Annotated in this window: 346 protein-coding genes, 3 rRNA genes, 9 pseudogenes and 2 riboswitches (2 of these 360 running past the window's edge); of the genes and pseudogenes, 137 read left to right on the top strand and 221 right to left on the bottom strand. The window is 71.0% G+C overall.

The window, feature by feature from the left end; genetic code table 11:
- Together K7C20_RS29265 and K7C20_RS29260 are read right to left on the bottom strand one after the other, a co-directional pair.
- Positions 1-590: the start of an AMP-binding protein gene (locus K7C20_RS29265; protein ID WP_030085522.1), read on the bottom strand. It extends 1,051 nt beyond the left edge of the window; the window shows 590 of its 1,641 coding nt (coding positions 1-590); it begins with the start codon at positions 588-590; its stop codon lies off the left edge, out of view.
- A complete protein-coding gene (locus K7C20_RS29260) occupies positions 587-2,296 on the bottom strand; it encodes an AMP-binding protein (protein ID WP_030085520.1) in 1,710 nt (569 codons plus the stop codon). The genes K7C20_RS29265 and K7C20_RS29260 overlap by 4 nt, the downstream gene beginning before the upstream one ends.
- 93 nt (positions 2,297-2,389) lie before the next feature.
- Between K7C20_RS29260 and K7C20_RS29255 the strand changes: the two genes are divergently transcribed.
- The gene (locus K7C20_RS29255) at positions 2,390-3,235 is read left to right on the top strand and encodes a helix-turn-helix transcriptional regulator (RefSeq protein WP_053210006.1); all 846 of its coding nucleotides are present in this window, start codon (positions 2,390-2,392) and stop codon (positions 3,233-3,235) included.
- A 265-nt stretch (positions 3,236-3,500) separates the two neighbouring features.
- Positions 3,501-4,064 (top strand): GNAT family N-acetyltransferase, encoded by a 564-nt coding sequence (locus K7C20_RS29250; protein WP_030085514.1) that lies wholly within the window; start codon positions 3,501-3,503, stop codon positions 4,062-4,064.
- A gap of 40 nt (positions 4,065-4,104) precedes the next feature.
- On the opposite strand, the gene K7C20_RS29245 is transcribed toward K7C20_RS29250, so the two are convergent.
- The 6 genes from K7C20_RS29245 to K7C20_RS29220 all read right to left on the bottom strand — a co-directional run bounded on the left by K7C20_RS29245 (position 4,105) and on the right by K7C20_RS29220 (position 12,424).
- Positions 4,105-5,388 (bottom strand): GNAT family N-acetyltransferase, encoded by a 1,284-nt coding sequence (locus K7C20_RS29245; protein WP_053210005.1) that lies wholly within the window; start codon positions 5,386-5,388, stop codon positions 4,105-4,107.
- Positions 5,389-5,564: 176 nt separating this feature from the next.
- Positions 5,565-6,806, bottom strand: coding sequence for an XdhC family protein (locus tag K7C20_RS29240; protein WP_053210004.1), 1,242 nt, complete (start codon positions 6,804-6,806; stop codon positions 5,565-5,567).
- A gap of 36 nt (positions 6,807-6,842) precedes the next feature.
- Complete coding sequence (locus tag K7C20_RS29235; protein ID WP_030085510.1) at positions 6,843-8,300, bottom strand: NCS2 family permease; 1,458 nt, start codon at positions 8,298-8,300, stop codon at positions 6,843-6,845.
- Between the two features lie 250 nt (positions 8,301-8,550).
- On the bottom strand, positions 8,551-10,932 hold the full coding sequence (locus K7C20_RS29230) for a xanthine dehydrogenase family protein molybdopterin-binding subunit (protein WP_030085509.1): 2,382 nt from the start codon (positions 10,930-10,932) through the stop codon (positions 8,551-8,553).
- Between the two features lie 2 nt (positions 10,933-10,934).
- Positions 10,935-11,534 carry a (2Fe-2S)-binding protein gene (locus K7C20_RS29225; RefSeq protein ID WP_030085507.1) on the bottom strand — a complete coding sequence of 200 codons (600 nt, stop codon included), beginning with the start codon at positions 11,532-11,534 and terminating at the stop codon, positions 10,935-10,937.
- Complete coding sequence (locus K7C20_RS29220) at positions 11,525-12,424, bottom strand: FAD binding domain-containing protein (RefSeq protein WP_030085505.1); 900 nt, start codon at positions 12,422-12,424, stop codon at positions 11,525-11,527. The genes K7C20_RS29225 and K7C20_RS29220 overlap by 10 nt, the downstream gene beginning before the upstream one ends.
- A 271-nt stretch (positions 12,425-12,695) precedes the next feature.
- On the opposite strand from K7C20_RS29220, the gene K7C20_RS29215 reads away from it, so the two are divergent.
- From K7C20_RS29215 to K7C20_RS29205, 3 genes are all read left to right on the top strand, one after another.
- Entirely contained in the window at positions 12,696-14,375 is a 1,680-nt protein-coding gene (locus K7C20_RS29215; RefSeq protein WP_053210003.1) for a PucR family transcriptional regulator, read from the top strand.
- Positions 14,376-14,719: 344 nt separating this feature from the next.
- Entirely contained in the window at positions 14,720-15,574 is an 855-nt protein-coding gene (locus tag K7C20_RS29210; protein ID WP_245171630.1) for a hypothetical protein, read from the top strand.
- A gap of 398 nt (positions 15,575-15,972) precedes the next feature.
- Positions 15,973-16,848, top strand: coding sequence for a hypothetical protein (locus K7C20_RS29205; RefSeq protein ID WP_245171628.1), 876 nt, complete (start codon positions 15,973-15,975; stop codon positions 16,846-16,848).
- 59 nt (positions 16,849-16,907) lie between these two features.
- Here the strand turns inward: K7C20_RS29205 and K7C20_RS29200 are convergent, their stop codons facing one another.
- Complete coding sequence (locus K7C20_RS29200) at positions 16,908-17,606, bottom strand: GntR family transcriptional regulator (RefSeq protein ID WP_030085488.1); 699 nt, start codon at positions 17,604-17,606, stop codon at positions 16,908-16,910.
- Positions 17,607-17,780: 174 nt separating this feature from the next.
- Between K7C20_RS29200 and K7C20_RS29195 the strand changes: the two genes are divergently transcribed.
- Entirely contained in the window at positions 17,781-18,620 is an 840-nt protein-coding gene (locus K7C20_RS29195) for a (2Fe-2S)-binding protein (protein ID WP_053210010.1), read from the top strand.
- Between the two features lie 151 nt (positions 18,621-18,771).
- Here K7C20_RS29195 and K7C20_RS29190 read toward each other — a convergent pair whose 3' ends face one another.
- Positions 18,772-19,230 carry a MarR family winged helix-turn-helix transcriptional regulator gene (locus K7C20_RS29190; protein WP_048829935.1) on the bottom strand — a complete coding sequence of 153 codons (459 nt, stop codon included), beginning with the start codon at positions 19,228-19,230 and terminating at the stop codon, positions 18,772-18,774.
- 93 nt (positions 19,231-19,323) lie between these two features.
- Between K7C20_RS29190 and K7C20_RS29185 the strand changes: the two genes are divergently transcribed.
- Positions 19,324-19,662: a hypothetical protein gene (locus K7C20_RS29185; protein WP_078953467.1), complete on the top strand. Its 339-nt coding sequence runs from the start codon at positions 19,324-19,326 to the stop codon at positions 19,660-19,662.
- Between the two features lie 169 nt (positions 19,663-19,831).
- Positions 19,832-20,365, top strand: coding sequence for a putative immunity protein (locus tag K7C20_RS29180; protein WP_078953468.1), 534 nt, complete (start codon positions 19,832-19,834; stop codon positions 20,363-20,365).
- A 6-nt stretch (positions 20,366-20,371) separates the two neighbouring features.
- On the opposite strand, the gene K7C20_RS29175 is transcribed toward K7C20_RS29180, so the two are convergent.
- Positions 20,372-20,566, bottom strand: coding sequence for a hypothetical protein (locus K7C20_RS29175; protein ID WP_030085480.1), 195 nt, complete (start codon positions 20,564-20,566; stop codon positions 20,372-20,374).
- Positions 20,567-21,004: 438 nt separating this feature from the next.
- Between K7C20_RS29175 and K7C20_RS29170 the strand changes: the two genes are divergently transcribed.
- Complete coding sequence (locus K7C20_RS29170) at positions 21,005-22,099, top strand: DUF2637 domain-containing protein (protein WP_053210001.1); 1,095 nt, start codon at positions 21,005-21,007, stop codon at positions 22,097-22,099.
- A gap of 40 nt (positions 22,100-22,139) precedes the next feature.
- Here K7C20_RS29170 and K7C20_RS29165 read toward each other — a convergent pair whose 3' ends face one another.
- Positions 22,140-22,505, bottom strand: coding sequence for an ATP-binding protein (locus K7C20_RS29165; RefSeq protein ID WP_209443996.1), 366 nt, complete (start codon positions 22,503-22,505; stop codon positions 22,140-22,142).
- Between the two features lie 391 nt (positions 22,506-22,896).
- On the opposite strand from K7C20_RS29165, the gene K7C20_RS29160 reads away from it, so the two are divergent.
- Positions 22,897-26,028 carry an alpha-mannosidase gene (locus K7C20_RS29160; RefSeq protein WP_030085470.1) on the top strand — a complete coding sequence of 1,044 codons (3,132 nt, stop codon included), beginning with the start codon at positions 22,897-22,899 and terminating at the stop codon, positions 26,026-26,028.
- A gap of 105 nt (positions 26,029-26,133) precedes the next feature.
- Here K7C20_RS29160 and K7C20_RS29155 read toward each other — a convergent pair whose 3' ends face one another.
- Positions 26,134-27,876 (bottom strand): pyruvate dehydrogenase, encoded by a 1,743-nt coding sequence (locus tag K7C20_RS29155; protein ID WP_030085468.1) that lies wholly within the window; start codon positions 27,874-27,876, stop codon positions 26,134-26,136.
- A gap of 141 nt (positions 27,877-28,017) precedes the next feature.
- On the bottom strand, positions 28,018-29,427 hold the full coding sequence (locus tag K7C20_RS29150) for a protein phosphatase 2C domain-containing protein (RefSeq protein ID WP_053210000.1): 1,410 nt from the start codon (positions 29,425-29,427) through the stop codon (positions 28,018-28,020).
- Positions 29,428-29,852: 425 nt separating this feature from the next.
- Between K7C20_RS29150 and K7C20_RS29145 the strand changes: the two genes are divergently transcribed.
- Positions 29,853-30,335 carry a DUF456 domain-containing protein gene (locus K7C20_RS29145; RefSeq protein ID WP_053209999.1) on the top strand — a complete coding sequence of 161 codons (483 nt, stop codon included), beginning with the start codon at positions 29,853-29,855 and terminating at the stop codon, positions 30,333-30,335.
- 22 nt (positions 30,336-30,357) lie between these two features.
- On the opposite strand, the gene K7C20_RS29140 is transcribed toward K7C20_RS29145, so the two are convergent.
- The 4 genes from K7C20_RS29140 to K7C20_RS29125 form a co-directional block, all read right to left on the bottom strand.
- The gene (locus tag K7C20_RS29140; protein ID WP_280922026.1) at positions 30,358-32,196 is read right to left on the bottom strand and encodes an AlkA N-terminal domain-containing protein; all 1,839 of its coding nucleotides are present in this window, start codon (positions 32,194-32,196) and stop codon (positions 30,358-30,360) included.
- 267 nt (positions 32,197-32,463) lie between these two features.
- On the bottom strand, positions 32,464-33,591 hold the full coding sequence (gene rsgA / locus K7C20_RS29135) for a ribosome small subunit-dependent GTPase A (protein WP_030085459.1): 1,128 nt from the start codon (positions 33,589-33,591) through the stop codon (positions 32,464-32,466).
- A gap of 302 nt (positions 33,592-33,893) precedes the next feature.
- Positions 33,894-34,976, bottom strand: coding sequence for a tRNA (adenosine(37)-N6)-threonylcarbamoyltransferase complex transferase subunit TsaD (gene tsaD, locus K7C20_RS29130; protein ID WP_030085458.1), 1,083 nt, complete (start codon positions 34,974-34,976; stop codon positions 33,894-33,896).
- A 101-nt stretch (positions 34,977-35,077) separates the two neighbouring features.
- Positions 35,078-35,602 carry a DinB family protein gene (locus K7C20_RS29125; protein ID WP_030085457.1) on the bottom strand — a complete coding sequence of 175 codons (525 nt, stop codon included), beginning with the start codon at positions 35,600-35,602 and terminating at the stop codon, positions 35,078-35,080.
- 336 nt (positions 35,603-35,938) lie between these two features.
- On the opposite strand from K7C20_RS29125, the gene K7C20_RS29120 reads away from it, so the two are divergent.
- Both K7C20_RS29120 and K7C20_RS29115 read left to right on the top strand, forming a co-directional pair.
- On the top strand, positions 35,939-38,800 hold the full coding sequence (locus K7C20_RS29120) for a SpoIIE family protein phosphatase/ATP-binding protein (RefSeq protein WP_078953465.1): 2,862 nt from the start codon (positions 35,939-35,941) through the stop codon (positions 38,798-38,800).
- A 151-nt stretch (positions 38,801-38,951) separates the two neighbouring features.
- A complete protein-coding gene (locus K7C20_RS29115; protein WP_030085455.1) occupies positions 38,952-39,440 on the top strand; it encodes a hypothetical protein in 489 nt (162 codons plus the stop codon).
- Positions 39,441-39,583: 143 nt separating this feature from the next.
- On the opposite strand, the gene K7C20_RS29110 is transcribed toward K7C20_RS29115, so the two are convergent.
- Complete coding sequence (locus K7C20_RS29110; RefSeq protein ID WP_245171626.1) at positions 39,584-40,057, bottom strand: DUF4118 domain-containing protein; 474 nt, start codon at positions 40,055-40,057, stop codon at positions 39,584-39,586.
- Positions 40,058-40,342: 285 nt separating this feature from the next.
- Here K7C20_RS29110 and K7C20_RS29105 point away from each other — a divergent pair, with 285 nt between their 5' ends.
- Positions 40,343-42,310 carry an APC family permease gene (locus tag K7C20_RS29105; protein WP_053209998.1) on the top strand — a complete coding sequence of 656 codons (1,968 nt, stop codon included), beginning with the start codon at positions 40,343-40,345 and terminating at the stop codon, positions 42,308-42,310.
- Positions 42,311-42,400: 90 nt separating this feature from the next.
- Positions 42,401-43,210, top strand: coding sequence for a maleylpyruvate isomerase family mycothiol-dependent enzyme (locus K7C20_RS29100; RefSeq protein ID WP_053209997.1), 810 nt, complete (start codon positions 42,401-42,403; stop codon positions 43,208-43,210).
- Between the two features lie 82 nt (positions 43,211-43,292).
- On the opposite strand, the gene K7C20_RS29095 is transcribed toward K7C20_RS29100, so the two are convergent.
- Positions 43,293-43,514, bottom strand: a complete 222-nt coding sequence (locus K7C20_RS29095; protein WP_030085443.1) for a hypothetical protein — start codon at positions 43,512-43,514, stop codon at positions 43,293-43,295.
- A 297-nt stretch (positions 43,515-43,811) separates the two neighbouring features.
- On the opposite strand from K7C20_RS29095, the gene K7C20_RS29090 reads away from it, so the two are divergent.
- Positions 43,812-44,426, top strand: coding sequence for a TetR/AcrR family transcriptional regulator (locus tag K7C20_RS29090; protein WP_053209996.1), 615 nt, complete (start codon positions 43,812-43,814; stop codon positions 44,424-44,426).
- 28 nt (positions 44,427-44,454) lie between these two features.
- Here K7C20_RS29090 and K7C20_RS29085 read toward each other — a convergent pair whose 3' ends face one another.
- Both K7C20_RS29085 and K7C20_RS29080 read right to left on the bottom strand, forming a co-directional pair.
- The gene (locus K7C20_RS29085; protein ID WP_048829926.1) at positions 44,455-45,642 is read right to left on the bottom strand and encodes an acyltransferase family protein; all 1,188 of its coding nucleotides are present in this window, start codon (positions 45,640-45,642) and stop codon (positions 44,455-44,457) included.
- Positions 45,639-48,080, bottom strand: a complete 2,442-nt coding sequence (locus tag K7C20_RS29080) for a glycosyltransferase (protein ID WP_222892677.1) — start codon at positions 48,078-48,080, stop codon at positions 45,639-45,641. Before K7C20_RS29080 ends, K7C20_RS29085 begins: the two co-directional genes overlap by 4 nt.
- Before the next feature lie 648 nt (positions 48,081-48,728).
- On the opposite strand from K7C20_RS29080, the gene K7C20_RS29075 reads away from it, so the two are divergent.
- Positions 48,729-49,454 (top strand): transcriptional regulator, encoded by a 726-nt coding sequence (locus K7C20_RS29075; RefSeq protein WP_030085436.1) that lies wholly within the window; start codon positions 48,729-48,731, stop codon positions 49,452-49,454.
- Positions 49,455-49,535: 81 nt separating this feature from the next.
- On the opposite strand, the gene K7C20_RS29070 is transcribed toward K7C20_RS29075, so the two are convergent.
- Positions 49,536-51,125, bottom strand: coding sequence for a nucleobase:cation symporter-2 family protein (locus K7C20_RS29070; RefSeq protein ID WP_048829924.1), 1,590 nt, complete (start codon positions 51,123-51,125; stop codon positions 49,536-49,538).
- A gap of 389 nt (positions 51,126-51,514) precedes the next feature.
- Between K7C20_RS29070 and K7C20_RS29065 the strand changes: the two genes are divergently transcribed.
- Genes K7C20_RS29065 through K7C20_RS29055 form a run of 3 tightly spaced genes read left to right on the top strand, consistent with a single transcriptional unit; the run spans position 51,515 to position 55,843 of the window.
- On the top strand, positions 51,515-53,875 hold the full coding sequence (locus tag K7C20_RS29065; protein WP_030085433.1) for an ABC transporter ATP-binding protein/permease: 2,361 nt from the start codon (positions 51,515-51,517) through the stop codon (positions 53,873-53,875).
- A gap of 16 nt (positions 53,876-53,891) precedes the next feature.
- Positions 53,892-54,800 carry a hypothetical protein gene (locus tag K7C20_RS39295; RefSeq protein WP_343236132.1) on the top strand — a complete coding sequence of 303 codons (909 nt, stop codon included), beginning with the start codon at positions 53,892-53,894 and terminating at the stop codon, positions 54,798-54,800.
- Positions 54,797-55,843: a serine/threonine-protein kinase gene (locus K7C20_RS29055; RefSeq protein ID WP_030088597.1), complete on the top strand. Its 1,047-nt coding sequence runs from the start codon at positions 54,797-54,799 to the stop codon at positions 55,841-55,843. Before K7C20_RS39295 ends, K7C20_RS29055 begins: the two co-directional genes overlap by 4 nt.
- A gap of 87 nt (positions 55,844-55,930) precedes the next feature.
- On the opposite strand, the gene K7C20_RS29050 is transcribed toward K7C20_RS29055, so the two are convergent.
- Complete coding sequence (locus K7C20_RS29050; protein ID WP_409351328.1) at positions 55,931-57,253, bottom strand: streptophobe family protein; 1,323 nt, start codon at positions 57,251-57,253, stop codon at positions 55,931-55,933.
- 277 nt (positions 57,254-57,530) lie between these two features.
- Between K7C20_RS29050 and K7C20_RS29045 the strand changes: the two genes are divergently transcribed.
- Positions 57,531-58,844, top strand: a complete 1,314-nt coding sequence (locus K7C20_RS29045; RefSeq protein WP_063754073.1) for a DUF6777 domain-containing protein — start codon at positions 57,531-57,533, stop codon at positions 58,842-58,844.
- 222 nt (positions 58,845-59,066) lie between these two features.
- Complete coding sequence (locus K7C20_RS29040) at positions 59,067-60,248, top strand: L,D-transpeptidase family protein (RefSeq protein ID WP_245170938.1); 1,182 nt, start codon at positions 59,067-59,069, stop codon at positions 60,246-60,248.
- Between the two features lie 15 nt (positions 60,249-60,263).
- On the opposite strand, the gene K7C20_RS29035 is transcribed toward K7C20_RS29040, so the two are convergent.
- Both K7C20_RS29035 and K7C20_RS29030 read right to left on the bottom strand, forming a co-directional pair.
- Positions 60,264-60,713 (bottom strand): hypothetical protein, encoded by a 450-nt coding sequence (locus K7C20_RS29035; RefSeq protein WP_053208489.1) that lies wholly within the window; start codon positions 60,711-60,713, stop codon positions 60,264-60,266.
- Positions 60,714-60,894: 181 nt separating this feature from the next.
- Positions 60,895-61,953, bottom strand: coding sequence for an aldo/keto reductase (locus K7C20_RS29030; RefSeq protein ID WP_030088610.1), 1,059 nt, complete (start codon positions 61,951-61,953; stop codon positions 60,895-60,897).
- 163 nt (positions 61,954-62,116) lie between these two features.
- A riboswitch (cobalamin riboswitch) is annotated at positions 62,117-62,304 on the top strand.
- 169 nt (positions 62,305-62,473) lie between these two features.
- Here K7C20_RS29030 and metE point away from each other — a divergent pair.
- Positions 62,474-64,798 carry a 5-methyltetrahydropteroyltriglutamate--homocysteine S-methyltransferase gene (gene metE / locus K7C20_RS29025; RefSeq protein WP_030088612.1) on the top strand — a complete coding sequence of 775 codons (2,325 nt, stop codon included), beginning with the start codon at positions 62,474-62,476 and terminating at the stop codon, positions 64,796-64,798.
- A gap of 315 nt (positions 64,799-65,113) precedes the next feature.
- On the opposite strand, the gene lysA is transcribed toward metE, so the two are convergent.
- A complete protein-coding gene (gene lysA, locus K7C20_RS29020) occupies positions 65,114-66,445 on the bottom strand; it encodes a diaminopimelate decarboxylase (RefSeq protein WP_053208490.1) in 1,332 nt (443 codons plus the stop codon).
- A gap of 137 nt (positions 66,446-66,582) precedes the next feature.
- On the opposite strand from lysA, the gene K7C20_RS29015 reads away from it, so the two are divergent.
- Positions 66,583-67,794 (top strand): PucR family transcriptional regulator, encoded by a 1,212-nt coding sequence (locus K7C20_RS29015; protein WP_053208491.1) that lies wholly within the window; start codon positions 66,583-66,585, stop codon positions 67,792-67,794.
- A 187-nt stretch (positions 67,795-67,981) separates the two neighbouring features.
- Here K7C20_RS29015 and K7C20_RS29010 read toward each other — a convergent pair whose 3' ends face one another.
- Entirely contained in the window at positions 67,982-70,039 is a 2,058-nt protein-coding gene (locus tag K7C20_RS29010; RefSeq protein ID WP_030088623.1) for a phosphocholine-specific phospholipase C, read from the bottom strand.
- 526 nt (positions 70,040-70,565) lie between these two features.
- Here K7C20_RS29010 and K7C20_RS29005 point away from each other — a divergent pair.
- Positions 70,566-71,150: an AAA family ATPase gene (locus K7C20_RS29005; RefSeq protein WP_030088625.1), complete on the top strand. Its 585-nt coding sequence runs from the start codon at positions 70,566-70,568 to the stop codon at positions 71,148-71,150.
- A 91-nt stretch (positions 71,151-71,241) separates the two neighbouring features.
- On the opposite strand, the gene K7C20_RS29000 is transcribed toward K7C20_RS29005, so the two are convergent.
- From K7C20_RS29000 to K7C20_RS28975, 6 genes are all read right to left on the bottom strand, one after another.
- Positions 71,242-71,796 carry an ATP-binding protein gene (locus K7C20_RS29000; RefSeq protein WP_053208915.1) on the bottom strand — a complete coding sequence of 185 codons (555 nt, stop codon included), beginning with the start codon at positions 71,794-71,796 and terminating at the stop codon, positions 71,242-71,244.
- Between the two features lie 133 nt (positions 71,797-71,929).
- Complete coding sequence (locus tag K7C20_RS28995; protein ID WP_030088626.1) at positions 71,930-74,089, bottom strand: xanthine dehydrogenase family protein molybdopterin-binding subunit; 2,160 nt, start codon at positions 74,087-74,089, stop codon at positions 71,930-71,932.
- 67 nt (positions 74,090-74,156) lie between these two features.
- On the bottom strand, positions 74,157-75,152 hold the full coding sequence (locus K7C20_RS28990) for an FAD binding domain-containing protein (protein ID WP_053208916.1): 996 nt from the start codon (positions 75,150-75,152) through the stop codon (positions 74,157-74,159).
- The gene (locus K7C20_RS28985; protein ID WP_048830326.1) at positions 75,149-75,772 is read right to left on the bottom strand and encodes a (2Fe-2S)-binding protein; all 624 of its coding nucleotides are present in this window, start codon (positions 75,770-75,772) and stop codon (positions 75,149-75,151) included. The genes K7C20_RS28990 and K7C20_RS28985 overlap by 4 nt, the downstream gene beginning before the upstream one ends.
- Before the next feature lie 101 nt (positions 75,773-75,873).
- On the bottom strand, positions 75,874-76,260 hold the full coding sequence (locus K7C20_RS28980; RefSeq protein ID WP_048830327.1) for a hypothetical protein: 387 nt from the start codon (positions 76,258-76,260) through the stop codon (positions 75,874-75,876).
- A gap of 13 nt (positions 76,261-76,273) precedes the next feature.
- Entirely contained in the window at positions 76,274-76,780 is a 507-nt protein-coding gene (locus K7C20_RS28975; protein ID WP_078953037.1) for a VOC family protein, read from the bottom strand.
- Positions 76,781-77,101: 321 nt separating this feature from the next.
- Between K7C20_RS28975 and K7C20_RS28970 the strand changes: the two genes are divergently transcribed.
- The gene (locus K7C20_RS28970) at positions 77,102-78,295 is read left to right on the top strand and encodes a serine hydrolase domain-containing protein (RefSeq protein WP_030088636.1); all 1,194 of its coding nucleotides are present in this window, start codon (positions 77,102-77,104) and stop codon (positions 78,293-78,295) included.
- A gap of 25 nt (positions 78,296-78,320) precedes the next feature.
- Here the strand turns inward: K7C20_RS28970 and K7C20_RS28965 are convergent, their stop codons facing one another.
- Positions 78,321-78,863 (bottom strand): MarR family winged helix-turn-helix transcriptional regulator, encoded by a 543-nt coding sequence (locus tag K7C20_RS28965; protein ID WP_030088637.1) that lies wholly within the window; start codon positions 78,861-78,863, stop codon positions 78,321-78,323.
- 164 nt (positions 78,864-79,027) lie between these two features.
- Between K7C20_RS28965 and K7C20_RS28960 the strand changes: the two genes are divergently transcribed.
- The gene (locus K7C20_RS28960; RefSeq protein ID WP_030088638.1) at positions 79,028-79,285 is read left to right on the top strand and encodes a hypothetical protein; all 258 of its coding nucleotides are present in this window, start codon (positions 79,028-79,030) and stop codon (positions 79,283-79,285) included.
- Between the two features lie 25 nt (positions 79,286-79,310).
- Here K7C20_RS28960 and K7C20_RS28955 read toward each other — a convergent pair whose 3' ends face one another.
- Positions 79,311-80,714, bottom strand: a complete 1,404-nt coding sequence (locus K7C20_RS28955) for a hypothetical protein (protein WP_053208794.1) — start codon at positions 80,712-80,714, stop codon at positions 79,311-79,313.
- Between the two features lie 232 nt (positions 80,715-80,946).
- On the opposite strand from K7C20_RS28955, the gene K7C20_RS28950 reads away from it, so the two are divergent.
- Positions 80,947-81,252 carry a 4a-hydroxytetrahydrobiopterin dehydratase gene (locus K7C20_RS28950; protein WP_030088641.1) on the top strand — a complete coding sequence of 102 codons (306 nt, stop codon included), beginning with the start codon at positions 80,947-80,949 and terminating at the stop codon, positions 81,250-81,252.
- Here K7C20_RS28950 and K7C20_RS28945 read toward each other — a convergent pair.
- From K7C20_RS28945 to K7C20_RS28930, 4 genes are all read right to left on the bottom strand, one after another.
- Positions 81,242-81,985: a methyltransferase domain-containing protein gene (locus K7C20_RS28945; RefSeq protein ID WP_048830328.1), complete on the bottom strand. Its 744-nt coding sequence runs from the start codon at positions 81,983-81,985 to the stop codon at positions 81,242-81,244. The genes K7C20_RS28950 and K7C20_RS28945 overlap by 11 nt on opposite strands.
- Positions 81,982-82,677 carry a TIGR04282 family arsenosugar biosynthesis glycosyltransferase gene (locus K7C20_RS28940; RefSeq protein ID WP_053208795.1) on the bottom strand — a complete coding sequence of 232 codons (696 nt, stop codon included), beginning with the start codon at positions 82,675-82,677 and terminating at the stop codon, positions 81,982-81,984. The genes K7C20_RS28945 and K7C20_RS28940 overlap by 4 nt, the downstream gene beginning before the upstream one ends.
- The gene (locus tag K7C20_RS28935) at positions 82,674-83,393 is read right to left on the bottom strand and encodes a glycosyltransferase family 2 protein (protein ID WP_048830329.1); all 720 of its coding nucleotides are present in this window, start codon (positions 83,391-83,393) and stop codon (positions 82,674-82,676) included. The genes K7C20_RS28940 and K7C20_RS28935 overlap by 4 nt, the downstream gene beginning before the upstream one ends.
- Before the next feature lie 89 nt (positions 83,394-83,482).
- Positions 83,483-84,544, bottom strand: coding sequence for an NAD-dependent epimerase/dehydratase family protein (locus K7C20_RS28930; protein ID WP_030088651.1), 1,062 nt, complete (start codon positions 84,542-84,544; stop codon positions 83,483-83,485).
- A 349-nt stretch (positions 84,545-84,893) separates the two neighbouring features.
- Here K7C20_RS28930 and K7C20_RS28925 point away from each other — a divergent pair, with 349 nt between their 5' ends.
- The gene (locus tag K7C20_RS28925) at positions 84,894-85,898 is read left to right on the top strand and encodes a PP2C family protein-serine/threonine phosphatase (protein ID WP_048830333.1); all 1,005 of its coding nucleotides are present in this window, start codon (positions 84,894-84,896) and stop codon (positions 85,896-85,898) included.
- A gap of 7 nt (positions 85,899-85,905) precedes the next feature.
- Here K7C20_RS28925 and K7C20_RS28920 read toward each other — a convergent pair whose 3' ends face one another.
- The 8 genes and pseudogenes from K7C20_RS28920 to K7C20_RS28885 form a co-directional block, all read right to left on the bottom strand.
- Positions 85,906-87,093: a 4-hydroxybenzoate 3-monooxygenase gene (locus tag K7C20_RS28920; protein WP_030088655.1), complete on the bottom strand. Its 1,188-nt coding sequence runs from the start codon at positions 87,091-87,093 to the stop codon at positions 85,906-85,908.
- On the bottom strand, positions 87,090-88,343 hold the full coding sequence (gene pcaDC / locus K7C20_RS28915) for a bifunctional 3-oxoadipate enol-lactonase/4-carboxymuconolactone decarboxylase PcaDC (RefSeq protein WP_053208796.1): 1,254 nt from the start codon (positions 88,341-88,343) through the stop codon (positions 87,090-87,092). The genes K7C20_RS28920 and pcaDC overlap by 4 nt, the downstream gene beginning before the upstream one ends.
- On the bottom strand, positions 88,340-89,911 hold the full coding sequence (pcaB, locus tag K7C20_RS28910; protein WP_222892725.1) for a 3-carboxy-cis,cis-muconate cycloisomerase: 1,572 nt from the start codon (positions 89,909-89,911) through the stop codon (positions 88,340-88,342). The genes pcaDC and pcaB overlap by 4 nt, the downstream gene beginning before the upstream one ends.
- A gap of 55 nt (positions 89,912-89,966) precedes the next feature.
- The gene (gene pcaG / locus K7C20_RS28905; RefSeq protein WP_078953083.1) at positions 89,967-90,722 is read right to left on the bottom strand and encodes a protocatechuate 3,4-dioxygenase subunit alpha; all 756 of its coding nucleotides are present in this window, start codon (positions 90,720-90,722) and stop codon (positions 89,967-89,969) included.
- Positions 90,722-91,675: a protocatechuate 3,4-dioxygenase subunit beta gene (gene pcaH / locus K7C20_RS28900; protein ID WP_246655317.1), complete on the bottom strand. Its 954-nt coding sequence runs from the start codon at positions 91,673-91,675 to the stop codon at positions 90,722-90,724. Before pcaH ends, pcaG begins: the two co-directional genes overlap by 1 nt.
- Before the next feature lie 253 nt (positions 91,676-91,928).
- Complete coding sequence (locus tag K7C20_RS28895) at positions 91,929-93,176, bottom strand: thiolase family protein (protein WP_053210334.1); 1,248 nt, start codon at positions 93,174-93,176, stop codon at positions 91,929-91,931.
- Positions 93,176-93,898: a 3-oxoadipate--succinyl-CoA transferase gene (locus K7C20_RS28890; protein WP_048828729.1), complete on the bottom strand. Its 723-nt coding sequence runs from the start codon at positions 93,896-93,898 to the stop codon at positions 93,176-93,178. Before K7C20_RS28890 ends, K7C20_RS28895 begins: the two co-directional genes overlap by 1 nt.
- A gap of 387 nt (positions 93,899-94,285) precedes the next feature.
- A pseudogene (locus K7C20_RS28885) lies at positions 94,286-95,083 on the bottom strand (CoA transferase subunit A); the annotation flags it as partial.
- 176 nt (positions 95,084-95,259) lie between these two features.
- Between K7C20_RS28885 and K7C20_RS28880 the strand changes: the two are divergent.
- Both K7C20_RS28880 and K7C20_RS39290 read left to right on the top strand, forming a co-directional pair.
- Positions 95,260-96,990 carry an IclR family transcriptional regulator domain-containing protein gene (locus tag K7C20_RS28880; protein WP_053210335.1) on the top strand — a complete coding sequence of 577 codons (1,731 nt, stop codon included), beginning with the start codon at positions 95,260-95,262 and terminating at the stop codon, positions 96,988-96,990.
- Between the two features lie 300 nt (positions 96,991-97,290).
- The gene (locus K7C20_RS39290) at positions 97,291-97,833 is read left to right on the top strand and encodes a phospholipase (RefSeq protein WP_063753835.1); all 543 of its coding nucleotides are present in this window, start codon (positions 97,291-97,293) and stop codon (positions 97,831-97,833) included.
- Positions 97,834-98,067: 234 nt separating this feature from the next.
- Here K7C20_RS39290 and K7C20_RS28870 read toward each other — a convergent pair whose 3' ends face one another.
- Together K7C20_RS28870 and K7C20_RS28865 are read right to left on the bottom strand one after the other, a co-directional pair.
- Entirely contained in the window at positions 98,068-99,462 is a 1,395-nt protein-coding gene (locus K7C20_RS28870; RefSeq protein WP_245171827.1) for an MFS transporter, read from the bottom strand.
- Positions 99,463-99,690: 228 nt separating this feature from the next.
- Positions 99,691-100,824 carry a YihY/virulence factor BrkB family protein gene (locus K7C20_RS28865; RefSeq protein WP_048828724.1) on the bottom strand — a complete coding sequence of 378 codons (1,134 nt, stop codon included), beginning with the start codon at positions 100,822-100,824 and terminating at the stop codon, positions 99,691-99,693.
- A gap of 18 nt (positions 100,825-100,842) precedes the next feature.
- On the opposite strand from K7C20_RS28865, the gene K7C20_RS28860 reads away from it, so the two are divergent.
- From K7C20_RS28860 to K7C20_RS28790, 16 genes are all read left to right on the top strand, one after another.
- The gene (locus tag K7C20_RS28860; RefSeq protein WP_053210336.1) at positions 100,843-102,486 is read left to right on the top strand and encodes an acyl-CoA dehydrogenase family protein; all 1,644 of its coding nucleotides are present in this window, start codon (positions 100,843-100,845) and stop codon (positions 102,484-102,486) included.
- Between the two features lie 588 nt (positions 102,487-103,074).
- A complete protein-coding gene (locus K7C20_RS28855; protein WP_053210337.1) occupies positions 103,075-104,364 on the top strand; it encodes a GAF domain-containing protein in 1,290 nt (429 codons plus the stop codon).
- Positions 104,365-104,669: 305 nt separating this feature from the next.
- A complete protein-coding gene (locus K7C20_RS28850; protein ID WP_030075996.1) occupies positions 104,670-105,530 on the top strand; it encodes an LLM class flavin-dependent oxidoreductase in 861 nt (286 codons plus the stop codon).
- Between the two features lie 255 nt (positions 105,531-105,785).
- Positions 105,786-106,454, top strand: coding sequence for a class F sortase (locus K7C20_RS28845; protein ID WP_048828723.1), 669 nt, complete (start codon positions 105,786-105,788; stop codon positions 106,452-106,454).
- 126 nt (positions 106,455-106,580) lie between these two features.
- Positions 106,581-107,180, top strand: coding sequence for a GNAT family N-acetyltransferase (locus tag K7C20_RS28840; RefSeq protein WP_030075992.1), 600 nt, complete (start codon positions 106,581-106,583; stop codon positions 107,178-107,180).
- Between the two features lie 92 nt (positions 107,181-107,272).
- Positions 107,273-107,356: a putative leader peptide gene (locus K7C20_RS39510; RefSeq protein ID WP_350257049.1), complete on the top strand. Its 84-nt coding sequence runs from the start codon at positions 107,273-107,275 to the stop codon at positions 107,354-107,356.
- Between the two features lie 214 nt (positions 107,357-107,570).
- A complete protein-coding gene (locus tag K7C20_RS28835; RefSeq protein ID WP_030075990.1) occupies positions 107,571-109,268 on the top strand; it encodes a nitrite/sulfite reductase in 1,698 nt (565 codons plus the stop codon).
- Between the two features lie 115 nt (positions 109,269-109,383).
- A complete protein-coding gene (locus K7C20_RS28830; protein WP_030075988.1) occupies positions 109,384-109,572 on the top strand; it encodes a hypothetical protein in 189 nt (62 codons plus the stop codon).
- Entirely contained in the window at positions 109,569-110,270 is a 702-nt protein-coding gene (locus tag K7C20_RS28825; protein WP_030075986.1) for a phosphoadenylyl-sulfate reductase, read from the top strand. Before K7C20_RS28830 ends, K7C20_RS28825 begins: the two co-directional genes overlap by 4 nt.
- Before the next feature lie 20 nt (positions 110,271-110,290).
- Positions 110,291-110,824 carry an adenylyl-sulfate kinase gene (cysC, locus tag K7C20_RS28820; RefSeq protein WP_037840139.1) on the top strand — a complete coding sequence of 178 codons (534 nt, stop codon included), beginning with the start codon at positions 110,291-110,293 and terminating at the stop codon, positions 110,822-110,824.
- Positions 110,821-111,756: a sulfate adenylyltransferase subunit CysD gene (gene cysD, locus K7C20_RS28815; RefSeq protein ID WP_030075982.1), complete on the top strand. Its 936-nt coding sequence runs from the start codon at positions 110,821-110,823 to the stop codon at positions 111,754-111,756. The genes cysC and cysD overlap by 4 nt, the downstream gene beginning before the upstream one ends.
- A gap of 2 nt (positions 111,757-111,758) precedes the next feature.
- Positions 111,759-113,114 (top strand): sulfate adenylyltransferase subunit 1, encoded by a 1,356-nt coding sequence (locus tag K7C20_RS28810; protein WP_053210338.1) that lies wholly within the window; start codon positions 111,759-111,761, stop codon positions 113,112-113,114.
- A gap of 213 nt (positions 113,115-113,327) precedes the next feature.
- Entirely contained in the window at positions 113,328-114,437 is a 1,110-nt protein-coding gene (locus K7C20_RS28805; protein WP_053210339.1) for an aliphatic sulfonate ABC transporter substrate-binding protein, read from the top strand.
- A gap of 39 nt (positions 114,438-114,476) precedes the next feature.
- Positions 114,477-115,283, top strand: coding sequence for an ABC transporter ATP-binding protein (locus K7C20_RS28800; protein ID WP_209444030.1), 807 nt, complete (start codon positions 114,477-114,479; stop codon positions 115,281-115,283).
- The gene (locus K7C20_RS28795; RefSeq protein WP_030075976.1) at positions 115,270-116,208 is read left to right on the top strand and encodes an ABC transporter permease; all 939 of its coding nucleotides are present in this window, start codon (positions 115,270-115,272) and stop codon (positions 116,206-116,208) included. The genes K7C20_RS28800 and K7C20_RS28795 overlap by 14 nt, the downstream gene beginning before the upstream one ends.
- Before the next feature lie 3 nt (positions 116,209-116,211).
- A complete protein-coding gene (locus K7C20_RS28790) occupies positions 116,212-116,982 on the top strand; it encodes a sirohydrochlorin chelatase (protein ID WP_030075974.1) in 771 nt (256 codons plus the stop codon).
- Positions 116,983-117,004: 22 nt separating this feature from the next.
- Here the strand turns inward: K7C20_RS28790 and K7C20_RS28785 are convergent, their stop codons facing one another.
- From K7C20_RS28785 to K7C20_RS28770, 4 genes are all read right to left on the bottom strand, one after another.
- Positions 117,005-118,675: a glycoside hydrolase family 13 protein gene (locus tag K7C20_RS28785; protein WP_053210341.1), complete on the bottom strand. Its 1,671-nt coding sequence runs from the start codon at positions 118,673-118,675 to the stop codon at positions 117,005-117,007.
- A gap of 132 nt (positions 118,676-118,807) precedes the next feature.
- Positions 118,808-119,656: a carbohydrate ABC transporter permease gene (locus K7C20_RS28780; RefSeq protein WP_030075970.1), complete on the bottom strand. Its 849-nt coding sequence runs from the start codon at positions 119,654-119,656 to the stop codon at positions 118,808-118,810.
- Positions 119,653-120,639 (bottom strand): carbohydrate ABC transporter permease, encoded by a 987-nt coding sequence (locus K7C20_RS28775; protein ID WP_245171828.1) that lies wholly within the window; start codon positions 120,637-120,639, stop codon positions 119,653-119,655. Before K7C20_RS28775 ends, K7C20_RS28780 begins: the two co-directional genes overlap by 4 nt.
- Positions 120,640-120,644: 5 nt before the next feature.
- Positions 120,645-121,970, bottom strand: a complete 1,326-nt coding sequence (locus tag K7C20_RS28770) for an ABC transporter substrate-binding protein (RefSeq protein ID WP_030075968.1) — start codon at positions 121,968-121,970, stop codon at positions 120,645-120,647.
- A 149-nt stretch (positions 121,971-122,119) separates the two neighbouring features.
- On the opposite strand from K7C20_RS28770, the gene K7C20_RS28765 reads away from it, so the two are divergent.
- A complete protein-coding gene (locus tag K7C20_RS28765) occupies positions 122,120-123,187 on the top strand; it encodes a LacI family DNA-binding transcriptional regulator (protein WP_245171832.1) in 1,068 nt (355 codons plus the stop codon).
- 101 nt (positions 123,188-123,288) lie between these two features.
- The gene (locus tag K7C20_RS28760) at positions 123,289-124,548 is read left to right on the top strand and encodes a DegT/DnrJ/EryC1/StrS family aminotransferase (protein ID WP_053210342.1); all 1,260 of its coding nucleotides are present in this window, start codon (positions 123,289-123,291) and stop codon (positions 124,546-124,548) included.
- A gap of 573 nt (positions 124,549-125,121) precedes the next feature.
- On the opposite strand, the gene K7C20_RS38490 is transcribed toward K7C20_RS28760, so the two are convergent.
- Together K7C20_RS38490 and K7C20_RS28755 are read right to left on the bottom strand one after the other, a co-directional pair.
- Positions 125,122-125,481 carry a hypothetical protein gene (locus K7C20_RS38490; protein WP_245170989.1) on the bottom strand — a complete coding sequence of 120 codons (360 nt, stop codon included), beginning with the start codon at positions 125,479-125,481 and terminating at the stop codon, positions 125,122-125,124.
- Positions 125,454-126,209 carry a glycosyltransferase family 2 protein gene (locus K7C20_RS28755; protein ID WP_245170988.1) on the bottom strand — a complete coding sequence of 252 codons (756 nt, stop codon included), beginning with the start codon at positions 126,207-126,209 and terminating at the stop codon, positions 125,454-125,456. Before K7C20_RS28755 ends, K7C20_RS38490 begins: the two co-directional genes overlap by 28 nt.
- Positions 126,210-126,571: 362 nt before the next feature.
- Between K7C20_RS28755 and K7C20_RS28750 the strand changes: the two genes are divergently transcribed.
- On the top strand, positions 126,572-127,252 hold the full coding sequence (locus K7C20_RS28750; RefSeq protein WP_048830273.1) for a DUF4328 domain-containing protein: 681 nt from the start codon (positions 126,572-126,574) through the stop codon (positions 127,250-127,252).
- A gap of 154 nt (positions 127,253-127,406) precedes the next feature.
- On the opposite strand, the gene K7C20_RS28745 is transcribed toward K7C20_RS28750, so the two are convergent.
- The 4 genes from K7C20_RS28745 to K7C20_RS28730 form a co-directional block, all read right to left on the bottom strand.
- A complete protein-coding gene (locus tag K7C20_RS28745; RefSeq protein WP_030088208.1) occupies positions 127,407-128,612 on the bottom strand; it encodes a S8 family peptidase in 1,206 nt (401 codons plus the stop codon).
- 467 nt (positions 128,613-129,079) lie between these two features.
- A complete protein-coding gene (locus K7C20_RS28740) occupies positions 129,080-130,408 on the bottom strand; it encodes an ABC transporter substrate-binding protein (protein ID WP_245170987.1) in 1,329 nt (442 codons plus the stop codon).
- Positions 130,408-131,358 carry a carbohydrate ABC transporter permease gene (locus tag K7C20_RS28735; protein WP_048830277.1) on the bottom strand — a complete coding sequence of 317 codons (951 nt, stop codon included), beginning with the start codon at positions 131,356-131,358 and terminating at the stop codon, positions 130,408-130,410. Before K7C20_RS28735 ends, K7C20_RS28740 begins: the two co-directional genes overlap by 1 nt.
- A gap of 29 nt (positions 131,359-131,387) precedes the next feature.
- Complete coding sequence (locus K7C20_RS28730; RefSeq protein WP_053208736.1) at positions 131,388-132,329, bottom strand: carbohydrate ABC transporter permease; 942 nt, start codon at positions 132,327-132,329, stop codon at positions 131,388-131,390.
- Positions 132,330-132,837: 508 nt separating this feature from the next.
- On the opposite strand from K7C20_RS28730, the gene K7C20_RS28725 reads away from it, so the two are divergent.
- A complete protein-coding gene (locus K7C20_RS28725) occupies positions 132,838-133,728 on the top strand; it encodes an aminoglycoside phosphotransferase family protein (RefSeq protein WP_053208735.1) in 891 nt (296 codons plus the stop codon).
- A gap of 64 nt (positions 133,729-133,792) precedes the next feature.
- Here K7C20_RS28725 and K7C20_RS28720 read toward each other — a convergent pair whose 3' ends face one another.
- Positions 133,793-134,512, bottom strand: coding sequence for an exonuclease domain-containing protein (locus tag K7C20_RS28720; RefSeq protein WP_030088221.1), 720 nt, complete (start codon positions 134,510-134,512; stop codon positions 133,793-133,795).
- A gap of 200 nt (positions 134,513-134,712) precedes the next feature.
- On the opposite strand from K7C20_RS28720, the gene K7C20_RS28715 reads away from it, so the two are divergent.
- A complete protein-coding gene (locus tag K7C20_RS28715) occupies positions 134,713-135,516 on the top strand; it encodes an SDR family NAD(P)-dependent oxidoreductase (RefSeq protein ID WP_030088223.1) in 804 nt (267 codons plus the stop codon).
- A gap of 11 nt (positions 135,517-135,527) precedes the next feature.
- Here K7C20_RS28715 and K7C20_RS39060 read toward each other — a convergent pair whose 3' ends face one another.
- The 4 genes from K7C20_RS39060 to K7C20_RS28700 form a co-directional block, all read right to left on the bottom strand.
- Positions 135,528-135,653, bottom strand: a complete 126-nt coding sequence (locus tag K7C20_RS39060) for a hypothetical protein (protein ID WP_280921979.1) — start codon at positions 135,651-135,653, stop codon at positions 135,528-135,530.
- Between the two features lie 35 nt (positions 135,654-135,688).
- Positions 135,689-136,933, bottom strand: coding sequence for an SAV2148 family HEPN domain-containing protein (locus K7C20_RS28710; protein ID WP_030088225.1), 1,245 nt, complete (start codon positions 136,931-136,933; stop codon positions 135,689-135,691).
- A gap of 101 nt (positions 136,934-137,034) precedes the next feature.
- Complete coding sequence (locus K7C20_RS28705) at positions 137,035-138,366, bottom strand: copper amine oxidase (protein WP_030088226.1); 1,332 nt, start codon at positions 138,364-138,366, stop codon at positions 137,035-137,037.
- A 50-nt stretch (positions 138,367-138,416) separates the two neighbouring features.
- Entirely contained in the window at positions 138,417-139,232 is an 816-nt protein-coding gene (locus K7C20_RS28700; RefSeq protein WP_222892675.1) for a Tat pathway signal sequence domain protein, read from the bottom strand.
- A 241-nt stretch (positions 139,233-139,473) separates the two neighbouring features.
- Here K7C20_RS28700 and glgX point away from each other — a divergent pair, with 241 nt between their 5' ends.
- The gene (glgX, locus tag K7C20_RS28695; RefSeq protein ID WP_053210487.1) at positions 139,474-141,672 is read left to right on the top strand and encodes a glycogen debranching protein GlgX; all 2,199 of its coding nucleotides are present in this window, start codon (positions 139,474-139,476) and stop codon (positions 141,670-141,672) included.
- On the opposite strand, the gene K7C20_RS28690 is transcribed toward glgX, so the two are convergent.
- Positions 141,632-142,291, bottom strand: coding sequence for a hypothetical protein (locus tag K7C20_RS28690; RefSeq protein ID WP_053210486.1), 660 nt, complete (start codon positions 142,289-142,291; stop codon positions 141,632-141,634). The genes glgX and K7C20_RS28690 overlap by 41 nt on opposite strands.
- A gap of 394 nt (positions 142,292-142,685) precedes the next feature.
- Between K7C20_RS28690 and treY the strand changes: the two genes are divergently transcribed.
- Complete coding sequence (gene treY, locus K7C20_RS28685; protein WP_053210485.1) at positions 142,686-145,145, top strand: malto-oligosyltrehalose synthase; 2,460 nt, start codon at positions 142,686-142,688, stop codon at positions 145,143-145,145.
- 84 nt (positions 145,146-145,229) lie between these two features.
- On the opposite strand, the gene K7C20_RS28680 is transcribed toward treY, so the two are convergent.
- Entirely contained in the window at positions 145,230-146,111 is an 882-nt protein-coding gene (locus K7C20_RS28680) for a LysR family transcriptional regulator (RefSeq protein ID WP_030088236.1), read from the bottom strand.
- A gap of 159 nt (positions 146,112-146,270) precedes the next feature.
- Between K7C20_RS28680 and lpdA the strand changes: the two genes are divergently transcribed.
- The gene (gene lpdA, locus K7C20_RS28675) at positions 146,271-147,707 is read left to right on the top strand and encodes a dihydrolipoyl dehydrogenase (RefSeq protein ID WP_053210484.1); all 1,437 of its coding nucleotides are present in this window, start codon (positions 146,271-146,273) and stop codon (positions 147,705-147,707) included.
- A 209-nt stretch (positions 147,708-147,916) separates the two neighbouring features.
- Positions 147,917-149,911, top strand: coding sequence for a tetracycline resistance ribosomal protection protein Otr(A) (gene otr(A), locus K7C20_RS28670; RefSeq protein ID WP_053210483.1), 1,995 nt, complete (start codon positions 147,917-147,919; stop codon positions 149,909-149,911).
- Positions 149,912-149,923: 12 nt separating this feature from the next.
- On the opposite strand, the gene K7C20_RS28665 is transcribed toward otr(A), so the two are convergent.
- Positions 149,924-150,469, bottom strand: coding sequence for a DUF1707 and FHA domain-containing protein (locus tag K7C20_RS28665; RefSeq protein WP_053210482.1), 546 nt, complete (start codon positions 150,467-150,469; stop codon positions 149,924-149,926).
- Positions 150,470-150,665: 196 nt separating this feature from the next.
- On the opposite strand from K7C20_RS28665, the gene treZ reads away from it, so the two are divergent.
- Positions 150,666-152,468 (top strand): malto-oligosyltrehalose trehalohydrolase, encoded by a 1,803-nt coding sequence (gene treZ, locus K7C20_RS28660; protein ID WP_053210481.1) that lies wholly within the window; start codon positions 150,666-150,668, stop codon positions 152,466-152,468.
- Positions 152,469-152,488: 20 nt separating this feature from the next.
- Here treZ and K7C20_RS28655 read toward each other — a convergent pair whose 3' ends face one another.
- On the bottom strand, positions 152,489-153,022 hold the full coding sequence (locus tag K7C20_RS28655) for a type 1 glutamine amidotransferase domain-containing protein (protein ID WP_053210480.1): 534 nt from the start codon (positions 153,020-153,022) through the stop codon (positions 152,489-152,491).
- Between the two features lie 239 nt (positions 153,023-153,261).
- On the opposite strand from K7C20_RS28655, the gene K7C20_RS39055 reads away from it, so the two are divergent.
- The 4 genes from K7C20_RS39055 to K7C20_RS28635 all read left to right on the top strand — a co-directional run bounded on the left by K7C20_RS39055 (position 153,262) and on the right by K7C20_RS28635 (position 157,988).
- On the top strand, positions 153,262-154,890 hold the full coding sequence (locus K7C20_RS39055) for a PucR family transcriptional regulator (RefSeq protein ID WP_053210490.1): 1,629 nt from the start codon (positions 153,262-153,264) through the stop codon (positions 154,888-154,890).
- A gap of 62 nt (positions 154,891-154,952) precedes the next feature.
- Positions 154,953-155,918 (top strand): metallophosphoesterase family protein, encoded by a 966-nt coding sequence (locus K7C20_RS28645; protein WP_245171892.1) that lies wholly within the window; start codon positions 154,953-154,955, stop codon positions 155,916-155,918.
- Complete coding sequence (locus tag K7C20_RS28640) at positions 155,915-156,574, top strand: 4'-phosphopantetheinyl transferase family protein (RefSeq protein WP_053210479.1); 660 nt, start codon at positions 155,915-155,917, stop codon at positions 156,572-156,574. The genes K7C20_RS28645 and K7C20_RS28640 overlap by 4 nt, the downstream gene beginning before the upstream one ends.
- A gap of 130 nt (positions 156,575-156,704) precedes the next feature.
- The gene (locus tag K7C20_RS28635; RefSeq protein ID WP_030088258.1) at positions 156,705-157,988 is read left to right on the top strand and encodes an NPCBM/NEW2 domain-containing protein; all 1,284 of its coding nucleotides are present in this window, start codon (positions 156,705-156,707) and stop codon (positions 157,986-157,988) included.
- 140 nt (positions 157,989-158,128) lie between these two features.
- Here K7C20_RS28635 and msrB read toward each other — a convergent pair whose 3' ends face one another.
- The 4 genes from msrB to K7C20_RS28615 form a co-directional block, all read right to left on the bottom strand.
- A complete protein-coding gene (gene msrB, locus K7C20_RS28630) occupies positions 158,129-158,536 on the bottom strand; it encodes a peptide-methionine (R)-S-oxide reductase MsrB (RefSeq protein WP_030088259.1) in 408 nt (135 codons plus the stop codon).
- Between the two features lie 17 nt (positions 158,537-158,553).
- Positions 158,554-159,951 (bottom strand): UDP-N-acetylmuramate--L-alanine ligase, encoded by a 1,398-nt coding sequence (gene murC, locus K7C20_RS28625; RefSeq protein ID WP_030088261.1) that lies wholly within the window; start codon positions 159,949-159,951, stop codon positions 158,554-158,556.
- Between the two features lie 163 nt (positions 159,952-160,114).
- Entirely contained in the window at positions 160,115-160,756 is a 642-nt protein-coding gene (locus tag K7C20_RS28620; RefSeq protein WP_053210488.1) for a response regulator, read from the bottom strand.
- Positions 160,753-162,027, bottom strand: coding sequence for a sensor histidine kinase (locus tag K7C20_RS28615; RefSeq protein WP_053210478.1), 1,275 nt, complete (start codon positions 162,025-162,027; stop codon positions 160,753-160,755). Before K7C20_RS28615 ends, K7C20_RS28620 begins: the two co-directional genes overlap by 4 nt.
- A 185-nt stretch (positions 162,028-162,212) precedes the next feature.
- Here K7C20_RS28615 and K7C20_RS28610 point away from each other — a divergent pair, with 185 nt between their 5' ends.
- Both K7C20_RS28610 and K7C20_RS28605 read left to right on the top strand, forming a co-directional pair.
- A complete protein-coding gene (locus K7C20_RS28610) occupies positions 162,213-163,331 on the top strand; it encodes an FtsX-like permease family protein (protein ID WP_030089372.1) in 1,119 nt (372 codons plus the stop codon).
- Entirely contained in the window at positions 163,328-164,014 is a 687-nt protein-coding gene (locus tag K7C20_RS28605) for an ABC transporter ATP-binding protein (protein WP_053210477.1), read from the top strand. Before K7C20_RS28610 ends, K7C20_RS28605 begins: the two co-directional genes overlap by 4 nt.
- A 32-nt stretch (positions 164,015-164,046) precedes the next feature.
- On the opposite strand, the gene K7C20_RS28600 is transcribed toward K7C20_RS28605, so the two are convergent.
- Together K7C20_RS28600 and K7C20_RS28595 are read right to left on the bottom strand one after the other, a co-directional pair.
- Positions 164,047-164,544 (bottom strand): hypothetical protein, encoded by a 498-nt coding sequence (locus K7C20_RS28600; protein ID WP_030089368.1) that lies wholly within the window; start codon positions 164,542-164,544, stop codon positions 164,047-164,049.
- A gap of 140 nt (positions 164,545-164,684) precedes the next feature.
- The gene (locus K7C20_RS28595) at positions 164,685-165,509 is read right to left on the bottom strand and encodes a dihydrofolate reductase family protein (protein ID WP_053210476.1); all 825 of its coding nucleotides are present in this window, start codon (positions 165,507-165,509) and stop codon (positions 164,685-164,687) included.
- A 67-nt stretch (positions 165,510-165,576) separates the two neighbouring features.
- On the opposite strand from K7C20_RS28595, the gene zapE reads away from it, so the two are divergent.
- Positions 165,577-166,698, top strand: coding sequence for a cell division protein ZapE (gene zapE / locus K7C20_RS28590; protein WP_030089362.1), 1,122 nt, complete (start codon positions 165,577-165,579; stop codon positions 166,696-166,698).
- Positions 166,699-166,806: 108 nt separating this feature from the next.
- Positions 166,807-168,192, top strand: coding sequence for an alkaline phosphatase PhoX (locus K7C20_RS28585; protein WP_030089360.1), 1,386 nt, complete (start codon positions 166,807-166,809; stop codon positions 168,190-168,192).
- 274 nt (positions 168,193-168,466) lie between these two features.
- On the opposite strand, the gene K7C20_RS28580 is transcribed toward K7C20_RS28585, so the two are convergent.
- Positions 168,467-169,135 carry a hypothetical protein gene (locus K7C20_RS28580; RefSeq protein ID WP_053208956.1) on the bottom strand — a complete coding sequence of 223 codons (669 nt, stop codon included), beginning with the start codon at positions 169,133-169,135 and terminating at the stop codon, positions 168,467-168,469.
- The gene (locus K7C20_RS28575; protein WP_078953065.1) at positions 169,132-170,058 is read right to left on the bottom strand and encodes an ABC transporter ATP-binding protein; all 927 of its coding nucleotides are present in this window, start codon (positions 170,056-170,058) and stop codon (positions 169,132-169,134) included. Before K7C20_RS28575 ends, K7C20_RS28580 begins: the two co-directional genes overlap by 4 nt.
- Positions 170,059-170,354: 296 nt before the next feature.
- Here K7C20_RS28575 and K7C20_RS28570 point away from each other — a divergent pair, with 296 nt between their 5' ends.
- The gene (locus tag K7C20_RS28570; protein WP_053208958.1) at positions 170,355-171,098 is read left to right on the top strand and encodes an aminoacyl-tRNA hydrolase; all 744 of its coding nucleotides are present in this window, start codon (positions 170,355-170,357) and stop codon (positions 171,096-171,098) included.
- Between the two features lie 102 nt (positions 171,099-171,200).
- On the opposite strand, the gene K7C20_RS28565 is transcribed toward K7C20_RS28570, so the two are convergent.
- Complete coding sequence (locus K7C20_RS28565) at positions 171,201-171,566, bottom strand: darcynin family protein (protein ID WP_030081683.1); 366 nt, start codon at positions 171,564-171,566, stop codon at positions 171,201-171,203.
- A gap of 74 nt (positions 171,567-171,640) precedes the next feature.
- Positions 171,641-172,534: an NAD(P)H-binding protein gene (locus K7C20_RS28560; RefSeq protein WP_030081681.1), complete on the bottom strand. Its 894-nt coding sequence runs from the start codon at positions 172,532-172,534 to the stop codon at positions 171,641-171,643.
- Between the two features lie 113 nt (positions 172,535-172,647).
- Here K7C20_RS28560 and K7C20_RS28555 point away from each other — a divergent pair, with 113 nt between their 5' ends.
- The 5 genes and pseudogenes from K7C20_RS28555 to K7C20_RS28535 all read left to right on the top strand — a co-directional run bounded on the left by K7C20_RS28555 (position 172,648) and on the right by K7C20_RS28535 (position 178,816).
- Positions 172,648-173,604, top strand: a complete 957-nt coding sequence (locus K7C20_RS28555; protein WP_409351327.1) for a LysR family transcriptional regulator — start codon at positions 172,648-172,650, stop codon at positions 173,602-173,604.
- Positions 173,605-173,824: 220 nt separating this feature from the next.
- Positions 173,825-175,202 (top strand): annotated as a pseudogene (locus K7C20_RS28550) (DUF692 domain-containing protein).
- 5 nt (positions 175,203-175,207) lie between these two features.
- Positions 175,208-176,179: a TIGR04222 domain-containing membrane protein gene (locus K7C20_RS28545; protein WP_053210196.1), complete on the top strand. Its 972-nt coding sequence runs from the start codon at positions 175,208-175,210 to the stop codon at positions 176,177-176,179.
- 75 nt (positions 176,180-176,254) lie between these two features.
- The gene (locus K7C20_RS28540; protein ID WP_030081674.1) at positions 176,255-177,043 is read left to right on the top strand and encodes a TIGR04222 domain-containing membrane protein; all 789 of its coding nucleotides are present in this window, start codon (positions 176,255-176,257) and stop codon (positions 177,041-177,043) included.
- Between the two features lie 84 nt (positions 177,044-177,127).
- A complete protein-coding gene (locus K7C20_RS28535) occupies positions 177,128-178,816 on the top strand; it encodes an alpha/beta hydrolase (RefSeq protein WP_245171731.1) in 1,689 nt (562 codons plus the stop codon).
- Positions 178,817-178,910: 94 nt separating this feature from the next.
- On the opposite strand, the gene hemQ is transcribed toward K7C20_RS28535, so the two are convergent.
- Both hemQ and hemG read right to left on the bottom strand, forming a co-directional pair.
- On the bottom strand, positions 178,911-179,663 hold the full coding sequence (gene hemQ, locus K7C20_RS28530) for a hydrogen peroxide-dependent heme synthase (protein ID WP_030081670.1): 753 nt from the start codon (positions 179,661-179,663) through the stop codon (positions 178,911-178,913).
- 11 nt (positions 179,664-179,674) lie between these two features.
- Positions 179,675-181,138 carry a protoporphyrinogen oxidase gene (gene hemG, locus K7C20_RS28525; protein WP_030081668.1) on the bottom strand — a complete coding sequence of 488 codons (1,464 nt, stop codon included), beginning with the start codon at positions 181,136-181,138 and terminating at the stop codon, positions 179,675-179,677.
- A gap of 193 nt (positions 181,139-181,331) precedes the next feature.
- Here hemG and K7C20_RS28520 point away from each other — a divergent pair, with 193 nt between their 5' ends.
- A complete protein-coding gene (locus K7C20_RS28520; RefSeq protein ID WP_053210195.1) occupies positions 181,332-182,528 on the top strand; it encodes a thiolase family protein in 1,197 nt (398 codons plus the stop codon).
- Positions 182,529-182,610: 82 nt separating this feature from the next.
- The gene (locus K7C20_RS28515; protein ID WP_053210194.1) at positions 182,611-183,993 is read left to right on the top strand and encodes an FAD-dependent oxidoreductase; all 1,383 of its coding nucleotides are present in this window, start codon (positions 182,611-182,613) and stop codon (positions 183,991-183,993) included.
- 64 nt (positions 183,994-184,057) lie between these two features.
- On the opposite strand, the gene hemE is transcribed toward K7C20_RS28515, so the two are convergent.
- On the bottom strand, positions 184,058-185,125 hold the full coding sequence (hemE, locus tag K7C20_RS28510; protein ID WP_053210193.1) for a uroporphyrinogen decarboxylase: 1,068 nt from the start codon (positions 185,123-185,125) through the stop codon (positions 184,058-184,060).
- 147 nt (positions 185,126-185,272) lie between these two features.
- Between hemE and K7C20_RS28505 the strand changes: the two genes are divergently transcribed.
- The 3 genes from K7C20_RS28505 to K7C20_RS28495 all read left to right on the top strand — a co-directional run bounded on the left by K7C20_RS28505 (position 185,273) and on the right by K7C20_RS28495 (position 188,284).
- On the top strand, positions 185,273-185,929 hold the full coding sequence (locus tag K7C20_RS28505) for a DUF3000 domain-containing protein (RefSeq protein ID WP_030081658.1): 657 nt from the start codon (positions 185,273-185,275) through the stop codon (positions 185,927-185,929).
- A gap of 340 nt (positions 185,930-186,269) precedes the next feature.
- Complete coding sequence (locus tag K7C20_RS28500) at positions 186,270-186,932, top strand: response regulator transcription factor (protein WP_018536954.1); 663 nt, start codon at positions 186,270-186,272, stop codon at positions 186,930-186,932.
- 77 nt (positions 186,933-187,009) lie between these two features.
- Positions 187,010-188,284 (top strand): HRDC domain-containing protein, encoded by a 1,275-nt coding sequence (locus K7C20_RS28495; protein WP_078953527.1) that lies wholly within the window; start codon positions 187,010-187,012, stop codon positions 188,282-188,284.
- Positions 188,285-188,445: 161 nt separating this feature from the next.
- Here K7C20_RS28495 and K7C20_RS28490 read toward each other — a convergent pair whose 3' ends face one another.
- Entirely contained in the window at positions 188,446-189,138 is a 693-nt protein-coding gene (locus tag K7C20_RS28490; RefSeq protein WP_245171729.1) for a PepSY domain-containing protein, read from the bottom strand.
- 248 nt (positions 189,139-189,386) lie between these two features.
- Here K7C20_RS28490 and K7C20_RS28485 point away from each other — a divergent pair, with 248 nt between their 5' ends.
- The 3 genes from K7C20_RS28485 (at position 189,387) to K7C20_RS28475 (ending at position 193,280) form a co-directional block, all read left to right on the top strand.
- Positions 189,387-190,613 (top strand): thiolase family protein, encoded by a 1,227-nt coding sequence (locus K7C20_RS28485; RefSeq protein ID WP_053210191.1) that lies wholly within the window; start codon positions 189,387-189,389, stop codon positions 190,611-190,613.
- Positions 190,610-192,742, top strand: a complete 2,133-nt coding sequence (locus K7C20_RS28480) for a 3-hydroxyacyl-CoA dehydrogenase NAD-binding domain-containing protein (RefSeq protein ID WP_030076945.1) — start codon at positions 190,610-190,612, stop codon at positions 192,740-192,742. Before K7C20_RS28485 ends, K7C20_RS28480 begins: the two co-directional genes overlap by 4 nt.
- Positions 192,743-192,887: 145 nt before the next feature.
- A complete protein-coding gene (locus K7C20_RS28475; protein ID WP_030076947.1) occupies positions 192,888-193,280 on the top strand; it encodes a PIN domain-containing protein in 393 nt (130 codons plus the stop codon).
- A gap of 183 nt (positions 193,281-193,463) precedes the next feature.
- On the opposite strand, the gene K7C20_RS28470 is transcribed toward K7C20_RS28475, so the two are convergent.
- The 9 genes from K7C20_RS28470 to ngcE all read right to left on the bottom strand — a co-directional run bounded on the left by K7C20_RS28470 (position 193,464) and on the right by ngcE (position 205,919).
- A complete protein-coding gene (locus K7C20_RS28470; protein ID WP_048828859.1) occupies positions 193,464-194,990 on the bottom strand; it encodes an amino acid permease in 1,527 nt (508 codons plus the stop codon).
- A gap of 196 nt (positions 194,991-195,186) precedes the next feature.
- Positions 195,187-197,136 carry a 1-deoxy-D-xylulose-5-phosphate synthase gene (gene dxs, locus K7C20_RS28465; protein WP_030076951.1) on the bottom strand — a complete coding sequence of 650 codons (1,950 nt, stop codon included), beginning with the start codon at positions 197,134-197,136 and terminating at the stop codon, positions 195,187-195,189.
- A 216-nt stretch (positions 197,137-197,352) separates the two neighbouring features.
- On the bottom strand, positions 197,353-198,666 hold the full coding sequence (locus K7C20_RS28460; protein ID WP_053210190.1) for a sugar ABC transporter permease: 1,314 nt from the start codon (positions 198,664-198,666) through the stop codon (positions 197,353-197,355).
- Positions 198,663-199,463, bottom strand: coding sequence for an ATP-binding cassette domain-containing protein (locus tag K7C20_RS28455; RefSeq protein ID WP_078953526.1), 801 nt, complete (start codon positions 199,461-199,463; stop codon positions 198,663-198,665). Before K7C20_RS28455 ends, K7C20_RS28460 begins: the two co-directional genes overlap by 4 nt.
- Positions 199,464-199,746: 283 nt before the next feature.
- Positions 199,747-200,841, bottom strand: coding sequence for a substrate-binding domain-containing protein (locus tag K7C20_RS28450; protein WP_030076959.1), 1,095 nt, complete (start codon positions 200,839-200,841; stop codon positions 199,747-199,749).
- Positions 200,842-200,981: 140 nt separating this feature from the next.
- Complete coding sequence (locus K7C20_RS28445; protein ID WP_030076961.1) at positions 200,982-202,181, bottom strand: ROK family transcriptional regulator; 1,200 nt, start codon at positions 202,179-202,181, stop codon at positions 200,982-200,984.
- Positions 202,182-202,504: 323 nt separating this feature from the next.
- Positions 202,505-203,470, bottom strand: a complete 966-nt coding sequence (locus K7C20_RS28440; RefSeq protein ID WP_030076963.1) for a carbohydrate ABC transporter permease — start codon at positions 203,468-203,470, stop codon at positions 202,505-202,507.
- Positions 203,470-204,393 (bottom strand): carbohydrate ABC transporter permease, encoded by a 924-nt coding sequence (locus K7C20_RS28435; RefSeq protein WP_030076965.1) that lies wholly within the window; start codon positions 204,391-204,393, stop codon positions 203,470-203,472. Before K7C20_RS28435 ends, K7C20_RS28440 begins: the two co-directional genes overlap by 1 nt.
- 86 nt (positions 204,394-204,479) lie before the next feature.
- Positions 204,480-205,919 carry an N-acetylglucosamine/diacetylchitobiose ABC transporter substrate-binding protein gene (ngcE, locus tag K7C20_RS28430; RefSeq protein ID WP_030076967.1) on the bottom strand — a complete coding sequence of 480 codons (1,440 nt, stop codon included), beginning with the start codon at positions 205,917-205,919 and terminating at the stop codon, positions 204,480-204,482.
- Positions 205,920-206,351: 432 nt separating this feature from the next.
- Between ngcE and K7C20_RS28425 the strand changes: the two genes are divergently transcribed.
- Positions 206,352-209,810 carry a GH92 family glycosyl hydrolase gene (locus tag K7C20_RS28425; protein WP_053210189.1) on the top strand — a complete coding sequence of 1,153 codons (3,459 nt, stop codon included), beginning with the start codon at positions 206,352-206,354 and terminating at the stop codon, positions 209,808-209,810.
- Positions 209,811-209,914: 104 nt separating this feature from the next.
- Positions 209,915-210,865, top strand: a complete 951-nt coding sequence (locus K7C20_RS28420) for an FG-GAP repeat domain-containing protein (RefSeq protein ID WP_030076969.1) — start codon at positions 209,915-209,917, stop codon at positions 210,863-210,865.
- Between the two features lie 91 nt (positions 210,866-210,956).
- On the opposite strand, the gene acnA is transcribed toward K7C20_RS28420, so the two are convergent.
- The gene (gene acnA, locus K7C20_RS28415) at positions 210,957-213,671 is read right to left on the bottom strand and encodes an aconitate hydratase AcnA (protein WP_030076971.1); all 2,715 of its coding nucleotides are present in this window, start codon (positions 213,669-213,671) and stop codon (positions 210,957-210,959) included.
- Positions 213,672-214,096: 425 nt separating this feature from the next.
- Here acnA and K7C20_RS28410 point away from each other — a divergent pair, with 425 nt between their 5' ends.
- A complete protein-coding gene (locus K7C20_RS28410; RefSeq protein ID WP_030076973.1) occupies positions 214,097-214,726 on the top strand; it encodes a dihydrofolate reductase family protein in 630 nt (209 codons plus the stop codon).
- A gap of 386 nt (positions 214,727-215,112) precedes the next feature.
- Positions 215,113-215,997, top strand: a complete 885-nt coding sequence (locus K7C20_RS28405; RefSeq protein WP_030076975.1) for a sigma-70 family RNA polymerase sigma factor — start codon at positions 215,113-215,115, stop codon at positions 215,995-215,997.
- A 119-nt stretch (positions 215,998-216,116) separates the two neighbouring features.
- On the opposite strand, the gene K7C20_RS28400 is transcribed toward K7C20_RS28405, so the two are convergent.
- Together K7C20_RS28400 and K7C20_RS28395 are read right to left on the bottom strand one after the other, a co-directional pair.
- Complete coding sequence (locus K7C20_RS28400) at positions 216,117-216,476, bottom strand: GntR family transcriptional regulator (protein ID WP_030076977.1); 360 nt, start codon at positions 216,474-216,476, stop codon at positions 216,117-216,119.
- A 1-nt stretch (position 216,477) separates the two neighbouring features.
- Positions 216,478-216,747, bottom strand: a complete 270-nt coding sequence (locus K7C20_RS28395; RefSeq protein ID WP_030076979.1) for a hypothetical protein — start codon at positions 216,745-216,747, stop codon at positions 216,478-216,480.
- A gap of 88 nt (positions 216,748-216,835) precedes the next feature.
- Here K7C20_RS28395 and K7C20_RS28390 point away from each other — a divergent pair, with 88 nt between their 5' ends.
- Positions 216,836-218,365 carry a helix-turn-helix domain-containing protein gene (locus K7C20_RS28390; protein WP_030076981.1) on the top strand — a complete coding sequence of 510 codons (1,530 nt, stop codon included), beginning with the start codon at positions 216,836-216,838 and terminating at the stop codon, positions 218,363-218,365.
- A 98-nt stretch (positions 218,366-218,463) separates the two neighbouring features.
- Here the strand turns inward: K7C20_RS28390 and K7C20_RS28385 are convergent, their stop codons facing one another.
- From K7C20_RS28385 to K7C20_RS28355, 7 genes are all read right to left on the bottom strand, one after another.
- A complete protein-coding gene (locus tag K7C20_RS28385; protein ID WP_222892673.1) occupies positions 218,464-219,546 on the bottom strand; it encodes an NADase-type glycan-binding domain-containing protein in 1,083 nt (360 codons plus the stop codon).
- A 441-nt stretch (positions 219,547-219,987) separates the two neighbouring features.
- Entirely contained in the window at positions 219,988-220,593 is a 606-nt protein-coding gene (locus K7C20_RS28380; RefSeq protein ID WP_053208910.1) for a phage tail protein, read from the bottom strand.
- Positions 220,590-222,605, bottom strand: coding sequence for a putative baseplate assembly protein (locus K7C20_RS28375; protein WP_053208909.1), 2,016 nt, complete (start codon positions 222,603-222,605; stop codon positions 220,590-220,592). The genes K7C20_RS28380 and K7C20_RS28375 overlap by 4 nt, the downstream gene beginning before the upstream one ends.
- A complete protein-coding gene (locus K7C20_RS28370; protein WP_030076992.1) occupies positions 222,605-223,027 on the bottom strand; it encodes a GPW/gp25 family protein in 423 nt (140 codons plus the stop codon). Before K7C20_RS28370 ends, K7C20_RS28375 begins: the two co-directional genes overlap by 1 nt.
- 47 nt (positions 223,028-223,074) lie before the next feature.
- Positions 223,075-224,994, bottom strand: coding sequence for a VgrG-related protein (locus tag K7C20_RS28365; protein ID WP_030076994.1), 1,920 nt, complete (start codon positions 224,992-224,994; stop codon positions 223,075-223,077).
- Positions 224,991-225,785, bottom strand: coding sequence for a CIS tube protein (locus K7C20_RS28360; RefSeq protein ID WP_245171025.1), 795 nt, complete (start codon positions 225,783-225,785; stop codon positions 224,991-224,993). Before K7C20_RS28360 ends, K7C20_RS28365 begins: the two co-directional genes overlap by 4 nt.
- A 1-nt stretch (position 225,786) precedes the next feature.
- On the bottom strand, positions 225,787-226,224 hold the full coding sequence (locus tag K7C20_RS28355; RefSeq protein ID WP_030076998.1) for a phage tail protein: 438 nt from the start codon (positions 226,222-226,224) through the stop codon (positions 225,787-225,789).
- A 400-nt stretch (positions 226,225-226,624) separates the two neighbouring features.
- Between K7C20_RS28355 and K7C20_RS28350 the strand changes: the two genes are divergently transcribed.
- Complete coding sequence (locus K7C20_RS28350; RefSeq protein WP_160328711.1) at positions 226,625-226,966, top strand: hypothetical protein; 342 nt, start codon at positions 226,625-226,627, stop codon at positions 226,964-226,966.
- A gap of 2,942 nt (positions 226,967-229,908) precedes the next feature.
- On the opposite strand, the gene K7C20_RS28345 is transcribed toward K7C20_RS28350, so the two are convergent.
- The 5 genes from K7C20_RS28345 to K7C20_RS28325 form a co-directional block, all read right to left on the bottom strand.
- The gene (locus tag K7C20_RS28345) at positions 229,909-230,067 is read right to left on the bottom strand and encodes a DUF6760 family protein (RefSeq protein WP_167352549.1); all 159 of its coding nucleotides are present in this window, start codon (positions 230,065-230,067) and stop codon (positions 229,909-229,911) included.
- Positions 230,064-230,504: a hypothetical protein gene (locus tag K7C20_RS28340; RefSeq protein WP_078953567.1), complete on the bottom strand. Its 441-nt coding sequence runs from the start codon at positions 230,502-230,504 to the stop codon at positions 230,064-230,066. The genes K7C20_RS28345 and K7C20_RS28340 overlap by 4 nt, the downstream gene beginning before the upstream one ends.
- Before the next feature lie 44 nt (positions 230,505-230,548).
- Positions 230,549-230,992, bottom strand: a complete 444-nt coding sequence (locus K7C20_RS28335) for a phage tail protein (RefSeq protein WP_018087540.1) — start codon at positions 230,990-230,992, stop codon at positions 230,549-230,551.
- A gap of 149 nt (positions 230,993-231,141) precedes the next feature.
- On the bottom strand, positions 231,142-232,719 hold the full coding sequence (locus K7C20_RS28330) for a phage tail sheath family protein (RefSeq protein ID WP_053210272.1): 1,578 nt from the start codon (positions 232,717-232,719) through the stop codon (positions 231,142-231,144).
- Between the two features lie 86 nt (positions 232,720-232,805).
- Positions 232,806-234,911, bottom strand: coding sequence for an eCIS core domain-containing protein (locus tag K7C20_RS28325; RefSeq protein ID WP_053210273.1), 2,106 nt, complete (start codon positions 234,909-234,911; stop codon positions 232,806-232,808).
- A 604-nt stretch (positions 234,912-235,515) separates the two neighbouring features.
- Here K7C20_RS28325 and K7C20_RS28320 point away from each other — a divergent pair.
- On the top strand, positions 235,516-236,874 hold the full coding sequence (locus tag K7C20_RS28320; protein WP_053210274.1) for an RICIN domain-containing protein: 1,359 nt from the start codon (positions 235,516-235,518) through the stop codon (positions 236,872-236,874).
- A gap of 172 nt (positions 236,875-237,046) precedes the next feature.
- Here the strand turns inward: K7C20_RS28320 and K7C20_RS28315 are convergent, their stop codons facing one another.
- The 6 genes and pseudogenes from K7C20_RS28315 to K7C20_RS28295 all read right to left on the bottom strand — a co-directional run bounded on the left by K7C20_RS28315 (position 237,047) and on the right by K7C20_RS28295 (position 243,658).
- Positions 237,047-239,125 carry an ATP-binding protein gene (locus tag K7C20_RS28315; RefSeq protein WP_409351353.1) on the bottom strand — a complete coding sequence of 693 codons (2,079 nt, stop codon included), beginning with the start codon at positions 239,123-239,125 and terminating at the stop codon, positions 237,047-237,049.
- A gap of 59 nt (positions 239,126-239,184) precedes the next feature.
- Positions 239,185-239,847 (bottom strand): DUF4255 domain-containing protein, encoded by a 663-nt coding sequence (locus tag K7C20_RS28310; protein WP_030076796.1) that lies wholly within the window; start codon positions 239,845-239,847, stop codon positions 239,185-239,187.
- 781 nt (positions 239,848-240,628) lie between these two features.
- A pseudogene (locus K7C20_RS39695) lies at positions 240,629-241,573 on the bottom strand (DnaJ C-terminal domain-containing protein); the annotation flags it as partial.
- Positions 241,574-241,576: 3 nt separating this feature from the next.
- A pseudogene (locus tag K7C20_RS39690) lies at positions 241,577-242,275 on the bottom strand (caspase family protein); the annotation flags it as partial.
- 4 nt (positions 242,276-242,279) lie between these two features.
- Positions 242,280-242,687, bottom strand: a complete 408-nt coding sequence (locus K7C20_RS28300) for a hypothetical protein (protein WP_030076799.1) — start codon at positions 242,685-242,687, stop codon at positions 242,280-242,282.
- Positions 242,688-242,857: 170 nt separating this feature from the next.
- On the bottom strand, positions 242,858-243,658 hold the full coding sequence (locus K7C20_RS28295) for a VOC family protein (RefSeq protein ID WP_030076801.1): 801 nt from the start codon (positions 243,656-243,658) through the stop codon (positions 242,858-242,860).
- A 223-nt stretch (positions 243,659-243,881) separates the two neighbouring features.
- Between K7C20_RS28295 and K7C20_RS28290 the strand changes: the two genes are divergently transcribed.
- Entirely contained in the window at positions 243,882-244,379 is a 498-nt protein-coding gene (locus tag K7C20_RS28290; protein WP_063781313.1) for a hypothetical protein, read from the top strand.
- Between the two features lie 31 nt (positions 244,380-244,410).
- On the opposite strand, the gene K7C20_RS28285 is transcribed toward K7C20_RS28290, so the two are convergent.
- Positions 244,411-245,544 (bottom strand): acyl-CoA dehydrogenase family protein, encoded by a 1,134-nt coding sequence (locus K7C20_RS28285; RefSeq protein WP_053210276.1) that lies wholly within the window; start codon positions 245,542-245,544, stop codon positions 244,411-244,413.
- A 258-nt stretch (positions 245,545-245,802) separates the two neighbouring features.
- Between K7C20_RS28285 and K7C20_RS28280 the strand changes: the two genes are divergently transcribed.
- Together K7C20_RS28280 and K7C20_RS28275 are read left to right on the top strand one after the other, a co-directional pair.
- Positions 245,803-247,410: an AMP-binding protein gene (locus K7C20_RS28280; protein WP_053210277.1), complete on the top strand. Its 1,608-nt coding sequence runs from the start codon at positions 245,803-245,805 to the stop codon at positions 247,408-247,410.
- 4 nt (positions 247,411-247,414) lie between these two features.
- Positions 247,415-248,266, top strand: a complete 852-nt coding sequence (locus K7C20_RS28275) for a PaaX family transcriptional regulator (protein WP_030076809.1) — start codon at positions 247,415-247,417, stop codon at positions 248,264-248,266.
- 13 nt (positions 248,267-248,279) lie between these two features.
- Here K7C20_RS28275 and K7C20_RS28270 read toward each other — a convergent pair whose 3' ends face one another.
- Positions 248,280-249,044 (bottom strand): HAD family hydrolase, encoded by a 765-nt coding sequence (locus tag K7C20_RS28270; protein WP_030076811.1) that lies wholly within the window; start codon positions 249,042-249,044, stop codon positions 248,280-248,282.
- Positions 249,045-249,496: 452 nt separating this feature from the next.
- Here K7C20_RS28270 and K7C20_RS28265 point away from each other — a divergent pair, with 452 nt between their 5' ends.
- A complete protein-coding gene (locus K7C20_RS28265; protein ID WP_030076814.1) occupies positions 249,497-250,132 on the top strand; it encodes a TetR/AcrR family transcriptional regulator in 636 nt (211 codons plus the stop codon).
- Between the two features lie 53 nt (positions 250,133-250,185).
- On the opposite strand, the gene K7C20_RS28260 is transcribed toward K7C20_RS28265, so the two are convergent.
- Positions 250,186-251,220, bottom strand: coding sequence for an MDR family NADP-dependent oxidoreductase (locus K7C20_RS28260; RefSeq protein WP_053210278.1), 1,035 nt, complete (start codon positions 251,218-251,220; stop codon positions 250,186-250,188).
- A gap of 226 nt (positions 251,221-251,446) precedes the next feature.
- Here K7C20_RS28260 and K7C20_RS28255 point away from each other — a divergent pair, with 226 nt between their 5' ends.
- Positions 251,447-252,043 (top strand): ScbR family autoregulator-binding transcription factor, encoded by a 597-nt coding sequence (locus tag K7C20_RS28255; RefSeq protein WP_245171792.1) that lies wholly within the window; start codon positions 251,447-251,449, stop codon positions 252,041-252,043.
- A gap of 148 nt (positions 252,044-252,191) precedes the next feature.
- Positions 252,192-253,163 carry a ScbA/BarX family gamma-butyrolactone biosynthesis protein gene (locus K7C20_RS28250; RefSeq protein ID WP_030076820.1) on the top strand — a complete coding sequence of 324 codons (972 nt, stop codon included), beginning with the start codon at positions 252,192-252,194 and terminating at the stop codon, positions 253,161-253,163.
- 177 nt (positions 253,164-253,340) lie between these two features.
- Here K7C20_RS28250 and K7C20_RS28245 read toward each other — a convergent pair whose 3' ends face one another.
- Both K7C20_RS28245 and K7C20_RS28240 read right to left on the bottom strand, forming a co-directional pair.
- Entirely contained in the window at positions 253,341-255,668 is a 2,328-nt protein-coding gene (locus tag K7C20_RS28245; protein WP_030076822.1) for a bifunctional salicylyl-CoA 5-hydroxylase/oxidoreductase, read from the bottom strand.
- A gap of 2 nt (positions 255,669-255,670) precedes the next feature.
- Positions 255,671-256,498, bottom strand: a complete 828-nt coding sequence (locus K7C20_RS28240) for an enoyl-CoA hydratase family protein (protein WP_030076824.1) — start codon at positions 256,496-256,498, stop codon at positions 255,671-255,673.
- Between the two features lie 1,102 nt (positions 256,499-257,600).
- Here K7C20_RS28240 and K7C20_RS28235 point away from each other — a divergent pair.
- Positions 257,601-257,717, top strand: a pseudogene (locus K7C20_RS28235) (ATP-binding protein); the annotation flags it as partial.
- On the opposite strand, the gene K7C20_RS28230 reads toward K7C20_RS28235, so the two are convergent.
- The 10 genes from K7C20_RS28230 to K7C20_RS28185 form a co-directional block, all read right to left on the bottom strand.
- Positions 257,680-259,218, bottom strand: a complete 1,539-nt coding sequence (locus K7C20_RS28230; RefSeq protein WP_245171794.1) for an amino acid permease — start codon at positions 259,216-259,218, stop codon at positions 257,680-257,682. The pseudogene K7C20_RS28235 and the gene K7C20_RS28230 sit on opposite strands and share 38 nt — an antisense overlap.
- Positions 259,219-259,446: 228 nt before the next feature.
- Complete coding sequence (argF, locus tag K7C20_RS28225) at positions 259,447-260,451, bottom strand: ornithine carbamoyltransferase (RefSeq protein WP_030076830.1); 1,005 nt, start codon at positions 260,449-260,451, stop codon at positions 259,447-259,449.
- Between the two features lie 167 nt (positions 260,452-260,618).
- On the bottom strand, positions 260,619-261,854 hold the full coding sequence (locus K7C20_RS28220) for an arginine deiminase (RefSeq protein ID WP_030076831.1): 1,236 nt from the start codon (positions 261,852-261,854) through the stop codon (positions 260,619-260,621).
- 103 nt (positions 261,855-261,957) lie between these two features.
- Positions 261,958-264,840: a polynucleotide kinase-phosphatase gene (locus K7C20_RS28215; protein ID WP_245171796.1), complete on the bottom strand. Its 2,883-nt coding sequence runs from the start codon at positions 264,838-264,840 to the stop codon at positions 261,958-261,960.
- The gene (locus tag K7C20_RS28210) at positions 264,837-266,495 is read right to left on the bottom strand and encodes a 3' terminal RNA ribose 2'-O-methyltransferase Hen1 (RefSeq protein WP_053210280.1); all 1,659 of its coding nucleotides are present in this window, start codon (positions 266,493-266,495) and stop codon (positions 264,837-264,839) included. The genes K7C20_RS28215 and K7C20_RS28210 overlap by 4 nt, the downstream gene beginning before the upstream one ends.
- 99 nt (positions 266,496-266,594) lie before the next feature.
- Positions 266,595-267,518 (bottom strand): LLM class F420-dependent oxidoreductase, encoded by a 924-nt coding sequence (locus K7C20_RS28205; RefSeq protein WP_030076836.1) that lies wholly within the window; start codon positions 267,516-267,518, stop codon positions 266,595-266,597.
- Between the two features lie 622 nt (positions 267,519-268,140).
- The gene (locus K7C20_RS28200; protein WP_030076837.1) at positions 268,141-268,596 is read right to left on the bottom strand and encodes a DUF6099 family protein; all 456 of its coding nucleotides are present in this window, start codon (positions 268,594-268,596) and stop codon (positions 268,141-268,143) included.
- 453 nt (positions 268,597-269,049) lie between these two features.
- Positions 269,050-269,409, bottom strand: coding sequence for a nucleotide pyrophosphohydrolase (locus K7C20_RS28195; RefSeq protein ID WP_030076838.1), 360 nt, complete (start codon positions 269,407-269,409; stop codon positions 269,050-269,052).
- Entirely contained in the window at positions 269,406-270,902 is a 1,497-nt protein-coding gene (locus tag K7C20_RS28190) for a hypothetical protein (protein WP_030076839.1), read from the bottom strand. The genes K7C20_RS28195 and K7C20_RS28190 overlap by 4 nt, the downstream gene beginning before the upstream one ends.
- 55 nt (positions 270,903-270,957) lie before the next feature.
- Positions 270,958-271,347: a cell division protein SepF gene (locus K7C20_RS28185; RefSeq protein ID WP_030076841.1), complete on the bottom strand. Its 390-nt coding sequence runs from the start codon at positions 271,345-271,347 to the stop codon at positions 270,958-270,960.
- A 220-nt stretch (positions 271,348-271,567) separates the two neighbouring features.
- On the opposite strand from K7C20_RS28185, the gene K7C20_RS28180 reads away from it, so the two are divergent.
- Entirely contained in the window at positions 271,568-272,725 is a 1,158-nt protein-coding gene (locus tag K7C20_RS28180) for a magnesium and cobalt transport protein CorA (RefSeq protein WP_030076843.1), read from the top strand.
- Between the two features lie 709 nt (positions 272,726-273,434).
- A complete protein-coding gene (locus tag K7C20_RS28175) occupies positions 273,435-273,695 on the top strand; it encodes a hypothetical protein (protein WP_030076845.1) in 261 nt (86 codons plus the stop codon).
- Positions 273,696-274,226: 531 nt separating this feature from the next.
- On the opposite strand, the gene K7C20_RS28170 is transcribed toward K7C20_RS28175, so the two are convergent.
- The 9 genes and pseudogenes from K7C20_RS28170 to K7C20_RS28135 form a co-directional block, all read right to left on the bottom strand.
- Positions 274,227-274,847 (bottom strand): O-methyltransferase, encoded by a 621-nt coding sequence (locus tag K7C20_RS28170; protein ID WP_048828831.1) that lies wholly within the window; start codon positions 274,845-274,847, stop codon positions 274,227-274,229.
- Between the two features lie 32 nt (positions 274,848-274,879).
- Positions 274,880-275,650 (bottom strand): sulfite exporter TauE/SafE family protein, encoded by a 771-nt coding sequence (locus K7C20_RS28165; protein ID WP_209443852.1) that lies wholly within the window; start codon positions 275,648-275,650, stop codon positions 274,880-274,882.
- Positions 275,647-276,174: a cupin domain-containing protein gene (locus K7C20_RS28160; protein ID WP_030076851.1), complete on the bottom strand. Its 528-nt coding sequence runs from the start codon at positions 276,172-276,174 to the stop codon at positions 275,647-275,649. The genes K7C20_RS28165 and K7C20_RS28160 overlap by 4 nt, the downstream gene beginning before the upstream one ends.
- Positions 276,175-276,177: 3 nt before the next feature.
- A complete protein-coding gene (locus K7C20_RS28155; RefSeq protein WP_030076852.1) occupies positions 276,178-277,959 on the bottom strand; it encodes an FAD/NAD(P)-binding protein in 1,782 nt (593 codons plus the stop codon).
- Positions 277,960-277,972: 13 nt separating this feature from the next.
- Positions 277,973-279,253, bottom strand: coding sequence for a pyridoxal phosphate-dependent aminotransferase (locus tag K7C20_RS28150; protein WP_030076853.1), 1,281 nt, complete (start codon positions 279,251-279,253; stop codon positions 277,973-277,975).
- Between the two features lie 24 nt (positions 279,254-279,277).
- Positions 279,278-280,045 (bottom strand): iron-containing redox enzyme family protein, encoded by a 768-nt coding sequence (locus tag K7C20_RS28145; RefSeq protein WP_030076854.1) that lies wholly within the window; start codon positions 280,043-280,045, stop codon positions 279,278-279,280.
- A 705-nt stretch (positions 280,046-280,750) separates the two neighbouring features.
- A pseudogene (locus K7C20_RS38470) lies at positions 280,751-280,834 on the bottom strand (GNAT family N-acetyltransferase); the annotation flags it as partial.
- Between the two features lie 315 nt (positions 280,835-281,149).
- Positions 281,150-281,527 (bottom strand): hypothetical protein, encoded by a 378-nt coding sequence (locus tag K7C20_RS28140; protein ID WP_030076857.1) that lies wholly within the window; start codon positions 281,525-281,527, stop codon positions 281,150-281,152.
- Between the two features lie 333 nt (positions 281,528-281,860).
- Positions 281,861-283,291, bottom strand: a complete 1,431-nt coding sequence (locus K7C20_RS28135; protein WP_048828833.1) for a DUF2079 domain-containing protein — start codon at positions 283,289-283,291, stop codon at positions 281,861-281,863.
- Between the two features lie 590 nt (positions 283,292-283,881).
- Here K7C20_RS28135 and K7C20_RS28130 point away from each other — a divergent pair.
- Positions 283,882-284,118 (top strand): annotated as a pseudogene (locus K7C20_RS28130) (IS5/IS1182 family transposase); the annotation flags it as partial.
- 4 nt (positions 284,119-284,122) lie between these two features.
- On the opposite strand, the gene K7C20_RS28125 reads toward K7C20_RS28130, so the two are convergent.
- The 4 genes from K7C20_RS28125 to K7C20_RS28110 form a co-directional block, all read right to left on the bottom strand.
- Positions 284,123-284,986 (bottom strand): ABC transporter permease, encoded by an 864-nt coding sequence (locus K7C20_RS28125; protein WP_030076861.1) that lies wholly within the window; start codon positions 284,984-284,986, stop codon positions 284,123-284,125.
- A complete protein-coding gene (locus K7C20_RS28120; RefSeq protein ID WP_048828834.1) occupies positions 284,946-285,887 on the bottom strand; it encodes an ABC transporter ATP-binding protein in 942 nt (313 codons plus the stop codon). The genes K7C20_RS28125 and K7C20_RS28120 overlap by 41 nt, the downstream gene beginning before the upstream one ends.
- Before the next feature lie 851 nt (positions 285,888-286,738).
- Positions 286,739-288,301 carry a PTS ascorbate transporter subunit IIC gene (locus tag K7C20_RS28115; RefSeq protein ID WP_053210448.1) on the bottom strand — a complete coding sequence of 521 codons (1,563 nt, stop codon included), beginning with the start codon at positions 288,299-288,301 and terminating at the stop codon, positions 286,739-286,741.
- Between the two features lie 425 nt (positions 288,302-288,726).
- Entirely contained in the window at positions 288,727-289,575 is an 849-nt protein-coding gene (locus K7C20_RS28110) for a PTS sugar transporter subunit IIA (protein ID WP_030076867.1), read from the bottom strand.
- 395 nt (positions 289,576-289,970) lie between these two features.
- Here K7C20_RS28110 and K7C20_RS28105 point away from each other — a divergent pair, with 395 nt between their 5' ends.
- Together K7C20_RS28105 and K7C20_RS28100 are read left to right on the top strand one after the other, a co-directional pair.
- Positions 289,971-290,870: a hypothetical protein gene (locus tag K7C20_RS28105; RefSeq protein WP_245171870.1), complete on the top strand. Its 900-nt coding sequence runs from the start codon at positions 289,971-289,973 to the stop codon at positions 290,868-290,870.
- 70 nt (positions 290,871-290,940) lie between these two features.
- Positions 290,941-291,474, top strand: a complete 534-nt coding sequence (locus K7C20_RS28100; RefSeq protein WP_030076871.1) for a hypothetical protein — start codon at positions 290,941-290,943, stop codon at positions 291,472-291,474.
- 168 nt (positions 291,475-291,642) lie between these two features.
- Here K7C20_RS28100 and K7C20_RS28095 read toward each other — a convergent pair whose 3' ends face one another.
- Positions 291,643-292,845 (bottom strand): PP2C family protein-serine/threonine phosphatase, encoded by a 1,203-nt coding sequence (locus tag K7C20_RS28095; RefSeq protein ID WP_053210447.1) that lies wholly within the window; start codon positions 292,843-292,845, stop codon positions 291,643-291,645.
- Positions 292,846-292,984: 139 nt separating this feature from the next.
- The gene (locus tag K7C20_RS28090) at positions 292,985-293,911 is read right to left on the bottom strand and encodes a LysR family transcriptional regulator (RefSeq protein WP_245171874.1); all 927 of its coding nucleotides are present in this window, start codon (positions 293,909-293,911) and stop codon (positions 292,985-292,987) included.
- Between the two features lie 83 nt (positions 293,912-293,994).
- On the opposite strand from K7C20_RS28090, the gene K7C20_RS28085 reads away from it, so the two are divergent.
- Positions 293,995-294,972, top strand: coding sequence for a DMT family transporter (locus K7C20_RS28085; RefSeq protein ID WP_053210446.1), 978 nt, complete (start codon positions 293,995-293,997; stop codon positions 294,970-294,972).
- A gap of 37 nt (positions 294,973-295,009) precedes the next feature.
- On the opposite strand, the gene gntA is transcribed toward K7C20_RS28085, so the two are convergent.
- Positions 295,010-295,795, bottom strand: a complete 786-nt coding sequence (gntA, locus tag K7C20_RS28080; protein ID WP_209444039.1) for a guanitoxin biosynthesis heme-dependent pre-guanitoxin N-hydroxylase GntA — start codon at positions 295,793-295,795, stop codon at positions 295,010-295,012.
- A gap of 310 nt (positions 295,796-296,105) precedes the next feature.
- On the opposite strand from gntA, the gene K7C20_RS28075 reads away from it, so the two are divergent.
- A complete protein-coding gene (locus K7C20_RS28075; protein ID WP_030076879.1) occupies positions 296,106-296,777 on the top strand; it encodes a DNA alkylation repair protein in 672 nt (223 codons plus the stop codon).
- A gap of 185 nt (positions 296,778-296,962) precedes the next feature.
- A complete protein-coding gene (locus K7C20_RS38460) occupies positions 296,963-297,265 on the top strand; it encodes a DUF6191 domain-containing protein (RefSeq protein ID WP_150127348.1) in 303 nt (100 codons plus the stop codon).
- 190 nt (positions 297,266-297,455) lie between these two features.
- On the opposite strand, the gene K7C20_RS28065 is transcribed toward K7C20_RS38460, so the two are convergent.
- The 5 genes from K7C20_RS28065 to K7C20_RS28045 form a co-directional block, all read right to left on the bottom strand.
- Positions 297,456-297,821, bottom strand: coding sequence for a peptidase inhibitor family I36 protein (locus K7C20_RS28065; RefSeq protein WP_030076883.1), 366 nt, complete (start codon positions 297,819-297,821; stop codon positions 297,456-297,458).
- Between the two features lie 430 nt (positions 297,822-298,251).
- Positions 298,252-298,950: a class I SAM-dependent methyltransferase gene (locus K7C20_RS28060; protein ID WP_030076889.1), complete on the bottom strand. Its 699-nt coding sequence runs from the start codon at positions 298,948-298,950 to the stop codon at positions 298,252-298,254.
- Between the two features lie 1,200 nt (positions 298,951-300,150).
- The gene (locus tag K7C20_RS28055) at positions 300,151-300,378 is read right to left on the bottom strand and encodes a DUF5133 domain-containing protein (RefSeq protein WP_030076890.1); all 228 of its coding nucleotides are present in this window, start codon (positions 300,376-300,378) and stop codon (positions 300,151-300,153) included.
- Positions 300,379-300,407: 29 nt separating this feature from the next.
- A complete protein-coding gene (locus K7C20_RS28050) occupies positions 300,408-300,554 on the bottom strand; it encodes a hypothetical protein (RefSeq protein ID WP_160328780.1) in 147 nt (48 codons plus the stop codon).
- A 43-nt stretch (positions 300,555-300,597) separates the two neighbouring features.
- Complete coding sequence (locus tag K7C20_RS28045) at positions 300,598-301,458, bottom strand: RNA polymerase sigma factor SigF (RefSeq protein WP_030076891.1); 861 nt, start codon at positions 301,456-301,458, stop codon at positions 300,598-300,600.
- A gap of 297 nt (positions 301,459-301,755) precedes the next feature.
- On the opposite strand from K7C20_RS28045, the gene K7C20_RS28040 reads away from it, so the two are divergent.
- Entirely contained in the window at positions 301,756-301,926 is a 171-nt protein-coding gene (locus K7C20_RS28040) for a hypothetical protein (protein ID WP_030076893.1), read from the top strand.
- Positions 301,927-302,183: 257 nt separating this feature from the next.
- Positions 302,184-302,357, top strand: a complete 174-nt coding sequence (locus tag K7C20_RS28035; RefSeq protein WP_078953623.1) for a CsbD family protein — start codon at positions 302,184-302,186, stop codon at positions 302,355-302,357.
- A gap of 140 nt (positions 302,358-302,497) precedes the next feature.
- Here the strand turns inward: K7C20_RS28035 and K7C20_RS28030 are convergent, their stop codons facing one another.
- Positions 302,498-303,397, bottom strand: a complete 900-nt coding sequence (locus tag K7C20_RS28030) for a SigB/SigF/SigG family RNA polymerase sigma factor (protein ID WP_030076895.1) — start codon at positions 303,395-303,397, stop codon at positions 302,498-302,500.
- A gap of 336 nt (positions 303,398-303,733) precedes the next feature.
- Here K7C20_RS28030 and K7C20_RS28025 point away from each other — a divergent pair, with 336 nt between their 5' ends.
- Complete coding sequence (locus K7C20_RS28025; RefSeq protein ID WP_245171868.1) at positions 303,734-304,060, top strand: STAS domain-containing protein; 327 nt, start codon at positions 303,734-303,736, stop codon at positions 304,058-304,060.
- Positions 304,061-304,270: 210 nt separating this feature from the next.
- Here K7C20_RS28025 and K7C20_RS28020 read toward each other — a convergent pair whose 3' ends face one another.
- The 6 genes from K7C20_RS28020 to K7C20_RS27995 all read right to left on the bottom strand — a co-directional run bounded on the left by K7C20_RS28020 (position 304,271) and on the right by K7C20_RS27995 (position 308,870).
- Positions 304,271-304,819 carry a ferritin-like domain-containing protein gene (locus K7C20_RS28020; protein ID WP_030076907.1) on the bottom strand — a complete coding sequence of 183 codons (549 nt, stop codon included), beginning with the start codon at positions 304,817-304,819 and terminating at the stop codon, positions 304,271-304,273.
- A 176-nt stretch (positions 304,820-304,995) separates the two neighbouring features.
- On the bottom strand, positions 304,996-306,918 hold the full coding sequence (locus K7C20_RS28015; RefSeq protein ID WP_030076909.1) for a glycoside hydrolase family 15 protein: 1,923 nt from the start codon (positions 306,916-306,918) through the stop codon (positions 304,996-304,998).
- Positions 306,915-307,142, bottom strand: coding sequence for a DUF6458 family protein (locus K7C20_RS28010; protein ID WP_030076910.1), 228 nt, complete (start codon positions 307,140-307,142; stop codon positions 306,915-306,917). The genes K7C20_RS28015 and K7C20_RS28010 overlap by 4 nt, the downstream gene beginning before the upstream one ends.
- A 135-nt stretch (positions 307,143-307,277) precedes the next feature.
- Entirely contained in the window at positions 307,278-307,661 is a 384-nt protein-coding gene (locus K7C20_RS28005) for an ATP-binding protein (protein WP_048828853.1), read from the bottom strand.
- A 243-nt stretch (positions 307,662-307,904) separates the two neighbouring features.
- Positions 307,905-308,294: an ATP-binding protein gene (locus K7C20_RS28000; protein ID WP_048828836.1), complete on the bottom strand. Its 390-nt coding sequence runs from the start codon at positions 308,292-308,294 to the stop codon at positions 307,905-307,907.
- 222 nt (positions 308,295-308,516) lie between these two features.
- Positions 308,517-308,870 (bottom strand): hypothetical protein, encoded by a 354-nt coding sequence (locus K7C20_RS27995; RefSeq protein WP_030076915.1) that lies wholly within the window; start codon positions 308,868-308,870, stop codon positions 308,517-308,519.
- A gap of 14 nt (positions 308,871-308,884) precedes the next feature.
- Here K7C20_RS27995 and K7C20_RS27990 point away from each other — a divergent pair, with 14 nt between their 5' ends.
- The 3 genes and pseudogenes from K7C20_RS27990 to K7C20_RS27980 form a co-directional block, all read left to right on the top strand.
- Complete coding sequence (locus K7C20_RS27990; RefSeq protein ID WP_245171867.1) at positions 308,885-309,388, top strand: flavin reductase family protein; 504 nt, start codon at positions 308,885-308,887, stop codon at positions 309,386-309,388.
- A gap of 93 nt (positions 309,389-309,481) precedes the next feature.
- Positions 309,482-310,018: a hypothetical protein gene (locus K7C20_RS27985; RefSeq protein ID WP_030076916.1), complete on the top strand. Its 537-nt coding sequence runs from the start codon at positions 309,482-309,484 to the stop codon at positions 310,016-310,018.
- Between the two features lie 134 nt (positions 310,019-310,152).
- A pseudogene (locus tag K7C20_RS27980) lies at positions 310,153-310,536 on the top strand (AarF/UbiB family protein); the annotation flags it as partial.
- A 352-nt stretch (positions 310,537-310,888) separates the two neighbouring features.
- Here the strand turns inward: K7C20_RS27980 and panD are convergent.
- Positions 310,889-311,305: an aspartate 1-decarboxylase gene (gene panD / locus K7C20_RS27975; RefSeq protein WP_030076920.1), complete on the bottom strand. Its 417-nt coding sequence runs from the start codon at positions 311,303-311,305 to the stop codon at positions 310,889-310,891.
- 81 nt (positions 311,306-311,386) lie between these two features.
- Positions 311,387-312,160 carry a thioesterase II family protein gene (locus tag K7C20_RS27970; protein ID WP_030076922.1) on the bottom strand — a complete coding sequence of 258 codons (774 nt, stop codon included), beginning with the start codon at positions 312,158-312,160 and terminating at the stop codon, positions 311,387-311,389.
- A 261-nt stretch (positions 312,161-312,421) separates the two neighbouring features.
- On the opposite strand from K7C20_RS27970, the gene K7C20_RS27965 reads away from it, so the two are divergent.
- The 6 genes from K7C20_RS27965 to K7C20_RS27940 all read left to right on the top strand — a co-directional run bounded on the left by K7C20_RS27965 (position 312,422) and on the right by K7C20_RS27940 (position 354,560).
- A complete protein-coding gene (locus K7C20_RS27965) occupies positions 312,422-330,988 on the top strand; it encodes a non-ribosomal peptide synthetase (RefSeq protein ID WP_246655316.1) in 18,567 nt (6,188 codons plus the stop codon).
- Between the two features lie 2 nt (positions 330,989-330,990).
- The gene (locus K7C20_RS27960; RefSeq protein WP_053208669.1) at positions 330,991-338,826 is read left to right on the top strand and encodes a non-ribosomal peptide synthetase; all 7,836 of its coding nucleotides are present in this window, start codon (positions 330,991-330,993) and stop codon (positions 338,824-338,826) included.
- Positions 338,823-349,154 (top strand): non-ribosomal peptide synthetase, encoded by a 10,332-nt coding sequence (locus K7C20_RS27955; protein WP_222892670.1) that lies wholly within the window; start codon positions 338,823-338,825, stop codon positions 349,152-349,154. The genes K7C20_RS27960 and K7C20_RS27955 overlap by 4 nt, the downstream gene beginning before the upstream one ends.
- A gap of 179 nt (positions 349,155-349,333) precedes the next feature.
- The gene (locus K7C20_RS27950) at positions 349,334-351,001 is read left to right on the top strand and encodes an amidase family protein (protein ID WP_053210287.1); all 1,668 of its coding nucleotides are present in this window, start codon (positions 349,334-349,336) and stop codon (positions 350,999-351,001) included.
- Positions 351,002-351,138: 137 nt separating this feature from the next.
- A complete protein-coding gene (locus K7C20_RS27945) occupies positions 351,139-352,029 on the top strand; it encodes an ABC transporter ATP-binding protein (RefSeq protein ID WP_078953574.1) in 891 nt (296 codons plus the stop codon).
- On the top strand, positions 352,026-354,560 hold the full coding sequence (locus K7C20_RS27940; protein WP_053210286.1) for an ABC transporter permease: 2,535 nt from the start codon (positions 352,026-352,028) through the stop codon (positions 354,558-354,560). Before K7C20_RS27945 ends, K7C20_RS27940 begins: the two co-directional genes overlap by 4 nt.
- A 231-nt stretch (positions 354,561-354,791) precedes the next feature.
- Here K7C20_RS27940 and K7C20_RS27935 read toward each other — a convergent pair whose 3' ends face one another.
- From K7C20_RS27935 to K7C20_RS27920, 4 genes are all read right to left on the bottom strand, one after another.
- On the bottom strand, positions 354,792-356,078 hold the full coding sequence (locus K7C20_RS27935) for an acyltransferase family protein (RefSeq protein ID WP_078953573.1): 1,287 nt from the start codon (positions 356,076-356,078) through the stop codon (positions 354,792-354,794).
- The gene (locus tag K7C20_RS27930) at positions 356,071-357,060 is read right to left on the bottom strand and encodes an alpha/beta hydrolase (RefSeq protein ID WP_053210289.1); all 990 of its coding nucleotides are present in this window, start codon (positions 357,058-357,060) and stop codon (positions 356,071-356,073) included. Before K7C20_RS27930 ends, K7C20_RS27935 begins: the two co-directional genes overlap by 8 nt.
- A 146-nt stretch (positions 357,061-357,206) precedes the next feature.
- Positions 357,207-358,205: a methyltransferase gene (locus K7C20_RS27925; protein ID WP_030084059.1), complete on the bottom strand. Its 999-nt coding sequence runs from the start codon at positions 358,203-358,205 to the stop codon at positions 357,207-357,209.
- On the bottom strand, positions 358,192-358,863 hold the full coding sequence (locus tag K7C20_RS27920) for a DUF6875 domain-containing protein (RefSeq protein WP_048829734.1): 672 nt from the start codon (positions 358,861-358,863) through the stop codon (positions 358,192-358,194). Before K7C20_RS27920 ends, K7C20_RS27925 begins: the two co-directional genes overlap by 14 nt.
- A 392-nt stretch (positions 358,864-359,255) precedes the next feature.
- On the opposite strand from K7C20_RS27920, the gene K7C20_RS27915 reads away from it, so the two are divergent.
- From K7C20_RS27915 to K7C20_RS27900, 4 genes are all read left to right on the top strand, one after another.
- Complete coding sequence (locus K7C20_RS27915; protein ID WP_053210285.1) at positions 359,256-360,581, top strand: sensor histidine kinase; 1,326 nt, start codon at positions 359,256-359,258, stop codon at positions 360,579-360,581.
- Entirely contained in the window at positions 360,578-361,234 is a 657-nt protein-coding gene (locus K7C20_RS27910; protein ID WP_030084054.1) for a response regulator, read from the top strand. Before K7C20_RS27915 ends, K7C20_RS27910 begins: the two co-directional genes overlap by 4 nt.
- A 184-nt stretch (positions 361,235-361,418) precedes the next feature.
- Positions 361,419-362,378, top strand: a complete 960-nt coding sequence (locus K7C20_RS27905; protein ID WP_048829733.1) for an ATP-binding cassette domain-containing protein — start codon at positions 361,419-361,421, stop codon at positions 362,376-362,378.
- Complete coding sequence (locus K7C20_RS27900; RefSeq protein WP_030084052.1) at positions 362,375-363,205, top strand: ABC transporter permease; 831 nt, start codon at positions 362,375-362,377, stop codon at positions 363,203-363,205. Before K7C20_RS27905 ends, K7C20_RS27900 begins: the two co-directional genes overlap by 4 nt.
- Before the next feature lie 47 nt (positions 363,206-363,252).
- Here K7C20_RS27900 and K7C20_RS27895 read toward each other — a convergent pair whose 3' ends face one another.
- From K7C20_RS27895 to K7C20_RS27845, 11 genes are all read right to left on the bottom strand, one after another.
- Positions 363,253-364,458 (bottom strand): DUF6545 domain-containing protein, encoded by a 1,206-nt coding sequence (locus K7C20_RS27895; protein WP_209444025.1) that lies wholly within the window; start codon positions 364,456-364,458, stop codon positions 363,253-363,255.
- Positions 364,442-364,918, bottom strand: a complete 477-nt coding sequence (locus tag K7C20_RS27890) for a hypothetical protein (RefSeq protein WP_030084050.1) — start codon at positions 364,916-364,918, stop codon at positions 364,442-364,444. Before K7C20_RS27890 ends, K7C20_RS27895 begins: the two co-directional genes overlap by 17 nt.
- A 96-nt stretch (positions 364,919-365,014) precedes the next feature.
- Positions 365,015-365,416, bottom strand: coding sequence for a hypothetical protein (locus K7C20_RS27885; protein ID WP_030084049.1), 402 nt, complete (start codon positions 365,414-365,416; stop codon positions 365,015-365,017).
- Between the two features lie 326 nt (positions 365,417-365,742).
- Entirely contained in the window at positions 365,743-367,842 is a 2,100-nt protein-coding gene (locus tag K7C20_RS27880) for an AfsR/SARP family transcriptional regulator (protein WP_053210284.1), read from the bottom strand.
- A gap of 1,026 nt (positions 367,843-368,868) precedes the next feature.
- Positions 368,869-369,849 carry a clavaminate synthase family protein gene (locus tag K7C20_RS27875; RefSeq protein WP_030084044.1) on the bottom strand — a complete coding sequence of 327 codons (981 nt, stop codon included), beginning with the start codon at positions 369,847-369,849 and terminating at the stop codon, positions 368,869-368,871.
- Complete coding sequence (locus K7C20_RS27870) at positions 369,846-370,061, bottom strand: MbtH family protein (protein ID WP_030084042.1); 216 nt, start codon at positions 370,059-370,061, stop codon at positions 369,846-369,848. The genes K7C20_RS27875 and K7C20_RS27870 overlap by 4 nt, the downstream gene beginning before the upstream one ends.
- Before the next feature lie 63 nt (positions 370,062-370,124).
- Entirely contained in the window at positions 370,125-371,114 is a 990-nt protein-coding gene (sbnA, locus tag K7C20_RS27865; RefSeq protein ID WP_030084040.1) for a 2,3-diaminopropionate biosynthesis protein SbnA, read from the bottom strand.
- A 41-nt stretch (positions 371,115-371,155) separates the two neighbouring features.
- Positions 371,156-372,193 carry a 2,3-diaminopropionate biosynthesis protein SbnB gene (gene sbnB, locus K7C20_RS27860; protein WP_030084038.1) on the bottom strand — a complete coding sequence of 346 codons (1,038 nt, stop codon included), beginning with the start codon at positions 372,191-372,193 and terminating at the stop codon, positions 371,156-371,158.
- A 22-nt stretch (positions 372,194-372,215) separates the two neighbouring features.
- A complete protein-coding gene (locus tag K7C20_RS27855; RefSeq protein WP_030084036.1) occupies positions 372,216-373,238 on the bottom strand; it encodes a TauD/TfdA family dioxygenase in 1,023 nt (340 codons plus the stop codon).
- Positions 373,239-373,294: 56 nt separating this feature from the next.
- Positions 373,295-375,505, bottom strand: a complete 2,211-nt coding sequence (locus K7C20_RS27850; protein WP_078953570.1) for a non-ribosomal peptide synthetase — start codon at positions 375,503-375,505, stop codon at positions 373,295-373,297.
- A 135-nt stretch (positions 375,506-375,640) separates the two neighbouring features.
- Positions 375,641-377,059 (bottom strand): class II 3-deoxy-7-phosphoheptulonate synthase, encoded by a 1,419-nt coding sequence (locus tag K7C20_RS27845; protein ID WP_078953569.1) that lies wholly within the window; start codon positions 377,057-377,059, stop codon positions 375,641-375,643.
- A gap of 253 nt (positions 377,060-377,312) precedes the next feature.
- Between K7C20_RS27845 and K7C20_RS27840 the strand changes: the two genes are divergently transcribed.
- Both K7C20_RS27840 and K7C20_RS27835 read left to right on the top strand, forming a co-directional pair.
- Complete coding sequence (locus K7C20_RS27840; protein WP_030084026.1) at positions 377,313-378,860, top strand: anthranilate synthase component I family protein; 1,548 nt, start codon at positions 377,313-377,315, stop codon at positions 378,858-378,860.
- Entirely contained in the window at positions 378,857-379,429 is a 573-nt protein-coding gene (locus tag K7C20_RS27835) for an anthranilate synthase component II (RefSeq protein ID WP_030084024.1), read from the top strand. The genes K7C20_RS27840 and K7C20_RS27835 overlap by 4 nt, the downstream gene beginning before the upstream one ends.
- Positions 379,430-379,557: 128 nt before the next feature.
- Here K7C20_RS27835 and pdxR read toward each other — a convergent pair whose 3' ends face one another.
- On the bottom strand, positions 379,558-380,976 hold the full coding sequence (gene pdxR, locus K7C20_RS27830; RefSeq protein ID WP_053210283.1) for a MocR-like pyridoxine biosynthesis transcription factor PdxR: 1,419 nt from the start codon (positions 380,974-380,976) through the stop codon (positions 379,558-379,560).
- 136 nt (positions 380,977-381,112) lie between these two features.
- Between pdxR and trpD the strand changes: the two genes are divergently transcribed.
- A complete protein-coding gene (gene trpD / locus K7C20_RS27825; RefSeq protein ID WP_030084018.1) occupies positions 381,113-382,171 on the top strand; it encodes an anthranilate phosphoribosyltransferase in 1,059 nt (352 codons plus the stop codon).
- A gap of 76 nt (positions 382,172-382,247) precedes the next feature.
- Here the strand turns inward: trpD and trpC are convergent, their stop codons facing one another.
- Positions 382,248-383,039, bottom strand: coding sequence for an indole-3-glycerol phosphate synthase TrpC (gene trpC / locus K7C20_RS27820; protein WP_030084016.1), 792 nt, complete (start codon positions 383,037-383,039; stop codon positions 382,248-382,250).
- A 510-nt stretch (positions 383,040-383,549) separates the two neighbouring features.
- Positions 383,550-384,089: a YbaK/EbsC family protein gene (locus K7C20_RS27815; protein ID WP_078953066.1), complete on the bottom strand. Its 540-nt coding sequence runs from the start codon at positions 384,087-384,089 to the stop codon at positions 383,550-383,552.
- A gap of 777 nt (positions 384,090-384,866) precedes the next feature.
- On the opposite strand from K7C20_RS27815, the gene K7C20_RS27810 reads away from it, so the two are divergent.
- On the top strand, positions 384,867-386,312 hold the full coding sequence (locus K7C20_RS27810; RefSeq protein WP_030089459.1) for a glyceraldehyde-3-phosphate dehydrogenase: 1,446 nt from the start codon (positions 384,867-384,869) through the stop codon (positions 386,310-386,312).
- 674 nt (positions 386,313-386,986) lie between these two features.
- Entirely contained in the window at positions 386,987-388,177 is a 1,191-nt protein-coding gene (locus tag K7C20_RS27805; RefSeq protein WP_150127184.1) for a PIN domain-containing protein, read from the top strand.
- Positions 388,178-388,372: 195 nt separating this feature from the next.
- Here the strand turns inward: K7C20_RS27805 and K7C20_RS39050 are convergent, their stop codons facing one another.
- The 9 genes and pseudogenes from K7C20_RS39050 to K7C20_RS27765 all read right to left on the bottom strand — a co-directional run bounded on the left by K7C20_RS39050 (position 388,373) and on the right by K7C20_RS27765 (position 402,441).
- Complete coding sequence (locus K7C20_RS39050) at positions 388,373-388,507, bottom strand: hypothetical protein (RefSeq protein ID WP_281429749.1); 135 nt, start codon at positions 388,505-388,507, stop codon at positions 388,373-388,375.
- Between the two features lie 35 nt (positions 388,508-388,542).
- A pseudogene (locus K7C20_RS38455) lies at positions 388,543-388,755 on the bottom strand (CHAT domain-containing protein); the annotation flags it as partial.
- Positions 388,756-389,313: 558 nt separating this feature from the next.
- Positions 389,314-389,676: a hypothetical protein gene (locus K7C20_RS27795; protein ID WP_030089489.1), complete on the bottom strand. Its 363-nt coding sequence runs from the start codon at positions 389,674-389,676 to the stop codon at positions 389,314-389,316.
- Between the two features lie 633 nt (positions 389,677-390,309).
- Positions 390,310-390,426 (bottom strand): 5S ribosomal RNA (gene rrf, locus K7C20_RS27790).
- Between the two features lie 74 nt (positions 390,427-390,500).
- Positions 390,501-393,622 (bottom strand): 23S ribosomal RNA (locus tag K7C20_RS27785).
- Between the two features lie 303 nt (positions 393,623-393,925).
- Positions 393,926-395,454: ribosomal RNA gene (locus K7C20_RS27780) — 16S ribosomal RNA — on the bottom strand.
- The 16S, 23S and 5S rRNA genes sit together here, the layout of an rRNA operon.
- Before the next feature lie 1,012 nt (positions 395,455-396,466).
- Complete coding sequence (locus K7C20_RS27775) at positions 396,467-397,795, bottom strand: class I SAM-dependent RNA methyltransferase (protein WP_030088876.1); 1,329 nt, start codon at positions 397,793-397,795, stop codon at positions 396,467-396,469.
- Between the two features lie 284 nt (positions 397,796-398,079).
- On the bottom strand, positions 398,080-400,131 hold the full coding sequence (locus K7C20_RS27770) for an APC family permease (protein ID WP_030088874.1): 2,052 nt from the start codon (positions 400,129-400,131) through the stop codon (positions 398,080-398,082).
- 351 nt (positions 400,132-400,482) lie between these two features.
- Positions 400,483-402,441, bottom strand: coding sequence for an NAD-binding protein (locus K7C20_RS27765; protein ID WP_053208748.1), 1,959 nt, complete (start codon positions 402,439-402,441; stop codon positions 400,483-400,485).
- A 329-nt stretch (positions 402,442-402,770) separates the two neighbouring features.
- Between K7C20_RS27765 and K7C20_RS27760 the strand changes: the two genes are divergently transcribed.
- Together K7C20_RS27760 and K7C20_RS27755 are read left to right on the top strand one after the other, a co-directional pair.
- Positions 402,771-403,439: a potassium channel family protein gene (locus tag K7C20_RS27760; RefSeq protein ID WP_018093582.1), complete on the top strand. Its 669-nt coding sequence runs from the start codon at positions 402,771-402,773 to the stop codon at positions 403,437-403,439.
- A complete protein-coding gene (locus tag K7C20_RS27755) occupies positions 403,436-404,107 on the top strand; it encodes a potassium channel family protein (RefSeq protein ID WP_030088864.1) in 672 nt (223 codons plus the stop codon). Before K7C20_RS27760 ends, K7C20_RS27755 begins: the two co-directional genes overlap by 4 nt.
- Positions 404,108-404,257: 150 nt before the next feature.
- Here K7C20_RS27755 and K7C20_RS27750 read toward each other — a convergent pair whose 3' ends face one another.
- The 4 genes from K7C20_RS27750 to K7C20_RS27735 all read right to left on the bottom strand — a co-directional run bounded on the left by K7C20_RS27750 (position 404,258) and on the right by K7C20_RS27735 (position 408,977).
- Positions 404,258-405,142, bottom strand: coding sequence for a DUF3159 domain-containing protein (locus K7C20_RS27750; protein WP_053208747.1), 885 nt, complete (start codon positions 405,140-405,142; stop codon positions 404,258-404,260).
- A 3-nt stretch (positions 405,143-405,145) separates the two neighbouring features.
- The gene (locus K7C20_RS27745; protein ID WP_030088861.1) at positions 405,146-405,544 is read right to left on the bottom strand and encodes an OB-fold nucleic acid binding domain-containing protein; all 399 of its coding nucleotides are present in this window, start codon (positions 405,542-405,544) and stop codon (positions 405,146-405,148) included.
- A gap of 117 nt (positions 405,545-405,661) precedes the next feature.
- Positions 405,662-406,345: a response regulator gene (locus tag K7C20_RS27740; RefSeq protein WP_030088859.1), complete on the bottom strand. Its 684-nt coding sequence runs from the start codon at positions 406,343-406,345 to the stop codon at positions 405,662-405,664.
- Between the two features lie 79 nt (positions 406,346-406,424).
- A complete protein-coding gene (locus K7C20_RS27735) occupies positions 406,425-408,977 on the bottom strand; it encodes a sensor histidine kinase (RefSeq protein ID WP_030088857.1) in 2,553 nt (850 codons plus the stop codon).
- A gap of 637 nt (positions 408,978-409,614) precedes the next feature.
- Here K7C20_RS27735 and K7C20_RS27730 point away from each other — a divergent pair.
- Positions 409,615-410,187: a GNAT family N-acetyltransferase gene (locus tag K7C20_RS27730; protein ID WP_063754087.1), complete on the top strand. Its 573-nt coding sequence runs from the start codon at positions 409,615-409,617 to the stop codon at positions 410,185-410,187.
- 310 nt (positions 410,188-410,497) lie between these two features.
- Here the strand turns inward: K7C20_RS27730 and K7C20_RS27725 are convergent, their stop codons facing one another.
- The 8 genes from K7C20_RS27725 to K7C20_RS27690 form a co-directional block, all read right to left on the bottom strand.
- Complete coding sequence (locus K7C20_RS27725) at positions 410,498-411,706, bottom strand: alginate lyase family protein (protein ID WP_030089261.1); 1,209 nt, start codon at positions 411,704-411,706, stop codon at positions 410,498-410,500.
- Positions 411,707-412,134: 428 nt separating this feature from the next.
- On the bottom strand, positions 412,135-412,803 hold the full coding sequence (gene kdpC, locus K7C20_RS27720) for a potassium-transporting ATPase subunit KdpC (protein ID WP_030089259.1): 669 nt from the start codon (positions 412,801-412,803) through the stop codon (positions 412,135-412,137).
- A gap of 5 nt (positions 412,804-412,808) precedes the next feature.
- Entirely contained in the window at positions 412,809-414,944 is a 2,136-nt protein-coding gene (kdpB, locus tag K7C20_RS27715; RefSeq protein ID WP_053208798.1) for a potassium-transporting ATPase subunit KdpB, read from the bottom strand.
- Positions 414,941-416,656 carry a potassium-transporting ATPase subunit KdpA gene (gene kdpA, locus K7C20_RS27710; RefSeq protein ID WP_053208797.1) on the bottom strand — a complete coding sequence of 572 codons (1,716 nt, stop codon included), beginning with the start codon at positions 416,654-416,656 and terminating at the stop codon, positions 414,941-414,943. The genes kdpB and kdpA overlap by 4 nt, the downstream gene beginning before the upstream one ends.
- 31 nt (positions 416,657-416,687) lie before the next feature.
- A complete protein-coding gene (kdpF, locus tag K7C20_RS27705; RefSeq protein WP_033264828.1) occupies positions 416,688-416,777 on the bottom strand; it encodes a K(+)-transporting ATPase subunit F in 90 nt (29 codons plus the stop codon).
- 327 nt (positions 416,778-417,104) lie between these two features.
- Positions 417,105-417,869: a DUF3710 domain-containing protein gene (locus K7C20_RS27700; protein WP_030089251.1), complete on the bottom strand. Its 765-nt coding sequence runs from the start codon at positions 417,867-417,869 to the stop codon at positions 417,105-417,107.
- Position 417,870: 1 nt separating this feature from the next.
- A complete protein-coding gene (gene dut, locus K7C20_RS27695; protein ID WP_037840401.1) occupies positions 417,871-418,392 on the bottom strand; it encodes a dUTP diphosphatase in 522 nt (173 codons plus the stop codon).
- On the bottom strand, positions 418,389-418,982 hold the full coding sequence (locus K7C20_RS27690) for a PaaI family thioesterase (RefSeq protein WP_030089247.1): 594 nt from the start codon (positions 418,980-418,982) through the stop codon (positions 418,389-418,391). The genes dut and K7C20_RS27690 overlap by 4 nt, the downstream gene beginning before the upstream one ends.
- A 58-nt stretch (positions 418,983-419,040) precedes the next feature.
- Here K7C20_RS27690 and K7C20_RS27685 point away from each other — a divergent pair, with 58 nt between their 5' ends.
- Positions 419,041-419,484, top strand: a complete 444-nt coding sequence (locus K7C20_RS27685; protein ID WP_030089245.1) for a DUF3093 domain-containing protein — start codon at positions 419,041-419,043, stop codon at positions 419,482-419,484.
- A 24-nt stretch (positions 419,485-419,508) separates the two neighbouring features.
- Here the strand turns inward: K7C20_RS27685 and K7C20_RS27680 are convergent, their stop codons facing one another.
- The 4 genes from K7C20_RS27680 to K7C20_RS27665 form a co-directional block, all read right to left on the bottom strand.
- Positions 419,509-420,405 (bottom strand): hypothetical protein, encoded by an 897-nt coding sequence (locus K7C20_RS27680; RefSeq protein ID WP_409351326.1) that lies wholly within the window; start codon positions 420,403-420,405, stop codon positions 419,509-419,511.
- Between the two features lie 14 nt (positions 420,406-420,419).
- Positions 420,420-420,722, bottom strand: a complete 303-nt coding sequence (locus K7C20_RS27675) for a DUF4193 domain-containing protein (RefSeq protein ID WP_003982531.1) — start codon at positions 420,720-420,722, stop codon at positions 420,420-420,422.
- Between the two features lie 526 nt (positions 420,723-421,248).
- Positions 421,249-422,511 carry a sensor histidine kinase gene (locus K7C20_RS27670; protein WP_222892668.1) on the bottom strand — a complete coding sequence of 421 codons (1,263 nt, stop codon included), beginning with the start codon at positions 422,509-422,511 and terminating at the stop codon, positions 421,249-421,251.
- A 6-nt stretch (positions 422,512-422,517) separates the two neighbouring features.
- Positions 422,518-423,171 (bottom strand): response regulator transcription factor, encoded by a 654-nt coding sequence (locus tag K7C20_RS27665; protein WP_006602630.1) that lies wholly within the window; start codon positions 423,169-423,171, stop codon positions 422,518-422,520.
- Between the two features lie 323 nt (positions 423,172-423,494).
- On the opposite strand from K7C20_RS27665, the gene K7C20_RS27660 reads away from it, so the two are divergent.
- On the top strand, positions 423,495-423,671 hold the full coding sequence (locus K7C20_RS27660; protein ID WP_167352535.1) for a hypothetical protein: 177 nt from the start codon (positions 423,495-423,497) through the stop codon (positions 423,669-423,671).
- Between the two features lie 81 nt (positions 423,672-423,752).
- Here the strand turns inward: K7C20_RS27660 and K7C20_RS27655 are convergent, their stop codons facing one another.
- On the bottom strand, positions 423,753-424,598 hold the full coding sequence (locus K7C20_RS27655) for an inositol monophosphatase family protein (RefSeq protein WP_053210052.1): 846 nt from the start codon (positions 424,596-424,598) through the stop codon (positions 423,753-423,755).
- A gap of 62 nt (positions 424,599-424,660) precedes the next feature.
- Positions 424,661-425,815, bottom strand: a complete 1,155-nt coding sequence (locus tag K7C20_RS27650; RefSeq protein WP_053210051.1) for a ferrochelatase — start codon at positions 425,813-425,815, stop codon at positions 424,661-424,663.
- A 182-nt stretch (positions 425,816-425,997) separates the two neighbouring features.
- Between K7C20_RS27650 and K7C20_RS27645 the strand changes: the two genes are divergently transcribed.
- A complete protein-coding gene (locus K7C20_RS27645) occupies positions 425,998-427,272 on the top strand; it encodes an MFS transporter (protein ID WP_053210050.1) in 1,275 nt (424 codons plus the stop codon).
- Positions 427,273-427,517: 245 nt separating this feature from the next.
- Complete coding sequence (locus K7C20_RS27640; RefSeq protein ID WP_030078424.1) at positions 427,518-428,861, top strand: D-arabinono-1,4-lactone oxidase; 1,344 nt, start codon at positions 427,518-427,520, stop codon at positions 428,859-428,861.
- Between the two features lie 104 nt (positions 428,862-428,965).
- On the opposite strand, the gene K7C20_RS27635 is transcribed toward K7C20_RS27640, so the two are convergent.
- On the bottom strand, positions 428,966-430,177 hold the full coding sequence (locus K7C20_RS27635) for a hypothetical protein (RefSeq protein ID WP_053210049.1): 1,212 nt from the start codon (positions 430,175-430,177) through the stop codon (positions 428,966-428,968).
- A 498-nt stretch (positions 430,178-430,675) separates the two neighbouring features.
- On the opposite strand from K7C20_RS27635, the gene sepH reads away from it, so the two are divergent.
- Entirely contained in the window at positions 430,676-431,746 is a 1,071-nt protein-coding gene (sepH, locus tag K7C20_RS27630) for a septation protein SepH (protein WP_078953479.1), read from the top strand.
- Positions 431,747-431,857: 111 nt separating this feature from the next.
- On the opposite strand, the gene K7C20_RS27625 is transcribed toward sepH, so the two are convergent.
- Positions 431,858-432,697, bottom strand: coding sequence for a sulfurtransferase (locus tag K7C20_RS27625; RefSeq protein WP_030078420.1), 840 nt, complete (start codon positions 432,695-432,697; stop codon positions 431,858-431,860).
- A gap of 249 nt (positions 432,698-432,946) precedes the next feature.
- On the opposite strand from K7C20_RS27625, the gene K7C20_RS27620 reads away from it, so the two are divergent.
- Complete coding sequence (locus K7C20_RS27620; RefSeq protein ID WP_030078418.1) at positions 432,947-433,723, top strand: VOC family protein; 777 nt, start codon at positions 432,947-432,949, stop codon at positions 433,721-433,723.
- A gap of 106 nt (positions 433,724-433,829) precedes the next feature.
- On the opposite strand, the gene K7C20_RS27615 is transcribed toward K7C20_RS27620, so the two are convergent.
- The 4 genes from K7C20_RS27615 to K7C20_RS27600 form a co-directional block, all read right to left on the bottom strand.
- Positions 433,830-434,495, bottom strand: a complete 666-nt coding sequence (locus tag K7C20_RS27615; RefSeq protein ID WP_030078416.1) for a thymidine kinase — start codon at positions 434,493-434,495, stop codon at positions 433,830-433,832.
- A 70-nt stretch (positions 434,496-434,565) separates the two neighbouring features.
- A complete protein-coding gene (locus tag K7C20_RS27610; RefSeq protein WP_030078414.1) occupies positions 434,566-435,756 on the bottom strand; it encodes an alkaline phosphatase family protein in 1,191 nt (396 codons plus the stop codon).
- Positions 435,756-436,349 carry a DUF5998 family protein gene (locus K7C20_RS27605; protein WP_030078412.1) on the bottom strand — a complete coding sequence of 198 codons (594 nt, stop codon included), beginning with the start codon at positions 436,347-436,349 and terminating at the stop codon, positions 435,756-435,758. The genes K7C20_RS27610 and K7C20_RS27605 overlap by 1 nt, the downstream gene beginning before the upstream one ends.
- 38 nt (positions 436,350-436,387) lie before the next feature.
- Positions 436,388-439,441 (bottom strand): bifunctional acetate--CoA ligase family protein/GNAT family N-acetyltransferase, encoded by a 3,054-nt coding sequence (locus tag K7C20_RS27600; protein WP_030078410.1) that lies wholly within the window; start codon positions 439,439-439,441, stop codon positions 436,388-436,390.
- A gap of 221 nt (positions 439,442-439,662) precedes the next feature.
- On the opposite strand from K7C20_RS27600, the gene K7C20_RS27595 reads away from it, so the two are divergent.
- Positions 439,663-439,944: an HPr family phosphocarrier protein gene (locus K7C20_RS27595; RefSeq protein WP_030990508.1), complete on the top strand. Its 282-nt coding sequence runs from the start codon at positions 439,663-439,665 to the stop codon at positions 439,942-439,944.
- Positions 439,945-440,292: 348 nt separating this feature from the next.
- Here K7C20_RS27595 and K7C20_RS27590 read toward each other — a convergent pair whose 3' ends face one another.
- The 4 genes from K7C20_RS27590 to K7C20_RS27575 form a co-directional block, all read right to left on the bottom strand.
- Positions 440,293-440,982, bottom strand: coding sequence for a GntR family transcriptional regulator (locus K7C20_RS27590; RefSeq protein ID WP_030990507.1), 690 nt, complete (start codon positions 440,980-440,982; stop codon positions 440,293-440,295).
- 263 nt (positions 440,983-441,245) lie between these two features.
- Positions 441,246-442,025 (bottom strand): M23 family metallopeptidase, encoded by a 780-nt coding sequence (locus K7C20_RS27585; RefSeq protein ID WP_030078404.1) that lies wholly within the window; start codon positions 442,023-442,025, stop codon positions 441,246-441,248.
- Between the two features lie 13 nt (positions 442,026-442,038).
- A riboswitch (cyclic di-AMP (ydaO/yuaA leader) is annotated at positions 442,039-442,194 on the bottom strand.
- A 209-nt stretch (positions 442,195-442,403) separates the two neighbouring features.
- Positions 442,404-443,786, bottom strand: a complete 1,383-nt coding sequence (locus K7C20_RS27580) for a M16 family metallopeptidase (RefSeq protein ID WP_053210053.1) — start codon at positions 443,784-443,786, stop codon at positions 442,404-442,406.
- A 38-nt stretch (positions 443,787-443,824) separates the two neighbouring features.
- Positions 443,825-445,165, bottom strand: a complete 1,341-nt coding sequence (locus K7C20_RS27575) for a M16 family metallopeptidase (RefSeq protein WP_053210047.1) — start codon at positions 445,163-445,165, stop codon at positions 443,825-443,827.
- A gap of 298 nt (positions 445,166-445,463) precedes the next feature.
- On the opposite strand from K7C20_RS27575, the gene K7C20_RS27570 reads away from it, so the two are divergent.
- Entirely contained in the window at positions 445,464-447,911 is a 2,448-nt protein-coding gene (locus K7C20_RS27570; RefSeq protein ID WP_053210046.1) for a DNA gyrase/topoisomerase IV subunit A, read from the top strand.
- 61 nt (positions 447,912-447,972) lie between these two features.
- On the opposite strand, the gene K7C20_RS27565 is transcribed toward K7C20_RS27570, so the two are convergent.
- Together K7C20_RS27565 and K7C20_RS27560 are read right to left on the bottom strand one after the other, a co-directional pair.
- The gene (locus K7C20_RS27565; protein ID WP_030078392.1) at positions 447,973-449,097 is read right to left on the bottom strand and encodes a CobW family GTP-binding protein; all 1,125 of its coding nucleotides are present in this window, start codon (positions 449,095-449,097) and stop codon (positions 447,973-447,975) included.
- Between the two features lie 123 nt (positions 449,098-449,220).
- The gene (locus K7C20_RS27560) at positions 449,221-450,390 is read right to left on the bottom strand and encodes a citrate synthase/methylcitrate synthase (RefSeq protein ID WP_053210045.1); all 1,170 of its coding nucleotides are present in this window, start codon (positions 450,388-450,390) and stop codon (positions 449,221-449,223) included.
- A gap of 113 nt (positions 450,391-450,503) precedes the next feature.
- Between K7C20_RS27560 and K7C20_RS27555 the strand changes: the two genes are divergently transcribed.
- From K7C20_RS27555 to K7C20_RS27540, 4 genes are all read left to right on the top strand, one after another.
- Complete coding sequence (locus K7C20_RS27555; RefSeq protein ID WP_053210044.1) at positions 450,504-451,751, top strand: citrate synthase; 1,248 nt, start codon at positions 450,504-450,506, stop codon at positions 451,749-451,751.
- Between the two features lie 200 nt (positions 451,752-451,951).
- Positions 451,952-452,950 (top strand): sucrase ferredoxin, encoded by a 999-nt coding sequence (locus K7C20_RS27550; protein ID WP_030078384.1) that lies wholly within the window; start codon positions 451,952-451,954, stop codon positions 452,948-452,950.
- 1,064 nt (positions 452,951-454,014) lie between these two features.
- Complete coding sequence (locus tag K7C20_RS27545) at positions 454,015-455,670, top strand: ATP-binding protein (protein WP_048829043.1); 1,656 nt, start codon at positions 454,015-454,017, stop codon at positions 455,668-455,670.
- Positions 455,667-456,341 carry a DUF7342 family protein gene (locus K7C20_RS27540; protein WP_030078380.1) on the top strand — a complete coding sequence of 225 codons (675 nt, stop codon included), beginning with the start codon at positions 455,667-455,669 and terminating at the stop codon, positions 456,339-456,341. The genes K7C20_RS27545 and K7C20_RS27540 overlap by 4 nt, the downstream gene beginning before the upstream one ends.
- 165 nt (positions 456,342-456,506) lie before the next feature.
- Here the strand turns inward: K7C20_RS27540 and K7C20_RS27535 are convergent, their stop codons facing one another.
- From K7C20_RS27535 to K7C20_RS27510, 6 genes are all read right to left on the bottom strand, one after another.
- Positions 456,507-458,111, bottom strand: coding sequence for a solute symporter family protein (locus tag K7C20_RS27535; protein ID WP_030078378.1), 1,605 nt, complete (start codon positions 458,109-458,111; stop codon positions 456,507-456,509).
- Positions 458,108-458,617, bottom strand: coding sequence for a DUF485 domain-containing protein (locus K7C20_RS27530; protein ID WP_053210043.1), 510 nt, complete (start codon positions 458,615-458,617; stop codon positions 458,108-458,110). The genes K7C20_RS27535 and K7C20_RS27530 overlap by 4 nt, the downstream gene beginning before the upstream one ends.
- A gap of 95 nt (positions 458,618-458,712) precedes the next feature.
- Complete coding sequence (locus K7C20_RS27525) at positions 458,713-459,399, bottom strand: response regulator transcription factor (protein WP_030078372.1); 687 nt, start codon at positions 459,397-459,399, stop codon at positions 458,713-458,715.
- Positions 459,396-460,562, bottom strand: coding sequence for a sensor histidine kinase (locus K7C20_RS27520; protein ID WP_030078369.1), 1,167 nt, complete (start codon positions 460,560-460,562; stop codon positions 459,396-459,398). Before K7C20_RS27520 ends, K7C20_RS27525 begins: the two co-directional genes overlap by 4 nt.
- A gap of 31 nt (positions 460,563-460,593) precedes the next feature.
- Positions 460,594-461,082 (bottom strand): hypothetical protein, encoded by a 489-nt coding sequence (locus K7C20_RS27515; protein WP_030078367.1) that lies wholly within the window; start codon positions 461,080-461,082, stop codon positions 460,594-460,596.
- A 156-nt stretch (positions 461,083-461,238) separates the two neighbouring features.
- Positions 461,239-461,373, bottom strand: the end of a protein-coding gene (locus K7C20_RS27510; RefSeq protein ID WP_030078365.1) for a DNA gyrase/topoisomerase IV subunit B. Its footprint extends 1,986 nt past the window's final position; 135 of the gene's 2,121 nt are visible here — the last part of the coding sequence; its start codon lies off the right edge, out of view — the gene reads right to left on this strand; its stop codon occupies positions 461,239-461,241.

Genomic DNA, 461,373 nt, shown 5'->3' with positions numbered 1-461,373 from the left:
GTGCCCGAGGTGTACTGGATGTTGACCGGGTCGTCGGCCGTCAGCGTCTTCGCGCACTCGTCGAGCCGGGTGTGCGGGACGGTGGCGCCGGCGGCCAGCAGCCCGCCCCAGGTGCGGTCGCCGATGTAGACCACATCGCGCAGCGCCGGGCTCTCGGCGCGCACCTGCTCGATCATCCGGCGGTAGTCGGTGGTCTTGTGGTGGACCGCGGAGACCAGGAGGGTGATGCCGGCCTGTTGCAGGACGTACGCCAACTCGTGCACGCCGTAGGCCGGGTTGACGTTGACGAGGATGGCTCCGATCTTGGCGGTGGCGTACTGGACCAGGACCCATTCGGCACAGTTGGGCGCCCAGATGCCGACCCGGTCGCCCTTGCGGACGCCCTTGGCGAGCAGGCCGAGGGCCACCTCGTCGACCGCACGGCCCAGTTCGGTGTAGGTCCAGCGGCGGCCGCTCGCCACCTCGACCAGCGCCTCACGGTCACCGAAACGGGCGATGGTGCGGGCCAGATCGGCGCCGATGGTGTGCCCGAGCAGCGGCCGCCCGGCGACCCCGCAGGCGTACGACAGCTCCTGGTGCGGCTGGCTCATCGGTAGTTCTCCTCGCGGTACTCGGCGCCGCCGTCGCCCTGCGCGGTGCGCTCACGCAGTTCGATACGGCGGATCTTTCCGGAGACGGTCTTCGGCAGTTCGGCGAACTCCAGCCGCCGGATGCGTTTGTAGGGGGCCAGGACGTCACGGGAGTGCGCGAAGATCAGCTTCGCGGTCTCCGGGCCGGGCGACCACCCGGCCGCCAGCACGACATACGCCTTGGGCACGGCCAGCCGCACGGGGTCGGGGGACGGCACCACGGCGGCCTCGGCGACCGCCTCGTGCTCCAGCAGGGCGCTCTCCAGCTCGAACGGGGAGATCTTGTAGTCGGACGCCTTGAAGACGTCGTCGCCGCGCCCGATGTAGGTGATCCGGCCTTCGCTGTCGCGGGAGCCGATGTCGCCGGTGCGGTAGTAGCCGCCGGCCATCGCCTCCGCGGTGCGTACCGGGTCTCCCTGGTAGCCGGTCATCAGACCGACCGGCCGGGTGGACAGGTCGAGGGCGATCTCTCCCTCGTCGGCCGGTGCGCCGCTGACCGGGTCGAGCAGGACGACGTCGAAGCCGGGGGTGGGCCGTCCCATGGAGCCCGGTTTGACGGTCTGGCCCGGGGTGTTCGCCACCTGGACGGCGGTCTCGGTCTGTCCGAAGCCGTCCCGGATCGTCACGCCCCAGGACTGCCGTACCTGCTCGATGATCTCCGGGTTGAGCGGTTCCCCGGCGGCGACGATCTCCCGCGGCGGGTTGCGGAGCGCCGAGAGGTCGGCCTGGATGAGCATCCGCCAGACAGTGGGCGGGGCGCAGAAGCTGGTGACGCGGGCCCGGTCCATCTCGGCCATCAGCCGGGCCGCGTCGAAGCGGGTGTAGTTGTGGATGAAGACGGTGGCCTCGGCGTTCCACGGCGCGAAGAGATTGGACCAGGCGTGCTTGGCCCATCCGGGCGAGGAGATGTTGAGGTGCACATCGCCGGGCCGCAGGCCGATCCAGTACATCGTCGCGAGGTGGCCGATGGGGTAGGAGGCATGCGTGTGCTCGACGAGCTTGGGGCGGGCGGTGGTGCCGGAGGTGAAGTAGAGCATCAGAGGGTCGTCGGCCCGGGTGGGCCCGCCCGGCTCATAGCTGTCGGGGCTCTCGTAGGCCTCCTCGTACGCCAGCCAGCCGTCCGCCGCGGCCGCGCCGCCGACCGCGATCCGGGTGTAGTCGCCCGGTACGGCGGCGAACTTGTCGGTGTCCGCGGCACGCACGATGACGTGCCGGGCCCGGCCGCGGTCGATCCGGTCGGCGAGATCGGCGGCGCCGAGCAGCGGGGTCGCCGGGATGACGACGGCGCGCAGCTTCATCGCGGCCAGCGCGGACTCCCACAGCTCCACCTGGTTGCCGAGCATCATGACGATACGGTCGCCGGCCCGTACCCCGTTGGCGGACAGCCAGTTGGCGGCCTGGTCGGAGCGGCGCCGCAGCTCCTCGAAGCTCAGCCGGGTCTCGGTGCCGTCCTCCTCGACGAGGTGCAGCGCGGTGCGGTCGTTGCCGCGGGCGATGGCGTCGAACCAGTCCAGTGCCCAGTTGAAGTGGTCGGGGCGGGGCCAGCGGAACGCCGCGCGGGCCGCGTCGTAGTCCTCCCGGTGCCGCAGCAGGAGATCCCGCGCCGCCCGGAACGCCTCGGTGGCGGCCGGTGCGCGGCCCGTCGCACCGTTTTCCCTGTCCGTCATGTGTCCTCCTCATTGCCGCACCGCTACCTGCCATCGTGTAATCAGTGGCGCAGGTCTCACCACCCCCGAACGGGGGGAAGCGGAGGATTCGGCGTGCGGCTCGAGCCGGGAGCGAACGATGCGGTGGACGTACGGGCGGCGCTGTCGCGGCTGCGGCGGGCGAGCGGTCTGCCGGTGGCGTTCGGCGGGCTGCTGGCCGGTACGGGGCGCTACCGCATCAATGAGCTGGCCGGTACGGAGACCACGGTGCTGCGCGGCCTGGACATCCTCCAGGGCAACGGGCTGGGCGGGAAGGCCGTGGCGCTGTCGCGGCCGCTCGCGGTGACCGACTACAGCGTCTCACCGGTGATCAGCCATGAATACGACACGGCGGTGGCGGCGGAGGGGCTGCGGTCGGTGCTCGCGGTGCCGGTGATCGTCCGGCGCCGGGTGCGGGGGGTGCTGTACGGGGCGCTGCGCCGACCTGTGCGGCTCGGCGACCGGCCGCTGTCGGCGGCGGTGGAGGCGGCCCGGGAGCTGGAACAGGCGCTCCTGCTCCAGGACGAGGCGGCCCGGCTGCTGTCCCTGGCCCGTCAGCCCACCGCCGCCGATCCGGCGATGTGGGAGGAGGTGCGGGAGGCGCACGGCGAGCTGCGCGTGCTGGCGCAGCGGGTCACCGATCCGCTGCTGCGGCAGGAGATGCTGGCGGCGTGCGGCCGGCTCGCGGCGGCCTCGTCGCGGCGGCCCGGCACCGGCGAGGCGGGCCCTGCCCTGTCGCCGCGCGAGCGGGACGTACTGGCCTGTGTGGCGTCGGGCGCGACGAATGCGGTGGTGGCGGAGCGGCTGGGGCTGGGCCCGGAGACGGTGAAGAGCTATCTGCGGTCCTGCATGCGGAAGTTGGGGGCGCACACCCGCTTGCAGGCGGTGAGCGCGGCGCGCCGGGCGGGGGCGTTGCCGTAGGCGGCGTGGGCCGGCTCGCCCGTGGAAGCCGGCTCGCCCGCCCGCTGCCTGTCGGCGGTCGGGGTGCCCGCCACGCCCCAGCTGTCGGTGGGGACTTCCTGGATCCGGACCTGCACGGTCCCGGCCGGAACAGGACCGCTCGCCGCCACTCCTGCGCGACGCCGCCCGGCCCGCCCCTCCCGAGCCGGGCGCCCCACTCCGTCCGGCACTCCCCCGCCCGTCAATTCCCTTGCCGCCCCGCCCGGGGCCCGGACATCATCCCTCCATGATCGACGCCACCGCACTCGCCGAGAAGCCGGTGCTCACCGGCGCACGGATCCGTCTCGCACCGCTGTCGATACGGCATGCGGGCGCCTTTCACGCCGCCTGCCTGGACCCGGAGACCCGGCGGCTGACCGGTTCCCACCACGACTTCACGCGGGCGGAGATACAGGCCTGGTGCGCCGGCAGCGCCGACCGCGCGGACCGGCTGGATCTCGCGGTCGAGGACCGGGAAACCGGGGCCTTCCTGGGCGAACTCGCCCTGAGCCAGATCGATCCGCCGAACGCCAACGGGAGCTTCCGGATCGCCCTCGTCCCGGACGCCACCGGCCGCGGTATCGGCAGCGAGGCGACCCGGATGCTCCTCGACTACGCCTTCGACCGGGTGGGCCTGCACCGCGTCCAGCTGGAGGTCTTCGACTACAACCCGCGCGCCCGGCGGGCGTACGAGAAGTGCGGCTTCGAGGTGGAGGGCCGGATGCGGGAGGCCCTCTTCTGGGGCGGCGCGTGGCACGACGTGTTCGTGATGGCGGCGCTGCGGTCGCGGCGGCCCGGGGGCGCGGGCTGAGGCTACGGGGCGGACACCCCGGCCGGCCCGCGCCCGACGCTCAGTGATTCTCCCCGGTGAAGGGCAGCCACGCGGTCTCCAGGGCGGCGTCCAGGCGGCGGACCGCGCCCGGGGTGTGCTCGGTGGCCAGTCCGGCGTGGACGAAGTGCCGCAGGGGGGTGCCGCCGAGGTAGCAGGAGGCCAACTCCCGTACGTCCAGGGAGATGTCGGGCGCCTCGTCGGCGGGTTCCCAGGTGGCGCCGACGGGGGCGGTGGGGTCGGCGGGGCCGGCAGGGTCGGCGGTCAGCCGGAAGCGGCCCGCGTTGGCCGGCAGGGCGGTGTCGCGCAGGTCGAGGACGAGGTCGACGGGCGCCGCCCAGGAGCGGGCGGTCAGCGCGGTGCGGACGTCCACCAGCCGGAGCCACAGGTTGGGTTCCTGGCCGGTGACGCGTACCTGGTCACGGTCGGCGGCCAGGTACAGCAGAGGATCGTCGGCGGGGCGGGACTGGGCCCGTACGGTCGAGGTGAGGTCGATCGAGGCGAGGTAGGACCACAGGGCGGCGGCGGCCGGTGCGGACTCCGATTCCAGCTCGTCGACGCGGACCACGCCGGGGCCCTCGCCCGGCCCTCGGGTGCGGTAGAACGCATAGCCGCCGGGCTGCTCACCGGGGGCGCCGAGCACCACGACGCGCACCGGCCCGAACCCCTCCTGACCGGCGTTCATGCGGACGCCGTCGAGGTCCAGCGCCCCGGCGCGCCACCAGCTCTCGTCGCGGGTGAACCGTCCGGCGCGGTGCGGCAGCGTCGCGTCATAGCGCGGTGCGAGCATCGCCGGCGCTTCGGCCGGGTCGATCAGCCGCAGCGGGCGGCCGTCGGAGGCCGTCCGCAGGGCGAGCGGACGGGACGCGTCGATCTCGATGCCGTACGTCTCGGTGGCGGCGCCGAAGCCGTAGCGGCCGTAGATGGCGCTCTCGGACGGCCACAGGCAGGCCAGCGGCCGCCCGTCGGCGGCGCAGCGGCGCCAGAGCTCGTCCATCATCGAGTTGAGGATGCCGCGGCGCCGGTGCGTGGGCAGCACGGAGACGAAGTCCACTGCGGCGCACGGGAGTTGACTGCCCGGAACGGTCATGGTGCGGCGGTGCACCCCGGCCAGTCCGGTCAGCTGTTCGCCGTCGTACGCACCGACCCGGAGGCCGTCCCGCAGCAGATCCCGGTGGAAGCTCCGGGTCCGGTCACCGGGCTTCAGGTGGAAGACCGTGTAGCTCAGATCCAGGGCCCGGTCGAGATCGGCCTCGGCGAGGTCCCGGATGTCCGTGGTGGCGTGGGCGGCGTCGTCAGTGGTCACCGGGGGACGCTAACGCGGCGCGACGGGAGCGTCATCCAGTTTTCGGGCGCGGTGCCGGCCCGCTTCGCCGGTCATCCAGTTTTCGGGCGCGGTGCCGGCCCCCTTCGCCGGTCATCCAGTTTTCGGGCGCGGTGCCGGCCCCCTTCGCCGGTCATCCGGCTGTCGGGCTCGCGCCCTCAGGCCACCGACCCGATCCGTCCCACCGGCCGGGCCGCGTCGTGGTGGATGGGGGTGTGCGCGCCGGTCAGCGGTGTGCCGGTGCCGCCGCGGCGGTTGGCGACGATCTCGGCGGCGATGGACAGCGCGGTCTCCTCCGGGGTGCGCGCGCCGAGGTCGAGGCCGATGGGCGAGCGCAGCCGGTTCAGTTCGAGCTCGGTCAGGCCGGTGTCGCGCAGCCGCCGCTGGCGGTCCAGGTGGGTGCGGCGCGAGCCCATCGCGCCGACGTAGGCGACCGGGAGCCGGAGCGCCCGCTCCAGCAGCGGTACGTCGAACTTGGCGTCGTGGGTCAGGACGCACAGCACCGTGCGGGGGTCGAGGTCCTGGGAGTCCAGGTAGCGGTGCGGCCAGTCGACGACGATCTCGTCGGCGTCCGGGAAGCGGCTCCTGGTGGCGAAGACAGGGCGGGCGTCACAGACCGTGACGTGGTAGTTGAGGAACTTGCCGACCCTGACCAGCGCGGCGGCGAAGTCGATGGCGCCGAAGACGATCATGCGGGGCGGGGGGACGGACGATTCGACGAGGAGGACGACGGACTGGCCGCACTGCGATCCGATCGCCTGCCCCGCGCCCTCGCCCGCGGCGTCGTCGTCGGGCGCCGGGCCGGAACCTATCCCGATCGTCGTGGTGCGCCCGGCGTCCAGCAGGGCGCGGGTCTGGGCGATCGCGGTGCGGTCGAGGGCGGGGTGGCCGCCGAGGGTGCCGGTGTGGCTGCCGTCGGGGCGGACCAGTACGGCGCGGCCGAGGAGTTCGGCGGGGCCGTCGATGATCCGGGCGACCGCCGCCGCCTCCCCCGTGGCCGCGGCGGCCAGCGCGGCGGTGAGGGTGCCGGCGGTGCTGTCCACCGGCTCCCCCGCCGCCGCGCCGTCGCCTGCGGGGCGCGGGGCGCCCGTCCGTACCGGCTGGACGAGGATGTCGATGACGCCGCCGCAGGTCAGGCCCACGGCGAAGGCGTCCTCGTCGCTGTAGCCGAAGCGCTCCAGGACCGGCTGACCGGTCTGCAGCGCCTCCTGGCACAGTTCGTACACCGCCCCCTCCACACATCCGCCGGAGACCGACCCGATCGCCGTGCCGTCGCTGTCGACGGCCAGGGCGGCTCCGGGCTGGCGGGGCGCGCTGCCGTTGGTGGCCACCACCGTGGCCACCGCGAACTCGCGGCCCTGCCCGACCCACCGGTGCAGCTCTTCGGCGATGTCCAGCATGTCGGTCTCCTTACGGACGGGGGAGAGGGCGGGCGGTTACTTGACGCCCAGCCACTGCTCGATCGGATGGAGCGAGAAGTAGACGACGAAGATCGCGGTCAGCACCCACATGAAGCCGCCGACCTCGCGCCATTTGCCCTGTGCCGTCTTAATGGCAACGTAGGCGATGACGCCCGCGCCGACACCCGCAGTGATGCTGTAGGTGAACGGCATCAGGACCACGGTCAGAAAGACCGGGATGGACACCGAGCGGTCGCGCCAGTCCACGTGGCCCGCGGCGCTCATCATCATCGAGCCGATGACGACGAGAGCGGCCGAGGCCACCTGGGCCGGCACCAGCTGGGTGAGCGGCGTGAAGAACAGGCAGGCCGCGAAGAACAGACCGGTGACGACGGACGACAGGCCGGTACGCGCCCCCTCGCCGACGCCGCTCGCCGACTCGATGAACACGGTCTGACCGGACGAACCGGTGAGGCCGCCGATCGCACCGCCCGCGCCGTCCACGAAGAGCGCCTTGGACAGGCCCGGCATCCGGCCCTTGTCGTCGGCCAGCTTGGCTTCCGTGCCGACACCGATGATGGTGGCCATGGCGTCGAAGAAGCCGGCCAGCACCAGGGTGAAGACGATCATGCCGACGCTGAGCGCGCCGATGGAACCCCAGCCGCCGAACTCGACGTGGCCGAAGAGGCCGAAGTCGGGCATCGCGACCGCGCTGCCGGTCAGCTCCGGCGGCGTACCGCCCCAGTCCTTGACCGTCAGCCCGCCGATCCTGGTCACGGCGATGGACAGGACGCTGCCGGCCACGATGCCGATGAGGATGGCGCCGGGAACCTTGCGGGCCTGGAGCATGAAGATCAGCAGCAGGGTGACGCAGAAGAACAGGACCGGCCAGCCGGACAGCTGCCCGTTGAGGCCGAGGGTGACGGGGCCGCCCTCGCCCTTGCCCACGAAGCCCGCCTTCACCAGCCCCAGCAGGGCGACGAACATGCCGATGCCCATGGTGATCGCGTGCTTGAGCGCCAGCGGGATGGCGTTCATGATCATCTCGCGGAGGCCGGTGACCACCAGCAGACAGATGACGACGCCGTAGATCACACACATGCCCATGGCCTGCGGCCAGGTCATGTTCGGGACGACCTGGGCGGTCAGGGCGGCGGAGACGTTGAGCCCGGCCGCCAGGGCCAGCGGTACTTTGCCGATGAAGCCCATCAGCAGCGTGGAGACCGCCGCGGCCAGCGCGGTCGCGGTGACCACACCCGCATGCGCGAGGGTGTTCTTCTCCACGTCCGGAGTCGACAGGATCAACGGGTTGAGCAGGAGGATGTAGCACATCGCCATGAAGGTGGTGATGCCACCGCGCACCTCGCGCGCGAGCGTCGATCCTCTGTCGGATATGTGGAAGTACCGGTCGAGCCAGGACCGGCCGGCGGGCTGGCGCGAGCCGGCGCCCGCGTCTTCCGCCGTGGTCCTCGGCTCAGTGGACTGCTGGGTCATGGTGCCTTACTCCCAAGGTTCACAGGGGCACTCGCAGCGAGTGCGAGATTTGGGATGAAACTTCGGCTGCACGACCCGGGGGACGGCCCGAGACGAACGGTGGGGTACTGACTCCGACGGGGCGGAGCAGCGACTGCGTGGCGCGAGGGGGGGAGGGCTCCGGGCGGTGGGCGGAGGAGGACGGACAGGGACACCCCTGACACCCACCGCCCGGAGGCCGGTGTCCGGGGGATCGCCCCCGGACGGCTCTCTATGTGCCGGTGAGGTGCTCGGGGCGTACCGGCGTCTTGTTGAGCTCCAGCCCGGTCGCGTTCCGGATCGCCGCGAGGACGGCCGGGGTCGACGACAGGGTGGGGGCCTCGCCGATGCCCCGCAGCCCGTACGGGGCGTGCTCGTCGGCGAGTTCGAGCACATCGACCGGGATGGTCGGCGTGTCGAGAATCGTGGGGATGAGGTAGTCCGTGAAGGAGGGGTTGCGCACCTTCGCGGTCTTGGGGTCGACGATGATCTCCTCCATGACCGCCACGCCCAGGCCCTGGGTGGTACCACCCTGGATCTGGCCGACGACGGACAGCGGGTTGAGCGCCTTGCCGACGTCCTGGGCGACGGCCAGCTCGATGACCTTGACCAGGCCGAGTTCGGTGTCCACCTCGACGACCGCGCGGTGGGCCGCGAAGGAGTACTGGACGTGGCCGTTGCCCTGGCCGGTGACCAGGTCGAAGGCCTCGGTCGGCCGGTGCCGCCACTCGGCCTCGATCTCGACGGCCTCGCCCTCCAGGACGTCCACCAGGTCGGCGAGCACCTCGCCGCCGTCGGTGACGACCTTGCCGCCCTCCAGGAGGAGTTCGGCGGTGGCCCACGCCGGGTGGTACGTGCCCATCTTGCGGCGGCCGATCTCCAGGACCTTCTCGCGGACGAGCTCGCAGGAGTGCTTGACGGCGCCGCCGGTGACGTACGTCTGACGGGAGGCCGACGTCGAACCGGCGCTGCCCACCTGGGTGTCGGCGGGGTGGATCGTCACCTGGGTGACGCCGAGCTCGGTGCGGGCGATCTGCGCGTGGACGGTGACACCGCCCTGGCCGACCTCCGCCATCGCCGTGTGCACCGTGGCGACCGGCTCGGCGTTGATGACCTCCATGCGCACCTTGGCAGTGGAGTAGTCGTCGAAGCCCTCGGAGAAGCCGACGTTCTTGATGCCGACGGCGTAGCCGACACCGCGCACGACGCCCTCGCCGTGGGTGGTGTTCGACAGGCCGCCGGGCAGCTGACGGACGTCGGAGCCCTCGCTGGACTCCCACTGGCGCTCCGGCGGCAGCGGGCGGGACTTGACGCGGCGCAGGATCTCGGCGACCGGGGCCGGCGAGTCGACCGGCTGCCCGGTCGGCATGAGCGTGCCCTGCTCCATGGCGTTCAGCCGGCGCAGCTCGACCGGGTCCATGTCCAGCTTCGCCGCCAGCTTGTCCATCTGTGCCTCGTACGCGAAGCACGCCTGGACCGCGCCGAAGCCGCGCATGGCGCCGCAGGGAGGGTTGTTGGTGTAGAGCGCGACGGCCTCGATGTCGACGTCGTCGACCACGTACGGACCCACCGCCAGCGAGGCGGCGTTGCCGACCACGGCCGGGGACGCGGAGGCATAGGCGCCGCCGTCCAGCACGATCCGGCACTTCATGTGCGTGATCTTGCCGTCCTTGGTGGCGCCGTGCTCGTACCAGAGCTTCGCCGGGTGCCGGTGGACATGGCCGAAGAAGGACTCGAAGCGGTTGTAGACGATCTTGACGGGCTTGTTGGTGCGCAGCGCCAGCAGGCAGGCGTGGATCTGCATCGACAGGTCCTCGCGGCCGCCGAAGGCGCCGCCGACGCCGGAGAGCGTCATCCGCACCTTCTCCTCGGGCAGACCGAGGACCGGGGCGATCTGGCGGAGGTCGGAGTGCAGCCACTGGGTGGCGATGTAGAGGTCCACCCCGCCGTCCTCGGCGGGCACCGCGAGGCCGGACTCCGGGCCGAGGAAGGCCTGGTCCTGCATGCCGAAGACATACTCGCCGGAGACGATGACATCGGCCCTCTCGGCCGCCCCGTCCGCATCGCCGCGGACGATCGGCTGACGGTGGACGATGTTGGGGTGCGCGACGTGCCCGGCGTGGTGGTCGTCGCGGCCCTCGTGGAGCAGCGGCGCGTCGTCGGCGGTCGCGGAGGCCTCGTCGGTGACGACGGGCAGCTCCCTGTACTCGATCTTGATCTTGGCAGCCGCGCGCCGCGCCGTCTCCGGGTGGTCGGCGGCGACCAGGGCCACCGGCTCGCCGTGATGGCGGACCTTGCCGTGCGCGAGAACCGGGGTGTCCTGGATCTCCAGGCCGTAGTTCTTGATCGAGGTGGGCAGGTCGTCGTAGGTCAGCACGGCGTAGACGCCGGACTGGGCGAGCGCCTCGGAGGTGTCGATGGAGACGATCTCGGCGTGCGCGACGGTGGAGCGGAGCGTGAAGCCCCACAGCATGTCCTCGTGCCACATGTCCGAGGAGTACGCGAACTCGCCGGTGACCTTCAGCGTGCCGTCGGGGCGCAGGGTGGACTCGCCGATGCCGCCCTTGGTCTGCGAACCCTGGGTGATCTTGGTGGGGGTGCCGGTGGTTCCCATGGTCAGACCACCTCTTCCTGGCCCTGACGGGCGGCCGCGAGCCGTACCGCGTCCAGGATCTTCTCGTATCCGGTGCAGCGGCAGAGGTTGCCGGAGAGCGCCTCGCGGATGTCCGCGTCGGTCGGCTGCGGGTTGTGCTCCAGCATCTCGTCGGCGGCGACCAGCAGGCCGGGCGTGCAGAAGCCGCACTGGACGGCGCCCGCGTCGATGAACGCCTGCTGGATCGGGGAGAGTCCACCGCCCTCGCCGGTCTGCGAGTCGGTGCCCTTGGCCTGCCACTGCTGGGCGGCCTGGAGGGAGGTGCCACAGGCGCCGGAGGCGCAGCCGCCACCGGGGTGGGCGTCCTCGCGGTGCTTGGCGTAATCGGCAAGGCCCTCGACCGTGACGACCTCGCGGCCCTCGACCTGCCCCGCGGCGACCAGACAGGAACAGACCGGCACACCGTCAAGCCGGACCGTACAGGAGCCGCATTCGCCCTGCTCGCAGGCGTTCTTCGAGCCCGGCAGGCCCATCCGCTCGCGGAGGACGTACAGCAGGCTCTCGCCTTCCCAGACGTCGTCGGCCTCCTGCTGGCGGCCGTTGACGGTGAATGTCACGCGCACTGTGCGCCTCCCTTTGTGCCGTGGTCGTTGCCGCGGTAGGACTCCCAGGTCCAGCCGAGGGTGCGGCGCGCCATGATGCCGACCGCGTGCCGGCGGTACTTGGCGCTGCCGCGCACATCGTCGATCGGGTTGCAGGCGCCGGAGGCGAGCTGCGCGAACTGCTTGGCGACGGACGGCGGAATGGGCGCCGCCGACTCCCAGAAGCCGCCCTCGTCCAGCGCCGCGGCGAGGAACTCCTCGGCCTCGCGGGCCCGTACGGGGGTGGGTGCGGCGGAGCCGATGCCGGTGCGCACCGTGCGGGTCTCGGGGTGCAGCGCGATACCGAACGCGCAGACCGCGATCACCATGGCGTTGCGGGTGCCGACCTTGGAGAACTGCTGCGGGCCGTCCGCCTTGGGCAGGTGCACCGAACGGATCAGCTCGTCGGGCTCCATCGCATTGCGCTTGACGCCGGTGTAGAAGTCGTCGATCGGGATCATCCGGCGGCCGCGTACGGATTCCACCTCGACCTCGCAGCCGGCCGCGAGCAGCGCGGGGTGCGCGTCACCGGCCGGAGAGGCGGTGCCGAGGTTGCCGCCGACGCCGCCGCGGTTGCGGATCTGCGGGGAGGCCACCGTGTGCGAGGCCAGGGCCAGCCCCGGGAGTTCGGCCCGCAGATTCTCCATGATCTTGCTGTACGGGACGGAGGCGCCCAGGCGTACGGTCTTCTCTCCGACCTCCCACTCGCTCAGGTCACCGATGCGGTTCAGGTCGAGCAGGTACGCGGGGCGGCGGTGGTCGAAGTTGATCTCGACCATCACGTCCGTGCCCCCCGCGATGGGCACAGCGGTAGGGTGCTCGGCCTTGGCGGCGAGCGCCTCCTCCCAGCTGGCGGGGCGAAGGAAGTCCATCGTTGGCCTCTTCTACGAATTCTACGAAATCGGGTCGTTCGCTACTCATGGTGAGGACGCTGCACTGGCATCGCCACGGAGCTGTTCATGTCTTGTTCATCGGATGCGTTCAGTGAACGCGCCCCGGGCCCACCCGGTGCAGTCACCGAAACCATGAAGCGGTTGGCTGGCCAAGCCACCTGTCTTGTAGATTCGAACGAAAGACGAGGCTCTGAAACCTCGCGGCATTCCACCGGCAACAACCAGACAGCAAAGAACGGCGGGCGAGGTCATGCGGCTCCGCGCACTCCTGGACACCCCCACCCTGGGCCTTCGGCTGCTCGGGGGCGAGGACGAGCTGGACCGCACGGTACGCGGCGTGATGACCACCGACCTGCGCGACCCCAGCCGCTATCTCTCCGGCGGCGAGCTGGTGCTGACGGGTCTGGCCTGGCGCCGCGAACCGGACGACTCCGAGCGGTTCGTGCGCATCCTGGCCACCGCCGGGGTCGCCGGTCTCGCGGCCGGCGAGGCGGAGCTGGGCTCGGTCCCCGACGACCTCGTACAGGCCTGCCTCCGGCACCGGCTGCCGCTGTTCTCGGTCGTCGAGGACGTCTCGTTCGCCTCCATCACCGAGCATGTCGTCCGCCAGGTCTCCAGCGAGCGGGCCGGTGACCTGGCGGCCGTCGTGGACCGCCACCGGCGGCTGATGACGTCGGGTCCCACGGGCGGCGGCCCGGAGGTGGTCCTGGACCTGCTCGGCTCCGACCTGGATCTGCGGGCCTGGGTGCTCTCCCCCACCGGCCGCCAGATCGCCGGCTCGACACTCGCGGACGCCGGACCCCCGCTGTCCGGCGAACTGGCCGCCCGGCTCGCGGGCGAGCATCTGGCGGCCGCCCGTACGGGCCGCCGCGGCCCGCACCGCGTCACGATCGAGGGGGTCGACGGACCAGGAGGCGCCACCTTCTCGCTGTTCCCGGTCCGCCATGAGGGCCGTGATCTGCGCCAGACGCTGCTGAGCGACTGGCTGCTGGCCGTCGAGGCGGACGCCGGCGACTGGTCCGCGGAGCGCCTCGACCTGCTGCACGGGGTCACCCAGCTGATCGCCGTGGAACGCGACCGGCGCGATGCGGCCCGTACGGTCCGCCGCCGGCTCGCCCAGGAGGTGCTGGAGCTCGTCCAGACCGGCGCACCGCCTGCCGAGATCGCGGCCCGACTGCGGGTGGCGGCCCCGGTGCTGCTGCCCGGGCTGGGCGCCGCACCGCACTGGCAGATCGTGGTGGCCAGGGTCGAGTGGCAGGACGGCGACGTCCCCGGCGGCCCGGTGGCGCAGACCCTGCTGGAGGAAATGCTGGTCGACCCCGGCACGTTCGGCCCGGAGCCCTCCGACCGCATCGCCGTGGCGCACACCGGCGACGAGGCGGTGGCGCTGGTGCCGCTGCCCGTCCCGGACGAGCCCGGGGACCCCTCGGCGACCGGTCTGCACGCCGGTGAGCTGCTCTCCGTCGTCCAGGAGCCGCTCGGCCGCGGTCTGGCGGACGACGGCCGGCTGACGGTCGGGGTGAGCGCCGCGGTCCACTCGGCCGAGGGCCTGCGCGGCGCCCTGGAGGAGGCCCGGCACGCCCGCCGGGTCGCCGCTGCCCGCCCGGGCCGGGTCTGCGCCGCCGGCCACGAGGAGCTGGCCTCGCACGTCCTGCTGCTGCCGTTCGTGCCGGACGACGTCCGCCGGGCCTTCACCGCCCGCCTCCTGGACCCGCTGCGCGACTACGACCGCAAGCACCGCGCCGAACTGATCCCCACCCTGGAGGCGTTCTTGGACTGCGACGGCTCCTGGACCCGTTGCGCGGCCCGCCTCCACCTGCACGTGAACACCCTCCGCTACCGCGTCGGCCGCATCGAGCAGCTCACCGGCCGCGATCTGTCCCGCCTGGAGGACAAGCTCGACTTCTTCCTGGCACTGCGGATGAGCTGACGGGGCAGCGTCCCACGGATTCCGTCGCCCGGCGGCGGGATCCGGGCCCGCGCCCTGCGCTCCCCCGGGCCCGGCCGGTTCGATCCGGTGGGCCCGACTACTCCATTCGGGGTAACTCGATCGGGCGGCATCGTGCCCGACGGTGGCCGGCCGGCGGCCGACCGCCGGTGCGGCGCAGCGGCCGATCAAGGCCCTGCGTCGCCTTCTGACCGCCCGTCGAGCGATTGTGAATTCATTCACCCACCCCCTTGGCCCCACGACGGCATTCGTGCTGAGATTCGCCCACAGCTCCAATTTCCAGGCTCAATGGCGCGCTCGGGGAGGGCAATGTGGCGGACACCGCCATGTCAGAATCCGCGGATTCCGCGGATCCGGTCAGTTCTGCGGATCCGGTATCGCTCGCGGTACCAGCACCCGCATCAGCACCGGAGACAGGCGCAGTCGGCACGGTCGAGGGGGACGGTCCCCTCGACCGTGCCGTTTGGCGGCTGCGTTCGCGCGGCTGCTGGGACGATGCGGCCGCGCTGCTGGAACCGCACTCCGTCCATCACGCACCGTCCGCGCTGCGTCGCGCCGCGCTGCTGGTCGAGCGGTGCATGTTCACGGCCACCGGGTGGGCCGGGGCCGAGGATGCGCTGCGCAGCGCCGAGGCGCTGGCGGGCGACGACGACGAGCGGGGCGGCGCGGCGTGCGAGCGCGGCCATCTCGCGTACGCCGCCACGGTCCTGGGCGTCCGGGACCGGGCGGACGAGGCACGCTCGGCGCTCGGCCGGGCCGCCGCGCTGCTGGCGCCCACCGCGGCCGGCCGGCCGCTGCTGGACTTCCGCCGCGGGCTGATGGCCGAGCATGTGGCCGACAGTCCGGACGCGGCACGGGCCGCCTACCGCCGCGCACACGCCGGCGCCACGGCGCACGGTGACACCCTGCTGTTGTCCTTCACCTGGCGTCATCTGGCCGGGCTCGCGCTGCGCGACGGGGAGGTGGCGGAGGCCCGGCACGGATTCGCCGAGTCGCTGCGGATCCGCGAGGAGCTGGGCTTCCTGGTCGGCACGGCGCCCGCCCTCGTGGCGCTTGCCGACGCCGCACCGGACGGCGACGCGGACCGGCTGCGCGCCGAGGCGGCCCGGCTCTTCCGCCTCATGGGCGGCGTTCCCACGTGGCTCGCCGACCATCTGTCCACCGGTGTGCCGGCGACCTAGGGGGCTCCGCACCGCGCGACGCGAACGGGCGACGGGCAACCCTCCGCACTCCGCAGGGGGTTGCCCGTCGCCCGTTCGCTGTCGTCTTTGCTCATTGCCCCGCTCGCCGTCAACCCCCCGTCGTCGGCCATGCAGGTTCCCCCGACGAATGGCTGAATCCGAACGGTCCCCGCGGCGGATCGGCCGGGGTGTGACGGTTGCCTCATCGGTCGTCCGTCGACGCGCCAGGCGAACCCTGTGGTGGGACTATGGGCCGAAGGCCGGGGGCAGCGGCGTCTCACGACGCCCCATGGGCCCCGAGAATGGCCGCAAGTCGCACTGTGAGGCGGCGGCGGGGTATGGATGCTGGTCCGGGACCAGCCGGCCCCACCCATTGGCACAGCCTTTCAGGAGGCCACATGACAGCAGGAGTGACCAACACAACCCCTGCAACCGACTGGGGCAAGGCGGATTTCGAGGCGATTTACAACTGCCCGGATCCCCGCCGGTACTTCACCACGCTGCACCCCCTGGACTACCAGATTCCGCACCACGGCCAAGCGGTGTTCCGGGCCGTGGCCGAGACCCTGCAACGGCACCGGAGCGACCGCCCGCCACTGAACGTCGTCGACCTCTGCTGCTCGTACGGGGTCAATGCCGCGCTGCTCAACCACCGGCTGTCCCTCACCGATCTCTACAGCCGCTACACGGCGAACGGCCAGGCCATGCCGTCCACCGGTCAACTCACCGAGGAGGACCGCACGTTCTTCGCCACCCAGCGGCGTGCCGAACCCTTCCGGATCACCGGCATCGACGCGGCGGACCGTGCCGTCGGCTACGCCCGCACGGTCGGTCTGCTCGATCACGGCTTCGCGGAGAATCTGGAGCTCGACGAGCCCAGCCCGGAGCTGCGGAAGGTGCTGGCCGACACCGATCTGATCACCGTCACCGGCGGCGTCGGCTACATCTCCGCGCGCACCTTCGGCCGCCTCTTCGACTGCGTGTCCTCGCCGCCCTGGGTCGCCGCGTTCGTGCTGCGAGAGGTGTCCTACCGGCCGGTCTCCGCCCTGCTGGCCCGGGCCGGCCTGGTGACGGAGAAGCTCACCACCCGCACGTTCCGGCAGCGGCGGTTCGCCGACGGCAACGAGCGGCAGGCTGCGTTCGAGGCGCTGGCCGCCCGCGGCCTGTCCACCGCGGGCAAGGAATCCGACGGCTTCTACCACGCCGATCTCTATCTCTCCCGGCCCGCCGCCGATGTCGCGGCGCTGCCACTGGAAGAGCTGCTGCCCGGCTAGGGGTGTCTCCCTGGCCCCCACGGGAGGGCGGGCCCGTTCGGTGCAGGTGGCGGGCCCGCTCAGTGCGGGTGGCGGGCCACCGACACATGCTCGCGGGCGATCCGCTCGGCCACCGCGTACTCCTGGGCGACCAGGGCGTCGAGCAGCGCCGTGTGCTCGGAGGCGTCGGCCAGCAACTCGGCCGTACGCCGCCGGGGACCGTCGGCCGGCGGCCACTGGGCACGGCGCAGCAGATCGCCGGTGACCTCGGTGAGCCGGCGGTTGCCGGTGAGCGACATCAGGGCGTCGTGGAAGGCGTGGTCCGCCTCGGCGTAGCCGACCCGGTCGCCGTGCGCGGCGGCCGCGACGCCCGCCTCGGCGAGCGGGCGCAGCGCCTCCCAGCGCTCGGGGGGCAGCGCCCGGGCCAGCCGGGCGATCGCGGGCACCTCCAGCATCGCCCGGACCTCGGCCAGCTCGGCGAGGTCACGGGAGCTGCGCTCGGCGACCCGGAAGCCGCGGTTGGGCACGACCTCGACGGCGCCCTCACCCGCGAGCTGCTGCATGGCCTCGCGGACCGGGGTCGCGGAGACGCCGTAGCGCTCGGCGAGCGCGGGCGCGGAGTAGACCTCGCCCGGGGTGAGCTCCCCGCCGACCAGCGCATGGCGCAGTGCGGCCAGCACCTGGCCGCGGACGGAGTGCCGCCGGGGTACGGCGGGACCGGCCTGCGCGGGCACCCATGCCCGGGCGTGCGACTCCTGTTCCGCTGTGCCCTGCTCCATGACGGTTCCTCCTGACGTTTCCAGCACCATAGGCGGCGCGGGCCACAGTTCAAATCCGGGAGGCCGTACGGAAGCCGTAGGGGCCGCACCAGGACTGGCGCCCAGCGGGCGCGGGTAAGTCTTCGGATAAGGTAAGCCTTGCCTGTTAACGATCGCGATTCGGTGGTCTCCCGCATGACTCGTGCCCCCGCCGCCCCGCCCGCCGCACACCCCGTCGCCGAGGCCTACGCCCGGCTCTCCGCGGCATTCCCCGACCTGCAGGTCACCCTGTGGGACACGGCACCGCCCAGCGGCGACGGCTGGGTGTGCGCTGCCGGGCTCGCGGCCGGCGGCGAGAGCCTGGACGCCTTTCTCGCCTGGGACGACGCCCAGATCGTGCGGGACTACGGCCAGCGTGCCCGGCCGGACGTCGTCGCGAGCTTCGCACTGCACCGCTACGCCTGGCCCGCCTGTCTGCTGATCACCATCCCCTGGTTCCTGCACCGCCGGGTCCCGCGACTACCCGTACAGGACGTCTCCTTCCAGCGCGAGCCGGGACGGATGGCGGTGCGGATCGGCGCGTTCAGCTGCCTGCCGGACGATCCCGCCGCGGCGCTGCCCGGCGCCCGGGTCGTACCGGACGAGGAGGCGCTGCGGGCGGAGGTACGGGCGGCGGTGGCCCAGCACCTCCAGCCCGTACTGGAGGGCTTCCGCACCCGGATGCGGCGCGGGCCGCGGGCGCTGTGGGGCATGGCGTCCGACGAGATCGCCGAGGGCCTCTGGTACCTGGGGCATCTGCTGGGCGAGGAACCGCGCGCGGTGGCCGCCCTGGAGCGGCTACTGCCGGGCGCCACCGCTCCGTACGTGGGGAGTGCGGGCTTCCGCGAACTGACCGGGCCGCACGGCGAGGCGCTGGCGACCCGGGACCGCGCCAGCTGCTGCATGTTCTACACCCTGCGCCCCGACGACACCTGCGTCACCTGCCCGCGCACCAGCGACGCGGACCGCATCAAGCGCCTCACCGCAACCACCTGACCCCTACGTCATCCGTCAGGTCACGTGGCGCACCCTCGCCCAACCCACTCTCACCGTAGGGGAGTTCGCGGGGGGGGGCCGCCCGCGCGAACCGGTGCCGGGCGGGACGGCCGGCAAACGCAAGGGGCAGGGTGCCCGCCTCGCGTGACGATCACCCCGGCGGCGCACCGCCCGCACGCAGCGTTTCGACGAAGCGCCCGAGAACCGCCGCGAAGACGGCCCTCTCCTCGTCGGACCATTCCGCCAGCGCCTCTTCCACCTGGCCCACGAGTCGCACCCGGGCGATATCGATGATGCTCCGCCCCTGTTCCGTGAGCCGGAGCAGCGTGGACCGGGCGTCCGCCGGATCGGCCTCACGCACCACCAGGCCCGCGGCCGCCAGCCGGTCGGCGTAACGGGTGGTCGCGGTGCGGTCGATGCCGATCTCCGCCGCGAGCCTGCTGCTGCTCACCGGTTCCAGCCGGGCGATCCCGCTCAGCACCGGATAGGTGGTCTCGTTCACGCCGTCCAACTGGTCGACCAGAGCGGAGTACAGGTTCGCTCGCGTACTGCGCCGAAGCAGCAGACCCAAGGAGGCCTCCACGCTTGCCGCTACTGAGGAATCGTTCATGGGCAGATTGTACGTGCCAGCGGCACGCATCTCTGCTACCTTGAGGGAAGCGTGCTGCTGGCACGCAAATCTTCCCAGTGAAAGAAGGCCCCCATGCCCACCCTGCCTACCTCCGACGCCCAGCCGCAAGAGAACCCGGACCGCACGACGTCCGTGCCCGCCACCCCGCCCGCCCCCGCCGCCCTCACCCCCCAGGACGTCCTCGCCGACGGCCAGGAGCACGCGGAATTCAACGGAGTGCTCGTCCGCAAGGGATCCATCGCGGCCTTCATCGGAAATGCCAAGGCCCTGGAGAACCTGGAGCCGGGCACCTCCGAACACGAGGCGGTCGCACAGCAGATCCGGGATCTGAAGCCCGCCCTCGACGCATTGGAGCTCTTCGACGTCGTCGAGATAAAGAACCCGGACGTGGCCGCGCTGTTGGCATCCTGACCCAGGGCACACCTGGCAAGCGCTCCCACCACCGCAGCAGGTACCGGGCGGGCTCCGGGACACCCTTCCGGAGCATGCCCGCCACCTCATCGCGAAGCGGCCGTGACCGGAGCAGAGCGCACGAGATCAAATCGCCGCGCCGATGGGCGACTTGCGGCAAGATGGGGCGGTGCCAACCGAGTCGGAAAAGATTGAGCTGAGCCCACACGAACTCCGCGAGATCACGGGCTACGCGGCAGAGTGTGCACGCCGGGCATTGTCGATCTTCGAGCAGAGCGCTCCTGCCGACCCGCGCCCCCGCGACGCCATCGATGCCGCACAGGCTTTCGCCGCGGGCGGTCGGCGCACGGCGGCTCTGCGGCAGAGCGCATGGGCGGCATACAGTGCGGCACGAGAAGCCGCTTCGCCCGCCGCGGCCGACGCGGCACGAGCGGCAAGCCATGCGGCCGCCGCTGCCTACCTTCACCCCTTGGCAAACGCTCATCAGGTGAAACACATTCTCGGTGCGGCAGCGCATGCGGCCCGAGCAGAAGAGTTGACATCCGGAGAAGACCGACGTGTCACCGCGGGGACCCTTGATTGGGCGCGTCACCACGCCCCCACAGCGGTCACCGCGGTGCTCGGCCGTATGCCCGCCGCACCTCCGGGAGGCGGCCGCGTGGGCGAGTTCATCCGCGTCCTGGACGCCGCCCTCCGCGCCTGACGGCGATCAGACACCGGAGGCCGGCAGCGGGATCAACGAGATCCGGGCGGCAAGGCGAGAACGCAACACCAGGTCGTCCATGGTGTCCAGCAACCAGAGTTCGGACAGCGGCAGACGCACCGCGATGCGGCTCTGGTGGGTGGCCACGATGTCGCGAAGCTGTCGGTACGACTCGCCGGTGACGTCGTCGGTGAGCTGCACATAGCCGGCCAGGAGTGGACGGTGGTCCGCACCGGTGCGCGTGCGCAGCTGGGCGAGCGCGGTCGCGGATGTTGCCGCTCGCGATAGCGCTGATCCAGTATCAGCGTCCCGTTGGCCGCCCAGTCGTATGCGGCGGCTTGCCGGGACAGATCCGTGAGGGGATCCAGCAGCGGCGTGGTTTCGTCGCACATCAGCGGCCTCCGTGATCCGTGGTCAACCCGGCCGGAGTATCGGGCACCCCGGCCCCGCCCCGGCCCCCACGTCACCCTCCCGGGTGCTTTTCATCGAACTCAACTTCTCCTGAATGTACGACAGTTCGACGTCATAGCGGCTCCATCGCCCCCTTGGCGTTCTCTTGTTCCGAATACCTCGGTTACGGCGGGGGCTTCGGCCAAGATGTCGCGCACATCCGCGTTGGCGAGGCAAAGGGATCCCAGAATGAGAATGACCGACATATCGCTGGATTGGCTGGTTCCCGGAGCCCTGCTGCTCATCGGCGTGCCGGTGGCCGCGGCGCTGGTGGTGCGCGGCAGGCGCGCGGCCGCTGCCCGGTCCACCGGCGACGACTCCTGGGAACGCAGCGAGGAGCGGCGCCGCCGCAAGGAGACGGTCTTCGCCTCGGCCTCGTACCTGCTGCTGTTCTGCTGTGCGGCGGTCGCCGCCGCACTGTCCTTCCACGGCTTGGTCGGCTTCGGCGTACAGAACCTCAACCTCTCCGGGGGCTGGGAGTACCTGGTGCCGTTCGGGCTCGACGGCGCGGCGATGTTCTGCTCCGTGCTCGCCGTGCGGGAGGCCAGCCACGGTGATGCGGCGCTCGGCTCCCGGTTGCTGGTGTGGACGTTCGCGGGCGCGGCGGCGTGGTTCAACTGGGTGCATGCGCCGCGCGGCCTGGACCACGCGGGCGCTCCGCAGTTCTTCGCCGGGATGTCGCTGTCGGCAGCGGTCCTCTTCGACCGGGCGCTCAAGCAGACCCGCCGGGCGGCGCTGCGCGAGCAGGGCCTGGTGCCCCGTCCGCTGCCGCAGATCCGGATCGTGCGCTGGCTGCGCGCGCCCCGGGAGACCTTCGCGGCCTGGTCGCTGATGCTGCTGGAGGGCGTACGGACCCTGGACGAGGCGGTCGAGGAGGTCCGCGAGGACCGGCGCGAGAAAGAGCAGAACCGTCTCCGCAGGCGCGAGCAGGGCAAGCTCGACCGGGCTCGCATCAAGGCCATCAACCGGCAGCACCGCGGCTGGGGCCTCGGCCGTGGCGGCGGCCGGCAGCTGGCGGTGTCGCAGACGGTGACGGCCCCCGCTGAGGTGGCCGGCCCCGACCCCGCCATAGCCGGCGACGTCGAGCCGCCGCTCACCGGGGAGCTGCCGGTGCACGCCCGTCCGGCACTCAAGGCCGTGTCCGGAGCCGAGACCGAGGGCGTCGATGCCGCGGCCGGGCCCCGTAGGACCGTGGATCTCACCGCCGAGGACGACACCCAGACGATTCCCCGTCTGGACTCCCTCGAGGAGAAACTCGCCGAGATCGAACGGCAATTCGGCTGACCGTCGGCGGACCGCGCCCTCCGGCACCCACGCCCATGGGTCAGGCCGGTCCGCCGCCCAGCTCGAACCACACACTCTTGCCGAGGTTTTCGGTACGGATGCCCCACGCGTCGGCCAGGGAGCGCACCAGCATCAGCCCCCTGCCGGAGGTTCCGTCGGTGGTCGGTGCGCGGGGCTCGGGGCGGCCGGGCACGAAGTCCCTGACCTCCACCCGCAGCCGGTCGCCGACCCTGGCCGTGACGACGGCGCCGCCCTCGGCATGCACCAGGGCGTTGGTGACCAGCTCGCTGGTGAGCAGTGTCGCGACCTCCGCCAGCTCGCCGCCCCCCGGCGTCGCCCAGCGGTTCAGCAGCTGACGCAGCTCCCTGCGCACCTCACCGACCGCTTTCAGATCCGCATGCCGCACCTTTCGTTCCCATACGCCCGGCGCACGCGCGGTGATTCCCCCGTTCCGGCTCCCCTCGGCCGTTCCCTGCCTTCTGTCCCGTCCTTCGCGCCGCACAGGCTGACGCATTTTCTCCCCCGCCCCCAACAAACATCGGCGCTCTGCCTCGAACAGCCTCACGGTCAGCATGCCCATCGGATCTGCCGCCATGCTTCCGCCCGCCGGGTCGCCGGGTCATCGGTGCGCGGGCCCGCGCGCCGGGTGGCCGGGCCGGGCCCCAGTGGGTATGCCTGATCCGAGCCTGTCGTGGAGCCCCGGCCGGGACCCGGAGAGCGAGGCATACCCGGCAACCGCCGGGGCACCCCCGCCCGCGTCCTGGAGACGTCGGGACGTCCGAGCGTGAGGAGCCGCTGTGCACGACGACCGACTGCTGGTGGAGGGGCGCCTGGAGCGGGCGCTGGGACAGTTCATCAGGCCCGCGCAGTACGCGGCGCGGGTGCCGCTGCGGCTCGCCGTCTGGCATGCGCCGGGGGAACCGGTGCCGGTGGGCGAGGCGCTGGTGGCCCCGTACGAGCCGTTCGCTGCCGGTGAGCCCTGGGGCCCGCCGTGGTCCACGAGCTGGTTCCGGCTGGCGGGCGAGGTGCCGCAGGAGTGGGCGGGGCGGCGGGTGGAGGCCGTCATCGACCCCGGCTTCAGCGGCGACGGGCCCGGGTTCCAGGCCGAGGGGCTCGTCTACGACGCCGAGGGTGTGCCCCTCAAGGGCATCCATCCACGCAACCGGCATGTGCCCGTCGGGGCGCAGGTGGACGGCGGTGAGGAGGTGCGGCTGCTGCTGGAGGCCGCCGCGAATCCGGCGGTGCTGCGGGACTTCCGCCCCACCGGCCTCGGCGATGTACGGACCGCTCCCGGCCGGCCGCTGTACCGCTTCGCCTCGGCGGACCTCGCGGTGCTCGACGAGACCGTCTGGCAGCTGATCCTCGATATCGAGGTGCTCTCCGAGCTGATGCACGAGCTGCCCGCCGACGGCTCGCGCCGGCACGAGATCCTGCGGGCCCTGGAGGACATGCTGGACACGCTCGATCTGCACGATGTCGGCGGCACGGCGGCCGAGGGCCGGGCCGCGCTGGCGGACGTACTGAGCCGCCCGGCCACCGCGAGCGCCCATCGTGTCTTTGCCACCGGCCATGCGCATATCGATTCCGCCTGGCTGTGGCCGCTGCGCGAGACCGTGCGCAAGGCGTCCCGCACCTTCGCCAATGTCGCCCAACTGACCGATGAATACCCCGAGTTGGTTTTCTCCTGCTCCCAGGCGCAGCAGTACGCCTGGGTCAAGGAGCATCAGCCGCACATCTGGGAGCGCATCAAGGAGGCCGTACGGCGGGGCAATTGGGCGCCGGTGGGCTCGATGTGGGTGGAGTCCGACGCCAACATGCCCGGCGGGGAGGCGCTGGCCAGGCAGCTGGTGCACGGCAAACGCTTCTTCCTGGAGGAGCTGGGGGTGGAGACCGAGGAGATCTGGCTGCCGGACTCGTTCGGCTACACCGCAGCGTTCCCGCAGCTGGCGCGGCTGGCCGGCGCGAAGTGGTTCCTGACGCAGAAGCTGTCGTGGAACCAGACGGACAAGATGCCGCACCACACCTTCTGGTGGGAGGGCATCGACGGCACCCGTGTCTTCACCCACTTCCCGCCGGTCGACACCTACAACTCCCGCCTGCACGCCGCCGAACTCGCCCACGCCGAACGCAACTTCGCCGACAAGGGGCGCGCCACCCGCTCCCTGGTGCCCTTCGGCTGGGGCGACGGCGGGGGTGGCCCGACCCGCGAGATGCTGGAGCGGGCCCGCAGGATCCGCTCCCTGGAGGGCTCACCGCGCGTCGGGATCGAGCCGCCGGCCCGGTTCTTCGAGGCCGCCCACGAGGAGTACGGAACCGCGGCGCCGGTCTGGTCGGGCGAGCTGTACCTCCAGTTCCACCGCGGTACGTACACCTCGCAGGCGAAGACCAAGCAGGGCAACCGGCGCAGTGAACATCTGCTGCGCGAGGCGGAGTTGTGGGCCGCGACGGCGGCGGTACGGGCGGACGGCGGCGGGTACGCCTACCCGTACGACGCCCTCGACCGCCTCTGGAAGACCGTGCTGCTGCACCAGTTCCACGACATCCTGCCGGGGTCGTCCATCGCCTGGGTCCACCGCGAGGCCCGTGACACCTATGCGGCGGTCGCGGCGGAACTCACCGGGATCATCGAGACGGCGATCGGGGCACTGGCGGGGAGTGCGGCGGCGCCTGACGGGGTGCCGACGGTGTTCAACGCCTCGCCCTACGACCGGGAGGAGATCGTTGCGCTCCCGGGGACGGGGCCGGGGCCGGACGAGCCGACCCAGGTCGCGGTGCATGTCCCCGCGCTGGGCTCGGCGGCCGTCCGTCCGCCCGGCCCGGACTCCGCCACTCCGCCGCCCGCCCCCGTCCGGGCGGACACCGGCGCCGAGGGCACCCTCACGCTCGACAACGGGCTGCTGCGGGTGACCGTCGACGCCGACGGCCTGCTGGCCTCCGTACGCGATCTGCACGCCGGCCGGGAGGTGCTGGCACCGGGCGCCCGTGGCAATCTGCTGCAACTGCACCCCGACCACCCCAACAAGTACGACGCCTGGGACCTCGACCGGCACTACCGCCACCGGCACACCGATCTGACCGACGCCGAGTCCGTCGAGCTGGCCGCGGCCGGGCCGCTGTCCGCGACGGTACGGGTGACCAGGGCGTTCGGCGCGTCGCGAATCACCCAGGAGCTGACCCTGCGGGCGGGCTCGCACCGCCTCGACATCATCACCGACATCGACTGGCACGAGTCGGAGAAGGTCCTCAAGGCCGCCTTCCCGCTGGATGTCCACGCCGAACGGTCCGCCTCCGAGGTGCAGTTCGGTCACGTACACCGGCCCACCCACACCAACACCAGCTGGGACGCGGCCCGTTTCGAGATCTGTGCGCACCGCTGGCTGCGGGTCGCCGAGCCCGGCTACGGCATCGCCCTGCTCAACGACTCGACATACGGGCATGACGTCACCCGCGGCCCGCACCCCGAGGGCCTGGGCACGACGGTCCGGCTGACGCTGCTGCGCGCCCCGCACAGCCCCGACCCCGAGACCGACCAGGGCACCCACCGCTTCACCTATGCGCTGCTGCCGGGTGCCGGGACCGGCGACGCGGTGGCCGAGGGGCTGGCCCTCAACCTGCCCCTGCGGACCGCCACCGCGCCGCCCGTCCTCCCGCTGGTCCGCGTCGACCACCCGGCCCTCACCGTCGAGTCGGTCAAGCTCGCCGAGGACCGCAGCGGCGATGTGGTGGTGCGGCTGTACGAGTCCCGGGGCGGCCGCGCCACCGGCACGCTCTCCCCCGGCTTCCCGCTCGAACGGGCCACCGTGACCGACCTGTTGGAACGACCGCTGCACGAGGAGGAGGAAGGCCCGACCTCGGATGTGACGGTGGAGCTGCGTCCGTTCCAGATCCTGACGCTGCGGCTCCGGCCTCAGCATCCGGCCGCCGACTGACCTGCCTCCGGGCCGGGCTGCAAGGGGCGGCCTGCCTCCGGGCTTGCTTCCGGTTGGTTGCGCAGGGCGACCCGTACCCGGGCCGGCTGCGCAGGGACGGCCCGGCTACACCCGGGGGACGTTCCGCAGGTTGGAGCGGGCCATCTGGAGCATCCGGCCGACCCCGCCGTCCAGCACGATCTTGCCGGCCGACAGCGCGAAGCCGGAGACCATCTCGGCGCTGATCTTCGGCGGGATGGACAGGGCGTTGGGGTCGGTGACCACATCGACCAGCGCCGGGCCCTTGTGCTTGAAGGCCTCGCGCAGTGCGCCGCGCAGCTGCTTGGGCTTCTCCACCCGGATGCCGTGCGCCCCGGCCGCGCGGGCGATGGCCGCGAAGTCCGGGTTCCGGTTGGTGGTGCCGTACGACGGCAGACCGGAGACCAGCATCTCCAGCTCCACCATGCCCAGCGAGGAGTTGTTGAACAGCACCACCTTCACCGGCAGGTCGTACTGGACCAGGGTGAGGAAGTCGCCCATCAGCATGGAGAATCCGCCGTCGCCGGACATGGAGACGACCTGGCGTCCGCGGTCGAGGAACTGGGCGCCGATCGCCTGCGGCAGCGCGTTGGCCATCGAGCCGTGGCTGAACGAGCCGATCACCCGGCGGCGGCCGTTGGGGGTGAGATAGCGCGCCGCCCAGACATTGCACATGCCGGTGTCGACCGTGAAGATCGCGTCGTCGGCGGCCTCCTCGTCCAGGAGGGAGGCGACGAACTCGGGGTGGATCGGGACATGCTTCTCGACATTGCGGGTGTAGGCCTTGACCACGCCTTCCAGCGCCTCAGCGTGCTTCTTCAGCATCCGGTCCAGGAACTTGCGGTTCTGCTTCGGCCGGACCTTGGGGATCAGACCGCGCAACGTCTCCCGGACATCGCCCCAGACGGCCAGGTCGAGCTTGGTGCGGCGGCCCAGGTGTTCGGGCCGGACATCGACCTGGACGATCTTGTTGTTGTCGGGCAGGAACGCGTTGTACGGGAAGTCCGTGCCGAGCAGGATCAGCAGATCGCACTCGTGGGTGGCCTCGTAGGCCGCGCCGTAGCCGAGCAGTCCGCTCATGCCCACGTCGTAGGGGTTGTCGTACTGGATCCACTCCTTGCCGCGCAGTGCATGGCCGACCGGGGACTTCACCCGCTCGGCGAACTCCATCACCTCGGCGTGGGCGCCCGCCGTGCCGCTGCCGCAGAACAGCGTGACCTTGTCGGCCTCGTCGATCATCCGGGCCAGCTTGTCGATCTCGGCGTCTCCGGGGCGTACGGAAGGACGCGAGGTGACCAGGGCATGTTCGATCGCGCGCTCGGGGGCCTGCTCGGCGGCGATATCGCCGGGGAGGGACACGACCGCGACCCCGCTCTGGCCGATGGCGTGCTGGATCGCGGTCTGCAGCACCCGCGGCATCTGCTTGGTGCTGGAGATCAGTTCGCTGTAGTGGCTGCACTCGGCGAACAGCCGGTCGGGGTGTGTCTCCTGGAAGAAGTTGGTGCCGATCTCGCTGGAGGGGATCTGGGACGCCAGGGCGAGAACCGGGGCCATCGAGCGGTGGGCGTCGTACAGGCCGTTGATGAGGTGCAGATTGCCGGGGCCGCAGGAGCCGGCGCAGGCCGCGAGCGAGCCGGTGAGCTGCGCTTCCGCCCCGGCGGCGAACGCGGCGACCTCCTCGTGCCGGACCTGGATCCAGTCGATCGCGGAATTGCGGCGGATGGCGTCCACCACCGGGTTGAGGCTGTCGCCGACGACGCCGTAGAGCCGCTTCACCCCCGCCCGCACGAGGATGTCCACGAACTGCTCGGCCACGGTCTGCTTCGCCATGTCGCTGTCGCTCCTTCGACGGGTGAGTGGCAGCCCGCTGCCGAGGTCGGGGCTGCTCTCCCATGAACCCATGCGGTGCCCCGGCGCGCCTCCGCTGTGCGGCCTCTGCCGTCCGCGCTCCGGGTCCCCCCGTTCCCGGCGCTACGACTCCCACACCCCGACGGCCGTACGGTCCTCCGGATGGCCCTCGACCCGCAGTTGCGCGGCGGCGAGGACGTCCACCAGGCCCGGCGGTTCGGTGGCGGACCAGCGGTCGGCCAGCCGGGCGGCGAACGCGGGCTCCCCCCGCAGCGGCGCGGCGAGACCGGAGCTGCACAGCAGCAGGGTGTCCCCCGGACGGGCGAAAGCCGTCCGGAAGAGGAACGGCTCGGGCCGCGCCGGGCTCTCGGCCGGGTACGCGCCGTGCGGAGTGCCTGAGGTGGGACGGGGCAGGCCACCGGTGTCGTCGTCCGCTGCCTCCCCGGAGACAGGGTCCGTGGCGGGCTCCAGGTCCTGCCAGGCGCCGTCGCGCAGCAGGAAGAGACCGCCCGCACCGACGCCGAAGAACACCCGCGTACGGCAGTCCGGATCGGCGGGCAGCAGCAGACAGCGCAGCGCGGCGGGGTACTGCTGCGGTGCGGCGCCGCGCTCCGGAGCCCGGCCGCGCAGCTTGCCGTGGCTGCGGTCGGTGAGCCGCTGGAGCCCGGATTTGAGGGCGCCGCGACGGTCCGTCCGGATGTCCTCCGCCAGTCGGGTGTAACTGCGGCCGACCGCACCGCCGATCCAGGTGCAGGCGTCCCGGGCGGCGCGGTGGGCCCCCTCGGCGGCCGGCCGGCCCGTTGCGACGGCGACCAGGAGCAGGGCGTGCCGGCCGGCCCCGAAGCGGGCGGTGAGCAGCGCGTCACGGCGTGCGTCACCGCGGCGGCGGGCGGCGTCGCCGCGGTGCGAGACGGCACGCAGGGTCAGCGCGCCGTACCGGCCGCCGTCCAGCGTGGTGTCGGGCACCAGGTCGTCCAGCGCGGCCGCGTCGGCGGCGGGAAGTTCGCCCGGCTCGGCACCGTAGGAGGGCGGCCGGGCACCGGGGAGGCCGGTGGTGGCGGGTGGTGCGGTGTCCCCGGGCGCACGTGGGGCCGGGGCGGCTTGCCGGCCGGTGGCCCGCCGGTCGGTGGAGAGGCGGTCGGTGGAGGGGTAGCCGGTGGAGGCGCGGTCGGCGGGGGCGCGGTCGGTGGACGTCGCGCGGGTGCCGGGCCCGGTGGACCGGAGCGGGATCGGTGCGGAGGGCTCGGGCGGGGGCGGTGCGTGGCGGGCCGGCGGTGACCACGGTTCCTGGGCGGCCGGGCCGGGACCCGGGGGCTCCTCCGGTGCCGGATCGGCCCAACGCGGCGCTCCCAGCGCACGCAGCGCCGACTCGACCCGGTCATCGAGGGTGTCCGGGGCGTCGGACGGCCCGGCATCGCACACCGCGCCGCGCGCCGGGGCGTCCTCGCCCGTGCGCTCGCCCTCGCTGCCGTCGCCGTACAACTGCCGCCACCAGTCGTCCTCGTGGCCGCGCGCGGCTCCCTGCTGATTCATGCGCCGTATTGTCCCTGGACGGCAGCGGCCGAAACAGGGCGCGTAAGAGCGTCCGCCGGGCGGCCGGCAGCCCACGGGTGACCGCACGGCCGCGTCCAGAGGTCCGTGCAGGTGATGAGCGTGGGCCACGGGCACGGCGGGCCGAATTGCCGTGGGTGCCGGTCAGTTCGGCCTGCGGCGTGGCCGTTCGCCGGGTGACACGGGAGGGGCGGGGCTGACGGCCGGGCGCCCCGGCCCGGCCGGCCGGCAAGCGCTTCCGGGTCCCGTCCGGCACGCTGGGCCCATGAGAGTGTGCAGCGGACGAGCCGTCACGGGGCGTGCGGGCGCCGGGAGCGAGACCGGTGCGTGAGCGAGTGCGGCGAGCGGGCCATGCGAAGGTGCATGGTCCGCGAAGGCGAGCCGGCCGAGCGAAGTGAGGCCTACGCATGGGTGTGTGGCAGCTGGTCGCGGTCGGCCTGGTCATGCTGCTCGGGCTGCTCGGGGTGCTGGTGCCCGGCATCCCCGGGCCGCTGATCGTCTGGGCGGGCGTGGCGTGGTGGGCGCTGTCCGAGAAGTCCTCCCTCGCCTGGGTGGTGCTCATGGGTGCCACCGCCGTGCTGCTCCTCAACCAGACGCTGAAATGGCTGCTGCCGGTCCGCAACCTGCGGGCCGCGGGCGCGCCGTACCGGACGCTGTTCCTGGCGGGGGTGGCCGGCATCGTGGGGTTCTTCCTGGTCCCGGTCGTCGGGGGTCCGCTGGGTGCCGTCGGCGGCCTCTACCTGCTGGAGCGGGCCCGGCTCGGCAGCCGCGGCGATGCCTGGGCCTCGACCCGTACGGTCATGCGCGCCATCGGACTGAGCGTGCTGATCGAGCTGTTCGCCTGCCTGCTGGTCGTCGGTGCCTGGGCCGGAGCGGTGGTGGCGGGCTGAGGCCGTCGCCAGGGCCGGCCGGCTACGGCGTCACCAGGAGCTGCCGGCTGGCGGCGTGGACGGGCGGGTCCGACACCACGGGCACCTCCCGGACGCCGTGCGGCTCCGGCTCCCGCTCCGGCTCTGGCCCTGGCTCCGGCTCCGGCTCCGGCCGCCGCCCCGGCTCCGGCTCCGGCTCCGGCTCCGGCTCCGGCAGCATCTCCCCCGTAAGCATCTCCTCCGGCGGCAGCAGCCCGGCGTTCCACAGATGGTGCACGGCGTACGCGCCCCAGGGGCGCCATGCGGCGGCCGGGCTCACCGCCCCGTGCCCGTCCCGCTCCTGGCCGCTCCCGTGCGCCGCCGCCCCCACATCCGGGTCGCCCAGCGCCCGCATCCTGATGTACGCGGCCGCCCTCGGGCCGACACCGGGCAGCGCGGCCAGCGCCCGCTCGGCGGCGCCACGGTCAGCGCCCGCGTCCAGCAGGACCGCGCCGTCCGCGAGCGCGGTGCACAGGGTGCGCACCGGCTCCGCGACCTGTGCACCGGTCAGTTCTGCGGGCGCCGGGAACAGGTGGGTGAGCCCGCCGTCCGGCGCGTCCAGTGGTTTGCCGTACCTGCGCACCAGCGCGGCGGCGCGCTCCGGCGGGCCGCCGAGCACCGTCCGTACCGCCAGTTCCTCGGGGTCCGCGGCGCCGGGTGAGCGCAGCCCCGGCCGCTCGGCCACCAGCGGACGGAGCAGCGGGTCGGCGCCGAGCCGCTCGGCGACCGCATACGGGTCGGCATCGAGGTCGAACAGCCGGCGGATCCGCTGCACGGCCGTCGACAGATCCCGCAGGTCTGTCAGCCGCAGCCGGCACTCCAGCCAGCCGCCGTCCGCCCCGCGCGCCGCCGGGCACACCAGGCCCGCCGGTGGCCGGCGCCGCCCGCGCGGCCCGGTGGGCTCGTCGACCTCGGCGATCCCGCTGCCGTGGGTGAGCCGCAGCGTACGGCGATAGGTGCGCCCGCCGCGCGGCCCGCACACTTCCTCGACGCCGTCCACCGCCCGCACCTGGAGGAAGTCGAAGATCTCGGCCGCCGCGTACGGTCCGCGGTAGGCCAGCCGCAGCGGAACCCCGGCGAGCACCGAGCCGCCGTCGGCACCGGATCCCGGCCCGGTGCCCGACCCTGCTCCGGCCCCGGCCCCGGCGGTACGACGGTCGGCGCCGGTACGACGGTCGGCGGCGCCCCCACGCCCCGCGGCGGACCCGCGCCCCGCGCCGGACCCGCACCTCGCATTTTCGGCGCCACGCCGTGCGGCCCCCGCACGCCCGACCGCCGCACGCCCGCCCACGGCCGCCGCCCGCAACTCGCTGGGCGTCCCCGCGTAGATCTCCCGCATCGTGTCGTTGAACTGCCGGATACTGGCGAACCCGGCCGCGAAGGCCAGCTCGGTGACGGGCAGTGCGGTGGTCTGAAGCAGCACCCGCGCGGTGTGCGCCCGTCGGGCCCGCGCCAGCGCCACCGGCCCCGCGCCGAGCTCCGCGGTCAGCTGCCGCTGCACCTGACGTGCGCTGTACCCCAGCCGCCGGGCAAGCCCGCCGACCCCCTCCCGGTCCACGACTCCGTCCCCGATGAACCGCATGGCCCGGCCGACCAGGTCGGCGCGCACATTCCACTCGGCGGAGCCCGGCACGGCGTCCGGCCGGCACCGGCGGCAGGCCCGGAACCCGGCCGCCTGCGCGGCGGCGGCCGAGGGGAAGAACCGCACATTCACCCGCTTGGGAGTGACCGCGGGACAGCTCGGCCGGCAGTAGATGCCGGTCGTCACCACCGCGAAGAAGAACTCCCCGTCGAACCGCGCATCCCGGCTGGACACCGCTTCGTACCTGGTCTCGTCGTCCATCACCTCTTCAGTCTGCGTCGCGCCCGGCGCCCCGGCTGGCGGAAATCGGACATGGCGTTCTTCCGGGTCGGATGGCCCTTCCCGGGGCGGATGGCAGTCCCTGGGGCGGACGGCATTCCCGAGGCGGACGGCGCTTCCCCGGGGCGGACGGCAGTCCCGGAACGGACGGCATTCCCGAGGTGGATGGCGTCCCCCGGGACGTGGGCGAGCAGGTGAGGGACGGTGACACCGCCCCTCACCCGCCCCTCACCCGCCCCGCCCCTCACCTCACCTCTGCGACCCCCGTTTCCGCTCCATCATGTGGCGCCCCAGGGCCTGCTTCTGCTTCCAGTCCCGGCGGATTTCGGCCCGCAGCCGGGCATCCGTCTTCGCCACGATGCGCTGGTTCTCCCGGAGCAGCTTGCGGTAGCTCTCCAGCCGGCGCACGGGCAACTCCCCGCTCTCGGCCGCCTCTTGCACCGCACAGCCGGGCTCCGCCTCGTGCGCACAGTCATGGAAGCGGCACTCCTCGGCCAGCGACTCGACATCCGAGAACGTCCGGGCCAGCCCGGTCCCCGCGTCCCACATGCCGACGCCGCGCAGCCCCGGTGTATCGATCAGCACTCCGCCGCCGGGCAGCGCCCGCAGATCCCGCGTGGTCGTGGTGTGCCGGCCCTTGCCGTCCCGGTCGCGGATCGCCTGCACCAGCTGCACCTCCTCACCGAGCAGAGCATTGGCCAGCGTGGACTTGCCCGCACCGGACTGCCCCAGCAGTACGGACGTGCCCCCCGCGAGCACCGCGGAGAGCACATCGAGCCCCTCCCCGGTCGCCGAGCTGACCGCCAGCACCTGCACTCCGGGAGCCGCGGACTCGGCATCCGCGACGAGATACGCCGGCCCGTCCGGCTCCCCCGCCAGATCCGCCTTGGTCAGCACCACCAGCGGCTGCGCGCCGCTCTCCCAGGCCAGCGAGACGAACCGTTCGATACGCCCGAGATCCAGCGCATCGGCCAGCGACACCGCGATCACCGCATGGTCGACGTTCGCCGCGAGGATCTGCCCCTCCGAGCGCTTGGAGGAAGCGGACCGCAAGAACGCCGTACGCCGTGGCAGCAACGCCCGTACGACACCGTCGAGATGGTCGCCGGTCAGCCCGTTCTCCGGGTCGATCACGGCCCAGTCACCGGTACACGGCACCCGCATCGGGTCACTGGTCGCCACCAGCGCGGTATCCGCCAGCATCGTGCGGATGCCCTCGCCGTCGGGCACGACGACATCCACCCGCCCGCGATCCACACGGACGATTCGGCCGGGCACGAACCCCTGCCCGGCATAGGGGGTGAAACTCTCCGCGAACCCGTCGTCCCAGCCATAGCCGGTGAACGGGTGCGCAGCAGAGAGATCGAGGTCGAACAACGGGATGACCCTTCAGGAAAGAGCGGTCCCGGCTGCGTGCGCAGCGCGCACGAAGAAGAGAGGTCGAGTCAGCCGGAGACCACGGGAACGGGAGTGATGATCTTCTGGATGCGGGCAGCGCCCATCGCAGCGACAGTCATCAGTACTCACCTCCCGCATTCCTCAACGGCGAACTACGGCGGCCTCGGGCCTCCGTCTCGAACAGGCCAACCGTATGCCGACCCGGCACGGCAGCGCCAACCCTTTTTCCGGACTTCCGGCGCCCTCTTCCTCAGCGCGCCCTCTTCCTCGGCGCACCGTCATCATCCGTGCCAGGAAGGCACCTTCACGGCGGCGGCACGGGCGACCGGATGCAGCGCGGCATGGTCCAGGGGCGCCGACGGGTCGATCGAGACGTCCAGAGGGGCCGGTTCGGCTCCTGCCCGGACCAGCAGGTCTCCGATGGCGGCGATCATCGCGCCGTTGTCCGTGCACAGCCGCAGCGGTGGCACCCGCAGCGTGATGCCGGCGGCGGCGCACCGTTCCTCCGCCAGGCTCCGGACGCGGGAGTTGGCGGCGACCCCGCCGACCACGACGAGAGTGCCGACCCCGTTCGCGGTGCAGGCGGCCACCGCCTTACGGGTCAGCACATCGGCGACCGCCTCCTGGAGCGACGCCGCGCCGTCCGCCACCGGCAGGACCTGACCACGATGCCGCTCCGCCCACCGTGCGGCGGCGGTCTTGAGGCCCGAGAACGAGAAGCCGTACGGATCATCGCGCGGCCCGGTCAGCGGCCGGGGAAATGCCACGGCGCGGGCGTCGCCCGTACGCGCTGTCCGGTCGATGGCCGGGCCGCCGGGGTAGGGCAGGCCGAAGACCCGGGCGACCTTGTCGAAGCACTCGCCGGCGGCGTCGTCCAGGGTGTCGCCGAGGTGCACGATGCGGTCGCGGGCCAGGTCACGTACGAGCAGCAGTGACGTGTGACCGCCGGAGACGATCAGCACCACGCAGGGGTCGGGCAGCGGGCCGTGGGCGAGGGTGTCGGCGGCGACATGACCGGCCAGGTGGTGCACGCCGTACAGCGGCACGTCCAGCGCGTACGCCAGGCTCTTCGCACCGGCCAGACCGACCTGGAGCGCGCCGGAGAGCCCCGGGCCGGTCGTCACCGCGACCGCCCCGATGTCGGACATCCGCAGCCCGGCCTCATCGAGTGCCCGGTGCACCACGGGGCGGAAGGAGTGGACGTGGGCGCGGGCCGCGATCTCCGGCACCACTCCGCCGAACCGGGCGTGCTCGTCCATGCTCGACGCCACGGCATGCCCCAGCAGCCGGCCGTCCTGTACCAGGCCGGCGCCCGTCTCGTCACAGGACGACTCGATGCCCAGCACCACGGGTGTCCCACCCATGTCGTTCTCCTCTCGCGCACTGACCAGCCGGCCAGCACTAAATGCCGCTCGTCCGTAACTGCGAAGGATATGCAATACGTCGCCCGGCGGAGCGTCAGGGCTCAGGGGCCCGTGGTGCCGTCGATGCTCTCCCTGATCAGATCCGCATGGCCGTTGTGGCGTGCGTACTCCTCGATCATGTGGACCAGGATCCAGCGCAGCGAAACCTGGCCGCCGAGGTACTCGGCCTCTCGCCCCGAGAGCTCGCCGGTGTCGTCCAGCGAAGCGGCGGCGGTCGCCTCGCGGCTCCGGGCGATTTCCGCGCGCCAAAGGGCCAGCGCCTCGTCGATCCCCCGGTCAGGGGCGAGCGTGAACCCGTCCGCGTCCCCCGCCTCGCTCAGCGACGGCATGTCCTCACCGGCGAACACCCGCTGGAACCAGTTGCGTTCGACCACGGCCATGTGCTGGACCAGGCCCAGCAGCGACATGGATGAGGGTGTCACCGAGGCCAGGCGGAGCTGACGGTCGTCCAGCCCTGCGCACTTGAGGGCGAGCGTGTCACGGTGGAAGTCCAACCAGGCTTCCAGCATGGCGCGTTCATCGGCTTGCGGGGGCGGAATGCGCCGCCCGTCCGGTGTGGTCTCCATGCACCTCACCTTTGCACAGGCCGTCGGGGGGCGGCACGGCAATACGTCGCTCCGGCAATACGTCGCTCCGGCAATACGGCACCCCGGCGCTCCGGCACCCCGGCGCCGGAGCGTTGCGCCAGGGCGGGAAGGACAGGGATCCGGGCGGGGATAGGGGCGGGGATAATGGCAGGGATGAGGGAGGCAAGGGCTCGCACGCCCGGTCGGGGCCGTGGCGGGAAGGGAGCGGCCGGGCATGGCTCCGTGGCGTGCGGGGCGGGCGCGCCGGAGGGGCATGGTGCCGACGTAGGCGACGGCCGGCCACCCTGCGGTGGAGCACAATGCTAAATATGGGTCATGACGGAAAATTTCGGGCGAGAAGGTGACGATTCTCAGGCGTCATCACGCTCCCCGGGACAGCGCCTCCGCTCGCTGCTGAATGTGCACAGCGTCGCGAGCCAGGTGTTCGTGTTGCAGCTCGCCCTCGCGGTGCTGCTGGTCATCGTGGCCGTCGTGGCGCTCGCCCTCCAGTCCCAGGGCGCGAGCATGCAGGAGGCCCGGCAGCGCTCCTTCGTCGGGGCCACCACCTTCGCCCATGCGCCCGGAACACTCGCCGCCATGAAGTCCCGCGACCCCACCGCGCTGCTGCAACCCCGGGCGGAGGCGGCACGCGAGGCCTCCGGTGTCGACTACATCGTCGCGTTCAGCCCCACGGGCATCCGCTGGACCCACCCCGATACGCGTCTGATCGGCAAACACGTCGTCGGCAACGCCTATCAGCCCTCGCACACCGCGAGGCCCTACACCTCCACCTTCACCTCGGCCCTCGGTCCCGCGGTGAACACGACGGTCCCGGTCGTCGACCGCAGCGGCTCGACCGCCGGGTTCGTGTCCGTCGGGATCCGCGTCCAGCGGGCGTCCGAGCAGGTGGTCCACCAGCTGCCGCTGCTGCTCGGCTCCGCTGCCGGGGGGCTGTTGCTGGTCGTCGGCGGGACGGCATGGGTGAGCCGTCGGCTGCGGCGGCAGACGCACGGGCTGCATCCGGCCGAGTTGCGGCGGATGTACGAACACCATGACGCGGTGCTGCACGCCGTCCGGGAGGGCGTACTGATCATCAGCAGCGACGGGCGGCTGCTGCTGGCCAACGACGAGGCCCGGCGGCTGCTCGAACTGCCCGCGGACGCGGAGCGGCGCCCGGTCGCGGCTCTCGGCCTGGAACCACGCCTGAGCGCACTGCTGGCCTCGGGGCGGGAGGCGACCGATGAAGTACTGCTGGCGGGCGACCGGCTGCTCGCGGTGAACGTCCGGCCGACCGCCCCCTACGGCGGGCCCGCCGGGACCGTGGTGACGCTGCGGGACAGCACCGAACTGCGGGCGCTGGCCGGACGGGCGGGCGTGGCCCAGGAGCGGCTGCGGCTGATCTATGACGCGGGGCTGCGGATCGGCACCACGCTGGAGGTGGGGCGCACCGCCGAGGAACTGGCCGATGTGGCCGTCCCGCGGTTCGCCGAGGTGGCCACCGTCGAACTGCTGGAGCCGGTGCTGCGGGGCGATGAACCGGTCGCCGGGGTGGGCGCCGCTCTGCGGCGGATGGCGGTCAGCGGTGTCACCGAGGAGTCGGCGATCTACCGGGTGGGCGAGGCGCTCAGGTTTGTGCCCGGCACCCCGATGGCGACGGCTCTGGAGAGCGGCCGTCCGGTCCTGGTGGTCGATCTGCGCAGGTCGGACGAGTGGCGGCGGCAGGACCCGGGGGGCACCGAGCGGGTGCTGGAGGCCGGCATCCGGTCGCTGATCGCCGTACCGCTCCAGGCGCGGGGCGTGGTCCTGGGGCTGGCCAACTTCTGGCGGGACGAGACCTCCGGCGGCTTCGAGGAGGAGGATCTGGCCTTCGCCGAGGAGCTGGCGGCGCGAGCCGCGGTCTCCATCGACAACGCCCGCCGCTACACCCGCGAGCACACCACGGCCGTCACCCTTCAGCGCAGTCTGCTGCCGCAGACCCTGCCCGAGCAGTCCGCCCTGGAGGTGGCGCACCGCTATCTGCCCGCGCACGCCGGGGTCGGCGGCGACTGGTTCGATGTCATCCCGCTGCCCGGTGCCCGGGTCGCGCTGGTGGTCGGCGATGTCGTCGGACACGGGCTGCACGCCGCCGCCACCATGGGCCGGCTGCGGACTGCCGTCCACAACTTCTCCGCCCTCGACCTGCCGCCCGACGAGCTCCTCAACCACCTGGACGAACTCGTCGCCCATATCGATACGGACGAGGCGCAGACGGCAGCCTCCGGCAGCGGCGGGCAGAGCGACGACGAGGGCACCTGGCCGGGCGGCAGGGACAGCGACACGGCGGGGGCGCGGGCGAACATGCGACGCACCGGTATCACCGGCGCGACCTGCCTGTACGCCATCTACGACCCGGTCGGCGGCCGGGCCACCCTGGCCAGGGCGGGCCATCCGGGCCCGGCCGTGATCGCCGCCGACGGCACCGTCTCGTTCCCCGACGTGCCCGTCTCCCCGCCCCTGGGCCTGGGCGGCCGGGAGCCCGTGGAGACCACGGAACTCACCCTGACCGAGGGCTCCCGGCTGGTGCTGTACACGGACGGGCTGATCGAGAGCCGTGACCGCGATATCGGCGCCGGGCTGGAACTGCTCCGTACGGCCCTGACCACCGCGGCGGACCGCACGCCGGAGCAGATCTGCACGGCGGTCCTCGACACGATGCTGCCCGAACACCCCGGCGACGACATCGCCCTGCTGGTGGCTCGTACCCGGTTGCTGGACCACCGCCGGGTCGCGGAATGGGAGGTGTCCTCCGACCCGGCGGCCGTCGCTCCCGTCCGGTCGGCCTGCCTGCGCACGCTGGAGTCCTGGGGCCTGGAGGCGCTCGCGTTCACCACCGAGCTGATCCTCAGCGAGCTGATCACCAACGCCATCCGCTACGGGGCCCAGCCGATCCGGGTCCGTCTGCTGCACGACCGCGCTCTGATCTGCGAGGTCTCCGACGGCACCAGCGCCTCGCCGCATCTGCGCCGGGCCGCCATCACGGACGAGGGCGGCCGCGGCCTCTTCCTCGTCGCCCAGTTCGCCCAGCACTGGGGCACCCGTTACACACCGGACGGCAAGGTCATCTGGACCGAGCAGTCCCTCGACGGCGGCCGGCCGGACACCGGTCCGGACTCGGCCGACGACATCCTCGACCAGTGGGACGACGTCCCTGCGCTGTGACGGGGCGGGCCTGGCACGCCGTCCAGGTCCGGTGGCCGCGGAGCCGCCCGCCGTCGCCCGGTGCCCCGCCAGCCCGCGGCTGTCGGATGCACCCCCGTTGCCCCCTGGCTAAGCTCGGTGAAGGGGCCGAAGACCTGACCTTGGAGGCTCCATGGTGCGGCTGCCCGAAGCGCGTGATCTGGCCCCGCGACTGGCCACCGGCGCGTTCATCCTGAACTCCGGGCTGTCGAAGCTGCGGGCCGACCAGGGCACCGCGCAGGCCGTGCACGGCATGGCCTGTGTGGCGTATCCGTTCCTGGAGAAGATTCCCGCCGAGCGGTTCACCCGGCTGCTGGCGGTCTCGGAACTCACGGTCGGCGGCGCGCTGCTGGCACCGTTCGTACCGACCCGGCTGGCCGGACTGGTGCTGACCGGGTTCTCCGGCGGGCTGGTCGGTCTGTATCTGCGCATCCCGGGGATGCGGCAGCAGGGGAGTCTGCGGCCCACCCAGGACGGCATTCCGATGGCCAAGGACAGCTGGATGCTGGGCATCGGGCTCGGGTTTCTGGCCGCGCCGGGCCGGCGGCGGAGGGCCTCGGCGGCCCGGTACCGGCACGCGGCCTTCTGCCGTCGGCGGCACCGGGGCCGTTGCTGGTGCTGAGTGCCGCGGTCCGACCGGTGGCGGCCTGAACCGGCGGGCCCCGGTCATGAGCGCCGCGAGCCGCCCCGTGGCAGCCTGAGCCGGCGGGCCCCGGTCATGAGCGCCGCGAGCCGCCCCGTGGCAGCCTGAGCCGGCGGGCCCGGTCAGCGGGCCGGGTGCCGTCGGACGGCCCGTACGGCGGCGGCGCAGCCCGCGCCCGCCACACCGGCCGGCAGCACGACGAGCAGGCCCGTCCGGTCCTGCGGGTGGAACGCAAGGCCGGAAGGCTGGTTGACCACGAAGCCGTCGTAGAACATCCAGGACACCAGGACCACGGCGGGCATCAGCACCGGGCGGGCGAGCAGGGACACGGCCACCGTCAGCAGGGCGAACACCGCCGGCGCGACCGGGGCATGGGCGGTCCCACCGGTCAGCATCAGGGCGGTCACCAGCAGCGTCGCCCCCACGGCGCCGAGCGGCAGGGCGAGGTCCCGGGCGAGGGTGCGGTCGGCGGCACCCGCGGGGCCGGGTGGGTGCGGTGCGGCGTCACCCGCGGGAACGGCGGGGTACGGGGGATGTGGGGGGGTGCAGGGGAGGTACGGGCGGTGCGGAGGCGCCGGACGGTGAAGGGTGACCACGGGGAACACCTCCTGCTGCGGCCCCTGCGGCGGACCGGTCGGTCCCGTGGACCCGCGGTGGACCCATGCCGCCAGACTCCGCGCCGGAGGCGGTGCGGGAGCTCTGCCGCGCTGTCCTTCAACGCCGTACGCACGGGCGGCGGACGATTTCTGACGCGGCCTTTACGGCGGGCAATGTTGCCGATGTCGCCCCGCGCGGGGTGCGACGAGGCGCCGCTGACCGGGTGATGCATACTCGCTCCTCGTTGCCCGAACGACGACCGATGATCGGCAGGACGCCCCCGCATGACCACTGTCCAGGCGGACCCCACGCCCCCCACCCCCGCCTCCCGACGGTGGCGCGCCTGGCTCCTGGACGGACTGAGCAGCCAGGCCGCCCGCCACCCGGGGCCGCACGGCACCCCGCCGGCCGAGCACAAGGGCCACTCCTGGTGGCGCGTCATGTGCCTCACGGGCGTCGACTACTTCTCCACGCTGGGCTACCAACCGGGCATCGCCGTCCTGGCGGCGGGGCTGCTCTCGCCGTTCGCCACGCTCGTACTCATCGCGCTGACCCTGCTCGGTGCGCTGCCCGTGTACCGCAGGGTCGCCAAGGAGAGCCCGAACGGCGAGGGTTCGATCGCCATGCTGGAGCGGCTGCTGCCGTGGTGGGCGGGGAAGCTGCTGGTCCTGGTGCTGCTGGGGTTCGCCGCGACGGACTTCATCATCACCATGACGCTGTCGGCCGCCGACGCCTCGGCGCATGTCGTGGAGAACCCGTTCGCCCCTCCCCTGCTGCACGGCGCGAACCTGTGGATCACCCTGGTGCTGCTGGCCGCCCTGGGTGCGGTGTTCCTCAAGGGCTTCCGTGAGGCGATCGGCATCGCCGTCGGACTCGTCGGGACCTATCTGGCGCTGAACGTCGTGGTCCTGGCCACCGCGGCCTGGAACGTGCTCGCGCATCCCGTGGTGGTCGGCAACTGGTGGAGCGCGATGACCGCCGAGCACTCCTCGCCGGTGGCGATCGTCGGTGTGGCGCTGCTGGTCTTCCCCAAGCTGGCGCTGGGCATGTCCGGCTTCGAGACGGGCGTGGCGGTCATGCCGCAGGTACGGGGCGCCGCCACCGACACCGAGGCGCGCCCGGCCGGCCGGATCCGGGGCACCCGCCGGCTGCTGACCACCGCGGCCCTGGTCATGAGCGGCTTCCTGCTGCTGTCGAGCCTGGCCACCACGCTGCTCATCCCGCAGAAGGAGTTCGAGACCGGCGGTTCGGCCAACGGGCGTGCGCTGGCCTATCTCGCGCACCAGTACCTGGGCGAGGCCTTCGGCACCGTCTACGACCTCTCCACCATCGCCATCCTCTGGTTCGCCGGCGCCTCGGCGATGGCGGGACTGCTCAATCTCGTACCGCGTTATCTGCCGCGCTACGGCATGGCTCCGGAGTGGGCCCGTGCGGTGCGTCCGCTGGTGCTGATCTTCCTGGCCACCGCCTTCGGCATCACCTTCTTCTTCAACGCCAGCGTCGACGAGCAGAGCGGTGCGTATGCGACCGGTGTGCTGGTGCTGATGCTCTCGGCGTCCTTCGCCTCCACCGTCGCCGCCCGCCACCGGCGGCTGCGGGCGGCCACCGTCGGCTTCGGCGCCATCACACTCGTCTTCGGCTACACCCTGGTCACCAATGTCATCGAGCGGCCGGACGGCCTGAAGATCGCGCTGCTGTTCATCCTCGGCATCCTGCTGACCTCGTTCGCCTCACGTGTCCACCGGTCCTTCGAACTGCGCGCCGTACAGGTCGGCTTCGACGAGACGGCCGAGCGGCTGATCGGCGCCGCGATGGCGGCCGGGCCACTGCGGGTGATCGCCAACGAGCCCGACGAGCGGGACGCGGAGGAGTACCGGGAGAAGGAGTACAGCCAGCGCGAGGAGACCCATATACCCGACGGCCGGCCGGTGCTGTTCCTCGAGGTGACCGTCAGGGACTCCTCGGACTTCACCACGGATCTGCACGTCCGGGGCGAGGAGCGGTACGGGGCGCAGATCCTGCGGGTGGAGGGGGCCGGCGTGGCGAACACCATTGCCGCCGTCCTGATGCAGCTGCGCGAGCACACCGGCGAGGTGCCGCACGCCTACTTCAACTGGACCGAGGGTCATCCGTTCAGCCATCTGCTGCGCTTCCTGGTCTTCGGCGACGGCGAGGTCGCTCCGGTCGCCCGGGAGGTCCTCCGCCGCGCGGAGCCCGACCCGGCCCGGCGCCCGCGGGTCCACGTGGGCTGACGCGCCGCGCGGGAAGGCGCTGTGACAGGCTGCGCGCACAGGCCCGGCCGGTGAGGTCGCCGGGCCCGGACGATCGGGAAGCACCGCACCATGAACACCTCGGATGACTCGGGCCGGACCGTCGGCCCCGCAGTGCACCTCGACGCGGTCGCGAGCGAGACCGCCCGGTTCGTGGCGGCCCTGGAGGGCGCGGACCTGTCGGCCCCGGTGCCCGGCTGCCCCGGCTGGACGCTCCTCGACCTGGTCCGGCACACCGGGAGCGTGCAGCGCTGGTTCTCCGTGCTGCTGCGGCAGCGCGTCCAGGAACCGCCGCGCAGCCGTGAGGTGGAGCTGCGGCTGCCGGCGGACGAGGGCGGCTACGGCAGCTGGCTGACCGAGAGCGCGGCCGAGGCGGCCGCAGCGTGTGCGGTCACCGACCCGGATGCCCCGATGTGGGCGTGGGGCGCGGATCACCATGCCAGGTTCTGGGTACGGCGGATGCTGTTCGAGACGCTGGTGCATCGCACCGACGCGGAATCCGCCGTCGGCATCCGGCCGGTGATCGACCGTGATCTGGCGGCAGACGGCGTGGCCGAGTTCCTGGTCAATCTGCCGTTCGCCACGCCCTTCGCCCCCAAGGTGGCGCACCTGCGCGGCGACGGCGAGACCCTGCGCTTCCGGTGCACCGACACCCCGGCGGCGCACGGCGACTGGCTGGTCCGGCTGCGGCCGGACGGCTTCCGGGCCGAGCGGCGGCCCGTGGACACGGCGGACACCGCCACCGCGGACGCCACCGTCAGCGGAGCGGCGGCGGATCTGCTGCTGCTCCTGTACGGACGCCTCGACCGCGGCTCGGAGGCATTCGAGAGCCACGGGGACGAGGAGCTGCTGAGCCGCTGGTTCGCCAACTCCGCCTTCTGAGGCGGTAGTTGCCCGCCGTCATCGGCGGGCCGGCAGCTGCTTGAGGCCCGGCCGCCTGCTCCTCCTGGACACGGCGGACGGGTCAGCCCCGCCGGCCGAGCGCCTTCGCCCGGGTGTGGGACCAGCCCGTCAGCAGGACGCCCACGGCGACCAGCGCTCCGTGCGCGGCCAGCGTGAGCGCGAAGCCACCGCCCAGCCAACCCAGGAGGCCGGTGCTGTCGTGGTCGATGAGTAACCGGATCGCCCCCTGCGCGAAACCCACCATCAGGGCGGCGCCGATGATCTGCAGGATGTCGTACTTCATGAGTCCCCCAGTCGTCTCAAAAATTCCATGCGCCCTCTCGGGACGTTACGAACGTAACATCGAGGAAGCGGCAATTCCCTGCTGCATTGCTGGCCGAATTCGACTTTCGTCACACAATTTCAGGGGTGAGGAATGGGAAATTAGCGTGACGAAAAGGGAGAGGCGCGGAGGTCGGTGTGCCGGATGTGCCCGTCGGACGTCCCGGCCACGGGGCGGGGCAGGCCCGCGCTCTACTGCTCACGGAGTTGCCAGGCAAAGGCGTACCGGCGACGCAAGCAGCCCCCCGCCCCGGCGGCCGTGCAGCCGACGGCAGGCGCCCCGTCGCACCGTCGCCGGCAGATCGCCGAGGCCCTCTGGCGGATCGCCGCCGAGCGGGGGCTGCACGCGGCGAGCCTGCGGGAGGTGGCGGCCGAGGCCGGTGTCTCGCTGCGCGCGGTCCAGTACCACTTCACGAGCAAGCACCGGCTGCTGGTCGAAGCGCTGCGCATGCTGCACGCGGAGAACGAGCGCATCGCCCGCTCCCGTATCCGGTTCGACGCCACCGATCCCCGTGCCCTGCTGCGGGCGGTGCTGGACGAGTTCCTGCCGGTGGATGCCCAACGCACCACCGCGCTACGGGTGTTCGCCGCGTACTACGCCCGCAGCCTGACCGACCCGGCGCTCGCCAAGGTCTTTCTGCCCGACGAACAGCCCCTGGAGCGCCTGGTGGCGCAGCTGATCACCGCGGCGCAGACCGACGGGCGGACCGCCCCCGGTCTCGACCCGTGGCGCGAGGCCGACCTGCTGGTGTCCGGCGCGGTGGGGCTGGGCAACGATGTGCTCCACGGCCGCCGCACGCTGGAAGACGTGCGCCGCACGCTCGACTACCACCTCGACAAGATCTTCGCCGGAGACCCGCGCACACGGCGCTGATCTCCGGCGAAGGTGGTGGCGGAGGCGGTCAGCGGGTGGCCGGCTCCGGATAGAACTCCCGCGCACGGCCGCGGTGGTCCTTGAGGCGGCCCAGCAGACTCGCCGGGTATTCGATGAGCCAGTAACTCGCCGTGGCCACCGGCACCGCCGCCACGAACACGATCAGCAGCGCCAACGGGAAGCCCGACCGGCCGGTGGGCAACAACCCGGCGTGGTGGAGCTGGAGCATCACCGGCTCGTGCCAGATGAAGAGGCTGTAGCTGATCAATCCGGCCGCGGCGAGCCAACGGGACGTCAAAAAGCCCTGCCAGAACGTCTGTTGACGCACATGGACGGTGCCAAAGATCAGCACCACCCACAGGGCCGAGGCGATCGGGTGGTAGAAGGTGAACGTGAAGTTCTCCGGACCGGAGTCCAGGGAGAGCGCGAACAGGCCGGCCAGCGCGAACGCCACCAGCGGCAGCGCGGTGCGCGGGCCGAGCCGGCCCCGGTCACCGAGGGCGGCCGTCAGCACGGCCAGCCCCATCCCCGCCGCGAAGCCGCCGAAGCGGGCCTGCGGGCCGAAGTACACCACCCAGTCGGTGTGCGGCACCCCGAACCCGTAGTGGGCGACGGCGATCCAGGCGAGCGGCGCCGCGAACAGGACCAGACACCCCGCCGCGCACACCGCCACCCTGGTACGGCGCCGCCGCAGCGGACGGCAGGCGCGTACCGCCAGCGGCCCGAGCGCCACCAGCACGAGGTAGAAGAGCACCTCCAGCGACAGCGACCAGGTGGGGCCCAGGGTGTAGAAGATCCGCTGCTGGTCGAAGACATGAGTGAACGTGAGGTGCTCGACCAGGTCCCGCCAGTTGCCCGGCAAGGTCGGATTGCGGCTCGCCCAGACGACCAGTACCGCCAGGACGTACAGCGGGAGGATCCGGATCGCCCGCCGGAAGAGGAAGTGCCGGGCCGTCCGGGTCGAGCGCCCGTCGATGGCGGCCCGTGCGTACGACAGCGTCAGCAGATACGCGGACAGCACGAAGAACAGGTCGATGACTTCGAGGGAGAGGACGGCGCCGATGACCGGGTTGTCGACCGGCGGATGGCTGCCCCCGGCGTCGTAGCGGAAGTACTGCTGCCAGACGTGGAAGGCGACGGTGCTGATCGCGGCGAGCCCGCGGAATCCGGCGACGGCATGGTTCCGGCTGCCGGCCGCGGCGTCCGTGCTGCTCATCGGCGGGCCACCGCCTTCGCCACGGCGGCCCGCGGGGTGACCCGCCACTGCCGGTCCCCCAACGCCTCCTTCAGATGGGCCTGCCGGGCCACCATGTTCTTGAAGTGGCTGTAGAAGAAGGTCGAGACGAACAGATACGACCAGAACCACGGGCCGCGGCCGCGGAGTTCGGGAACCGCCAGCCGCCAGGCGAAGAGCGCCTGCACCGGGCCGGCCGCCATGGTGAACAGCATCGCCAGGACACACACCGGCACCGCCCAGTCGAGCCGCTGAAGCCCGCCGGCCTTCCATGCCGAGTACAGCAGGATGGGAAGGATCTGCAGCGTCAGCCACGGCTGCACCTCCCGCCAGCCCAACAGGACGAACAGGCCCAGCTTCTGACGTGCCGTGAAGACCGGTGAGCGCAGGCCCCGCCACAGATGTTTGAGCGAGACCTGGAGCCAGCCCTGCGCCCAACGGGAACGCTGGTTCCACAGCGCCTTCAGCGTGGTGGGCGCCAGCTCACGGGAGATGAGGGTGCGGTCGACGGCGAACCGGGCGCCTTCGCCCAGCGCGCGCAGCGTCGAGTCGATGTCCTCGGTCAGCATCGAACCGTGCATACGGGTACGGGCCAGCAGATCGGTGCGCCAGAACCCGTTCGAACCGCCGAACACGCCGAAGCCGTAGAGCCGGGTACGGCCCGGGTGGCTGACCGCGTAGATCGCCTCGAACTCCACCGCCACCAGCTTGGCGACCCGGGAACTGTCGCCGTTGCGGATCACACAGTGGCCCTGGACGACGTCATGTCCGTTGGACAGCCAGTGCCAGGCGTCCCGGAAGGAGGACGGGGCCGGATGGTGGTCGGCGTCGAAGATCCCGACGAACTCACCGCGGACACGGGTGACCGCGGCGTTGACGTTCTGCGCCTTGGAGGTGGAGCCGGCGACCGGCAGCAGCACCAGCCGCGGGTCGCGGTCCGCGATCCGGCGGAGGGTGTCCTCGACGGGCAGCGGATGCGGCGTGTTGTACGCCAGCACGATCTCCAGCTCGGCGGGGTAGTCGAGGCGGAGGAACGACTCGACCGTTTCGACGATCGTCGCGGCCTCATTGGGCAGATACGCGGCGATGACGGCGCTGGCCGGCGGGTACGGCGCTCCGGGCGTCTCGGGCCGGGCGACCGCGTCGAGCGAGAAGAGGCACTCCAGGACGATCAACAGCGCGGACAGCACCAGCCCGGCCACCACCACCCAGTACATGCCGGAGCCGAGGTCGAAGCCCAGCTCGTACGCCTGCTGGTAGAGCACGAACGGCACCGCGACACCGAGCAGCAGCACCAGAAGCGGGGAGAGCGCCGAGAGGGCGGGCCGGATCAGGGCCCGGAACGGCGGGCGCCGGTGGCGGTGCGGCGTGCCGCGCATCCACGGTGCGTACCGGACCGGGCGCAGGTCCCGGTGGCGGAGCGCTTCCTGCACGGCGTCCCGGGCCTGGCCGGTGGCCCGGTTGCCGTCCGCGCATCCGGTCAGCGGAACCCAGCCGATCGCCGGGGTGAGGCGGACGTTCTCGTCGGCGACGATGAACTTGGTGCCGGCCACGGTGGCGGCGAACTTCTCCAGGCCGCGGCGGGCCGTCTCCTCGTCGACGCCGGGCAGCAGCATCAGCAGACGGCCGTCCTCGTCCCAGCCGAGCCGGTCGCAGAAGCTGCCGAGCCGCTCCGCCACGCCGGCCAGCCGTTCGGCGACCTCGCGGCGTACCCGCTGCCCGAGCCGGGCCTCCAGGGCGGCCATCTCGGCGACACCGACCACGGCGAGCACGCCGCCGTGCCGGGCGGCCCCGGGACGCTGTAATTCGCGGTCGAGTTCGTCGAGGAAGTGCGGGTGGGAGTACAGACCGGTGCGCGGGTCGCGCAGCAGGTTCTCGACCGGTACGGGGACCCGGCGGAGCTTGGCCGCGATACGGGCGGACAGCTCGACGGGGTCGGAGGCCTCGGGTATGCAGTCGTCGGCGCCGTGGTGCAGCATGTCCGCCACCCCGGCGGGCTCCGGCCTGGCGGTCACCATCAGGAGCGGCAGCGCCCGGCCGGCTGGGCCGGTACGGACCTCGCGTATCACGTCGAGGCCGCGCGCGTCCCGGGCCTCGTGGACGCCCTGTTCGTCGAGGGCGACGATGGCGTCCGGCTGCGCCTGCCCCATCCGCCGCTCGACCTCGCCGGGCGGGGCCTGGCTCACCTCGTGGCCGGTGGAGCGCAGGGTCCGGGTGAGGCGCTCCAGGCGCGGCCCTGGAGCGCCGACCACCAGGACGTGCCCGCCGCTCCGGGAATCGGCGGGGTCGTCGTGGGCGGTGGGGTCGTCGTGGGCGGCGGGGTCGTCGTGGTCGGTGGGGTCGGGGGGCGCGGGGCGGGTCACATCGTCGAGCAGGGCCGTGGGTGAGCCCTTTGCGTTGTTGTGGTGCGAAGTGAGCACCTGGGAATGTCCTTTCGTGCAAGGAGACATGCGAGAGCCGGGCCGGCCGCCGTATGGGCGGCAGCAGTCCGGATCTTCAGCCGGCTGTCAGATGGATGACACGTGAAACGCCGCGCTTGCTCTTCGGGTCCGTCTCTCCGCGGAGCGGACAAGGGCGCGCGGGCGCACGGCTGCTGAGGCAGGCTCCAAGCCTCGGAACGCACAGGCGCGTTCCAACACTGATCGCATATGAAGGGTCCCATCCTGATCGGATTGTGGGGGAGGACCGGATGTCGGGTGTTACGGACCGGCGCCGCATGGCGGCGCCGGTCGATAACGCCAGCCTTGACGCTGACTGTGACACCACACCTTCTTCCACGTAACGCTCTTATTACGTCGCGCCGTCCAGGTGGTCTCAAGAAACACTACCGCCCGGTAAGCACCGAGGAATCGGCTATACCCAGTAAGCGAGTTGATGCGTGAAATCGGACAGATAGTGCACATCTCCCGCACATCCGCCCTCGCGGCTCCTGCACCCCTTCGACCCGAAGGGGAACTGGAGATTCGTACCTATCGACCATCTGTTAATCTGCCCGCTCCTGGAGGTTCCTCCATCTCCGCTCCCCCCAAGCACCCCCCGTTCACCGGGTGCAGCGAGGTGTCCCGTACGTGTACAGCACTCCCTTTTCCCCCGCAGAGGCCAGATCGGCGCGGGCCCGGGTGGGCCTGAGCACGGCTCAGGTCGCCCAGGCCATGACGGCGTGTGGTGCGCCGGTCCGTCCCGAACTGATCGAGGCCTGGGAGTACGGCACCCAGGCGCCGTCCGAGTCGCAGCTGTTCGTCCTGGCGGACGTGCTGTGGTGTCCGCCGACGGCGCTGATGGGCGTCGAGCCCCGGACCCTGGCCGAACACCGGATGGCCCGCCAGCTGAGCGTGGAGCGGCTGGCGCAGCTGATCGGCATGGACCCGGCCATGTACTGGGCGGCCGAGTCGGCACAGCAGTGGAACGGCGACTACCGGCAGACCAAGGCGCTGGTGGAGGCGCTGGGGCTGTCGCTGCGGAAGCTGATCGGAGTGATGGGCCACAACGACGAGCTGGCCAAGCATCTGCGGTCGGCCGTCGACGGACGCTGGAAGGCGCACGTGGGGGCGATCGCGAAGATCACCACGCTGAACAAGACCCGGGTGAGCGACGCCCTGCGCACGATGCATGCGGAATTCGCGGAGTTCTCCGAGCGCTACATGGGGCATGTGGTGGCGCGGAACGACGACTCCCGGCTCAAGGAGGTCGCGGCCGAGCGCTCGGCGTATCTGCGCCGGCTGGTCGACCACTTCTGGGACCTGATCGGGGAGGCGGGCGAGGCACCGCCGTTCAACAGCGTGCCCACCCACTGACGGGAGCGGCGGGGGCACCGACGGAAGCGGGCGGGGAGGGGCCGGGATACGGCTTCCTCCCCGCCCGCGGCCGTTCACGGCTCAGTGGGTGGGGGTCCCCCAGGGCGGGCCCTGCGGTCCGGCCGGACCCGGCGGGTGGTACGGGCCCTGCGGGTGCTGCGGACCCGGCGGGTAGAGGCCCTGCGGAGCGTGCGGGCTCTGCGGCTCGTACGGGCCCGCCGGCCCGGGGGCGCCGGCCGGCTCGTGCGCGCCCATCGGACCGGGCGCCTCGGCCGGCTCGTCCTCCTCGATCTCGTCCCAGTCGATCTCCATCGTGCTGCGGCGGGTGAAGACGTTGAAGAAGAGGTTCAGCAGGACGGCGGTCAGACTGCCCAGCGTGATCCCGCTGTTGAGGACCGCCCGGACGTCCTCCGGCATCCGCTCGAAGAACGGCTCGACCGCGTTGGGCAGCAGCGCGGCGGCGAGACTGACGGCCAGGATCAGGGCGTTGCGCTCCTCGCGCAGATCCACCTTGCCCAGGATCTGGATACCGACCGCGGCGACCATGCCGAACATCGCGATCGCGGCGCCGCCGAGCACCGGATGCGGAATCGCGGCCACCACACTGCCCGCCTTCGGCAGCAGCCCCAGGATGATCATGAAGCCGCCGGCCGCGACCACCACGAAGCGGCTCATGACCTTCGACATCCGTACCAGGCCGATGTTTTCGGCAAATGCCACGTAGGGGAAGGAGTTGAACACACCGCCGAGAACGGTGGCGACACCGTCGGCGCGCAGGGCGTTGGCGACGGTGGTGTTGTCGACCTTCTTGCGGGTGATCTCCCCGATGGCGTAGACGTCTCCGGTGGTCTCCACCATGGTGATCAGCATGACGACGACCATGGCGATGATCGGGAAGACCTCGAACTTCGGCATTCCGTAGTGGAAGGGCGTGCTGACACCGAACCAGTCGGCACTCTGCACCGCGCTGAAGTCCACATCACCGAAGAGCCAGGCGACCGCGGTACCGGCGACCAGGCCGAGCAGTACGGCGAGGCTGCTCAGATACGACTTCCCGAGCCGGACCACGAGCAGGACGAAGAGCAGGGTGCCCAGCGCATAGGCGAGGTTCTTGGGATCGCCGTATCCGGGGTGCCCGATCAACTGCGCACCGCCGGCCGCGTCCTGAAGGCCCTGCGGGATCAGGGTGAGGCCGATGATGGTGAGGATCGTGCCGATGACGACCGGCGGGAAGTACTTCACCAACTTGCTGAAGAACGGCGCGAACAGGAAGGTCGCTATGCCCGCGGTGATCACCGCGCCGTAGACGACGAGCAGTCCGGCGGTGCCGCCGCCCGCGCCCAGGCCGATGGCGATCATCGGCGAGACCGCGGTGAAGGTGACCCCCTGGACCAGCGGCAGCCGGGCGCCGATCTTCCAGATCCCGAGGGCCTGGATGATCGAGGCGACACCGCAGGTCAGCAGGTCCGCGTTGATCAGATAGACGAGCTCCTCGTGGGAGAGGCCCAGGGCGTTCCCGAGGACGATCGGGACGATCACCGCTCCCGCGTAGAAAGCGAGGACGTGCTGGAAGCCGTAGAGGGTGAGTTTGCCGACGGGGAGCACCTCGTCGACGGGGTGGGCCTGCTGGCGGGAGAACTGCTGGGGTTCTTGTCGGGAGACTCGTGCCATCTCTGCCTTGCCTTCGCGAGGTAGGTGAATAAGAAGGAACCGGCACCGTCGCATCCCCGGGGACGGACGGGCCGGCTGGGTCTTACAAAGCCGACGTTGAGCGGTGTTGCCGACACCACGTAGCCGTGCGCTGCACTGTGCGTCCTGGTTCGGCAGGACTTCCGTCGATCAGCGCGGCAAATTCCGGCATTTCCATGGAATTTACAGGTGGGACTAATCGGAGCGGTTCACCTTAGTTGACCTGCACCGTTTCTCGCGAGTAACCGGTCGTGTTCGCTCGCATAAAAGGGGATCGTGCAGTGAAATCCCGTTTTGAGACGGGGCTTTGTATGCCGCGGCAGCGTGTGCGCCAACAGGCGGCGCCCGGTCCGCCGCCGTAGCATTTTGGTATGGCTGAGCGGCAGGATGCGCCCACCGCACCGGAACTCGTCGTCGAGTCCGACGGCAGCACCCAGGTGATGAATCCCAGCCGCGTCTATCACGTAGGGCGGGACCCCGAGAGCGAACTCGTCATGAGCGACGCCCGGGTCTCCTGGCATCACGCCGTGCTGCGCACCAGGTCCGGCCACTGGACGGTGGAGGACGAGGGCAGTACGAACGGCACCTTCGCCGACGGACGACGGGTGCAGGAGACCGACATCGGACCGGGCAGTGTGATCCGGTTCGGCAACCCCGCCGACGGCCCGTGTGCGGTGCTCTCCGGGGTGTCACCGCCCCGGGGGGCACCGCCGCCGACCCGGGTCGAGCGGCCCTCCGCCGTCTCGTACCCCGCCGGCACCCGCACCTTCCGCAGCCCCAGCGCGGTACGGCCGCTGCCGGCCGCCCGGATCACCCGTATCGGCCGCGCGCCCGACAGCGACCTGGTCGTCGACGACCTCACGGTCTCCCGCCGGCACGCGGAGCTCCGGGCGGGCCCGGAGGGCTTCGAGATCGTCGACCTGGGCAGCCACAACGGCACCTACCTCAACGGCCGGGCGGTGGACCGGGCGCCGATGATCCCCGGCGATATCGTCGGCATCGGCCACTCCGCGTTCGCGCTGGTCGGCGACGAACTCCAGGAGTTCATCGACACCGGCGAGGTCTCACTGGACGTGCAGGACCTGGCCGTAAAGGTCGACAAGGGCAGAAAGACGCTGCTGGACAAGGTGTCCTTCCCGGTGGGCGAGAAGTCGCTGCTGGCCGTGGTCGGACCCAGTGGCGCGGGCAAGTCGACGCTGCTCAACGCGCTGACCGGGCTGCGCCCCGCGGACCACGGCACGGTGCTCTATGACGGCCGTGACCTCTACCGCGACTACGCCGAGCTGCGCCAGCGCATCGGACTCGTCCCGCAGGACGACATCCTGCATCTTCAGCTGACCGTCCGCCGGGCGCTCGGCTACGCCGCGCAACTGCGCTTCCCCGAGGACACCGCGAAGGCCGAGCGGCAGGCGCGGGTCGACGAGGTGATCCGTGAACTGGGCCTCGAACAGCGGGTGAACCAGCCGATCCACAGCCTCTCGGGCGGCCAGCGCAAGCGTGTGAGCGTGGCCCTGGAGCTGCTGACAAAACCGTCGCTGCTCTTCCTCGACGAGCCGACCTCCGGTCTCGACCCCGGCATGGACCGCTCCGTCATGCATATGCTGCGCGGCCTGGCGGACGACGGCCGCACGGTCATCGTCGTCACCCACAGCGTGCTGAGCCTGGATGTCTGCGACCGGCTGCTGGTCCTGGCGCCGGGCGGCACGATCGCCTACTACGGGCCGCCGGACGAGGCGCTGGCCTACTTCGGGTACGAGCAGTGGCCGGAGGCGTTCGAGGCCTTCGAGAACGACAAGGTCCGTGACTGGCAAGGTGAGTTCCGCGCCTCGCCGCTGCACCGGCGCTATGTCACCGGGGACTCCCATCAGCCGCTGCGTCCCCCCGAGGCGCCGCGCGGACCGGTGGCCGCGCCCAAGGCGCAGAGCTGGGGCAAGCAGCTCAACACGCTGGTCCGGCGCTATGCGGCGGCGCTGACCGCCGACCGGACCTTCCTGATCATCATGGTCGCGCTGCCCTTCGTGATGGGGGCGATGGCGCACGCCCTGGCCGGCTCCTCGCTCGCCAAGGGCTCGGCCGCGATCAACGCGCTGCTGATCCTGTGCGTGGGAGCGGTGCTGACCGGGGCCGCCAACGCGGTGCGTGAGCTGGTCAAGGAGCGGACGATCTATCAGCGGGAGAGAGCCGTCGGCCTGTCCCGCTCGGCGTATCTGATGTCCAAGGTGCTGGTCCTGGGTGCCATCACGATCGTCCAGGCCGTGGTGCTGACCTTGGTGGCGCTGTTCGGCGTCCAACTGCACGCACCCGGCGGCAAGGGTGTGTTGCTGCCGCCACTGATCGAAATCACCCTCGCGGTGGCCCTGTTGGCCTTCACCGCCATGATGCTCGGCCTGTTCGTGTCCGCGCTGGTGCGGAAGGAGGAGGTCACCATGCCGCTGCTGGTCCTCCTCGCGATCATCCAGGTCGTGTTCTGCGGTGCGCTGCTCAAGCTGAACGGCGTGCCCGGGCTGGAGCAGCTGGCATGGCTGGTGCCGTCCCGGTGGGCGCTCGGGGCCATGGCGGGCACCATCGATCTGCACCACCTCGTCCCGCAGGGGACCTCGGACCCGCTGTTCCAGCACAGCCCGGGAACCTGGCTGCTGAACATGGGCATGATGGTCGTGCTCTCGCTGCTCCTGGGATTCGTGGTCACCAAGCTGCTGCGGCGGCGCGAGCCCGAAATCATGCGCAAGTAGCGCCGAGGAGCCGCCTGTGACCGCGCCCGAATTCCTCCCCAGCCATGTCGTCCCCCCGGAAGGGATGGCGACCTGGACGGCGCCGGACACCACCCGGCCGACCGCGCCGCTCGATCCGCTGCTGCCGGTCCAGGTCGTCGAGCGCCGCGGCGACTGGGCGCGCGCACTGTGCTCCAACGGCTGGTCGGCCTGGGTGGACGGCCGGCTGCTGCTGTCCGTGCCGCACGAACCACCGGCCGCCGCTCAGCCCGCCGCCCGGACCGCCGACCCCCGCCCGCTGCTGGGCGCGGTGGAGAGCGACCTGAGCCGGTACCGGCAGCTGATCGAGGAACTGGCCGCCGGTCAGCTGGACGGCGAGTCGTTCACCCGGCGCACCCGCGGCACCCGGCTGGGGGTGGTCGTGGACGGCGATGCGGTGTGGCTCTACGACGCACGGCACGAGCGGTGGTGCTTCTGCGACGGGGTGTCGTTGCAGACGTACGCGGTGACGGCGGGGCCGTCGTCGCGGTCGGGGGAGCGGGTGTCGTCCGAGGCGGGCCCGGGGGAACAGGGCGAGCCGGGCGGGGTGGCGGAGCCGGGCGGGGTGGCGGAGCCGGGCGGGGTGGCGGAGCCGGGCGGGGTGGCGGAGCCGGGCGGGGTGGCGGACCCGGCCGACCCGGCCGACCCGCCGCCCGACAAGCGAGCCGACGCCGGGAACGGGACGGAGCGCGGGTCCGGGGCCGGGGCCGGTGGCGGGTCGGGGGCCGAGCCCACGACCGGGGCCGGAACCGAGACCGGAACCGGGACCGGCCCGGAAGCCGATGCGCCGGGTCCGTCGGACGGGCAGCCGGCCCCGCCGCCCGCGCCGGACCCCGGCCGGACCCGGGCCGCGCGCCCCGGCGAGCACCCGCCGCAGCCACCGAACCCCGTGGGTGACCTCCGGTGAACGGCGAGCGGGCGGCGCCCCAACCGCCCGAGGAGCGGTCCACCACTCCCGACGCCTCGGGGCTGCGCGGGCGGCGGATCGCCGAGTACCTGCTCCAGGACGAGATCGGCCGGGGCGGGATGGCGGTGGTCTACCGCGCGGAGGATCTGCGGCTCGGCCGTACCGTGGCGGTGAAGCTGCTGGCGCCCGAGCTCGCCCGGAACGACACCTTCCGCCAACGCTTCGCCCATGAATCGCGGGTGGCCGCGGCGATCGACCACCCGCACATCGTGCCGGTCTTCGAGGCCGGGGAGACCGAAGGCGTGCTCTACATCGCGATGCGTTACGTCCGGGGGCGGGATCTGCGGGCGCTGCTCGACCGCGACGGACCGCTGCCCTTGGAGACCGCCTGCCGGATCGCCCTCCAGGTCGCCTCCGCGCTGGACGCCGCCCATGCGCACGACCTCGTGCACCGGGACGTCAAACCGGGCAACATCCTGATCGCCGAGGGCACCGACAGCGACCGTCCCGAGCACGCCTATCTCACCGACTTCGGGCTGACGAAGAAGTCCCTGTCGCTGACCGGGTTCACCAGCGTCGGCCAGTTCGTCGGCACGCTCGACTATGTGGCGCCCGAGCAGATCTCGGGCCGCCCGGTGGACGGCCGCTGCGACGTCTACAGCCTGGCCTGCGTCCTGTTCGAGATGCTGACGGGGGCGCCGCCGTTCCGGCGCGATGACGACATGGCGCTGCTGTGGGCGCACCAGTACGATCCGCCGCCGGCGCTGACCGAGCTGCGCCCGGACCTTCCGGAGGCCGTCGACGCGGTCTTCGCCGAAGCCCTGGCCAAGGTGCCCGAGGACCGCTACGAGACCTGCCGGGGGTTTGTGGCGGCGCTGCGCGCGGCCGGGCGGACCGCTGCCCCCGGGGCGGCCGCGGGCGCCCCGCCCGCGCACGCCATGACGCAGGTGGACGCCCAGGCGGACCAGGGCGGCCGGCGCAGCGCCGCTCCCCCGCCACCGCCGCGGTGGGCGACCCCGATGTTCCCGGGCCGCGCGGGGTAGGCACGGGCCTCTGCGGCTCCGCGCCACACGGTGTCCCGGCTCTGCGGCTCCCGCGCTTCACGGGTCCGCCGGAGATCAGGGAGACCCCTACGGCTCCCGCGCCTCCTGCGGCTCCCGTACCTCGCCCGGATGGCGTACCCGCCGGGCCAACACGCTGCCGACGAAGCCGGTGACCAGCCCCCAGGCGAGGCCGACACCCACCAGCCGGAGAAGTTGCGGGTCGAGGGTGACCTCGCCGCCCAGGTCGCCGCCGAGGTCGCCGAGGCCGATCAGGGAGAGCCCGTAGTGGGCGGAGATCCGGGTGAGCAGTCCGACGGCCAGCAGGGTGAGCGCCAGTGCCACGGCCATCTCGACGGCGTGCCGCCAGGCCGGCCGCCCGGCCGGGGAGCGGACCGCCGCGGTGAAGGCGGCGACGAGCAGCACCACGGCCGCCACCGCCACCAGGAGCCAGACCCGGCCGTCGTAGTGGGAGAGCGAACCGAGGTCGAGGGTCCGCTGCCCGTCGGCGCGGAGCGCCTGGGCGAGGGCGGGCGGCAGGGGCAGCCCGATGGCCTTGTCGACATGCCCCACCCAGGCGCCGCCGGTGCCGATGCCCAGCGCCATCCAGGCGACGTTCGGCAGTCCGAGGAAGATGACGGCGACGGTCTGGGACGGGCGCCCGTTGGTGAAGAGCTCGACGATGCCGACGACCAGACCGATCAGGGCGTAGCCGAGCAGGGTCACCAGCATCGCGAAGGCGGGCGGCCGTACGGAATCCTGGAAGTGCAGCAGCCGGGAGGAGAGCGGGGCCCGGCGCGAGACGAAGAAGGTCAGCACGAGCAGGGCCAGCACCCACAGCAGCCCGAACCCGAGCGTCGCGGGCACATCGGCGCGGAAGCCGAGGGTGGGGGTGGCGCCCAGCTCGGCGCCGAGCTGTTCGGCGAGGTCGTTGCCGACGGAGATCCGGAAGCTGTGCCGGGCGGCGAGCGTGAGCAGCAGCAGAAGCACCAGCCAGCACACCGCCGTTCGGGCGATCCGGGCGAGCAGCTCCCGGGTGCCGGCCACCGCCCGGTGGCGCAGCGGCAGCAGGAAGACGACGGCGGTCACCAGCGCACCGGCGAGCGTGACCGACAGCGGTACGACGTCCAGTGCGGCATCGGCCTGCGCGAGGTCGCCGACGTCGCCGTAGAGGCCGACCGAACCGCCGGCCGCGACCAGCACCGTGGCCGCGACCACGGAGGGGAACGCGCCGCCGGGAAGGTCCGCCGCGCCCGCCGCCCACAGGCCGAGGGCGGCGCACACGAGCATGGTGACGATGCCCGCCACGGCCGCGCCGAGTGCTTGTGCCCAGGCCACTACGGCGGGCGGAGCGCCACGGCGGCGGACCGGGCCCGGCGAACCGTCCGGCCCAGGGCCTCGCATCTGGCTCACGCTCTCTCCTGCCGGTCACGGGACCGCGTACCAACGATCCGCCTGGAAGGACACCTCGGCCGGCATGCAACGTAATTCTGGCCATCCGTCACAGCCGGGCAAAGGCCCTGACTCTGCACATGTCCAGCATTCACGGCATGCACGCACCACCGTAAGCAGCGGCGCGCCACCCCGCTTGCGGACGCCGTCACACCCGGGCACACAATGGTCTGGACATTGACAAAAACGGGCAAAATTCGCACCGCCGGATGGCCCGCCAGCGTCGGAAGAGGGACCCGTGACATCTCCACCGCCGCCTGACAGCCACCCGACCGGCCCCCCGTCGGGCCCGCTGTCCGGCCCGTCCTCCGAACCCTCGCACGAGCCCACGCAGGTGGGCCCGGCACCGGGGCGGACACCGCCGGAGGAGCCCACCGAGCCGGGATCCCGCATCCCCCCGGGCGGCCCCGGTGAGGGCGACGGTGGCGGGGGCGGAGGCGGCGGTTCCGGGCGCGGCGGGGGCGGCGGTGCAGGCGGGGCTGCCGGGGGCGGCAAGCCCTGGTGGCGGTCCGCGCCGCGGGTCGCCATCATCGCGGCCGCCGTGGTCGCTGCGGTGATCGTGACGATGCTGCTCACCCGGCCGGGCGGCTCCGGCACCAGCGAGGTGTTCGCCGAACCGGCCGCCTCGACCGGCCAGGACCCGGTCACCAAGTCGACGGCGAACGACTCCTCCCCGACCTCGTCCGGCAAGCCCAGAAAGCCCTCCGGCGGCGGGAACAGCACCTTCGAGGGCGCGACGCCCGGCCTCTACGGCGGTACCCAGAACAGCGCGAGCTGCGATGTCGAGAAGCAGATCACGTACCTGACCGGCAGCCCCGAGCGGAACCAGGCGTTCGCCGGAGTCCTGGGCGAGAAACCGGGTCAGGTCCCGTCCTATCTGCGGTCGCTGACGCCCCTGCAGCTGGGCTACGACACCCGGGTCACCAACCACGGTTTCAAGGACGGCAAGGCCACCAGCTTCCAGTCGGTCCTCCAGGCCGGCACCGCGGTCATGGTCGACTCGTACGGAGTGCCGCGGGTGCGCTGCAAGTGCGGGAACCCGCTCACGGAGCCGACTCCCCTCCAGGGCAATGTGAAGACGGTCGGTACCAAGTGGCCCGGATACGAGCCCTCGAACGCGGTGGTCGTCAAGCCCGCAAAGACCAAGGTCAAGGAATTCGTCCTGCGCGACCCGAAGACGGGCAAGTGGTTCAAGCGCCCCGAGGGCAGCACCGGCACCACGGACACCCCGACGGCCCCGCCGGACAAAACCCCCAGCGGGCCCACGACCTCCGAACCGCCGAACGGCTCGCCGTCGGCCGGTGAGACCTCGACGGGGACGTCCGGCCCCCCGACCTCGGACACCGGCACGGCCTCCCCCGAGTCACCGGCGGACACCGGAGGGTCCGACACCACCGGCGGACCGAGCGAGCAGCCCCCGACCACCTCCGAGGGCACGACCGGCGGCGACACGACCGGCGGCACGCCCGACGGGGGGACGCCGGGCAGCAGCGGTTCACACGGCGGCGGAGTCACCCAGTCGGGAGGCGGCGGAACACCGCCGTCCAGCTGAGGCAGGCCGCATACGGGAACGCGGCGGGCAGCCGGCAGGCCGCCCGCCGCTTCTTCATGCCCCCGAAATCGAACTGTGTCCTAATGATCCGGCGCACCGGACAACCACCGAAGCAGACAAACCCTCTGTACATGCGGCGGGTGCACAGGCAGCCCTGGACGGACATCCCCGCACGGGGCCGGGCCCCGCCACTGTCAGTTGTTCTGCTTTGGAGGGATCCCCGTGTACGCCGGATCACGTCGCCACCCCGCCCGGTTGATACCCGCTCTGATAGCGGCGGGCACGCTGTTGACCGCGTGCGGGTCGGGAGCCGACGCGTCGAAGTCGGACCAGCCCGCGGCGAAGGTGACCGTCACCCCGACTCCCGGAAACACCTCGGCAAAGCTCGGCTCCGAGATATCCGTGCGGGCCGACGGCGGAAAGCTCACCTCGGTCGAGGTCAAGGACGACAAGGGCGGCACGGTCGCCGGGCGGCTCGCCGGTGACGGCGCGTCATGGAAGTCGGACGGCAAGGTCAAGCCGCAGACCACCTACACGGTGCGGACCAGGACCAAGTCGACGCAGGGCAAGGAATCCTCCGCCACGTCGAAGTTCACCACGGAGCGGGCCGACAAGGTCAACAAGCTCACCAACACCCCCGGCGGCGGGCAGACCGTGGGCACCGGAATGCCGGTGTCGATCCTCTTCGACCACCCGGTGGCGAAGGACCGGCGCGCCGACATCGAGAAGGCGCTGAAGGTCACCACCCAGCCGAAGGTGCAGGGCGCCTGGGGCTGGGTCAAGGACTACTCCGGCAAGGACCGGATCGACTGGCGTCCCAAGGACTACTGGCCGGCCGGCACCAAGGTCTCCGTCAAGGGCGCACTGTCCGGGATCAACTCCGGTGACGACGGCGGCTGGTTCGCCCGCGACTACAACTTCGGCTTCGGCATCGGCGCCGACCACAAGGCCGTCATCGATGTGCCCTCGCACACCCTGACGATGTACGAGAACGGCAAGAGCGTCGGCACCATCCGCGGCTCCGCGGGCTCCCCGCAGGACCCGACCCGCGGCGGGGTGCACACCGTACGCAGCAAGAACGCGGCCGAGACGATGGACTCCGCCACCATCGGCCACGGCGACGAGTGGAGCCTGCCCTCCAAGTGGGTCACCCACCTCACCGCGTCGGGGACCTTTCTGCACTCCGCCCCGTGGAACAAGTCGATCGGTGTGGAGAACAACAGCCACGGCTGCTTCGGCATGACGACCTCGGACGCCAAGAAGATCTACGACTTCCTGCCGATCGGCTCCACGGTCGAGGTGAAGGGCACCGCCAACACCAACAAGACCGACGTCGGCAACGGCCTGGAGGTCTGGCAGGAGAGCTGGGAGCAGTGGCAGCAGCGCAGCGCGCTGACGCACTGACCCTGCGGCGCAGGCTCATCTGCGGTGCCTCCCGAGGACGCGGGGGCGGGTGAGCAGCAGGAAGACGGTGGCCAGGACGGCGACGGCCTGGGCCAGGGCGGCGAGCTTCTTGGCGCCGCTCCAGCCCGGTTCGTACATGTCCGGCAACGGCCCCGGCGCGCCGAGGTCCACATAGGTGTAGAGGAGCAGCAGCGCGAGTCCGCCCGTCGCGACGAGCCAGGCGAAGGTGTCGGCCGCCGGGCGGCGCCAGGTCAGCACGAGCAGGGCGGCGAGCGCGGCCAGGGCGGCGTCGACGCGGAACAGCAGGCCCTGGCCGAGGGTCGCCGTGACCTCGTCGTACCGGCCGGCGAGCCGGGCGTGGAGGTAGGCGTCCACGGCCAGCCCGGCCGCCGCCAGCAGTCGCGCGATACCGCGGGCGACCCGGTCGGGCCGCCCGTGCTCCGGTACGGAGTTGTCTGGTGCCACGGCTTCTCCAAGCCTCACGGTGAGCGGCGGTAGCCGGGTCGGCGGACGGTGAGCGGGCCACACGCACCTCAATAGACCGCAGGCGCCGCCGCCCGGCCATCCGGGCGGCGGCGTTCGGCGTATCGGGCAGCAGGCCGCCTGGGCGGCGACGCCGCACCGTACGCGGTGGGGGCCGTGCGGGTCAGCGGATCTCGCTCGTCGTACGGCGGTACGTGGAGCGCCGGTCCTCGATCTCGGACCAGCGGTCGCCGTAGACGTTCTCGGTGATGCCCGGCTCCCGCAGGAAGTCGTGCGGGAAGCCCAGCGGCACCGCGCTGCACCGGTCGAGCCGCGCCAGCGCGTCGGCGTCCAGCGCGACATCGACGGCGGCCAGGTTGTCGAGGAGCTGGCTCTCCTTGGTGGCGGCGATGATCGGGATGATGTTGCCGGGCCGGCTGCGCAGCCACGCCAGCGCCACCTGCGCCGGGCTCCAGCCGCCCTGCTCGGCGATCTCCAGCACCGCGGTGACGGTCTCCTCGGCGTGGTGGTCGCGCCGGTCGTCCTCGCCGACGACATCCAGCCGGCCCGTCTCACCGCGGCGGTACTTGCCGGTGAGCCGGCCGGCCGCGAGCGGCGCCCAGGCCAGCACGGCCAGGTCGAAGGCGCGGGCCTGGGGCAGCAGTTCGCGCTCCGGGGTCCGCTCCAGCAGGTTGTAGCGCAGCTGCGAGCCCGCGAACGCGGTCCAGCCGCGCAGCTCGGCCAGGGTGTTCGCCTGCGCGATCTCCCAGGCCGGCCAGTCCGAGACGCCGACGTAGAGCACCTTCCCCGACCGGACCACGTCGTCGAGCGCCCGCATCACCTCCTCCACGGGCGTGAAGTTGTCCCGGGCGTGCACCCACAGCACATCGAGGTGGTCGGTGCGCAGCCGGTCCAGGCTCGCCTCCACCGAACGGACGAGGTTCTTGCGGTGGCTGCCCGCCGCGTTCACATCGCCCTTGCGGGTCGCGCAGGTGTACTTGGTCGCCAGGACGAAGCTGTCCCGGCGGCCTTCGAGCAGCTCCCCCAGGATCCGTTCCGAGGCCCCGTCCGTGTAGTTGTTGGCGGTGTCGATGAAGTTGCCGCCCGCGTCCGCATACGCGTCCAGGATCCGGCCGCTGGTGTCCTTGTCCGCGCCCCAGCCCCAGTCCTCGCCGATGGTCATGGTGCCCAGGCTCAGCTCGCTGACCCGCAGACCGGTCCTGCCGAACAGTGTGTAGCGCACGTGGTTCCCTTCGATCGGCGCAGCTCTCCGGTGGTGCGCTCACGCTAGGAGCTGGAGCGCGCTCCAGCGCAAGACGCGGCCCGGCGGCGGCGTCCGGTTCCGGCCGAGGCCGGGGCACGGTCCGGGCGGGACGTCGACGGCATGCCCTAGGGTGGCCGGAGCAACTGGTTCGCCCTGCCCGCCAGGCAGGCGCGTCGCAAGAGGGAACCCGGTGGAAATCCGGGACTGCCCCGCAGCGGTGAGTGGGAACGACCGCCGTCATACGCACTGGGCCCGGCCGGGTCTGGGAAGCGACGGCCAGTAGATGTCCGCCTTCGGCGGACGTGCCCGCGAGTCCGAAGACCTGCCAGTGCCCCCGCGCGACCGGTGCGCGGGGAGATCTCGGTGACCTCGAGGGCGGGTCGGCGGACATCAGACGGGCATGACGGCGGCAATGCGCCGGGGCCCGTCCGGTTTGCCGTCCCTTCGCGTCCTCGACCCTCCCGCGGTCCATGGAGACATACTCGCGAAGGAGAGTTCCGTGACCAGCACGTCCGCAGCCGCGGCAGCACGCGCCACCGTGCACGGCTATCCCCGTCAGGGGCAGCACCGTGAACTGAAGAAGGCCATCGAGGGCTACTGGAAGGGCCGCGTCGGCGCCGACGCCCTCCGCAGCACCGCCGCCGAGCTGCGCCGCGGCAATTGGCAACAGCTCGCCGAGACCGGTGTCCACGAGGTGCCGACCGGCGACTTCTCGTACTACGACCACCTCCTGGACACCAGCGTGATGGTCGGCGCGATCCCGGCCCGGCACCGCGCCGCGGTGGCCGCCGACCCCCTGGACGGCTACTTCGCGATGGCCCGCGGCACCCAGGACGTGGCGCCGCTGGAGATGACCAAGTGGTTCGACACCAACTACCACTACCTGGTGCCGGAGTTGGGTCCCGACACGGTCTTCGCCGCGGACTCCACCAAGCAGGTCGCCGAGCTGACGGAAGCACTCGGTCTCGGCCTCACCGCACGCCCGGTCCTCGTCGGGCCGGTGACCTATCTTCTGCTGGCCAAGCCCGCGCCCGGTGTCGCGGCCGGTTTCGACCCGCTGACGCTGCTCGACCGGCTGCTGCCCGTCTACGCCGAGGTGCTCGCCGAGCTGCGGGCGGCCGGCGCCGACTGGGCGCAGCTGGACGAACCGGCGCTGGTGCAGGACCGCTCCCCCGCCGTGCTGAACGCCGCGGCCCGCGCCTACCGCGATCTCGGCACGCTCGGCGACCGCCCGCGGCTGCTGGTCGCCTCGTACTTCGACCGGCTGGGCGAGGCGCTGCCCGTGCTGGCCAAGGCGCCCGTCGACGGACTGGCGCTGGACTTCACCGGTGCCGCGGCAGGCAACCTCGGTGATCTGGCGGCGGTCGGCGGGCTGCCCGGCAAGCGGCTGGTGGCCGGTGTCGTCAACGGCCGCAATGTGTGGATCAACGACTTCGAGAAGTCGCTGGCCACACTGGGGACGCTCCTCGGCCTGGCCGACCGGGTCGACGTCTCGTCCTCGTGCTCGCTGCTGCACGTCCCGCTGGACGCCGCCGCCGAGCGGGACATCGACCCGCAGATCGCCCGCTGGCTGGCCTTCGCCCGGCAGAAGACCACGGAGGTCGTGACGCTGGCACGCGGTCTGACCCAGGGCACCGGCTCCATCGCGGCCGAACTCGCCGCCAACCGCGCGGACTTGTCCTCCCGGGCGGGTTCGGCGCTCACCCATGACCCGGTGGTGCGCGCCCGTGCCGCGGCCGTCACCGACGCCGACGGCCGCCGTTCGCAGCCGTACGCCGAGCGGGCCGCCGCCCAGCGCGCGCACCTCGGGCTGCCACTGCTGCCGACCACCACCATCGGCTCGTTCCCGCAGACCGCCGAACTGCGCACCGCCCGCGCCGACCTGCGGGCCGGGCGGATCGACACCGCGGGGTACGAGGAGCGCATCTCGGCCGAGATCCGCGAGGTGCTGGCCTTCCAGGAGAACGCCGGTATCGATGTGCTGGTGCACGGCGAGCCCGAGCGCAACGACATGGTGCAGTACTTCGCCGAGCAGCTGACCGGCTACCTCGCCACCCGGCACGGCTGGGTGCAGTCCTACGGCACCCGCTACGTCCGCCCGCCGATCCTGGCCGGGGACATCTCCCGCCCCGAACCGATGACGGTCCGCTGGACGACGTACGCCCAGTCGCTCACCGACCGGCCGGTCAAGGGCATGCTCACCGGTCCGGTCACCATGCTCGCCTGGTCCTTCGTCCGCGACGACCAGCCGCTCGGTGACACCGCCCGGCAGGTGGCGCTCGCCCTGCGTGACGAGGTGAACGACCTGGAAGCGGCCGGGAGTTCGGTGATCCAGGTCGATGAGCCCGCGCTGCGCGAGACGCTGCCGCTGCGCACCGCCGGCCACGCGGAGTACCTGGCCTGGGCCACCGAGGCGTTCCGCCTCACCACCAGCGGGGTCCGCCCGGACACCCAGATCCACACCCATATGTGCTACGCGGAGTTCGGCGACATCCTTCAGGCCATCGACGACCTCGACGCCGATGTCATCAGCCTGGAGGCGGCCCGCTCCCATATGCAGGTCGCCGGGGAGCTCGCCACGGCCGGCTATCCGCGCGAGGTGGGCCCCGGTGTCTATGACATCCACTCACCGCGCGTACCGGGCGTGGACGAGGCAACGGCACTGTTGCGCAAGGGGCTCGGTGCCATCCCTGCCGAACGGCTGTGGGTCAACCCCGACTGCGGTCTGAAGACCCGCGGCTGGCCCGAGGTGCGCGCCGCCCTGGAGAACCTGGTCGCCGCGGCCCGCGAGATCCGCGGCGGTCTGCCCGGCGCGGCTTCCTGACGGGAGCGGGCCGGGGCCGGCGCCCGTGCGGGGGTGCCCGCTCCGGCCCGTGGCTCACCGGAGCCGCGAACGGTGCCGATGGCCACCCCGATACCGATCATGGTCAGCTGGAAGGCGCCCACGGTGCGGCGCAGTCCCGCCGCCGGCCGGTGACTCGGCCTCGGTGAGAAAGGCCGCCGGCGGTTTGCGGCGCAGGAGTTGGTGGCGCAGGCCCGGTCGGGCGAGGGGTGGTTGACCGGGCAGGACGTCGGTGGGTCGCACAGGGGCCTCGATCCGGGGAGGGGCAGGGGGTCAGGGGGTCCGTCAGGGAGTCCGTCAGGGCAGGTCGCGGCGCATCAGGTCCGCGTAGGTCTCGCGTCGTACGACGGGGCGGGCGCGGCCGTCGCGACAGAAGACGACCGGTGGACGGCGGGCCGCGTTGTAGTTGTTGGCGAGGGAGTAGGTGTACGCGCCGGTGGCCGGGACGGCGATCAGGTCCCCGGGCCGCGGGTCCTGGAGGAGCACGCCCGTGCTCAGCACATCGCCGGACTCGCAGTGCCGGCCGACGACACGGCACCGCTCGCCGGGGGACCCGTCGGCGGGGGCCCGCACCCGGGTGGCCACGGTCGCCTCGAAGCGCTGCCCGTACAGCGAGACTTCGAGGTTGTCCCCCATCCCGCCGTCCACGGCGACGAAGGTCTCGCCGCCGGACCGCTTGACCGTCACCACGCGGTAGAGCGAGACACCGCTCTCCGCGACCAGCGAACGGCCCGGCTCGATGATGACCCGGGCGCCGGCCGGCAGCAGCTCGTCGGCCGCGCCGGTCAGCGCGTCGAGATAGGCCTCGACGGTCGGTGGCCGGTCGTCGTACGTGTAGCGGGCGCCCAGCCCGCCGCCGAGGTCGTACACGGGAAACCGGCCGAGCTCCGCCACCGCCGCCACGGCCCGGACGAACGGCTCGGTGTCGAGGATCTGCGAGCCGATGTGCACATGCAGCCCGTCCAGGCGCAGCCGGGCGCTGCCGCGCAGCCGGGCGATCGCCTCGCGCGCCTGGGGCAGCAGCAGTCCGAACTTCGAGCCGCGCTGGCCGGTGGAGACCGCCTCATGGGTGTCGGGGCGGACATCGGGGGTGACCCGGACCAGGACGGGCTGCGCGCGGCGGCCGGGGCCGGGGGCCTCCGCCATGAGGTGTTCCAGCCGGTCGATGTCGTCGAAGTTGTCGATGACGACAAGGCCCGCACCGGCCTCCACGGCCGCCCGGAGGTAGCTCTCCGACTTGGCATTGCCGTGCACGATCACCTTGGCCGGGTCGGTGCCCGCGGCGAGGGCGAGCGCCAGTTCGCCACCACTGGCGACATCGACGCCGAGCCCCTCCTCGGCGAGCAGCCGGTAGACGGCGGTGCACGGGAAGGCCTTGGAGGCGAAGGCCACCATCGAGTCCGGTCGGCGCGCGGCCAGCCCGTCGGCGTACCGGCCGGCCCGGTCCCGCAGAGCGCCCTCGTCGATGAGCAGCGCCGGGGTGCCGTGGCGCGCGGCCAGTTCGGCCACATGGCATCCGCCGATGCGCAGCCCGCCGTCCGGTGCCGTCGTGGTGCCGGGCGGGAAGAGCCCGAGCAGGGCGTCGGAGGACGGCGGGGCAGGCGCGGCGGGGGTGGTCGGGACGGCCATGGGAATGCTCCTTGCTGGGCTCGCGCCGGGGCCGGGACGCGCGGTGCGCCCGTCGGGCCCCGGCCCCGGATCTGCTCCGCACCATGCTGGGCCCCATTTCCTTCCCCGTCGTTGGCGCCATCGCCTAGGGTCCGAGCGTGGAACTGACGGATACGCCAAACCCGGCCGGCCTCGGCGGTACCAGCGAGGAGCTGTTCGCGCTGGCCAATGCGGTTGCCGCGGTGATCGGCGGGTCGGTGGCGATCGAGGACCTCGACCACCGGGTGCTGGCGTATTCGTCCCTGCCGGGCCAGCGCATCGATGAGCTGCGCCGCCGCGGCATCCTGGACCGGCGGGTGCCCGACGAGCCCGCCCAGCAGCGCCAGTACCGCGAGGTGCTCGGCGCGCCCGGTGTCGTGCGGCTGCCGGTCCTCGCTCCCGAGGAACTGCCGCGCGCCGCGGCCGCCGTGCGCGCGGGCGATCTGCCGCTGGGCACCATCTGGGCGATCGAGGGGGACTCCCGGCTCGATGCGGCAGGTGACCGGGCGCTGCTGGACGGTGCGCGGCTCGCCGCGCTGCACATGCTGCGCCGCCGCAGTTCGGCCGAACTGGATCTGCGGGCCCGCGAGGACACCCTGCGTGCGGCGCTGCGCGGCGACGGTACGGCGCAGGAGATCCGCTTTCAGCTCGGTCTGCCGCAGGGGTCGCCGCTGACGCTCCTCGGCTGTGCGCCGGCCGCGGGCGGGCCCGACCGTACGGGGCCGGAGGCGGTCCGGCTGGGTGCCGCGGCCGCCCGGCACTGGGCCACCGTACACGCCGAGGCGGCGGTCGCCACCGTCGGCCGCACGGTGTACGCCCTGCTGCCCCGGGCCGGCCAGGCCGAGGCCCGCCGGCTGTCCGAACAGGCCGTGGCCTCGCTCGGCCGCACCCTGGAGACCCCGTTGCGCTGCGCGGTCAGCCGCCCCGCCGACGACCCTGCCGAACTGCCCGCGCTGCGCGCGGAGGTGGACGACATCCTCCGGGTGACGACCGCGGACCCAAAAGCCCCCGGCGTCGCGGCGCTCGGCGACGTACACGCCCGGGTCCTGCTGCTGCACTGCGCCGACGCACTGGAGCGCCGGCCCCGTCTGCGCCATCCCGGCATCGAGGCCATGCGGGAGCACGACCGGACCCGGCACACCGCTTACGCGGCGTCGGTCCTGGCCTGGCTGGACGCGGCCGGCAACGCCGGGGAGGCCGCCCGGCGGCTGACCGTGCACCCCAACACTCTCAAGTACCGCCTCCGCCGCGCCCGCGAGCTGTTCGGGATCGACCTCGACCACCCGGATGTGCGGCTCTCGTGCTGGCTGCAACTACGGCTGACCGACTGACGGTTCGGCCATTCGACCGTTTGGCCGTTTGGCCGTTTGGCCGTTTGGTGCAGCGGTGGTGCAGCGCGCACCGCCCTGCCGGCCATGGGGAGTCGGCCCGGCTGCCCCCACGCCACGGGGCACCCGCCGATACGACGACGGGTGCCCCGTGCTGTGCCGATGAGCCGGACGGACGTCGTCCGCCCGCTCAGCCCGTGATGATCGCCGGGTCGCTCACACCCGGCTCGCCGTTCTCCACATGGCCGGCGAACCGGCGCAGGAAGGTGCTGTCGCCGTCGGAGGTGACCGACAGGTCGTACCAGCGCTTGCTGGCGCGCAGGTCGACCTCCTTCTTGACGGTGGCACCGGCGCGGACCGTGAAGGTCTCGTCTGCGCCGCCGTAGGCGTGGGTGACGGTGAGGTGGCAGTCGGTGCGGCCGTGGTTGGTCAGGGTGAGTTCGAGGCGGCCGGCGGTCGCGTCGTGGCGGGCGGTCACCTCGGGACCGTCCTTCTTGCCGTCGCCCTTGAAGGAGCGCAGAAAGCCGTTCGGGCCGAAGACCGACAGGTCGTAGGCGCCCTTGGAGTAGGAGGTGTTCCAGGTGTCGGAGATCTTCTTGCCGGCCTCCGTGGTGTACGTCCAGGGGCCGTCGGTGCGGTTGCCCGCGGTGACGGTGAAGCAGGCGCCGGCCTTGTCGCCGCCGCTGAAGGTGAGGGTGTAGCGCCCGGTGGAGGGGGTCGCGGACCCGTCGGCCAACGGCGCGTACGGCAGCGGGCGGGACGGCCGGGATCCGGGCTCCTGCTTGGGCAGCACGGGGTTGGCGGGCGGCTTCGGCACATAGCTGTCGTGCCGCTGGTTGTCCGGCGGCTCGTAGCCGTCGGTGGCGGGGAGCGAGGCCGGCTCGGTGTTCTCCAGGCCGAAGTCGAAGGCGGAAGTCAGGTCGCCGCAGATGGCGCGCCGCCAGGGCGAGATGTTCGGCTCGTGGACGCCGAAGCGGCGCTCCAGGAACCGGATGATGGAGGTGTGGTCGAAGACCTCGGAGCAGACGTAACCGCCGGTGCTCCAGGGAGAGACGACGATCATCGGGACGCGCTGGCCGAGGCCGTAGGGACCGGCCGCGTACTTGGCGTTGCCGCCGAAGCTGTCGAGCGAGGTGTCCACGGTGGACAGGCCCTGGTCGGCGGAGGCCGGCGGGAAGGGCGGGAGGACGTGGTCGAAGTAGCCGTCGTTCTCGTCGTAGGTGACGAGCAGGGCCGTCTTGCTCCACACCTCGGGGTTGGAGGTGAGCGCGTCCAGCACCTGGGAGACATACCAGGCGCCGTAGTTCGCGGGCCAGTTGGGGTGCTCGGAGAAGGCCTCGGGGGCGGCGACCCAGGAGACCTGGGGCAGCTTGCCGGCCTTCACGTCGGCCTTGAGCCGGTCGAAGTAGCCGTCGCCCTGCTTGACGTTGGTGCCGGTGCGGGCCTTGTCGTAGAGGGGGTCGCCGGGCTTGGCGTTGCGGTACTGGTTGAAGAAGAGCAGGGAGTTGTCGCCGTAGTTGCCGCGGTAGGCGTCCTCGATCCAGCCCCACTTGCCGTTCGCGTCCAGGCCGTCCCCGATGTCCTGGTAGAACTTCCAGGAGATCCCGGCCTTCTCCAGCCGCTCCGGGTACGTCGTCCAGCTGTAGCCGAGCTCCTCGTTGCCGAGGACCGGGCCGCCGCCCGAGCCGTCGTTGCCGACGTGGCCCGTGTACATGTAGTAGCGGTTGGGGTCGGTGGCACCGATGAACGAGCAGTGGTACGAGTCGCAGACGGTGAACGCGTCGGCGAGCGCGTAGTGGAACGGGATGTCCTCGCGGGTCAGGTGGGCCATCGTCCCGGCCGTCTTCGCAGGTATCCAGCTGTCGTACTTGCCGTTGTTCCAGGCCTTGTGGCCGCCCGCCCAGTCGTGGTCGAGGCCCTCGATGAACTGCATGCCGAGGTCTTCGGCGTCCGGGTGGTAGGGCAGCACCTCCTTGTCGCCGTCCGGCTGGTGCCAGACGGACTTACCGCTTTCGAGGACGAGCGGGCGCGGGTCACCGAAGCCGCGCACGCCCTTCATCGAGCCGAAGTAGTGGTCGAAGGAACGATTCTCCTGCATCAGGACGACGACGTGCTCGATGTCGTCGATGGATCCGGAGCGTCGCTTGGCGGGGATGGCCGCGGCACGGGCGATGCTGCTCGACAGGGCCGAGACTCCCGCGGAGGCACCGGCGATCTGGAGGAAACGCCGCCGATTCAGTTCAGGCATGACTTTGGGGACCTCATGTCGTGTGGGGGAGTTCGCGAAAGGGTGAGGGACGGCTGTGCGGTGATGCATGTGAGGGTGAGGAAACTGGGGTCAGCAGAGTGTTCCAAGAGGAACGAGCCGCGGGGAAGAGGGAATGTCACAGACATGACTCGCCGGGGTACGTGCGACGAACTCCCTTGCCGGGCGGGCCGCGCGAAAGCCCGGGGAACCATTCCGGGCAAGCGGGACGCAACGGGCCGAGCGGCGGCCGGGGCACGGACGCGAGCAGCGGGACCCGGCAGGCGCGCGCGGGGGCCCGCGACGGCCGCTCCCCCAGGACTGCTCAGCCCCCTGCGGTGAACCGGCACTTACACCGGCATCACGTGTCCAAAACCGTTCGTCTTCCGCGCCCCGGTGGCACATGCTCGGCGAGGGCGTGCACGGACCTGCCGGTGGTTCTGGCGCGCACCCGAGGGGGCGCGGCCGGCTCTCCCTCCCCCCAGGCCCCGGCCCCCGGCCCCCCGGCAGAAAGGGCACGATCCGCACCATGACCGCGCACACTCCCGGACGACCGACACCGCAGGGGCCGTGGAACGACGGCGGCGTCGTGGTGATCACCGGCATCCAGGCGGCCGGCAAGTCCACCGTGGCCCAGGCGCTCGCCGAGCGCCTGCCCCGCTCCGTCCACCTGCGCGGTGACACCTTCCGCCGCAGCATCGTCCGGGGCCAGGCCCCCATGACGCCCGACGCGGGGCAGCACGCCGTCGACCAGCTCCGGTTGCGCTACCGGCTGACGGCGCACTGCGCCGACGCGTACGCGCAGGCCGGCTTCACCGTCATCGCGCAGGACATCCTCATCGGCGACCACCTCGCCGAGATGACCGGGTACCTCACGACCAGGCCGCTCGCGGTCGTCGTCCTGCTCCCCGACCCGGCGGCGGTCGAGGCGCGCGAGGCAGCCCGCCCCAAGACCGCGTACGGGCCCGACTGGACCGTGCGGGACCTGGACCGGCTGTTGCGGGCCGGCACTCCGCGGGACATCGGACTGTGGCTGGACACGTCGCGGCAGACGGTGGACGAGACCGTCGACGAGATCCTCGGCCGGGCCTGGACCGAGGGCGCCGTCGGCTGACCGGGTGACCCTGCGGCGCCCGGGCCGGTTACCGCACCCACGCGGCCCACGGGCCGCCGGGACGCCACGCGGGCGCCCCCCGGCGCTGTGTTCAGACGAGCGACACCGCGGACGACGCCGCCGGAGCGGCCTCGGCGGCGGCCACGGCGGCCTCGGGCGCGGGCTCGACGAGCGGCTCGACCGGTACGGGCGGCGGCACCGCGGGCTGGCCCTTCGCGTCGGGCACGCTGCGCAGCGGTGTACGACTCGTCAGCGGGGTCTTGTGGGTCGCCTCGACCCGGCGGGTGAACCAGATGACCTTGCCGTCCGGGGTGCCACAGGTGCCCCAGCTGTCGCTGACCGCCGCCACTCTGGAGAGCCCGCCGCCGGCGGCGCTGAGCAGCTTCGGCAGCCGTGGTCCGTCGTCCGCGACGGAGGCCGTGAGGTGACGGCCGGTCCAGCGGAGTTCGACGACGCACCGGGCGTCCGGGCCGATATGGCGATGGACATTGGTCAGGAGTTCCGCCACTCCCCGGCATACGGGCGGGATATGCAGCTCAAGATCCCAGTACCGCAGGTGCGCGGCCAGAATTCGCCGGATCTGCGGCACACGCTCCGCCGAAGCATGCAGTTCGACCGTGTAGTGCCGGTCGCTGGGAAGTGTCATGTCGTGGCTCCTCACCGCGAGGCTCACGCCCTTCACCTCGTTGGACCAACGAACCCCGAAACACGAAGAGTGAGCATTTATCACGTATGGGTCGTTTGTCATGGTGACTCCGCGGTGCGGGTTCCGCAACAGATCACGGGCCGCCGAAGTCCCCCGGCCCGGCCCCGTCCGGACCGGTCCGCAGCCGTGAGAGGACCTTGTCCGGAGTGAGCGGGAGGTCGCGCAGCCGGACGCCGGTGGCGTGCCGTACGGCGTTGGTGAGGGCCGCGGCGGTGCCGACGATGCCGATCTCCCCGATGCCCTTGCTGCCCATGGGGTTGAGGTGGGGGTCCTCCTCGTCGAGCCAGTACGCCTCGATCTGCGGGACGTCGGCGCAGGCCGGTACGTGATACGAGGCCAGATCGCGTTCGGCGAAGTCGCCGAACACGGGGTCCAGTCCGCTCCCCTCCATGAGGGCCATCCCCAGGCCCATGGTCATGCCCCCGATGAACTGGGAGCGCGCCGTACGGGAGTTGAGGATGCGTCCGGCCGCGTAGACGCCCAGCAGCCGGCGTACCCGGACCTCTCCGGTGACGGTGTCGACCTGGACCTCGGCGAAGGTGGCGCCGAACGAATGCCGGGCGTACGGGGACCCCGCGGCGAGCTCCTGCCGGGTGTCCGCGGCGGCCGTCAGCCCGTCGGCCGGGAGCGGTCCGACGTGGTCCCGCAGCCGCGCCCTCAGCTCCGTACCGGCCCGGTGGACCGCCCAGCCCCAGGAGGCGGTGCCCGCGGAACCGCCGGCCAGCATCGCGGGCGGCAGGTCGCTGCTGCCGATCTCGATCCGGATCAGTTCCTCCGGCACGGCCAGCGCGGCGGCGGCGACCTGGGCGAGGACGGTCCGGGCGCCGGTGCCGATGTCGGTGGCGTTGATCCGGATGCGGTAGCTGCCGTCGGCGGCGGCGTGCGCCTCGGCGGAGGAGGGGGCGATCAGGACGGGGTAGGTGGCGGCGGCGACGCCGGTGCCCAGCAGCAGATCGCCCTGGCGGCGCACGGCCGGGCGGGGGTCCCGCGACTGCCAGCCGAAGCGCTCCGCCCCCTCCCGCAGACAGCCGACGAGGTGACGGCTGCTGAAGGCGCGGTCGCTGTCCGGCTCGGTGTCCGGTTCATTGCGGATCCGCAGGTCGACGGGGTCGATGTCCAGGGCGACGGCGAGTTCGTCCATGGCCGACTCCAGGGCGTACATCCCGGGGGCCTCGCCCGGTGCGCGCATCCACGAGGGGGTCGGTACGTCGAGCGGGACGACCCGGTGCACGGTGCGGCTGTTCGGCGAGGTGTACATGACGCGTGCCGGGACCGCGGCCTGCTCGACGAACTCCTTGACGGTGGAGGTGTGCGTGGCGGCCTCGTGCGCAACGGCGGTGAGGACACCGTCGGCGCCCGCGCCGAGGCGCACCCGCTGGACGGTGGGTGCGCGATGGCCGACGGCCGCGGGCATCTCGCGGCGCGGCAGGGAGAGTTTGACCGGGCGCCCCGTGTGGTGGGCGGCCATCGCGGCCAGGACGACCTGGGGGCGGGGCGTCCCCTTGGAGCCGAAGCCGCCGCCGACGTGCTCGGAGACGACGGTCACCTCGCTGGTGTCGAGCCGGAACAGTGCGGCGAGGTCCGCACAGACCTTGGTGGCCCCCTGGCTGGAGTCGTGGACGGTCAGATGGCCGTCGGTCCACCGGGCGGTGGAGGCATGCGGCTCCATCGGGTGATTGTGCAGCGGCGGCACGGTGTACGTGGCGTCGACGGTGAACGGCGCGGCGGCGAACGCCTTCTCGAAGTCGCCGCGTTCCCGGGTCCCCGGATAGCCGCCGTTGGCCGTCTCGGGCTCGTACATCCGCGGATGACCGGTGGTCAGCAGGACGTCGTGCGGCTCGGGCGCATAGCTGACGCGGACGGCGTCGGCGGCGGCGCGGGCGGCTTCGAGGCTCTCGGCCACGGCCAGGGCGACATACCAGCCGCGGTGCGGCACCCGGTCGTCCTGGAGCAGGGACAGCGTCGGGTCGTCGGCGTCCCCGAGGCGGAGCGCGTTCTCATGGGTCAGCACCGCGCACACTCCCGGCAGGCCCAGCGCCGCCGTGGTGTCCACGGCGGTGACCCGTCCCCGGGCGACGGTCGCGGGCACCGGCCAGGCGTAGGCGCAGCCCGGCGGGGTGTGTTCGGCCGCGTAACGGGCGGTGCCGGTGACCTTCTCACGGCCTTCCCGGCGGACGAGCGGGGCGCCCAGGGGGTAGGGGGGCGGGCCGAGCGGGAACGGGGCGGGGCTCATGGCGCGCGTCCTTCGGTCGGGGGCGGGGACAGGGGCTGCGCGGGGCTTCCTCCTGTGGGTGGGTTCGTCAGCCGTCGGTGGCCGGGTCCGCCAGGCCGGCCAGCACACCGACGGCCAGGCTGCGGGCGAGCGGGACCTTGAAGCCGTTGTCGCGCAGCGGGCGGGCCGCGGCGAGTTCGGCGTCGGCGGCGCGGGCGAAGGTGTCCTCGGTGGCGGGCGCGCCGTGCAGCACTTCTTCGGCCGCGCGGGCGCGCCACGGCCGGTGCGCGAGCCCGCCGAACGCCAGCGCCGCCCGCTGTACGACACCGTCCCGTACCTCCAGCACGGCGGCGACGGAGACCAGGGCGAAGGCGTACGAGGCACGGTCGCGGGCCTTGCGGTAGCGCGAGCGTGCGCCGGGTGCCGCGGGGGGCAGGGTGAGGGCGGTGAGCAGTTCGCCGGGCCGGATCACGGTGTCCTGGTCGGGGCGGTCGCCGGGCAGCCGGTGGAAGTCGGTCACCGGGACGCTGCGTTCGCCGTCGGGTCCGCGCAGATGAACGGTGGCGTCGACGGCGGCCAGCGCCACCGCCAGGTCCGACGGCTGGGTGGCGACGCAGTGCTCGGAGTGGCCCAGTACGGCGAGGTCGCGGTGGGCGCCCTCGCGGGCCGGGCAGCCGGTGCCCGGGGCGCGCTTGTTGCAGGGTTTGGCGGTGTCCTGGAAGTACAGGCAGCGGGTGCGCTGGAGCAGATTGCCGCCGGTGGTCGCGGTGTTCCGCAGCTGCCCCGAGGCGCCGGCCAGCAGCGCCTGCGACACGACGGGGTAGCGGTCGCGTACGGGGACGGCCGCGGCGAGATCGCTGTTGCGGACCATCGCCCCGATCCGCAGTCCCCCGTCCGGCAGCTCCTCGACGCGGTCCAGCGGCAGCCGGGTGACGTCGACGAGCAGCTCCGGGCTCTCCACGCCCAGCTTCATCAGGTCGACGAGGTTGGTACCGCCGCCGAGAAAGCGGGCGCCGGGCTGCCCGGCCACGGCCCGAAGGGCCTCCTCGACGCTCGCCACCTGGACATACCCGAACGGCTTCACGACGCCACCCCCTGCCCCGGCGGACGGCCGTCCGGCCACATGTCCGTACCGGCTGCGGCACCGGCCTCCCGGACGGCTTCGACGATCCGCGGATAGGCGCCGCAGCGGCACAGATTTCCGCTCATCCGCTCGCGGATCTCGTCGTCGGTGAGCGTGACGGGCGTCCCGGAGGCGGCGGTGGGCGGGGTGACATGCGACGGGAAGCCGTCCGCGGCCTCGGCCAGCATCCCGACGACCGAACACAGCTGGCCCGGGGTGCAGTAGCCGCACTGGAAGGCGTCCCGCTCCAGGAAGGCCTCCTGGAGCGGGTGCAGCCGCTCCCCGTCGGCCAGGCCCTCGACCGTGGTGATCCGCCGCCCGCCCTGGGCCACGGCCAGCAGCAGACAGCTGTTGGCACGCCGTCCGTCGACGAGCACGGTGCACGCGCCGCACTGGCCGTGGTCGCAGCCCTTCTTGGCGCCGGTGAGACCGAGGTGTTCGCGGAGCGCGTCCAGGAGCGTGGTGCGGTGGTCCAGGGTCAGCCGGTGCGCTTGCGCGTTGATGTGCAGGACCAGCTCGGAACGCTGACCGGCCGCCGGCGACGCGCCGTCGGTGCCCGCCGGATGATGGGTGGACTCCACTCGCTCATGCCTTTCGTTCCGGGCCGCGGGTGCGGCTGCCGCTCGGCGGGGCTTCGTCATGCGCCACGCCCGTGCCTTCCCCGCCCCTCGGGGCCGACCCGCTAACGGGTCTCCAGCCGCAGCTCGACCTCCTTCTCCTGGTCGCCGGCCGCCGTGCCGAGGATGTGCACCGCGAACGCGGACTCCAGGCCCTTGCACAGCTCGTCGACCGCCCAGTAGCCGCCCTGGAGGCTGACCAGGACCGGCGCGGTCAGCCGGCGGGGCTCGGCCGTGGCCTTGCGCTCGCTCACGTCGAAGGTGGAGGTCCAAACGGTCGAGCCCGGCCCGGCCACCTCTTCGGGTACGTCGTCCGCGGCCCGGTCGGAGCTGAAGGAGGTGCGCAGCGCGCTGAAGACCGCATGGGCGTCCTGTGTCGCGCAGCTCTCCAGCTCCACCACCACCTCGGCCGATACATGTTCCGTCGCCGGCACCTGTTTCGCACTGTTCACTGTGGGACCTTCCTTAGCCGCCGTCCTCCGGGAGCCGAACGCTTCCAGGCTCGCCCCGCGGACCGGGGTGTGCGACCGGAGGCCCGCCCGGATGAGGTGAACGGCGCCCGGAACCGGCGCTCGGGCGGCCGCGCCGTCGGACCGGCTGGGTGAGGTTCACCGCGTTGCCGTCCGGGTCCTGGACATGGGCGGCCCGCCGGCCCCAGGGCGTGTCGTGGGCCGGGCCGAGCACCTTGCCGCCGAGCGGTGCGACCCGGTTCAGGAGGGCGTCGACGTCCTCGACCACGATGCTCAGGAGGATCCGGGTCGGGGTACCGGTCGGGACGCTCTCGTCGGCCACGATGCCCAGCTCCGAGCCGTCGATCCGCGGTCCGACGAAGGAGACCGGGCCCTCCTCGGGCACCCGGGTGAACTCCTCGGCGCCGACCGGTCCGCCGTAGAAGGCCTTCAGGCGGCCGAGGTCGGGGGTGACGATCACCGGCTGGACGGTGGCGGGGGCGGCGGGGGCGGCTGCAGACATGGTGTCCTCCAGTGGTGTGGTCGGTGGGGCCGGTGGGACAGACCGCGTCCGGGGCGCCGATTCATCGGCCGGCGGAGGAAATGGGGTGGGAATCGGGGCGGGAGGCGGTGTGGGAGCCGGGGCGGGGGCCGGGGTGGGCGGCGGTGGAGGTGCCCCGGGCGGCGGGGGCGGAATCCGGACACGCGGCACTGAGCCGTCCGGACTCACATGGTTGCCACGGGCATCGACCGGGACGGATCATCCCGTACGGACACCGTACGCACGTATGGAAGTACGGAAGTACGCCCATGACCGCACACGGACGACGCGAGGAGAGCCACCGTGGGACCAGCCACCGTCGACGGCCACTGCGCACCGGGTTTCGCCGGCGTGCGGAAAGCGTTCGAGCGGAACTTCAGCGAGCACGGCGATATCGGCGCGGCGGTCACGGTGACCGTGGACGGCGAGGCGGTGGTCGACCTGTGGGGCGGCCACGCGGACGCCGCCGGGACCCGCGCCTGGCAGCGCGACACCCTCGTGAATGTCTACTCGACGTCCAAGGGGATGACCGCGCTGTGTGCCCACCTGCTCGTGGACCGGGGCGAGTTGGACCTCGATGCGCCGGTCGCCCGGTACTGGCCCGAGTTCGCGCAGGCCGGCAAGCAGGACATACCCGTGCGCTGGCTGCTCAGCCACCGCGCCGGTCTGATCGCGCCCCGTGAGCCGCTCCCCGCGGGGCACGCCTACGACTGGGACCGGGTGTGCGCCACCCTGGCGGCGACCCCGCCCTGGTGGGAGCCGGGCACCGCGCAGGGCTATCACGCGGTGACCTTCGGATATCTGGTGGGCGAGGTCGTACGGCGGATCACCGGGCAGTCCCTCGGCACGTTCCTGCGCAACGAGATCACCGGGCCGCTGGACGCCGCGGTGTACATCGGCACCCCCGCCGAGGAGCACGCCCGCTGCGCCGACATGGTCGGGCAGCTGAACGAGGCGCGGATCGCCGAGCAGTTCCCCGGCGCACCCGCGCCACCGTTCCGGTCGCTCTCCGACCATCCGCTCGCCGTGGTGATGCTGGCGCTGACCTCCATCCCCACCGGCGACGTCAACAGCGCCGCCTACCGGTCGGCGGAGATCCCGGCGGGGAACGCCCACGCCAGCGCCCACGGACTGGCGACCGTGTACGGCGCGCTGGCGGGCGGCAGGCTCGTCGGGCCCGGCACCCTGGAGGCGATGCGCCGCTCGCAGAGCCTGCCGGGCGAGCGCGATCTGACGATCGACGCGCTCGCCCCTGCGGGCCACGAACACCGCTGGGGCCTCGGCTACATGCTCAACCACCAGGGCCAGGCAGGACCCAACCCGGGGGCGTTCGGCCACGGTGGCGCGGGCGGCTCCCATGCCTTCGCGGATCCGGAGAACCGGCTTTCCTACGCGTACACCATGAACAAGTACGGCGGTGGCACGACGGGCGACGACCCGCGCAACCGCGGGCTGATCACGGCGGTGTACCGGGCGTTGGAGGAAACCCGGGGCTGAGGTCGGGGCTGAGGTCCCGGCCTCCTCAGGGAGCGGCCGATTCGGGCGGCGGTGCCGGTCGCGGGGCCACGGGAGGCTCACCGGCCGCGTCGGTGAGGGCGCGCAGCGAGTCGATGAGCCCGGCACGCCGGGCGTCCGGCAGCCGGGCCACGATCTCGGCGATCTCCGTGTGCCGGTCGGCCAGCACCCGCCCGACGAGGCGGCGGCCCTCGTCCGTCAGGCTCAGTACGACCTCGCGACGGTTGTCGGGGCGGGCCTGCCGGGTGACGCTGCCGGCCGCCTCCAGCCGGTCGACCATCCGCATCGCGGTGGACGGGTTGACGTTCAGCGCGCCGGCCAGTGCGGCGAGCTTGACCGGGCCCTGGCCGTCCAGCACCACCAGGGCCCGCAGCTGGGGAAGGGTGAGGGAGGGCGCCAGGCGTCCCAGCGCCCGGGCGGAGATCCCGACCAGCAGCCGGGAGGCGGTCAGCAAGGCGGCGATGACCTCCTCGACGTCGTGATCGAGGTCCTCGCCGGGCGCGGCCGCCCCGGCCGGCCGCGGTGCGCCGTGCGCGTCGTGCTGCCCCATGGCGCCTTTATACCCGGTGAGGGCATCGTGCCTGGTGGCGGGCCCCGCGAAAGGTCCTCGGCGGCGCGGAAATCTGCCCCCGCGAACCGCGTTGCCGAGCGCAATAATGGGGAGTGCGGCATGCATCCGGCCCGGCGCGACCGCGGCGGGCCCGAGAGGGCGTGATGACCATGGAACGGGACACCGAGACGGTCCACGAGGCCTATGCATTCGTCTGTCTGCACTGCGGACACGGCTGGGAAGAGGAGTACGAGATCCGGCACACCACGGATCTGGCCGGCCACCGACGCGCCGACTACTTCGCCCGCGGCGCCCGTGTCCCCTCTCCGCTGACCCTCTCCGACTGCCCGTCCTGCAATCTCGGACCGATCCGGATCCTGCGCCCCGGCCGGGTGAACTCGACCCGCCCCTACCTCGCCTGACCCCTTTCCGTCTCCTGACACCCCATCACCACCCGGTGTACAAAAGGTGGTTGACCAGCAGCGCCAACACCGCCTGGGCCGTGAGCCAGGGGCGCCGCCGGGCCGGGGGCAGCAAGGCGCAGGCCGCCGGCAGCCAGACGGCGAACGGCAGCCAGATGCGTTCGGTCTCCGCCTTGCTCATCCCGGAGAGGTCGGCCACCAGCAGGGCGAGCAGCACGGCCAGGACGAGGGCGGCCAGCCGGTCGGAGGGGGCGCGCAGCCGCCCGGCGGAGGGGCGGAGCCCTCGCAGGGCGGTGGGGGCCGCCACGAGAACGCGGCGCAGACCTGCCACCGCCGCCAGGCCGGTGATCAGGACGGTGCAGGCGAGATTGCCCCACACCCAGTAGGCGTACGGGCGGACCGCCGCGGCGCCCTGGTAGTAGCGCTCGACCAGCAGGTGGTAGCCCTCCCACCAGGAGAATCCGGCGAGGGTGAAGCCGGCCGCGACCACCGCCGCCCCGGCCGCCACGAGGGGCAGCGGGCGCATGGTGCGGGTGAGCAGCAGTATCGCGGTGGCGATCAGCGCGATCAGGGTGAGGCCGTAGGAGAGATAGCAGGTCAGACCGAAGAGGAGGCCGCCGGCCAGAGCGGCGGCGGCCGGATGGAGGGTGCGGCGGGTGGCGGCGAGGGCGAGGAGCGCCAGGGACCAGGCGGCGACGGCCGCGAAGTAGCCGTCCGCCGAGGTGCCGACCCAGACGGCGGCCGGGGCCAGTACGAGGAACGGGGCGGCCCGGCGGGCGGTCGGCTCGTCGGTGAGGGCGCGCAGCGTGATGAGGACCGCGGCCACGGCGGAGGTGCCGACGGTGATGCACCAGATGCCGGCCCAGCCGCCACCGCCCAGACCGATGCGGTCCAGGCCGACGAAGGTCAGCACGGCGGCCGGGGGATGCCCGGCGACATGGGCGGGCCAGTGATCCGGCGCGTTGTCGAGGATGTGCTGGGTGAAGCCGCGCAGCGCCGGCCCGACGTCGTCGAAGCGGCGGATGACGGTCAGGTACTCGTACGCGGTGGTGAGCCGGCCGGCGATACCGGTCCGCCAGCCGTCTATCAGCGCCAGCGCGCCCGTCCAGGCCATGGCGGCGGCCCAGCCCGCCAGGACGAGACGGCGCCAGGGCAACCGGGCCGCGAGGGACGGCCCGTGAACGATCACCACGACGGCGACCACGAGCGCGGCCGGGGTGCCGGGCCCCAGGTGCGGGAACCACGAGGCGTACAGCGGCGGCCAGTTGACATGCAGGCTGCCGTCGGCGCGCTCGATGACGGTACCGACGACCGCGGCAACGATGACGAGGAGGGCACCGGCCGCGGCGGCCGCCAGATCGAGTCGGCGCACGGCACGCCCTCGGGAGCCCGCGCGGGAGGACGGCCGGGGAGTCGTTCGGGAGGTCACGGCGACACGCTAGGCGCCGGCGGACGGCAACGGGGGTTCGGCGGCGGGGGCGTCATCGTTCCGTCAGAACTCGCTGGTGCCGTGCCTCCACCGTCTGTTCAACGATGACTACTCACGCAGGTACCCGGGAACGGTTCTGCGTGCCGCAATGCAGCCCCGGGTCACCACCGGAACCGGCCAAGAACTCCATCAAGCCATCGCCGCCCGAAGATCTCACCGAAGGAGAACCACTGTGGCCTTGGAGCCGCTGACAGACCAGCGCATCGCCTCTGCTCTGACCGAACTGCCCGGCTGGACGGTGAAGGGGGGTGCGCTGACGGCCTCGTACAAGGGAAAGCGAGACCGGTTGCCGTCGTTCTACGCCGCCGTGGCCCCGGCCGAAGACGCAGCGAACCACCACGCCCACATCACGATCTTGTACAACACCATGACGTTCGCCCTCACCACTCACGATGCCGACGACCGGATCACCGAACGAGACGTCTCGATGGCCCGGACGATCAGCGGCCTCGCCCAAGAGCACGGCCTCAGCACGTAGGGCGCGCTCGGCCGCGCAGTGAGACGAAGCAGCGTTCGGCGCCCGGTATCCGGTCGGTCTGGTCCGTGACGGTCCATTGCTCGACGGGTGTCCAGCCGGCGGTGGCCGCGTGGCGCAGCAGGGCGGGGGCGCCGACCCGGGCCCAGGGGAACGGGGCACCCGGTGCGCGCTGGGTGCCGGTGCGGGGGTGGTATCCGCGCTCGACCCGGACCTGGACGCGTTCATCGACATCCTCAGGGGTGGTCTCCACGATCAACAGGCCCTGGCGGCTGACCAGTTCAGCGCTGCGGGCGAGCAGCGCGCACGGGTCGCCGCCGATGCCGATGTTGCCGTCGAGGAGCAGTGCGGTGTCCCAACCCCCCTCGTGCGGGAGGGAGTCGAAGACCGAGCGGTGCAGGGCGGAGCCACCGGTTGCGGCGGTGCGGGCCACCGCGGCGGCGCTGACGTCGATGCCGAGGGCCCGCCGGCCCTGCGCGGCGAGCGCGGCGACCAGCCGGCCGGGGCCGCAGCCGATGTCGAGGACGGCGCCCTCGCAGCGGCGCAGCGCCGACAGATCGGCGGTGTCCGCGCCGGCGCACCAGCGCTCGACCTCCAGCGGCAGCAGCCAGCCGTCGCTGCGGCGCAGGAAGAGGGGGCCGCGGCCGCTGCGGAGCGCGTCGGCGTAGGGGTCGGCGCCCCAGGTGACGGCGTCGTGGCGGTCGGGTGGTGCCGTGGGCGGCAGGGCGGTGCTCATCGTCCGGTGACCGGGGTCAGCCGGGCGAGGGTGGCGGCGAACCGTCCGGCGGGTGCCGCGGCCGCGACCCGCTCCGCGTCGTCCGCGGTGTCGACATCGCGCAGCGGCGGCAGGTCCCGCACCCGCAGCCCGGCGGCGGTCAGCCGGGCGCGCTGGGCGGCGCCGGTGCGGGCGGTGGACATCGGGACGCCGCGCAGCAGCCGGGGGTCGGGGGCGGCGAGGCCGAGCGCCCAGAATCCGCCGTCCTCGGCCGGGCCGAACCAGGCGTCACAGTCGTCCCAGGCACCGAAGTCCAGTGCGGGGGCGAGGAGTTGAGGGGTGACCTGAGGGGTGTCCATACCGATGAGCAGGGTCGGGCCCGCGTTGCCGGCGAAGGCCGCGGCGAGCCGCTCGTCGAGGCCGCCGTCGCACTGCTGCCGGACGTCGAAGCCGGCCGGCAGCCAGTTCCCCGGGCGGCCGTCGAGGACGACCACCCGCCGCCGGGCGGGCATGGCGCGTACGGCCTGGAGGGTGTCGTGCAGCGCGGCCTCGGCCAACTGGGCGGCCTCGTGGGGGGTGTAGGGCGGGGTGAGGCGGGTCTTGACCCGGCCGGGCACCGGTTCCTTGGCGATGACCAGGACCGTCGTCGGCCCGGGACGGTCGAGACGGTCGGGATGCGCGGGACGCTCGGACCGGTCTGCGGGCTCGGTCATCGGGCCGTCTCCTGCGGGCGGGTGGCGAGCGGCGGCTGGTGGAGGACGGTGCGCATATCGCGTACCGCGTGCCAGGTGCCGCGCCAGGTGCCGGTGACCTTGGAACGGCCGGTGCGCGGCCGGTAGGGCACCTCGCGTTCCTCGACGCGCCAGCCCGCGTCGGCGGCCCGGACGACCATTTGCAGGGGGTAGCCGCTGCGGCGGTCGGTGAGGCCGAGGCCGAGCAGTTCGGTACGCCGGGCGGCGCGCAGCGGGCCGAGGTCGTGCAGCCGCAGCCCGGTGCGCCGGCGCAGCATCCGGGCCAGCGCGAGGTTGCCCAGCCGGGCGTGCGGCGGCCAGGCACCGCGTCCTTGGGGGCGGCGGCGGCCCAGCACCAGATCGCTGTGGCCGTCGCGGACGGCGCGGACGAACGGGATGAGCAGCGCGGGGTCCAGGGAGGCGTCGCAGTCGCAGAAGCAGACGATGTCGGCGTCGGCGGCCAGCAGTCCGGTGTGGCAGGCGGCGCCGAAGCCGCGGCGGGGTTCGTGCACCACGGTGGCGCCCAGGCCGCGGGCGATCTCGGCCGAGCCGTCGGTGGAGCCGTTGTCCACGACGATCGCCCGCCAGCCGGCCGGGATGCGGGCCAGCACCCAGGGCAGCGCGGCGGCCTCGTCGAGGCAGGGCAGTACGACATCCACGGGGGCGGTTCGGGGGGTGGGGGGCGAGGAGTGGGTCACGTCGTCACCTATGCATCAGAAGCGGACGAGGGGAGGTGTGTTCAGGTTCCAGTGGCACGCGGGTGCCGGAGGGCAGGCGGCGTCGTGGGTCACCCCGCCGGCGCCGCCCTCATCCCCTCCCGGGCGAACTCCCGCATCCCCTCCGCGAACCCGGTCGCCGCCTGCCAGCCGAGTTCCGCGGCGATCCGCCGCGACGACGCGGTGATGTGCCGTACGTCGCCGAGCCGGTACTCCCCCGTCACCACGGGTGCCGGCCCGCCGCACGCCGCGGCCAGGGTCCGCGCCATCTCGCCGACCGTGTGCGGCGCTCCGCTGCCCGTGTTGTACGCGGTCAGGGTGCCCGCCGCCCGGTCCGGGAGGGCTTCCAGGGCCACCGTGTTGGCCGTGGCGACATCGCGTACATGGACGAAGTCCCGCCGCTGGCCGCCGTCCTCGTAGACCGTCGGCGACTGACCGCGGGCCAGCGCCGAGCGGAAGAACGAGGCCACCCCCGCGTACGGGGTGTCGCGCGGCATCCCGGGCCCGTAGACGTTGTGGTAGCGCAGCGCGACGGCCCGGCCGCCGGTGGCGCGCGCCCAGGAGGCGGCCAGATGCTCCTGGGTGAGCTTGGTGGCGGCATAGACGTTGCGCGGATCGGTGGGCGCGTCCTCGCCGACCAGCCCCGGCCGCAACTCCGCACCGCAGTCCGGGCAGCGCGGCTCGAACCGTCCGGCGTCGAGGTCGGCCACCGCCCGCGGGCCGGGCCGCACCACCCCGTGACGGGGGCACGTGTAGCGCCCCTCCCCGTAGACCACCATCGACCCGGCGAGCACCAGCTCGCGCACCCCGGCCGCGGCCATCGCGGCCAGCAGCACCGCCGTGCCCAGATCGTTGCAGCCCACATAGTCGGGCGCGTCGGCGAAGTCCTTGCCGAGGCCCACCATCGCCGCCTGGTGGCAGACCGCGTGCACGCCCCGCAGGGCCGCGTCGACGGCCGCCCGGTCCCGTACGTCGGCGATGATGCGCCGCTCCCCCGGGCGCGGGGGCGGGGGCTCGGGGTGCGCCGAGGGCAGCAGCGCATCGAGCACGACGGGCTCGTGCCCGCGCGCCAGGAGCGCCTCGACGACCTGCGATCCGATGAACCCGGCGCCGCCGGTGACCAGTACACGCATGCCCGTCACGCTAAGCGGGGCCGGGCGTTCCGGCCCGCGCCCGAGCCGCCGTGTCATGGGTCCGTAAGATCCGCGGCCCGTCACGACGGGCGCCTTCGGTCCGTTCGGGCCACTGCGATTCGGTAACAGCGCGCATTCGAGGTATTTCGATACGGCATAAGTTGCATATGCTCAGGTCGGGGGCCCGGGGGCTGCTTTCGGACACTCCGACGGCCGACGGCCCCCTTGTCCGGCCCTACCCGGCCTTACCCGATCACTTCACCTGACACCGTCGGAGAACACCTTGTCCGTGGAGAACGGGGAGCAGCGCACCGGCTCCCGTGTGCTGCCCGCGCTCCCGTACGCGGTCATGGCCGTGGTCACCACGGTCGACCTCACCGCGGGCCCGGAGGTCGGGTTCCTGCCCCTGGTGTCGCTGGGGCCGGCCTTCGCCGGGCTGGTCGGCGGCTGGCGGCGGACCGCCGTGGTCGGCATGACGGCGTTCGTGCTCTGCCTCGGTCTGGGCGTCTACAACGGTCTGTTCGAAAGCCGGCGCGGGCTGACCGCGCTGTTGTCGGTGGCGGGGGTGACCGCGGCCGGGGTGGTCGCCGCGGTGATGCGGCAGCGGCGCGAGGCGGAGCTGGCCAGCGTCCGCTCCATCGCGGAGGTCGCCCAGCGGGTCCTGCTGCGCCCGGTGCCGCGCAGCGCGGGCCCGCTGCGGATCGCGGTCTCGTACACCTCGGCGGTGGCAAAGGCCCGGATAGGCGGCGATCTGTACGAGGTGGTGACCTCGCCGGCCGGGGTGCGGATCATCGTCGGCGATGTGCAGGGCAAGGGCCTGGAGGCCGTGGAGAGCGCGGCGGTGGTGCTGGGTGCCTTCCGGGAGGCGGCGCACGACGAACCGGATCTGCCGGCCGTCGGGGAGCGGGTGGAGCGGGCGCTGAACCGCCATCTGTCCGGCGAACGGTTCGTCACGGCGGTGCTCGCCGAGATCGGTGACGGTCCGGACGCCACCCTGCTGAACTTCGGCCATCCGGCGCCGCTGGTAGTCCGCCCCACCGGCTCGGTGGCCTTCGCCGAACCGCCCGAGCGCGCCCTCCCGCTCGGCCTCAGCCTCCATGAAGCGGGCGCGCCGGTCCCCTACGAGGTGCCGTTCACGCCCGGCGACCAGCTGCTCTTCTACACCGACGGGGTCACCGAGGCCCGTGACGCCATGGGCCGCTTCTACCCCCTCGACGAGCGCGCCGCGCTGCTCAAGGACCCGGACCCGGAGACCGCACTGCGCTCGGTGCGCGAGGACCTGGTCGAGCATGTCGAGGGGCCGCTGCACGACGATGCGGCGATGCTGCTGGTCCGGTACCGGCACGGCCGGTGAACGGGCCTCACTCCAGTGGCAGCCCCGTGTAGTTCTCCGCCAGCTCCGCGGCGGCATGCGGGGAGGTGGCGATCCGGTCGAGCTGGGAGAGCTGCAACCGGGTCTCGAACGGGCACTGGTCCGGGCCGGTGTGCAGGGTCGTCGTCATGAAGGACGAGAAGTGTTCGGCGCGCCAGACCCGGCGCAGACAGGTGTCGGAGTAGGCGTCGAGCAGCTCCGTCGAACCGGTGTGGTGCCGCTGGGCGAGGGCACGGGCCAGGACGGTGACATCGGCGACGGCGAGGTTGAGGCCCTTGGCTCCGGTGGGCGGCACGATGTGCGCCGCATCGCCCGCCAGCAGCACCCGCCCGTACCGCATCGGTTCGGTGACCGAACTCCGCATGGGCAGCACGGCCTTGGCGGTGAGCGGCCCGCGCTCCAGTTTCCAGGGGGCGTCGATCGCGGCCCGCGCCTCCAGTTCGTCCCAGATGCGGTCGTCGGGCCAGTGCGCCGGGTCGGTGCCGTTGGGGACCTGGAGGTAGAGCCGGCTGACGGTCGGCGTCCGCATGCTGAACAGCGCGAAGCCCCGCTCGGAGTGAGCGTAGATCAGCTCGTCGGAGGAGGGCGGGGCGGCGGCGAGCACACCGAGCCAGGAGTACGGGTAGCTGCGCTCGTAAGTGCGGCGTGCGCGCTCCGGTATCGCCTGCCGGGTCACGCCGTGGAAGCCGTCGCAGCCGACGACGTAGTCACAGGTCAGGGTCTGCTCGCGGCCCTCGTGGAGGTAGCGGATACCGGGACGGTCGGTGTCCGCCCCCGTCACCTCCCGCGCCTGTGCGCCGAACAGCAGCGGCGCCCCGTCGTCGAGCTGGAGGGCGATCAGGTCCTTGACCACTTCCGTCTGGGCGTAGACCGTCACCCGCCGTCCGCCGGTCAGCGCCGGGAAGTCGATACGGTGGGCGCGCCGGTCGTAGCGCAGCTCGATCCCGTCGTGGACCAGCCCCTCACGGTCCATCCGCTCCCCCGCCCCGCAGGCGCGCAGGACGTCGACGGTGCCCTGTTCCAGCATTCCCGCGCGCTGCCGCTGCTCGGCATAGCTGCGGTCCCGGCTCTCCAGGACGACACAGTCGACCCCGGACCGGTGCAGCAGCCGGGCGAGCAGCAGCCCCGCCGGGCCGCCGCCGATGATGCCGACCGTGGTGTGGCGGGTGTGGGTCACTTCTCGGTTCCTTCCGCGCGGTGCGGTGCCGGGTCGGCGAGGTGGGCGGCGAGGATGCGGTCGGCGAGGGCGAAGGCGGCGTTGGCGGCCGGGACGCCGCAGTAGACGGCCGACTGGAGGAGGACCTCCTGGATCTCCTGCGGGGTGAGGCCGTTGCGGAGGGCGGCTTGCAGATGCATCGCCAGTTCGTCGTGGTGGCCGCCGGCCACCAGCGCGGTGAGGGTGATGCAGCTGCGCGTCCGGCGGGACAGCCCGGGGCGGGTCCAGATCTCGCCCCAGGCGTAGCGGGTGAGGAAGTCCTGGAAGACCTCGGTGAGGGCGCTGGTACGGGCCAGGGAGCTGTCCACGTGCGCGTCGCCGAGGACGGCCCGGCGTACCGCCGTACCCGCCGCGTGCCGGGAACGGTCGTCCGAGGCGGGGACGCCGGGGGCCCGGGCCACCGGGCCGTCGTCGGGGTGCGCCGCGAGATGGCCGAGGAGGGCGGCCAGTACCGGGGCCGGGCGTTCGACGCCGGCGAGATGAGCGGCGGCGGAGAGTTCGACCAGGGTCGCGTCCGGGATGCCGTCGGTGAGTTCACGGGCGCTGGCGGGCGGGGTGGCCGGGTCGGCCCGGCCCGCGACCACGAGCGTGGGGGCGGTGATCCGGGCCAGGTCGCCGCGCAGGTCGTAGGCGGCGAGGGCGTCGCAGCAGGCCGCGTAGCCCGCGGGTGCGACGCTGTCGCGCAGCGTGTCGATCATCGCCGTGGCTTCCGGGGAGTGGGCGAAGGCCGGGGTGAACCAGCGGCTCGCGGTCGTCTCGGCAACCGGCCCGAGCCCCGCTTCCCGTACGAGCGCGGCCCGCTCCCGCCAGCCCGCCGGCTCCCCGAACCGTGCGGCGGAGCAGACCAGGGCGAGCGAGGCGATCCGCTCGGGGTGATGGGCGGCGAGCCAGGCCCCGACGGCACCGCCGAGCGAGATCCCGGCATAGGCGAAACGGCCGATGCCGAGGGAGTCGGCGAGATCGAGGACCAGCCGGGCCAGCTCGGGGACGGTGGTCGTCGGGGTCGGTGCGGGGACCAGGACGTCGGTGGGGGTGCCGCCGTGGCCGGGGAGATCCCAGCGCACGACGCGGTACTGCCGTGCCAGAGCGGGGAGTTGAGGATCCCAGACGGCCAGCGAGGCGCCGAGCGAGGGGCCCAGGAGGAGCGGCGGGGCGTCTTCGGGCCCGTCCACGGTGTGGTGCATGAGCGGGGCGGCGGGCGGGTGGGTCATACGGGCTCCTGCGGGTCGTTCTCGGTGCGTGCCAGCGCGCGGTCCACGAAGGCACCGGCGGACCCCAAGTAGTCGGTGGGGTCCAGCAGTTGATGCAGACGGGCGGCGGGGAAGGGTGAAACGCGGGGTGAGGGGGCCGGGGTGTCCGGCGAGGGGGCCGGAGTGTCGGATGAGGGGGCCGGGGTGTCCGGCGAGGGGGCCGGAGTGTCGGATGAGGGGGCCGGGGTGACCGGTGAGGGGGCCGGGGTGTCGGACGGAGCGGGGCCCTCCGACGCCGCGGTGGGCGCCCCGCCTTTGTCCCGGCGGGCGGCCTTCAGCGCGTCGTGCAGCGCCGCTGCCAGTTCGATGCCCTCCTGCGTGGTGCGCCGGGCTGCCGTGTCCATGATGCGGCGGGCCTCGTCGCGGCCGGTCAGGGCGGTGAGGGCCGCGACGAGGCGTTCGGTGACGACCAGACCGCCGGTCGCGTCGAGATTCTGCCGCATGCGGTGCGGGTGGACCCGCAGTTCCGCGGTGAGTTCGGCGGCGTCCCTGGCCGCGCCGCCGACCAGCCGCAGGGCCTCCCGCAGCGGCTGCCATTCGGCGTGCCAGGCACCGGCCGGGCGTTCGTCCTCGGCGGCGAGGGACCCGTACAGCACCGCGGCCAGGCCCGGGACCTGCCGGGCGGCGGCCGCGATCAGCGTGGCACGCACCGGGTTGGCCTTGTGCGGCATCGCGGACGATCCCCCGCCGCTGCCCTCGGAGAGCTCACCGAGCTCCGTGCGGGAGAGGGTGAGGACATCGGCGGCGAGCTTGCCGAGGGCGCCCGCGGTGAAGGCGAGCGCACCGGCGAGATCGGCGACGGGGGTGCGCAAGGTGTGCCAGGGCAGGGCCGGTTCGGCGAGTCCGGTCTCGGCGGCGTAGCGGGCGAGGAGCCGGCCGCCCAGGCCGGCAGCGGGCACGGGCCCGCCCTCCGCTTCCGCGTAGGCGTGGAACGCGGCCATGGTTCCGGCCGCACCGCCCAGTTGCACGGGCAGCCCGGCCCGCACGGACGCGAGCCGCTCCCGGGCGTCGAGCACGAGACTGCGCCAGCCCGCGGCCTTGAGGCCGAAGGTGGTCGGCACCGCGTGCTGGGTGAGGGTGCGGCCCGCCATCGGTGTGTCGCGGTGTGCGACGGCCGTGCGGCGCAGCGCGTCGGCGGTACGGGTGAGGTCCGCCAGGACGGTGTCCAGGGCTCGGGCGCAGACCAGCATCGTGGCGGTGTCCAGGATGTCCTGGCTGGTGGCGCCCCGGTGGACATACGCGGCGGCCTCGGCGTCGCGGTCGGCGACGGCGGCCGTCAGGTCGGCGACGAGCGGGACCACCGGGTTGCCCGCGGCACGGGCGCGCCGCGCGAGGGTACGGGGGTCGTGGCGGTGGGGCTCGGCGGCCGCGGCGGTGACGGCGGCGGCCGCCCGCTCCGGTGCGAGGCCGAGGGCGGCTTGGGCCCGGGTCAGCGCGACCTCGGCGTCGAGCAGGGCGCGCAGATAGCCGGCGTCACCGGTGACGGCTGCCACCTCGGAGCCGGCCCAGGACGGCGCCAGCAGCCCCATTTCCGCTGCGTCATCAGGGAATTCGGCGGCCGGGGGCACCGCGCCCCCGGGCATGTCATCGGAAGGCAAGAAACACCGTCTCCTCGTACGCGCCGTCCTCCGCCTGCTGGAGATGGACGTCGAAACGGTACCGGCCGGGGCCGTCGGGGCGGGCGAGCAGGGTCTTCGCCCGCTCCGCCGGCAGCCGCGCGAGCAGCGGGTCGGCGGCGTGGGCCGTCGTGTGCTCGGGGAAGTAGACCCGGGTGAACAGGTGGTGGAGCAGCCCGCGGGCGAAGAGACACACGGCGAGGTACGGCGCGGCGTCCGGGCACCCGGCGGGAGCGGTGACCGGCAGCGTGCGGACGACGTAGTGCCCGTCGGCGTCGGTCGGTACGCGGCCGAACCCGGTGAAGTCCACCCCGTTGCGGCCGATGACCGCGCCGGTGGCCGGGTCGCGGCGCAGCGAACCGGGCGCGCCCGTGAGGCTGCCGTCCGGGCCCGCCTGCCAGAACTCCAGCAGCGCGTCCGGCACCGGGGCGCCGGCACCGTCCCGTACGCAGCCGTGCACGGTGACCGTGCCGGGGTGGCCGGCCGGTGCGATCTGCTCGCCGCCGGGGAACGGGAGGGCGTAGCCGTAGAAGGGCCCGACGGTCTGGGCGGGGGTCGGGGCGAGCGGTACGGGCGGTACGGACGGTACGGATGGAACGGATGGAACGGATGGTGCGTCGGACGCCCCGTCGGACGCCCCGTCGGACGGGGCGTGGGGCAGGCCCTGAGGCGGGTCGTGAGGCAGGTCGTGACGGGTGGCGGGGCCGGTGGCGGGGCGGGGCATCAGCGGCCTTCCTCGATCCAGGTGGCGGACGGGCCGTCCAGGACGATGTCCCAGCGGTAGCCCAAGGACCATTCCGGGAGGGACAGTTCGTGGTCGTAGGCGGCCACCAGACGGGCGCGGGCGGCGGGGTCGGTGACCGAGCCGAGGATCGGGTCGTAAGGGAAGAGCGGGTCGCCGGGGAAGTACATCTGGGTGATCAGCCGCTGGGTGAACGCCGAGCCGAAGAGCGAGAAGTGGATATGTGCCGGGCGCCAGGCGTTCTGGTGGTTGCGCCACGGGTAGGCGCCGGGCTTGACGGTGGTGAACGCGTAGCGCCCCTCGTCGTCGGTCAGACAGCGGCCGACGCCGGTGAAGTGGGGGTCGAGCGGGGCCGGGTGCTGGTCGCGCTGGTGGGCGTACCGGCCGGAGGCGTTGGCCTGCCAGATCTCGACGAGCTGACCCCGCACGGGGCGGCCGGTGCGGTCCACGATGCGGCCGCTGACGGTGATGCGTTCGCCGAGCGGCTCGCCGGCATGCTGCCGGGTGAGATCGGCGTCCAGGTCGGTGAGGTCCATGACGCCGAACGCCGGGCCGCGGAGCTCCACGGCCTCCGGGTCGGCACGGTGGTCGATCTCGACCAGCGGCCGGTGGGGGTGGCGCAAGGCGCTGCTGCGGTAGGGGGCGAAGCCCCGGGCGGGGTGCTCCGGTGCCGGGGCACCCGCCGCCCGGTCCCGTTCGCCGGCCGCGTGCAGTGCGGCGATCTCGCGGCTGATGTCGGCCTGGGCGGGGAGGCGCGGGGCGGCGGCGGGTGCGGGCCCCGGCCCGCCGGACGCGGGGCGGGGCGCGGCTACGGGGGCAGGGGTAGGGGTAGGGGCGGGTGCTGGTTCTGGGGCAGGGGCAGGGCCGGCGGCAGGGGCAGGGTCGGCGGCGAGGTCGGGGGAGCCACCGAGTGGGGTGGGTGGGGGCAGAGCCATGGGGGCCGTCTCCAGGCGGTGGGGTGGGTGCGGTGGGGTGGGGTGGGGTGATGGGGCGGGGACGGGCGGACGGGCGGACGGGCGGACGGGCGGACGGGCGGACGGGCGGACGGGCGGACGGGCGGACGGGCGGACGGGACGAGGCCCGCACGCTCCGGGGGGAGACGGACACAGGCGTCCGCATCCGCGTCCGTGGGCGGGGACGAGCACGAGGGCGAGGGCGAGGGCGAGGGCGAGGACGAGGGCGAGGGCGTTACCTCTCCAGCACCACGGCGAGCCCCTGCCCCACGCCGATGCAGAGCGTCGCCAGTCCCGTACCGGAGCCGGCGGCCGCCAGTCGGTGGGCGACCGCACCCGTGATCCGGGCGCCGGAGGCGCCGAGCGGATGCCCGAGGGCGATGGCGCCGCCGTGCGGGTTGACGAGGGCGGGGTCGAGCTCGGGCAAGCCGGCCAGGCAGCCGAGCGCCTGGGCGGCGAACGCCTCGTTCACCTCGACGGTGTGCAGCGCCTCGAAGCCGCGTCCGGCCTTCTCCAGCGCCCGCCCGGCCGCCTCGACCGGACCGAGCCCGAAGTACTGCGGTGCGATGCCCGTAACGGCACTGCTGCGGATCCGGGCGAGCGGTTCGCACCCAGAGGCGCGCAGCCCCTGTTCGTCCATCAGGAGCAGCGCCGCCGCCCCGTCGTTCAGCGGGGAGGAGTTGCCGGCGGTGACGGTGCCTCCCCCGGCCTCCGGTTCGGGCGAATCGCACCTCGCTCCGCCCGCCTTGCGGAAGGCGGGCCGCAGTTTTCCGAGCGCCTGGAGCGAGGTGTCCTCGCGGACGCACTCGTCGCGGACCGCGGCCGCGCCCTCGGCACCGTCCCCGTACGGCACGACCTCCGCGTCGAACGCGCCGTCCTTCCAGGCCCGGACTGCCTTCTCATGGCCGGCCAGCGCGTAGGTGTCCTGCTGTTCCCGGGTGATGCCGTAGCGGTCCGCGATCAGTTCCGCGCCCTCGCCGAGGGCGACGGTCCACTCGTCGGGCATCCGCGGGTTGGTCAGCCGCCGGCCCAGGGTGGTGGAGTGCAGCGTCTGCGGCCCCGCGGGGAAGGCCCGTTCGGGCTTGGGCAGTACCCACGGCGCGCGGCTCATCGACTCCACCCCGCCCGCGACGGCCACGGAGGCATCGCCGAGCGCCACGGCCCTGGCGGCCTGGATCACCGCCTCCATTCCCGAGCCGCAGAGGCGGTTGACCGTGACGCCGGGCACGGTCACCGGCAGCCCGGCGAGCAGCACCGCCATCCGCGCCACATCACGGTTCTCCTCCCCCGCGCCATTGGCGTTGCCGAGGTATACGTCGTCGATCCCGGCCGGGTCCAGTCCCGGCGCGCGGTCCACGAGGGCCTTGACGACATGCGCGGCGAGGTCGTCGGGGCGGGCCGCGGACAGCATGCCGCCGTATTTGCCGATGGGGGTGCGGACGGCGTCGACGACATAGACGTCCCGCGGGCGGTCGATGAGCATCAGGCGTCCTTCAGGGCTCGTAGGGCGGCGAGTTCGGCGGCGGTGGGCGGAGCGGTGACGCCGATCCGGTCGGCTTCCTTGACGTCCCAGCCGGTGGCCTCCCGTACCTGCTGGACCGTCACTCCCGGGTGCAGCTCGGTGAGGACGAGTTCCGCGGTGAGCGGGTCGGGGCGCAGCACACCGAGGTCGGTGATGACCGCGGTCGGCCCGGCGCCGGGAAGTCCGAGCGCCGCCCGGTCCCGGGGGCCGCTGCCGTGGCCGAGGGTGGTCACGAAGTCCAGCGCGCCGACGAAGTTGCGGCGGCTGTGCCGGAGGACCATCAGCACTTGCCCGCAGTTGGCGGCGATTTCGGGGGCGCCGCCCGCACCGGGCAGCCGCCCTTCGGGCTTGCCGGGGCCGCGCCGGACGACGGTGGTGTTGATGTTGGCGAACCGGTCGACCTGCGCGGCGCCGAGAAAGCCGACATCGATCCGGCCGCCCTGTAGCCAGTAGTTGAACATCTCGGGCACGGAGACCACCGAGTCCGCGGTGTCGGCCAGCTCACCGTCCCCGATGGACAGCGGCAGCCGGGTCGGCTTGGAGCCGATGGTGCCGGACTCGTAGACCAGCACCAGCTCCGGATTGACCGTACGGCGGGCGAGGTTGGCGGCCGTACTGGGCAGCCCGATGCCGACGAAGCAGGTCCGCGCACCGGCCAGGGCACGGGCGGCGTTGACCTCCATCAGCTCGTCGGGGGTGCACTCGGGGGCGGACTCCGGGGCCGTCCCGGGTGCGGATTCCGGGCCGTCTTCAGGGACAGCCTCAGGGACGGCCCCAGGGGTGACCTCAGGCGTGGATTCAGGAGCGGCCTCAGGGGTGTGCGCCGGCGACGGGGCCGCGGCGACCACGACAGCAGTGGCTCCGGAGACCGCCGCCGCCGTCGGCACCCGGGCCGGGTCCGCCACCACTCCCTCCGCCTCTCCGGCCTCCCACTCCCCCAACTCCCCGAGCTTCTCCGCCTCTCCGGCCTCCCACGCCCCCAACTCCCCGAGCTTCTCCGCCTCCCCGGGGCTCCCGGACACCCCGGGCTCCCCTGACACCCCGGGCCTCCCTGACTGTCCAGGCTCCAGGCGCACACACTCCCCGAGCCAGCGCCCGAACGCCGCCCGGTCCCGCGAAATGCCGTCCCATTCCCGGTAGAAGGCGTTGTCCCGGACCGAATAGCCGGCCGCGTAGGACGGATGGGCGCCGCCGGGGACGAGCGCGACCGCGTCGACGACCCATGTGGGCAGGACGACGCCGCCGGGACGGGGCTCCAGGGTGTCGACGACTTCCTCGACGGTGACCAGCACCCGCCGGGCGGCCAGCGCCGCCTCCTTCTGTATCCCCGTCAGGCCCCACAGCTGGATGTTGCCCGCCTTGTCGGCCTGCTGCGCATGGATGACCGTGACGTCCGGATTGAGGGCGGCGACGGCGGCCAGTTCCTCGCCGGTGAACGGGCAGACGACGGTGGAGACCGTGGGCGTACGGGCCGGGATGTCGCTGCCGCGGTAGCCGCGGAGCACGGCGAACGGGAGCCGTGCCGCGCCCGCGGCATAGCGGTTGGCCATCCCGGCGTGGCTGTGCTCGTCGGTCTCCAGCGGGGCGGGCCAGCCGTTCTCGACCGCGTCCCGGAAGCGGTGCAGCGACCCGACGCCCGGATTGCCGCCCCAGGAGAAGACCAGCTTGGCGGCCACGCCCGCACCGATCAGCTGGTCGTAGACCACGTCCGGGGTCATCCGGGCGAGCGTGAGGCCCTTGATGCCCTGACGGATGATCTCGTGCGCCGCGGCGAACGGGATGAGGTGGGTGAACCCCTCCAGCGCCACGGTGTCTCCGTCATGGATCAGCTCCGCGACGGCATCGTGCAGGGAACGGATGTCGGCCATGTCCTCGCCCTCGGGTCGTGCCGGGGCATGGCCTCAAAGGCCGCCCCACCTCAACTTGTTCGTACAGTGAACTTAAGTTCACAATCGAGCCGCCTTGAGTTTGGACCCCGCCCCCGGCCCTGTCAACGGTCCCCCCGGGTACGGTTCCGACCAGATCGCCGCACCATGGAGAGGCCATGACCCAGCCCGCCGCCACCGCCCCGTCCGCACCGCCACCGCCCCCGCCGGAAGCGGTGGGGCCGCTGATGCGCGGCCTGTCCGTGCTGCGGGAGCTGGCGGGCGGCGGCGGCCGGCAGCCGGTCGGCGACCTGGTGCGCCGCACCGAGCTCGCCCGCTCCACCGTCGACCGGGTGCTGAGCACGCTCGCGCGCCTGGGCTACGTGCGGATCGAGGGCCGGGACGCGGTGCTCGCGCCGCGGCTGCTGGAGCTCGGCAACGCCTACCTCGCCGCCTCCGAGCTCCCCGACCGGCTCGGTCCGCTCGCCGACCGGCTGGCCGACGAGCTGGACGAGCCGGTCTCCCTCGCGGTGCCGGACGCCGACGGGGTGCGCTTCGTCCACCAGGCGACCCGCCGCCGCGCCATGTCGCTCGCCTTCCGCATCGGCGATCTGCTGCCCGCCGAGCGGGGCGCGCCGGGCGCGCTGTTCGCGGACCACTGGGACGCGGCGGACTGGCAGCGCTGGCGCTCACGCCGCGCGGCCGACCCGACGGACGCGGGCTTCCCGGCGGTGCCGCCGCGGCGCGCCGAGGACGGGGCGGGAAACGACGCCGGGCCGGGCGCGGATGCAGGCTCGCCCGCCGGTTTCGAGGCCCGGGTGGCCGCCGCGCGCGACGCCGGCTGGTCCCTGGACGACCAGCTCATCGAACCGGGCCTGGTCGCGGTGGCCATGCCGGTCCGCGACACCGCCGGCCGCCCGGTCTGCGCACTCAGCGTCGTCAGTCACACCAGCCGGCTGAGCGCTGCCGAACTGCCCGACGCGGTGCTCCCCCGCCTCCGCGAGGCGGTCTCCGCAATGGAGTACGCCCTGACCCTCCCCCGGGAGGCGGCGTCCGTCCCCGACACGGCGCCCGGCCCGTCGCACCCCGCCCATGCCACCTGGATGCGCGCGTCCAAGCAGGAACTGGGCCCCGAGTTCGTCGAATCGATGGCCCGCGGGCTGATCACCCTCACCGCGTTCGGTGCCGGCCGCGCCGAACTCTCCCTCACCGCCGTCGCGGAGGCCACCGGCCTTGCCCGCGCGACCGCCCGCCGCGCCCTGATCACGCTGGAACACCTGGGCTACCTCGCCACCGACGGCAAGCTCTTCCGCCCGACCCCGAAGGTGCTGGAGCTGGGCTTCGCCCATCTCTCGGGCCTCACCCTGCCCGCCATCGCCCAGCCGCACCTTGTCGCGCTGGTCGAGCGGGTGCACGACTCCGCCTCGATGGCGGTCCTCTCCGGCGACGACATCCAGTACGTCGCGCGGGTCCCCACCGTGCGCATCATGAGCGTCAACATCACCCTGGGCACCCGCTTTCCCGCGTACCCGACCTCCATGGGACGCGTCCTCCTGGCCGGCCTCACCCCGGCCGAACTCTCCGCGCGACTGGCCCTCACCGACCTCGCACCCCTCACCCGCCACACCGTGACCGATCCCGGGCGGCTCCTCGCCCTCCTGGAAGAGGTCCGCTCCCACGGCTACGCCCTGGTCGACGAGGAACTGGAAGAGGGCCTGCGCTCCCTTGCCGTCCCCGTGCGCGACCGCACCGGCCGCGTCGTCTCCGCCGTCAACGTCTCCACCCACGCGGGCCGTTGTACCGCGGACGAGGCCCGCGAGAGGCTCCTACCGGCCCTGCGCACCACTGCCGCCGCCATCGAGGCGGACCTGTGGGTGGCGGGGAGGTATGCGCGCATTCCGGTGCTGTGACGGGTGCCCGGCCGCGTGCCCGCACCCGTTGCACAACGGCCGTGCAACGGGTGCGCGGTTGAGGAGTTATGCATTCCGCATTCCGCGGCCCACCAGGTGGATACTTTTTTATTGCGACTGCTCCTCGTACCAAAAGATGCCGTGTTAGCCTGCGGGCGCGGTCAGTTCGGGGGACGACCGCACGGGGGGTGCTTTCGCTTTCGCGTTGGCGTCGGCTGTGCGCATGCATTTTCTCCCGGGCCCCGGCCGCGTCCCCTTACTGGGACATATCCCGGTTACCGGAAGGCATAGACAGCACGCATGAACAAGCTCGGTATTTCCTTGGCCGGCGCCGCACTCAGCGGCGTCGTCGCCCTCTCGTCGGCCACCCCGGCGCTCGCCGGCCCCGCAGGCGCGGACCGCACGGCTCCCAAGGCGTCGACCGTCTCGGCGAACCCGCAGGCGACGGCGGCCGTCAGCAGGGCGCAGAAGCTCAAGCGGCTCAACCAGCTGACCGAAAAGCACGGCATGCCGCTTTGGCAGAACACTCGCATCAAGTGGCAGGACGGGCACGACAAGTACCGCTTCGACTGGTCGACCGACGGCTGCTCGGGCGTCACCGACAACCCCGGCGGATTCCATTTCTGGTCGTCCTGCGCCCGGCACGATTTCGGTTACCGCAATTACAAGAAGATGCATGCATTCAGCCGCGCGCACAAGAAGCGGGTGGACGATTCCTTTCACTACGACATGCAGAATGTCTGCAAGCGCCAGTGGGGCCCGTACAGCCAGGCCCAGCGCAAGGGGTGCCTGAAGGTCGCGAAGAAGTACTACGACGCGGTCCGGGCCCTCGGCCACCTGTGAGGTGACGACCGCCTTGCGGGCGGCGGGCCCGGCTTGCCCACCGACCGCGCCGGCGCACGCAGCACGGCCGGGCCCCGCTGAGCTCCTGGCGGGGTGAGCTGCACTCTCCCGATACCGGCCCCTCCGCCCCGATGCCGAACCCGGCCCGCACTCCATGGGCTGGGCGTCCCGGCATCGGGGCAACTGGGCATCGGGGCGACTGGGCGACGGTGTGCGGACGAGGGCCCCCGCGCACTAGTCGGCGCCGAGCGGCGCCGATGAGGGGGATGCCGGGGACGCCGCCGGCCGGCCGATGCGCCGGGCGAGCGGCACCAGGCCGATGGCGAGCGAGCCCAGCAGGCCGGCCAACGCAAAGGCCCTGAAGCCGAGTTGGTCGTTGCCGGTGGCGGCGAGGGTGCCGCCCAGCCAGGGGCCGGCCACCGCGCCGGTACGGCCGATGCCGGTGACCCAGCCGATGCCGGTGGCCCGTTCGGCGGCCGGATAGACGCGGTGGGCCGCCGCGTAGACCATCACCTGCGCACTGAAGAGCCAGACACCGGTGACGGCCACGACCACGTAGGTGAGGCCGAGCGGCAGATGCGCTCCGAGGAGCAGTGCTCCGGCGGCGGTCAGCAGGAACCAGAGGGCGGAGACCTTGACCGGGCCGTAGCGGTCGGCGGTGCGGCCCGCGATCAGCATGCCGACGATCCCGCCCGCGTTGATGAGGAGCAGGAAGCTGACCGAGGACGTGAGTCCGTATCCGGCGGCCCGCATCATCTGCGGCAGCCAGGTGCTCACGCCGTAGACCAGGAGCAGACCGCAGAACGAGGCGAGCCACAGCAGCGGCGTCGCCCAGCGTGCGCCGGGGCGGAAGAGGGCGAGGATCGCGGCCAGCCGGCCCCTGGCCCCCTGGGCGGGGGCATCGGCGGGGACGGGGCGGGCCATGCCGTAGCGGTCGGCGACCGCATCGGCCTCGGCGGTACGCCCCTTGGCGAGCAGCACACCGGGCGATTCCGGCAGCAGGCGCAGCAGCAGTGGGGCCGCGACGACCGCGGGCAGCACCCCGGCCCAGAACACCCAGCGCCAGCCGAGCGCGGGCGCCAGCGTCAGCCCCAGGCCCGTCGCGAACATGCCGCCCGCGTGGTACGAGGTCATCAGCAGGCCGGTGGCGAGGGCGGCCCGGCGGGGCGGTGCGAACTCCATCACCAGGGAGAGGCAGAGGGGCATCAGCCCGCCGAGGCCCAGGCCCGCCAGGAAGCGGCCGGCGCCGAACGGGGCGGGCGCGCCGGACAGCGCGCAGACCGCCGACCCGGCGGAGAACATCAGCACGCTGGCGACCAGGACCGGGCGACGGCCCAGCCAGTCGGTGAGGGTGCCGGTGCCGAGTGCGCCGATCAGCATGCCGAAGGTGGTCCAGCTGCCGATCGTGCCGGCCCCACCGGGGGTGAGGCCGAGGCCGGGGTCGTCGAGCATGTGCGGCATGACGGCGCCGTAGACGTTGACGTCCATACCGTCGAAGAACACGGCGAGCCAGCACAGCGCCAGGACGGGCGCGACGGAGCGGAAGGTGTGGCGGCCGGGTCCGGCGGGCGGGCCGGGGGGTGTTCCGGCGGACGGGTCGGTGGCGGGCGGCGGGCCGGTGGGAGACATGGGGACCTCGGATTCACGAGGCACGAGGCGCGACGCATGCGGCACGAAGGGCGAAGCGCGAAGTGACGCTCGGAGGGCGGAAGTTCGCGTGGTGAACTTTCGTTCGCGAAGTGATCGGCATGGATCATCTGCCTCAGTCCCAGGGGTGTCAATGACTTGCGCACGTCTTCATGGCCACAGGCGCATGCGGCACAGCGGGCCGCGGTCGGGCCGGACGGGGTACTCCGCTCAGTCGTCGCACGTGCCGCCGTCGCCGCGGCCCTCCCCGTGGCGGCCACCGCCACGGTCCCCGTCGCCGTCATCACCGCGCTCACCGCCGCCGTCCGCACCGGCCCCCTCCGCCCCGTCGGCGCCCGCCCCCTCGGCACCCGTCTCCTCGGCACCCGCTTCGCCGGCACCCGCCTTCGCCGCCGTCCGCCGTGCGGCCTCCTCACGGGCCGCGGCCGTGGCGACCGACGGCCACACCCGGTCGAGTGAGGCGTTCGTCGCCGCCCCGACCAGCACTGCGAAGGCGGACACGCCGATCCACAGGAGTACGGCGACCGGCGCGGCCAACGAGCCGTAGATCGTGGGCCCCTCGACCGTCGAGGTGAGGTAGAGCCGCAGCAGGAAGCTGCCGAGCACCCACATGCCGAGCGCGACCACCGCACCGGGAATGTCCTCCGGCCAGGGCGAACGGACCGGAACGGACGCGTGGTAGAGCGTGGTCAGAAAGGCGACCGACAGGAGCAGGACGACCGGCCAGTACAGCGCCCGGATGACGTGCTCGCTGGCCGGCAGCCAGCTCACGACGGTGTCGGGGCCGGCCACCATCAGCGGCAGGGCGACGGCGCCGACGACGAGCGCGGCGAGGTACAGCGCGAACGCCAGCAGCCGGGTCTTGATGATGCCGCGCCGGCCGTCGAGCCCGTACATGATGGTGATGGTGTCGACGAAGACGTTCATCGCCCGGGACCCGGACCACAGGGCGATGGCGAAGCCGAGCGAGATGACGTCGGGGCGGCGGCCGGTGAAGACATCGCTGAGCAGCGGCCGGGCGATCTCGTTCACGCCCTTGGCGGACAGTACGGTGCCGGCGGCACCGAGGATGTGCCGGCGGACGCTGTCGATGGTGTCGTGCCCGATCCAGGCGTTCGTGTAGCCGAGCACGCCCAGGAGCCCGAGGATCAGCGGCGGCAGCGACAGCAGGCTCCAGAAGGCGGCCTCGGCGGCCAGGCCGGTGACGCGGTACCTCATGCAGGAGTTGACGGTGTCCTTGAGCAGGAGCCAGGCCAGCCGACGCTTGGAAACGTTGCGGTAGAGGGCGCGGGCCTTGGTCAGACGGCCCGCGGGCCGCTCGGTTGGTTCGTTTGCCGGCTGCACCTCCTTACCGTATCTGGCATGGCAGCCACCACTCACACGGTCACGAACCAGCCTCCGCCGCTGGTCGGATACGACGTCTTCGCCGGCGACGCGGCCCTGGCGGAGGGCGTCGGCCGGCATGTCGCCGACGTCCGGCTCGACGAGGTACGCGAAGAGCTGAGCACGCTGGGAAAGGCGGCCGGCTCCGCGCACGCCCGGCGCTGGGGCGAGCAGGCCAACGCGAACCCACCGGTCCTGCGCACCCATGACCGCTACGGCCACCGCATCGACGAGGTGGAGTTCCACCCGGCCTGGCACCGGCTGCTCGGCCATGCGGTCACGGCCGGGCTGACCGGCGCCTGGGGCCGGCCGGACGGCCATGTCCGCCGCACCGCCGGCTTCATCGTGTGGACGCAGGCCGAGGCGGGGCACGGCTGCCCGCTGTCGATGACCCATGCGGCGGTGCCCACGCTGCGCGCCGAGCCCGAGCTGGCGGCCGAGTGGGAGCCGTTGCTGACCTCGCAGGTGTACGAGCACGAGCTGCGCCCGGTCGCCGAGAAGGGCGGCGCGCTGGCCGGGATGGCCCTGACGGAGAAGCAGGGCGGCAGCGACCTGCGGGCCCTCACGACCCGCGCCGAACCGCTGGCCGCCCCCGGCGAATACGTACTGACCGGTCACAAGTGGTTCTGTTCGGCGCCGATGTCGGACGCCTTCCTGGTGCTGGCCCGGGCGCCGGGAGGGCTCACGTGCTTTCTGCTGCCGCGGGTGCTGCCGGACGGGAGCCGCAACTCCTTCCGTATCCAGCGGCTCAAGGACAAGCTCGGCAACCGCTCGAACGCCTCCGCGGAGGTCGAGTTCGACGGCGAGAGCTGGGCGCGCCGGGTCGGCGAGGAGGGGCGCGGGGTGGCGACGATCATCGAGATGGTCGCGGCGACCCGGCTGGACTGTGTCAGCGCGTCCGCGGCGGTGATGCGGCAGGCGGTGGCGCAGGCGCTGCACCACACCGCGCACCGCGAGGCCTTCGGCGACCGGCTGATCGACAAGCCGCTGATGCGCAATGTGCTGGCCGATCTGGCACTGGAGTCGGAGGCGGCGACCACCCTCGCGCTGCGCCTGGCGGCGGCGTACGACGCCGACACCGAGCAGGAGCGGCACTTCCTGCGGCTGGCGGTGCCGGCGGCGAAGTACTGGGTGACCAAGCGCTGCACGCCGATGGTGACCGAGGCGCTGGAGTGTCTGGGCGGCAACGGGTACGTGGAGGAGTCGGGGCTGCCGCGGCTGCTGCGCGAGGCCCCGCTCAACTCGATCTGGGAGGGTTCCGGCAATGTCCAGGCGCTGGACGTGCTGCGGGCCCTGCGGCGCGAGCCCGAGGCGCTGAACGCGTTCCTGACCGAGATCGGGGCGGCGCGGGGCGCGGATCACCGGCTGGACCGGGCGATCACCCGGATGCTCACCGAGCTCGCCGATCTGGAGGGCCTCGAGGCGCGGGCCCGGCGGCTGGTGGAGCGGATGGCGCTGGTGCTCCAGGGTTCGCTGCTGGTGCGCCACGCCCCGTCCGAGGTCGCGGACGCGTTCTGCGCCGGCCGCCTCGGCGGCGACGCGGGCGCGGCCTTCGGGACGCTGCCGCACACGCTGGATCTTGCGTCCGTGGTGGCGCGGGCGCGGCCGGTGGCCGAGGGCTGAGCGCGGTACGGCCCGACGCGGCGGCGGTTCCCCGTCGCCTCCGGGCCCTCGCCTCGCAGGACGACGGGGACAGGGGGTCACCGCCGCCGCGTCGGTCAGGGAGCGGTGCCGCGCCGACACGGCACCGCTCCCGGTTCAGGGCGTCCCGGGCGCTGCCGCACAGCCGTCGGCCGGCAGCGGCTGACATGCGATCAGGACGTCGGCCGCGGGCCGCCGGGAAGCCTCGTGGTGGACGCCCGGACGGACGGCAGGTACGCGTCGCACCCTCTCGTCCCCCGCGTTCACCACGACGCGCAGGGCAGCGGCCACCATGGTGAGCCCCCTCCCGGCCGTGCCGACATCGCGCCTGGCGGCCGATGGAATCCCCGGCGACAACCGGTGGTTGGTTCCCCGACGGGTGACCGGCGAACCCCCGGTGGCGAGACGCCATCGGCCGCTCCGGCCAGCCTTCCGGGAACGCCTCATGAGCGACAACGGTTGCAGAGCGTTGCAGTGCCCGGAGACCAACCGGGACAATGGCGCTTCGAGAATGGACCGGTGAGCGCACGAAGGGCACGACCCGAGGAACAGGGCACTACGGAGAGCAGCGTGAGCGACAGAGCGATCGACAGTGCCATCTGGTCGGCCCAGGACAACCGCGCCACCGCACGCCGCCTCGCCACGGTCCACGAGGCGGTGCTCGCGGGCGAGGCCCCGCCCGGCGATTCCTCCGGCGCGCCCCGCGCGGTGATCGGTGAATCCTGGCGCCGGGTGCTGGTATCGGGCGTCGACCCGGACCGGGACCGGCCCCAAATCCTGTTGCCCGTGGCGGAGTTGGAACGCCGTCGGCAGATGTCGCAGCTGGCGGCGGTGCTGCCGGTGCTCAACGAGGGGCTGCTGCCCTCCGCCGACGCCGCGCAGCAGATCATGGTCGTCACCGACGCCGAGGGCCGGGTGCTGTGGCGGGAGGGCAGCGCGCCGGTGCGGCGGATGGCCGACCGGCTCGGCTTCGACAAGGGGGCCGACTGGACGGAGGACGTCGTCGGCACCAACGCCATCGGCACCGCGCTGGTGGCCCGCCGGCCGGTGCTGGTGCACTCCGCGGAGCATTTCGTCCGCAGCCACCAGCAGTGGACGTGCGCCGCGGCGCCGCTCCACGACCCGCGCGACGGGCGCCTGTTGGGCACGGTGGACATCAGTGGTCCGGCGCCCTCCTTCCACCCCACGACGCTCTCGCTGGTGTCCGCGGTCGCCCGGCTCGCCGAGGGTGAGCTGCGCAGCCGCCATCACCTGTCCCTGGAACAGCTGCGGTCGAGCGCGGCGCCGGTGCTGGCGCGGATCGGCGGGCAGGCACTGGCCGTGGACCCGAGCGGCTGGGTCGCGGGGGTGACCGGCCTGACGCCGCAGGACCGGGTGGCGCTGCCCAAGTCGCCCGAGGCCGGGCCGCTGTGGCTGCCGCGGTACGGCATGTGCACCCTGGAGCCGCTGCCCGGCGGCTGGCTGGTCCGGGTCGGGCGGCAGGAGCAGGGCGCCGGGCCGAGCCGGGTGGTGCTGGACGTCAGCGGCCGGGACGGCTCGACGGTCACCGTCAGCGGGCCGGCCGGCAGCTGGTCGCACGAGCTGACCCCGCGCCATGCCGAGCTGCTGTTCGTCCTCGCCGCGCATCCGCAGGGGCGCAGCGCCGCCGAACTCGCCCGGGACCTCTTCGGCGACGAGAGCCGTACGGTCACGGTGCGGGCCGAACTGTCCCGGCTGCGCCGCCATCTCGCGAGTGTCCTGGCGCACCGGCCGTACCGCTTCGCGGACGGGGTGGAGGTGGAGCTCCGGCTGCCGCCGCGGCCGGCACAGCTGCTGCCGCAGTCGTCGGCCCCCGCGGTGGGGGCGGCGCGGCGGGGGTGACGGTTCCGGGAGGGGCGAGGGATGCAGGGTCCGGGGGACCGGAGGTCCGGAAGTCCGGGGGCCCGGCGGTCCGGTCCGGGGTCCGGCGGTCCGGCGGACCGGCGGCCCGGCGGTCCGGCGGTCCGAAAATCGGATGCGGACGCGCGTACCCCCCTCGTAGGGTGACCGCACTCTGACATCAGCTCTCCAGAAGGACGTCGCAGAACGGGAGCAGCCCGCGCGCAGCGAACGCGCGGTGCCGAACGAGTGGGCGACACGACAATCCGCGATCACCCATGCCTGCTCGTCCTTCTGGAGGACCCTCCATGTCCGTAGGCCTCGGCCTTCCCATCGGCGATCCCGCCCAGCTGCTGAGCTGGGCCCGGCGCGCCGAAGCCACCCCCTTCACCACCGTCGCCCTGCTCGACCGTCTGGTGTTCGGCAACCCCGAACCGCTGATCACGCTGGCCACCCTGGCCGGCGCCACCTCCCGGATCCGGTTGCAGACCGAGGTGCTGCTCGCCCCGCTGCACCGTACGACGCTGCTCGCCAAGCAGGCCGCCACGCTCGATCTGCTGTCCGGCTCGCGCTTCACCCTCGGCATCGGCATCGGCGGACGCGACGACGACTATCTGGCCGCCGGTGTCGACCTGCGCACCCGCGGCCGGCGGCTCGACCGGCAGCTGGCGGCCATGCGGCGCATCTGGTCCGGGGAGCCGTTCTCCGAAGACATCGGACCGATCGGCCCCGCCCCCGCGCGGCCCGGTGGGCCCGAGGTGCTGTTCGGCGGGTTCGTGCCCGCCGTGATGGAGCGCGTGGCCCGCTGGGGAGACGGCTTTCTCGGCGCCGCCCTCCCGGCCCCCGCCATGGACGGCCTCTTCCGTGAGGTGGAGGCGGCCTGGTCGCGGGCCGGCCGTACGGGCCGGCCGCGGCTGCTGGCCCAGGTCAATGTCGCGCTCGGCCCGGAGCCGACCCTCGACCGTGCCCGCCAGGAACTGCACGCGTACTACCAGCCGAGCAGCTACACCGACCACGTCGTGAAGGGGCTGCTCACCACCGGGGCGCAGATCCGCGAGGCGGTGGCCGCGTTCCGGGCGATCGGCGCGGACGAGGTGATGCTCTACTGCTGGTCCCCGGACCCGGACCAGGTCGAGCGGCTGGCCGATGTGGTGTTCCCGGCGCCGTAGCCGGCACGGCGAAGGGACCGGCAGGGGACCGGCACGGCGCCGTGCCGGCACGGCGACGTCCTCGGGGCACCCCGCCCGTGCGTCGGGCGGGGCGAGCAGGGCGCGCCCCCGTGGCGGGTGACGCAGCGCTGCGGCGCCCGCCACCCGTTCGGCCGCCTGCTGTCGCCCCCGTCCCGGGGCGCGCCTAGCGTGCCGACAGCGGACCGTGCACCCCGGGGACGGGCACCCGGGGCGCGCGGCCACGGGAGGTGAGCGATGAGCCCGACAGGCCCGCCGGAAGCGACGCCCGGGGAGCCCGCGGCCGTGCGCCGGCCCAGGTGGGGCGTGCTGGCGCTGGCCGGCCTCATCGGGATCGGCATGGTGCGCCAGGGACTGTCCGGTGAGGCGGACGGACCGCCGCAGCCGGGGGCGGACACCGCGCTCTTCCCCGGCGACCTCCCGCCCGACGGCCCCGCGCCGCCGCCGCTGCCCCGTTCCGCCCCCTCCCGGGTGGCGATTCCGTCGATCGCGGTATCGGCCCCGCTGATGCCGCTGGGCCTGGACAAGGACGGTCTGATCAAGGCCCCGCCGGCCGGCGCCCCCCGGCTGGCGGGCTGGTACGAGGACGCGCCGACCCCGGGCGAGAACGGCACCGCCGTCATCGTCGGCCACGTCGACAGCCGCAGCGGGCCCGCTGTCTTCTACGGGCTGGGCGCCCTGGAGAAGGGCAGGACGATCCGGGTGACCCGCGAGGACGGGCGGACCGCGGTCTTCGAGGTCTACGGCACCCAGGTCTTCGACAAGCGGAAGTTCCCCGCCCGGAAGGTCTACGGCACCACCGGACGCCCCGAGCTGCGCGTCCTGACCTGCGGCGGCGACTACTCGGCGGACTCCGGCTACGCGGGCAACGTGGTGGTCTTCGCCCGGATGACGGGCATCGGCTAGGGCGGTCCCCACCGCACACTGTGGGCCGGCGTCTCACGATTCGGGACGACGGTCCGCCGCACCGCCCGCTCCCCCGCCCCCAGGGCCGGGCCCGGGCCCCGGATCCCGGTGTGATGTGCTGGCCCCATGAGCCTCTCGGTCACCACGTGGTACCTCGAACAGACCTCGCGCACCGATCTGTCCCCCGCCGCGGGACCGGCGGCCGAGCAGGACGTCCGTATCATCCGGTCCGAGGTGCCGTCGCCCGAATTCAGCCGCTTCCTCTACACGGCGGTCGGCGGGGATGTCACCTGGACCGACCGGCTGACGTGGTCGTACGCCCAGTGGGTGGCACACCTCGGGCGCCCCGGCGTGGAGACCTGGGTGGCGTACGAGCGCGGCACCCCCGCCGGGTTCATCGAGCTGGCGGCGGACGCGGACGGCTCGGTGGAGATCACCTACTTCGGGCTCATCCCGGACTTCCGGGGGCGCCGGATCGGCGGGCATCTGCTCGCGTACGGGATCGAGCGGGCCTGGGACCTGGCCGAGCGGTGGCCGGGACTGGCACGGACCGCGCGGGTGTGGGTGCACACGTGCAGCAAGGACGGCCCGTATGCGATGGCCAACTACCAGCGGCGCGGCTTCCGGCTGTACGACACCACGGTGACCGAGGAGCCCGACGTACCGGCTCCCGGACCCTGGCCCGGCGCGGGGCCCACCACCGCCGTCACGCCCGCCGGAGAGTGACCGCCACCACACCGTCTCGCGATGCGGGACAGAGGTGTCCAAACTCTGGATAACGGTGGACTGGCCGGAGAGCGGCGTGACACGCTTCCGTCATGTCTCGAGCTGGAATTGCCTTGGTGAGTCGGCGGCACGTCGACCTCGGCCGCATGTCCAGCGCCATTTGTCGGGCGGGCTGAGGCTGTATTCCCCAGGGGCCTTCGGCCCCGGGCAGCACCCAGCACCACCGAACCTCACGCCGTCCCCACCGTTGCGGACGCGCTGACCCCCTCGATCCGCAGACCTTGCCGACGCGTGTGCCACGCGCCGCCTTTCGGTATGTCTGCGCAGGTCACCGCGGGTGTCCAGCGCCCCGTCCGCTTTTTTTGAGCCCGCCCAGAAGGACGTACACCCATGGCCGCCTCCTCCGAACTCCCCGCAGCTGCCACGACCCGCCGCAAGGCCGGACGCCACCGCGGCGAGGGCCAGTGGGCCGTTGGCCACCACACACCGCTCAACGGCAACGAGCAGTTCAAGAAGGACGACGACGGTCTCAATGTGCGGACACGCATTGAGACGATCTACTCCAAGGCCGGTTTCGACTCCATCGACCCCAACGACCTGCGCGGGCGGATGCGTTGGTGGGGCCTGTACACCCAGCGCAAGCCCGGCATCGACGGTGGCAAGACCGCGATCCTGGAGCCGGAGGAGCTGGACGACAAGTACTTCATGCTGCGGGTCCGCGTCGACGGCGGGCGGCTGTCCGTGGCCCAGCTGCGTGCGATCGGCGAGGTCTCGGAGCAGTACGCCCGCGGCACCGCGGACATCACCGACCGGCAGAACATCCAGCTGCACTGGATCCGCATCGAGGACGTCCCCGCCATCTGGGAGAAGCTGGAGGCCGTCGGGCTCTCCACGACCGAGGCCTGCGGTGACTGCCCGCGCGTGATCATCGGCTCCCCGGTGGCCGGCATCGCGGCGGACGAGATCGTGGACGGCACCCCCGCCGTCGACGAGATCCACGACCGCTACATCGGCAGCAAGGAATTCTCCAACCTGCCGCGCAAGTTCAAGACCGCGATCTCCGGCTCCCCCGTCCAGGACGTGGTCCACGAGATCAACGATGTGGCCTTCGTCGGCGTCGTCCACCCCGAGCACGGCCCCGGCTTCGACCTCTGGGTCGGCGGCGGCCTGTCCACCAACCCCAAGCTCGCCCAGCGCCTGGGCACCTGGGTGCCGCTGGACGAGGTCGCGGACGTCTGGGCCGGTGTCGTCGGCATCTTCCGCGACTACGGCTACCGCCGGCTGCGCACCCGCGCCCGGCTGAAGTTCCTGATGGCCGACTGGGGCCCGGAGAAGTTCCGCCAGGTGCTGGAGGACGAGTACCTCCAGCGCAAGCTGGCCGACGGCCCCGCGCCCGAGGAGCCGGTCTCCAAGTGGCGCGACCACATCGGTGTGCACCAGCAGCAGGACGGCCGCTTCTACGTCGGCTTCGCCCCGCGCGTCGGCCGGGTCGACGGCACCACCCTCACCAAGATCGCCGAACTGGCCGCCGACCACGGCTCCGACCGGCTGCGCACCACCGTCGAGCAGAAGATGATCATCCTCGATGTGACGCAGGACCAGGTCGACTCGCTCGTCGCCGGGCTGGAGGCGCTGGACTTCCAGGTCAACCCCTCGCCGTTCCGGCGCGGCACGATGGCCTGCACCGGTATCGAGTTCTGCAAGCTCGCCATCGTCGAGACCAAGGGCCGGGGTGCCTCGCTCATCGACGAGCTGGAGCGCCGGATGCCGGACTTCCAGGAGCCGGTCACCATCAACCTCAACGGCTGCCCGAACGCCTGCGCCCGCATCCAGGTCGCGGACATCGGCCTCAAGGGCCAGCTGGTCCTGGACGACGACGGCAACCAGGTCGAGGGCTACCAGGTGCACCTGGGCGGCGCGCTGGGCCTGGAGGCCGGCTTCGGCCGCAAGGTCCGCGGCCTGAAGGTCACCGCCGACGAACTCCCCGACTACGTCGAGCGGGTGCTGCGCAACTTCGAGTCGCAGCGCACGGACGACGAGCGGTTCGCCCAGTGGGCGGCCCGTGCGGAAGAGGGTGCGCTGAAGTGAGCGAGCCTCGGCGCGCGGCGCCGGCCGGCCTGAGGAGCCGCGCAGTGACGAAGGAACGAGCAGTGACGAGGGAAGCCGGCGCATCCGAGCGCGCCGAGGCTGAGCGGGGGACGCCGTGAGCGAACGTGCCGCGCCGTTCTACTGCCCGTACTGCGGGGACGAGGACCTACAGCCTTCCGAGGAAGGCCATGGCGCCTGGGAATGCCGGTCCTGCAGCCGGGCGTTCCGGCTGAAGTTCCTGGGCCTGCTGGCCCAGGGGCTGACCGGCAAGACCCCTGCCGCACCCGACGGAGGCGAGTCGTGACCACCACTACCACCGCAGCCGACCTTCAGCAGCTCGCCGAGCAGGCGGGCCGCGACCTGGAGGACGCACCCGCCCTGGAGATCCTCAAGTGGGCCGCCGAGACCTTCGGCCCGCGCTTCTGCGTCACCTCCTCGATGGAGGACGCGGTCGTCGCGCATCTGGCGTCGCGGGCCTTCCCCGGCGTGGACGTGGTCTTCCTGGACACCGGCTACCACTTCCCGGAGACCCTCGGGACGCGGGACGCCGTGGCCGAGGTGATGGACGTCAACGTCATCACCCTGACGCCGCGTCAGACGGTGGCCGAGCAGGACGCCGAGCACGGCCCGAAGCTGCACGACCGCAACCCGGACCTGTGCTGCGCACTGCGCAAGGTCAAGCCGCTCGAAGAGGGCCTGACCGCCTACGACGCCTGGGCGACGGGGCTGCGCCGGGACGAGTCGCCCACCCGGGCGAACACCCCGGTCGTCGGCTGGGACCCCAAGCGCCAGAAGGTGAAGGTCTCGCCGATCGCCCGCTGGACGCAGGCCGACGTGGATGCGTACGTGGCCGAGCACGGGGTGCTCACCAACCCGCTGCTGACGGACGGCTATGCCTCCGTCGGCTGCGCGCCCTGCACCCGCCGGGTGCTGGAGGGCGAGGACGTCAGGGCCGGCCGCTGGGCCGGCAGCAACAAGACCGAGTGCGGGCTGCACGGATGACCGAGCATCAGGAGATATCCATGACGGGCGCCACGATCTGGCTGACCGGTCTGCCGAGCGCGGGCAAGACGACCCTTGCGCACGAGCTGGCCGGCCGGCTGCGCGGCGACGGCCATCGCGTCGAGGTGCTCGACGGCGACGAGATCCGCGAGTTCCTCTCCGCGGGCCTCGGTTTCACCCGCGAGGACCGGCACACCAACGTCCAGCGCATCGGCTTCGTGGCCGAGCTGCTGGCGAGCAACGGCGTCAAGGCGCTGGTGCCGGTGATCGCGCCGTATGCGGACAGCCGGGAGGCCGTCCGCAAGCGCCACCAGACCGAGGGCACCCCCTACCTGGAGGTGCATGTGGCCACGCCCGTCGAGGTGTGCTCCGAGCGGGATGTGAAGGGGCTGTACGCCAAGCAGGCGGCCGGTGAGATCTCCGGTCTGACCGGCGTGGACGATCCGTACGAGGCGCCCGAGTCGCCCGATCTGCGCATCGAGTCGCACACCCAGACCGTGCAGGAGTCCGCGGCGGCGCTGCACACGCTGCTCACCGAAAGGGGACTGGCATGACCACCATCGCTGCCGTGACCGACGACATCGACAACCCGTACGCCCTCTCGCACCTGGACGCCCTGGAGTCCGAGGCGGTGCACATCTTCCGTGAGGTGGCGGGTGAGTTCGAGCGGCCGGTGATCCTGTTCTCCGGTGGCAAGGACTCCATCGTCATGCTGCACCTCGCGCTGAAGGCGTTCGCGCCGGCCGCGGTGCCGTTCTCGCTGCTGCACGTCGACACCGGGCACAACTTCCCCGAGGTCCTCGACTACCGCGACCGCGCCGTGGAGCGGCACGGCCTGCGGCTGCACGTCGCCTCCGTACAGGACTTCATCGACCGCGGTGAGCTGCGCGAGCGCCCCGACGGCACCCGTAACCCGCTCCAGACCGTCCCGCTGCTGGACGCCATCGAGAAGGGCCGCTTCGACGCGGTCTTCGGCGGCGGCCGCCGGGACGAGGAGAAGGCGCGCGCCAAGGAGCGGGTCTTCTCGCTGCGCGACGAGTTCGGCGGCTGGGACCCGCGCCGGCAGCGTCCCGAGCTGTGGCAGCTCTACAACGGCAAGCACTCGCCCGGTGAGCATGTCCGGGTCTTCCCGCTGTCCAACTGGACCGAGCTGGACGTGTGGCAGTACATCGCCCGCGAGAAGATCGAACTGCCCGCCATCTACTACGCCCACGAGCGCGAGGTCTTCGCCCGCAACGGCATGTGGCTGGCGCCCGGCGAGTGGGGCGGCCCCAAGGACGGCGAGAGCCTGGAGAGGCGGCAGGTGCGCTACCGCACCGTCGGCGACATGTCCTGCACCGGCGCCGTCGACTCCGACGCCGACACGATCGAGGCCGTCATCACGGAGATCGCCGCATCCCGGCTCACCGAGCGGGGCGCGACGAGGGCCGACGACAAGATGTCCGAGGCCGCCATGGAGGACCGCAAGCGCGAGGGGTACTTCTAACCATGAGCACCAGCAATGCTGTTGAGGACATCGTCGACGCGGGTGCCACCTCGCTGCTGCGGTTCGCCACTGCCGGGTCCGTCGACGACGGCAAGTCGACGCTGGTGGGGCGGCTGCTGCACGACTCCAAGTCGGTGCTCACCGACCAGCTCGAGGCCGTCGAGCGGGCCTCGCTGGGCCGCGGTCAGGAAGCGCCGGACCTGGCGCTGCTGACCGACGGGCTGCGCGCCGAGCGCGAGCAGGGCATCACCATCGATGTCGCCTACCGCTACTTCGCCACCCCGCGGCGCCGCTTCATCCTGGCGGACACCCCCGGGCATGTGCAGTACACCCGCAACATGGTCACCGGCGCCTCCACCGCCGAGCTGGCCGTGGTGCTGGTCGACGCCCGCAACGGGGTGGTCGAGCAGACCCGCCGGCACGCCGCGGTCGCCGCCCTGCTGCGCGTCCCGCATGTCGTGCTGGCCGTCAACAAGATGGACCTGGTCGACTACGCCGAGCCCGTCTTCGCCGCCATCGCCGAGGAGTTCACGACGTACGCGGCCTCGCTGGGCGTCCCGGAGATCACCGCGATCCCGATCTCGGCGCTGGCCGGCGACAACGTCGTGGCGCCGTCGGCGAACATGGACTGGTACGGCGGCCCGACCGTGCTGGAGCACCTGGAGACCGTGCCCGTCGTCGCCGACCCCTCGGACGACCCCGGCCGTTTCCCGGTCCAGTACGTGATCCGTCCGCAGACCGCCGAACACCCCGACTACCGCGGCTACGCGGGCCAGATCGCCTCCGGTGTGCTGCGCGTCGGCGACCCCGTCACCGTCCTGCCCTCGGGCCGGACGAGCACGATCGAGGCGATCGACGCGCTCGGCCAGGCCGTGGATGTCGCCTGGGCACCGCAGTCGGTGACCGTCCGGCTCACCGACGACCTGGACATCTCGCGCGGTGACCTGATCGCCCCGACGGCCACCGCGCCGGGCGTCTCGCAGGACATCGAGGCGACCATCTGCCATGTGGCGGACCGTCCGCTGACCGTCGGGCAGCGGGTGCTGCTCAAGCACACCACCCGTACGGTCAAGGCGATCGTCAAGGACATCCCGTCCCGGCTGACGCTGGACGACCTCTCCCAGCACCCGGCGCCCGGTGAGCTGGCCGCCAACGACATCGGACGGATCGTCGTCCGCACGGCGGAGCCGCTGGCCCTGGACGCCTACGCCGACTCCCGCCGCACCGGCTCGTTCCTGCTGATCGACCCGGCGGACGGCACGACGCTGACCGCGGGCATGGCGGGTACCGCCTTTGCGGAAGCGGCCGCGGAGGCCGCTCCGGCCGCGAGCGCGGACGACGAGGGATGGGACTTCTGAGCATGCTCAAGGACGTTTTCTCGACCTTCGCGAAGGAGGGCGGCCGCATCGGCAGCGGCGCCCTGGGCAGCGGGCAGGGCGGAGTCGGCCGATGTGTGCGCTGACGATGCACCACTCCGTATCCCCCACACCTCCCTTCCGAAGATCCATCGATCTGCCGGGCGCGCCATAGAAGGCGCGTACTGACCCGGCCCTCCGAGAGGACCACCTCCCGTGTCTGCCGTTCGTCACCGCCTGCTCGCGGCCGCCGTCACCGTCCCGCTCCTGACCGGGGCGCTGGGCGCCTGCGGCTACGGCTCCGAGGCCAAGAAGGACACAGCGGCCGGTGTCGCCCCCAAGGGCGCGAAGACCGACGGGCTCGATCACGTCACGATCGGGTTCTTCGGCAACACCACCCACGCCACCCCCCTGGTCGGCCTCCAGAACGGTGCGTTCCAGAAGGAACTGGGCGGCACCGAAGTGAAGTCCGCCCCCTTCAACGCGGGCCCCGCCGAGATCGAGGCGCTCAACTCGGGCGCCATCGACATCGGCTGGATCGGCCCGTCCCCCGCGATCAACGGTTACGCCAAGTCGCACGGCAAGAGCCTGAAGATCATCGGCGGTTCGGCCTCCGGCGGTGTCTCGCTGGTGGTCAACCCCAAGAAGATCAAGAGCCTGAACGATCTCAAGGGCAAGACGATCGCGACCCCGCAGCTGGGCAACACCCAGGACGTCGCGCTGCTGAACTACCTGTCCGAGAAGGGCCTCAAGGTCGACGCCACCACCGGCAAGGGTGATGTCACCGTCCAGCGCACCGACAACAAGGTGACGCCGACGGCCTTCCAGCAGGGCGACATCGACGGCGCCTGGGTGCCCGAGCCCACCGCTTCCAAGCTCGTCGCCGAGGGCGGCAAGACGCTCCTGGACGAGAAGAAGCTGTGGAAGGACGGGAAGTTCGTCATCACGAACATGATCGTCTCGCAGAAGTTCCTCAAGGAGCACCCGAAGGCCGTCGAGGCGGTGCTGCGTGCGTCGGTGAAGACCAACGCCTGGATCCGGTCGCACCCGGCCGAGGCGAAGAAGGCCCTCAACGACAAGCTCTCCTCCCCGGACATCGCCGGCAAGGCACTGCCGGACAACGTCATCGACCCGGCCGTCAAGAACGTCGACGTCACCGATGACCCGCTGGCCGCCACCCTCCAGCAGGAGGCCGACCACGCCGTCAAGGCGGGCCTGCTCAAGAAGCCCGACCTCAAGGGCATCTACGACCTCACCCTGCTGAACAAGGTGCTCAAGTCCCAGGGCAAGCCGCCGGTCGACGACGCCGGACTCGGCAGCAAGTAACCCGCCCGCAGCACCGCACTCCCCCAGGAGGTGACACCGATGACGACCACCACGCTCACCAAGCAGCAGCCCGCCACGGCGGACACGGGCACCACCGTGCCGTACGCGGCTCGCATCGACCATGTCTCGAAGTCGTTCGGCCGCACCGGCGCACAGCAGCATGTCCTGGACGACATCAGCATCGACGTGGCGCCCGGCGAATTCGTCTGCCTCCTGGGGGCCTCGGGCTGCGGAAAGTCCACTCTCCTCAACCTCGTGGCCGGTCTCGACGCGCCGTCCGCCGGCGCCATCGAGACGCCGGGCGGCCGGCCGGCCCTGATGTTCCAGGAACATGCGCTGTTCCCATGGCTGACCGCGGGCCGCAACATCGAACTGGCGCTGCGGCTGCGCGGGGTGCCGCGTGCCGAGCGCCGCGACGAGGCCGAGCGGCTGCTGGAGCTCGTCCGGCTCCAGGGCGCCTACGGCAAGCGGGTGCACGAGCTGTCGGGCGGTATGCGCCAGCGCGTGGCGATGGCCCGTGCGCTCGCCCAGGACAGTCAACTGCTGCTGATGGACGAGCCGTTCGCCGCGCTCGACGCGATCACCCGCGATGTGCTGCACGACGAGCTGACCCGCATCTGGCGCGAGACCAACCTGTCGGTCCTCTTCGTCACCCACAACGTCCGTGAGGCCGTGCGGCTCGCCGAGCGGGTGGTGCTGCTGTCCTCCCGCCCCGGCAAGATCGCCCGCGAGTGGCGGGTGGACATCCCGCAGCCGCGCCGCATCGAGGACTCCGCGGTCGCCGACCTTTCCATCGAGATCACCGAACAGCTCCGTGGGGAGATCCGCCGCCATGGCCAGCACTGAGACCAAGGACCCGTCCGCCGCCGCAGCGAAGGGCAAGGACACCACGGCGGGCACCGACGCCCCCGGAGCCGGTGACATCGCCGGCCTGGAGGCCGGGCTCGACGCCCTCGAATCCCGGGTCGTCGACCGGCAGCCGTGGCTGCGTACCGTCGTCTCGAAGGCGTTCCCTCCCCTCGTCGCCATCGTCATCGTGCTCGGGCTGTGGCAGCTGGCCTACCACTTCGAGCTGAAGCCGCACTACCTGCTGCCGAGCCCCGTCGACGTCGGCCGCTCGCTTCAGGAGAAGTGGCTCGAAGGCACCCTGCTGAGCTTCGTGTGGACCAGCGTCTCCCGCGGCGCCCTCGGTTTCGTGGCGTCGGTGGCCATCGGTACGGTCCTCGGACTGATCGTCGCCCAGGTCAAGGCCGTACGGGCCGCGATCGGGCCGATCCTGAGCGGTCTCCAGTCCCTGCCCTCGGTGGCCTGGGTCCCGGCCGCGATCATCTGGTTCGGGCTGAGCGACGCCACGATCTACGCGGTGGTGCTGCTCGGCGCGGTCCCGTCCATCGCCAACGGGCTGGTGGCCGGTGTCGACCAGATCTCCCCGCTCTACCTGCGGGCGGGCCGCACCATCGGCGCCACGGGGCTCGCGGGTGTCCGGCATGTGCTGCTCCCGGCCGCGCTGCCGGGCTATATCGCCGGGCTCAAGCAGGGCTGGGCGTTCTCCTGGCGTTCCCTGATGGCCGCCGAGCTCATCGTCAACGCGCCCGATCTGGGCACCGGTCTGGGCCAGCTGCTGGAGCAGGGCCGTGAGCTCCAGGACATGTCCTGGGTACTCGCCGCGATTCTTCTCATCCTCATCGTCGGTATCGGCATCGAGCTGCTGATCTTCGCCCCGGTCGAACGCCGGGTGCTGCGCAGCCGTGGCCTCCTCGTGAAGAGCTGAACCATGGACGCACGCCCCACGCTTCTCGTCATCGCCCACGGCAGCCGCGATCCGCGGCACGCGGCGACCGTCTCCGCGCTCTGCGCGCGGGTCCGGTCGCTGCGGCCCGGGCTGCGCGTCGAGGTCGGCTATCTCGACTTCAACGCGCCCCGGGTGCCGCGGGTGCTGGAGCGCCTGTCGGCAGAAGGAGTCCGGGAGGTGGTGGCGCTGCCGCTGCTGCTGACGCGTGCCTTCCATGCGAAGTCCGACATCCCGGCGGCCTTGCGGGAGGCGACGGCGCGGCTGCCCCTGCTGACCGTCCGCCAGGCCGATGTGCTGGGCCCTTCGTCACTGCTGACCGACGCGCTGGAGCGCCGGCTGGCCCAGGCCGGGCTGCGGCCCGGCGACCGTCGCTCGACCGGGGTCGTCCTGGCCTCGGCGGGCTCCTCGGACCCGGAGGCGATCGCAGTGATCGCTGAAATCGCGCGGGAGTGGCGGCACACCGCTGGCTGGTGTGCCGTGCGACCTGCGTTCGCCTCCGCATCTCTGCCCCGTACGGCCGACGCGGTGCGGGAACTGCATGCCGAGGGCGTCGGCCGGGTGGCCGTCGCCCCGTACGTCATCGCCCCCGGTTTCCTCCCGGACCGGATCGCCGCCGGGGCCCGCGAGGCCCGCGCCGATGTCCTCGCCCCCGTACTGGGCGCCGCGCCCGAGCTGGCCCGCCTGCTGCTGCGGCGCTACGACCGGGCGGTCCCGGGCCGTGCCCGTGGGGACCTGGCGGCGCTGATCGCCTGAGGGGTCCCCACGGTGCGCGGGATCAGGGCGTCGTGGTGTGCAGCCAGGCCGTCGTCCACGGCGGCAGCTCGTCGCCGGTGACCGGTGCGGAGGACAGCAGCACGTCGCCGGCCGGCAGCGGCCGGGGCTCGTCCGACAGGTTCGCCACACACTCCCAGCCGCCCGAGCGGCGGAAGTGCAGTACGTCCGGGCCGGCGGTCGGTGTCTCGTCGGCCCATTCCAGCGCCTCGTCGGCCAGCAGCCGGCGGCGGGTGGCCAGCGCCGTGCGGTACAGCTCCAGGGGTGACGACGCCACACCCTGCTGCGCCTCGACGGACAACTCGCCCCAGCCCGCCGGCTGCGGCAGCCAGGAACCCCCGCTGCCGAAGCCGTACGAGCTGCCCTCGCGCCGCCACGGCAGCGGCACCCGGCAGCCGTCCCGGCCCTTCAGCCGGCCTCCGCTCCGGGTCCACACCGGGTCCTGGAGGCTGTCCCGGGAGAGGCCGGCGACCTCGGGAAGCCCCAGTTCCTCGCCCTGGTAGACATAGCCGGAGCCCGGCAGCGCCAGCATCAGCAGGGTCGCGGCCAGCGCCCGGCGCAGCCCGAACTCCCGGTCCAGGACGGGCTCCTGGCCGTCGGAGAGCAGCCAGGCCTCCTCGTCGCGGCCGTCCGGCAGGCCGTACCGGGAGGCGTGCCGGATCACATCGTGGTTGGAGAGGACCCAGGTCGCGGTCGCCCCGGCCGCCCGCGCGTCGGCGAGTGCGGTGTCGATCGAGGCGCGCAGTTCCCCGGCGCGCAGCGGGGCCTTGAGGAAGTCGAAGTTGAAGGCCTGGCCGAGCTCCTGCGGGGTGGCGTACGCGGTACGGCGGGAGCTGCGCACCCAGGCCTCGGCGACGGCGACCCGCGGCGGGTCGTACTCGTTGAAGACCTTGCGCCAGTCGCGGAAGATGTCGTGCACCTCGTCGCGGTCCCAGAAGGGGTGGCTGCCGTCCTCGGGCAGGTCGCCCGGTGTGTAGCCCTCGACGGTGCCGATGTCACGGAGTGGCGCGGCCAGGTCCTTGGCCAGGCCGTGGGCCACATCGACCCGGAAGCCGTCCACGCCGCGGTCGGACCAGAAGCGCAGGGTGTGCCGGAAGTCCGCGCGGACCTCGGGGTTGTCCCAGTTGAAGTCGGGCTGCTCGGGGGCGAAGAGGTGGAGGTACCACCAGCCGTCGGGCAGCCGGGTCCAGGCGGGTCCGCCGAAGCAGGAGACCCAGTCGGTGGGCGGCAGCTCGCCCAGCTCGCCCTTGCCCTCACGGAAGACATAGCGCTCCCGCGCGGCGGATCCGGGCTCGGCGCGCAACGCCTCCTGGAACCAGAGGTGCTGGTCGGAGGAGTGGTTGGGCACGATGTCCACCATCACCTTGAGGCCCAGGCGGTGTGCCTCGGCCACCATGGCGTCGAAGTCGTCGAGGGTGCCGAGACGCGGGTCGACATTGCGGTAGTCGTCGACGTCATAGCCGCCGTCGGCCAGCTGTGAGGGGTAGAAGGGGCTCAGCCAGACGGCGTCCACGCCCAGGTCGGCGAGGTAGGGCAGCCGGGAGGTCACACCGGGGAGGTCACCGATGCCGTCGCCGTCGGCGTCGGCGAAGCTGCGCGGATACACCTGGTAGACGACGGCCTGCCGCCACCAGTCGGTGGTGTTGCGGTCGGAGCCGAGGTGCTGTGCGGTCACGTGGAGGCCTTTCGATGCGAGAGCGGTCGCGTGGGGGCACCTCCCAGCGGTAGCCGGGGGAGGAATACGGCGCGGTGCGGCGCCGGGTGCGGTCGGGTGCGGCGGGGTGAGGAGGCCCCGGGGGCGCCGGTCTCATCCCTTCACCGCCCCTGAGGTCATGCCCGAGACGATCGAGCGGCGGAAAATCATGACCAGGACGCCGATGGGTACGGTGGCCGCCACGGCCCCCGCGAACAGCGTCCCGTAGGGGACCGTGTACTGGCTGGTGAACAGGGCGATGCCGACCGGAACGGTGCGGTGGCCGTCCTCGCTGTTGAAGGTCAGCGCCAGCAGGAACTCCGACCAGGTCGCGGTGAAGGTGAAGATCCCCGCGGTGAACAGTCCCGGCCGGGCCAGGGGGGCGATGACGGTCAGGACCGTACGCAGCGGTCCCGCGCCGTCGACGGTCGCCGCCTCCTCCAGCTCACGGGGGACACCGACCAGGTAGTTGCGCATGATCCAGATGGCGAACGGCAGGTTCAGCGCGACATAGGGCACGATCAGGCCCGCGTAGCTGTTGAGCAGCCCCAGTTGCCGCTCCAGCAGGAAGAGCGGAACGACCAGCGCGATCGGCGGGAAGACGGACAGCATCAGCAGCGCGGTCATGATGGCGCCGCGGCCCCGCAGCGGGGTGCGGGCGAGTGCGTAGCCCGCGAAGAAGGACAGTCCCAGCACGGCGACCGTGGAAACCGACGCCACCAGCACGCTGTTGAGCAGATAGCGGCCGATGCCGTTGCGGACGAAGGCCTCCGCGTAGTTGCCGAGCGTCGCCGCCTTCGGCACCAGGGTCGGCGGTGCGGCACTGATCTCGCCAGGGCCCTTGAAGGACGACACGATCATCCAGTACAGCGGCAGTGCCGACAGCACGACGATCGCCAGACCGCCGAGGTTGACGGCGTTGACGTACCGGCGGATGCCGGACGCCGGTGCACGGCGGTTCATGCCCGCCCTCCTTCGTCGGCCTGCGTCTTGAAGACCCGCAGGAAGAGCAGACAGCAACTGATCACGATGACGGCGGTGGTGGTGGCCACCGCCGCGCCGCGGCCGATGGCGAGGTTCTGGAAGAGCGTTTTGTATCCGAGGATCGCCAGGGACTCGGTGGCGGTGCCCGGACCGCCCTGGGTCAGGACGAAGGGCAGGTCGAAGATGCCGAAGGCCTGAAGGATGCGGAACAGGACGGCGATGGCCATGATCGGGCGCAGTTGCGGCAGCGTGACCTTCCAGAACGTCGTCCAGGTGCCGGCGCCGTCGATCTCTGCCGCCTCGTAGACGTCGCCGGGAATCAGCATCAGCCCGGCGAGGACGACAATCGCGACAAAGGGTGTGGTCTTCCAGACATCGACCACCACCATGGCACCCATGGCGGAGGCGGGTTGCCCGAGGATGTCCGGCTGGTGGCCGAGGATCTGCTGGAAGAGCCAGGTCAGCCCGCCGTAGGTGCCGTTGTAGAGATAGCCCCACAGCTGGGCGGCGACGACATTGATCAGGGCCCAGGGCAGCAGCAGGACCGCCAGGACCCAGCCGCGGGCGGCCCCCAGCCGTTCCAGCACGAGGGCGGCCGCGGTGCCCAGAACCAGCTCCAGCAGCACGGTGACGGCGGTGAACCCGAAGGTGAAGAAGAGCGCCTGGCGCCATTCCGGGCTACTCAGCACGGCGGCGTAATGGTCGCCCGTCAGGGACAGGATGCGGAATCCGCCGTACTCCAGGCGGACATCGGCGAAGCTGAGCAGCAGCGAGAAGAGCACCGGGAAGACCGTCACGGCGGTGATGGTCAGCAGTGCCGGGGAGGCGAAGAACCAGCCGGTACGCGCCCGGCGGCGTCTGCTGACCCGGGCCGGGCCGCCGCCGCGCGGTGCCGGCGCCGTCCGCGGGCCGGCCTGCTCCGGGGCCGGGCGCCGCGACACGGGTGTTGCGGAGGATGTCATGGCATTCACAGCGCCTTGCCTTCCAGGGCGGTCCGGATATCGGCGCGGGCGGCACGCAGAGCCTGGACGGGTGTGGCCCGGCCGCCGATCACCGCGTTGGCCCGGGTGTAGAGCGCCTTGCTGACCTGGGGGTAGTAGGGGGTCTGCACCGGCCGGGCGACCAGGTGCAGTTCGCGTACCCCGGTGAGCGTCGGATCGCCGACCGCGCGGGCCTCCGGCCGGGTCAGTACGTCTTCGAGCGCCGGAATCACCCCGGCGTTCTTCAGCAGGATCATCTGCGCCTCCTCACCGGCACAGAACCGAGCAAAAGCGACAGCTGCCCCGAGGTGGGAGGAGTTGGGGTTGACGAAATTGCTCCAGCCGCCGGCGCAGCTCACCCCGCGCGGGCCGCCGCCGTCGAAGCCGGGGCGGGGCGCGACGCCGACCCGGCCCGCCACCTTGGAGACCGCGCGGTCGGCCGCATTGCCCCAGGCGTAGGACCAGTTGCGCAGAAAGACACCGCGGCCGCCGGTGAAGGCGTCCTGCGAGTCCGCCTCCACATAGGTGGCGACCGTGGAGGGCGTGACACCGGTCTCGGTGAACTCCCGCATCATCGCGAAGGCCCGTTCCGCACCCGGCCCGTTCAGCGCCACCCGGCCCTCGCCGTCCAGTACAGGGGCTTCCGCGTCGGCCAGGAACTCGGCGACATTGCAGGTCAGCGACTCCGAAACGGAGCCCTGCCAGAGGAATCCGTACGGGGCGTCGCCGGCCCGCTGGATGGTGCGGGCGGTACGCAGCAGCTCCTCCCAGGTGCGGGGCACCGGCCGCCCGTGCTTGGCCAGCAGGTCCTTGCGGTAGTAGAGGAAGGCGCTGTCGGTGAAGAAGGGCAGCGCGTACACGGCACCGCGGTACTCACTCACCCGCCGCAGGGCCGCCGGGTAGCCCGTCCAGAAGTCCTCGGGCAGCAGCTTCTGCAACGGCAGTGCAAGGGAGTTGGCCCCGAACTGGGCCGGCCAGGTGGTGTCCCCGAGATAGACGTCAGGGGTGGGTGAGGCGCCCGCGAGCTGAGTGGTGACCGCGGCGCGATTGCTGTCGGTGGTACTGAGGGCGTTCGATTTTCGGACATGGATGTGCGGATGGCGGCGCTCGAAGGCGCGGATGATCAGATCCGCCACCACGGGGCCGTTCCGGGAGGGGATTTCGGACACCCACCAGGTGAGCGTGGCCGGGGTACGCGGGACCTGGGCGGCTTGGGTCAACAGGGTGTCCAAGGGCTTGCCCGCGCAACCGCTGGTGAGCCCGGCTCCGGCGGCGAGGCCGCTCGCGAGCAGGGTTCTGCGGCTCAAGGCCATGAGTGCTCCTCACGTCTTGGCTGCCATCGATGACAGCGCTTGCAGGCTAGAAGTGGCCTTGTCACCAGGTCAACGCCTCGTGAACAACAGATTTCCGGAGGGGATCTCCTGGCAACGCTGTCATCGCCCGTTTGTGCTAGCGTCCCCGCATGTCCTCAGCGCAGAGCGAGGCCACGATGGCCGATGTGGCCCATCGGGCGGGGGTTTCGGTGTCCACGGTCTCGCGCACCCTGCGCGGGCTGTCGACGGTCTCGGACACGACCCGTGCCCGGGTGGAAGCGGCAGCCCGCGAGCTCTCGTTCGCGATCACCCGCAGCGCCTCCAGCCTGGCCACCGGCCGCACCGGAAGAGTCGCCGTCCTGATGCCGGACCTGGCGTCGTGGTTTCTGAGCTCGGCACTGTCCGGAATGGCACCCGCGCTGCGCGAGGCGGGCCTCGATCTGCTGGTCTACAGCGTGACCGATGTGCACGAACGCGCCGATTTCTTCGACCGGTTGCCCGCCCGCCGTAACGCCGACGCCCTCCTCGTGGTGAGCTTCTCGCTCTCCCCCGCCGAACGCGCCCGCCTGGACGACCTGAGCATGCCCCTCGTCTTCGTCAGCCAGCACGCGCCCGGACGCCCCAGCGTCTACGTGGACGACGAGGACGCCGCCCTGCGCGGCACCCGCCATCTGATCAACCTCGGGCACCGGCGGATAGCCTTTCTCCAGACGTCCGACACCACCGGCTTCGCCTGGAGCAGCAAGAACCGGCTCACCGGGCATCTGCGGGCCCTCACCGAAGCGGGGCTGGAACACGACGACTCGCTCGTGATGAGCGTGCCCGGCTGGAAGGGCACCGGTATGGCCGCCGCGGTGGGGCGGCTGCTGAGCCTCCAGGAACCACCGACCGCGCTGTTCACCGAGACCGACGACATGGCGTTCCGGCTGCTGGCGGCCCTGCGGGAGGCCAACGTTCCGGTACCGGGGCGGGTTTCGGTCATGGGCTTCGACGACCACGTCATGGCCGGCGTCATGGGCCTGACGACACTGGCCCAGCCCGCCGTGGAGATCGGGCGTGCCGCCGTCCGCCTCGCCCGGTCGGTGATCGATGACTCCGACGGCGCGCAGGAGCGGCACATCGTGCTGCCGACCGAGCTCGTGCCGCGCGGCAGCACGGCGCCGCCGCCCGCGGGAGCCGGAGGCCGGACCCGGTGCCGGACCAAGAAGCTGACCTAACTGACCTTGCTGACCACCGCTGACTCTTCAACAGCATCCCTCCCTCGACTGTCATAGGACCAGCACCCACCGGTGCGGCCGAAGACCACCTGGGGGAACTGATGCTGGACAAGAGTTACGTCGTGCCCTGGGGAAAGCGGGGCAGCATCTCGGCCGACGCCGAGGCCGCCGTACTGACCGAGCTCGTCCACGAGAGCACTCCGCAGCCCGCCGGACTGCGGCGCGAACGGTTCGAGCGCTCCTTCGCCGAGACGGTCGGCAGCAGGCATGCGATCTCGGTGACCAGCGGAACGGTCGCCCTCCAACTGGCGGTCCGCCTGCTCGACCTGGCGCCCGGCGACGAGGTGATCGCCACCCCGCAGACCCACCGGGCGACCGTCCAGCCGCTGTCCGACTACGACGTACAGGTCCGGTTCTGTGACATCGACCCGGCGACCCTCAATATCGACCCGGCCGCACTGGAAGCGCTGATCACCCCGCGCACCAAGGCACTGCTGCTGGTGCACTACGGCGGCTGCCCCGCCGAGATGGACACGATCATGGCGCTGGCCCGGCGCCACGGCTTCATCGTGCTGGAGGACTGCGCCCATGCGCTGGGGGCCCGTTACCGCGGTCGGAGCCCCGGTGCGCTGGCCGACATCGCCACCTTCAGCCTCCGCAACACCAGGAACAGCAGCATGCTCGGCGAGGGCGGCCTGATCACCTGCGACCGGGACGACTGGGCCGAGCGGCTGCACCGGCTGCGCGCCGCCGACCACGGCACCCGGAGCGCACGCACCGCGCCGGGCGGTGCGGCGGAGGCAATCACGCTGCCCCGCCCCGCCCACGCCACACCCCTTCACCGCGGCTATGTGCGCCGGCCCGGCAGCGACACGACGATGCCGGAAGTGGTCGCGGCTCTCGGACAGGCCCAGCTCACCGGCCTCAGGGCCGCCGTCGGCCGCCGTCGCGCGCTCGCCGGGCGGCTCAACGAAGTGCTCGCCCGCTACCCGTTCATCACGCCCCAGACAGCGGCCGCACACAGCGACCACGCCTACCACCTCTACACCTGCTTCGCCGGCCACCAGGAACTGCGCGACCGCCTCGTCCTGGCCCTGGACCGCAGGGGGGTGGAGATCCAGTTGCGCTACTTCCCCCAGCATCTGCTGCCCCAATGGCGCCACCGGGGACATCTGCGCGGCGAGTGCCCGGTCGCCGAACGCAGCTGGTTCGACCAGCACCTCAACCTCCCCTGCCATCCCCTGCTGACATCCGCTCAGCAGGACTACCTGGTCGAGGCACTGGACGCCTCCCTGACCGAGCTGAACGGCGGGGCAGGGGGCCCGGTGGCGATGCCTGCGACGGTTTGCGGGCGGGGGTAGCGAGAGGAGGTGAAGACGCCGAGGCTGGTCAAGTAGAGGCATTTGCGGCCCAGGTTGTCGCCGAGGGATCCCATCCCGAGCAGCAGGCCGGCCAGGGCGAGGGTGTAGACATCGATGATCCATTGCAGGGAGCTGAAACGTGCATGGAGGTCGTCGGCCACGCTGGGGAGCGCCACCGTCACACAGGCGACGAACTCCCCGCCGCATGGGCGACATTGCTCAGCGCCCGCCCACCGCCCGGGGCGGCGCCCGCCGCAGCCCCAGCCCCAGCCCCAGCCCCAGCCCCAGCCCCAGCCCCAGCAACTGTCTCTGCCCGCGCCGACCGCTCTCACCTCCGTCCCCCCAGCAGCCCGCGCTGCCGCGCGTCGGACGACTCCGCGCGCACGGGCCTCGTCTCCGGCACTGCCTGCCCCCGACACTCGTGCTCCTGCGGCCGGAACTCCACGGGCCGGGACCGGCGCCGGGATGGCCTACGGACCATGTGGGCCGCGGCGCCCCCCGGCCGGGAGGGCCGACGGACCATGCCGGCCGCGACCACCCCCGGCCGGCATCTCCGGCAGAGTTCCTTCCGGTTCAGGCCGTAGCAGTGACGGCCAGCCCCGGGCGCGTATCGGCCCGTCCCTTCTCGTAGACCGTGAGGCCCCGCGCCAGATGGAGGGGCACCAGTAGCAGTTCGACGATGAGGGCCTTCCAGGCGTAAACGAGGTTGACCGCCTTGGTTGCGTAGACGCAAGGGATGTTCAACAGCACGCCCGTCAGCGGGAGTTTGCGGCGGCGGGCGGCGTAGAGGAGTGGTGGTGTGGTCAGCAGGAGTTCGGCTCCGGCCCACCAGAGGAAGGCGAGCGCGGGTGGTTGATCGGTTGTCGCGGTGATGACGAACGGCGTCGCCCACCACAGCGGTGCGGTCAGGATCTCCAGGAGGGCGAGGAGCACCCAGACCGCCAGCAGGCGTTGTGCACGACCAGCCGTCCGAGATGCAGCCGGACGTTCTGGCAGAAGCCGGCCATCCAGCGCCAGACCTGTTTGCGGAGATAGGTGAGGTCTTCCGGGTCGGCGGCGAGGGCCACGGCATCGGAGACGTAGACGGCGCGTCGGCCGGCGATCTGCTGCGACCAGGTGTAATCCATGTCTTCGACGATGGTCCGCTCGGGGAATCCGCCGAAGGCCATCAGGTCGTCGCGCCGGAAGACGGAGCAGCAACCCGAACAGACCATGGGGCTGTTGGCGCGGGCCTGGATGGGGCGGTGCCAGTGGAAGCCGAAGAGATACTCGGTGGAGCGTCCGCGTTCCCAGACGGTGTGGGTGCGGCGGGTGCGGACCGTGCCTGCCGCGACCGAGACATCGGGGTCGTCGAAGACGGGCACGACGGTCTCGATGTAGTCCGGTGCGAGGACGGTGTCCGCGTCGACGGCCAGTACGAGGTCGGTGGTGCACTGCGGAAGGGCGTAGTTCTGCGCCTTGGCCTTGCTGCCGAGATTGTGCGGCGGGCGCAGCACGGTGACGCCGTGTGACGCGGCCACCTCGCCCGTGCGGTCCGTGGAAGCGTCGTCCACGACCAGGATCCGGTCAGGCCGGACCGTTTGACACGCGAGGGACTCCAGCGTGGCGGGCAGCCCCTCCTCCTCGTTGTGAGCAGGCACGATGACGGTGATGGTGTGCAACTCGGTCTCCCCCTGTCTTGCGGATCGCGCTGACTACGACCGTGAACAGTCCGATCACGCCGTAGAAGATGGTGCTGATGCCGATGAACGGCAGTCCTCCGTGCATGTCACCGACAGTAGGCGAATGACGTCGTCCGCGTTTCCGGAGGAGCCCTCCTGTGGATAACCCGGCGATATCGCTCTCACGTTGCCGGATCGGCCGGCTCGGACAGCTTGGGCGCGCACTCGGTCTCACCGTCCCTGTGCGACCCGCATGCGGGAGAGCCTTCGGGAAGTTCGGTGCACCGTGCCCAGAAGATGACATAGAGTCACCCGGTGCCCGCCCAAGTGCGGACTCTTTCATTTTTATGGGGGTTTCAGTCATGTCATCTGGCTCTGCCGGCTTACCTGCCGACATATCTGCCGGAGGCTCCGCGGTCCGGTCGCCCAAGGGGCTCGCGAACGCCGTCACCGTGCTGCTCGCACTGGTCATCGCCGTCGACGTCTTCGCCGTATACGCCGGGCTCAATATCCGTGCACTGCTGGACAATCTGCAGTCCACGCCCCGTCACGAGCTGGCGCAGGGCGATGACCTCTACGGGTTGGCCGGCACCTTGCAGTTGGTGTGCACGCTCGCCACGGCACCGGTCTTCATCGTCTGGTTCTACCGCGTGCGCGTGAACGCCGAGGGTTTCGCCCGGGACGTGTGCACCATGAACCGGGCGTGGGCCGTCGGCGCCTGGTTCGTACCGATCGGCAATCTCTGGCTGCCGTACCGTTTCGCCAAGGAAGTCTGGGACGCCAGCGCTCAGGCCACGGCGGACGGTGCCTGGCGTGAGGTCTCGCGCCGACGAGTGTCGGCCTGGTGGACGACGTGGATCGCGGCCTTGGTGGTCAGCAGGGCCGGCGCCGCTCTCTACAGGAACCCGGAGACACCGCACGCGCTCCAGCAGGCCACGAGCGTCGTGATGCTTTCCGATCTGCTCGATATCGCGGCGGCTGTACTCGGGATTCTCTTCGTGCGGAAGCTGTCCCGTATGCAGCAGGTGAGCCCCGGCAGCTGAGGACACGCGTGCCACTGCGGACGGCGGCACGCCCTGCACATCATGCCCGAGCCCGCTCGACGCACGCCGTCGCGGAACGCACAACGACGCCGGCCGCCGCGCCCCGTGGGGGCGAGCGCGACGGCCGGCGTGTGGAGCTGAGGACGTGAGCTGGTTACTCGACGACCTTCAGCAGCTTGTTGGGCGTGCCCTCGCTCGGGTTGGAGATCTTGTCGGCCGTGGCGCCGGCCGTCAGGGCCTTCTCCACGTCCGCCGGCTTGGCGTCCTTGTGACCGGCCAGGTAGACGGCGGCGGCACCCACGACGTGCGGGGTCGCCATCGACGTACCGGAGATGGTCTTGGTGGCGTCGTCGCCGCTGTTCCAGTCCGAGGTGATGTCGGAGCCGGGCGCGTAGAGGTCGACCGCAGTGCCGAAGTTGGAGAAGTCGGACTGCTCGTCGTCCTTGGTGCTGGAGGCCACGGTGATGGCTTCCTTCACGCGCGCCGGGGAGCTCTGGCCCGCGTCGGACGACTCGTTGCCCGCCGCGACACCGAAGGTGACGCCGGAGTCGATGGCCTTCTTCACGGCCGTGTCCAGGGCCTCGTCCACGCCGCCGCCGAGCGACATGTTGGCGACCGAGGGGCCCTTGTGGTTCTTGGTGACCCAGTCGATGCCCGCGACGACCTGCTCGGTGGTGCCGGAGCCCTCGCCGTCGAGGACCTTGACGGCGACGACCTTGGCCTTCTTGGCAACACCGTGCTTGGTACCGCCGATGGTGCCCGCGACATGCGTGCCGTGGCCGTTGTCGTCCTCGGCCTTGTCGCTCTTGTCGATGGCGTTGAAGCCGTACGCCGCGCGACCGCCGAAGTCCTTGTGGCTGATGTGGATGCCGGTGTCGATGACGTAGGCGGTGACGCCCTCACCCGCGGCGTCGGGGTAGTTGTACTTCTTGTCTCCCTTGGTGTCCGCCTGGTCGATACGGTCCAGGCCCCACGACGGCGGGTTGTCCTGAGCCTCGTTGATGTGGAACTTCTTGTTCTGTACGACCTTGTCGACGGACGGGTCGGCGGCGAGCTGCCTGGCCTCTTCCGCACTCAGGCCGGTCGCCGAGAAGCCGTCGATGGCGGAGGTGAAACTCCGCTTGAGCTTGCCGCCGTACTTGGAGGCCAGGTCGCCGCTCTCGGCGGTACGCACCGACTTCTTCAGCATGACGATGTAGCTGCCGTTCACGGCACCCTTGGCCTCGGCTCCGTAAATCTTGCCTTCGGCGGCAGGCGACGCACCCGCGGTGACCGCGGTGACCGCGGCGATACCGGTGGCGGCGACCGCGGCGGATATCGCCGTGACGAGCCGCTTCTTGCTGGAACGCTTGTGAGCCATTGCGGAGGGTTCTCCTCGTTCGTGGTGTGGGGGGAAAGCGTTGCGCAATAGCCCGAAGAGACCGGAAGATCTACGTCGGGCTGGCTCGAAACCCTGTCTGATTGATGAGTTCAATTCAAGGCCAGCCGGAGCGTGTGAGATAGACAACAAGCCCGCCGAAATGGGAAAGGTTTCAGAAGCGGTCAAAAGGAACCGGGAGTTGAACCGGAGGGGCTCAACTCCGTTTACACAGCGGCAATGGAGAGTGTTGCCGGGGTGAATGACGCCTCAGGCCGAGGGGGACGCCGCGGCGGCGCGTACGCGTCACGTCGGTGCTGCGTTCCCGCCCATGTCGGGCTGAATCAGGGTGAGTTGGCGATCGCGGACTTGTTGTGGGCGGGGCCGCCCGCGGCCCGTCGGCTGCCGCGGGCGGCTTCATCGGCCGGCTGTTGCCCCGGAGCCGTGTCGTTATGCGAGCGCGTCCCCCGTCAGCGCTGGTACCGGGCGAGGACCAGATTGCCGTCCTCGACGAGCCGCTTCCGCAAGGTGTCCAGGCCGATCGCGCCGCTGTAGTACTCCTGAAGTCCAGGGGTGGCGATCTTGTCCTTCCACTCCGGATAACCGCGGACGGACTGCGCCGGGGCGGAGCGGAGGGAACTCGCCAGGGCGGTGCCCGTCGCCCAGTCGTACCGGGCGACCCGTAGCGCCGGATCCTTCAGCGCCTCCCGGCCCGTCGGCAACAGCCAGTCCCCCAGGGCCAGCCGGACCATGTTCGGCGGGCGGAGGAGGAAATCGATGAAGGCCATCGCCGCTTCCTTGTGCGGGCAGTCCTCGGCGATCGACAGGGTCTGCGGGCTCACCCCCTGGTCGAGCGCGGTGCCCTTGGGGGCCGGCAGCACCGTCCAGTCGAAGCCCTCGGGCGCCTGCTGGGCGATCTGCTGACGGTAGGAGAAGCCGAGCGGCACCATCGCATAGCGTCCGGCGAAAAAGCCCGGGAGGGTGTCGGAGCCGCCCATGCCCAGGGTCGTACGGGAGGCACTGCGGTCGACGTTCACCTGGTCGTGGATGGTGCGCGGTACCAGCTGGTCGACGGCGTCGAACCGGACCTCCACCCTGCCGTCGGGGCGGCGGTGGAACATCCGGCCGCCGGTGGACAGGGCGAGGTTGAGGGTGGCCGAGACCGGTTCCTTCAGCGGCCAGGCGACGCCGTACTCGGCGCCGCGGGTCAGCCGCTGCGCCACCTCCTCGAACTCCTCCCAGGTCCAGGGGTGTTCGGCGGTCGGGATGCGGACTTGGGACCGTTGCAGCTTCGCGCGGTTCGCGATCAGCACCCGCGGTTCCTGGAGGAACGGGACGCCGTAGATCTTGCCGTCGAACGTGGCGGTCTCCCAGCTCTGCCGGGGGATGTCGCGGGTGAGGCGCGGCGGCAGGAGGGTGGTGAGGTCGGCGAGGTCCCCGCCGTAGGCGAAGTCCGCGAGGTCGTCGGAGGCGTCGTGGATGACGTCCGGCGCCTCACCGCCCTCGAAGGAGGTCAGCAGCTGGTCGTGGACGGTGGGCCAGGCGCCCTGGACGTACTGCACCTGGACGTCGGGGTGTTGCCTGTTCCACTCGGCGACCAGTCGTTTGTTGGCCTTGAGAGAATCCTGCTGCCAGGCCAGGGACTGGAAGCGCAGGGTGATCCGGCCGCCGTCCGGGCGCCCACGGCGGTCGCCGGAGCAGCCCGGCAGCAGGGCCGCGGCGGGCAGCGCGGCGGCGGTCGCGAGCAGACCCCGCCGGGTGAAACGGGCCGGAGGCGTGGGTGCGTTGGCGTGCCGCATCAGCTCTTCACCGCCCCGGCGAGCATGCCGCCCGTGATCCGTCGCTGGATGACGGCGAAGAGGAGCAGGCTCGGAAGGGTGGCGAGCAGTGCGGCGGCGGCGAGCGGGCCGAGGTCGGCGACTCCCTCCGACCCGAGGAAGTGGGTCAGCACGACCGGCAGGGTCTGTTTCTCCGGAGACTTCAGCAGGACCAGGGCGAAGAAGAACTCGTTCCAGGCGGTGATGAAGGAGAAGAGCGCGGTGGCGACGATGCCCGGCGCGAGCAGCGGTGCGGTGACCGAGACGAGCGTACGCAGCCGGCCGGCACCGTCCACGGCCGCCGCCTCCTCCAACTCGGGTGGTACGGAACGGACATAGCCGGTCAGCATCCACAGGGCGAACGGCAGTGACCAGACCACATAGACCATGATCAAGCCGGTCCGGGAGTCCACCAGATGGAGTCCCTTCAGGATCAGGAACAGCGGGATGATCACCAAGACGAGCGGGAAGGCCTGGCTGATCACGACCCAGCCGGTGGCCGCCCGCGAGAGACGGTTGCGGTAGCGGCCCAGGACGTACGCCATCGGGGTCGCCAGCACGATCGCGATCAGCGCGGAGACCGCCGCGGCCAGCAGGCTGTTGCCCGCGGCAGCCGGCAGCGGCTGCTGTGCGAAGGCCTGGTGGAAGTTCTCCAGGGTGGGCGCCTCGGGTATCCACGTGGGATGCATGCTCCCGAGTTCCCGCGGCGGCTTGAAGGCGGTGGAGATCAGCCAGAGGAAGGGAAAGGCGAGGAAGACGAGATAGCCGAGGAGTGCGGCGTACTGGCCGGTGCGGGTGGCGGTGCGGCGCGCGGTGCCGGCGCGCCCCGCACCACGCGGGGCGCTGCCGCGTCCCGGGGCACCGAGGTCCTTCGTGCCGCCGCCCTCCTTCGTCCCGTCGCCGCCTGTCCCGCTGCCTTTGGCTCCGCCGATGTCCGTGCTGCCGCTGTCTTGGGTGCCGCTCACCGCTCGTCGTCCCCCTTCAGCCGGCCGGCCAGGTAGACGGCCAGCAGGACCGAGATCACCGCGACCATCGCCAGGCCCATGGTGGCGGCATAACCGAACTGCCCGTAACGGAAGGCCTCTTCGTAGGCGAAGAGCATCGGCAGCCGGGTCCGGCCGCCGGGCCCGCCGTCGGTCAGCACGAAGACCAGGGCGAAGGAATTGAAATTCCAGATGAAGTTGAGCGCGGTGACGGCGAGCGCGATGGGCCTGAGGGCGGGCCAGGTGACGGTACGGAAGCGGCGCCAGGCGCCGGCGCCGTCCATGGCGGCGGCCTCGTGCAATTCGCGTGGCACGTTCTGGAGGCCGGCCAGGAGGGTGACGGTGGTCTGCGGCATCCCGGCCCACACGCCGACGACGATGACCGCGGGCAGTGCTGTGGCCAGGCCGCTCAGCCAGTCCCGGCCGTCGCCGGCTCCCGACAGGCCGAGGCCGCGCAGCGTCTCGTTCAGGATGCCGGCATCCGGGTGGTAGACCAGCCGCCACATGATGCCGACGACGACCTCCGGCATCGCCCACGGAATGATCGCCAGGGCGCGGGCCAGCCAGCGCAGCCGCAGATTGAGGTTGAGCAGCAGGGCAAGACCAAGGGCGAGGACGAACTGCGGGACGGTGACCCCGAAGGCCCACACCAGTCCGATCCGGAAGGAGTCCCAGAACAAGGAGTCCTGGAACAGGTCGGAGAAGTTCAACAGCCCCACGAAACGGGTGGCCTGGGTCCGGCCCGACTGGGCGTCGGTGAAGGCCAGCCCGATGCCGTAGAGCAGCGGCCCCGCGCTCAGTACCAGGATCGGGATCAGTGCGGGCAGCACCAGGAACCAGACGCCGTGGTCACGCCGACGCCGGGCAGTGCCGTCCGCGGCCGATGCGGTGGACCGCTGTGGCGCGGTCGCCAGGGTCACAGCAGGGGCTCCTCAGGACACGGCGCGGTCGGTCCGCCGGGGTGTGACCCAGGGCCTGTCGTGGGGACCGGGCCGGGCGCGCGGGGTCTGGCACGCGCCTCTGCGGCGTTATCGTCACTCGCCGGTGCTCCGCGTCGACTCGTTGGCACGTCTGCCATCGCTCCCCCTCTGCCCCGTCGGCCGCTTCCGGCCGCCGTCATCGTCGTGACGGCGGCCACCTCAGTCAAGGTCCCGGCCGGATTCCTTGAAGGATCTCCTCACCTGGGCGGTCTCCTGGGGCCTGTCTTCAAAGTCCCGTCGTTCGCCCGTAGGGCGGGCCTCGCGGCGTCTGGCGCGTGCGACGCAAGGCGGAGGGTCGTCCTGATACGGAGAGCGTGCGCGCCTGGGGGAAGCTCCCAGCGGCAGATGGGGAGCGCCGCGAGGCAGACGGGACTTTGACGACAGGCCCTGGAGCTGCCCGGCGGACCTGCGACACTGGTCGCGTTCACGCACCGCAGGAGGCATCCCGATGACCGGACCGAGCCCCGCCGCCTTCACGGAGGCGCGCGCCCGGGACGTACTGGCCGCGGCCGGACGCCCCGATGCGGCAGCCGATGCCGCGCTGCTCTCGCTCGGCGAGAACGCCGTGTTCGCCCTCCGCGACCACGGGCCGGTCGTACGGGTGGGCCGCAGCGCCGAACTCCTGGAGCGGGCCGAGCGGGAGCTCGGCGTCGCGCAGTGGCTGGCGGCCGAGGGCGTGCCGGCCGTACGGGCCGCGGAGCCCGTGGCCACCTTGGTCGACGGGCATCCCGTGACGTACTGGAAGCGGCTTCCGGAGGCCGTCCGCCCCGCCGGGCCGGACGATCTCGCCGCCCTGCTGAAGCTGGTCCACGCCCTGCCGGAGCCGCCGTTCACGCTGCCCCGGCGCGAACTGCTCGGTGGCGTCGAGCGCTGGCTGCGGCTGGCCGGCGACGCCGTGGCGGCGCCGGACGCGGAGTATCTGCGCGGGCGGCGGGATGCGTTCGCGGCGGCCGCCACCGCTCTGGAGCCGCATCTGCCCCGCGGCCCCATCCACGGCGATGCGCTGACCCGCAACGTTCATGTCGGCCCCGACGGACCGGTGCTGGTCGACCTGGAAACCTTCTCCTCCGATCTGCGGGAACACGACCTGGTCGTGATGGCGCTGAGCCGGGACCGCTACGGCCTGTCCCCGGACGCGTACGACACCTTTGTGTCCGTCTACGGCTGGGACGTACGGGACTGGGAGGGCTGCGCCGTGCTGCGCGGGTCCCGGGAGACGGCGAGCTGCGCCTGGGTCTCCCAGCACGCGCCCGGAAACCCGGCGGCACTCACGGAGTTCCGGCGCAGGATCGCCTCACTGCGCGACAAGGACGCGACTGTGCGGTGGTACCCCTTCTGAGCCGGTAGCGGTCGTCACAGCGCCGTAGCGCCCCGTTCCCTCCCGTTCCCGCTCCCGTTCTCGCTCAGCCCCTGGCCTGGTACGGGATCAGGGGCCAGGCCGGCTCGATTATCGCCTGGGGGTCGCCGGAGCGCCGCAAATACGCCTGGAACGCGACGGCTTGTTCGGCGGCCGCCTGCTCCTGGAGGGCGTGCAGCGCACGGGGCGAGGGGATGGCGACGGCCGGGAACTTCTCCCCGATGCGCCGGGCGACCCCGGCCGCGGCCGCCGCGTCGGCACCCGCTTCGTGAGCGCCGTCCAGCCGGACGCCGTAGTGACCGCAGAGCGCCTGGAGGGCGCGCTTCCCCTTGCGGTAGCGGTCCACATGCTTGTCCAGGACGAGGGGGTCGATGACCGGTGCGGGTTCGTGTCCGAGGCGTTCGGTCAGCGTCCGCAGGCCGTGGCGCCGGCACTCGCGGTCCAGGAGGGAGAGGTCATAGCGGGCGTTCATCACCACCAGCGGGATGTCCGCGCGCAGGGCCTCGGCCAGCGCTTCGGTGATTTCCTCTATGGCGGTCACCGGCGAGCGGCCGTGTTCTTGGACATATGCGGTCGAAATGCCGTGGATGGCCGCAGCTTCATCGGGGATCGGCACGCCGGGGTCGAGCAGCCAGGTCTGCTTCTCGACCGCGCGGCCGTCCCCCTCCATCCGGATCAGCGCGGCCGTGACGATGCGGTCCTGCTCGACGTCCGTGCCCGTGGTCTCCAGATCGAAGCTGACCAACAGCTCCTGATGCCAGCTCATGCCGATACCTCGCTTAGCTCGGCCTCGCACTCGCTCGGCGCGCACCTTCCATCGAATCGCTCGCTACCCTCGCTCATGCGGCCTCCTTCGGTGGTACTTCCCCCGTTGCTCGCCCACTCTCCCACGCACCACTGACAATCGACCGGCCACCTGTCGCGGTACAGGAGCCGTGGTCCCCGGCCGCCCCTAGGCTGACCGCCATGGACCTACGGCTGGCAGGACATGGCGCCCTGGTGACGGGCAGCAGTTCGGGGATCGGCGCGACGATCGCCGAGACGCTGGCGGACGAGGGCTGCGAGATCCTCGTCCACGGGCGCAACGCGGGGGCCGCGGCGGCCGTCGCCGAACAGGTCGCGGCGCGCGGTGTACGGGCCGAAGTGGTGCTCGGCGATCTGACGGAGCCGGGCGTCGCCGAACAGGTCGCTCTCACCGCACGCGACTTCGGGGCCCGCATCCTCGTCAACAACGCCGGTCCGTTCGCCGAACAGGACTGGGAGAGCTCCGGGCCGGCCGACTGGCGCGCCGCCTTCGAGGGCAATGTGCTGCCGACGGTCCGGGTCAGTCAGACGCTGCTGCCGTCGCTGCGCGCGCACGGCTGGGGCCGGGTGATCACCATCGGCAGCCGGGCCGTGCGGACGCCGCTCCCCCATATGGCGGCGTACTCCGCGGCCAAGGCCGCCGTGGTGAACATGACCACCAGCCTGGCCCGGCACCTCGCCGGGACCGGGGTCACCGCGAACTGCGTGAGTCCGGGGGTGATCGTCACCCCGTCCATGTACCGGATGTTCGAGGAACGGGCGGCGGCGGGCGAGGACACCGGAGCCGGCCCGGAGGGCGGCCCCGACGAGGCGGACATCGGCGCGGAGTACGCGCCGAACCCGAGCGGACGGCTGGGGCGCCCGGAGGACATCGCCGCCGCGGTCGCCTACCTTGCGAGCCCGCGCGCCGATTACGTCAACGGGATCGAGCTGCGGGTCGACGGCGGGATCACGGGGACGTCGTAGGAGATCCCTTCTCAGGCCCGCCGTCCGCCGTCCGCCTCACCCGCCCCCGGCCGGGGCACCCGGACGACGGAGCCCGTGACGACCTGCTCGAAGCGCAGTCCGTCCCGGATGCGCTCCCACTCCGCTTCCGTCGCCACCCGCGCATCCTCGCATCTCAGCTGTCGGCGCCCCGTCAGGAAACCGGCCGCGAATCCGCCCACATGCTCTCGAATTCCTCGCGGTAGGTCTCGAAGAGGCCGTGGTCACCCGTATCCCGGCCGTCCTGGCGGACGACCTCGCGGCCGCCGCCGCGGAGGACGAGGACGGGGGACTCCATGCCGCGGCTCTTGCGGAGGTAGGGCTGGACGACGGCCACGCCGTCGGAGCCGTCGCCGTCGACGAGGTAGGCGGTGAAGCGCGGGGTCTCGTCGAAGACCTGGATCTCGAAGGCGCCGGGGTCGCGCAGCCGGGCGCGCACCCGTCGCATGTGGAGGATGTTCATTTCGATGGAGCGGCTCATCTCGCCCTTCTTCAGGCCGATTTCGCGCTCCCGGCGGCGGACCGCGCTGCTGGCCGGGTTGAGGAAGAGCAGGCGGACGCGGCAGCCCGATTCGGCGAGCCGGACCAGGCGGCGGCCCGAGTAGTTCTGGACCAGGAGGTTCAGCCCTATGCCGACGGCGTCGAGCCGGCGGGCGTTGCCGAAGAGGTCCTCGGCGGGGAGCTGACGCTGAAGCCGCACCCGGTCGGAGTGCACACCGACGACATCGGCGTAGCGGTCGCCGACGAGGTCCTCGACCGCGTCGATGGGCAGCCGTCCGGAAATACGCGTGCCGACGCCGGAGCCGAGGATGTCCAGGAGGCGGGCGGAGGCACGCTCGGCCTGGGCGAGCACCGTCTCGGACAGGGCGCGGTTGCGGGAGACGATGTTGCGGGCGACCTCGAGTTCGTCGAGGGCCAGCTCGACCTCGCGGCGGTCGTCGAAGTACGGCTCGAAGCAGGGCCAGTGCTGGACCATCAGTTCGCGGAGTTGCGGCAACGTCAGGAAGCTGACGATGTTGTCGTCGGCGGGGTCGAGGAGGTAGCCCTTGCGGCGGCTGACCTCGCGGACGGCCACCGCGCGCTGGACCCACTCCTGTCCGGCGGGACCGGCCGCGGCGATGACCCATTCGTCGCCGTGCACCGGCTCGTAGATGGGCCGCAGGACGGCCGCGACGACGGCCCGCAGCCGCTGCTCGACGAGATTCAGCCAGATGTAGGCGCGGCCGGCCCGTCGGGCCCGTGTACGCACCTCGCTCCAGGCGTCGGCGCCCCAGTCCAGCTCCGCCCCGATCTCCAGGGGGCGTGCCAGGGACACCGCGCCGGGCGGTGCGTCGACGGAGCCGCCCTCATGGCCCTCATGACTCTCGTCACCAGGGGGCAACTCCAGCCCGCCGCTCACCTGCCACCGCCTTCCCGAACCCCCGTGCCAACGATCAAGGCAGACTACTGCGGTGCGGGAGACGGTGCAGCAGGATGGATCGAGTCGGTTGCCAACTCCCCTTAGCTATAGTGCCCGTTGTGCCCGGACAGCGCGGGTGGAGTGAGCGGATTCATAGCGGTGACATCGCGTGGGACCAGCTGGAAGCCCTGCCAGTGCACGGGCATCGGCTCCTGGTCCTCGTCCCTGGCGATGTGATGGAACCCGATGTTGACCCACGCGATGGGGTGTTTCAGCGGCTGGCCGTTGACCCAGGTGTCGACGCTCTTGCCGGCATGGGCGCCACAGTTGGCCAGGTTGTTGCTGGCGAACTGCTCGCATTTGTTGTACTCGGTGAAGTAGATGTCGTGTGTGGTGTAACGGCGCCCGGTGTACTTGCTGGTGGGGCCCGGGACGATCTCGTACGAGCGCGGGTGGCCGTCCTTGTTCTTGCCGGTGGCGCTCACCACCCGCCACCAGCGCAGCGCGCCGGAGTCCCCGGCCAGTTCCTTGGTGACGGGCGTACGGGTGGTGCGGATGGTGGGGGTGCTGCCGCCGGGCCGGACGGTGGTGGCGGAGTCGAACTGCTCGACCTTGTTGGCGGCGCTGCCGTCCAGGCCGAAGTTGAGCCGCCAGAAGACGTTGTGGCTGTGGCTGGTGGCGTAGTCCTTGGCGCCCTTGCCGAGCGGCGCGCCGCGGCCGTCACCGGCGTCGTAGTCGCTGGGTGAAACGGTGCCGGTGGCGCCGACCTGGAGGGTCATGGTGCCGTCGCCGGAGAACCGCCACTCACTGATGTACTCGTACCAGCCGACCTTGTTGACGGTGTAGAGCAGCAGGTCCTTGCCCTGGAGCTGGTAGGTCTTGGCGTGCTCGCCCGGATAGGGGCCCATCCGGTAGGCGTGGCCGCGGGCGCGGGTGGTGGCGCACAGGCCGCTGACGTCGGGGTGTGCGGCGTCATAGGCGCCGGGCACCCTGACGGTCTTGATGGTGCCGCCGGGGCATTCGGCGGGGTCGAGCTTCATCAGGCCCTGGGCGAAGCCCTGGCCGGTGAGGTCGTCGTATTCGTTCCCTCCGTCGTCGTAGGGAACGTGGATCTGGGCGAGTTTGGCGGTGGTGAGCACCTTGATCGGGGTGCGTTCGCCCTGGGGCTGGTAGGAGACGTCGTCCAGGACGAGGCCGGCGTTGCCTTCGTAGTGCCAGCACATGCGCCAGACCGTGCCGCCGTCGAGCGTCTGGGTGATGCGGTAGGGCGCGCTGCAACGGGGGGCGGGGCCGGGTGCGGCGGGGGCTTCGGGGGCGGCCTGGGCGGACGGGCCGGTCAGCAGGGCGGTGGCGGCGAGCAGCAGGGGGGCCGCGGTGAGGACAGCGGTGCGGCGGCGCGGACGGCGAGTGCCGGCGGGGCGTCTTTCGGGCATGGCGAGGGCTCCCGGGGAAGGAGTGGTGGGGGTCGGCGGTGCGGGGCGCGTCAGCCGAGGCGCGCGACGGTGCGGGCGCTGAGGTCGATCACGAAGCGGCGGGTGTCGATCCACCGGCCGTTCTTCACCTTGGTGAAGAGGCGGATACAGCGGTGCTCCCCGCAGTCGGCCAGCGCGCCCGGCGCCTCGCCCTCCGCGCGGCCGCGGTAGACGAAGCCGGTCACGGAGAGCGGGTCCGGGACGGTGAGGTCGCGCCCGGTGGCGTCGCGGTAGTCCTGGCGCAGCCCGGATCCCAGCGGGGCGGCGATCAGCAGCCTGGCCGCCTCGACGGCCTCGGCGTGGCTGGGCGGCGGCTGGACGCCGTGCTGGGTGTCCGTCGACTCCACCTTCGAGGTCGTGAGGTTGACGGTCCTGGAGAGGTAGCTGTCGCTCTTGTAGTCGTAGAAGGAGACCAGCGCGCGGCGCGGCGGGTCGGCGAGCCCGGCCTCCGAGGGGGCGAGTTCGCCCAGGTCGGTGGTGAGGGGTTCGGGCCCGGGGCGTCCGGTGACGTCCACCGCGGCGCCGCGCGGCGTCCGCGGCAGCGCCAGGTCCTGGGCGCGCCGCACCTCGTCGTCGCTGAGCGGGTCCCTGCCCTGGCCGCGCTCCCCCTGGGGGCGGGCCCCTTCGACGCGGCCGGGCGGTGGTGGTCCCTGGTCGCGTCCCGGTACCGGCGCGCCGACCGCGCGGGGGCGGTTTTGGCCGGCCGTTCCGTCGGCGGCGCCGGCCTCGGCCGGCAAGGTGATCGCGGCCATGGCTGCGGTGCCCGTCAGCGCGATGGCGGCCCCCGCGACGACCTTGCCGAGGTGGCGGTGCATCAGATGGTGCACGGTTCCCCCCTGCTGTCACGTCCCGTGACATGCATGTCGGTCCCCCGTCCGTCCTCCAGTAGGACGACCAGTAGGACGATCCGACATCGCGACAGGTTGCTCCACCATTGAGCGGAGATCTCGCGAAAAGCCCTCTGTGTACGAGAAGTTGCGAAAAGTTGGGGAAGGATTTCGATTCGTTCCGCGGATGTGTGTCGTGGAGTCGCCGCAGCGCCCGAGAAGAAAGTGGAAGAGTCTACCCATGCAGGTCTGGCCGGGACAGATGTATCCGCTGGGTGCCACCTATGACGGGGCGGGCACCAACTTCGCGGTGTTCTCCGAAGCCGCGAAGCGCATCGAACTGTGTCTGCTGCACGACGACGGTTCGGAGACCGCCGTCGAGCTGCGCGAGAGCGACGCCAATGTGCGGCACGCGTATCTTCCGGGGGTGATGCCGGGGCAGCGTTACGGCTTCCGGGCGCACGGTCCGTACGAACCGGAGCGGGGGCAGCGCTGCAACTCGGCAAAGCTGCTGCTCGATCCGTACGCACGGGCCATGAGCGGCCGGATCGACTGGGACGAGGCGGTCTACGGCTACCACTTCGGACGCCCCGAGGTGCGCAACGACCTGGACTCGGCGCCGCACACCATGGCGTCGGTCGTGGTCAATCCGTACTTCGACTGGGGTGACGACCGCCCGCCGCGCACCGCGTATCACGAGACGGTGCTCTACGAGGCCCATGTGAAGGGCCTGACGATGCGCCATCCGGAGCTTCCCGAGGAGCTGCGCGGCACCTATGCCGCGCTGGCGCATCCGGCGATCATCGACCACCTGACCAAGCTCGGGGTGACCGCACTGGAGCTGATGCCGGTGCATCAGTTCGTCCAGGACCACCGGCTGGTGGACGCGGGGCTGACGAACTACTGGGGCTACAACACCATCGGGTTCTTCGCCCCGCACAACGCCTATGCGTCCTGGGGCGACCGCGGGCAGCAGGTGCTGGAGTTCAAGACGGCGGTGCGGGCACTGCACCAGGCCGGTATCGAGGTGATCCTCGATGTCGTCTACAACCACACCGCCGAGGGCAGCCATCTGGGCCCGACACTGTCGTTCCGGGGGCTGGACAACGCCTCGTACTACCGGCTGTCGGACGACAAGCAGTACTACATGGACACCACGGGCACCGGTAATTCGCTGCTGATGCGCAGCCCGCATGTGCTCCAGCTGGTGATGGACTCGCTGCGCTACTGGGTGCAGGAGATGCGGGTGGACGGCTTCCGCTTCGATCTGGCGGCGACGCTGGCCCGGCAGTTCCATGAGGTGGACCGGCTGTCGTCGTTCTTCGACCTGGTGCACCAGGACCCGGTCGTCAGCCAGGTGAAGCTGATCGCCGAGCCGTGGGACGTCGGTGAGGGCGGCTACCAGGTGGGGAACTTCCCGCCGCTGTGGACCGAGTGGAACGGGAAGTACCGGGACACCGTACGGGACCTGTGGCGGGGTGAGCCGCGCACCCTGGCGGAGTTCGGGTCCCGGCTGACGGGTTCGTCGGACCTCTACCAGGAGGACGGCCGGCGGCCGCTGGCCTCGGTGAACTTCGTGACCTGCCATGACGGCTTCACGCTGCACGATCTGGTCGCGTACAACGAGAAGCACAACGAGGCCAACGGCGAGGACAACCGGGACGGTGAGCGCTTCAACCGGTCCTGGAACTGCGGCGCCGAGGGGCCGACCGACGATCCCGGGGTGCGGCGGCTGCGGGCGCGGCAGATGCGCAACTTCCTCGCCACGCTGATGCTGTCGCAGGGCGTGCCGATGCTCAGCCACGGGGACGAGTTCGGGCGCAGTCAGGGCGGCAACAACAACGCGTACTGCCAGGACAACGAGCTGTCGTGGGTGCGCTGGCCGGAGCAGGCTCCGGGCGGGGGCGCCGACGACCCCTACGAGTCCGAGGACGCGGAGGGGGCGCAGGAGGCGGACGAGGAGGCGGAGGGGGACGAGGAGCAGCTGGCGCTGCTGGCGTTCGTCCGCCAGATGGTGTGGCTGCGGCGCGACCATCCGGTGTTCCGGCGCCGGCGGTTCTTCCAGGGGCACCCGCTCGAGGGCGCCCACGACGAGCTGTCCGACATCGTGTGGTTCACGGCGGGCGGCGAGGAGATGGGGCCGCGTGACTGGCAGTCGGTGCACGCCAAGTCGCTGGCGGTGTTCCTCAACGGCAGCTCGATCTCCGAGCCGGGTCCACGGGGCGAGCCGGTCACCGACGACTCGTTCCTGCTGATGTTCAACGCCCACGACCAGGAGAAGGAGTTCAGGGTTCCGGAACACCTCGGCCGGCAGTGGCAGATCGTGGTGGACACCGACCGTCCGCAGGCGGTGGCGGACGGCGGCGGCGCCAAGGTCAAGGCCGGTGACCGGCTGACGCTCATCGGCCGGAGCCTGCTGGTGTTGCAGCGGCCGGCGTAGGGGTGGCGGCCCGCCGCCGGGCCGGATCGCCTGGGGCGAGACAGAGGATCAGGACGGCCGCTCCGACGGCGACGGCGAAGGCGGCGGAGGGGCCGTGCGCCTCGGCGAGCCGGCCGGCGGCGGCCAGGGCCAGCGCCTGGCCGCCGACCACCGCACTGGTGAGGAACGCCATCGATTCGGCCGGCCGGCCGGCGGGGACCAGCCGTTCGGTGAGGCCGAAGAGCGCGATCAGATGCGGTGCGAAGGCGACCCCGAGCACCACGACGACCGGATAGAGCGCCCCCAGGGACCGTACGAACAGCAGTGGTACGGACAGCACGACCAGCGCGACGGCGGCCGCCCGCCAACGCGTCGGCAGCGTGATCCGGGCGGGCACCAGCGCCAGCGAGAGTCCGGCGACGGCGCGCATCACCCCCATCGCGGCGTAGACCAGCCCGGCCTGGGCGGGCTGGTGGAGGCGTTCGGTCAGCGCCGTGATGCCGGACTGGCAGGCGCCGAAGATGACGCCCTGGAGCGCCATCGAGGCACGCATGCCGTGCACCGCGCGGGGCATCCGGGCGAGGGCGGCGACCACCAGCGCGGCCACGGCGAACGCATCGAACCAGCAGGCGGCCAGCAACCACCGTCCGCTGCCCGTGCCGGTCGGCGAGCCGGCCGAGCAGCGGCCCGCCCACCGTCTGGCCCGCCGCCAGCGCACCACCGACCAGGCCCGCGGTGGCCGGCGAGCCGCTCGTCTGCGCCACCAGCAGCAGGCTGCCGAGCTGGCACATGGCCGTAGGGAGCCTGCCGAGGAAGGAGATGACGGGCAGCACCGGCCCGCTCAAGGCCACCACCCGGCGATAGGTGGCCGTTGCAGCGATCATCGCCAGACGCTATCGGGCACCGGCCCGCGCACCCATGCACCGGACGCACGAAGGTCTACGTCCGGCCGCGCCGCCCCCTTGGAGGAAGTGACGACACCAATGCCGGGCGGGGATGACACAACGGGCCGTCAGCGGGGTACGGGTGTTCCCATGACGCAGCCACCGAGTCCGTCGCCGACCGCCACCTACCGGCTGCAGCTCCAGCCGGACTTCCCGTTCGCGGCCGCCGAGCGGGCCGTCCCGCATCTGGCCGCGCTCGGCATCTCCCATCTGCATCTTTCGCCGGTGCTGGAGGCGGTGCCGGGGTCCACCCACGGCTATGACGTGGTCGATCACGCGGCGGTACGGGCTGAGCTGGGCGGCGAGCGGGGGCTGCGGGCGCTGGCGGCGACGGCCCGGTCGCACGGCCTCGGGCTGGTCGTCGACATCGTGCCGAACCATATGGCGGTGCCCGAGCCGGTGTCGCTGAACGGGCCGCTGTGGCAGGTGCTGCGCGACGGCCCGGCGTCCCCGTACGCGCGGTGGTTCGACATCGACTGGGACGCCGGGCACGGCGGCCGGCTGCTGCTCCCGGTGCTCGGCGGCCGGCTCGGCGAGGAGGCGCGGCACTTCCGCGTCGAGGGCGGGGCGCTGCGCTATCAGGAGCACGCCTTTCCGCTGCGCCCCGGTACGGAGGGACTGCCGCTGACCCGCCTCCTGGAGGCCCAGTGGTACCGCCTCGCCTGGTGGCGGCTGGCCCGCAGCGAACTCAACTACCGCCGCTTCTTCACGATTTCGGAGCTGATCGCGGTCCGTGCCGAGGACCCCGAGGTCTTCGCGGCGACCCATGGCACGGTGCTGCGGCTGGTCCGCGAGGGCGTCATCGACGGGCTGCGCATCGACCATCCGGACGGTCTGGTGGACCCCGGCGGCTATCTGGCCCGGCTGCACGAGGAGACCGGCGGCCGCTGGACGGTGGTCGAGAAGATCCTCACCGGCGACGAACAGCTGCCGGAGAGCTGGGCATGCGCGGGCACCACGGGCTATGACGCCCTCCGGCACATCGACGGCCTCTTCGTCTGCCCGCAGGGCGCCGGCCGGCTGTTCTCCCACTACCGGGACTTCGTCACCCCGCTGGCCGACGAGGGCGGCGACTGGGAGGAGACGGTGCGCCGGGCCGCGTACGAGGTCATCACGCACGATCTGGCCGCGGAGGTCGAGCGCCTGGTGCGGACCGCGGCCCGGATCAGCGCCCGCGTCCCCGAGCCGGGCGACCATGCGCCGTGGACGCTGCGCCACGCCGTCCGGGAGCTCATGGTGCGGCTGCCGGTCTACCGCCCGTACGCCGCGGACCCCGCGCGGGCCGGGCAGGACGCGGCGATGCTGGGCGCGGCGGCGGCAGGGGCCCGTACCGCCTTCCGGGTGCCCGAGGAGGCGCGGGCGGTGGATCTGGTCCACGATCTGGCGCTCGGCCGGCTGACGGACGACCCGGGCCACGGCGGCACGGACTGCGCCGACTTCGCCGCGCGGTTCGCCCAGACCGCGTCCGCACTGCACGCCAAATCCGTGGAGGACACCGCCTTCTACCGCTATCCGGTGCTGCTGTCGGCCTGCGAGGTCGGCGGAGCCCCCGGCGAACCGGCGCTCCCTCCGGAGGCGTTCCATGCGTACTGCGCCCGCGTGCAGCGGGACCGGCCGGCGTCCGGGACGGTGCTCTCCACGCACGACACCAAGCGCAGCGCCGACGTACGGGCGCGGATCGCGGTGCTGTCGGAGTGCCCGGACCGGTGGCGGGACGCGCTGGGCGCGATGGCCGACGGGGCGGTGTGCGACGTCGGAACCGGCGGTGCGGACGGAGCCGGCCCGGCGGATCCGATGGTGTCGTGGCTGGCCTGGCAGACCGCGTTCGGCCTGGGTGCGCCCGGCGACGGTTCCGCGGCGGAGCGCGTGGCCCCCGCGGTCCTCAAGGCCGTACGGGAGTCCGGGTTGCGCACCTCGTGGACGGAGCCGAACGCGGCTTACGAAGAGGCGGTCGAGGAGTTCGTACGCAACGGGCCGTGCGGTCCCACGGCCGCCCCGCTCGCCGCGCTGGACGCGGAAGTCGCCCCGTTCGTCCGCGCCAATGTGCTGGGCGCGACGCTGCTGCATCTGACCATGCCGGGCGTCCCCGACCTCTATCAGGGCACCGAACTCGCCTACGCCGCGCTGGTCGACCCAGACAACAGACGGCCGGCGAGCTTCCGGCCGGAGGAACTCGCCGAGCTGGACGCCGGCACCGCGCCACGCGATCTGTCCGCCGAAAAGCTCCGGATCACCGCCACGGCGCTGCGGTTGCGGCGCGAGAGCCCCCACTGGTTCGGCGCCACGGCGACGTATGAGCCGGTGTATGCGGAGGGCCCGGCGGCCGAGCACTGTGTGGCGTTCTGCCGCAGCGGGCGGGCCCTGACGGTGGTGACCCGCCTGTCGCTGCGGCTGGTGGAGACCGGCGGGTGGTGGGACACGCTGCTGCGGCTGCCGCCCGGCGGCCCCTGGCACGAGCTGCTGACCGGCCGCGAACTGCCGGGCGGCGCGGTGGTGGGGCTGAGCGAACTGCTGGCGGTGTCGCCGGTGGCGCTGTTCGTGAGTGAGTGAGCGAGTGAGTGAGTGATGAGTGATGAGTGATGGAGCGGCCCCGTGAGCATGAGGGGGTATCAATTGCTGTTGTGTCGCATGGTGTTACCGCCTCCTCTCGTTCCCTCCCGCGCGCAGCAGTTCGGTGAACTCCGCGGCCGCGCCGGTCAGCTCGACCCGTGAGAAGACGGTGATGTCGCGCTGCCAGGGCGGGTCGGTGGGCACCGACGCACAGTCCAGGCCGAGGAGTTCATGGGCCGCGGTCAGCAGTATGCCGACGCCCGCCGAGGCCATCCGGACGGCGGTCGAGCTGTGCTGGGTGCGGACGGCGGTACGCGGGGTGAAGCCGGCCCGTTCGCACTCCAGGTCCAGCCAGCGCCGTCCGTCGACCACCGGCTCCAGGCTGCACCGGACCCACGGGCGGTCCGCCAGGTCCGCCAGGCGTACCGACTCCCGGGCGGCGAGCGGATCGCCGTGCGGTACGACCAGCACCATCCGCTCCTGTCCCACGACGGTGACCGGCCCCGGCCAGTCCTCGGGGCGCGGGCCGAGCGCCATATCGGCGACGCCGCGGGCCATCTGCTCGGACAACTCCCCGGTGGTGGCGTACTCATGGAGCACCAGGCGCACGCCAGGATGCTCGCGGGCCCAGCGTGCGCAGACCTCCGGGAGCACCCCGATCGCCTGTGCGTGCACCGTCGCGATATGCAGTTCGCCGCTCTCCGCGCCGCCCGCCGCGAGCGCGGCTCGGCGGGCCTGCCGGGCGCTGCGGACGGCGAGTTCGGCGTGCGGGAAGTAGGCCCGGCCCATCGCGGTCAGCCGCACCCCGCGCGTCATCCGCTCCAGCAGCGGGCCGCCGACCTCCCGTTCCAGCGCCTTGATCTGGTGCGAGAGCGCGGACTGCGTGACGTGCAGTGCGTCGGCGGCGCGGGTGAACGACTCCTGCTCGACGACCGCCACCAAGTACTCCATCTGCCGCAAGCTCATACCCGCCCCTCCCCGGCGCCCTCGGCCCGCCTCATGAAGCGCGCCCCATGCAGCGCGCCCCTGAAGTGCGGCCCTGAAGTGCGCCCATGAAGACTCTGCATCCACTCCAGTGAAACATTGCCTTGGACTCATCACCGCAGGTGGGCGGAGTCTGCTCCCATGAGTCAGACAGCGGCGAACACGACGGATGTCCTGGTCATCGGCGGCGGCACCGGCGGCTACAGCACCGCGCTGCGGGCCGCGTCCCTGGGCCTGCGGGTGGTGCTGGCCGAACGCGACCTGGTCGGCGGCACCTGCCTGCACCGCGGCTGCATCCCCAGCAAGGCCATGCTGCACGCCGCCGAGCTGGTGGACGGCATCGCGGAGGCCCGTGAGCGGTGGGGCGTCAAGGCCACCGTCGACTCCCTGGACTGGCCGGCCCTGGTGGCGACCCGCGACACCATCGTCGCCCGCAACCACCAAGGCGTGGGCGGGCACTTGCGGGCGGCGCAGGTGCAGGTCGTCCACGGCTCGGCGCGGCTGACCGGTCCCCGTACGGTCCACATCGAGGGCGCAGGGGAGTTCACCGCGCGGCGTGGCATCGTCCTCGCCACCGGCTCCCGTCCGCGGCTGCTGCCGGGGCTGGTGGCCGACGGCCGCCGTGTCGTGACCAGCGACGATGCACTGTTCGCCACCGAACTCCCGGCCTCCGTACTGGTCCTGGGCGGGGGCGCTATCGGCGTGGAGTACGCCTCCTTCCACCGCTCCATGGGGGCCGAGGTCACGCTCGTCGAGGCGGCCGGGCGGCTGCTTCCGCTGGAGGACGAGGACGTCGGCCGCCATCTGGCGCGCGGCCTGAAGAAGCGCGGAATCACGGTCCGTACGGGCTCGACGCTGACCGCCACCGAGCTGCTGGCGGACGGCGTACGGGCGACCGTGCGCACGCCGCAGGGCGACGAGTTGGTGATCGCGGCCGAGCGGCTGCTGATCGCGGTGGGGCGGGTCCCGGTGACGGACGGACTGGACCTTGCGGCAGCCGGGCTGTCGGCCGACGAGCGGGGATTCGTCGCGCCGGCGGACCCGTCGCGGCTGGAGACCGCCGTGCCCGGCATCCATGTGGTGGGCGATCTGCTGCCGCCGCCGTCCCTGGGGCTGGCCCATGCCTCTTTCGCGGAGGGCCTGTTGGTGGCCGAGACGCTGGCGGGCCTTCCTGGGCGTGCGGTGGACTACGCGACCGTGCCGCGCGTGACGTACTCCTCGCCGCAGACCGCTTCGGTCGGTCTGACCGAGGCCGAGGCACGCGCCCGCGGCCTGGAGATCAAGGTCAACACCATGCCGCTGGCCGCCACCGCCAAGGGCATGGTGCACGGTCAGGGCGGCATGGTGAAGGTGATCGCGGCGGCGGACGGGGCGGGCGGCAACGCCACGGGACCGGTGCTCGGTGTCCATCTCGTCGGGCCGCATGTCTCGGAGATGATCGCGGAAAGCCAGCTGATCGTGGCCTGGGACGCCGAGCCGTCCGATGTCGCCGCGCACATCCATGCGCACCCCACGCTGTCGGAAGCGGTCGGCGAGACGTTCCTGACCCTGGCGGGGCGGGGGCTGCATCAGCACTGAGGGCCCGTGCCTCAGCACTGAGCGGGCCCGTGCCCCGGCACTGAGCGGGCCCGTGCCCCGGCCCGTTAATTCGGTTGCACGCCCGCCTCCGGCTGGCACCATGGCCCCGTACGCCCGGTTTTTCCTCTCTCAGGAGCACAGCATGCGCGGATTCCTCGGAACTACTCATCGCCCCAGCCGGACGACAGTTCTTGAGGAATCCACCTTCCATGCTTCTTTCGCGCACCCTGAACATCGGGATTCTCGCCCACGTCGACGCGGGTAAGACCAGCCTCACCGAGCGGCTGCTGTTCGACACCGGTGCCATCGGCCGGCTCGGCGGCGTCGACACCGGTGACACCTGTACGGACACCGGGGAGCTGGAGCGGCAGCGCGGCATCACGATCCGCTCCGCCGTCGCCTCCTTCACCGTCGGCGGCACCCAGGTCAATCTTCTCGACACCCCCGGTCACTCCGACTTCACCGCCGAGGTCGAGCGGGCGCTGGGGGTGCTCGACGGCGCCGTGCTGCTGCTGTCGGCGGTGGAGGGCGTCCAGGCCAGGACCCGGGTGCTGATGAAGACCCTGCGGCGGCTGCGGCTGCCCACGCTGCTGTTCATCAACAAGATCGACCGGACCGGCGCCCGGGACGAGGCACTGCTCGCGGACATCCGCCGGCTGCTGGCGCCGGTCGCCGTCCCGATGACCGCCGTGACGGGCCTCGGCACCGCGCAGGCCGAGGCGGTGCCGTACGCCCTGGAGGACCCCCGGGCCCGCGAGCGGATCGCCGAAGTGGTGGCGGAGGCCGACGAGTCGATCCTCGCCCAGCTGGTGGGTCCCGGCCCGGGAGGGCAGGAACAGGGCGGAACGGAAGCGGGCGGGCCGGAGCTGACCGCGGACCGGCTCCGCTCGGCGCTCGCCGACCGGACCGCCGACGGTTCGCTGCACCCGGTGTACTTCGGCTCGGCGCTCGGCGGTCAGGGCATCAGTGCACTCATCGAGGGCATGGTCCGGCTGATCCCGCCGGCGCCGATCGGCGCCGGCACCGAGCCGCGGGGCACGGTCTTCGCCGTGCACCAGCCGCCGAACGGCGAACGGACGGCCCATGTCCGGCTGTACGCGGGCGAGTTGCGACCACGGCAGCAGATCGCGCTGCACCGGGCCACGGCGGACGGCACGAGCGCGTCCCTGACCGGGCGGATCACCTCACTCGAGGTCGTCGGCCGGGCGCCCGGCGACGGCGGGTCGCTCACCCCGGGCCAGATCGGGGTGATCCGCGGGCTGCCCGGCATCCGGACCGGCGACCGTCTGGGGACGGTCACCGGCGCCCCCGCCGAGAACCCCCTGTTCCCCTCCCCCACCCTCGAAACCCTGGTCCGGGCCCGCCAACCGGCACGCGCCGCCGCGCTGCGCGCCGCGCTGCTGGCGCTCGCCGACCAGGACCCGCTGCTACAGGCGCGCCCCGCGCCGGACGGCGCGACCTCGGTGCTGCTGCACGGCGAGGTGCAGAAGGAGATCATCGCGGCCACCCTGCGCCAGGAGCACGGCATCGAGGCGGAGTTCGCGCCCAGCCGGGTGGTGTGCGTCGAGCGGCCGGCCGGGGTCGGCGAGGCCTGCGAGGAGATCGCCAGGCGCGGCCACACCGGGCCCTGGGCCACGGTCGGGCTCCGGGTCGAGCCGGGCGCCCGCGGCTCCGGACCGGTCTTCGCCTACGAGACCGAACTGGGCGCCCTGCCGCACGGCTTCCACCAGGCCGTCGAGGAGACCGCGCTGGCAACCCTGCACCGCGGACCGCACGGCCTGGCGGTGACGGACTGCCGGGTGGTGCTCACCCGTTCCGGGTTCGTCGGCCCGCTCAGCACCGCCGGGGATTTCCGTGCGGTCACCCCCGTCGTACTGCGGCGGGCGCTCGACCGAGCCGGCACCCGGGTCTACGAGCCGTACCACGCCTTCGAGGCCGAGCTCCCGCTCACCGCCCTCGCACCGGTGACCGCCCGCCTCGCGGCACTGGGCGCGGAGCTCGCCGAGACCTCCGGCGGGCGGCACTCCTGGCTGGTCAGCGGATCGCTCCCGGCCCGTCGTGTGCAGGAATTCCAGGGGCTGCTGCCCGGTCTGACGCACGGCGAAGGGGTGTGGACCTCTTATCCGTCGGGAGACCGGCCGGTGCGCGGGCCGGTGCGGGAGGTGGCTGCCGCGTCGCCGTGGGCCCGCGAAGAGTCCGGGTGAGGGCCGCCCCGCTCAGCGCTCCGTCAGGACGTAGTCCACCCGGCCGAAAGTGATGTGGTCGCCGGGGCCGACCGGCACCTCGCCCACCACCCGGCGGCCGTTGACGCAGGTGCCGTTGGTGGAGCCGAGGTCGCGCAGCAGCCATCCCTTGCCCACGCTGCGGAGTTCGGCGTGGGCGCGGGAGACCGTCTCATGGTTGAGGCGCAGACCCACGCCGGGCGCCCGCCCTATGAGCAGCGGGAGCGGGCCCGGCTCCGGCAGCAGCAGCTTCGGCAGCCGCTCCATGCGCCAGGCGCGGCGCACCCGGAGGTGGAACGCCGACACCCGGCCCACCATCCGCAGCATGACGCCCTGGACCTTGCCACGGCTCGCCAAGTCGGCAGTGACCAGGTCGAGTTCCGCCTGCTGTTGGGCGGTGAGAACGAGTTCCAGACGCCGCAGGAAGGTGTCCTGGGACAGCCGTCCCTGCGCCGCACCGTCGCGCAGCAGGTCGAGGGCGCGTTCCCGGTCGGCGTCCGACGGGCGCGCCGGGCGCGCAGGGAACTCGAGCGAAGTCATACCGCGATTCTCCGGCCACCGCGAGCCGCTGTCCAGGCGATGTAGTTGCACGGGACGGAGCAGGTGGGCGCATGGGCTCGCCGGAACGGCCCAGTGGGATGGCGCGATGTCGGCCCGTATCGCCACGTCGGGCTGTCGGGCGGCGCGGCAACATGCTTTCTTCGTCAGGGACCGGACCGAACGAAGGAGGACGGCCGTGCTGTTCGAGGTATGGGCTCCGAAGGCCGGGCGGGTCGCTCTGCGGTGGGAGGGGGACCGGGCCGGTGAAGCGGACGTCCCGATGGAGCGCGCAGCCGGCCGCGCGGGCTGGTGGCGTACCGAGGCGCCGGCCCAGGACGGGGACCGCTACGGCTTCCGGCTCGACGGCGGGCCGCCGCTGCCCGATCCGCGCGCCGCGCGGCTGCCGGAGGGCCCCGGCGGGCCCGGCGCGGTCGTCGAGCACGAGCGGTTCGGGTGGCGGCATCCCTGGCCCGGCCGCCCGCTGCCCGGCGCGGTCCTCTACGAACTGCACATCGGGACGTACACCCCCGAGGGAACCTTCGACGCCGCGTCGGCACGGCTGCGGCACCTCGCCGACCTGGGCATCACCCATATCTCCCTGATGCCGGTCTGCCCGTTCCCCGGCAGCCACGGGTGGGGGTACGACGGGGTCGCGCCATGGGCGGTGCACGAACCGTACGGCGGGCCGGACGGGCTCAAGCGGTTCGTGGACGCCGCGCACGGCCACGGTCTGGGGGTCGTGCTCGACGTGGTGCACAACCACCTCGGCCCGTCCGGCAACCCTCTCCCGGCGTTCGGACCGTACTTCACCGACACCCATCACACGCCGTGGGGCGCCGCGGTCAATCTCGACGCCCCCGGCAGCGACGAGGTGCGCGGCTACTTCCTCGGCTGCGCGCTCTCGTGGCTGCGGGACTACCGGCTCGACGGGCTGCGGCTGGACGCCGTCCATGCGCTGCACGACGACGGCAGCCCGCATTTCCTGGCCGAACTGTCCGCCGCTGTCGACGCGCTGGCGGAGCAGCTGCGGCGCCCGCTGTTCCTGGTCGCCGAGTCCGATCTCAACGATCCGCGCACCACCGCACCGCGGACCGACGGCGGACACGGTCTGCACGCCCAGTGGAACGACGACTTCCATCACGCCCTGCACACCGCGCTCACCGGTGAATCCCAGGGCTATTACGCCGACTTCGCACAAGCCCCGCTCGCCGCCCTCGCCAAGACGCTGACCGGCGGCTTCTTCCATGACGGTGCGTATTCCGGCTTCCGCGGCCGGGCGCACGGCGCGCCGCTCGACCTTCGGCGGACACCCGCCTACCGCCTGCTGGCCTACGCCCAGACGCACGATCAGATCGGCAACCGTGCGCTCGGCGACCGGCTCGCCGCCGGGCTCTCCCCCGGGCTGCTCGCCTGCGCCGCCACGCTCGTACTGTGCTCGCCCTTCACGCCGATGCTGTTCATGGGCGAGGAGTGGGGCGCGACCACGCCGTGGCAGTACTTCACCGATCACACGGATCCGGAGCTGGCGGAGGCGGTACGGGCCGGGCGGCGCCGCGAGTTCGCCGCGCACGAATGGGCAGGCCACGCCGACGACTGGCCCGATCCGCAGGACCCGGCGACCCGCGACCGCTGCGTCCTGGACTGGAGCGAACCCGCCGTGGAACCGCATACCGCGCTGCTGGCCTGGCACCGTACGCTGCTGACGCTGCGCCAGGAGCTGCCGCCGCTGACCGACCCCGATCCGCGCCACACGGCCGTCCGCTACGACGAGGAGGCGCGTTGGCTCCTGCTGCGGCGCGGCCCGCTACGGGTGGCGGTCAATCTCGCGCGGGACACCACGGCCGCCATCCCGGCGGGCGGCGACGGCCCGGGAGGGGACGGCGGCACGGGTGGCGGGGCGGCGCTGCGGGCACTGGCGGGGTGGCCGGAGGCCCGGGTGCCCGGTGCGGACGGCATGCTGCTGCTGCCACCGGAGGCAGCGGTGGTGCTCGGGCCGTAGCGCGGCCGCCCGCGCGGGCCTCAGTGCGAGAACTCCGAGATGAACGCCGCGCAGAAGGCCTCCAGATCGGCCGGCTTCCGGCTGGTGATCAGCGTGTTCGGTCCGCTGGTGCAGATCTGGACCTGTTCGTCGACCCAGGTGGCGCCCGCGTTGCGGAGGTCGGTCCGCAGACTGGGCCAGGAGGTCAGGGTGCGGCCGCGCACCACATCGGCCTCGATGAGCGTCCACGGGGCGTGGCAGATGGCGGCCACCGGCTTCCCGGCGTCGAAGAACGACTTGACGAACGCCACGGCCCGCTCGTCCAGGCGCAGTGCGTCCGGATTGGCCACCCCGCCGGGCAGCACCAGCCCGTCGAAGTCCGCCGCGGTCGCCTCGTCCACCGTCAGGTCGACGGGGAAGGTGTCCGCCTTGTCCAGGTGGTCGAACGCCTGCACTTTCCCCGTGCGGGTGGAGACCAGTGTCGGGCCGCCGCTCGCGTCGGTCACCGCCTTCCACGGCCGGGTCAGCTCGACCTGCTCGATGCCCTCTGGAGCCACCAGAAACGCCGCCTGCATAGTGCGCTCACGTCCCTTCCTCGGGTCGGGGAGCGAGGAAGGAACCCCACTCCCCCACCTCTCGACCATAACGGGCCGCACCGTCTTCACTCATCCCCAGAGCCAGACCCCGCGGACCGGCCCCGCGGCGCCCCCACGGCCGTCGGGGGCCGGGCCACGGCTGCCGCCGGGTCCACGACCTCCCCCAGCCCCGCTCGCCTGATCGTCCACTCCGCGGAGAGGTGATGGACACTGTGTCCATGCCCCTGCATATCTCCGATCTCCTGGCCCGGCCCGATCTCCGCCTGTCGGTCACCTACGACGTGCCGCCAAAGCTGCTGGCCCGGACGATCGAAGCGGCCACGGTCTCGGATCTGCCGACGCCGGGGAAGTGGCTTCAGGGCGGTGAACTCCTCATGACGATCGGGCTGTTGCTGCCGATGGAGCCCGCCGCCTGCCGGGCGTACGTCCGGGACGCGGCCGAGGGCGGAGCGGCGTGTCTGGCGCTCGGGCTGGGGCAGGGCCTGCCGTACCAGGAGGCGCCGGAGCCGCTGGTGGCGGCGGCCGAGGAGGCCGGGCTGCCGCTGCTGACGGTGCCGGACGAGGTGCCGTTCATCGCCGTCACGAAGGCGGTCTTCGACGCACGGGCCGACGAACAGCGCGCGCTGCTGCACCGGGCGTTCGCGACCCAGCGGCGGCTGACGGCCGCGGCGGCCGGCGACGGGCTGCGGCCGATGCTGACGGAGTGGACGGCGGCCACCGGTGTGGGCGCGGCGGTGCTCGACCCGCTCGGGCGGCTGCTCGCCACGAGCGAGCACGAACAGCGGGACCTGCCGGCGCAGGCGCACGATCTGCTCGAACGGGTTGCCGCGCGCGGACTGCGCGGCAGTGCCTCCAGCACGGCCGCGGGGCAGCAACTGGAGGTGCAGCCCCTGGGCGCGCGGCGGCTGCGCGGTCTGCTGCTGCTCACCGGACGCCCGGACGACGCCGCCCGTTCGGTCGTACCCGGCCTGGTCTCCCTGCTCTCGCTGGAACTGGAGCGCCGCCACCTTCGCGACGAGCCGGAGCGCCGCCGCAGGTCAGCGCTGCTTTCGGAGCTGCTGGCGGAGGAGGATCCCCCCGCCGACCGGGCCCGGGACATGCTGCGTTCGGCGGGGCTGACGGCCGAGCGGGTGCGGGGGGTCGTGGTGGAGGCGGGGGGTGCCCCGGGCCGTACGGCCACCGCCCCCGCGGAATCCGGGGCGGCGGACGGGGCCACGGACGGGGCCGGGGACGGCGCCGCTCAGGAGATGGCCGCCGATCTGGCGCTGGCGGTTCCCGGCGGCCTGGTCAGGGTCGTGGGCGGGGCGCCGGGCGCGGTCATCGAGGCGGTGGTCGGCGAGGAGCTGGACATCCGCGAGGTGCTCGCCCGCTTCGCCCCGCACTGCCCGGCCGGTATCGGCCCGGCCACCGCCCCCGAAGCGGTACGGGTGTCCCTGCGCCAGGCGGCCGGGCTGCTCGCCGTCAGCCGGTCGGGCGGAGCGCCCGCGCAGGCCCGGCAGAGCCAGGCCAGCCGGCTTCTGCTCGACCTGGGCGACCGCCGTACGCTGCACGGCTACGCCGACAGCGTGCTCGGCCCGCTCGATCTCGCGGACCACGGCGAGGAGCTGATCGCCACCCTGGCGGCGTGGCTGGAGACCGGCGGTGCCTGGGACGCCACCAGCCGGCGGCTCGGCGTCCACCGGCACACCGTGCGCAACCGCCTCGACAAGGCCATGGACCTCACCGGCCGCCGTCTCGACGACCCCGACGACCGCTTCGACCTCTGGCTGGCCACCCGCATCCGCCGCGGTGGCGCCCCCGGCACCGGCCCCGGTGGCCGGCCGGCTCCCCCACCGCCAGGCCGGTGACGCGGAGCCCCGCCACCCCGGTCGCCCTTCACTCTCTCCTCCGCACCGTCTTTACTTCGATGGTGACCTACGAGATCCGCACCCTCACGTCCGGCGCCACCGGGCCTACCCCCACGCCCGAGCCCACCGCCACGCCCGCTCCGGGTCCCGTGCGGGGCGGCGGGCGCGGCACGTTGGTGGCCGTCAGCGATCTGCACGTCCGCTACCAGGAGAACCGCGACATCGTCGAGGCGTTACGACCGGAGTCCGACGACGACTGGCTGCTGGTCGCCGGCGACGTCGGTGAGCGCGTCTCCGACATCCGCTGGGCGCTCACCCTGCTCAGCAGCCGGTTCGCCAAGGTGGTCTGGGTGCCCGGCAATCACGAGCTGTGGACGCCGGAGCACGACCCGGTACAGCTGCGCGGCGTGGCGCGCTATGAGCATCTGGTGGAGATCTGCCGGGAGTTGGGCGTGCTCACCCCCGAGGACCCGTATCCGGTCTGGGAGGGCACCGGCGGCCCGGCCGTCATCGCACCGCTCTTCCTGCTCTACGACTACACCTTCCGGCAGCCGGGGGCGACGTCCAAGGAAGAGGCGCTCGCCCTGGCCGAGAAGGCCGGGGTCGTGTGCACCGACGAGCACTTCCTGCACCCGGACCCGTATCCGACGCGGGAGGCGTGGTGCCAGGCGCGGGTGGCCGCCACCGAGGCCCGACTCGCCGCCCTGCCCGCGGAGTTGCCCACCGTGCTCGTCAACCACTGGCCGGTGGTGCGCGAGCCCACCCGGCCCCTGTGGTACCCCGATTTCGCGCTGTGGTGCGGTACGGAGGCGACCGCCGACTGGCCGCGCCGGTTCCGCGCCGCCACCGTGGTCTACGGCCATCTGCACATCCCGCGGCTGCTGGTCTGCGACGGCGTGCCGCATCAGGAGGTGTCCCTCGGCTATCCGCGGGAGTGGCAGCGCCGCCCCGGCACACCGGGGCGGCCGGTGCAGATCCTGCCCGCGCCGGCCACCGTCGCCGCCGGAACCACCGGGACCCTCGCATGATCGACAAGCTGCTGCCGGCCCCGGTCGTGACCGCCGAGGCCTTCCACGACGCCCCGGTGTCCGAGATGTATCCCGAGGAGTGGGCGCTGGTGTCCGGCGCCGTGCCCCAGCGACAGCAGGAGTTCGGCACCGTACGGGGCTGCGCCCGCAGCGCCCTGGCCGAACTGGGCATCGCCCCCGCGCCCCTGCTGCCCGGCCCCAACCGGGAGCCGCAGTGGCCGCCGGGCATCGTCGGCGCCATGACGCACTGCGTCGGCTACCGCGCCGCCGCGGTGGCCCGCTCGGCGGACGTACGGACGATCGGCCTGGACGCCGAGCCCCACTTGCCCGTGGAGGACCCCGGCGTGGTCGACCTCGTCACCCTCCCCGAGGAACGCGTCCAGTTGCGCCGGCTGTCCGCCGCGCAGCCCGAAGTCTGCTGGGACCGCCTGGTGTTCAGCGCCAAGGAGTCCGTCTACAAGGCGTGGTACCCCCTCACCCGCCGCTGGCTCGACTTCGAGGAGGCCCACGTCACCCTCGACCCGTCGAACTCCACCTTCACCGCCCGCCTCCTCGTCCCCGGTCCCGTGGTCGACGGCAGGGAACTCACCGAATTCAGCGGCCGTTGGCTCGTGGGGGCAGGGTTGGTGGTGACGGGGATCGTGGTGATGGCGTGACGGGCGGGCGGATGCGGGGCGAGTCCCCTCGGCCCATCCGGTGCCGAACGCCGCACCGGCCGCCGGATATCCGCCCTGCCTGCGGTATTTTTCATGGCCCGTCAGGACGTTGAAGGGTCATTGCCCACTCATGCAAGAGCACTGCGACACCACCGGTGGGACAGCACCCTCCGACACCGAGCTCGTCCGGCGTATCCGTGCGGCAGCCCGGCCCGGCGGCGGAGCGGCGGACGCTCCGTTCGGCACACCTGCTCCGGACGGCACGGCTCGGGCGGGCCAGGAAGCCCTCAACGAGTTCCATCAACGGCACTACGCGGCCGTGCTCGCCTCCGCTCGTGACTGCTGCCGCTCGTCCCAGGCCTCGGCGGATCTGGCCAAGGAGGCCATCGACCACGTCCTGCACTCCCCCGGCCCGGAAGAGGGGGCCGATCCGGCCTGGCGGGCCGCGCTGCTCGCGGCGGTACGCCGTACCGCCGCCGCCTGGCACCGCACTGCCCGCAACACCGAGCTGCGTGACGACTTCGCGTCCTGGCTGGCCGCCCAGCCGGAGGAAGGTCCCGGCCCCGCTGACAGCGCCCGGCCATCCGGCGCCGGCGGCGCGCCCACGGCCGGCCTGAGCTTCTCGGGGACGGTCCCGTCCGCCGCGCCGGACAAGCTCCGGCGGGCGCGGTTCTCACCGGCCCGGATCACCGTGCTCGCGGTCGCCGTGGCCGTCCTGGCCGGCGTCACCATATCCGTCGGCCCGCTGTTCGGCCCGGATCGCGACGATGCCACGGCCGGGCGCCGCGACCGGTCGGGCCACTCTTCGGCCCCCGCCACGGACCAGCCGCCGGCCGCGTCCGCCAGGAGCTCCGCCACGGCTTCCCGTTCTCCCTCGGGCTCCCCGTCCCCCACGCACAGCAAGAAGCCGAAGCGCCCGAGCTCCCGGCCCTCGTCGCCGGCGAAGCCGTCGCACTCGCCCCGCCCCGGCCCCGCGGACAAACCGCCGGCCGGCCACACCATGCCGTTGGGCGCCCGGTCGTGGAGCTCCCAGAAATACAGCTTCGCCCCGTTCAGGCCGAACAGCAGCATCGACGGACATCCCCTCACCATCCAGGGGACCGGCTACCCCGAAGGCCTGGGGGCCCACGCCAACAGCGAGATCACTTACCAGCTCGGCGGCACCTGCTCCGCCCTCAGCGTGGACGTGGGCCTCGACGACGAGGTGGGCGCGAACGGCTCCGCGGTCTTCCAGATCTACCGGGACGGCACGAAGGCCGCCGACAGCGGGCTGATGACGGTGAACCAGCCCGCGAAGCGCCTCACTGCGGACCTCACCGGCGGCACCGAGCTACGGCTCGTGGTCACCGACGGCGGCAACGGGAACGACTCCGACCACGCCGACTGGGGCAGCCCCCGCATCACCTGCGGCTGAGCCGTGCGCCCACGCGGAGGGATGGAGCCGTGGCCGCAGGTTCGCGTCCTGCGGCCACGGCATGCCCCCACCTGACGTGGAAGCGGAACCCTACGACTTCGCGAGTCCCGGAGCGGCGGGGCGGCCACCGTCCCGTTCGCTCACCCCTCGTCCGGAGCCAAGCGCAGGGAGATCGAGTTGATGCAGTAGCGCTGGTCCGTGGGCGTCGGGTAGCCCTCGCCCCGGAAGACGTGGCCCAGGTGGGAGCCGCAGCGGGCGCAGCGGACCTCGGTGCGGACCATGCCGTGGCTGCGGTCCTCGATGAGCTCGACGGCGTCGGAGTCCTTGGGGTCGTAGAAGGACGGCCAACCGCAGTGGCTCTCGAATTTGGTGTCGGAGCGGAAGAGCTCGGCGCCACAGGCGCGGCAGGAGTAGACGCCCTCGGTCTTGGTGTCGGTGTACTCGCCGACGAAGGCGGGTTCGGTGCCGGCCTGGCGCAGTACCTGGTACTCCGCGGGGCTCAGCTCGGCGCGCCACTCCTCGTCGGGCTTGTCGATCTCGTACGGCATCTGGGGTCCTCCTCAGCTCAGCTGCCCAGGCGGGACAGGATGGCGGGGCCGAGGTCGGTCACATCGCCCGCGCCCATGGTGAGAACAAGGTCGCCGGGCTTCGCCATTCCGGCGATGACGTCCGCGACGGCTGCCTGGTCGCTCTCGGGGGTGACCTCGGCGCCGGCGGTGCGCGCGGCGTCGATGATCAGGGCGCTGGTGACGCCCGGGATCGGGTCCTCGCGGGCCGGGTAGATGTCCAGGACCACGGAGGCGTCGGCGAGGGCGAGGGCCTGGCCCATTTCCGTGCCCAGCTCCTGGGTGCGGGAGAAGAGATGCGGCTGGAAGACGACCAGTACGCGGGAGCCCTCGGCGGCGCCGCGGATGGCTTCCAGGTCGGCGGTCATCTCCGTGGGGTGGTGGGCGTAGGAGTCGATGACCTGCACACCGGCCGCCTCGCCCTTGAGCTGGAGGCGGCGCTTGACGCCGGTGTACTTGCCGAGCGCGGAGGCGAGGTTGTGCGGCGCGAGGCCCAGGGCGACGCCGGCGGCCAGGGCGGCGACGGCGTTGTGGGCGTAGTGCCGGCCGGGGACGGAGACCGTGAACGTGAGGATCTTGCCGCTGGTGAGGGTGACCGTGACGTCGCTGGTCAGGCCGCGGGGGTTGACCTTGAGGATGCGGACGTCGGCGTCCGCGGACTCGCCGTAGGTGACGACCTCGATGTCGTAGCGGCCGGAGATCCGCTCGGTGAGCTCGCGGGCGCCGGGCTGGTCGGCGGCGATGACCAGGGTGCCGCCGGGGCGGATACGGCCGACGAAGGTCTCGAACGACTCGTAGATCTCGTCCATCGAGGCGTAGTTGGCGTGGTGGTCGAGCTCCACGTTGAGGATGATCGCGACCTCGGGGGCGTACTTGTGGAAGCTGCGGTCGCTTTCGTCGGCCTCGGCGACGAAGATCTCGCCGGAGCCGTGCTCGGCGTTGGAGCCCGGGGCGTCGAGGTCGCCGCCGATGGCGTAGGACGGCTTGAGTCCGAGGGCGCCGAAGGAGACGGCGAGCATGGAGGTCGTCGTCGTCTTGCCGTGGGTGCCGGCGACGGCGATGGGGCGCAGGCCGTCCATGAGGGAGGCGAGCGCGTCGGAGCGGTGCACGACGGGGATGCCGCGCTCATGGGCGGCGGCCAGCTCGGGGTTGTCCGGGCGGATCGCGGAGGAGACGACGACGCTGGTGGCGTCCTCGGCGAGATGTCCGGCGGCGTGGCCGATGTGGACCGTGGCGCCGAGGGCACGCAGGGCCTGGGCGGTCGCGGAGTCCTTCGCGTCGCTGCCGGCCACCTGGGCGCCGCGCTGCGCGAGGATCTTGGCGATGCCCGACATACCGGCTCCGCCGATGCCGATGAAGTGCGGCCGGTCCATCGAGGCTGGGATGGCGGGTGCCATGGGTGGGTCTCCCTGATCGTCGATCATCGCGAGCGGTGGTGCGGTCGTTCTGTCGTGCTGTCGACGATTCTCGCACCCGGCACCGACAGCGCCGGTCCTCGGACCCGGCCGGCCGCGGGAACCGGCCCGGCGGACGGCTGCGGAACGGCCCGGCGGACGGCGCTCAGCGGCGGATCAGGCCCTGTGCCGTGGCGGCGGCGACCGCGGAGGTACGGGAGTCCACGCCCAGCTTGGCGTAGATGTGGACGAGGTGGGACTTGACGGTCGCCTGGCTGAGGAAGAGCTGCTTGCTGACCGCCGCGTTGGAGAGTCCGTCGGCGACGAGCCGGAGGACCTCGGTCTCCCGGCGGGAGAGCGCGGTGGCGGGCGTGCGCATCCGGTCCATGAGCCGCAGCGCGACGGTGGGGGCGAGCGCCGACTTCCCGGCGGCGGCGGTGCGTACCGCGGCGGCCAGCTCCTCCGGCGGCGCGTCCTTGAGGAGGTAGCCGGTGGCGCCGGCCTCGATGGCGGCGAGGATGTCGGCGTCGGTGTCGTACGTGGTCAGGACGAGGACCCGCGGGGCGCCGGGGCGGGCGGTGATCGCCGCGGTCGCCTGGGAGCCGAGCATCCGGCCGCCGAACTGGAGGTCCATGAGGACCACGTCGGCGTCGAGCCGCGCGGCGAGGCCGACGGCCTGTTCGGCGGTGGGGACATCCGCGACGATCTCGAAGTCCGGTTCGGTCTCCAGGACGGCGCGCAGCCCGGCGCGTACGACGGGGTGGTCGTCGGCGAGCAGCAGCCGGATGGGGGTGCCCGGGGCGGTCACGAGGCGGCCTCCGGGGTGGCGCCGGGCGCGGGGGCCGGGGCGGGCGGGGCAGGGGCGGACGCGGTGGCGGGGCACGGGAGGGTGACGGCGACCGCGGTGCCCTCCCCGGGGGCGGACTCGACGACGAGGGTGCCCTGGAGGGCGCGGGCCCGGGCGCGCATCGCGGCGAGGCCGAAGCCGGTGCCGCGGGCCGCCGCGGAGCCGGGGGCGGGCAGCCCGGCGGGGACGAAGCCCACGCCGTCGTCGACGACGTCCAACGCGACCTCGGTGTCCATGTAGCTGAGGGTCAGCTCGGCCCGTCCGGCACCGGCGTGCCGGACGGTGTTGGCGAGCGCGGACTGGGCGATGCGCAGCAGGGCGACCTCGTGCGCGGTGGGGAGCGCGGTGGGCGCGCCGGAGACCTGGCAGTGCACGGCGAGAGGGGAGGTACGGGCCGTGGTGGCGCACAGCCGCTCCAGGGCGGCGGGCAGCGACCCGGCCTCCAGGTCGGGCGGGCTCAGCGCACGCACGAAGCGGCGCGCCTCGGCGAGGTTGCCGACGGCGGCGGTGCGGGCCTGCCGGACATGGCCGAGGGCGGTGCCGGGCCGCTGCGGCAGGGCGCGCTCGGCGGCCCGCAGCAGCAGCTGGATGCTGGACAGGCCCTGGGCGAGGGTGTCGTGGATCTCGCGGGCCAGCCGCTCGCGTTCGGCGAGCACGCCGGCGGCGTGTTCCGCGGCGGCCAGTTCACTGCGGGCCGCGGTGAGCTCCTCGATGAGACGGCGGCGCTGTTCGCTCTCCCGGTAGAGGGCCTCGTAGCCGAGGACGACCGCCACGGCGACCGCGGCGCCCAGGGCAGGGCCGAGCACCGTGCCGACGCTCAGCGTGTGGGTGTGCCACCCGAATCCGGCGACGGCGACCACGGTGGTGGCCGCGACGGCGGGCAGCGCCCCGCGCAGCGGCAGCAGATGCAGCTGGACGAAGAACAGCGGGAAGGCCAGCCAGACGCCGTCCTGGGTGAGGGCGAGCAGCACCGTCCAGAGCAGGGCCACGGCGGCGAGCCAGAGGGCGGCGGCACCGGTGGAGCTGCGCAGACGGGGCAGCCGGGGGCCGGTGGCGTACACGGCGAACAGCGCCACGGCGGTGGCGAGCACGGCCGGGGCGACCGGGGCGTGCTCGGCCAGGGCGCGTACGACGGCGAGCGCGAGCAGCGCGGCCACCAGCAGATGCAGGCAGCTGCGCAGGACCCGCAGGACGGGGGTGAGGGAGTGAGCGGTCACGGCTTCTTCGGTCACGGCTCCCTCAGGCTAAGTGCCGTCCCCACCTGCGGCATCAACCAAAGGGTTGACTCCGGGGCGCACCGTTCGATGCCGGCGGACCGCTCCTCGGCGCGATGTCCCGGGCCCGCCCGGGAGGAGACGGTGGGGGCCGCCGCCGGGCAGCCGGGCCCGGCACACCCGCTCCGAGGAGGGCTCCATCTGTGTTCGTCGCCTGGAGGGACCTGAGATTCGCCAAGGGGCGGTTCGCCCTGATGGGCACCGTCATCGTGCTGATCACAGCGCTGGTGGGTCTGCTGTCGGGCCTGACTGCGGGCCTGGGCCGGGAGAACACCTCGGCCATCACCGCGCTGCCCGCCGACCACCTGGTGTTCTCGGCGCCCGCGGACGGCAGGGGCGTCGCCTTCACCGATTCACGGCTTTCGGAGCGGACGGTACGGGCCTGGGCGCGGGTGCCGGGCGTGCGGCATGCCGATCCGCTGGGGATCGTGACGACGAAGGCCGAGGCGGGCGGCCGGACCGCCGCGGTGTCGGCGTTCGGGGCGCGGCCGGGGTCGGCGGCGGCGCCGGGGCGCGTCGGTGACGGTGCGGTGGTGCTGTCCGAGAAGGCCGCGGCCTCGCTCGGGGTGCGGGCCGGGGGCGCGCTGACGCTGGGCGGGCGGACGCTGCGGGTCGCGGCGGTGTCGGGCGCGGCGATGTACAGCCATACGCCGGTGGTCTGGACGTCGCTGGAGGACTGGCGGGCGTTGGCGGGCGGCTCCGGGCCGGCCGGCGGGAGCGCCGCCTCAGGGAAGGACGGCGTGTCCGGCAACTCCATGGGCGCGACCGTGCTCGCCCTCTCCACCTCCGGGACGGCCGGTCTGGCGGCCGCCGACAAGGCGCTCGGCACGAGGACCGTCGGCACCGACGACGCGTTGCAGGCCATCGGCTCGTTCGCCGCCGAGAACGGTTCACTCCAGCTGATGCGCGGCTTTCTGTTCGTCATCTCCGCGCTGGTCATCGGGGCGTTCTTCACGGTGTGGACGATCCAGCGCGGCGGCGATGTCGCCGTCCTCAAGGCACTGGGTGCCTCGACCGGCTCTCTGCTGCGCGACGCGCTCGGCCAGGCCGTCGTCCTGCTGGTGATCGGGACCGGCCTGGGCACCGCCGCGGCGGCCGCGGTGGGAGCCGGGATCGGCGGCACGGTGCCCTTCGTGCTCGCCCCGTCCACCGTGCTGGCCCCCGCCCTGATCATGATCGCGCTGGGTGCCGCCGGTGCCGCGCTCGCCATTCGCCGCATCACGTCCGTCGACCCGCTGACCGCCCTGGGAAGTGCCCGATGAGCCTCGAACTGACCGATGTCACCCTCACCTACCCCGACGGCGACGCCCGGCTGACCGCACTCGACGAGGTCTCGCTGAGCGTGCCGGCCGGCTGTCTGACCGCGGTGATCGGCCCGTCGGGTTCCGGCAAGTCCAGCCTGCTCGCGGTCGCCGCCACGCTGATCGGGCCGGACCGCGGCCGGGTGGTGATCGACGGCACCGACACCACGGGACTCGGCCGGGCCGAGCTGACGACGCTGCGCCGCGCCACCATCGGCACGGTCTTCCAGCAGCCGAATCTGCTGCCGTCGCTGACCGCCGCCGAACAGCTCCAGGTGATGGCCCATCTGGACGGCCGCTCGCCGCGCACGGCGCGGGTCCGGTCACGGGAACTGCTGGCCGCGGTCGGCCTGGAGGGTCAGGCCGGCCGGCGGCCTCATCAGCTGTCGGGCGGCCAGCGGCAGCGGGTCAATATCGCGCGGGCGCTGATGAACGAGCCCGCGGTGCTGCTGGTGGACGAGCCGACCAGCGCACTGGACCACGAGCGGGGCGCCGCGGTGCTCGCCCTGCTGCGCACCCTCACCCGCGAGCGCGCCACCGCGACGGTGCTGGTCACCCACGACCCCGCGCATCTGGAGGCGGCGGACACGGTCGCCGAGGTGCGGGACGGCCGGCTCCGCCCCGGGCCCGGCACCCGCCCGTAACCGGGACGGACGGCCCGGCGACGGGGGTCCGGTCAGCCCCCGCCGGTCCCCTGGGGCTGGTCGTCCGCCGCGTGCGAGAAGAGCTTGAGGACCGGGACGCCGACCTTGTGGCGGGCGCGGGAGGCCCAGTCGCGGTGGAAGAACTCCTCCACGAAGTGCGGGGTGGTCAGCACGATCACCTCGTCCGCGCCGGTCTGGTCGACCACGGACCGCAGCAGGTCCAGCGGATGGTCCTCGACGACCTGCCCGACGGCCTCCGCACCGGTGTCGCGCAGCGCCTGGAGGGTGTGGGCCAGGGCGAGCTCGGCGGGGGCCTCGGCACGGGCGCCGCCCGGTTCCTCGCCCTCCCGTACGGCGTCGTCGAACTCACCGAGGGCGACATCGTCGATGGCCCGTAGCAGAACATCCTGCTTACCGCGAGGCTGCATGAGCACGACGAACGAGATCCGGTCATCGCCATGCAGCGTGGTCACAAACTCCACATCGGCCGGCGCCAGTGGCTTCTCGATCATCAATACGCTCGTGAACACGACGGACGCCCTTCTTCTCTTCCGGGGCGCCGCATGGCACGGAGCCCGACAGACACCATCCTGCCCCGTCGCCGTGCGGGACCTGTTGGCTTTTAGTGTGCCCAACGGAAGCTAAGCGGAACAGATAATTCCGCCGATTGTCAGGACCGACGGTAGCGGGTGAACAGGAACCCGGCCTCCTCCAATACGGATGCCAGGGCGAACCGCTCCGGTACCGGCAACGCGGGACCGTTCATGATCCTCGCCGCGTCGCCCACCGCGACCACCGGCGCCAGCGACAGACACAGCTCGTCCAGCGCACCGGCCGCCGCGATCTGCCCCAGCAGCATCGGCCCGCCCTCCGTCAGCAGCCGGGTGTGTCCCCGTCCGGCCAGCACCCCGGCCACCCGGGCCGGATCGACGCCCTGCCCCTCTCCGGCGAACAGCACCTCCACGCCCGCGGCACGGGCCTTCGCCACCCGGCCGGCCGGCGCGCCCGCGCCGGTCAGCACCAGGGTGGGGACCAGCGGCTCGGTGAACAGCGGCAGGGTGAAGTCCAGCCCGAGGCCGGCGGTCACCACGGCGATGGCAGGGGCCGGGCCCTGTCCTGCGGCGGCCCGGCGGGCGGCGAACGCCTCCCGCGCCCGGGCCGGCCGGTAGCCCTCCTGCCGTACGGTCTCCGCGCCGACCACCACCGCGTCCGCGAGCCCGCGCAGCACCCCGAAGATCCGCATGTCGGCATCGCTGGAGAGCGGCTGCGAGCGGCCCTCGTGGTGGGCCGCGCCGTCCACGGAGGACACCATGTTCGCGCGCAGCCAGCCGGTGCGCCCCGAGCGCACCGGATCGTCCGCCGCCGGGTACGCATAGGCGTCGGCCAGCTCGTCCAGCGTCCACTCGCGGTCCGTGGGGTCGATCGCCCCCACCACGGTGTTCTCGACGTCAGGGGCCGGTACGGAGGGGGCGGGGAGAGGGAACAGGCGTCGCATGGCGGCAGTGTGACATGCCTCGCTCACGGGACCGGCGGCCACCGCGCACGAGATAGGCTGGACGGCTGTGTCGCCTTCCCAGTCCTCTTCCCCGCAGCCCGACCCGATAGCCGGACCGCCGGCCGACGGGGACGATGCGGCGCCCGCCGCGCTCACCGCCCGCGCCCCGCACGTCCCGGCCGACCGCCTGGTGGCCGAGATGGTGCCGCCGCCGCGCTTCCAGGGCGCCCGCTTCGACACCTACATCCCGGACCCGAAGCAGCCCAGCCAGTCCGAGGCCGTCCAGGTCCTGAGCGACTTCGCGGAGAGCATCGACGCCGGGCGGGCCGGCTCGGGGAAGCGGCGCTGGTTCGCCAAGAAGCCGGCCGCCCCGAAGGGCCCGCGCGGCGTCTATCTGGACGGCGGCTACGGCGTCGGCAAGACCCATCTGCTCGCCTCCCTGTGGCACGCCACCCCCGCCCCGGCCGAGCAGAAGGCCTTCGGCACCTTCGTCGAGCTGACGAACCTCGTCGGCGCGCTCGGCTTCCAGCAGACCGTACGCACCCTCGGCGAGCACAAGCTGCTGTGCATCGACGAGTTCGAATTGGACGACCCCGGTGACACCGTCCTGGTCTCCACCCTGCTCGGCAAGCTGGTGGATGCCGGTGTGGCGCTGGCCGCCACCTCCAACACGCTGCCCGGCAAGCTCGGCGAGGGCCGCTTCGCCGCCGCCGACTTCCTGCGGGAGATCCAGGGCCTGAGCGCCCAGTTCCGCCCGCTGCGGATCGACGGTGAGGACTACCGCCACCGCGGTCTGCCCGAGGCGCCCGCCCCGTACGACGACGAGACCGTCACCCGCACGGCGTACCGCACGCCCGGCGCCTCGCTCGACGACTTCCCCTCCCTGCTGGAGCATCTGTCCAAGGTGCACCCCAGCCGCTACGGCGCGATGTGCGACGGCATCGAGGCGGTCTGCCTCACCGACGTCCAGGCGGTGCCCGACCAGTCCACGGCGCTGCGCCTGGTCGTCCTCGCGGACCGGCTCTACGACCGTGAGGTGCCGGTGCTGACCTCCGGCAAGGCCTTCGACGAGCTGTTCAGCGAGGAGATGCTGCGCGGCGGCTACCGCAAGAAGTACTTCCGGGCGATCTCCCGGCTGACGGCGCTGGCACGCGACGCGGGCCCCCTGGTGGCCGGCAACTCCCGGTAGACGGGGCGCCTGGCGGAAACACCGGGGGCGCAGCCTGGTTCCCGGCGGCCCGGCCGCATGGTACACACGAGCGGGTCACTTCACCTGTCCGCCAACAGGGAGTTGCCCATGTCCGCGACACGACGTCAGATCCTGGCAAGAACCGGTGCGCTCGGGGCGGGAATCGCCTTCTCCGGAAGCCTCACGGAGCTCTTCACGGGGACCGCGACCGCCCAGAGCATGGGGCAGCGCGGCTACGGCCCGCTGGTCCCCGACCCCGACGGCCTGCTCGACCTCCCCCGGGGCTTCCGCTACCGGGTCCTCTCCCGGGAAGGCGACCCGCTGCGCTCGGGGGAGGGCAAGGTGCCCAGCAACTGCGACGGCATGGCTGCTTTTCCGGGTTCTCCCGGTTCCTCCGGCCACCACGGCGGCACCCGCCTCGTCCGCAACCACGAGAACCGTACGGGCTCCCGCCAAGCCGTCCCCAGGGTCCGCGACCTGACGTACGACCCCGGTGGTGAGGGCGGCTGCACGGCCCTGGAGCTCGGCCCGGACAACACGGTGCGCTCCGAGCGGGTCGCCATCGCCGGCACCTCCACCAACTGCGCGGGCGGCCCCACCCCCTGGAACACCTGGCTGACCTGCGAGGAGACCGAGCACCGGGCCGGTGAGGAGAACTACACCAAGGACCACGGGTTCATCTTCGAGGTCGACCCCTACGACCCGCGGCGCACCGGCGCGGTCCCGCTGACCGCGATGGGCCGCTTCCAGCACGAGGCGATCGCCGTGGACCCCGGCACCGGCACCGTCTACGAGACCGAGGACGCCTTCGACAAGCCCTTCGGCCTGTTCTACCGCTTCCTGCCCAACAAGCCGAGGGGCGGCCGCGGTTCGCTCCGGGCCGGCGGCCGGCTCCAGGCGCTGCGCGTCCCCGGTGTGCCCGACCTGTCCACCATCCAACGGCCCGGCACCACCTTCGACCACGTCACCTGGGTGGATGTGCCCGATCCGCTCGCCCGTGAGACCCCGATCCGCTTCCAGGACTTCGGCCCCGGCGGCATCACCCACGCCCAGAAGCTGGAGGGCTGCTACTGGGGCGGCTCCTGCGTCTACTTCGTCTCCAGCTTTGCGCACCGCGAAGACGGCTCGGCGGCCGACCACTACGGACAGGTGTGGAAGTACGACCCGAAGAAGCGGCAACTGACCCAGGTCGTCGTCTTCGGCCCGGACGCCGACCTCCAACTGCCCGGCGAATCCCCCGACAACATCAGCCTCGCGCCCAGCGGAGGCCTGATGGTGTGCGAGGACGGTGAGGGCGCCCAGCACGTCTTCGGCCTCACCCGGCGCGGTGCGGTCTATGCGATGGCGCGCGGCCGGCAGAACATCGGCACCCCGGAGAAGCCGGAGTGGGGCGAGTTCGCGGGCGTGACGTTCTCGCCCGACCACCGGACGATGTACGTCAACTGCTACACACCGGGAACGACGTTCGCGGTGACCGGCCCCTGGCACCACTGACGCAGCAGCGGCGGGCCGCCGGTCGGCCGGGGCAGGCGGACCGGCGTACGCCCGCTCTTCCCCCCCCCACCCCCGAACCCACCCCCGCCCCCTCCCCCAAAGGGGGAGAGGGGGAGGGGGCGGGGGAGAAATCCGGAGGGGGTCTCGGCCTCGCCTGTCAGCTCCGGCGACCGGCCCAGGCCGCTCACCCGACGCCTCGGCGCCGTCCGCTCACCCGAACCCTGGGCGCCGCCCGCTCACCCGGCACCTCAGCCCCATCCGCCCTCCCAACCCCTCAGCTCCGTCGGGAACTCAGGGCGCAGGCGGCGGCGGTGGCGGCGGCCGCGATCAGGGCGGTGGCGGCGAGTGGCAGCCAGGGGGTGCTGACCGTCCCGTGGACGGAGCCGGTGACCAGTCCCCATACCGCGGCGTTGGCGGGCGAGGCGCCCAGCACCGACAGCAGCAGGGCGGCGATCAGGCCCGTCAGGATGCTCCAGCCGGTGCTGCGCAGTACCGGCCGGTTGCTCAGCGCGCCGATGGCGGTGCCCATCAGCAGACACACCACCGCGGCGAGCAGCCCGGCGAAGGCCGCGGGCAGGACCGGAACGGCCACGTCGTGGTTGTTGGAGTGCGGGTCCGCCAGCGACAGGACCACTGCCGTACCGATGAGTGCGAGCAGCAGCCCGGTGCCGACCGCAGTCAGCACGCAGGCGAGGTGCACCCGGCCGGGCCCGGCGGCGGCCGCTGCGCAATTGCGGGCGCCCGGCGGCTCGTTGGTGACACAGGTCCGGGTCAGCCATACGGCGGTCGGCAGCAGTCCGCCGGCGGCGTAGCCGAACGTGCCGAGCATCGGGTCGCCGCTCCGGATGCCGATGGTCAGCCAGACGGCGTAGAGGATGACCGGCGGCAGCCAGCGGTACGAGCCGATGAGCAGTGCCGTCTGATAGCGGAGGAGAGCAATCACGGGAGTGGGGCCTCGTGGGGTGCGGGGGCATCGTCGGTGACAGGGGCGGTGCCGGGGGCGTCGTACGGCCGTGGGGCGGCGGTGACCGCGCGGATGTGCCAGGGCGGACGGGCGGTGAGCAGGGCGCGCAGCAGGGCGTCGGAGTGCGGGGCCGGAACCGTCAGCCGGGTCGTCCCGTCCGGTCCGGGCGCGATCTCCGGTCCGCCGGGCAGCTGCGGCGCTCCGGCGGCCGGCAGGCTTCCCGGTGCGCCCTCGGCCTCGATGAGCACGCGGGGCCCGGCCGCGGTCTGCGCATCCGCCGCCCTCCCGCACTCCTCATAAGCCGCCACCCGCCCGTCCGTGACCCGGTAGCGGGCGTCGGCCGCGCCCGCCAGCCGCTGCGGGTCGTGGTCGACGAACACGACGGTGCCGCCGTCCGCGACCCGCTCGGCGACCACGCGGTCGAGCACGTCACGTGCGCTGCGGTCCAGACCGGTCCAGGCCTCGTCCAGGACCAGGAGTCCGGGCTCGGCGAGCAACGCCTGGGCGACCGCGACCTTCTGGCTCGTCCCCTTGGACAGCTCGGCCATCCGGGTGCGCGCGTGGCCGGCCGCCCCGAAGCGTTCGAGCCACTCGGTGGCGCGACGGGCCGCTTCGGGGCCGCGCAGGCCGTGGATGCGGCCGAGGTGGGTGAGGTAGCCGACGGCGGTGAAGGGCAGCGCGGCCGGGAACCGTTCGGGCACATAGGCGCTGCGCGGGCGGCCGGTGATACGTCCGGTACTGGGCCGGTCGATCCCTGCCAACAGCCTCAGCAACGTGGACTTCCCACTGCCGTTGGTCCCTTCGACCCGCAGCAGCACGCCTTCGGGCACGTCGAGCTGCACCTCCCGCAGCACCCAGGGGCCACGCACTCCGTAGCGGCGCCCCACCCCGTCCAGCCTCATGCGTTCCGGCACCTCCGCTGCCTCCCGGCGGCGCGGTCCGCTCCGCCGGCACCGACGGTAGCCGGACCGGCGGCCCGGCGCCCCCCCAGGTGGCGCGATCCGCCCCGTCTTTACGTGGGGCAACCCCGGGCCGGGCAGGCGGCGTTGGCCCGCCTTTCCCCCCAGGAGCCACCGGGAGGCGGGTCGGCGGGAGGCGAGTCGGCGGGAGGCGAGTCGGCGGGAGGCGAGTCGGCGGGAGGCGGGAGGGCAGGAGCCGTGCCGGGGCCGCTGTCGGTGGGGGCTGGCAGACTGGGCGGGTGACCAGTACCGAGACCGCCGGACAGCCCGGCAACCACTCCGGCAGCCCCTTGCGCCACGAGGAAACCGACCGGGACGCGGCGCCGCAGTTCGTGCTGCCGCTCGTCGCGCGGATCGAGCGCGCCGAGCCCCCGGCGCGTACGGACGCGCTGGAGACGGCGGCGCGGGCGGTGCTGGTGCTGCTGTCGGACGAGCGGTCGGCCGGGGGCGGCGAGTGGGCCGCGGCGGTGCGGGACTGGCAGGACGCGCGGATCCGGAAGGTGGTGCGGCGGGCGCGCGGCGCGGAGTGGCGGCGGGCCGAGGCGCTGCCGGGGATCACGGTCACCGGCCGCCGCGCCGAGGTGCGGGTCTTCCCGCCGGTGCCGCTGGACGGCTGGCCGAAGGACCTGGCGCGGCTACAGGTCTCGGGCACGGAGCTGGACGATCCCGAGCCCCCCGGTGCGCCCGCCGCGGACGCACCGGTCCTGTGGCTCAATCCCGGGCTGGAGATGTCGGCCGGCAAGGAGATGGCGCAGGTCGGGCACGGTGCGCAGCTGGCGTGGTGGGAGATGTCCGAGGAGGAGCGGGCGGCCTGGCGCACGGCCGGGTTCCCGCTGTCCGTACGGGCTGCCGGGCGCGCGCAGTGGGAGGAGCTGACCCGCAGCGGTCTGCCCGTGGTGCGCGATGCCGGGTTCACGGAGATCGCGCCCGGGATGACTGTGGTGGCCGAAGGGGCGGACCGCGTCAGGTCTCTCGCGCGCTGACGACGCCCCTGGGCGCCCTGCTCCTGCGCCGAGCGCGCCCTGCGCCGACGTCCTCCGGCCCCAAGGGGCGGAGGACATCGGCATCGCGGGGCGGGCGGGGTATCAGGTGGTTAGGGTGGCGACGGGGTCGAGGCCGTAGGTGCGGGCGTAGCCGTTCTCGGTGCCGACGAGGAGATCGACGACCTCGAAGTAGCGGTCCCAGAACGGGGTTTCGCGCAGCGCGTCGATGAGGAGCTGGTAGGCGTCGTGGTCGTCGGCTTCCCAGACCCAGACGTCGGTGACGCGGGTGGAGTAGAACTCCGTGTCGTAGAAGCGTGACCGGACGCCGGTGGTCTTGGCCTTGATCGCGGGGATCACCTGGGTGACGAAGGCGTTCACCCGTTCCTGGGGGGTCATGGCGAGCCACTCGGGCTTGGTCTTGATGAGCATGAACGCGGTGACCGGCGGGGCGGTTTCCTCAGCGGGCATGACGGGTGCCTCCGAAGTGGTGGATCGTTCTGGTGCGGTGGGCATCTTGTGTGCGATGACCGGGTGGTGCGTCGTCAGGAGAGGACGGCCGGCTTGAGGGTCCGGGCGCACCACTGCGCGAACGTGGTGCGGGAGGCGGTGTCCGGGGTGCGGGCGACGCCCGCGTCGAGGCCCTCGTCCTTGGCCCGCTTCATGTCGGCGATGCCCCGGGCGAACGCCTCGTTGAGGCCGTAGCCGACGAGGGTGGTGTACAGCTCGTCGAGCGGCCGGCGTTCGTATCGGACGGGGCGCCCGAGCTGCTCGGTCATGATGCGGGCCAGGTCGTTGGGGGACAGGTCCTGCGGCCCGAGGACCGGGACGCTGTCCCTGCCGGTCCACGACCGCTCCAGCAGGAGGCCGACGGCGACGGCCGCGATGTCGGCGACGGCGACGAGGGGAGCCCTGCGGTCGGCGTCGACGACGTCGGTGAAGACGCCCTTCTCGCGGATCGAGTCGGCTTCCTCCAGGAGGTTCTCGAAGAAGGACGGGTTGGCCAGGGCCCGGTAGGCGACTCCGGTGTCGGCGATGAGGTCGTCCATGGCGAGGGAAGTGGTGACGAGTCCCGCGCGGTCGGCGAGCGGGGTGCCGCGGCCGAGCGCGGAGACGCCGACGACGTGACCGACGCCGTGCGCGGCGAGGGCCTTCGCGGCGGGGCGGGTGAAGCCGCAGTAGGCGTCCTCCGGGGCCAGGGAGGCGTCCGGGGGGACGAGCCAGAACACGGCGTCCGCCCCCTCGAAGGCCCGGTCGACGACCCCGGCGTCGCCGTGCGAGCCGGTGATCACCTCGACGCGTTCGCGCACCGCGTCGGGAAGCCGGGCGGGGTCGCGCACGACCACGCGCACTTCCTCGTCATGGGCGGGGGCGGACTCCAGGAGCAGGGGCAGCAGATGGCGGCCGATGTTCCCGGTGGGAGCAGTGATGACGATCATGAAAACCTCAGGGGTCGTGCCGGATCGGTACGTCCCTCATCCTGTGGAGGACCGCCGTGTTGCCACAATGGGAACTTCAGCACGGGATAATTGCCTGAAATGGAATGACGCACTTGAGCAGCAGTCCTGACCCTGTCATCGACGCCAATCTCGCCGTCGCGTTGGACGCCCTGCTGGCCGAGCAGAGCGTCACCCGCGCCGCCGCCCGCCTGCACACGTCCCCCGCCGCCATGAGCCGCACCCTCGCCCGCCTCCGGCGCATCCTCCAGGACCCCCTCCTGGTCCGGGCCGGCCAGACCATGGTTCCCACTCCCCGCGCCCAGGCCCTGCGCGAGGAGACAGCCGCGGTGGTGCGCCGCCTCGGAGCACTGCTCGCTCCCGGCAGCGGCGTCGACCCCGCTGCCCTGCGCAGCACCTTCACCCTCCAGACGGCCGACCTGGTCGGCGCGGCACTCGCCCCCGGGCTGCTGCGGCTGGCCCGGCAGGAGGCGCCAGGGGTTTCGTTGCGGTTCCGGGCCGAGGAGCTGGAAGCCGGACCGGCCCTGCGCGAGGGCCGGATCGACCTGGAGGTCGGGTCCATCGACCACGTCGACCCCGAGACCCAGGTCGAAGAGCTGGTCACCCTCCGGATGGCGGCGGCCGTCCGGCCCGGCCACCCCCTAGCCGAAGGGACCCTGACCCCGGACCGGCTCGCTGCCGCCGAACACGTCGTGGTGAGCCGCCGCGGCCGGTTCACCGGCCCCCTGGACACCGCCCTGGCCGAGCGGAACCTCCACCGGCGGGTCGCGGCCGTCCTCCCCAGCCACCTGGCCGCGATGACCCTCGCCGCGCGCAGTGATGTCGTCTGCCTCATCCCCACCGCACTCCCCGGCGCCGCCCCCTCCCCCCTCACCGACCCCGCCACCACCCTCGGCCTGCGCCTCCTCGACATCCCCCTGTCCCTGCCGCCGCTGACGGTCGGCATGGCATGGCACCCCCGCCACGCAGCCGACGGAGGCCACCACTGGCTCCGCGACGCCGTGCGCCGGACTCTTCAGGCGCCAGGGGGCTCGGCCATGGAGGGCCGCTGAGGTGCCCGCCGGGCGCCGGGCCCCGGCCGGATCGGGCCACCGCGGCGAGGTGCTTCCCGAGGGGGTTCCGCGCGCCCGCGCCCCCGTCGTGCCGAGCCGCCGAGCGGACCCGCGACGTCGTGGAGGAAGCTCAAATCAACCTCTGAACTCGTCCGCTCCAGGGTTCGGTGTGTCGTACCGGGGCCATGAGTACCCACACCACGGAGCGAGAGGGGGAGCCATGGAGCGCCTTGGTACGGGGATCGGCTGGCGGCCGGAAATCGCCGCGGAAATCGCGGAGCTGCCCGGGGTGGACTGGGTCGAGGTGGTGGCGGAGAACCTCTGCGCCGACCATCTGCCGCATGCCCTGGAGGAGCTGCGCGAGCGCGGCACGACCGTCATCCCGCACGGAGTCTCACTCGGCCTCGGCGGCGCCGACCGCCCGGACTCCGGCCGGCTGGCCGCCCTCGCCGAGCGCGCCGAGATGCTGGGCGCACCGCTGGTCACCGAGCACATCGCCTTCGTCCGGGCCGGCGGTCCGCTCACCGCCTCCCCGCGCATGGAGGCCGGGCATCTGCTGCCCGTACCGCGCACCCGTGACGCGCTGGACGTGCTGTGCGCGAACGTACGCATCGCCCAGGACGCGCTGCCGGTGCCGCTGGCGCTGGAGAACATCGCCGCCCTCATCAACTGGCCGGGCGAGGAGCTGACCGAGGGGCAGTTCCTGACCGGACTCGTCGAGCGGACCGGGGTGCGGCTGCTCATCGATGTCGCCAACCTCCACACCAACCACATCAACCGGGGCGAGGACCCTGCGGTCGCCCTGGACGAGCTGCCGATCGAGGCCCTTGCGTACGTCCATATCGCGGGCGGTGTGGAGCGGGACGGGGTGTGGCACGACAGCCATGCCCACCCGGTGACCCGGCCGGTGCTGGACGTCCTCGCCGAGCTGTGTGCCCGGACCACCCCGCCCGGTGTGCTGCTGGAGCGGGACGAGGACTTCCCCGAGGGCGGGGAGCTGGCCGGTGAACTCGATGCGATACGCACCGTGCTGAAGGAGGCCCGCCATGCCCAAGCGGTCTGAAGCGGCGCCGGAGACCGCGCCGGGCGTCCGCACCCGGCGGGACACGGCGCCCGTCCCTGACCCGGCGCCCGACACGGTGACGGGCAGCGGCGCGGGCGGCGACCCGGCCGAGGGCACCGAGGCCGCCCGGCAGCGGCTGGCGCTGGCGCAGACCGCGCTGCTGTCCGCGCTGGTCGCCGGGACGCCGGCCCCCGAGGGCTTCGACCGCACGCGGCTGCGGGTGCAGAGCCGGGCGCTGACCGCCAAGCGGGCCGCGGTCGTCGCCAAGGTCGCGCCCGAGCTGCCCGAGATCCTCGGCGCCGGCTACCGGGCCGCGTTCCTCGGTTATGCGCGGCACCGGCCCATGAGCGGCGGCTACCGCCAGGACGCCCTGGACTTCGCGGCGCATCTGCTGGCCCAGGGGCGCCCCGAAGACCCGGCCGCGCGGCAGCAGTTGACGCGCTGGTGGCGGGATCGGGCCGGCCCCAGGCCGCCGTCAGCACGGCCCGTGGCCCGTATGGCTCGTGCCATCCGGCTCGCCCTGCACCGGAGGTGAGCGCGATGTCCTTCGTCCCGTGGGTGTATCTGGGGGTCGGCGCCTCCTCGTCGGTGCTCCTCTTCGGCGCGGCTCGGGTCCGTTTGCGGACGCCGTCCGTCCGGCGGAAGGACGCCCTGGTACACGAGGTGTGGGAGACGGCGTTCCTCGCCGGCGGGCCCGGCCGGGTGGTGGACGCCGCGATCGCCGGAATGCACGAGGACGGCCGGCTGGCGGTGGGCGGCCCGGGAGTGGTGACCGTACGGCAGGCCTTCGCCCACGACGCGGTCGAGGCGGCCGTACTGGACGCCATCGCCCGGACACCGGGCGGCGGTCTGGCCGTGCTGCGCGCCACGGCGATGCGCAGCCCGGCGGTCCAGGGGGTCGGTGACCGGCTGGCGGCCCGCGGTCTGATGCGGCGTCCGGAGCTCGGCCGGGGGTGGCGCCGGTTGGCGGGCGTCCAGCGGACGGCCTGCGTGGTGCTCTTCTTCGTCGCGCTGCTGCTGTCCTTCGTCGGTGACGTTCCGTCCGGGCCGCCGCCGGTCCTCCGGACGCTCCCCGCGGTGATCGGTGGTCTCTTCGTGGGGGGACTCTGCGGGAAGGTGTTCACCCGCCGGATCACGAAGGCGGGTTCGTTCGCCCTGCGCTCCGCGAAGGCGGCCCGCTCCGCCGGCGGCGGCGTGGGCGGGGCCTGGCAGCCGGCCGCGCTGGTGGTGGCGCTCGGCGGTACGGCGCTGATCGCGGACGAGTTGCTGCGGCAGCAGTTCGACGAGGCGCAGCGGGCCACGGCCGCCGCATCGGGCGGCGGTTCCTCGTCCGGTGACGGTGGGGGCGGCTCGGGGAGCGACGGCGGTTCCTGGTGCGGCTCCTCCGACGGCGGTTCCGGGTCCGGCTGCGGCAGCAGCGGTGCGTCCTGCGGCAGCGGCTCGTCGTGCGGGGGTGGTTCGAGCTGCGGCGGCGGTTCGAGCTGCGGGGGCGGCGGCTGCGGCGGGGGCTGAGGGCCGGCACCCGTGGCGCCCGCATGGTGAGAAATTTTGTGGCCGTTTTTGTACTGATCCCGTAGAACCACGGCCATGTGGCTCCTTTTCTTCCTCATCGCCTCGGCTGCGGCGGTGCTTTCCTGTGCGCTCCTCTGCCGTGCCGCGGTCGCCGCCGCGCGCACCACCCGCCCGGCCCCGGAGGCGTCGCCCGGGGCCGTCCCGGATCCGGCCGACGGGGGCCACCGCCCCGGGCTGACCCTCTACGAGATGGCCTACCTCTCCGGCGGCCCGCACCGGCTCGCGGATCTGGTCCTGGTGCTGATGGCCCAGCAACGGCGGCTGCTGCTCGCCGACACCGGCTGGGCCACCGTCGTCGACCCGGTCGGCAAGGACGCCGTCGAGCGCGCCACGCTGAGCGCCATAGGGCCCGAAGGGCAGCGCCGCATACCGGCGATACGGGACGCCCTGGCCGGCGAGGACGCGGTGCGGGAGGTGGCCGACCGGCTGGTGACCGACGGGCTGGCGCTGCCCGCCGCGGCCCGCCCGGGCATCGCCACCGCCGTCCGCCTGGTACAGGGCGCCGCCCTCCTGGTTCCGCTGTCCGCCGCCGCCTCCTACGGGACGGCGGCGTCCGGTGCGGACCACGGGCCGCTCCTGGCCTGGTTCACGCTCCCGCTGATCCTCACCCTCGGCACCTGGGCCGTGGCCCGCTTCGAGCTCCACCCGTACAGCAACTGGGCCACCCAAGCGGGCGAACGGCAACTGCCCAGCACTTCCGACTCCCCCGCCGCTCCTGCCTCACTCACCTCTTTCGCTCTCCGTGGCCCCGTAGCCCTCACCGACCCCACGTTGCGCGCCGCGCTCCACTCTTCCGGGGCATAGCCTCCGACACCGGTGCCAGGTGCTTTACATCGACAATCGCCGCCCCAACTATCCCTTTTGTATGCACACACGAAGGGACGGCCAGTGAGAGCACTTGCGTTGTACGGCACCATCGGGTCGCTGTTGGTGACCGCCCTCGCCACTGCCCCGGCAGGCGGCGCCACGGGGGCCACCGCAGCGCCACCCGCACCCGTTGCGCACCGCCTCGGCTTCGGCCGCTGCGCACCGGTGGAGCATCTGCCGTCGACCGTCGAGTGCGGCAGGCTCACCGTTCCCCTCGACTATGCGCGCCCCGACGGCAAGAAGATCCACCTGACCGTCAGCCGGGCCCGGGCCACCGCGCGCGGCGAGCGGCAGGGTTCCCTGGTCTTCAACCCCGGCGGCCCCGGCGCGTCCAGCATGGAGTTCCCGCTCTACGGCGGGCTCCCCAAGTGGAACAAACTGGCCCGCGCCTACGACTTCGTGGGCTATGCGCCACGCGGCGTGGGCCGCTCGGCGCCGCTGTCGTGCCAGGACCCCAAGGAGTTCGCCAAGGCGCCCACCGACAGCCGGACCCACCCCGATGCGGCCTTCAAGCGCCGGAAGGCGGCCGAGGCCAGGGAGTATGCCCGCGGCTGCGTCCGCCGGGCAGGCGCGGACCTGCCCTACTACAACTCCGTCAACAACGCCCGCGATCTGGACATGCTGCGGGCCGCGCTCGGCGAGAAGAAGCTGAATTTCATGGGCGCCTCGTACGGGACGTACTTCGCCGCGGTCTATGCGACGCTCTTCCCCGGCCACGTCCGGCGGATGCTCTTCGACAGTGTCGTCAATCCCGCGCCCCGGCAGATCTGGTACCGCAACAACCTCGACCAGGACGTCTCCTTCCAGCGCCGCTGGAGCGACTTCCTGCGCTGGACCGCCCGGCACAACAGCCACTACCACCTCGGCACGACCGTGCGGGCGGTGCAGCACGCCTACGACTCGGCCGCGAACAAGCTGCGCCACCATCCGCTCAACGGGAAGATCGGCGCCGGCCAGCTCCAGTCCGCGTTCCTCAAGACCGGCTACAACGACGCCTTCTGGCCGATGCGCGCCGAGGCGCTCTCGGGGTATCTGCACGGCGACCCCAAGCCGCTGAGCGCCCAGGCCATGCCGCGCTCCGGCGGTGCCAAGGCCGAGGAGAACAGCAACGCCGTCTACACCGCCGTGGAGTGCAATGACGCGCGCTGGCCGCACGACTGGCGGACCTGGGACCGGGACAACACGGAGATCGCCCGGATCGCGCCGTTCGAGACCTGGGACAACGCGTGGATGAACCTGCCGTGCGCCTTCTGGCCCGACCGGACGCAGACCGCCGCGGCCGAGCTCGACGCCGCGGTGCACCGGGCGGACGGCCACGCCGGCGGAGCGGACCTGGCCGAGGTCGCCGGCCGTGCGGCCTCGACCGAGTTCGACGAGGCGCTCCACGGGCCGCGCGGTCCGCTCGACATCCACACCGAGCCCGGCGCGCTGCCGCCGGTGCTGCTGCTGGCGGCCGAGCGGGACGCGGCAACGCCGTACCGGGGAGCACTGGAGCTCCAGCGGCGGCTGCCCGGCTCCTCGCTGGTGACCGAGAACAGGTCGGGCACCCACGGCATCGCGTTCGGTGACAACGCCTGCGTGAACAAGTACGCCGAGGCGTATCTGCTGCGCGGCAAGATCCCGGCGCACCGGGTGTACTGCGGGCCGCGGGCGGAGCCGGTGCCGGGCCAGCAGGCGACCCGGGCGCAGCACGCGCTGCCGGGGAAGTAACCGGGACCGCACATGCCACGGGCCGCCCCCTCGGGGGCGGCCCGTGGTGCTGTGTGCGGCTGTGCGCGCCCGGCCGGACGCACCGCCCGTCCGGTTACGCCAGACCCGCGACCAGCTCGGAGAGCGGCTTGCGGCGCCCGGTGTAGAACGGGATCTCCTCGCGGACGTGCATCCGCGCCTCGGAGCCGCGCAGATGACGCATCAGGTCGACGATGCGGTAGAGCTCATCGGCCTCGAACGCCAGCACCCACTCGTAGTCGCCGAGCGAGAACGACGGCACGGTGTTGGCGCGCACGTCCGGGAAGCCGCGGGCCATCTTGCCGTGGTCGGCCAGCATGCGGCGCCGGTCCTCGTCGGGGAGGAGGTACCACTCGTAGGAGCGCACGAAGGGGTAGACGCTCACATAGGCGCGCGGCTGCTCGTCGGCCAGGAAGGCCGGGATGTGCGACTTGTTGAACTCGGCGGGGCGGTGCAGCGCCATGTTCGACCACACCGGCTCCAGCGCGCGGCCCAGACGGGTACGGCGGAAGAGGTTGTACGCCTCCTGGAGAGCGTCCGAGCTCTCCGAGTGCCACCAGATCATCACGTCGGCGTCGGCGCGCAGGCCGGACACGTCATAGGTGCCGCGGACCACCACGTCCTTGGCCGCGAGCTGCGCGAACAGCTCCTCGACCTCCTCGGCGTAGCCGCCGCGGTCCTCCGGGAGGACGTCGCGCAGCTTGAACACCGACCAGAGGGTGTAGCGGATGATCTCGTTGAGGTCCTTGGCCTTCTTGCCGGCGTGCGGAACCTTCTCGGGCGCCGCGGGTGCCTGCGGTGCGGAAGCGGGAGTGGAAGCGTCTGTCATGTCGTCCATTCTCACTCGGCGGGGACGGAGTCCGGGCGCAGGGTGGCGAGGATGTCGTCGGCGGCCGTGCGGGCCGAGGCGATACAGGCCGGGATGCCGACGCCCGTATAGAGCGCACCGCACACCCGCAGGCCCGGAAGCTGCGCCACGGCGTCCTGGATCCGGCCCACCCGCTCCAGGTGGCCGACCGGGTACTGGGGCAGTCCGCCGTCCCAGCGGGTGACCCGGGAGGCGACCGGCGCGGTGGTCAGCCCGACCGCCTCCCGCAGGTCCGCCCGCGAGAAACCGACCAGTTCGGAGTCCTCGCGCGCCAGGTCCGCCTCGTCGCCGTAGCGGCCGATGGAGGTGCGCAGCACGAAGAGGTCCGGGTCGAAGCCGCCGGTCCAGCCCCACTTGTTGCTCGAGAAGGTGGACGCCTTGATCTTGCGGCCGTCCACGGGCGGTACGAGGAAGCCGCTGCCGGTCAGCCGCTCCTCGACGTCGGCGCGGCGGAAGGCCATGGTCACCAGCGCCATGGAGGCGTACTCGACGGAGTCCAGCTCGGCCGCGGCCGGCCCGCAGACGGGGGCGAGGAGGCGGGCCGTGGCGTGCGCGGGGGTGGCGAGGACGACGGCGTCCGCGGTGAGCGCGGCACCGTCGAGGTCGAGCTGCCAGCCCTGGGAGGACCGCCGCACCGCGGTGACCGGGGTGCCCGTACGGATCTCGCCGCCCTTGGCCCGTACGGCATCGGCCACCGCGCCCGGCAGCGTCCCGATGCCGCCCTCGATGCCCATGAAGACGGGGCCGGTCGCGGCGGCTCCGGTCTGGGGGACGGCAGCGGCGGACCGCGCCTGAATGCCCCGGACGCCGTCGAGCAGCGAACGGTTCGTCCGCGCGGCCTCGAACAGCGGGGGGACGGCGGCGCGCATCGAGATCTGGTAGGCGTCGCCCGCGTACACCCCGCCGAGGAGGGGCTCCACGAGCCGGTCGACGACCTCGCGGCCCAGGCGTTCGGCGACGTAGGCGCCGACGGCGACGTCCTCGCCGACCTCGGTGCGCGGCAGCCGGGTGTCCTCGTCGATACGGGCGAGGCCCTCCGGGGAGATGACACCGGAGGCGGCGAGCGGACCGAGGTCCCCGGGGACGCCCATGACGTGGCCCTTGGGCATCGGGCGCAGCGCGCCGCGCGTCCAAAGGGACGCCGTCGCCGTGGTGGGCGGCCGGAGCCGGTCGCCGATCCCGACGGCGCGCGCGAGTTCCACCGCCTCCGGCCGCCGGGCCAGCATCGATTCGGCACCCAGATCGACCGGTACGCCCTCGATCTCGCCCGCGTACAGCTTGCCGCCCAGCCGGTCCGCCGCCTCCAGGACGGTCACCCGGGCGCCGCCTTCGAGCAGTCGGTGCGCCGCCGCCAGCCCGGAGATGCCTCCACCGATGACGACCACGTGACCGGTGCTGCCGGGCCCGTGGCCCGTACGGGTGTGCGCTGCGCTCATGCCCCCACTCTCTCAGAGCACACCGGCCGGACCGGGACCGGATCACGCTCCGCGCAACGTCCGCGGCGGCCGGGCAAGGTGACCGGGAGCCCCGTTGACAGCGGGCAGCGGCGGGCAAAGACTCTTGGTCGGCGGGTGGCGATCTTCGTACCGCCCGCCGACCGTCGAACCGGGACAGCGAGGACAGGGCCTGATGACCGACCCACGCGTACGGGATGTGTACATCGTCGACGCCGTACGGACCCCCGTCGGCAAGTACGGCGGCGCGCTGGCCGCGATCCGGCCGGACGATCTCGCGGCCCATGTGGTCAAGGCCCTGGTGAACCGCACCCCGGACCTCGATCCGGCGCGGATCGACGACGTCTGTTTCGGCGACGCGAACGGCGCGGGCGAGGACAACCGCAATGTGGCGCGGATGGCGGTACTCCTCGCCGGGCTGCCGGTGACCGTCCCCGGCGTGACCGTGAACCGGCTGTGCGGGTCCGGTCTGGAGGCGGTCATCCAGGCGGCCCGCGCCATTGCGCACGGCGATGCGCATATCGCGGTGGCGGGCGGTGTGGAGTCGATGAGCCGTGCGCCCTATGTGCTGCGCAAGGCCGAACGCGCCTTCCCCGCGGGCCATCAGGAGATGTTCTCCTCGACGCTGGGCTGGCGCATGGTCAATCCACGGATGGCCCCGGAGTGGACCGTCGCGCTGGGCGAGGGCGCCGAGCTGATCGCCGACCAGCACGGCATCACCCGCGAGCAGCAGGACGTCTTCGCGCTGGCCAGCCACCAGAAGGCGGTCCGCGCCTGGCAGGAGGGCGCCTACTACGCGGAGGTCGTGCCACTGCCGGACGTGGAGCTCGTGCGGGACGAGACGATCCGGGAGGCGTCCTCCCTGGAGTCGCTGTCCAAGCTGAAGCCGGTGTTCCGTACGGCGGGCGGCACGGTCACCGCCGGGAACTCCTCACCGCTCAACGATGGTGCGGCCGCGCTGCTGCTGGTCGACGAGGAGGGGCTGCGGGCCACGGGGCGCGAACCGCTGGCCCGTATCGGCGCGAGTGCCGTGACCGGCGTCGAGCCGCAGCTGTTCGGCCTGGGGCCGGTGGAGGCGGTGCGGCGCGCGCTGGAGCGGTCCGGGCGGGGCTTCGACGAGGTGGCGACGTTCGAGCTCAACGAGGCGTTCGCGGCCCAGGCGTTGGGCTGCATCGGACAGTGGCCCGAGCTGGACCCGGCCGTGGTGAATCCGCGCGGCGGCGCCATCGCCATCGGCCACCCGCTGGGAGCCTCCGGAGCCCGTCTCGCGGGGGCGGTGGCCCACCAGCTCGCCGCCCTGGGCTCGGGTACGGGGCTCGCCGCGCTGTGCATCGGCGTGGGGCAGGGGCTGGCGCTGGTCCTGGAGCGCTGAGGCCCCCAGAGGGTGGCCCGGCTGACGGGCGAACCGTGCGAAGCGGCACGGCGGAGCATGCATACGACGAAGGAGCCACGGCATGGCGGCGGAGCAGTTGGTGATCGTCGGGGGCGATGCGGCGGGGATGGCGGCCGCCTCGCAGGCACGCCGGCTGAGGAAGCCCGGCGAGCTGGCGATCACCGCGTTCGAGCGCAGCCATTTCGCCTCGTACTCCGCCTGCGGCATCCCCTACTGGGTGGGCGGCGAGGTCGACGGCCCGGACGCACTGATCGCCCGGACGCCGGAGGAGCACCGCGCCCGGGACATCGATCTGCGGATGCGCCACGAGGTCACCGAACTCGACCTGGAACGCGGCCGGGTGCGCACCCGGGAGCTGGACAACGGCGGCCGGGAGTCATGGACCGGCTTCGACAAGCTGGTGCTGGCGACCGGCGCCCGCCCGCGCCGCCCCGACCTCCCGGGGATCGACGCACCCGGTGTGCACGGCGTGCAGACCCTCGACGACGGCCGGGCGCTGCTGGACTCCCTGGACGCCTCGCCGGGCAGGCGGGCGGTCGTCGTGGGTGCCGGCTACATCGGTGTGGAGATGGCCGAGGCACTGATCCGCCGCGACTACGAGGTCACCGTCCTGGAGCAGAGCGCACAGCCCATGTCCACCCTCGACCCGGACATGGGCGCGCTCGTCCATGAGGTGATGTGCGCGATGGGCATCGAGACGGTGCGCGGGGCGACCGTCACCGGCGTGCTGACCGACGGGGACGGCAGGGCCCGCGCGGTCACCACGGAGGATGCCGAGTACCCGGCGGACGTGGTCGTGCTGGGCCTGGGCGTACGCCCCGAGACCACGCTCGCCGCCGCGGCCGGGCTGCCGCTGGGCGAGTCCGGCGGGCTGCTCACCGACCTCGGGATGCGGGTCCGCGGCCAGGAGCACATCTGGGCGGGCGGCGACTGTGTCGAGGTCCTCGACCTGGTCTCCGGGCAGCTGCGCCATATCGCGCTGGGCACCCATGCCAACAAGCACGGGCAGGTCATCGGCGCCAATGTGGGCGGCGGCTATGCGACCTTCCCCGGTGTCGTCGGCACGGCCGTCAGCAAGGTCTGTGATCTGGAGATCGCCCGGACGGGACTGCTGGAACGCCAGGCGCACGCCGCCGGTCTGCGCTTCGTGACGGTGACCGTCGAGGCCACCAACCGCGCCGGCTACTACCCCGGCGCCCGCCCGATGCACGTCAAGATGCTCGCCGAGCGCCGTACGGGCCGGCTGCTGGGAGTGCAGATCGTCGGCCGTGAGGGTGCGGGCAAGCGGGTGGACGTCGCGGCCGTCGCGCTGACGGCCGGAATGACCGTGGAGCGGATGACCGCCCTCGACCTCGGCTACGCCCCGCCGTTCTCGCCGGTCTGGGACCCCGTCCTGGTAGCGGCCCGCAAGGCCACGGCTGCCGTACGGGACGCCGGGGCCTGACGGTCCGGCACCGCAGGCCCTTCCTGTCTCCCGTCCCGGTCCGGCCGTGGCCCTCCGGTTCCGCTCAGCGGGCCGTCTGCGTGTGGACGTATTCGACGAGGCGGGTCAGCGCGTCCGGGTCGGTGGAGGGCAGTACGCCGTGGCCGAGGTTGAAGATGTGGCCTTCCAGGCCGGCGGCCGCGTCGAGGACCTCACGGGCCTTGGTCTCGACGGCCTCGCGGGGCGCGAAGAGCACGGCCGGGTCGATGTTGCCCTGCAACGCCTTGCCGGCACCGACGCGGCGGGCCGCCTCGTCCAGCGGCACCCGCCAGTCGACGCCGACGACATCCGCGCCCGCCTCGCCCAGCAGGCCGAGGAGTTCGCCGGTGCCGACGCCGAAGTGGATCCGCGGGACGCCATAGCCCTCGACCGCCTGGAAGACCTTGGTGGAGGCGGGCATCACGGAGCGGCGGTAGTCGGCCGGCGAGAGTGCGCCGACCCAGGAGTCGAAGAGCTGGACGGCGCTCGCCCCGGCCTCGATCTGGACCTTGAGGAAGGCGGCGGTGATGTCGGCGAGGCGGTCCAGCAGGTCGGCCCACAGCTGCGGGTCGCCGTACATGAGGGCCTTGGTGCGCTCGTGGTTGCGCGACGGGCCGCCCTCGACGAGGTAGCTGGCGAGCGTGAAGGGCGCGCCGGCGAAGCCGATCAGCGGCGTGCCGCCCAGCTCGCGGACCAGCATCCCGATGGCCTCGGTGACGTACGAGACGTCACCGGGCTCGAGGGTGCGCAGCTGCTCCAGGTCCGCGCGGGTGCGGATCGGGTTCTCGACGACCGGGCCGACACCGGGCTTGATGTCGAGGTCGATACCGATGGCCTTGAGGGGGACGACGATGTCGCTGAAGTAGATGGCGGCGTCGACGTTGTGGCGGCGCACGGGCTGGAGCGTGATCTCGGTGACCAGTTCGGGCCGCATGCAGGAGTCGAGCATCGCGATGCCCTCGCGGACCTTGCGGTACTCGGGGAGTGAGCGCCCCGCCTGACGCATGAACCACACCGGCGTGTGCGGCACCGGCTCACGCCGGCATGCCTTGAGGAAGGCCGAGTCGTGCGTACCGGTCTGCTGCTGGCCCGTGGGGCATTCGTTGGCGCTCACGCCCCAAATCTTCGCACGACGGCATCCCCGCCGAATTGGCCAGGTGGCCGATATCTCCGCATGCGCCCGGGGGCGCCTCCGAATGGGCGACGCGCGCACCGGGTGTCCTCCCCGTATGCGGGCCCGGTTCCGCCTAATCTTCCGGGCATGGCTGCGGCTCACGAACACCTCGCGGACAGCGCGGACGAGGCCCCGATCCCCTTCCGTCAGGCGGTCGAGGCGCTCCGCGCGGCACGACTGCGGCCGGAGATCGAGATCGACCCGACGCCCGCTCCGAAACGGCTCGCGCCGTATGCGTATGCGCTGGAGGCAGCGGTCGTCGAGCGCGGATCCGGTCCGGACGGCGAGGACAAGGATCTGGCGGACGGCCGGCTGGTGGTGCTGCACAACCCGGCCGGCGACGACACCTGGCAGGGCACCTTCCGGGTGGTGACGCTGGCACGGGCGGAGCTGGAGCCGGAGATGGGCGCCGATCCGCTGTTGCCGGAGGTGTCGTGGTCCTGGCTCACGGGTGCGCTGGATGCGCGCGGGGTGCGCTACGGCGCACCGAGCGGGACCGTGACCCGCGCCGGCTCGCACTACTTCGGCGGGCTCGCGGCGCGCGAGCCCGCGACGCAGATCGAGATCCGGGCGTCATGGACACCGGCCGAAGGGCCCGGCGGAGTGCCGGAGCTGGCGGTGCATCTGTCGGCGTGGTGCGATCTGCTGTGCCAGGTCGCGGGCCTGCCGCCGGCCACGCTCGACATGACGCCGCGCGGCGGGATCGTCCCGCTGCCGCAGCGTCGCGGCGCACAGCCCCGCTGAGCTGCGCTTTTCCTTGCGGCCCGAGCCGCGGTGATCATGTTTGTGCAGAGCCGGTCCCGGTGATAGTTCACGCCCGGCCCACGCCATGATCACCGCGCCGCCACCCGCCGCATGCGATCCGCGTGACGGCGCGTACGACTTTGATCATCTCGGTGCGCACCGAGTGCTCACCTCTGATCGATCACGCATCCGATTTGCCCGAATTGCCCCTAACTAAATCGTGATCAAAGTCTAAAGTCCCGCCGGATTGCTGCCGAAGAGGTCAGTGACCCTTCAAACACGGATCATTCCGGCTCCCCCAAGTCGGCTTCCGTCCCCGCCACTCCCCCCAGGAGGCCCGGTGTCTGTTCTCCTCGAGCAACCTTCGAGCCTGGTCGCCTACCGCCCGAACAAGCCGACGGCCATGGTCGTCGTGGCCGACCCTCGCGTCCGCTCCACCGTCACCCGCCATCTGTGGGCTCTCGGAGTGCGTGACGTGATCGAGGCGTCGTCCATCGCGGAGGCCCGTCCCCGCGTCGGCAACCCGCGCGACATCTGCGTTGCCGACGTCCACCTTCCAGACGGCTCCGGCCTCACGCTTCTGTCCGAGACCCGGGCGGCGGGATGGCCCAACGGCCTCGCGCTGTCCGCGGCCGACGACATCGGCGCCGTACGCAACGCCCTGGCCGGCGGCGTCAAGGGCTATGTCGTCACCGGTACCCGCACCAACCTGGGCCTTCCCGGCCGCCCCGGCACCTCGCCGATCGGCGCCAACGCGGCCCGTATGCAGCGCCGCCCTCCGGGCGCCCCCGGCCACCCCGGCGGCTACCGGGAGCTGTCGGGCCGCGAGGTCGAGGTGTTGCGGCTGGTGGCGGAGGGCCAGTCCAACAAGGCCATCGGCGTCTCGATGGGGCTGTCGGCACTGACCGTGAAGAGCCACTTGGCCCGCATCGCACGCAAGCTCGGCACCGGTGACCGGGCCGGAATGGTGGCGGTGGCACTGCGCACCGGCATCATTCACTGACCCTTCATTCGACCGGCTCGCCCGTCGAGGGAACGTTCCCTCGACGGGCGACGTGCATACACAGATACCCTTGACTGGTGACCGACGCCCAAAAGACCGCAGCAGACACGACACTGCGAGCGACCGGAGACTCGCCTCCGGATTCCCGACCGGCGCCGGTCCCTCTCCTGGAGCCCCGCGAGGGCATCCCCCCGGTGACCGCCACGGACGAGGCACTCGCCGAGATCGTGGCCGCCTTCGCGGCCGGTACGGGCCCGGTGGCCGTCGACGCCGAGCGGGCCTCGGGCTACCGCTACGGCCAGCGCGCCTACCTCGTACAGCTGCGCCGCGAAGGTGCCGGCAGCGTGCTGATCGACCCGGTCGGCTGCCCCGACCTGTCGGCGCTGGGCGAGGCGATCGGCGACGCCGAGTGGGTACTGCACGCCGCCACCCAGGACCTTCCGTGCCTGCGTGACATAGGGATGGTGCCCACCCGGCTGTTCGACACCGAGCTGGCCGGCCGGCTGGCCGGCTTCGCCCGGGTCGGCCTGGGTGCCATGGTCGAGAACGTTCTCGGCTTCGCTCTGGAGAAGGGCCACTCCGCCGTCGACTGGTCCACCCGTCCGCTGCCCGAGCCGTGGCTGCGCTATGCCGCGCTCGATGTCGAGCTGCTGGTGGATCTGCGCGACGCACTGGAGGAGGAGCTGACGCAGCAAGGGAAGCTGGAGTGGGCCCGGCAGGAGTTCGCGGCGATCGCCGCCGCTCCCCCGCCGCCGCCCCGCAAGGACCCCTGGCGCCGCACCTCCGGCATGCACAAGGTCCGCCGGCGCCGCCAGATGGCGGTCGTACGGGAGCTGTGGACGGCCCGTGACCAGGTGGCCCAGCGGCGCGATGTCTCACCCGGCAAGGTGCTCGGTGACGCCGCGATCGTCGAGGCGGCGCTGAACCTGCCGGCGAACAGCCATGCGCTGGCCGCACTGCCCGGTTTCGGCCACCGCATGGGCCGCCGGCAGCTGGAGCAGTGGCAGGCCGCCGTCGACCGCGCGCGCACGCTGTCCGAGAGCGAGCTGCCGCAGCCCGGCCAGCCGCTCAACGGGCCGCCGCCGCCGCGCGCCTGGGCCGACAAGGACCCGGCCGCCGCGGCCCGGCTGTCGGCCGCCCGCGCCGCGGTCACCTCGCTCGCCGAGAGCCTGAATCTCCCGCAGGAGAATCTGATCACTCCGGACACGGTGCGCCGGCTGTGCTGGGAACCGCCGGCCGAGCCGACCCGGGAGTCGGTCGCCGAGGTGCTGACGGGCCACGGCGCCCGCCCCTGGCAGATCGAGCAGGTCGCGCCGCTCCTCACCGAGGCGCTGCTGACGGACACCGACTGACGCCGGTAGCGGCCCGGCTCCCGTATGCCGCGCCGCATGCCCCGTCGCGGTAGCCGGCCGCCGTGACGGCGGGATGTTCTTCCCGTCGTCGCGGCACGGCACGGGACCGGCGCCCTCTCCCGGACGGGAGGAGGGCGCCGGGGCAGTCCGTGCGGCGGGGCTCAGTCCTCGCTGACGTGCATCGACAGGACCTTGCCGGTGGCCGCGTCGATCTCGTACATCGTCTGGTTCCAGTCGTCGGAGGTCACGACGCCCACGGTCCAGGCCGCCTTGTCGCCCCCGTTGTCGGCGTCGCCGAGTCCGATGGTGGTGACGGTGCCCTTCGTCTTCTCGGTGGCCGTCTTCGCGGCCTGCTGGGCCGTGACCTTGGCCGTGGACAGCCGGGCGGCCAGTTGCTTCTTGTCGTCGGGGTCGTCGGACTGGGTGTGCGGCTGGTCCGCCTTTCCGGAGACGGCATCGACGCGGACGGCGGACACCGTCCCGTCGTCGGTCGCGACCACGGTGCTCCAATAGGGGGCGTCGGGCGACCCCTTGAGCTCCGCGGCGATCGCCTCCGAGGCGGGGACGGCCGCGACCCCCGCCTTCAGCGCCTGCTCGTAGTCCACCTTGGCCTTGGGGATCAGGGCCTTTCGCCGGGCGCGGTCCTCGCTGAGCGAGCCGCTCGGCGATGCGGGGGCGGAGGCGGGTACCGCCCGCGAGGGGACCGCGCCGGGGCTTCCCGTGTCGGCCTTGTCGCTCTTCCCGCAGCCCGACAGCAGCGCACCCGCGGCGGCGACGGCGCAGACCAGACCGATCGCGCGCGGCCCCGCCGGACGCCCGCGCCGGATCACGACACCACTCCTGTTCGTATCCATATGGGCACTTTAAGTGCGTAATGGGATGAATTGCACCAAGACTCGGCGGCAATCGGTCGTTTTCGATCGGCGGTTCACCGCCGGGAACCGGTCGGGAGAGGGGTGAGCGGCACATCCATCCGGTGTGACCTTCACCGCTCCGGGCGGTGGGGGTGTGCAGCTTGGTTACCCGTAAGTAGCATGTCGGTGTGAAGCGTCCCCCGGGGCGCCCCGCAGCAGTGCCATCCCGCACCTGGAGGAGAGCCAACGTGCCTCGTACCGCTAGGGACGTCGTCTTCGTAGACGGCGTCCGCACCCCGTTCGGCAAGGCGGGCCCGAAGGGCATCTACCACGAGACCCGCGCCGACGATCTCGTCGTGAAGGCCATCCGGGAGCTGCTGCGCCGCAACCCGGCCCTGGACCCCGCGAAGATCGACGAGGTCGCCATCGCCGCCACCACCCAGATCGGTGACCAGGGCCTGACCCTCGGCCGTACGGCCGGCATCCTCGCCGGCCTGCCGCAGTCCGTGCCCGGTTACTCCATCGACCGCATGTGTGCCGGTGCGCTGACCGCCGTCACCGCCACCGCCGGCTCCATCGCCTTCGGTGCGTACGACGCCGTCATCGCCGGCGGTGTCGAGCACATGGGCCGCCACCCCATGGGCGAGGCCGTCGACCCGAACCCGCGGTTCGTCAGCGAGAAGCTCGTCGACGAGTCCGCCCTGTTCATGGGCATGACCGCGGAGAACCTCCACGACCGCTACCCGCACATCACCAAGCAGCGCGCCGACGAGTACGCCGTGCGCTCGCAGGAGAAGGCGGCGAAGGCGTACGCGAACGGCAAGATCCAGCAGGATCTGGTACCGATCTCGGTGCGCAACACCAACGCGGAGGTCGGCGAGACCGGCTGGGGCCTGGTGACCGCCGACGAGCCGATGCGTCCGGGGACGACCCTGGAGAACCTCACCGGCCTGAAGACGCCGTTCCGCGCGCACGGCCGCGTCACGGCCGGCAACGCCGCGGGTCTCAACGACGGCGCCACCGCCTCGATCCTCGCCTCCGAGGACTTCGCGCGGGAGAACGACCTCCCGGTCAAGATGCGCCTGGTCTCCTACGCCTTCGCGGGCGTCGAGCCCGAGGTCATGGGCTACGGCCCGATCCCGGCCACCGAGAAGGCCCTCGCCAAGGCGGGCCTCGGCATCGGTGACATCGACCTGTTCGAGGTCAACGAGGCGTTCGCCGTGCAGGTGCTCGCCTTCCTCGACCACTACGGCATCGCCGACGACGACGCGCGCGTCAACCAGTACGGCGGCGCCATCGCCTTCGGTCACCCGCTGGCCTCCTCCGGTGTCCGGCTGATGACGCAGCTGGCCCGGCAGTTCGAGGAGCAGCCGGAGGTCCGCTACGGCCTGACCACCATGTGCGTCGGCTTCGGCATGGGCGCGACGGTCATCTGGGAGAACCCGAACCACAAGGACGCCGGAGGCAGCAAGTGAGCACCCCCACCACCGAGCTTCTGAAGGGTGCGGCCGAGCTGTTCCCGGACGAGGTCGTCACCCAGGCGCACGTCCGCCACCTCGATCTGCCGTACGGCGCGGGCAAGTTCGCGCTGATCACGCTGGACAACGGCTTCGACCACACCAAGCCGACCACCTTCGGTCCCGGCTCGCTCGCGAACCTCAACGCCGCGATCGATCAGGTCGAGAAGGAGGCCGCGGACGGCGGCATCGTCGGCGTCGGCATCACCGGCAAGCCGTTCATCTTCGCCGTCGGCGCCGACCTCAAGGGCGTCGAGCTGCTGGGGCGGCACGAGGACGCGCTGGCCATCGGCAAGGGCGGCCACGAGGTCTTCAAGCGGCTCTCCGGGCTCCCCGTACCGACCTTCGCCTACTACAACGGTGCCGCGATGGGCGGCGGCGTCGAGGTCGGTCTGCACTGCTCCTACCGCACCGTCTCCAAGGCGCTGCCGGCCTTCTCGCTGCCCGAGGTCTTCCTCGGTCTCGTCCCGGGCTGGGGCGGCTGTGCGCTGCTGCCGAACCTCATCGGTGCGGAGAAGGCCGTCTCGGTCATCATCGAGAACTCGCTCAACCAGAACAAGCAGCTCAAGGGCAAGCAGGTCTTCGACCTCGGCATCGCGGACGCGATCTTCGAGGGCGCGGACTTCCTGGAGCAGTCGCTGATCTGGACCGCGAACGTCCTCAAGGGCGACGTGGCCGTCGAGCGCGCCGAGATCGACCGTGGCGAGGCCTGGGACCAGGCCGTTGCCAAGGGCCGGTTCATCGCCGACGGCAAGGTGCACGGCGCCGCCCCGGCCGCCTACCGGGCGCTGGACATCATCGCCGCCGCCAAGAGCGGGGACCTCCAGGCCGGTTTCGACGCCGAGGACCAGGCGCTCGCCGACCTGATCATGGGTGGCGAACTCCGCGCCGGTATCTACTCGTTCAACCTGGTGCAGAAGCGTGCCAAGCGGCCCGCCGGTGCGCCGGACAAGAGCCTGGCGCGCCCGGTCAGCAAGGTCGGTGTCGTCGGCGCCGGCCTGATGGCCTCGCAGCTGGCACTGCTGTTCCTGCGCCGCCTGGAGGTGCCGGTCGTGCTGACCGACATCGACCAGGAGCGCGTCGACAAGGGTGTGGGCTACGTCCACGCCGAGATCGACAAGCTGCTCGGCAAGGGCCGGATCAACCAGGACAAGGCCAACCGCCTCAAGGCCCTGGTCTCCGGCGTCCTCGACAAGGCCGAGGGCTTCTCCGACGCCGACTTCATCATCGAGGCCGTCTTCGAGGAGATCGGCGTCAAGCAGCAGGTGTTCGCGGAGGTGGAGGCCGTCGCCCCGGCGCACGCGATCCTCGCCACCAACACCTCCTCGCTGTCGGTCTCCGAGATGGCCTCGAAGCTCAAGCACCCCGAGCGGGTCGTCGGCTTCCACTTCTTCAACCCGGTCGCGATCCTGCCGCTGCTGGAGATCGTCCGCGGTGAGAAGACCGACGACGCCTCGCTGGCCACGGCCTTCGGTGTCGCCAAGAAGCTGAAGAAGACCGCGGTGCTGGTGAAGGACGCCCCGGCGTTCGTCGTCAACCGCATCCTGACCCGCTTCATGGGCGAGATTCAGAACGTCATCGACGAGGGCACCCCGGTCGAGACCGCCGAGAAGGCCATCGAGCCGCTCGGTCTGCCGATGTCGCCGCTGGTGCTGCTGGAGCTGGTCGGCCCGGCGATCGGTCTGCACGTGTCGGAGACCCTGAACCGCTCCTTCCCGGACCGCTTCACGGTCTCCCCCAACCTGAAGGCCGTCGTCGAGGCCGGCAAGCGCGGCTTCTACGTCTACGACTCCGGCAAGCCGGAGCTGGACCCCGAGGTCGCCGCGCTCCTCAAGCAGGGCGACTCGGTGCTGACGGAGGAGCAGGTCCGCGACCGCGTCCTGGACGCGGTGGCGCAGGAGATCGGCCTGATGCTGGACGAGGGTGTGGTCGCCGAGGCGCAGGACATCGACCTGTGCCTGATCACCGGCGCCGGCTGGCCCTTCCACCTGGGCGGCATCACGCCGTACCTGGACCGCGCGGGTGTCTCCGAGCGGGTGCGGGGCAAGAAGTTCCTGGCCCCGGGCGTGGCGAGCGTGCCCGCGTAAGGGCGCAGCACTGAGGACGGAAAGCGCGGGCCGGCTCGGCGGAGCCGGCCCGCGCCTTCGTGTGTCAGGAGCGGCCCGGCCCACCCGTCCCGGCCGGTCCTGACCACGCGAACGGCGCCGCCCCCCGGCGTGGGACAGTGGCGGCATGGATTCCATGGTCATTGTCGATGCCGCGAACGTCGTCGGCTCGGTGCCCGACGGCTGGTGGCGGGACCGGCACGGCGCGGCGGAGCGGCTGCGCGACGCGCTGCCCCAGTACGCCGACAAGGGGCTGCCGGGGCTGGTGCCGCCGCCCGTCGAGGTGGTCCTGGTGGTGGAGGGCGCGGCGCGCGGGGTCGAATCCGTCGAGGGCGTACGGGTGGTGCCCGCGAGCGGCAGCGGCGACGACCGGATCGTGCAGCTGGTGGCCGCGGAGTGCGGCGACCGGGACTGTGTGGTGGTCACCGCGGACCGCGAGCTGCGGGAGCGGGTCCAGGCGCTGGGAGCCCGGGTGACGGGACCGCGGGCGGTGTGGGGCCGGGGGCACGGCGAGGCGTAGGACCCTCCGCCGGCGTGCGGGGGGGCGGCGGGTGCTGGGCGGCCGTCTCTGCGGGCCGGCTACTGGACGGGCGGCGGAATGCCGAGGCAGCCGAGGGACGGCCGCCGGCTGCCCCGTACACCGCCTCGTCGCGGCATACGGGGCAGTCGGCCGGAAGTCCCGGCGGGCGTACGGCCGGGCGTGTCAGTCCTTGCCGGTCTGCCGGTTGCGGATGCCCAGGCGGCTGTGCGAGCGCCCGTACAGGAAGTAGACGCCGAACCCGATGACCATCCAGATCGCGAACCGGACCCAGGTCTCCGCGGGCAGATTGAGCATCAGCCACACCGAGGCGAGCACGGACAGCGCCGGCACCACCGGCACCCACGGGGTACGGAAGGAACGATGCAGATCGGGCCGGGAGCGGCGGAGCAGGACCACGCCGACGGCGACCACGACGAACGCGAACAGAGTGCCGATGTTGACCAGCTCGGCGAGTTCGTCGATCGAGGTGAAGCCGGCGACGACGGCGACGACGACACCCAGCACGATGGTCGACCGGTAAGGGGTCCCGAAGCGGGGGTGGGCGCGTGAAAAGATCCGCGGCAGCAGCCCGTCGCGGCTCATCGCGAAGAACACCCGGCTCTGGCCGAGCAGCAGGATCATGCAGACCGAGGTCAGGCCGACGGCGGCGCCGAAGCTGATCACGCCCGCGAAGAAGGGCTGCCCGAGATCCTTGAAGGCATCGGCGAGCGGGGCGTCGGTGGAGAGTTTGCTGTACTTCTGCATGCCGGTGACGACCACCGACACGGCCACATAGAGAACGGTGCAGATGGCCAGCGAGCCGAGGATGCCGCGTGGCACATCACGCTGCGGGTGCCGGGTCTCCTCGGCGGCGGTGGCCACGATGTCGAAGCCGATGAAGGCGAAGAAGACCACGGCCGCCGCGGCGAAGATGCCCATGGTCCCGAAGTGGGACGGGCTGAAGCCGAAAATCAGCTGCGACAGCGGCGCGGCCAGTCCGCCGCCGGTCTCACTGGGCCGGCTGGGCGGGATGAACGGCTCGTAGTTGGCGCCGTTGATGAGAAAGGCACCGGCGATGATGACCAGCAGGACGACGGTGACCTTGATCCCGACGACCACTGCCGTCACCCGTGAGGACAGTTTCATCCCGAGCACCAGGATGCCGGTCAGCACCAGCACGAGGATGGTGGCGAGCAGATCGAAGCCGAAGTGCCCCTCGTGGGTGCCGGAGAGCCCGGCGGGCAGGTGCAGCCCGGCGGAGTCCAGCAGGGAGCGGATGTAGCCGGACCAGCCGACGGCGACCACCGCGCAGCCCAGGGCAAGTTCCAGGACCAGGTCCCAGCCGATGATCCAGGCCGGCAGCTCGCCGAGCGAGGCGTACGAGAAGGTGTAGGCCGATCCGGCGACCGGCACGGTGGAGGCGAACTCCGCGTAACACAGGGCCGCCAGCGCACAGACCACGCCCGCGACGACGAAGGACAGTGCGACCGAAGGCCCGGCCTGCTCCTTGGCGATTTTGCCGGTGAGGACGAAAATGCCGGTGCCGATCACGACACCGACACCGAAAACGGTGAGATCGAGCACCGAAAGAGATTTTCTGAGCGTGTGCTCCGGCTCCTCGGTGTCCAGGATCGACTGCTCTACAGTCTTCGTCCGGAACATGCCGCGACTGCGGCGCGAATCGTGTGGTGTGCCGTGCTGTGTGCTCATGGGCGAACCTCCGCCTGGACGACCCTCGCAACTCTCCTGAACTGACCGAGTCTCCGCAATGTCGGGAAACAGTCAGCTTCGGCGGGCCTCCAGGGGGCGGGGATTCACCCGATGGGGTGTGACGGCGCCTATGCCGATGGGCCGGGCGGAACATCCGTACGGATGACCGGCCGGCCCATCGGTGCCGTCTGGGGAATCAGTCGCGGGCGACCTCGGCCGGCTCGGCCGCGCCCTTGGCGCCGACCGGCTCGGCGTCGTCGTACCGGCCGTCGATCTTGGAGACCAGACCGGTCACCTGACGGGCGATGTCCGGCGCGGTGAGCCCGATCTCCGCCATGACCTCCTTGCGGGAGGCGTGGTCGAGGAACCGCTCGGGGATGCCGAAGTCGCGCAGCGGCAGGTCCACACCGGCGTCCCGCAGGGCCTGCGCGACCGCCGAACCGACGCCGCCGGAACGGATGTTGTCCTCGACGGTGACCACGACCCGGTGCTTCGCGGCGAGGCCCGGCAGCGCCTCGTCGACCGGCTTGACCCAGCGCGGGTCGACGACGGTGGTGGAGATGCCCTGCTTGTCGAGGAGGTCGGCGATCTCCAGGCACATCGGGGCGAGCGCGCCCACGGAGACCAGGAGGACATCCGGCCGCTTGACGGACTCGGCGGGCTCGCGCAGCACGTCCATGCCGCCCACCCGGCCGACGGCCTCGACGGCCGGGCCGACCGCGCCCTTGGAGTAACGCACCACGGTGGGCGCGTCATCGACCTCGACGGCCTCGCGCAGCTGGGCGCGCACCTGGTCGGCGTCGCGCGGCGCGGCGATCCGCAGACCGGGCACGACCTGAAGGATCGACATGTCCCACATGCCGTTGTGCGAGGCACCGTCGGTGCCCGTGACACCGGCCCGGTCCAGCACGAAGGTGACGCCGCACTTGTGCAGCGCCACGTCCATCAGCACCTGGTCGAAGGCGCGGTTGAGGAAGGTGGCGTAGACGGCGAAGACCGGGTGCAGGCCGCCGGTGGCCATGCCCGCCGCGGAGACCGCCGCGTGCTGCTCGGCGATGCCGACGTCGTAGACGCGGTCGGGGAAGGCCTTGGCGAACTTCTCCAGTCCGACGGGCTGGAGCATGGCCGCCGTGATGGCGACGATGTCCTTGCGCTCCTTGCCGAGCTCGACCATCTCGTCACCGAAGACGGACGTCCAGTCCTTGCCGCCCGAGGAGATGGGCAGGCCGGTGTCGGGGTGGATCTTGCCGACGGCGTGGAAGCGGTCCGCCTCGTCCTGGAGGGCGGGCTGGTAGCCGCGGCCCTTCTCGGTGAGGCAGTGGACGATGACCGGGCCGCCGAAGCGCTTGGCGCGCGTCAGGGCGGATTCCAGCGCCTCGATGTCATGGCCGTCGATCGGGCCGACGTACTTGAGGCCCAGGTCCTCGAACATGCCCTGCGGGGCGATGAAGTCCTTCAGGCCCTTCTTGGCGCCGTGCAGGGTCTCGTAGAGCGGCCTGCCGACGACCGGCGTCCGCTCCAGCAGGTCCTTGCCACGGGCCAGGAAACGCTCGTAGCCGTCCGTGGTGCGAAGGGTCGCCAGGTGGTTGGCGAGGCCGCCGATGGTCGGCGCGTAGGAGCGCTCGTTGTCGTTGACGACGATGACGAGCGGGCGGTCCTTGGCGGCGGCGATGTTGTTGAGCGCCTCCCAGGCCATGCCGCCGGTCAGCGCGCCGTCACCGATGACGGCGGCGACCCGGTTGTCCGAACCGCGCACCTCGTTGGCCTTCGCGATGCCCTCGGCCCAGCCGAGCACCGTGGAGGCGTGGCTGTTCTCGATGACGTCGTGCTCGGACTCGGCGCGGGAGGGGTAGCCGGACAGGCCGCCCTTCGCCTTGAGCTTGGAGAAGTCCTGACGACCGGTGAGCAGCTTGTGGACGTAGGACTGGTGCCCGGTGTCGAAGAGCACCTTGTCCTTCGGGGAGTCGAAGACACGGTGCAGGGCGATGGTCAGCTCGACCACGCCGAGGTTCGGCCCGAGGTGTCCGCCGGTCTTGGACACCGCGTCGACAAGGAAGGTACGGATCTCCCCCGCCAGCTGCTCGAGCTGCTCCGGGCCCAGTCGGTCCAGATCGCGCGGTCCCCTGATACGGGAAAGCAACGCCACCCCTGCCTCCTTGCTGCTGCTTGCTGCCGTGGATCGAGCTTGCCGATCAGATGAGTCTAATGTCGCGTCCGCCGCGCCGACGCCCGGGCCTTGCGATGTATGTCACTCGGGTGAGACGGGCTGTGGCGCGCCGCGCCGGGGACGGCGCCGCACGCGGACCGGCCCCCACCGGATCATGCCCGGTGGGGGCCGGTGCCGTCGTACGACGACAATCGGTCAGGTGCGTCCGGCTGTCTTCTGCGTCCGGCGGGAGACCGAGTCGATCACCACGGCGGCGAGCAGCACCGCACCGGTGATCATGTACTGGATCTCGCTGGCCATGCCGAGCAGGTTCAGGCCCTGCTGGATCGACTGGATGACCAGCATGCCCAGCAGCGCGGACCAGATCTTGCCGCGGCCGCCGAAGAGGCTGGTGCCGCCGATGACGGCCGCCGCGATGACGTTCATCAGCGTGTTGCCGGAGCCCAGGTTCTTGGTGGCACCACCGGAGAGGCTGGCGATGAACAGTCCGCCGAAGGCGGCGAGCATGCCCGAGATGGCGAAGACGCTGATCCGGATCTTGTTCACATTGATACCGGCCCGGCGCGCCGCCTCGGCGTTGCCGCCGACCGCGAAGATCTGCCGTCCGTACGTGGTGCGGCGCACCACGAAGTCGGCGATGACCAGCACCGCGAGGAACAGCACCAGGGCCAGCGGCAGACCGCGGGCGCCGGCCGGCTCGTTCAGGACATAGGCGACGACGAAGGCCATCACCGCGACCACGCCGGTGCGCAGCAGGATCTCGCTGAGCGGCCGGGACGGCAGCGCGGCGGCCTTGCGGCGCTTGCTGTCCAGCAGCAGCGATCCGGCGTACGCGAGGACCGCGATCAGCGCGAGACCGTAGGCCGCGGCCTTGTCCTCGAAGTAGTAGCCGGTGAGGTTCTCCACCACACTGCCGCTCGGCGTGTTGATGGAGCCTTCCTTGCCCATCATCCAGATCTGGAGACCGCTCCAGCCGAGGAAACCGGCCAGCGTGACGACGAAGGCGGGCACACCGATCTTGGCGAAAAAGAACCCGTGCAGGGCACCGATGACCACACCGGCAACGATGGCGATCAGGACCGCGAGCCAGTCGTTGACGCCATGGGTGACGCTGAGCACGGCCCACACGGCCGCGCCGACGCCCGCCACCGAGCCGACGGACAGATCGATCTCGCCGAGCAGCAGCACGAAGACGATGCCGACGGCCATGATGCCGAGGCCGGAGGTGTAGACACCGATGTTCGCGAGGCTGTCCGCGGACAGGAAGCTGCTGTTCTTGAGCTGGAAGACGATCGCGATGACGATCAGGCCGATGACGACCGGCAGCGATCCGAGCTCACCACCGCGCACCCGGCGCTTGAAGTCGTTGAGGTAGCCGGCGAAGCCCTGTTCGCGGACGAGCAGGCGGGGGTCGATGGCGGCCGGCTGGGCGACGTCCGCGGCCGGGGCGGCGGGGGCGGCCGGGGCGGCCTCGTCCTGGGCGGGGGGCTGCTTGGTGAGATCACTCATGCCCCGACCTCTTTCTTCACCTGGTCCGTACGCGCCTTGCGGCGGGTCACGGCGTTGTCCGAGGCGCCGGTGATGGCGGCGATGATCTCTTCGTGGGAGGTGCCCTCGACGTCGAAGACACCGTTGTTGCGGCCCAGCCGCAGCACCGCGACCCGGTCCGCGACGGCCTGCACATCGGCCATGTTGTGGCTGATGAGGATGACGCCGAGCTCACGCTCGCGCAGCCGCTCGACGAGGTCGAGGACCTGGGCGGTCTGCTCGACGCCGAGGGCGGCGGTGGGCTCGTCGAGGATGACGACCTTGGGGTCGCCGATCAGCGCGCGGGCGATCGCGACGACCTGCCGCTGACCGCCGGAGAGCGCGGCGACGGGGATACGGACACTGGGGATGCGGATGGACAGGGTGTCCAGCAGCTCCTTGGCGCGCTTCTCCATCGCGATCTCGTCGAGGACACCCGCGGTGCGGATCTCGTTGCCGAGGTAGAGGTTGGCGACGACATCGAGGTTGTCGCAGAGCGCGAGGTCCTGGTAGACGGTGGCGACGCCGAGTTCCTGGGCGTCGTGCGGCTTGCTGATGCGTACCGCCGTGCCCTCCCATTCGATGGCGCCGTCGTCGACCGGATGGACGCCCGAGATGGTCTTGACCAGGGTGGACTTGCCGGCGCCGTTGTCGCCGACAAGGGCGACCACCTCACCGGGGTGGATCTCCAGGGTGACGTCCGTGAGTGCTTGGACGGCGCCGAACCTCTTGGAGACTCCGCGCAACGCCAGCACAGGCGTAGCGGACACGTGAATCATCTCCTTCGCCGCCGTCACAACGGCGGGGATGGTGGTGCGTGGAGCAAGGGGGGCTTGCGAGGAACGGCCCGGCGTCCGCGCCCGGGACGGGGTGAGGCCGGGCGGGGTAGGGACCGGGCCGGGGGCCGCGGGCGGGGCCGTGCGGCCGCGCCTGGCCGGGAGCCCGGGCCCCGGAGGCCCGGAGGAGGACCTGGGGCCCGAAGGCCGGAAGAAGAGAGCTGTGGCCGGAGCTGTGGCCGGAGAGCTGTGGCCGACAGGCCGGGGACTTACTTGATGCCGGGCCTTACTTGATGCCGGCCGCCTTACAGGCCTTCTTGACGTCGCCGGTGCAGATCTGGCTCGCCTTGTAGACCTTGTCCTTGATGATCGTGGACGCGATGTTGTTCTCGGTCACGATCTGCGCGTCGTAGAGCTTGGCCGGGATGCCCTTGACCTCGCCGCTGAGGCTGTCGACCTTGGTGGGCGTCAGGGAGTCGATCTTCTCGCCCTTGAGCAGCTTGACGGCGATCTCGGCGGTGGAGTCGGCCTGCGGCTTGATCTGCTTGTAGATCGTGAAGGCCTGGTCGCCCTTGAGGACCCGCTGAAGACCCGCGAGCTCGGCGTCCTGGCCGCCGACCGGGACCTTGACGCCCTTCTGCTTGAGCGCGGTGATGATGCCGCCGGCCATGCCGTCGTTGCCGGAGTAGACGCCCTGGAAGCCGTCCTTGCCGAGCGAGTCGAGGGCCGCGCCCATCTTCTTGTTGGCCTCGTCCGGCGACCAGTCGGGGATGTCCTGCTCGTACGCGACCTTCTTGACCTGCTTGTCGAGGACGCTGTGGGCGCCCTTCTTGAAGAACGGCATGTTCGGGTCGGTCGGCGAGCCGTTGATCATGACGACATTGCTGTCCTTGGCCTTGTCGCCGAGCGCCTTGACCAGCGCCTGGCCCTGGAGGCGGCCGATCTTCTCGTTGTCGTAGGACACGTAGGCGGAGATGTTGCCCTCGGCCAGCCGGTCGTAGGCGACGACCTTGACGCCCTTCTTGGCGGCCTGGTTCACCCAGGACTTGGTCGCCTTGTAGTCGACGGAGTCCAGAATGATCACCTTGACGCCCTGGGTGATCAGCGCGTCGAACTGCTTCTTCTGGTTCTCGGTCTCCTGCGCCGCGTTGTTGTACTTGACCTTGCAGTCGCTGCACAGCTCATGGATCTTCGCCTCCATCAGCGGGCGGTCGAAGGTCTCGTAGCGCGTGGTCTTGTTCTCCGGCAGCAACAGGCCGATGGTCTTGTTGTCGCCGCCGCCCGCCTTGGCGCCGTCGCCGGCCTTGCCACACGCGGCCACGGAGAGCGCCATCGAGACGGCGGCGGTGCCTATGACGACGCGACGCGTCCAAACGTTCATTTGGGTTGCCTCCCTGACGAGGCCGCGTCGTTGCGGCCGAGGTGGCTGGAAGTCAACTCGGCCGCCAGCCGACCGTCAAGGAGTAAATCCTTAACGAGATGACAACGGTGCCATGCGTTAGCTGTGTGAACTCAGAGCGCTCATGCCAGGGCCGGCGCGTCGGCGGCCCGCGCACCGTCGAGCAGGGTCGAATCGCCCATCTCGCTCAGCACCAGCGCCAGCGCGCCCAGCACCTCCGCACGGCCCCCGAGCGTGCCGGGGACGATCCCCAACTGCCGTGCGGCGCTGGGGATCGCGTACCGCGACACCGATTCACGGATCGGCGCCAGGACCAGCTCACCGGCCTCGGCGAGATCACCGCCGAGCACCACCCTGCTGGGATTGAGTAGATTGCACAGATTTGCCACACCACTGCCGATATGACGGCCGACGTCCGCAATGACCCGCCGGCAGCCCGGGTCGCCCTCGCGGGCCAGCTGCACCACTCGCGCCATGGTCAGATCGGGGCCGTGGCTCGGCTGGAGCAGCGGAAGGACGTACCGGGCCGCGGTGAAGGTCTCCAGGCAGCCGCGGTTGCCGCAGCGGCACACCGGACCGGACTCGTCCAGCGTGATGTGCCCGATCTCGCCCGCCGTGCCGCCCGGCCCGCGGTAGATCTGCCCGCTGATCACCAGACCGGCGCCGACACCGCTGGCGACCTTGATGTACGCCAGGTCGGCGGCCCCGCGGCCACCGCCCCACACCAGCTCGCCCAACGCGCCGAGGTTGGCGTCATTGTCGACATAGACGGGCACGCCGAGGCGCCCGGACAGCTCCTGGCTGGGGTTCGTACCCGACCAGCCCGGCAGGATCGCCGTCGAGCCGAGCGTCCCGGACTCGACGTCGATGGGTCCCGGGACGCCCAGGCCGACGCCGATGACCTTGCCCGCGTCGAGGCCGGTCGCCGTGATCAAGCGGTTGACCAGCTGTTCCGCCCGGTCGAAGCCCTCCGCCGCGGAGGCGTCCACATCGATCGGCTCGGCCTCCTCGGCGAGCACCTGGTGGGCGAGGTTGCCGACCGCCACGCGCAGATGGGAGTGCCCGAAATCGACCCCTACGACGATGCCCGCATCGCCGGAGAGCGAGACGCTGCGCGCCCGCCGCCCGCCCGCCGAGGTCGGCGTCACCTCAACGGTCCCGCCATCCTTCAACTCGCGAACGATGTTGGAAACGGTGGCCGCGGACAGCCCCGTGCTCCGGGCGATCTCCGCCTGCGTGAGGGAGCCCGCCATACGCACCGCACGTACGACCCGCTCCAGATTGGCCCGGTGCAGCGAGGACTGCGACCCCGGAGTCTCCATCGACTCATCCACTCCCGTCTGGGGCCGGGGGTACCTCCCAGTGGTGACTGGGGGGAGGCACAACGACCGCCCACCGGCCGCACCCACACCTTTGTGGGACGGCCCTCGATTCAACATGTGAACCCTAAGCAGAACTCCAGCCGGGAAGTCTCGTCAAGGCGTTGAGCCCACACATGATCAGGAAGCGGCCCCTCCGGGGAGCCCGTGGCGCGGCTGTGCCGCGGCGGGGCCGCCCTGCGGCACCTACCCGGCAGTACGCGACGTGGCGCAAATCCATCGCCGACCGTCGGCCGGCGTACGGGCTCCCCGGACCGGCCGCTCCCCTACTTGAGTGCACCGGCGGTCAGGCCGGCCACCACCTGCCGCTGGAAGATGATGTACGCGGCGAGCACCGGCAGCATCGCGATCGTCAGCCCCGCGAACAGACCGGACCAGTCCCCCTTGTAACCCTGGCTCACCGCCAGCGCCACCAGGCCCTGGGTCAGCATCTTCTTGTCCGGGTCCCCGACGTTCAGCACCGTCGGCAGCAGGTACTGATTCCACTGTCCGAGGAAGTTGAAGATCCCGACGCTGATCAGGCCGGGCTTGGCCATCGGCAGCATCACCTGGAAGAAGGTGCGGGTGTGCGAGGCGCCGTCGATGAGTGCCGCCTCGGCCACCGACGTGGGCAGCGTCTTGAAGAAACCGCTGAGGAAGAACACCGTGAACGGCAGTGAGTAGGCGATATAGACCAGGATCAGACCGTGGTAGGTGTCCAGCAGCGCCATGTTCTTCATGACGAAGAACAGCGGGACCAGCGCCAGGATGACCGGGAAGCCCATCCCTCCCACGAACAGGAAGTAGAGGAAGCGGTTGCCCGGGAAGTCGAACCGGGCCAGCACATACGCCGCCATCGCTCCCAGCAGCATCGTGCCGATCAGCGAACCACCCACGACGATCAGCGAGTTGAGAAAGTACTGGCCCATGTTCGCCTTGTCCCAGGCGCGTGACCAGTTGTCGAAGTGCAGGACCGACGGGAGCCCCCAGGGCGAGCCGAAGATCTCGGTGTCGTCCTTGAAGGAGCTCACCACCGCCCACAGCAGCGGCATGGTGACCAAGAGGCCCCAGATCACCAGGACTCCGTGCGAGAAGACGTTGAGGGTCTTTCCCTCGCTGCTTCCGCGGGCGGAGCGGGCGCCGCCCGTCCCGCCCGTCCCGCCGCGCCGGCCGGGCACCCGCGCGGCGGCCGGGGAGGGCTCCTGCTCCTTCGTCACACCCGGGAGATCCGCGGGATCCGTCTGCGCACTCATCAGAACTCCAGTCGCTCGCGTCGCCCCAGCCGCATCACGATGGCCGAGAAGACGAGGGTCACGATCAGCAGGGAAACGCCGATGGCCGTCGCGTATCCGGCCTGACCGTCGCGGAAGGTCTTCTGGTACACGTACAGCGGAAGGACCTCGGTCGAATAGTCCGGGCCGCCCGGACCGACACTCATGATCTGCACGAACGCGAAGGCCGAAACGTCCAGGGCGAGGATGCCCATATAGATCCAGCCGGTCTGGACGGTGTCCCACAACAGCGGCAGGGTGATCCGGAAGAACGTGTTGAAGCGGTTCGCGCCGTCCAGCAGCGCGGCCTCGTAGAAGTCCTTCGGAATGGAGCTCATACCGGCGGAGAAGAGCACGACATAGAAGCCGACATTGGCCCACACCATCGCGGCCATGACGCACCACAGCGCGATCTGCGGATCGCCCAGCCAGTCCGGCTGCACATTGCCGAGCCCGATCGCCTGGAAGAAGGCGTTGAGCGCACCGCTCTCCGGGTTGTAGGCGAACTGGAACAGCAGCGCCACGATCGGGACCGACAGCACCTGCGGGAAGAAGTAGAGAATTTTATAGGTGCCCGAGCCGCGCACACCGCCGATGACCGCCTTCTTCCGGCGACGGCCACCGACGTTGAGCATAAAGGCGAAGAAGATCCCGAGCGAGAGCGTCACCACCGGCAGGAGCAGCAACAGCGTCACACTGTTGCCCACGGCCGACCAGAAGACATCGTCCTTGAAGAGGCGCGCATAGTTGTCGAAGCCGACCATCTTCATGTCCGGACTCAGTCCGGTCCAGTCCGTGAAGGAGTAGTAAATGGCCTGCACGAACGGCGAGATCACGAAGATCGCGTAAATCGCCAGCGGGAGGACCAAGAATCCCGCGATGAAACGGTACTTACCGTGTTTCATGACTACCGACCGTTCTCTCCCTGCGTTGCCACCGCCGGTGACGCGCCCCCGGCCCACGCCGGGGGGCACCCCCACGAACTTGCCGGTCAGCGCTTGTACTTCTTGACGCTGGAGTCGTCGCGGGTGTCGTCCGCGTACTTCTGGATCTTCTTGATGGCCTCGTCGGGCGTCATCCGGCCGGCCATCATCTCGCCCAGCGCACCGACACCGATCCGCTCCTTCTGGAGCGCCACGTACCAGTCCTGCATCCGCGGATTGACGATGTTCTGGCCGGCCTTCTGCAGCACCGCCTGCGCCGACGCCAGGCCCGGCGGGAGCTTCAGCCCCTCGGTGCCGCCGTTGAGCGAGGTGAGCGAGGAGACCTGCTTGATGAAATTCTGCGAGGACTTCTTGCTGAGCATGATGCGCAGCAGTTCCATACCGCCCTCGGCGTTCCGGGCCTTCCGCGGGACGATGTACGGCTCGCCGCCCGAGGCCCAGATGGTGCCGTACGGCATCTTGTCGGAGGTCGACAGGCTGGACGGGGCGCCGACCGCGAGATCGAAGTGCGGGTTCTTCGCGATCTGCTTGGCCGACTCGTTCTCCACCCAGGAGCCGTTGGGGATGAACAGCGCCTTGCCCTCGGCCCACGCCTTCTGCGACTGGAGGTGGTCCAGGCCGGGCGAGCCCTTGAGGACATAGCCCTTCTTGTAGAGCTCATAGTAGGCCTCGAAGGCCGCCTTGACCGCCGGGTCCTTCCAGGCGTTCGGCTCCAGATTGTCGATCTTCCGCAGGACCTCTTCACCACCGATCTTGGCGATGAACGGGTAGAGGCTGAAGGGGAAGTAGTACGGGTACTTGCCCGGATAGGTCCAGCCGGCCACGCCCTTCTTCTTGGCCTTGGCGCAGAGGGCGAGCATGTCGTCCCAGGTCTCCGGATATTCCGCGTCCAGCTTCGCCAGATTGCCCTTGGAGTACCAGACGCCGTAGACCGTGTACGCGTAGTAGAGGATCCAGGTTTCCTTGCCGCCGAACTGGCCCATTTCGACGACACCCGGGCGCAGCGTGTCGCGCACCTTCTTGTCCGGGTCGTCGACGGAGGGGGCATCGAGGAGTGCCGTGAGGTCGGTCAGCTGGTCCTTGCCCACCAGCGTGCCGAAATCCATCTGCTCCGCACCGGAGTTGTCGACGAGGTCCGGGGGGTTTCCGCCGTTGAAGCGCGGCTGGAGCGTCGACTGGATCTTCTGGGTCGAAGAGAGCTTGACCTTGCCGTCGGCCTTCGGGAAGGACTTGATGTACTCGCCCTGTGCGTCCTTGGCGTACTTGTCGCCGAATCCGCCGTCGAAGATGACCACATCGAGGCCGGCCGAGTCATTGACCGCAAGCGGATTCTTGGCCGACTTCTTGCCTTTTTCGACCTTGTTATCGCCGCTGTCCCCGCCGCCGGCACACGCCGACAGCACTCCCATCGACGGGACGGCGACGATACCCAGGGCCGCGGCCCGTTTGACCAGATCACGACGGTTGAATTCTGAGGTGGATCCCATGCTCAAGTCCTCGCCTTCTTCAGGACTCAGGCGGTGTACCGGAGCCACCCCGGCACCGCGGGTCAGATGAAGCTGAGTTGTACGGGATGTGCACCGGGCGCGCTAGAGAAATGCGGGGAGTCATCCGTTCCCGCCTTCCCCCCGGATCCACGGCCGCGGTCGTACGGCCGTCGGACGCGACAGGTATAGTCCACTTCCGGCCGCAGGGGCAAGATCGAATGCAGGGTTGGACGGCAGTCTTTCCCTAGTTGAGACCTCCCCGACATGCGCGGGGATTCGCCGGATGTCACCCTGCCGGACCGCCCGGCGACACGGCGGCCCACCAATCTCAGCGGCACCCTTGACACCAAAGTCCCCACGCACCTTACTTATCTCTGTTTATCTTGGCGCCATGTAACTGACAACGATGTCAATCTCGTTGAGAGGGCTCGCGTGCGGCTCAGACACCGGCACCGTCCACTGCGGGGGATCACCCGCCCCGCCGCCCTCGTGGCGGCCGCTCTGCTCGTCATCACCGTGCAAGGCCCGGCTGGTGCGGCTCAGGCCGCGCCGCCCCGAAAGCCCCAGGGGGCAACGGAGTTCCGCTCCTCCTTCGAATCCGGCCAACCACAGCCGGACTGGAACGACACCGTCGACACCGGCCCCGAGGGACGGCCCAGGACCGCAGGCGTCGGCCCGGAGACGACCCCCGCGGCACCCGGCATGAGCACCGGGACCGACACCGGCCCCGGCGACTCCCCCACCGCCAAGACACACGCCGGCTTCAGCGGCACCCGTGCGCTGCGCTACGCCGGCACCCACACGGCGGACGGCCACGGCTACTCGTACAACAAGATCTTCGACGTCAACCTCCCCGTCACCGCGGCCACTTCGCTCTCGTACAAGCTCTTCCCCGAGATGGCGAAGAGCGATCCGGACTATCCGGCGACCCACACCTCGCTCGACCTGGCCTTCACCGACGGCACCTACCTCAGCGAGCTGTCCGCCGTGGATCAGCACGGCGCACCGCTGACACCGCAGGGCCAGGCCGCTTCCAAGACGCTCTACGCCAACCAGTGGAACAACCGGGAGTCGCGGATCGGGGCGGTCGCCGCCGGCAAGACCGTCGACCGGATCCTGGTCGCCTACGACGCGCCCAGAGCGCCGCGGACCGCACCGGCCTTCCGCGGCTGGGTCGATGACATCACCCTCGGCCCCAAGGCCCCGGACAAGCCGCTCGCGCACCTCTCCGACTACGCCGTCACCACCCGCGGCACGCTCTCCAGCGGCAGCTTCTCGCGCGGCAACACCTTCCCGGCCACCGCCGTCCCCAACGGGTTCAACTTCTGGACCCCGGTCACCAACGCGGGCTCCGCCGACTGGCTCTACGAATACGCGCGGAAGAACAACGCCGACAACCTCCCCACCGTCCAGGCCTTCAGCGCCAGCCATGAGCCGAGCCCGTGGATGGGAGACCGGCAGACCTTCCAGGTCATGCCGTCCGCCGTGGCCGGCACCCCGGACGCCTCGCGCACCGGCCGTGCGCTGCCGTTCCACCACGCCAACGAGACCGCCAAGCCGCACTACTACGGCGTGACCTTCGACAACGGCCTCAAGACGGAGATCACCCCGACCGACCACGCCGCGCTAATGCGCTTCACCTTCCCCGGCGACCGGGCGAGCCTGATCTTCGACAACGTCAACAACAAGGGCGGGCTGAGCCTGGACACCGAGCGCGGGATCGTCACCGGCTTCTCGGATGTCAGGAGCGGGCTGTCGGTCGGCGCCACCCGGCTCTTCGTCTACGGCGTCTTCGACGCCCCGGTCACCGGCGGCGGCAGGCTCGCCAACGGGGGGTGCGGCGTCAGCCGTTCCAGTGGAGCCGGTGCTTGCACCGGGGGCAAGGACGTCACCGGCTATCTCCGCTTCAAGCCCGGGGCGGACCGCACCGTGACCATGCGGATCGCCACCTCACTGATCAGCGTGGACCAGGCGAAGGCGAATCTGTCCCGGGAGATCCCGGCCGGCGCGACCTTCGCCGGCGTCAGGGACCGGGCGCAGTCGCAGTGGGACGACCTCCTGGGCCGGATCGAGGTCCAGGGCGCGAGCCGCGACCAGCTCACCACCCTCTACTCCAACCTCTACCGCCTGTACCTCTACCCCAACTCCGGCTTCGAGAAGGTCGGTTCACGCAGCCGCTACGCCAGCCCCTTCTCTCCGCAGACCGGCCAGGACACCCCGACCCACACCGGCTCCAAGATCGTCGACGGTGAGGTGTACGTCAACAACGGCTTCTGGGACACCTACCGGACCACCTGGCCCGCCTACTCCCTGCTCACCCCGGAACGGGCCGGGAAAATGGTCGACGGATTCGTCCAGCAGTACAAGGACGGCGGCTGGATCTCCCGCTGGTCCTCGCCCGGCTACGCGGATCTGATGACCGGGACGAGTTCCGATGTGGCGTTCGCCGACGCCTACGCCAAGGGGGTGGAATTCGACGCCGAGGCGGCCTATGCCGCGGCCGTCAAGAACGCCACCGTCGCCCCGCCGGACCCCGGCGTCGGCCGCAAGGGAATGAACACCTCCCCCTTCCTCGGGTATACGAGCACCGACACCCGCGAAGGCATGTCCTGGGCGCTGGAGGGCTATCTCAACGACTTCGGCATCGCCCGCATGGGCAAGGCGCTCTACGAGAAGACCAAAAAGCCCCGCTACAAGGAAGAATCCGCTTATTTCCTGGGCCGTGCCCAGAACTACGTCAAGCTCTTCGACGACAAGGTCGGCTTCTTCCAGGGCAAGGACGCCCGGGGCAACTGGCGGCTGCCGCCGGGCAGCTTCGACCCCCGGGTCTGGGGCAACGACTACACCGAGACCAACGCCTGGACCTTCGCCTTCACCGCACCGCAGGACACCCGGGGCCTGGCCAACCTCTACGGCGGCCGCTCCGGGCTGGCCAAGAAGCTGGATGCGTACTTCTCCACCCCGGAGACCGCGTCCAAGGAATTCGCCGGCTCGTACGGCGATGTGATCCATGAAATGACCGAGGCCCGCGACACCCGTATGGGCATGTACGGGCACAGCAACCAGCCCTCGCACCACATCGGCTACATGTATGACGCGGCCGGCCAACCCTGGAAGACCCAGGAAAAGGTCCGCGAGGCGATGTCCCGGCTCTACCTCGGCAGTGAGATCGGCCAGGGATACCCGGGCGACGAGGACAACGGCGAGATGTCCGCGTGGTACGTCTTCAGCTCGCTCGGCTTCTATCCGCTGGTGATGGGACAGGGCGAATACGCGGTGGGCTCCCCGCTGTTCACCAAGGCCACGGTCCACCTGGAAAACGGCCGCGACCTCACCATCAGGGCGCCGCGCAACAACGCACGCAACGTCTACGTCCAAGGCCTCCGGGTGAACGGCAAACCCTGGAATTCCACTGCCCTGCCGCACCGGCTCCTCGCCCGCGGCGGCACCCTGGACTTCGCGATGGGCGACCGGCCCTCCGCCTGGGGCACCGGAGCGCACGCCGCCCCGACGTCGCTCACCCAGGACGACGAGGTGCCCTCCCCGCCCGGGGACGTGACCGGACCCGGCGGCGGCCCGCTCTTCGACAACACCTCCGACAGCGCGGCCGAACTGACCGGCGCCCCGGTGGACCTCCCCCGGCCCGCCCGGGTCACGTCGTACACCCTCACCTCGGCGGAGCGTGCCTCGGCGCCGGCCGGCTGGACGCTGGAGGGCTCCCGGGACGGCGAGCGGTGGACGCGGCTGGACCACCGCGAGGGCGCGTCCTTCACCTGGGACCGTCAGACCCGTGTCTTCGCGATCGACCGGCCGGGCAGCTATCCGCACTACCGGCTGGTGCCCGACGGCAAGGGCAGGCTCGCCGAGATCGAGCTACTCGGGGCGCCATAAAGCCAGTTGACTTGTGAAGTTCCTGTGGAACTATTCAGGTGATCACGCGACGCGTCCCTTATGGGGGCGCGTCGCGTCTGTTGTCTGAATCTTTGGAGACATAGGTGACTTTTTCCTTCGGCCGGAAGCGCGGGCGCGTCCGCACCGGACTCGCCACCGTGGCGCTCGCCGCGACCCTGGCGGGCACGGCCACGGGCACCGCGCTGGCCGACGGGCCCACGCCTTCCGCGGGCCCCCGGCTCAAGGCCGTCGAGACCCCGGAGCGGTCAGGGGCCGCGTCCGGCACGGTGTACAACACCCCGTTCTTCTTCGTCGTGGACGGAGTGGAGCGGGACGGCAGCCTCTTCATGTACGCGCCGGACCGCGCGGGGAACTTCGGTCCCCGCGACAAGATCTTCGACGGCGACGACATCGGGGACTTCAAGTACCTCAAGGCCGCGGCGCAGGTCGACCACGACAAAAACGGCTACGCCGACGCGACGTACTACTGGACCTTCGCCGGCGACCTCTCCTACACGTACACGGACGCGCAGGGGGACGTGAAGACCCGGCAGATCGGCGGCGGCTGGCAGACCTACCCCAAGGTCGCCTCGCCCGGCAACCTCGGCGGCGCCAAGGAGTCGGACATCCTCGCCGTCGACAAGGCCGGGGCGCTGTGGATCTACCTGGCCCGCCCCGACGGCACGGTGACTCCCCGGATGCGGGTCGGCGCCGGCTGGGGCGGCTACACCCAGCTCGCCGGCCAGGGGGACCTCACCGGCGACGGCCGGGCCGACCTCGTCGCCAAGGACAAGGCCGGGGTGCTGTGGCTCTACCAGGGCACCGGCAACGCCAAGGCGCCGTTCGCGGCCCGCAAGAAGGTCGGCGCCGGCTGGAACACGTACAACTACCTGCACTCCAGTGGTGACGTGGACCGGGACGGCACCGCCGACCTGCTGGCCCGCGCCGGCAACGGCACGCTCTACATCTACCAGGGCACCGGCAAGGAGTCCGCGCCCTTCGCCAAGCCCGTCAAGGCTCGCGGGAACTTCGGCAGCTACCGCCTGATCTTCTGAGACCGGGCGCGGACACGCGGACGGGCCGCACTCCCTCGACCGAGGGGGTGCGGCCCGTCCCGTACCGCCGGCCGTCAGCCGGCGGCCCTGCTCACTTACGGATCAGCGAGCGCAGCACGTACTGCATGATGCCGCCGTTGCGGTAGTAGTCCGCCTCGCCGGGGGTGTCGATGCGGACGACCGCGTCGAACTCGACACCGCTGTCGGTGGTCACCTTGACGGTGCGCGGCGTGGTGCCGTCGTTCAGCTCGGTCACGCCGGAGAAGGAGAAGGTCTCCTCACCGGTCAGGCCGAGCGACTCGGCGGACGTGCCCTCCGGGAACTGGAGCGGCAGGACGCCCATGCCGATGAGGTTCGAGCGGTGGATGCGCTCGTAGGACTCGGCGATGACGGCCTTGACGCCGAGCAGCGCGGTGCCCTTGGCCGCCCAGTCACGGGACGAGCCGGAGCCGTACTCCTTGCCGGCCAGGATGACCAGCGGGGTGCCGGCCGCCTGGTAGTTCTGCGAGGCGTCGTAGATGAACGAGACCGGCGCGCCGTCCTGGGTGAAGTCGCGGGTGTAGCCGCCCTCGGTGCCCGGCGCGATCTGGTTGCGCAGGCGGATGTTGGCGAAGGTGCCGCGGATCATGACCTCGTGGTTACCACGGCGCGAGCCGTAGGAGTTGAAGTCACGACGGTCGACGCCGTGCTCGGTGAGGTACTGACCGGCCGGGGTGTCGGCCTTGATCGCACCGGCCGGGGAGATGTGGTCGGTGGTGACCGAGTCGCCCAGCTTCGCCAGCACACGGGCGCCGGAGATGTCCGAGACCGGGGTGGTCTCCATCGTCATGCCCTCGAAGTACGGGGGCTTGCGCACGTAGGTGGACTGCGGGTCCCACTCGAAGGTGTTGCCGGTCGGGATCGGCAGCGCCTGCCACTGGGCGTCGCCCGCGAAGACGTCCTGGTAGGACTTGTTGAACATGTCCTCGCCGATGGCGTTCGCCACGACGTCGTTGACCTCGGCCTCGGTCGGCCAGATGTCCTTCAGGAAGACCGGGTTGCCCTCGGTGTCGGTGCCCAGCGCGTCCTTGGTGATGTTCACCTTCATGGAACCCGCGAGGGCGTACGCGACGACCAGCGGCGGGGACGCCAGGTAGTTCATCTTGACGTCGGGGTTGATCCGGCCCTCGAAGTTGCGGTTGCCGGAGAGCACCGAGGTGACGGCCAGGTCGTGCTCGTTGACGGCCTTGGAGACCTCCTCCGGCAGCGGGCCGGAGTTGCCGATGCAGGTGGTGCAGCCGTAGCCGACGAGGTTGAAGCCGACCTTGTCGAGGTACGGGGTCAGGCCCGCCTTGTCGAAGTAGTCGGTGACGACCTTGGAGCCCGGGGCGAGCGTGGTCTTGACCCACGGCTTGCGGGTCAGGCCCTTCTCCACGGCCTTCTTCGCGACCAGCGCGGCGGCGACCATGACGTACGGGTTCGAGGTGTTGGTGCAGGAGGTGATGGCCGCGACCGTCACCGCACCGTGGTCGATCTCGTAGGTCGAGCCGTCGGGGGCGGTGACCGTGGTGCGACGGGTCGGCACACCGTTGCTGGAGGCCGGGGCGTCGGAGGCCGGGAAGGACTCCTTGCCCGCCTCGTCGTCGTCCTCGACGTAGTTGCGCACGTCCTGCGCGAACTTCTCGGCGGCGTTGGCGAGGACGATGCGGTCCTGCGGACGCTTCGGGCCGGCGATCGACGGGACGACCGTCGCCAGGTCCAGCTCCAGCTTCTCGGAGAAGTCGGGCTCGGCGGCCGGGTCGAGCCAGAGGCCCTGCTCCTTGGCGTACGCCTCGACGAGCGCGACCTGCCGCTCGTCGCGGCCGGTCAGGCGCAGGTACTTCAGGGTCTCGTCGTCGATCGGGAAGATCGCGGCGGTGGAGCCGAACTCCGGCGACATGTTGCCGATGGTGGCGCGGTTGGCCAGCGAGGTGGCGGCGACGCCCTCGCCGTAGAACTCGACGAACTTGCCGACGACACCGTGCTTGCGCAGCATCTCGGTGATGGTCAGCACGAGGTCGGTGGCGGTGGTGCCCGGCTTGAGCTCACCGGTCAGCTTGAAGCCGACGACGCGCGGGATGAGCATGGAGACCGGCTGGCCGAGCATCGCGGCCTCGGCCTCGATGCCGCCGACGCCCCAGCCCAGCACACCGAGGCCGTTGACCATGGTGGTGTGCGAGTCGGTGCCGACGAGGGTGTCGGGGTAGGCCTGGCCGTTGCGCACCATGACCGTACGGGCCAGGTGCTCGATGTTCACCTGGTGGACGATGCCGGTGCCGGGCGGGACGACCTTGAACTCGTCGAACGCGGTCTGGCCCCAGCGCAGGAACTGGTAGCGCTCCTTGTTGCGGCCGTACTCCAGCTCGACGTTCTGGCCGAAGGCGTCCTTCGTACCGAACTTGTCGGCGATGACGGAGTGGTCGATGACCAGCTCGGCCGGCGCCAGCGGGTTGATCTTCGCCGGGTCGCCGCCCAGCTCCTTCACGGCCTCACGCATGGTCGCGAGGTCCACGACACAGGGCACGCCGGTGAAGTCCTGCATGATCACGCGGGCCGGCGTGAACTGGATCTCCTGGCTGGGCTGGGCCTGCGAGTCCCAGCCACCGAGCGCCCGGATGTGGTCGGCGGTGATGTTCGCGCCGTCCTCGGTGCGGAGCAGGTTCTCCAGCAGCACCTTCAGGCTGTAGGGAAGACGCGCGGCGCCTTCGACCTTGTCCAGCCGGAAGATCTCGTACGACTCGTCGCCCACCTGCAGCGTGCTGCGGGCGTCGAAGCTGTTCGCCGACACGACAGTCTCCTTCATGCATGAAATTCGCGCGTACCACCGCAATGCTGCCGTCACAGCTTCTTGCCCCATCCGCTAAGGTATGCCTAAGTTAGGCAAGCCTTACTGGCGCGGCAGCGGTACGCCTCTCGGCAGATATCTCGATGTCGAGATAACTCTAGTACATCGTTGCGACCTGGTCATGCCCCGACTGTCCCCTCTTACCGAAGGTTGACCGGTCCCCCTGCACCTTGGCCGGTTCCGCTGCTGGTCAGCGCACCGCCTGCCGGTACGAGCGACAGGCTTCACTCGGACACGGTCAGGGCCGTGTGGCGGGACACGTCACGGAATGACCCCGGACCCGGCCGTTCGCGTGTCGGGCGATGAGTTTCCGCCCGTCCGGGAGTCAATCCGGGTGCAGACAGCTTCCGCACCCGAAAGGCAGCATCATGAGCAAACTGATCGTCACCGCGTTCGTCACCCTGGACGGCGTCATGCAGGCCCCCGGCGGTCCGGGCGAGGATGTCGACGCAGGCTTCGAGCACGGCGGCTGGCAGGTCCCCTACGTCGACGACGACTTCATGGACCTCATGACGGGAGTCTTCGAGCGGACCGCCGACCATCTCCTGCTCGGCCGGAAGACCTACGACATCTTCGCCGCCCACTGGCCCCGCGTCACCGACGAGAACGACCCGATCGCCGTGAAGCTCAATGCCATGCCCAAGTACGTCGCCTCGCGCACCCGGACCAGCCTGGAGTGGCACAACTCCCATCTGCTGAAGGGCGAGGCTGCGGAGGCCGTCGCACGGCTCAAGGAGCAGCTCGACGGCGTGATCATGACGCAGGGCAGCGGCGACCTCATCCGCACCCTTCAGCGGCACGACCTCGTCGACGAGTACCGGCTGCTCGTCAACCCCGTGATCATCGGCACCGGCAAGCGGCTCTTCGCCGAGGGCGCCGCCCCTGTCGCCTGGACGCTCACCGAGTCCCGCACCACCAGCGTGGGCGTGCAGTACTGCGCCTACGAACGGGCGGGGAAGCCCGAGTACGGGTCCTTCATGCTGGACGAGCAGGACTGAGGACGCTCGACGTCGACACGCACCTCGCCGCCGCGGCCGCGGCCGCCGCACGACCGGCGGGCCCTGGCCACCGCAAGGATCGTGGCGCCTCACGGCTCACCTCCGCCCCGGCCGTGTAATGATCACGTCATTGATACCGGAAGCCGGCTTGGCCCGGCCCGGCCTCCGGGTCGAGTTCGATGCGCCGGCCGTACGCCCGGCGGTGCCCGCCGATCAGTGAGCAGTCCGGCACCGCGCCCCGCTGATCACGGCAACGGTCGGCGCCGGCAGGCCGTCGGCAGCCGAGACCTGGGCAGGCCCGCAGCACCAGCGGCTTCCTCTCGTCACATCCGGCTCATGGCGTCCGTCATTGCTCTGACGGACCTCGACGGGGAGGAATGAAACCCATGAACGACCACGAGTGGCTGGCGGAGCGGTTCGAGGAGAACCGGAGTCATCTGCGGGCCGTGGCCTACCGCATGCTCGGCTCGGTGAGCGAGGCCGACGACGCCGTCCAGGAGGCGTGGCTACGGCTGAGCCGCTCCGGGGTGAGCGGGGTGGAGAACCTGGGCGGCTGGCTGACGACGATCGTCGGGCGGGTGTGCCTGGACCAGCTGCGGATGCGCAAGGCGCGGCGGGAGGATCCGCTCGACTTTCATGTTCCCGAGCCGATCGTGGGCCGGCTGGACACCGTCGACCCGGAGCAGGAGGCGCTGCTGGCCGACTCGGTCGGGCTCGCGCTGCTCGTCGTGCTGGAGACCCTCGCCCCTGCCGAGCGGCTGGCCTTCGTGCTGCACGACATGTTCGCCATGCCCTTCGACGAGATCGCACCCATCGTCGACCGCACCCCTGCCGCCGCCCGGCAGCTCGCCAGCCGCGCCCGGCGCCGCGTCCAGGGCGCCGCCCCGGCCCCCGACACCGATCTCGCCCGTCAGCGGGAAGTGGTCGACGCCTTCCTCGCCGCCTCGCGCGGTGGCGACTTCGAGGCGCTGCTCGCGGTCCTCGACCCGGACGTCGTGCTGCGCGCCGACGCCGGCGACGCGCCCGAAGGTGTGTCGAAGCTGGTCCGCGGGGCGCGCGCGGTGGTCGAGCAGGCGCTCACTTTCTCCCGGTTCGCCGCTTTCGCCCGGCCGGCGATGGTCAACGGCGCGCCGGGACTCGTCACGGCGCGGGGCGGGCGGCCGTTCTCCGTCATGGGCTTCACCCTCGCGCACGGGAAGATCGTCGAGATCAACATCCTCGCCGACCTCGCACGGCTGAGCCGGCTGGACCTGACGATCCTCGACGACTGACCACGGATCCCGGGCAGGGGCGGCCGGGTCCGGTACGGGAGGGGCGCGTGATCACGCGGCACATCCGGGTGAGAGCACATGTCCGACGTCACCCGCCCCGGCCGGCGCCCCTCCCCGCCTCACCGCCCCGTCAGCCCCGTACGCACCACCGTCACGATCTCCTCGTCGGAGAGGCCCAGGTTGCGGGCCTCGGCGATCAGTCGCTGGGCGGTCTCGCCGAGGCGGGCGCGGGCGGGGGACGCGGCGCCGGTGACCACCGCACCGCGGCCGCGCCGGAGTTCGATCAGCCCCTCCTCCTTGAGGCGCTGATAGCCGCGCAGCACGGTGTGTACGTTCACGCCGAGCGAGGCGGCGAGCGCCCGGGCGGCCGGCAGCCGCTCCCCGGTGTCCACCGTGCCGTCGGCGATGGCGCCGCGGACCGAGGCCGCGATCTGGTCACCGAGCGGGGCGGACGAACCGGGGTCCACCCGGAAGAGCACCTCAGCCTCCTTGCCGCGCCGCGGCACCGCCGAGCAGCAGTCCGGCGCTGCTGAGCCGGCCGGCGAGGCATCCGGCCAGATAGCCGTGCGCCGAGGAGAAGCCGTCGGCATGGTCGCCGTCGAAGCGAGTGGCGAGCGGATCGGGGAGCCGGCCGGCCACCCCCGCACAGAGGGCGCCGAGCGCCATGATCACGACAACGAACGGCAGGACGGCGATCCAGGCTCGCGGAGCCCCGTTCGAGGGCCGAGCGGAACGCAGTGCACTCTTCATGACTACCTCTCAGTTGTTCGGATAGTAGTAGAACAACTCGGCAATCGACAATTGCGCATCCATCTCATATCTGAGATACGGTCACTCCATGGCAGACGACTACCTCGTACGCATCGGCAGGCTCATCCGTGACGCCCGACAGCATCGTGGCTGGACACAGACGCAGCTCGCCGAGGCTCTCGGCACCAGCCAGAGTGCGGTCAACCGCATCGAACGCGGGAATCAGAACATCAGCCTTGAGATGATCGCCCGTATCGGCGAAGCACTCGACAGTGAAATCGTCTCGCTCGGCTATGCCGGGCCGATGCATCTGCGGGTGGTCGGCGGCCGCCGGCTGTCCGGCAGTATCGACGTGAAGACGAGCAAGAACGCCTGCGTTGCGCTGCTGTGCGCCACGCTCCTCAACGCGGGCCGCACAACTCTGCGCCGGGTGGCCCGTATTGAGGAGGTCTACCGCATCCTCGAAGTGCTGGGCAGCATCGGCGTGCGGACCCGGTGGATCAACGACGGCAACGACCTGGAGATCGTCCCGCCCGCGGAGCTCGACCTCGACTCGATGGACACCGAGGCGGCCCGCCGCACCCGCAGCGTCATCATGTTCCTCGGTCCGCTGCTGCACCGGATGGACCACTTCAAGCTGCCGTACGCGGGCGGTTGCGACCTCGGCACCCGGACCGTGACCCCGCACATGACCGCGCTGCGCCACTTCGGCCTGGAGATCACCGCCACCGACGGCACCTACCTCGCCGAGGTGGACCGCAGCGTCGCCCCCAAGCGCGCGATCGTGCTGACCGAACGCGGCGACACCGTCACGGAGAACGCGCTGCTGGCCGCCGCCCGGCACGACGGCGTCACCGTCATCCGCAACGCCTCGTCCAACTACATGGTCCAGGACCTCTGCTTCTTCCTGGAGGAGCTGGGCGTCCGGGTCGACGGCATCGGCACCACCACGCTCACCGTCCACGGCGCCGCGCACATCGAACGCGATGTGGACTTCGCACCGTCCGAGGACCCGGTCGAGGCGATGAGCCTGCTGGCGGCGGCAGTTGTCACCGAATCCGAGCTGACGATCCGCCGGGTACCGGTCGAGTTCCTGGAGATCGAACTGGCCGTCCTGGAGGAGATGGGCCTGGACCACGAGCGCAGCGCGGAGTACGCCGCCGACAACGGCCGTACCCGGCTGATCGATCTGACCGTCCGCCCCTCCAAGCTCCAGGCGCCGCTGGACAAGATCCACCCGATGCCCTTCCCGGGCCTCAACATCGACAACGTCCCCTTCTTCGCAGCCATCGCGGCCAGCGCCCAGGGCCAGACCCTCATCCACGACTGGGTCTACGACAACCGCGCCATCTACCTGACGGACCTCAACCGCCTCGGCGCCCAGGTCAAGCTGCTCGATCCGCACCGGGTCCTGGTCGACGGCCCGACCCGCTGGCGCTCCTCGGAAATGATGTGCCCCCCGGCCCTGCGCCCGGCCGTCGTCGTCCTCCTGGCCATGATGGCCGCCGAGGGCACCTCCGTCCTGCGCAACGTCTATGTCATCAACCGGGGTTACGAGGACCTGGCGGAGCGGCTCAACTCGATCGGGGCGCAGATCGAGATCTTCCGGGACATCTGAAGCACCCTCTGGAGGAAAGCCGCCGCACCCCCTGCTGACTTGCGAAGACGCGGGTCAGGAGGGGGTGCGGCGGCGGCCGTGGGGCTTTTTGGGGGCGCTCAGCCCGTGGAGCGGCCGTAGAACTCCAGCTCGGCGATGGCTACTTGTTTGGCGTCTGTGGCGCCGTACGCGGAGTGCAGCACCAGTCGTACGGTCATCGCGTCCCGTACGCGGACATCGATTTTCTGCGGTCCGCCGTCGTTGAGCCGGTAGCGCAGGAGGTGCCGCTTGCCCGCGGAGTCCGTCACGAGCAGGTCGAACTCGTGCGGGCGGGCCGGGTCGGTGGCCTGGGGGGTGCGTGCGGAGGCGCCGGGCGTGATCACCATGTTCAGCAGGTCGGTGGGCTGGCCGAAGCCGGCCTCCAGGTACTGGCCGTCGGAGGCGCCCGAATAGCCCGTTCCCCACCAGGTGTTGGAGTAGCCGTCGAAGGCGAGCTTCGCGCCCTGCTCGGGCCCGGAGTGTGATGCCTTCCAGGTGGCGGCAGGCACCTGGACGCGCTTGGCGAAGTGGTCCTGGACGGCTCGTGCGGCCGGCGGCCCCCCGATGATGCCCCCGGCCACGACAGCGGCGATCACGGCCGCCACCACGGCACGGGCGATCCACCGGGTGCGGTCGCGGTGCAGCCGCGGGCGCTCGCCGGCGTACGGCCCTTCGGCGTTCTTGCGGGTGGTGTCCGTGAGGGGGGTGGCACAGCTGTGGCAGAAGTGGCGACGTGGCGCGTTGGGTGTGGCGCAGCTCGGGCAGGGTGTGCCGTCCTCGGGCTCGGGGGCGGCCTGCGGGGTGCGGACCCGGGGCCGGGCCGGATCGGGCCGGCCGGGCAGGACACTGCCGGGTGCCTCCGGGGGCGCCGTGGGCGAGGCATCCGGCACGGGGACCAGAAGGGCGCGGATGCCGGTGTCGGAGATGTTCCGCTCGCCGGCCGGGGGCCGTGTCGGGGCGGCCTGGCCGGGTGGGGGGGCCGGGCTCTGTGCGCTCTGTCGGCTCTGTGGGCGCTCGGGGCTGTTCGGGGCGGGCCGGGGCGGGGGCACTGTCCCGTCGTCGGCGGCGGAGGTGGTTGTCGGGAGCGGGGTGGTGGGGTCCTCGCCGCCGTCCCAGTGCGGGACGACGCCCGCGTCGGTGGTGCCCGCGGCAGTGGGGGCCATGGGTGCAGGAGGGGCCGCGGGTGCAGGAGGGGCCGCGGGTGCAGGAGGGGCCGCGGGTGCAGGAGGGGCCGTGGGTGCAGGAGGGACAGCGGGTGCAGGAGGCGCAGGGGGGCTCGTTCGAGGCGGGGTGGCGTCGGGGCGTACGGCGTCGTCCCGATGGCCGGGGCGGTCGGGAATGCCGTGCGGACCGCTCGCCGAGCCCGTCCCGCTCGCCGGGCCCTGCCCGCTCGCCGCAGGGTGTGGGCGCGCCGTGTCCGGCGCCGACGTGGGCGGCGGGGTCGCGGGCCGGGGCACCGCCGACGGGGGCGCGGGCGGCGAGGAGGTCGATGCCGCAGGCCGGTCCCAGCGCAGGAAAGCGCCGCAGGAGTCGCAGAACGACTGGCCCGTCTGGGGAGCCGGGGCGCCGCAGTCCGGGCAGGTGGTGATGTCGGTGGCCATGGGTCAGGTTCCTTCGGAGGTGGCTTCAGACGTGGCGTCGGGGGTGGGTCCGGCGTGGGCGCCAGGGGCGCGTGGCGTGGTCACCTCGACCGTGAAGGGGAGGTGCGCGGGGCGGGCCGCCGCTACGACGGCGTGCAGGCGGTGCGGGTCGGTGGCGGCGGGGTCGTGGACCCGCAGGGTCACCCGTAGGCCGGGGTGCGGGGAGCCGGGGAACGGGCCGAGCGGGCGTGCGGACCAGGTCGCGCCGCCGCTCTCAGTGATCTCCGGGCGTACGCCGAAGGCCAGGTGGACCGCCTCGGACAGGCCGAGCCGGGTGCCGCGGACGCGGTGCAGTGAGACGGCCGTGGCCACCGCGCGGCGGCGGGTGGACAGCGCTTCCGTACCGTCGAGTTCGGTGCCGACCCAGGTCGTCAGCCAGTCGACGAAGTCCTCCGGCGCGAGGGTGGGCGTGAAGTAGCTCTCCAGGCAGTCCAGTACGTGGAAGAGCGGGGCGAGGACCACATCGAGGCCCTCCACGAAGCGCTGGGTGAAGTCGTCGTCGGCGTAGACGGCGGGGAGCGCCGCGCCCAGGGGGTGCGGGGACAGCATCCCCGTCGAAGTGCCCCTCATCGTGCCTCGATCACACGGACGCGGTGGTCGAACGGGAACAGCACGGCGGACGGCGCGAGTTCGATGCGGTCGGTGGCGTCGCCGCGGCGGCCGGTGAGCGGGTCGGCGGGGTGCAGCAGGACCTCGTCGACCAGTTCCACGCCGGGTACGCGCTGGAGGGCGGCGAAGATCTCACCGGAGCGCAGCGGGCGGCCGAACGGCCAGCCCTCCCCGTGCGCGCCGCCGGTCAGCGGGTCGAGGTAGGCATACAGCGCGTCCAGAGCCTCGGCCCGTACCCGCTCGGCCCGCGCAGCCCGGAAGGAGTGCAGCGTCGCGACGACCGTGACGCCCTGGTAGAAGGGCGGGCCCACCGCGAGGCGGGTGCCCAGGGGGCGGCGCTCGTCCAGGAACCCCGTGATCCGGCCGAGGAGTTCCTTGCCGGGCACCAGCTGCTCGAAGCGGAGGCGGCCGCCGGGGTCGGGGACCGCCTGGGGGACGACCAGGACGCGGACGGCGTTCTCACCGGTCCGGCCCGCCGCGCCGCCCTGGCCCGTACCGCCGGTGCCGGCGGACGCACCCGGGGCGGGCTCCGCGGGATCGACCGCGAGGCAGGCGATACGGGCCGCCTCGGGGGCCGCGCGCCGCGCCAGCTCCTCGTAGTCGCGGGCGGTCACGGCCCGTTCCTGGGCGCGCAGCGCGATCGGCGCCCGCACCTTCGCCTCCTGCACCGTCTCGCCGTCGACCCCGCCGCGCGCCGCCTCCCGGTTCTCCACCCGCGCCACATACGGGATGGAGCTGCGCAGCACCTGGATCGCCCCGCGCGCCACGTTTCCGGAGCGCCCGCCGCCGGTGCGGTAGTGCGCGGCCCGTATGGCCGCACCCTTGGGCGGTACGGCCCCGAACTGGCTCACCTCGCCGTTCGGCTGGCGCACCGAGGGGCCGAAGGCGATTTCGCCGGTGGCGGCGTTGAGGGTGAGGTGCCGGTCGTGCGGGCCCGAGGCGGCGAAGTCGGGGACGACCTGCCACTCCTGCCAGCCGTCCCCGTCGGAGATCTCCAGCCTCAGTGGCGGACGGTCGGCGACGACGGGTGCGTGCGCCAGGCGCAGCCGCTGGCCGGGCACGCCCGTGGACTCGCCGAGCGGCTCGTCCCGCACCACGTCGGCGTGCGCGACCCTGGTCGTGCCCCCGATGGTGAACGCGGAGGCGGACCGTACCGTCGGCGAAGCGCTGTAGAAGGGCTGGCCAGGGGCCGCCTCGACGACCCGGCAGCGCAGCCAGGCGGAGTCGATCCGGCCGACGCGCGAGACGAGGTGCCCGGCGGGGACGTGCAGCACGACCTCACCGGGCCGGTTGAGGCCGCCGGTGGAGTCCTCCGCCACCTCGCACTCCGTCCACCCGTCGGCGGTCCATGCCTCCCAGCACAGCGGCGGCTGACGCGGGTCGACGCCGACGCCGTCCACCCGGCTGTCCAGCCGCAGTACGGCCGCGCAGCGCGGCACCGCCGCCGACAGCCCGAACAGCAGGGTGTCGCCCGGCTGCGGGGCGGCCGCGAAGACGGCCACATCGCGGCCGCCGAGGACGTCCTGACCGCAGTCCTCGGGCGTGCTCCCGGCCTCCTGCCGCAGCACGGCGGCCAGTTCGCAGGGCACGACGGTCAGATCGTCCTCGGTGGCGAAGGGCACCGCCTCCTCGCTCTCGGTACGGCCGGTGGCCACCTCCGTCCCGGCCGGCAGCACCACGGCTTCGGGCTGCGGGGCGGAGAGCCAGAACGTGACGTCGGCGCGGGCCGCGGAGGGCGGGAAGAGGGTGACACCGAGCAGGTCGAGGAAGGCCAGATGGTTCTTCTCCGGCACCCGGTTGAGGCGGTAGACGATCTGGTCGGCCATGTGCGCGACGGCCTCGATGAGGGTCACGCCCGGGTCCGAGACATTGTGGTCGGTCCACTCGGGGCAGCGCTGCTGGATATAGCGCTTGGCGTCGTCGACGAACTGCTGGAACCGGCGGTCGTCGAGGTGGGGTGCGGGCAGGGCCATCAGGCTTCGCTTTCGGTGGACGGTGATTCCGTGGACGGAATCACGTAGAAGGGGAAGACGAGGCTGCGCGGGTTGTTGGTGCCGCGCACGCTGTAGCGCACATCGATGAACAGCACGGACGGCTCGTCCGGCGCCGGGCTCACCTCGACGTCCTGGACCTCGATGCGCGGCTCCCAGCGGTCGAGCGAGGACCGCACCTCGTAGCGGATACGGCCGGCCGTCGCCTCGTTGACCGGTGCGAAGACCATGTCGTGGACAGCGCAGCCGAATTCGGGCCGCATCGGCCGTTCGCCGGGCGCGGTGGCCAGCACCAGCCGGATCGACTCCTCGATCTCCCGCTCGCGGCGGGCCAGTGCGATACCGCCGCCCGGGTCGGTACGCAGCGGGAAGGTCCAGCCCGCACCGACGAACTGTTCACTCATGTCCGGTGCCCCCCCTTGAGATGCATGTCCCTCACCTTCCTCGGCCCCTAGAAGGGAATGCCGTTGCGCAGGACGGCCGGTGCGTTCAGCGTGACCGTGGCCGGCGAGTTGATGGCTGCCGCGGCGCCCGCGTTGACGGCCACCGCGCCGACCGCGGAGACGGAGACCGCGCCGACCGAGTTGACGGCCACCGCGCCGGCCGACTTGAGGCTGATGGCGCCGGTCGCGTTGATGTCCGCCACGGCGCCCGCCGCGACGCCGAACTTCGCGCCCGCCTTGATGTCGACCGCCCCGCCGGCACTCATCGTCAGCGAGCCACCCGCGATCAGCGACAGGTTGCCGCCCGCCTTGATGCTCACATTCCGGGTCCCGGTGATGGAGACGGAACCGTCACTGCGGATGGTGACCTGGGTGCGCGTCTCGTCCATGTGGACGGTGAGCTTGCCGTTGCCGGTCTGCAGCCTGATGCCGCTCTTCATCCGGGACTTGGCGTCGACGAGTTCGACGGTGTGGCCGCTGCGCGAGGCGAGGGAGCGCCAGTTGACCCGGCCGCTGGTCGGGTCGACAGCCGGCAGGCCGTCCGTCTGCGGGGTGGGCTTGTCGATACCGTTGTAGAGCCCGGCGAGTACGTACGGATGCTCCAGGGAGCCCCGGTCGAAGGCACACAGCACCTCGTCGCCGACCTCCGGCAGGATCAGCCCGCCGCCCCGTACACCGCCCAGCTGCGCGACCCGGCACCAGTCGCTCTCGTAGGTGTCCGACAGCCAGGGGAAACGCAGCCTGACCCGGCCCAGCTTCAGCGGGTCCTTGGCGTTGCTGACCAGCGCCATCGCCACGCCCGGCATGGGCGGCGCCGTGTCCGCGCCGCCGGACGCGAGCCCGTACAGCGACCGGAACTGCCGTCCCGAGACGGTCAGCCAGGTGGTGAACTGCCGCCCGGACTCGAAGACATGGCGTACGCCGGTCGCGGTGTACTTCCCTTCGAAGGGGAAGCCGGCGCCCTTGAGCGCGACCGGCCGGCCCGGTGTCAGCTGCGGATTCCCGGTGACCGCCACCTCCAGCTCGGCGAAGGAGCCCGCCACGTCGTCGGCGAGCGCGCGGGCGGCATGGGTGACCTGGGCCTGGGTGGTGAACGGGGTGTCGGTGGCGGTCAGTTCGGAGGCACCGAAGGGCTTGCTGAGGGCTCCGGGCGCGATATCGGCGACGATGTCCTTGCTCGCCGTGGCCGGGAACTCGGCGGACAGGGCGCGCTTGGCGCGCATGTTCCAGCCGCGCGCGCCCGCCTTGGCGACCTGCCCGGCGGCGGTGACCGCGATCCTGCTGTGCAGCGCGTTGTGGCCGAACTCCAGGACGTACGGGCTCTGCGCGGCCGGTGTGGTGTCCGCGGGCGCGGAGGAGGCGGGGGCGAGCTTGCCGAACCGCAGCTTGCCCTGCGGGTCGAAGGAGAGATGGACGTCGTTCTCCTGGGCCAGGCGCAGCAGGAAGTCCCAGTCGGTGATGTTGGGCTGGGTGGCCAGCTCGTAGACGGTGCGGGTGGCCTCCACCTTGCCGAGGGAGAGCTTGTTGCGGCCGGCGAGGCGGCGCACGATGTCGCTCGCGGTCATGTTGGGGTAGCCCGCGACCCGGCGGTTGCGCAGCAGCCGGTGGCCCGGATCGTAGCCCCGGACGACCAGGGACTTGCCGCTCGCGTCCGCGTCCACTTCGAGAGCGGTGATCTCGCCGGTCAGCATGGGGGTGCCGCGCTGCCCGTCGGTGAAGGGCGACAGCACCGCCTTCGCGCCGATCTTCATCTTCGGGAAGGTCTGGAGGATGTCGGAGCCGCGGTCGGAGAAGGTGAGCTGAAAGGCGGAGGGGACGTTGACGCTGGCGTCGACCCAGCCCTCGGTGAGGAGGGCGGCGATCTTGTCGGGCAGCACCGTGCCGCCGATCTCGACGTGCAGGACGCTGGTGTAGGTCTTCTCGCTCATCGGTAGGCCTCGGGGATTGTGGGGTGACCGGAGGGGCTGGGCGCGGGAGGGCCATCGGGCACCCCATCGGGCGGGCCTTCGTCGGCGGCGGGCAGCAGCAGCTCGGTGCCCGGCCGCAGCAGCATCGGATCGTCGATCTCGTTCGCCTCCGCGATCAGCCGCCAGCGGGTCGCGTCCCCGTACTCCCGCCAGGCCAGCGAGGCGAGCGAATCGCCCGCGACCGTGCGGTGGATACGGCGGGCGGAGAGCGCGCCGGAGGTGGGGTTCTGCCCCTTGGTGGGCATGGCCACCTCGGTGAGGGACAGTGCGCAGGTGGCGCGGATCGGCTCCCCGGTGGGGTTGAAGAGGGTGTAGGTGGCACTGACGCTCGTCACGTACGCGACGAACTGAACGGTGTTGAACGCCCCCCAGGAGAAGCGGACCCAAGGAGGCGAAGGGCGCTTGGAGTTGACGCTCTGGGGTGTCACCTCGCAGCAGGACAGCAGGAGTTCCACCTGCTTCTGCACCTTCCCGGCGTTCGGGGTGCCGGAGGCGTCCAGGAACACCTCCAGCTGGAGCGTGGCGGGCCGGGTGCCGGTGAACTTCGGCGGCGCACCGCGCGTGTAGGCGACCGCTGCCTGGGTGTGCCACTCCGCCTCCCGGCCGAGCTGCAACTGGGTCGGATTGAACTGGAACTCCACCTCACCGATGCGGCCGCCGATCGAGCCGCCGAGGTCGGTGGGGGGCTGATGGATCGCGAGCGCGGCCCGTACGAGACTCGCGCCCGCCTTCCCGCCGGTCGGCGCGGCCACCTCAGGCACCTCCCGCGTCGGTGAATCCGTGGTGCGCGATCTCCAGCGTCTCGGTCGCCACACCCGGGCTGGCCGGGTCCAGACTCGGCCCCTGCCATCGCACGGGCAGCACCTCGACCAGCCCCCACTGCGCGACGATCGAACCGTCTGCGCGCAGGGCGGCGATCTGGGCGGTGGGCCTGCGGATACCGGTGGCGATGGAGGAAATCCAGGCCGCCACGCGGGAGGTGTCGGGGGTGAGGGGGCGGGTGAGACGGATCGTGGAGTACGTCACGCGGGTGGGCAACTGCCAGACGAATCCGTTATTGCCGCCCTCCTGCCGCTGCTCCACCTCCACCTCGGAGGCCAGCCCGTCACAGCCGTTGAACAGGCCGAGGTCCTGCCCGTCGATGGACAGCTTGAAGAAGACGGTGGATCCGGGGTCCTTGGACGCGGGCATGGGGTGGGCTTTCTCGGGTGGGCGGAGTGGGTGAGGTGGGTGGAGTGGGCTGGGGTGGGTGGAGTGGGCTGGTAGGGGGTGGGCTGGGGTCGGGGTGGGCCGGGGCGGCTGTTCCGTGGCGGCGGCGGTCGGCCCGCCTGCTCAGCGGCCTCGGTCCCGCAGGCGGCCGACGCGTTCCCGGTCGCTGCGCAACTCCGCCCGCAGCAACCGCGACAACGGCGCCACGAGGCGCCGGGCGAGCTCATCGAGCTCGGCGGGGGTGGATTGTGCGGGTGGGGCCGGGGCTGGACCTGGGGCTGGGCCTCGGGTGGGGGTGGAAGGAGGTGTGGTGGAGGCGGAGGGTGGTGCGGAGGCGGGGGGCCGGTGTGGGGTGGAAGGGGTGCGCTGGACGGAGGCGGGGATGGGTACGGAGGTCCTGGCCGGGGCGTTCCCCGTGGTGACTGCGGGGAGGCTTGGCGAAGCGTTCGCCGTGGTGCCTGTGGTGACGCTCCTAGGGGCGTTCGCCGTGGTGCTCGTGGGCGAGCTCCGGGCAGTGTTCACCGAGGGGCCTGGAGGGAATCCCGGCGAGGTGTTCGCCGACGTGCCTGTGGAGGAGCTCGTCGTGGGGTGGCCGGTGCGTTGCACGGATCGGGGTGCACGGGCGGCCATGACTGGGGGCAGGACCGCGGGCAGGGCGATGGGCAGGGCCAAGGGCCGCGAGGCAGCAGAGGCGGCAGAGGCCCTCTGGACCGTTTGCGTATGAGTGAGTGGCCGGGGAGCCAATGGCTGCCGCGTCGAATCCCCAGGGCGTACAGGCGCGCTGGAGTTCCGCGCACGTAGCGGCACAGCGGGCGTGGCCCGAGGCCCGGCCGCGGGGCCCGGCGTTCCGCCGTGTCCGGCGTCTCCGCTGCTCCTGTGGGCGGATTCCCGGACGGTCAGCGCCCGAGCCGTCGCGAGAGGGGCCCGCCGCACGCCCGGCAACGGCCCCGGCTCGGACCGGTCGGCCTCAACCGGCTTGCGCAGCAACGGCTGTGGGCCGGAAACGGCAGACGCGGCACTGCTCCTGTGCGTCGCCCCGCTCGTCGGCACGGGAGTCCGGGGCGCCTCGATACCGGCCGGCAGCTGTGGCGAAGGCACGTCAGCCGTCACGTGTGCGGAGGGTGGTGCGGTGCGTGTGGTGACGCGTTGTACGGCGGCGCGGACGGGGGTGTCCGATGCCGGTCGCTCAGGTGCGGCACCGGCTACGGAGCGAGCAGACGGAAGGGCGGCGTCGCGCGGCTGAGTGAGCGGCGTGAGCGGCGTGAGCGGCGTGAGCGGCGTGAGCGGCGTGAGCGGCGTGAGCGGCGTGAGCGGCGTGAGCGGCGTGAGCGGCGTGAGCGGCGTGAGCGGCGTGAGCGGCGAGGCACTATCGCGCTGGACGGGTGTCGACCCCACCTGGGAGACAGTCGGCCCCACTTCGGAGACAGGGGACGGGAGCACCACATCACCCGGCGACATGGCCGACGGTGCGCCCGCCCGCGGGACGGCCGACGGTGCACTCTCGCGCTGGACGGGTGCCCGCCCCACCTCGGAGACAGCGGGAGGGAGCACCGCGTCAGGCAGCGACGTGGCCGACGGTGCACTCGCGCGCTGGACAGACGTCCGCCCCACCTCGGGGGCAGCGGACGGGAGCACCACATCACCGGGCGGCGTGGCCGGCGACGCACTCGCGCGCTGGACGGGTGTCGGCGCTGTCGTTCCTGCCGGCGGCTCATCGGGTACGAACGGTGCACCGATCAGGGGGCGCCGACGGCCGGTAGGCGCTGTGGGCGGGGTGGGCGGGGCGGGCGGGGTGTTGCCTTCGGCGCTGCGCATCCGGCCCGGGGGCACATCAGCGCTCGCCGACCGTTGCGCCGCCGGACGGCCTTCCGCCGACGCGGCGCTCATCGGACCACGGGCAGAGTGTTCGCTCGGGGCGGGGGATGCCGGGGCAGGGGATGCAGGGGCAGGGGATGCAGGGGGAGGGGATGCAGGGCCAGGGGCGTTCCCCTGAGGCGTCGCCCGCGTCCGTACCTCGCTCCGCGTGGTGGCCTCCGGATCGCCGGGCACGGGCAGCCTGCCCGGTTCGACAGGCTCGACGGGCTTGCCGGACGACGGGAGCGGAGCCCCAAGGCCCAGTGTTGGCTTGCGTGTTGACGCTGAGCGCTGTACGGAGCGGCCCGTCGGAGGCCGCTCAGTCCCGGACTCGCGCGCGCCCGGCCCGGCGTCGGGGACGGACGTGGACGTGGACTTGGACACGGACGTGGACGGGGCGGCCGTCGTGGGCGCGGGCCCGGCCGTAGGCACAGATGCTGACGGAGGCCCGGACGCGGCCGCGGGCCCGGCCGCGGGCCCGGACACCGCCGAAGGCGCAGGCGCAGGCCGGGATGCGGCCGCAGGCGCGGACGCCGGCACAGGCCTGGCCCCGGCCACAGGCTCGGATGCCGACGGAGACACAGACGCAGACGTAGACGTAGACGTGGACGCTGATGTGGACGCTGATGTGGACGCTGATGTGGACGCCGACGCAGCCGCAGCCGCAGATGTGGACGCCGACGCAGACTCGGTCGCCGGCACAGGCACAGCCCCTGGCACAGACGCCGGAGCCGGCGCGCCCCCGCCGCCTGGCTTGCTCGGCGACGCGGTGGCCGGATCGGGGTCACGCCGAGGTCCACTCGCGTCGGGGACGGCCGCGGGAGCAGCTCCCGATTCCGGGCCGACCCGCCGTACCCGGCGCACGGCCGCCCGTCGCTGTACTGGCCGCAGGGGGGTGTCAGGGCGTACGGCGGCGGGGGCCGGCGTCGCCGCCGCCCTCCCTGATCTCGCGGCGGGTGTCCCGGGTCCCGGAGGGGGGACCGGGCCCGGGACAGCTGTGGGCCGAGCATCGGCCGGGGGCGTCGGTTCCGTGGCAACCGGCGCCACCTCCGCGGCGACCGGTGCCGGGGCCCCCGGCACCGCCGCGGCGACCTGGGCCCGGCCCACCGCCGCCACCCGACGCACCGGCGGGCCGGCCGCCCGTGGCGCCGACATCAGCGCGGGGCGTAGCGGCTCCCGCGACCTGGCCTCCCACCCGGACGGCACAGACAAAGCAGATGAACCAGATGAATCAGATGACCCAGACGAGGCAGACGAGGCAGACGAAGCACGCTGCACGTTCGTGGGCCGTCCCGGAACCGGACCTGCCAACGGCCCCTCACCGGCCCTGGGGAACGCACCACCCCTGCCGACCCCGCCGAACGCTCCGGCTCCGGCTTCGGCCCCGTCCTCCTCACCGCTCCGCCCTACGACCGGCAGTCGCAGAACCGGCAGGTCGAGGCGAGCAGGGGCCCCCGCACCGGTTGCCGGAAGAGGGGTGAGGACTCCGCGAAGCATCCCGCCGGGTGCCGAGGCACGTACGTCATGCCCCAGTTCACCTCCGAAGGACGGATCGCGGTGCGCACTCAGCGACGCGGCGAAGCCGGCCTCCGAGACGGTGCGGGGTGCCCCCAGGATCCTCTGGACGGGAGGCACGGCGGACCAGCCACCACCCCCGCCACTCTCCTGACTTCCGCCACTCCCCTGGCTTCCGTCACTCCCCTGGCTTCCGTCACTCCCGGCCGCGGCGTCCACCGCCGCCCCGCCCGCGGGCTCGTGCGGACGCTCCGCACCCCGCGCGCCCCGTAGCCACCTGAACAAGGCCATCCCCCGTCACTGCTTCCCTTCGGCCCGCTCGACCAGGGCCGCGCTCTGCGATACGTACGCGCGCCGGTCGGCGTGTTCGAGGTCGAGAATGTCGTCCAGCCCCCAGTGGAAGTGGTAGGCCAGATAGGCGACTTCCTCCTCGATCCGACCGGCCGCGTACGTCACGATTCCCCCAGGCGGCTCCCGGCCAGCTCCACCTCGAAGGACTCCTCGCAGTGCGGGCAGGCCACGGCGGCGCGGGTGTGTCCCTCGGCGTTGATCTGCCGGTAGAAGTCCTGAAGGAAAGCCAGGTCGGAAGCGAACATGTTTTCCACCGTGCCGTCGTGCACGGACCCGAGCGTGCCGAGCCGGGTGATGACCCGGCCGAGGAGCACGACCGACAGATATGCCGGGTTCTCGCGTACGCGCACATCCCGCAGCGGAATCAACTCGTCGCGAGCCGTCGCCAAACGCATCGCGCCATTGCGATGCACCGTTCCGGACTCGTCCACGAATCCGCGCGGAAGCTCGAACTCGAACTCCGTCCGCAACGGTTCGCGAACAGCCGCCTGAGACGCACTCGCCGCGTCGGACACGCTCACCGCACCCGCCGCATTCGCCATGTTCGCCGTGGCAGCTGTCTGCGTCCCCGGACCTGCGCGCCGCATTATTCGATGACCAGCTCTTCGAAGACGATGGTGACCTGCTCGGTCAGCGCGGCCGCGTCGCCCGCCTTGACCCCGCTGGTCTCCACCTTGCTGCACCATGCATTGCGCATGTTGTAGCGCTTCACCGGGTTGTTCTGGTAGTCCATCATCATGATGGTGGCGTTCTTACGGGCCGAACCCATATCGCCCGCAATGGACTTGTTGATCCATTCACTGAACGCGCCGCTCTGCGTCATACCACGGGTCACCGTGCACTCGCCGGCCTTCTTCGTGCCGGGCATCTTCTTCACGACGGGCTTTCCGTCCGCCGAGACCTGCTGGTATTCGATGACGTCCTGCTCCATGGTCAGACCGCTGACCTCTTGCAGATATTCGACCATCACCCCGTCGATCTGCAAACCGAAATTGTGTGAGGTGAGAGCATCACCGGGCTGAAGAGACACGGGAGTTTACTCCTTGTTGCGGTACGAGTATGCCGGTACGGGAGAGGAGGGAAGGAGAGAAGGAGGGAGGATGGAGAATCGGGGAAGGCGAGGAAATCAGCAGACAAGTCCGGCCCGGACCGCGAAAGCCGACGGGCCCAGCCCCCCTCCTACTCCTCCAGCTCCCCACCGCCCCCGGAGAACTGCGCCAACCGGAAGACCACGAACTCGGCGGGCTTGACCGGTGCGATGCCGATCTCGCATACGACCCTGCCCAGGTCGACGGACTCGACGGGGTTGGTCTCCGCGTCACATTTCACATAGAACGCGTCATCGGGACGCTGCCCGAACAATGCTCCCGAGCGCCACTCATTGACCAGGAACGCCGAGATGTTGCGCCGGATACGGGCCCACAGCGCCTCGTCGTTCGGCTCGAACACCACCCACTGCGTCCCGATGAGGATCGACTCCTCCAGGTAGTTGAAGTAGCGTCGGACGTTCAGGTAGCGCCACGCCGGATCGGAAGCCAAGGTCCGTGCGCCCCACACCCGGATTCCGCGTCCGGGGAACGCCCGAATGCAGTTCACGCCGACCGGATTCAGCAGGTCCTGCTCACCGCGGGTGATCTGCAATTCCAGATCGATCGCCCCCCGGACGACTTCATTGGCCGGCGCCTTGTGGACACCCCGCTCGGAGTCGTTACGGGCCCATATGCCGGCCATGTGGCCGGACGGCGGCACGATGCGCGACTGGCCGGAGGTCGGGTCGAAGACCTTGATCCACGGGTAGTAGAGGGCGGCGTACCGGGAGTCGTAGCCGGCGACCTCCTGGCGCCACTTACGGATGTCACGAGCGTTCAGAGAGGGCGGCGGGTCGAGGACGGCCATCCGGTCGCCCATCAGCTCGCAGTGCGCGACGAGCCCGAGCTGGACGGCCTTGACCTGCTCCTCGTCGATGAAGCCCTGCTGGTGGGCGGCCATCAGGTCCGGTACGGCGACCATGTTGACCTCGTCGAGCGCCTCCAGGCCGCCGAATCCGGTGCGGTCGGCGGAGTCACCGATGAACTGGCCGGAGTCCAGCCGCTCGACGGCGCCATGCGTGGCGGGGGCGGCGGGTGCCGGGGCGGGCGGGGCCAGCGTGATGCTCTGGGTCTCCGGCTTCGCCAACTGCCCCGCTGACACTGCCTCTTCGACCACGACCGTCTTGGACCGCTGCTTCACCTGTGCGACGACATAGTTCCGGGCGCTCTTCTTCGCGCTGACGTCGAAGCTCTCGACGACCTTGTCACCGTCCTTGACGACCAGCTTGAACCGGTCGGCGCCGCCCTCGCCCTCGGGGTCCTGCACCTCGACGGTGAGCGCGCCGCCGGCGGCGGAACCGGCCGCGATCGCCGCGACCTTGAAGGTGCCCAGCGCCACCGGCTCCCCTGCAGTCAGCGCCCTGGGCGTCGTTTCCGTGGCGGCGGAAGACTGCGGGCCGTCCGTGGCACCGCCCACGCGCACGACGTAGGCCGCCGTCCCGCCGTTATTGAAGAAACCGTAGACGGAATGCGCCAGGTAATACCCGTCCGTGAACTCGCCGAAGGCCGCCACATACTGGGACCAATTCGTCACCAGAGTCGGCTCGTTCAGCGGACCGGTGGGCGCCAGACCGACAAATGCCGCGACGGACGTTCCCACCCCCTCGATGGGCCGGGATCCGCTGGCGACCTCCTCGACGTATACGCCGGGGGACAGGTAGTTGGGCATGGTGCTGTTCTCCTAGTAAGCGTGGTGGTGAGGAGGAGGGGTGAGGGCCGGCGAGGACGGAGAGTCCTCGGGGCGGCAGCGCGCGGTCAGGTGGTGACGTTGAACGCGATGTTCTCCTCGGCGATCCGTACCGAATTCGGCATCATGGCCTGCGGTCGCAGCAAGTGCTTGAGGAGGTAATTCATCAGAGCCTCACCGCTCATGCCTTTCAAGCTGTCCGCCAGCCTCGGATTGGTCTGCTCGAAGCGTGCCATCTCCATAACGGCGCGTTCGGTGAGGCCGGGGATGATGTCGTGGCCGTGCAGGACGTTCTGGAAAAGCCGCTCCTTGTACGCAACGGCCTTCCCGCCCTCGCCGTAGTACTTCTGCTCGCTCTCCCCATCACCCCGGGCCTGCGGTGTCACGACGCTGGCCGCCGCGCGTTCGGCGTCCGGGCGGTCGGCCATGGCCATGATGTCCTCCGCCTCGATGCCGCCGACGCCCAGTTCGAACTTGCGGACACGCTCGGTGTATTTGGCCGGCTCTTTGAGATCGCGCGTCGGGAGACTCGAGTCGGTGTCGGCCCGGTTCTCCTTGGTCGACCAGATCTGGGGGTATTCGCGCTGGGCGAAGTCGGAGAGCATCACCCAGCCGCTGCTGAGCAGACCCGACTGCTGGATGGAAAGATGTACACATGCGGGGGCGTCGGCGTCGTCGCTGCCCTTGGCGAAGCGAGTGCCACGGACCGCCCCCGGTGATTCGATGAAGAAGAAGACGAATCCGGTATTGGCAAGTCCCGCCTCGTCATAGGACGACGTGTTGTGCTCAAAGCCCGGAGTGTCCAGTTCCAGCTGTGTCTTCGCCCGCAGACCGCCGTCCGTGAGCATGGCGCGGGCGCGTGAGGCCGGCGTGTAGTGATGCAATTCGGCGCCCCTCAGGGCCTGCCGCAGCTTTTGCCGCACCGGCTCCATCCATGCGGGCTCGCTCTTCTCCTTCGAGAAGAGGTGCTTCTTCTGCCCCCTGTCCCTGTTCTCCGACTGCATGGACCTCAGGTTGCGGCTGGAGAGTTCGGCGAAGTAGCTCTGTCCCGTCCGGCCCAGTGCGCTGGTCCGGTGTTCGAAGTCCGGGGCGTCCCACAGGAGCCCCTCGTCGGTCATCAGCTCGTACGGCCCGTCCTCGTCGGCGGTGTAGCGCCTCAGCCTGGCCAGCCGCGTGGCCTGCCGGCGCATCTCGCCCTCGACGGCACCCTCTATGTGCTGCAGCTGCTCGCGGTCGCTGTGCTTGCGCAGCAGTTCAGCGATCTCGCCGAGGAACTCCAGCCGCTGCTGCGGTCGTTGATCGGACAGTGCGTCGTACGCCTCGATCCGCTGCTGGACGGCCACGTCGGCGCACGGCTCGGCCAGCTGCCCGGCGAGGGACGCCGTCTGCGTCCTTTGCACGTATGCGCCGTGGCCGGCCGCTGCGTGTGCGGATGCGGACACGGATGCGGACACGGATGCGGATGCGGCCAGCGCGGGCCCGGCGGACTTCGACGGCCCCGGCCCCGGCCCCGGCTCCGTGCTGCGCTGCACGGGCGTGGTCCGGCCCATCACCCGCGAGGCATTCGCCTCCGCCTCCCGCTCGAACCGGTCGGAGGGTTCGGAGACCCTGGTTCCGTCCCCGCGGTCCCTCCCCGCAACCGGCCCGGTGCGCTGCTGGATGACATGGGTCAGCTCGTGGGCGAGCATATGGCGGCCGGCCGCCGAGGAGCCGTCGTACCGTCCCCGCTGGAAGACGATGTGCGAACCGGACGTGTATGCAGGGGCGTTGACCGATTCGGCCGATTCATGGGCCGCGGCATCCGTATGGACGCGCACGTCGGAGAAGTCGGCGCCGAGCCGTGACTCCATGTCGGCCCGTACGGAGTCGTCGAGCGAACGGCCGGGCGAGCGCAGTACGTCTTCGACGGGCGAGCGCTGGACGGCGGGCGGTGTGGTGTGACCGCAGCCGGCGCCGTTCCGGTGCTGCTCGTCGGCTGCCAGGGCGGCCGAGAAGGCCGCGTTGCCCACGGCCCGTTGGAGAACGGCGGCCGCCTCCGGGGTGAGGTGCCCGGCCTCCCCGTTCACGGCCGGCCGACGGGCCACCTCGGGGGCGGTGGAGACCGTCGTACGCGGGGCGGGCACCGCCCCCGCGCGGTCGCGTCCGGATTCCGGCCGCCGGTCATGCGCCCGCATGAATTCCCCCCCGTCTCGCTCACTGACGGACCAGCGCTGGTCGGTGCTGGTCGGTGCTGCTCGATGCCGAATCAGTTCTGATCAGTGCTGGTCAGTGCTGGTCACTGCTGGTCACTGCTGTCGTTCCTACGCTTCGATCCTGGCGCACGGGCGCGACCCGCTGTAGAGACGAACGGGCTCCGCCGGGGGCAGCGCGCGCTGCCCGTTCGGTCACGGGGGCACAAGGGGACACGACCCGCCGCGTGGCCGGGATTCGGCCGGGGTGCGGGCGGAGTTCGGCCGGGCCGCGTCCAGAAGCGGCGTACGGGGAGCCGTGGCTCAGGACCGTCCCCTGCCGGACACCGACGAGCACCGGCGAGCGGCGGTGAGCAGCGGCGAGCGGCGGTGAGCAGCGGCGAGCGGCGGCGAGCGGCGGTGAGCAGCGGCGAGCGGCGGTGAGCAGCGGCATGCATCGACCCGGCACCTCACCCGGCTGCTACGGGAGCGCCCGGACGGACGGTTGCCGCCCCCTCCTCCGGCCGTCGGTACACCCGGCTCTGCCCCCTGCTCTGCCCTCGCGGACACTGCTCCGCGCCCGCCGGGCGGGTTGACTGCCCTGGTGAGTATGTGGACTTCACTGGAACCAGCCGCGATCACCGTCGACCCGGGTGCCGTCGCGAGCGTACGGCTACGCATCCGCAACACGGGCGATACCGTCGAGGAGTACCGGCTGCGGCCGGCCGGCGACGCCGCGGGATGGACTCGGGTGGAGCCGGATGTGCTGCGGCTGTATCCCGGGGCCGAGGGCACGGCGCAGGTCACCTTCGCGCCCCCGCGGACACCGGACGCCGTGGCCGGGCCGACGCCCTTCGGCATCCGCGTCGAACCGGCCGAGCACCCCGAGATCCGCGATGTGGTCGAGGGGCAGGTCACGGTCGGGCCGTTCACGGAACTCCGTTGTGAGCTGGTCCCGTTGACCGTCCGCGGCCGCTGGCGCGCCAAGGCGGCGGTCGCTGTCGACAACCTCGGCAACCAGCCGCTGACGGTCTCACTCTCCGGCCGGGAGAACGGAGATGCCCTCACCGTCGAGGCCGAACCGAGCTCGGTGCAGGTCGCCCCGGGGCGCGCCGCCTTCGCCAGCCTCCGTATCCGTCCCGGTACGGTCAGTTGGGTCGGCGGTACGAACAAGCACCCCTTCGCCGTCTCCGCGCTGCGCGCCGGCGTGCCGGAGCCGACCGAGCTGCGCGGCACCTACCTTCAGCTGTCCGTGCTGCCGCGCTGGGTGATGGTGCTGTGCTCGCTGCTCCTGGTGGCGGCGCTGGCGTTCGCGGCGCTGTGGTTCAAGGCCCAGCCCACGGTGACCACGAGCGCGAAGGCGAAGCCCGGCCCGGTCGGACGCCCGATCGATCCCCCCAAGAAGCCGGCGCCCCCGGCGCCGTCCGAGAAGCCGTCCGAGCCCGCGGCTCCGGAGGAGTCTGCGGAGCCGGAGGAGGAAGCGCCCGCGGGCGGCGACGAGGGGCAGGACGAGGGCCCGAAGGAACAGACCATTCGTGACGCCGCCAACGGGGGCTGGTACCTCCAGGTCAACCAGGGTGGCCAGGAGAACGGCACACAGGTGGGCCAGAACCCCAAGTGGACGGCCGACGAGTTCGGCCGCAACCAGTGGTGGATCATCCATCACTACCCGGAGAACAACACGGTCGCCCTGGAGGCGGCCAGCGCCCCGGGCAGCGTCGTCGACGTGAAGGTCGGTACCAACGAGGTCCAGATCGAGGGCGTGTCCCCGGAGAACCTGGAGTCGGGCAAACTGCCCCCGAACCAGAAGTGGCGGCTGGTCGATGCGGCCGACGGCCGCAGCCGCATCGTCAACACGGCCAACAACGAGTGCCTCACCGATATGCAGAACGACAAGGGTGCGATCACCTGGGAGTGCACCGACGGGCCCAACGAGCGGCAGGACTGGAAGATCTCCGACGGGCCGTGAGCGCCGGGCGGGGCTGTGCGGCACCGGTCGGAGCCACCGAGGCCGGACGGGCGCTCTCCCGTCCGGCCTCGGCGTCACCGGCCTCGGCGTCACCGGCCTCGGCCGCTCCGTCCGTCGACGGCACCGCCCCGGCCGCCTCCTCCTCCCCCCGACGGCGCCCTCCCCCCGTGACTCAGTCCCACAAGGGCGACGCGTCCGGCACCAGCCGCCCCATCTTGCGGTACTCGCGCCGCGCTCCGGCCCGTACGTCCTCCGCCGACACCGGCTCGCCACGGCCCGCGGCGAGATATCCCGCGGTCACCGCGGCCGACCGGATCGCCCCGCCGGACAGCTCGAACTCCTTCGCGCAGACGTCCAGTCCGAGGTTGTCGGCACAGGGTGTGGCCGTCAGACAGGAACGCCACAGCGCGATCCGCTGCTCGGCATCCGGGAACGGGAAGTCGACCACCAGATCCAGCCGCCGGGTGAACGCGTCGTCGATATTGGCCCGCAGGTTGGTGGTGAGCACGGCGAGCCCGTCGAACGCCTCCAGCCGCTGTAGCAAGTACGCGCTCTCCAGGTTCGCGTAGCGGTCGTGCGAGCTCTTGACCTCCGAGCGCTTGCCGAAGACGGCATCGGCCTCGTCGAAGAGCAACAAGGCGTCCGTGCGGTCCGCCTCGGAGAAGATCCGCTCCAGGTTCTTCTCCGTCTCCCCCACGTACTTGTCCACCACCGCGGACAGCTCCACCACGTACAGGTCCAGGCCCAGTTCACCGGCCACGACCTCGGCGGAGAGGGTCTTGCCGGTGCCGGACTCCCCGGCGAACAGGGCCACCACGCCCCTGCCGCGCCCGCCCCCGGTACGCAGCCGCCACTCGCCGAGCACCTTGTCCCGGTGCCGGGCACGCTGCACCAGTTCGTGCAGCAGAGCCAGCGGTTCGGACGGCAGAACCAGCTCGTCGAAGCCGACGGCCGGGCGGACGCGCCGGGCGTGCCGGTCCAGCAGCGGCGCGGACTGCTGACGCGCACTGCGCTGGATATGGGCGGCCGTCAGTGGCGTCCCGTCGAAGGCGGCGAGGGCGGTGGCCGCACGGGCCGCACGGCGGATCTGCCCGGCGGCCAGCCGGTACGGCGCCACGGCCGCACCGAGATCGACGTCATCGTCCACGGCACCGAGTTCGCCGCGCCATACCTCGGCCGCCGCCACCCCGCCGCCCGGCGCGTCCAGCGCGAGCAGCCCCGCGTCGGGGGCCCACTCGGGGTCGTACGGCTCATCCCCGCAGAACACCACCGGCACCTCCCGGCCCGCCAGGGCCCGTACGAGCCCTCCGGGCCGCTCCGGCAGCGGCCCCACGACGATCGCCGCCCGCCGCAGCCGCGCCTCACGCACCAGCGCGGCCGCAGGCCCCGCACCATCGCCCTGGCTTCCGTCCGGCCGGTACCGCAGCACGGGCAGGCCGGCGCCCCGCAGCACGTCGGTCACCGGCCCGGCGGCGGCACCGGGCCGGCGCTCCCGCAGATGTGCGGCGAGGGGCCGCTCACCCGCGAGGGCGGCCAGCCGCCCGAAGAACGCCCGCTCGTCGCCGGCGCCGTCCGTGAGCTCCCCGGCCCCCTCCCCGGGCGGCAGCAACTCCACTCCGCCACCGCACAGTTCGGGATCAAGACCCTCATCCCCCAGCAGATGGGCCACCACCCGCTCCGGCACCCGCAGTGCGCGGCCGGGCAGCGGCCGGTCCTGGTCCTCGACGACGAGCAGCCCACCGGACAGCAGCGGCGCGGCGGGATGGAAACGGGCGCGCGCGGAGGGCTCGTACGGGCCGGTGCCCGCGAGCTCCAGCGCCAGGGCGACGGTGGCGCGGCGGCGCCCCACATCGTCGTTGAGGTAGCCGTAGAGCGGCTCGAAGCCCCGGTCCACATCGGGCGCGAGGGCGACCAGGAGGATCCGCAGGTCCAAGGCGGACAGCCCGAACCGTCGTGCGAGCGCCCCGGATCGATCCGCTGTCCCCCCGTCCGTCTCCCCCGCGCCCGCCTCGTCCCCCTGCGTCTCACCCGTACCGGCCGCCGGAGGCTGCGCGGCCAGCCGTCGGGCCGTCTCCGGGGTCACATACAGCCCGCGCAGCGGGTCCGAGGCCGTGGGATCACCGGCGCTGCGCCGCTCGACGAGTCCCGCCACCCGCTCACGCAGGGCCGCCAACCGCCCGAGCAGCGCACCACTCGCGTCCTCGCCCACCGCCGCACCACCACTCACCACCGCGTGATCACTCACCACCACACCACCACTCACCACCGCACCGTCACTCACCACCGCACCGTTACTCACCCTCGTGCCGCTCACCGCTCCCCCTCACGAGGGCCCGTCCCGGACGGCGCAGCGTCCGGGGCCGACCGGAGCATGCGGAGCCGGGAGTCGTCCGGCGAGCCGTCCGCGCCCCGGACGACCACCGCCGCGCCCTCCGTGACCGGTGGTGCCACCTCGTACGAGGGCGTGACCGGGAAGGGCACGGTGATCACCACATCCAGGGACGGCTTGAGTTCGCCACCGAGCGCGGACCAGATGTCGGCGATCGAGCGCGACTCGGCAGGGGGCACCGCGACCATGAGCGGGATGTTCGCCTCCAGCGCCCGGAGCGCGTCCGTCAGCGCGGAGGGCGGCAGGACCTCGTGCGCGAGCAGACAGCCCAGCGCGGCCGACAGCAGCCGGTGCTCGTCCTCCGGGCGGCTGGTCCACGCCGTGACCAGGTAGGACAGCCGGAACCAGCGCGGCGGCTGACGTCTGCGCACCACCATGCCGGTCGCGTCGCGCTCCGCGATCGCCCCGCGCTCGCGGCGGGCCACGTTCTCGCGTATGTCGTAGAGATAGGCGTTGAGCGTCGGGGTGTTGCGCCGCGCCGCCCAGTCGCGGTTCGGTGCCTCGAACGCGACATCCCCCGCACCATCGGGCAACGCCCCTGCGCGCAGCACACGCCGCAAGGCCTCATCTACCTCATGAATCATGCCCGTTCCCCCGCCCAGGGGCGCGAGTACCCGACGCCTGCTTTCATTCCTGCTTCCCCATCTGCTTCGGAGCTCATCAGATGTGTCCCTTTCATGGCGCTTGTTGTGCTTGTGGTGCTCGTAGTGCTTGTGGCGATCGTCGTGCTCGCGATGCTTGTAGCGGTCGGGGTGCCCGCAGTTCGTAGGCGAGGGCAAGGGCGAGCGCACGATTGCGCCGTTGCCACCGCGTCACCGGGGTGGGCCGGGCTGAACGTTCTTGACGGGGCGTGCGGAGTGGCGAACTTCTCGTATCTGCCTGGCTTCCAGCCCCTCGGCGAGGAGCCGCAGCACATATGGCCTCGCGCGGCGCCATGCCGATCGTCGGCAGCAGCGCGACAGAGGCGGAGGTCGCCACGGACCGCCGGAGCCGGCCTGTCGCGTGACGCAGCCTGCTGATCAGGCCCGGGGCGACAGGTGACCCGCGCCGCGCCGCGCCGCGCCGGCGCCACCCTCAACAGCCGCCGCAGGGTGCCCTGATGGCGCCGGGGACTGTCCCGTACGCCACACACACTCTACGACGGTCATCGGCTCGGGCTCACGCAAATCCCGCACGATCAGCACCACCCGGTGGCCGCCGCCGCGCACCAGTCGCCACCGCGCGGGTCAACCGCCGCAGGTCACTGAGCCGGCCGGCCTCTTCCTGCGCGTCCGACACCCGCCGACCCCGCCCCCGTCGACGGCCCGCTCTCGGCCGATCCCGCCCTCACCGGCCGGGGCTGCCGCCCGCCCCCTACTCCTTCTCGACATCGAGATGGAGCAGCAGATCTCCGCGGCCGCCGCCCCGCAGGTGCATCGTGCCGTGCCCGACCAGCCGCAGAGTCTGCCCCGAGCGCAGCCCCGCGGGGATACGGACGGACTTCGAGCCGTCGAGCGTGGTCACCGAGATCGTGCCACCGCCGCGCGCGAGCGATCTCGGGATGCGTCGGGTGAGGTGCAGGTCGTCGCCCCGGCGCTCCAGTTCCGGATGCGGGAGTTCGTCGACCTCGATGTACAGGTCCCCGGGCGGGCCGCCACCCGGGCCCACCTCGCCCTCGCCGGCTAGCTGGATGCGGGTGCCGTGGTCGACGCCTCCCGGAACCTTGATGGTGAGGGTCCGCCTGACACGCACCCGCCCCTCGCCCGTGCATGCGTGGCACGGCGACGGAATGCGCACACCGCTCCCGTGACAGGCATGACACGGGAGGGAGGTATCGCGCCCCGACTCCGGGCCGGATGTCCCGATGCCATGGCAATGGCCGCACGGGTGGACCGGTGTGCCGACGGCGGCACCCGCGCCCTGACACCGGTCGCAGACCACGGAGGTGTCGACCTGGATGTCCCTGACCGTGCCCAGCGCCGTCTCGGTCAGCGGGAACTCCACTGTGAGCAGGGCGTCCTGGCCGCGGCGAGCGAGCTGTCCGCGGGGCGGAGGGGACGGGACGTCGCCGTCGACGCCGTTGAACGCGTCCTTCAGCCGAGCGAACAGGCCCGGAGTCGGGGGCGGAGTCTGCTCTCGTTCCGTGGCAGGGGAGTTCCTGGACGTGCTTTCCGCGGCAGGAGAGTTCCACGATGTGCGCTCCGCGGCCGGAGAGTTCCACGATGTGCGCTCCGCGGCAGGCGGGGCCCCGGCCTCGGCGGGCCGGCTCGCGGCGGGCCGGCCGGCGGCGGTTCCGGCGAGGGTGACCCGGTACTCCAGGTCGGCCCACATCCGGGGGCGCTGCCGCGCTCCCCTGTGGTGCAGATACTCGTAGACATAGTCGTACAGCTCGGTGACCGTGATCCGGCCGTCGTGGTCGGTGTCCGCATCGCCGCTGCGCAGGCCCTCGATCAGGGCACCGGTGAAGCGGGAGGGCTGCGGCGCCGAAGCCTCCAGATGGTCGCCCTCCCAGGCGTATTCGGTGCGGTTGGTCGCGGTGAGGATGGCGCGGCCGTGGCCGGCCAGCTCCTCCTTCACCTGCACGTAGTCGTCGCCCTTCGCCCCGGGGAGGAACGCACCGCTGTAGCAGCAGTCCAGCAGCACGACGACCGTGCGGGCGCGGCAGCGTGCCATCTGGTCGTGCAGGAAGGCGGCCGGGACGGTGGTGGAAGCCGGTAAGTCCTTGTCCGTGTCCTGCGTGGCGAAGTACAGATGGCCCTCGTCGTCCTTGATGCCGTGGCACGACAGATGGAGCAGCAGCAGATCTTCGCGCCCGCGGTTGCGGAAGAACTGCTCCAGCGCGCGCTTGACCTCGTACGACTTGGCGTCCACGAGCTGCTGGACCTGGAAGCCTCCGATGCCCGGATCACGCAGGACCGCGGCCAGGCCCTCGCAGTCCTGGCGGGGCGAGCGCAGCGGTTTCAGAGCCGGGCTCTCGTACATGCCGGTGGCGATCAGCAGTGCATCCCTGCGGCCGGCGGGGAAACCCGGCACCGGCTCACTCCCCGGACTGCGGGGTTCCGGCCTGCGGGGACCTCGTAGTCACGAACGCGTCGATCAGACGGCGCTGGTCTTCGGCGGAGGCATTCCCCAACTCGATGGTGTCCCCGTCGATTTCCACCGTGACACTGCGGAGCGGGCGGTTGCGCAGCCAGGTGTCGACCACCTGGAGCACCTGACGGACGAGCAGCGGGACGGTGGTGACGACGAGCGCTCCCACCGCGATGACCTCGCCGGGTTTGGCGCCCTCGGGAGCGGCTCCGTCCTGACGTGACAGCTGCACGTCTTCGACATCGAGTTCCAGCAGGGCACGGCGCAACTGCTCAGCGAGCAACTGGAGTTCGTCCGCGTCGGTGTCCGAAGCACCTGTCAGGTCGAGGGTCAGCCGGCTGACACCGGTGTTCATCCCGCCCCCTGTTCAGACTCGGAGCAGTCAGTGTATGCGGGGGGTGCGACAAAGGGGCCGGAAGCAGGGAGGATCTGCTTCGCGCCCGTATCCGGGCGGTATCGGGACGGCGGGTCGGTGGATGGCGCCGTCCCGGGCGGCCGGCGGCCGGCACATCGAGGGCGGCGCGGTCACCTCGTCTCCTGCGGGGTCAGCACCACGAACTCCGCGCCGGACGGGTCGCTGCACACGGCCAGGCGGCCGACGCCCTCGGCGGTCTCCGGCCCCATGGACAGCGTGCCGCCGTTGCCCGTCGCCAGGCCGACGGTGGCATCGCAGTCCTGGGAGGCGAACACCGGGTGCCAGTACGGCTTCCCGCCGGGTCCGAGCAGATGCGCCGGGACTTCCATGAGGCCGCCGTGCATCCGCTCCTCACCGCGGTCCGCGGGGGTGAGCAGGGTGTAGGTGCCGCCACCGCCGGGGAGCGCCATGTCCTGGGTGCTCCAGCCGAAGACCGTCCGGTAAAAGGCCTGGGCGGCGGACGCATCGGTGGTGTACAGCTCCGTCCAGCACAGGGTTCCGGGGGCGTCCGCGGCCTCCAAGCCCGGGTAGCGCTCCGGCTGCCAGACGGAGAACTCCGCGCCCTGCGGGTCCGCGAGCCGGGCGAAGCGGCCGTCGTCCGCACCGACCAGGGACGGCGCGGAGCGGACCGAGCCGCCGGCCCGCTCCACCGCCTCGGCCGTGGCCTCCGCGTCGGGGGTGTGGAAGTAGACCGTCCAGGCGGAGCGCGCGCCCTCCTCGGGCAGCGGGCCGACCGCGCCGACGGCCTTGCCGTCGAGCCGGAAGAGCGTATATCCGCCCGCGCCCTGGCCGCCGTACGGTTCGGACCGCCAGCCGAACACCGCCCGGTAGAAGGCCGAGGCGACCTCGACATCGGGAGCGCCGAGATCGAGCCAGCACGGGGAGCCAGGGACGAAGTCAGTAGTGATCATGGCGCTTCCCTTCGCGGATCCTCTGTGAATTCAGCCTGCCATCCGGCACTGACAACCGCCCGTCGGTCAGGATTCGGCGTCCGTGCCCGGTCTTGCTAGCCTGACGCGCGCTCGTCAAGTACCACCGGCGAGCGCATCGTCAATCGGCTGCGCGCATGGGTATGGGTGCGCGTACACAGCGGGCGTCCACGAGGGCGGCCGCCACCACGGGGGAGAAATCAAGATGAAGTTTCGCCATGTTCGGGCTGTTGCCGCATGCGCACTGGTGGTCGTCGCGCTGACCGGCGCGCGGCACTCGCACGGCGGGGGCTGCGGCAGCAGCCACAGCTCCAGCAGCAGTTCCAGCGGTGGATACAGCAGCTCCGGGAGCACCACCAGCAGCGGCAGCACCGTCGGCTCGCCGACCGCCGGGTCCACCACTCCGCCCGAGTCGGACATCCGCATCACCGACTGCCAGGTCGACAGCGCGGCCGGCACGCTGAGCGCCAAGCTGAGCGTGACCAACCACAACACGCAGGGCTCGGCGCACTACAACGGCACCGTGCAGTTCACCGACGAGAGCGGCGCCGTCTTCGGCTCCGCGCAGATTTCCGTCGCCGCGGTTCCCGCCGGCTCCACCCGGCCCGTCACGGTATCCGACACCTTCCTCAAGAGCCCCAACGGGAACGACCCCAAGGCCGGCAAGTGCAAGCTGGGCCAGGTCTGGAAGGACAACAGCTGAGACGGGCGACGGCCCTGCTCCGCAGGGGAGTTCAGGGCCGTCCGCGGTACAGCTCCTTGGCGATGATCGAGCGCTGCACCTCCGTGGCGCCCTCGTAGATGCGCGGTGCGCGGACCTCGCGGTAGAGGTGTTCCAGGAGGTGGCCGCGGCGCAGCGCGCGGGCGCCGTGGATCTGGACGGCGGCGTCGACGACGTACTGGGCGGTCTCGGTCGCCAGCAGCTTGGCCATGGCCGAGCGGCGGGCGATGTCCGGGGCCCCGGTGTCGTACGCGGACGCCGCCGCGTACACCAGGAGGCGGGCGGACTCGACCCGGGTGGCCATCTCGGCGAGCTGATGCCCGACGGACTGCAGGTCCTTGAGCGGGCCGCCGAACGCGGTGCGCGCGCCCGCATGCGTCAGCGCGGCATCCAGCGCGGCCTGCGCCATGCCGACCGCGAAGGCGCCGACGCTCGGCCGGAAGAGATTCAGGGTCGCCATCGCGACGGCGAACCCTCCGTCCACCTCTCCCAGCACATCCGCCCTGGTCACGGGCGTACCGTCGCAGACCAGTGTGCCGATCGGGTGCGGGCTGAGCATGTCCAGGTGCGCGCCGGTCAGGCCCGGCCGGTCGGCGGGGACGAGGAACGCGGTGACGCCGCGCGCGCCCGCCCCGCCCCCCGTACGCGCGAAGACGGTGGCGAAGTCGGCCTCGGGGGCGTTGGAGATCCAGCACTTCTCACCGCTGAGCCGCCAGCCGTCCGGGCCGTCCGGCTCGGCCGCGAGGGACAGCGCGGCGGCGTCCGAGCCCGCGCCCGGCTCGCTCAGCGCGAACGACGCGACCGCCCGGCCGGCGGCCACCTCCGGCAGCCAGCGGGCACGCTGGGCCTCGGTCCCGGACAGCACGACGGGGTAGGTCCCCAGCCCCTGGAGCGCCAGTGCGGTCTCCGCCTCCGTGCACACCTGGGCCAGGGATTCCCGCAGCAGACACAGGTCCAGGGCGCGCAGGGCGCCGTCGGCGGGGAACAGGCGGCGCAGCAGGCCCAGTTCGCCGAGGGCGGCGATCAGAGGGCGGTTGACCCGGCCCTCCTCCCCCTTATCCGCCAGCGGGCTCAGCCGCTCGGCCGTCAGCGCGCGCAGTTCGGCGCACCACTCCTGCTCGTCCGGTCCCAGCGCGAATACGGTCACGAGGCGGCTCCCTGGTAGCGGTCCGTCTATCGCGGTCTGTTGACTGCCGTCACGAACACGTTACGCTGACGACGGATCCGAACGGCAGTACTCGCCCCGCAGAACGAGCAGCCAACCGAGCAATCCCCGACCGGTCACCGCACCGGCCCCCACCGTCCCTCATCCCTCCCCCGGCCGCTTGCCGGCCACCCCGGCCGGGCCCCTGGGGCCCCGCGGGCCCACCATGATCCGTAAGACACGCCCGAGGGGGCATACGCCATGGAGCTACGGTCCTCGGCCCACGCCGACACCTTCGCGCGCGACCGGCTGCCGCCCCCCGACCAGTGGCCGCACCTCACCGATCTGGGCTATCCCGACCGGCTGAACTGCGGAGCGGAGCTGCTGGACGGCACCATCGCGCGGCTCGGAGCCGACCGGCCCGCGGTCCGTGACGCGAACGGGCCGGTCTGGACGTACGGGCAGCTGCGGGCGCAGGTCGATGCGATCGCCCATGCGCTCACCGGACCGCTGGGGGTGCTGCCGGGCAACCGGGTCCTGCTGCGCGGGCCCACCACGCCCTGGCTGGCCGCCTGCTGGCTCGCCGTGATGAAGGCCGGGGCGGTGGCGGTGACCGTGCTGGCCGCGCAGCGCCCCGAGGAGCTCGCCACGATCGCGGAGATCGCACAGGTGCGGTACGCGCTGTGCGATGTGCGCTCCGTCGACGATCTCGCCAAGGCCGGGGTCCCGGGGCTGCGGATCACCACCTTCGGCGGGGACGGGCCGGACGATCTGCGGCAGCTCGCCCGGCCCGGCGGCGCGCCCTACCGGGCCGTGGCCACCTCCGCCGACGATGTCGCCCTGATCGCCTTCACCTCCGGCACCACCGGCCGCCCCAAGGGCTGTATGCACTTCCATCGCGATGTGCTCGCCATCGCGGACACCTTTTCTGCGCAGGTGCTGCGCCCGGAGCCGGACGACGTGTTCGCCGGCAGCCCGCCGCTGGGCTTCACCTTCGGTCTCGGCGGGCTGGTCATCTTCCCCCTGCGGGCCGGTGCCTCGGCCCTGCTCGCCGACTGGGGCGGGCCGGAGCGGCTGCTCGGCGATATCGCGGCGCACCGGATCTCGGTGCTGTTCACCGCGCCGACCGCCTATCGCGCGATGCTGCCCAAGCTCGCCGGGCACGATGTCTCCTCGCTGCGCCGGTGTGTGTCGGCCGGTGAGAATCTGCCCGCCGCCACCTGGCAGGCCTGGTACGAGGCGACCGGTCTGCGGATCATCAACGGCATCGGTGCGACGGAGCTGCTGCACATCTTCATCTCGGCCGCCGACGAGGCGGTCCGGCCCGGAACGACGGGGCTGCCGGTCCCGGGCTTCCAGGCGCGGGTGGTCGACGCGGACGGCACCCCGCTGCCGGACGGGGAGCCGGGGCTGCTGGCCGTGCGCGGGCCGACCGGCTGCCGCTATCTCGCGGACGCCCGCCAGACGGCGTACGTACGGGACGGCTGGAATCTCACCGGCGACACGTACGTGCGCGATCCGGACGGCTACTTCTGCTATGTGGCCCGCGCGGACGACATGATCATCTCGGCGGGCTACAACATCGCGGGCCCCGAGGTGGAGGACGCGCTGCTGCGGCACCCCGATGTCACCGAGGCGGCGGTGGTCGGACGGGCCGACGAGGACCGCGGGCAGGTGGTCGTGGCTCATGTCGTGCTGCGGTCCGGCGTCCCCCAGGGGGAAGACACCGTCGCCGCACTCCGCGCCTTCACCAAGACCCGGATCGCGCCCTACAAATGCCCGCGGGAGATCGTCTTCCACACCTCTCTGCCGCGCACCCCGACCGGTAAGCTCCAGCGCTTCCGACTGCGGAGACCCCCTCTAGAGTGACCCGGTGAACGACCAGCAAACGCAGCGCACCCCACGGTCCCTGATCGTCACGTTCTACGGCGCCTACGGGCGGGGCGGGCCCGGCTCCCCGGACGGCACGGCCGCTCCGGTACCGGTCGCCGCCCTGATCCGGCTGCTCGGCGCCCTCGGGGTGGACCCGCCGTCGGTGCGCTCCGCCGTCTCCCGGCTCAAGCGGCGCGGGCTGCTGGCCCCCGCGCGCACGGCCACGGGGGCGGCCGCGTACGGGCTGTCCGACGCGGCCCGCCAGCTGCTGGAGGACGGCGACCGCAGGATCTTCGGCCGGCCGGCCGCGCGGCTGTCCGACGGCTGGGTGCTGGCCGTCTTCTCCGTCCCCGAGGAGGAACGGCACAAGCGGCATCTGCTGCGCTCCCGGCTGGCGCGGCTCGGCTTCGGCACCGCGGCACCGGGCGTGTGGATCGCCCCCGCACAGCTCTACGAGGAGACCCGGCACACCCTGGAGCGGCTGGAGCTGGCCCCGTACGTCGATCTGTTCACCGGTGAGCACGCCGGATTCGCCCCCACCACGGACGCGGTGGCCCGCTGGTGGGACCTGGACGCCATCGCCGCGCGGCACCGCGCCTTCCTCGACGAGCAGGAGCCGGTGCTCCGGCGGTGGTCGCGGCGCCGCTCGGTACCCCCCGAGGCGGCCTACCGCGACTATCTGCTGGCCCTGGACGCCTGGCGCCAGCTGCCCTACGCGGATCCCGGACTGCCCTCTCCCCTCCTGCCGGAGGACTGGCCGGGGGGCCGCGCGGCGGAGGTGTTCGGCCGGCTGCACGCCAAACTCCAGGCCGCCGGGGCCCTTTACGCGCACGAGGCGACGACCGGGGCGTAACGACCCCGGCGTCTCAGCGGCGGCGCGGCTGGGCCCCCACCCCGACGCCCGGCCGCGGCCTGGCGGCGGCGATCACGGACACCACGTCCTTGAAAGAGCTGCACATCCGGGTGCCGGCGACCGCCGCGAGCTCACCGAACGTGCCGACCCCGTAGGTCACCGCGACCGGCTCCATGCGCGCGGTGACCGCCATCCTCATGTCCCCCACGGTGTCCCCCACATATGCGCTCTGCCAGGCCGCGACACCGAGCCGGCCGGCTGCCCGCAACACCATCTCCGGATGCGGTTTGCCGCGCCGGACCATGTCCTGGCCGATCACCGGGCCGACCAGGTCGCGGATGCCCATGACGTCGAGCAGCGCCTCGGCACTGCGGGTGGTCTTGGACGTGGCGACGGCCAGCTCGACGCCGTGGGCGCGCAGCGCGGACAGCCCCGCGGTCACCCCGGGAAAGAGCAGCTGCGGTCCCTGGCACAGGACTTCATAGGCGAACAGCTCGCGGTAGCGGGAGATGGCCGCCTGCACCCGGCCGTCGTCCTCGGGCTTGCCCAGCAGCCGGCCGAAGGCGGGGCCGGGCGGCTTGCCGATGGCGGAGGCCGCCTGCCGGGCGGTCACCGAACAGCCCTGTTCCGAGGCCACCTTGACCAGCAGCTTGCTGATCGGGGGCAGGGTGTTGGCGAGGGTGCCGTCCAGATCGAAGACGGCGGCCCTGATCGTCTCGCCGCCGGCGCTCCGTGCGCCTCTTGCGGGACGTTCGCCGACTTCCGTTGCTACGCGCATGGCTGGAGACCTTTCCGGATTCCTATGGGGGTGCAGGGGCTCGGGTGACGTTGCTGGCTCGGCTGGTTGGGCGGCCTGCGGTCGAGGACTGTGAAGGCAGAGGCGGTCTCGCCATGGCGCACCGCTGTCCAACGGCGGTACGCGACCGTCAAGGCGGCTGCAACGGAAGGGGTCGTCCCGTTTACCGCCTTCGGAGATTTAAAAACCGCCTGCGCTGTTTGTCAATGGACCCTTGCCGTCCCTGACGGGTCGACAACCCTTCACCCACCGGCCAGACTGGGGGCAGACCGCCCCCCGAAGGCCGCCGGACATCCGAACCGGCGACAGATCGTCGTCTTCGCGCCAGGGCACCCCAGTTCCGGACATTCTCATGGAGCATACAGAACCGCATGGTTGGTTTTCTATGTAGACTGCATTGAGCTCGCAGCCGTACTAGAGACGGGACGGACACCGTGCCCACCCAGCATCGCGCCATCCAGAGCCGCCAGGCACTCATCCGCTCGGCCGCAGAGACCTTCCTGGAGAAAGGGGTACCCGCCGCGGGCATGGTCGAGATCAGCCGGCGGGCCCGGCTGAGCAAAGGGGCGCTCTACTTCCACTTCACGTCCAAGGACGACCTCACGCTCGCGGTGCGGGATGCCGCGCTCGCGACCCTCCAGGAGATCGAGGACGGCTTCACCCGTTCCCCGGAGCCACTGCCCACCGCTGTACGGGACTTCACCGTTGAGCTGTTCGGCCGGGTGGAGTCGGACGCCGTACTGCGCGCCGGACTGCGACTGCGGCCGGAGACCGCGCCGGGGCTCGGCATCTACGCCCTGGAACAGCGCTGGTACGCACTCTTCCTCGACAAGGCGGTCACCTGCGGAACCGGCGGACCGGCCGGACCGCATGCGTCGGACACCGAACCGCGGCGTACGGCCCAGCTGTTGACCTCACTCGTGGTGGGCCTGCTGCATCTGGGCAGCGAGGACCGGACGTGGTGGGACAGGGAGTCCATCGTCGGTCTGTGGGCGCTGCTGCCGGCCGCGCCGGACCGGTTCCCCGCCGCCGGCATCCCGGCGCCGACGCAGATCCCGGCGGCCGGCTGACCCTGCCCGGCCCCGCCCGGCCGGACTCCCCGGCCGCGGCCCCGTACCCGGCCTTACAACTCGACCAGCACCGCGCCGATATGACGCCCCTGCACAAGTTCGCACAGCGCCCGCGGCGCCTGCTCGATCCCCTTCAGAAGGGCATGCGGGAAGACCAGGGAGCCCTCCCGCAGCCCCTGGCCGAACTCCTTGGTCCACTCCTGTGGCAGATCCGGGTGTGCATGCAGCCCGAAGCCGCGCAGCGCCACCCGCCGCATGACGATCAGCCCTGCGTCCAGCTCCACCAGGGCGGCGATGCCGCCGCCCCCGCCCCCGCCCAGCTGACTGGAGAGCGCACCGACCAGCGCGAACCGCGCGTCGGGTCGGGCCAGCGAAAGCGCCGCCGTGAGCTGCTCACCGCCCACGGTGTCCAGCAGCACGTCGATACCCTCCGGCGCCGCCCGGCGCAGCTGCCGTTCGATCGGCCCGGCGCCGCGCACGATCGTGTCGTCGTACCCCAACTCGGCGCGCAGCAGGGCCGCCTTGCGCTCCGAGCCGGTGCTGCCGACGACCCGGCGGGCACCCAGGCGCCGCGCCAGCTGCCCGGCCAGGCTGCCCACACCGCCCGCCGCGCCGGTGACGAACACGGTGTCCCCCGGCCGCACCTCCGCGGCCCGGCGCAGCGCTCCCCAGGCCGTCGCGCCCTGCGAGAGATGCGCGGCGGGAGCCGGCAGTGCGTCCGGGTCGAGCCGCCGTACCCGCGACGCGTCGACGGCCGCGAACTCCCGCCAGCCGCGGGAGTGTTGTACCAGTTCGCCGGGCGTGAAGCCGCCGCCCGGCGCCGCCACCACCTCGCCGACCGCGGAGCCCCACAGCGCCTCACCCGGCACAAATGAGCCCATCGGCAGCGGCATTCCGGCCATCTGCGTTCGCATCGCGGCGGTCACCGCCATCACCCGGGTGCGCACCAGCACCTGCCCCGGTTCCGGCTTCGGCACCGGGACCTCGGCGACGGTGAAGTGATGGGGCGCCAGATCGCCTTCGACCCGGTCGGCCAGCCGTACCTCGCGGTGTACGGCAGGTATGGCGGGGACGGCGGTGGGGGACATCGGACTGCTCCTCGCGCTCGTAGCACTCGACGGCGTCACACCGGTTCGTGACGCCGGGTCATGCCCCTCGAACCTCCACCGGCCCGTGCACAGATTCAATACCGCATGGTTGGCTTCTTTATGATGCGGAAATAGACTGCGCGGCCACGGGCGGCGGGTCGCACTCAGGCACAACAACTCCAAGAGAGCATACGGAGGATGATCGGTGGTCAAGCAGGAACGCGCAGTGCGCACCCGACGTGCCGTCCTCGAAGCAGCGGCTCATGTCATCGGCACCCGCGGGTACCAGGCCGCCACGATGGCCGAGATCATCCAGCGCGCGGGGGTCACCAAGGGAGCCGTGTACTTCCACTTCACGTCCAAGGACGCACTGGCCCGCGCGGTCATAACGGAACAGACCGATCCGTTCCTACCGCAAGTCAGCGAGTCCCGGCTCCAGGACGCCATCGACTTCACCCACCAGGTGGCGCTGGCCCTGCGCAGCGATCCATTACTGCAGGCCGGCACCCGTATCGCGGTCGAGACGACCTTCAGCGAGGACCCGCTCGTGCCCTACCAGGCCTGGACCGACATCATCACCACGATGTTCACCGAGGCCCGGGACAACGGGGAACTCCTGCCGGGTGTGGCGCCTGACCGGGCGGCCGAGTTCTTCGTCGCCGCCTACATGGGGGTGCAGTTGTTCTCGCGGGCCGCGACCAACCGCGCCGATCTCCCGGAGCGCGTCACGGCCCTGTGGAAGCACACCCTTCCGGGCCTGGCCTCACCCGGCGCGCTGGGTCATCTGGACCCGCACGGCCGCTGCGTGAAGATCTCGGCCTGACACCTCCCCCCACCGCCCTGACGGAGCTACGGCACCCGCCGAACGCTGGAAAACAAACCACATGGTCCGTATCTTAATTGCCACGGGGCCGTCACCAAGGCTCAGCCCGTCAGGGCGCTGCGAGCCTGCACAGCAGAAAGGAACACCTATGGCCAGCGCCACGCTCACGCCGTACTTGCGCGATCAGTGTCACGATGCCGGAGGCCGGTTCGGCGACGGAAACCGACCGTCGGAGCTCACCACGACCGTTCCGCGCGAGTATGTCCACCGCACCGCCATATCAGAGGTGTTCCTCACCAATTGGCGGCGCGCGGACGACGGCTGGGTGGTCAGCGCCCAATGGCCGCGCGCCCACACCTTCTACGGTCCGGTCCACGGCCTGCACGACCCCGTGTTAGTCATCGAGACCATCCGGCAGGCCGGGATATTACTGAGCCATGTCGTGCACCATGTGCCGCTCGACCACCCGATCATCTGGCAGCGGGTCCGCTATGACCTCGCGCCGCGGGCGCTGCGCACCGCGGAGGAACCGGCCGAGGTCGAACTGCACATCACCGACCACGACATGGTCCACCGCGGCAAACGGCTGGCCAGCGCCCGGCAGGAGTTCCGGATCGTGTGCGACGGCGCCGACCTGGCCTCCGCGACGCTCGTCTACTCCTGCCACAGCCCGGCCGTCTACCGCCGGCTGCGCGGCGAATACAGCGATGTGGCGCTCGCCAACTCCCGGAAGCTGGCGGTGCCGCAGGCCGTCGCCCCGCAGCAGGTCGCCCGGGAACGCGACCGCGATGTGGTGCTCTCCCCCACCGACCGCCCCGACCGCTGGCAGCTGCGGGTGGACACCTCGCACCCGGTGCTCTTCGACCACCCCGTGGACCACGCGCCCGGCATGCTGATGATCGAGGCCGCCCGGCAGGCCGCGCAGGCGGCAACGCCCGGCTTCACCGTGCCCGCGTCGATCGACTGCTCCTTCGAACGGTACGCCGAACTCGACGCGCCTTCCTGGGTGCAGGCGCGGACCACCGGCCGCACCGACGGCCGCCGGCAGGTCGAGGTCACCGTGGAACAGCACGGCAAGCCGGTGATCTCGGCGCAGATCACCTGCGTACCGACGCCCTGACCGGCCCCCTCGCCGGACCGCCGGCTCCCTGACCGGCCGCGTCCCCCGGGCCGCCGGTTGCCTGAGGAGCCCTCTCACCGGTCCGTCCGGCTCCCTGCCGGCCCCTGGCGCCGTCCCGCTCCCCACCCTGCCGGGCCGGCCCTCGAACGGCCCCGCCCCGCTGCCCGTGCCTCCCCGTCACCGCAGCGTGAGGCGGGGCTTCGGCGCGTCGGTGCGTCCGGTCGGCGGGGTACGGCTGCCCGCCTGATAGGGCAGCGGCCAGGGGGCGCCCGGCCCGGCGTACCCCTGCTCCGCGGCGGCGTGCAGCGTCCAGTGCGGGTCGTACAGATGCGGTCTGGCCAGCGCGCACAGGTCCGTGCGCCCGGCCAGCACCAGGGAGTTGACGTCGTCCCAGGAGGAGATGGCGCCGACCGCGATGACCGGCACGCCGAGGGCGTTGCGGATACGGTCGGCGAACGGGGTCTGGTACGAGCGGCCGTAGTCGGGGCGTTCGTCGGTGACGACCTGTCCGGTGGAGACGTCGATGGCGTCGGCGCCGTGCGCGGCGAAGGCCCGTGCCATCGCCACCGCGTCGTCCGCGGTGGTGCCGCCGTCCGCCCAGTCGGTCGCGGAGATACGGACCGTCATCGGGCGCCCGGCCGGCCAGACGGCGCGGACCGCGTCGAAGACCTCCAGCGGGAAACGCAGCCGGCCGGTGAGGTCGCCGCCGTAGCCATCGGTGCGCTGGTTGGTGAGCGGCGAGAGGAATCCGGAGAGCAGATAGCCGTGGGCGCAGTGGAGTTCGAGAAGGTCGAAGCCGGCCCGCGCGGCGGACTCGGCGGAGCGGACGAACTGCTCGCGTACGGCGGCGAGCCCGGCTTCGTCCAGCGCGTGCGGGACCTGGTTGACGCCGGGGCGGTAGGGCAGCGCGGACGGCGCCACGACCGGCCAGTTGCCGTCCGGGAGCGGCTGGTCGATGCCCTCCCACATGAGCCGGGTCGAGCCCTTGCGGCCGGAGTGCCCGAGCTGGACGCCGATGGCGGTGCCGGGTGCGGAGGTGTGGACGAAGTCGGTGACCCGGCGCCAGGCCGTCTCGTGCTCCGGCGCATACAGCCCCGTACAGCCCGGTGTGATCCGGCCCTCGGGGCTGACGCACACCATCTCCGTCATCACCAGTCCGGCGCCGCCCAGCGCGCGGGCACCGAGGTGGACGAGGTGGAAGTCGCCGGGGGTGCCGTCGCCGTCGGCGGCGGAGTACATGTCCATCGGGGAGACCACGACGCGGTTGCGCAGCGTCAACCCGCCCAGCCGGAACGGCGTGAACATGGGAGGCGTGGCGGGCGGGGTGCCCGCCTCGGCCTCGACGGCGTCGACGAATCCGGGGTCGCGCAGCCGGAGATTGTCGTGGGTGACCCGGCGGCTGCGGGTGAGGAGGTTGAAGGCGAACTGGTGAGGCGGCTGGTCGAGATAGGTGGCCAGCTCCTCGAACCAGGCGAGGCTGGCGCGGGCGGCGCGCTGGGTGGAGGCCACGACCGGGCGGCGCTCCTCCTCGTACGCGGCCAGGGCACTGGCGGTGTCGGGCTGCTCCTGAAGGCAGGCCGCGAGCGCCAGGGCGTCCTCGACGGCGAGCTTGGTGCCGGAGCCGATGGAGAAGTGCGCGGTGTGCGCGGCATCGCCGAGCAGCACCGTATTGCCGTGCGACCAGCGGTCGTTGACGACCGTACGGAAGGCGATCCAGCTGGAGTTGTTGGAGCGCAGGGACCGGCCGCGCAGGGCGTCCGTGAAGACCTTGGCGCACCATTCCGCCGATTCGCGCTCGTCGCAGCGGTCGAGTCCGGCCGCGCGCCAGACCTCCTCGCGCATCTCGACGATGACCGTGCTGGCCCCGAGGCTCCCCTCCGCGCCGGAGGACGGCGCCTCGGGGTGAGGGTCGGGCGACGGGCCGGCGAACGGGTAGGCGTGGAGCTGGACGACGCCGTGCTCGGTCTCGGCGATCTCGAAGCGGAAGGCGTCGAGGGCGAAGTCGGCGGCGAGCCAGATGTAGCGGCAGCGATGGGTGGTCAGCCGTGGGCGGAAGGCGTCGGCATGGGCGGTCCGGGTCGCGCTGTGCACCCCGTCGGCCGCGATCACCAGGTCGTACGAGCGCGCCAGTTCGGCGGCGGGCGGGGCCTCGGTACGGAAGCGCAGTGCGATGCCGAGGTCGCGGCAGCGCTGGTGCAGTACGGCCAGCAGCCGGCGCCGCCCGAGCGCCGCGAAGCCGTGCCCGCCGGAGGTCAGGGTGCGGCCGCGGTGCACGATGTCGATGTCGTCCCAGCGGACGAACTCCGCCTGGAGGGCGCGGTAGACCTCCGGGTCGGCGTGCTCGATGCCGCCGAGGGTCTCGTCGGAGAGCACGACGCCGAAGCCGAAGGTGTCGTCGGGCGCGTTGCGCTCCCAGACGGTGATCTCTCGGGTGGGGTCGAGGCGTTTGAGCAGCACAGCGGCGTACAGGCCGCCCGGCCCCCCACCGATGACGGCGACCCTCATGGCTATTTCCCCTGCCACTTGGGCGTCCGCTTCTCCGTGAAGGCGGCATGGAATTCTTCGTAGTCGGCGCTGTTCATCAGCAGCGCCTGGGTGGCGGCATCCATCTCCACGGCGGCGGCCAGCGGCATGTCGAGCTCGGCGGTGAGCAGCGCCTTGGTCTGGGCGTGCGCCAGCGCGGGCCCCTCGGCGAGCCTCCGGGCGAGCGCCGCGGCCGCCTCGTCGGCCCGCCCCTCGTCGGCCAACTCGCTGATCAGACCGAGCCGTTCGGCCTCCGGCGCCCGGACCGCGTCGCCGAGCATCAGCAGCCGGGTGGCGTGACCGAGGCCGATGACGCGGGGCAGCAGATAGGCCGCGCCCATGTCGCCCCCGGAGAGGCCGACCTTGGTGAAGAGGAAGGCGAAACGGGCGGACGGGTCGGCGACGCGGAAGTCGGCGGCCAGCGCGAGCACCGCGCCCGCTCCGGCCGCGACACCGTGCACGGCCGCGATCACCGGGAACGGGCACTCCCGCACCGCCCGTACGACCTGGCCGGTCATCCGGTTGAAGTCCAGCAGCTGCGCGGTGTCCATCCCCAGGGTGGCGCCGATGATCTCCTCGACATCGCCGCCGGAGCAGAATCCGCGCCCCTCCCCCGCCAGCACCAGGGCACGCACGGAACGCTCCCTGGACAGCTCCGCGAGCAGGTCACGGAGGTCGGCGTAGGCCTCGAAGGTGAGCGCATTGAGCTTGTCGGGGCGCGCCAGGGTGACGGTGGCGATCCCGTCCTTCCTGGTCACGCGGATGTGTTTCCAGGCGTCTGTACTGCGGGCTGATCCTGCGAACGGGCTCATCGGGCTGCCTGCCCCCTTTGGCCGACCGGCCGGTGGATGCTCTTCCGGATGCCATGTGCCTTATGCCTTGTGCCCTGTCGAAGTTATCACTGGTTCATGACTGTCGTCACGAGGACGCGATAGCGGCGCGGCGTGGGAGGCGGCGGGAGGGAGTGGGAGAGGTGGGAGAGGTGGGAAGGGTCGGGCGGCCGGCGGTGGGATGTGCGGAGGCGGCGGGTGGGGAGGGACCGCGGGGCGTGAGGGGCGCGGCCGGACCAAGGTCCCGGCCGCCGTATGACTTAGGTCATGCGCTTCGCGGTCGCTCGCCCCTGCTCCGCCCACCCCCGCGCTTCCTACCGTGGACGTACCCGACCTGGCCTTTTGCGAACGGAACGCACAGCGCATGCTGGAACCGCCCGCGCCCTCGATCTGGCGCCTCTCGCTGCCGCGCGGCGCGACCGCGGCCCCCATCGCCCGTGCGATGGTCAGAACCGCCATGCAGGACCTCCGGGCCACGGCCGACCGCACCACCGCTCAGCTGCTGACCGCCGAGCTGGTCACCAATGCCCTCAGGCACACCCGCGACACCGGCCCCATCGAGCTGGTGGTGGAGCTGCGGCCGGGCGGCTGCCGGATCGAGGTGCACGACGGCGATCCGGTGCTCGTCCAGGGGCTCGGCGACCCGCTGCCCCCGGCGGACCTGGACGTTCCTGTGCTGGTGGGGGCACCGTCCGACCCGGCACCGGGCCGAGCGGCGGACGGTCACGGCACGGCGGCGGGTCACGGCACGGCGGACGGTCGGCGCACGACGGACGGGCACCCCGAGGCGGACGGCCACCCCGCCGGAGACGGCCACCTCCCGATGCAGCGGACGGAGGGCGAAGGGCGGACGGGGCACGGCGAGGGCACGGACGGCAGTGACCCTGCCGGGCAGAGCAGCGAGGGCAACGACGCGACCGACGACGCCGATGGCTACGCGGACACCGATGCCGACACCGATGCCGACGCAGCCGCAGCCGCAGCCGCAGCCACTGGCCCACCCACAGCCACCGAACCCGACCGCACCCCCGACACGTACCGCATCGACGGCACCACCCGGAGCTGCCCTGACCAGGGACGCGACGGCCGTGGCCTGCTGCTGGTCCGGTCCCTCAGCTCCGCTTCCGGATGCCGCCCCACACCGCGCGGCAAGGCCGTCTGGTTCACGCTCCCCGAACAGGAGCGCCCACGCCGGCACTGACGTCGGCGGCAGCCTCGCCGGCCTCGTCCGCGGGCTGTTGCGGGGCGGTCCCGAGCCGCGAGCGGCGGCGCCCGTAGCAGGCGTAGACCAGCGCGCCCACCACCAGGAACCCGGCGAACTGGAGCCAGGTCGCCGGGCCCGTCCCGTACATCAGATAGAGGCAGAAGCCGATACCGAGGACCGGGCTGGCCGGGAAGAGCGGGACGCGGAAGCGGCGCGGCAGCTCGGGGCGGGTGCGGCGGAGCACCATCACACTGAGGTTGACCGCGACCATGACCGCCAGCGTCCCGATGGTCGACAGATTCATCACCGCGTCGAGCGGGACGACCGCGGCCGGCACGGCGAAGACGGCCGTGACGATCCAGGTGTTGGCGACGGGGGTGGAGGTACGGGACGAGATCCGCTCGAAGATCCGCGGGATCAGACCGTCCCGCGACATCGACATCAGGATGCGGGTCTGGCCGTACATGACCGCGAGGACGACCGAGGCGATGGCGACGACGGCACCGAACGCGATCACTCCGCCGCCGAGCGTCGAGTGGGTGACGGAGTTGACGATCAGCGACAGCGCGGCGGGGCGGCCGGCGACCTGGTCGGAGGAGAGCGCGCCGATGGCGGACAGGGCGACCAGGCAGTACAGGACGGTGACCAGGCCGATGCAGACCATGATCGCGATGGGGATGTTGCGGCGCGGGTTCCTGACCTCCTCGCCGGCCGTGGTGATGGCGTCGAAGCCGATGTACGAGAAGAACGCGACCGAGGCGCCGGAGGTGATGCCGGCGATGCTCTCCGGGGCGAACGGCGAGAGGTTGCCCGCCCGGAAGGCGCTGAGGCCGATCGCACAGAACAGGACCAGGACCGCGAGCTTCAGGACGGCCATCGCGGCCGTCGCGCGGGCGCTCTCCCGGATGCCGCGGACGAGCAGCAGGGCGGCGAGCAGCATCACGACCACGGCCGGGATGTTGACGATGCCGCCGTCTCCGGGCGGGGCGGAGAGCGCGGCTGGCAGCTGCCAGCCGGTCAGGCTGCCGAGCAGTTCATTGAGGTACTGGCCCCAGCCGACGGCGACGGCCGAGACCGAGATGCCGTATTCGAGCAGCAGGCACCAGCCGACGAGGAAGGCGGTGCGCTCGCCGAGGGTGGCGTAGGCGTAGGAGTACGAGCTGCCCGACACCGGTATCGCGCCGCCCAGCTCCGCGAAGGAGAAGGCGGTGAAGACGCAGGTCACGGCCGCCAGCACGAAGGAGACGAGGACGGCGGGACCGGCCTCGGCGACGGTGTCGGACAGGCCGACGAAGATGCCGGTGCCGACGATGGCTCCGATGCCGAAGCAGACGAGCTGGAAGAGCCCCATGCTGCGCCGGAGGCCGTTGCCTTCGAGGTCCGCGCCCGATTCGGCGACGAGGACATCGGGGGACTTGATGCGCAGCCCGGACGGACCTGCAAGAGGTGCGGCGGGCCGCGCCTCCTTGGTGCGGTGGCGGGACACGGACAGGCGCATGAGGTGGTTCTCTCTCTGGTGGTGCGATGCGTGGGGCAAGGGGTGGGCCCGCACACGGAGCGGGGCCCGGACCGATGGGTCCGGGCCCCGCGAGCGATTCGATGGTAACCGCTTGACCTGCATGATCGACCAAATGTCCGTATGGCTATGCAGTGTGATGTTTCCTACGGTGTGCGCACAGGCCGGTGGGCCCTCAGGTCCGCCGGGGCCGTGGCCTGGCCGCCGCCCTCACCGGGCGAGCGTCGCGACCAGCACCGCCTTGATGGTGTGCATCCGGTTCTCCGCCTCGTCGAAGACGACGGAGTGCGCGGACTCGAAGACCTCGTCGGTGACCTCCAGGGACGACAGCCCGTGCCGGGCGTGGATCTCCCGGCCGACCGCCGTGCCGAGGTCGTGGTAAGCGGGCAGGCAGTGCAGGAACTTCACCTCCGGCTTCCCGGTGGCGCGCAGCACGTCCATCGTGACCGCGTACGGGGCGAGCAGCGCGATCCGCTCGTCCCACACCTCCTTGGGCTCGCCCATGGAGACCCACACGTCGGTCGTCACGAAGTCCGCGCCGCGCACCCCCTCGGCGACGTCCTCGGTGAGCATGATGCGAGCGCCACTGGTCCCGGCGAGTTCCCGCGCCCGGGCGACGACCGTCTCCTCGGGCCACAGCTGCTTCGGCGCGACGATCCGTACGTCCATGCCGAGCAGGGCGCCGGTGACGAGGTAGGAGTTGCCCATGTTGTTGCGGGCATCGCCGAGGTAGGCGAAGGCGGTCTCCGCCAGGGGGCGGCCCCGGCCGTGCTCGATCATGGTCAGCACGTCGGCGAGCATCTGGGTCGGATGCCAGTCGTCGGTCAGTCCGTTGAAGACGGGCACGCCGGCGTGGGCCGCGAGCTCCTCGACGTCGGACTGCCGGCTGCCGCGGAATTCGATGCCGTCGAACATCCGGCCCAGGACCCTGGCGGTGTCCTTGACCGACTCCTTGTGCCCGATCTGCGAGCCGGACGGGTCCAGGTAGGTGGTCGAGGCGCCCTGGTCCGCGGCCGCGACCTCGAAGGAGCAGCGGGTCCGGGTCGAGGTCTTCTCGAAGATCAGGGCGATGTTCCGGCCCTGGAGGCGAGGGACCTCGGTACCGGCGCGCTTGGCCGCTTTCAGCTCCGCCGCCAGGTCGATCAGTCGGCGGAATTCCTCGGCGCTGAAGTCCAGCTCCTTGAGGAAGTGGCGGCCCGTGAGGTCTATCGCCATGGGTGGGCTCCTGGTTCGCGGCAGTCGGGACGGACTCGGATCCTGGAAGTGTATACGCACTGACGCATCTCTATGCGAAGCGGCTCTGCACGGGCCGGCACCTCCTCCTGCACCACTACAGCGTCACGGATCGGCGTCACGCTCCACGAACGCATCCGGGTGCCCGCTCAGGCTGCCCCGGGCACCGCGTCCCTCGCCACCGGACAGCTCATACAGCGCGGCCCGCCGCGCCCGCGGCCCAGCTCGCTCCCCGGAATCGTGATCACCTCGATGCCGCGCTTGCGCAGAAAGGTGTTCGTGGTGACATTGCGCTCGTAGGCCACCACCACGCCCGGCTCCACCGCCAGCACATTGCAGCCGTCGTCCCACTGCTCGCGTTCGGCGGAGTGCACGTCCTGGGTCGCGGTCAGCACCCGGATGTCGGACAGACCCAGCGAGGCCGCTATGGCGCGGTGCATATGCTCCGGCGGATGATCGGTGACCTTGAGGTCCTGGTCGCCCGAGCCCGGCTCGATGGTGTACGAGCGGAGCATCCCCAGCCCCTCGTACTGGGTGAAGGTATCCCCGTCGATCATGGTCATGACGGTGTCGAGATGCATGAACGCCCGGCGCTTAGGCATGTCCAGCGCCACGATCGTGCGCGCGGACCCCGTCGCGAACAGCCCCCGCGCCAGCAGTTCCACGGCCTGCGGAGTGGTCCGCTCGCTCATGCCGATCAGTACCGCGCCACTGCCCATCACCAGGACGTCGCCGCCCTCGATGGTCGAGGGGAAGTCGGCCTGCCCCTCCGACCAGACATGGAAGTCCTGGTCGCGGAAGAGCGGATGGTGGCGGTAGATCGCCTCATAGTGCACGGTCTCGCGCTGCCGGGCCGGCCAGCGCATCGAGTTGATCGAGACCCCGTCGTAGATCCAGGCGGAGGTATCGCGGGTGAAAAGGTGGTTGGGCAGCGGGCCCAGCAGGAAGTCGTCGAGATCCATCACATGGAAGCGGACCGAGGTCGGCTCGGCATGACGTTCCAGGAACTCTCGCTTGGTCATGCCGCCGACCAGCGCCTCGACCAGCTCCGGCACCGGCAGCTCGTCGAAGGCCGCCCGCAGATGGTCGGTGGCCAGCGGCCCGTATTCCTTCTCGTCGAAGACCCGGTCCAGGACCAGCGTCCGCGCCTCGGGGATCTGGAGGCTCTCGGCCAGCAGATCCCCGAAGAGGTGCACCTCCACACCGCGGTCGCGGAGCACGTCCGCGAACCCGTCGTGCTCGGCCCGCGCCCGGCGCACCCACAGCACGTCATCGAAGAGCAAGGCGTCCTTGTTCGAGGGCGTGAGCCGCTTCAGCTCCAGATCGGGGCGGTGCAGGATGACCCGGCGCAGCCGCCCGGCCTCGGAGTCGACTTGGAATCCCATCCACCCATCTTGGCCGCTCGGACGGCTCGGCGGAGGGAGTCGGGGGATGTCGGGCCGGGGGCGGCGCTACCCCGCCCCCTCCCCCTCGCCGCCATCACCCCGTCTACAGCCGTGGGTCCACCGGCTCCGACTCCAGCGCGAGCACCGCGAAGACCGCCTCGTGCACCCGCCACAGCGGTTCGCCGTCCGCCAGCCGGTCGAGCGCCTCCAGGCCGAGCGCGTACTCACGCAGGGCCAGTGAGCGCTTGTGGCCGAGATGACGTACCCGCAGCCGCTTGAGGTTCTCCGGGCGGGTGTACTCGGGCCCGTAGATGATCCGCAGGTACTCACGGCCACGGCACTTGACGCCGGGCTGGACGAGTCGTCCGTCGCCCTGCCGTATCAGCGCCTGCACGGGCTTGACCACCATGCCCTCGCCCCCGTCCGCGGTCAGGTCCAGCCACCAGGCGATACCGGCCGCGACCGACGTCTCGTCCTCGGTGTCGACGATGATCCGCCGGGTCGTGGCGAGCAGCCCGGTCCGGTCCGTGCTGCCCTCGGCCCTCGCGCCGTCCCGGGCCGCCACCGTGGCCTCGGCCGCGATGAGACGGTCGATCAGGGACAGCTGGTCGGTGTGGGCCAGTCCGGCGAAGCTGCGGCCCTGCACCGCGAGGATCTGGAACGGCGCGAGCCGGACACCGTCCAGCTCACCGAGCCCGGCAAACCGGTCCGATCCGCCGGACACCGGTGAGGCGGTCGGCGCGTCCGGTGCCACCTCGGCGTCCGTCGCACCCGACGCGTCGGCGCCGTCCGCCGGATCCGTCCCGACGCGCCAGCAGTAGCGTCGGTACGCCTCCGTGAACGCGGCGGCGTCCGCGGCACGGTCCCGCTGCCGGGTGAGCAGCGGCGAGACCTCGACCCCTCGGGCGGCCGCCGCCTCCAGCGCGCCGAGCACGTCCGGGAACACCGCCCCGGACGCCGCGCCCACGGCCGCGTACTGCTTGCGCAGCAGACCGGTCGCCTTCAGCGACCACGGCATCAACTCGGCGTCCAGCAGCAGCCAGTCGGTCTCCAGCTCCGCCCACAGACCGGCCTCCTCGGCGCAGTCCCTGACCCGTCGCAGAATGCGCTCGGTCGTCTCCGGGTCGTCGAAGAACGGCCGGCCGGTACGGGTGTACACGGCGCCCGACTCCCCCTTCGGCACCCCGATGGGGATACCTCCCCTGCCCTGAGGGCGATCGGGCAGCTCCTCGGCCACCGTCTCGTCGCGGCACACCAGGACCACGGCACGAGACCCCATGTGCTTCTCCTCGCAGACCACTTCCCGCACACCGTCCGCCCGGTACCCGGCGAACGCCTCCGCGGGATGCTCCAGGTAGCCCTCCTCCGCCGAGGTCGCGCAGGGCGCCATCGTCGGCGGGAGGTACGGCAGCAGCCGCGGGTCGATCGCAAAGCGGCTCATCACCTCCAGCGCGGCCGCGGCGTTCTCCTCCTTGACCGCGAGCCGGCCCATGTACCGGGTCTCCACGATCCGCCGGCCCGCCACATCGTTCAGATCGAGCGGACGGCCGTCCGCCCCGCCGGGTGCCTCTGTCGCGAGTGGTTTCGTGGGCTCGTACCAGACCCGTTCCGCCGGTACGTCCACCAATTCGCGCTCCGGCCAGCGCAGCGCGGTCATCGCACCACCGAAGACACAGCCGGTGTCCAGGCAGAGGGTGTTGTTGAGCCAGCCGGCGCGCGGGGTGGGGGTGTGGCCGTAGACGACGGCGGCGCGGCCGCGGTAGTCCTCCGCCCATGGGTAGCGCACCGGCAGCCCGAACTCGTCGGTCTCGCCGGTCGTGTCGCCGTACAGCGCGAAGGACCGCACCCGGCCCGACGTCCGGCCGTGGTACTTCTCCGGCAGTCCCGCGTGGCACACCACGAGGCCGCCACCGTCCAGGACGTAGTGGCTGACCAGCCCGTCGATGAACTCCCCCACCTCGGCCCGGAAGCCGGCATCCTCCTTGTCCAGCTGCTCGATGGTCTCGGCGAGCCCATGGGTGTGCTGGACCTTGCGGCCCTTGAGGTAGCGGCCGAGCTTGTTCTCGTGGTTGCCCGGCACACACCGCGCATGCCCGGCTGCCACCATGCCCATCACCAGACGCAGCACTCCGGGGCTGTCCGGCCCGCGGTCGACGAGGTCGCCGACGAAGACTGCCGTACGGCCCTCGGGGTGTACGGCGTCCACGGCCCGGCCGAGTGCGTCGCGCACCGGCTCATAGCCCAGCCTGCCGAGCAGGGTCTCCAGCTCGGAACGGCAGCCGTGGATGTCGCCGATGATGTCGAACGGGCCGGTCAGATGGCGCAGATCGTTGAACCGCCGCTCCGTGACGACCTCGGCGGACTCCACCTCTTCCTGACCCCGCAGGATGTGCACCTTGCGGAAGCCCTCGCGCTCCAAGTGTCGCAGGGAACGGCGCAGTTCGCGCTGGTGGCGCTGGATGACCCGGCGTGGCAGCCCGGCCCGGTCGGCGCGCGCCGCATTGCGTGCGGCGCAGACCTGCTCGGGGACGTCCAGGACGATGGCCACGGGGAGCACGTCGTGCTCCCGGGCCAGCCGCACCAGCTGGGCGCGCGCCTCGGACTGCACGTTGGTGGCGTCCACGACCGTCAGCCGCCCCGCGGCCAGCCGCTTGCCCGCGACGAAGTGCAGCACCTCGAACGCGTCGCTGCTCGCGCTCTGATCGTTCTCGTCGTCGCTGACCAGCCCCCGGCAGAAGTCGGAGGAGAGCACCTCGGTCGGCCGGAAGTGCCGGGCGGCGAAGGTGGACTTGCCGGAACCGGTGGCTCCGATCAGCACCACGAGCGAGAGGTCGGGCACGGCGAGCGTGCGCCGCGCGGGCTCGGACCGGGGCTGCGGCTCGGGCTCGGGCCCGGGCTCGCGAGCCCGCTGGGTCCTGCTCCCCTGCCGGTCCTCGTGCGTGTGCTGGTTCTCGTCTCCGTACTCCGTACGGCCGTCGTCCGTCATGCCGCGACCTCCTTCCCGGTCGTCGAAGCACCGCTGCCTTCGCTGCCGGCGCTGTCTTCGCTGCCGGCGCTGTCTTCGCTGCCGGCGCTGTCTTCGCTGCTGTTGTGGGTACGGCTCCCGCCGTTTTCACGACTGCCGCTGTCTTCACGGCTACCGCTGCCTTCACCGCCACCGCTGCCTTCACGGCTACGGCCGCTCTCACGGCTGCCGCCGCCCGCACCGGCCATACGGAAGTGTGCGAGCTGGGTGGGCGGGCCGACCTCGGGGTCGTCCGGACCCACCGGGCCGAAGCTCACTTCGTAGCCGTGCCGCGCGGCGACCTCCCGCGCCCACTGCCGGAACTCCTCCCGTGTCCACTCGAAGCGGTGGTCCGCATGCCGTACCCGGCCGGCCGGCAACGACTCCCAGCGCACGTTGTACTCGACGTTCGGCGTCGTCACCACGACCGTCCGCGGCCTGGCCGACCCGAACACCGCATACTCCAGCGCCGGCAGCCTCGCCGGATCCACATGCTCGACGACCTCGCTGAGCACCGCCGCGTCATACCCCTTCAGCCTGCCGTCGGTGTACGCCAGCGACCCCTGTACGAGCCGTACGCGTTCCGACTGCCGCTCGGGCATCCGCTCCAGCCGCAGCCGGCGCCGCGCCTCGTGCAGCGCCCGCATCGACACGTCCATCCCGACGATCTCGGTGAACTGCCCTTCCTTGAGCAGCGCACCGACCAACTGCCCCTGTCCGCAGCCCAGGTCGAGCACCCGCGCCGCCTTGGCCGAGCGCAGCACCGCGAGGATCGCCTCGCGTCGCCGGACGGCGAGCGGCACCGGCTTCTCCTCGGTGTCCGCCTCCTCGTCCACCGCGTTGTCGATCTCCTCGGCGGCCACGTCATCCGACTCGGCCAGCCGCTCCAGTTCCAGCCGCTCCATGGCCTGGCGCGTGAGCGACCAGCGCCGGGCAAGGTAGCGACCGACGATCACCCGCTGCTCCGGGTGGCTCTCCAGCCACCCCTCGCCGGCCCGCAGCAGCTTGTCGACCTCATCCGGGGCGACCCAGTAGTGCTTGGCGTCGTCGAGCACCGGCAGCAGCACATACAGATGCCGCAGCGCCTCGGCGAGCCTGCACTCCCCTTCCAGTACGAGCCGGACGTAGCGCGAGTCGCCCCACTCCGGGAACGTCTCGTCCAGGGGCAGCGGCTCGGCCTGCACCCGCCAGCCCAGCGGCTCGAACAGCTTGCGTACCAGCGCCGAGCCGCCCCGGGCCGGCAGCACCGGCACCTCGATGCGCAACGGCAGCGGCTGCGCCACCAGCTCGGGCCGTGCTGTGCACTGTCCCTTCATCGCGCTCGCGAAGACGCTTCGCAGCGCCACCGCCAGCAGCGAGGACGCCGCGTACGGCCGGTCGTTCACGTACTGGCCCAGCGCGGAATCCGGAGCGCCGCCACGGCCCTTCCCACGGCTCCGGCGCACCAGGGCGATGGGATCGACCTCCAACAGCAGGGCCGCCGTGCACCGTTGAGCGTCGGCCTCGGGGTACAGAACGTGTGCGGTTCCGTGCGACGTCGAGAACTGTTGCGCCTTGTCAGGGTGCTTGTGCAGCAGGAATCCGAGGTCGGTCGCGGGACGGTCGGCGCTGCCGGTGGTGGTTATCGTCAGGAACACGCGTCCGAGTATTGCGGTAGTACGCCTCGATCCACACCGCTTTTCCGGCAGCGCCGCCGGACGTCAGCCCGGACATCAGCTCGGACGTCAGCTCGGACGTCAGCCCAGCTGCGACTGCACCTGCGCCGAGATCAGCTCGAGGTGGTCCAGATCATCCAGGTCCAGCATCTGGAGGTAGACGCGGGACGCACCGATGGCGGCGTAGCGCCCGATCTTGTCGACGACCTCGGCGGGTGAGCCCGCCAGGCCGTTGGCCTTGAGTTCGTCCACGTTGCGCCCGATGGCCGCGGCCCGTCGCGCGACCTCGGCATCGTCCCTGCCGACACAGGCCACGAGGGCGTTGGAGTACACCAGCTCATCGCCCTTCCGCCCGGCGGCTTCAGCGGCCGCCCGCACCCGTCCGAACTGGCGCTCACTGTCTTCGAGCGAGGCGAAGGGGATGTTGAACTCATCGGCGTACTGTGCCGCCAGCCGCGGCGTGCGCGTCGCGCCGTGTCCGCCGATCAGCACCGGCACCTTGCCCTGGACGGGCTTGGGCAGCGCGGGCGAACGCTCCAGCTGGTAGTAGGTCCCGTCGTAGGTGAACTCCCTTCCTGCCTCGGTGGCCCACAGGCCGGTGACGATCGCCAGCTGCTCTTCCAGCCGCGCGAACTTCTCCTTGGGGAACGGAATGCCGTATGCCTTGTGCTCCTCCTCGAACCAGCCCGCACCGAGACCGAGTTCGACCCGGCCGCCGGACATCTGGTCGACCTGCGCCACCTGGATGGCCAGCACACCCGGCAGCCGGAAGGTGCCTGCCGTCATGAGCGTCCCGAGCCGGATGCGCTCGGTCTCACGGGCCAGGCCCGCGAGGGTGATCCAGGCATCCGTCGGACCGGGCAGTCCGTCGACATTGCCCATACGGAGATAGTGGTCCGAGCGGAAGAAAGCATCGAATCCAAGGTCCTCGGTAGCTTTGGCGACCTTCAGAAGGGTGTCGTAGGAAGCCCCTTGCTGGGGCTCGGTGAAGATGCGTAGCTCCATACCTCCATCCTGCACGCCGAACGGCGAACCAATCGTCAGAGGCACATCGATGCACTGGGTCGGGTCAGATCGGGACGGGTCAGATCGGGTCGGTCGTCCCTGCCCGCGTGGACGGCGCACGCAGTGACGACGGGAGGCGCGGCGGGGAACAGTGAGCGGCTGGGCCGGTGCGGGCGACACGGACGCCGAACGCCGAGGCCGATCGCCTACGCCGGACGCCGGAGGCCGGACGCCGGACCGGAGGCCGGACGCCGGACCGGACGCCGGACCGGACGCCGGACGCCGCGACATGGGCGAGGTAAGCAGGGGGCGGCAGTGACCTGGGTGGCAGTGGCCTGGACAGTGGGCGTGGCCTGGGCAGGGGGCGTGGCAGTGGCCTGGGCAGTGAGGGTGGGGTGGCAGTGGCGTAGCGATGGCGTGGCCGGTGCCAGACGAGGCGGGCCAACCGCAGCGGGGAAGCAGCATGGCGGCGAGCGCGCGTGGGGGCGTGGCGTGGCCCGACGCGGGGGCGTGAGGGCGGGTGTGGGTGTCGGGCGTGAACTCCCCGGTGCCCGCGGTCGGTGAGGCACCGCCAGGCGCATACATGCCGCGCGGAGGCGGTCGAGTCGGCGTTCTCTTTACTTCAGGCGGGGTTCCGGTCGCGCACCTCCAGCCTCTCCAGTATTCCGGCCACGCGATCTCTCGATTCGTCGACCGTGTCCATCGCCTCGACGCACGTCCAGTACATCCCCTCCTCGTCGGCGAGCAGCACCACGCCCACCAGCGCTTCGCACACTTCTCGCAGCAACCGGCACAGGCCGGTTAACGCCTCTTTGACATCGCGTACTTCAGACAGCTGAGCCGCCCGCAGTCCACCGGTGACCGATGCCGGGCACAGCAGTCCCCCGCTGAACCGCCCGCCCGCGTCGCCCAGCCCTCGCGCTCTGGACCGCACTTCGTACGGCCCGAATATCGCGAGATGGCTGCCGACCGCCTCCGCCAAGGCCTGCGCCTGCCATGCCTCGACGATCACTCCCTGCACTGTGTGCGCCTCCGCCAGACCGCGCCGACTGGCTGCAATGATCCGCACCGCGTCCATCCGCTCCCTCCTTCCCTCATCATTCGCATGCACCCTGCACTCTTTCCACTACCCAGAGTGAGAGCGAACACCCAAAAAAGCCAGGGGAATTCGCAAATCTGTGGACAAGCAAGGCGATGTGGAAAGATCCATGACTCCATAGAGTGACAAAGCGCGCCCGCACCCCCGCTCCACCCCCTCGGGCCACAACACCCCCACCCGCCACACCCCCTGCACAAGTCACGTGAAACGCCCGAAGGGGGCACCAAAGGAAACGCCGACGGCCGATAGACACGGCAAGAAGCACGGCACGGGAATCCCCGACGAGGACGCCGGAAGCGGGCAACGAAGCAGTACAGCGAAGCCGGAAACCGGAAGGCGTCGGTCTCCGCCCCGCCAGAGCGCCGGGGCGGAGACCGACGCCCCCGCCCCACCGGCCCCCGCCGACCCCGCCCGCCCCTACATCCCTCGCCCCTACTCCTCGCCCTCCCGCGGCCGGTCGGGCCGCGCCGAGCGGACCGCCGGGAAGCGCGACTCATTGCGCTCGATCTTCGCGGCGAGCGCCGCCAGCGCGTCGATCCCCAGCGCCTCACAGAACTGCAGCAGATACGCCAGTACGTCCGCGACCTCGTCCTCGACCCGGCCGCCCTTCCGCGGGTCGGACATCACCTTCGCCGACTCCTCCGGCGTCAACCACTGGAAGATCTCGACGAGTTCAGCGGCCTCGACGCTGAGCGCCGCGGCCAGGTTCTTGGGCGTGTGGTACTGCTGCCAGTCCCGCGCGGCCGCGAACTCGGCCAGGCGTCGCTGTAGCGCATGAAGATCCTCGCTCATGCCTCTAGGTGTAGCACCTGTACGCCGGGCAGCCCCTCGGCGACCGCGGGGTCACGCACCGTCCCCAGCAGCCGCACATGCCCGCGCTCGGCCATCCGTACGGCCAGCGACACCAGCTCGCGTGCCTGCCTGCGGTCCATACAGCGATCCATCCCGTCCGCCATCACCGTCATCTGCTGATGGGCCGACGGGACCTCCCCGACCGGGTCCATGGCCAGCACGCCCGGCCCGGTGAGCAGCACCAGCGCCAGCGCGACGAATCTCAGCTCACCATCGCCGAGCTGCTCGACGGGCAGCTCCCCCAGTTCACCGCGGTCAAGGACGGCGCGCACGCCCGCCGCACCCGCTGCCGCCGCCCCGGCCTGCGGACCTGCCGGACCACCGCGTCCCACCACCCCAGGACCGGCAACAACCACTTCTCCCGCCTCGCCGGGCTGCCGCGGCACCGCACGCAGCCCCTCGACGGGGCCGGCACATGCCTCCCGTACGGACGCGACCAGCACCGCATGCCGCCGGGCACACTCCCGGCTCGTGCGGTGCAGCACCGCGGGCAGATTGTCGCAGGCCGACCGCAACCGCTCCTCGTCGCGCTGCTCCCCCGCCTCGCGACCCCAGCCGCCCGCCCCGCCGGCGCCTCCGCTCCCCTTGCGCCCCGCACCCCAGGCACCGGCAGCTCCTCCTGCCACCCCCGCCCCGCCGGGCCCTCCCGCTTTCCCCGGGCCGCTCACCGGTTTCCCGCGCCCGGCCCCCGAGCCTCCTCCTCGGGCGTTCCCCCGCGCCCCGGCAGCACGCCCCGCACCACCCCCACCGTCCGAACCAGTTCCGCCACCCTCACCGGCCGCGGCACCCATGCCGCCCGTCCTCGATCCGCGCATGACCTCCGGCCTCGGGTCGCACACGAACGCCGACCGCAGCGCGACCACGACCTGTTCCGCCGCGGCCAGCACCAGCCGCTGTCCCGCTGTCTTGCCCGCGACGCGCAACGGCAGCAGCGAAGTGCCGAGCCGGTCGTCGGGCAGCGGTGCGCGGGTTACCGGAGTCGCGCCCGCGGTATGCCAGGCAGCCTGGACCGCGGGGCGCGTGGGGTCGGTGAGCGCGGTGGTCAGCAGGGTCTCGCCGCCGCCGGTCAACCGCTCACCGACGATGCGCAGTTCCGGCTCGGCCTGTACGGCGAGATCGAGGTTGACGGGGCCGGCCGGGCCGTCGACCGTGCACCCGATACGGAAACCGCGGCGCCCCTGTTCGTCGGGACGCGCCCCGGCCGGCACACATGCCGTCGGGCTGCCCGCCACCTCACCCACTGCCCGTGCGAGCGACTCCCCGCTGCCGAGCCTGGCGAGAATCTCGTACGCCTGAAGCGCACTGGTCTTGCCGCTTCCGCTCCCGCCGCTCAGCAGGGTGAGCGGGGTGAGCGGCAGGGTGACGCCGCGATGGGACTTGAAGGCGGACAGCCGTAACTCCGTGACCGCCGGTCGCACACTGTCGGAATTCATGCAGGGACGCTATGCAGCACCCCACCCGGAGAACCGTTACGCCTAACAGCTCTTCCTACGAACGGGGGACAGTTCCGACCGCCTCTTCCGCAACCTCGGTGCCGACCGGCGCCAGCAGGAAGACATTGGTGTCGACGCGGTGCATCCCGCTGCCGAGCCCGAAGACGACTCCGCTGGAGAAGTCCAGGATGCGCTTGGCGACATCACTGTCGGCGCTGCTGAGGTCCAGCAGGACCGGGATCTGCGCCATCAAGTACTCGGCGACCTCACGGGCGTCCGCGAAGGTCTGGACGCGGATGACGATGAACCTCCGCGCCTCCTCCGCCGGCTCCTCCTCGGGCAGGGCACGGTGGTCGGGCCAGGAAGGCCATTCACTGCTGCCGCGGAGCGGGACGACCTCGGCCAGCCCTTCCCACTGCTCGTCGGTGGCATCGGGGCCGTTCACCGAATCACCTCACCCGGGAGAGCGCTGGCTGTCTGCGGTATCTGCATCGCACAATTCTAGAGATAAACATACAAAGCTCGGCGGACGCGACACACACCGCGCCACGCCCCGTTCCATCCTGCACCATGGCCGCTGACCTGTTCCGACATCCGCGGCAGATATCCTCCGTCGAGATTCTGTGTGCCTGTTCATCCCTACTGTGACGGAGGTTGGTGCTGTCGTGGGCTCTGAGCCTCCCGGCCGGCGGCCGCGTGGTCTGCGCGGCCTGCGCAAGCCCGCCAAGAAGCGGCCCGCCGGGCCCCCGCCCGCCGAGGCCACGGAGGACTCCGACACGGCGGAGCCACCGGCTGAAACCGCCAGCAGCGTCATCAACGCCGTGCTCTACCGTGACGGACGCCGCGTCAGCACCCATGACACGCTCGCCGAGGCCTTCCGGCAGCAGCGCGCCACCTCCGACACCCTCGCCTGGATCGGCCTGCACCGCCCCAGCCGCGACGAACTCCTCACTCTCGCCTCGGAGTTCGACCTCCACCCGCTCGCCGTCGAGGACGCCCTGGAGGCCCATCAGCGGCCCAAGCTGGAGCGCTACGGTGGCACCCTCTTCGTCGTCCTGCGCGCCGCGCGCTACCTCGACGACCCGGAGGAGGTCGACTTCGGCGAGCTGCATATCTTCGTCGGCCGCGACTTCGTGATCACCGTGCGGCACGGCGGCGCCCCCGACCTCACGGCCGTACGCAGGCGCATGGAGAACACCCCCGAACTCCTCAAGCGCGGCCCCGAAGCCGTCCTCTACGCCATCCTCGACGCCGTCGTCGACGGCTACGAACCGGTCGTCGCCGGCGTCCAGAACGACATCGACGAGATCGAGACCGAGGTGTTCGGCGGCGACCCCCGGGTCTCCCGCCGCATCTACGAACTCTCCCGCGAGGTCGTGGAATTCCAGCGCGCCACCCGCCCGCTGAACGGCATGCTGGAGAGCCTGACCGCGGGCTTCGAGAAGTACGCCATCGACGAGGAACTTCGCCGCTATCTGCGCGACGTGGCCGACCACGTACTGCACACCACGGACCGCGTGGACGGCTTCCGGCAGGCGCTCCAGGACATCCTCACCGTCAACGCGACACTGGTGAACCAACAGCAGAACGCCGAAATGCGGGCCCTGGCCGAGGCGGGCTTCGAACAGAACGAGGAGATCAAGAAGATCTCCTCCTGGGCGGCGATCCTGTTCGCGCCCACCCTGGTGGGGACCATCTACGGCATGAACTTCGACAGCATGCCGGAGTTGCACTGGGTGCTCGGATACCCCTTCGCCATCGTCCTGATGGCGATGGTGTGCACCAGTCTGTACCTCATCTTCAAGCGGCGGGACTGGCTCTGAGCAACCGTCATGAGACGAGGTCCCGTGATGCAGTGCAGTCCAGATCGCTGGCGCTGGCGCTGGCTCCGGCGACGCATCGGAGCCAGCCTCGTCCGAGTGTCGGGACGAAGAGTGCGGCCGCGAGCGCGTGACAGACGCCTACCCCCGCCGGATAGCGCAGAAGAACGTTTCCCGAGCCGTTGACCTGCTGAGCACCGACGGTCACACGGACCGCTGGGGCACCGGCCGCTCCCTCCCGGCAGGGAGGAGCCACGCCTTGTCCGCCACCACGTCGGGCAGTTCGGCGTCATGGCTGACGGCTACCGGGGCGCCCAGTGGTACGAGGAGGCGGGAACACACCGTGCCGGCGGATAACCGGGCTCGGTGGTGCGCGACCTCGCGCGGCTGCGGATCAGCCTTCCCTGCACATCGCTGCCGGGACGATCAACGGCTGGGGCAGCTCGACGCGACCCTTCCTACACTTCCTTGCCCGTTACACCCACTCACACCCACTTACACCCACTTTTCCGTACCGCATCTTGGGGGCGCTTCGGTACGGGTGTAAAGTTTGCGTAAGAGGTACATATGCGACATGCCCCACCCTGCCTGTGGCGTGACCGCCAGGAGTCGGTTTACCCAGGGGCAGCTCCCGAACCTCCCGGCCCCCTGCGGGGGACTCATCGCCGGGTGGCGGGGCGCAAGATCCCTAGCCTGAAGAAGGTGTGGACCTATGTCCACCAATCGTTTGACACGAGCCATCGCTCTGACCGCAGGAGGCCTCCTGCTGGCAGGTGGCGCCGCGGTTGCCACCGCCGGAACGGCGTCCGCCACCCCGACACACGCACCGGTCAGCTACTCCAGCCACGACGACGGGCATGACTGGGGCTACTACCACGACCATGGCCGTGGTTACGGCGACTACGACGACTACGACGACTACGGTTATGGCCTTGGTGGTTACGTAGTCATCATTGGCCTTGGCGGCTACTGACGACCGTCGCCTCATGGCCGTCCAAGCACGCCGGTGCCCGGGATTCTCTGTCCCGGGCACCCTCATGCCGCCGGAGGCACCGCCGGGCGCCTCCCCTGGCAGTCGGGCACGTTCGGTGTCAGGGGCGGCACAGCGAGTCCTGCTACGTCGCCCGGGACCTGCGACTCGCGGTGCTGCGGCCCCCGGCACGGGGCGATCATGCTGCAGATCCTGCTGTGGCGCGACGAGGTGCGCGAGCCCGGAGGCCTGGGCCCGTCGGCACCCGTCACCGACCGGGAGCTGCAGCTCGCCGAGCTGCTCCTGTGCGAACTCACCGGGGTCGAGATGCAGCAGCTGGAGGACGAATGCGGGCACACGCTGGAGCAACTGGTGGCTGCCAGGGTGGCTGCCAAGATCATGCGATGCGAAGTGCCGGAGCTGCCGACGCCGCAGCCTGCCGTCGACCTCATGGCCGCCCTGGAGCAGAGCGTCCAGGCCGCGCGCCGCACCCGCCAGTACGCCGGCCCGGCCCCCTCAGTGGAAGCCCAGCATTTAGCTGGGGAGAGTCTCTTGTACCAGGGCCCGTTCCGTGTCCTCTTTCAGGATCACCAACTCGCCTTTGCCGATCGGGGAAAGGGAGCTGAGGTAGCCGTCCGAGGCCGCGACCAGCCGGTTGAAGTCTTCCAGCTGGTGGGCGTGGGAGATCGCATTGTCGACCACGAGCAGCCGGCCGTCCGCGAGGATCCGCTGGAGCGAGGGCCACCAGTCGGCGTACTGTCCGCGGTCGCTGTCCAGAAAAATGAAGTCGTACGCGCCCGCATCGCACGTCGCGATGAACCGGCCGGCCTCGTCCTCGATCTGCTGAATGCGGGGGCGGAGCCCGGCGCGCTGAAAGTTCCGCTCAGCCATCGCGCGCTTGTGAGGCGCCTGTTCGATGGTGGTGACCGAGCCGTCCTCGCCCACGGCGTCGGCGAGCCACAACGTCGAGTAGCCGTTCGACGTCCCGATCTCCAGCACTTTCTGGGCCTTGGATGCCTTGACAAGTAACGCGAGGAACACACCGGTGTCGTGCGTGATGTTCAGCATCTTCCGGCTTCGGTCGTCCGTCGCCGCGTCGTTGGTACTGCCGAATTCCTCCAACTCATGCAGTAGTTCGGCGAGAGCGTCTTCCATGCGCTTTCCTCTCCTTGCTTCATGAAGCCTCATCAGCCGGCCAGACTCTGTATCGCGACGTACAGGCCCAGGAGCAACAGGGCGATACAGAGTACTGTGCGGAACTTTTCCTCGGAGATCCTCCGGCGAATCCGGTTGCCGACCGACATCCCGAGAAACGCCGGGACCAAGGCGGCGGCCGACATGACGCCCAGATTCATGCTGAGCAGGTCTTGCGTCCGCAGCGACCATGCCAGGCCAACGGTGGAGAGCGTGAAGAGGATCCCCATGCTCTGCACCAGTTGGTCGCGCAGCAGCCCAATGGACTGCAGGTAGAAGACTCCTGGGACGGCTGACGAGCCGGTCATTCCGGTGAGGAAGCCGTTGGTGGCTCCGAAGACCACACCCGCGGGGTGGTGCCACCATCTGTCTCTGATGTTCACCCGGAGCTTGAACAGCCCGAGCAACCCGTACACCGCGAGCCCCAAGCCGAGCAAGGCGGACATCACGTCTGCCCGGAAGTAGCTCAGTGTGAACGCACCCGAGACGGTGAAGACCGTGGCCGCCAGCAGAAACGGCCATGTGAGGCGAACGGCTTCCCGGCCGTGACCACCGCGCGACGCCTGAAGGACGTTGGTCAGAAACGTCGGTATGAGTATCAGCGCCTTCGCGGGGTGGATCCCGACCGTCGCAGCGAGAATTCCGAGGACGACGGGCGGCAGGCCGAGGCCGGTCAAACCCTTGATCAACCCACCCGCGAAGAACGTCAGGACAATCAACGTCACGGTGGCCACGTCGAAGGAGAGCAGTGCCGTGTCGGTCAAGAGTTGCGGCCACTCCGCGGGTGCGCTGTCTCCAACCCACGGGAGGCGAAGCACCGCAGTGCCGCTACGACGTCAGCCTGCTCCTCCGAGTCCAGGACCTCGGGCTTCTCCTGTTCGAAGTGATCGGCGAGTTTGATGATGTCGCCCTTGCGATCCTCGATGTAGACGGCACCGCCCGTGACATGCGTCGCGGCGCGCTCGGCGAACTGCCCCGCAATGTCCTTGGCGGCCGGGACGAAGTTGATGTCGAAATCGCCGATCTGTAGGAGCACGTAGCGTGAGGGCGTTCCGACTGGTGCTCCGTTGACGAACCTGTGCTTGCTCGGGTGGGGAACCTGGAACACCTGATCCGGGTGGACGGTGAATACCTCGTCCGTATCGGGCAGCTCGATCGTGATCTGACCCCGTGAGCAATACATCATATCGGACACTTCATTATGGAAGTGATAGGGGACAGCCTTGTGGTCGAGATTGAAAAGGCTGACCCGCAGGCCGTCCTGATAATGGAACTCTTTCATCTCCATTGCTCAACTCCCTGTCTCGCTGGTGACCAACCCGGGACCGTCGACGGCAACGGGGCGTGCGGTTGCGGCCGCCGCCACGTCGAGCCACTCGCCGGCAACCCACTCGGCCGCCTCGACGAATGCGCCGGCGAAATTGTGTTCGTGCTGCCAAAACCTGACGGGCGATCCGTAGGAGGTGAGATGCGGCGACGGAACACACCCGCCGCCCGCCCGCTTCATCACCCGATACCCGCCGCGGGCGTCGAGCGCGATGCCGCCCGTGACGTATCCCCCTTCCTCATGCGGGACGATCTCGCCTCGCCGCAGAAGGTTCTGCACCAGCGGTGACGGATGATTCTCCATGCGGAAGTCCTGCCCGCTGGCACGGATCACGCAGTCTGCCCGCAAGGTCGACTGCCCGCCCTCGTCGGACCGGTAGGTGATCCGGAAATCACCGTCCTCCCCCACTGCTGTGTGCGGCGCGTCATAGCCCTGCTTCACGGTCGTCAGTATTCCGGCGTCCATCAGAGCGAGGAGCTTTTCCGCGTTTGCGGACGGCATCGGCACGGCCGTCCGAATGAAGTGGGTATCGAGCAGACGGTCGTACGTTGCCTTGTCAGACGGTTCGAGCTGGTTGTAGAAGCGCATCCTCCGCGCTTTCAAGGCAATGGTGTAGACGAGGTTTCCGGTGTACGAGTCCCGGAGATCGCTCGCGAGCTTTTCCTTGGCGGAGTGATAGCGGGGGTTTTTGATGTCGTTCCAGCCCACCGCCCCGGCAGTTGCCTGGCGCAGGTCCTTGTCCAAGAGCTCCAGAATGCGCTCGATCTTCAGATGTCCTTGGTGATCGCGCCGGATCTCCGCGAGGTGCTCCTCCGTGAGATGGTCGGGCTCGTACGGTGCGAGTGGCCCCCGGACGGGAGAGAAGAACCCGCAGCGCGATCCGGCGACGATGTGCAACGGCTCTTCGCCGGCCTGCACCGCCGGCTGCTGGTACGACGCGATGTGACCGTCGTCGGTGTACGTGAACTCGCCGTCACCGCACAAGGTCATGATGGCGTCGATGCCGCTCGGGCCCATCCCCTGAACGAACACACGGGGCCGCTCGTCGCGTGCGCGTCGCGACCGGATGCGTTCCGCGACGGCGGCTTTCACCGCGTCCGGTGGATAGGGCGACGTGACGTATCCACTCTCTCCGGAAAGCGGGTCGGTCGCCTTGGACTGCCAGTGCCCGGTGCTCAGCAGGACGCGGTCGATCCCGTCCACGGTGAACTCGTGACCGGTATCGAGGCTACGGAGGGAGAGGGCGAAACCCTGCTCCGTTGCGTAGCCGTCGACGGCCTCGTGACGCACGTACTGCTGAGCGTCGATGCCATGTGCACGGGCTCGCTCGACGGCTTCCTGGAACCGCTTTTCGAGATACAGGCCGAACAACGCACGCGGATAGAACCCGCCGTTGTCGGGCTGCCATTCACCGAGCTCGACACCGGGGTCGGTCTCCAGGACCATCTCCGGGTAATCCCGGATGAGCCATGGTTTGCTCTCGGCCAGCCAGTCGACGAAATCATTGCCGTGGATCCCCATGGTGCTCGCCTCGTTGTTGCACCGATGCGCAAGCTGGACGTTGTCCTTCGCGTAGGGATACCCCGGCCCGTTCACCGGCCCCCGCTCCACCGTGACGATCGTGACGGCCGAGGGGGAGAGCGAGGGCCTGCGGCGTGGATCGGTGAGTCGTTGCACCACATGCCACAACGCGCAGGTGCCTGCGAAGCCTGTGCCGATGATGCAGTACGTGATGCTTCCCCTCATCTTGGCGTTCAGGTCAGGACTCCAAGCGTGTGAGGGCGCGCCTGATACGTATGCCGGCCTTGCTCACGAGCGCACCCGTCCGGCCGCAATTGATCCGCACGAGGTGGTTCAGGAAATGGCCCTCCGCGAAATGGCTGCCGCAGATCGTGGCGACCTTCGCCTCGTCCAGCAGAAACTGATCGGCGGTGCTGTAGCCCTGCTTCTGGTAGGCGTCGGCGTAGCTCGAAAAGTCGACGAAGAGGAAGTAGCCCCCTTGGGCGGGGCTGATCTTCAACGAGGGGATGGCTTCGAGCTCGCGCAGCATGGTCTGGAGATTGGTGCGCGCGGCCTTCGCCCTGGCGGCCGCCACCTCGTCCATTTCCGGCTGCAAGGCGACGTGCGTAGCGACCTGCCCGTAAGTGGACGCGAACGAGGTGAGGTTGACCTGGGCGCGCGCCGCCGCGTCCACGATGTCGGGCGGCCCGCAGAGGTAACCGACCCGATCGCCGTGCATGCCGTACGTCTTGCCCGGTCCGGTCACTGACAGCGTCCACGGCCGCATGGAGCAGCGGCTGCCGTCGGGGAGCGGAACGTCGATGGCGGCAAATGTCTTGGCGCGGGCCCCCACGATATGGGCCTCGTAGGGAGAGTCGAACAGGACATAGGCCGGGCTCTCGCCGCGGGACTCGCGCCGCACATTGTGTCGGGCGACGACATCGGCCAGCGCCGACAATTCCTCGGTCGAATAGACCTTGCCCGTCGGGTTGATGCAGTCGCCGAGCACGACAATCTTCGTTTGCTCCGAGAGCGCTCCCTCAAGAGCCGGCGCCGTAAGGCCGTCGTGCGCCGTGACCAGGACGGTCTTCGGGATGGCTTCGTGCAGCCGCACCATGTCCGAGTAGTGCGGCCAGTTGGGCACGGGGATCACGACTTCGTCGCCCGGGTTCAGCAACGCATGGAAGATTACCGAAATCGAACCCTTCACACCGCCCGGTGTGACCATGATTTCACGGTTCGGGTCGTACGCAATTCCATGGAGGCGAGCCACACGCGCGGCCACGGACTCCAACAGGAACGGAAATCCTTTGATGGGCGCAAACGCATGGATCGTGTCGGATTGCTTCTCCACGAACTCGATCACACCTCGGTCGATCCGGGGATCGGTCGGTGTGTCCAGCGCGCCGATGCTGAGGTCGATGATCTGATCGTCCTCGGGGAGTACCTTGTTGAGCGCGACGATCTTCGCCGCGGTTCCGTGAGTCACCGATTCTGGAATGCTCAGGACGGCATCGGAAATGCCACGATTTTTCTGCACGGTCGGCCGAGTCACCTCTCCCCGCTAGGAATTCAACTCGCGGACGGCCTTGTGCATCGCGTTCCACATTTCCTGTTGTATCTTCAGTGTCTCGTTCGCGCCGTAGGCGATCTCGGCGACGTCGGCGTCGGTGCGGCAGTTGTTCTGGACGCACTTCTTCGCATCGGCGGCATGGCGTTCCTCGACGCCCTCATCGCCGACGTGGACGTTGAAGTAGATCTCGACGTTGTCGACGAACTCGGATGCCGCCTGCTTGTTGTTGCTGTTGCGGAACGCCGTACGGCAGACCTGCAGCATCCTGTCGGCATGGGACTCCAGGGCCATCGCGACGCCCAGCATGCGGTGGTAGTTGGCCCCCAGCAGCTCACGGGTGCGCTCGCGGTAGGCGAACGTCTCCGGGATGACCAGGTCGCTGTTGCGCGCGTCCTTCACGAGTAACGGCGCCAGCCCGAACTCGATTTCGCCGTGTAAGTTGTGGGCGTTTTCCATCAACACTTCATGGCAATGGGCGGCCTCGCCGTTCCCGGCTTCCTCGTTGAGAATGTAGGAGAACAGGACCAGCGTGTCCCGGTCGTCGTTGGCCGCCGCCTGCGCACACACGTGGGCGATGCCTTTGACCGTGCCCTCGGTGCGCTGGAAGAAGTTCGCCCGGTGGAATTCGTAGGTGGCGCTGTTCCAGGGCGAGTTCTGCAGGAACTTGAAGTACTCGTTGTCGTAGACCGGGTGCCGGTCCAGCTCGTCCATGAGCGACGTGACTTGCTCGTGAAGTGCAGTTGCCGTGCTTGTCGTCATCTTGCTTCACCCCAGTTCACACAGGTGTGGATCGCGGTCAATAAGATGGTCAAAATTGACGCACCGATCCACTGGATAGATGCCTTACGACGTCATCGATTGCGCTTGATCACTATCACGAGCCATCGTGGCGGCCCTGCCGGCGAACCGCGAGAGTTCGCCTGCGAATTCACGCACCTCGCACCATGAGAATGTTCGGGCCCGAGGAAGGTTGTTTCCTGCGGACGAGAGAGTCACTCACTCCCCCCGCGCACCGCACTGCGCCGCGAAGAGCTGGGACCCGGAATCGGACAGGACCGAAGAAAGCTACAGACCTCTCCCCTGATGAAGGCAGGAGAATTACTGAATCTATATCCACCCTCCAGGTGAGCCACGATGACCACCCCGGCGTTCGGTCGTGCTCCATGATTGCCTAAAAGGTTGATTCGGGGACAGTCTTTACCGGCCACTTGTCGCGCGCCGGAACACTACCCATGGTCACGGTTCCGTTACTCCGGCGGGAACGTCGGTACGGGGTAACGGATGGCCACGATGGTGCGGCAGTGGCGGCTGGGGCAGCGCTGCCCCAGGAAAGAACCGCCCTCTGAGACTCCGGAACGCCGGGTACAGGTCATGACATGACGGTGAACTCCTGGGGCCACCGGTGCTGCATGACCGGAAGTCATAGTCGGCTTGAAGTATGCAGTCCGGTCCCAAGAGATCGTCTCTCAGGTCGATCCAGGGGATGCGGTCGCCCGGCAGTAGGTACCGCTCGGTCTCGACGAACCCGTGCTCGAGTGCGAACCGCAGCCGACATCGCAGCAGGAGACCCGAGTCCACCGGGGCGTCAACTCTGTTGCCAGGCGGACGAGTCGCCGGTGTCGCTGAAGACGCTCGAAGCCAGGCGAATGCCCCGCAAGCGGCTGGGCCTGAAGATCCGGGCAGCGCGAACGCCGGTGATCGCGTGCTCGTCGAGAGCCATGAGGGCCCCAGCGGGACCGTGCCTTCCCGACCCTCGCTTCCCCCCGACCGGCGTGGGGCGGCTTTCCACAGGCGAAACGCCACTCGGGCCAGGCCCCTGGCGGGGGCCGGCCCGAGTGAACCGAGGTGCGTATCCAGCTGTTACTACGGCCGGACGAGGAGAATCGAGTTGATCGGCGTCAGGTTCTTGTCCACGTAGTAGCCGGGCTGCAGGTAGCCCTGGCAGTCCCCCGTGCCGTTGTAGCCCGTGCAGGTGCGAGCCGTCGCGCCCCCGGTCTGGTTGTTCAGGACGTAGTGCTGCCCGACCTGGTTTTTGAGGTTGTGGGCGCCGTAGCTGTAGAAGGCGAGCGACGGGCGGTCGCCATTCCAGCCGGCGTTCTGCGGGTAGACGCAGACGGCGCCCGACGGGCAGCCGTGCAGACTGCCCGCGGCCTGGGCCGCGTTGGCGCTGGTGGCGCTGACCGTGGTCAGGGCGCCGGCGGCAAGCGCCAGAGCGGCGGCGGCCTTGGTGAACTTTCGCATGATGTTCCCCCTAGTGATCTGGTGGCGCGACGTCCCGTATAGCCCCCGGCCGTATGCGGCACGAGGGGCTGTACCGCCGTCGCGTCAGGCAGTTTGCCCGGGGCGCCGGGGCCGCACCATCTATTCGGTCTGGGCCGAAATCGGGGGCCGAAGTGCCTGGGCCTGTGGTAATCGGGGTGATCGCCGGGCAGCAGTGCCCCTACACGAACAGCCCGACCCGGACGGCCTGACGGCTGCGCCACTCGTTCTAAGCGTGGGTGAGGTCGGTTTCCGGCGGCCCGTCGTGCTCACCGGAGAGCGCCGGTAGCAACCTCGGAGGGGCCTGCGCGGACGTTACGGCCTGCGCAGAAGGGTGATGCCGTCCTCCTCGGCGGCCTGGACATATCCGTGGGCGCGGTAGAGGCGCAGCATGCGGTGCGTCTGGGCCACCGGGCAGGGGGTTTTTACGGTCGGATCGTGGCGGTCCGAGACCACCCAGCGCGGCGGGTCGGCGGGGAGGGCGGTCGGTGCGGCGGGGTCGGGGCCGGTGCCGAAGCAGACCAGGCTGACCGTGGCACGTCCGGTCAGCATCGGGGCCAGCCGGTTCGAGGAGGCGACGGTGTCCCCGTCGGGAATGCGGGCCAGCAGGCGCTCCGCCGTGCGGACATGGGCCGGGGTCCGCCAGGCCGAGGGGAGGACGAGGTCGTGGAGCGGATAGACCGCGGCCGTGACCGCGGTGAAAACCGCGGAGAACGCCAGGACCTTCCGGCGTCTGTGGGGCGGTACCACATCCGGCCGTCGGTGCAGCACATCGATGAGCCCGGCGAATACGATCGGCATCAGGATCGCGTTGTAATGGAAATTCGGCTGCCAGTAATGCTCGTTGCCGGCCAGCAGCCGCCACGCGAGGGTGGGCACGCACAGCAGCGTCAACGGGGAACGCAGGCCGAAGAATGCGGTGGGTGCGGCCAGCATGAACAGCAGCAGCCATTTCATCGGCGGCCACAACAGGTGCAACCCGGCGGACGCGAGGCCGGCGAAGCTTCCGGACGGCGATGCCTCACCCGGCATCTGATGCCAGTAGTCGAAACCGCCGCGGGGATTCATGGCGGGCAGCAGAACGAGAATCTCCACCGCCGTGCCCAACACGCCGAGAAGAGCGACCACGATGCCGAGCAGGAACGGGAATCCTCGTCGCGCCGTGGGTTGTTGACGCCGCTCGCGTAGTCCCTGCCAGGCGATATAGCCACCGATTGCGGCAAGGGTGAGTCCGAGGTCCTCTTTCACCAAAAGCAGTGGGAGCGCCCAGGCCGTCGCCGCCCACCAGCGCCGCTGAGCGAGCGCGGTGACGCTGAAAGCGAGAAGCGGGACCGCGAAACAGATTTCATGGAAGTCCTTGGTGACTCCCGCGGCGAGGCCCCACGAGGCGCCCAGCCCGCAGCCCACCGCAAGGCCGGTGAGCGGCCCGACGGCCCGGTGCGCCCAGCGGGTGAGCGGAAAACAGGCCAACGCCATCAGCGCGGCCTGCACCACGAGCAGCGTGACGGCACTGGGGAAAATCCGGTAAATAGGGGCGATGAGCGCCAGGATGGGGTGGAAGTGGTCACCGAGGAGATGGAAACCCGGGCCCTTGAGCTCCACGATCGGAGCCTGGCCGTGCGCATAGGCACGGATCGCCTGCTCGAATATCCCCAGGTCGTACCCGGCGTTGAGCATACGGGCGTTCCGAAGAACAGACACCAGGGTGTACACCACAAAAAATACCGCGGTCAGTGTCCAGCCCATGGCTCGTGGGCCGGGCAGGCGCTTCCTGAATGCGGCACCGAAGTCCGAGAGGTGGCGGTCCGAGGGTATTCGGTTGAACCACGTTCCCCTTATCCGCTCCACCGTTTCCACTTTCGCACCAACCGTCATCGACTCGTGACTCGGAAATACCAACACGGTGTACTGCCCGCGGCGGAGAGCCGGAGGGCAGCCGGGCAGGCAGACCTTCCGACGGCCTTCCGTGACGCCGGGCCGGACCGGGCCGGATCCGAGCCGGATAGCGGCAGAATTCACTCCCACCCCTGCCGGTCCGGACGGCGATACGACCGCAGGAACGCATCCCGCGTGAGTGTAACGCCGGGTCCTGGAAGGTGAGTTCCAAGAGACGAGGGCAGTGCGCGCTTATCCGTGCGTAGTGAGAACCAAGGGCTGTCCCGCAATTGCTCTCCGGCCTCAGCGGGGGTGGGGCAGGGGGCCAGGTACGGCAGGTGGGGCAGGGGGCAGGTACGGCAGGTGGGCGGGTCGGTGTCCACTGGGCTGAGCCCGCGCCGCTTCGGCAGCTTGGTCACCGCGCTGACGGGCACCGCGCTGACGGGCACCGTGCTGATCGTGACGGCACCCTGGTGCCCAGTCACGACCGCGTGGTCGCCGTGCAGTCAAAGAACCGCCGATACTCCGCCGACCACCAGGTGGTCATCGAGGCAGAGAGCCGCATGGTCGTTGTGGTCGGCCGACCGGCTCCCGGCGTCCGAGCCGATTGCCAGGCATGGGAGGAATCCGGAACCAAGGCCGCCGTCGGAAGCACCATGACGATCGCCGACGGCGGCTACCCGGGCACCGGCCCGGTGAGTGTCAGCGGGCGAGGCGGCCCAGGAGTGAGGAGGCCGCGACGATGCCCAGTACGGCGGCCACCACCAGGACGGTGTAGTCCAGGGCCAGATGGGCGTGGGTGCCCAGGAGGAGGCCGCGGAGGGCATCGACCTGGTAACTCAGGGGGTTGATCCTGCTGACCGTCTGGAGCCAGCCGGGCATGATCGCCACCGGATAGAGCGCGTTGGAGGCGAAGAAGAGCGGCATGGTGATGGCCTGGCCGATGCCCATCAGGCGGTCGCGGGTGAGCACGATCCCGGCGATCGTCATGGACAGACAGGAGAAGAAGGCCGAGCCGAGGACCACGGCGACGCCGACGCCGAGCAGCCGCAGCGGGTTCCACGTCATGGCCACGCCGAGCAGCGCGGCGATGACGATCACCACGACGGCCTGGATCAGCGCTTTCACCCCGGAGGCGAAGGCCTTGCCGGCGATCAGGGCGGAGCGCGGGGTCGGCGTGACCAGCAGCTTGGTGAGGATGCCGGCGTCCCGTTCCCAGATGATCATGATGCCGTAGAAGATCGCGATGAACATGGCCGACTGGGCGATGATGCCGGGCGCCAGATAGTCGATGTACGGGGTGCCGCCGGTCGGGATGGCCTTGATGCGGGTGAAGGTCTCGCCGAAGACCAGGAGCCACAGGGCGGGCTGGACGGCGCGGGTGTAGAGCTCGGTCCGGTCGTGGCGCAGCTTTTGCAGTTCGACCACGCACATCGCGACGACTCTGGCGGGCAGCACCCGCCAGCCGGTGCGGGCGCGCGGCGGAACCAGCAGCAGGTCCAGCCGTCCGGGCCCGGTGGCCGGGTCAGCCGACTCGCTTTGCGGTGCGGCGGGTGCTTCGGACATCGCGGAAGTCTCCTGACTGCTCGTCGAGGCCGCTGCCGGCGACGTCCCGGAAAACTTCCTCCAGCGTCGGCACGGCATCGGACGAGGGCGATGGGGCCGATGAGGGAGAGGAGGGGGTGGAGAGGGAGGAGGCCGATGAGGGGGCGGCAGCCTGTTCGGGGGTGGGGGTGCCTGAGGGGCCGGGTGCCGGGTGCGGGGTGGGCGAGGTCAGGGCCGCGCGACGGCGGGCGCGCAGGGCGGAGCGGAGTTCGTCGGGGGTGCCCAGGGCGCGGATCCGGCCGCGGTGCATCAGGGCGAGGCGGTCGCAGTACTGGTCGGCCTCGTCCATGTAGTGCGTGGTCACCAGCACGGTCATGCCGGTGGCGGCCCGTACGGCATTGATGTGTTCCCAGACGCTGGTGCGGGCGATCGGGTCGAGGCCGATCGTCGGCTCGTCGAGCATCAGCAGGCGGGGCGCGCTGACCAGCGCCTGAGCGAGTTCGAGGCGGCGGATCATGCCGCCGGAGTACGTGCCGGCGAGGCGCCCGGCCGCGTCGGTGAGGCCGACCGCCTCCAGTGCCTGGGTGACGCGTGCGGCGCGCTCGCGACGGGAGACGTCGAAGACCCGGGCGAACAGTGTGACGTTCTCGCGGCCGGTCAGTCCGGCGTCCGCGGACAGCTGCTGCGGCACGTATCCCAGCAGCCGGCGCACCGCCATCCGCTCCTTCGCCGCGTCGTGCCCGAAGACCCGCACCATGCCGGCCGGGACGGGCAGGAGGGTGGTGATACAGCGGATCGCGGTGGTCTTGCCCGCCCCGTTGGGGCCGAGCAGGCCGAAGACCTCACCCGGGCGGACGGAGAGATCGACGCCGTCCACGGCCCTGGTCTCACCGAAGGCGTAGCGCAGGGCCCGGCAGGTCACGGCGTCGGGGGCGGTCGCGTCCGGGCCGGTGGCACTCGTGTGGGGGCCGGGAGCGGTCGCGTCCGGGCCGGTGGCACTCGCCTGTGGGCATGAAGCGGTCACGTGTGGGCCGGAAGCGGTCGCGTGTGGGCCAGGGGCGGTCACGTCCGTACCGGTGGCGTCAGGGGACGGGGCATCCGCTGGGGGCGGACCGCCCGCCGGCCCGGCGGCGGGGCCGTTCACCCGTCGCGGCCTTCCTTCATCGTCGGTGGTCATGGGCCCGCCGCCTCCTCGTGCAGGGTGTGGGCAAGCCCGCGCGGCGCCGGAAGGGCCCTGTCGGCATCGGGCCGCCGCACGACCTGGACTGATGGTCGTCGGGTGCGCTCTCCCGGCGCGGATCACCGGCCCGGCTGAACTGGCCGCCCACGGTGGAGACCGAACGGCCCATGGGACAGCGCTCTCTCCCGCCCACGGGCCAGCACACCCTCTTGGCTACGGGACAGCGCTCCCTCTCGCCCGCCGGACCACGCTCCTTCCCGCCCGCGGGACAGCGCTCTCGCACCGCGGCCGGCACCCGGATCCCGGGCGGCCGGGCCGTGATCGCCGGGAGGAGTTCCACCTCGGCGCCGCGCGGCCGTTGGGCGGTCAGGGCGGCCCGCGGCCGGCGGCGGATCAGCCGCCGGACACCTGCCGGCACACCGGCCGGCGAGTCGGGGAACTCCCCTACAGCCATGGTCCGATTTTAGTTCTGAGTGAGAGGCAGTGGCCGGGACGCGCGCGGCACGGGGCATCCGAACGGCCCAGCCGGAAGCCGGGCCGTACGAGCCTTACGAGCCGTGCGCACGGGGGGCTTGCGCCCGGCACGGACCGGCTCAGCTCCCTTCGGGAGGCGGTGGCGGCGTCGGCGCCCCGGCCGGCGGCGCGATCTTCGCGTGGTCCCGGGTCGGCTCCGGGTCCGTTTCGGAGGCCGCCGCAGCCGTGCGCGGCAGGAAGGCATCGCGGCGGGCACCCGGGTCCCAGCCGGTGTCCACGACCCGCTTCTGGAAGAGGATCGCGCCGCCCAGGAGCACGGCGCCGAGGGCCAGCATCAGGATGCTGCCGCCGGTGGCGCCCGCCTTGGCGGCGTTGCCGATCAGGGTGCCGAACCAGCCGAAGTCGGCGTCGCCGAACGTGGTGTTCTCCTTGCCGAACGCACCGAGCACCTTGAGCAGCAGCGCGGGCAGGAACGTGATCAGCACACCGTTCAGGAAGGCGCCGACGACCGCACCGCGTCGGCCGCCGGTGGCATTGCCGTAGACGCCGGCCGCGCCACCCGTGAAGAAGTGCGGTACCAGCCCCGGCAGGACCAGCGCGAGGCCGAGCGCCGGGTGGCCCACCCAGGTGAGCAGAGCGAGGCTGACCAGGCCGCCGACGAAGCTGGCGAGAAAGCCGATGAGCACGGCGTTCTGTGCGTACGGGAAGACGATCGGGGCGTCGAGGGACGGCACCGCGCCCGGTACGAGCTTGCCGGCGATGCCCTGGAACGCCGGGACCAGTTCGCCCAGGATCGTACGGACGCCGAAGAGGATCACCGCTACCGCGATCCCGAACTGCAGACCTTGCATGACGGACTGCATGACGTAGTTGCCGAGGTCCCCGGCCGCGCTGCCGCCGTCGGCCGCGAACGCCTTGAACGCCGTCGCCCGGCCCGCCCGGGCCAGATAGACCAGCGACATGGTGACGTGGATCAGCACCATGGACAGCGCCGTGGCGACCATCGAGTCCCGCAGAAAGCGCAGGCCCTCGGGCAGCTTCATGTCCTCGGTGCTGCGGCTGCGCTTGCCGACGAGTTGCCCGGTGGCGCCCGCGACGATGTACCCGGCGGTGCCGAAGTGGCCGATGGCGATGCTGTTGTTTCCCGTGATGCGCTTGGTCCACGGATGCGCGAAGGCCGGCATCGCCACCAGCAGAATGCCCAGCAGCAGTCCGCCGACGACCACCACACTCACCGAGGACCGGCCGGAGGTCGCCAGGACCATGGTCAGCAGGGTGGCCATGAAGAGCATGTGATGGCCGGTGAGGAAGACGTACCGCAGGGGTGTGAAGCGGGCCAGTATCAGGGCGACCGCAAAGCCGAGGATCATCAGCCAGGCGACTCGGGCGCCGAACTGCGCCTGGGCGATCCCGACGATGGCCTCGTTGGTCGGGATCACACCGTGCGCGCCGGTCGCGCCCTGGATCATGCCGCCCAGCGGGGCGAGGGAGCTGACCACCAGCCCCGCTCCGGCGCCGATCAGCAGAAAGCCGAGCGTCGCCTTGATGGCACCGCCGACCACTTGACCTGCGGTCTTCTTCAGCGCGATCAGGCCCGCCGCCGTGATCAGGCCGATCAGATACGCGGGTTGGCTGAGGATCTCGTTCACGAGAAACGTGGCGAGGGATATGAGCCAGTCCATGGTGGCTGTCCGTCCTCCGGCTCTGACGCTGGGATGGGGCGTGGTGGGTGTCAGGCGTCGTATGTCAGGCGTTTCAGGTCAGGCGCTGTACGTCAGGCGTGGCGTGTCAGACGTGGCGTGTCAGACGTGGCGTGTCAGACGTGGCGTGTCAGGCATTGCATGTCGCCTGCGATACGTCCGCGTGGTCCGTCCGGCGTCGTAGTTCAGGTGCCGTATGGCGGGCGTGCGTTCCGGGTGCCGCGCCTCGGCCTTGGTTACCCGGTCGGCATGGGCCAGACGTCGTATCTCGGTGGCCATCCATGCGCGGCCGGTCTCGGGGACCAGCATGAGCGGCCGGTCCCGGACACCGGTCCCGCACGACGCCCTCGCAGGCCGGCCGGACTCGGACGCCGCCCTCGCACGTCGGCCGCACTCGGACGCCACACTCAGACGTCATAGGTGTCGCGGAGTATGCGGTCGACCTCGGCGCCGCTGGTGAAGTCCCCGACGACCTTCACCGGTACGCCGATCTCGCCCAGCGTCCTGGCGATCTCCCGGGAGGTGAGGATCGCGACGGCCTCGGACGCCTTGCCCTTGGCCGAAATGGTGTCGGTCGCCTCCACCGTCACATGGCGGGACCAGCCCCAGCGGTCGAGCACCTGCTCCAGCGTGTTCTTCAGGAACAGACTCGTGCCCACACCATTGCCGCACACCGTAAGGATCTTGTGTACGGCCTTCTCGGGTACGGGCTGCCCGTCCCCGGCCCGGCGCCCGTTCCCGGCCCGCCGCTCGTCTCCGTCCTGCTCACGTACGGTCTCCTCCTGCCCCCGGTCATCGCGCTCCCCGTCCGGCCCGGCGAGCACCGCAAGCAGCGCCTCCGTATCCGTCGCGTCCTGAAGGGCCTGTGCCGTCGCCGGGTCGGCGAGCAGCTGAGCGAGTGCGGCCATCGCCGCCGTATGTGCCCCGGAGTCCTCGGCGGCGAGTCCCACGACCAGATGCACCGGGTCGTTCGCCTCATGGCCGAATTCCACCGGTTGTTCCAGGCGGACCCAGGACATTCCGGTCCGGAGCACGGCGGGCGAGGGACGGGCATGGGCGAAGGCGAAGCCGGGTGCGATGACGAGGTACGGCCCGTTCTCCTCGACATTACGGATCATCTCCGCGGTGTAGCCGTCGGTGGTGGCACCCGTCTCCACCAACAACCCGCCCGCCGCACGTATCGCTTCCTGCCAGTCCGCCACCCGGACGTCCAGGCGTACGGCCGCCTTGGGGAGAAGATCATTCAGCGCTGCCATGGCAGGGGACTCTACATACGCGCAGGTGACCGGCGCACGGGTGCGGAAGCAGGAATTCCGATGGATTTCTCGGAACTGGCGCCCCGTTCAACGGCCTTGACAGTCACCTGTGGGCGGAGAAGCCTGATTGTTTCGGCAGTTGCCGGATGTCGGGGGATACCGGGGGAATCGGGGGACTCATCGTGAGGTACACCTCTGCGCGCACAACGGACGAGACAGCGACGATCACGGACGGAACACCGGCGGACGACACGAGCCGCACCGCCACCACCACGCAGGTGACACACCTGACGCACCTACCGCAACTGACGCAACGGACCCGACCCACTCGACGGACCCGACGGCACCGCGGCGGAGGCCGGGCCGCCGTCCTCGGCACGGCGGCCCTCGCTCTCGTGCTGCCACTGGCGGCCTGTTCGTCGGATGGGGAAAGCCGCGGTACGGCGGGCGGCTCCAGCAGCTCGTCGGCCGGTTCGGCACCGTCCCCGAGCCAGACACCGACCGTCGACCCGGCCGCCTACCGCCACGCCCTCACCGGCACCCTCGGACCGCTCGACAGTGCACTGCGCGCGGTCGACCGAGCGCACGAAGGCGGTTCGCTGAACAAGGCGCTGGACACGGCGGCGGCCAAGGCCGATACGGCCGCGATGACCCTGCAAACCGTAGCCACGCCGGACAACGCCATCGCCGGGAACAGTCAACTAGTCGGCGCCCTGAGGGCGTTGGGGCAGGATCTCAAGAGCGCTCGCGGCACCGGCGGCCGCTGCGCCACCTCACCACGCGTCGAACTCGGTACGGCCCGGGGCCCGCAGAGCGTCAAGGAGGCCGGACACGCGCTCACCGCCCTCGGTTACGACGCCACCCTGCGACTGCCGCGTACGGAGCAGGCCAAGCACCGACGACTGGGGAACGGTGCCTTCGTCCGCGACGGCAGCCGGGGCGGTCTGGGGCGGCTCACCGTCAGGAACGGGACGGGCTCCGATGCGGTGGTGACGCTGACCCGCGGCACACAAACGGCGTTCTCCGTATACGTACGCAAGGGCTCCGACGCCACCGTCCGCAGCGTCAACAGCGGCTCCTACACGGTGTACTTCACCACCGGCGAGGACTGGAACAGCGCGAAGAACTCGTTCACCCGCCAGTGCAGCTTCGAGAAGTTCGACGACAAGGCGAACTTCCGGACGGTGCGGGTGGCGGGCGGGACGCAGTACACGGTGCTGACGTTCACCCTGAACAAGGTCATCGGCGGCAATGCGTCCACGAGTACGGTGCCGCCGGGCGACTTCCCGTCGTAGCGGCGGTCGAGACGCACCGGCCGCACACCCGGCGGCCGGTGCGCCGGGGCGGCTCGGTATGGTGCGGCGCGTGGGCGACAGCACGTGGTGGACTCTGGCGATCGCGGCGGTGACCGGCGGTACGGCGGTGCTCGCCAGTTGGGTCACCAGCCGCGGCAGCACCCGGGCCGCCAAAATTCAGGCCGAGACCGCCGCACGCTCACAGCGCGCCGAACGACTACGGGAGAGCCGGCGCACCGCCTACCTGGACCTGATCGAACAGACCCACCGGATGGGCGAGTTGTTCTGGGAGATCTCCGCCACGCTCCGGCTGCCCGGCTCCGCCGCCCGTACCACCGCACTCGGCGCACTGCGGGACCGTGAGGTCGCCGAGTACGCGAAGATCCGTCGCTGCGCACGCGTCGTCGAACTGGAGGGCCCGGCCTCGGCCGCCGCCGCGGCACTCGCCCTCCAGAAAGCGACCCGCCCCTTCTACGCGGCCCTCAGCGCCGACCCCTCCGGCGACGCCGACCGCCGCGACGCATTCGATGCCGCCTACAGCCCCTTCTGGGCGGCGCTGGAGGACTTCGTGGACGCGGCCCGCGAGGCCCACCAGAGCGACTGAGCCCTACGAGCGGCCGCGCGCTACGGATGGTCTCGCGGTCCGTCGGTGACCCGTCACACCCTCACCCGGCACACAGCCCCTGTCCCACCATCCGGCCACCCACCATCCGGCCACCCTCCGACCTCCACCCACAACCCTCCGCCCTCCGCCCTCCGCCCTCCGGCCCTGCTACGGCAGCTCGCCGTCGTCGTACGGCGCGAGGGCCAGGATGGCGACGTCGTCGTGGAAGACGCGGGTGTGGCGGGGCAGGTCGGTGTTGAGGAAGTCGATGACGTCGTCGGGGCCGGGGTCGCACCCGTCGGAGAAACGGTGGCGGAGGCGGTCGAGCAGGGGGTAGAAGGCGCCGGTGTGGTCGCGGGCCTCGATCAGGCCGTCCGTGCAGAGGAGAAGGACGTCGCCCGGGTGGAAGCGGTGGGTGTAGGCGACGGGGATCTCCTCGGCCAGGGGGCCCAGGCCGAGGGGAAGCGCGGGCGGCCCGGTCAGGGCCGTCACCTCACCGCGGGAGATCAGAACCGGCTCGATATGCCCCTGGTTGACGATCGTGACCCGGTGGGCCGGGGCGTCGTACTCGACCAGGACGGCGGTGACGAACAGCTCGTCGTCGGGGAGCTCTTCGGCCTCACGGACCAGACGGCGTTCCATACGGGCGGCGACGGCGGGCAGGCCGCCGGGGTCGTAGACGGCCTCGCGGAAGCTGCCGAGGATGTCGGCGACCGTGCGGACGGCCTGGAGCCCCTTGCCGCGGACGTCGCCGATGATGGCGCGCTCACCGGACGGGGTGGCGCGGATGTCGTAGAGGTCGCCGCCGACCATGGTGCCGACCTCGCCGGACCGGTAGAGGCCGGCGGCGAGTGTCTGTCCGACCCGGTGCGGCACCGGGCGCAGCAGCGTACGCATCAGGGCCTCGGCCAGCGAGTTGGCACGCACCAGGTGCTGCTCCTGGCGGCGCCGGTGGGCAGCCAGCGCCACGCCGAGGATGCCGACCAGGCCGGTGGCGATATAGGCGGCGACATGGTGGGTCTCCCACAACTGGTGCAGGTTGTGGCCGGTGCAGCACGGCGTCCCGGCCACCACCCCTTCCAGCACGATCGCACAGACCGTGAAGGCCGCGACGCCGACCGGACCGAGGGCGTACGCCGCGATCACCGGCAGGGCAATGAGCAGAAAGCTGACCGCCCACGGTGTGGGGGCGAGGGTTTCCAGCAGCATGACGAAGGCGACATAGGCGGCCGGCAGCCAGCGCATCCATGCGGGCGTGCGGGGCACCACGAAGCCACTGTTGTCGGCGATCTCCGCGAGCTCCCCGGCCCTGCGGCCCGGCCGGCGGCCACGATCGATCCGCTGGAAGATCCGCTCACCCCACCTGTCCACACGGGCTCCTGACGCGACCGTGATCAAGAAGCCACAGCCTGACGCGGCCAGACAGCCCAACCCGGCCATTACGCCGTCGGCGGCATGTCCCCTGCCGTCGGGCCGGGTGGCGGCGCTTGCGGCTACCGGGCCGTCCGGTTTACGGCTTCCGGAGGCCCTCCTCCGTCCGGGCGGATACCGCCGCTGTCCTGCCGGTGCGCCTCGATCGCGGCGACGCAGGCGCGTACCGGCGGGCTCTGTGCGCGCGTGAGCCAGGCGGCCCGGATGTCGCGGCGCAGAGCCGGACGGGTGGCCAGGAACCGTACGCCGGGCGGGGCGGGGTGGCGGGACATGGCGGGGACGAGGGACGCGGTGAGATTCCGGGCGACCAGGGAGAGTTGGGTGAGGTGGTCGGCGAGGAGGTAGCGGATTCGGGCTCGACGCCACGGGTACGCAGCGCCTGGACGAGGGCTTCGTGCGGCGCGGTGCCCGGTGGGCAGCAGGCCCACGCCGTGCCCGTGAGATCGGCCAGGTCGACGGTTTCACGGTCGCTGAGCGGATGCCGCTCGGACAGGGCGACGTAAACGTCCTCGCTGACCAGAGTGCGCAGCGTGACGCCCTCGGGGACGGAGACCGGGCGATTGGCCCAGCTCTCGATCAGCAGCAGATCGAGTTCGCCGTTGAGCAGCTGAGGCACCAGGTCGACGGCCTCCCCGTCGACCACCGTCGGGGTGAGCCGGGGGTGGTCGGTGGTGAGGGCGGCCAGCGCGTCGGGCAGCAGGGTACGGACGGCACTGCCCACGCCGCCGATCCGCAGCGGGCCCAGCACCTCGTCGCCCAGGTCGGCCAGGTCGCTCTGGGCGGTGGCGAGTTGGGCGAGCAGCCGGTCGGCGTGGCCGGCCAGGACCCGGCCGGCGTGGGTGAGGCGGACGCTGCGGCCCTGCGGTTCCAGGAGACGGTGCCCGGCCTCCCGCTCCAGCTTGGCGAGTTGCTGCGAGACCCCTGAGGCGGTCATGTGCAACGTACGGGCGGCCTGGGCGATCGACCCGTGGTCGGCCACCGCGGCCAGGGCGCGAAGTCTTTCCATACTGAACACGCAACGGATGCTACCGAGTATTGGCATTGAATCAACGCTTTTTGTTATGGATCTCGCCAGGCACAGTGGCTTTCATGACGAGGGATGAGAAGAGCCTGTCCGTACGACCCGCCGTACGTGACGAGCGGCGGACGGCCGGCGGTACGGTCCATCCGGTCGTGGCGGCCGTCGCAGGGTCCGCCTGCATCTCGGCCTCGGCCGTGTTCGTGAAGCTGTCGGGGGCGAACGCGGGGACGGCGGCGTTTCTGCGCTGTGCGCTGGCCCTGCTCGTGCTGGTGCCGCTCGCCGTGCGGGAGTGCCGCAGGGTCGGAGTCCGGCCGCTGCGCTACCGGATGATGGACATCGGGGCAGGGGTGCTCCTCGGCGTCGACATGGTGTTCTGGGCGGCCGCCGTCCTCACCGTCGGCGCCTCGGTCGCCACGGTGTTGCTGAACATCCAGGTCGTGTTCTTCCCACTGCTCGCACGGCTGGTGTCGGGCACCAGGCTGTCCGGGCGCTTTGTCCTGATGGCCCCGTTGATGCTGGCGGGTGTAGCGCTCGCGAGCGGCGCGATCGGGCATCCGCAGCCCGGCAGCGATCCGGTCGCCGGTGTGACGTTCGGGACGGCGGCGGGTGTGGCGTACGCGGGCTACCTGTTCCTGATGCGGCTGGGCGGCGGCCGGGAGCACACCGTCTCACCGGTGTGCCTATCGACCGCCGCGGCCGCCGTGACGGCTGCGGTGATGGGCGTCCTGTGGACGGGGATCGACCTCAACCTGGGCCGGACCGCCTGGGGTTGGCTGATCATCCTGGCTCTTGTCGGCCAAGTCCTGGCCTGGCTGCTGATCACCACCGCCCTGCCCGCGCTGGCCCCGAACGTCGGCGCCGCGCTGTTGTTGCTCCAGCCGGTCATGGCGTTCGGGCTGGGCGTCGCCATCGGCGAACGCCCCACACCGGCCCAGGCATGCGGCTGCGCTGTGGTGATCGCGGCCGTTTGGTACAACAGCCGGACTCCGCGAAGGCCGGCGAACGGCACGTCCTCAGGAAGGGCACCCCGCCCGATGCTCCGTTAAGGACACCGCGTCGTGACCGAAGGGGGTCTGTACGGGCTCACCGCTTGTGCTGGAGGAGTCCCTCGGTGAAATCCTCGGTAGCCGGTGCGTGCCGTGAGGTGTAGGGGCACTTCCAGTCTTCTTCCGTGAACCGGCCCGAGAAGTGCCGCGCGGGCTCCTCGTACTCGTACTCGGTGAAACTCGGATTGACGGAGCCGTTGTTCTTGGCCTCACGTCTGCGAATCGCGCCCTGCATCGAGTAGAAGTTCTCACCGAGGCGCATGAACTGTGCGAGCGAGTTGAAGGCGATCGCCGACGTCGTGAAGCGGCGGCTCGCCCGGGAGGAGCCGGGGTGCATGCCCACGACGAAGAAGGCATGCCCGCCCGTGTGGAATCCGAAGTTGGGCCGGCCGGGGTCGGAGGACGCGCCCGTGTCCAGGCCGTATGTCCGGCTGTCGATGTCATGCATGAACTGCAGGTGCTGCCAGATGAGCTCCTCGTAGGTGCGTTCGTCCACCGTTCCGGGCTCGTCGAACGTCGCGACGAAGGTGCGGAAGCTCTGGGCGGACAGCAGGGGACGCACGGTGTCGACATAGTCGACGAGGTCGCGGTGGTTGTCCTCCGCCGACGCCTCGTCGCCCATTCTTCGATAGTGCCGATGCGTGATGGCGTGCCGTTTCAGTGCGGCGCGGGCCCCCAGGCAGCTGAACTCCCGGGTCTGAACGAATCGTTCCAGTTCGGTGCGTATGACATTGCCGCGTTCCTTCATGGTGTCGCGTTCCTTCATGGTGTCGCGTTCACTCGTCGCGCCGCGCTCAGTCATCGGGCCGTATTCCTTCGTCATGCCGAGATCATTCATCGCGAGACCTTGGCTGGATTCGGTGGCTGGCCCCACGACAGTGCGGGGTGCACGGATCACTCGGCAAGCCACAAATCGGACTAAGAAGTCGCCTCATCTGGCACGTCGGACCGCAGTAGCTCCCGCACCCGGGCCGGCGGGACCCCGGCCTCGGCGAGGGTCAGGGCCGAGAGCTGCTGCGCATTTGTGCAGGGGCGGGATTTTGTGTCGGTCGCTGCCGCCGAACCGTCGTGTACGACAGGAGGCCGACTTCCGTCGTAGGCTGAAACTCGCACGTGAGGGACAGGAGGCTGAGGTGGCCGAGACGGCGTTGGCCCAGGTCATGGCCGAGCTGGCCGAGCTCGAGGCCCCGAAGACACGCGAGGTGAACGAGAAACACGGTGACGATCACGGTGTGAACCTCAGCAAGCTGCGCGCGCTCGCGAAGCGGCTGAAGACGCAGCAGGAACTCGCGTGGCAGCTCTGGAAGACGGATGACACCACGGCAAGACTGCTGGCACTCCTGATCTGCCGCCCGAAGGCATTCGAGCGTGACGAGCTGGACGTCATGTTGCGCGAGGCGCGCACACCCAAGGTGCACGACTGGCTCGTGAACTACGCGGTGAAGAAGAACCCGCACTCCGAAGAGCTGCGCCTGGCCTGGTCCGCCGATCCGGATCCAGTGGTCGCGAGCGCCGGCTGGGCACTGACCACCGAACGCGTGGCGAAGAAGCCCGAGGGCCTCGACCTCGAAGGGCTGCTCGACGTCATCGAGGCGGAGATGAAAGACGCCCCGGATCGCCTGCAGTGGGCGATGAACCACTGCCTGGCCCAGATCGGGATCGAGCACGCCGAGTACCGCACCCGTGCAATCGAGATCGGCGAGCGCCTGGAGGTGCTCAAGGACTACCCGACTTCCCCCGGCTGTACGTCTCCGTTCGCGCCCATCTGGATCGACGAGATGGTGCGCCGAAAGGGCGCTAAGTAGGAAGGCGCGCGCTCACCCTCGTGCCGCTGCGCTTCGTGCGCCGATCATCCTGTTGACCAGGCTGCCCAGCGCCGGCGCCGCCGCGACGCTCCGCGAAGGTGGCGGCACGTCCCCGACCACTGGGCGGCCAGGAACCGCAGGTCGTCGCTCGGCGTTGAGCGAGCATGGTGATGTTAGCGAGCCTCATGGCCATATTGGTGCCCGTCATTGGCGGTTTCCTGCTGGCCGCGGGGCGACAGATAGTGCTCAGATCGGGGCGTCCGGCCTGGCTGCGCCGCCGTCTGGCCGGACGCACTCCAGCCGGAGGAGTGGGCCTGGGCGCCTCCATCACCGAGGAACTCCACACGATGTGGAACGGAAACAAGCACATACAGCTGGAACAGCGAAGGGTGGATCTGACCTTGCAGGACAACCAGCACGACGGAGCCCCGCCCCGGACCGGCGTCGACTTGGATGCGGGCAGAGCAGTGATCCGGCGGCGTGGTTGAGGCCTCCTACAGGCATCGTGGAACCAGCGGACGCGGCGGTGGCCGATGAGCTCTGCGCGGCAATGCCGACGAAGGGCGGAAAGCGTTCCGTCTTGCGTTCGTCATGGCGGTGCAGGTGCAGGTGCAGGGCTGTCCGAACGTCCGCTGTCCCGGCGCACCGCCATATCGGTGCTCTCAGCGGCTCAGCGGCTCAGCAGCGGAAGTCGCTTGACGGTAGAAGAGACCTGATCGGGGGCTGGAAGCCGAACTTGTCGCCAGGGTTCAGCCGGTGCTTGCTGCCCTTGTAGCCGGGCCTGGTCCAAAGACACCAGTACTCACTGGTGCGGTTCCACGCCGACCATCCCCCCTGGGGGAGATTCTGCTGCGCCGTGTCGCGGGTGCCCTTCGTATAGGAGGCCCGGGCGCCCTCCTGCTGACCTCGGGCGTACAGGCAGAAGTGCTCGATGGCGCAGGGGGCGGCGCCATGCTTCGGCGCGGCGAACCCGACGGGTGCGGTGAGGAGAACGAGGGTGGCCGCCAGGGCGGCGGCCCTGCGGATCGTGTTCGCGGCAGACACGGCAGTGGGCTCCCATCCGACGGTGACCTTCCACCGGCATCGTTCCGAAGAAGCCAGGCCGGTGCTATCACCCCCTAGGGCGAAACCGAGGCAGCTGACCTTTACCCACGGCGCAGGCCTGACGGCGTGGTGCCCGTCCCGTGCTCCTGGTCGCCTGCAGACCGAATGGTGGGGTCCGTGCACGTCGCAGGATCCGCGGCAAGGGGGGCAACGAGGATGCGCTCGTATGTGTGCCGGGACTCCGGATGCCGTTCCTCCGCTGGACGCAAGGAAGGCCGGGGCTCTCGGAAACGCGAACGTCCGCCGGTGGAGCAGGAATCCAAATCCTGCGCTGCCGGCGGACGTCTACAGGCGATCGCTCCCGCACAAGGCCTGGACGGGAACGAGGCCTGGAGAGGCCTTGGATGTGACGGGCCCTGGTCAGTAAGGGCTACGGAAGCGTGAAGAAGATCATCGGGTTGTGGTCGCTGTTGCGCACCGGCTCGTCGAGGCCCAATTCCTTCTTGACCGCGGCCAGCTGCTCCGTCACCTGCGGGGCCTTCGCCGTGGACGGCGTGAAGAACTCGATGTTCTGCTCGGCCAGCCACTTCACGATGACCGAACCTTCGCTGAACGGCTTGGGACGCCGGCCGTGGAAGACATCGTGGACGCTGGTGGGCGTGCGCGGGGGAACGGCCGGGAACAGGTTCTCGATGTACCAGTGGGCAAACCGGGAGCCGTGGTCCGCGTCGATGAAGAGGTAGTCCGTCTCGGCGGGGACCTTCTCCGGGTGCTGCTGGATGTCACCCTTGGTGAACGTCCAGCGGTCCGCCGAGAGTTCACTCGGAACATTGCGCACCACGTTGTCGACGATGTCGAACGAGTGCAGATGACCGCTTCCGTTGTCACGGAGCGCGCTCAGGATCCACATCGTGGACCAGCCGTAGAACGTACCGACCTCCACCACGATTTCGGGGCGCAGGTCACGAAGCAGCAGATATGTCATCTCCGCCTCGTAGTCGTCGAGCTGCGCCTTCATCGACTTGCCCCGGTCCTTGAGGAACTTCCGCTGGGCGTCACGAACCACCCGCAAGTCGTCCTGGTACTTCGCGTACAGGCTGCTGATGTGCTCGACGGTTATGGATTCCATTTTTCCTCCACCGGGATATTGCATAGTGCTGAGAACGGATCTTGGTTCAGGAGAACGACACACTCGGGGGCCGGTGGATCGTCATGCCGCCTTTTGACGAGCGGACCGGGACGCTTGCCCCGCAGGGCGAAGGACCGGGGACAACTGGCCCGGGGCGGCCCGCAGCGGGGCACCCGGGGCGTGGACCCGGGCCACCGCCCTCTGCTGCGGTCTGCCGCTCCTCCGCGACGGGCGGCGCAGTCGAGGCGCCGCGCCACATCGGCCCGTAGGGGAGCTGACGGCGGCGAGCGGGGCCGGGCAGTGAGGAGGCATCTGGGAGCCGGGCAAACCGGCCGTGCCCACGGGGTGGCCGCCCCGCAGCATCACTACGGTCGTGGCGTGCGGATGCCGGGCAGCGGTAGGGCGGGACAGGGGGCCGTGGCGGGGCAGGCGCGCCGACGGGCGGCCGGCTCTCGCGGCGACCGATAGCGCGAGGGCTGTAGCAACGACCAGCAGGCCGCCACTCCCCCACCTCGCAGCTCGCATAGCCGCCGTTCCCCTCCACTCCATGCATGACCGAGGACAACGTTAGAGTCCGCGGCCGGGAACCACATCACGCTCAAGAGCCATTAATGCGTAGCTCTCAGGTATGAGGGCGCCCCTGGGCAGCACCGGGGGCTTCGACACCCGGGCGGCCTGACGGTACCAGCCGACACCCGTTCCAGCGGGCTGTGTTCAGCGTCGGCACCGAGCGAATCGGCCACGTGTCACAGAGTCAGGGCCGTCGGCCATGCGGGGCCGGTTGTGCGGCACGCCCCCGAGCGGACAGGCGCAAAAGTCCTGGGAGTGCGCATCTGCGGGTCGCCGGCCCGAGAGGAAGAACGGTCATCGAGCGACCCTGACAGACCCCGCTATCGTTTGATTATCGCGCCCTTATTGATGCCTTATCGCGGCGTGGGCGGGGGGGTCGCCTGGGCCGGACCGTGCCGACCCGACCCGACCCGACCCGGTCCGTGCAGTGCAGTGCCGTTCCGTGCCCCGGTGAGCGTCGCCTCTCCCCGCCGCTGCATCGTGAGTGTGTTCATCAGCGGTCCAGTAGGGCTGCGTGAAGGGCGACTTGGCCGTTTCCGCAGCGGGAAGGTGCCCCCCGTGCGTCAGCGGTCGGCCGCTTCCGGGGCTACGACCGTGGTCAGCCGGTCAGCCGGTCAGCCCGTCAGCCCGTCAGCCCGCGAGGAGGGAATCGTGTTTCACACTGGTGCGGGGCAGTTGCTGACGGGCGGCAAGGAGGGCCGCGTCGACATCGCGGGTTCCGGTGGACACGCACAGCGTGTAGGCGACGTCGTCCATCCTCCGCCGCACCTCGTCCCTGCCCTGCCGAGCGTGCAGCAACTCCAGCACCTCATACTCTTCGATGAGTTCCAGCAGCACCGCAGGGTGGGCCATCAGCATCTTCCGGTTCCTTTCACCAAGCGAAGCGATCAGCGCTGCGGATGCCCGCCGCCCCTCGCCTTACACATCAGTGGCGCGAATTCGCCGGACGAGCCGGACGAGCAGGCGAGTGGGACCAGCAGGGCGAGCAGGACGGGCTTGGTGATGGCGTCTGCGAAGGTGAAAGGGGCTCTCATGACGGCTGCTGTGGAACTTCCCCGCGTGCTGCGGGCGGGGGTGTCACCGTTCGGTGAGCATCCCGGCACGGAGCTTGGACAAGGTACGGGTGAGCAGCCGGGAGACGTGCATCTGGGAGACACCGAGCTCGTCGCCGATTTGCGACTGGGTCATCTCCTGGCCGAAGCGCAGCTCGATGAGGCGCCGTTCGCGGGCGTCGAGCGTGTCGAGCAGCGGAGCCAGCACATGCAGGTCTTCGACGGTCTGCAGAGCCGGGTCGTCCTCCCCCAGGACGTCGACGAGCGTGCGGCGCTGCTCCGACGGGTCCGGGTCGGCGGGGGTGTCGAGCGAGCCGGCGGTGTAGCCGTTGGCAGCGACGATGCCCTCGATGACCTCTTCCTCCGACAGGTCGAGGTGGGCGGCCAGCTCACGGACGGTGGGGTCGCGGTCGAGGGTGGCGGCGAGGTGCTCCTTGGCCTTGGCCAGGTCGCTGCGCAGCTCCTGGAGGCGGCGGGGAACGTGGACGGCCCAGCCGGTGTCGCGGAAGAACCGCTTGATCTCACCGAGGATGTAGGGCACGGCGAAGGTGGAGAACTCCACCTCACGTGAGAGCTCGAACCGGTCGATGGCCTTGATCAGACCGATCGTGCCCACCTGGATGACGTCTTCCATGTCATCGCCGCGGTTGCGGTAGCGGCGGGCGACATAGCGCACCATCGACATGTTCATCTCGATGAGGGTGTTGCGCGCGTACTGGTACTCGTGCGTGCCTTCGTCGAGGGCCTGGAGCCGCTCGAAGAACTGCTTCGACAACTCCTTCGCGTCGCGCGGGGCCACCTTCTGCGGCTGCATCACCTCCGGCAGCACGGAGTCCGTGTGGGTGTACCGCTGCTCGGTCGTGGTCTCGCTCACGATGGTGGTCATCTCGCCTTCCCGCGCGCCCGGCACCTGCGGACGCTGCAGCGGCCGCCTACCCCCATCTCGCACGGCCATGCATGGAGGACCGGACGCAGATGCGGTCAGGGCTCTGGCCGGTGGGTGTGGTGATGCCGCGCGGTCGCGGAAACCTTCAGGTGCCTCGAATTCTGCGGAAGGGCCTCTCTTTTCACGGTGTATTAGGTGGAGTACTCGCCAGCTGGTGGGTGTTCCCCACTTCTCTGCGAAGAAACGTTGTGTGCGAGCCCGGGACGGGGGCACATGATGGCTCGGAGGTTGATAACTATGGTTCCCCTGCTTCTCGTACTTCTTCTCGCACTTCTTCTTTTCGGTGCCGGATTCGCCCTCAAGGCGCTCTGGTTTGTCGCAGTGGTCGTCCTCGTCATCTGGGCGCTGGGATTTGTCCTGCGTTCCGCCGGCGCCGGCGGCAAGCGCGGCCGGTGGTACCGCTGGTAGCCCGCCGTAGTCCGCGGGAAAGGGGTGGGCCGGACAGCATCCGTTGTCGGGCCCACCCCTTTGTGGCGGCTGATGCATCATCACCACACCCAGGGGCACACGAGAAAGTGCGGCCCGGAGGGCGCGCTGTCCCGCAGGGGACTCACCTCCACCGCAGTGTGCACTCCGGGCCGCTTTCGCTCCCCCACGCCCCTTGCGACGATTGACGCGGCAATGCGGGGGCATGCGGCAGGTGCCGCCAACGGAAGGGCCACACCATGAGTGCCAGCGAAAAGATCAAGGCTATCGCCGAGCAGACCATCGGAAAGGTCAAGAAGGAAGCGGGACGCACTGCCGGAAACGAGAGCGCCACCGCCGAGGGCTCCGCGAAGGAATCCAAGGGCGATCTCCGCGGTGCGAAGGAAAAGGCCAAGGACGCCTTCAAGGACTGATCAGGCGCTCACCTCGTCGGGAGGGGCCACAGCTTTCACGCTGTGGCCCCTCCCGGATGCGCGAACGGTGCAGTGGACGACGCCGGTACGGCGCCCGGACCCGTTTCGCTGTGGACGCCGGAAACGGGTTTGCCCCAGGGTCACTTCTGGCTGAGCATTCCGCTGCGGAGCTGCTTGATGATGCGGGCGAGCAGGCGCGAGACGTGCATCTGGGACACGCCGAGTACGGCACCGATCTGCGCCTGGGTCATCTCCTGGCCGAAGCGCAGCTGGACGATGAGGCGGTCGCGGTCGCTGAGCAGCTGGAGGAGCGAGGCCAGGGCACACCGGTCCTCGACGCGCTCGGTGGCGGGGTCGGTCCCGCCGAGCACATCGGCGAAGGACAGTCCGCTGCCGCCCTGGGCCGCATCGCTGTCGCAGGGCACGTTCAGGGAGACGGCCGTGTAGCCGTTGCCGGCCACGATGCCTTCGATGACCTCCTCTTCCGGAAGCTGAAGGTGCTCGGCCAGCTCCTTGACGGTGGGTTCCCGGTCCAGGAGAGCGGACAGCTGCTCCGCCGCCCGGGCCAGGTCGACACGGAGTTCCTGTAGTCGGCGCGGGACGTGAACGGCCCAGCTGGTATCGCGGAAGAACCGCTTGATCTCCCCGAGGATGTGGGGGATGGCAAAGGCCGCGAACTCCGTCCGGCGCGACCGGTCGAACCGGTCGATGGCCTTGATGAGGCCGATGGTGCCGACTTGGACGATGTCTTCCATTTGGTCGCCGTAGCTTCTGTACCGGGAGGCCACATAGCGCACCAAAGACAGGTTCATCTCGATGAGCGTGTTGCGGGCGTACTGATAGTCGGGGGTGCCTTCTTCGAGTTGCCCGAGTCGTTCGAAGAACAGTGGCGACAGAGCCTTGGCGTCATGGGGAGCTACGCTTCCGGCGTCCTCGATGTGAGGAAGCGGGGTGGAAGATTCTCCGGCGCGCGGTGACGGCCCGCCTGCGGCAGCCTGCTGTGGTTTCGTGTCCGATACGCCCTCGAAAACCGCGTTCATGATTCACCTCCGGAATTCAGGTCGTTTGAGCACGCCCATTGCCCGGCGTCGCGGCTCCTATGCACGCCTGTCGAACAATCACCCCGCTGAGTGGCGCAGTCGGTGGACATGAGGGGCCGTCTGCGAAATTCCGGAATCATTGACGCGGGGCATGACCGGCCCAGCGGTACACGCCTCGGGAGAGCGAGGACGTGGTACCGGAGGGACTTCGATGAACTGACGGAGGGGAGCCCGTTCGGGGGAAGGCCTTTGATTGGCCGAACAGGAGACTTGCTGGAACCTGTGCCCGAAACTCATGACATGCTGGCGCGTATGTACGTTCATACACCGGCTGTGGTGACTCATGCTGTCGAGGACGAGGCCTTCGTCGTCCGGGTCAGCGGGTCCCTCGATCACGACAGCGCCCCTCTTCTCAAAGAGGCGTGTGCGCTGGCGCGGGACTCCGGCGCTCCACGTACCGTCATCGACCTGTCCCTCACCGACTTCGCCGACTCCACCGTGCTGCACGTATTGCTCGCCACCCAGCGCGACCACGACCGGCAAGAGCGCAAGCTGATCGTGGCCGGCCCGCTGCACGACGTCATCCGCCGGCTCTTCGATGTCACCGGCACCGCCGACTGCTTCACGCTCGCCGACAACATGCCCCGCGCCCTCGAAGCCTGAGTTCCTCCGCCTCCGCCACCGTGCCGGCTCAGGCCGGTGGCGGTCGGTGGCGGTCGGTGGCGGTCGGTGGCCGAAACCCCGGACGTGGGGTGGCGCCGTCGACCGCCGTGATCCGGCCAATTGCTCCGGCCCGAGCGCGCCCACCGGACCGCCCTCTCCTCTAGCGGGCAGGAACGGCGGGGCTGGAACATCCTGCGCTGCCGGCCGGCGTCAACCGGTCTTCCTGTCCTGCGGAATGCGCTCCAGCAGCGCTCGGAGGTCGTCTGCGTGCTCTTCCTCCTTCGCCAGCAATTCCTCGAATACGCGCCGTGTGGTCGGGTCGCCGTCCCCCAGCCACTTCGCGATTTCGGTGTAGGAGGCGATGGCGACACGTTCGGCCACCAGGTCTTCCTTGATCATGTCGAGGAGGTCGGTGCTGGCGTCGTACTGGGCGTGCGCTCGTGACGTCAGCGTGTCCGGGTTGAAGTCGGGCGCCCCGCCGAGCTGAACGATGCGCTGCGCCAGTTTGTCGGCGTGCTGCTGCTCCTCCGCCGCGTGCTCCAGGAACTCGGCCGCGACCGGTTCCGAATAGATCCCGGATGCCGTGTAGTAGTGCCGCTTGTACCGCAGGGTGCATACGATTTCTGTGGCCAGCGCCTCGTTCAGCACCTGTAGGACGCGTGCCAGATCGGCGCCGTACGCCTCGGTGACCGGTCCTTTGTCCATCTCGCGGCGGGCACGCTCGCGGAGGGTTTCGACGTCGGTAAGAAAGTCAGCCACAGTCTTCCTGCCCTTCGGTTCTCTTAGGCTGGACAGCGCTTCACTCGGGGGCAGTGCTCTTATGGCAGGTCCCGAGACGACGGCAGCAAGTATGCCCATAACCGGTCCGGCGACCGGTGTCATTCCGTCCGCAGCGAGGTGTGTTTTGCTTCGGCGGTACGGCGGTGGTCGAAGGCTCAGCCCATGAAACCGTCCAGGCTCGTGGCCGCGCTGATCAGTGCGAGATGGGTGAAAGCCTGCGGGAAATTGCCCAGATGTTCGCCCGTCATCCCTATCTGCTCCGCATACAGACCGACGTGGTTGGCGTAGGTGAACATCTTCTCCAGTGCCACCCTGGCCTCATCGACCTGGCCGGCCCGGGCAAGCGCCTCGACCCACCAGAACGAGCAGATCGAAAAGGTACCCTCGGTGCCGTCCAGACCGTCGGGGGACACTTTCGGGTCGTAGCGGAATACCAGGCTGTCCGTGACGAGATTCTCGCCGATCGCCTTCACGGTGGAGCGGAATCTCGGATCCTCCGGCGACAAGAACTTGACCATCGGCAGCACCAGGAGGGAGGCATCCAGAATGCTCTCCGGGGGCTGCTCCGGGTCGCCGCTGAGGCGTTGGACAAAGGTCTGGTCCTGCGCGCTCCAGCCTTGGTCCATGATCTGGTGATAGATCCTGTCGCGTTCCGCCATCCAGCGCCCCAGATCACCCGGCAGGCCGCGTTGGCGGGCGATTCTGATCATGCGGTCCACCGCCACCCAGCACATCACCCGCGAATAGGTGTGGCGCTGCTGACCGGCACGGGTCTCCCAGATGCCCGCGTCAGGGCTGTCCCAGTGCTCCAGGAGCCAGTCGAGAATGGCGCACAGGTCCATCCAGCTCTCGTGCGAAATGCCGGCACCGTGCTTGTCGAACAGGTAGATGGAGTCGAAGAGTTCGCCGTAGAGGTCCAGCTGGAGCTGGTCGGCGGCGCCATTCCCCACACGGACCGGGGCAGAACCCCGGTAGCCCTCCCAGTGGTCGAGGATCTGCTCGGGCAGCTCGTCATGGCCGTCGATGGAGTACAGCACCCGCAGCGGGCCGCGGTCACCGTCGTGTGCACCGGGAAGACAGTCGGTCAGCCAGCCCATGAAGGCCTGCGCCTCGCGGGTGAAGCCCAGGCGCAGCAGTGCGTGGAGGGAAAAGGCCGCGTCGCGGATCCAGACGTAGCGGTAGTCCCAGTTCCGTTCACCGCCGAGTTGTTCGGGAAGTCCCATGGTCGGTGCGGCGACGATGGCGCCCGTGGGCTCATGGGTCAGGAGTTTGAGCGTCAGCGCCGAGCGGTGCACCATTTCGCGCCAGCGGCCGGTGTAGGTGGACTGGCTCAGCCACTCGCGCCAAAACCGGACGGTGGACCGGAAAAGCTCTTCGGCGGCCTTCGCATCGACCAGGTCGACGGCCGGCTCGGCACAGGACGGTGTGGTGGACTCCAGCACGAAGAGCACCGACTGGCCCTCTGTCAGGTCGAATTCACCGACGGCGTCCTGGCCATCGGCCCGCAGGGTCACGCTCGCCTGGAGCGAGAGTTCCCGTGCATCGCTGGTGAACCGCACGCCGTGCGGCTGGGATTCCACTTTGTGCGGGTCCCGGCCGTAGTTCATCCGCGGGGCGATGACCGTTCGGAGACGCGCGCCGCCCCGTACGCTGACGACCCGCCGGACCAGACGTTGCCGGTGATGACGGTCTCCCTCCGCCCGTATCGGCATGAAGTCCTGTATCTCGACGATGCCGTTCTCGGTCAGCATCCGCGTCATGAGGATGTTGGTGTCGGGAAAGTAGTACTGCTGCCGCTTGGCCACGTCCCCGACGGCGCTGAGGTGCCAGTGTCCGCCGTTCCGCGCATCGAGCAGCGATCCGAAAATACTGGGTGAGTCGAAACGCGGGGCGCAGAACCAGTTGATCCGGCCATCGGTCCCGACCAGTGCTGCGGTCCGCAGATCACCGATCAGCCCGTGTTCGGCAATGGGGAAATAGCCCTCACCCGCCTCGCCGTCCGGCGTGCGACGGGAATCCCGGGGCGGCGCGGCGCGGCCCTGAATTCCCTCGCCCCTGTGCTCCGGTGCGTCATTCACCGGTAGGTACGCGTCTCCTCGACGTCGACCACCGGAGCCCCGGGAGCCGGCGGCTGGACACGGCGGCGCTTGAGGATGCTCACATAGGCCGCCAGGCCGATCACTCCGACGGCCATCATGATGAGCCCGACCACGTCGAGATTGACGCTGGACAGCTGCCAGTCCACCGCAAACGTCAAAATGGCGCCCACCGCAATAAGCCCGATGCATCCGCCGATACCCATGATCGCCCTCGCTTTCTGGTGGGGAAAACCTTCTGAACTCGCGTATGCCCCGGCGGAGCACGTTCATGAGTCGAGACGCTTCGGCATGACGGGGAGGGCGCCGCCGAGTTCAGGTCACGGCCGCGCCTCCGCGGCTCACGGAGAGAGGGGCGGGCCGGCAGCGCAGAGGGGCAACGTCACACGGATGGTTTTGCCGGTCAGGGTCATGGTGATGTCGACGGTGCGGGCGAGCCGCTGTATCAGGGGCCAGCCGTAGCCGCCCGTGGCGTCGGGGTCCCGAGGGGCTGTGGTGGGGTGGCGCTCGCTTGCGTCCTCGACCGCCAGTTCCAGACACCCCTCGACGATCTCCGCGGTGAACCCGGTGAGCCCGCCCCCGTGGCGCTGGGCGTTGGTGACCAGCTCCGTGGTCACCAGGAGGGCATCGACGAGGGCCAGGTCATCGACCTGGCTGCCTGTCCTGTGCAGCAAGTCGTGCACAAAATTGCGTGCCTCGGCTGCTCTCACAGGTACTCCCCGCATCACACACTTCCACCTCAATGCGCCCGAGCCGTCCTGGGGGCGCTGCATCCCTTGTCCGCCCGCCGGCGGGCATCACCGGCCGGGGCACTTCTCTCGCACGGCAGGACGGCAATACTCTCAGGCCTCTTTGCGGGCGCCACAGCGGGCATGGCCACACGGGACGGCACGCTGTCGGCAAGGCTGAGGCGCCCGGCGGTGTCATGCCGGCGGTGTCATGCCGGCGTTGTCATGCCGACGTGGGCATCAGGCGGCCACGCGGTCGAATGCGAGAGGGACGGTAACGGTAATGGCCTTACCGTCCACCGTGGGGACGATGACCACGCAGGCGGTGAGTTGCTGGACCATCGGCCATCCATATCCACCGACCGCGAATTTTTCCCGTCCGGCGGCCGTGGCGGGCTGCCGGGGGCTGTGATCGGCGACGGTCACTTCCAGGAGGCCGGCCGCGATCCTGGCGGAGAATCCGGAAAGTCCGCCTCCGTGACGCTGAGCATTGGTGACCAATTCCGAGGTGACCAGCACGGCGTCGATGACGGAGCGTTCATCGATCCGCGGACGGTGCGCGTCCAGCAGCTCATGGACAAGGGCCCGCGCGTCCGCTGCATTGTTCACCGGGACCTGCTGCGTGCCCATCACGTCTCTCACCTCACCGCCTGCTCCCTCTGCACGCCCTGGAACTCCTCCGTCGCCCGCTCCGCAGGCCGCGTAGAAGGTTACTTCTACGAGAAGGTGCTTTGACTGCTTCCCCGGATCCGCGGCTTCACGCCCCATGTGTCCCGACTCCGCGCGGACGGACGGACGCGCGGGCCGGCCGGCGACCCGTAGGCGACCGGCCCCTCCGGCGCTGAGCCTGCTTCACACGCGGGGAAATCCACCGAAATAGGCCCCGACCTGGTGGAAGTAGTCAGCGCCGCCCTCGTGCTCGCCGCTCTCGAAGGCGGGCGCATCCTTGATCTCCTGCCGGGTGCGGCCGACGTAGATCTTCTCCTCCTCCTGGTCGATACCGGTCACGGTGCCGGCCGGCAGGACGACGCGGCGGCCGAGGATCCAGGGGCCGGTGTCGACGACGAGGTGTGCGGAATCCACCTCATCCGAATGCTTGTCGACCTTGCCGATACTCCCGTCAATGGCTTCGACGCTGTACCCCACGAGGACCGTGCCCGCCCTGTATCCGGAGTCGGGAAGGTATCCCCAAACATTGGCACTCATGCGATATCCCTTCCGTGCGATGCACCATTCGATGCACCATTCGATTCAGCAGCAGGCTTTATCCCGGCCTGTTCCTTCCGAGGGCAAAGGAAAGGGAACAAGGGGAGCCCTTTCAGTGCATCGGCCATCCCGACAGTGCTCTGTTGCCCCGGGGTCTCTTTCCAAAACGGAGAGCGGCGGCGGGGAGTCCGCACGTCGATTTCTGTTATCGGGCAGCGGCAGGGGCGGACCGGCCGGCTCCCGGTGGGCGCTGGGAACAGCGTCACCTCGTCGAGCAGTTCGCCACCGGCCCTCCCCAGCAGCGGTTCGAAGGTGTCCCGCACACCTTTCATCTGGGCCAGCCGCTGATCGTCTCGGCGCCGGTGCGGCTCGTCTGCACCGTCGAGGCGGCCCGGGAGGCGTGGGATCACGCCCTGCTGACCGGCCGGGTGGCCTGGTGCAGCCACCACCCCGAATCGGCCGGGCTGCTGCTGCACGGACGCGGCAGACACCCCGTACCGCACCACGCCGCCGGCTGAGCCGGGCGGTGCCACGAAAGCTGCCGTGAAAGCGGCATCAGCGGGCCCCGGTTCCGGGTGCCCGTCCCCTCGAACTCCAAGGAGACTGCGCTCATGGGCACCAGTGACACGTTCAAGGACTTCATCGGTGACATCGCCGATGACACGAAGAAGGCGTTCGACGAGCTCCTGGATCGCGACGACGATGACAAGGACTCGGACCTCGGCCTGGCCAATCTGCCGCTCCAGGCTCTCGCGGGCCTGCCGGCCGAAGCACTCCGCTCGCTGAGCACCCTCGCGGCGGTGCAGGGCCTCACCGGCTCGGGCAAGAGCGGAAAGAAGAACAGCGGCGGGGTCAACCCGCTCGCGGCCCTCGGCGCGGCCGGCAATCCGGCCGCCGCCCCGGGGCTGTTGGCCGGGGGCGGGCTGCCCAACCCCGTCGCCGGTCTCGGCCAGGCGGCGGGTGCCCTGAACCCGATGGCCGCGGCCGGCCAGGTCTCCAACGTGGTCAGCGGCGCGGCGGACATGACCGGCGGGCCGGCTCAACTTCCGCAGCAGATCGCGCAGTTGAGTGAGCTGATCGCCACCCTCACCGGGGTGCTGGAGAGTGTCCAGGGCCTGGTGCCGAAGATGCCGAAGGCGCGGGCGTAGGGGCCGGCTGACGGCCGCCTCACCCCCGGCCTGCCGCGGCACGGCCGGCCGGGGGCTTCCGGGCTTGCCGACGATTGACCGGCGACCGGTGACTTCACACAGACAGCGCAGCGAGGAAAGGCAGGTCCCAACGAGTGGCGCGCATTGTCGGTGCCCGCGTACGCGTCGTGGCCAAGGTGCTGGGCCAGCTCGTGGCCGACGAGACCCGTCGGTCCGGTCGGCGCGCCGACCGGACGGACCCCGAACAGCGGCGGGCGCGGGCCGTCCGCAACGCGCTGGAAAGCCTCGGCCCGTTCTACGTGAAGATCGGGCAGATCCTCTCGACCCGTCCCGACATGGTCCCGCCCTCCATGATCGCCGAACCCCAGAACCTGCACGAGGAAGTGGCGGTGCAGCCCTTCTGTGTGTTCGAGCCCGTGCTGGAGCGTGACCTGGGGCCGGACTGGAAGCTCCGCTTCGATGACATCGACACCGAACGTCCGCTGGGCGCCGCGTCCCTGGCGCAGGTCCACCGGGTGGAAGGAGGTGCCCGGCATCATGGTCCAGCTCGTCGCCGAAGCCGCCTCCTGGCGACAGGGCGCGCGGACCGCCCTGGAAGCCCTTCTGGGCACCGGCTCCGCCGGTCAGCAACTTCGCGCCCTGGGCGATGACGTGGCCAACCGCCGGCTCTCCTTCCGGACGAGCCGCACCCACCAGGGAGCCGCCCAAGGCGGCGAAAAGCGCGGTATGCCCCGCGGCCTGCTGGCCTTGGGCGCCCTGGCCCTTCTGCTGGATCACCGGCGGCGGGGGCTGGGGCGGTGCGAGGCGGGCGGAGCACACACAGGGCCGGCCACGTCCCGTCGTCCACGAGGCCGGCCGAAGGCGACGACGCTACCGGGAGACGACGTCCCCCCGCTTGAGGCCGGAGCCCGCGGGCACCTCGGCGGGATCGCCGCCACAGCTCATGACCTTGTTCTCACCGTCGACGAAGACCACCCGCGGCTGGAGCTCACGGGCCTCTTCGTCGGTGACCGCCGCGTACGCGATGATGATCACGAGGTCGCCGGGGCTGATGAGCCGGGCCGCGGCACCGTTGATGCCGATGATCCCGGAGTCCCGGGGGCCTTCGATGACGTAGGTGGACAGGCGTGCGCCGTTGTCTATGTCGACGATGTCCACCTTCTCGCCGGGGAGGAGGTCGGCAGCTTCCATGAGGTCCGCACTCACCGTGAGAGAGCCCACGTAGTGCAGATCCGCCTGGGTCACGGTGGCCCGGTGGATCTTCGACTTCATCATGGTCCGGTACACGTTTCTCATTCCTTTGTTCAGCTGTACATGACTCTGCTCGGTGCCGGGCACGCCGGCGTCGAGGACTGACCGGGGGCGGCGTCAGACCCCCGACCCGAGGACGGAGAGTCGCTCTCGGATGTCGCGGACCAGCTCGGCTTCGTGGGGGACGAGGTAGAAGTGACCGCCGGGGAACGCGCGCGCCTCGCAGCGGACCGAGGTCAGCTCGGACCACGCCCGGACGTCGTCGGGGGTGGGCCCAGGGTCCTCGGTCCCGAAGTAGGCGACGACGGGAACGTCGACGGCAGGAGCCTTGGGACCCGCCACATACGCTTCGAGCAGCCCGTAGTCAGCACGGATCGGCGGCAGCACCAGGTCGCGCAGCTCGGGGTCCCCCAGAACCTCGGCCCCCGGGCCGCCGAGCCGGGTAACCGTGGCCAGCAGGTCCTCGTCGGTGAGCTCGTCGGTGCTGAGGCGCCGCAGGCGGTGGGGGGCGGCCCGGCCGGAGACGAGGAGCGCCGCCGGACCTGCCACCCCGCGTGCGGCGAGCAGGGCCGCGACCTCATGGGCCACGGAGGCCCCCATGCTGTGACCGAAGAAGACGGTGTGGGGCGTCATATGGGGTGCCAGCCCGTCGGCAATCCCGCCGGCCAGCTCCGCCATGCTCGTGAGGCAGGGTTCGGCGATGCGTTCCTCACGGCCCGGATAACGCACCGCGCTCACCTCCCAGTCGGCCGGGAGCTGCTGGGGCCAGGTGCGGAAGAAACTCGCCGAGCCGCCGGCGTGCGGGAAACAGACCAGCCGCAGCCGGGGTGCGGCCACCGGCTGGAACGTACGCAGCCACCGCGCGGGGAGCGAGCCAGAAGAGTGAGGCATGCGCGGAAGCTTAGGGGCCGGAGGTATCGGCCGCGTATCGCTCGTCTAAACCGTACGGCGGGCCGCTTCCGGCCGCCCGGAACCGTGAAGCGCCAGCGATAACGAGACGAAAGCTGAGCCACTTACCTTCGCAGACTGGCGTCATACGCGGGGCTTGCGACGTGGCGAGTGCCTTTCGTGCCGCGCCGGGTCACCAGTTCGCGGGCCAATTCCTCACACACGCCCATGGCCTCATCACGCACTGCACTAGGAGTCAGCGGCATGGCTGAAGCATCGATGCACGGTTCAGATCTGCCGGGCGGGCAGCTTCCTCCCGTGGACACGGCTGAGCTCCTGCGCGTGCCGGCCGAGTGGAACGACACGGCACGTGAGGTGCCCGCGACGGGTCTGCGGGAACTCTTCGAGGCCCAGGTCGCGTTGACGCCGGACGCCGATGCGGTGATCTGCGGCACCGCGCGTCTGACGTACGCGGAGCTGAACTCCCGGGCGAACCGGCTGGCGCGCCGGCTGCTGGCCCGCGGTGTCGGGCCCGAGGACTATGTGGCGGTGGCCCTGCCGCGGACGGTGGAGCTGCCGGTCGCCCTGCTGGCCGTCGTGAAGACCGGTGCGGCCTATCTGCCCGTCGACCCCGAGCACCCGGCCGACCGCATCGGCCACATCCTTTCCGACGCGCGCCCCGTCTGCGTGCTCGCGGCGGCGAGCACCGTGCGGAACCTGCCCGTCGATGCCGACCGCCTCCTGGTCACCGACTACGCGGCGACCCGGGCCGCGGTCGAGGCCCTGCCGGGCACCGACCTCACGGACGGCGAGCGGGCCGGGACGCGTTCGCTCGGCCACCCCGCGTATGCCATCTACACCTCGGGGTCCACCGGGCGTCCCAAGGGCGTGGTGATCTCGACAGGGAGCCTGGTCAACTTCCTGGCGGCGATGAAGGACTCGATCGCGCCGAAGCCCTCGGACCGGCTCCTCGCCGTGGCGACGGTCGCCTTCGACATCGCGGGCCTGGACCTGTACCTGCCGCTGATCTCAGGCGCGTCGGTGGTCATCGCCACCTCCGAGCAGGTCCGCGACGCCGCCCAGCTGGCCGGCCTGCTCACCACGTCCGGCGTGACCGTCATGCAGGCGACCCCCTCCCTCTGGCAGGGCCTGGTCTCCCAGTACCCCGACGCCCTGCGCGGTCTGCGGATCCTCGTCGGCGCGGAAGCCATGCCGCCCGCGCTGTCGCGCAGGATGACCGAGCTCGCCGCGAGCGTCACCAACCTCTACGGCCCGACGGAAACGACCGTCTGGTCCACCCTCGCGGACGTCACCGGCGAGGGTGCCGCACCGATCGGCCGCCCGATCGGCAATATGCACATGCATGTCCTGGACTCCGCGCTGTGCCCTGTCCCGGTGGGTACGCCGGGGGAGCTCTACATCACCGGCCACGGACTGGGCCGGGGGTACCTCAACCAGCCCGGACTGACCGCCGGGCGCTTCGTGGCGAGCCCGTTCGGTGCTCCGGGTGAGCGCATGTACCGCACGGGCGACCTCGCGAAGTGGCGTACGGACGGGCAGCTGGACTACCTGGGCCGGGTCGACTTCCAGGTCAAGGTCCGCGGCTACCGCATCGAACTCGGCGAGATCGAGTCCGTGGTCGTCGCGGACCCGGGGGTGGCCCAGTGCGTGGTCATCGTCCGTGAGGACCGGCCCGGTGACCAGCGGATCGTCGCCTACGTCGTTCCGGTCGACGGGGACGAGCGGCTGGACGTGACCGGTCTGCGGGAGCGGGCGGCACAGGCGCTGCCCGCGTACATGGTCCCGTCGGCCTTCATCCAGCTCGGCTCTTTCCCGCTCAACCCGAACGGCAAGGTGGACCGCAAGGCCCTTCCGGCGCCGGAGCTGCCCGCCGCGCCCACCTCGCGCCGGCCTCGCACTCCGCGGGAGGAGATCCTGTGCGGGTTCTTCGCCCAGATCCTCGGCGTGGACCGCGTCGGGATCGATGACAACTTCTTCGACCTCGGCGGACACTCCCTCCTCGCCACCCGTCTCGTCAGCCGCATCCGCACCACGTTCGGTGCCGAACTCGCGGTACGTGATCTCTTCGAGGCCTCGTCGGTCGCGGGTCTCGCCGACCGGCTCGACGACGCGGCCGGAGCGCGTGCGGCGCTGGTGCCGGTGGAGCGGACCGAGCAGGTGCCGCTGTCGTTCGCGCAGCGACGGCTGTGGTTCCTGCACCAGTTGGAGGGGCCCAGCGCGACATACAACCTGCCGATGGCCTTGCGGGTGTCCGGGGCGCTGGACACCGACGCACTGCGCGAGGCGATGGCCGATCTGGTGGACCGCCACGAGAGTCTGCGCACCGTCTTTCCCGAGACCGACGGTGTCCCGTACCAGCGGGTGCTGACGGGGGACGCCGCGCGGCCCGTGATCGAGGTCGTCGGAACCACCCCCGACGGTATGGACGCGGCGATCGAGGAAGCGGCCGCGTACGTCTTCGACCTCTCGGCTGAACTCCCGCTGAAGATATGGCTGTTCGAAGCATCGCCGGTGGAACATGTGCTGCTCGTCCTGACCCATCACATCGCCAGTGACGGCTGGTCGACGGACCCCTTCCTCCGCGATCTGTCGGCGGCTTACACCGCCCGCTGGGAGGGCGCCGCCCCGCAGTGGGCGCCGCTGCCGGTGCAGTACGCGGACTACACCCTCTGGCAGCGCGAGGTGCTGGGCGACGAGAGCGACCCGGACAGCGTCATCTCCCGGCAGATCGACTACTGGCGCAGCACTCTCGCAGGACTCCCCGAGCAGTTGGAACTGCCCACCGACCGTCCGCGGCCCGCGGAGGCCGGCCACCACGGCGACAGCGTGCCCTTCACCTGGGAAACCGACCTCCACCACGGCATCACCCGCCTGGCACGCGAACACCAGTCGAGTGTCTTCATGGTCGTCCAGGCGGCGCTGGCGACGCTGCTGACGCGGCTCGGCGCGGGCACCGACATCCCCATCGGCTCCGCCATCGCCGGACGTACCGACGACGCACTCGACGACCTCATCGGCTTCTTCGTCAACACGCTGGTGCTGCGCACCGATACGTCCGGCGATCCCACTTTCGCCGAACTCCTGGGGCGCGTGAGGGAAGCGGACCTGGCGGCCTATGCCCATCAGGACGTGCCCTTCGAGCGGCTCGTGGAGATCGTCAACCCGACCCGCTCCCTGGCGCACCACCCCCTCTTCCAGGTGATGCTGACCTTCCAGAACAACGACGCCGAGCTGGAACTGCCCGGACTCACCACGCAGGGCTACCCGCTGGACGCGGCGTCGGCCAAGTTCGACCTCTCCTTCGACGTGGAAGAACAGCACGACAGCAGCGGTCTGCCCTCGGGCATGCGAGGGTCGGTGGAGTTCGCGACCGACCTCTTCGACCGGCAGACCGCCGAGAGCATCGCGGCGTGGCTGGAACGACTGCTGCGCAACGCCGTCGAGGACGCCTCACGGCCGATCGGCGAACTGGATGTGCTCACCGCACAGGAACGCGAACTGCTCCTCAACGGCTGGAACAACACCGCGCGCGACGTTCCCGACGCGACGCTTGCCGAACTCTTCGAGGCCCAGGTGGCGCGCACTCCCGACGCCACTGCTCTGGAGCACGAGGGCACCCAGCTCACCTACAGCGAGCTGAACGTCCGTGCCAACCAGCTGGCGCATCATCTCATCAGCAGGAATGTCGGCCCCGAGCAGATCGTCGCGCTCGCCCTGCCGCGCACGATCGACGTCGTCGTGGCGATCCTCGCCGTCGCCAAAACCGGCGCCGCCTACCTCCCCGTCGACCCCGACTACCCCGCCGACCGCATCGCCTACCTCTTCAGCGACGCCCGGCCCACCCTGCTCATCACCGACAAGGACACCGCCACCGGCCTGCCGGAGACGGGCGTCACCACGCTGACCACCGATCAGCTCCGCACAGCCGGTCTCCCCGTCACCGATCCCACCAATGCTGACCGGTTGGATGAGGCGAAGACCTCGCATCCTGTCTTCGTCATCTACACGTCTGGCTCCACGGGGCGGCCCAAGGGTGTCGTCGTCGAGCACCGCTCCCTCAACCTCTACCTCCGCTGGGCCCACGCCGCCTACCCCGCCATGAGCGGACGGACTCTCGTCCACTCGCCGGTCTCCTTCGACCTCACCGTCACCGGCCTCCTCGGACCCCTCACCCTCGGCGGCTGCGCGCACCTGGTCGAGTTGGACGAAGGCACCGCCCCGGACCTCGACCAGGCGCCGACCTTCGTCAAGGCCACACCCTCACACCTGAGCCTGCTCAAGAACCTGCCCCCGCACCTCTCCCCCACCCAGCAGCTCGTCCTCGGTGGTGAAGCCCTCCTCGGCGAAGCCCTCGACGAGTGGCGCCGCGACCACCCCGGCACCACCGTCATCAACGAATACGGCCCCACCGAAACCACCGTCGGCTGCACCCAGTACCGCATCGAACCCGGCCAGCCCGCCCCCACCGGCACCATCACCATCGGACACCCGATCTGGAACACCCAGATCCACATCCTCGACGCCCACCTCCAGCCCGTACCCCCCAACGTCACCGGCGAGCTCTACATCGCCGGCGACCTCCTCGCCCGCGGATACCTCCACCGCCCCGACCTCACCGCCACCCGCTTCACCGCCAACCCCCACGGCACCCCCGGCACCCGCATGTACCGCACCGGCGACCTCGCCCGCCGGCGCCCCGACGGACAACTCGAATTCGCCGGACGCATCGACACCCAAGTCAAAGTCCGCGGCTACCGCATCGAACTCGGCGAAATCGAAGCCACCCTCACCCACCACCCCCACGTGCGACAGACAGCCGTCATCGTCCGCGAAGACCAGCCCGGCGACCAACGCATCGTCGCCTACGTCATCCCCGCGGAAGACGCCGGCACGGCAACCGTCGACCTGCGTGAGCACGCCGCGCAGACCCTGCCGGACTACATGGTCCCCGCAGCCGTCGTCACGCTGGATGTGCTGCCCCTGACACCCAACGGGAAACTGGACCACAAAGCCCTCCCCGCCCCCCAGTTCACCCCCACCACAACCACCCGAGGCCCCCGCAACACCCACGAAGAACTCCTCTGCCACGCCTTCGCCCAGATCCTCGGCGTGGAACGTGTCGGTATCGACGACAACTTCTTCGACCTCGGCGGACACTCCCTCCTCGCCACCCGCCTCACCAGCCGCATCCGCACCACGTTCGGTGCCGAACTCGCGGTACGTGATCTCTTCGAGGCGCCCACCGTCGCCGGCCTCGCCACCCGCCTCCAGCATGCAACCGGGGCGCGTGCGGCGTTGGTGCCGGTGGAGCGGCCCGAGCGGGTGCCGCTGTCGTACGCGCAGCGACGGCTGTGGTTCCTCCACCAGTTGGAGGGGCCGAGCGCGACGTACAACGTGCCGATGCCGCTACGGCTGACCGGCGAGCTGGACGTCAAGGCCCTGCGTGAGGCGATCCATGACCTCACCGACCGGCACGAAACCCTGCGCACCGTCTTCCCCGATTACGACGGAACGCCCTACCAGCACGTACTGCACGGCGACGCCGCCCGACCGGTCATCGACATCGTCCCCGTCGACGAAGCCGACCTGAACACCGCCGTCGACCAGGCCAGCACCCACACCTTCGACCTGACCAAGGACGTGCCGCTGCGCGCCTGGGTCTTCACCCTCACCCACGACGAACACCTCGTCCTCCTCCTCGCCCACCACATCGTCAGCGACGGCGCCTCACTCGCTCCTCTCACCCACGATCTCGCCATCGCGTACGCAGCCCGCCGCGACGGAAACGCTCCGCAGTGGGCGCCCCTGCCGGTGCAGTACGCCGACTACACGCTCTGGCAGCGCGAGGTGCTCGGCGACGAGAGCGATCCGCAGAGCCTCATCTCCGGCCAAGTCGACTACTGGCGCAGCACTCTCGCTGGGCTGCCCGAGCAGTTGGAACTGCCCACCGACCGGCCGCGGCCCGCGGTGGCCACGCACCAGGGCGACAGCGTGCCCTTCGCCTGGGACACCGACCTCCACCACGGCATCACCCGCCTGGCACGCGAACACCAGGTCAGTGTCTTCATGGTCGTCCAGGCAGGCATCGCCGCACTGCTGACCCGGCTCGGCGCGGGCACCGACATCCCCATCGGCTCCGCCATCGCCGGACGCACCGACGATGCACTCGACGACCTCGTCGGCTTCTTCATCAACACCCTGGTCCTACGCACCGACACCTCCGGCGACCCCACCTTCGCCGAACTCCTGGGACGCGTAAGGGAAACCGACCTGGCTGCCTACACGAACCAGGACGTGCCCTTCGAGCGGCTCGTGGAGATCGTCAACCCCACCCGCTCCCTGGCGCACCACCCCCTCTACCAGGTGATGCTGACCTTCCAGAACAACGACGCCGAGCTGGAACTGCCCGGACTCACCACGCAGGACTACGCGCTGGACGTCGCGTCGGCCAAGTTCGACCTCTCCTTCGACGTGGAAGAACAGCACGACAGCAGCGGTCTGCCCTCGGGCATGCGAGGGTCGGTGGAGTTCGCGACCGACCTCTTCGACCGGCAGACCGCCGAGAGCATCGCGGCGTGGCTGGAACGCCTGCTGCGCAACGCCGTCGAGGACGCCTCACGCCCCATCGGAGAGGTCGACGTCCTCTCCGCGCAGGAACGCGAGCTGCTGCTCCACGGCTGGAACAACACCGCGCGCGACGTTCCCGACGCCACCCTCGCCGAACTCTTCGAGGCCCAGGTGGCGCGCACTCCCGACGCCACTGCTCTGGAGCACGACGGCACCCAGCTCACCTACAGCGAGCTGAACGCCCGCGCCAACCAGCTCGCCCGTTTCCTGATCGCCCAAGGCTCCGGGCCCGAGAAATACGTCGCCGTCGCCCTCCCCCGCAGCATCGACTTCGTCGTGGCGATCCTCGCCATCGTCAAAACGGGTGCCGCTTACGTACCCCTCGACCTCTCCTACCCCGCCGACCGCATCGCCTACATGCTCGACGACGTCTCCGCCGTGCTGGCCCTGACCGATACCGCAGGAGCTCAGCACCTCCCCGCCGTCGACGGCATGACCACCCTGACAATCGACGCCCCTGACATCGCCGATCGCACGGCCGGCCTCTCCACCATCGACGTTCGCGATGCGGAGCGGTTGGGTGAGGCGAAGACCTCGCATCCTGCCTTCGTCATCTACACGTCTGGCTCCACCGGGCGACCCAAGGGCGTCGTCGTCGAGCACCGCTCGCTGAACCTCTACCTCCGCTGGGCCCACGCCGCCTACCCCGCCATGAGCGGACGGACTCTCGTCCACTCGCCGGTCTCCTTCGACCTCACCGTCACCGGCCTCCTCGGACCCCTCACCCTCGGCGGCTGCGCGCACCTGGTCGAGTTGGACGAAGGCACCGCCCCCGACCTCGACCAGGCGCCGACCTTCGTCAAAGCCACACCCTCACACCTGAGCCTGCTCAAGAACCTGCCCCCGCACCTCTCACCCACCCAGCAGCTCGTCCTCGGTGGTGAAGCCCTCCTCGGCGAAGCCCTCGACGAGTGGCGCCGCGACCACCCCGGCACCACCGTCATCAACGAATACGGCCCCACCGAAACCACCGTCGGCTGCACCCAGTACCGCATCGAACCCGGCCAGCCCGCCCCCACCGGCACCATCACCATCGGACACCCGATCTGGAACACCCAGATCCACATCCTCGACGCCCACCTCCAGCCCGTACCCCCCAACGTCACCGGCGAGCTCTACATCGCCGGCGACCTCCTCGCCCGCGGATACCTCCACCGCCCCGACCTCACCGCCACCCGCTTCACCGCCAACCCCCACGGCACCCCCGGCACCCGCATGTACCGCACCGGCGACCTCGCCCGCCGACGCCCCGACGGACAACTCGAATTCGCCGGACGCATCGACACCCAAGTCAAAGTCCGCGGCTACCGCATCGAACTCGGCGAAATCGAAGCCACCCTCACCCACCACCCCCACGTGCGACAGACAGCCGTCATCGTCCGCGAAGACCAGCCCGGCGATCAGCGCATCGTCGCCTACGTCATCCCCGCGGAAGACGCTGAAACGGCAACCATCGACCTGCGTGAGCACGCCGCACAGACCCTGCCCGACTACATGGTCCCCGCAGCCGTCGTCACGCTGGATGTGCTGCCCCTGACACCCAACGGAAAGCTGGACCACAAGGCCCTTCCCGCACCGCAGTTCAACGTCGCTGCAACCACCCGAGGCCCCCGCAACACCCACGAAGAACTCCTCTGCCACGCCTTCGCCGAAACCCTCGGCGTCGCACACATCGGCATCGACGACAACTTCTTCGACCTCGGCGGCCACTCCCTCCTCGCCACCCGCCTCACCAGCCGCATCCGCACCACCCTCAACACCGAACTCACCGTCCGCGACCTCTTCGAAGCACCCACCGTCGCCACTCTCGCCACCCGCCTCCACCACACCACCGGAGCACGTGCCGCACTGCTGCCGATGGAGCGGCCCGAGCGGATACCCCTGTCGTTCGCCCAACAGCGCCTGTGGTTCCTCCACCAGTTGGAGGGGCCGAGCGCGACCTACAACGTCCCGCTTCTGTTGCGACTCACCGGTTCGCTGAACGTCGATGCGCTGCGTGAGGCGATCTACGACCTCACCGTCCGGCACGAAACCCTGCGCACCGTCTTCCCCCAGACCGACGGGACGCCTCACCAGTACGTGCTGCACGGCGACGCCGCCCGGCCGACGGTCGAGGTCGTCACGACCGACGCCGAAGACCTCGCCGAGCGCATCGCCACCGCCGCTCGCCAGACCTTCCGGCTCACCGACGAACTCCCGCTCCGCGCTTGGGTGTTCACCACCGGAGCCAACGAACACACCCTGCTGATCCTGGCCCACCACATCGCCAGCGACGGCTGGTCCATGGGCCCCCTCGCCCAGGACCTCGCCACCGCCTACGCAGCCCGCCGCGACGGCACCACTCCGCAGTGGGCGCCACTGCCCGTCCAGTACGCCGACTACACGCTGTGGCAGCGCGAAGTCCTCGGCGACGAGAGCGATCCGCAGAGCCTCATCTCCGGCCAGGTCGACTACTGGCAGCAGCATCTGGCCGGGCTTCCCGACCTGCTGGAGCTCCCCACCGACCGTCCGCGGCCGGCCGAAGCCAGCTACCGGGGCGACAGCGTCCCGTTCACCTGGGACACCGAGCTGCACCACGGCATCACCCGCCTGGCACGCGAACACCAAGCCAGCGTCTTCATGGTCGTCCAGACAGCACTGGCCACACTCCTGACCCGCCTCGGCGCAGGCACCGACATCCCCCTCGGCTCCCCCATCGCCGGACGCACCGACGACGCACTCGACAACCTCGTCGGCTTCTTCATCAACACCCTCGTCCTACGCACCGACACCTCCGGCAACCCCACCTTCGCCGAACTCCTCGCACGCGTACGAGAAACCGACCTCGCCGCCTACACCCACCAAGACGTCCCCTTCGAACGCCTCGTCGAACTCCTCAACCCCACCCGCTCCCTCGCACACAACCCCCTCTTCCAGGTGATGCTGAGCTTCGAGGCGACCGGCGCCGATGTGCCGATCGCCGGGCTCGACAGCCGCCTGGAGCAGGTCGATGCCAAAACCTCGAAGCTCGACATGGAGTTCGTGCTGGAGGAGGCGGTCACGGCTGACGGGCTGCCCGCCGGTATGGCGGGAACGGTGGACTTCGCCACGGACCTCTTCGACCGGCAGACCGCCGAAGCCATGGCCGTTCGGCTGGAGCGTCTGCTGCGCGCGGCCGTCGCCGACGCCTCACAGCCGATCGCCGACCTGGACATCCTCTCCGCACCCGAGCGCACCACACTGCTGCACACCTGGCCCACGGCCGTACGCGAACTGCCGGACGGCACAGCCCTGCCGGACCACGTCCGCGTCTACGTCCTGGACCACGACCACCAACCCGTACCCGCCGGAGTCCCCGGCCAACTGCACCTCGCCGGACCCCGCCTGACCGGCACCGCCCTCACCGGCCACGACATCAGCCAGCACGCCTGCGTCACCGACCCCTTCAACCCCACCGACTCGGGCTCGCTGATGTACCCCACCAGCACCCCCGCACGCTGGACAGCCGACGGACAACTCGAACTCCTCACCCAGGACGCCGACAACGAGCAGGACACGGCCACCGCCACCGCGCGACGCCGCACCCCCACCCCCCAAGAAGAGATCCTCCGCGGCCTCTTCGCCCACACCCTCAACCTGCCCACCCTCGACATCGACGACAACTTCTTCGACCTCGGCGGACACTCCCTCTCCGCCGTACGACTCCTCAGCCGCATCCGCACCACCTTCGGCGTCGAACTCGCCGTCCGCGACCTCTTCGAAGCACCCACCGTCGCCGGCCTCGCCACCCGCCTCCACCACGCAACCGGAGCACGCACCGCACTCGAACCGAGATTGCGGCCCGACCACATCCCCCTCTCCCACGCCCAACGCCGCCTCTGGTTCCTCCACCAACTCGAAGGCCCCAGCGCGACGTACAACGTGCCGATGGTGCTCCGTCTCACCGGCGCACTCGACACCACCGCACTGCACGAGGCCATCTGCGACCTCACCGACCGGCACGAATCCCTGCGCACCGTCTTCCCCGAGACCGACGGCACCCCCCGCCAGCAGGTGCTGCACGGCGACGCCGCCCGGCCGACGGTCGAGGTCGTCACGACCGACGCCGAAGACCTCGCCGAGCACATCGCCACCGCCGCTCGCCACGCCTTCCGGCTCACCGACGAACTCCCGCTCCGTGTCTGGGTGTTCACCACCGGAGCCCTTGAACACACCCTGCTGATCCTGGCCCATCACATCGCCGGCGACGGCTGGTCCATGGGCCCCCTCGCCCAGGACCTCGCCACCGCCTACGCAGCCCGCTGTGATGGCAACGTTCCGCAGTGGGCGCCGCTGCCGGTGCAGTACGCGGACTACACCCTCTGGCAGCGCGAGGTGCTCGGCGACGAGAGCGACCCGGACAGTGTCATCTCCCGGCAGATCGACTACTGGCGCAGCACTCTCGCGGGGCTGCCCGAGCAGTTGGAACTGCCCACCGACCGGCCGCGGCCGGCGGTGGCCACGCACCAGGGCGACAGCGTCCCGTTCACCTGGGGCACCGAGCTGCACCACGGCATCACCCGCCTGGCACGCGAACACCAGGTCAGTGTCTTCATGGTCGTCCAGGCAGGCATCGCCGCACTGCTGACCCGGCTCGGCGCGGGCACCGACATCCCCATGGGGTCGGCCATCGCCGGTCGTAACGACGACGCGCTCGACGACCTCGTCGGCTTCTTCGTCAACACGCTGGTGCTGCGTACCGACACCTCCGGCGACCCCACGTTCAGCGAAGTTCTCGGACGGGTCAGGGAGACGGACCTGGCGGCCTACGCACACCAGGACGTGCCCTTCGAGCGACTCGTGGAGATCGTCAACCCCACCCGCTCGCTGGCCCATCACCCGCTCTTCCAGGTGATGCTGGTCCTCCAGAATGCCGCCGAGGGCGAATTCGCGATGCGCGGGCTCGTGGCCACCGAGGACGACGACGTCCACGCGGGGATCGCGAAGGTCGATCTGACCTTCAGCCTCGGAGAGCAGTTCGGTGCGGGTGGTGAGGCCGCCGGCATGCGGGGGGTGGTCGAGTTCGCGACCGACCTCTTCGACCGGCGGACCGCCGAGACCATCGCGGCACGGCTGGAACGCCTGCTGCGCAACGCCGTCGAGGACGCCTCACGTCCGCTCGGAGAGCTGGAGGTGCTCTCCGTAGAGGAGCGTGAGCTGTTGCTCCACGGCTGGAACGACACCGCACGCGACGTTTCCGACGCCACGCTCCCCGGGCTCTTCGAGGCGCAGGTGGCACGCACTCCCGACGCGCCCGCCCTCGAGCACCACGGCGCCCGGCTCACCTACACCGAGCTGAACACCCGCGCCAACCAGCTCGCCCACCACCTGATCAGCAAGAACATCGGCCCGGAGCAGATCGTCGCCCTGGCCCTCCCCCGCTCCGCAGACCTCATCGTCTGCATCCTCGCCGTCCTCAAAACCGGTGCCGCCTACCTCCCCGTCGACCCCGACTACCCCACCGCCCGCATCACCTACATGCTCGACGACGCCCGGCCCGCTCTGGTCATCACCGACAGCAACACCGCCGGGCTGCCCGACACCGGCCTGCCCACGCTCACCCTCCACACCGACACCGGCACCGACACCGGCACCGGCACCGGCCAACTCACCATCAATCCGAACGACACTCATCGCAGCACGCCTCTGCTGCCCACCCACCCCGCCTACCTCATCTACACCTCCGGTTCCACGGGACATCCGAAGGGCGTCGCCGTCACCCATGACGCGGTGAACGGTTTCGCAGCCGACGGCCTCGGGCGCTGGCAGCTGGACGGCAGCAGCCGAGTGCTCCAGCTCGCCTCGCCCAGCTTCGACCCCTCGGTGCTGGAGATGTGGATGGCGTTCCGGTCAGGCGGCTGCCTGGTGGTCGCGCCGACGGGCCCGCTCGCGGGTGAGGAACTGGTCGGGGTCGTGGACGGCCTGCGCATCAGCCATGCAGTGATATCGCCGGCGGCGCTGGCGAGCATGCCGGTGCACCCGCTGCCGACACTGCGCACGCTGATCATCGGCGGCGACGCCTTCACCGGCGAGGTCGCGGCGCGGTGGTCTTCGGGACGCAGGATGTTCAATGCCTACGGTCCGACCGAGGCGACGGTGTGGGTGACGTCGAGCAGCCCGCTTTCCGGGGCCGTGGCTCCGTCGATCGGCCGCCCGGGCTGGAACACCCGGGTGTATGTGCTGGACTCCGCGCTGCGTCCGGTGCCGGTGGGCGTGCCCGGCGAACTGTATGTGGCGGGGACCCGGCTGGCCCGCGGATATCTGCGCCGCCCCGGACTGACCGCCGCCCGCTTCGTCGCGGATCCGTTCGGATCGCCCGGCGGACGCATGTACCGCACCGGCGACCTGGTCAAGTGGCGTGCCGACGGCGAGCTCGAATTCGTCGGCCGCGTCGACAACCAGGTGAAGATCCGCGGGTTCCGTATCGAGCTCGGCGAGATCCAGAACGTTCTCGCCACGCACCCGGGCGTCGGCCGGATCGCGGTGGTCGTGCGCGAGGACCGTCCGGCTGACAAGCGCATCGTCGCCTATGTCGTGCCCATGGAGGGGGCCGACGGCCGGGTGGATCTGGCCGGTCTGCGTGACCGGGCGGCAGGGGCCCTTCCGGAGTACATGGTTCCGTCGGCGTTCGTCCAGCTCGATACCCTCCCGCTGACGCCGAACGAGAAGCTCGACCACAAGGCGCTTCCGGCGCCGGAGTACACCGGCACCGAAGGCGGCCGAGGCCCGCGCAACGCGCAGGAGGAGATCCTGTGTGGTGTCTTTGCCGAGGTTCTGGGCGTGCCCCGGGCCGGCATCGACGACAACTTCTTCGCCCTCGGCGGCCACTCCCTGCTCGCGATGCGCCTGGTCAGCCGTATCCGCTCCGCCTTCGGCGTGGAGCTCGCCGTACGTGATCTCTTCGAGGCACCGACGGTCGCCGGTATCGCCGGGCGCCTCGGCACCGCGGCAGGCGGGCGCACGGCTCTGGTGCCGATGGAGCGTCCCGAGCGGGTGCCGCTGTCCTACGCCCAGCGCCGCCTGTGGTTCCTCCACCAGCTGGAGGGCCCCAGCCCGACATACAACGTGCCGATGCGGCTGCGGCTGTCCGGCGAGCTGGACACCGCTGCCCTGCGCGAGGCGATGTCCGACCTCGTCGAGCGGCACGAGTCGCTGCGTACGGTCTTCCCGGAGATCGACGGCACGCCGTATCAGCAGGTGCTGGAGGGCAGCGCCGCCCGGCCGCCGGTCGAGTGCGTCCGGGTGGAGCCCGCTCAGCTGGACGAGGTGATCCGGCAGGCTGCCGGGCATGCCTTCGATCTGACGGCCGAACTTCCGCTGCGGGCCTGGCTGTTCCGGACGGGTCCGGACGAGCACGTCCTGTTGCTGCTGGCGCACCACATCGCCAGTGACGGCTGGTCGATTGCCCCGCTCGCACAGGATCTGGCGGTCGCCTATGCCGCACGCAGCAAGGGCGCGGCTCCACAGTGGGCGCCGCTGCCGGTGCAGTACGCCGACTACACGCTGTGGCAGCGCGAAGTCCTCGGCGACGAGAGCGATCCGCAGAGCCTCATCTCCGCTCAGGTCGACTACTGGCAGCAGCATCTGGCCGGGCTTCCCGACCTGCTGGAGCTCCCCACCGACCGTCCGCGGCCGGCCGAGGCCGGCTACCAGGGCGACAGCCTCGACTTCTTCTGGGACGTCGAGTTGCACGAAGGCGTCGCCCGCCTGGCACGTGAGCACCAGGCGAGCGTGTTCATGGTCGTACAGGCGGCGCTGGCGACGCTGCTGACCCGGCTCGGCGCGGGCACCGACATCCCCCTCGGCTCGCCGACCGCCGGTCGCGCCGACGAGGCTCTCGATGACCTGGTCGGGTTCTTCATCAACACCCTCGTGCTGCGCACCGACACCTCCGGCAACCCGTCGTTCGCCGACCTGCTCGGACGGGTGCGGGAAACCGACCTGGCGGCCTACGCCCATCAGGACGTGCCCTTCGAGCGACTCGTGGAGATCGTCAACCCCACCCGCTCGCTCGCGTACCACCCGCTGTTCCAGGTGATGTTGAGCTTCGAGGCCGCGTCCGCCGATGTGCCGCTGGACGGAGTCGACAGCAGGTTGGAGTCCTCGGGATCCGATACCTCGAAGTTCGACCTCGAGTTCGGGTTGGAGGAGAAGGTCACGGCTGACGGGCTGCCCGCCGGTATGGCGGGAACGGTGGACTTTGCCACGGACCTCTTCGACCGGCAGACCGCCGAAGCCATGGCCGTTCGGCTGGAGCGTCTGCTGCGCGCGGCCGTCGCCGACGCCTCACAGCCGATCGCCGACCTGGACATCCTCTCCGCACCCGAGCGCACCACACTGCTGCACACCTGGCCCACGGCCGTACGCGAACTGCCGGACGGCACAGCCCTGCCGGACCACGTCCGCGTCTACGTCCTGGACCACGACCACCAACCCGTACCCGCCGGAGTCCCCGGCCAACTGCACCTCGCCGGACCCCACCTGACCGGCACCGCCCTCACCGGCCACGACATCAGCCAGCACACCTGCGTCACCGACCCCTTCAACCCCACCGACTCGGGCTCGCTGATGTACCCCACCAGCACCCCCGCACGCTGGACAGCCGACGGACAACTCGAACTCCTCACCCAGGACGCCGACGACGCCACCGAGAAGCAAGGCGTCACCGCACGACGCCGCACCCCCACCCCCCAAGAAGAGATCCTCCGCGGCCTCTTCGCCCACACCCTCAACCTGCCCACCCTCGACATCGACGACAACTTCTTCGACCTCGGCGGACACTCCCTCTCCGCCGTACGACTCCTCAGCCGCATCCGCACCACCTTCGGCGTCGAACTCGCCGTCCGCGACCTCTTCGAAGCACCCACCGTCGCCGGCCTCGCCACCCGCCTCCACCACGCAACCGGAGCACGCACCGCACTCGAACCGAGGGAACGACCCGACCACATCCCCCTCTCCCACGCCCAACGCCGCCTCTGGTTCCTCCACCAACTCGAAGGCCCCAGCGCGACGTACAACGTGCCGATGGCCCTCCGGCTCACCGGCGCACTCGACACCACCGCACTGCACGAGGCCATCTGCGACCTCACCGACCGCCACGAATCCCTGCGCACCGTCTTCCCCGAAGTGGAGGGCACGCCCTACCAGCAAGTCCTGCAAGGTGCGGCCGCCCGGCCGGTGGTCGAGGTCGTCATCACCGACCGCGAGCAGGTGGCGCAGCAGGTGGCCGAGGCCGGGCGCCATGCCTTCGACCTCATGAACGAGCTGCCCATGCGGGCGTGGCTCTTCCGGACCGCGGCGGACGAGCACGTACTGCTCCTGCTGGCCCACCACATCGTCAGCGACGGCTGGTCGACGGATCCGCTCGCCCTTGACCTGTCGGTGGCGTACGCGGCGCGGTGTGCGGGTCAGGCCCCGCAGTGGGAGCCCCTGCCGGTGCAGTACGCCGACTACACCCTGTGGCAGCGGCAGATCCTCGGGGACGAGAGCGACCCGGACAGCCTGATTTCGACCCAGGTCGAATACTGGCGGAAGCAGTTGGCCGGTGTTCCCGACCGGCTGGAACTGCCCACCGACCGGCCCCGTCCGGCCGTGGCCGGTTATCAGGGTGAGGACGTCGGTTTCTCCTTCGATGCGGAGCTGCACGAGGGGATCACCCGGCTGGCGCGGGAACAGCGGTCGACCGTGTTCATGGTCCTCCAAGCGGGTCTTGCCGCGCTGCTGACGCAGCTCGGCGCGGGCACCGACATCCCCATCGGCTCACCGATCGCCGGTCGCAACGACGACGCGCTCGACAACCTCGTCGGCTTCTTCGTCAACACGCTGGTGCTGCGTACCGACACCTCCGGCGATCCCACCTTCGCCGAGTTGGTGGACCGCGTACGGGAGACGGACCTGGCAGCCTACGCACACCAGGACGTGCCCTTCGAGCGACTCGTGGAGATCGTCAACCCCACCCGCTCACTGGCCCATCACCCGCTCTTCCAGGTGATGCTGGTGCTGGCCAACACGGCCGAGGGTGACTTCACGATGCAGGGGCTGCAGGTCTCCGACGACGACTTCAGTGCCTTCGCCGCCAAGTTCGATCTGACCTTCCACATCGCCGAGCAGCACACGCCGGAGGGTGCCGCCGACGGCATGACGGGCGCGCTGGAGTTCGCGACGGATCTCTTCGACCGGTCCAGTGCCCAGCAGCTCACCGCCCGTCTGGAACGACTCCTGCGCGCAGCCGTCGCGGACGCCTCCCGGCCCCTCACGCACCTGGACGTGCTCTCCGACCGGGAACGCCACCAGATCGTCGTCGAGTGGAACGACACGGCCCGCCAGGTGCCCGCCGCGACCCTGCCCGAGCTGTTCCAGGCGCAGGTGGCGCAGACCCCCGGCGCCCCCGCCGTCGAAGACGGCACGACCGTTCTGACGTACGCCGAACTCAACACTCGCGCCAACCGGCTGGCGCACCACCTCCTCGCCCAAGGCGTCGGACCCGAGAATGTCGTGGCCCTCGCCCTGCCCCGCTCCGCCGACCTCGTCACCGCCATCCTCGCCGTCCTCAAGACCGGCGCCGCCTACCTCCCCGTCGACCCCGACTACCCCGCCGACCGCGTGGCGCGCATGCTCCAGAGCTCCGCGACGGTGTGCGTGCTGACGCACCGCGAGATCGACGGGCGGCTGCCGGGGACGCCGGGGGCGGTGCGGCTGCTGCTCGACGGTCCCGGGACGGCCGGCGCACTGGCGGCCCGGCCGGACGGCGATCCCACGGATGCCGACCGACGTACACCGCTGCTGCCGTCCCACCCGGCGTACGTCATCTACACCTCGGGCTCCACCGGCGTCCCCAAGGGCGTCGTGATGCCGGCGGGTGCGATGGTCAATCTCCTGGCGTGGCACGCGCAGGCGGTTCCCGGCGGACCGGGGCGCAGGGTGGCGCAGTTCACCGCCGTCAGCTTCGACGTGTCGGTGCAGGAAACCCTGTCGGCACTGATGCACGGCGGCACCCTGGTCATCCCTCCCGACGACATCCGCCGCGATGCCTCGGCCTTCGCGCGCTGGCTCGGCAGGAACGAGGTCAACGAGCTGTACGCGCCCAACCTGGTCATCGACGCGGTGGCCGAGGCCGCCGCCGAGCAGGAGTCGGACCTGCCCGCGCTGACCGAGATCGCCCAGGCCGGTGAGGCGCTGGTGCTCAGCAGGCACATCCGCGACCTGTACGCCCGGCAGCCCCGGCGGCTGCACAACCACTACGGGCCGACCGAGACCCATGTGGTCACCTCGTACTCGCTGCCCGCCCAGGTGTCCGACTGGCCCACCGTCCCGTCGCTGGGCGGACCGATCTGGAACACCCAGGTCTTCGTCCTGGACGCGGCGCTGCGTCCGGTGCCGGTGGGCGTGCCCGGTGAGCTCTACCTCGCCGGCGCACAGCTGGCCCGCGGGTATCTCCACCAGCCGCGGCTGACGGCAGAGCGCTTCGTGGCCAACCCGTTCGGTGGTCCGGGCCGGCGGATGTACCGCACCGGCGACCTGGCCAGATGGCGTGCCGACGGCCGGCTGGAATACCTCGGCCGCGCCGACGACCAGGTCAAGGTCCGTGGTTTCCGCATCGAACCCGGCGAGATCGAAACCGTGCTGGCCACGCACCCGTCGGTGGGCCAGGCCGCCGTGGTCGTCCACGGGGAACAGCCGGGCGGCAAGCGGCTGGTGGCCTATCTCGCACCGGCCGGCGGAGCGGCACCGGACACCGCGGAGCTGAAGGGCTACCTGGCCGGGCGGCTGCCCGAGTACATGGTCCCGTCCGCTTTCGTGGTGCTGGCGGCGCTGCCGCTGACTCCCAACGGGAAGCTGGACCGGCGTGCGTTGCCGGCGCCGAACTTCGCGGCGGCGGCCACCTCACGGGCGCCCAGGAACCCGAAGGAAGAGGCGCTCGCCGCGATCTTCGCGGCGGTGCTGGATCTGCCCCGGGTCGGTATCGACGACAGCTTCTTCGACCTCGGCGGACACTCGCTGCTGGCCACGAAGCTGATCAACCGGGTGCGGACGGAAATGGGTGTCGAGCTGTCCATCCGGGCGGTGTTCGAAGCACCGACAGTGGCGGCGCTCGCAGAGCGGGTTGTCGGGTCGAAGAAGAGAGCACGGCCCGCGCTGCGGCCGATGCCGAGGTCTGGGAAGTAATCATGATTCCGCTGTCATTTGCCCAACGCCGCCTGTGGTTCCTCCAGCAGTTCGAGGGCCCCAGCGCCACCTACAACCTGCCGATGCTGCTGCGGCTGACCGGCGAACTGGACGTCGACGCGCTGCGCGCGGCGATAGGTGACGTGGTCGGGCGCCACGAGAGCCTGCGCACGGTCTTCCCGGAGACCGACGGCAGCCCCTTCCAGCAGGTGCTGGCCGCCGATGCGGCACAGCCGGTCTTCGAGGTCGTGAAGAGTGCCCCCGAGAGCCTGGAGGAGTCGCTGCGGAAGGCGGCCGACCACGCCTTCGACCTGACGACGGAGACACCGCTGCGGACCTGGCTGTTCGAGGTGGGCCCGCGCTCGCACGTCCTGCTGCTGCTCGTCCACCATGTGGCGGCCGACGGCGGCTCGCTGGCTCCGCTGAGCCGCGACCTGTCGGTGGCGTACACCGCCCGGTGCGGGGGCGGGGCACCGCAGTGGGAGCCGCTGCCGGTGCAGTACGCCGACTACACGCTGTGGCAGCGCGAGGTGCTCGGGGACGAGGACGACCCGGACAGTCTGATCTCCGAGCAGGTCGGTTTCTGGCAGGAGGCGCTGGCGGGTCTGCCGGACCAGTTGGAGCTGCCCACCGACCGGCCCCGCCCGGCCGTGGCCGGCTACCGGGGCGACAGCGTCGGACTGTCCTGGGGCGCCGGGCTCCATGCGGGGCTGGTCCGGCTGGCGCGCGAGCACCAGTCCAGTGTGTTCATGGTCGTACAGGCGGCGCTGGCGACGCTGCTGACCCGGCTCGGCGCGGGCACCGACATCCCCATCGGCTCACCGATCGCCGGACGCACCGATGACGCGCTGGAGGACCTGGTCGGGTTCTTCGTCAACACCCTCGTCCTGCGCACCGACACCTCCGGCGATCCCACCTTCGCCGAGCTGCTGGCCCGCGTACGGGATACCAACCTGGCGGCCTATGCCCACCAGGACGTCCCCTTCGAGCGGCTCGTGGAGATCGTCAACCCGGCCCGCTCGCTGGCGCGGCACCCGTTGTTCCAGGTCATGCTGGTGCTCCAGAACAACGCGAAGGCCGAACTGGAACTGCCGGGACTCCGGGTCGACTTCGACGGAGTCGACATCGCTGTGGCGAAGTTCGACCTCTCCTTCGACCTGGAGGAGCGCCTCGGTGCGGGGGGCGTCCCCGAGGGGATCGACGTCGATGTCGAGTTCGCCACGGAGCTGTTCGACCGGGAGACGGTCGAAACGGTGGTGACCCGTCTGGAGCGGGTGCTGCGCGCCGTCGTGGCCGATGCGTCGCGGCCGGTCGGGGAGCTGGAGGTGCTCGCCGGCCAGGAGCGTGAAACGCTGCTCGCCGGCTGGAACGACTCGGCGCGCGAAGTGCCGGCGGCGACGCTGCCGGAGCTGTTCGAGGCCCGTGCCGCGCGGACTCCGGATGCCGCCGCGGTGCTCGGCGCGGACGCGGCGTTGTCGTATGCGGAGCTGAACGCGCGGGCCAACCGGCTCGCCCGGTATCTGCTCACCCGCGGAGTCGGGCCGGAGAGCTTTGTGGCGGTGGCGCTGCCCCGCTCGACGGAGCTGGTGGTCGCCCTGCTGGCCGTGGCCAAGACCGGTGCGGCCTACCTGCCCGTCGACCCGGACTACCCGGCCGACCGGATCGACTACATCTTCTCGGACGCGCGGCCCGTCTGTGTGCTCGCCGACGGGAGCACCGCGGCGAAGCTGCCCGTGGACGCCGGTGCGCTGGTGGTCGTCGACGGCGCCGCGCACCGTACCGCGCTCGCCGCCCTGCCGGCCGGCGACCTGACGGCGCAGGAGCGGCCCGGCGGCCTCTCCCCGGAGAATCCGGCGTACGTCATCTACACCTCCGGTTCGACGGGCCGCCCGAAGGGTGTGGTGGTCTCGGCCGGCAACCTGCGGAACTTCCTCTCGGCGATGGACGAGTGTGTCGCGCCGAAGCCCACGGACCGGCTGCTCGCGGTCACCACGGTGGCGTTCGACATCGCGGGGCTGGAGCTGTATCTGCCGCTGGTCTCCGGGGCCGCGGTGGTGCTCGCCGACTCCGCGCAGGTGCGGGACGCGGCGCTCCTCGCCGAGCTGGTGGAGTCGGCCGGAGTGACCGTCATGCAGGCCACTCCCTCGCTCTGGCAGAGTCTGGTCCTGGAGCGTCCGGAAGCTCTGCGCGGACTGCGCATGCTCGTCGGCGGCGAGGCGCTGCCCACCCCGCTGGCGCACCGGATGGCGGAGCTGGGCGCGAGCGTCACCAATCTGTACGGCCCCACGGAGACGACCATCTGGTCGGCGGCCGCGGAGGTGCACGCCGACGGCGCGCCGCCCATCGGACGGCCGATCGGCAACACGCAGGTCTATGTCCTGGACGCCGGGCTGCGACCGGTGCCGGCCGGGGTGCCGGGTGAGCTCTACATCGCCGGCCACGGTGTGGCGCGCGGCTACCGTGGGCGGCCCGACCTGACGGCGGAGCGCTTCGTGGCGAATCCGTACGGGGCGCCGGGCGCGCGGATGTACCGCACCGGCGACCTGGCGAAGTGGCGCGCGGACGGCCGGCTGGAGTTCGTCGGCCGGGTCGACCACCAGGTGAAGGTCCGGGGCTTCCGGATCGAGTTGGGCGAGATCGAGGCCGCCGTCGCGGCGCAGCCGGCCGTCGGCCAGGTCGCGGCGATGGTGCGCGAGGACCGGCCGGGCGACCAGCGCATCGTGGCCTATGTGGTGCCGGCCGCTGACGGTGCGGCGCCGGACCCGGCGCACCTGCTGAGGGCCGCGGCACGGACGCTGCCGGAGTACATGCTGCCCTCCGCGTTCGTGGTGCTGGACGCCTTCCCGCTGACGCCCAACGGCAAGCTCGACCGCCGGGCCCTCCCGGCGCCGGACTTCGCGGAGCCGGGCGCCCTCCAGGAGCCGCGCGATGCGCGGGAGGAGATCCTGTGCGGTCTCTTCGCGGAGGTTCTGGGCCTGGAGCGGGTCGGGATCGACGACTCCTTCTTCGCGCTGGGCGGGCACTCCCTGCTCGCGACGCGGATGGTCAGCCGGGTCCGTACCGTCTTCGGTGTCGAGCTGGCGGTGCGGGACCTGTTCGAGGTCCCGACGGTGGCCGGGCTGGCCGGTCGGCTCGACGGCGCGGGGGACGCGCGCGCCGCGCTGCTGCCGGTGGAGCGGCCCGAGCGGGTGCCGCTGTCGTTCGCGCAGCGACGGCTGTGGTTCCTGCACCAGCTGGAGGGGCCGAGCGCGACCTACAACGTGCCGCTGGTGCTGCGGCTGACCGGCGCGCTGGACGTCGAGGCGCTGCGCGGGGCGATGGCGGACGTGGCCGGGCGGCACGAGTCCCTGCGTACCGTCTTCCCGGACGTCGACGGCACGCCGTACCAGCTGGTGCTGGCGGGCGATGCCGCCCGCCCGGTGGTCGAGGTCGTGCAGAGCGACCCGGGCCGGGTGGACGGGCAGCTGGCCGAGGCGGCGCGTCACGCCTTCGAGCTGACGGCCGAGGTCCCGCTGCGGGCCTGGGTGTTCACCACGGCAGCCGACGAGCACGCCCTGCTGATCCTGATGCACCACATCGCCAGCGACGGGGCTTCGCTCGCGCCGCTGATCGACGACCTGTCGCTGGCGTACACGGCGCGGTGTGCGGGCACGGCGCCCGGCTGGGCTCCGCTGCCGGTGCAGTATGCGGACTACACCCTGTGGCAGCGTGCCGCACTGGGGGACGAGGACGACCCGCAGAGCGTGATCTCCGGTCAGATCGACTTCTGGCAGCGGACGCTCGCCGGGCTCCCGGACCAGCTGGAGCTGCCCACCGACCGGCCCCGCCCGGCGGTGGCCGGATACCGCGGTGACGCCGCCGAGTTCACCTGGGACGCGGAGCTGCACGAGGGAGTCGCACGGCTGGCCCGGGAACACGGGTCGAGTGTGTTCATGGTGCTCCAGGCGGGTCTGGCCGCGCTGCTGACCCGGCTGGGCGCGGGCACGGACATCCCGATCGGCACCCCGGTCGCCGGGCGCACGGACGACGCGCTGGAGAAGCTGGTCGGCTTCTTCGTCAACACCCTCGTCCTGCGGACCGACACCTCCGGCGATCCCACCTTCGCCGAGTTGGTGCACCGCGTACGGGAGACGGACCTGGCGGCCTACGCGCACCAGGACGTGCCCTTCGAGCGGCTGGTGGAGGTCGTCAACCCCGTACGGTCGACGGCGCATCACCCCCTGTTCCAGGTGATGCTGGTGCTGCAGAACACCGACGAGGCCACGATCGAACTGCCGGGCCTACAGGCCGGTATGGAGGACGTGGGCACGGGCACCGCGAAGATCGACCTGGCCTTCAATGTGGAGGAACTCCGCACCGACGAGCGGGCGTTCGCGGGGCTTGCGGGAACGGTGGAGTTCGCCACCGACCTCTTCGACCGGCCCAGTGCCCAGCAGCTCACCGCCCGTCTGGAACGACTCCTGCGCGCAGCCGTCGCGGACGCCTCCCGGCCCCTCACGCACCTGGCCGTGCTCTCCGACCAGGAACGCCACCAGATCCTCGTCGAGTGGAACGACACCGCACACCCCGTATCCGCCGCCACCCTGCCCGAGCTCTTCCAGGCACAAGCGGCGCGGACCCCCCACCTGCCGGCCGTCGAACACGGCACGACCGTCCTGACCTACGCCGAACTCAACACCCACGCCAACCGGCTGGCGCACCACCTCCTCACCCACGGCGTCGGACCCGAAAACGTCGTCGCCCTCGCCCTCCCCCGCTCCACCGACCTCGTCACCGCCATCCTCGCCGTCCTCAAGACCGGCGCCGCCTACCTCCCCATCGACCCCGACTACCCCGCCGACCGCGTCCGTTACATGCTGGAGGACGCCGAGCCCGTCGCCGTGCTGACGGGCAACGCGACCCTCGATCGGCTGCCGCGGACCCCGGTTCCCGTCCTGACCGTGGAGGACGCGGACGGCGGCGTGGAGCACGACCCCACGGACGCCGACCGGGTCACGCCGCTGCTGCCGGCCCACCCCGCCTACGTCATCTACACCTCCGGTTCCACCGGACGCCCCAAGGGCGTGGTCGTCGCGCACAGCGGCATGGCCGGCTTCGCCGCCGACAAGATCGAGCGCTGCGGGGTCGAAGAGGGCAGCCGGGTATCGCAGTTCGCGTCCCCCAGTTTCGACGCCTCGGTGCTCGAACTGTGGCTGGCGCTGCTGTCCGGCGCCTGCCTGGTGATTCCGCCGGCCGGTCCGTTCGCCGGTGAAGCGCTGGCCCGGGTACTGGAGGAGCTGCGGATCAACCACGCGCCGATGGCGGCGGCGGCGCTGGCGAGCATGCCGGCGCGTGCGCTGCCCGAGCTGCGTTCGCTGGCCGTGGGCGGTGATGCCTTCACCGGTGAGGTCGTCGGCCGGTGGGCGCCGGGCCGGCGGATGTTCAACGGGTACGGCCCGACCGAGGCGACGGTGTGGGTGACCTCCAGCGACGTGCTGAGCGAGCCCGTCGCCCCGCCGATCGGCCGGCCGGTCCGCAACACCCAGGTGTATGTGCTGGATTCCGCGCTGTGCCCGACGCCGGTGGGGGTGCCGGGCGAGCTGTATCTCGCGGGCAGCCAGCTGGCCCGCGGATATCTGCGCCGGCCGGAGCTGACCGCCGGGCGCTTCGTCGCCGATCCCTTCGGGGCGGCGGGCCGGCGGATGTACCGCACCGGCGACCTGGTCAAGTGGCGTGCCGACGGTGAGCTGGAGTTCCTGGGCCGGGTCGACCGCCAGGTCAAGATCCGCGGATTCCGTATCGAGCTGGGCGAGATCGAGAACGTCCTCGCCGCGCACCCCGCCGTCGGGCAGGCAGCCGTCATCGTGCGGGAGGACCGACCCGGGGACAAGCGGGTCGTCGCCTATGTCGTGGCGGACGAGGACGGCAGCGGGGTGGACGTCGGGGAGCTGCGGGCACATCTGTCCGGGCAACTGCCCGACTACATGATGCCCGCGGCCTTGACCGTGCTGGACACGCTGCCCCTGACGGCCAACAGCAAGCTGGACGTCCGGGCGCTGCCGGCCCCGGACTTCGCGGCGGTGGCGGGTTTCGAGCCGCCGCGCACCCCGCGGGAGGAGACGCTGTGCGCGGTCTTCGCGGAGGTGCTGAACCTGCCGCGGGTCGGGGTCACCAGCAGCTTCTTCGAGCTGGGCGGCGACAGCATCCTGTCCATCCAGCTCATCTCGCGGGCACGTAAGGAAGGCATCGCGCTCACCGCGCGGGAGATCTTCCAGCACCAGACCGTGGAGGCGCTGGCGGCGCTCACGGCCGGGCTGCCGGCCACGGCCGCGGCCACGGACCCCGACGCCGGGGTCGGCGCCCTGCCGCCGACGCCGATCATGCACTGGCTGCGGGAGCTCGACGCGCCGGTGGACGGCTTCAACCAGTCCATGATGCTCCAGGTCCCGGCGGACCTGGGCGAGCAGCGGCTGACCGCGGCCGTACAGGCACTGCTCGACCACCATGACGCCCTGCGGCTGCGGGTGAACGGGGCACCGGCACAGGACGCCGCGTCCGGCGCGCCGGGCTGGAGCCCCGAGGTCATGCCCCGGGGCAAGGTGGCGGCCGAGGACTGTGTACGCCGGGTCGGCGCGGACGGTCTGCACGGCGACCGCCTCGCCGCGCTGATGGCCGCGGAAGGCGACCGCGCCGTGGCACGGCTCGCGCCGCGCGAGGGCGCCATGGTGCAGGTGGTGTGGTTCGACCGGGGGTCCGGCGAACCGGGCCGGCTGCTGTTGGTGCTGCACCACCTGGTGGTCGACGGGGTGTCCTGGCGCATCCTGCTGCCCGATCTGGTCGCCGCCTGGGAGGCGGTGGCGGCCGGCCGGCAGCCGGCGCCGGAACCCGCCGGGACCTCGCTGCGCGAGTGGTCGCGGCAGTTGACGACGGCGGCGCAGCACCCGGACCGGCTCGCCGAACTGCCGGTGTGGAAGGAGATCCTCCGCACGGAGGAGCCCCTCATCGGCGGCAGAGAGCTGGACCCGGTCCGGGACCGGGGGGACACCACCCGCTCGCTGACCCTCACCCTGCCCTCCGAGGTCACCCACCCGCTGCTGACGAGTGTGCCGGGCGCGTTCCACGCCGGGGTCAACGACATCCTGCTCAGCGGCCTCGCACTGGCCGTCCTCGAATGGCGTCGCCGCTGGGGCGGTACGGGCAGCCAGGTGCTGGTCGATCTTGAGGGGCACGGCCGGGAGGAGATCCTTCCGGGCACCGACCTGACCCGCACGGTCGGCTGGTTCACCAGCATGTACCCGGTCCGCCTCGACCCCGGGGAGTACGACCGGTCCGATGTCTGGGCCGGCGGCTCCGGCATGGGCCGGACGGTCAAAAGGATCAAGGAACAGCTGCGGGCCTTCCCCGACAACGGAATGGGCTTCGGCATGCTCCGCCACCTCCACCCCGAGACGGCCCGGGAGCTGTCGGGCCTCGCGGCACCGCAGATCGGCTTCAACTATCTGGGACGGTTCGCCGCCTCCGAGGAAGCCGCCGCCCAGGACTGGGACATGGCGCCGGACGCGACCCTGCCGTCCGGTCACGACCCGCGGATGCCCGTGACCCACGCCCTGGTCATCAACGCGGTGACCGAGGACCACGCCGACGGCCCGCGGCTCTCCGGCACATGGAACTGGCCCGAGGGTCTGCTGACCGAGCAGGACGTGCGCGACCTCGCCGAGAGCTGGTTCACGGCTCTGACGGCACTGGTGGCCCACTGCGAAGACCAGGGCGCCGGCGGACACACACCGTCCGACCTGTCCCTGGGGTCGCTGAGCCAGGACGAAATCGACGAACTCGAAGCCGAATTGGAAATGCCGTGAAGACTCAGTCCGCACTCGAGGACGTCCTGCCGCTGGCCCCGCTGCAGGAGGGGTTCCTGTTCCACGCGCTGTACGACGGGCAGGCACCCGACATCTACAACGTGCAGCTCGTCCTCCGGATCGAGGGGGCCGTGGACACCGCCGTGCTGCGGAAGTCCGTGGGCACGCTGCTCACCCGGCACGCCAACCTGCGGGCGGGCTTCCGCACCCGCAAGAACGGCCAGCCGATCCAGGTCATCCACCGTCACGTACCGGTCCCGCTGGCGGAGATCGAGCTCACCGCGACGGAGGAGACCGAGCGCGAGGCGGAGCTGGAACGGTGGCTCGCCGCCGACCGCGCGGAGCGCTTCGACCTGGCCAGGCCGCCGCTGCTGCGGCTGACCCTCGTACGCCTCGGTGACCAGCGGTACTGCCTGGCCCTGACCAGCCATCACATTCTCCTCGACGGCTGGTCCACACCGCTCCTGCTGGACGAGCTGTTCACGCTCTACGCACAGCAGGGCAGCCCCGCGGGCCTGCCCAGGCTCACGCCCTACCGCGACTACCTGGGATGGCTCGGGAAGCAGGACCTGGGCCGGGCCGAACGAGCCTGGCAGCAGGCCTTGTCGGGCCTGGAAGGGCCGACGCGGGTGGCGGACACCGCGGAGCGGTCACCGGCACTGCCCGAGCGCGTCACGCGCGAGCTGTCCGAGGAGTTCACGGCCGAGCTGACCGCCGCGGCCCGCGGCCGCCGGCTGACGATGAACAGCGTGCTACAAGGCGCCTGGGCGGTGGTGCTCGCCCAGCTGACCGGGCGGAACGACGTGGTGTTCGGCACGACGGTCTCCACCCGGCCGGCCGAACTCCCCGGTTCCGAGGCGATGATCGGGCTGTTCATCAACACCATCCCGGTACGCGCCCGACTGGCCCAGGAGCGGTCCTTCCTGGAGAACCTGGCCCGGTTCCAGGAGGAGCAGAGCGCGCTGCTGCCCCACCAGTACCTCGGCCTCGGCCGGATCCAGCAGCTCGCCGGAGCAGGTGAACTCTTCGACACCACGACGGTGTTCGAGAACTATCCGGTCGGTGCCGGCGACGACGAGACGCCCGTGGCGGGGCTCCGGCTGACGGAGGCCGACGGCCGCGACGCGACGCACTATGCCCTGAACCTGGTCGGCGACCAGCTCGGCGGCCGGCTGACCCTGCGACTCGACTACCGCGCCGACCTGTTCGGCCGGGAGACGGCGGAAGCCGTCGTGGCCCGGGTCCACCGGCTGCTCGAGTCGGTCGTCACCGAACCCGACGTTCCGCTGGGCCGGATCGATCTGACCGGCCCCGGGGAGCGTGCCCGTCTCGGCGCCTGGAACGACACGGCGCACGAGGTACCCGCGACGACGCCGCTGGCCCTGTTCGAGGCGCAGTGTGCCCGTACGCCCCAGGCCACCGCGGTGGTGTGCGAGGAGACCGCCCTCACCTACGCGGAGCTGAACGAGCGGGCCAACCGTCTCGCCCAGCTGCTGATCGCTCGTGGTGCCCGCCCGGAGCAGCTCGTGGCACTGGCCCTGCCCCGCTCCGCGGACATGATCGTGGCGCTGTTCGGCGTGCTGAAGAGCGGGGCGGCCTATCTGCCCCTGGACCCCGGCCACCCCAAGGACCGGATCTCCTTCACCCTCGCCGACGCCGCCCCGGCCATGGTGATCACGGCCACCGAGTCGGCCGCCGCGACAGCCGGCGCCGGCATCCCGCAGCTGGTGCTGGACGCCGCCGATATCCAAGAGGCGCTCGCCGCGCAGCCGGCCACCGCGCCGGCCGGCCCCGGGGTCCTGCCCTCCCACCCCGCGTACGCCATCTACACGTCGGGGTCCACCGGCACCCCGAAGGGCGTCCTGGTCGAGCACGGCGCCCTCGTCAACCACATGTCCTGGATGGCCGGCGCGTTCCCGCTCGGCGCGCAGGACACCGTCCTGGCCCGCACCGCGCTCACCTTCGACGCGTCGGTCTGGGAGATCTGGCTCCCGCTGCTCACCGGCGCCACGCTCTGCGTCGCGCCCGAGTCCCTCACCCGGGAACCGGAGCGGCTGCTCGCGTACATCCGGCAACACGGCGTCACCGTGGCCCAGTTCGTGCCCTCCCTGCTGGCCGTCGTGGCCGGCGCGGTCCGTGACGACGAAGCGCTGCCGCTGCAACGGATCTTCGTCGGCGGCGAGCCCCTCGCACCTGCCCTGGCGGCGCGGACGGCCGAGTCCTGGGGGGTGAGCGTGACCAACCTCTACGGGCCGACCGAGTCGACCGTGCAGATCACCACCCACACCTTCGACCCTGCCGCGGATACGGGCGTGGTACCGGTCGGCCGCCCCGTCTGGAACACGCGTATCCATGTCCTGGACGCCGCTCTGAAGCCGGTACCGGTGGGCGTGCCGGGCGAGTTGTATGTCGCGGGCGACCAGCTGGCACGGGGTTATCTGGGCCGTACGGACCTGACGGCCGGGCGGTTCGTCGCCGATCCCTTCGGGGCGCCGGGGACCCGTATGTACCGTACGGGCGACGTGGTGAAGCGCCGCGCGGACGGGCTGCTGGAGTTCGCCGGCCGCGCCGACGACCAGGTGAAGATCCGTGGCCTGCGCATCGAGCCGGGCGAGATCGAAGCCGTGGTCGGCAGCCATCCCCTGGTACGGCAGGCGGCAGTTGTCGTCCGCGAGGACCGGCCCGGTGACCAGCGGATCGTGGCCTATGTCGTCCCGGCCGAAGACACCGGCACGGCACCCACCGGCCTGCGCGAACACGCCGCACAGACACTGCCGGACTACATGGTCCCCGCGGCCTTCGTTCTCCTCGACGCGTTGCCCCTGACGCCGAACGGCAAGCTGGACCGGCGTGCTCTTCCGGCTCCCGACCTCGTGTCCACCACCGCCTCCCGGCGCCCGCGCGACCCCCGGGAGGAGATCCTGTGCGGTCTCTTCGCCGAGGTCCTGGGCGTGGACCGGGTCGGGGCCGAGGACAACTTCTTCGACCTCGGCGGACACTCGCTCCTCGCCATGCGTCTGATCAGCCGGGTCCGTACCGTACTGGGAGTGGAGCCCGCGGTCCGGGACCTTTTCGAGACCCCGACCGCGGCCGGGCTGGCCGGCCGGCTGGACCATGTGGCCGGGGCACGTGCGGCGTTGGTGCCGGTGGAGCGGCCCGAGCGGGTGCCGCTGTCGTACGCGCAGCGACGGCTGTGGTTCCTCCACCAGTTGGAGGGACCGAGCGCGACGTACAACGTGCCGATGCCGCTACGGCTGACCGGCGAACTGGACGTCAAGGCACTGCGCGAGGCGATCCATGACCTCACCGACCGGCACGAGAGCCTGCGCACCGTCTTCCCCCACACCGACGGTGCCCCCTACCAGCACGTCCTGCACGGCGACGCCGCCCGGCCGGTCATCGACATCGTCCCCGTCGACGAAGCCGACCTGAACACCGCCGTCGACCAGGCCAGCACCCACACCTTCGACCTGACCAAGGACGTGCCGCTGCGCGCCTGGGTCTTCACCCTCGCGCACGACGAACACCTCGTCCTCCTCCTCGCCCACCACATCGTCAGCGACGGCGCCTCCCTGGCCCCCCTCGCCCACGACCTGTCCACCGCCTACACCGCCCGCTGCGACGGCGCCACCCCGCACTGGGCCCCACTGCCGGTCCAATACGCCGACTACACCCTCTGGCAGCGCGAAGTCCTCGGCGACGAGAGCGACCCGGACAGCGTCCTCTCCCGGCAGATCGCCTACTGGCGCAGCACTCTGGCAGGACTCCCCGAGCAGCTGGAGCTCCCCGCCGACCGGCCGCGGCCCGCGGTGGCCAGCCACCAGGGCGACAGCGTCGAGATGGAGCTGGACGCCGAGGTGCACCGGGGCATGGTGCGGCTCGCACGCGAACATCAGGTCAGTGTCTTCATGGTCGTCCAGGCCGGCATCGCCGCACTGCTGACCCGACTCGGCGCCGGCACCGACATCCCCATCGGCTCGCCCATCGCCGGACGCACCGACGACGCGCTGGAGGATCTGGTCGGGTTCTTCGTCAACACGCTGGTGCTGCGCACCGACACCTCCGGCGACCCCACCTTCGCCGAACTCCTGGGGCGGGTGCGGGAAGCGGACCTGGCGGCCTACGCCCACCAGGACGTGCCCTTCGAGCGGCTCGTGGAGATCGTCAATCCCACCCGCTCCCTGGCGCACCACCCCCTCTTCCAGGTGATATTGACCTTCCAGAACAGCAGTGACCTCGAACTCGATCTGGCGGGGCTGGCGGTCCGGGAGCACGCTCTGGACGCGGCGTCGGCCAAGTTCGACCTGTCGTTCGCGCTTGAGGAGCAGCTGGACAGCCGCGGTGTGCCCTCGGGCATGCGGGGATCGGTGGAGTTCGCGACCGACCTCTTCGACCGGCAGACCGCCGAGAGCATCGCGGCGTGGCTGGAACGCCTGCTGCGCAACGCGGTCGAGGACGCCTCACGCCCCATCGGAGAGGTCGACGTCCTCTCCGCGCAGGAACGTGAGCTGCTGCTCCACGGCTGGAACAACACCGCGCGCAACGTTCCCGACGCCACCCTCGCCGAACTCTTCGAGGCCCAGGTGGCCCGTACCCCGGACGCGCCCGCCCTGGAGCACGAGGGCACCCAGCTCACCTACAGCGAGCTGAACGCCCGCGCCAACCAGCTCGCACATCACCTCATCAGCAGAAACGTCGGCCCCGAGCAGATCGTCGCCCTCGCCCTGCCCCGCACGATCGACGTCGTCGTGGCGATCCTCGCCGTCGCCAAAACCGGCGCCGCCTACCTCCCCGTCGACCCCGACTACCCCGCCGACCGCATCGCCTACCTCTTCAGCGACGCCCGGCCCACCCTGCTCATCACCGACAAGGACACCGCCGCCGGCCTGCCGGAGACGGGCGTCACCACGCTGACCACCGATCAGCTCCACACAGCCGGTCTCCCCGTCACCGATCCCACCAATGCTGACCGGTTGGATGAGGCGAAGACCTCGCATCCTGTCTTCGTCATCTACACGTCTGGCTCCACAGGGCGGCCCAAGGGTGTCGTCGTCGAGCACCGCTCGCTGAACCTCTACCTCCGCTGGGCCCACGCCGCCTACCCCGCCATGAGCGGACGGACTCTCGTCCACTCGCCGGTCTCCTTCGACCTCACCGTCACCGGCCTCCTCGGACCCCTCACCCTCGGCGGCTGCGCGCATCTGGTCGAGTTGGACGAAGGCACCGCCCCGGACCTTGACCAGGCGCCGACCTTCGTCAAGGCCACACCCTCACACCTGAGCCTGCTCAAGAACCTGCCCCCGCACCTCTCACCCACCCAGCAGCTCGTCCTCGGTGGTGAAGCCCTCCTCGGCGAAGCCCTCGACGAGTGGCGCCGCGACCACCCCGGCACCACCGTCATCAACGAATACGGCCCCACCGAAACCACCGTCGGCTGCACCCAGTACCGCATCGAACCCGGCCAGCCCGCCCCCACCGGCACCATCACCATCGGACACCCGATCTGGAACACCCAGATCCACATCCTCGACGCCCACCTCCAGCCCGTACCCCCCAACGTCACCGGCGAGCTCTACATCGCCGGCGACCTCCTCGCCCGCGGATACCTCCACCGCCCCGACCTCACCGCCACCCGCTTCACCGCCAACCCCCACGGCACCCCCGGCACCCGCATGTACCGCACCGGCGACCTCGCCCGCCGACGCCCCGACGGACAACTCGAATTCGCCGGACGCATCGACACCCAAGTCAAAGTCCGCGGCTACCGCATCGAACTCGGCGAAATCGAAGCCACCCTCACCCACCACCCCCACGTGCGACAGACAGCCGTCATCGTCCGCGAAGACCAGCCCGGCGACCAACGCATCGTCGCCTACGTCGTTCCCGCGGAGGGCGCTGATACGGCAACCGTCGACCTGCGCGAACACGCCGCGCAGACCCTGCCGGACTACATGGTCCCCGCAGCCGTCGTCACGCTGGATGTGCTGCCCCTGACACCCAACGGAAAGCTGGACCACAAGGCCCTCCCCGCCCCCCAGTTCACCCCCACCACAACCACCCGAGGCCCCCGCAACACCCACGAAGAACTCCTCTGCCACGCCTTCGCCGAAACCCTCGGCGTGGACCGCGTCGGTATCGACGACAACTTCTTCGACCTCGGCGGCCACTCCCTCCTCGCCACCCGCCTCACCAGCCGCATCCGCACCACCCTCAACACCGAACTCACCGTCCGCGACCTCTTCGAAGCACCCACCGTCGCCACCCTCGCCACCCGCCTCCACCACACCACCGGAACACGGACCCCGCTCACCCCCAGGCCTCGCCCCGACCACATCCCGCTCTCCCCCGCTCAGCAACGCCTGTGGTTCCTCCACCAGTTGGAGGGGCCGAGCGCGACCTACAACGTGCCGCTGGTGCTTCGGCTGACCGGTGAACTCGACACCGCAGCACTCCGCGACGCCATCCACGACCTCACCGACCGGCACGAAACCCTGCGCACCGTCTTCCCCGAGTACGACGGAACGCCCTACCAGCAGGTCCTGCACGGCGATGCCGCCCGGCCGGCCATCGACATCGTCCCCACCGACGAAGACGACCTGGACGCCGCCGTCAGCCAGGCGGTCACCCACACCTTCGACCTGACCAGAGACGTGCCCCTGCGCGCCTGGGTGTTCACCACGGCGGCCGACCAGCACACCCTGCTGATCCTGGCCCACCACATCGCCGGCGACGGCTGGTCCATGGGCCCCCTCGCCCAGGATCTCGCCACCGCCTACGCGGCCCGCCGTGACGGCACCGCTCCGCAGTGGGCACCACTGCCCGTCCAGTACGCCGATTACGCGCTCTGGCAACGCGAAGTCCTCGGCGACGAGAGCGATCCACAGAGCCTCATCTCCCGCCAGATCGACTACTGGCGCACCACCCTCACCGCTCTCCCCGACCACCTCGAACTCCCCACCGACCGGCCCCGGCCCGCCATCGCCGGCCACCACGGCGCCGGCGTCCCCTTCGTCTGGGACACCGAGCTGCACCACGGCATCACCCGCCTGGCACGCGAACACCAAGCCAGCGTCTTCATGGTCGTCCAGACAGCACTGGCCACACTCCTGACCCGCCTCGGCGCAGGCACCGACATCCCCCTCGGCTCCCCCATCGCCGGACGCACCGACGACGCACTCGACAACCTCGTCGGCTTCTTCATCAACACCCTCGTCCTACGCACCGACACCTCCGGCAACCCCACCTTCGCCGAACTCCTCGCACGCGTACGAGAAACCGACCTCGCCGCCTACACCCACCAAGACGTCCCCTTCGAACGCCTCGTCGAACTCCTCAACCCCACCCGCTCCCTCGCACACAACCCCCTCTTCCAGGTTGTTCTGGGTCTTGAGTCGGCTTCCGACGGTGAGTTCGCCATGCGGGGGCTCTCCGCCGAAAGTGCGGGCGTCGATACCGGTGTGGCCAAGGTCGACCTGGCAGTCAACCTCCTGGAGGTCTTCGGTGAGGGTGGTGAGGCCGTCGGCATGCGGGGGGTGGTCGAGTTCGCGACCGACCTCTTCGACCGGGGGACCGCCGAGAACATCGCGGCACGGCTGGAACGCCTGCTGCGCAACGCCGTCGAGGACGCCTCACGCCCGATCGCGGAGCTGGACATCCTCTCCGTAGAGGAGCGTGAGCTGCTGCTCCACGGCTGGAACGACTCCGCACGCGACGTTCCCGAGGCCACCCTGCCCGAACTCTTCGAGGCCCAGGTGGCCCGTACCCCGGACGCGCCCGCCCTGGAGCACGAGGGGACCCGGCTCACCTACGCCGAGCTGAACACCCGCGCCAACCAGTTCGCCCATCACCTCATCGCCCAGGGCGCGGGGCCCGAAAAGTACGTTGCCGTCGCCCTCCCCCGCAGCATCGACTTCGTCGTGGCGATCCTCGCCATCGTCAAAGCGGGCGCTGCCTACGTACCCCTCGACCCGGACTACCCGGCCGACCGCCTCACCTACATGCTCGGCGACGCCCGGCCCACCCTGCTCGTCACCGACAAGAACACCGCGGCCGGTCTGCCCGACACCGACCTGACCACGGTCATCCTCGACACCGACAGCGACCTGACCAGCGTCGTCCTCGATACCGGCAGCGACACCGGCCGGCCCGCTACCAACCCGAACAACTCCCACCGCACCACACCGCTGCTCACCACCCACCCCGCCTACCTCATCTACACCTCCGGGTCCACCGGTCAGCCCAAGGGCGTCGTCGTCTCCCACAGAGGAGTGGCGAACCTGTCGGCGCATCAGACGGCCCGGCTGGGTGCGGGACCGGGGTGCCGGGTCTCCCAGCTGGTTTCTCCGAGCTTCGACGTGTCCGTGGCGGAGCTGTGCATGGGCCTGTTGTCCGGGGCCTGTCTGGTACTGCCCCCTCGCCCCCTCGCCGGGGAGGAGCTCGCGGAGTTCCTGGCGGAGCGGGAGATCACGCACGCGCACATGCCGGCGTCGATCCTGGTGGGCCTGCCCCGTCGGGAGCTGCCGTCGCTGGCGTCGCTGATGGTGGGGGCCGAGGCGTGCCCGCCGGATGTCACGGCGTTCTGGTCGGCGGGGCGGCGCATGGTCAACGCCTACGGTCCGACGGAGGCCACGGTGGACACCTGCTTCGCGGTCTGCGGCCCGGAGCAGGGGGCGGGCCCGACGCCGATCGGCCGGCCGGTGTTCAACACCCGGCTGTACGTCCTCGACTCCGCGCTCCAGCCGGTGCCGGCAGGAGTTCCCGGGGAGCTCTACCTCTCCGGTCCGGGGCTGGCCCGGGGCTACCTCGGCCGTCCGGAGCTGACCGCCACCCGCTTCGTCGCCGACCCGTTCAGCGCCGGTGGCGGTCGCATGTACCGCACCGGTGACCTCGTGCGCCGCCGCGCCGACGGACAGCTGGAGTTCATCGGCCGGGTCGACCACCAGGTCAAGGTCCGTGGCTTCCGCATCGAGCTCGGCGAGATCGAGAACGTCCTCGCCGCCCAGCCTGCCGCCGGGCAGGTCGCGGTGATCGTGCGGGAGGACCGGCCCGGCGACCGGCGCATCGTCGCCTACGTCGTGCCCGCCGGGGCGAACGGCGCCGAGCTGGAGGGGGCAGAGCTGCGCAGCCGGGTGGCCGAGGTGCTGCCGGAGTACATGGTGCCCTCCGCGTTCGTCACCCTGGACGCACTGCCCCTCACACCGAACGGCAAGCTCGACCGCACGGCGCTTCCCGCCCCGGAATTCAGCGGTGCCGCGGACGGCAGGGGTCCGCGCGACGCCCACGAGGAGAAGCTGTGCGCGATCTTCGCGGAGGTACTCGGCGCGGACCGGGTCGGGATCGACGACAACTTCTTCGACCTGGGCGGCCACTCCCTGCTCGCGACCCGGCTCACCGGCCGGATCCGTGGTGAGTTCGGCATCGAACTCACCGTGCGCGAGGTCTTCGGGGCGCCCACCGTCGCCGGCCTCGCCCGGCGGACCGGCGGGGGCGCCGGGGACGCGCGCCAGGACGACGGCCTGGGCGTGCTGCTGCCGCTGCGCGCGTCCGGGACCGGCACCCCGCTGTTCTGTGCGCACCCCTCCGTACCGCTGAGTTGGTGCTACACCGGCTTGTTGGGAGTGCTGGCCGCTGACACGCCCGTCTACGGGCTTCAGAGCCGTGGACTGGCCGGGGACGCTGCCCTCCCGGAGACCTTCGCGGAGATGGTCGAGGACTACACCGCGCAGATCCGGCGGGTCCAGCCGGCCGGCCCGTACCGCCTGCTGGGTTATTCCCTGGGCGGCAACATCGTGCACGCGATCGCCACCCGGCTCCAGGACCTGGGAGAGGAGGTGGAGCTGCTGGCCGTCCTCGACGCGTACCCCGGTGGTGACGTCGAGGCCGTACCGCTCGACGACGGGCAGGTGCTCGCCAGGTTCCATGCCGACCTGGGCCGGGGGAACGGCGAGGGGTACGACGAGGCGCGGCAGCGGGAGCAGGTGATCGACTCGCTGCGGGCCGGGCTGCCGGGGAACTTCACCGAAGAGCAGCTCGCCCGGATTCTCGACGCGATGATCAACGGTGTCGGCAACAACAGCCGTTATGAGCCCGGCACGTTCAAGGGTGACCTGCTGCTCTTCACCACGACGGTCGGCCGGGCGGACCCCGCCGCGATGCCGCAGGCGTGGAGCCGCGTGGTCGCCGGTGGTATCGAGAACCGCCGCATCGCCTGCCCGCACGATGATCTGCTGGAGGGGGAGCCGCTGCACGCGGTGGGCGCCGTCCTGTCCGAGCGGATGCGGGAACTGGACGCGCGCAGAACGCTCCTGACGGGTGACGACACGGTCTGAAACCCGGATACCGGCCCGGTCCGGGTGGCACGACAGCGCCGTGCCACCCGGTCCCGGGCCGGCCGGACGGGAGGGTGACCACGCGGTTCATGCCGCGGCTGACGTTCCCGATAACGAAAGAGAATTGCGGCCTCGTACGGTCTCTGGCACCTGTTCACAGTGATTCAGAGAGCGAGACGATGGCCGGAAAACATCTTTCCGACATACCCGAGATACACCGTCGCCGACTGCTGGGGCTCGGAGCGGCGGTGGCCGCCCCGGCGATGCTGGGGCTCGGCATGCCCCGGGCACGGGCTGCCGTGGTACCCGACCGCGCCGCGCCCGCCCGGTCCCTGCTCGCCTCGCGCGGCGGACTGGCGGAAACCAGCATCACCGACCTGCTCAAGCAGCTCGCCGCCGGCAAGCTCACCTCGGTGGAACTCACCAAGTTCTACCTGGACCGGATCGCCGAGCTGAACCTTGCGGGCCCCGCGCTGCACGCCGTCCTGGAGACGAATCCGGAGGCGCTGAAGCTGGCCGCGAAGCTGGACGCCGAGCGCAAGGCGGGCAAGCTCCGCGGCGTGCTGCACGGCATTCCGCTGCTGATCAAGGACAACATCGGCACCGCGGACAAGATGCACAGCACCAATGGCCTGCGTGCGCTGCTGGGTGCCCGCCCGGCCCATGACGCCACGGTGGTCGCCCGGCTGCGCGCGGCCGGTGCCATCCCGCTGGGCAAGGCCAATCTGACCTCGCTGGTCAGCTCGTCGAGCGGTTACAGCCAGCGGGGCGGCCAGACCCGCAACCCGTACAAGCTGGACCGCTCGCCCAACGGCTCCAGCGCGGGCCCCGCCGCGGCCACGGCGGCGGGCCTGTGCGCGGGTGCCATCGGGACCGAGACGATCGGGTCCATCCTGGGCCCCTCGGGCGCCAACAGTGTGGTCGGCATCCGGCCCACCACCGGACTCACCAGCCGCACCGGCATGTTCCCGGGGGCACGGAGCTTCGACACCATCGGCCCGATCTGCCGCACGGTGGCGGACGCCGCCCTGCTGCTCGGGGTGCTCACCGGGGTGGACCCCACCGACACGGCCACCGCGGCCAGCGCGGGCAAGTTCCACTCGGACTACACCCCCTTCCTGAAGCCGGGCGGGCTGAAGGGTGCCCGGATCGGCATCACCAGGGAGGTCTTCGCCGGCTACAGCTCACACGCGGACGCCGTCGCGGAGCAGGCCGTCGAGGTGCTGAGGAACGCCGGCGCGGTGGTCGTCGACAACGCCAACATCCCCACCGCGGAAAAGATGATGTCGGATCTGGACGCCGCCTTCATCGTCCAGATCACCGAGATGAAGCACGACATCGAGTCCTACCTCGCGCGGACTCCCGGCGATCACCCCCGCAGCATCGCCGAGCTCGTCGCGTACAACAAGGCGCACGCGGACACGGAGCTGGAGTACTTCGACCAGAACATCCTCCAGACCGTGGCCGATTACGCGGGCAAGCCGTCGGACGCCGAGTACAAGAAGGCGGTGGCCACGGTGCGCCGGGTCGCCCGTGACGAGGGCATCGACGCGGCACTGAAGAATCACCGGGTGGACGCCCTGATGATGCCGACGGGCGCGCCCACTTGGAAGATCGACCTGGTCAACGGGGATCCGCAGATCATGGGCAGCGCGATCCCCGTGGGCTATGCCGGCTATGCGGCCATCAACGTCCCCGCCGGGTTCGTGCACGGGCTGCCGGTCGGCATCACCTTCATGGGCACCGCCTGGAGCGAACCGCAGCTGATCCGCTTCGCACACGGCTTCGAGCAGGCTCACCCGGCGCGGCGCGCGCCGACGTTCACCCCGCCCGGCGTAGGCCTATAAGTTACGGGGTTGGGGGTGTCCCGTCTCGCACGGTGACACCCCGACTCCGGGCGGTATGCATCCCTCATCTCACTTCGACGCTCCGGCACCCCGCTGCCCGCCCGCGCGGGGTCGCACAGTCCTCAGGGAGGATCTTCATGTTCCGTCGGTCTCGGCATCCAAGCTCCGGTCGGGCCGAGGGCGAGGAGAGTCCGGCGCTCCCCGATGCCCGCCTCGGGGGACAACGGCCCCTGCCGGCCTCCGAGTACCTCCCGGGGGAACCCGCGGTGACGCTGCGGGACGTGCACAAACGGTACGGACGCGGGAACAGCGCCGTGCACGCGCTGCGTGGGGTCGGCATCGCTTTGCCCCGCGCCAGTTTCACCGCCGTGATGGGCCCGTCCGGGTCGGGCAAGAGCACCTTCCTGCAATGCGCCGCGGGGCTCGACCGGCCGACCTCGGGCTCGGTGCTGCTCGGTGACACCGATCTGACGAAGCTGCGCGAGAGCAGGCTGAGCGACCTGCGCCTGAACCGTCTGGGCTTCGTCTTCCAGCACTTCAACCTGCTGCCTGCACTGACGGTCTATCAGAATGTCCGGCTGCCCCTGAAGTTGGCCGGCCGACCGGTCGACCGGGGCGCCATCGAGCAGATGCTGGCCCGGGTCGGACTGCCCGACCGGGCGCGGCACCGCCCGGGTGAACTCTCCGGCGGACAGCAGCAGCGCGTCGCCATCGCCCGTGCCCTGATCACCGAGCCGGACGTCATCTTCGCCGACGAGCCCACCGGGGCACTGGACACCACCACGGCGGCGGAGGTGCTCACCCTGCTGCGGGAGGCGGTGGACAACCTGGGCGCGACCGTCGTCATGGTCACTCACGAGCCCAGCGCTGCCGCCTGGGCGGACCGGGTGCTGTTCCTGGTCGACGGAGAGGTCTCCGACGAACTGATGCTGGGCGACCCGGAGGAGATCTCGGCCCGTATGCGGGTGCTGACGTCGGCCACCGACCGGCCGCAGTCGGCGGCGCCCGGGATGCGGGGCAGGGGATGAGCAACGGCCTCGCGTTCGCACAGATCCGTTCCCGCCCTTCGGCGTTCATCGGCACCTTCATCGCGCTGCTCTTCGGCGCCGTGGTGATCATCTCCAGCGGCACCCTGCTGCTGGCCGCGGCGACCGCGTCGCCGCAGCCGGTGCGCTATCGCCCGGCCCCCGTGGTCGTCGCCGCGGACCAGTTCGTGGGCGGGCAGCAGATCCCGGACCGGGTCCGTCTCGGCACCGGTCTCGCGGACCGGCTGGCCCCGCTGCCCGAGGTGTCGGACGCGGTGGCCGACACCGTCTTTCCGGCCACCGCCGCCGCACCGGGCCGCACGGCGGTCACCCTGGACGGCCAGCCGGCCTCCTCGGCCCGGCTGCTGGCAACCGGGGACGGCGCAGCGGGGAAAGTGACCCCGCGCCCCGGGCAGACCGTGCTGGACACGCGGACGGCCAAGGCCTTGGGGGTGTCCCGGGGCGACACCGTGACGCTGACGAGCCCGGCCGGGGCCGGGTCCTTCGAGGTCGCCGGCGTGCTCGCCGCCCGGACTCCCGGCGCCTGGTTCGAGAACGCCGAGGCCGGGCGGCTGTCCGGCCACCCGGGGAAGGCGGACGCGATCGCGGTGCTTCCCGAGGAGGGGGTGTCCACCGCGCAGCTCGCCGAGCGGGTGCGCGCGGCCGCGGGCTCCGCCAAGGTGTTCACGGGCGACGGGCGCGGCGAGGTGGAGAACCCGGGCTTCGCTCCGGCCCAGGAGAACACCGTCGGCATGTTCGGTGCCATGGGCGGACTCAGCATCTACGTCTCGATCTTCGTGGTGGCCAACACCATGTCGCTGTCGATCTCGCAGCGCCGGCGGGAGACCGCGCTGCTGCGCGGCATCGGGGCCCGGCCGGGCCACATCCGGCGGATGGCCGCTGCCGAGGCCACGCTGGTGGCCGTACTGGCGGTGGCGGCCGGCAGCGCCCCGGGCCATCTGCTGGCCCGGCTGGTGTTCGACGCCATGGATGCCCGCCATCTGCTGCCGCCGGGCACGGAGCTGACGTTCAGCTGGCTCCCGGTCGCCGCGGCCGCCCTCACCGGGCTGCTCGCCGCGGTGCCCGGCAGCCTGATCGCCTCGCACCGTGCCGCCCGCAGCCGCCCGGCCGAAGCGCTGAGCGAGTCGGCGCTGCCCCGTCGCGGCATCGGTCCCCTGCGTCTGCTGCTCGGTCTGGCGGCGCTGGCCGGTGGTGCGGTGGTGGCCGTCCAGGTGCTCGCCCTGGGTGGTGCGACGGCCAACAAGGCCGCGCCCTTCGTCCTGTTGCTCTTCCTGGTCTCGGTGTCCCTGCTGGGGCCGTTGCTCGCCCGTGCCGCCACCGAGATTCTGGGGGTGCCGATGCGGCTCTTCGGCGCCACGGGCGAACTGGCGACCCTCAACGGCCGGGCCAGGGCTCGCCGTCTGTCGTCGGCGATCGTGCCGGTGGCGCTGGTGGTGGCGTTCGGCGTGACCAAGATCGGACAGCAGACCACCCTGACCCATGAGAAGAGCACGCAGAGCGCGGCGGCGGTCACTGCCGACCGCGTCATCGAGGCGCCGGGCGGCCTGCCCGGCCGGGTGGCCGACGACGTCGCCCGACTGCCCGGTGTGCGGGCCGCGACGGGGGTGACCGAGGTGGGGCTGCTGGCCGGACCCGGGCACCCGGGCGCGAAGCCCGGTGACGGCGCCGTCTCCGGCAGCGCCTTCTCCGGAACCGGTGAAACGCTGGCGCGGAACCTCGACCCGCAGGTCCGCTCCGGAGCCCTGTCCGGGGTCCGGGCCGGTGGCACCCCGGGTTCCGGCGACGGGACGGTGGCCGTCGACCAGCGGGTCGCCGACCGGGCGGACACCGGTGTGGGCCGGCGGATCACGTTGTGGCTCGGTGACGGCACCGTGGTGCGGCCGGTGGTGGCGGCCACCTACAGCCGGGGGCTCGGCGTGGGCGAGGTACTGCTGCCGCGGGCCACCGTCGCCGGCCATCTGACCCACCAGCTCGACGACCGCATCCTCGTCCGCGCGGACTCCGGGGACGGGGGTGCGCGGCTCGATCAGGAGCTGCGCACCGTCGCCGGCGCCTCGCCCGGTGCCACGGTGCGGACCGACGCGGCGTTCGCCGAGGCCCGCGACGCGGCGGACGAGTCGTTCACCTGGCTGGAGTTCATGGCGTTGAGCATGATCGCCGGCTTCGCGGGCATCACCGCGGCCAACACCCTCGCCATGGTCACCTTCGAGCAGTTGCGGGAGGTCTCGATGCTGCGGCTGATCGGCACGAGTGTACGGACGGTGCGCCGGACGGTCCGGCTGGAGGCCTTGACGGTGGCGCTGACCGGTCTGGCCGCCGGCCTGACGATCGCGCTGGTGACCCTGACACCGCTGGTCGAGGACAGTACCGGGGCGACGTTCCCGTATCTGCCACCGCAGTTGCTGCTCCTCGTCGCGGCCGGCACGGTCGCGCTGAGCCTGCTGGCCACCGGTGTCCCCTTGCGGCTGCTGCTGCGGGTACGCCCGGTGGAAGGCGTCACCCGGCGGTCCTGAGGCAGGCGCCGGGCGGGCACACGGCGATCGGCCCCGGCAGATGTGCCGGGGCCGATCGAGCTCTGCCGTCACCTGCGGGGCCTGCGCAGCGGAGGGCGTGAAGTGGTCCGTCAAGGCAGAGAGGCTGTGCGCCCAGGTGGTTCAGGAAGCCATGGTGGTTCAGCAGGCCTTGGTGGTTCAGGAAGCCTTGGTGGCTCAGGAAGCCTTGGTGGCTCAGGAAGCCTTGGTGGTTCAGGAGGCCTTGTTCCGGCTGCGCCGTGAGTCGCCCTCGACGTGCTGGAAGGCCCTGCACAGTGCCACCAACAGCAGGACGAACACGGGTACCCAGAGCAGGCGGACCAGGACCCAGGCCCAGGCATCGGGTGCGGTGTGGAGGCCGAAGAGCGGGCCGGTGAGCGCCAGGGTGACCGCGGTCGTCGAGAGCATCGCGGTCTGGTGCCAGAGGAAGATCGTGATCACGGAGAGGTTCATCAGGGCCACGAGCGCCCAGGCGAACTGGCCCGGTGTGGCCGACCGTTGGCCGCCGGGCGCGGGGGCGGCCGCGGACCCCGGCTGTCCGACGAGGCGGCGCAGCGGGCCGCTCAGCAGCAGGGCCGCGCCGCACTGGGCCAGACCGAAGGTGACGGCGGCGAGCGAGAGCGGGTTGAGGTTCGACATGGCGGCACCGGGGACCCCGACCATGCTGGCGGGATAGCCGCCCCACCCGATCAGTGCGGCGGTGGCCAGGAGTCCGGTGACGAGCAGGGTGGCCGCGGGCCGGCGGCGGGAGAAACCACCGGCGGCCCACACCGCGCCCAGGCAGTACGGAACCAGCCAGCCCGCCAGGACATTCACATTGCGGACCGTCTCGACCCAGGCGACCCCGCCGGTGGCGAAATGTGCCACGTCCAGCACGGCCACCACGGCACACGCCACGACGGCGATCCGTCCCGGCGCCCGCCGCACGAGGGGGGTGGCGGCGGTCAGCGCGAGGAACACCAGCAGGAACCACAAGGGCGAGACCACCAGATTCAGCAGGGTGCTGATCGTCTCGTGAGCGACACCGGCGCCGGCCAGGCCGAGCACCACCAGCATCCACAGGAACAGCAGCGTTCCCACCGGCCGCAGCAGCCGGCGCAGCCGCCCGGCCAGCCAGCGGCCGTAGTCCGGGCGTGCGGTCCGTGCGGTGGCATAGCCCTGGGCCGCGACCCGGCCGCCGACGAAGAAGAAGATCGCCAGGGGCTGGAGCACCCAGGACACCGGCGTCAGGGCGGGCATGTGGCGCAGCGGGCTGTCCCCCATGAGGTGGCCGTCGGCCCGCAGCGTCACCGCGGTCACCAGCCAGTGGCCGAGCACGACGCCCACGACGGACAGGGCCCGCAGCACATCGAACGCCCGGTCGCGGTCGGCGGGGGTCGCGGCGTCGATCCGGAGTACCAGTGCGTGCAGCCGGCCGGCGATCCGCGGGCCGGTGGGCACGCGGGCGGGTATCGGGGCGCCGAGGGGTTCGACCGGGGGCCGCAGGCGTACGTCAGCCACGGGAGACCTCCGACGTCCGTCCCGCGGCGATCAGCGCGAGGTTGTGCAGCGGAAGGCTGCCCGGCGCGAGATAGTCGCTGTGCCCGCCGGTGCCGGCGGCGAACGGCTCGGCACCGAAGGCCCCGGACACCGGATCGGCGCCGAAGCCCAGCGTCCCGCCGAACGCGGAGAGGCTGATGTGCGGCGCTCCCGCGATCCAGTCCCGCGCTCCCCGCCCGGCCCACACCGGGACGCCGGAGAGTTCGGCCGCGGACTCGACTCCCATGCCGGGGCTGCCGAAGACCGCGAGGCCGGCGAGGGAGGAGGCGGCCGCACGGCCCATGCCGCCGACGGCGCTGCCGCAGACCGCGGAGCCGTACGAGTGGCACAGGAGCGTCACCCGTGCCGCGGGGCTCACGGACCGCAGCTCTTCCAGCAGCCGCTGCAACCGGCTGCCGCCTTCGGTGGCGCGTGCGGTGCTCAGCACGTCCCGGCTCATCGTCCGGGGTGCGCGGTAGCCGTACCAGGCCACCACGGCCACCGGGGTACGCGAGACCCGGCGCAGCTCGTCGTGGAGCGCGCGGGCGCCGCCGCCGAGCGAGGCCCGGCGCGAGCCGAGGTAGTCGAAGGTGTCGATCGTGGTGTCCGACCCCGGTACCAGAACCGCGATCCGGCCGGCGGCGGCGAGGTCACCGAGGACCTCCACCGCCTGGCCGTCGCCTTCGGCGCTGAAGGAGAGGAAGTTCCTTCCCGGGGCGGCCAGTTGATGCAGATGGCGTTCCCGGTCGCGGTCGCCGATCCGGTGCGCGGCACGCTCGGACGCGGCGATGGAGGCGCGCATCACGGCGTAGCGTGCGTCCAGCGTGCCGGCCTTGACCGCGGGGAGACGTGGCGGGGCGGGGGTGCCGGGGACGGCGGACCGGGCAGCGGCGCTGACCGACAACACGAGGGTTGCGGCAACGGCCACCAGCAGCCCACGTCTCCCCCATCTACGAGCTCGCATCGACAGCCGTTCCTTTCCCGTCATTCGCTCAACTGACTGGAAAGGCTAGATTTCCGGACCCGGTAAATCGTCACGCTCAGGCGCCAACTCGGTTTGTAGCTCTCAGGTATGACCGGGCGCCGGAAATCGGCATCAAGAGCTATCGCTCATCCGGCACGGCCCAGCACGACCGCCGAGATCTCCGTGGCTCCGTGGTGGACGTGCCGCAGGGTCAGTCCGGCGCCGTCGGCCAGCTCGGCCCACTCCTGCCGGGTCCGTTCCTGTCCTCCGGTCATCGCCATCATCCACATGTCGCCCATGCGACGCGTGTCCGGGCCGGAATCGGCCAGCACCCTTTCCAGCAGGATGAGTTCACTGCCGGGAATCATGGCGTCGGCACAACGGCGCAGAATCACTGCGGACTCGTCATCGGGCCAGTCGTGCAGCACACTTCCGAGCAGATAGGTGCCATATCCCCGGGGAATTCCCTCCTGCATGTCGCCGGCCTCGACCGAGAATCGGTGGCCGTACCGTCGCAACAGGTCCGGCGGGACGAGTGCGATGACCTCGGGCAGGTCGGTGAGGGTGACCCGGAGGGTTTCGCTGCCCTCCAGCAGGAGTTCGCTGAGCCCGCCCGTACCCCCCGCCAGGTCCACGACGTCCTCGGCGCAGCGCCGGAGGAGAAAGGGAAGCAGCGAGCGGTACATCTGCAGGGCACGCATCCGCATGTGCTCGTGGAACGTTTCGAGCGCGTGGGCGTCGCCACTCATGCTGTCGAAGATTTTGGTGCCGTTGGCGATTTCGTAGCTGGGAAGGCCACCACGCACCGTTTCGGCGAACAGGCCCCAGGAAGTGAAGAGATCGTTGTCGGAGAATTCGGCGCGCAGACTGCCCGGTTGGTCCGATCGCAGCAGCGTGCCGGCCGGAGTGAGACGGACCGTCCCCGCCTCGTCCACCCGGAAGACGCCCAGCGATTCGGCGGCCCGCACGAGACGCGACAGGCGCCCGGCGTCCGTGCCGAGGGCAGCGGCGATCTTCTCCACGGCGACGCCCCCGGGAGGCACCTGATCGGCAACACCCAGTGCGGAGACGGCGTACAGCACCCGGCTCGGCGCGATGTCGAAGATCTCGGCGAGCCGACGGCGTTCCTGGTCAAGCGTATTCACTGGCTTCCCTCTCCGCCTCGGCGCGGGCCGTCTCGTAGATCTGGCCCCACGGCCCGGCAGTTCCCTCGCCGAACAGCCCGTGCCATACCCGCAGATACGAGAGCCGTTCCTCCGCCGGAATCGCGGGGAAGGTCAGAAAGAGAATGTCGGTGACCACCATGGCACGGACGGCGAGCACCGGATGAGGGCTGACCAGGGGGCGGAACGTCGCGCTGTGAATTCCCGGCATCGGATGGCCGGGGTAGAACTCCCCCACCATCTTGCCGGCCGCGACGGCTTCCGCCTTCAATTCCTGCTGGACTTCGAGAATCCGCTCACGGCGCACCTCGGTGGACGCCCCCACCGGGACCATGACGAAGGCGTTGTACACGCTGTCGGGCGCGCTGCGGTCCCCGAGCCGCGCCAAGGCGGAACGGGCGGTCGTCGCCAGCCGTCCCGCTCCGCGCGGCCCGCTGATGTCCACGGAACTGAGCGCGGTACGCCCGAGTTTCAAGGACTGCTCCATGAAGGGGCACACCGCACCCTTACGACCGAGATCAGGATGCGCATGAGTGAGAAAGGAGCGGAGCCAGTGCGCGATCTCGGTAAGGATCTGCATGTCACCCTGCCCATGCGACTCCAGGACTATGTCCGACGGGTCGTCGTGGCTGAGATACATACACCCCCACCTCCCTGTGCCCGGCGGAGCCGATACGCCGATGAGAAATCCCTGGAATATCGGTCTCCGCGAATGAGAATGTCCTGCCCGTCGGTCCGGCGGTTCGCGGACCGGTGACGGCCGGCGGACGGAGACCCTCGGCGAGGGCCGCGCGCGTCGAAGTCCGCGTCCCCGCGAACGGCACCGGGAGGCCGTCATGGCCGGACGCGTCGGACCACGGGAGCCACTGCTGACTTCACGCATCGCCGGGTGGACGCTAGGGGGCGGCCTTATCGCGGGACTATCACCCCTTTAGCGGGCCACGGCGCGCAGAGCCCGACGCGCCCCCGGCCGGTCCTCCCGCGGGCGCCTTCCGCCCCTCGGGCGACGGCAGGCGTCCGTAGGATGGGCCGGTGATACCGGACATCGAGAGCCCGCCGCAGCGTTCACCCCGCCGGACCGGCGGCGCGCGGCCCCTCTCCGCAGCCACGTTGCGGGCGCTGCGTCATGACTTGTTCGCCCTCTCCACCCGCTCCGCCCCGTTCCTGCCCCGTGTGCGCCACCGCGTACTGCGCAAGCTCCCGTTCGTGCTCGCCGCGTTCTTCGCGCTGGATCTGGCGGTACCCACCGCCCTGGCCGCCGCCGAGCGGCTGCATCTGGTCTGGGCGGTCGCCGCGGCCCTCGGCTGCGCCCAGTCCCTGCCGGTCGTGCTCGCGCTCCGGTGGCCCATCGCGGCCTGGTGGCTGTCGCTCGTGGCGATGCTGCCGTACGGGATCGGCCTGGCCGTGATGGGGGGTTCCGCACCGGCCGATGCCCCGTGGCCGTGGACGGAGACCGGGCTCATCGCGCATCTGACCGTCACCCTGATCGTCGCCTGGCGGGCGAAGCCCCGGGTGTACCTCGCGCAGTGGCTGATCACCGTGCTGGCCGGCGGCCTGCTGACCGTGCTGCTCACCCCCGCGTCCGACGACAACGACCTCTTCCTGCTCGCCCTGCTCTCCGCGTTCGGGCTGGCAGTCATCGCGGTCGTCCGGGGGCGCAGCGAGGCCGAGCACAAGTTGCGGGAGCAGGAGGTCCTCACCGAGTTCGAGCGGACCCGCCGGGCGCTGCTGGAGGAGCGCACCCGCATCGCCCGCGAGCTCCACGACGTCGTCGCCCACCACATGTCCGTGATAGCCGTGCAGGCGGAAGCCGCACCGTACCGGGTGACGGATCCGCCCCAGGAGCTCAGCGACAGCTTCGCCAGCATCAGGGGGAACGCGCTGGCGGCCCTCACCGAGATGCGGCACATCCTGGGCATGCTGCGGTCGGAGGAGCAGCCCTCGGACGGCCGGTACACACCCCAGCCCAGCCTGGAGAACATCGAGGAGCTGGTGGCGAACGTCCGGGCGGCCGGACTGCGCATCGAGTCCGTCGTCTCCGGTGCCTCCCGGCCGCTGCCCAAGCGCGTGGAGCTGTCGGCGTTCCGGATCGTCCAGGAGGCACTGAGCAATGCGCTGCGCCATGCCCCGGGCTGCCAGGTGGAGTTCGAGCTATCCTACGGCCGGACCGATATCCGCATACGTGTCTCCAACAGCCCGGCCACCGGTGCGCGACGTCAGGCGGGGAGGGGACACGGCGTGTTGGGCATGAGGGAGCGGGCTTCCACTCTGGGCGGCACCCTTCAGATCGGGCCACGGGAAGACGGCTGGTACGAAGTGACGGCTACGCTGCCCACGAACGAGGGGGAGGGTGTATGACCATCCGCGTACTGGTCGCCGATGACCAGACCATGATCCGGGAGAGCTTCGGCATCCTGCTCAATGCGCAGCCGGACATCGATGTCGTGGGCGAGGCGGTGAACGGCGAGGACGCGGTCCGCCAGGTCGGTGAACTCTCGCCGGACATCGTGCTGATGGATGTGCGGATGCCGGTTCTCAACGGCCTGGAGGCCACGCTCCGGATCACCGAGCACGATCCCGACGTCAAGATCATCATTCTCACCACCTTCGATTCGGACGAGTACGTCTACGAGGCACTGCGGGTGGGCGCGAGCGGCTTCCTCCTCAAGGACTCGTCGGCCCATCAACTCGCGGACGTGGTACGGACCGTCGCCCGGGGCGGAGCCCTGCTGGCACCGACGGTCACCAAGCGGCTGATCGAGGAGTTCTCGCGGATGCACACGCCCCGCCTCCGCAGCGAGCGCGTCGCGGACCTCAGCGAGCGCGAGACCGAGGTGCTCCGTCTGATAGCCCAGGGCCTGTCCAATGCGGAACTCGCCGCGCGCCTGGTCATCGCGGAGCAGACGGTGAAGACCCACGTCAGCCGCATTCTGGTGAAGCTCGGCCTGCGCGACCGTACGCAGGCGGCCGTCTTCGCCTACGAGGCCGGCCTGGTCGTCGCGGGGCAGTGAGCCTCGGCCCGTGGTGGCACGGCCCGGCAGCGGGCCGTGGAATACGGGCCGATACACAGGCGATAAGCGCGCTTCCTAGCATCGCCCGCACCGATGCTGCCGAGAATGTCCCGGGAAGGCGTTACATGCTTACTACTGGTCTTTTCACGGGGCCCGTACGTGCCGGCTCCGTCCGGGCCTCCCGATGACCGCCGCGATCCACGTCGACGGCCTGGTCAAGGAGTTCGGCTCGTCCCGCGCCGTGGACGGGGTCTCGATGGAGGTGCCGGCCGGCAGTGTCCTGGGACTTCTCGGACCCAACGGAGCGGGGAAGACCACCATCGTCCGGATGCTGGCCACGCTCGTGCGTCCGGACGGCGGCCGGGCGCGGGTCGCGGGGTTCGATGTCGTCGCCGAGGCCCATCAGGTCCGTGGGCGGATCGGTCTGACCGGCCAGTACGCGTCCGTGGACGAGACCATCCCGGGCTGGGACAACCTCTATATGATCGGCCGCCTCCACCGGCTGCCGTCCCGGCGCGCGAAGGCCCTGGCCGACGAGCTGCTGGAACGGTTCAGGCTGACCGATGCCGCCCGGAAGCTGCCGCGCGACTACTCGGGCGGTATGCGGCGCCGGCTCGATCTGGCCGCCAGTCTGGTGGGCGAGCCCGAAGTGCTCTATCTGGACGAGCCCACCACGGGCCTCGACCCGCGCAGCCGGAACGAACTGTGGGACATGGTGCGGGCGTTGGTGGGCAAGGGGACCACGGTCCTGCTCACCACGCAGTACATGGAGGAGGCCGAAGCCCTCGCCGAGAACATCGTGGTGATCGACCACGGCAAGGTGATCGCCGAGGGGACGCCCGCCGAACTGCGGGGCCGGATCGGCGGCCAGGTGCTGCGCATCAGGCCGGACCGCGGCGCCGACCTCGCCGGGATGGCGCGGCAGCTGACCGGCACCGGCGGCCTCACCGCCGTCGCGGACCCGGTCGAAGGGCTGATCACGCTGCCGGTGGCCGGCCAGGCGGACCTGACGGCCGCGGTGCGGATGCTCGCCGCCTCAGGAGTCCCGGTCGACGGCATCGATACCCATACCCCCAGCCTCGACGAGGTCTTCCTCACCCTCACCGCGGGCGACCCGGCCGACGACACACGGAGAACGGCATGACCGCCGCACTGCTCGCCCCGCCAGGACCGGATGTGAAGCCGGGCCCCACTCGGTCCCGTGTCGACCTGCGGACCGCCGTGGGCCAGTCGCTGGCCATCGCCCGGCGCAACCTGATCCAGATCAAGCACGACCCCTCGCAGCTGCTCGACGCCACTCTCATGCCGATGGTGTTCACGCTGGTCTTTGTGTACGTCTTCGGCGGGGCGATCGGCAAAGGCCAGGCGGACTACCGGCAGTACCTGATCCCCGGCATCATGGTGCAGACCGTCAGCTTCGCCGCACAGGTCACGGGCACCGCTCTGAACCTGGACTTCAGCAAGGGAATCATGGACCGCTTCCGGTCCATGCCCATCGCGCGCTCCGCCGTGCTCTCCGGCCGGATCCTCGCGGATGTCTGCCGGCTGACCCTCGGGCAGGCCGTCATCCTCGCCTTCGCCTTCCTCATCGGATTCCGCGTCCGCACCGATGTGGCGGGCGTACTCGCCGCCGTGGGTCTGCTGGTGCTCTACGGGGTCGCCCTGTCGTCCATCGCCGCGTATATCGGTCTGGTGATCCGCAGTCCCCAGGCGGTCCAGTCGGTGGGCTTCCTCTGGATGATCCCGCTCCAGTTCGGCAGTTCGATGTTCGCCCCGCCGTCGACCATGCCGGGCTGGCTCCAGGCGTTCGTCGAGGTCAACCCGACCACGCTGGTGGTCGATTCCTGCCGCGGACTGCTGGTGGGCGGCCCGGTGGCCGGGAATGTGGCCGGGTCGCTGATCTGGATCGGCGGTGTGATGCTGGTCTTCGTTCCGCTGGCGGTACGCCAGTACGGGCGCCGCACGCTCTGAGGCTCCGTCCCGGAGGACGCACCCAGCTGCCGGTCGGTTCGCGACGGCTACCGGCCGGCGATCAGCGAGGTGTACGGCCGGACGTCATCGGCGAAGTCACGGACGCGCCGCGACCGGAGAGCTCTGTGGAGCCGGAGGAGATGGCCGATCTCGCGGCACATGGTGGAGTCGTCGGCCAGCACCTGGGGCAACAGGCCCTTGTCGGCGCCGAGATGACGTTTGGGCACACCCGCCCGCGCCTCCCGCCGCGTCGCCTCGATCCAGCATGCGGTGGCGGTCAGCCGCCGGCTCTCAGGGGCGCGGGCGCCCGCCGCACACCGCCGCGCCTCCTCCAGGAGCCGCGGCGACGCCCAGCCGTCGTGCAGATACGTGATGCTGTCACGGATGTCGACGACCCGCTGGTGGAGCTGCTCCCAGGCGTGCGAGAGGTCGAGGAGGTCCGCGCCTCGCGAGGGCTGGGGCACCACCACGAGTTCCGGGGTCGCCTGACGGAGCAGCAGCCACAGACCGCGCAGCCGTTGTCTGCGGTGCCAGTGCAGGAGCGCCTTCATCGGCGGCTCCAGGGCGGCGAGCGAGCAGCCCAGCGCCACCAGCACGAAGCGCGCGAACGAGCACCAGAATCCGGTCACGGCAAGCTCCGGCGCGCTGTCGGGAGTGATCCACCTGACCGTACGGACCACCAGATACGGCACTTCCGCACCGGTGCCGAGGGCGAGCGCCAGCACGCTCACGCGCAGGACGGGGCTGCGCATGGTGAGGCCGTGCTTCCAGAACAGGATCCCTGCTCCCACCGCGGTCAGCAGGCCGTAGGCGATCCAGGCGATCATGTAGCCGGTCCACCCTCCGCGGGCCTGCTCGCCGAAGCGCTCGGCGGCGGGCGTCACGGCGAAGAAGAACAGGGCGAGTACGGCCATCGTGGTGCCGCTCATCCACGGGGCGTGGCGCAGCCAGGCGGGCGCGGAGTACCCCGCCGTGTGCAGCCGTATCGCGAACCACCAGACGGCTGCGAAATCGGTCAGCGCCACCAGAGCGACGGCGAGTTCACCGGCGTTGGCGATGCCGGTCACCCCGTCGATCCACTGCCCCACGGGGGCCTGGATGACCAGCGACCCCAGGGCCAACGCCACCAGCACGTACCAGACGGGGCGCCGCCGCGGATGCCACCGTGCCGGAATGCGCAGGATCAGCACGGACCACACGAGGAGGAGCAGCACCCCGCGCGCCTTCTCGACGAGATCAGGCGCGTCGAGCACAAGGCGCCCCCAACAGCTCCTGTGCCCGGCTCTCCACGGCGCTGATTCCCTTGTGCCGCAGGCGGCCTGCCCGCTTCAGCACCATGGCGGAGAATGTCTCCGCGATTTCCTCTTCGGTGTTGTGGCACTTCAGGACCTGGCCCTGCCCGCTGAGGAAGGGGCCGGAGGAATGCGCGGCCGCGAGATCACGAGGTGCCACGCCGTGGCCGGCGAGCATATGGCAGATCTCGTGCAGGATGATGTGGTCGCGGTAATACCCGGAGACCGACGAACCGTAAAAGATGTGGTCGCTTTCCCCGTCGTCGTACCAAAAGCCGGACGGCATGGCGGGTATGTCCGCCGGATGCAGCGTCAGGGAACGGCCCCGAGACCGTTCCAGCGCGCGGCACAACTCCTCGACGTCCCACGGCCGGGGAAGATCCGGAAGTCGCAGGACGAGCTTCCTGGCGATCACGCGCACGTGCTTCCTGGCTATGGAATCGCTCCTTCCCCTCGACCGCGGGCACCGCCGGCTCATCGCTCCCCCGTGGATGGTGTGACCGCGCGGCCCCGCCGGCTACCCGACTCCGCCGCCTCTTTCCTCCTTGACCATCTGGAGGGCCTTCTCGATCGCCGCCAGCTCGTCCGGCTGCAGGGAGGAGAAGCGAAAGGCCAGGGCCTCCCACCGGCGCTGCCCACCCGCGCAGGAGTGAGCCGCGGGGGGAACGAAACGGGCGGCCGGCAGCCCGAAGAAGCGCGCGAGCATCTCCCGCGTCTTGTCCGTGATATTGGGTGCCTCACCCTTGAGGATGTTGTGAACGTGACTGTGCGAGATCGTGGCACTGTCATTCGCTTCACGAATAAGCTGAGTCAGCTTCCTGACGGAGGGGACATTCCCCTGACCGTACTTTTCTTCCAAAAGGCCCCAGACCGCACTGGCAAGCCAGACCCCGGGAGCGTCATCCGACGCCGTGTTCATGCTCGGCGACCTCCCGTCAAGCCTCTGCATGTCAAGCCGAGTGTACATGCCAGATAAAGAGAGAGGAATAGCCCGATACTTCTGGAAAAATCATGAAGGATCTTGATGCCTCCCCCGGCCGCGCGGGCAGGGGACGGCAGCGTAAGCCCGAGGGGTCTTGCGGCAGTTGAGCGGGCGAACCGGGGACAGATGTCCGCGGCGGCCTCGGAGATGTCGCGGGCGGCAGCCGACGACCTCCAGGGGACGCAGCCCCTGGTCACGACGCCGGCCCACGCGCCGCAGCCGGCACGATGCCGGTTGCGGACGGGCGCGTGGGCCGGAACGTCTCAGCTGCGCTGGCAGGCGACCGCCGGCCGGACCACCAGCTCGGTCAGCTCCCGGCTGATGTCGTCCATACCGCACCGGGCGGCCTGGTCGATCACCGAGATCAGGGCGAGCCTCTCGGCCTCGAACCAACCGGACGGCGACGCCGTGAGCACGTCGAGTTCGGCGGTGCCCATCGGGCCGGACGGCATCGAGGCGCCGAAGAGCATCTGCTCGCCGTGGCCGGAGCCGAACTCCCGCCGGCGTGCCTGCTCGGCCACCGAGAGCCAGCCGCGGAAGGCACGGTGGAGGGCCTCCCGTTGCTCCAGCGCGCCCCCTTCCTCCGCCGCCACCTCCCTCGCATGCAGCCGCAGGAGGTTGCGGAATCCGTAGCGCGGCTGCCCCGTGGAATCAAAGCCCACCGTCTGGAGGAGGTGCGCGTCGACCAGGCTCTCCATCAGCCCCTCGGCCTTGTGGGTGTCGGTGGCCAGCAGGGCCGCACCGACCCAGCCCGCGAAGTCCGGCGCGTCCAGGAGGCCGAGCCTGCGGTACAGCAGGGCGACGTCGTGCGGCAGCGCGTGGTAGCTCAGCGCGAAGCTCGACCGGACCTGCGACTCCCCCGAACTGAGCTCGTCGAGCCGGAGCCGTTCGTTGTCCAGCCGGGAGGCCAGATAGCCGATCGGCCACTGCGGCTTGGCGGCCAGCCGGGCCGCGGCGATCCGCACCGTCAGCGGCAGCCGGTCGCACAGCTCGACGAGCCGTTCGGCATCCGCCCTGGCGGCGTCGACCCGGTCCTCGCCGATGAACTGCGCCAGCAGGTCGGTCGCCTCCCGCCGGCGCAGCACGTCCAGGTGGATGCTGAGCGCGCCGTGCCTGACCACCAGCTGCTCCAGCAGGCTGCGGCTGGTGAGGAGCACACAGCTGCGCGAGCTGCCCGGGATCAGGGCCCGCACCTGGTCGAAGGAGCGGACGTTGTCCAGCACGATCAGCACCCGGCGGTCGGCGAGCACGCTGCGGTACAGCGCCGCGCGCTCATGCGTCTCGGCGGGGATCTCCGCCTCCGGCACGCCGAGGGAACGCAGGAACCAGCCGAGTACGACGGCGGGATCGGCGGGCTCGTGGGTCTCGTCGTAACCCCACATGTCGGCGAAGAGGAGCCCGCCCGGGAACTCGTCGGCGACCTGGTGGGCCCAGTGGACGGCCAGGCCCGTCTTGCCGACGCCCGCGCCACCCGTGATTAAGCCCAGGGTGAGCTGCCGGCCCTCGGCATGGCCGTCGACCAGGGTGTTCAGGCTGGTCAGCGGGGTGTCCCTGCCGACGAAGGCCGGGATGTCGGCGGGCAGTTCCAGCGGAGCCGTCCGCGGAGGCTCCGGCGTCTTCTTCGGGACGACGGCGGCCGAGGCCATCAACGAGGGGTCGTCCCGCAGGATGGCGTCGTGCAGCTCGCGCAGTGCGGGGCCGGGTTCGAGGCCGAGTCCCTCGATGAACTGCGCCCGCCCCTCCCGGAAGGTCTCCATCGCCTCCGCGCGGCGCCCGACGCGGTACTGGGCGAGCATCAGGGCATAACGGGAGCGTTCCCGCAGCGGATGGTCACGGACCACCGAGACCAGCCCGGGTATCAGGTCGCCGTGGTGGCCGAGTTCCAGCTGCGCGGCGACGTAACCGTCGTAGCCGGCGAGCCGGAGCTCCTCCAGGCGCTCCATCTCGTCCTCCACGAGCGTTCCGGCAACTCCCGCCAGCGCGGGGCCGCGCCAGAGCGCCAGTGCCTCTTCGTGCAAGGCCGCCGCGTCGGCCGTCCGTTGCTCCTTCGCCGCTTCCTGGGCCTGGAGCGTGAGGCGTTCGAACTCGACCGAGTCCACGTAGTGGTTCTCGAGGGCGAGCAGATAGCCGGGGTGCGCCGTGACGATGACTTCGTTGTCACATCCTTCGGCTTTGAACCTTTTACGGAGTGCGGCGATGCAGATCGCCACCTGCGTACGCGCCGTGGCGGGCGGCCTGCCGTTCCACACCGTTTCCACCAGCGTGTCGACCGACACAATGCGCCCCGGATTGAGCAGCAGCAGCGCGAGAATGGTGCGCTGCCGGGCACCGCCGATGGCTATCCTCTGGTTCTCCTTGGTCACTTCCAAAGAACCCAGGATATGAAATCTGAGCTGGTCCCCCACTAATTCCCCCTGCACTGAAAGACCGTGCCTAACAATGAATGGGGAGTCACCGGGCCGGGCAGGTATGCCCTGACGATGTGACGAGCGGACGGCTTGAAAGGCAGTCCCCAGCCCCCGACCGGGTCCGCCGGTTCCCTCCGGCATCCACGGCAATGTCCTACAGGCTTCGCCGCGTGCTCGTGACAGACGGATCCGATGGGGCCTGTCACGGCCGGACGAACATCAACTGGCAGGCCCACCCCGCCGTATGCCGGCGGCCGCCGCGCCGAGCGCTCCCGCGCGACGACGGCGAAAGGCACGGGGACAGGAACGTCTTAGCTGGTCAACGCGTCCTTCGCCGGATCCCGGCCCGTCCCTCATCCCGCGGCACACCCCGCCCCCGGACCCCCGTGGATCCGTGGGCCGTCAGGCCTGACCGTCCACCAGACCGCCGCTCACCTCACGGGAACGCATCCTTGGTCTTCATCGCCCACTCAAATTCAGCATGGATCGCGCCACATCTTCCTTCAGCGCCGTTCGCGCGATTGCTTTCGACCCTCACAGAGGGCCGGTCACGGAAGTGCAGCACGTTCGCCCCGTTGCGAACCCCGGTGGCAAAATAGGTTCCCCCCATACCCCCGGGTCGCGATGACGTGGTTAACGCTATGGGAACGGCTGTTCTCCGTCAAGTTTGCTGGACAGTTGAGTGGACATTTAAAGGCCCAGTTCACCGGCCGCCATCTCGGCGTCACGATCCGGCCAATGCGGAAGGGGAAGTCCCGCTTCGACCGGCGCACGCCCGCCGGCTCCTCGGCTGATTATCTCCCTTCCCGCGACGCCTATTTTCCCCTCCCCGCAACGCACAGTGGGAGGGCACCTTGCCCGCGACGCGATCCGGTTCGGGGGTGAACCGGTCGGCGCGGGCGAAGGCACCCTCCGACGCTGCTTTCTGCCGTGCCGCTACGCGCGCGGCCACGGGGCCCGGGGTGATCCGAAGGACACGCCCTAGTCGAGCACGTGGCCGTCACCGTCCCGGTGTCCTCTGGAGCGGCGCAGGTCGGTGAGGACGAAGGTGCGCTGAAGCCAGCGGTCCTGTCCGTCATACCGGGGACGGAAGGACGTACGGCCGTGTACGGTCACGCGGTTGTCCACGATCGCCAGGTCGCCGGGGACCAGCCGCACGGTCTGCGCGGTCCGGTCGAACAGTTCCTGGAGTTCGGCCATGGCCTCCTTGGCCCGCTGGGTCCTCGGCTCGGTGGCCGCCAGGTCCACACAGATGTCCGGGTCCTCGACGGCTCCGTAGAGCACCGCGTGCGGTTCGGCCCCCATGCCGTCCATACCGAACGAGGGCGGCGGCGCGGTGACGAACTCCTCGCTGAACAGCGCCTGTCGGGCCTCCTCGGTCAGCAGCGGCAGCACCTCCCGGATGCACGCCGTCCGCAGGCCCGCCACGCCCTCGTGGTCGGCGCGCAGACACAGCAGCATCACGAAGTCCGGACGGTGCGCGTGGAACGCGTTCTCGGTGTGGAACGTGAGCAGCACCGACCCCGCGTTGCTCTGGTAGTCCTCCTGGCCGGGCACCGGGACCACGTCCTGCACGATCGCGCCGGTCTTCTCCGGGCGGTAGGCGGCGGGGTCCCCCAGACCACTCGCGACCATGGCCAGGACCGCCGCGGACACGCTGGCTTCGCGCTGGACAGAACCGGGCCTGTTGGGGGTCGGCGGCAGCATGGCCCCGCCCACCGGCAGACCGTGGATCAGCATCGTGCCGGTGCGTCCGGAGTCCTTGCGGAACTCCCGCAGGCCGCCGGTCAGTCCGGCCGGCAGCGCGGACCAGGCCCTGCGGGCCCGGGCCAGCCAGGCGGGGTCGTCCACCATGCCGCCCGGTGCGGCCAGTTCCGCGGCCACCCGCTCCGTCAGCAGCGCCTCGTCGGTGTCCACCGTCAGGGTCACCGGCTGTGCGCCGGTCTCCACCGTCACCGTCATGCCGTCGAGCCCATCGCCTCGACGACACTGCGCGGCCGCATGTCGGTCCAGTGTTCGGAGATGTAGGCGAGGCTCTCTTCGTGCCCCGCCTCCTCGTTGGCCACCCGCCAGCCGGCCGGCACCTGTGCGAAGGCCGGCCACAGGGAGTACTGGTCCTCGTCGTTGACCAGGACCAGGTAGCGGCCTTCGGGGTTCTCGAATGGATTGGTCATCGTCTGTCTCTTTCTGCTGTACCGGTTCCGCTGCGGCGCGGAGGGGGAGGAGCCGACGGAGTGTCACGCCGGTTCGGCGATCGCGGACTCGTCCACGTCGATCGCCTCGGGTCCGTACATGTGACGGACCCAGTTGGACTGGTAGACCGTGTCCAGGTAGCGCTCGCCCAGGTCGGGGGAGATGGCCACGGCGGTGATCCCCCCGTGGTCGGGGGCGTGTTCGGCGAGCCACTGCGAGGCGCCGGCGACGACCGTCCCGGTGGAGCCGCCGAAGAGGAATCCCCGGCCGACCAGCCGGCGGCAGGCCCGTACGGTGTCGATCTCCCGGACCTGGACCACGTGGTCCACGAAGGACTCGTCCAGCAGCGGCGGGCGCACCCCGGCCCCGAGGCCGGGGATCATCCGGGGCTGAGCCGGCCCGCCGAAGGTGACCGAGCCGACGCTGTCGACCGCGACGATCTGCACCGCGGGCCGGTGCTCGCGGAACCAGCGTGCGCACCCCATCAGCGTTCCGGTGGTACCGGCTCCGACGAAGAGCACATCGAGCTCGGGGAACCGTTCCGCGATGTGCGGAGCGGTCAGCCGGTGATGTGCCCGCCAGTTGTTGGCGTTGAGGTACTGGTTGAGCCAGACGTACCGCTTGTCGCTCGCACAGAGCCGCTGGACGTGCGCGAGCCGTGCGCCGAGGAACCCGCCCTCGGGGTCCGGCTCGTTGATGGTGTGCACCTCGGCGCCGAGCGCTTCCATCATCTGCTTGGTGGCCAGGTTGCATCGGCTGTCCGTGACGCACACGAACCGGTAGCCCTTGCTCGCCGCGATCGTGCTGAGCGCGACCCCGAGGTTGCCCGACGAGGATTCCACGAGGATCGAGCCGCTGGCGAGCAGGCCCGATCGCTCGGCCGCCTCGACCATTTCCAGGGCGGCCTTCTGTTTGACGGAACCGGCGAAGTTGAACCCTTCGCACTTGAGGTAGAGGGGTACCCCGATGGAGGACCGCAGATCTACGTAGAGATCGTCCTCATTGAACTCTTGCGGAGCCGAGATAATCGGCACAGTACCTCCCGCATAACGCGCTGTTGGAGGATGCGGACCGCTCAGCCGTATCGACGCATCTCATGGAAGAAGTCCTCGACGACCGGCAGTTCCCCGGCGGCGTTCACGGTGTCGTAGACGTGCTTGCCGACGGCCAGGTCGAGCACCCCGAGCCCGAACGGAGAAAAGATCACCGGGCGGTCGGCGGCCGGGGTGAGGCGTCCGGTGAGCACGTCGTCGAGGGTCCCGTCGACGAAGTCCCGGTGGCCGACCCGCTGTTCGGCCAGGTGGAGCGAGGTGTCCGCCTTCAGGCAGTGCTCCACGTCGTCGACGACGTTGGTCGCCGAGAGCACCACGTCGGCGGACACGTCGCGCAGTGACACATGGAGCACGAGCGGGTTGTGCGAGAACCAGTCGGGGTCGGTGACGTGCGGAGTGCCGGCGGTCGTCGCGAAGACCAGCAGATCGCTGTTGCGGACCAAGTCCTCGGCGCTCTCGTGCACGGTGACCCGCCCGGCGCCGTCCGTCGCTTCCTTCAGGTACGTGGCGAAGCCGCCGGCGTACTCGGCGGACAGGTCGAACACGCCCAGTTCGTCGAAGGACCAGTCGGTGCCCGCGAGGTACTGGTGCACATAGCGGGCGATGAGTCCGACGCCGAAGAAGCCGATCCGCCGCGGGCGCTCACGTTGAGCGGTGAGCCGGTCGGCGGCCAGCGCCGCGGAGGCCGCGGTGCGGGTGGCGCTGATGATGGAACTCTCCAGGCACGCCAGGGGATAGCCGGTGTCGTGGTCGTTGAGGATGAGGACGGCTGAGGCCCGGGGGATGCCGGCGGCCACGTTCTCGGGGAAGCTGGAGATCCACTTCATCCCGTCCACCCGCACCTCGCCGCCGATCGACGCCGGCAGGGCGATGATGCGGGAGGTGGGGCGGTCCGGGAAGCGCAGGAAGTAGGAGGGCGGGTTGACGGTGTCACCCGCGCCATGGGTGCGGTAGGCGGCTTCGATCAGGTCGACGACCTCGCGGTGCCGGCCTTCGAGGGCACGGTGCACCTGGCCGCCGGAGATCACGGCGAACGAGGGCGCCGGAGCGGAACGGGACATCAGGACTCCACAGTTCAAGAGGTCAGGGACGGATGTGCCCGGCGAGCCGGACCGGGTTACCGAAAATCACCACGATGTCGCGGGCGCCCTGGTACGGCTCGCGGCTGTGTGCCATCCGCAGGTTGTCGACCAGCAGGACGTCTCCGTCCTGCCACGGCTCGCCCACGGTGGCGTCGCGGTAGGCCGCGTTGATCGTCTCGACGGTCTCCCCGGTGAGGGGCGTGCCGTCGCCGTACGCGGTGTTGAAGGGCAGACCCTCCGGGCCGTACACGTCGACGAGGTAGTCGCGGATCATCGGGTCGAGGGTCCGCTCGTTCAGGAAGGCCACCTGGTTGAACCAGACCGGGAGGCCGGTGCGCGGGTGGTCGACCACGGCGGAGCGGTGCTGCCGGGTGCGCAGCCGGCCGTCCGGCAGCCACTCGTGCTCCAGGCCCGCCCGTGCGCAGTACGCATCGACCTCGGCCCGGTCCTCGGTGCCGAACGCCTCCGTCCAGGAGACGCCGATGTCGTGGTACATGCGGGTGAGCAGCCAGCCGTCGCGGGCGAAGGGGGCCACCAGGTCGGCGGGCAGCGCCTTGAGGACCTGCTGCGAGTCGGCGACCGCGGTGCGGCCGCCCTCGGCCGGAGCCGTCAGGCAGCCGAAGAGCAACAGGCCGGGCACCTCGGTGGCGTAACTCAGCTCGTGATGCATGCACATCGGCTCGTCCGCGGGCCATTCGGAGGACGAGTAGACGCCGTCGGCATGGGTGTACCGCGGGGCGAACCGCTCCCGCTCGGTCATCCGTGCCACGCCGAGAGCGGTCGCGATCGCCGCCACCTCGTCGGGCGAGCCGACGCCCAGGCCGCGCAGCAGCACGGCGCCGTGCTCGGCGACCAGGTCGTGGACGGCACTTCGGTGGTCCTGCGCCCAGCCGGCCGCGGTGCCGTCTCCGGGCATCGCGCGGAGGACCGGCAGACCGGCGGGGTGCGGGGCCGGGCCGCCGGCGACGGCGGGCGTGCCGTCGGCGGCCGTGACGGGTGAGGCGTGCACGGTGGGGGAACTCATCTTCTCTGTCTCTCTCGGTGGTTTCCTCGCGGGGCGGGGCGCGGACGGTGGTGTGTTCAGCCGGCGCTGCCGGTGCCGGGCGGCTCCTGGTCCGGCCGCTCGGCCGCCTTCCGCTCCAGCAGCGCGGCCACGTCGGCGACGGTCGGCGTGTGGGCGAGTTCCTTGACCGACACCACCCGGTCCAGGGCGATGGCCAGCCGGATCGCCGTCAGCGAGGTGCCGCCGAGGTCGGCGAACCGCGATCCGCGGCCGATGCGCTCCAGCGGCACCTTGAGGAGGCCGGCCCACAGGGCGGCGACCCGCCGTTCGGCGGCGGTCGCCGGAGCCCGGAACCCGGTGCTGCCCGCGGTCTGTTCCGCCTCGGCCGCCATCCGGGCCAGCGCCTTCTTGTCGATCTTCCCGTTGGCGGTGAGGGGCAGCTCGGTGCCGTGGTGCAGATGCTGCGGCACCATGTATCGGGGCAGTACCCCGGCCAGTGCCTCCCGCACGACCTCGGGGCCCACGTCCGCGGCGCCGGTGTAGTAGCCGACCAGATAGGGGCGTTCGGCGGTTCCGGCGGTCACCACCGCTCCGTCGCGGACACCCGGGACCTGGAGCAGCCGGTTCTCGATCTCGCCGATCTCGATCCGGAACCCGCTGATCTTCACCTGTGAGTCCCGGCGGCCGAGGAATTCCAGCGTGCCGCCGGGCAGCCACCGCCCGAAGTCGCCGGAGCGGTACAGCCGCTCCCCCGGCCGGTGCGGATCCTGCCCGAAGGCCGCCTTGGTGCGTGCTTCGTCGTTGATGTAGCCGCGGCCGACACAGACCCCGGAGAAGACGATCTCGCCGGGGACGCCCAGCGGCACCGGCGAGAGCCGCTCGTCGACCACATACACCCGCACATTGCGGATCGGCTTGCCGAGCGGCACCGAGCGATGGTCGGGGACCCGGTCCATCACCTCGTGGTTGGTGTCGTCCGATGTCTCGGTGAGTCCGTACGCGTTGGCCAGGAGCACGCCGGGGAAGGCGGTGAACCAGCGCTGGACGAGTTCCTTCTTGAGGGCTTCACCGGTGACGGAGACACAGCGCAGGCCGGGCAGTTCCCGCGGCTGTTCCTCCAGGGCGGACAGCACCACTTCCAGGTAGGAGGGGACCAGCTGGACCACCTGCACGGCCCCGTCGGCCAGGGTGTCGAGGAATCTGCGGACGTCCAGGACGACTTCCTGCCCGATGATGCGGGTGGTGCCGCCGACCAGCAGCGCGGAGACCAGCTGCCACAGGGAGATGTCGAAGCACTGGGGGGCGGTCTGCGCCACCACCTCGCCCTCGCCGATGCCGAGATCCTCGATCTTGGCCAGGAGGTGGTTGAGGAAGCCGTTGTGCTCGCACATCGCCCCCTTCGGCTCGCCGGTGGAGCCGGAGGTGAAGTAGATGTAGGCGAGCTGGTCGGCGGCCACCGCGAGACCGAGGTCGTCCTCCGGCCCGTCCTGCGCCAGCAGGTCGTCGAGGTAGGACAGTTCGACGCCGCCGCGGCCGGCCAGCGCCCGGTCCAGATGGGGCACACCGCGCTCGGCAAGCACCCACCGGCTCCCGCTGCGGGTCAGGACGGTGGCGATCCGGTCGGCGGGGAAGTGCGGTTCGAGCGGCAGGTAGCAGCCGCCCGCCTTGAACACGCCGATCACGGCGGCCAGCCACTCCAGGGTGCGCTCGGTGACCACGGCGACCACGTCCTCGCCGTGCAGCCCCCGCCGGTGCAGCGACCAGGCGACCTTGTTGGCGTGGCGGTTCAGTTCCCGGTAGCTCCACCGGCGGTCCCCCAGGACGGCGGCGACCGCGTCGGGGTGACGGCGTACCCGCTCCTCGAACAGTTCGTGGAACCGGCGGTCCGGGAGCGGACGGACGGGCCCGGAGAAGTCCTGCAGCTGGAGGGAGAGTTCGGCCGGTGACAGCAGGCTGCGCGCGTGGTGCGCATCGTCCGGGTCCCGGGTCAGCGCGCGCAGTGCCGTGAGCACATAGCCGGCGACCCGCTCGGCGCTCACCTGGTCCTGGGCGCCGACGCCCTGCCACGCCTGGACGGCCTCGGCCCGGCCCGCGTCGGTGGCGACCCGGCCGATCACCTCGCGCCAGGTGCCCTCGCCGGCCGACGACTCGTGGAAGCCGGCGACCACCCCCGCCACGAGGGACTGAGCGGCGAGCCTGACGGTCCCGGCGTCGACCCCGCACTCCTCGGCCACCCGCTCGACGGCGTCGGCGACGTCCGCGGGCACGACGGGGAGGTACCCCGCCATCGGTTTGCCGTCGCCCTGACTTCCTGCGCTGCCCACGAGCGTTGCACCCCACACCGGATGTCCGTCGGATCGTGAAATCGGCGGCCGATCTCACGCTTGGTGGAATGGAAGCTAGGACGTCTCTTTATCGATGGATTATCGAGCCCCTTTGCTCACACCAATACCTGGCGCCTCACCAGCACTGGGAGCACCACCCGGCACACCGAGTGGCTCAAGGAGCATCTCCGCGGCACGGAAGGCGAGTTCGAGCGACTGCCGGTGGTTCAGGCGCGGGTCACAGGCGGTCTCGTACCGTCGGTGGAGGTCCTCCACCAGGACGTCGTCGCCGCCCACGCACTCGGTGACGTCGTCACCGGTGAGTTCGACATGGAGCCCGCCCGCATGGGTGCCCAGCGCACGGTGCACCTGGAAGAAGCCCTGGACCTCGTCCATGATGTCGCCGAAGCGGCGGGTCTTGTGGCCGCTGGGCGCCACGAAGGTATTGCCGTGCATCGGGTCGCAGACCCAGGCGACCACCGCGCCGGCCGCCCTGACCTTCTCGACCAGGACGGGCAGCCGGTCGCGGACCCGCTCGGCTCCCATCCTGACCACGAAGGTCAAACGGCCCGGCTCGTTGCGGGGGTTGAGCGCGGCCGCGTAGCCGAGGGCCTCGTCGGCGGTGGCGCCGGGGCCGAGCTTCACGGCGAGGGGGTTACGGACGCGGGAGAAGTGGGCGACGTGCGCACCGTCCAGGTCACGGGTCCGCTCGCCGATCCACAGCAGGTGGCCGCTGCCGGCATAGGCGTGCCCGGTCCGCGGGTCGGTGCGGGTCAACGCCCTTTCGTAGTCGAGCAGCAGGCCCTCGTGGCTGACGAAGAACTCGACGGCGTGCAGCTGCTGGGAGGTGACGCCGCAGGCTTCCATGAAGCGCAGCGAGCGGTCGATGTCGTCGGCCAGTTCCTCGTAGCGGCGGCCGGCGGGTGAGTCGGTGACGAAGGCCCGGTTCCAGTCCCGCGCGTGGTGCAGGCCGGCGTAGCCGCCGGCGGAGAAGGCGCGCACGAGGTTGAGGGTCGCCGCGGAGGACTCGTACATGCGCAGCAGCCGCCGGGGATCGGGGCGGCGTTCGGCCGGTGTGAAGCCCGGTCCGTTGACCGCGTCACCGCGGTAGGCGGGCAGGGTGACCCCGTCGCGGGTCTCGGTCGGCTGCGAGCGCGGCTTGGCGTACTGGCCGGCCAACCGGCCGATCTTGACCACGGGTACGGAGGCGCCGTAGGTCAGCACCACGGCCATCTGGAGCAGCGTCCGCAGCTTGCCGTTGATCGCGTCGGCGGTGACACCGGCGAACGTCTCGGCACAGTCGCCGCCCTGGAGCACGAAGGCCTCGCCACGGGCCACCGCGCCCATCCGCTCCCGCAGCCGGTCGCACTCCTCGGCGAAGACGAGTTCGGGCAGCCGGGAGAGCTCGGCCGTGACCTCGCCCAGCAGTTCCGGGTCGGGCCAGGCGGGCTGCTGGGCGGCCGGCCGGGAATTCCCGGTATCGGAGCGGCGGGATTCCGTCGGCGAGGGGAGATGCATCGCGGCCTTTCGCGGGGAGAGGGATGCCACGGCTCCCTGCACCCGGGGCACAGGGTCCGCGCAGAAGAATTCCAACTGTCTCCGCGGAATGCGGTCAAGGATCGGTGGAATGGTCTGCTCGGCGGTTCTCCAATTGGTCTGGTCGCCGTCGGCTCCCCGGTGTTTTTCTTGCCGACATCGCGCCGCGGCCGGAATGCGCTCCGGAACCGAGCGGACAGCGCGCGAGCCCGGACAGCACGGAGAAGGAATGCAGATGCCACCAACGACGCGAGGCAATGCCGGTACGGAGGCGCGGACGGACGCGCCGCTGCGCGTGCGGGTCACCGAATCGGAGCTGCCGTGGCACGATCCGCTCCGGCTCTACACCGGCCTGCTCGGGGAACTCGGGCAGCAGGAGGTCTTTCTCTTCGAGAGCCTGGCGGGTCCGGAGCGGGACCGCGGCCCGGCGGTGGTCGGCTACGGACGGCTCGCCGAGGTGTGCGCCTTCGCCGGCCACATCGAGGTCAGCGGCGCGCCGGCGCTGTGCGCCGCCCTGCTGGCGACGGCCGGCGAGGCGGGGATGACCGAGGACCCGGCCGCCCCGGAGGGCTCGCCGGCGCGCCGCCGGTTCGTGGATTCCGGGCAGGTGTGGGACCTGATGAGGCGGTCCCAGCGGCTCTTCGACGTGGCGAGCGGCCGGCCGCGGGACACCTACGCCTTCGGCTTCCTGGCCGGCCTGGGCTACGAGGCGGCCTGGCACATGGACGAGCTGCCGGACCGGAAGACCCCCGCCCGGGGCCCCGACATGACGTTCACGCTGTTCCGGGACACCGTCTGGTACGACCCGGGGGCGGTGCATGCCCGGCATCTGACCGCCCACGCGGACGCGTTCCCCGCCGCCCGTGTCCCGGACCTCGGTGTCCTGGTGGAAGCGGCCGCCCCTGGCGTCGCGGACGGCGACGGAACGTGTCCCGAGGCGCCCGCGCCCCGGTCGGTCCGGGACAGCGTCGCCCGTGACACCTTCCTGGAGTGGGCCGGCCGGTGCCTGGAGCACATCCGGGTCGGGGACATCTACCAGATCCAGATCGGCCACCGCATCGACATCGACACGGAGTTGACCCCCGTCGAGGTCTACCGGCGGCTGCGGTCCCGTAACCCGTCGCCGTACATGTATCTGGTGCCCCGCACGGGCGAGACCCTCATCGGCGCCAGCCCCGAACTGTTCTTCCGCACCGAGGGCGACGAGATCGTCATGCGGCCGATCGCCGGCACCACCCGGCAGGCGGACACGGCGGAGGAGAACGAGCGCCGGGTCAAGGAGATGCTGGCGAGCACCAAGGAGCAGGCCGAACACGTGATGCTGGTCGACCTGTGCCGCAACGACATCGGGCGGGTCTGCCGGCCGCGGTCGCTGTCGGTGGCGGACCTGATGACGGTGGAGGAGTACTCCCATGTCTTCCACCTCGTCTCGACGGTGACCGGACGGCTGGAGCCGGGTGCCGACGTGTGGGAGTCGCTGTGTGCCACCTTCCCCGCGGGCACGATGACCGGTGCGCCCAAGCTGCGCGCCATGGAGATCATCGACGGGATCGAGCACGAGCCGCGCGGGAGCTACGCGGGGGCGGTCGGGCTGATCGACGTACGCGGCTGGAGCAGCCTCGCACTGTGCATCCGCACGATCGTGCACGACGGCCGGACCTACTCCACACAGAGTTCGGCGGGCATCGTCGCGGAGTCGGTGCCCGAGGCCGAGTGGGACGAGACCCTGGCGAAGATGGGCGCCGCCTACTGGGCGCTGACCGGTGAGGAACTGCTGTCATGAAGATTCTGCTCGTGGACGCGTACGACAGTTTCGTGCACATCATCGACCAGTACCTGCGCACTCTCGGCGCCACCACCGAGGTGGTGCGCTCCCGCACCCGCACACCGGAGGAGCTGGCGGCAGGCCGGCCCGACGCGGTGGTGCTGGGGCCGGGGCCGGGGCATCCCGCCGCCTCCGGACACGTCGAGCTGGTACGCCGGTTCGCCGGGCAGGTGCCGCTGCTGGGGGTGTGCCTGGGCCACCAGGCGATCGCCCTGGCGTTCGGCGGCCGGGTGGCGGTCGCCGACCACTTGATGCACGGGCGGACGAGCCCGGTGCGGCACGACGGCCAGGGACTCTTCCAGGGGCTGGGGAACAGCACGGTGGCGACGCGCTACCACTCGCTGATCGTCTCCCGGGCGCTGCCGGACGAACTGGAGGAGACGGCGACGGCCGAGGACGACGGCTATGTGATGGGGGTGCGGCACCGCACGCTGCCCGTGGAGGGCGTGCAGTTCCACCCCGAGAGCATCATGACCGAGGGCGGCCTCCAGCTCTTCGAGAACTTCCTGGCCGGCGCGGTGCGGTGACGCCGGGCCGGCACCGGCGTCCAGGCCGCTGCCGCCCGGCGGCGGCGCCCGCCAGGAGGGGCCCCGCGCGCATGGCGTGCTCCCTGGTGAGCGGAGCGCGTCGTACGGAGCGCCTCGGACGGAGCGTTTCAGGCGCACCGCTCGCCGCGGCCGGCCGCGGGCAGCCGCGCGTAGGCGGCGCCCAGTTCCCTGACCGCCTCCGCGATACCGGTGCGCGGCACCGCGGTGTAGCCCACCACCAGGGCGGGAGCGGCCCGTTCGGGGCGCGCGTGATAGCGCCGCCCGCCGGGCACCAGCACCGAACGCTCCAACGCCCGCCCGACCAGCGCGGTCTCATCGACCCGGTGCGGCAGCCGCACGTAGGCGTGCAGCCCCGCCGCCGAGCCGATGATGCGCGCACCGGGCAGGAACCGGCGTACGGACTGCTCCAGGCACTCGCGTCGCATGCGGTAGTGGGCCCGTCGGAAGCGCAGATGGCGGTCGAAGTGGCCGGACCGCAGGAGTTCGGCGAACGCGAGCTGGGTGAGGACGTCGGAGCCCAGGTCGCGACGGGAGCGGGTGCGCTCCAATGCGGCGAGCAGCCGGGCCGGCACCGCCAGCCAGCCGAAGCGCAGGCCGGGGGCGAGCGACTTGCTCGCCGTGCCCCCGTAGACGACGCGTTCGGGGGCCAGGCGCTGAAGGGCCAGGGGGCGCGCCCCCCGCTCCAGCCACAGGTCGCCGTCGTAGTCGTCCTCGATCACCCAGGCACCGGTGTCGCGCGCCCAGCGGACCAGGGCCTCGCGGCGCGACGGTGACAGGGTCACGCCGGTGGGGAACTGGTGGGCGGGGGTGACGAGTACGGCCCGTACGCCGGTCGCGGCGAGCGCCTCGACGTCGATGCCCTCGTCGTCCACGGGGACCGGCACGGGCCGCAGGCCCACCTCCCGGATGAACTGCCGCTGACGGTGGTGGCAGGGGTCCTCCATCGCGATCCGGTCGATGCCGGAGCCGGACAGTACGGTGCACAGCAGCCCGAGCGCCTGCGCGAAGCCGGACACCACCATGACCTGCCCGGGGGTGGTCAGCACACCGCGCGCCCGGCCGAGGTACCGGGCCAGCTCCTCGCGCAGCCCCTCGGCTCCGGACACGGGCGGGTAATCGAGGTCGCCCGGGTCGATCGACTGAAGGGCGCGCTGGTAGGAGGCGAGCCACTCGCGGTGCGGGAAACCGGCGACCTGCGGCGTACCGGTGCGCAGGTCCCAGCGCACCGGAGGCGCCAGGCCGTCGTCGAGCAGGGTCGGCAGGGCGGGAGCGGTCAGATGCTCCGCCACGCGGGTGCCGGAGCCCTGGACGGCCTCCAGATACCCCTCGGCGATCAGCCTGCCGTAGGCCTCCACCACCACACTCCGGGAGACCCCCACGTCCTCGGCGAGTTGCCGGCTGGACGGCAGCCGGGTGCCCGGATGCAGCACCCCCGCGGAAATCCCGCCTCTGATCCTGCCCTCGATCTGGGCGGTCAGCGGTTCTTCGGAATCTCTCGACACATCGATCAACGCGTGCCAGGTCATGCTTTTCCCTCTCCGGGAAAGTGGACTGGAGTCAGTGGTGACAATTGGTCTGGCCGACGCTCCGCGCCGGATCGCAGAATTACCCCGAGCCGAGCCTGCCGCAGCTTCCGAACAGGCCGAGAAAAGGGGATGACGCGTGACCGTGACACATCGGGAAAAGTCATGGCCGGTTATTCTCACGGCGCTGCTGGCGGGAAATGACCTCCCGGCGGACGACACGGCCTGGGCAATGGACCAGGTGATGCGGGGCTCTGCGACACCGGCACAACTGGCCGGTCTGCTGGTGGCCCTGCGTGCCAAGGGCGAGACCGTGGCCGAAGTCGAAGGGCTCGTCCGGGCCATGTACGAGCACGCCGTGGCCCTCGATGTCCCGGGCCCGGCACTCGACATCGTCGGCACCGGCGGAGACCGGTCCCACAGCGTCAACATCTCCACGATGTCCGCGATCGTCGCGGCGGGAGCCGGAGCCCGGGTCGTCAAGCACGGCAACCGCTCCGCGTCCTCCGCGTCCGGCTCGGCCGATGTGCTCGAACAGCTCGGTGTGGCCCTGGACCTGCCGGTCCCCGAGGTCGCCGGGCTGGTCCCGGAGGTCGGCATCACCTTCTGTTTCGCCCCGCTGTTCCACCCGTCCGTACGTCATGCCGCCACGCCCCGGAAGGAACTGGGCATTCCGACGGTCTTCAACGTGCTCGGCCCGCTGACCAATCCGGCCCGTCCGGCCGCGCAGGCCGTCGGTGTGGCGGACGCCGGGATGGCCCCGCTGATCGCCGGTGTGCTGGCCCGTCGCGGGGTCGGCGCAATGGTCTTCCGCGGCGACGACGGGCTCGACGAACTGACGGTCACCACCACCTCCACGGTCTGGTCGGTCCTCGAAGGACGGGTACGCAAGGAGGTGTTCGACCCGCGCGACATCGGTGTCCCGCACGCCCCGCCCCAGGCACTGCGCGGTGGCGACGCCGCGCACAACGCGGAGGTGGCCCGCGCGCTCCTGCGCGGCGAGCGCGGACCGGTGCGCGATGCCGTGCTGCTGTCCACCGCCGCCGGACTCGCGGCGCTCGACCCCTCCGACCGGCCGGTCACCGAGCGCCTGGCGGCCGGGATGGAGCGCGGCGCGCGGGCGATCGACACCGGAGCGGCAGCCGCGGTCCTGGAGCGCTGGGCGGCCGTCTCCACCAAGCTCGCCTCGTCGGGCTGAGCCGGCCGGCGCGCCACGGGCCGGGCCCTGCCGGGGCCCGCCGCGGTGCCACGCGGGACGCCGCCATGCGGCCCGCTCAGCGCCGCCCCGCTTCCCGCAGGGCGGTCACCATCGGGCCGGGACCGCGCTGCCCCGCGACGAGAGCCTCGCCCACCAGCACGGCGTCCGCCCCGTGGGCGCCCAGCGCGGACACGTCCTGCGGCCCCCGGATGCCGGACTCCGCAATACGCACCACACCCTCCGGGATGAGGGGCGCGAGCCGCGCGAAGGTGCCGCGGTCGACCTCCAGAGTCTTCAGGTTGCGGGCGTTGATGCCGATCACGGAGGCGTTCACGGCGAGCGCGCGCTCGATCTCCTGCTCGTCATGGACCTCCGTCAGCACGGTGAGCCCCAACTCCCGTGCCAGCTGCGTCAGCTCACAGAGCTCGTGCTGCTCCAGCGCCGCCACGATCAGCAGCGCCAGGTCCGCGCCGTGCGCCCGTGTCTCCCACAGCTGATACGGCGTCACGACAAAGTCCTTGCGCAGCACGGGAATCCGGACCGCGGCACGTACGGCGTCGAGGTCGGCGAGCGAACCGTGGAACCGTCGCTGCTCGGTGAGCACACTGACGGCCGCGGCACCGGACCCCTCGTAGACCCGGGCCAGCTCCGCCGGATCGGCGATATCGGCCAGCGGCCCCTTGGACGGGCTGGCCCGCTTGACCTCGGCGATGACCTGCACCCCGTCGGCCGAACGCAGCACGGCGGCGGCATCCAGCGCGGGCGGCACATCCGCCACACGGTCGCGCAACTCCCCCTCAGGGAGCTTGCGTTGCCGCGCCGCCAGGTCTTCACGTACGCCGCCGATAATGTCGTCCAGCACGGTCATGACGGTCATGGAGGTCAGTTCCTTCCGGTGTGCAGGCAGAGGGAAACGCCGCGCGCCGCGGGGGGGATGGTCCACGGCGCGGGCGCTTCCGGTTCGAGGGCAACGGAGGCACCGTCACCTTCACTTACTCGGTCGTCGCCCCTGGGTACGGGGGCAGGGGCGTGCTGGGGGGAGACGCCCCCTCAACGACGAGTGGGGGCCGGGCCGGGCCACCCACGCCGTCCTTGCTACCGCCGCGCGCGCACGGTCGGTGGTCGCGGTCGGCAGTCGAGGGTCGTCAGTCGGCAGTCGGCAGTCGGCAGTCGGCAGTCGGCAGTCGGCAGTCGGCAGTCGGCAGTCGGCAGTCGGCAGTCGGCAGTCGGCAGTCGGCAGTCGGCAGTCGGCAGTCGGCAGTCGGCAGTCGGCAGTCGGCAGTCGAGGGTCGTCAGTCGGCGGTCATCGGTCGGCAGTCGGCAGTCATCGGTCAGCGGTCATCGGTCGGCGGTCATCGGTCGGCGGTTGAGGGTGGCCTCAGGAGGCGATGCGTACCACCAGGGGTTTCGCCAGTGCGCGGTAGTCCGCGGCGGCCAGGGCAACGGACAAGTCCAGGCGTGCGGCGTTGAAGTACAGCGTGGGCTGCTCGAACAGCCCGGGATCGGCCAGCACCGACAGATCGTCGTGGAACGAGAACGGGATGATGCTCCCGCTCACACAGCCCGACAGCCGCTCGGCCAGCGCCCGGTCCGCAAGCCGGGCTCGCCGCCCGCCGCACTCCCGGGCAACCCCGTCCAGATCCACCCGCCGGTCTCCGGGGACCACCGCGAGCACCTGCCGTTCCCCGCTCACCCCGCCGGACACGGTGACGATCATGCACTTGGCCGCTGCCGCGAGCGGATGCCCGCGCAGCGCACTGGCCCGCACGGTCTGCCCCTCGGGCGGATGCTCCAACAGGTCGAAACGAGCTCCGCCCTCCTCCAGCAGCCGCAGCAGCCGAACCGACGCGACATTCCCGCCCTCCGGCACCTGCCCTGCGACCGTGGCCGCCTCAGCAGCCTGCACCCGCCCGCTCATACGGAGCCCACCCGCCGACCCGGGCCGCCCAGGCCCCCCGGCCGCATGCGGAAACAGCGTTCGGCCACGCCTTCGGCCGCGTCTTCGGCTATGCCTGAGTTCGGCATTTCCGTTCTCCTTCTGAATGCGTCCGGTGCAGGCGCCGGCACCGGCACCGGCGCCTGCACCTGCGCTTGGAAATGGACCTGCATCTGCACCTGGACCCGGAACCGGCAATGGCACTGGCGTTGGCAATGGCACTGGCACTGGCACTGGCTGTGAACCTGGGCCGTGCGCCCGTTGGCCTTCCGCGGCCCTGACGCGGTCCTGCTCGGAGCTTCCGGCCGGACGTCAGGCGCGGCGTGAAAGCGTCGGTGGTTTCACGCTTGGCGGACACGACGCTAGGAGGTCCGTTTATCGCTGGATTATCGAGCCCTTAGAGAAACCGCCCGGTGTCCCATCAGGTGAGAACGGCGACGGGTGCCCGGTCTCAGTGGTGACGATCGCGGCGGTGATGATGGATCGACGGTGGTGGTGACGGTCACAGTCGCGGTGGCGGTAGCGGTCACAGTCACAGTCACGGCGTTGACGCAGCGCTCCCGCCACGCAACCCGCCGCCAGTACGAATGCACCCAATACACCACAAAGACGACACCACCATTCCACTCAGCACCCCCCTTCACCGTGCTGCCGCGACCACGAGCCCGGCCACGACACCCCCCTCAGGCGACACCGATTGAATGATCAAAGCACCGGGGAGCTAGCATATGAGCACCGCCTAGCTCGAAAGATAAGCCTGTGACTGTCAATGACGACTCGTTCACCAACTGGAAGAACCGCGAGGAGATCGCGGAGTCGATGATCCCGATCATCGGGAAGCTGCACCGGGAGCGGGACATCACGGTCCTGCTGCACAGCCGCTCCTTGGTGAACAAGTCGGTGGTCAGCATCCTCAAGACCCACCGGTTCGCCCGGCAGATCGCCGGTGAGGAACTCTCGGTCACCGAGACGCTGCCGTTCCTGCAGGCTCTCACCACGCTCGATCTCGGCCCTTCCCAGATCGACATCGCCCTGCTCGCCGAGTCCTACCGGACCGACGACCGCGGTCTGTCGGTGGAGGAGTTCACCGCCGAGGCCGTCGCCGGCGCCACCGGTGCCGACAAGATCGAGCGCCGCGAGCCGCGCGATGTCGTCCTCTACGGGTTCGGCCGCATCGGCCGCCTCGTCGCCCGCCTGCTCATCGAGAAGGCCGGTTCCGGCAACGGCCTGCGGCTGCGCGCCATCGTCGTCCGCCAGGGCGGCGAGCAGGACATCGTCAAGCGCGCCTCGCTGCTGCGCCGCGACTCCATCCACGGGCAGTTCCAGGGCACGATCACCGTCGACGAGGCGAACAGCACGATCATCGCCAACGGCAACGAGATCAAGGTGATCTACGCCAACGACCCGTCCGAGGTCGACTACACGGCGTACGGCATCAAGGCCGCGATCCTCGTCGACAACACGGGCAAGTGGCGCGACCGCGAGGGCCTGTCGAAGCACCTCCGCCCCGGCATCGACAAGGTCGTCCTGACCGCGCCGGGCAAGGGCGACGTCCCCAATGTCGTCCATGGCGTCAATCACGAGACGATCAAGCCGGACGAGCAGATCCTGTCCTGCGCGTCCTGCACCACCAACGCGATCGTCCCGCCGCTGAAGGCGATGGCGGACGAGTACGGCGTGCTGCGCGGCCATGTGGAGACCGTCCACTCGTTCACCAACGACCAGAACCTGCTGGACAACTACCACAAGGCCGACCGTCGCGGCCGTTCGGCGCCGCTCAACATGGTCATCACCGAGACCGGTGCCGCCTCGGCCGTCGCCAAGGCACTGCCCGATCTCGATGCACCGATCACCGGCAGCTCGATCCGCGTTCCGGTGCCGGACGTCTCGATCGCGATCCTCAGCCTGCGGCTCGGGCGCGAGACCACCCGCGAGGAGGTCCTCGACTACCTCCGCAATGTGTCGCTGACCTCGCCGCTCAAGCGCCAGATCGACTTCACCAGCGCCCCCGACGCGGTCTCCAACGACTTCATCGGCTCGCGCCACGCCTCGATCGTCGACGCCGGCGCCACCAAGGTCGACGGCGACAACGCGATCCTCTACCTCTGGTACGACAACGAGTTCGGCTACTCCTGCCAGGTCATCCGCGTCGTCCAGTACGTCTCCGGCGTGGAGTACCCGACCTACCCGGCCCCGGCGGTCTAATCCCAGCGAACTCTCCGACCCGGTGCCCCGGCGGGCGGGGCACCGGCGGGGCGGCAACCGGATCCCGCTCGGCATCGGTTGCTACCCCACCGCCCCGCCGGCCGCGGCACCGGCACCGGCACCGGGATGAGCCTTACGCCCAACTCCCTACGACCGACCTCAGGTAACGACACCGGCCCTGGCACGTCCGCCCGCGGAATCACACTCGTACGGCCCAGCCACTCCGTACGGCTCGTCAGACCTGGATTCCAGGGTATCCCCGTACGTGACGTGCTCGCCCCACGTGGTCTCAAAGTGCCTTCGCCGGAGCCCTCCCCCAGAGCGAGGTGGGTCATGAGGTGCTCGGGGGCGGCACCGTGTTCGAAGCACATGTCTGATGTATTCGGGCCACTGACGGTAACCACGCTGGTCTGCGAGCCGGCGTCCGCAACAGCCGTGCGCATGGCTACCGTTCCGGTCAGCGACGGTTGTTCTCTTCCTCCATCCGCCCTCCGCTCGGCGCGCGAAACGCTATGGTCGCCAATCAGACCGTCGGCAAGGGGGTTCGACGTGCGCAGTGTTGACGGGGGTGGGCAGTGGCGAGCGACATGACGGCTGAGGGGAAAGTCCGCGGTCTGTTCGACGACTTCGGAGCGTTCCGCACGCCGACCGCGGCGGATTTCACCACCGTCCTGATGGACGGCCTGGTCGCCCCCGATGCGAACGTGCTGCTCAACCTCTACCGCTATACCGAGCAGGCGCGTGCCGATCTCTTGGACGCGCTCGGCGCTCTGGGCGAACGCCTTTGGGTCCCGCACCAGGTCCTCGTGGAGTTCTGGCGTAACCGGGAGAGCACGATCTCCGATGCCCAGTCGACCAGCACCAAGGCCGCCCAGGAGACGACCGGGCACGCCGGGCAGGCGGTGCAGACGCTGCGCACCTGGGCCAACCGTGTGGCGTTGAGCGACGAGGAGTTCAATGAGCTCCGCGACCGGTTGAACGAGATCTTCGACGAGGTGCGGAAGAAGATTACCGAGGTCGGCGAGGGCGAGTGGCAGCACATCAGCCATGACACGAGCACTGATCCGGTGATCGCCAGGCTGGAACAGGCACTGGCCGGCCGCGTTGGGGCACCGTTCGCCGCCGAAGAGGGCACTGAGCTGGCCGGGTTGGGGCTGAAGCGTGTCGAGCAGCGTGTCCCGCCCGGATATATGGACGCCAAGAAGGACGGCGACGGAGCGGTCGGTGACTTCTTCGTGTGGGAACAGATCCTGCGCGAGGCGTCCCGGCGCCAGTGCGACGTGCTCTTCGTGACCGCGGACGCGAAGGAGGACTGGTGGCGGAAGGAACGGGGTAACAACCGCGGCCCCCGTCCGGAACTGACCGCAGAACTCCGGGCCCGTGGCGGAGGACGACTCTTCATGCTGTCGCCCAAGCAATTCCTGGAAGTCGCAGCCCCCGTCCTACGGCTCAGCCTCCAGGCAGGCTCCGTCGAAGACATCGAGCGAGTCGAACGCATCGAGGCCGAGAGCACGCACGGCGGGTGGACAGCCTCGGCTCTTGAGGAACTCTTCCGCGGGCTGTCATACGAGGGCTACGGTGATCGCGTCGCAGTCATCCGCCACGCAGCCGAGATGGACGGTCATGTCGAAGCCACGTCCGTCTACGACATCTGCGACTACGACGACGACCGCAGTCTGAGGGGCTTCACCAAGCCGATCAAGCGGATCAGTGGCAACCTGCACGAGCAGGGGATCATCCCGGACTCCGCGGTGCCGGTACTCACAGCCGAATACAAAAACGGTCCAGGCCGCGCCTCCGGCTTCAGAATCCATCCCCTCCTCGTCCCCCTCGTCAACGATCCGGCGGACGACGACGAGTCATGACACTCCTGCACACCATTTGAGCCTGCAGACGGCGCTTGCTCATCGACCGGTTCGTCATGTCAGGGCAGCAGGCGGCCCGCCGGCCGGCTCCGCCCCGCGGAGCCCGTGCTCCGGGCTACACGTGATCCACCAGCCCCTACCGGACGATGCCACGACCGCCCCTTCCCCCCCTCACCCCCTCACCCCCTCACCCCCTCACCCCGCCGACGCAGCCGCCGGATTGCCCTGGTGGGTGAAGGCGGCCCAGTGGTGGAGGTCGTGGCGGGTGGCCTCGTGGCGGAGGGGGTTGTCGAGGGTGGTGGGGGCGTGCGCAGTGGGTTGAGCATCCACACTTGGGCGGCGCGCAGGGCGTCCGGCGGGGCCAGGCCGCCCGCGGTGACATGGTGGTGGAAGACCGCCATCATCACGGAGGTCGGACCGTCGCGTACCGGCCAGCGGGACCCCACGACGTCGGCGGCGCCGCCCGTGACCAGAGCGGTGGCGAGGGTCAGCGCCTCGTCGTGGTGGCGGGCCCGCCGTGTCCGGTCGGCGGCCGGCGGCGCCGTCGAGAATGCCGGCCACGGTGAGCCGGCCGGCATCCCGGCCCGCGCCGGGCGGGCCGGCCAGCCGTAGCGCGGAGTCGGTTGGGCGCGGGGCGGCAAGGGCGTGGCAGGCCAGTTGGACCACGGACGCCGGCGATGCGCCGCCGGGCAATACGGCGAGAAGCTCGGCCGGCGTGCCCACGGCGTCCCGTGCCTCGTCCGCGGTGCGGAACTCGCCGTAACGGAGCACCTCGGGGTAGCAGGCGGCACGCAGCGCGGCCGTCTCCAACTCGGCCACGTCCGCTGCGCCCACCAACTGCCGGATGCTCGGGCCTTCCTGAACACCGGGGCGTACGCCCAGCACGGTCAGCGCCTTGCGTCGCAGGCCGCTGGGGATCGGCGGGTCATCGGCCGGCAGAGATTGCGCGTCCTTCGTCGGCAGAGGCTGCGCGTCCCCCGCCGGCAGGAGTGGCGCTTCGGGGTCAGCTCCCGGAGTTCCATCGCGAAGGTCATCATCCCGGCGGGCCCCTCCCGGGTGAGCCAGTCGACGAAGGCCGAGAGATCGGGTACAGCCCCGAACCCGCCCCTGCTGCGACCGTATCGGCGTCATCAGCGTCACCAGGAACAACGCCGCCCAGCGCCGGTCCTCCTCGGCGGCCGGAACGCCCAGCGCCGGGTCCCGCGGTCACGCACTTCCCGCAGCAGCCGCTCGGCGCGCTCCCGGTCCACTGGTTCACCACCCCCGGCGAACTGCCGCATGGCGAGCGCACCACGCAGCCATACGCTCACCGCACTACGCGCGCCGGAATCGTGGTCCAACAGCCCGGCCAGCTGCTCAAGTTCGGCAATCGATGTCTCGTACGCCCGAGGCAGCACCACTCCTGCCCCCATGGCAGGGATCCACCTCTTGACCCGCTCCGCCACGTCCGCCACCCAGACGCGAAGCCCCTGGACGCCACCGCTCCCTTCATCGCTCACCGGCCCCCTGCCTCTCCCCCAGAACCTCTACGGCCCTTGGCATCAACGCCACTATGCCGATCCACCGGACGCACGGCGACAAGATCCCGCGGTCGGACCGCCCAACGTCCGGCTCGCGCCCAGATCGGCCCTCATCTCGCGCCGCACCTGACGCAGCCGGCCCCACAGCGCGTCGATGCTCTCCTGCACAGCGGCCGACGAGTCCCCCACCCGTGGGCCCGGTCGTCCAGACGCCGAACCATGCCGTACACCAAGCCCAGTTCACGACTCAGGTCGCCCGCGAGTTCGAGCAGACACGAAGGCAACAGCGTTGTGCGGACTGCCGGTGGTCTGCTGGCTGCAGTCGTTGCCGGGCTGTCAGGTGCAGAGGGCATGCCCGAGCTGTCTCAGATGATCGGCGCTTCCCGCAATGCGGTGGTCAACGCTCTCACTCCCTGGCGCGAGCAGGACTGGGTACGCCCTCGGGCGCCCTCTGTGCGCCCAGAATTCCTATCCGGCCTGCCCCTCCGACAGCCTCGACGGATGAACCCGTAGAGCCGGCGCAGGCGACCGGCACGTGAACGGGCGGAGAGAACGGGCCCGAAACGCAGAAAAGCCCCGCACCATAAGGTGCGGGGCTTCCCCACAATGATTGTTCGGCGGCGTCCTACTCTCCCACAGGGTCCCCCCTGCAGTACCATCGGCGCTGAAAGGCTTAGCTTCCGGGTTCGAAATGTAACCGGGCGTTTCCCTAACGCAATGACCACCGAAACACTATGAAGTTGACCAACCCGGCAAAGACACAGGTCGTTACTTCAGAACCTACACAGTGGACGCGAGCAACTGAGGACAAGCCCTCGGCCTATTAGTACCAGTCAACTCCACCCGTTACCAGGCTTCCATATCTGGCCTATCAACCCAGTCGTCTACTGGGAGCCTTAACCCCTCAAAGGGGGTGGGAGTACTCATCTCGAAGCAGGCTTCCCGCTTAGATGCTTTCAGCGGTTATCCTTTCCGAACGTAGCCAACCAGCCATGCCCTTGGCAGGACAACTGGCACACCAGAGGTTCGTCCGTCCCGGTCCTCTCGTACTAGGGACAGCCCTTCTCAATACTCCTACGCGCACAGCGGATAGGGACCGAACTGTCTCACGACGTTCTAAACCCAGCTCGCGTACCGCTTTAATGGGCGAACAGCCCAACCCTTGGGACCGACTCCAGCCCCAGGATGCGACGAGCCGACATCGAGGTGCCAAACCATCCCGTCGATATGGACTCTTGGGGAAGATCAGCCTGTTATCCCCGGGGTACCTTTTATCCGTTGAGCGACGGCGCTTCCACAAGCCACCGCCGGATCACTAGTCCCTACTTTCGTACCTGCTCGACCCGTCAGTCTCACAGTCAAGCTCCCTTGTGCACTTACACTCAACACCTGATTGCCAACCAGGCTGAGGGAACCTTTGGGCGCCTCCGTTACTCTTTAGGAGGCAACCGCCCCAGTTAAACTACCCACCAGACACTGTCCCTGATCCGGATCACGGACCCAGGTTAGACATCCAGCACGACCAGAGTGGTATTTCAACAATGACTCCACAACCACTGGCGTGGCTGCTTCAAAGTCTCCCACCTATCCTACACAAGCCGAACCGAACACCAATATCAAGCTATAGTAAAGGTCCCGGGGTCTTTCCGTCCTGCTGCGCGAAACGAGCATCTTTACTCGTAATGCAATTTCACCGGGCCTATGGTTGAGACAGTCGAGAAGTCGTTACGCCATTCGTGCAGGTCGGAACTTACCCGACAAGGAATTTCGCTACCTTAGGATGGTTATAGTTACCACCGCCGTTTACTGGCGCTTAAGTTCTCAGCTTCGCCACACCGAAATGTGACTAACCGGTCCCCTTAACGTTCCAGCACCGGGCAGGCGTCAGTCCGTATACATCGCCTTACGGCTTCGCACGGACCTGTGTTTTTAGTAAACAGTCGCTTCTCGCTGGTCTCTGCGGCCACCACCAGCTCAGGAAGTAAATTCCATCACCAGCAATGGCCCCCCTTCTCCCGAAGTTACGGGGGCATTTTGCCGAGTTCCTTAACCATAGTTCACCCGAACGCCTCGGTATTCTCTACCTGACCACCTGAGTCGGTTTAGGGTACGGGCCGCCATGAAACTCGCTAGAGGCTTTTCTCGACAGCATAGGATCATCCACTTCACCACAATCGGCTCGGCATCAGGTCTCACCCTCATGTCATCCGGATTTGCCTAGATGACGGGCTACACCCTTACCCCGGGACAACCACCGCCCGGGCTGGACTACCTTCCTGCGTCACCCCATCGCTTACCTACTACCACCTTGGATCGGCGGCTCCACCACGTCCCTTTGTCCGAAGACTCCAGGCCGGCTTCACGGCCTTAGCATTAATGGATTCGATATTGGGCGTTTCAAAGCGGGTACCGGAATATCAACCGGTTGTCCATCGACTACGCCTGTCGGCCTCGCCTTAGGTCCCGACTTACCCTGGGCAGATCAGCTTGACCCAGGAACCCTTAGTCAATCGGCGCACACGTTTCCCACGTGTGTATCGCTACTCATGCCTGCATTCTCACTCGTGAACCGTCCACAACTCGTTTCCACGGCTGCTTCACCCGGCACACGACGCTCCCCTACCCATCACAACGGACGTTGGTCCTCATGCTGCAATGACACGACTTCGGCGGTGTGCTTGAGCCCCGCTACATTGTCGGCGCGGAATCACTTGACCAGTGAGCTATTACGCACTCTTTCAAGGGTGGCTGCTTCTAAGCCAACCTCCTGGTTGTCTCTGCGACTCCACATCCTTTCCCACTTAGCACACGCTTAGGGGCCTTAGTCGATGCTCTGGGCTGTTTCCCTCTCGACCATGGAGCTTATCCCCCACAGTCTCACTGCCGCGCTCTCACTTACCGGCATTCGGAGTTTGGCTAAGGTCAGTAACCCGGTAGGGCCCATCGCCTATCCAGTGCTCTACCTCCGGCAAGAAACACACGACGCTGCACCTAAATGCATTTCGGGGAGAACCAGCTATCACGGAGTTTGATTGGCCTTTCACCCCTAACCACAGGTCATCCCCCAGGTTTTCAACCCTGGTGGGTTCGGTCCTCCACGAAGTCTTACCTCCGCTTCAACCTGCCCATGGCTAGATCACTCCGCTTCGGGTCTTGGGCACGCTACTCAACGCCCTATTCGGACTCGCTTTCGCTACGGCTTCCCCACACGGGTTAACCTCGCAACATACCGCAAACTCGCAGGCTCATTCTTCAAAAGGCACGCAGTCACGACACAAGGAACAAGTTCCTTGTGCGACGCTCCCACGGCTTGTAGGCACACGGTTTCAGGTACTATTTCACTCCGCTCCCGCGGTACTTTTCACCATTCCCTCACGGTACTATCCGCTATCGGTCACCAGGGAATATTTAGGCTTAACGGGTGGTCCCGCCAGATTCACACGGGATTTCTCGGGCCCCGTGCTACTTGGGTGTCTCTTAAACGAGCCGTTGATGTTTCAGCTACGGGGGTCTTACCCTCTACGCCGGACCTTTCGCATGTCCTTCGCCTACACCAACGGTTTCTGACTCGTCCCACAGCCGGCAGACTGCAGTAAAGAGATCCCACAACCCCAACCACGCAACCCCTGCCGGGTATCACACGTGACTGGTTTGGCCTCATCCGGTTTCGCTCGCCACTACTCCCGGAATCACTGTTGTTTTCTCTTCCTGCGGGTACTGAGATGTTTCACTTCCCCGCGTTCCCTCCACACTGCCTATGTGTTCAGCAGCGGGTGACAGCCCATGACGACTGCCGGGTTTCCCCATTCGGACACCCCCGGATCAAAGCTCGGTTGACAGCTCCCCGGGGCCTATCGTGGCCTCCCACGTCCTTCATCGGTTCCTGGTGCCAAGGCATCCACCGTGCGCCCTTAAAAACTTGGCCACAGATGCTCGCGTCCACTGTGCAGTTCTCAAGCAACGACCAGCCACCCACCACCCCAACCCGAAGGCTGAGTTCACTGGGGCCGGCATCACGAAGGTCCGGACTCAACAGTCCGTACCCTCAGATACCCAACAACGTGCCCGGCCCACTCCATCAATCCCCACGTTCCACGCCGAAGCAGTACTAGTGACAACCAATCAAGTGTGCCGAATAGTCAACGTTCCACCCATGAGCAACCAGCATCAGACATTCGCTGATGTACTGGCCTCTGACCAACCGAAGTTGGTAAGAAGTGCTCCTTAGAAAGGAGGTGATCCAGCCGCACCTTCCGGTACGGCTACCTTGTTACGACTTCGTCCCAATCGCCAGTCCCACCTTCGACGATTCCCTCCCACAAGGGGTTGGGCCACCGGCTTCGGGTGTTACCGACTTTCGTGACGTGACGGGCGGTGTGTACAAGGCCCGGGAACGTATTCACCGCAGCAATGCTGATCTGCGATTACTAGCAACTCCGACTTCATGGGGTCGAGTTGCAGACCCCAATCCGAACTGAGACCGGCTTTTTGAGATTCGCTCCACCTCGCGGTATCGCAGCTCATTGTACCGGCCATTGTAGCACGTGTGCAGCCCAAGACATAAGGGGCATGATGACTTGACGTCGTCCCCACCTTCCTCCGAGTTGACCCCGGCAGTCTCCTGTGAGTCCCCATCACCCCGAAGGGCATGCTGGCAACACAGAACAAGGGTTGCGCTCGTTGCGGGACTTAACCCAACATCTCACGACACGAGCTGACGACAGCCATGCACCACCTGTACACCGACCACAAGGGGGCGCCTGTCTCCAGACGTTTCCGGTGTATGTCAAGCCTTGGTAAGGTTCTTCGCGTTGCGTCGAATTAAGCCACATGCTCCGCTGCTTGTGCGGGCCCCCGTCAATTCCTTTGAGTTTTAGCCTTGCGGCCGTACTCCCCAGGCGGGGAACTTAATGCGTTAGCTGCGGCACGGACGACGTGGAATGTCGCCCACACCTAGTTCCCAACGTTTACGGCGTGGACTACCAGGGTATCTAATCCTGTTCGCTCCCCACGCTTTCGCTCCTCAGCGTCAGTATCGGCCCAGAGATCCGCCTTCGCCACCGGTGTTCCTCCTGATATCTGCGCATTTCACCGCTACACCAGGAATTCCGATCTCCCCTACCGAACTCTAGCCTGCCCGTATCGAATGCAGACCCGGGGTTAAGCCCCGGGCTTTCACATCCGACGTGACAAGCCGCCTACGAGCTCTTTACGCCCAATAATTCCGGACAACGCTTGCGCCCTACGTATTACCGCGGCTGCTGGCACGTAGTTAGCCGGCGCTTCTTCTGCAGGTACCGTCACTCTCGCTTCTTCCCTGCTGAAAGAGGTTTACAACCCGAAGGCCGTCATCCCTCACGCGGCGTCGCTGCATCAGGCTTTCGCCCATTGTGCAATATTCCCCACTGCTGCCTCCCGTAGGAGTCTGGGCCGTGTCTCAGTCCCAGTGTGGCCGGTCGCCCTCTCAGGCCGGCTACCCGTCGTCGCCTTGGTAGGCCATCACCCCACCAACAAGCTGATAGGCCGCGGGCTCATCCTTCACCGCCGGAGCTTTCCACACACAGACCATGCGGTCGTGTGTCGTATCCGGTATTAGACCCCGTTTCCAGGGCTTGTCCCAGAGTGAAGGGCAGATTGCCCACGTGTTACTCACCCGTTCGCCACTAATCCCCTCCCGAAGGAGGTTCATCGTTCGACTTGCATGTGTTAAGCACGCCGCCAGCGTTCGTCCTGAGCCAGGATCAAACTCTCCGTGAATGTTTACCCGTAATCGGGTCAACACACACGAGAGCGGAACGACCAGACGGAATAGGTCCGGTCGTTCACAGCGTCCTCGCTGTGTGTGCCACCCCGACCCCATGGGCCGTGGTGGGCTTTCAAAGGAACCTCATCCCCCGGAGTGTCTCCGGTGGACGGGGTATCAACATATCTGGCGTTGACTTTTGGCACGCTGTTGAGTTCTCAAGGAACGGACGCTTCCTTTGTTCCTGTTTCACCAGGATCTCCGGGCGCTTCCCTTCGGTCTTGCGTTTCCGACTCTATCAGATCCTTGCGGGCCCGATTTTCGCCGGTGCGTTTCCGCCTTTCGGCTTCTTCGCGTTTTCGACTCTACCAGATCCGTTTCCGTCTCTGGCCCCTGTCGGAGCGGGGTCGGCCGTTCGGCTTTCGCTTTCCGGCCTTTCCGACTCTATCAGGCCCGATTTCGTTCCGTTGCCGGTCCGAATTCGTTTCCGATTCCCCGTCGGAGGGGGTCCGCCTGGGGTGCGGCTATTTGAACTGCCGCGCCTTTCGGCGTGCTCACTACTTTAGCGGAATTCCTCGTTGACGCATAATCACGTCACGGTTCGAATTTCGGCATGCCGAAATCTTTCCCAGTGAGGGGCCGTGCAGTAGTGGGTGCCGCGAAGCGGCGGGATGGTCGCCGCGGAACCGTTCCGGCTCTGTGGCAACTCGAAGAACTTACACGATCCTATGGGTGCGGCACGACTTGGGGGTACGTCCGCGGTGGTTCGAGCCATCCCGGACCCCTACGTCGCCGGACCACGTGGTCACTGGGCACCCACAAGGCAGGCGCCCTTCCGATGATGTGTCCCGAGTCGGCACACTTCCAACGGTAGGCCGCCTGCGAGGGTGGACCGTGGTGGATGCATGGAGCGTTGGTGCTGTCCTCCCGCTCCGCTGAAGGTTTCGCCGCTGGCCGTGAGGTACGCGTCGAGATATCGCCCGTAACGTCCACACCGCGCACCACGCGCACGGGGAAAACCGCAGGTCAGGCGCCCTTAGTTGCCTTCTCCAGCACCACAACGCACTCCACATGATGCGTCATCGGAAACAGATCGAACGCCCGCATCCGTCGCGGTCGGTAGCCCGCCTCGCTGAAGTACTTGAGGTCGCGGGCCAGGGCGGCCGGGTCGCAGGCGACGTAGGCGATGCGGCGGGGGGTGAGGGAGGCGAGGTGGGCGACGGTCTTCTTGCCGGCGCCGGCGCGGGGAGGGTCGAGGACGACGAGGTCGACGTCGGTGATGCCGGTGCGGGGCAGGATCTGGTCGACCGTGCCGTGTTCGATGCGGACGCGGTCGAGGTCCTGGAGGTTGTGGCGGGCGTCCTCGACGGCGCGCTTACCGGATTCGATGCCGAGGACCGCGCCCTTGTCGCCGACGCGTTCGGCGAGGGCGCCGGCGAAGAGGCCGACGCCGCAGTACAGGTCGAGGGCCATATCGCCCTTCTTGGGCATCAGGCCCTGCATGACGGCCTCGACGAGGAGGTCGGCGGCCTTCGGATGGACCTGCCAGAAGCCGCCGTTGCCGACGCGCCAGGTGCGGCCGGCGGCGCGTTCGCGGACGAAGGGGCGGCCGTGGACGCGGTGGACCTGTTCGTCCTTCTCGCCGATGCGCAGGACGGAGACGGGCTTGTCGAGTTCGACGATCGGGAGGCGGCCGCCGGGCTTGGGAGTGAGGATGACCTGGCGGTCGTGGGAGCCGGTGGCGGCGATCGCCTCGACGGTGGCGATCTGGGGCCACTCGCGCTTCTCGATGCCCAGTTCGGAGACCTCCGGGGCGGCGATCATGCAGTGGGTGACCGGCTCGACGTCGTGCGAGCGGTGCTTGCGCAGGCCCGCGTGGCCGTCGGCGTCGACGGCGTACTGGACGCGGGTGCGCCAGGCGGGCACCTCGCCCTTGGCGACCTTGTCGCCGGGGGCGGGCTCGACCGTGCCGTCCCAGTGGGCGTCGTCCGGCGACAGCCCGGCCAGCCGTTCCAGCTGTTCGGCGATGACCGAGGCCTTCAGGCGGCGCTGGGCGCCGGGCGCGGCGTGCTGCCAGTCGCAGCCGCCGCACTTGCCGGGGCCGGAGAACGGGCAGGGGGCCTCGACCCGGTCCTTGGAGGGGGTGTGGATGGAGACGGCATCCGCGCGCAGGAAGCGGGCGCCCTCCTCACCGTCGGTGATACGCGCCGTGACGCGCTCGCCGGGCAGGGCGTGCCGTACGAAGAGGACCTGGCCCTCGTCGGTGCGGGCAATGCAGTGGCCGCCGTGTGCGACCGGGCCGACCTCGACCTCGTACTCCTCGCCGACCAGCGATTTCTTCGGTTCTGCCTGCATGGCGGGAGGGCTCCTGAGGTGGGTGGTGCCGGGGCGGTACGGCGGGATGCCGACCGTCAAGTCTACGTCCCACCGTGTCATGCCCCGGCCCGGTGATTCGTCCAGGTGGTGCCCGTAGGGGACACGGCACGGCCCCGTGCGCCGTCGAGATCGTGCCCGTAGGGGGCACAAGCCCCGGGGCACGACCGGCACCCCTTGCGGGCTTGTGGCCCGCACCTCTGTGCCGCCCGTTGCCCCCTCGGGGCTTAGCCCGTCGCGTCCCGCCGGGCAGCCCGCTTGCCCGCCTACTTCTTCGTGGCCGCCTTTTCCTTCTTCGGCTGGGCGACCGGTCCGCGGCGGACCGCACCCGGGGCGTTCCACTCCGCGCGCTTGCGGGCGCGGAGCTTGGCGGCCTCGGAGGAGTCCAGCTGCCAGGGCACGGAGGTGACCATGACGCCGGGGGTGAACAGCAGCCGGCCCTTGAGGCGCAGGGCGCTCTGGTTGTGGAGGAGGTGTTCGTACCAGTGGCCGACGACGTACTCCGGGATGTAGACGGAGACGGCGGCGCGCGGGCTCTCCCGGCGCAGCGACTTGACGTAGTCGATGATCGGCCGGGTGATCTCGCGGTACGGGGAGGCCAGGACCTTCAGCGGCACCTCGATGCCGCGGCGCTCCCACTCCTCCCGCAGGGCCTTGGTGTCGGCCTGGTCCACGTCCACGCTGACCGCTTCGAGGGTGTCGGAGCGCATCAGCTTGGCGTAGTTCAGGGCTCGCAGGGTGGGCTTGTGCACCTTGGAGACCAGCACGAGGGAGTGCACCCGGGAGGGGCGGACCACGTCGTCGTCGGGGGTGTCCTCGGCGGCGATCTCGTCGGCGACCCGGTCGTAGTGGCGGCGGATCGCGGACATGGTCACGAAGAAGATGACCATGCCGAGGAGCGCCACCCAGGCGCCGTGGGTGAACTTCGTCAGGAGGACGACGACCAGGACCAGGCCGGTGAAGAAGGCACCGAAGGCGTTGATGGCGCGCGAGCGGTGCATTCGGCGGCGCTTGGCCGGCTCCTGCTCGGTGAGCAGGTGGCGGTTCCAGTGACGGACCATGCCGATCTGGCTGAGCGTGAAGGAGACGAAGACGCCGACGATGTAGAGCTGGATGAGGCGGGTGGAGTCCGCGCCGTAGAGGTAGACGAGGATCGCGGCCGCGCCGGCCAGCAGGACGATGCCGTTGGAGAACGCCAGGCGGTCGCCGCGGGTGTGCAGCTGGCGCGGCAGGTAGCGGTCCTGGGCGAGGATCGAGCCGAGCAGCGGGAAGCCGTTGTAGGCGGTGTTGGCGGCCAGGAACAGCACCAGGGCGGTGGCGGCGGCGAGCACGATGAAGAGGAACGAGCCGTTGCCGAAGACCGCGGAGGCGACCTGCGAGATGACCGGGTCCTGGGTGTAGCCGGCGCCGAGCGGCTTGCCGTTCTCGAACAGGTCCTTGGCGGGGGTCTCCGCCATCCTGACGTGGGTGGCCATGGCCAGGCCGATGATGCCGCAGAACATGGTGACGGCCAGGCCGCCCATGAGGGCCAGGGTGGTCGCGGCGTTCTTGGACTTCGGCTTGCGGAAGGCCGGGACGCCGTTGGAGATCGCCTCGACGCCGGTGAGCGCGGCACAGCCGGAGGAGAAGGCCCGCAGCAGCAGGAAGACCAGGGCGAAGCCGGCCAGGCCGCCCTGTTCGGCGTGGATGGTGAAGTCGGCGGTGGGGGCCTTCATCGTGTCGCCCATGACGACGCCGCGGATCACACCCCAGATGATCATGATGAAGACGCCGGCCACGAAGACGTAGGTCGGGATCGCGAAGAGCTTGCCCGACTCCTTGACGCCGCGCAGGTTCATCAGCGTCAGCAGCACGATGATGGCGACCGCGCACAGGGTCTTGTGCTCGACGACGAACGGGATCGCGGAGCCCAGGTTCTCCACTCCGGAGGAGATGGAGACCGCGACGGTCAGCACATAGTCGACGAGCAGTGCACTGGCGACGGTGAGGCCGGCCTTGGGACCGAGGTTGGTGTTGGCGACCTCGTAGTCACCACCGCCGCTCGGGTAGGCGTGCACGTTCTGCCGGTACGACGCGACGACGGTGAACATCAGCACCACGACCGCGACCGCGATCCAGGGGCTGAAGCTGTACGCAGACACACCCGCGACGGACAGGACGAGCAGCACCTCGCCCGGTGCATAGGCCACGGAGGAGAGCGGGTCGGAGGCGAAGACGGGGAGTGCGATGCGCTTGGAAAGCAGGGTCTCCCCGAGCTTGTCGCTGCGCAGTGCGCGCCCGATCAAGATCCGTTTGGGCACGTCGGTCAGTTTGGACACGCAGAGGATGCTAAGCCTTCGTCAAGGCCTAAGCCCACCCGCTACCGGAACGGGTGGCGTCGACGGGGAGCACGGCGGCGCGAGCAGGACGCGTCCGGCCTGCTGAAGGGGCATCGCGCCCCCTCACCTCCACAAGATCCGCACGTCGGGCGCACGGCATGTCCCCGGCAGTCCGACTCCGTGGGATTCGTCACGGGAGGCGACTCGAGCCGTCACGAGAATGACGAGGCCCGTCACGAATTGACGTCACCCGTCACGGGGTGCGATGCGCAAGTCACAGTGAGGTGAGGTGACGGGTCACGGCGTAGTCATGTGGAAGGTCGTGGGAGGTCGCTGCCGCGGTCACCGCCGTCACCCCTGCCGGGCCCCGGCGCCCGCGGGGCGGGGGCGCCGGGCATGCAGATCGCCCAGCCCCTGCCGGGTGGCGACCAGCAGCACCCGGTCCTGCGGCCGGAGGACATAGCCGTCTCCGAGTTCGTGCACCAGATGCGCCGGCTCGCGCTCGGCGTCCGGCGGGGGCGCGGCGGGCGCACCGTCCGTCTCCGGGCCGTCGGGGGCGGAGGTGTCGACCGCCAGCACCCGCAGCCGCCCCGGCCGGAGCACCTCGGCGACCGTACGGCCCTCCAGCGCCATGTTCCCGCGTACCTCGACGCGGGCGACCAGCAGTACCCGGCGCTCGACCGGGATGGCCCCGAGGATCTGCCGGCCCATCATCGCGCCGGCGAAGGCGGGCGCGGCCAGATATGTGACGCTCCGGCTACGGGTCAGCGCCCGTGGGTGGGCGGCGCGCAGGGTGCGGTAGACGGCCGTGGCGAACCGGTCGTCGAACAGCCGCAGGGTCACCCGCAGCCGCGGCTTGACCGAGCGGCCGTAGAGGGCGGCCTCCAGATTGGTGGTGTCCTCACTGGTCAGGGCGAGCAGGGTGGCCGCCCGCTCGATCATCGCGGCTTCCAGGACACCTTCTTGTGTGACATCGCCCAGTACGGTCGGCACCCGCAGCCGGCGGGCCAGCGCGATGCCCCGTGCGTCCGGGTCGCCCTCGATACACACCACGGGGATGCCCATCTCATGCAACCGTGCCAGTACCCGGGTGCCGACCTTGCCGAGGCCGAGCAGCACCACATGACCCGACAGACCGCGCGGCGGGCGGCGCAGCGCCGAGGCACTGCGGAAGGTGCCGAGCCCCTCGAACGCCGCCGCGACCAGCACCGGCAGCAGCAACAGCCCGGTCAGCCCGGACAGCAGTTGCAGCACCTTGCGGGGCGTCGGATCGTGGATCGCCGGCTCGTTGATTGCAAAGAGGTCCAGCAGCGAGAGGTAGGCGGCGTGCACCGGGTCCTCGCCGGTGGTCAGGGACCCGGCGACGGCGAGCGCCACCACCGCGCCGACGACCCCCGCCAGGGACCAGCGCAGCCGCCGGGAGAAGAGCGAGGCGAGCGGCGCGCCCCGGCCGCGCAGTCCGCGGGGGCGCACCGGCCGTCCCGTATAGGAGACGGTCTCCAGGACGACGGTGCCGCAGCCGACGGAGGCCGCGGCCGCTGCGTCGTCCGGCAGCAGCACGGGCCCCTCGTCGCCGGAGGCCGAACTCGGCGCCTCCTCCGGGTCGTTGGCGGAGGCGGACAGCAGCGCCAGGGTGCACAGCCCCGGACCGCCGGGCCGCCCCGGAGGCACCGGCGCCCGCTCCACGGCCCGCAGCAGCAGCCCGTCCGCCTCGATGACCTTGCTGGTCCCGGCGACCGCGGTGGCCGCCAGGGCGGGGGCCACGGTGTCGGCGTCGGACAGCACGGTCGTGGACGCGTCGACGGCCTCCGCGTCCCCGGCGTCCTCGGTGCCCAGCGCGGCGACCGCCGCCGCCTGGTCGAGCAACTCCTCCAGATGCTGGCCGAGTTTGCGGTTGTAGAGCCGGATGACCAGCCGCAGCCGCGGGTTGAGCCGGCGGGCGCGCAGGGCGGCGTGGATATTGAGCTCATCGTCGTCATAGACCAGCGCCAGTGCGCCCGCCTCGACGATGCCCGCCTCGATCAGCGCCGCGTCGTCCGGCTGCGCCGCCTCCAGGACCCGCACGGTTTCCTCCGGCGGTTCCGCGCCGTCAGCGGCCTCCTCGGGCGGCAGCGGCGTCGTACGCGTCATCGCCGCCGACACCCGGCCCAGCAGCGCGCCGGCCCGTTCGAGGGCGCCGGCCGGCGGCGGAATACGGGGGCGGTGCCGCTCGCGGGCGGAGGGGACGACGAGCGTCACCCGTTCGCCGTAGACGTCCCGGAGTTCGGCGGCGAGCCGATGCGCCAGGGCGTCATCGCCGCAGACCACCATGTGCGGGGTGCAGTAGCCCTGTTGGGGCTGGAGAGGCAGGTTGGGCACACCTCGTAGCCTGCCTTACGGGCGCCGGACGGCGCAGCCCGGCGCGAGATGCCGTCGCGCGGACGGGGCGGATCCGCATCCGACCACGGCCCACCGCGCCCCGTACCAGGAGCGCCATTACGGCTACGGTTGTACCGGACCACGGTGCGCCCAGCGCCCCCGCTGACGCGCCCGGTCCTGTCGCGAGCCGTGGCTTCGTGTCGCCGGTACTGGGAGAAGAAAGTAGTGAGCAGGGTGTTTGTGCAGGTCAGCGCGCTAGTACAGGGCACGGGGTAATCAGCATGCACATCGTCATCATGGGGTGCGGGCGCGTGGGCTCCGCGCTTGCGCAGACCCTGGAGAGCCAGGGGCACACCATCGCCGTGGTGGACCAGGACCCGACAGCGTTCCGTCGCCTGGGTTCGTCCTTCGGCGGCCGCCGGGTGACCGGCGTCGGCTTCGACCAGGACACGCTGCGCGAGGCCGGTATCGAGGAGGCGGGCGCGTTCGCCGCCGTCTCCAGCGGTGACAACTCCAACATCATCGCCGCCCGGGTGGCCCGTGAGATGTTCGGTGTCGAGAATGTGGCCGCCCGTATCTACGACCCGCGCCGCGCCGAGGTCTACCAGCGTCTCGGCATCCCGACCGTCGCCACCGTCCGCTGGACGGCCGACCAGATGCTGCGCCGGCTGCTGCCGTCGGGCGCCGAACCGCTGTGGCGGGACCCCAGCGGCGGCGTCCAGCTCGCCGAGGTGCACACCGCCGCCTCCTGGGTCGGACACAAGATCAGCACCCTCCAGGAGGAGACCGGCGTCCGCGTCGCCTTCCTCACCCGGCTGGGCGAGGCGATGCTGCCGACCTCGCAGACGGTGCTCCAAGAAGGCGATCTGGTGCATGTGATGATGCGCACCGACGAGGTCGAGAAGGTCGAAGCGGCATTCGCCACGGGTCCTGAGGGGGCGCACGCATGAGGGTCGCGATTGCGGGCGCCGGCGCGGTGGGCCGTTCCATCGCCGGCGAGCTGCTGGAGAACGGGCACGAGATCCTGCTCATCGACAAGGCGCCGACCGCCATCTCGGTCGAGCGGGTGCCGCTGGCGGAGTGGCTGCTGGCAGACGCCTGCGAGATCACCTCGCTCGACGAGGCGGCGCTCCAGCGCTGCAACGTCGTCATCGCGGCGACCGGCGACGACAAGGTCAACCTCGTCGTCTCGCTGCTCGCCAAGACCGAGTACGGCGTGCCGCGGGTGGTCGCCCGGGTCAACAACCCGAAGAACGAGTGGCTGTTCAACGAGTCCTGGGGCGTCGATGTCGCGGTCTCCACGCCGCGTCTGATGTCGGCCCTGGTCGAAGAGGCGGTGAGCGTCGGCGACCTGGTACGGCTGCTGCGCTTCAGCCACGGTGACGCCAACCTCGTCGAGTTGACGCTGCCCCCGGAGGCCGCGCTGGCCGGCACCCGGGTCGGCGATGTCGAGTGGCCCGAGGACACCTCCCTGGTGACGATCATCCGCGGTACGCGGGTGCTCACGCCCAACAAGGAGGACGCGCTCGAGGCCGGCGACGAGCTGCTGTTCGTCGCGGCCCAGTCGCGCGAGGAGCAGCTGGAGGACCTGCTGTCGGTGCGGCGCGAGGACGCGTAGCACCGTCCGGCGGTCCGCCGGGTACGCGGCGGATGGCGGCCGTCCGCCGCCGGGGCCGCACCACCGGCCGGATACGAAACGCCGGGGGCCCGGGAACCAAGCGGTTCCCGGGCCCCCGGCGTTGGTGTGTGCGTGCCGTCCGCCGGTGGGTCAGCGCCGGTGACGGGCCCGCCGCGGCCGCTCGTCGGCGGCCTCCTCGGCGGCCTCGGCCGCCATGCCCTGGTAGAGGTCGTCGGCAACCCGGTCGAGCACCTCGCGCTCGCCGCGGCGCCGCTCCTCCGCCTCCTGCTCGGCCTTCTCCTTCGCCTCCATCTCCGCGAAGACGTCGATCGGCGGCGGCGCCTTCGCCAGGAAGACCCACGTGAGATAGACCGCGAGCAGGAACGGCGGGATCTTCAGCGCGATCAGTATCCAGCCGAGCTGGGTGGTGTCCGCCCACCAGTACAGCGGGAAGAGGATCGCGCACTTGGCGAAGAGGATCAGCCCCCAGGCCCAGCTGGCCTTGGCGTACGCCTTCTTGCGGCCCGGGTTGCGGGTGCGCCAGGAGAGGTTCTCCTTGAACACCGGCCCCAGGATCAGCCCGATCAGCGGGACACCCGCGAGCGTGGTGAGCATGTAGGCGAGGGACAGCCCGAGGGTGTAGAGCATGCCCGGCAGGTAGAAGTCCTTGGCGTTGCCGGTCATCATCGCGAAGACCACGCCGAAGGCCACGCCGAAGACGCCGCTGAAGGCGTGCTTGACGGTGTCCCGGCGGATCAGGCGGACCGCCGCCAGCACCAGCGAGACGGCCAGTGCGGCGATCGCCGAGATGTGCAGGTCCTTGTTGACCGTGAAGATCGTGACGAACAGCAGGCCGGGGACCACGGTCTCCACCATGCCGCGCACGCCGCCGAACGCCTCGAACAGCGCCGCCTCGGTCACCTTCCTGCCGTCGGCGGCTCCTTGGGCGCCCTGGTCGGCCGGGCCGGGCGTGGGGTCTGCGGAGGCATCGGGGGCGGCATCCGCGTCAGTGGTCGGTCGGTCGTGAGACGTCACCGGCTACTCCTGTCCGAGCGGTCGGAGTTCGTACTTCGGATTGAAGAGCACCCGGCGTCCGTGGCTCAGGGAGACCCGGCCCGAGGCGATGAGCTTGCGGCCCGGCTCGATCCCGACGATGGAGCGGCGTCCGAGCCACACCACGTCGAGCGCCGCGGAGCCGTCGAACAGCTCCGCCTCGAGCGCGGGCACACCGGCACGGGGCCGCAGCGTGACATGCCGCAGGGTGCCGGTGACCTTTACTATCTGCCGGTCGTCGCAGTCGCAGATGCGGGTGCACCCCGCGTCCTGCGCATCCTGCTGCAGCTCGGCGGACTGCAACTCCTCCTCGGAGGAGGACAGCCTGTCGAGCAGCCGGCGGAAACGACCGGCCGGCTTCTCGGAACGGGTCCCAGCACTCATGGCCCCAGCGTACCGGTGGCCGGGTCCCCAGATCACGGCCCGCATACGGACTGCGCACCCGCCTCACAAAGCCGCACCCGGCCGCGGGGGCCGGCGGGTCCGGCCGGAGCCGGCGCCTCACTGCTCGAAGCGGTACCCCATCCCCGGCTCCGTGATGAAGTGCTTGGGGTGCGAGGGATCGCTCTCCAGCTTGCGGCGGAGCTGGGCCATGTACACCCGCAGATAGTTGGTCTCCGTGCCGTACGAGGGCCCCCAGACCTCCTGGAGCAGCTGCTTCTGGCTGACGAGCCGGCCCGCGTTGCGGACCAGGACCTCCAGCAGATGCCACTCGGTGGGGGTCAGCCGGATGTCCCGGCCGCCGCGGTTGACCTTCTTCGCGGCGAGATCGACGGAGAAACCTTCCGTCTCCACGATCACCTCGGCGTCGGCAGGACCGGTCGGCTCGGCCCTGCGCACCGCCGCCCGCAGCCGGGCCAGCAGCTCGTCCATGCCGAACGGCTTGGTGACGTAGTCGTCCGCGCCGGCGTCCAGCGCCTCCACCTTCTCGTCGGAGGTCTGCCGCGCGGAGAGCACCAGGATCGGCACCCGCGTCCAGCCCCGCAGCCCCTTGATCACCTCGACGCCGTCCATATCGGGCAGACCGAGGTCGAGAACGATGACATCGGGATGGCGGGCGGCCGCGAGCCTGAGCGCGGTGGCCCCGTCGGGGGCGGCGTCGACCTCGTATTTGCGCGCCTTCAGGTTGATCACGAGGGCGCGGACGATCTGCGGCTCGTCATCGACCACAAGCACCCGGTTCACTGGCGTTCTCCTCGTGGTGTCGTCTCCCGGCGGGGCGGGCCCGCCGGGCGTGGGGGGAAGGTGGTCCGTGCGGCCCGGCTCATGTCGTGGCCTGGGCGGGGAGGCCGGGCGCGACCTGCGGTCCGCCGGGGACGGCCCGGAGGGTGAGGACCATCGTCATCCCGCCTCCGGGGGTGTCCTCGGCGGCGAGCGTGCCGCCCATCGCCTCCGCGAAACCGCGCGCCACGGCCAGCCCCAGGCCCACGCCGGCACCGCGCGGAGCGTCACCGTAGCGCTGGAAGGGCTCGAAGATCCGGCCCTTGGCGCTGTCCGGCACCCCCGGGCCGCGGTCGGCGATCCGCAGCTCCACCCGTTCGCCGAGCGCACTGGCCGAGACCAGCACCACCGCGCCGTCCGGGCTGTACTTCACGGCGTTCTCGACGAGATTGGCCACCGAGCGCTCCAGCAGCCCCGGATCGACGGCGACGATCGGCAGCTCCTCGGGGATGTCGAGGGCGACGCTGTCCTCCGGTACGCCGCCGAGCGCCATCGGCACCACCTCGTCGAGGTCGGTCTCGCGGATCAGCGGGGTGACCGTGCCGGTCTGGAGCCGGGACATGTCCAGGAGATTGCCGACCAGGTGATCCAGCCGGTCTGCGCCCGCCTCGATCCCCGCCAGCAGCTCCGCCTCGTCCTCCGGGGACCAGGCGACGTCGTCGGAGCGCAGGGAGGTGACGGACGCCTTGATGCCCGCCAGCGGGGTCCGCAGGTCGTGGCTGACCGCGGCCAGCAGTGCCGTTCTGATGCGGTTGCCCTCGGCCAGGGCCCTGGCCCGCTCGGCCTCGCCCACCAGCCGCTGCCGGTCCAGTACGACGGCGGCCTGGGCGGCGAACGCGGCCAGCACCCGGCGGTCCTCCGCGGGCAGCACCCGGCCGGTCAGCGCCAGTGCCATGTGGTCGCCCACCGGCATGTCGACATCGGCGTCCTCGGGGCGCAGAAGCGGCGTGCCGTGGTCACTGCCGGCCCGGCCCGCGCAGGTCCACGGCTCGACATCGCCGGCCCGCTCCAGCAGCGCCACCGTCTCCATGCCGAAGGTCTCCCGCACCCGCTCCAGCAGGGCGTCCAGGGTCGTCTCACCACGCAGCACACTGCCCGCGAGGAACGACAGGATCTCCGACTCGGCGCGCAGCCTGGCGGCCTGGTGGGTGCGGCGGGCGGCGAGGTCCACCACGGAGGCGACCGAGACGGCCACCGCGAAGAAGATCACGATCGCGACGATGTTCTTGGGGTCGCTGACCGTGAGGGTGTGGGTGGGCGGGGTGAAGTAGAAGTTCAGCAGCAGCGAGCCGGCCGCGGCCGACGCCAGCGCCGACAGCTGCCCGCCGAGCAGCGCGGCCACAACGGTCAGGAAGAGGAAGAGCAGCACGTCGTTGGCCAGCCCGGGACCGTTCCCGATGCCGGTCAGCAGCAGCGAGAGCAGGACCGGGCCGACGACGCCGACGAGCCACCCGGCGATGATCCGGGTCCGCCCCAGCCGCGCACCGCGCGCCACCGGCAGGCCCCGGCCCTTGGCGACCTCGTCATGGGTGACGATGTGCACGTCGAGATCGGGCCCGGATTCGCGGGCGACTGTCGCCCCCACACCCGGCCCGAAGATGTACTGCCAGGCCTTGCGGCGGCTCGACCCCAGTACGATCTGGGTGGCGTTCACCCCGCGCGCGAAGTCCAGCAGCGCGCTCGGTATGTCGTCCCCGATGACGTGATGGAACGTGCCGCCCAGGTCCTCCACCAGCGTCCGCTGGACGGCGAGTTCCTTGGGCGAGGCCGAGGTCAGCCCGTCGCTGCGGGCTATGTAGACGGCGAGCACCTCGCTGCCCGACCCCTTGGCCGCCATCCGGGCCGCGCGGCGGATCAGCGTACGGCCCTCGGGTCCGCCGGTCAGTCCGACGACGATGCGCTCACGCGCCTGCCAGGTGGATCGAATCGAATGCTCCGCCCGGTACTCCTGCAGATACTCGTCCACCCGGTCGGCGACCCACAGCAGTGCCAGCTCACGCAGCGCCGTGAGGTTGCCCGGACGGAAGTAGTTGGACAAGGCGGCGTCCACCTTGTCGGACTGGTAGATATTGCCGTGCGCCATACGACGGCGGATCGCCTGGGGCGACATATCGACAAGCTCGATCTGGTCGGCCCTGCGGACGATCTCGTCCGGCACGGTCTCCCGCTGCCGCACGCCCGTTATGGACTCGACGACGTCCCCGAGTGACTCCAGGTGCTGGATGTTGACCGTCGAGATCACATCGATCCCGGCTTCCAGGAGCTCCTCGATGTCCTGCCATCGCTTGCCGTTGCGGGAACCGGGGACGTTGGTGTGCGCCAGTTCGTCGACCAGCGCCACGGCCGGCGCGCGTTCCAGGGCCGCGTCCACGTCCATTTCGGTGAAAGCCGCGCCGCGGTACTCCAGCTCGCGGCGCTGGATCTGCTCCAGCCCGTGCAGCATGACCTCGGTACGGGGCCTGCCGTGATGCTCGACGAACGCCACGACGGCGTCCGTGCCCCGCTCCACGCGCCGGTGTGCCTCGGACAGCATCGCGTACGTCTTGCCGACGCCCGGTGCCGCGCCGAGATATATCCGTAGCTTGCCGCGTGCCATGGCCCCATTGTCTTACGTGAAAGCCGCCCCCACCGGGCTGAACCTGCTGCGACCCTACCGACCGAACAAGGGGACAAAAGGGTCATTCGACGACTTCGGGGCCGGTCTTGACGCGACTCTGATACGGGGGGTGGGAGGGGTGGCGGGCTGGGGAGCACGGGGGTCACGGGGGTGGGTGGGCCTTTGGGTGGGGGCCTTGGGATGGGGACGGCGGGGGGCTGCGGGGGGGGTGCGAGGGGCTGCGGGGGCCGGACGGGGTGACGGCCGACAGAGGCCCGGGGTCGGTCGGAGCCGGGCCGGGTAGGGCCGGACCAGTCATCCAGTCCGGGAGATGCGTTTCAGCCCAGGCACCGCCCCGTGCGGGTACCGGCGGGCGGCCGCCGCGCGAAGAGGTACGCGACGCCCGCCGCGACAGCCGAACGGCCGGCCGGGCCGGGCGGCGCACACCACGCACCGCCGTGCAGCGACGGCCCGGCGGCACGGTCTCGCCCGGCCATCTCCATGACACCGGCCGGGATCGCGACGCACCGGCCCAACCCCTCTTCCCTGACGCATCACTGACAGGGGAGGCGGCGGGGAGGGGAGGCCAGCCATGGCCGGAAAAATGCCCTCGCCGGGCCACAGGCCGACTGCGACGATGACCCACATGACCGAGGCACATCCGACGACGCCCCGCATGACCGACGTACGTCTCGCCCACACCTCCGATCTGGACGCCGCCACCCTCAAGGCGGCCCGCACCCTCCTCTACGACGTCTTCGACGACATGACCGCGGAGGACTGGGAGCACGCCCTCGGCGGCCTGCACGCCTTGGTTTACGAAGACGGTGACCTGATCGGGCACGCGTCCCTGGTCCAGCGACGTCTGCTGCACGGCGGACGCGCACTGCGCTGCGGATACGTGGAAGGCGTCGGCGTCCGCGCGGACCGGCGCGGAAGCGGCCATGGCGCGGCCATGATGGACGCCCTGGAGCGGGTGGTACGCGGCGGCTACGACCTCGGCGCACTCGGCGCCGCAGACGAGGCCGCGTCCTTCTACGCGGACCGCGGCTGGCAGCTGTGGCGCGGCCGGTCCTGGGCACTCACCCCGGACGGCATCCAGCGCACCACAGACGAGGACGGCTGCATCTACGTCTTCCCGACCGCGGCCGCCTCCCTCAATCTCGACACCGACCTCACCTGCGACTGGCGCGACGGCGACGTCTGGTGAGGCCGGGGCGGGCGGGGCGACGGCCAGTACTGGGGCCCCTCCCCCACCCCCCACCCCTCACCCCCGCCGTTGCTGCCCACTGGCCGGCAACCGCCACCACGGAAGGCGGCCGACCACACCACTACCCCAGCATTCCAACCCCCCTACACACCTACGCCTTGACCTGACCGACCCACCGACCGCACCGCCCGCCCTGCGTTGTCCGCCGACGGCATCAGTATGCGTACCGCGTACTTCGGCGGACAACGCCTGTGGATAACTCTCGAACCGACTGCGAACCAACCGCGGACCCGTCCGGATCAGGCCCCCATCAGCTCGGGTTTTCCGCGTGGGTCAGGGTCTCCCAGCCGACGAAGAGGTTGTTGGATCCGGCCGGTCGCTGCCGCTCCGTCAGCTTCTGTGTGTTGGTCATCTCATGGTGCATCCGATTGTGCAGCGCGTTGTATCCGACCTCGGTGACCGGGCCCAGACCGCGCTTGATGCTGCCGCCGCACAGCCATGACGGCGGGGCGGTGCCCAGTTCGTAGGTGGCCTGGAAGCCGAGTGCGTGACGCAGGCGGTCGGCGACCTCCGGGTAGAGATCCTGGCCCTGGAGGCGGCTGGTTTCGGCGATGTGCGAGATGGCCGACAGGCCGTAGCCGGTGTGGGTGAAGTCGCGGCAGGTTTCCTGGGTGAGTCCGTCGACGAAGGCCGACTGGCCCTGCCAGTACTTGATGATCTTGTCACGGGTGTTCAGCCCGCTGCCGGGGGCGGTCTTGGGCAGGTCGCCGTCGGACTTCAGATAGATGTACGCGGGCACCCGGGCACGGAACTTGGCGATGGCCTTGTCGTAGGAAGCCTTGTCCTCAAGGAAGACGGAGATACCGACGGCCGCCTCCATCATGCTCAGCTCCCAGTTGCCGTTGCTCTGCGAACCGTTGACCACCTTGGGCAGGTAGACGTTGCGCAGCATGCCGGCGAAGCGGTCGATGCGGTCCTTGGGCCAGCCGGTGTACGTGTAGCGGATGATCTCGGCGGCGCGTGGCCAGGAGGAGCCGGCCCAGCCGGTCTGAAGCGGGGCGTTGCTGTTGGTGTGGTCCTTGATGGTGGCGGACCAGGCGTCCATGATCTGGATCGCCTTGTCCGCGTACTTGCTGTCGCGGGTGATGTACCAGGCCAGCGACAGGGTGTAGGCGGCGAGGGCGTCCTCGCGTTCGTCGGTGCAGCCGTAGTTGGGGTCGGAGTACGAGCCGCATTCGACGATGGCGCGGGGCGTGGGGGTGCGGGACAGCGAGGCGTACTTGCTCGCCGTCATGGCGTCGAAGGCACTTTTCCAGGGCTGCGCGCCGGAGTTGACCTTGGCTCGGGCGAGGTCGAGCTGGGCGGCGCCGACGAGGACGCCGGGGTGGGTGAAGGTGGCCGGGGCCGCGGCGGACGGCCTCGCGCTCGTCGGTACCGCAGTGGACGGGGCGACTACGAGCGGGCCTGCCGTCAGGGTGCCGAGCAACGCGCCGACGACGAGGGTGAGCTTTCTGCGCATGGGGGGTGGTTGCCTTCCTGTCGAGATGCTCGATGGACGGGAGCTGTTCTCGTACATGAACGACAGGCGTTGACATGAACACCTGCGATGGCTGGCGAACGTAAGGGCAGGCCGTCGCGACGTCAAGACTCGGCGTCAAGAGTGACGTCAAGAACTGACCGCATAGTGCGGGGCTATCAACTGCCCTGTACGGATGGATGGTTCATCTCTCGACCTCAGACGAGAGATGAACAAGAACCGGCAACCGAAAGAGGCAGAACGATCGTGGGGCGGCCCCGGGGAACTTCCCCAGGGGCCGCCCCACGCAAGGCCCCCAGCGCCACACACGGCCCCCCGGGCCCGGCGCGCCGCCCCACCCCGACGACGGCGGCCGCCCCCGGCCCCCTCCCGGACTCGCCCCCGCCCAGTCCCGGCCGGCCGGCGCGCGCTCAGCCCTTGCCTGCGCTCCGCACCAGTTCCTTCAGCGCGATGTTCAACTCCAGAACATTCACCCGTGGTTCCCCCATGAAGCCGAGGGTGCGCCCGTCGGTGTGGTGCTCGACCAGCTTCTCCACCATGGCGGTGGGGAGGTGGTTCTCCTTGGCGACGGTGGCGGTCTGCACCTGGGCGTACTCCGGGGAGATGTCCGGGTCGAGGCCGGAGCCGGACGAGGTGACGGCGTCCGCCGGGACCTTCGACTCGGGGACCCCGTACGTCTCGGAGACCCACCGCTTGCGCTCCTTCACCGCCTGGACGAGGTCGGTGTTGGTGGCGCCCAGGTTGGAGGCGCCGGAAACCTGGAGGTCGTACTGGGTGTTCACCCCGTTCGTCCTGTTGCTGCCCAGTCCCGCCGAGGGGCGCGGCTGGAAGAACGTCAGGTCCGGGACCGGATTGCCGTTCTCGTCCTTGCCCTTGTCGTAGCGCTGGCCGAGCAGCGACGAGCCGACCACCTTGCCCTGGGAGCTCACCTCGGAACCGTTGGCCTTGCCGGGGAACGCCGCCTGCGCCACCCCGGTGACCACCAGTGGGTAGAGGACCCCGCAGACCACGGTCAGTACGAGCAGGGCACGCAGGCCTGCCCCGATCAACCGGGCGGTGTTGCGTACGGAGTTGTTCACGGCGGTCACCCGATTCCGGGGAGGAGAGTGAGGAGCAGGTCGATGAGCTTGATGCCGATGAACGGTGCGATCAGACCGCCCAGCCCGTAGACGGCGAGGTTGCGGCGCAGCATCCTGTCGGCGCTGACCGGCCGGTACTGCACGCCCTTGAGGGCGAGTGGCACCAGCGCCACGATGATCAGCGCGTTGAAGATGATCGCCGAGAGGATCGCGGAGTTGGGGCTGGACAGCCGCATGATGTTGAGGGTGTCCAGGCCGGGGTAGGCCACCGCGAACATCGCCGGAATGATCGCGAAGTACTTCGCGACATCGTTGGCGATCGAGAAGGTCGTCAGCGCGCCCCGGGTGATCAGCAGCTGCTTGCCGATCTCGACGATCTCGATGAGCTTGGTCGGATTGGAGTCCAGGTCCACCATGTTCCCGGCCTCCTTGGCGGCCGAGGTGCCGGTGTTCATGGCCACGCCGACGTCCGCCTGCGCCAGCGCGGGCGCGTCATTGGTGCCGTCGCCGGTCATCGCGACCAGCTTGCCGCCGGCCTGCTCCCGCTTGATGAGCGCCATCTTGTCCTCGGGGGTGGCCTCCGCGAGGAAGTCGTCCACACCCGCCTCATCGGCGATGGCCTTGGCCGTCAGCGGGTTGTCACCCGTGATCATGACGGTCTTGATGCCCATCTTGCGCAGCTCGACGAAGCGTTCGCGCATGCCGTCCTTGACGACGTCCTTGAGGTGGATGACTCCCAGGACGCGGGGCCCGCTCTCGTCCTCCAGGGCGACCAGCAGCGGCGTGCCGCCGGCCTGCGAGATCGCGTCGGTGAGCTGCTGCGCGTCCTCGGCGACGCTGCCGCCGCGCTCCTTGACCCAGGCGAGGACCGAACCTGACGCGCCCTTACGGACCTTGCGCCCGTCGGCGTCCACACCCGACATCCGGGTCTGGGCGGTGAAGGGCACCCACTCGGCGTCGGCCAGCTCCCCCTGGTGCCGCTCGCGCAGCCCGTACTTCTCCTTGGCGAGGACGACGATGGAGCGGCCCTCCGGCGTCTCGTCGGCCAGCGAGGACAGCTGGGCGGCCTCCGCCACCTCGGCCTCGGTGGTGCCGCGTACGGGGACGAACTCGGCGGCCTGGCGGTTGCCGAGGGTGATGGTGCCGGTCTTGTCGAGCAGCAATGTCGATACATCGCCTGCGGCTTCGACGGCGCGGCCGGACATGGCCAGGACGTTGCGCTGCACCAGCCGGTCCATCCCGGCGATGCCGATGGCGGAGAGCAGCGCGCCGATGGTCGTCGGGATCAGACAGACCAGCAGTGCGAGCAGCACGATCATGGGCTGTTCGGCGCCCGCGTAGATCGCGAACGGCTGGAGGGTGACGACCGCCAGCAGGAAGACGATGGTGAGCGAGGCGAGCAGGATGTTCAGCGCGATCTCGTTGGGGGTCTTCTGCCGTGCCGCCCCCTCGACGAGGTTGATCATCCGGTCGATGAAGGTCTCGCCGGGTTTCGTCGTGATCTTGATGACGATGCGGTCGGAGAGCACCTTCGTACCGCCGGTCACCGCGGAGCGGTCACCGCCGGACTCACGGATGACCGGAGCCGACTCCCCTGTGATGGCGGACTCGTCGACGGATGCCACCCCGTCCACCACATCGCCGTCACCGGGAATGATGTCGCCGGCCTCGCACACGACGAGGTCACCGATGCGCAGGTCGGTGCCGGGCACCTGCTCCTCGCTGCTCCCGCTCAGACGGCGCGCCACGGTGTCGGTCTTGGCCTTGCGCAGGGTGTCGGCCTGCGCCTTGCCGCGGCCCTCGGCGACCGCCTCGGCGAGGTTGGCGAAGAGGACGGTCAGCCACAGCCAGGCGGCGATCGCCCAGCCGAACCAGTCGGAGGGTGCCGTGCACGCGAAGATCGTGGTCAGCACGGAGCCGGCCTCGACCACGAACATCACGGGCGACGTGACCATGACCCGCGGATCGAGTTTGCGTACCGCGTCCGGCAGGGAGGTGATCAGCTGCTTGGGGTCGAAGAGACCGCCGCCCACACGGCCGTCGCCGGGCTTGTGCCCACTCGGGACGTCCTGGTGCGGAGCGCGGGTCGGAGTGGCGGTGGACATGGAGCCGGGCTCCTCCGGTTTCACGGGGACGGTCATGACAGCCCCTCCGCCAGCGGCCCGAGGGCCAGCGCCGGGAAGTAGGTCAGACCGGTGATGATCAGGATCGTGCCGACGAGCAGCCCGGCGAACAGCGGCTTTTCGGTACGGAGGGTGCCCGCGGTCTCCGGGACCGGCTTCTGCTCGGCGAGCGAGCCGGCCAGGGCGAGCACGAACACCATCGGCAGGAAGCGGCCGAGCAGCATCGCCAGACCGATCGTGGTGTTGTACCAGGGCGTGTTGGCGTTGAGGCCGCCGAACGCGGAGCCGTTGTTGTTGGCGCCGGAGGTGAACGCGTAGAGCACCTCGGAGAAGCCGTGCGAACCGGCGCCCAGCGCCTTGGTGTTGAGCATCGAGCCCAGCGCCTCCGGCAGCACCATCGAGGCGGCGGTGAAGCCGAGCACCAGCGTCGGGGTGATGAGGAGGTAGCAGGCGGCGAGCTTGATCTCGCGGGTGCCGATCTTCTTGCCGAGGTATTCGGGGGTGCGGCCCACCATCAGTCCGGCGATGAACACCGCGATGATCGCCATGACCAGCATGCCGTAGAGGCCGGAGCCGACACCGCCGGGCGCGATCTCGCCCAGCATCATGCCGAGCAGCTGGATACCGCCGCCGAAGGCCGTGAAGGAGGAGTGGAAGGAGTCCACCGCGCCGGTGGAGGTGAGGGTGGTGGCCACCGAGAAGATCGAGGAGCCGCCGACGCCGAAGCGGGTCTCCTTGCCTTCCATGGCGGCGCCCGCGGCCTCCAGGGCCGGGCCGCCGTGGGCGAACTCGGTCCACATCATCAGCGCGGTGAAGCCGAGCCAGATGATGCCCATCGCGGCGAGGACGGCGTACCCCTGCTTCACGTTCCCGACGAGCCTGCCGAAGGTCCGGGTGAGCGCGAACGGGATGACGAGGATCAGGAAGACCTCGAAGAGGTTGGTGAAGGCGTCGGGGTTCTCGAAGGGGTGGGCGGAGTTGCCGTTGAAGTAGCCGCCCCCGTTGGTGCCCAGCTCCTTGATGACCTCCTGGGAGGCCACCGCGCCCCCGTTGGACTGCTGGGAGCCGCCCATGAACTGGCCGACCTCGTGGATGCCGGAGAAGTTCTGGATGGCACCACAGGCGACCAGGACGACGGCGCCGATGACGGCGAGGGGAACCAGCACCCGTACGGTGCCGCGGACCAGGTCGGCCCAGAAGTTGCCGAGCTCGCCGGTGCGGACGGGGGCGCCCTCTGCTCGAGCGGAGCCGAGACCTCGGTGGAGGGCGAAGCCGCGGACGAGGGCGATGGCGACGGCCATGCCGGTGGCGGCCGAGACGAAGTTCTGCACCGCGAGCCCGGCGGTCTGCACGACGTGGCCCATGGCCTGTTCGCCGCTGTAGGACTGCCAATTGGTGTTGGCGACGAAGGACGCCGCGGTGTTGAACGCCTGGTCCGGGCTGATGGACGCGAAGCCGAGGGACAGCGGCATACCGCCCTGGACACGCTGGAGCAGGTAGAGGAGGAGCACCCCCGCCGCGGAGAACGCCAGGACCGCGCGCAGATAGGCCGGCCAGCGCATCTGGGCGTCCGCATGCGCGCCGATGCAGCGGTAGATGACCTTCTCGATGCGCAGGTGCTGGGGAGAGCTGTAGGCGGCGGCCATGTAGTCGCCGAGGGGACGGTACGCCAGGGCCAGCGCCGCGACGAGCGCTATCAGCTGGAGCACGCCTGCGAGAACGGGGCTCATGTGGCCCGCTGCGGCAGCAGCAGTCGACACCTCAGAACCTCTCCGGGAAGACGAGGGCGAGGACCAGGTAGCCGAGCAGGGCGACGGCCACGACCAGGCCGACGATGTTTTCTGCGGTCACAGCTTCGCCACCCCCCGGGCGACGAGAGCCACCAGCGCGAAGACCGCGATCGTGACGACGACGAAGGCCACATCGGCCATCGTGTGCTCCTAGTTGAATCGGGGAGGAACGGACCCCTAGAGCAAAGCGCTGTTCCCGCCGTAGGCGATCGCCGTTGACGCCTCTCTTACGGCCATTAGCGCCCCGTTGACGACTTTCCTACGCCTCGCGACCTGACCTGCACCAACGGAAGGGCCCGCACCCCCCATCGGGGAGTACGGGCCCTTGCGACCGTCACGATCCGGCCGTCACCGGGGCGCCTTCACGCTGCCCGGTCGCCGGAGATGCTCAGCGGATCTCGGTGATCTCCGGTCCACGCTCCAGGCGCTCCACACCGCCGCCGAAGCGCGACTGCTCGACCGGCTCCTGCTGCACACCGTCCGGCACCATCTGGGCGTCGTCCGGCAGCTTCAGGACGATCGGGTCGCGGGGTGCCATCGGGGCGTCGCCGCGGATGATGACGGTGTCCCGGAAGATGTGTTCCAGCACGCCCGCGGCCTGCGGCTGCACCGCGCCCTGCCCGGAGATCACACCGCGCAGGAACCACCGGGGGCCGTCGACACCGACGAAGCGCACGACCTGCACACCGTTCGTGCCGTCCGGGAGCTGTACCGGTACCTGGGCACGCAGCTCCCAGCCCAGCGGGCCCTCGACCTCGTCGATGACGCCGCCCTGCTGGGTGATGCCGGCGGCGATCTCCTCGCGGACCTCGCCCCAGATGCCCTCGTTCTTGGGGGCGGCGAAGGCCTGTAGCTGTACGGCACTGTCCTGAAGCACCACGGTCGCGGCGACGATGGCGTCACCGGCGACCTCAACCCGGAGTTCCATGCCCTCGACACCGGGCACGAACAGCCCGCCGAGGTCCACCCGGCCCTCACCGGGCTCGGAGACCTCCGACGCGTCCCAGGGACCGTCGGGGCGCGGCGCGGGCGGAAGATTGAGCCGCTGCTGCGGCGCCTCGTCCTCATCGGCGTCGCTCACCGCGTGCTCGTCGAGCGTGGTGTCCTCGACCGACTCTTCAGGAGCCTCGTTCTTCTTGCGACGTCCGAACACGTCACTGTCCTTCCCGGTCGGCACCGACCGATGCGTATTCATTCCCGCCCGTGGAGCCGCCCACCGCCGCATGACCGCCGGTGGAACCGAATCCCCCCTCGGCCCGCGCCGAGCCGGGAAGTTCCGCCACCTCGTGGAAGCGCACCTTCTCGACCTGCTGGACGACCAGTTGGGCGATCCGGTCGAACCTCTCGAACCGCACGCTTTCGCGCGGGTCCAGATTGACCACGATCACCTTGATCTCTCCACGGTACCCGGCATCCACCGTCCCGGGGGCATTCACCAGCGCCAGGCCGCAGCGCGCGGCCAGTCCGGACCGCGGGTGCACAAATGCCGCATACCCGTCAGGCAGGGCGATCGACACCCCGGTGGGCAGCACGGCGCGCTCCCCCGGTGCGAGCTCGGCGGCCTCGGTGGTCACCAGGTCCACCCCCGCGTCGCCGGGATGCCCGTACGACGGAACGGGTACGTCCGCATCCAGCCGCCGCAGCAGCACATCCACCGGATTCCGTACCTGACTCACGGGTTCACCTCAAAGGCACGCGCTCGCTTGGCCTGGTCCGGGTCGGCCATCGCCGCCTGGATCTCCTCGGCCCTTCCGTTGTCAATGAAGTGGTCGACCTTCACCTCGATGAACACGGCCTCGGCGCGCACCGCGACGGGACCGTCCGGGCCGCCTATGCGCCCCACGGCCGTCGAGTAGATCTTCCGCCCGTGCACCGCGGTGACCCGCGCGTCCAAGTGCAGCACCGTGCCCAGCGGCACCGGCCGTACGAAGTCGGTCTCCAGCCGGCCGGTCACCGCGATCACCCGCAGCAGCCAGTTCAGCGAGCCGAGCGTCTCGTCCAGCGCGGTGGCCAGCACTCCGCCGTGCGCGAGACCGGGCGCACCCTGGTGGGCCTCCTTGACGGTGAACTCGGCGGCCACGCTCACGCCGTCCCCGGCCCGCGCCTCCAGATGCAGGCCGTGCGGCTGACCCGTGCCGCAGCCGAAGCACCGGTCGTAGTGCGCGCCGAGGAGTTCTCCGGGGGCCGGCGCGTCGGCATGCCGGACCGGAGCGACGGCGTCCGCCGGTGGCGTCAACCGCGCCCTGGGTTCGTCAGTTCCACTCACGAGTGCAGACCCTACCCGCGCGCGTAAGGGGCCCGCGCCGCCGTGCCAAGCTGGAGCCATGCAGTCGTACGAAGAACGCCTCACCGCGCCCCGGTCCTGGTGGGTGATCGCCGCGCTGGTCGGCGTCGCCTGCGCCTTGATGCTGCTCCCTCTGGGGACGCTTCCGATGCTCGGCGGCCTGATCGGCGGGGCGGCGCTGTCCGCGGTCGCGGTGAGCACGTACGGCTCGGCGCGGATCCGGGTGGTGGGCGGTGCCCTGATCGCCGGCGACGCGAAGATCCCGGCGACCGCACTGGGCGAGGCGCGGGCGCTGGACGCGGACGAGGCGCTGGCGTGGCGTACGCACAAGGCCGACGCCCGCGCGTTCATGCTGCTGCGCGGCTATATCCGCACCGCGGTGCGGGTGGAGATCACCGATCCGCAGGACCCGACGCCGTACGCCTATCTCTCGACGCGGGCGCCGGAGCGCCTGGTGGCAGCGCTGGCGGCCGTACGCGCCTGAGCTGCCTCTCCGGGAGGCCCGGGGTCAGCCGCCCTGGGGCGGGGCTTCTCCGGCCGGCCCGCCGTCCCCCGGAGCGCCCGCCGCGGAGTCGGGCAGGGCCTCCCAGGGGACCTGCTTCGTGCGCAGATCCTTACGGATTTTTTCCGCAACTTTTCTGGTGTCCCTGCGGTTCATGAACGCGCCGACGGTGGCGCCGATCATGAACGGGGTGAGGTTGGGGAGGTTGCGCAGCGTGCGCTTCATGATCTGCTGGCGCAGTTCCCGCCTCATCTGCACGCCGAGCGCGATGTTCAGCGAGGCCGGTTTGGTGATGTCGACGCCCCGCTCCTCCGTCCAGGACGTCAGATAGGCCATGCCCCGCTGCCGGAAGTTCCCGGCGGGCCGGAGGCCGTAGACCTCGTGCAGCTCGGCGATCAGTTTGATCTCGATCGAGGCGACGCCGGTGACCTCGGCGGCCAGCTCGGCCGGCATGGCGGGCGGTACGGGCAGCATCGCTGCCGCGCCGACGCCCGCTCCGACGGTGGCGGTGGCCCGGCAGGCACCCGCGACGAGCTTGTCGGCCAGGTCCTCGGGGGTCAGTCCGGGGAACTGGGCGCGCAGGGTGGCGAGGTCGCGCACCGGGATCCGCGGGGCGGTGTCGATGATCCGGTCGGCGGTCACGGCAAGCACAGCCCGCACCCTGCCGCCGGTCCTCCCGGCACCGCGGCCGACCGTGGCCGCGAGCGAGGCCGTGCGGCCTCTCCCCCGCTCTCGGCTTCGCTCGAGCGGGAGGTGCCCCCACTGCAATGCACCGGTCGTCCGCTCCGCGGGAAGGGCGGTCGGGTCGGCGGGCACGGGCGCGGTTTCCTCGCGTGATCGTGCGCCGGCCGCCGAGCCTTTGACGCCCTTGGAGCCCTTGCGGAACGGGTTCACGCCTGCCACGGCGTAGACCGGTCTCAGGCCGCGCAGTCGCGGCAGATCGGCTGCCCGTTCTTGTCCTCCGCGGCGAGCTGGCTGCGGTGGTGGACCAGGAAGCAGCTCATGCACGTGAACTCGTCCTGCTGCTTGGGCAGCACGCGCACGGCCAGCTCTTCGTTGGACAGGTCCGCTCCGGGCAGCTCCAAGCCCTCGGCCTGCTCGAACTCGTCGACGTCGACGGCCGAGGCCGACTTGTCGTTGCGCCGCGACTTCAGCTCTTCAATGCTGTCCTCGTTGAGGTCGTCGTCGGTCTTGCGTGGGGTGTCGTAATCCGTAGCCATTTTCGCTCTCCCCCTCTGGGTGTCTGCGGTGTCTCAGCGCTCGTAACGCGTGAGAGGCCGGACTTGTGCCCGACCTGAGGCGGAGATTTTGCCTCACATCAAGGTCTGTTACTCAATCGACACCCAACCGCACCCCTGAAGAGGTGATCGGTTTGGATGGCGATCAGGACCGTACACGGTCCGAATGTCGCACCTCGCGCAGCCCACCACCTGTACTTCCCGTGATCTCACCCCCCGGAAACCCGGACTTCCCCGGCATTCCGACGTGGTTTTCGATCACGGAGCGTAGATGGCTGGAAAATCGCGCCTGTGAGGCATCACACACGCACAGACCGGCAGGCGGACCGGCTCAATTCAGCGCAAAGCGAACTCGGCGAAGGATCCACGCCGACCCCCCTTCTCGTCAAACCGGCAGGCGAAGCGGCGTATGGCCGCGAGACGGGCGATCGTACGCACAGATGTCCGACGACTGCCCACGGGGGCGCGCAGTCGCTCCAGCGGGCGTACAACCGCCCTGTGGCCTGCGTCAGAGCGGCAGGACGACCCGCATGACGAGTCCGCCGCCCTCGCGGGGCTGGGCGGTGATGGTGCCGTCGTGTGCGCGGACCACGGAGCGGACGATGGACAGGCCGAGGCCGACGCCCTTGTCGCTGCCGGTGCGCTCGGTGCGCAGCCGCCGGAAGGGCTCGAAGAGGTTCTCCACCTCGTAGGCGGGGACCACCGGTCCGGTGTTGGCGACCACCAGGACCGCGCAGCCGGGCTGCGGCTCGGTACTGACCTCCACCCAGCCGTCCTCGGGCACGTTGTAGCGCACCGCGTTCTGGACGAGATTGAGCGCGATGCGCTCCAGGAGGACGCCGTTTCCCTGCACGAAGACCTGCCCGCGCACCCCGCGGAACTCCACCCCCTTGCCGTGCGCCTCCGCACGGCTCTGGTCGACCGCCTGCGCGGCCACCTCCGACAGATCCACCGGCCGCTTGTCGACGACCTTGTTCTCACTGCGGGCGAGCAGCAGCAGGCCCTCCACCAGCTGCTCGCTGCGCTCGTTCGTCGCCAGCAGCGTCTTGCCCAGCTGCTGGAGCTCGGGCGACGCCTCCGGGTCGGCGAGCTGGACCTCCAGCAGCGTCCGGTTGATCGCCAGCGGCGTGCGCAGCTCGTGCGAGGCGTTGGAGACGAACCGCCGCTGCGACTCGAAGGCCCGGTCGAGGCGGTCCAGCATCTCGTCGAAGGTGTCCGCCAGCTCCTTGAGCTCGTCGTCCGGCCCGCCCAGCTCGATCCGCCGGTGCAGATCCGACCCGGCCACCCGCTGCGCGGTACGCGTGATCCGCCCCAACGGCGACAGCACCCGCCCCGCCATCGCATAACCGAAAGCGAAAGCCACCACCGTCAGACCGAGGAGGGCCAGCAGGGAACGGTTGAGGAGGCTGTTGAGGGCCACCGCGCGCTGGTGCTGAAGGCACTGCTCGACAGCCTGCTGGAGCAGCTGCCCGGAGGTCTCGGTGGGCAGGTCGCAGATGTCACTGGTCGACTGGAACTTTCCGCCGAGGATCTTCAGCGGCAGCGCACTGCCGTCGTGCAGCGCGTCCGCGGCCAGCATGTAGATGATCGTCAGCAGCACGATGCCGGCCATCAGGAACATGCCGCCGTACAGCAGCGTCAGCCGTATCCGGATCGTGGGCCGCAGCCACGGGAACGGACGGACATCGACCGGCCTGGGGTCCCAGGTCGGCTTGGGGGGAACGGGCGGCGGCGGGGCGGCCGCCTTGGAGAACGAGGGCAGGGAGGGCATCGCCGGTCAGATCCGGTATCCCGAGCCGGGGACGGTCACGATCACCGCGGGCTCGCCGAGTTTGCGGCGCAGCGTCATGACCGTCACCCGTACGACGTTGGTGAACGGGTCGGTGTTCTCGTCCCAGGCCTTCTCCAGGAGCTGCTCGGCCGAGACGACCGTGCCCTCGCTGCGCATCAGGACCTCCAGCACCGCGAATTCCTTCGGAGCGAGCTGGACCTCCTTGCCGTCGCGGAAGACCTCGCGGCGGTTGGGGTCGAGCTTGATGCCGGCCCGCTCCAGGACGGGCGGCAGCGCGACGGTGGTACGGCGGCCCAGGGCGCGTACGCGGGCGGTCAGCTCCGTGAACGCGAAGGGCTTGGGAAGGTAGTCGTCCGCGCCGATCTCCAGGCCCTCGACGCGGTCGCTGACATCGCCGGAGGCGGTGAGCATCAGGACGCGGGTGGGCATCCCCAGCTCGACGATCTTGCGGCAGACATCGTCACCGTGGACGACCGGGAGGTCACGGTCGAGCACGACGACGTCATAGTCGTTGACCGCGATCCGTTCCAGAGCGGCAGCGCCGTCGTAGACCACGTCGACCGCCATGGCCTCCCGGCGTAGTCCGGTGGCCACCGCATCGGCGAGCAGCTGCTCGTCCTCGACGACGAGAACACGCACGTCGCTAGTCCTTCCTCAGGGCCCTTTCGGGCAGGCACAACAAAGTCTTCAGAGCTCCTCCATCCTGCCCCGAAGAGCCATAAACCGGCGGTAAGAGGGGTGCGGAGGGGTGGAGGGCCGGGCCGAGACGCCCGACGGGCAGGATTCCCGGGCGGGTTGAGGTTTCCCTGAGGTGGGGGGTGGGGAGGACGACTGCACACCCGAGATCACGCCCTGTTTTTTCGGCTACTTGCCATGAACTGATCCATCGCAGGGCCCACGCAGTGATCGACCCACCCGTCGGCACACCCCCGTGCCCACCGACCCACGACGAGGGGGCGCACATGGACGCGTTCACCGCAGGCATTTTGCAGCGCATAGAGAACACCGAAGCCGTTCTGGACCGTGCCCGCGCTGCGGGCGATGACTTCCTCGCCGAGGTCGAGCAGGCAGAACTCGAAGACCTCCAGCGCCTGGCGACCGAGCACGGCGTCCGGTACGGAGCGGTCAGCAACGCCTGACCGCTTCCCGGCGTACGGGGACAGCGCCCCGGCATCCAGGGGATGGTGCCGGGGCGCTGTGCTGCCCGGACGGGGGCCGGATCAGTCGTGCCAGGCCCCGAGCTCGTCCAGGAGCGGCTGGAGCCGCTCGAAGAGGGCCGGGGAGGCAGCGAGCGTCAGCTCATGGGAGGCCGGCTGTCCGGGACGGCCGCCGGTGAGCGCGCCGGCCTCGCGGGCGATCAGGGCGCCGGCCGCCAGGTCCCAGGGGTTCAGCCCGCGCTCGTAGTAGGCGTCGAGCCGGCCGCAGGCCACATCGCACAGGTCGATCGCGGCCGAGCCGGCGCGGCGGATGTCGCGGACCTGCGGCAGCAGCGTGCGCACCACCTCCGCCTGGGCGGCCCGGCGCTCCGTGAGGTAGCCGAACCCCGTGCCGACGAGCGCCTGGGAGAGCGGCGGCGCGGGCCGGTGGTGGAGGCGCTCGCCGTTGTTGAACGCGCCACGGCCCACGACGGCCTGGTAGGTCTCGCCGCGCATCGGGGCGGCAACGACCCCGACGACCACCTCGCCGTCCTTCTCCGCCGCGATGGACACCGACCAGGCCGGCAGCCCGTAGAGGTAGTTGACGGTGCCGTCGACGGGGTCGATGACCCAGCGGATGCCGCTGGTGCCGTCGGAGCTGGCGCCCTCCTCCCCCAGGAAGCCGTCGTCGGGGCGGTGCTCCCCGATGAAGCCGGTGATCAGCTTCTCGGAGGCGAGGTCCATCTCGGTGACGACGTCGATGGGGCTGGATTTGGTGGCGGCCACACCGAGGTCGGCGGGACGGCCGTCGCGCAGCAGCGCACCGGCACGGCGGGCGGCCTCCAGGGCCAGTTCGAGAAGTTCGTCGTACAGTGCGTCGCTCTGCGCCGGGGCGGTCTGCGGGGCGTCGGGGTGCAGCGGGTCGGGCACGATGCTCCTTGCTCGGACGAGCGGTGGTCGGGGTGGGGCTTTCCGCGCGGGCCTCGGGGGCTTTAGGCGCGGGCCTCGGCGGCCGGGCCCCGCCAGTCGGCGCCGGCGGCGGCCGGGCGCGGTGCGCGCGCGGGGCAGCAGCCGACCGGGCACAGGTCGTGGCCGGCGCCGAGGGAGCCCAGGGCGCAGCGCTCCGGGGTGCGGCCCCGTTCGGTGGCCGCGCGCTCCAGGAGGAGGTCGCGGACGGCCGCGGCGAACCGGGGGTCGGCGCCCACGGTGGCGGACCTGGCGACCGGGAGGCCCAGCTCGGCGGCCTTGGCGGTGGCTTCGGTGTCGAGGTCGTACTTGACCTCCATGTGGTCGGAGACGAACCCGATGGGGGCCATCACGACGGCCGGGACGCCCGCGGCGTGCCGCTCCTCCAGGTGGTCGCAGATGTCCGGCTCCAGCCAGGGGATGTGCGGGGCGCCGCTGCGGGACTGGTAGACGAGCCGCCAGGGGTGGTCCACACCGGTCTCCGCACGGACGGCTTCCGCGATCACCCGTGCCACGTCCAGGTGCTGGGCGACATAAGCGCCGCCCTCGCCGTCCTGGGTGTGGTCGGCGGGGGTGCCGGAGGTGTCGGCTGCGGCGGTGGGGATGGAGTGCGTGGTGAAGGCCAGATGGGCGCCGTCCCGCACCTCCTCGGGCAGGGCGGCGAGCGACGCCAGCACACCGTCGGTCATCGGGCGGATGAAGCCGGGGTGGTTGAAGTAGTGCCGCAACTTGTCGACCTGCGGCACCGGCAGACCCTCGGCCCGGAGGGCGGCGAGGGCGTCGGCGAGGTTCTCGCGGTACTGGCGGCAGCCCGAGTACGAGGCGTAGGCACTGGTCGCCAGTACGGCGATACGGCGGTGCCCGTCGTGGACCATCGTGCGCAGGGTGTCGGTCAGGTAGGGCGCCCAGTTGCGGTTGCCCCAGTAGACGGGCAGGTCCAGGCCGTGCTCGGCGAAGTCCTTGCGCAGTGCGTCCAGCAGTTCCCGGTTCTGCGCGTTGATGGGGCTGACGCCGTCGAACAGGAAGTAGTGCTGCCCCACCTCCTTGAGACGCTCGCGGGGGATGCCGCGTCCACGGGTGACGTTCTCCAGGAAGGGGACGACGTCGTCGGGGCCTTCGGGACCGCCGAAGGACAGCAGCAGCAGGGCGTCATAAGGGCGGGGATCGCACTGTTCGGGCATGCCATCGATCCTGCCACCCTTCCCACGGGGGCGGCGGGCAGGTCCCGTCGCCGGGAGGACCCACGGGCCCCGGAGGGCGTGGCCGAAAAGCCGAGGCGTACGGCGCCACCCCGCCCGTAAGCTGTATCGGCCCCTGTCATTCCTTACCGATCTTTTCGGTCCTCACCGGCGGAGCACCCCCGTTGCCCAGTCCCTACCGCGCCATCTTCGGCCGCCCCGGCACCAAGTCGTTCTCGGCCGCCGGACTGCTGGGCCGGATGCCCCTGTCGATGATGGGCATCGGCATCGTCACGATGATCTCCCAGCTGACCGGCCGCTACGGCCTGGCCGGCGCGTTGTCCGCGACCCTCGCGCTGTCCGCCGCGGTCCTGGGCCCGCAGATCTCCCGGCTGGTGGACCGGCACGGGCAGAGCCGGGTGCTGCGCCCCGCCACCCTGGTGTCGATCGCCGCGGTCGCCGGTCTGCTGCTGAGCGCGCAGCAGCGCTGGGCGGACTGGCTGCTGTTCGCCTTCGCGGCCTGTGCGGGGTGTGTGCCGAGCGTCGGCTCGATGATCCGGGCGCGCTGGGCGGAGCTCTACCAGGGCTCCCCGCGCGAGCTGCACACGGCGTATTCGTGGGAGTCGATCGTCGACGAGACGTGCTTCATCTTCGGGCCGATCCTGTCCATCGGCCTGTCCACCGCATGGTTCCCGGAGGCCGGGCCGCTGCTGGCCGCCGGTTTCCTGGCCGTGGGGGTCTTCTGGCTGACGGCGCAGCGTGCGACGGAGCCGGTGCCGCATCCGCGTGAGCAGCACGCCAAGGGGTCCGCGCTGCGCTCGCGGGGGCTACAGGTGCTGGTGGTGACGTTCGTGGCCACCGGCGCGATCTTCGGGGCGATCGACGTGGTCACGGTTGCGTTCGCCGAGGAGGCCGGGCACAAGGCGGCGGCCAGTCTGGTGCTGGCGGTCTACGCGCTCGGCTCCTGTGCGGCCGGTGCGGTCTTCGGGCTGCTGCACCTGAAGGGCCATCCGTCCGGCCGCTGGGTGGTGGGGGTGTGCGTGATGGCGGTGAGCATGGTGCCGCTGCAACTGGCGGGCTCGCTGCCGCTGCTGGCCGTCGCGATGTTCGTCGCCGGGCTGTCCGTCGCCCCGACGATGGTGACGACGATGGCGCTGGTCGAGGAGCATGTGCCGCGGGCGAAGCTGACCGAGGGCATGACCTGGACCAGTACCGGCCTGGCGGTGGGCGTCGCGCTGGGTGCGTCGGCGGCCGGCTGGGTGGTGGACGCCGCCGGGGCCGCCCGGGGCTATCTGGTGCCGGGGACAGCAGGGGTGCTCGCCGCGCTGGTGGCGTTCGCGGGCTACCGCAGGCTCCGCCCGCAGCCCGCCCCTCCGGTGACGGGCGCGGCCGTGGCCGGCGGTGAGCCCGGTGGGCCCGTCACGGCCAACGAGCGGCAGGGCGAGGAGAGCGTCGCCTAGGCACGTCCGCAGGAGCCCGGCCGGACCACTCCGTACGGGTCCGGTCAGCCGGAGCGGGCGAACCCGCGCCGCCCGTCGGCGAGTTACCGGCGGTACGACATGTCCGGGAGCCGGGCGATTCCAGCCGATTCCTTGATCCTGTGATTCCCGTCACCCCACCTGAACCGCGCGTCGGTGACTGACATCATGCGCTCACACCAAGGCGGCCGAACCCGGCCCGCCCGCGTGGAGGGAGGGGACGTCACATGGCTCTCAGCAACGCCGTCGGCGGCTCAGGAGGGCGCGGCCCGACGGCCGGGCCATGGCGCAACTGGGCGGGCAATGTCACCGCCCGCCCTGCCCGGAGCGTCGCCCCGGCGAGCACCGAGGAGCTGGCGGCCGCGGTCCGTGCCGCCGCCGAGGACGGGCTGACGGTCAAGGCCGCCGGCAGCGGTCACTCCTTCACCCCGGCGGCCGCCACGGACGGGCTGCTGGTCCGCCCCGACCGGCTGACCGGGATCCGCCGGATCGACCGCGAGGCGGGCACGGTGACGGTGGCGGCAGGTACACCGCTCAAGCGCCTCAACGAGACGCTCGCCGCGCACGGACTGTCGCTGGCCAACATGGGCGACATCATGGAGCAGACGGTCGCCGGGGCGGCCGCCACCGGCACGCACGGCACCGGCCGCGACTCGGCATCGATCGCCGCCCAGATCACCGCCCTGGAACTGGTCACCGCCGACGGTTCGGTCCTGACCTGTTCCGCCGCGGAGAACCCGGATGTCTTCGCCGCGGCACGGCTGGGCCTGGGTGCGCTGGGCGTGGTCAGCGAGCTCACCTTCGCCGTGGAACCGGAGTTCTTGCTGACCGCCCGCGAGGAGCCGATGGCCTTCGACGAGGTGACGGCCCGGTTCGACGAGCTGGTCGCCGAGAACGAGCACTTCGAGTTCTACTGGTTCCCGCACACCGGCAGTTGCAACACCAAGCGCAACAACCGCAGCCAGGGCCCGGCGGCACCACCCGGGAAGGTCAGTGGCTGGGTCGAGGACGAGCTGCTGTCCAACGGGGTCTTCCAGCTCGTCTGCACCATCGGCCGGGCGGTACCGGCCGCCATACCGGGCATCGCCAAGATCTCCAGCCGCGCGCTGTCGGCCCGTACGTACACCGACATCCCGTACAAGGTGTTCACCTCGCCACGGCGGGTGCGGTTCGTGGAGATGGAGTACGCACTCCCCCGCGCGGCCGCGGTGGCGGCGCTGGGTGAACTCAAGGCCCTGGTGGAACGCTCGGACTTCAAGGTCAGCTTCCCGGTGGAGGTGCGGACCGCGCCCGCCGACGACATCACGCTGTCCACCGCGTCGGGCCGGGACACCGTCTACCTCGCCGTACACATGTACCGCGGGACACCCTACGAGGCGTATTTCGCGGCCGCCGAGCGGATCATGACGGCACACGACGGGCGCCCGCACTGGGGGAAGCTGCACACCCGCGATGCCGCCTACCTTGCCGACGCCTATCCGCGGTTCGGTGAATTCACCGCGGTGCGCGAACGGCTGGACCCGGAACGCCGGTTCGCCAACGCCTATCTGCGACGGGTCCTGGGGGACTGACGACGACGGCTGCGACCCGGCGCCCTGTAGTGGGGACCGGGTCGCAGCCGTCGCGGGTCTGTCTCATACGGACGGTCCGCCTCATACAGACGGTCCGCCTCTTCTCAGGAGGAGGCGCCGGGGTCGGGGTCCGGCGCACCGGACTGCTGCCCGTCCGGACGGTCACCCTGGCTCCCGCCGTCGGTCGAACCGTCACCCGAACCGGTGCCGTCGTCGTCGGCCGAGCCGCTCGGGGACGGGTTCGGGGACGAGGGCGAGTCGGGGTCCGGCGAGGTCTTGCCGCCGTCGGACGGGTCCGGGTCCGGCGACGGGGTGCCGCGGTCCGTTCCCTTGCCCGTGCCCGTGTCGCCCGACGTGCCCGGGTCCGGACTGGGCCGGTCACCGTTCCCGTGCCGCCTGCCGTCGTCCGGGGAGCGGCCGGTACCGGGCGACTGCGGGGTCCGGGGCTGCTGCCGGCCCGATCCTCCGGTGTGGGTGAGGTTGCTCAGCGTGGTGCCCTGCGCGCCGCTCGGCGTCTGCCCGGTGATCAGCTCGGTACCGGTGACCACCCCCATGGCGAGCGCGAAGACCGCGAGCGCGCCGATCGCCGGCCGCTTCCAGCCCCGCAGCCGGGTGCCGTACGTCGCGGTACTGAGCTCCTCGGGCGGGCCGCCCGGGTGCCGCGCGGCCGGGACACCGGCCGGGCGGGCGGCCGCCTGACCCGGCGCCATGTTCCGCTCGTCGAGACGCGGCACCAGCTGCGTCCGGTCGGCGGGCCGCCCCGGGCCGGTCCCTTCCACCGCGCGCAGGGCGCGGGTCGCATCGGGGTCGACGGGTCGCAGCAGCCGCGTCGCGTCATCGTCCTGCGGGGCGGGGTGGGCGCCTGCCGGGTCGCGCCGACGGGCCTGTTCGACCCGCGGGATCAGCTGCGTACGGGCCGTGCCGGGCCCGGTCGTCCTGGCGGCCACGGAGGTGACCTTGTCCTCCGCGCCCTCCTTGTCGAAGGTCGGCAGCACCATCGTGGAGGTGGCCTGCCGGGCGTCCGGTGTGGTGGATCGAGTGCGGGCGGAGGAGAAGCGGCGTGGCTTCGGCCGCGTGGTGACCGTCGCTTCCTTGAGCTGTTCGCCGGTGCGCCGGAACAGGTGCTGGAATATCGAGCCGCCCGTGGTGGCCACGACACTGACCACACCCGCGCCGATGATGGTTCCGTAGACGCCGAGCCGGCCCGCGAGGTACGCGGCGACCGCCGCGGCAAGCGCGCTGCCGGCCACCTGAGCAATGCTCAGGTTTATCCGCTTCTCCTTCTTCTTCGTGTCGCTTTCGGTTTCTTCGTCCATCTCCAACCTTTGATAGCCCCTTCGATCCATCTTGCATGGAGAAGTGACCATTCGGCGGAGCCAAAAGTTCCGATTTTGGGGACTCTGTGAAAATCGCCACCTGCGTGCCAGGTAGAGAGATCGACAAGACGACCAGACTCCGTTGCCCGCCCAGAAGTTCAGCGGCGCGGCGGTCCACCTCAGTGGTCCGAATGGAGTACTGTGGCGAGCCCTGGCCCCGGTTCCCGTCCGGCTGCCCGGAACCCATGGGAGGGGGCCATGAAGGCGGCACTCACCCCGGGGCACCGCCGCTCGGAACGGGTGAACGGCGACAGGGCAAGCGGCATGGTCACTGAGCGTGGCGAACAGGTAACCGTGTCATAACGGCGTTTCAGGGCCAAGCCCCGACACGCCGGGCAACTCGGCAATGTTGTGGCAGGCTGCACCCGGGCAGGCCACACTCGACTAGCGGAAGCAGCGACGCGAGTGACGTCGGCAGGCACCACCCGGGAGGTCCCCATGCCCGAACTGCGTGTCGTGGCCGTCTCCAACGACGGCACACGGCTGGTGCTCAAAGCTGCGGACAGCACCGAGTACACGCTTCCGATCGACGAACGGCTGCGCGCCGCCGTCCGCAACGACCGTGCGCGTCTCGGCCAGATCGAGATCGAGGTCGAGAGCCATCTGCGTCCGCGGGACATCCAGGCACGTATAAGAGCCGGTGCCTCTGCCGAAGAGGTCGCCCAGCTCGCCGGCATCCCCGTCGACCGGGTGCGCCGCTTCGAGGGCCCGGTGCTCGCCGAGCGCGCCTTCATGGCCGAACGAGCCCGCAAGACCCCCGTGCGGCGGCCCGGCGAGAACACCGGTCCGCAGCTCGGCGAGGCGGTCGCGGAGCGGCTGTTGCTGCGCGGCGCCGACAAGGAGAGCGTGCAGTGGGACTCCTGGCGCCGGGACGACGGCACCTGGGAGGTGCTGCTGGTCTACCGCGTCGCGACCGAACCGCACTCCGCGAGCTGGACGTACGACCCGCCGCGGCGGCTCGTACAGGCCGTGGACGACGAGGCGCGGGCGCTGATCGGCGAGAGCGACGACACGCCCGAGCCGAGCTTCCCGTTCGTGCCCCGGATCGCGCGGCTGCCGCGCGACCGGCCGCTGGACCGCGCGTTGGACCGGCAGACGTCCGAACGCGGCGAGCGTACGGCGCAGTCCGGCGGCGAGGACGACGAGGCGGTCGCGGAGGAGGCTGCCGCCGGTGAGCGGGAGCGCGAGCGGGATTCGCTGACCAGCCTGCTGGAGGCGGTACCGAGTTTCCGTGGCGACATGGTCGTACCGGAGAGCGTGACGTCGGCGCAGGGCGAAGAAGAGTCCGAGGCCGAGGTCGAGGAGCCGCCCGCTCCGGCGGCCAGCGCGGGCGCGGGTTCCGCGTACGCCGATGTGCTGATGCCGCGTGCGGTGGCCGGCCATCGCGACCGGCTGACGGGGACGACGGACCGGCAGGCCGAGGCGGACGGCGTACGTCCCGGGCGCCGTGCCGCGGTGCCCAGTTGGGACGAGATCGTCTTCGGCACCCGGCGCAAGAAGCCGGAGTAGCGAGGGGCCCCGGGCCGTCCCGCCGCGTACACCCCCGTCCGCCCGCCCCCTGGAAGCAGGGACCGGGCGGACGGCGTCGTACGACACCCCGTCACGGGGCCCGGCGGGGGCTCAGCCGGGCTGCGGGCCGGTGGCGACCGGACGGGACGGGTCGGCCGACCACTCGCTCCAGGAGCCGACGTACAGGGCGGCGGGGACACCCGCGACCGCGAGGGCAAGCACCTGCTGGGCGGCGGAGACCCCGGAGCCGCAGTACACACCGACCTCCGCGTCCGCCGTGGCGCCCAGCGACGCGAAGCGCTTGGCCAGTTCCGACGCGTCGCGGAAGACGGTGCCGCCCTCGACGACGTTCTCGGTCGTCGGGGCGGACACGGCGCCCGGGATGTGGCCGGCGACCTTGTCGATGGGTTCGACCTCACCGCGGTAGCGCTCGGCGGCCCGTGCGTCCAGCAGGACTCCACGGCGGGCCAGGGCGGCCGCGTCATCGGCCCGCAGCAGCGGCAGCCCGCCGGGTACCGGGGTGAAGTCACCTGCCTGGGGAACCGGTTGATCGACGCTCAGCTCGCCGCCGGACGCCTGCCAGGCGGCGAGACCACCATCCAGGACACGCACGTCCGGGTGACCGGTCCAGCGCAGCAGCCACCAGGCGCGGGCGGCCGCCCAGCCCTGGCCGCCGTCGTAGGCGACCACGGGGCGGTCCGTACGGACACCGGCGGCCCGCATGGCGTCGGCGAAGACGTCGAGGTCGGGGAGCGGGTGCCGGCCGCCCGGACCGGGAGGCGAGGCGAGCTCGCTCTCGAGATCGACGTAGACCGCGCCGGGCACATGGCCGGCCTCGTACACGGGACGACCGGGCGGGCCACCGAGTTGGTAGCGGACGTCCAGGAGCACCGGCGCGGTGGGCTGCGCCAACTCGCTCGCGAGTTCGGTAGCGGTGATGATGGCATTCATGGGACTCATCCTTGCGTAGCGACGACTACGTACAGAAGGTGGGTGTCCACCCTCCGTATGACGCAGTTACACCCTCCAGTAACACCTCTGGAACGGATGGGAAACGTCAAAACGGGCATTCTCCCTCGCGAACGAGCCATGGACGGCGCGGCCGGGGCGCGCGCCAGGTCACAGGGTGCGAGCATCTGCTCGGGACCCGCGCCCGTGGCGCACATGGTCAGCACCCGATGCTCCGAGGAGAGAGTGACAATGACGACCGAGGCAGCGACCCGGCGGATGCACGGCGCGCCCTGCTGGGTGAGCCTCCTGGCCCACAGCCTGTCCGCGACGCAGGAATTCTACGGCGCGCTGTTCGGCTGGGAGTTCCGCCCGGGACCGCAGCATTTCGGTCCGTACGCCCGGGCTTTCCTCGACGACCGGGAAGTCGCCGGGGTCGGCGAGCTGGCGCCCGACCGCCATCTTCCGGTCGCCTGGACCACCTATCTGGCCAGCGACGACACGGATGCGACGGCCGAGCAGATCCGTTCCTGCGGTGGGACGGTGGGCGTCGGGCCGCTGGATGCGGACGACGACGCGGGGCGGATGGCGATCGCCTCCGACCCGCAGGGCGCGATCTTCGGCATCTGGCAGGGCAGGTCGATGATGGGCACCACGATCACCGGGGAGCCGGGCACCCCGGCATGGAACGAGCTGGTCACCAGGGACACCAGCTCCGTCCTGCCGTTCTACGAGCATGTCTTCGGCTATGAGGCGGAGCCCGTGGTCTCGGCCGACTTCGACTATCTGACGCTGCATCTCAAGGACCACCCGGTGGCCGGCATCCATGGCGTGGGCAACTCCCTGCCGCGCGACCGGGGCTCCCACTGGATGACGTACTTCGCCGTCACCGACACGGACGCGGCGGCCCGCCGGGTCACCCAGCTGGGCGGACATGTGCTGCATCCCGCCCGGGACTCCGCGCACGGCCGGCTGGCGACGGTCACCGACAGCGAGGGTGCCGCCTTCACGATCATCCAGCGGAGCTGAGGGACGGTCACACCAGGCGCTGCCCCGTCCACGGTGGCCGCCGTGCCGGTGAGCCACACCCGGTCACGGCCGTACGAGCGGCCCTGACGCCGCCCGGTGGCCGGGCCTACTTCGCGCTGTCGACCGGCAGTACGTCCGGGGAGAGCGCCGCCGCGCGGGTGGCCGCCGAGGTCTGACGGCGGCGGTGGTGACGCCGGCACAGCACCTCGTAGCCGACCTCGGCGTAGGGGCTGTCCACATCGCCGACGACATCGCCGACCACGACCTGGGCGCCCTCGACGACCATGCGCCCGTCGACCGTACGGGCATTGTGCGTCGCGCGGGCGCCGCACCAGCACAGCGCCTCGACCTGCAACACCTCTATCCGGTCGGCCAGTTCGACCAGGCGCTGGGAGCCGGGGAAGAGCTTGCTGCGGAAGTCGGTGGTGATACCGAAGGCGAAGACGTCCAGTTCGAGGTCGTCGACGACGCGGGCGAGCTGGTCGACCTGTCCGGGGGCGAGGAACTGTGCCTCGTCGACGATGACGTAGTCGACCCGGCCGCCGGAGGAGAGGTGGCCGACCGCATGCGTGTAGAAGTCCATGTCGTGCGCCGCCTCGACGGCCTCGGTGACCAGGCCGAGGCGGGAGGAGAGCTTGCCGCGGCCGGCCCGGTCGTTGCGGCTGTAGATCATGCCTTGCAGTCCGCGGGAGGAGCGGTTGTGCTCGATCTGCAGAGCAAGTGTCGACTTTCCGCAGTCCATCGTTCCGGAGAAGAACACCAGCTCGGGCATGGGAAGTTGCGGGCCTTTCAGGCTCGTACGGAGGAGGGCGGGGCGGCGTGCGGACGGCGGGCAGTGCAGGTCAGGTGCGGACTTCCAGGAGCGGCACCAGCTGCTCCACCGGGGTCATCGAACCGTGCATGCCGACCATCTCCGACTCACGGGGCTCTCGTTCGGTCGCGATGATCACCATGTCGGCGTGCGCGGCCGCCACGACATCGCCGATCCGGGCACGCACCCGGTCGTCGACCTGCGGTCCGAACCACCCCGCGGCGATGGCCTCTTCGCGGCTCGCCACCCACATCTGCTCACCGACCACCTCGCGCCAGACGGCGAGCACATCGGCGGCCGCGCCCGGGTGGGCGTAGACGTGCCGGGCCCGGCCCTCGCCGCCCAACAGGCGTACGCCGGCGCGCAGTTCCCAGTCCTCGTCGAAGTCGATCCGGGAATCGGGGTCGAAGGGGATGTCGATCATGCCGTGGTCGGCGGTGATGTAGAGGGCGCTGCGCGGCGGCAGCTGTTCGGCCAGCCGCTGGGCGAGCCGGTCGACGTACATCAACTGGCCGCGCCAGGCGTCGGAGTTGACGCCGTAGCGGTGTCCCTTGCCGTCGACCTCGGAGTAGTAGGTGTAGACCAGCGAACGGTCGCCGGCGGCGAGCTGCTCGGCGGCCAGGTCCATCCGCTCCTCGCCGGAGAGCCGGCCGTGGAACGTACCGCCGCTGAGCGCGACCTGGGTGAGCGGGGTGTGCTGGAAGTTCGGTGCGGAGACCTGGCAGGTGTGGATCCCGGCGGCGTCCGCGCGCTGGAAGACCGTCGGATACGGCTGCCAGGCATACGGGTCGGTCCACGGATACCAGCGCAGCTGGTTCATCAGGGCGCCGGTGGCCGGGTCCTCGCAGGTGTATCCGGGCAGGCCGTGGGCGCCCGGCGGCAGGCCGGTGCCGACCGAGGCGAGGGAGGTGGCGGTGGTGGAGGGGAAGCCCGCGGTAAGCGGGCGGCCGCTGCCGTTGAACGACGTGCCCAGGAGGGAGGTGAGAAACGGCGCCTCCTCCGGGTGGGCGCGCAGCAGCTCCCAGCCGAGGCCGTCGATCAGGAAGACGCAGGCCCGGTCGGCGGGGGCCAGTTCCATCGTGGTGGCGAGGCCGGTCATCCCCAGCCCCGTGGTGATGGTGGGCAGCAGATCGGCGAGCGAGCCGGTGCCGTACCGGGGTACGGGGGCGCTGAGCGGGTCGAGCGGTTCGGGTTCCGGCCAGGCGGGGGCGATGTGGACCATCAGCGGGGGCTGGGGGTGGCCGCGGTGGCCTCGGAGAGCGCCTGGGCGAAGGTGAGCGTCTCGCGCACCGAGTCCGGGCCATCACCGGCCTCGCTGACCCGCAGCGAGAGGTCGTCGGCGGTGGAGGAGCCCGTATAGCCGTGGTCCGCCTCGCAGTTGGGGTCGCCGCAGGCGGCGGGCTCCAGGTCCAGGCGGGCGACCGCGCCCCAGCCGATGGTGAGCACGACCTCACGGGGCAGCTGGCCCGGGGTGTACGACTCGGGGTTGGCGACCACCCGGCTGAGCACCACAGAGGAGATCCGGCTCAGCTTCACGGATTCGGTGGAGGTGGTGGCGTACGGCGACGGGGAGGTGGCGTCGGCCGCCTGCTCGTCGGTGTGGCTGACGATGAAGCGGGTGCCGGTCAGGACCAGGACCGTGACATGGCGGCGGACCTCGTTGGCGTCGAAGGTCGTCTCCTGATGGACGAGGTACGACACCACGGGCTCACCGCCGACCGCGGCCTGCACCGCCTCGGCCACGAGCGTCGGGTAATAGCCGCTGCGCTCGATCGCCGCGCGCAGCCCCTGGGTCGTCGTACCGGTCTTAGCCATGGGGTCCATCTTACGGGGCGTACCGGGCCGCGAGAGCCTCAGTAGACGGGCAGCCGGCGGGGGCCGAGGTCAGTGGTGGCAGGGGCGGGGGCCAGACGCACGGTCGCCCCCAGTACGGAGAGGCCGTGTGCGGCGACGACGACCGGTTCGAGGTCGACGCCGACGACCTCGGGGTGGTCGTCGACCAGCCGGGAGACGCGCAGCAGCAGCTCCGAAAGCGCCGCGGTGTCCACGGGCTGGGAGCCGCGCCAGCCGAACAGCAGCGGGGCGGCGCGGATCGAGCGGATCTGTTCGATGACGTCGCGGTCGGTGGCGGGGATGAGGCGGTGGGCGATGTCGCCGAGCAGCTGGGAGGGCGCCCCGGCCAGGCCGAAGGAGAGGACGGCACCGGCGGCGGGGTCGATGGCGGCACGGATGACCGTGTCGACGCCGCGCGGCACCATCGACTGGACGACCGGACGCAGCTCCTCCGGGGAGCCCAGGAAATCGGTCAATTCGGAGTATGTACGGCGAAGTTCGGCCTCGCCGGCGATGTCGAGACGGACCCCGCCGAGGTCGGCGCGGTGGCGTAGATGGGGTGCGGTGGTCTTGAGGGCCACCGGGTAGCCGAGGCGGGCGGCGGCGCGGACGGCGGTGTCCGGGTCGGGGGCCGGGAGGACGGGGCGGGTGTGGATGCCGTAGCGGGCGAGCAGGGCCTCGGCGTCCTGGGGCGGCACCGGGACGGAGCGGCCCGTGGGGGCGTCGGGGGTCAGCCGCCCGAGGAGGCGCTCGATGTCGGCGCCGGCCGCCGCCTCCTGGATGTCGTCGTACTCGGGCACCCGGCCCGGTTCGGCGGCCTCCCGGCGCCAGGCGGCGTAGCGGACGGCCTCGGCGAGGGAGCGCACGGCGCGCTCGGCGGCGGGGTAGGCGGGGATACGGAGGGGGGCACGGCGAGGCCGGGGCGGGGTGTTGGCCTCGGCGTCGCGGGCCGGGGCCTGCTGCCGTCCGGAGAGGGTGGGCGGCGGGCCGGGGGGAACCAGGGGGCGTGGGCGGTTCGGGGGGCTGTGCGGTGCCTGCGGGACCTGTGAGGTCCCGGCAGGCACGGAAGCCGGGTCCGCGGGGCGTGCCGACTCGTCGCCGGCAGGGGATGCGGGTCCGGGCGATTGTGCCGTTGCCGGCTCTGGTCCCCGTCCTGGGTCCGGTCCTGGGTCCAGTGTCGGTGTCGGTTCCGGTGCCGCGAGTGCCTCGGCGAGATCGTCCATGGCGAGGTGGACGACCGTGACCGGCTTCTCCGGATGCGCCGCGGCCGCGGTACGCAGCGCAGCCGCGAGCGCGGCGCCCTCGCTGTCGGCCGGGGAGACGGCGGCCCCCTCCCCCACCCAGGGGATGGCCGTGACGACCACGGCATCGCAGCCGTCGCCGGACAGCGCCTCGGCGAGCGCGGCCCGGAAGTCGTCGGGTGTGGCGGCCGAGGGCAGTACATGGGGGCGCTGCGGGCGCAGGCCCTCGGTCAGACAGGCGTCGTACGCGAGCAGCGCCAGCGACTCGGAGTTGCCGAGGATGGCGATGCGCGGACCGGCCGGCAGTGGCTGGGAGGCCAGCAGCAGACCGGCGTCGATCAGCTCGGTGACCGTGTCGACGCGGATCACGCCGGCCTGGCGCATCAGGGCGGCGACGGTGCTGTCGGGGACACGGACCGTGGGCACGGCGTGGCCGGGCGGGGCGGTGCCGTTGTGCCGGGCCCCCTTGGCGACCACGACCGGTTTGACGGCGGCGGTGCGACGGGCGAGCCGGGCGAATTTGCGGGGGTTGCCGATGGACTCCAGATACAGGATCACGACGTCGGTGTCCGGGTCGTCGTACCAGTACTGGAGCAGGTCGTTGCCGGAGACGTCGGCGCGGTTGCCGGCCGAGACGAAGGCGGAGATGCCGGCGATACCGCCGTCACCGGGGCCGCGCGCATGCAGTCCGCTGAGCAGGGCGATGCCGATGGCACCGGACTGGGTGAACAGGCCGATGTGGCCGGCGCCGGGCATCTGGGGTGCGAGGGAGGCGTTCAGCCGGACGTCGGGGGCGGTGTTGATCAGCCCGAAGGCGTTGGGCCCGACGAGCCGCATGCCGTACGAGCGGGCCTGGCGGAGCAGGGCGCGCTGCCGCTCCCGGCCGTCCTGGCCCGCCTCGGCGTAACCGGACGACAGGATCAGCACGCCCTGGACGCCGTGTTCACCGCAGTCGCGGACCACGTCGGGGACGTGGTCCGCGGGGACGGCGATGACGGCGAGGTCGACCGGGTCGGGAATCTCCCGCAGGGCGCGGACGGCAGGCACGTCTTCGGGATGCAGCCGCGGCATGTCTTCGGGGAAGGCGTGGTTGACGGCGTGCACACGGCCCGTGAAACCGGAGTCCAGGAGGCTGCGCAGGGCGGTGCGGCCGACGCCGCCGGGGGTACGACCGGCACCGATGACGGCGACCGAGCCCGGGGCGAGCAGCCGCTGCACGGAGCGGGCCTCGGCGCGCTGCTCACGGCCGCGCATCACGGCCATGGACTGCTCGGTCGGCTCCAGGTCGAACTCCAGACGGACCACACCGTCTTCGAAGGTGCGCTTCTGGGTGTAGCCCGCGTCCGTGAACACCTTGATCATCTTGGAGTTCGCGGGGAGCACCTCGGCGGCGAACCGGCGGATGCCGCGCTCGCGGGCGACGGCCGCGATGTGCTCCAGGAGGGCAGAGGCGACACCGCGGCCCTGGTGGGCGTCCTGGACGAGGAAGGCGACCTCGGCCTGGTCGTCCTCGGGGTTCTTGGCGGGCAGCCCCTGGTCGTTGATCCGGTCGTAGCGGACGGTGGCGATGAACTCGCCGCCGACGAGGGCGGCGAGCCCGACCCGGTCGACGTAGTCGTGGTGGGTGAAGCGGTGTACATCGCGGTCGGACAGGCGCGGGTAGGGCGCGAAGAAGCGGTAGTACTTCGACTCGTCCGAGACCTGTTCGTAGAAGGAGACCAGCCGCTCGGCGTCATCCGGGGTGATGGGGCGGATCCGTGCCGTGCCGCCGTCACGCAGCACCACGTCGGCTTCCCAGTGGGTCGGGTATGCGTGGTCCGGCGGCTTCTGCATGCCGACAGGGTACGACCGGGCGCCGACAACCGGCGCCGCGCGCGTACGCTCGGGTGCGGGGCAGTCCGGCGCGGTCGTAGGGACATACGGACCGGCCCGGTCTGCCGAGCCTCCGTTGGGGGACCAATAACCGCAAAAGGCCAGGCCTCAGGGCTGCGGAGCACTTCCGGCAGCGTGAGAGACTGGTCTAGACAACAGTCACGACTTTGAAGGGCAACACCATGGCTGAGCGCCGCGTCAATGTCGGTTGGGCCGAGGGCCTGCACGCCCGCCCCGCGTCGATCTTCGTCCGTGCGGCCACCGCCTCCGGCGTCCCGATGACGATCGCCAAGGCTGATGGCAACCCCGTCAACGCGGCCTCCATGCTCGCGGTCCTGGGTCTGGGCGCCCAGGGCGGCGAGGAGATCGTGCTGGCCTCCGACGCCGAGGGCGCCGAGGAGGCACTCGACCGCCTGGCCAAGCTCGTCGCCGAGGGTCTCGAGGAGCTCCCCGAGACCGTCTGAGTCCGCCAGGACCTCCGCATGCGGCGGCCCCGCCGCGGCGACCGGTGACCGGTGACCGGTTGCCGCGGCGGGGCCGTTTCCGTGTGCCGGGATCCGGTCGCTGTGCCTGTGGCCGGGATATCGATACACGCGCTCACTGCATGCACCGTACGCATTACCGCATGAGGAGCTGGAATTCCGGGCGGCCCGGCATGCGCAATGCGCTATGCGCAAGAATTAGCGCGCATTCCTCCCTGTCCCACGTGCCGAAAAATAGGCAGCGGAATTCGGGCTGAAGGCGGACCAAAAAGGGGAAGCCGCCCCGGCTGCCGGAGGAATATTCGCGCTTCTTTGTATACGGGGCCATTGTTAAGGGCGGGCGCGCGCCGTGTTGACGCGTGGTTTCGGATCCCTCACTTCCGTCTTGGCGGGGCGCCGCAGCCGGTACACCGGGAGCGAGCGCTCGACATGAGCCGCCATCAGGGCGCGGGCCCGTTCCGCGTCCCCCCGGGCCACCGCGTCCAGCACCGCACCGTGTTCGTCCCACGACTCCCCGGCCCGGGCCGGCAGTTCCACCACGTACATCCACTCGATCTTGCGCCGCAGCTGGGTGAGCAACGCCGTCAGGCTGGGGCTGCCGGCCGCCTGGGCCAGCGTCTCGTGGAACCAGCCGTCCAGTTGGCGCAGATCGGCGGGGTTGCCGTGACGGGCCCGCTCGCGGCCGAGCCGTACCAGGCCACGGAGCACCTTGAGGTGCGCCGGGCTGCGGCGGGCTGCCGCACGAGCGGCCCCCAGCGGCTCCAACAGGGCGCGGACGGCGAGGAGATCGGCGGCCTCCTGCTCGGTGGGCTCGGCGACACAGGCGCCTGCGTGGTGGCGGGTGGTGACAAACCCTTCGGACTGCAGGGTGCGCAGCGCTTCACGGACCGGCACTCTGGAGACGCCGTACCGGGCCGCCAGGATCTCCTCGATCAGCCGGCTCCCCGGCGCCAGCGCACCGGAGACAATGTCGTCGCGAATCGCCGTGCACACCGCATGCGCGGAAATATGGCCTCGCATCTTCCGTGCCTCCGCCGTAATCCCCTGGAAACGCCGCCGGTCGGCGACTTTTCCGTGACTCTATTCGACCGGAACGGCTTTTCCGAAGGACTCCGGTTATTCATGGATATTTTTTGGCCAGCAGACGCGGGTCGCCGGCCCATGCGGCGCACGCACACCGCACGCCGGATAACGCCGAAGCCCCGGCCGTGTGGCCGGGGCTTCCGACGGATGCGCGGTGCGACGCGGGCCCTGCGAGGCGCGCGGCCGGGCGAGGCGGGAGATCAGGCGTTGACGCCGTGCGAGCGCAGGTAGGCGACCGGATCGATGTCCGAGCCGTAGTCGGCGCCGGTACGGGCTTCGAAGTGCAGGTGCGGGCCGGTGGTGTTGCCGGTGGAGCCGGAGAGGCCGATCTGCTGGCCCGGGGTGACGTGCTGGCCGACCGAAACGCCGAGCGACGACAGGTGACCGTACTGGGTGTACGTGCCGTCGTTCATCTTGATCACGATGTTGTTGCCGTACGCACCGCCCCAGCCGGCCTCGACGACGGTGCCCGCGCCGACCGCGTGGACGCTGGTGCCGGAGGCGGCGTGGAAGTCGATACCGGTGTGGCTGCCCGAGGACCACAGGCCGCTGGAGGCCTTGTACGAGGTGGAGACGTAGGAGTCCGCGACGGGGGCGACAAAGGTGTTGAGGCGCTTGCGCTCCGCCTCACGGGCGGCGCGCTCCTTGGCCTTGCGGGCGGCCTCGACGCGCTGCCTGGCCTCTTCGGCCTGCTTCTTGGCCACGGCCTCGGCCTTGGCCTTCGCCGCCGCGGCCTCGGCCTCTGCCTGCTGCGCGTCGGCCTGGGCCTCGACGTGGTTGGCGAGCTCGTCGCCCAGCACGACGGCCCGCTGCAGACCGGTGTCGTGGGTGCGCGCCTCGTCCGTGGCTGCCAGCGCCGGCGAGGCCACGGAGGCGACAACGCCGCCGGCCGCGAGGGTGGCTATGCCGGCGATGTTGCGGGTCGTTCGAGCGGGGCGGTTCGCACGACGGTGCTTCCCGGTGGCACGGATGAACGCCATGTGGCTGGCTTGTCCTTTCCTTCCTTCTCGCCTACCGGGTTAGCTGACGGGTTCGGAGCAGGAAGGTCTCCTACGGACTCCTCCGGAGGGGAGTCCGATTCACCCCAAGGGACACTGGGTCCCCGGCTCCCCTGGCTCGCGCCGTACGGGGACTCGGCGATGACTGCCCGGTGCCACTGTTGTGGCGGACTTGTGACGAACAGCCGGACCGACGCTAAACGGGGCAACTTTCAATCGGCAAACAGAACCGCTTTTTTGTGCGGGATGCCACAAGAACCGTGGCGCCAGCCGCGATAAACCGGACATACAGCGGCTCCCGTGGCGCGAACGCCACGGGAGCCGCTTTGTCGATATATGACCTTCCGTCATATGGCGGGGCTAACCGCTGACGACCGTCACCTCACCGATGCCCAGCGCCTTGATGGGCTCGGCGATCTGCGCCGCATCGCCCACCAGGACTGTCACCAGCCGGTCCATGGGGAAGGCGTTGACCGCCGCCGCCGTCGCCTCGACCGTGCCGGTCTCCGCGAGACGGACGTACAACTGCGCCTGGAAGTCGTCGGGCAGGTGCTGTTCCACCTGGTCGGCGAGGGTGCCCGCAACGGCTGCCGCGGTCTCGTACTTCAGCGGCGCCACCCCGACGAGGTTCTGTACGGCGACGTCCCTCTCGTCGTCCGTCAGCCCCTCTGCCGCGAGGGTGCGCAACACCTTCCACAGGTCCTCCAGGGCCGGGACGGTGGAGGCGGTGTCCACCGAGCCGCTGATGGCGAGCAGCGAGGCGCCCGTGGCCCCCTCGGGAGAGGTGGGGGCGGTGGAGCGGAGCACCTGGCCGAAGGCGCGCACCCCGTAGGTGTAGCCCTTCTCCTCCCGCAGAACGCGGTCCAGACGGGAGGTGAGGGTGCCGCCCAGGCAGTACGTGCCGAGCACCTGCGCGGGCCACACCCGGTCGTGCCGGTCGGCACCGATACGGCCGATGAGCAGCTGCGTCTGGACGGCACCGGGGCGGTCCACGATCACCACGCGGCCGGTGTCGTCGGCGACGATCGGCGAGGCCTTCAGCGGCTCGGCCGTCGAGCCGCTCCAGGCGCCGAGGGTGTCGGCGAGCGCGGCGTCCAGGTCGATGCCGGTGAAGTCACCGACGATGACCGCGGTGGCCGTGGCGGGCCGTACATGGGCGTCGTAGAAGGCGCGGACAGCCGCGGCGTCGACGCGTCCGACGGTCTCCTCGGTGCCCTGGCGCGGCCGCGACATCCGGGATGTGGCCGGGAACAGCTCCTTGGACAGCGCCATCGCGGCGCGCCGGGCCGGGTTGGCGAGCTCGTGCGGGATCTCGTCGAGACGGTTGCGCACCAGCCGCTCGATCTCGCTCTCCGGGAAGGCGGGCGCGCGCAGCGCGTCGGCGAGCAGGCCGAGCGCGCGGTGCAGCCGGGACGCCGGCACTTCGAGGGACACCCGTACACCGGGGTGGTCGGCGTGTGCGTCCAGTGTGGCGCCACAGCGTTCCAGCTCGGCGGCGAACTCCTCGGCGTCGTGCTTGTCGGTGCCCTCGGACAGGGCGCGCGCCATGATCGTGGCGACACCGTCCAGGCCCTCGGGCTCGGCGTCCAGCGGAGCGACGAGGTTGATCTCGACGGCGACGACCTGCTGGCCGGGGCGGTTGCTGGTCAGGAGCGTGAGCCCGTTGGGCAGTTGGCTGCGGTCGGGGGCCGGGAAGGCCCACGGCCTGGGCGCGCCGCCCTGGGGCTGGGGGTGAAAGTCCATGCTGCTCACGGGGGAATCGGCGTGGGTGGTGGCGTCGCTCACTGGTCCGCCTCCCCTTCCTCGGTGTCGGCGGCGTCGGTCGGCTCGGTGGGCTCGTAGACGAGCACCGCGCGGTTGTCGGGGCGCAGCCGGGCCTTGGCGACCGCCTGCACCTCCTCTGGGGTGATGTCCAGGACACGCTGCACGGCGCTCAGCGCGAGCTGCGGGTCGCCGAACAGGACGGCGAAGCGGCACAGTTCGTCGGCGCGGCCGCTGACCGTGGCCAGCCGGTCCAGCCACTCGCGCTCCAGCTGGGCCTGTGCCCGCTCCATCTCCTCCGGGGTCGGGCCCTCGGCGGCGAACCGGGCCAGCTCCTCGTCGACCGCGCGCTCGATGCCGGGAACCTCCACGCCGCCGGACGTCTTCACGTCCAGCCAGCCCAGCGAGGGTGCGCCGGCCAGCCGCAGCAGCCCGAAGCCGGCCGCCACGGCGCTGCGGTCGCGCCGCACCAGCCGGTTGTACAGGCGGGAGGACTCGCCGCCGCCCAGGACGGTCAGCGCGAGGTCCGCGGCGTCCGCCTCACGGGTGCCGTCGTGCGGCAGACGGTAGGCCGCCATCAGGGCCCGGGCGGGAACATCCTCCTCGACGACCTCGCGCAGCTCGCCGCCGATGACGTCGGGCAGCGTGCCGTCGCGCGGCGGCTGCTTGCCGTCGTGCCCGGGGATCGAGCCGAAGTACTTCTCCACCCACGTCAGCGTCTGCTCGGGGTCGATGTCGCCGACGATCGACAGGACGGCGTTGTTGGGCGCGTAGTACGTCCGGAAGAACGCCCGCGCGTCCTCCAGGGAGGCCGCGTCCAGGTCGGCCATCGACCCGATGGGTGTGTGGTGGTACGGGTGGCCCTCCGGGTACGCCATGGCCGTCAGCTTCTCGAAGGCCGTGCCGTAGGGGACGTTGTCGTAGCGCTGGCGGCGCTCGTTCTTGACGACGTCGCGCTGGTTCTCCATGGAGTCGTCGTCGAGCGCGGTCAGCAGCGAACCCATCCGGTCCGCCTCCAGCCAGAGCGCGAGCTCCAGCTCATGGGCGGGCATGGTCTCGAAGTAGTTCGTGCGCTCGAAGCTGGTGGTGCCGTTGAGCGAACCGCCGGCACCCTGCACCAGCTCGAAGTGGCCGTTGCCCTTCACCTGAGCGGAGCCCTGGAACATCAGGTGCTCGAAGAGGTGAGCCAGGCCCGTACGGCCCTTGACCTCGTGCCGGGAGCCGACGTCGTACCACAGGCAGACCGCTGCGACCGGGGTCAGGTGGTCTTCGGAGAGCACCACGCGCAGGCCATTTGCCAGCCGGTGCTCGGTCGCTGTCAGGCCGCCGGAGCCGGCTTGTTCTGTGGCCGTGTGACCCATGGGCATGTACGTCCCTTCGATCCGCTTGCGAGGAAGTTCTGTCACTGTATGCAAGCGGATCGGCATCTGGCGAAGTTCCCGTGCGACCGGCCCCGAACGTGCGTCGCCCTCGGCCCCCGCAGGAGCCGAAGGGGGGAGTCGCGGTCGGCGTTGTCAGTGGGGCGGTCCACAATGGTCCGCGTCAGACTCACACATACTCGCGGGTCGATCGCCAGCTGGTTGACCCGGCCAGTTGACCGTTGGTCCGATGTCGCCCCCGACCTCGGCAGTAGACGCAGCAGAAGGAGCCGCAGCCGCGATGGCCCGCCGCAGCACGAAGACCCCGCCGCCGGACGACTTCGAGGAGAGGATCCTCGACATCGACGTCGTCGACGAGATGCAGGGTTCCTTCCTCGAGTACGCGTATTCGGTCATCTACTCGCGCGCCCTGCCGGACGCCCGCGACGGTCTCAAGCCCGTGCACCGCCGCATCCTGTACCAGATGAACGAGATGGGGCTGCGGCCCGACCGCGGCTACGTCAAGTGCGCCCGCGTCGTCGGTGAGGTGATGGGTAAGCTCCATCCGCACGGCGACGCGTCCATCTACGACGCGCTGGTGCGCATGGCGCAGCCGTTCTCGATGCGGCTGCCGCTGGTCGACGGCCACGGCAACTTCGGTTCGCTGGGCAATGACGACCCGCCGGCCGCGATGCGGTACACCGAGTGCCGGATGGCGTCCGCGACGTCCCTGATGACGGAGTCCATCGACGAGGACACCGTCGACTTCGCGCCGAACTACGACGGCCAGGAGCAGGAACCGGCCGCCCTCCCCGCCGCCTATCCGAACCTCCTGGTCAACGGCGCGTCCGGCATCGCGGTCGGTATGGCGACGAACATGCCGCCGCACAACCTCGGCGAGGTCATCGCCGCCGCCCGCCATCTGATCAAGCATCCGAACGCCGATCTCGACACCCTGATGCGCTTCGTGCCGGGCCCCGATCTGCCCACGGGCGGCCGGATCGTGGGCCTCGGCGGCGTACGGGACGCGTACGAGAAGGGCCGCGGCACGTTCAAGATCCGTGCGACGGTCGCGGTGGAGAACGTCACCGCCCGCCGCAAGGGCCTGATCGTCACCGAACTCCCGTTCACGGTCGGCCCCGAGAAGGTCATCTCGAAGATCAAGGATCTGGTCGGCTCGAAGAAACTCCAGGGCATCGCGGACGTCAAGGACCTCACGGATCGTGCGCACGGCCTGCGGCTGGTGATCGAGATCAAGAACGGCTTCAACCCCGAGGCCGTATTGGAGCAGCTGTACAAGCTCACGCCGATGGAGGAGTCCTTCGGCATCAACAACGTCGCGCTGGTGGACGGCCAGCCGCTGACGCTGGGCCTCAAGGAGCTGCTGGAGGTCTATGTCGACCACCGCTTCAACGTGGTGCGCCGGCGCAGCGAGTTCCGGCGCGGCAAGGCCCGTGACCGCCTCCACCTGGTCGAGGGCCTGCTGACGGCCCTGGTGGACATCGACGAGGTGATCCGGCTCATCCGCTCCAGCGACAACAGCGCGCAGGCCAAGGAGCGGCTGATCGAGCGGTTCTCGCTGAGCGACATCCAGACGCAGTACATCCTCGACACCCCGCTGCGCCGTCTGACCAAGTTCGACCGTATCGAGCTGGAGTCGGAGCGTGACCGGCTTCAGGACGAGATCGAGAAGCTGACGCGGATCCTGGACTCGGACGCCGAGCTGCGCAAGCTGGTCTCCGGCGAGCTGGCCGCGGTCGCGAAGAAGTACGGCACGGACCGGCGGACGGTCCTGCTGGAGTCGGCGGGCACCTCGGTCGGCGCGGTGCCGCTGGAGGTCTCCGACGACCCGTGCCGGGTGCTGCTGTCCTCCACGGGCCTGCTGGCGCGTACGGTCACCGGGGATGTGGCCTTCGACGTCGACGCCAAGCGCGTCAAGCACGATGTGATCGTCTCGGCGGTGCCGGCGACGACCCGTGGCGAGGTGGGGGCGGTGACGTCCCTGGGCCGGCTGCTGCGGATCTCGGTGATCGACCTGCCGCAGCTCCCGGAGACCGCGGCGGCGCCCAGTCTCTCCGGTGGTGCGCAGCTCTCGGAATTCCTGACGCTGGAGGACGGCGAGGAGCTGATCTGTCTGACGACGCTGGACGAGTCCTCGCCGGGCCTGGCGCTCGGCACGGAGCAGGGCGTCGTCAAACGGGTGGTGCCCGACTACCCCGCCAACAAGGAAGAGTTGGAGGTCATCACCCTCAAGGACGGCGACCGCATCGTGGGCGCGGCCGAGCTGCGCACCGGCGAGGAGGACCTGGTCTTCGTCACCAACGAGGCCCAGTTGCTGCGCTATCCGGCGTCGCAGGTCCGGCCGCAGGGCCGGCCCGCGGGCGGTATGGCGGGCGTCAAGCTGGGGGAGGGCGTGAAGGTGATTGCGTTCGCCGCGGTCGATCCGGCCTCCGAGGCCATGGTGTTCACGGTCGCCGGCTCGCACGGCACGCTGGACGACTCGGTGGCGACGGCCAAGCTCACCCCGTTCGACCAGTATCCGCGCAAGGGCCGGGCGACGGGCGGTGTGCGGTGCCAGCGGTTCCTGAAGGGTGAGGATCTTCTGACCCAGGCGTGGGTCGTGCCCGCTCCGGTACGGGCCGCGGATGCCAAGGGCTCCCCGGTCGAGCTGCCGGAGGTGGATCCCCGGCGGGACGGCTCGGGTGTGCCGCTGACGAAGTCGGTGGCGGCGATGGCCGGGCCGGTGTAATCAGGCGCGGTGACAGAGGTGGGTGACGCCGTCGGGCCGGTGGAGAGCCGGCCCGACGGCGTCACTCGTGGTCGGATTCCTCGCGTGCGGCCACGTACCGCAGGATGCCCCACATGCTGTTCTGATCGGCATCCGACGGTGCGCTCTCACGGCAGTTGTCGAGCTCCTTGCGCAGGGCCGGTGCATCGATACCGCTGCCGATCATGACGAGCTGGGTGCACCGCTCCTCGTCCTTCGGCCAAGGTGCGGGGTAGAAGCGCAGGAAGTCTCCGACGGCATGCACCGTGAACTTCTGGCGGTTCTCCGGTACGTCGAAGTGGACGAAGCCCTTGATGCGGTAGAGGCCGGCCGGGCGGCTGTCGAGGAAGTCCATCAGGCGACGCGGGTGCAGTGGCTCGGCGGAGGTGAACTCCACGCTCTGGTAGGCGGCGTGGAGGTGGCCCGCGTGGTGGGCGTGGTCGGGGTGGCCGCACGGGTCAGGATGGTCGCAGTGGTCGTCCGAGCCGAGTGTGGGGTCCTTGTCCGCCGCGATATCACGCAGCAGGTCCTCGAAGGACAGCTGGCGCACGGCCGCGTCGTGGTCGTCCCCCGGCCCGCGGTCGAAGAACAGCTCGGGATCGACCCGCCCGTATGCCGTGCAGATCACGGGCCGGCCGGGAGCGAGGTCCGCGAGTGTGTCCATGAGGTGCTGCCGTGCCGCGTCGCCGATGCGATCGGCCTTGTTGAGCACCACGATGTCGGCGATGCCCACATGCCGGTCCAGTTCGGGGTGCCGGATCCTGGTGTCCTCGAACTCCGCGGCGTCGACGACCTCGATCAGCCCGCCGTAGACGATCCGGTCGTTGTCGCTGGCGAGGATCATGCGGATGAGTTCCTGCGGCTCGGCCAGTCCACTGGCCTCGATGACGATCACGTCGATACGGGCGGCGGGGCGGGCGAGCCGCTCCAGGTAGGTGTCCAGTTCGCTGGTGTCGACCGCGCAGCACAGACAGCCGTTGCCGAGCGAGACCATCGAGTCCACCTGGCCGGCGACGGTCATGGCGTCGATCTCGATACTGCCGAAGTCATTGACGATCGCGCCGATACGGGTGCCGTCGCCGGTTCCGAGCAGATGGTTGAGGAGCGTGGTCTTGCCCGATCCGAGGAAGCCCGCGAGCACGACGACCGGGATCTGTTGCGTGGCCAAGGGAGCGCCTCCATGGTGCGGGTGGCGGGCCGCGCGGACCGGCGGCGGACGAGCTGTCGATCGTAACGGACCGCCGGCGGCGCGGGCTCGGCTCGGGCCCCGCGCCGCCTACGGCCTGCCGCGCTAGCGGGACGCAACGACGGGCAGCGGCTGGGGCGGCGGCGGGCCGACGTACCGGGCCGCGGGACGAATGATCTTCGAGTCCTCGGCCTGCTCCAGAATGTTGGCGCTCCAGCCGACCACGCGGGCCGCGCAGAACGTGGGCGTGAACATCTCGCGCGGCAGCCCGCACAGCTCCATGACGACGCCCGCGTAGAGCTCCACGTTGATGTGCAGCTCACGGCCGGGCTTGAGCTCGGCCAGCAGCTCTTCGACCCTCGCCTCCACCTGTACGGCGAATTCCACCAGCGGCCCACCGAACTGCTCGGCAATGCCGCGCAGCATCCGGGAGCGCGGGTCCTCGGTGCGGTAGACGGAGTGACCGAATCCCATGATCCGGTCGCCGCTCAGGACGCGGTCACGAATCCAGGGGTCGATGCGGTCGGGTGTGCCGATGGCGTCGAGCATGTCCAGGGCCCGGCTGGGCGCACCGCCGTGCAGCGGCCCGGAGAGCGCGCCGACGGCACCGACGAGGCAGGCCGCGAGGTCGGCGCCGGTGGAGGCGATGACCCGTGCGGTGAAGGTCGAGGCATTGAAGCCGTGGTCGATGGTGGAGATCAGATATGCCTCGATCGCCCGCACCTGTTCCGGCTCCGGCACGTCGCCGGTGAGCATGTAGAGGTAGTTGGCGGCGTGACCGAGATCCGCGCGAGGCTCGATGGGCTGCTGTCCTTGGCCGAGCCGGTGGAGCGCGGTGATCAGGGTCGGTACGGCGGCGCAGGCGGCGAGCGCATCGGCGCAACGGCGGTCGGCGTCGATGTCATAGAGCGGCCGGAAGCCGGCCGTCGCACCGAGCAGCGAGAGCGCAGTGCGCAGCCCGGCGAGCGGGCCGGAGAGCGCACCGGCACGGGCGAGTGCGGGCAGCGCGTCACGTATGGCCGCCGGCAGCGTACGCAGAGCGGCGGTCTCCGTCCGGAAAGCAGCAAGCTGCGCCGCGTCGGGCAGCTCGCCGTGCAGCATCAGGTACCAGACGTCCTCGAAGGTGCGGGCCGTCGCCAGCTCGACGGCGGAGTACTGGCGGTAGTGGTAAAAGCCCTCGATGCCCCGGACGTCACCCAGCTGGGTCTCGGTGACGATGACGCCCGCAAGCCCACGGGGCGCGTCGATCGGTGTGTTCGCCTCGGCGCTCGGCATGGCTGTTCTCCTCGCTCTTCCTCACCCAAATATTGATCTGACTGTCTATGCTTGACTCAAGTATTGTCAATATTGATTCAATCAATGTGGATGAGCCTGGATACGGTGACCCCATGGCGGATCGAGACACGGCGCAGGACACGGGCGGACAGCGACTGAGCACCCGGGAGGCAGCCGACCGGCTGGGTGTGAAGCCGGAGACCGTGTACGCCTATGTCAGCCGCGGCCAGTTGAGCAGCCGCCGCGAGGCGGGCACCCGCGGCAGCACCTTCGACGCGAAGGAGATCGAGGCGCTCGCCCGTCGCGCCGGCCGCCGCGAACCGACCGCCACCAGCGGCGAGTTGGCGGTCCGCACGAGCATCACACTGATCGACCGAGACCACTGTTACTACCGCGGCGTGGACACCTCGGAACTCGCCACCCACTACAGCTACGAGGAAGTCGCCGCATGGCTGTGGACCGGTGAGATGCACCCAGGCATCCGCTTCACGGCGCCGCAGGACGCGCTGTCGGCTGCCCACCACGCCGTAGAGGCGCTGCCGACCGACAGCGGCCCGATGGACCAGCTACGAGTGGCCGTGATCGCCGCGGCGGCTGCCGACCCGCTCCGCTTCGACCTGTCCGAGGACACCGTCATCGGTACCGCCCGCAGCCTCATCCCAGCCCTTGTCGACGCCTTGCCGTCGCGCGCCTCGAACCAGCGCGCCGCCGACGCCCTCGCCCCACGCCTCTGGTCGCGGCTGACCTCGCAACCGGCCGACGGCGCAGCATTGCGCGTTCTGGACGCCGCACTGGTCCTGCTCATCGACCACGACCTCGCCGCTTCGACCTTCGCTGTACGGGTCGCCGCCTCCGCCCGCGCCCATCCGTACGCGATCGTCTCGGCCGGCTTCGGAGCGCTGGACGGTGTGCTGCACGGCGCGGCGAGCGGACTCGCCCACCGGATGCTGCTGGAGGTAATCGACCGGGGTAGCGCGGCTGCCGTTGTCGCCGACCACCTGCGGGCCGGCCGCCGGGTACCGGGCCTCGGCCACCGCCTCTACCCGGGCGAGGACCCGCGGGCCCGCGCCCTGTTCCGACTTCTCGAAGACGTACCGCGGGCCCGCCCCGCCCTGCAGGCCGCCCGCCAAGTGATCAGCACCACGGCCCGGCACGCGGAGCTGCACGCCAACGTCGACCTGGCGCTGGCCGTGCTGACCGTTTCGACGGGCATGCCGGCCGAGGCAGGTGAAACAATCTTCGCGATCGCCCGCACCGCCGGCTGGATCGCCCACGCCCTGGAGGAATATGCCGAACATCCCCTCCGCATGCGCCCCAGCGGCCAGTACTACGGCCCCCGCCCACCCCAGCCGCTGCCGTGACCGGAGGGGCTAGGGGACGGGACGGCTCGGGAGGAGCCGGCACTCCGGTCGCACTCACACCATGAGGCCTGTCCAGAGGACGTCGCCGAACCTCACACCACGGGGCACTCGCCGTCGCCGCGGAGCATTTCGTTCGCCATCGCCCCTCTGGACACCCACCCGGAAGCCGACACGGGGCGAATGAGGTTAGGCTCACCTATGTGAGTACCTGCGCCACCGCTTCCCGTGAATCGGCCGAATCTCTCGCCGGGACTGCGGCCCCTGCCCGGACCTGGCTGCTCATTGAGCAGACGGGGCCGTGGGGTGCCCATGCGCTGACGGACAGTCACCTCGACCCTGACGTCGGCCGGGCCTTGGAGGCCGCGACAGAGGGGACGGGCGTACGCGTCGCCCTGATCCGCCGGCCGGGACGCCATGCCGACCGCCACGGCGCCTCCCGACGCAGGATGTTCCTTGCGCACACCGCGCCGGGGCGCTCCTGGATCCGTACGACCACCGTCACCGACCCGCGGGCGGCCCTCGGGCTGAATTTCACGGCCCTCGGAGCGGGAGAGCATCACGGCCTCTGGGAGCCGTACATCGGTGAGCCGCTGGTCCTCGTGTGCACCAACGGTAAGCGGGACCGCTGCTGTGCCCTGCTCGGCCGCCCGCTCGCCGCCGAGCTCGCCGCCGGTGGGATCGAGGCCTGGGAGGTCACCCACATCGGGGGCCACCGCTTCTCCCCCACCCTTTTCGTTCTCCCCTACGGCTACGCCTACGGACGAGCCTCGGCCCCTCTGATCAAGGAGGCCGTGCAAGCGGCGCGCGACGGGCGGGTCACGCTCGATCACACCCGTGGCCGCTCGGCCTGGGAACGACCGGGTCAGGCCGCCGACCTCGCGGTCCGCGACCTCATCGGGGAGGACCTGGCGGACGCACTCGACGTCGTACGGACCGACACGATGTGGCCCGAACCGAAGGCGGCCGACCGGGTGGCGCCCGGTAGCGCGCCCGCTACCGGGGCCTCCCCCGCCTGGGCGGTTACCGTCGCGCACTCCGACGGTCGCATCTGGCGGGTCGTTGTCGAACAGCGGGCCGACGGTGCTGCGGCGCCCGCCAGCTGCGGTGCGCCGCTCGGTCCACCGGCCCGCATGGCGGTTGCCTCCATCACTGCGGCGATCGGCATGCCGCACAGGACGGCCCAAGCCACCGGCAGTTGACTCGGCGCGCTCCTCCGGGCGCTCGCCGGACACCTCGCCGTGCCCCGTTTCCGCCTCAGAAGGCAGATGCGGGACCTCGTCCGTGCCGAGTCGATGCTCGTCCGGAAGCCGACGGCCGCTCCGGCCGCATGACGTCCCGCCGGTCGCCCGAACATCGTCCTGCAGCGGGCGGCTGCGCCAAGACCACGTGAAGCGACAGACGAAACGCACCGACCAGCTGCGTCGAGGCCGTACACCCTCAGCCCATCGACCGCGCAGCACACCACCCGCCTTCCTCCACGACTTGCACCACGCCCCGTAGCCATCCCCCGTCGACCGCATGACCGCTCCCTCCCGCGCACCGCGGTGCGCCTCGTCCTGCCGCCTCGGCCCCCTCGCCTCCAGCGCGAGACCGACCCCCACGAAATTCACCGAACGAGGCTATGCGCGCACACTCCGCAATCGAAAGGCCTGTGGATAACTCCCCTCGCCCCTGCCTCGGCCCCATGACGCGCACTTGACCTGCGCCTCCGCCGCTGAAGCCTGGCATCGCCAGCGGTCGGTAGATGACGGTGGCGTCACGCATCGACAATCCCCCGCGGGGGGGCATGGGCGGCGAGCCGCAGCATCGGCCTGTGGGTGGTTGCCGTGCCGTGTCGTGGCTGATCGTGACCGTGTGGGCGTTCTACGTGCTTGCCTCCGGCTGGGCAACAGCGGAGGCGGGTGGCCACGGGTCGCGATCGGTCGGAGTCACCTTCGAGTCGCCGCCCGGACACCCTCCGAATTCGCCCCGTCAGGGATTACCGGCCTGACCATCCCCACGCTTACTGTTCGTTCGTATGGGCGAGAAGGAAGCGTCGATTCCCCGCCCGAGCGCCCCAGAGCCCTCGGGTTCCGTGCCGCTTCCCGCCGCCGCGGCGACCTCCGACACCACGTCTGGCAAGCCGGGCAGCAGCACGCACACGACCGACGGTCAGGCGGCGCCCGAAAACCCGGCTCCGGCCGACCACACGTCGGCCGCCCGCACACTGCGTCGCACGAGGCCGCGGCTGGGCTGGCCGCAGCGGGTGTTCTCCCAGGTGCTCATGGTGCAGCTAGCCATCGCCGCCGGAGTCACGGCCCTGGCGACCGGTCTGTTCCTCGCGCCACTCAGCGCTCAGCTCGACGATCAGGCCATGCGCCGTGCTCTCGCCATCGCGCAGACCACCGCCGCCGAGTCCCGGCTCGACAACGCCCTGGAGTCCTCCCGTCCAACGCGCCACGGCCCCGTACAGAACGAGGCGGAGCGGATTCGTGCGGCCACCGGCGCCGAGTACGTGGTGATCATGGACAAGCGGGGTGTGCGCTGGTCCCACACCGACCCGGACCAGATCGGACGCCACGTCTCGACGGACCCGAGCGCGGCGCTCTCCGGCCAAGAGGTGATGCAGATCGATGACGGCACCCTCGGTCGGTCCGCACGTGGCAAGGTCCCGCTCCGGGATGAGGACGGCAAGGTTGTCGGCGCCGTCTCCGTCGGCATCGCGTACGAGAGCGTGCGGGACCGGTTGCTCTCCACCGTCCCCCAGTTGCTCGCCTACGCCGGCGGAACGCTCGCCGTGGGTGCTCTCGCCGCCTACCTCGTCGCCCGCCGGCTCCAGCGCCGCACTCACGACCTGGCGTTCTCCGACATCTCCGCGCTGCTCGTCGAGCGAGAGGCAATGCTGCACGGCATCCGCGAGGGGTTCCTCGCCCTCGACAGAATGGGCCGCATCCGCCTGATGAACGACGAGGCACAGCGCCTCCTGGACCTGCGCGCCCAGGACACCGGCCGCTCCCTGGAAGCGGTCCTGCCGCCCGGCCGTACGACCGACGTTCTGGCCGGCCGCGTATCGGGGGCGGACCTACTGGCCGTCAGCGGGCACCGGGTCCTGGTGGCGAACCGCATGCCGACCGGCGACGGCGGAGCCGTGGTCACGTTGCGCGACCGGACCGAGCTGGAGCGGCTGGGGCGCGAACTGGACGGCACCCGTGGCCTCATCGACGCCCTCCGCGCCCAGGACCACGAGCACGCCAACCGGCTGCACACCCTCCTCGGCCTGCTCGAACTCGGTCTGCACGAGGAGGCCGTGGCGTTCGTGACGCAGGCCGTGGGCGTACATCACGCGACCGCCGAACAGGTCACCGAGCACATCCACGATCCGCTGCTGGCCGCCCTCCTGGTGGGCAAGGCCACCGTCGCCACCGAGCGCGGCGTCTCCCTGAGCATCTCGCCTGCTACGCACCTGCCTGACCGCCTGGTCGACCCGCACAGCCTGGTCACCATCCTCGGCAATCTCGTCGACAACGCACTGGACGCCACGTCGGGCGAGCGCGACGCACAACTGGAGGCGGAGGTCCGCGCCGACGGCCGGACTGCTGTCGTCCGCGTGAGCGACAACGGACCGGGCGTGCCCGAGGGCCGTCGTGCAGAGATCTTCACCGAGGGCTGGACGACCAAGGAACCGCCGGCCCACGGGCAGCGCGGCATCGGCCTGGCGCTCGTACGGCGCCTCGCTGAACGCTACGGAGGCAGCGTCGAGGTCGGCGAGCGCCCCGGTGGCGGTGCGGTGTTCACCGTGACGGTCCCCGACGCACTGTCCGATGAGCTTTCCGAGGCGCAGGAAACAACCCGCCGGGAAGCAGTCACGGACACCCATCCCACGAAACGGGCCGAGGGAGGCGCTTGCCGCCCCGAAGGCGCCACGGAGGCCGACCGATGATCGACGTACTGGTGGTGGACGACGATGTGCACGTCGCGAAGATCAACGCAGCGTATGTCTCCAAGGTCGAGGGCTTCCGTGTCAGCTGCCTCGCGCACTCCGCCGCCGAGGCTCTTGCTGCCCTTGAGACCCATCCCGTCGATCTGATCCTTCTGGACCATTACCTCCCCGACAAAACGGGGCTCCAACTGGTCGGCGACCTGCGGCGGCGCGGTCTGCTCACCGACGTGATCATGGTGACGGCGGCCCGTGACATCGCCACCGTGCAGGCCGCGATGCGACACGGCGCGCTGCAGTACCTGGTCAAACCGTTCACCTTTGCGGGCCTGCGCTCCAAGTTGGTGGGTTACGCAGCGCTGCACCGTACGTTTGCGGGCGGCGGGCAGGCGGAGCAGTCCGAAGTGGACCGGATCTTCGGTGCGTTGGGAGCCGCCAACGCGGGACCCGCCGAGTTGCCGAAGGGTCACTCCACCGCCACTGCTGACCGAGTGCGCTCGGTGCTGCGCTCCGCGGACGCGCCGCTGTCGGCGCAGGACGTGGCCGTCCAGGCAGGCCTGAGCCGACAGACCGCCCAGCGCTACCTGAAACTGTTGGAACGCGCCGGGCGGGTGCGCCTCACGCTCAAATACGGCGAGACCGGTCGCCCAGAGCACCGCTACGAGTGGGTCTAGTCAGGAGACCGAACCCTACGTGCGCGCGGACGGCAGCGGGTGGAGGGAACGCGATGCACACGGGGCAAGGCGCGGCAGCCACGCACCGCACGGCTGCCGCGCCCTGACACGCCCGTCCCCGCTCCAGGGTCAGGGCCTGCCCGCCCCTGACCCTGGAGCGGCACCCTAAGCCGCCCCCGCCCCCGTGAGCGCCCGTACCTCCGTCTCCGCATGCCGTGCCTCGTCGGCGGCCTGCGGGGAGAGCACCGTTCCCAGCCAGCCCATCAGGAATCCCAGCGGAATCGACACCACACCGGGGTTGTCGAGCGGGAAGAGGACGAAGTCCATACCGGGGAAGAGCGACTCCGGGCTGCCGGAGACCACCGGTGAGAGTACGACCAGGGTGATCGCCGGAATCAGGCCGCCGTATACGGACCAGACCGCGCCCCGGGTCGTGAAGCGGCGCCAGAACAGCGTGTACAGCAGGACCGGAAGGTTGGCCGATGCGGCAACGGCGAAGGCCAGGCCCACCAAGAAGGCGACGTTCAAATCCTGGGCGAGCAGGGCGAGGCCGATGGCCACCGCGCCGACGGCCACCGCCGCGACGCGCGCCACGGCCACCTCGGCACGCTGGGCGTCCTGCGGCGTGCCGCGCGGGCGCCGCAGCGAGGCATACAGGTCGTGGGCAACGGAGGCCGACGAGGCGAGCGTGATGCCGGCGACCACCGCCAGGATGGTGGCGAACGCGACGGCGGCCACCACGGCGAAGAGCACCGTGCCGCCGGTCGAACCGGCACCGCCTCCCAGGTCGAGGGCCAGCAGCGGGACTGCGGTGTTGCCGGCCGTATTGGACTTGCGGACGGCATCGCTGCCGAGCACTGCCGCGGCGCCGAAACCGAGCACGATGGTCATCAGGTAGAAGCCACCGATCAGGCCGATGGACCAGACGACCGAGCGACGGGCGGACCGCGCCGTGGGGACGGTGTAGAAGCGGGAGAGGATGTGCGGCAGCCCGGCCGTCCCCAGAACGAGCGCGATACCGAGGCTGATGAAGTCGAGCCGTGAGGTCCAGTCGTCGCCGTATTTGAGGCCAGGGGCGAGGAAGTCGCCGCCGTGGCCGCTGCGTTCGGAGGCGGTGTTCAGCAGCGCGTTGAAGTCGCCGTGAAAACGGACCAGTACCAGGACGGTCAGGGCGATGGCACCTCCCATGAGGAGCACGGCCTTGACGATCTGGATCCAGGTCGTGGCCCGCATCCCGCCGAAGGCGACGTAGACCACCATCAGGGCACCGACTCCGATCACCATCCAGGTACGGGCCTGCTGGCCCGCGCCCCCCAGGAGCAGGGCGACCAGGCTGCCGGCACCGACCATCTGCGCCACCAGGTAGAGCACGGACACGGTGACAGAGGCCGTGCCTGCCGCGATACGGACGGGTCGCTCCCTCATCCGGGCGGCGACGACATCGGCGAGGGTGAACCTGCCGCAGTTGCGGACCAGTTCGGCGACGAGGAAGAGGACGACGAGCCAGGCGACGAGGAAGCCGACCGAGTACAGCAGGCCGTCGTAGCCGAAGAGGGCAATCAGCCCGGAGATGCCCAGGAAGGACGCGGCGGACATGTAGTCACCCGCGATGGCGAAACCGTTCTCCATGGGAGAGAAGAGCCTTCCGCCCGCGTAGAACTCCTCGGCGGAGCCGTGCCTGCGGCGGCTCACCCATGTGGTGATCGCCAGGGTGACGGCGATGAACACGCTGAACAGGACCAGCGCAAGGGTCTGGTGGTCGTCGGTCACCGGACGTTCCCCCCGGTGAGTTCCTGGGTCTCCCAGCGGATGTCGAGCGCCGCGCTGTCCCTGCGCAGCCGGGCGTGACGGGCGTACGCCCAAGTGAGCAGGAATGTCGTGGCGAACTGGCCGAGGCCGGCGAGCATCGCGACGTTCAGTGCGCCGGCGACACGGTGGGCCATGAGGCCGGGCGCGGCCGTCGCCGCAATCACATAGGCGAGGTACCAGGCCAGGAAGACCGCCGTGCCGGGCAGGACGAACCGCCGGTAGCGGCGGCGCACCTCCTGGAAGGCCGCGCTTCGTTGCACCGCCAGATAGATCTCGTCGTGTGGCGCGGGCCGCTGCTCCGGTACCGGTAGTGGTGCCGAGGGGGATGGCTGCTTGCGGCCCCACTCGCCCGTCGCCTCCGCCCCGCCGTCCAGTTCGCCCCACCCGGAGGTGAGTGCTTCATACCAGGGGTCATCGAGCCGTACGCCCCCTGGCTCGCCGGCCGAGTGGCCGTCCTGCTTGTCCACCGAACTCTCCTTGGTGCACGGGTCTGTTGTCCGTGCGTCCCAAGGTTGGACAGAAAGGAAGATCCTGGACTCTTCATTCCGAACCCTTCACCCCATCAGGTGATGGGCCGTCCGGGAGGCTGCGCAAGGCCGTGGCGGTACGCGTAGTGGATGGCCTGGGCCCTGTCCCGCAACCCCGCTTTGGCGAAGAGGTTGTTGATGTGGGTCTTCACGGTCGCCGGGGAAACGTGCAGCGTGCGGGCGATTTCCGGATTGGACTGGCCCTCGGCGACCAGCCGCAGCACCTCCACCTCGCGGGCGGTCAGGCCGTCCGGGGGCTCGTCCGGCGGTTGCGGCAGGGCCCGTACGGGCTCCGTGAAGCGCTCCACCAGCCGGCGCTGGATCTCGGGGGACAGACCGGCCTCGCCCGAGAGCACATCGTCGATGGCGCGGACGATCTCATCGCCGTCCGCGTCCTTGGTCAGGTAGCCACGCGCGCCGGCCTGCAGGGCAGGAAAGAGCGAGTCGTCGTCCGCGTAGGTGGTGAGCACCACCACCTGGGTACCGGGGTGCTCGGCACGGATACGCCGGGTGGCCTCGACGCCGTCGCAGCGCGGCATCCGCAGGTCCATCAGAACAACGTCGGGGTCGAGTTGGGCGACAAGGCGGACCGCGTCCTCACCGTCCGCTGCCGACCCCACGACCTCGATACCCGGCAATAGCCCCAGCAGCATCACGATTCCCTCGCGCACCACCGTCTGGTCATCGGCGACCACGACCCGTGTCGCTGTGTGTGTCGTCACGCAGGCACCCGCAGCCGCACCACGAAACCCTCCTCGTCGGGGCCGGAATCCAGCGTTCCGCCGAGGAGTTCGGCGCGCTCCCGCATCCCGAGCAGACCGTATCCGGAGCCGCTCCTCGCTAGCTCGCCAGGCTTGCCGCGGCCGCCGAAGTCGCGCACTTCGAGCCCGACGCCGTCCCGCGCGTACTCCAGCCGCACGTCCACCCGGGCCCCCGGGGCGTGCTTGCGTACGTTCGTCAGCGCCTCCTGGGCCACTCTGCGGACCGTGAGTCCCGCCTCGGCCGACAAGGCGCGACCCTCACCCTTCACCTCCAGCCGGACGCCCTCAGCGGCCGTCAGGCTGCGCAGGAAATCCTCGACCGGGACCATCTCCCCACGCAGCGCGGAAAGCGCCTCACGGGTGCCGTCCAGCCCTTCACGGGCCATCCCCCGGGACGCCACCACCCGGCCCAGGAGCTGATCGCGGTCGGCCTCGAGGTCGGTGCTGCGCTGGATCAGCAGCCGGGCCGCCTCGAGATGCACGAGCTGGGCGCTCAGGCTGTGGGCGAGGACGTCGTGGATCTCACGTGCGATCCGCCCACGCTCGGTGAGCGCCGCCGATTCCGCCTCCGCCGTGCGGGCCGCCCGTTCCTGGGCCAGCAGCCGCTGGGCGTTGCCGCGCGCCTCGGCGTCCAGACGTACGACATAACCCGCCAGCCCCAGGCCCGCAGTGGTCGCGGCGGTCGCTATCCAGTTGTCGTGACTCACCACTGCGTACGCGCCGAGCGCAACGGTGGAGCACGGCACCGCGACGCTCAGCGGCAGCCGTTCCATGGCAGTGATGGCGCAGGCGCACCACAGCACGATCGCGGGCGCCCGCGCTCCGGTGGACTCGAAGCCGAAAGCCGCGGCTTCGAGTACGGCGAACAGCCCGATGGAAGGCCACAGACGGTGGTCCGCCGTCATACGGAAGAAGCCGCGGAATGCCAGGAAGGTGGCCGCCATGCCTGCGCACGCCGCCACCAGGCTCCAGCCTGTGAAGCCCGGCCCCGTAAGGGTGATCCATACCAGTCCGGCGACCACCGCGGCACGCACCGCCCGGCCGATCCACATCCGGGCGTCGCTGATGCCCTCACGGGACAGCGACTCCCGCAGGGGCCAGCTCGTCCAGGAGTTCAGCGTCACGAACGGTCCTCCCGAGGGCGCGCGCGGGGCGTCAGCCCGCGACAGGGACACGGTACGTCTGCTGCACGGCCCGGGCCCGCAACGTGGTGACACCGGCACGGGTCAGCAGCATCGCCGCAACGGAGAGCATGGTGGCCGCGCTGCTCTGGTGGATACCCATGGCCGCGGCGATGCCCATGAGGCCGACCCGTAGCGCCATGCCGCAGAACCACACACCGGCCGCCGCCCAGCCTCCCTTCGCCCACACCGTGCCGTCCGCTTCCGTCCAGAGGCGGGTGGTCCAGGCCCAGCCGGCGCCGCAGGCCAGCCCTATCAGGATCTCCACGCCGAGCAGAACGGCGGAGGCCGTTGGGGGCTCGGCGTCCATCAGGCCGGGCTGCCGCACCGACATCACCGTCAGGACGACCGGAATCAGCCACCACTTCTTGCCCTCCGATGTGACGCGCTGTGCCTTGAACTGCTGGACGATCACCCATGCAACTGCCGCAGTGATCACAACGATGTTGAGCAAGCCGCTCATGACCTGGCCCTCCGTGGGACGGGGAAATCGACCTTTCCGACGCTATGGAGCGGCGCTGACGGCCGGATCGGAGCCAGGGTGGGGGCCGGGTGGAAATGGCGACGGGCGCCTCTCCACCCAGGGGTGGAGAGGCGCCCGTCGGGAGCTGCGGCCGGCTCAGGTGTCGATGCGCGAACGGTCCAGAGTGGACGCGGAGTTGGTGATGAACTCCTTACGGGGGGCGACTTCGTTGCCCATGAGGAGGTCGAAGGCCTTCTCCGCCGCTTCGAGATCGCTGATGTTGATGCGGCG

Origin of the sequence: Streptomyces decoyicus, assembly GCF_019880305.1 — a bacterium.
Classification (GTDB): domain Bacteria; phylum Actinomycetota; class Actinomycetes; order Streptomycetales; family Streptomycetaceae; genus Streptomyces; species Streptomyces decoyicus.
The sequence above is the reverse complement of the archived record's forward strand: the minus strand, read 5'-3'. Positions and strand labels throughout refer to the sequence as shown.

Coding starts and splice junctions, on each gene's coding strand:
- K7C20_RS29260 (WP_030085520.1), bottom strand. CDS start 2,296: ATGACGGACAGGGAAAACGGTGCGACGGGCCGCGCACCGGCCGCCACC.
- K7C20_RS29250 (WP_030085514.1), top strand. CDS start 3,501: ATGATCGACGCCACCGCACTCGCCGAGAAGCCGGTGCTCACCGGCGCA.
- K7C20_RS29240 (WP_053210004.1), bottom strand. CDS start 6,806: ATGCTGGACATCGCCGAAGAGCTGCACCGGTGGGTCGGGCAGGGCCGC.
- K7C20_RS29235 (WP_030085510.1), bottom strand. CDS start 8,300: ATGACCCAGCAGTCCACTGAGCCGAGGACCACGGCGGAAGACGCGGGC.
- K7C20_RS29230 (WP_030085509.1), bottom strand. CDS start 10,932: ATGGGAACCACCGGCACCCCCACCAAGATCACCCAGGGTTCGCAGACC.
- K7C20_RS29220 (WP_030085505.1), bottom strand. CDS start 12,424: ATGGACTTCCTTCGCCCCGCCAGCTGGGAGGAGGCGCTCGCCGCCAAG.
- K7C20_RS29215 (WP_053210003.1), top strand. CDS start 12,696: ATGCGGCTCCGCGCACTCCTGGACACCCCCACCCTGGGCCTTCGGCTG.
- K7C20_RS29210 (WP_245171630.1), top strand. CDS start 14,720: ATGTCAGAATCCGCGGATTCCGCGGATCCGGTCAGTTCTGCGGATCCG.
- K7C20_RS29205 (WP_245171628.1), top strand. CDS start 15,973: ATGACAGCAGGAGTGACCAACACAACCCCTGCAACCGACTGGGGCAAG.
- K7C20_RS29200 (WP_030085488.1), bottom strand. CDS start 17,606: ATGGAGCAGGGCACAGCGGAACAGGAGTCGCACGCCCGGGCATGGGTG.
- K7C20_RS29195 (WP_053210010.1), top strand. CDS start 17,781: ATGACTCGTGCCCCCGCCGCCCCGCCCGCCGCACACCCCGTCGCCGAG.
- K7C20_RS29190 (WP_048829935.1), bottom strand. CDS start 19,230: ATGAACGATTCCTCAGTAGCGGCAAGCGTGGAGGCCTCCTTGGGTCTG.
- K7C20_RS29185 (WP_078953467.1), top strand. CDS start 19,324: ATGCCCACCCTGCCTACCTCCGACGCCCAGCCGCAAGAGAACCCGGAC.
- K7C20_RS29170 (WP_053210001.1), top strand. CDS start 21,005: ATGAGAATGACCGACATATCGCTGGATTGGCTGGTTCCCGGAGCCCTG.
- K7C20_RS29155 (WP_030085468.1), bottom strand. CDS start 27,876: ATGGCGAAGCAGACCGTGGCCGAGCAGTTCGTGGACATCCTCGTGCGG.
- K7C20_RS29150 (WP_053210000.1), bottom strand. CDS start 29,427: ATGAATCAGCAGGGAGCCGCGCGCGGCCACGAGGACGACTGGTGGCGG.
- K7C20_RS29145 (WP_053209999.1), top strand. CDS start 29,853: ATGGGTGTGTGGCAGCTGGTCGCGGTCGGCCTGGTCATGCTGCTCGGG.
- K7C20_RS29140 (WP_280922026.1), bottom strand. CDS start 32,196: ATGGACGACGAGACCAGGTACGAAGCGGTGTCCAGCCGGGATGCGCGG.
- tsaD (WP_030085458.1), bottom strand. CDS start 34,976: ATGGGTGGGACACCCGTGGTGCTGGGCATCGAGTCGTCCTGTGACGAG.
- K7C20_RS29125 (WP_030085457.1), bottom strand. CDS start 35,602: ATGGAGACCACACCGGACGGGCGGCGCATTCCGCCCCCGCAAGCCGAT.
- K7C20_RS29120 (WP_078953465.1), top strand. CDS start 35,939: ATGACGGAAAATTTCGGGCGAGAAGGTGACGATTCTCAGGCGTCATCA.
- K7C20_RS29115 (WP_030085455.1), top strand. CDS start 38,952: ATGGTGCGGCTGCCCGAAGCGCGTGATCTGGCCCCGCGACTGGCCACC.
- K7C20_RS29105 (WP_053209998.1), top strand. CDS start 40,343: ATGACCACTGTCCAGGCGGACCCCACGCCCCCCACCCCCGCCTCCCGA.
- K7C20_RS29100 (WP_053209997.1), top strand. CDS start 42,401: ATGAACACCTCGGATGACTCGGGCCGGACCGTCGGCCCCGCAGTGCAC.
- K7C20_RS29095 (WP_030085443.1), bottom strand. CDS start 43,514: ATGAAGTACGACATCCTGCAGATCATCGGCGCCGCCCTGATGGTGGGT.
- K7C20_RS29085 (WP_048829926.1), bottom strand. CDS start 45,642: ATGAGCAGCACGGACGCCGCGGCCGGCAGCCGGAACCATGCCGTCGCC.
- K7C20_RS29070 (WP_048829924.1), bottom strand. CDS start 51,125: ATGGCACGAGTCTCCCGACAAGAACCCCAGCAGTTCTCCCGCCAGCAG.
- K7C20_RS29065 (WP_030085433.1), top strand. CDS start 51,515: ATGGCTGAGCGGCAGGATGCGCCCACCGCACCGGAACTCGTCGTCGAG.
- lysA (WP_053208490.1), bottom strand. CDS start 66,445: ATGGCCGTCCCGACCACCCCCGCCGCGCCTGCCCCGCCGTCCTCCGAC.
- K7C20_RS29010 (WP_030088623.1), bottom strand. CDS start 70,039: ATGCCTGAACTGAATCGGCGGCGTTTCCTCCAGATCGCCGGTGCCTCC.
- K7C20_RS29005 (WP_030088625.1), top strand. CDS start 70,566: ATGACCGCGCACACTCCCGGACGACCGACACCGCAGGGGCCGTGGAAC.
- K7C20_RS29000 (WP_053208915.1), bottom strand. CDS start 71,796: ATGACACTTCCCAGCGACCGGCACTACACGGTCGAACTGCATGCTTCG.
- K7C20_RS28995 (WP_030088626.1), bottom strand. CDS start 74,089: ATGAGCCCCGCCCCGTTCCCGCTCGGCCCGCCCCCCTACCCCCTGGGC.
- K7C20_RS28975 (WP_078953037.1), bottom strand. CDS start 76,780: ATGTCTGCAGCCGCCCCCGCCGCCCCCGCCACCGTCCAGCCGGTGATC.
- K7C20_RS28965 (WP_030088637.1), bottom strand. CDS start 78,863: ATGGGGCAGCACGACGCGCACGGCGCACCGCGGCCGGCCGGGGCGGCC.
- K7C20_RS28960 (WP_030088638.1), top strand. CDS start 79,028: ATGACCATGGAACGGGACACCGAGACGGTCCACGAGGCCTATGCATTC.
- K7C20_RS28945 (WP_048830328.1), bottom strand. CDS start 81,985: ATGAGCACCGCCCTGCCGCCCACGGCACCACCCGACCGCCACGACGCC.
- K7C20_RS28940 (WP_053208795.1), bottom strand. CDS start 82,677: ATGACCGAGCCCGCAGACCGGTCCGAGCGTCCCGCGCATCCCGACCGT.
- K7C20_RS28930 (WP_030088651.1), bottom strand. CDS start 84,544: ATGCGTGTACTGGTCACCGGCGGCGCCGGGTTCATCGGATCGCAGGTC.
- K7C20_RS28925 (WP_048830333.1), top strand. CDS start 84,894: ATGGCCGTGGTCACCACGGTCGACCTCACCGCGGGCCCGGAGGTCGGG.
- pcaDC (WP_053208796.1), bottom strand. CDS start 88,343: ATGACCCACCCGCCCGCCGCCCCGCTCATGCACCACACCGTGGACGGG.
- pcaB (WP_222892725.1), bottom strand. CDS start 89,911: ATGGGGCTGCTGGCGCCGTCCTGGGCCGGCTCCGAGGTGGCAGCCGTC.
- pcaG (WP_078953083.1), bottom strand. CDS start 90,722: ATGCCCCGCCCCGCCACCGGCCCCGCCACCCGTCACGACCTGCCTCAC.
- pcaH (WP_246655317.1), bottom strand. CDS start 91,675: ATGGCTCTGCCCCCACCCACCCCACTCGGTGGCTCCCCCGACCTCGCC.
- K7C20_RS28895 (WP_053210334.1), bottom strand. CDS start 93,176: ATGCTCATCGACCGCCCGCGGGACGTCTATGTCGTCGACGCCGTCCGC.
- K7C20_RS28890 (WP_048828729.1), bottom strand. CDS start 93,898: ATGGAGGTCAACGCCGCCCGTGCCCTGGCCGGTGCGCGGACCTGCTTC.
- K7C20_RS28880 (WP_053210335.1), top strand. CDS start 95,260: ATGACCCAGCCCGCCGCCACCGCCCCGTCCGCACCGCCACCGCCCCCG.
- K7C20_RS39290 (WP_063753835.1), top strand. CDS start 97,291: ATGAACAAGCTCGGTATTTCCTTGGCCGGCGCCGCACTCAGCGGCGTC.
- K7C20_RS28870 (WP_245171827.1), bottom strand. CDS start 99,462: ATGTCTCCCACCGGCCCGCCGCCCGCCACCGACCCGTCCGCCGGAACA.
- K7C20_RS28860 (WP_053210336.1), top strand. CDS start 100,843: ATGGCAGCCACCACTCACACGGTCACGAACCAGCCTCCGCCGCTGGTC.
- K7C20_RS28850 (WP_030075996.1), top strand. CDS start 104,670: ATGTCCGTAGGCCTCGGCCTTCCCATCGGCGATCCCGCCCAGCTGCTG.
- K7C20_RS28845 (WP_048828723.1), top strand. CDS start 105,786: ATGAGCCCGACAGGCCCGCCGGAAGCGACGCCCGGGGAGCCCGCGGCC.
- K7C20_RS28840 (WP_030075992.1), top strand. CDS start 106,581: ATGAGCCTCTCGGTCACCACGTGGTACCTCGAACAGACCTCGCGCACC.
- K7C20_RS39510 (WP_350257049.1), top strand. CDS start 107,273: ATGTCTCGAGCTGGAATTGCCTTGGTGAGTCGGCGGCACGTCGACCTC.
- K7C20_RS28835 (WP_030075990.1), top strand. CDS start 107,571: ATGGCCGCCTCCTCCGAACTCCCCGCAGCTGCCACGACCCGCCGCAAG.
- cysC (WP_037840139.1), top strand. CDS start 110,291: ATGACGGGCGCCACGATCTGGCTGACCGGTCTGCCGAGCGCGGGCAAG.
- cysD (WP_030075982.1), top strand. CDS start 110,821: ATGACCACCATCGCTGCCGTGACCGACGACATCGACAACCCGTACGCC.
- K7C20_RS28810 (WP_053210338.1), top strand. CDS start 111,759: ATGAGCACCAGCAATGCTGTTGAGGACATCGTCGACGCGGGTGCCACC.
- K7C20_RS28800 (WP_209444030.1), top strand. CDS start 114,477: ATGACGACCACCACGCTCACCAAGCAGCAGCCCGCCACGGCGGACACG.
- K7C20_RS28795 (WP_030075976.1), top strand. CDS start 115,270: ATGGCCAGCACTGAGACCAAGGACCCGTCCGCCGCCGCAGCGAAGGGC.
- K7C20_RS28790 (WP_030075974.1), top strand. CDS start 116,212: ATGGACGCACGCCCCACGCTTCTCGTCATCGCCCACGGCAGCCGCGAT.
- K7C20_RS28780 (WP_030075970.1), bottom strand. CDS start 119,656: ATGAACCGCCGTGCACCGGCGTCCGGCATCCGCCGGTACGTCAACGCC.
- K7C20_RS28775 (WP_245171828.1), bottom strand. CDS start 120,639: ATGACATCCTCCGCAACACCCGTGTCGCGGCGCCCGGCCCCGGAGCAG.
- K7C20_RS28770 (WP_030075968.1), bottom strand. CDS start 121,970: ATGGCCTTGAGCCGCAGAACCCTGCTCGCGAGCGGCCTCGCCGCCGGA.
- K7C20_RS28765 (WP_245171832.1), top strand. CDS start 122,120: ATGTCCTCAGCGCAGAGCGAGGCCACGATGGCCGATGTGGCCCATCGG.
- K7C20_RS28760 (WP_053210342.1), top strand. CDS start 123,289: ATGCTGGACAAGAGTTACGTCGTGCCCTGGGGAAAGCGGGGCAGCATC.
- K7C20_RS28750 (WP_048830273.1), top strand. CDS start 126,572: ATGTCATCTGGCTCTGCCGGCTTACCTGCCGACATATCTGCCGGAGGC.
- K7C20_RS28745 (WP_030088208.1), bottom strand. CDS start 128,612: ATGGCTCACAAGCGTTCCAGCAAGAAGCGGCTCGTCACGGCGATATCC.
- K7C20_RS28740 (WP_245170987.1), bottom strand. CDS start 130,408: ATGCGGCACGCCAACGCACCCACGCCTCCGGCCCGTTTCACCCGGCGG.
- K7C20_RS28725 (WP_053208735.1), top strand. CDS start 132,838: ATGACCGGACCGAGCCCCGCCGCCTTCACGGAGGCGCGCGCCCGGGAC.
- K7C20_RS28720 (WP_030088221.1), bottom strand. CDS start 134,512: ATGAGCTGGCATCAGGAGCTGTTGGTCAGCTTCGATCTGGAGACCACG.
- K7C20_RS28715 (WP_030088223.1), top strand. CDS start 134,713: ATGGACCTACGGCTGGCAGGACATGGCGCCCTGGTGACGGGCAGCAGT.
- K7C20_RS28705 (WP_030088226.1), bottom strand. CDS start 138,366: ATGCCCGAAAGACGCCCCGCCGGCACTCGCCGTCCGCGCCGCCGCACC.
- glgX (WP_053210487.1), top strand. CDS start 139,474: ATGCAGGTCTGGCCGGGACAGATGTATCCGCTGGGTGCCACCTATGAC.
- treY (WP_053210485.1), top strand. CDS start 142,686: ATGACGCAGCCACCGAGTCCGTCGCCGACCGCCACCTACCGGCTGCAG.
- K7C20_RS28680 (WP_030088236.1), bottom strand. CDS start 146,111: ATGAGCTTGCGGCAGATGGAGTACTTGGTGGCGGTCGTCGAGCAGGAG.
- lpdA (WP_053210484.1), top strand. CDS start 146,271: ATGAGTCAGACAGCGGCGAACACGACGGATGTCCTGGTCATCGGCGGC.
- K7C20_RS28665 (WP_053210482.1), bottom strand. CDS start 150,469: ATGACTTCGCTCGAGTTCCCTGCGCGCCCGGCGCGCCCGTCGGACGCC.
- K7C20_RS28655 (WP_053210480.1), bottom strand. CDS start 153,022: ATGCAGGCGGCGTTTCTGGTGGCTCCAGAGGGCATCGAGCAGGTCGAG.
- K7C20_RS39055 (WP_053210490.1), top strand. CDS start 153,262: ATGCCCCTGCATATCTCCGATCTCCTGGCCCGGCCCGATCTCCGCCTG.
- K7C20_RS28640 (WP_053210479.1), top strand. CDS start 155,915: ATGATCGACAAGCTGCTGCCGGCCCCGGTCGTGACCGCCGAGGCCTTC.
- K7C20_RS28635 (WP_030088258.1), top strand. CDS start 156,705: ATGCAAGAGCACTGCGACACCACCGGTGGGACAGCACCCTCCGACACC.
- msrB (WP_030088259.1), bottom strand. CDS start 158,536: ATGCCGTACGAGATCGACAAGCCCGACGAGGAGTGGCGCGCCGAGCTG.
- murC (WP_030088261.1), bottom strand. CDS start 159,951: ATGGCACCCGCCATCCCAGCCTCGATGGACCGGCCGCACTTCATCGGC.
- K7C20_RS28605 (WP_053210477.1), top strand. CDS start 163,328: ATGAGCCTCGAACTGACCGATGTCACCCTCACCTACCCCGACGGCGAC.
- K7C20_RS28595 (WP_053210476.1), bottom strand. CDS start 165,509: ATGCGACGCCTGTTCCCTCTCCCCGCCCCCTCCGTACCGGCCCCTGAC.
- K7C20_RS28585 (WP_030089360.1), top strand. CDS start 166,807: ATGTCCGCGACACGACGTCAGATCCTGGCAAGAACCGGTGCGCTCGGG.
- K7C20_RS28575 (WP_078953065.1), bottom strand. CDS start 170,058: ATGAGGCTGGACGGGGTGGGGCGCCGCTACGGAGTGCGTGGCCCCTGG.
- K7C20_RS28565 (WP_030081683.1), bottom strand. CDS start 171,566: ATGCCCGCTGAGGAAACCGCCCCGCCGGTCACCGCGTTCATGCTCATC.
- K7C20_RS28560 (WP_030081681.1), bottom strand. CDS start 172,534: ATGATCGTCATCACTGCTCCCACCGGGAACATCGGCCGCCATCTGCTG.
- K7C20_RS28545 (WP_053210196.1), top strand. CDS start 175,208: ATGTCCTTCGTCCCGTGGGTGTATCTGGGGGTCGGCGCCTCCTCGTCG.
- K7C20_RS28540 (WP_030081674.1), top strand. CDS start 176,255: ATGTGGCTCCTTTTCTTCCTCATCGCCTCGGCTGCGGCGGTGCTTTCC.
- hemQ (WP_030081670.1), bottom strand. CDS start 179,663: ATGACAGACGCTTCCACTCCCGCTTCCGCACCGCAGGCACCCGCGGCG.
- hemG (WP_030081668.1), bottom strand. CDS start 181,138: ATGAGCGCAGCGCACACCCGTACGGGCCACGGGCCCGGCAGCACCGGT.
- K7C20_RS28520 (WP_053210195.1), top strand. CDS start 181,332: ATGACCGACCCACGCGTACGGGATGTGTACATCGTCGACGCCGTACGG.
- K7C20_RS28515 (WP_053210194.1), top strand. CDS start 182,611: ATGGCGGCGGAGCAGTTGGTGATCGTCGGGGGCGATGCGGCGGGGATG.
- K7C20_RS28505 (WP_030081658.1), top strand. CDS start 185,273: ATGGCTGCGGCTCACGAACACCTCGCGGACAGCGCGGACGAGGCCCCG.
- K7C20_RS28490 (WP_245171729.1), bottom strand. CDS start 189,138: ATGGATACGAACAGGAGTGGTGTCGTGATCCGGCGCGGGCGTCCGGCG.
- K7C20_RS28475 (WP_030076947.1), top strand. CDS start 192,888: ATGGATTCCATGGTCATTGTCGATGCCGCGAACGTCGTCGGCTCGGTG.
- K7C20_RS28470 (WP_048828859.1), bottom strand. CDS start 194,990: ATGAGCACACAGCACGGCACACCACACGATTCGCGCCGCAGTCGCGGC.
- K7C20_RS28460 (WP_053210190.1), bottom strand. CDS start 198,666: ATGAGTGATCTCACCAAGCAGCCCCCCGCCCAGGACGAGGCCGCCCCG.
- K7C20_RS28455 (WP_078953526.1), bottom strand. CDS start 199,463: ATGATTCACGTGTCCGCTACGCCTGTGCTGGCGTTGCGCGGAGTCTCC.
- K7C20_RS28450 (WP_030076959.1), bottom strand. CDS start 200,841: ATGAACGTTTGGACGCGTCGCGTCGTCATAGGCACCGCCGCCGTCTCG.
- K7C20_RS28445 (WP_030076961.1), bottom strand. CDS start 202,181: ATGGAGACTCCGGGGTCGCAGTCCTCGCTGCACCGGGCCAATCTGGAG.
- K7C20_RS28440 (WP_030076963.1), bottom strand. CDS start 203,470: ATGAGTGCGCAGACGGATCCCGCGGATCTCCCGGGTGTGACGAAGGAG.
- K7C20_RS28435 (WP_030076965.1), bottom strand. CDS start 204,393: ATGAAACACGGTAAGTACCGTTTCATCGCGGGATTCTTGGTCCTCCCG.
- ngcE (WP_030076967.1), bottom strand. CDS start 205,919: ATGGGATCCACCTCAGAATTCAACCGTCGTGATCTGGTCAAACGGGCC.
- K7C20_RS28410 (WP_030076973.1), top strand. CDS start 214,097: ATGAGCAAACTGATCGTCACCGCGTTCGTCACCCTGGACGGCGTCATG.
- K7C20_RS28405 (WP_030076975.1), top strand. CDS start 215,113: ATGAACGACCACGAGTGGCTGGCGGAGCGGTTCGAGGAGAACCGGAGT.
- K7C20_RS28395 (WP_030076979.1), bottom strand. CDS start 216,747: ATGAAGAGTGCACTGCGTTCCGCTCGGCCCTCGAACGGGGCTCCGCGA.
- K7C20_RS28390 (WP_030076981.1), top strand. CDS start 216,836: ATGGCAGACGACTACCTCGTACGCATCGGCAGGCTCATCCGTGACGCC.
- K7C20_RS28385 (WP_222892673.1), bottom strand. CDS start 219,546: ATGGCCCCCACTGCCGCGGGCACCACCGACGCGGGCGTCGTCCCGCAC.
- K7C20_RS28380 (WP_053208910.1), bottom strand. CDS start 220,593: ATGAGGGGCACTTCGACGGGGATGCTGTCCCCGCACCCCCTGGGCGCG.
- K7C20_RS28375 (WP_053208909.1), bottom strand. CDS start 222,605: ATGGCCCTGCCCGCACCCCACCTCGACGACCGCCGGTTCCAGCAGTTC.
- K7C20_RS28370 (WP_030076992.1), bottom strand. CDS start 223,027: ATGAGTGAACAGTTCGTCGGTGCGGGCTGGACCTTCCCGCTGCGTACC.
- K7C20_RS28365 (WP_030076994.1), bottom strand. CDS start 224,994: ATGAGCGAGAAGACCTACACCAGCGTCCTGCACGTCGAGATCGGCGGC.
- K7C20_RS28355 (WP_030076998.1), bottom strand. CDS start 226,224: ATGCCCGCGTCCAAGGACCCCGGATCCACCGTCTTCTTCAAGCTGTCC.
- K7C20_RS28350 (WP_160328711.1), top strand. CDS start 226,625: ATGGGTACGGAGGTCCTGGCCGGGGCGTTCCCCGTGGTGACTGCGGGG.
- K7C20_RS28340 (WP_078953567.1), bottom strand. CDS start 230,504: ATGGCGAATGCGGCGGGTGCGGTGAGCGTGTCCGACGCGGCGAGTGCG.
- K7C20_RS28330 (WP_053210272.1), bottom strand. CDS start 232,719: ATGCCCAACTACCTGTCCCCCGGCGTATACGTCGAGGAGGTCGCCAGC.
- K7C20_RS28325 (WP_053210273.1), bottom strand. CDS start 234,911: ATGCGGGCGCATGACCGGCGGCCGGAATCCGGACGCGACCGCGCGGGG.
- K7C20_RS28320 (WP_053210274.1), top strand. CDS start 235,516: ATGTGGACTTCACTGGAACCAGCCGCGATCACCGTCGACCCGGGTGCC.
- K7C20_RS28310 (WP_030076796.1), bottom strand. CDS start 239,847: ATGATTCATGAGGTAGATGAGGCCTTGCGGCGTGTGCTGCGCGCAGGG.
- K7C20_RS28300 (WP_030076799.1), bottom strand. CDS start 242,687: ATGAACACCGGTGTCAGCCGGCTGACCCTCGACCTGACAGGTGCTTCG.
- K7C20_RS28295 (WP_030076801.1), bottom strand. CDS start 243,658: ATGATCACTACTGACTTCGTCCCTGGCTCCCCGTGCTGGCTCGATCTC.
- K7C20_RS28290 (WP_063781313.1), top strand. CDS start 243,882: ATGAAGTTTCGCCATGTTCGGGCTGTTGCCGCATGCGCACTGGTGGTC.
- K7C20_RS28280 (WP_053210277.1), top strand. CDS start 245,803: ATGGAGCTACGGTCCTCGGCCCACGCCGACACCTTCGCGCGCGACCGG.
- K7C20_RS28270 (WP_030076811.1), bottom strand. CDS start 249,044: ATGCGCGTAGCAACGGAAGTCGGCGAACGTCCCGCAAGAGGCGCACGG.
- K7C20_RS28260 (WP_053210278.1), bottom strand. CDS start 251,220: ATGTCCCCCACCGCCGTCCCCGCCATACCTGCCGTACACCGCGAGGTA.
- K7C20_RS28250 (WP_030076820.1), top strand. CDS start 252,192: ATGGCCAGCGCCACGCTCACGCCGTACTTGCGCGATCAGTGTCACGAT.
- K7C20_RS28245 (WP_030076822.1), bottom strand. CDS start 255,668: ATGAGGGTCGCCGTCATCGGTGGGGGGCCGGGCGGCCTGTACGCCGCT.
- K7C20_RS28240 (WP_030076824.1), bottom strand. CDS start 256,498: ATGAGCCCGTTCGCAGGATCAGCCCGCAGTACAGACGCCTGGAAACAC.
- K7C20_RS28230 (WP_245171794.1), bottom strand. CDS start 259,218: ATGCGCCTGTCCGTGTCCCGCCACCGCACCAAGGAGGCGCGGCCCGCC.
- argF (WP_030076830.1), bottom strand. CDS start 260,451: ATGGCGATAGACCTCACGGGCCGCCACTTCCTCAAGGAGCTGGACTTC.
- K7C20_RS28220 (WP_030076831.1), bottom strand. CDS start 261,854: ATGGGATTCCAAGTCGACTCCGAGGCCGGGCGGCTGCGCCGGGTCATC.
- K7C20_RS28215 (WP_245171796.1), bottom strand. CDS start 264,840: ATGACGGACGACGGCCGTACGGAGTACGGAGACGAGAACCAGCACACG.
- K7C20_RS28205 (WP_030076836.1), bottom strand. CDS start 267,518: ATGGAGCTACGCATCTTCACCGAGCCCCAGCAAGGGGCTTCCTACGAC.
- K7C20_RS28200 (WP_030076837.1), bottom strand. CDS start 268,596: ATGGACGCGGTGCGGATCATTGCAGCCAGTCGGCGCGGTCTGGCGGAG.
- K7C20_RS28195 (WP_030076838.1), bottom strand. CDS start 269,409: ATGAGCGAGGATCTTCATGCGCTACAGCGACGCCTGGCCGAGTTCGCG.
- K7C20_RS28190 (WP_030076839.1), bottom strand. CDS start 270,902: ATGAATTCCGACAGTGTGCGACCGGCGGTCACGGAGTTACGGCTGTCC.
- K7C20_RS28175 (WP_030076845.1), top strand. CDS start 273,435: ATGTCCACCAATCGTTTGACACGAGCCATCGCTCTGACCGCAGGAGGC.
- K7C20_RS28170 (WP_048828831.1), bottom strand. CDS start 274,847: ATGGAAGACGCTCTCGCCGAACTACTGCATGAGTTGGAGGAATTCGGC.
- K7C20_RS28160 (WP_030076851.1), bottom strand. CDS start 276,174: ATGGAGATGAAAGAGTTCCATTATCAGGACGGCCTGCGGGTCAGCCTT.
- K7C20_RS28155 (WP_030076852.1), bottom strand. CDS start 277,959: ATGAGGGGAAGCATCACGTACTGCATCATCGGCACAGGCTTCGCAGGC.
- K7C20_RS28145 (WP_030076854.1), bottom strand. CDS start 280,045: ATGACGACAAGCACGGCAACTGCACTTCACGAGCAAGTCACGTCGCTC.
- K7C20_RS28140 (WP_030076857.1), bottom strand. CDS start 281,527: ATGCGAAAGTTCACCAAGGCCGCCGCCGCTCTGGCGCTTGCCGCCGGC.
- K7C20_RS28135 (WP_048828833.1), bottom strand. CDS start 283,291: ATGGGCTGGACACTGACCGCGGTATTTTTTGTGGTGTACACCCTGGTG.
- K7C20_RS28125 (WP_030076861.1), bottom strand. CDS start 284,986: ATGTCCGAAGCACCCGCCGCACCGCAAAGCGAGTCGGCTGACCCGGCC.
- K7C20_RS28115 (WP_053210448.1), bottom strand. CDS start 288,301: ATGGACTGGCTCATATCCCTCGCCACGTTTCTCGTGAACGAGATCCTC.
- K7C20_RS28110 (WP_030076867.1), bottom strand. CDS start 289,575: ATGGCAGCGCTGAATGATCTTCTCCCCAAGGCGGCCGTACGCCTGGAC.
- K7C20_RS28090 (WP_245171874.1), bottom strand. CDS start 293,911: ATGGAAAGACTTCGCGCCCTGGCCGCGGTGGCCGACCACGGGTCGATC.
- K7C20_RS28085 (WP_053210446.1), top strand. CDS start 293,995: ATGACGAGGGATGAGAAGAGCCTGTCCGTACGACCCGCCGTACGTGAC.
- gntA (WP_209444039.1), bottom strand. CDS start 295,795: ATGACGAAGGAATACGGCCCGATGACTGAGCGCGGCGCGACGAGTGAA.
- K7C20_RS38460 (WP_150127348.1), top strand. CDS start 296,963: ATGGCCATATTGGTGCCCGTCATTGGCGGTTTCCTGCTGGCCGCGGGG.
- K7C20_RS28060 (WP_030076889.1), bottom strand. CDS start 298,950: ATGGAATCCATAACCGTCGAGCACATCAGCAGCCTGTACGCGAAGTAC.
- K7C20_RS28055 (WP_030076890.1), bottom strand. CDS start 300,378: ATGCTGATGGCCCACCCTGCGGTGCTGCTGGAACTCATCGAAGAGTAT.
- K7C20_RS28050 (WP_160328780.1), bottom strand. CDS start 300,554: ATGAGAGCCCCTTTCACCTTCGCAGACGCCATCACCAAGCCCGTCCTG.
- K7C20_RS28045 (WP_030076891.1), bottom strand. CDS start 301,458: ATGACCACCATCGTGAGCGAGACCACGACCGAGCAGCGGTACACCCAC.
- K7C20_RS28040 (WP_030076893.1), top strand. CDS start 301,756: ATGGTTCCCCTGCTTCTCGTACTTCTTCTCGCACTTCTTCTTTTCGGT.
- K7C20_RS28035 (WP_078953623.1), top strand. CDS start 302,184: ATGAGTGCCAGCGAAAAGATCAAGGCTATCGCCGAGCAGACCATCGGA.
- K7C20_RS28030 (WP_030076895.1), bottom strand. CDS start 303,397: ATGAACGCGGTTTTCGAGGGCGTATCGGACACGAAACCACAGCAGGCT.
- K7C20_RS28010 (WP_030076910.1), bottom strand. CDS start 307,142: ATGGGTATCGGCGGATGCATCGGGCTTATTGCGGTGGGCGCCATTTTG.
- K7C20_RS28005 (WP_048828853.1), bottom strand. CDS start 307,661: ATGCGGGGAGTACCTGTGAGAGCAGCCGAGGCACGCAATTTTGTGCAC.
- K7C20_RS28000 (WP_048828836.1), bottom strand. CDS start 308,294: ATGGGCACGCAGCAGGTCCCGGTGAACAATGCAGCGGACGCGCGGGCC.
- K7C20_RS27995 (WP_030076915.1), bottom strand. CDS start 308,870: ATGAGTGCCAATGTTTGGGGATACCTTCCCGACTCCGGATACAGGGCG.
- K7C20_RS27985 (WP_030076916.1), top strand. CDS start 309,482: ATGGGCACCAGTGACACGTTCAAGGACTTCATCGGTGACATCGCCGAT.
- K7C20_RS27970 (WP_030076922.1), bottom strand. CDS start 312,160: ATGCCTCACTCTTCTGGCTCGCTCCCCGCGCGGTGGCTGCGTACGTTC.
- K7C20_RS27965 (WP_246655316.1), top strand. CDS start 312,422: ATGGCTGAAGCATCGATGCACGGTTCAGATCTGCCGGGCGGGCAGCTT.
- K7C20_RS27960 (WP_053208669.1), top strand. CDS start 330,991: ATGATTCCGCTGTCATTTGCCCAACGCCGCCTGTGGTTCCTCCAGCAG.
- K7C20_RS27950 (WP_053210287.1), top strand. CDS start 349,334: ATGGCCGGAAAACATCTTTCCGACATACCCGAGATACACCGTCGCCGA.
- K7C20_RS27945 (WP_078953574.1), top strand. CDS start 351,139: ATGTTCCGTCGGTCTCGGCATCCAAGCTCCGGTCGGGCCGAGGGCGAG.
- K7C20_RS27940 (WP_053210286.1), top strand. CDS start 352,026: ATGAGCAACGGCCTCGCGTTCGCACAGATCCGTTCCCGCCCTTCGGCG.
- K7C20_RS27930 (WP_053210289.1), bottom strand. CDS start 357,060: ATGCGAGCTCGTAGATGGGGGAGACGTGGGCTGCTGGTGGCCGTTGCC.
- K7C20_RS27920 (WP_048829734.1), bottom strand. CDS start 358,863: ATGTATCTCAGCCACGACGACCCGTCGGACATAGTCCTGGAGTCGCAT.
- K7C20_RS27910 (WP_030084054.1), top strand. CDS start 360,578: ATGACCATCCGCGTACTGGTCGCCGATGACCAGACCATGATCCGGGAG.
- K7C20_RS27905 (WP_048829733.1), top strand. CDS start 361,419: ATGACCGCCGCGATCCACGTCGACGGCCTGGTCAAGGAGTTCGGCTCG.
- K7C20_RS27900 (WP_030084052.1), top strand. CDS start 362,375: ATGACCGCCGCACTGCTCGCCCCGCCAGGACCGGATGTGAAGCCGGGC.
- K7C20_RS27885 (WP_030084049.1), bottom strand. CDS start 365,416: ATGAACACGGCGTCGGATGACGCTCCCGGGGTCTGGCTTGCCAGTGCG.
- K7C20_RS27875 (WP_030084044.1), bottom strand. CDS start 369,849: ATGACGGTGACGGTGGAGACCGGCGCACAGCCGGTGACCCTGACGGTG.
- K7C20_RS27870 (WP_030084042.1), bottom strand. CDS start 370,061: ATGACCAATCCATTCGAGAACCCCGAAGGCCGCTACCTGGTCCTGGTC.
- sbnB (WP_030084038.1), bottom strand. CDS start 372,193: ATGTCCCGTTCCGCTCCGGCGCCCTCGTTCGCCGTGATCTCCGGCGGC.
- K7C20_RS27855 (WP_030084036.1), bottom strand. CDS start 373,238: ATGAGTTCCCCCACCGTGCACGCCTCACCCGTCACGGCCGCCGACGGC.
- K7C20_RS27850 (WP_078953570.1), bottom strand. CDS start 375,505: ATGGCGGGGTACCTCCCCGTCGTGCCCGCGGACGTCGCCGACGCCGTC.
- K7C20_RS27845 (WP_078953569.1), bottom strand. CDS start 377,059: ATGCATCTCCCCTCGCCGACGGAATCCCGCCGCTCCGATACCGGGAAT.
- K7C20_RS27840 (WP_030084026.1), top strand. CDS start 377,313: ATGCCACCAACGACGCGAGGCAATGCCGGTACGGAGGCGCGGACGGAC.
- K7C20_RS27835 (WP_030084024.1), top strand. CDS start 378,857: ATGAAGATTCTGCTCGTGGACGCGTACGACAGTTTCGTGCACATCATC.
- pdxR (WP_053210283.1), bottom strand. CDS start 380,976: ATGACCTGGCACGCGTTGATCGATGTGTCGAGAGATTCCGAAGAACCG.
- trpC (WP_030084016.1), bottom strand. CDS start 383,039: ATGACCGTGCTGGACGACATTATCGGCGGCGTACGTGAAGACCTGGCG.
- K7C20_RS27815 (WP_078953066.1), bottom strand. CDS start 384,089: ATGAGCGGGCGGGTGCAGGCTGCTGAGGCGGCCACGGTCGCAGGGCAG.
- K7C20_RS27805 (WP_150127184.1), top strand. CDS start 386,987: ATGGACGGCCTGGTCGCCCCCGATGCGAACGTGCTGCTCAACCTCTAC.
- K7C20_RS27775 (WP_030088876.1), bottom strand. CDS start 397,795: ATGCAGGCAGAACCGAAGAAATCGCTGGTCGGCGAGGAGTACGAGGTC.
- K7C20_RS27765 (WP_053208748.1), bottom strand. CDS start 402,441: ATGGTGGTCTGCGGCGATGACGCCCTGGCGCATCGGCTCGCCGCCGAA.
- K7C20_RS27760 (WP_018093582.1), top strand. CDS start 402,771: ATGCACATCGTCATCATGGGGTGCGGGCGCGTGGGCTCCGCGCTTGCG.
- K7C20_RS27755 (WP_030088864.1), top strand. CDS start 403,436: ATGAGGGTCGCGATTGCGGGCGCCGGCGCGGTGGGCCGTTCCATCGCC.
- K7C20_RS27745 (WP_030088861.1), bottom strand. CDS start 405,544: ATGAGTGCTGGGACCCGTTCCGAGAAGCCGGCCGGTCGTTTCCGCCGG.
- K7C20_RS27735 (WP_030088857.1), bottom strand. CDS start 408,977: ATGGCACGCGGCAAGCTACGGATATATCTCGGCGCGGCACCGGGCGTC.
- K7C20_RS27730 (WP_063754087.1), top strand. CDS start 409,615: ATGACCCACATGACCGAGGCACATCCGACGACGCCCCGCATGACCGAC.
- K7C20_RS27725 (WP_030089261.1), bottom strand. CDS start 411,706: ATGCGCAGAAAGCTCACCCTCGTCGTCGGCGCGTTGCTCGGCACCCTG.
- kdpB (WP_053208798.1), bottom strand. CDS start 414,944: ATGACCGTCCCCGTGAAACCGGAGGAGCCCGGCTCCATGTCCACCGCC.
- kdpA (WP_053208797.1), bottom strand. CDS start 416,656: ATGAGCCCCGTTCTCGCAGGCGTGCTCCAGCTGATAGCGCTCGTCGCG.
- K7C20_RS27685 (WP_030089245.1), top strand. CDS start 419,041: ATGCAGTCGTACGAAGAACGCCTCACCGCGCCCCGGTCCTGGTGGGTG.
- K7C20_RS27675 (WP_003982531.1), bottom strand. CDS start 420,722: ATGGCTACGGATTACGACACCCCACGCAAGACCGACGACGACCTCAAC.
- K7C20_RS27670 (WP_222892668.1), bottom strand. CDS start 422,511: ATGCCCTCCCTGCCCTCGTTCTCCAAGGCGGCCGCCCCGCCGCCGCCC.
- K7C20_RS27660 (WP_167352535.1), top strand. CDS start 423,495: ATGGACGCGTTCACCGCAGGCATTTTGCAGCGCATAGAGAACACCGAA.
- K7C20_RS27650 (WP_053210051.1), bottom strand. CDS start 425,815: ATGCCCGAACAGTGCGATCCCCGCCCTTATGACGCCCTGCTGCTGCTG.
- K7C20_RS27640 (WP_030078424.1), top strand. CDS start 427,518: ATGGCTCTCAGCAACGCCGTCGGCGGCTCAGGAGGGCGCGGCCCGACG.
- K7C20_RS27635 (WP_053210049.1), bottom strand. CDS start 430,177: ATGGACGAAGAAACCGAAAGCGACACGAAGAAGAAGGAGAAGCGGATA.
- sepH (WP_078953479.1), top strand. CDS start 430,676: ATGCCCGAACTGCGTGTCGTGGCCGTCTCCAACGACGGCACACGGCTG.
- K7C20_RS27625 (WP_030078420.1), bottom strand. CDS start 432,697: ATGAATGCCATCATCACCGCTACCGAACTCGCGAGCGAGTTGGCGCAG.
- K7C20_RS27620 (WP_030078418.1), top strand. CDS start 432,947: ATGACGACCGAGGCAGCGACCCGGCGGATGCACGGCGCGCCCTGCTGG.
- K7C20_RS27615 (WP_030078416.1), bottom strand. CDS start 434,495: ATGCCCGAGCTGGTGTTCTTCTCCGGAACGATGGACTGCGGAAAGTCG.
- K7C20_RS27610 (WP_030078414.1), bottom strand. CDS start 435,756: ATGGTCCACATCGCCCCCGCCTGGCCGGAACCCGAACCGCTCGACCCG.
- K7C20_RS27605 (WP_030078412.1), bottom strand. CDS start 436,349: ATGGCTAAGACCGGTACGACGACCCAGGGGCTGCGCGCGGCGATCGAG.
- K7C20_RS27600 (WP_030078410.1), bottom strand. CDS start 439,441: ATGCAGAAGCCGCCGGACCACGCATACCCGACCCACTGGGAAGCCGAC.
- K7C20_RS27595 (WP_030990508.1), top strand. CDS start 439,663: ATGGCTGAGCGCCGCGTCAATGTCGGTTGGGCCGAGGGCCTGCACGCC.
- K7C20_RS27590 (WP_030990507.1), bottom strand. CDS start 440,982: ATGCGAGGCCATATTTCCGCGCATGCGGTGTGCACGGCGATTCGCGAC.
- K7C20_RS27585 (WP_030078404.1), bottom strand. CDS start 442,025: ATGGCGTTCATCCGTGCCACCGGGAAGCACCGTCGTGCGAACCGCCCC.
- K7C20_RS27580 (WP_053210053.1), bottom strand. CDS start 443,786: ATGGACTTTCACCCCCAGCCCCAGGGCGGCGCGCCCAGGCCGTGGGCC.
- K7C20_RS27575 (WP_053210047.1), bottom strand. CDS start 445,165: ATGGGTCACACGGCCACAGAACAAGCCGGCTCCGGCGGCCTGACAGCG.
- K7C20_RS27570 (WP_053210046.1), top strand. CDS start 445,464: ATGGCCCGCCGCAGCACGAAGACCCCGCCGCCGGACGACTTCGAGGAG.
- K7C20_RS27560 (WP_053210045.1), bottom strand. CDS start 450,390: ATGCCGAGCGCCGAGGCGAACACACCGATCGACGCGCCCCGTGGGCTT.
- K7C20_RS27555 (WP_053210044.1), top strand. CDS start 450,504: ATGGCGGATCGAGACACGGCGCAGGACACGGGCGGACAGCGACTGAGC.
- K7C20_RS27545 (WP_048829043.1), top strand. CDS start 454,015: ATGGTGCAGCTAGCCATCGCCGCCGGAGTCACGGCCCTGGCGACCGGT.
- K7C20_RS27540 (WP_030078380.1), top strand. CDS start 455,667: ATGATCGACGTACTGGTGGTGGACGACGATGTGCACGTCGCGAAGATC.
- K7C20_RS27515 (WP_030078367.1), bottom strand. CDS start 461,082: ATGAGCGGCTTGCTCAACATCGTTGTGATCACTGCGGCAGTTGCATGG.